Genomic DNA, 461,373 nt, shown 5'->3' with positions numbered 1-461,373 from the left:
GGTGGCCTGTGGAACGGCGTCGCGGCGCTGAACGACAACCTCGGTAACGCCGGGTTTATCGTGGTCGGGCTGTTTGTCGCCTGCTGGGTTATCTCGTTAATCAACTACCGCTTTAAAGGCTACGACGCCCTGGTTGTACGCTAACGTCATCGCTGTCCGTTCGTCACGACACTTTTGACGAACGGACCCCTTCCCGCCATTTATCCCTCTTATTTTCAATAAGTTAATTTTATTTTTCAGGCTGGCATAGTTAATGCATGCCGCTGGGGACATATTACCAACGGAGTAACACCGATGAAGAAAGTCGTCACGGTTTGCCCCTATTGCGCATCGGGTTGCAAAATCAACCTGGTGGTCAATAACGGCAAAGTCGTCAAGGCTGAAGCAGCACAGGGTAAAACCAACCAGGGCGATCTCTGCCTGAAGGGGTATTACGGCTGGGATTTTATCAACGACACCAAAATTCTCACCCCGCGCCTGAAGACGCCAATGATCCGTCGCCAGCGCGGCGGCAAGCTGGAAGCCGTCTCCTGGGACGAAGCGCTGGACTACGTTGCCAGCAAGCTCAGCGCCATTAAGGCTGAGCACGGCCCGGACGCGATCATGACTACCGGTTCATCCCGCGGTACCGGGAATGAAACCAACTACATTATGCAAAAATTTGCCCGCGCGGCAGTCGGCACTAACAACGTCGACTGCTGCGCGCGCGTCTGACACGGCCCATCGGTTGCAGGTCTGCACCAGTCGGTCGGTAACGGCGCAATGAGCAACTCCATTGTCGGCATTGAAAAAGCGGACATGGTCTTTATTTTTGGCTACAACCCGGCGGATTCGCACCCTATCGTGGCGAACCGCGTCATCAAGGCCAAACGCAACGGGGCGAAGATTATCGTCTGCGATCCGCGCAAAATCGAAACCGCGCGCATCGCCGATATGCATATCGCACTGAAAAACGGCTCCAACATCGCGCTGCTCAACGCGATGGGGCATGTGATTATTGAAGAAGAACTCTACGACCGCGCCTTTGTGGCGGCGCGTACCGAGGGCTTCGAGGAGTATCGCAAGATCGTCGAAGGCTATACGCCGGAATCGGTCGAGGCGATCACCGGGGTCAGCGCGGCGGAGATCCGCCAGGCGGCGCGGATGTACGCGGCGGCTGAAAACGCGGCGATCCTCTGGGGCATGGGCGTGACCCAGTTCTACCAGGGCGTGGAAACCGTGCGGTCGCTCACCAGCCTGGCGCTGCTGACCGGCAACCTCGGCAAACCGTATGCAGGGGTGAACCCGGTGCGCGGGCAGAACAACGTGCAGGGCGCGTGTGATATGGGTGCGCTGCCGGATACCTATCCGGGCTATCAGTACATCAATAACCCGGAAAACCGGGCCAAGTTTGCCAAAGCCTGGGGCGTGGATTCACTGCCGGCCCATACCGGGTATCGCATCAGCGAACTGCCTCACCGCGTGGCCCACGGCGAAGTGCGCGCGGCGTACATCATGGGAGAAGATCCGCTCCAGACCGACGCCGAGCTCTCTGCGGTGCGTAAGGCGTTTGAGGGGCTGGAACTGGTCATTGTACAGGATATCTTTATGACCAAGACCGCCGCCGCCGCGGATGTGATCCTGCCGTCCACCTCCTGGGGGGAGCACGAAGGGGTCTACACCGCCGCCGACCGCGGTTTCCAGCGCTTCTTTAAAGCGGTTGAGCCGAAGTGGGACCTGAAAACGGACTGGCAGATCATCAGCGAAATTGCCACGCGGATGGGCTACCCGATGCACTACAACAACACCCAGGAGATCTGGGATGAGCTGCGTCATCTGTGTCCGGATTTCTATGGTGCCACCTACGAGAAGATGGGCGAGCTGGGCTATATCCAGTGGCCGTGCCGGGACGAGTCCGAGGCCGATCAGGGGACCGATTACCTGTTCGAGAAGGAATTTTCCACCCCTAACGGGCTGGGGCAGCTCTATACCTGCGACTGGGTCGCGCCGATCGACAAGCTGACGGAGGAGTATCCGCTGGTGCTCTCAACCGTGCGTGAAGTGGGGCACTACTCGTGCCGCTCGATGACCGGGAACTGTGCGGCGCTGGCGGCGCTGGCCGATGAACCGGGCTATGCGCAGATCAATACGGCGGACGCCGCGCGTCTGGGTATTGAGGATGAAGCGCTGGTGTGGGTGACGTCGCGTAAAGGCAAAGTCATCACCCGCGCGCAGGTGAGCGATCGTCCGAACAAAGGGGCGGTCTATATGACCTACCAGTGGTGGATTGGGGCTTGTAATGAGCTGGTGACGGAGAACCTGAGCCCGATTACCAAAACGCCGGAGTATAAGTATTGCGCCGTGCGTGTGGAGCCGATTGCTGACCAGCAGGCTGCGGAACAGTATGTGATTGATGAGTATCATAAGCTGAAGAAGCACTTGCGGGAACTGGCGGTAGGGTGAGGTTTTCGTAGGCCCGTGCAAGCGTAGCGCCGCCGGGCGTGGGCAGGGGTGCCTGGGTGGTGGAACATGTGGCGGTGGAGGGGGTTCCGTTCACCATACGTTCCTTGCTTCTCTGTAAACCGCGTCACCGGTGAACGTGCCAGGGGGGCTCGCCGCCTCCCCCCTGGCAACCCCGGCTCCCGGCAACGAAAATCGCCGCGTTGCGGTGCCCTCAGCTTATTCCCTCCGGCTTTCGGGTCGGGGGCGATCCTACATCCCTTTAGGTCGCCCCCTCTCGGCGCGTCCCTGCGCCTCGCCCCGGCCTGCGGTCAACGCTTCGGCGATTTTCAGCCGGACACGGGCATCGCTGTGAGTCATTTATTATCAATGGGTTTCATTGTTGCTTTGATTTTTTGCGAGGCGGCTTCTGAGAATGGTTTTTGCTGGTTGTCGCTTTAATACCCTCTCGGTATCTTTCTGTTGCGCCTGCAAAATCAGGCGTCGGGATTGGAACCCTGACTGACTTTATCGATGACATAAGAGGCCTTATGTCGTACGCTCTGCTGCACTTCAATGGTGGGCTGGCGGGGGCATCGTAAGATGCGCCGGTATCCGATAAAGCCGGTAGTTCCAACCTCGCTCAGTCCACCGCCATGAGATTGGAACCTCTGACGGTGGGTTTAAAACACTTTATCGGAGGCTGCCACTATGGCTACTACCCCAACCCCTGCTCAGGCATTGTTTACCGTACCGTTCTCACATAACACGGATTTCACTGTACTGGCGAACCACTGCGAGCGTTTTGCCTGTACCCTGCTGGAAACCGACGAACCCGCCGAAAAACTGGCGCTGTGCGCCCGTCTTTGTGCCTGTCTCGCGCTGTTACAGCCCACGCTCAACGAGCCCATCCCGGCGCACCTGGTGGAACATTTCACCCTTAACGATCTGCCTTCCCGTCTGCCCGCATTCGAGCCGGAAAGCGACCAGTTGGGCATCTATTGCCAGACCGTCACGCAGCTTTTAATCAGCAATGTCCTGCCGCCGGAGATGGCGCGCGTGATGGAAGGGCTGCTGTATGACCTGGTAAGTTTTTACGCCGACACGCTCAACGCCCCACGCTGGTTGCAAACGCCGGACGGGCGCGTGGCGTTTGATGCGTTAATCGACTGAGTTTGTAGGCCGGGCAAACGCAGTGCCGCCCGGCGCAACAATGCCGGGTGGCGGCTTCGCCTTACCCGGCCTACAAAACCAAAATAATAAAAACCAGCGATGAAGAAATAAAAAAACAACGGGCTTACAGCGGCTCCCTGGTCCGGCTGAAAATCGCCGAAGCGTTGACCGCAGGCCGGGGCGAGGCGCATGGATGCGCCGAGAGGGGGCGACCTACAGGGATGTAGGATCGCCCCCGACCCGATAGCCGGAGGGAATAAGCTGAGGGCACCGCGAAGCGGCGATTTTCTTGCCGGGAGCCGGGATTGTTAAGGGGGCGGCGATAGCCCCCTTGACACGTTCACGGGTGACGCTGTTAACAGAGAAGCAAGAAACGCAAAGTGAACGGAACCACCTCCACAGCCTCATGTTCCCCCAACCGACAAACCATCAGAACCGCGTATTCACACTCATAAACCAGGTCCGCCCCGGTTCATTATAGGTATACGCCCCCGCACCATACATATACGCCCCTGTCGTCGCATTCCCCGTCGTCTGGGCATTCCCCGCACGCCACTGGCGTTTATCAAAGACGTTATCCACGCCCCCGGTCAGGCTCACATATTTGGTCACATCCCAGGTCGCGCTCAGGCCGACGATGCTGTACGGGCTCACTTCGTCCAGCTCGGATCCGGTCGCCGGCTGACCTTTGTAGTTGTACTTCTTCGGCTGCTGCTTGCCGTACCAGGTGAAGGTCGACTGCAACGACACATCCTGCTGCACCTGCCAGCTCAGGGTGGAGTTCAGCGTGTACTCCGGAATGATCGACAGACGGTCGCCGGTCTCCTTGTTTTTGCTGTGCAACATATAGGTAATGTTGTTGGTCCAGTTGATGGCGTCGCTGACCGGCACGTTCAGGGTGCCTTCCAGCCCTTCAACCACCGCCTTCGGCACGTTTTCCCACTGATAAATATCGGTGCGGGTTCTCCCGGCAGAGGTCTGGCCGATCGGCGCATAGCCCGCTTCAATCTTGTCGCGGTAGTCGTTGCGGAACCAGGTCACGCCCGCCAGCCAGCCGTCGCGTTTCCACTCCAGGCCAATCTCCTTGTTGATGCTGGTTTCCGCTTTCAGATCTTCGTTACCCAGCATGTAGCAGCCCACGCCGTCGGCACTGGCATAGCAGCCCTGGCCCTTGCTGTAGAGCAGGTAGTTCGGGTTGGTCTGATACAGGCTTGGCGCTTTATAGGCGCGGGCGATGCCCATCTTCAGGGTGAAATCATCCCCCAGCCCCTGGGAAAGGTTCAGGGACGGGCTCCAGTTGTTGCCGACGATGGAGTGATGATCGAAGCGCAGCGCCGGGGTCAGCATGGTGGTGTCGGTCAGCTCCATGTTGTTTTCAGCGAACAGGGAGAAGATTTCCGCGTCGGAGTAGGGACTGCGATTATCGCTCATTCCCGCAATGGCGCCGCCCTGCAGGGCCTGGCCGTTGGAGGACATATCCTTCATCCGCTGCTGATCCCACTCGGCGCCCAGGGTCAGGTTCTGGTTGACGATAAAGTCGATCGGCAGGTTGATCTCACTGTGCAGCATCACGTCGGAGAGGTCGGTATCGGTGAACTTATCGCTGTTGAACAGCCCCTCCAGACCGCCCGCCAGCCCCTCGCCGAGACGGGAGTTGCGGGTGTGCTCGTACTGCGCCCAGTTATTGGTGGTGATGCCGTTATCCCAGCCGCCGGTCCAGGTCAGGGCGAAGTTCTGGCGATAGATCCGGTTGGTCTCTTTGCCGTAATTTTTCTTCACCAGCCCGTTGCTGCTGTTGTCGTTGTTGGTGTTCTGGGTATCCCCGGCATAGAGGTTGTTCTGGCGGCTGTAGCCCGCTTCGAACTGCAGGGCCTGCATCGGGGCAAACTCCCAGCGCAGCACGCCGTTCACGTCTTTATTCTCCACGCCTTCACGTCCGGCGGGCAGCGTGTCGGCATAGGCGCCGGTACGTTCAGACTGATGACCCTGGTTGATATCCCAGGCGTCGGCCTGGGTTTTATCCAGGTTGCCATACAGACGGAAGCTGAACGCGTCGCTCAGCGGGCCGCTCAGGCTAAAGTTGGTGCGTTTGGTGGAGCCTTCTTCGTTGTGCTCAGAGGCATTCAGATAGGTGTTCCAGGAGCCATGCCACTCGTTGCTGACCTTTTTGGTGATGATGTTCACCACGCCGCCCGCCGCGCCGTTACCGTAACGCGCCGCCGCCGGGCCACGGATCACTTCGATACGCTCGATCATCTCTGGCGGCACCCAGCCGGTGTCGCCGCGGGTGTCACGCTCGCCGCGCCAGCCCAGACGGATGGAGTTGCGGCTGGTCACCGGCTTACCGTCAATCAGGATCAGGGTGTTTTCCGGGCCCATGCCGCGGATATCAATCTGGCGGTTGTTGCCGCGCTGGCCGCTGGTGGAGTTACCGGTCAGGTTAACGCCCGGCATGGTGCGGATGATCTCCGACACATCGCGCGCCGACGGGTTTTTACGGATCTGATCCGCGGCAATGGTGGAGACGCCCGGCGCCTGCAGGTTCTGCTCGGCGGCGGTAATCACCATGGTATCTTCGTGCCCGGCGGTTTCGGCTGCCATCGCAGGCAGTGCCACACCGTAAATTCCCAGATTGACCAGTAAGGCCAGTGAGTGACGCTTATTATTCATTGTATGTCCTGCTTTTCGATGCCGCATGCCTCATGGCTCCGTCCCGAATGGGTGAGGCGGCGGAAGGAGATCGCCCGCAGTCTGCGAAAACCCCTCGATCCTGAGTCAGTACGCAGCGCAGAGCATGGTTATTAACTGTTCGCGCTTCCCACAGCGCGCCCATACGCTATTGCAAATGCAAATAGTTATCAATAATATTATCGATATTGTTTATCTTTAATCAACAATTCAGAACAAATCATGGGGTTAAATCGGTGACGACGCTGGAAACGGGAAGTGATGCCTGGTGGCAGTCGAAACAGGGACCCGACCGGGTGCGGGAGGGGGATCATTATCGGGTGACGTTCTGCTGGCGCGACCCGCAGGGCACGGAGCAGACCTCGCCGCTGAAAAGGGTGTGGCTCTATATCACCGGCGTGACCGATCACCACCACAACGCCCGCCCCCAGACGCTGGAGCGCATTAATGGCACCGACGTCTGGCAGTGGCAGGGCGAGTTCAGCCCCCACTGGCGCGGCAGCTACTGTTTTATCCCCTCTGAACGCGACGACGACTTTGCGGATGCGGTGTTTGCCAGCGATCCCCCGGACCGCATGGCCCTGCGCGAAGGCTGGCGCAGGCTGCTGCCAAAGGCTATCGCCGATCCGCGCAACCCGCAGCACTGGCGCGGCGGACGCGGCCACCCGGTCTCGGCTCTCGAAATGCCCGAAGCGCCGCTACAGCCTGGCTGGGATCGGCCGGATACCCCGTATCAACCCGCGCAGTGCATCACATGGCAGAGCGCAAGGCTCGGCAACACCCGCCGGGTATGGATCTTTACCACCGGCGAAGCATCCCCAAACGAACGTCCGCTGGCGGTGCTGCTCGACGGGCAGTTCTGGGCCGAGAGCATGCCGGTCTGGCCCGCGCTGACGGCGCTCACCCTCGATGGCCAGCTGCCGCCTGCGGTCTACGTGCTGATCGACGTCATCGACACCGACCATCGCAGCCGTGAGCTGCCCTGTAATCCCGATTTCTGGCTCGCCGTTCAGGAGGAGCTACTGCCGCAGGTGCAGGCCCTGGCGCCGTTCAGCGACCGCGCCGATCGCACCGTGGTTGCCGGGCAGAGCTTTGGCGGTCTCTCGGCGCTCTATGCCGGGCTGCACTGGCCCCAACGCTTTGGCTGCGTGCTCAGCCAGTCGGGGTCGTTCTGGTGGCCGCATCGCGGCGGCAAGCACGACGGCATCATTATCGAACAGCTTAAAAACCAACAGCTGTCGGCTCAGAGCCTGCGCATCGTCCTTGAGGCGGGGCGACGTGAGCCACTGATTTTTCGCGCCTGTCAGGCGCTGTATGCCGAGCTACAGCAGACACAGCAGCCGGTTATCTGGCGTCCGGTGGACGGCGGACATGATGCACTTTGCTGGCGGGGAGGGCTGACGCAGGGGCTGATGACTCTCTGGCAGCCGCTTATTTAATAATGGAGTCTGGTATGGAATTCAGTAACCCCTTCGACGATCCGCAGGGTCTGTTCACCATTGTGCAAAACGCCCAAAATCAGTACAGCCTCTGGCCGCAGCAGTGCGCCTTGCCCGACGGCTGGCACGTGGTGTGTGAGGCGCAGTCGCAGGAAGCCTGTCAGAAGTGGCTTGCCGCCCACTGGCAAACCCTGATCCCGGCCCATTTTGCACAGGTGACTCCATGAGCGTTAAACATCCTCTCGTGGCGGCCCAGCCGGGGATCTGGATGGCGGAACAGCTCTCCGACCTGCCCAACGCCTGGAGCGTGGCCCACTACGTCGAGCTGACCGGCCCGGTGGATGCGCCATTGCTGGCGAAAGCGGTGGTGGCGGGCATGATGCAGGCCGATACCCTGCGCATGCGGTTTACCGAAGAGAACGGCGAGATCGGGCAGTGGGTGGATGAGAGCCTTATCCTGCCGGAACCGCAGATTATCGACCTGCGCCATCACGCCGACCCGCATGCCGCCGCGTTGGCAACCCTGCAGGCCGACCTCAACCAGAATCTGCGCGTCGACAGCGGCCAACCGCTGGCCTTCCACCTCCTGCTTCAGGTGGCAGATAACCGATGGTACTGGTATCAGCGCTATCACCATTTAGTGGTAGATGGCTTCAGTTTCCCCGCCATAACCCGGCAGATCGCCGCCATTTACCGCGCCTGGTCTAAGGGGGAAACCACGCCGGAATCGCCGTTTACCCCCTTTGCGGAGGTGGTGGAGGAGTATCAGCGCTACCAGCAGAGCGACGCATACGCCCGCGACGGCGCTTTCTGGGCGGAGCAGCGTAAGCAGCTGCCGCCGCCGGTGTCGCTCTCCAGCGCGCCGCTGCCGGGGCGCGCCGCCACAACCGATATTTTGCGCCTGAAGCTGACCGCCGATCGCCAGGCCTTCAGCCAGCTGGCGAATAAGAGCCAGAGCCAGCGCACCGACCTTGCCCTGGCGCTGGTGGCCCTCTGGCTCGCCCGCCTGACCGGACGGATGAGCTACGCCGCCGGGTTTATCTTTATGCGCCGGATGGGCTCCGCGGCGCTGACCGCCACCGGCCCGGTGCTGAACGTGCTGCCCCTGGCGGTGAACATCAACCCGCAGGAGACGCTGCCCGAGCTGGCCCAGCGCCTGGCCGGGCAGATGAAAAAGATGCGCCGTCACCAGCGTTACGACGCCGAGCAGATTGTCCGCGACAGCGAGCGTGCCGCCAGCGACGAGGCGCTGTTTGGCCCGGTGTTTAACGTCAAGGTCTTCGACTATCAGCTGGATATCGATGGCGTGCAGGCGGTGACCCATACCCTCGCCACCGGCCCGGTCAACGATCTGGAGATGGCGCTCTTCCCGGACGAGCAGGGCGGCCTGAGCATTGAGATCCTCGCCAATAAACAGCGTTACGACGAGGCCACCCTGCTGCGCCACGTCGAGCGCCTGCCCGGGCTGTTGGCGCAGTTTGCCGCCAACAGCGACCTGCGCTGCGGCGAGGCCGAAACGGTCTCCGACGTTGAATATCAGCAGCTGGAAAAGATTAACCAGACCGCGGTTCCGCTGCCGCGCACCACCCTGAGCGGGCTGGTGGCGGAGCAGGCGGCGAAAACCCCGGACGCCCCGGCGCTGGCCGATGCGCAATACGAGTTGACCTACCGCCAGATGCGCGAGCAGGTGGTGGCCCTGGCGAACCTGCTGCGCGAGCGCGGGGTGAAGCCCGGCGACAGCGTGGCGGTGGCGCTCCCGCGCTCGGTGTTCCTGACCCTGGCCCTGCATGCCATTGTCGAAGTGGGGGCCGCGTGGCTGCCGCTGGACACCGGCTATCCCGACGATCGCCTGCAGATGATGATCGAGGATGCGCAACCCTCGCTGCTGATCACTACCGACGACCAGCGCCCGCGCTTTGACCATCTGCCGGTGGCGACTTTTAGTTACAACATACTATTGTCTGCGGCCGATGCCAGACCTCTGCACCTGAGCAGGCCGGAACAGACCGCCTATATCATCTTTACCTCCGGCTCAACAGGACGACCGAAAGGGGTGATGGTCGGCCAGACCGCCATCGTCAACCGCCTGCTGTGGATGCAAAACCACTACCCGCTCACCGCCGCGGATGTGGTGGCGCAAAAAACGCCGTGCAGCTTTGACGTCTCGGTATGGGAGTTCTGGTGGCCGTTTATCGCCGGGGCGAAGCTGGTGATGGCCGAGCCGGAGGCGCACCGCGATCCGCTGGCGATGCAGGAATTCTTCGGGAAATATGGCGTCACCACCACCCACTTTGTGCCGTCGATGCTGGCGGCCTTTGTCGCGTCGCTGACCCCGGAAAATGTTGCCTGCTGCGCCAGCCTGAAGCAGGTGTTCTGTAGCGGCGAAGCCCTGCCCACCGCCCTGTGCCGGGAGTGGGAGCAGCTCACCCAGGTGCCGCTGCATAATCTGTATGGCCCCACCGAAGCGGCGGTGGATGTCAGCTGGTATCCGGCTTATGGCCCGGAGCTGGCGGCAGTAGAAGGCAACAGCGTGCCGATTGGCTTCCCGGTGTGGAATACCGGCCTGCGCATTCTGGATGGGATGATGCGCCCGGTGCCGTTCGGCGTGGCGGGGGATCTGTACCTCACCGGCATTCAGCTGGCGCAGGGCTATCTGGGCCGTCCGGATCTGACCGCCAGCCGCTTTATCGCCGATCCTTTTGCCCCCGGCGAGCGCATGTACCGCACCGGGGACGTGGCCCGCTGGCTGGATAACGGCGCGGTGGAGTATCTGGGCCGCAGCGACGATCAGCTGAAAATTCGCGGCCAGCGCATCGAGCTGGGTGAAATCGACCGGGCGATGCTGACCCTGCCGGACGTGGCCCAGGCGGTGACCCACGCCTGCATCATCAATCAGGCGGCAGATACCGGCGGCGATGCCCGGCAACTGGTGGGCTACGTGGTTTCGGAATCCGGCCTGCCGCTGGATCGCGATGCGCTTTTAACGGCGCTGAAAGCCCAACTGCCGCCGCACATGGTGCCGGTAGTGTTACTGCAACTCAGTGACCTGCCGCTCAGTGCTAACGGCAAGCTGGATCGTAAGGCGCTGCCGCTGCCGGAACTGACGGTTAAAGCCCAGGGGCGCCCGCCACAAACCGACGCCGAATGGACCATTGCCGCGGCGTTTTCCGCCCTGCTGGGGTGTGAGATCAACGACATCGAGGCGGATTTCTTTGCCCTCGGCGGCCACTCGCTGCTGGCGATGCGCCTTGCCGCCAGCCTCAGCCGCCACTTTGCCCGTCAGGTAACCCCCGGCCAGGTGATGGTGGCCCCGACGGTGGGCAAGCTGAGTGCGCTACTGGCATCCGACATCAGCGACGAGCAGGCTCAGCGTCTGGGCTACGAGACGATATTGCCTCTGCGCGAAAGCCACGGCCCGACGCTGTTCTGCTTCCATCCGGCCTCCGGGTTTGCCTGGCAGTTCAGCGTCCTGGCCCGCTACCTGAGCCCGCGCTGGTCGATCATTGGCATTCAGTCGCCGCGCCCGGGGCCGATGCAAAACGGCGCTACCCTGGATGAGGTGATTGAACACCATCTGGCGACGCTCCGGACTCAACAGCCGCGCGGGCCTTATTACCTGTTTGGCTATTCGCTGGGTGGCACCCTGGCCCAGGGGATCGCCGCCCGCCTGCGCGCGCAGGGAGAAGAGGTGGCGTTCCTCGGCCTGCTCGACACCTGGCCGCCGGAGACGCAAAACTGGTCCGAAAAAGAGGCCAACGGCCTGGATCCTGAGGTCTTAGCGGAGATTGAACGTGAGCGACAGGCGTTCCTCGCCGCCCAGCAGGGGCAGGCATCCGGGGAGCTGTTTAGCGCCATCGAGGGTAACTACGCCGATGCGGTGCGCCTGCTGACCACGGCGCACAGCTCAACCTTTGACGGCAAAGCGACGCTGTTTGTTGCGGAACGCACGCGAACGATGGATCCGCACAAGGCCTGGGCGCCGTGGGTAGGGGAGTTAGAGGTCTACCATCAGGATTGCGCCCATGTGGAGATCATCTCCCCGCAGGCGTTTGAGCACATCGGTCCGGTGTTGAAGGAAATATTGGGGTAGCCACAATGCCCGGCGGCGCTGCGCTTGCCGGGCCTACGGTTCGTGCCATAAGGGTTTTTTAGGCCGGGTAAGGCGTAGCCGCCACCCGGCGTTTTTCTACCGCCGTCCCAGCGGCACCACTAGCGGCGTGCCCGCCACCGGGTCGTCGATGATCATGCAGCGCATCCCGTAGATCCGCTCGATCAGATCCGGGGTGACGATCGCTTTCGGTGCCCCCTCCGCCACAATCTTGCCGTCGCGCAGGGCAATCAGATGGGTGGCATAGCGGCAGGCCTGGTTCAGATCGTGCAGCACCGCCGCCAGGGTAAAGCCCTGGGTGCGGTTGAGGTCGCTCAGCAGCTCCAGCAGATCGATCTGATGGCTGATATCCAGCCAGGTGGTCGGCTCATCCAGCAACATGATCGACGTCTCCTGGGCCAGCACCATCGCAATCCACGCCCGCTGGCGCTGCCCGCCGGAGAGGGTATCCACGCTCTGCGCCGCCAGGTCGGTAATGCCGGTGGCCTGCATCGCGTTGGCTACCGCCACTTCATCCTCTTTACGCCAGCGGGTGAACAGCGGCTGGTGCGGATAGCGCCCGCGCGCCACCAGCTCCTGGACGGTAATATCCCCCGGCGTGGTGGCGTTTTGCGCCAGCAACCCGACCCGGCGCGCCACCTCTTTGCTGGCGAAGCGCTGGATCTGCTCCCCATCGAGATAAACGCTGCCGTGCAGCGGCGTCATCAGACGGCTCAGGGTGCGCAACAGGGTCGATTTCCCGCAGCCGTTGGGGCCGATAATGGCGGTAAAGTGGCCGTCGGGGATCGCTACCTGCAGATCCTCGGCCACGATTTTCTTACCGTAGCCGAGGGTCAGATTGTCGCCGCGCAAGCGGGTCAGATTGGCACTCATTTCTTGCGGGACTCCTGAACAAGCAAGACGATGAGGTAGATGCCGCCCAGGCTGACGGTCACCACCCCCACCGGAAGTTGATAGGGCATAAACAGCCGCTGGGCGCAGAGATCCGCCGCCAGCAGCAAGAGCGATCCGCACAGCGCCGACTGGGTTAATCCCCAGCGGGCGGTGCCGCTCAGGCGGCGGGCAATGTGCGGCGCCACCAGGGCAATAAAGGAGATCGGCCCGGCGATAGCGGTGGCCGCGGCGGTTAATACCACCGCCACCAGCATCAGCATCAGGCGCGAACGCTCGACGCTCACCCCCAGCGCACAGGCGCTGTCATCGCCCATCTCCAGCAGCCGCATGCGCTTCACCAGCACCAGGGCGCAAACAAACATCAGCAGGATCAGTGGGGCGGCGGGCAGGGTTTTGGCCCACGTCAGGCCGTTAAGCGACCCGGCGAACCACAGCCCGGCAGAGAGCGAGGTCTCCAGCGATGCCTGCAGCAGCAGCCAGGTATTAAAGGCCATCAGCATGGCGCGCATGCCGATGCCGATGATGATCAGGCGGAAGGTCTCGATCCCATCGCGCCAGGCAAGCGCCCAGACGATCAGCGAAGTGAGAATACCCCCCGCCATGGCCGCAAGCGTAATGGCCGTCAGGTGCTGACCAAACAGCACCATCGCCACCAGCACGCCGCTCCAGGCGCCGGTGTTAAAGCCCATCACGTCCGGGCTGCCCAGCGGGTTACGCATCAGCGACTGGAAAATCGCACCGCTGATCCCCAGCGCTGCGCCGACCAGCAGGGCCATCATCACCCTTGGCAGTCGCCATTCCGTCACCACCATGGTGATATTGCGCGGCGCGCTGCCGGTGAGGGCGTTAAAGACCTGACTCATATCAAGCGTCACCGCGCCGCTTTGCAGGCTGACGATCGCCACGGCGAGACTCACCAGCACCAGCAGCAGGCAGCTGAATACTAAACGACGGGAAGGGGCCATCATACTCCACCTCCGCGCTTGCGGCGCACCAGGAAGATCAGCACCGGCGCGCCGATAAAGGCGCTGACCACGGATACCCGCAGCTCGCCCGGTACCAGAAGGCGACCGAGGATATCGGCAAACAGCAGCAGGGCAGGGGTGGCAAGCAGGGTCACCGGCAAGGACCAGCGGTGATCGGCCCCCACCAGCCAGCGGGCCATGTGCGGCATCATCAGGCCGATAAAGGCGATGGGACCCACCACCGCCGTGGCGCTCCCGCACAATACGGTGATGGTCAGTAATCCCAGAAGCTGGGTGCGCGCCACCCGGCTGCCGAGGGCGGTAGCGGTGTCGCTCCCGAGGCTCAGGCTGTTGAGCGCCCGGCTTAACAGCAGCGCCACGGCGGCGGCGATCAGTACCGGCACGCTCACCACCTGCAACGTTTGCAGGGTGCGGATATCCAGAGAGCCCGCCTGCCAGAAGCGCAGCTGGTCGTAAACGTCCGGGTTGAGCAGGGCGATGCCGTTGGAGAGCCCCTCCAGCACCGCGCCGAGGGCCACGCCCGCGAGCGTCAGGCGCACCGGGCTGAGCTGGCCGCCGCCCTGGCTGCCGGTAAAGGCCACCAGCAGGGAGGCGGCAAAGGCGCCGCACAGCGCCATCACCAGCTGTTCGCCGGGAGAGGAAAAGCCAAACAGCGCCGCGCCCAGCACGATGGCGAAGCTCGCTCCGGCGTTAACGCCGAGAATGCCGGGGTCGGCCAGCGGGTTGCGGGTCAGGGTCTGCATCAACGCCCCGGCGAGGCCGAGGGCAGCACCGGCCAGCAGGCCGGCCAGGGTGCGCGGCAGGCGGGCATCCCGCACGATGGTGCAGTCGGCGGTTTGACAGGTGGCGGAGAGGGCATCCACCACCACCGAAAAGGGCAGCGGTTTGGCGCCCACCAACAGGCTGAGGGCAATCGCCAGCGTGAGCAGTAACAGTAAGCCGGGCACGGCAACAGCGCGTGACGCGGAAAGGGAGTACGACATAGCTACGTCCATGATTTGATAATGATAGTAATTATCGTTATCTATCTTATTTAGCTATGTTAGCATGTGCGGCCATGGAATTGGTACAAAAGAAACCATTAAGGCTTTGTAATGACCCGACAATCCTGGCTGCTCAATCTGAGTTTGCTGAAGACCCATCCGGCGTTTCGTGCTGTTTTTATTGCCCGTTTTATCTCTATTTTATCCCTTGGCCTGCTCGGTGTGGCCGTCCCGGTACAAATCCAGATGATGACCCACTCCAGCTGGCTGGTGGGGCTCTCCGTTACCCTCACCGGCGGGGCGATGTTTATCGGCCTGATGGTGGGCGGAGTGCTGGCGGATCGCTACGAGCGTAAAAAGCTGATTCTGCTGGCGCGGGGCACCTGCGGGGTGGGCTTTGTCGGTCTCTGTCTGAACGCGCTGCTGCCGGAGCCGTCATTAATTGCCATCTATGCCCTCGGTCTGTGGGATGGCTTTTTTGCATCATTAGGGGTGACGGCGCTGCTGGCGGCGACACCTGCGCTGGTGGGACGCGAAAACCTGATGCAGGCGGGGGCCATCACCATGCTCACCGTGCGTCTGGGATCGGTGATCTCGCCGATGGTCGGCGGCCTGCTGCTCGGCACCGGTAACGTGGCCTGGAACTACGGCCTGGCGGCGACGGGCACCTTTATCACCACCTTAACCCTGCTGCGTCTGCCGCTGCTGCCGCCTCCGCCCCAGCCGCGCGAGCATCCGCTTAAGTCGCTGCTGGCGGCGATCCGCTTTCTGTTCAGCAATCCGCTGATCGGTGGCATCGCCCTGCTGGGCGGGCTGTTGACGATGGCGAGCGCGGTGCGGGTGCTCTATCCGGCGCTGGCGATTGCGTGGCAGATGAGCGTGTCGCAGATTGGCCTGCTCTATGCCGCCATCCCGCTGGGTGCAGCCTTTGGCGCCCTCACCAGCGGCAATCTGGCGCAGAGTGCCCGTCCGGGGCTGATTATGCTGCTGGCGACCCTGGCCTCGTTTATCGCCATCGGCTTCTTCAGCCTGATGCCGGTCTGGGGGCTGGGGGTGATCTGCCTGGCGCTGTTTGGCTGGCTGAGCGCGGTGAGTTCGCTGCTGCAATACACCCTGATCCAGACCCAGACCCCGGAGGCGATGCTCGGACGTATCAACGGCTTGTGGACGGCGCAAAACGTCACCGGCGATGCGATTGGTGCCGCCATTCTCGGCGGGCTGGGGGCGATCATGACCCCGGTAGCGGCGGCGAGCAGCAGCGGGTTTGTGCTGGCGATAGTGGGGGCGATATTGCTGGTGGTGCTGGCGGAGCTACGCCGGTTCCGGCAGGAGATTGCCACGGTTTAACGCGGTGGAATGTGCCGGGTGGCGGCTACGCCTTACCCGGCCTACAAAACCTACACCGGCACGAACCGTAGGCCCGGTAAGCGCAGCGCCACCGGGCATCAGGCCGCACGGTACAACCCCCCCCGAACCGTAGGCCCGGTAAGCGCAGCGCCACCGGGCATCAACATGCACGACTATTTAAATAAGGCCTCTAACCGCTCCAGCACCCGAGTGGCGCTGAAATAATCCAGACGGAAGGTTTCAGTCCCCAGCGCCCAGACGCGTTTGTTCTGCACCGCCGGCAGATGGGCCAGCAGGGGGTTGGCGTAGATCGTCTCCACATCCTTCCCATCCCCGGCAAACAGGAACAGCCCTTCGCCGTTCAGTCCGGCGGCCAGGTTTTCACCCCCTAACTGCACAATATCGTGGCGCTTGCCCTGGCTCTGGGACGGATTCAGCCCGGCGGGCAGGGGGGCAAGAGAGAAGCCGAGCTGTTGCAGCAGCTTGCCCTGCGCCGATTCGGTGGTCCAGAGGTTGGCGCTGTGGGCGGCAGCGGTGTAGACGATGGCATTCACCGGCTGCGGCGGCAGCTTCATCTGCTGCTTCACCCGGGCGAGCTGCTTATCAAATTCCGCAATCCGCGCCGCGGCCTGCTGCTCCTGGCCAGTAATCGTGCCCAACTGGGTCAGCAGCGCCTGCCAGCTTTTATCGTCGTAATTGATGATAAGCGTCGGGGCGATGGCGGAGAGCTGATCGTAGAGCGCGACGGCGGAATCGCCCCCGGTGGCGCTAATGAGGATCAGATCCGGCATCTGGGCGGCCACCGCTTCTGCGCTCGGCTCGCCGATGTAGAGCCGCGCCAGCTTACGCTCTTTCGCGATCTCTCCCCACTGGCGCAGGAAACCCTGATCGTCCGCCACCCGGTTATTCGGGGTGGTGGCGCCGCTGGCAACCACCGGGGCGTCAATGGCCAGCAGGGAGCCGGTGAGGGTCACGCTGGTGGAGACAATCCGCGTCGGTTTGCTCTCAAGGGTGTGCGTTCCGCGGCTGTCCGTCACCTGACGCGGCCAGTCGGCGGCGACGGCTGAGGTTAATCCTGAAAATAAAAGGCTGATAAAAAGCAGGGTGTTACGGCAATAGGCGGGCAGTTTCACTAAGGGGCATCCTGTTTTTGTTGAAGTTAATGCTTCTCATTTTCATGAATGAGCCGAAGGGATGCAAGCGATAGTCGCACAAGTTACACGCTGGGCTGTTGACACCATTGCGCTCTGGGATTAGGTTAGCCAGCGAAAATATAAATGATAATAATTCTTACTGCTTTTATCATTTCAGGAGGATGATATGGATACGTCACTGGCTGAGGATGTTCAGCACACCGCGACCCGGCTGCAAAAAGAGAGCTTCTTCTTTATGTCGCCCTATCGCAGTTTCACCACCTCTGGCTGCTTTGCCCGTTTTTCCACTCCCGCCGTTGGCGGCGACGATCCGGCAAGCCCATTCCAGCAGCAGCTGAAACAGGCCTTTGCCAATGCTAAAGCCGCTGGCATCAGCAACCCGGTGATGGTAGGGGCTATCCCCTTCGATACCCGCCAGCCGTCATCGCTGTTTATCCCGGAGCTGTGGCAATCATTTGCCCGCCCGGCGCGTCAGCAGTCTGCCCGCTATGCCGCCCGAACCTCACCGCTGACGGTCAAATCCCGCACCGAGATCCCGGCCCAGTTAGCCTTTGAGGAGATGGTGGCCCGCGCCGCCGTTTTGACCGCCACTCCGCGCGTCAACAAGGTAGTGCTGTCGCGCCTGATCGATATCGCAACCGAAGAGAAACTCGACAGCGGCGCGCTGCTGGAAAAACTGATCGCCCAGAACCCGGCCAGCTTTAATTTCCACGTCCCGCTGGAGGATGGCGGGGTGCTGCTGGGCGCCAGCCCGGAGCTGCTGCTGCGTAAAGAGGGGGCGCACTTCAGCTCCCTGCCGCTGGCAGGCTCGGCTCGTCGTCAGCCGGATGACATGCTCGATCGCGAGGCGGGCAACAAGCTGCTGGCCTCGGAAAAAGATCGCCACGAACATGAGCTGGTCACCCAGGCGATGAAGGCGGTGCTGGCCCCGCGCAGCCATCGGCTGACCATGCCCGCCTCGCCGCAGCTCATCACCACCCCGACCCTGTGGCATCTGGCGACCCCGGTGGAAGGCGAGGCGCGTGAAGATGAGAACGCCCTGACCCTGGCCTGTCTGCTGCACCCGACCCCGGCATTGAGCGGCTTCCCGCACCAGGCGGCGAAGGAGCTGATTGCCGAGCTGGAGCCGTTCGACCGCGAACTGTTTGGCGGCATCGTCGGCTGGTGCGACAGCGAAGGCAACGGCGAGTGGGTGGTGACCATCCGCTGCGCGCGTATTCAGGCCAACAGCGTACGTCTGTTTGCCGGTGCCGGGATTGTTCCGGCCTCTTCCCCGGTGGCCGAATGGCGTGAAACCGGCGTGAAGCTGACCACCATGCTCAACGTTTTTGGTTTGCATTAAGGATTAATCATGACCCTTCCCTTTACCCGCTGGCCCGACGAATTTGCCCGCCGCTATCGTGAAAAAGGTTACTGGCAGGATCTGCCCCTGACGGACATTCTCACCCGCCACGGCGACAGCGACGCGTGGGCGTTAGTCGACGGCGAACGCCGCATCACGTACCGCCAGTTCCAGCAGTCCGTCAATAACCTGGCGTCGGCGTTGCAGGCGCAGGACGTTCAGCGGGGTGAAACCGCCCTGGTACAGCTGGGCAACGTCGCCGAGTTCTACATCACCTTTTTCGCCCTGTTGCAGGTGGGCGTGGCCCCGGTTAATGCCCTCTTCAGCCATCAGCGCAGCGAGCTGAACGCCTACGCCAGCCAGATTGAACCCGCGCTGCTGATTGCCGATCGCGCTCACGGTCTCTTTGCTGGCGACGACTTCCTCAACACCTTTGTTGACCAGCACCGTTCCGTGCGCACGGTGCTGCTGCGTGGAGACGGGCTGGAGGCAGCGATTGCCCGCCCGGCGGAACATTTTATCGCCACCCCGACCCCGGCGGACGAAGTGGCGTTCTTCCAGCTTTCCGGCGGCAGCACCGGCACGCCGAAGCTGATCCCGCGCACCCACAACGACTATTACTACAGCATTCGTCGCAGCAACGAAATCTGCGGCATTACTGCGGATACCCGTTACCTGAACGCACTCCCGGCGGCGCATAACTTCGCGATGAGTTCCCCCGGCTCGCTGGGGGTCTTTATGGCCGGAGGCTGCGTGGTGCTGGCGAACGATCCGAGCGCCACGCTCTGCTTCCCGCTAATCGAACAACATCAGATCACCGTCACCTCGCTGGTGCCGCCTGCGGTCAGCCTGTGGTTACAGGCTATCAGCGAGGGGGCGGGCAATGCGCAGCTGGCATCCCTGCAACTGTTGCAGGTGGGCGGGGCGCGACTCTCCGCCACCCAGGCCGCCCGTATTCCGGCTGAGATCGGCTGTCAGCTCCAGCAGGTGTTTGGCATGGCCGAAGGGCTGGTGAACTACACCGCGCTGGATGATACGCCGGAGCGCATTATCAATACCCAGGGTCGCCCGATGTGCCCGGATGACGAAGTGTGGGTGGCCGATGAGCACGGTAATCCGCTGCCGCGCGGCGAGGTGGGGCGCCTGATGACCCGCGGGCCGTACACCTTCCGCGGCTACTACAAGAGCCCGGAGCACAACGCCAGCGCCTTCGATGAGAACGGCTTTTACTGCTCCGGGGATCTGATCGCCATTGACGAGCAGGGCTACATCACCGTGCAGGGGCGTGAGAAAGATCAGATTAACCGCGGCGGTGAAAAAATTGCCGCCGAAGAGGTGGAAAACCTGCTCCTGCGCCACGAGGCGGTGATCCACGCCGCGCTGGTCAGCATGGAAGACAGCCTGCTGGGCGAGAAGAGCTGCGCGTATCTGGTGGTGAAACAGCCCCTGCGAGCGGTGGAGGTGCGCCGCTTCCTGCGCGAGCAGGGCGTCGCCGAATTTAAGCTGCCGGATCGCGTCGAGTGCCTGGAGGCACTGCCGCTGACGCCGGTAGGGAAAGTGGATAAAAAACAATTACGCCTGTGGCTGGTCGAACGGGCCCGGGGCTGAGGAGCAAGACGATGGCAATTCCAAAATTAACCGGTTACGCGCTGCCGGGCGCGGCAGATCTGCCGACCAATAAAGTGAGCTGGACGATGGAGCCCGCGCGCGCCGCGCTGCTGATCCACGATATGCAGGAGTATTTCCTCAACTTCTGGGGCGAGAACTGCCCGATGATGGCGCAGGTGGTGGCGAACATCGCCCGGCTGCGTGACTACTGCAAACAGCAGGGGATCCCGGTCTACTACACCGCCCAGCCGAAAGAGCAGAGCGATGAGGACCGCGCCCTGCTGAACGACATGTGGGGGCCGGGCCTGACCCGCTCGCCGGAGCAGCAGCGCATCGTGGCTGAACTGACGCCGGACGAAGCCGACACCGTGCTGGTGAAGTGGCGCTACAGCGCGTTTCACCGCTCGCCACTGGAGCAGATGCTCAAAGAGAGCGGCCGCGACCAGCTGATTATCACCGGCGTGTACGCCCATATCGGCTGCATGACCACCGCTACTGACGCCTTTATGCGCGACATCCAGCCATTCTTCGTCGCCGATGCGCTGGCAGACTTCACCCGGGACGAGCACCTGATGTCGCTCAACTATGTGGCCGGTCGCTCCGGGCGCGTGGTGACTACCGACGAGCTGCTGCCCTCGCTGCCAGCCAGCAAAGCGGCGCTGCGCGAGCTCATCCTGCCTCTGCTGGATGAGTCCGACGAGCCGATGGATGATGAAAACCTGATCGACTACGGGCTGGATTCGGTGCGGATGATGGCCCTGGCGGCGCGCTGGCGCAAAGTGCATGGCGATATCGACTTTGTGATGCTGGCGAAAAACCCGACCCTTGATGCCTGGTGGGCGCTGCTCTCCCGCGAGGTGAAATGATGCTGGATTTCACGGGTAAAACCGTCTGGGTGACCGGGGCCGGAAAAGGCATCGGTTACGCCACGGCCCGGGCGTTTGCGGCGGCGGGCGCGGAGGTGACGGGCTTTGATGTCGCCTTCCCACAGGCGGAATATCCCTTTGCCACCGAAGTGCTGGATGTGGCGGATGCGCAGCAGGTCAACGCGGTTTGCGGGCCTCTGCTGGCGAGCCTCGAGCGGCTTGATGTGCTGGTGAATGCCGCCGGTATTTTACGCATGGGCGCCACCGACCAGCTCTCACAGGCGGACTGGCAGCAGACCTTTGCGGTCAACGTGGGTGGAGCGTTCAACCTTTTTCAGCAGACGATGGGCCAGTTCCGTCGTCAGCAGGGCGGGGCGATTGTCACCGTGGCCTCCGACGCGGCCCATACGCCGCGCATCGGCATGAGCGCTTACGGCGCCTCGAAAGCGGCGCTGAAAAGTCTGGCGCTCACCGTCGGCCTGGAGCTGGCGGGGAGCGGCGTGCGCTCTAACCTGGTCTCGCCGGGCTCCACCGATACCGACATGCAGCGCACCCTGTGGAAAAGCGACGATGCCGAGCAGCAGCGTATTCGCGGGTTTGGCGAGCAGTTCAAGCTCGGCATTCCGCTGGGTAAAATCGCTCGCCCAGAGGAGATCGCCAGCACCGTGCTGTTCCTCGCCTCCGACCACGCCAGCCACATCACGTTGCAGGATATCGTGGTGGACGGCGGCTCCACGCTGGGGGCCTAGATGATCTGGAAACGTCATTTATCGCTGAAGGCGCTGAACGCTACCAGCCTGAACACGATGGTGGCGCATCTGGGGATCGTCTACACCCGGCTGGGAGATGACACCCTGGAGGCCGAAATGCCGGTAGATACGCGCACTCATCAGCCGTTTGGTTTACTGCACGGCGGCGCGTCGGCGGCGCTGGCGGAGACCCTGGGGTCGATGGCTGGCTTCCTGATGACCCGCGACGGGCAGAGCGTGGTGGGCACGGAGCTGAACGCCACCCATCACCGGGCGGTGGCGCAGGGCAAGGTGCGCGGGGTGTGTCAGCCGCTGCACCTCGGGCGCACCAGCCAGAGCTGGGAGATTGTGGTGTTTGACGAGCAGGGACGGCGCTGCTGTACCTGCCGGTTGAGTACGATGGTGTTGGGGTAGAGCGTGCGGCTGTGTGCCGGGTGGCGCTGCGCTTACCCGGCCTACGGTTCGATGCGGCTGTTTGCCGGGTGGCATTTCAGCGCTGAGCCCTGTTTTAATTAAGGTCCTCCGCCGCGGGACGGGGTGAAAGTGATCGGCTTAACAATGTTATGTAAATGACTGGTTGGATGTCTGTTTTTACGTGTGGTTGAGTTGTTAAATCTTAAGCGAGTGTTATAGATACAAAATGTAACATCTCACTTCTGCGATGATGGAAACCATATCATGAATAACTCAGGGAAATACCTCATATGGGCAGGGCTCTCCGTGGTGGGTGCCTTTGCGCTGGGCTATATCGCCCTCAACCGCGGTGAACAGATCAATGCGCTGTGGATAGTCGTCGCAGCGGTCTGTATCTATCTGATTGCCTACCGTTTTTACGGCAAGTTTATTGCCCATAACGTCCTCTCGGTTGACCCGACGCGCATGACGCCAGCGGTGCGCCATAACGACGGGCTGGACTATGTGCCAACCGATAAAAAAGTGCTGTTCGGTCACCACTTTGCCGCTATCGCCGGGGCCGGGCCGCTGGTGGGGCCCGTGCTGGCCGCGCAAATGGGCTACCTGCCCGGGATGATCTGGATCCTCGCCGGGGTGGTGCTGGCAGGCGCAGTGCAGGACTTTATGGTGCTGTTCGTCTCCACCCGCCGCGACGGGCGTTCCCTCGGCGAGCTGGTAAAAGAGGAGATGGGCCCGACCGCCGGGGTGATTGCGCTGGTGGCCTGCTTTATGATCATGGTGATCATCCTTGCGGTGCTGGCGATGATCGTGGTGAAAGCCCTGACCCACAGCCCGTGGGGGACATATACCGTCGCCTTTACCATTCCGCTGGCAATTTTTATGGGGATCTACATCCGCTACCTGCGCCCGGGGCGCATCGGCGAAGTGTCGGTGATTGGCCTGGTCTTCCTGGTCTTCGCCATTATCTCCGGCGGCTGGGTGGCCGAGAGCCCAACCTGGGCGCCATACTTTGACTATACCGGCGTGCAGCTGACCTGGATGCTGGTGGGCTATGGCTTTGTAGCGGCGGTGCTGCCGGTGTGGCTGCTGCTGGCTCCGCGCGATTACCTCTCCACCTTCCTGAAAATCGGCACCATTGTTGGCCTGGCGATTGGCATTCTGATCATGCGCCCGACCCTGACCATGCCGGCGGTGACGAAGTTTATTGATGGCACCGGTCCGGTCTGGTCCGGCAATATGTTCCCGTTCCTGTTTATCACCATCGCCTGTGGCGCCGTCTCTGGCTTCCATGCCCTGATCGCCTCCGGCACCACGCCGAAGATGTTGGCGAATGAAAACCAGGCCTGCTTTATCGGCTACGGCGGCATGCTGATGGAGTCCTTCGTGGCGATCATGGCGCTGGTCTCCGCCTGCATTATCGATCCGGGCGTCTACTTTGCGATGAACAGCCCGATTGCGGTGCTGGCGCCTGCCGGTACGGCGGACGTGGTGGCCTCTGCGGCCCAGGTGGTCAGCGGCTGGGGCTTTAGCATTACCCCGGATACTCTCTCTCAGATTGCCAACGAGGTGGGCGAGCAGTCGATTATCTCCCGCGCGGGCGGTGCGCCGACCCTGGCGGTGGGCATGGCCTACATTCTGCACGGCGCGCTGGGCGGTCTGATGGATGTGTCGTTCTGGTATCACTTCGCCATCCTCTTCGAAGCGCTCTTTATCCTGACGGCGGTGGATGCCGGGACACGTGCGGCGCGCTTTATGCTGCAGGATCTGTTGGGGGTGATCTCCCCCGGCCTCAAACGCACCGAATCGCTGCCTGCGAACCTGCTGGCGACGGCGCTCTGCGTCCTGGCGTGGGGTTACTTCCTGCATCAGGGGGTGGTCGATCCGCTGGGCGGCATCAACACCCTGTGGCCGCTGTTCGGTATCGCTAACCAGATGCTGGCCGGTATGGCGCTGATGCTCTGCGCGGTGGTGCTGTTCAAGATGAAACGTCAGCGTTACGCCTGGGTCGCCCTGGTGCCAACCGCCTGGCTGCTGATCTGTACCCTGACCGCAGGCTGGCAGAAAGCCTTCAGCAGCGATGCCAAAGTGGGCTTCCTGGCCATCGCCAACAAGTTCCAGGCGATGATCGACAGCGGCAAGATCCCGGCGCAGTATACCGAGTCCCAGCTCTCGCAGCTGGTCTTTAACAACCGTCTGGATGCCGGGCTGACCATCTTCTTTATGGTGGTGGTTGTGGTGCTGGCGCTCTATTCTCTGAAGACCGCGCTGGCCGCCCTGAAACAGGACAAACCTACCGCGAAAGAGACGCCGTATGAGCCGATGCCGGCCAACTATGAAGAGATTGTGACCCAGGCGAAAGGGGCGCATTAACCTGTGTGCCGGGTGGCGCTAGCGCTTACCCGGCCTACCTTTTTTGTGAGAGAAGAGCGATGTTCGATACCCTGTCAAAAGCCGGTAAATATTTAGGGCAGGCCGCAAAAATGATGATCGGCGTGCCGGACTACGACAACTATGTCGAGCATATGCGCGTCAACCATCCTGACCAGACGCCGATGACCTACGAGGCGTTTTTCCGCGATCGCCAGGATGCCCGCTACGGCGGTAAAGGCGGCGCGAAGTGCTGTTAACCCTCTTTCGGTAAGTAGAGGCTGATCTGCTCCTGCTTACAGCCATAAATGGCCGCCAGCTTTTCGCGGGTGCGTTTTTGCGGGCGGGAATCCACGGCTTCCAGCTGTGATACGGCGGACTGGCTGATGCCCAGCTTGTCGGCCACCTCCTGCTGGGACAGGCCGCGGTAGATGCGCCAGGCCGCCTGCAGGCTGACATTTTCGCTATGCATTATGTTGCAGACCTCTCCCGGCAAGCCAACACTATCGTAGATATCTGATTCGTAAGGAATGTCTTCCCATTCGCTTTCATCGTCGTCATCCTGCTCCAGCATGGCTAAGCGCATGCGAAGATAGTCCCTGTACGGAATGACGGCATATTGCGTTTTTCCCTCTTCATCCTTAATCAACTGCACAGTCATATTCCATCTGCTCCTCATGAAGATAGGTGGTTGTTGTTCGACGCTTAACGGATACCACATAACAGGTATCACTTTGCTGATTCTCAAGGGTGTAGATGACCCTGTAATCACCCACCCGCAATCGATGGTGGTTTTCGGGTGAGGACAATTTTTTAATATCCGCCACGGGAGCGGCGTGGTCATCCAGACTCGCCAGCCTGCGTGCAATGCGCCAGCGATAGCGGGGATCGATTTTCGCTAACTGTTTCTCCGCGGTTTTTGACCAGACAATCTTCATCCGTACCTCCACTATACGCCCACACGAAATATAAGGAAATAATAAGACTATTAGATAAATTCCGAATGTCTTATGGGGTACTGTAGGGCGAGGGGGAGAGCGGAAAAAGCGGCAAAAGTGAGTTTGTCGAGGCGGGTCGAAAACGCCTCTGCCGGACGACAGAGGCTAACATCAAAACTGCGAGCAGGCGTCAGGCGTTCAGCCCGCCGTCCACATCCAGCCCGGTGCCGGAGATCTGCCCGGCGGCGGGGCTGGCAAGGAAGGTCACCGCGGCGGCGACATCCTCTGGCTGACCATAGTGCCCGAGGGCAATAAGCTGACGCTGGGAGGCGGCCTGATCGCCATCTTCCGGGTTCATGTCACTGTTGGTTGGGCCAGGGTGAACCAGGTTGACGGTGATCCCGCGCGGGCCGAGATCGCGCGCCAGCCCGCGGGTCAGGGAGTTGAGCGCCGATTTGGTCATGGAGTAAACGGCGATGCCGGGCTGGGCAACGCGGTTCGCCAGACAACTGCCGATGTTGATGATGCGCCCGCCGTCGGACATGTGAACCAGCGCCTCCTGAATGGCGATCACCACCCCGCGAATATTGACGTTGATAAGGGCATCAATGTCCGCCAGGGTCATCGTCTCCAGCGGACCACCGCGCGCAATCCCGGCATTGTTCACCAGGATATCCAGCCCGCCGAGGCTGCGCGCCGCCTGGGTGACGGCATCCTGAATCGCCTGAGCGCTGGCGCTGTCCGCCTGGATCGCCTCGGCGCGCCGCCCCAGCGCGCGGATCTCATCCGCGACGGCCTGGGCTTTATCGGCGGATTTCTCATAGGTGATAACGACATCGGCGCCGGCGCGTGCCAGGGAGAGCGCAATGGCACGGCCTAACCCACGACTGGCACCGGTTACCAGCGCCTTTTTACCTGTTAAGTCGATCTGCATGATGACCTCGTTACGAGAGTGGTGATGATCATCATTAGGTATAGAGGGCCAGTTCCCGGCGTCAATGCGCCGGGTGGCTGAAGTTTTCCACTTTTTCAAATGCGGCGCGCAGCACCTCCGGCGTCAGGGCGATCGGCAGGGCGTGGATCGACTCTACCGGGCGCAGGGTATGGGCGATCACCTGGTCCAGCGCCTCGCGGTTATGGATGTCCACTTCCAGCTCACGCAAGGTGGTGGGCAGGTTAAAGCGCTGGTAGGCCGCGACCAGCTCGCGCAGCACCTCGTCCTGGCCGAGCAGGGCGCTCTGCACCAGGATCCCGTATGCCACCTTGGTGCCGTGGAGGAATGGCGCGGTCTGCGGCAGCACCGTTAAGCCGTTATGCACCGCATGCGCTGCCGCCACGCGGGTGTAGCGCTCCCCGAGCCCGCCGACCATGCCGCCACCGGCGATAATGGCATCCACCACGTCATGAAACTCACGCGTCACCTCGCGCCGCGTCTGGTCCGCTAACGCCTGCTCGCTGTGCGCCAGCAGCACGTCGCGGATCGCCAGCGCCCCGTTAATGCCGAGCCTCACCGTCAGCGGGAGGTGTTCGGGCTCTGGAGCCAGCACCACCGCTTCATACCATTTCGCCAGCGTGTCGCCGATCCCCGCCAGCAGGTACTCTGCCGGGGCGTTGAGGACGATCTCGGGCTCGACGAGCACCAGATAGTTGGCATCGTCAAAGATCTCAAAATGGAGCGCCTGCCCGGCGTCGTTGTACCACACCGACAGCGGGGTCCATGCCGCGCAGGTGGCCGCGATGGTGGGAATAGCCACCAGCGGCAGACCCAGACGGCGGGCCATTGCTTTAGCGGTATCCAGCAGCGCGCCGCCGCCGACGCCAATCACCACGCTGCGATCCGCGCCGGAGGCTTCTGCAAGCTGATTCACATCGCGCTTGCTGCAGTGGCCTTTAAAGAGCAGCCGTTTTGCTCCGGCAGCGTCAAAACTGTCCGGCAGGAACGGTCGGGCCCCGGCCAGGGCGCGTTCACCGTAGATCCATACCGCCCGGGAGAGTTGCTCCGGGGTAAAAAAATCGTCCAGGCGAGCCAGAGCGCCGCGGTGGGAGTAGTAGTTTGCCGGGCCGGGAACGACGCGGATGTCAGTGTTGCTCATGAGGGTTTCCTTTTTGCGAAGCGCTAACCTGATGTTATGTCTGGACATCCGGATGGCTAATACTATTTTGCTTTATCTTATGCTTTTTCCGTCGTTGCCAGCCAGCCAGTGCTGTGAAAAATTCTATAAATCAAAAGATTAATACAGGATTGCAGCGGATGATAACCAGTCGCCTCGAGATGCGCGGCATCAGCCTGGCTTTTTCTGGCTTTCAGGCGTTGTCGCAGGTGGATTTCACCCTGACGGGCGGATCGGTGCACGCGCTCACGGGCGCGAACGGCGCCGGGAAATCCACGCTGATGGCGGTGCTGTGCGGGACGCACGCCCACTATACGGGCGAAATCAGCATCAACAATCAGCCCGTCATCATTCGTGAGCCGGTGGAGGCCAAACAGCTGGGTATCCACCTGGTGCAGCAGGAGGTGGACGTGGCGCTGATCCCCGGCCTCAGCATCGCAGAAAACATCATGCTCGACCATCTGGCGCAGCCGGGACACCGCTTTCGCTGGGGCGCGATGCGGGAGCAGGCCCGGCAGGCGCTGGCGCAGCTCGACGTCTCCCTCGACGTGCGACGTTCCATCGACAGTTGCACCCTGGCAGAAAAGCAGCAGATCCTGCTGGCGCGGGCGCTCTCCCATCACTGCCGCTTTCTTATTCTCGACGAACCTACCGCGCCGCTGGATGCCCACGAAAGCGAGCGGCTGTTCACGGTTGTGCGCCGCCTGCAACAGCAGGGGATCGGGGTGGTCTTTATCTCCCACCGCATCCATGAGCTGAAGGCGATCTGCGACACCTTAACGGTGCTGCGCGACGGCAAGTTGATTGAGTCCGGCCCGATGGCGAATCTCAGTGGGGAGGCGATTGTCGAGAAGATGCTCGGCCATGCGCTGACCGATATCTACCCTCCTGCGCGACCAAAGCACAGCGCCGAAACGCTGCTGCGGGTGGAAGGGCTGCACGACGAAGGGCTGCTGAAGGATATCTCCCTGCATCTGCGTAAGGGGGAGATTCTCGGTATCGCCGGGCTGGCGGGGGCCGGAAAAACCGAGCTCTGCAAGGCGCTCTTTGGCGCGACCAAAAGCCAGGTGGCGAAGGGCGAGCTGAACCAGCAGCCGTGGACGCCGCGCGACCCGGCAGACTCCGTGCTGCGCGGGCTGGCGCTGGTGCCGGAGGAGCGGCGTAAAGAGGGCATTTTTATCGATGAGCCGGTGAGCATGAACCTGGCTGTGTCAGCGGATAACTCCTTTTCACGCTGGAGCCTGTTTGGTCATCGCCAGGCGTGGCGCTGGGCCGAAGAGGTGATCGCCCGGGTGGGTGTGCGCACCCGCGGGCCAGGGCAGGTACTGCGCCGTCTGTCGGGCGGCAACCAGCAAAAGGTGGCGATTGGCAAGTGGCTGCGCGGTAACGCCCAGGTGCTGATCTTCGACGAGCCCACCAAAGGGGTGGACGTGAAGGCCAAAACCGATCTGTTCCAGCTTATTGACGGCCTGGCGCGGGAAGGTAAAGGGGTGATTTACGCCTCGGGCGAGTTCGCCGAACTGGTGGGGCTGTGTGACCGCATCTGCGTGCTGTGGGACGGGCGCATTGTGGCGGAAGTGGACGGGGCAAGCGCCCGGGAAGAGACATTACTTTATTATTCAACCGGAGGAACGGCGTCGTGAGCAAGGCCCTTTCAGTCAACGAGGCGGTGTCTGGCCGTCAGCACATTTTCGATTTTCTCTATAAATGGGGCATGTTGCTGACGGTGGTCGCGCTGGTGGCCATTTTCGGCCTGGCGTCGGAGAACTTCCTCGACCCCAACAACATCATCAACATTCTGCGCTCCATTGCCATCGTGACGGTGATTGCCGTCGGGGTCTCCATCTCGCTGACCATCGGCGGGTTTGACCTCTCGGTGGGCTCGACGGCGTCACTGGCGAATGCGCTGGTGATCTCGCTCTTCGTCTGGCACGGCTTCGGCACCACCGAATCGATTCTCATCACTCTGGCGCTCTGCACCCTGGTGGGGCTGTTTAACGCCTTTTTAATCGTCATTCTGCGCATTCCCGACATGCTCGCCACCCTCGCCAGCCTGTTTGTGATCCAGGGCGTGGCGATGACCTACAGCTATGGCGGGTCGATCACCGAGAACATGGTCCTGCCGAGCGGCGACATGGCGGAGGGGACTATTCCGGCGACGTTTGGCGCGCTGGGGCAGGTGCCAACCATCGTCATTATCATGCTGGCGGTGACGCTGCTGGCGCAGCTGGGGCTGTCGCTCACCACCCACGGTCGCCGGATGTATGCCATTGGCGGTAACCCGGAGGCGGCGCGCCTGTCCGGGATCCGCACCACCCGCTACAAGGTGGCGGCCTATGTGATCGCCTCGCTGCTGGCGGGGCTGGGCGGGATTCTGCTCGCCTCGCGCATTGGCTCCTCGCAGGTGAATGCCGGCGGCGGCTATCTGATGGATGCGGTGGCGGCGGCGTGGATCGGCTTTTCGCTGGCGGGCTCCGGTAAACCGAACGCGCTGGGCACCCTGGTGGGGGCGGTGATCCTCGGGGTGCTCTCCAACGGGCTGGTGATGCTCTCGGTACCCTATTACGCCATGGACATTATAAAAGGGCTGGTGCTTGCGGTGGCACTGGCGATGACGTACGTACAAAAACGCTAACAACACAACGGGATAACAGAATGAAAAAAGTTGCACTCTCTTTGCTGACGCTGGGATTACTGAGTTCACTGCCGGGCTATGCGGCGACCCCTGCGCCGGTGCCGGCGGCGATTGCCAACCATGAGGGGCAGATCCGCATCGCGGTGATCCGCAACCTCGGCTCCGACGACAACACCACCCAGTTTGTGGCCGGGGCGATTCAGGAAGGGAAAAAGCTCGGCTTTAAGGTCAGCACCTTTTTAAGCAACGGCGACGATGCCAAATTCCAGGACTTCGTTAACCAGGCCATCAGCCAGAAGTATGACGGGATTATTCTCTCTCAGGGGCGTGACCCGTACTCCACCGCGCTGGTGAAAAAGGCGGTGGATGCCGGGATCAAGGTGGCGGTGTTTGATACTGCGGTGAACGGCGAGATCCCGGGCGTGACGGTGACCCAGCAGGATGACGCCTCCCTGACCAACCTCTCGTTCGGCCAACTGGTGAAGGATTTCAACGGCAAGGCTAACATCATCAAGCTATGGGTGGCGGGCTTCCCGCCGATGGAGCGCCGTCAGACCGCTTACCAGGCGTTGCTGAAGGCGAACCCGGGCATTAAAGAGCTGGAGTCCATCGGGGCGGTATCGTCCGATGTGCAGGGCGACACCGCCAACAAGGTGGGCGCGGTGCTGGCGAAATACCCGAAAGGCAAGATCGACGCCATCTGGGGCACCTGGGATGCCTTCAGCCAGGGCGCTTATAAAGCGCTGAAAGAGAATGGCCGCACCGAGATCAAACTCTACAGCATCGATATCTCCAACCAGGATCTGCAGCTGATGCGCGAAGCGGGCAGCCCGTGGGTGGTGAGCGTGGCGGTCGATCCGAAGCTGATTGGCGCGACGAACGTGCGTCTGATCGCCAATAAAATTGCCGGAGAAGCGACGCCTGCGACCTATGACTTTAAAGCCGCGGCTATTCCGCAGGCGCTGCTGTCGGCCCAGCCGGGTGCGGTGAACGTGGCCTCTTTAGGCAAAATCATTCCAGGCTGGGGCCAGACCGACGATTTTATCGCCCCGTGGTTCGCGACGCTGGAAGCGAAGGCTAAATAAACTTTGCCGGGTGGCGGCTGCGCCTTACCCGGCCTACGGACAGTAGGCCCGGTAAGCGCAGCGCCACCGGGCAACAGGAGGTTGTGTGACCGCATTACCCACCCCCGAATACAGCCGCAATATGCGCTTAATCGGCCACAGCGACCAGGGCGGACGCCCGGACGGCGTGCAGCTGATGGTGCATCGCGGCTTCGCCTATATTGGGCATATGGTGTCGCAGGGCTTTTCCATCGTCGACGTGCGCGATCCAAAGAACCCGAAGGCGGCGGGCTATGTGCCTGCGCCGCCGGGCACCTGGAACGTGCATCTGCAGGCCCATGACGATCTGCTGCTGGTGATCAACGCCCGGGATCTGTTTGCCGATGCCCGCTTTGCTGACGAAAAGGTCTACTACACCCGCCAGGTGGGGGAGACGGTCAGCGACGTGCAGGACAAAGGCTGGAGCGCCGGGCTGCGCATCTTTGATATCTCCACTCCGGATAAGCCGCGGGAAATCAGCTTCCTGTCGCTAAGCGGCATCGGCATTCACCGCATCTGGTACGTGGGCGGGCGCTGGGCCTACGTCTCGGCGCTGATCGACGGCTTTACCGATTACATTTTCCTGACCATCGATCTGGCGGACCCGCGCAAACCCGAAGTGGCGGGGCGCTGGTGGCTGCCGGGGATGAACCAGGCGGCAGGGGAGACCCCCAACTGGCCGGAAGGCAAACGCTACGCCCTGCATCACGCCATCATCGCCGGGGATACCGCCTACGGCAGCTGGCGCGACGGCGGCCTGACCCTGCTGGATGTAAAGGATCGCAGCCAGCCGAAATTGATCAGCCATCGCAACTGGAGCCCGCCGTTTGGTGGCGGCACCCACACCGCGCTGCCGCTGCCGGACCGGGATCTGCTGGTGGTGCTGGATGAAGCGGTGCTCGACAATCAGGAGGATGGGGAGAAGCTGATCTGGCTGTTTGATATTCGCGAGCCATCGAACCCGGTCAGCATCGCGACCTTCCCGCAGCCAAACGAGCGGGATTATGTGGCGAAAGGGGCGCATTTCGGGCCGCACAATTTACATGAGAACCGCCCCGGGAGCTTTGTCAGCTCAACGCTGATTTTTGCCACCTACCAGAACGCCGGGGTGCGCGCCTATGATATCTCCGATCCCTACCGTCCGGTGGAAACCGGCGCGCTGGTGCCTGCCGCACCGGAGAAAATGATGGATACGCGACCCAACCGCCCGCAGGTGATCCAGTCCTGCGATCTGTTTGTCGATGCACAGGGGATTATCTACAGCACCGACTACAACGGCGGGCTGTCGGTAATTGAGTATTTAGGTTGAGTTTTTGCCGGGTGGCGGCATCGCCTTACCGGGCCTACATTCGAATCGTAGGCCCGGTAAGCGTTAGCGCCACCTGGCAAACAGACCGCACCTAACTGTACTGACGCACCCGCGCCACCAGCTCATCCACGCTGTCGATACGGTCGGCAATGACGATTAACGCTTTACCGAGCGTAATGGCGTGGCGCAGGCATTCGTGGCGCATCTCGTCATCACGGATGGTGTCGATATCCGCCACGTGTGACAGGCCCACGCTGCGGCGGATCAGCTCGGTGCCGCAGAAGCCAATCGCGTCGTGCCAGACCTTTTTCAGAAACGCGCTGGCATAACCCGGCACGCTGAGCGCCGCATCGCGGGATTTCTCCGTTGCCAGCGCCTGGAAACGTTCCGCGAAGGTATTCCAGAGTTCCTGGATATCGATCAGGCGCTGTTCACGCCCGGCCGCTGCATCCCGGATGCCAAGGTGGCCCGGCAGGCCGCAGAAGTTCAGCAGCAGGTTGCCGATGGCGGTGCCGATATCAAACCCAATCGGGCCGAAATAACCGAACTCGGCGTCAATGGCCTTCAGGCTGTCCTCGGCGACAAAAATCGAGCCGCTGTGAATGTCGCCGTGCAGCAGCGCTTCGGCCTGGGAGAAGAAGCGGTGTTTCAGGGCGGCGACGGCAATTTTCAGCTGGGCGTCGTCGCGCAGGGCGGCCACGTCGCTTTCCAGCGCCGCCGGGTAGTTGTTACGCGCGTGGATCTGGTACGGATCGTTGAAGAAGAGATCTTCGGTGATCTCGCACATCGCCGGGTTGAGGAACTTCGCCACCTGCGCTTTTTTGGTATGCGGGTGCAGGTAAAAATCGCTGGTGTGGAACAGGGCGTGAGCGAGGTACTCCCCCAGCTGACGTGCTGCCTGGGGGTAAAACACATTGTTGATCAGCTCCCCGCGCCAGATCTTATGGCTGGAGAGATCTTCCATCACCATCACCGCCAGATCCGGGTCGAAGTGGTGGATTTTGACCGTATGCTGCGGGCTGTGCTGATAGTGCTCCACCAGAGTTTGCGCTTCGAGGCGGGCGCGATCCAGCGTCAGCGGCCAGGATTCCCCCACGCAGCGCACGTAGGGCAGGGCCTGCTTTACGATGATGCGGCTGACGCCCTGGTTATCGAAGATTTTAAACACCAGATTGAGGTTACCGTCGCCTACCTCCTGCGCCTCTACCAGCGAGGCGGGATCGTCGAGGCCGCCAAACTGTTGGGCATACGCTACGGCGTCCTGAGCGGTAAAGGTATGGTATTGCGACATTGCTTGTTCCTCATCTGTTCCGGTAATAAAGACATTTAGACGTCTATACATCTAAATTTTATCCTGACACAATGTGCTACAACAACGCAACAGAGAATTAACGACATGCAGAGATTACAGACGACCAGCCTGCGGGTGACGGAAAATCAGCTATTTATTCTCGACCAACAGGCGCTTCCGCAGGAGAAACGCTGGCTGGATGCGACAACGGTAGAGGCGCTGGTGGGACATATTCACGCCCTGCGCGTGCGGGGCGCGCCGCTGATTGGGCTTTCTGCCAGCCTGCTGTTGGCGCTGCTGGCGGAAAACGGCCATAGCCGGGATGAACTGGCGGTGGCGCTGGAGACGCTGCGCGCCTCGCGTCCGACCGCGGTCAACCTGATGAACAATCTCGACCGTATGAAACTGGCGCTGTGGCAGGAGGATTTTGTCCCGGCGCTGGGGGCAGAGGCGCTGCGCCTGATCGACGAAGATAAGCAGCTCTGCGACGCGATTGCCCATGCAGGCAGCGCGCTGGTGAAGCCCGGCAGCCGCCTGCTCACCCATTGCAATACCGGTGGCCTGGCGACCGCCGGTGTGGGCACCGCGCTGGGGGTGATTGCCCTTGCCCATCAGCAGGGCAAGGTCAGCAACGTCTGGGTGGATGAGACCCGTCCGCTGTTGCAGGGCGGCAGGCTGACGGCCTGGGAGCTGGGTGAGCTGGGCGTGCCGTATAGTCTGATCACCGATTCAATGGCCGCCAGCCTGATGGCCAAAGGCCAGGTGGACGCGGTGTGGGTGGGGGCGGATCGCATTGCCGCTAACGGCGATGTGGCGAATAAAATCGGCACCTACTCCCTGGCGGTACTGGCGAAATTCCACGGTATTCCCTTCTATGTGGCCGCCCCGCAAACCACGCTCGATCCGAACTGCCCGAACGGGGAGGCGATCCCTATTGAACAGCGCGATGCCCGGGAAGTGACCGGCGTGGCGGGGAGCTTCGGTGCGGTGCAGTGGGCGCCCACTGACGCACAGGTCTATAACCCGGCGTTCGACGTCACGCCAGCGTCACTGATAAGTGGGTGGGTGCTGGATACGGGCGTGGTGCGGCCGGAAGAGGTGGCGAAGGGATTTTTTGGCAAGGGTGCGGTCTGAATAATGCCGGGTGGCGCTAACGCTTACCCGGCCTACAAACCGTTTGTAGGTCCGTGCAAGCGCAGCGCCGCCGGGCAGGGCATGGTGCTACGGCAATCTCGGATAGCTATCTGCAATCGCATCCCCGGTAAACTGCGCCACCCAGCCTTCCGGGTTATCGAAAATCCGGATCGCGGTAAAGTTCGGCTCAGAGCCCATATCAAACCAGTGCGGCGTACCGGCGGGAACGGAGATCAGGTCGTTCTTCTCGCATAACACCTGACAGACCTGGTCGCCAATGTGCAGGCAGAACAGCCCGGCGCCTTCAACAAAGAAACGCACTTCATCTTCGCCGTGGGTGTGTTCATTGAGAAACTTCGCCCGCAGGGCCTCTTTTTGCGGGTTATCCGCGCGCAGGCTGATGACATCCCAGCTCTGGTAGCCCTTCTCCGCCACCAGCTTATCGATGGCGTGCTGGTAGGCATTAATCACCGTCTCCGGCGACGGATCGCGGCCCAGATCGCGGTCGGCTTCCCAGCGCTCAAAGCGGACGCCGCGGGCGTTCAGCTGCTGCTGGATCGCCTCAGCGTCGGTGCTGTGCCACTCCGGCTGGCTGGCTTCTTTATCTGAATAAATGGTCAATGCGCTCATGAAGGGATCTGCTCCGGATTGATGTCGTCAAACTGATGCACCTGATGGTGATGGCTGGCCCCGTCCTCATCGCCGCGAATCAGCTGCAGGGTGCGAAAACCGGCCTGTTCCGCGGCATCCAGCTCCTGATGAATATCCGACAGGAAGAGGATCTGCGAGGGGGCTGCGCCAATCTGGGCCGCAATATTCTGATAAGACGCTACCTCGCGCTTGGCACCTATGTGGGTATCAAAATAGCCGCTGAACAGATGAGTAATATCACCTTCGTCGCTGTAGCCAAATAACAGTTTCTGCGCCGCCACGGAGCCGGAGGAATAAACATAGAGATCAATGCCCTGCGCTTTCCATTTTTCGAGAGAGGGCAGAACGTCCGGATAGAGATGGCCGGTGAAGTCGCCGTTGACGTAACCCTCCCGCCAGATGATCCCCTGCAACGCTTTGAGCGCTGTCGATTTGCGATCGTCATCCATAAAGGCGAACAGGGTGTCAATCAGATCCCGGGTGCTGGCCTGCGGCTGGTCAATCTCTTCGCGCAGATTGTCCAGAATGGTGTTGACCGGTTCGGCATACTGCTGGGCGTTGATAAAGGCCGCCAGCCGCTCGCGCGCATAAGGGAACAGAACATTGTGGACAAAACGAATATCGCTGGTGGTGCCTTCAATATCCGTCACAATCGCGCGAATCATACTCTCTCCAGTTGTCGTAAACGCATCTCGCACTCGAACAGGAATTCGAGGCCTTCAAGGTGACGCCGGGCTTCGGCCACGTCGCGTCCCCAGCAGGTTAAGCCATGACCGCGCAGAAGAAAACCATAATTCAGCGGGCGCTCCCGACCGTAATGGGCGATTCGCGAGGCCAGGGCGTCGATATCCTGGTCGTTATCAAACACGGCGATGGGCACCGTATCGAGGTGGCTGGTCTGGCCGCGGAGTGATTTCTGCATCTCAAAGCCGCTGAGGCGTAGCTCCGGCGTTTTCACCAGTCGGGAGAGCACCGTGGCGTTGACCGTATGCACATGCAGCACCGCGTTGGCCTCCGGGAAGAGGCGATAAATCAGAGTATGCAGGCCAGTTTCTGCGGAAGGCTTACGCCCGGAGGGGGCGCGGTTGGTGGCAATCTCAACCTGCAGGAAATCCGCGGGCGTCAGGCTGCCTTTGTCTTTGCCGGACTCGCTGAGCCAGCACCAGGTCTCATCCTGCCGCACGGACATATTGCCCCCGGTGGCGGGTGCCCATCCCTTTGCGCCGATCCAGTGGCAGGCATCCACCAGTGCTGTGAGTCGCAGGTCGTCTGTCATCTTCCTTCTTACCTCTTCGGCCAGGAATATCATTATGGTTTAGACGTCTAAGCGTCTTGATTGCCAAATACTAGCATCGTGTTATAGTGGCAGCAACATATGTATTACATACAGGTCCGTCGACATGCGTAATAACCCCTTGATTCCAGACAGCAAACTTCCGGCTCTCGGCACCACGATCTTCACGCAAATGAGCGCTCTGGCGCAGCAATACAACGCCATAAATCTGTCGCAGGGTTTTCCCGATTTCGATGGCCCGGACTACCTTCAGCAACGTCTGGCCTGGCATGTGGCGAACGGTGCGAACCAGTATGCGCCGATGACGGGGGCGCAACCGCTGCGCGAAGCGATTGCCGATAAAACCGCGGAACTGTATGGCTATCAACCGGATGCTAATAGCGACATCACCGTCACCGCCGGGGCGACTGAGGCCCTCTACGCCGCAATCACCGCCCTGGTGCGTACCGGCGACGAGGTCATCTGCTTTGACCCAAGCTACGACAGCTATGCCCCGGCGATTGCGTTATCGGGTGGGGTGGTAAAGCGCGTGGCGCTCCAGCCGCCGCACTTTCGCCCGGACTGGCAGGCCTTCGCGGCACTGCTCAGTGAGAAAACCCGGCTGGTTATTTTGAACACGCCGCACAATCCCTCTGCGACGGTATGGCGGCAGGCGGATTTTGCCGTGCTCTGGCAGGCCATTGCGGAACGCGAAATCTATGTGCTGAGCGATGAAGTGTACGAGCATATCTGCTTTGCAGAGGCGGGGCATGCCAGCGTGCTTGCGCATCCGCAGCTGCGCGAGCGGGCCGTTGCCGTCTCCTCTTTTGGCAAAACGTTCCATATGACCGGCTGGAAAGTGGGGTACTGCGTGGCGCCTGCTGCGATCAGCGCCGAACTGCGTAAGGTGCATCAGTTCCTGACGTTTGCGGTCAATACCCCGGCACAGCTGGCAATTGCTGATATGCTGCGCCACCAGCCGGAACACTACCGTGAGCTGCCGGACTTTTATCGCGCCCGCCGGGATCGCTTTATCGGGGCGTTGAGTGAAAGTCGTCTGGAAATTCTGCCCTGCGAAGGGACCTATTTCCTGCTGGCGGACTACAGTGCAATCTACGATCTGGATGACGTCAGTTTTTGCCAATGGTTAACCAAAGAGGTAGGGGTGGCGGCGATCCCGCTGTCGGTATTCTGTGCTGACCCGTTCCCGCATAAACTTATTCGCCTCTGTTTTGCCAAGCAGGAGACGACATTACTGGCGGCGGCAGAACAGCTGAACAAATTATAATAAAATAAATATAAATCAGTGGGTTCTAATACGCAGAATTATAAAATAATTTCTGCGTATTTATTTTGTAATAGTATTAACAGTGTGATTCAATTCCCATCAGACCTTGTTACTCATACTGAAAACCCTCGGCACTCACTTGCTCGACAAAAGTAGAGAATACGCTGCTATTTAATGCCGTGCGGTTATACAGCATATAAACATTCAGGGTGGGTAAGGTAAAAGGGACCTCAATTTTTTTCAGATTAAATGCCTCACGATACTGTTCATATACCGCCTCAGGCATAAAGCCGAGTAAGTTTGATGAACCTACCATCATAATCAGTGAAAAAAAGGAGTCACAGCGGAAAGCGATTTTCCTGTCCGGAAACGAGTTTTCTGCCTGCATCTGAAAGACTTTAACGCCCGGTTCATCACTCATAAAGAAAGTGTATTTTTCCTTACTCAGTTCTTCCTGAGTGGCAACCGAGCCGATGCGCGGGTGATCCTGACGACACACCGTCACCACGGGTAAATCGAGGTAGCGAGTGCAGACAATCGACCGGTTGGCTATCGGGGCGAAAGAGAAGACCAGGTCAGCTTTACGGTAGGCTAACAGGTCTTCCGCCGAGTCGGCCGCCAGCAGCATGTCGTGGTATTCAATTTCATAATTATGCTCACGCATCAACAGTTTCATCGACGCGATCAATGGGCCTCTCGTCATGACCTGCGGGCAGTAGATAACAAAGTTCTTCTTCAGCGCCGAGCCATGCATGATATTGATCGTCTGCTCGATACTATTCAGATTTTGTTCGAGATGCATATGTAAATTGACCCCCACCGTCGTCGGGGAGATGCCTTTACCGGAGCGGATAAACAGCGGATCGTTCAGCTGATTACGTAATCGTTGCAGTGACTGGCTCACCGCAGAGGGGGTAATAAATAGCGTTTCTGCTGCTTTGCTGATACTGAGATGCTGGTAAATGCACTCAAAAATCACCAACAGATTAAGGTCAAATTTTTTCAAATCGTAAAGGTTAGCCATGATTCGTCCTGAGTAAGCTCTCTGAATGGCATTATCATATAAATAATAACTATAGAAGTAAGTTTGCCATTCATCATCCATTTGATCGGATAACTTAAGATAATTTAAATTTCAACTTAATATATCATGGCTGCAAATTAATTAAATAAAGGCCGAACAATTATTATAGTAATTTTCACCATAAAAAGGCGGGCAAAAGCGTTGCTATTACGCTGCCAGTCAGGTATTAAGGCTTACTCATCATCCTATTAAGCTGTTCCTTATTCGCCAGGCTGGCCACCTGCTGTAATTCATTCTGGCTATTCGTATAACAGCGCGCCAGCGTGGCCGCTGCGCCTGGCTTATCCATGATCCCCTATAAAATCACTCGCAAAGCGCGGGTTCGGTAAAACCTATCACAGCCATAGGTATTATTACCCTGTCAGCGAATTGCCCTTTCGTTGAGGGGGTGGTGTAATCCCCTTTGCTGTCACGGCCTGACTAAAGGTCATGTAGAGCGCAACACATCGCCAGCTTCGGCTGGCACTGATGTTACCCCCGGGTAGCTCAGGTATCAGGGCCGCCGTCAAGGCGGCCTTTTTACTTTTTTAGTTCACGCAGTTTCTTGTGAAAGGTTGTTAGGTATCGCTGATTGATTTGATAATGCAAACGCATTAGCCCGGATCGGCAAAGTTCGGTACCTTACACCTCAACGAAAACACGGAGGAAGTACAGATGTCTTTAATTAATACCAAAATCAAACCTTTCAAAAACCAGGCGTTCAAAAACGGTGAATTCATCGAAGTTACCGAGAAAGATACCGAAGGTCGCTGGAGCGTCTTCTTCTTCTATCCAGCTGACTTCACCTTCGTCTGCCCGACTGAACTGGGTGACGTTGCTGACCACTACAGCGAGTTCCAGAAGCTGGGCGTAGATATCTACTCTGTCTCTACTGACACCCACTTCACGCACAAAGCATGGCACAGCAGCTCTGAAACCATCGCGAAAATCAAATATGCGATGATCGGCGACCCAACTGGCGCCCTGACCCGTAACTTTGACAACATGCGTGAAGATCAGGGTCTGGCAGACCGTGGTACTTTCATCGTTGACCCGCAGGGCATCATCCAGGCGGTAGAAGTTACAGCTGAAGGCATCGGCCGTGACGCATCTGACCTGCTGCGTAAAGTGAAAGCGGCTCAGTACGTTGCTTCTCACCCAGGCGAAGTTTGCCCGGCGAAATGGAAAGAAGGCGACGCGACTCTGGCTCCGTCCCTGGACCTGGTTGGCAAAATCTAAATTTCCGTCGTATTTCGCGCCATAGCGGCGTTGGCGTCGCCTGCTCACCCCGGTCACTTACTTATGTAAGCTCCCGGGGACTCACAGGCTAGCCGCCTTGCTCTGACGCGTACCACTTTGGAGATTCGTTTGCAACGCCCGGCGGCGCTGCGCTTGCACAGGCCTACAAAACGCAGGCCGGGTAAACGAAGTGCCACCCGGCATTCAATGGGCGCATCCGCGCCCATTTCATTCCAGCACCATGATGCAAGTTGCACTCAGGCAGCCAGGATTAGGCCGCTTGCATGATGATGTTTTTTAAGCAGGAGATAAAGAATGCTCGACACAAATATGAAAACCCAGCTCAAAGCCTACCTTGAGAAGCTGACCAAACCTGTTGAGCTGATTGCCACGCTGGATGACAGCGCTAAATCGGCAGAAATCAAGGAACTGCTGGCGGAGATCGCCGACCTGTCCGAAAAGGTCACTTTTAAGGAAGATAACGCCCTTGCGGTGCGTAAACCCTCTTTCCTGATCACCAACCCAGGTTCGACCCAGGGGCCGCGCTTTGCCGGTTCTCCGCTGGGACATGAATTTACCTCACTGGTGCTGGCCCTGCTGTGGACCGGTGGTCATCCGTCGAAGGAAGCGCAGGCATTACTTGAGCAGATCCGCGACCTGGATGGTGATTTTGAATTCGAAACCTACTACTCGCTCTCCTGCCATAACTGCCCGGACGTGGTGCAGGCGCTGAACCTGATGGCGGTGCTGAACCCGCGCATCAAACACACCGCCATTGACGGCGGGGTGTTCCAGAACGAAATCACCGATCGTAACGTGATGGGTGTTCCGGCGGTGTTTGTGAACGGTAAAGAGTTCGGTCAGGGTCGTATGACGCTGGCTGAAATCGTCGCTAAAGTGGATACCGGCGCGGAAAAACGTGCAGCAGAAGAGCTGAACAAGCGTGATGCCTATGACGTGCTGATTGTCGGTTCCGGCCCGGCGGGTGCGGCGGCTGCGGTTTACTCTGCCCGTAAAGGTATTCGCACCGGTCTGATGGGCGAACGCTTTGGCGGCCAGGTACTGGATACGGTGGATATTGAAAACTATATCTCCGTGCCTAAAACCGAAGGTCAGAAACTGGCTGGCGCCCTGAAAGCGCACGTCAGCGAATATGAAGTGGATGTGATCGACAGCCAGAGCGCCAGCAAACTGGTGCCGGCAGCGCAGGAAGGCGGTTTCCACCAGATTGAAACGGCATCTGGTGCCGTGCTGAAAGCGCGCAGCGTGATCATTGCTACCGGTGCCAAATGGCGCAACATGAACGTGCCTGGCGAAGAACAGTATCGCACCAAAGGGGTAACCTACTGCCCGCACTGCGACGGCCCGCTCTTCAAAGGCAAACGCGTGGCGGTAATTGGTGGCGGTAACTCCGGTGTGGAAGCGGCCATCGACCTCGCCGGTATCGTGGAGCACGTCACGCTGCTGGAGTTTGCGCCAGAGATGAAAGCCGATCAGGTCCTGCAGGATAAAGTGCGCAGCCTGAACAACGTCGACATCATCCTGAACGCGCAGACCACCGAAGTGACAGGCGATGGCAGTAAAGTGACCGGCCTTGAGTACCGCGACCGCGTGAGCGGTGACGTACACAGCGTTCAGCTTTCGGGGATCTTTGTGCAGATTGGTCTGCTGCCGAACACCACCTGGCTGGAAGGCGCCATTGAGCGTAACCGCATGGGCGAGATCATCATCGACGCCAAGTGTGAGACCAGCGTGAAGGGCGTATTTGCGGCGGGCGACTGCACCACCGTACCGTACAAACAGATCATCATCGCCACTGGCGAAGGGGCGAAAGCGTCACTGAGCGCCTTTGATCATCTGATTCGTACCAAAACAGCATAAGAACGTAAGACAACACCTGCACTGTAAAGAGGCTACCCTGGGGTAGCCTCTTTTTTTTATCTCACGACCAGCACCGGCACAAAGGCGTGGCGGATCACGCTGGAGGCGTTCGACCCCAGCAGATGGGTGGAGATTGACGGGTTACGCGACCCGATCACCACGATATCGGCCTTCAGCTCGCTGGCCATCTCATTCACGACGTCACGCACGTGACCAAAACAGACATGGGTTCTGAGACGTGAGGAGTCGATGCTGAAGTGGCCGATCATGGTCTGCAGCCGGGCTTGTGCTTCTTTTTCGATATGCTCTTCAAAGCGGCGCATATCGGCGGCAAAGCGATGCAATCCGAAGGTGGACGAGCCCGGTAAAACATGCAGTAAGTGAATAATACCATCCTGCTGCGCCAGGAATTCAGCGTGGCGAATCGCCTTGTCGCTCAATTCCATCTCAAAAACATCCACCGGCATAATAATCGTCTGGTACATACCCGTTTCTCCCTGTTTATTTACGCTTATTCCATTCAAACACAAAATATAAGCAAATTCTGATAGCTGGCAGGCATTTTTTAATATCGTCGCGCTTGTAGGCCAGGAATAATCCCAAAGCCGTGCAATTTCCCGGTATATCCCCGCTGATGGCTACCCTTTTAAGGTAAACCCGCATTTTTTCTCTGAATCCGGAGGTCGAATGAAAGCATTGACGTATCATGGCCCACATAACGTTAAGGTTGAAACGGTACCCGATCCGGCCATCGAGCAAGCTGACGATATTATTCTGCGCATCACCGCCACCGCGATCTGCGGTTCTGATCTGCATCTCTATCATGGGAAGATCCCGAAGGTGGAACATGGCGATATCTTCGGCCATGAGTTTATGGGGGAAGTGGTAGAGACCGGCCGAGAGGTGAAAAACCTCGCTAAGGGCGATCGGGTAGTGATCCCCTTTGTGATTGCCTGCGGCGACTGCTTTTTCTGCCGCCTGCAGCATTATGCCGCCTGTGAAAATACCAACAGCGGGCGCGGCGCTTCCCTGAATAAAAAACAGATCCCACCTCCGGCTGCGCTTTTTGGCTATAGCCATCTTTACGGTGGTGTGCCCGGCGGCCAGGCGGAATATGTCCGCGTGCCAAAAGGCAACGTCGGCCCCTTTAAGGTGCCGCCGCTGCTGTCAGATGATAAGGCCCTGTTCATGTCGGACATCCTGCCCACTGCCTGGCAGGCCGCCAAAAATGCCCAGATCACTCAGGGCAGCAGCGTCGCGGTATTTGGCGCCGGGCCAGTAGGCCTCCTGACCGTTGCCTGCGCACGTTACCTCGGGGCCGAGCAGATTTTTATCGTCGATCATCACGACTACCGACTGCGCTTCGCCCAGGATCGTTACGGCGCGATCCCCATTAACTTCGATCGCGACGACGATGCCGCAGAAAAAATCATTGAGCAGACCCGGGGTCAGCGTGGGGTGGATGCTGTTATCGATGCGGTAGGTTTTGAGGCGAAAGGGAGCACCACGGAAACGGTGCTGACCAACCTCAAGCTCGAGGGCAGCAGCGGTAAAGCCCTGCGGCAGTGTATTGCTGCGGTACGGCGCGGTGGGATCGTCAGCGTGCCGGGCGTCTATGCCGGCTTTATTCATGGTTTCCTGTTTGGCGATGCCTTTGACAAAGGGCTCACCTTTAAAATGGGGCAGACTGACGTTCATGCCTGGCTGGGTGAACTGTTGCCGCTGATCGAGCAGGGGCTGCTCACGCCTGAAGAGATCGTCACCCATTATATGCCGTTTGAAGAGGCGGCTCGCGGATATGAGATCTTTGATAAGCGTCAGGAAGAGTGCCGGAAAATTATTCTGGTGCCTGGTGCACAAAGCGCGGAAGTGGCAAAAGAGCGGGTCACGGGGCTGGTCAACCCTATGCCTGGCGGCGTGATCTGATAGCGGAAGGCCGGAAAGAGGATGCCCGGGCATCCTCTGGGTTAAGCGCGTAAACGCTTATTCAGATGGGCTTAGCGCAGGTATTCGCCTGCTGCTTCAGGCTGCCAGAGCAGTTCCAGCACCTCCAGATGCGTGGCGGTACCGCCTGGCAGTTCCCAATGGATAGTGTCGCCGGTACGCAGGCCAATCAACGCGGCCCCCACCGGTGCCAGGACCGACAGTTGCGTGCTGCTGTCGGTCATCTGCGCCGGGTAGACCAGCGTGCGGGTACGCACTTCGCCAGTGGTCAGATCGCGGAATTTCACCTGGCTGTTCATGGTGACCACGTCAGACGGCATGTCCTGCGGGGCACACATCTGGGCACGATCCAGTTCAGCGTTCAGGGCATCTGCGACGGGTAGCGATGCAAAGGCCGGTTGCTCCAGCAGGCGGTCGATACGTTCAGCATCGAGTTCGTTAATGATAATGGTGGGTCTGGACATTATTTACTCCATGTCGTTAATGCTGCGACAACCGCAGAAGATGCCAAAAGAAAACCCTCGCCATCCGGTAGCGAGGGTTTAACGATAACTGATAATACTGAGTCTGCGCCCGGGTTTGAAGTGATGGCTGTCACATTCATGGTGTGGATTGAGTTCCAGGCTGTCATCTGCCTCTATAGTATGAATTTTGTACGAAAAACGTGATCGTTCGCCGATTTGGATTATCCTTTTTATGCGCCCTTACAAAGTAAGCGCCGCTGATAAGCGTCGATAAACGACACATATTCATTCTTCATTTCATACGGATTGCGTTACGCTGATCCTCTTGGGGCAGGGGGATGAGCGAAGCGTAATCCGTGCCTGCCGGTTTACATTCCAAACCTGTTCAGAGAGCGCTATGTACTTTTATCAACCTTCCCAGGGACACGGCCTGCCGCACGATCCACTTAACGCCATTGTTGGCCCACGTCCGATTGGCTGGATTGCCTCATGCGATCCTGAAGGACGCCCCAATCTGGCCCCCTACAGCTTCTTCAACTGTTTTAATTACCATCCGCCCATCATCGGTTTTGCCAGCACCGGCTGGAAGGACAGCGTGCGCAATATTGTCGAGACCGGGGAGTTTGTCTGGAATCTCACCACCCGTGAGCTGGCCAGCGCCATGAATGAGACCTCTGCCAGCCTCGCGCACGGGGAGGATGAGTTTTTACGTGCCGGGCTGACTAAAGCGGAGAGCCAGCTGGTGAAGGTGCCGCGCGTCGCCGAAAGTCCGGTCAATTTCGAGTGCCGCCTGTCCCAGTGTATCCAGCTGACCGCTGCCAGCGGCGCTCCGGTCGATACCTGGCTGGTACTGGGGGAAGTGGTGGGGATCCACATTGACGAAAACCTGCTGCAGGACGGGATCTATCAGACGGTGAAAGCCCAGCCGGTGCTGCGCGCCGGTGGCCCGACGGCGTACTTCGCCATTAGCGAGGATCAACGCTTTGACCTGGTCCGCCCGGACGCGCGAAAAGGGTAATATCTCAGTAACCGATTTTGTCGATCACAAACTGTTTGCCACAGTTGCCCGGATGCGGCTGTGGCACAAATGAGGAGGTTGCCAGCGGGGCGTTGATGCTGGCCGCGGTGAGGGAAAGCTGTATTTCCGTGAGATAGGCCGGATTACCGCTGCAGCTGAGCTTGACGGCTTTCACCGTTGTCGGCCCCCAGCTTCTGGCGACGGCGGCGTCAAAGGCGCTGCGGGTGACGGTTTTGCCGTAGTTGGCCGCGAGGAACTGCCCCAGCGGGCTGGCTTTGACTTCCTGGTTCATGCGCACCATGGTGCCGAAATAGGCGTCGGGATCGAACCCAAAGCAGACGCCGTGTTTGGCATATTCGTAACGTTCGAGGCAGGAGTTGCCGCCTGCGCCGGGCATCACCTCATTTAGCTTCGCGGCACCGGTCAGCGACAGGCCGGTCTCGGCGGCGTCGCATTTACGGCTGGCTTTTGCCTCCGGCATATTGGGAATGGGGCGGGTGGCGCAGCCATAGCGCATCCAGCGGCGATCGTCGACGCCGCGAGCGGCGATAGATTTCGGCAAGCCCGGCCACAGGCCGTGAACGGTGAGGATCGTCGTTTTGTCGTTACGCTCTTTTTGCAGGCGGCACTCATCTGGCGCTGCGCGGTTGCGGTCATGCAGGCTCTGGCAAAAACCAGATTGCCATGAGAGCGCCAGCACGTAGCGATCGAAATCCGCATATTGCGTCGCCTGAAGCGGGGCGGCCTGCGCCGGGAAAGCGCACAGCGCAACTGCGGTTACGCTGACAGGCAAAACGAAATCCTTTCTGAACATGTCAATTCCTGATGGTTGAATGCAAAATATTGCTGGTGCTTATTAAAGCACAAAAAGCGCCCGCAGGCGCTTTATGCTGTGGCGTGGCTTAGCCCACGGCGGTGCCAGGCACCAGTACTTCTGTGGCAATAATCACGATAATCAGCCCCACCAGCACCGGAACAGAGGTGCGTTTTACCACTTCGAACGGCGAAATCTTCGCCATCCCGGCAACGGCGACCACCACACCGGAAACCGGGGAGATGGTGCGGCCCAGGTTGGAGGCCTGCAGCATCGGGATGGTGAGATAGGCCGGGTTAATACCGGACGAGTGCGCCAGTTTCGGGATCATCTCCACGAAGGCGTAGAACGGCGCATTACCGGAGCCGGTGGTCATCGCCGCCAGCATGGTCAGGACAACCAGCACCATCATCAGGATGATACTCGCCGAACCAAACGAGGTGGCGATGGAGATCAGGCTCTGGATAAAGCCGATAGTGCTCAGCCCCTGGGCAAAGACCCCGGCCGCCACCAGCAGCATCACCACCCCGGCGAAAGCATCCGCCATGCCGCGATAGGCCACTTCCAGGCCGCTAAAGACCTTCTGAGTATTGAAGCCGCGAACAAATTCCAGCAGTGCGGCAATCAGCATGCAGAGCACCAGAATGGTGATGATATGCAGTTCCGGACCCCATTTGCCGTCGAAAATCAGCACGCCGACGATGGGCGTAAACGGCAGAATTGCATAGAAGGAGGGGGCGGTGGTGGTGATTTCGCTGACGTCGAGGCGTTCGTGCGAGATGTTCTCTTTATTATCGAGGTAGCGCTGCCAGAAGAAGTGCGCAATTGCCATGCCGATAATGGCGGCAATAGAGATCGGCAGGGTGGTTTTAAAGGCGAAATCGATCAGCGGCATCTCCGCGGCTTTAGCGGCCAGCACCACGTCACCGGAGGTGGGGGAGAGAATAATCGCTGCCGGGGAGGCACAGATGGCTGCCGCCGCACCGCGACTGATCCCCACGTTGACCATTACCGGAAACAGGGTCGCCATCAACAGTACCCCGAGGCCCGTCGCTGACGACACGGCCAGTGACATCAGGCAGGCGACAAAATAGGCGGCAATCATCAGCAGGTAAGGGGAGTTGATATAGCTCAGCGGCTTTGAGGCCAGCTTAACGACCATATCATTGGCGCCGATGTGGGTCATATAGGCGGCAAAGCCGCAGAGCATCATGATCATCATCCCCAGATCGCCACCGCGGCTCATCAGCAGGATTTTGATATATTCAATGATGTCGGTTGCGGTGTAACCGGTGCTGGTGGCACTGGACGGCAGCACCTGGTGACCCATCAGGGCACTGACAATCAACAGAGTCAGACCGCCGACAAAGAGCACCCCGGTAGCGGAGTAACCTTTAATGATGTAGCGTGCGACGCCGACAATAACAACCACCCCGATCAGGAGCTCGATAAACGTTAGCATGGTTTCCTCTGTTTCCCGACGCCCCCAGAGCGAAGGATAAAGTAGCAATGAAAATAAGGTGACAAAATGTGCCGAAATAATGGCCCGGTCTCGCTGACTAAAATCAATAAATCGGCGACTAAAGCGTCGTTGTTGCCGATTTTCTGCTGCAGCGCTATGTATCTTCGCTGGTTGGTCCTGGTTCGCGTGTCGACGCGCGATCACCACACTCCTTAAACCAGCCTCTGGCGTCTCTCTGCTGCAGAAAGAAACCGATACATTCAGATAATCAAATTTCAATACGCTTTAACCGTCACTTCGCGGATAATATTTTACCGCTCGGATCGCTCTTAAAATATATTTAAGATGGGCTTATGCGGATAAAAATATTACCTTTTTAGTCGTTATTTCAATGCGGATAAATATCCGGCAAAGGCGTCCTGGCGCGATGCGTGTTGCCAGCCTGAGGAGTGGGGGGTTGGCGGGTTTCTCGACGGTATAGGAGCCCCGCAACACCGCTGCGATAGGGGGTAAGCTATTCGTGTGCTATATAAGCTATTGCATCATCATTAATTTTTCTTAAAAGCATCTTAATATTTTGCGGTAAGCCATTTTTTATCAGGACAATTCTTATCTGCTGCGCTGAATAATTAAGATAAACGCCAATGTCGTCATGTTTCCATTCCGCTATTCTGTGCGAGAAGACGCGGTGAATATGAAAATGGTAATTTGATTGTGACGTTTTTTAATAAATCTTTCCTTATTTTTTCTTTTATTTTTGCTCAGTTACCTTTTTCAACTGCGGCAATGGCTAAAGATGTGCCTACTCTCAGGGACTGGGTCAAAACGATCCACAACGATATGGTTGAAACCTGGGAGGCGCCCCAGCATTACGATCTCTATGTCCCCGCCATCACCTGGCATGCCCGCTTTGCCTACGATAAAGAGAAGACCGATCGCTATAACGAACGTCCGTGGGGCGCGGGAGCGGGCCAGTCGCGCTGGGATGAAAAAGGTAACTGGCATGGACTTTATGCCATGGCGTTTAAAGACTCTTACAATAAATGGGAGCCGATTGCGGGCTACGGCTGGGAGAAAACCTGGCGGCCGCTGGCCGATGACAACCTCCACCTGGGGCTCGGGTTTACTGCTGCAGTGACGGCGCGCGATAACTGGAATTACATCCCCGTTCCGGTGCTCTTACCGCTGGCTTCTGTGGGATATGGTCCGGCAACCTTCCAGATGACCTACATCCCCGGTACCTATAACAACGGCAACGTTTACTTCGCCTGGATGCGGTTTCAGTTTTAACTGAAAAAACTTTACACGCTGGTGATTTAATAGCCAGTTATTGAATAGTAAAGGATAAAAATTGGGCAGGAAAAATTAACGCGACTTTTGTCACTTTTCTTCAAAAAGCCACTGGACAAAACCGCTAACAATTGTTGTACTGATACCCGACACAGCATTTGTGTCCAATTTTCATGTAAAGGTAATTTTGATGTCTAAGATTAAAGGTAACGTTAAGTGGTTTAATGAGTCCAAAGGATTCGGTTTCATTACTCCGGAAGATGGCAGCAAAGACGTGTTCGTACACTTCTCTGCAATCCAGAGCAATGGTTTCAAAACTCTGGCTGAAGGTCAGCGCGTTGAGTTTGAAATCACTAACGGTGCCAAAGGCCCTTCTGCTGCTAACGTAATCGCTCTGTAATTCAGACGAGACAGCAAGAATTTCAAAACCCGCTCACCGAGCGGGTTTTTTTCGTTTTCAGCTCAGCTAAACATGTACAGTTTCAGAAAGCTGGCGATAATCAGTATGCCCAACATCACCGCCCCTGCGCTTGCCATTTTCTCTTTCATTCCCACGCCCTCTCAGTCAACTGCCTCAAGGGTGCCTGAGAAAAATTAAGCCAACATTAAGGGCCGTGGTTTTAGTGTGCGTTAATTGCAGAAACTAACCAAAATGCGAGCGCGGTCATCATTAGCGAGCCCAGCAGATTGACCGCGACGTTCAGCAGCGCCCAGGCGGCGCGGCCATCCTGTAACAGGAACACCACTTCCGCCGAGAAGGTTGAGAACGTGGTCAGCCCGCCGCAGAAGCCGGTGGTGATCAATAATTTCCACACCGGATCGATGTGAGTCATCCTGTTGAACCACGCCAGCCCCAGGCCAATAATAAAGGCACCCGTGAGATTCGCTGCCAGCGTGCCGAACGGGATTTGCTGATGCAGCAGATTAAACCGCATGCTCAACAGCCAGCGCGCCACGCTTCCTGTGCCCCCACCGATAAAAACGGCTAAAAGTAGTTGAAACACGAACAATACCTGCTGTTTGATGTGTAAGGGCTATGAGTGTAACGCCGTTTGAGGCAGGGGGAAAATATGTACGTGGCGGTTGGACAATTTGCAGTAACGGCGGAGTGGCAAAAAAATGCCGAAACCTGCGTGTCGCTGATGGCGCAGGCGGCAGAGCAGGGGGCATCGCTGCTGGTGCTGCCCGAAGCGCTGCTGGCACGTGATGATAACGATCCCGACCTCTCTGTAAAGTCTGCCCAGCAGCTCGACGGTGGCTTTCTGACGCGGTTGCTGGAGGAGAGCGCACGTAATCACCTGACTACGGTACTGACCGTACATGTTCCTTCAAGCGCAGGCAGAGCCATTAACACCCTTGTCGCCCTGCGCGACGGCAGGATCGTTGCGCAGTACGCCAAACTCCATCTTTATGATGCGTTCAGTATTCAGGAGTCCCGTCTGGTTGATGCGGGCTCGGTTGTGCCGCCGCTGATTGAGATCGACGGCATCCATCTGGGGCTAATGACCTGCTACGATTTGCGCTTCCCGGAGATGGCATTGAATCTGGCGCTGGCGGGAGCTGAGGTATTGGTTTTACCTGCGGCATGGGTCAGAGGGCCGCTCAAGGAGCACCACTGGTCAACGCTTCTGGCGGCCCGGGCGCTGGATACAACCTGCTATGTGATCGCAGCAGGCGAGTGCGGCAATAAGAATATCGGTCAGAGCCGCATTATCGATCCCCTGGGCGTGACCATTGCAGCCGCAGCTGAAGGCCCGGCACTGTTGCTGGCTGAGATCGACCGGGAGCGCATCATCAAGGTGCGCCAGCAGTTGCCGGTCCTGCGCAACCGACGTTTCGCGCCACCGCAATTATTGTGAGTTTTTTAAACAACGCTTGATTCACCTTGTTACAGATTGCTATTGTGTGCGGGCGCCAAATGACCGTTAATAAGGTCGGGTTTTTAAGGCGCGAAATGCAGCCTGTTTACGTCAAGAAGGTATCTATGGGTGAGATTAGTATTACCAAACTGCTGGTGGTAGCCGCACTGGTTGTCCTGCTGTTTGGTACCAAAAAATTACGTACGCTGGGCGGAGACCTGGGTGCTGCCATCAAAGGCTTTAAAAAGGCGATGAACGAGGATGACGCAACGGCGAAAAGAAGTGCCGACGCGGATATCACTGCCGAGAAGCTCTCTCACAAAGAGTAACGGCAACGCGTTAAAGCGTTTGATAAAAAAAACCGGCCTGTAAGCCGGTTTTTTTATGGGTGAACTGTAAACTTTTGTGACGGGTTTACTTCACCTCTTCGCCTTTCGCCTGCATATCGGCGTGATAAGACGAACGCACAAACGGACCACAGGCTGCGTGGGTGAAGCCCATTGCCATCGCTTCGGCTTTCATCTCGTCAAACTCTTCCGGGCTCACGTAGCGCTGCACTGGCAGGTGGTGACGGCTTGGCTGCAAATACTGGCCCAGCGTCAGCATGGTGACGCCATGACGACGCAGATCGCGCATCACCTCAACGATCTCTTCGTTGGTTTCACCCAGCCCGACCATCAGACCCGATTTCGTCGGGATATCCGGATGGGCTTCTTTAAAGCGCTCCAGCAGCTTCAGTGACCAGTTGTAATCTGCACCCGGGCGCACCTGACGATAGAGGCGCGGTACGTTTTCCAGGTTGTGGTTAAAGACATCTGGCGGGTTGGCATTAAGAATCTCCAGCGCGCGATCCATACGGCCACGGAAGTCCGGAACCAGCGTCTCAATCTTAATGGACGGGCTTTTCTCACGGATGGCAGTAATGCAGTCAGCAAAGTGCTGAGCGCCGCCGTCGCGCAGATCGTCACGGTCGACAGAGGTGATAACCACATAGCGCAACGCCATATCAGCAATGGTCTGCGCCAGTTTCTGGGGTTCATTGACGTCCGGGGCGACAGGACGTCCGTGGGCAACGTCACAGAATGGGCAACGGCGGGTACAGATTGCGCCGAGGATCATGAAGGTCGCGGTGCCGTGGTTGAAACATTCAGCGAGGTTCGGGCAGGAGGCTTCTTCACAAACGGAGTGAAGGCCGTTTTTGCGCATCGCCGCTTTAATTCCCTGAATACGCGAAGAGTCCGCCGGAAGTTTAATTTTCATCCATGCCGGTTTTCTTAACAGCGCTTCGCGCTCCGTAGCCACGTTTTTAACCGGGATTAGGGCCATTTTATCGGCATCGCGGTATTTAACACCGCGTTCCATCACAATGGGTTTACTCATAGCGTGCGTCTTCCAGTTGCGAATATCGAAGGAAAGCGTTTCAATTCAAGGGAATGTTGTATTTATCAACTATTTTTGAACGAACGACAGGCAGTATATCATTGATACGGACGATAAAGCAGCCTGCCCGGTCGCCAAATTGTAAAATAGTTGTTGTTTTGAGCCTTTTATGCGGAATAACCCGCTTTTATGGATGAGGATAAGGCTTAAAAGGCCTGGCGGATGACGTTGATGAGATTTTCCAGCACCGGGTCGCGCAGGCTCAGCTTGTTGTAATACAGCGAGATTTCTACGCATTCAGCATTGAGCGGGGCGAAGGGGATCTGCTCCAGCGGCCAGCAATGGCGTACCAGGTTAAACAGGCGCTCCGGGATGATACCAATCAGATCGCTGTTGCCGATCAGGGCGGCAATCGTAAAAAGATTGTAACTGCTGAAGTTGACCTGCTTTTCCGGGAATATGTCGTTAATGCGTTGTCGCAGCCCATTCAGGTTTTGGCCTTCCAGCGTGAGCAGCGTTTGCTCATAGTGCTGCAAATTGTCTACCGTTGCGGCCTGGCTCAGCGCCGGATGGTCTTTACGGCAGATTAGCAGCAGTCTGTCGGCGAAAAGTACGTGGTGGCTCAGGGCGCGGGCATTCAGGGAATTGCTGTCCACAATCAGATCGGACTGGAACTGCCCTAACTGCGTCTCGGCGTCAACGATCGAAATATTACGCAGCATCAGGTGTGGCGCATGGATCTTCACGGCCTGGTAGATTGGCGGCAGAACCAGAGCGCCTACGGTCGGGGTCGTGCCAATGGTGATAGTGCGCTGCTTATCGTAGCTGCCGGTAAGATCCAGCGCCCCGAGAATCGATTCCAGCCCCTGGCTGATATATTCGTGCAGATGTGTGGCGTAGGCGGTGGGGGTCACCCCCTGGCCTTTACGAATAAACAGCGGATCGGGAAAAATTGTCCGTAATTTTTAAATGGACTGACTAATTGCCGAGGGAGTGAGATTCAGAATTTTCGCAGCATTAACGATCCCTTTATGAACATATACCGCCTCAAAAATCGTCAATAAGTTGAGATCGATATTACGTAAAGTCCGAAAAATTTGCGGTTTTGCATCACTGCCGATTTCACTCAAGCGCTTTTCTGGAAGTTTATTATTATCCACGCTATCCCTCCATATATATTCACGATATAAATAATAGTTGAATTTAAATAATGTGCTTATTGAGATGGGTAAACAGGTTCTGTTAATTGAGGTTCTTTACATTAACTCTTTGAATTACATTGTTTTCGATCAGGCGTGACTGCGCCAGTCGGCAGGCCATGCCGACGCGGAAAAACAGGTGAAACGCGAATGTGCAGACGTGTTGCAGGCGTTTTGAAAATATAGAAATCAGGGGGTGTTGTAAAGGATAAATGGTTCAAATAAGACTGGCTCATCAAATAAATGAGCCAGTCGGGAAAGAGAATTAAGCAGCAATATATTTATGAGGTGGATTATTTAGCAGTGCTAAAATAGAGTTAACCAAATGTGGGCGCGCCACCTCGGGCGTAATGTCCTTGACCCACTCACACATTTGCGCCATCTCCATCCCGGCATAACCGCAAGGGTTAATGCGCTGAAAAGGCGAAAGATCCATATTGATGTTTAATGCCAGACCGTGAAAAGAGCACCCTTTACGAATTCGCAGACCAAGGGAGCATATCTTTCTTTCACCGACATAGACGCCGGGAGCGTCCGCCCGCGGGTGCGCATCAATATCAAATTCAGCCAGCGTGTTAACCACTGTCTGTTCCAGCAGCGTCACCAGCTCGCGCACGCCGAGCTTTCTGCGTTTCAGGTTAAGCAGAACATACATCACCTGCTGGCCCGGCCCGTGATAGGTAATCTGTCCGCCACGATCGCTCTGGATAACCGGTATATCCCCAGGCATCAACAGATGCTCAGCTTTGCCTGCCTGGCCCTGGGTAAAGACGGGGGGATGCTCTACCAGCCAGATCTCATCCGGCGTGTTCTCGTCGCGTGTGTCAGTAAATTCATGCATAGCCTGGGAGACAGGTTCATAGGGCTGCAGCCCAAGCTGGCGAACGAGAAGGGTGTCCTGATACAAAACGATCTCTCCGAACGAAGGAACAAACTGTAGCGGGGAGTATATCACAGAGGGGAAGCAGGTTACCCGGCGATGCGGGTAACCGAAAGGCGTTAAAGCACCATACGAACGATATCGATATTGCCGAGCTCTTCGTACAGGGTCTCGACTTGTTCAATATGCGTGGCCGTGATGGTGATCGACACAGAGTGGTAGTTACCTTTGCTGCTTGGTTTCACCGTCGGAGAGTAGTCTCCTGGCGCATGGCGCTGTACCACCTCAACCACCTGATCAACCAGCTCAGGCAACGCCTGTCCCATTACTTTGTAAGTAAAAGGAGTAGGGAATTCAAGCAGTTCATTAAGTTTGGTTTTCATGGGAGCTCCGGCAGTACGTCAAAAAAATAATAACTCCCACATCAGGTGGGAGTTATCAGGTTACATAGTATATGGGGACAGAAATCACACTTTCAAGTGTTCAATTCTTAACCAAACCAGTGATGGAACATCAATTTAATGTAATCAATGATTTTGCCGAAGAAATTGCCTTCAGGGATTTCATCCAGCACCACCAGTGGGCGCTGATCGATGGTTTTACCATCGAGCTGGAAGTTGATGGTGCCGACAACCTGGTTTTTCTTCAGCGGGGCGTGCAGCTCGCTGGCGTTCAGCACATAGCTGGCCTTCAGATCTTTCATGCGTCCACGAGGAATGGTCAGGTAGAGATCTTTATCTACACCCAGGGAGGCACGATCGTTATTACCGAACCAGACCGGCTCAGAAGCAAACTCTTTACCTGCTTTCAGCGGGTTAACGGTTTCGAAGAAGCGGAAGCCCCAGGTCAGCAGCTTCTTGCTCTCAGTCTCGCGTCCTTTAAAGGTACGACCACCCATCACGGCAGAAATAAGACGCATCTGGCCTTCCGTCGCCGAGGCGACCAGGTTGTAACCCGCTTTTTCAGTGTGGCCGGTTTTGATGCCGTCAACGTTCAGGCTGTTGTCCCACAGCAGGCCGTTACGGTTGGTCTGACGAATACCGTTAAAGGTGAACTCTTTCTCTTTGTAGATGGTGTATTCGTTCGGTACGTCACGGATCAGCGCCTGACCAATCAGCGCCATATCGCGCGCAGAGCTGTACTGACCTTCAGCATCCAGGCCGTGAACCGTCTGGAAGTGGCTGTTTTTCAGACCCAGCGCGCTCACGTAGCTGTTCATCAGGCCGACGAAGGCATCCTGGCTGCCAGCCGCAAAGTCTGCCATCGCCACGCAGGCATCGTTACCGGACTGCAGGTTGATGCCGCGGATCAGCTGAGAGACAGGCACCTGCATACCCGGTTTCAGGAACATCAAAGATGAGCCCTTAAATACCGGGTTGCCGGTAGCCCATGCATCGTTACCGATGGTGACCAGGTCGGTCTCTTTGAATTTACCTGCTTTCATGGCCTGACCGATGACATAGCTGGTCATCATTTTGGTCAGACTGGCCGGATCGCGTCGTGCATCAGCGTTCTGTTCAGCCAACACTTTGCCGGAGTTGTAGTCGATCAGGATGTAGGATTCCGCGTCGATCTGCGGAACGCCTGGGATCATGGTCTTGATATTCAGGTCATCGGCGTGAGCAACAGAGAGCGTGGCAGCGCAAAGCGCCGTAGTGAGCGCCATGCGCTGCATAAAACGAGCGGAGAAAGTGGTCTTCATGGTCAGAACAACGACATCCGTGATGGAATTAAAAAAAGTGCCTTACTATAGCAAATGCTATACAGGCAGGCATCCGACTTTCAGCATGAGAATGTGAATCATCATGACAAAAACTGACAATTCGGATACCGCCGATTATCATTTTGCAACAGCGATAAATGACTGTAACTGCGCTTCATTCTGCAGGCGCTGCTGCAACGCGGCGGCCTCAGATTTGCTGGCAAACGGGCCTAACTGGATACGCCAGACTGCACCATTTTGCTCAACACGACCCGGAACACCAAACTGCTGGCCGAGGCGCTGCTGATACTGCTGCGCACGTGCCCGATCGCTGACTGCGCCAACCTGCACGACATAGCCACCGGCCTGGGCAGGGGCGGAAACGGGGGCCGTAACCGGCGCCTGAGTCGGAGCGGAAACTGGTGCAGTGACCGGAGCCGTCTGGTTCACCGGCGCGGTGACGACCGGCTGCGGCGCTGGCGGTTCGCTGCCTTCCAGTACACCTGGCGCAAGCGTGGTGGGTGCGCCGAGGAAGCCGCTGCTGCTGACCGGTGCGCCCATGCTGTCTTCGCTTTTCAGCGTGTCGTTACTGATGGGGCGCACGTCACTCTGCGCCGCAGGTTCGGAAACGGACGACGCGCTACCCATACCGCCGCTCAGATCGGGACGCGCGGGCAGGGCATAAGTCTGTTTTGCCACGGTAGTACAGGCCATACCCGGGCCGGAGAGCGAACCGTCCTGGGCGACAATAATCGGGTCGATCCGCACTTTGGTATTGTTTGACGTGTTCAGGCGGTCTGCCGCGGCGCGCGAAAGCGAGATGACGCGATCGTTGCCGTAAGGGCCCCGGTCATTAATACGCACCACGATCATCCGGCCATTCGCCAGGTTGGTGATACGCGCATAGCTCGGGATCGGCAGGGTCGGATGCGCAGCCGTAAGCTGCATTGGATCAAACACTTCACCGGATGCGGTCAGGTTGCTTCCCGGCTCGGCATCATAAATAGCCGCCAGGCCTGCCTGACTGAAGCGGGAAAGATCCTGGACGATTTTGTAGCTCTTACCGTCTCGCTCGTAATCCTGGTTCGCGGTAGCGCTGAGCGGTTCAAAGCGCGGATCGGCTCCGCTGATCTCAACCACCGGACCATTACATACTGCCGGCTGCGGCGGTGCGACGGTCGCTTGCTGCTGACCATCGTCACTTGTACAGGCTGCCAGTAAACTCACTGCGATGCAGATCCCAGACCACTGCTTACGCATTGCGTGCCCCTTATACGCTTTTTGACAACATTTTTCTGTGTGTGTGGATCGACATGACGATCCCGAACCCGGCCATCAGAACGATCAGGGCCGAGCCTCCGTAACTCACCAGGGGAAGCGGTACGCCTACCACCGGCAGAATACCGCTCACCATACCAATATTTACGAAAACATAAACGAATAAAATCAACATCAAGCCACCGGCCATCACGCGGCCAAAGGTGGTTTGCGCCCGGGCGGCTATCCACAATCCACGCATGATCAACAGCAGGTAGAGCGCCAGCAGAATCAAAATCCCCACCAGACCTAACTCTTCGGCCAGTACCGCGAAGATAAAGTCGGTGTGACGTTCAGGCAGAAACTCAAGCTGCGACTGTGTTCCGTGCAGCCAGCCTTTACCGCGCAGGCCGCCAGAGCCGATTGCAATCTTCGACTGTATAATATGATAGCCTGCTCCCAGCGGGTCGCTCTCCGGATCCAGCAGCATCATCACACGCTGACGCTGGTAATCATGCATCAGGAAGAACCACAGAATCGGTACAAAGGCTGCGACCAGCACCACCGCAATGCCGATAAGCCGCCAGCTCAGGCCAGAGAGGAACAGTACAAACAGGCCGGAGAGGGCGATCAGGATTGAGGTGCCGAGGTCTGGCTGCGCCGCCACCAGCAGCGTCGGCAGGAAGATCAGCACCAGCGCGATAGCCGTATTTTTCAGCGACGGCGGACACACATCACGGTTGATAAAGCGCGCCACCATGAGGGGGACGGCGATTTTCGCAATCTCTGAGGGCTGAAAACGCACGATACCCAGGTCGAGCCAGCGCTGCGCGCCTTTCGAAATCGCCCCGAACGCATCGACCGCCACCAGCAGAATAATACAGAAGATGTAGAGATAGGGGGCCCAGCCTTCGTAGACGCGCGGCGGGATCTGCGCCATCACCACCATGATGATCAGACCCATGGTGATCTGGCCGATCTTGCGTTCGGTCATCCCGAGGTCCTGGCCGCTGGCGCTCCAGATGACCAGGGCGCTATAAACCAGCAGCGCCAGCAGGATCAGCAGCATGGCCGGGTCGATGTGGATCTTGTCCCACAGCGATTTTTTATTCGGATTATCCGTCACGATTATTGGTCCTCCGCGCCGGCGGCAGCCGGGCTCTCGCTCGGCAGGTCAGTGTTGTTGTCACCCAGCATAATGTGGTCAAGGATCTGGCGCATAATGGTGCCGACCGCCGGGCCGGCACCGCCGTTTTCCAGAATGATCGACACAGCAACCTGTGGGTTCTCATAAGGGGCAAACGCAATCATCAGCTTATGGTCACGCAGACGTTCAGCAATTTTGTGTGCGTTATAGGTTTCGTTCGCCTTCAGGCCGAAGACCTGCGCAGTACCGGATTTGGCAGCAATTTTGTACGGTGCGCCGGCAAAGTACTTATGGGCCGTACCGTTCGCGCGGTTAGCAACGCCGTACATCCCGTCTTTGGCAATTTCCCAGTAACCGGAGTGGATGTCTCCCACCGGCGGTTCATGGGGCTGCGCCCACGGCACTTTTTTGCCATCTTCGACGGTGCTCATTAGCAGGTGCGGCACTTTCACCACCCCGTCGTTGATAAGGATCATCAGCGCTTTGTTCATCTGGATCGGGGTCGCGGTCCAGTAGCCCTGGCCGATGCCTACCGGAATGGTGTCACCCTGATACCACGGCTTTTTAAAGCGTTTCAGCTTCCATTCTCGGGTTGGCATGTTACCGGAACGCTCTTCGGCCAGGTCGATACCGGTGTAATGGCCATAGCCAAATTTGCCCATCCATTCCGAGAGACGGTCGATGCCCATATCGTAGGCCACCTGGTAGAAGAAGGTGTCTGCCGACTCCTCCAGCGATTTGGTGACGTTCAGATGACCGTGCCCCCACTTTTTCCAGTCGCGGTAGCGTTTTTCAGAGCCCGGCAGCTGCCACCAGCCCGGGTCGAAGAGACCGGTGTTGCGGGTGATGACCCCGGCGCTCAGGGCCGAGACCGCCACGTACGGTTTCACCGTTGACGCAGGCGGATAGACCCCCTGGGTCGCGCGGTTGACCAGCGGCGTATTCGGGTCGTTGAGCAGGCCAGAATAGTCTTTGCTGGAGATGCCATCCACAAACAGGTTCGGGTCATAGCTCGGGGTTGAAACCAGCGACAGAATGCTGCCGGTGCGCGGATCGGTGACAATTACCGCCGCACGACTGCCTGCCAGCAGGGTTTCGATATACTGCTGGAGCTTAAGATCCAGGGTCAGATAGATGTCATGTCCGGCCTGCGGCGGCACCTCTTTCAACTGACGGATCACCCTTCCCCGGTTGTTAACCTCAACTTCTTCATAACCGGTCTGGCCGTGGAGAACGTCTTCGTAATAACGCTCAATACCCAGCTTGCCGATATCGTGCGTTGCCGCGTAGTTGGCGAGCTTGCCATCTTTATCCAGCCTGTCGACATCTTTATCGTTGATTTTCGAGACATAGCCGATAACGTGAGTTAGCGCAGAGCCGTACGGATAGAAGCGACGTTTGTAGCCTTTAACTTCCACGCCGGGGAAGCGGTACTGGTTCACGGCGAAGCGGGCAACCTGCACTTCGGTGAGGTTGGTTTTTACCGGGATCGAGGTAAAGCGGTGCGAGCGTGAGCGCTCTTTTTTGAAGGCGGCGATATCGTCATCAGTAAGATCGACCACGTTGCGCAGCGCATCAAGCGTCTGCTGCACGTTATCGACCTTCTCCGGCATCATTTCAATCTGGTAGATGGTGCGGTTCAGCGCCAGCGGCGTACCGTTGCGGTCATAGATGATGCCGCGACTGGGGGCGATGGGAACAAGTTTGATGCGGTTTTCGTTGGAGCGGGTCTGGTAATCGGTAAAACGGACAATCTGCAGATTATAGAGGTTGGCGATCAGCACGCCAGTCAGCAGCAAAATCCCCAAAAAGGCGACCAGCGCCCGGCGCACAAACAGCGCGGACTCAGCCGTATAGTCGCGAAAAGAATTCTGTAGTTTCATCCGCTGCTTAATTTATCCAGGACTTAATCATTACTCACGGTGATAAGGGTGGTTGGTCGTGATGCTCCACGCGCGGTAGAGGCTTTCAGCAACCAGAACCCGAACCAGCGGGTGGGGGAGCGTCAGCGCGGAGAGAGACCAACTCTGTTCTGCTGCCGCTTTGCAGGCGGGGGATAACCCCTCCGGTCCGCCAATTAACAGGCTGACGTCGCGACCGTCCTGCTTCCAGCGTTCCAGCTCAACCGCCAGTTGCGGCGTATCCCAGGGTTTGCCCGGAATATCGAGAGTGACGATGCGGTTTTTACCGGCAGCAGCCAGCATCAGTTCACCCTCTTTATCGAGAATACGTTTGATATCCGCGTTTTTACCGCGCTTGCCAGCGGGGATCTCCACCAGCTCGAACGGCATGTCTTTTGGAAAACGACGCAGATATTCAGTAAACCCCGTTTGTACCCAGTCGGGCATTTTTGTACCGACGGCTACCAGTTGCAGCTTCACGCATTAACCCCAGAGTTTTTCCAGCTCATACAGGCGACGGCTCTCTTCCTGCATGACGTGGACAATCACATCGCCAAGGTCAACGACGACCCAGTCAGCGGTCGCTTCGCCTTCAACGCCGAGCGGCATCATGCCGGCAGCGCGAGACTCCTGAACCACATGATCGGCGATGGAGGCAACATGGCGCGTAGAAGTGCCGGTGCAGATAATCATGCAATCGGTGATGCTTGATTTGCCCTGAACGTCGATGGCAATGATGTCCTGACCTTTCAGATCATCAATTTTGTCGATAACAAAATCCTGGAGTGCTTTACCCTGCAAGTTTTCCCCCTGGGAGAGTGAGATTGAACAACTATAAATTCGTAGCCAGACAGTATACCTGAACTGGCTGCAGTGTCGGGACAAATGTCACCGGACGGGCATGAGAAGGCGGGTATCATCCCACCCTCAGCCGAAGATTGCATCGCCATTTTTGTAAAACAGTTTTTGTAAAACAGTGCTGGCGGGAAGTCTGGCAGCGGAGGATATCAGCCTGGTCGGGGGTGTCAATGGCGAGAGCGCGAATGGCGCGCTTTTTCTCCCGGGCGCCAGTCAGTTGCTGCTTTTCTGATACAACCCCTGCTGTTGAATATAACGCAACACCGGCATCGGTAACATCTCATCACAGGGGAGCCCCTGCTGCAGGCGCTGGCGGATAAGTGTGGCTGAGATATCAAACCAGGGCGTCTCCGCGAGGTAAATTTTGCCGGCAGGCTGGTTGTGCAGATCTTCAGATTGATAAGTGAGGTGCTGCTCCAGCCACAGCTGATGCCGCTCCTCTTTCATCGCCAGGGGATAGCCTGGCCGACGGCAGACGATTAAATGGCTGTTATCGAGGATTGTTTCGTACTGATACCAGCTCGGGAAATTGAGCAGCGAGTCCTGGCCGATAATAAAGGCCAGCGGTTTTTCCGGCCCCTGTTCGCGTCGCCACTCCTCTAGCGTCTGCGCCGTATAGGAGGGGCTGTTCCGGCGCAGCTCGCGCTCATCAAGAACAAACAGCGGTTTATCGGCGATCGCCAGCTCCAGCATCTGTTTGCGCTGGGCGGGGGTAGCCTCGGGCTGCGGGCGATGCGGCGGCACGTTGTTCGGCATAATAGTGACGCATTGCAGGCCAATCTGGTTGGCCAGGATCTCGACCGGTTTCAGATGCCCGTAATGTACCGGGTCAAAGGTGCCGCCATAGAGTGCCTGTAGAGAGTGCATCTCTTACCCTTCTATAAAAATGTCTGCCAGCGCCTTGTGGCACAGCAGCAGAGAAAGGCTTTCCAGCTCAGACCAGATCGACTGACCGTAATCCTGCTTCAGAGTCAGTTCGGTGCGTGTCAGAAGCTGAACGGCCTGGCGCAGCTGTTCCGGGCTCAGCCGGTTCAGGGCTTCGGTGGTCATGACGCGGCGGTTCTGCCAGACCCGGTGTTTATCAAACAGCGCGCGCAAAGGCGTATGCGCTGACTGGCGTTTAAGCGTCACCAGCAGCAGCAGTTCCCGCTGTAAGGTTCGCAGCAGAATCACCGGCTCGCTGCCTTCGAGACGCAGCTGCTGCAGGATATGCAGAGCGCGTTTGCTCTTAGCGGACAGCAGGGCATCGACCCAGTGGAAAGGGGTAAAGTGCGCCGCGTCGTTAACTGCCTGCTCAACGCGCGGTAAGGTCAGTTTGCCATCGGGCCAGAGCAGCGCCAGCCGCTCCAGAGCCTGGGCCAGCGCCAGCAGATTACCTTCGTAACAGTAACAAAGGAGCTGATTGGCCGCGTCATCCAGCTGCAGATTGCGCTGCTTTGCCCGGGCTGCCACCCATTTTGGCAGATGCGCCTGCTCCGGTGTCTGGCAGGTCACCAGCACCGAATGGTTTGCCAGCGCCGGAAACCAGGCGGCATTTTCCTGGGCTTTGGTCAGTTTATTACCGCGAACGATCAGCAGCAGATCGCTGTGCAGCAGGCTAACCAGCGTGGCAAGCTGTTCGTTGATCGCCGCGTTAGGGCCATTTTCCGGGAGCTGGATAAGCAGCGTTTGCCGGGCAGCAAACAGGCTCATGGCCTGGCAAAGGGAGAAAATCTCCTGCCAGTCGGTGCTGTTATCCAGGGTGAAACTGTGGTGCTCCTCAAAGCCCTGAGTGGCCGCAAACTGACGCACGGCGTCCTGGCTTTCCTGGAGCAGCAGCGGATCGTTTCCGAGAAGCAGATACGCCGCGCGCAGCCCTTCATTGAGCTGCGCGCGGAGTTGTTCAGGGTACAACCTGAGCATTACTGACCCAGCGTCGTGGAGACGCGCGAGGAGGATGCCGTTGGCTGAGCAGCAGGCTGAGCTTTCAGGTCATTCTCTTTTTCAGCAGTCTGGACGCTCGGCAGCTTACGGATCAGCTGTTCCGCCGCCTTGTCGTACATTTCGTTGATGATAATGGTCTGCTCTGCGTCTTTCGCCAGTGCCGTCTGCGGGTTATCGAAGAACGAACGGTAGACCTTGGTGCTGATAGGGTAAATGTCGCTACCCGGGATCAGTACCGCAGCGTGCACTTCCATCACCATCTGGTATTCCGCAGTACGACCATCCTGGAAGATGGAGGCGGTATCCTGGCTCAGGGTAGAGTTCAGGATGCGGAACGATGGGATGTCCTGGCGCAGCGTACCTTTTTCGATCAGTTCAACGCCGTTAAGACGCAGCTGGTTACGAATGGCACGGCTAAGCGGACCATTTGGATCGCCCGAATCGAAAATCATCGTTTTCATCTGCTCCGGCACCTGTGTGGTGTTACGCAGATGCCAGCCACATCCGGCGGTGACCAGCACCGCCAGCGATAACAGTAATGTTGCCAGTTGTCGCACGCTTCCTCCCGCGCTTAGCCAACGACCAGGTTCAGCAGTTTACCAGGCACGTAGATCACTTTACGTACGGTAACGCCATCAAGATACTTCGCCACCAGAGTTTCCTGGCCAGCACGCTCGCGGACCTGCTCTTCGGTTGCATCAACCGGAACAGTAATCTTACCGCGAACTTTACCGTTGACCTGCACGACGACCAGCGTGGTGTTTTCCACCATTGCGGATTCATCAGCCATCGGCCACGGCGCATTGTCGATATCGCCTTCGCCGTTCAGCTCCTGCCACAGGGTGAAGCTGACGTGCGGGGTGAACGGGTTCAACATACGTACCACTGCCAGCAGCGCTTCACGCATGATGGCGCGATCCTGCTCGCCCTCCTGCGGGGCTTTCGCCAGCTTGTTCATCAATTCCATAATAGCCGCAATTGCGGTATTGAAGGTCTGACGGCGACCAATATCATCGGTCACTTTGGCAATCGTTTTATGCACATCGCGACGCAGCGCCTGCTGATCTTCCGTCAGCGCCGCGGTATTCAGTGCCGGTGCGTCACCCTGAGCGGTGTGCTCGTAAACCAGTTTCCAGACACGTTTCAGGAAGCGGTTAGCCCCTTCCACGCCGGACTCCTGCCATTCCAGAGTCATATCCGCCGGCGAGGCGAACATCATGAACAGGCGCACGGTATCGGCACCGTAGCGCTCAACCATCACCTGCGGGTCAATGCCGTTGTTTTTGGACTTCGACATTTTGCTCATGCCGGTATAAACCAGCTCGTGGCCCGCGGCATCTTTCGCCTTCACGATACGGCCTTTTTCGTCGCGCTCAACGATGGCATCAACCGGGGAGACCCAGTTACGCTCGCCGTTTGCGCCCACGTAGTAGAAGGCGTCGGCCAGCACCATGCCCTGACACAGCAGCTGTTTGGCTGGCTCGTCAGAGTTCACCAGGCCCGCGTCGCGCATCAGCTTGTGGAAGAAGCGGAAGTAGAGCAGGTGCATGATGGCGTGTTCGATACCGCCAATGTAGATATCTACCGGCAGCCAGTAGTTTGCGGCTTTGGAATCCAGCATGCCTTCCTGATGCTGCGGGCAGGTATAACGCGCATAGTACCAGGAGGACTCCATGAAGGTGTCGAAGGTGTCGGTTTCACGCAGCGCAGGCATACCGTTTACGGTAGTCTTCGCCCACTCAGGGTCGGCTTTGATTGGGCTGGTGATGCCGTCCATGACCACATCTTCCGGCAGGATCACCGGGAGTTGATCTTCTGGCGTTGGCATAACGGTACCGTCTTCCAGCGTCACCATCGGGATTGGCGCACCCCAGTAACGCTGACGGGAAACGCCCCAGTCGCGCAGACGGTAGTTTACTTTACGCTCGCCAACGCCAAGTTCCGCCAGTTTGTCGGCGATGGCGTTGAAGCCCTCTTCGAAGCTCAGGCCGCTGAATTCACCGGAGTTGAACAGGGTGCCTTTTTCGGTCAATGCCTGTTCGGACAGGTCAGGCTCGCTGCCATCTGCTGCCAGGATAACCGGCTTGATCGCCAGGTTGTATTTGGTGGCAAACTCATAGTCGCGCTGATCGTGACCCGGAACCGCCATGACAGCGCCCGTACCGTATTCCATCAGCACGAAGTTGGCGACCCAGACCGGGATTGCTTCGCCGGTCAGCGGGTGTTTGGCGTAGAAACCGGTGGCAACGCCTTTTTTCTCCATCGTCGCCATGTCGGCTTCGGCCACTTTAGTGTTGCGGCATTCGTCGATGAAGGTCGCCAGTTCCGGATTGTTCTCTGCCGCTTTCTGCGCCAGCGGGTGACCTGCGGCCACGGCCAGGTAGGTCGCGCCCATGAAGGTGTCCGGACGGGTGGTGTAAACGGTCAGTTTCCGATCGTAGTTTTCAACGTTAAAGGTGATTTCCACCCCTTCAGAACGCCCGATCCAGTTACGCTGCATGGTCTTCACGGTATCTGGCCAGTGGTCCAGATTATCCAGATCGTTCAGCAGTTCGTCGGCGTAAGCGGTGATTTTGATAAACCACTGCGGGATCTCTTTGCGCTCAACTTTGGTGTCGCAGCGCCAGCAGCAGCCGTCGATAACCTGTTCGTTCGCCAGAACGGTCTGATCGTTCGGGCACCAGTTAACGGCGGACGTTTTTTTGTAGACCAGCCCTTTTTTGTAGAGCTCGGTGAAGAACTTCTGCTCCCAGCGGTAATACTCCGGGGTGCAGGTCGCCAGCTCGCGGCTCCAGTCATAGCCAAAGCCCAGCATCTTGAGCTGGTTTTTCATGTAGGCGATGTTGTCGTAGGTCCATGGCGCCGGCGCGGTGTTGTTTTTTACCGCAGCCCCTTCAGCAGGCAGACCAAACGCATCCCAGCCGATAGGCTGCAGCACGTTTTTACCCAGCATACGCTGATAGCGGGCGATCACATCACCAATGGTGTAGTTACGCACGTGGCCCATGTGTAGTCGGCCAGAAGGATAGGGAAGCATCGACAGGCAGTAATACTTCTCTTTGCTCTCGTCTTCGGTGACTTCAAAAGTGCGCTTCTCGTCCCAGTGTTGCTGGACTTTCGATTCTATCTCTTCCGGGCGGTATTGCTCTTGCATGGCAGCCAGTGGTCCTGTGTTCAATACAGCTACAAACGTAGCCAATGGATGTGGTAATTCAGATCCGCATAGCATAGCCCAAACGCCCGCGTCAAAACAGCCTTTACCACTAAAAGCGCCTTGCAGGAATTTACGTAGAGTGTGGATGACCTGACAAAGCGGGGCGCAAATAAGGTCTATCATTAGAGAGGTTTACTTACCCGGGAGGCAAAATGATGAACAAGGTTGCTCAATTTTACCGTGAACTGGTCGCCACATTGACAGAACGTCTGCGGAATGGTGAGCGTGATATTGATGCGCTCGTCGAGCATGCACGCGTTAAGGTGATGCAGACGGGTGAGTTAACGCGCACCGAAGTGGAAGAGGTGACCCGCGCGGTTCGCCGCGATCTGGAAGAGTTCGCCCGTAGCTATGGCGAGAGCCAGGAGGAGGCCACCGACAGCGTATTTATGCGGGTGATCAAAGAGAGCCTCTGGCAGGAGCTGGCGGACATTACCGATAAAACCCAGCTGGAGTGGCGTGAGGTCTTTCAGGATCTGAACCACCACGGGGTGTATCACAGCGGTGAGGTTGTCGGGCTGGGGAATCTGGTGTGCGAGAACTGCCATTTCCACATGGCGATTTATACACCGGAGATGCTGCCGGTCTGTCCTAAATGCGGCCACGATCAGTTCCAGCGTCGGCCATTTGAACCCTGAGCATAAACGCAACGATGCGCGAGGTGCGCATCGTTGCGTTTTGGCACTTATTGCGCGCGCTTTATCTCGACAGAGTTAAAGTGCTGCGTGCCGCCCATCTCACTGGCGCTGTTATGCGATGAAGTCAGTACCAGTCTGGAGGCTGACAGGGTGCCTTTATCGCAGGTTTTCAGATTAAATAATCCGCAGCGATAGCCGCCATTCTCAACTTTATTTGCCGTGATATTGAGCGTATCGTCGGCTCTAATCGTGCCGCGGTTGGTAAACCGGGCGTTTTTCGTGTTTAAGGTCATGTTTTTTAACGCGTGAATGGACCCCTCATTCCATAATTCCTGCCCCGAGTTGAGCGTGATGTCGTTGGCGTAAAGGGTGCCCGCGTTCTTGAGGGTCTGATTATTTATTTCAATTGACGGGGCGGTGATATCGCCAAGGTTGGTGAGGTTGTTAACGTTAGCCGTGAACTTATTCCATACCTCAGTGTTGGCTGTCGCCGTCTGCCCGAACATGCCATTGGTCTGCACAATGAGATCGCCCTTTGAAAGCAACTGACCTTCGTTGATGATTGAGCCATTGCTGATGGCATCTTGTGCCTGATTAACGGACTGGATGATCACATTATCATAACCGTACAGGTTGCCGGTAATCTGCATCGCGCTGCCTGAGAAATTCACGCGTACGTTTTGGCCGCTAATGGATCCGCCGTTGAGAACGTTATTCAGCACATTAATGTTAGTATTACCGTTGGAAGAGAGAGTAGAACCATAGTGGGTAATGAGGTTGCCGTAAGCCGTCAACTCCAGCCCTTCCTGGCCTTTAATGTTACCCTTATTCTCCACGCTCCCATAGTTGGACAATATCAACTGTTTGGTCGAGGTGATATTGCCACTGTTAAGCAGATGATTCATACCGCGAATCAGCGTATTGTTTTTGGTGCTAATGTTCCCCGTGTTCTGCAGAACGCCAGCTGAAACCACCTGAGTGGCAAAGCCATTGCTGTTGATAGTGCCTTCGTTCACCAGCGCGCCGTTGCTGGCCATTGCCAGGCTGGTATTCGCAACGATAGTGCCCTTGTTACGCACGCCAAAACCCAGGTTATTACCCATCATGGTAATGGAGTTGGCGCGGACCCCGCCGAAGTTAGCGATATCAATGCTGTAGACCGGATTGTTTAGCTGATCTTCGGTGGCCTGTTTCCGATGGGAGGTTACCACATCGGTTTTTCCATCCATGGTGAAATTGCCCGCGCTCAGATAGGCGTTGCTGGCGTCCAGGGTGCCGGTGAGCTTAATGGCGTCCGCCAGCAGCATGACATAACTGTTTTCGGCGTACATGCCATTGCCGTTGATAGTGACGTTGCCTTTCGTCACGTCATAGCTGCCAATGGCGCCGTTTTCAGCCAGATTCACTTTACCGGTGGTCAGAATGGCTTTATTGGTGTTAATGAAGCTACAGCCTGAACAGGTAATGCCGTTCGGGTTAGCGACAATGACATCGGCTTTTTGGCCCGACACTTCCATAAAACCGGCAAGGAGACTGGCTTTATTTGAGACCACTTCATTGAGGATCACCGATGCCGCAGCGCCATCCAGGTTACTGTTTTTTGCGATGTCGCCATATTTGCTGTGCGTAGCATCTGCCAGGTTGTTATTGAAGATAACGCCTTTGCTGTCAACGTTAAATTCATTATAAATATTATGAGACACACCCGCCTTGTTGGGCTTTTCAATATCGATGACTTTAGGCCCATTTCCCAATTTATAGGTGTTTGGCTCAGCCATGACCACGGATGAACTCAGCGCGGCGGCAAGCGCTACGTAGATGATTTTCATTTTAAACATATTATTTATTCCTTTAAATAGAAGTACTCTGTAGAATTAACGCGAGATTGCTGTATATGTGGCGATTAAAACCTCCATTTTAATGACATGCCTAAATTCAGTGCGTCGCTATGGAAATTATCCGGCTTGACCAGTGGGGTCGCGACGAAGAGATCGTATTGCGTCAGATATTTTTCACCCCGAAGCCCTATTACCGCGCCTGATAATACTTTTCCATTATAATAATTCGGGCTGCCAATGATTCGGCCAATATCTAAACCCAGGTAAAGCTGCTGGTTCGGGTCGGGAAGATCCCAGATGAAATCGTTACGCCAGTACCATCCCTGATGGCCGGAAAGGGTGTTTTCACCGTCGAAACCGCGTACCGTCCAGCGGTTGCCGATATTGAACTGATTGTCGGAAGAGAGGATATCCGGTGAAAATTGCGCGCGAATCTGCGGGGAATAGCTAAATTTATCCCCTGTCAGATCGAATTTCAGTAATGCCTGGATCTCGGCATGGAGTACGCGTGAGAACTTGCTGTAAAGGTTAGCTTTCTCCTCCGGGGTCGGCGTGGAGCGTAGCCACGCCAGGCTGCGCTGAATGCCCAGGCTGGCATCGACCACTTTGCGGTCGAAATAACGCTGATGACGCAGGGTCATTTCCCATCCCGGATTCTGTTTGCGCATGACCTCGATTTCGGTTCCGCCTAAAAAGTAGCTCGACCGGCTTTTAAATATCCGGCCCTCAAGCGTCGTTTTCTGCTGGCGTGTGTGGGAAAGCAGACGAGAGAGCGTGGCGCTGTAATAGCGATTTTTCGAGATGTACTCGCTTGTAGTCCAGTATCCTTTGAAAAGCTGGCGATATTCGCTGTATGCGCCGTAGAGCGCTAACGCCCAGTAGCCAAAGGGGACGGAATAGTAAAGGCTGCCGTTGTGGTTGCCATCTTTGCGCTGGTTGAATTCAACATCACCGCCAGCCGAGAGATAGAAAATGTCGTTCAGACGGGTGATGTCATACAGATAGAGGGCCGCGCCGCCCAGATAGCGGCCGCTGGCGCGGCTGCCTGAGTCGTCCAGCCATGCACCTGCCTGCCACTTTTTTCCCAGTTGACGCGTTAAAGAAATGTCGGTTTCCGCGTGGTGCTCCCCCGGAATAAGCTGCATATGGGCTGAGGAACCTGGAAGACGTTGCAGGTTGGCCATGCCTTGCTCCAGATCGGATAAGCGCAGGGTATCGCCGGAAGAGAAAGGCAAAGTGTTCCAGAGTGCCGTCGTCGCTTTTGTCCCGGGCTGAAAAGCAATTTTCCCGATTGTCCCGTAGGTCAGAATCAGGTGCAGGACACCCCCTTCCAGGGATTGCTGCGGTACGTTGATTAACGAGGTGATATATCCCTTTACCAACAACTCGTTCTGCATGGTATTAGAGAGCAGGCGGATGCCTTTAATACCGAGGCATTTATTCACCCCCTGCCTGGTGATTTTACCCAGCAGCCTGTTGGTTAATTTTTCATCGTCAGATTCAATAATGATTTTACTTATATTTTTGCAGATTGCTTCGTTTGGAAAATTGATAATCCCCGGGCGACTATTTTCACGCGTGGAGGAATGTTCCTGTTCCTGCGGCGTCAGCGCGGAATAACGGGCTTTATCCTGCTCAATTTGGTTAGCGGTGCCGCTTGAAACACTGGCTTCAGCGAGCGGGCAGACTGCGAGTAAAATTAACAGGCTGGAAAGCAGCCTGTTTTTATTAATTAGCATGAAGCAACATCCATTTTGTTTCATTTAATCTGTTGGGGCGCCAGTCCATAAATGTGAGAATCATTCTCAGGATTTATCTGCGGCATGCATAGTTTCAGTGCCGAATGCCGCGAATGCAAATTATGTATATTTTTAGCAAAGCTAATCCTTTTTATTTATTTTAAATGAGCAGGGCTGGTTTTTTCTGAAAAGGGCTGGATAATATCCAGAATTTGTCTTTTCCACCACTCTCAACTATCTCAAGAAAGCATGAATTCATTATTTTCAGCTTTGCTTTTATATATTTTACGGAGAATTATTTGCAGGATAAATGGAAAAAGCGCCCGCCCGGGGTCGGGCGCCGGTCAATTAACGTGAATAAAATGTCAGTTTCTCTGCCAGTAAATCAACAAACGCCTGGCGATCGATATCCAGCATAATGTCGGTATTAGGCGTATTGCCGCTGAGGAAGTAGTAATCGACCACGGTCATTCCCTGGGTATATTTGCCCTGCGTTTCAACCCCAACCCAGCGTTTAGCGGTATTGAAGATCTCTGGTTTTAACAGCCAGGCGATAGTGCAGGGATCGTGCAGCGGTGCCCCCTGGAAACCCCATTTCTCGGTTTTATGGTACTCCATAAAGAAGTCGAGCAGCTCCGCCACGGTGGTTGCCACCGGGTTGCCGATCCGGCGAAAACGTTCGATATCCTCCGCCATAATTTGCGCCTGATGCGTCACATCCAGCCCGGCCATGACCACCGGAATGCCGGACTGAAAGACGATCTCGGCCGCCTCGGGGTCAACAAAGATGTTGAATTCCGCCGCAGGCGTCCAGTTACCCAGCCCCATCGCACCACCCAAGATCACAATCCGGGCGATTTTCGCATGCAGTTCAGGGTGGCCATTCAGCAGCAGGGCGACGTTGGTTTGCGGACCGGTAGAGACCAGCGTCACCGGTTCTGTGCTTTCGCGCAGTACGTTTGCCATCAGCTCCACTGCCGTACAATCCTGCGGCGCAAAATCTGGCTCGGGCAGGGCAGGGCCGTCAAGCCCACTTTCCCCGTGTACATTGTCGGCAATGATCAGATCGCGCATCAGGGGCTTAATCGCGCCGCCTGCCACCGGAATATCGCCGCGTTTCAGCAGGGTCAGCATGCGCAGCACATTGCGCAGGGTTTTGTCAGGGGTCTGGTTACCGGCAGAAGAGGTTACAGCCTTGAGCTCAAGCTCGGGTGAGGCGAGGGCAAGGACGAGTGCTATCGCGTCATCATGACCCGGATCGCAATCGAGGATAATGGGCAGTGCCATAGAAATCTCCATTTCTCAGTGTTGTTTGGCGACAAGGCTAACGCTGAAGGCAGAGGCAGACGAGATAAAGAGATAAAAAGCGTGAAGCGGTGCGCAATCTGAGCGATTGCGCACCGGGGAGATTAATGCAGGATCTTGGCGAGGAAGTCTTTAGCGCGTTCAGACTGCGGGTTATTAAAGAACTCCTCTTTCGCGGAGTCCTCGACGATTTTCCCCTCATCCATAAAGATCACGCGGTTTGCGACTTTACGCGCAAAGCCCATTTCGTGCGTGACCACCATCATGGTCATTCCTTCCTGCGCCAGTTGCACCATAACATCCAGCACTTCATTGATCATCTCCGGATCAAGGGCGGAGGTCGGCTCATCAAAGAGCATCGCGACGGGATCCATACAGAGCGCACGGGCAATCGCCACGCGCTGCTGCTGGCCGCCGGACAGCTGCGCCGGGAATTTATCGGCATGGGCGGAGAGGCCCACGCGCTCCAGCAGTTTCAGCCCTTTCTCACGTGCGGCCGCCTTATCGCGCTTGAGGACTTTGACCTGCGCCAGGGTCAGGTTCTCAATGATCGACAGATGCGGGAAGAGTTCAAAGTGCTGGAACACCATCCCGACGTTGGAACGCAGCTTCGCCAGATTGGTCTTCTTGTCATTCACCCTGGTGCCGTTGACGATGATCTCACCCTGCTGCACCGGCTCAAGACCGTTCACGGTTTTAATCAGCGTGGATTTACCCGAGCCGGATGGCCCGCACACCACTACCACTTCGCCCTTTTTCACTTCCGTGGAGCAGTCGGTCAGCACCTGAAAGTGCCCATACCATTTAGAAACATTTTTCAGGGAAATCATTACACTGTCCTTTTCTTCAGCCAGCTGACCAACAGCGACGCGCTTAAACTAATTGCAAAATAGACCGCACCTGCGAACAGGATCATCTCAACCTGGGTACCATCGCGCTCGCCGATGGTAGAGGCGGTACGGAAGAAGTCTGCCAGGCTCAATACATAAACCAGCGAGGTATCCTGGAACAGCACGATACCCTGGGTGAGCAGCAGCGGAACCATGGCGCGGAACGCCTGCGGCAGAATGATGAGCTTCATCGACTGCCAGTGGGTCATGCCTAACGCCAGCGCAGCGCTGGACTGCCCGCGGGAGATACTCTGGATCCCGGCACGAATAATTTCTGAATAGTAAGCCGCCTCAAACATGGAGAAGGCCACCATTGCCGAGATTAAACGGATATCGGATTTCGGCGACAGGCCTAAAACGTTCTGCAGGAACCCAGGAACGATCAGATAGAACCACAGCAGCACCATCACCAGCGGGATAGAACGGAAAACGTTCACGTAAGCGGTCGCAAACCAGGCCACAGGCTTAAAGCTCGACAGACGCATTACCGCCAGCAGGGTACCCCAGACAATCCCGACAATCACCGCCGTCAGGGTGATCTTCAGCGTGATGATCAGGCCATCGATCAGGTAGGGCATGGAGGGAACAATAGAGCTCCAGTCAAATTCGTACATTATTTGCCCCCCAGGTTGCCCGGCAGGCGAACTTTACGTTCAACCAGGTTCATCACCAGCATAATGACAGCATTAATCAATACATAGGCCAGGGTAATGGCGGTGAAGGATTCCCACGCATGGGCGGAATAATCCAGCAGTTTGCCCGCCTGCGCGGCCATATCCACCAGACCGATGGTCGAGGCGATGGCCGAGTTTTTCACCAGGTTCATCATCTCCGACGTCATCGGCGGCACAATCACGCGGTAGGCATTTGGCAGCAGGACGTAGCGGTAAGCCTGCGGCAGGGTAAGACCCATCGCCAGCGCCGCATTTTTTTGTCCACGTGGCAGAGACTGGATCGCCGCACGCACCTGCTCGCAGACGCGGGCGGCGGTGAACAGGCCCAGACAGAGCATCGAGGAGACGAAGAACTGCACGTTTGGATCCAGTTCCGATTTGAACCACATGCCGATATCTTCCGGCAGCAGTTCCGGGATGACCAGATACCAGGTAAAGAACTGCACGATTAACGGAACGTTACGGAACAGTTCGACGTAGCAGGTGCCAATGGAAGAGAGAAAACGGTTAGGCACGGTACGCAAAATACCGAACAACGAGCCGACAAGAAACGCAATAATCCAGGCGGTGATCGACAGCGCGACCGTGACCTGAAAACCGCTCCACAGCCAGCCAAGATAGGTGGTGTTGCCGAACGGGGCTTGCTGCAGGAAAATGCCCCAGTTCCAGTCAATTGACATAGTAAACTCCAGAAAAAAAAGGGTAGCAGCGCTACCCTCGAAGATTGGTGAGAAGCTTTAATATTCGCGCTGAGTGGGGAACGACCACTCAGCGTTTAGTCTGTCCGCGCTTCCCGACAATCGAGAGGGCAGGAGAACCCGCCCCTTAGTGGTTCTAATTAGTTAAGTGCCTTGTCATTCGGTTCTTTAAACAGTGCTTTCATATCGTCAGACAGTTCAAAGTTCATGTTGAGATTTTTTGGTGGGATTGGGTTTTTAAACCACTTATCGAACCATTTCTCTGCTTCACCGGAGGTCTGAACCTGAGCGATGGTGTCGTCGACGAGTTTCTTAAACTCCGCGTCGTCTTTACGCATCATGCAGCCGTAGGCCTCTTTTGATTGCGCCGTGCCAACGATTTCCCAGTTATCCGGTTTCTTCGCTTTAGCGCGTTCACCGGCCAGCAGAGCATCGTCCATCATAAACGCGACGGCGCGGCCGCTTTCCAGAGTACGGAAAGAGTCACCGTGGTCTTTGGCGCTGATGATACGCATGTCCATTTTCTTCTCTTCATTCAGCTTGTGCAGCAGAACTTCAGAGGTCGTCCCGGAGGTCACAACCACCGCTTTGCCTTTCAGATCGGCGAAGTCTTTAATATCGCCGCCTTTTTTGGTCAGCAGACGGGTACCCACCACGAAGATGGTGTCGGAGAAGGCAGCCTGTTTCTGACGCTCAAGGTTGTTGGTGGTGGAGCCACACTCAAAATCAAAGGTGCCGTTTTGCAGCAGTGGAATACGGTTTTGTGAAGTGATTGGGATCAGCTTCACTTCCAGATCCGGTTTGTTGAGCTTTTTCTTCACCGCGTCGACGATCGCGTTGGAGTAAGCCTGTGAGTAGCCCACGACTTTTTGCGTGTTGTCGTAGTATGAGAACGGAACAGACGATTCACGGTGGCCGACCACAATCACGCCGTTTTTCGCGATTTTTTCCAGGGTACCGCCTGCTGCCGGAGCAGCATCTTCAGCGTGAACGACGCCTGCGGACAATCCCATCACCAGCATTGCTGTGGCCAGTTTACGTAATTGCATATCCAACTCCTTTATTATCAGCGCCAGAGACGCATTGATATTCGGTGTGATGTTGTTATAGCTCGCGCGATACGAGTGCAGTGTTATACCTGTTTGTTAACATTTAGTTTGGCTTAATGTAAAGATTTTGCTGCGTTATTGTTTATTTTTGCGAAGCGCGCCGCACCATTCAGAGGCATAAATCTTTCGTTGCACCGTTTCGGTGCTACCGGTGAGCTACCCTGGTGCGACCGGGTTGCACAGTAAGCCAAATCGCGTTTACGTAAATAGATAAAGCAATCGCCGTGCCAGAGTTGTGTCGCAGTGAGAATTGCCGGATGGCGGCTTCGCCTTACCCGGCCTGCAAGATCGTAGGCCCGGCAAGCGTAGCGCCGCCGGGCAAAGAGGGGGAGGGGACTACTTGCGGCGCTGGCGCAGGCTCATCAGCACGGCGCCAAAACCGAACAGCGCGGTGAGGATCCACAGGGGCCAGTTGCCGGTGCGGGCGTAAGGCGTCAGCCCGGTCGTCGGCGTGACTTTTGTGGTCAGCACGTCGCGGGTGAACTGCGGCAGCATGGCCTGAATTTCACCCTGCGGACCAATCACGGCGGTAATGCCGTTGTTGGTGCTGCGCAGCAGAGGGCGCGCCAGCTCCAGGGAGCGCATCCGCGCCATCTGGAAATGCTGCCATGGGCCGATCGACTTACCGAACCAGGCATCGTTGGAGATGGTCAGCAGATAGTCGGTGTTCGGGCGGAAATTATCCCGCACCTGCTCACCGAGGATGATCTCGTAGCAAATGGCGGCGGTCAGTAAAAAGCCGTGGGCGCTCAGCTGAGGCTGAACGTAGGCGCCCCGGCTAAAGGAGGACATCGGCAGATCGAAAAACGGTGCCAGCGGACGCAGAATCGACTCCAGCGGCACAAACTCACCAAAAGGCACCAGGTGATTCTTGTTGTAGCGGTTCGTCGACTCATAGCTGTAGGGATTGTCTTTTCCCAGCGTGATAATGGTGTTGTAAGTGTCGTAACGGTTCTGCTTGTTCAGCCGCGCGTCAACGATCCCGGTGATCAGCGTGGAGTTTCGCGCCCGCAACAGATCGTCCATCATGGTCAGAAAACGCTGCTGGTTGATCTCCAGATCCGGGATTGCCGACTCAGGCCAGATAATCAGCTGGGATTTGCCCATCTCTTTCTGGGTGGCATCCAGATAAATTTTCAGGGTGTTGATCAACTGACCTTCATCCCATTTCAGCGACTGGGGAATATTACCCTGCACCATCGACACCTGGGTGGCGCGTTCCGGCTCAAGGGTAAACCACTGGATATAACGCAGCGGGAAAGGCAGGGCAAAAAGCACCACAGCCATGACCAGCGCTCGCCCGTTGCGCTGCACCAACGCCAGCACCAGCAGGCCGCTTACCACCATCAGCAGGAAGTTGATCGCCTCGACGCCCATCACCGGCGCCAGGCCCTTTAGCGGGCCATCTATCTGGCTGTAGCCGAACTGCAGCCACGGAAAGCCGGTCAGCACCCAGCCGCGCAGGAACTCGGTAATTTGCCAGACCACCGGGGCGGCAATCGCCACCCGCAGCCAGCTGGTTTTTGGCCACAAGCGGGAGAGGATCCCGGCAAACAGACCCGTGTAGAGCGAGAGGTACGCCGCCAGCAGCACCACGAGGAAAACATTCACCGGGCCTGGCATGCCGCCAAACTGGGCAATACTGACGTAAACCCAGTTAATACCGGAGCCAAACAGGCCCAGCCCCCAGAAATAGCCAATCGCCGCCGCCTGAACAGGGCGTCGGTTAAGGGTCAGCCCCTGGAGTCCCATCAGAGAAAGGAGGGCCGCTGGCCAGAAGTCATAAGGGGAAAAAGCCAGCGTACCGCTGGCTCCGAGGATCAGCGCCAGCAGCAGACGCGTGCGCTGGCGTTCAAGCAAGGGGGCAAATGCCATTTAAATCAATCATCCAGTGTGGGTTGCGGAGCATTGTCCGGCATTCTGACATGAACCTGAATAATACGTCGACTGTCGGCCATCGCCACCTTGAACTGATAGCCGTCAATTTCCACGGTTTCGCCACGCGCCGGCAGGTGACCAAACGCCTGCATCACCAGCCCGCCGATGGTATCTACCTCTTCGTCGCTGAAATGCGTGCCGAAGGTGTCATTGAAATCTTCGATTGGGGCGAGCGCACGCACGGTCCAGGTGTGGCGGCTCAACTGACGGAAGTCGATATCCTCTTCTTCGTCATATTCATCTTCAATTTCGCCAACAATCAGCTCAAGAATATCTTCGATGGTGACCAGGCCCGAAACACCGCCAAATTCATCGATAACAATCGCCATGTGGTAGCGCTGAGAGCGGAACTCTTTCAGCATGCGATCGACCCGCTTACTTTCCGGGACCACTACCGCCTGACGTAACACTTTTTCCATGCTGAAGGCTTCGGCATCGCTGCGCATAAACGGCAGCAGATCCTTGGCCATCAAAATTCCTTCAATGTGGTCTTTGTCTTCGCTGATCACCGGGAAACGTGAGTGAGCGGATTCGATAATGACATCGAGGCACTCATCCAGGGTCTGGTTGCGTTTCAGGGTAATCATCTGCGAACGGGGGATCATGATATCGCGAACGCGCTGGTCGGCGATGTCCATTACCCCTTCAAGCATCTCGCGCGTATCTTCATCGATAAGCTCGTTCTGCCCGGAGTCACGGATAAGCTCCAGAAGGTCATCACGGTTTTTAGGTTCACCGTGGAACAGCTGGCTCAGAAGGAGGGAGAAAAATCCTTTTTTGCTGTTTGGTGTGTCGCTACTGTGTGAATTGTCGTCGCTCATGGCGTTTGTTAAGGGTTCTCATGTTGGTCTGTTGACTGCCGTCGCGGACTTTTGTCATACGCAACGGCACATTATGCCAGTAAGGCGCAAACGCGCCCTACAGACTACTCTTTCTCGGCAATGTACGGATCCTCATAGCCCAGAGCAAGCATTATCTCTGTCTCAAGGGATTCCATCTCTTCCGCTTCGTCATCTTCAATGTGGTCGTAGCCCAGCAGATGCAGGCTGCCGTGCACCACCATGTGCGCCCAGTGGGCCTCGAGGGGCTTCTGCTGCTCCTTCGCTTCCTGCTCAACCACCTGGCGGCAGATGATCAGATCGCCAAGCAGCGGCATTTCGATACCCGGTGGGGCTTCGAACGGGAAAGAGAGCACGTTGGTCGGCTTATCTTTCCCGCGGTAGGTCAGGTTCAGGTCGTGGCTTTCTGCTTCATCCACCAGGCGAATCGTGACTTCTGACTCCTCCTGAAACTGCGGGATGACGGCATTCAGCCACGCCTGGAACTGGCTCTCTTCCGGCAGGCCGGCGTTATCTTCACAGGCCAGCTGTAAATCGAGGATCACCTGACTCATTTCTGCTCTTGCTCCTGGGCTTCGCGTTTACGTTCCGCGGCCTGTTCTGCTTTACGTTTTTGATCTGCGGCTTCCCATGCTTCATACGCCGTGACGATGCGGGCAACCACCGGGTGGCGCACCACGTCTTCACTGTGGAAGAAGTTGAAGCTGATTTCGTCCACTTCGGACAGGACTTCAATAGCGTGACGCAGACCCGACTTGGTGCTGCGTGGCAGGTCAACCTGGGTGATATCGCCGGTGATCACCGCTTTGGAGTTAAAGCCAATACGGGTCAGGAACATCTTCATCTGTTCGATGGTGGTGTTCTGGCTCTCATCCAGGATGATGAACGCATCGTTCAGGGTACGGCCACGCATATAGGCCAGCGGAGCCACTTCGATGACGTTACGTTCAATCAGTTTTTCGACCTTCTCAAAGCCAAGCATCTCAAACAGCGCATCGTACAGCGGGCGCAGGTAAGGATCGACCTTCTGGCTCAGATCGCCAGGCAGGAAGCCCAGCTTCTCGCCCGCTTCAACGGCCGGACGGGTGAGCAGAATGCGGCGGATCTCCTGGCGCTCAAGGGCATCCACGGCAGCAGCCACCGCAAGGTAGGTTTTACCAGTACCTGCCGGGCCGACACCGAAGGTGATGTCATGATCGAGGATATTGGCGATGTACTGCGCCTGGTTTGGCGTGCGCGGCTTAATGACGCCACGCTTGGTCTGAATGTGGATAGCCTTGTCGAATTCCGGCACGCTCTCCGCGCTCTGCTCCAGCACTCGCGATTCTTTGATCGCCAGATGGATCTGTTCCGGCTCAATATCCTGAGTTTCACCGCGCATCGGCGCGGTATCAACGTACAGACTACGGAGAATATCCGCAGCGGCATTGACGCAAATGGCGCGTCCGGTGAGTTTGAACTGGTTATCGCGACGATTAATCTCGATACCCAGACGTCGCTCCAGATGTTTGATGTTGTCATCAAACGGCCCGCACAGGCTCAGCAGGCGAGCGTTGTCTGCTGGCTCAAGGGTAATTTCACGTGTGTCTATATTCAAACCGTTCCTCTTAATGTCTCGGGTGTCATAGGGCAGTGGGTCTGTCTTATGAAAGTATTCACGCCACGGAATAAAGGCGCAAGCATTGCGAAGGATATGGGGGAGAGCAGGGGGAAATACAAGGCCTGTCAGAAACGACAGGCCGAAGGATCACGGCTGATAAACGCTGACGCCGAGATCGTTTTCTTTACGGGTACGGGCAATCACCGATTCCGGCGACTGGGCGACGCGCAGGCCCATTTCATCTTCGGTGCGCACCAGTTTGCCACGCAGGGAGTTGGTCAGCACCTCGAGGATCTCAATATCGACGAACTTGCCCACCAGATCCGGCGTACCTTCGAAGTTCACCACGCGGTTGTTCTCCGTACGGCCAGAGAGCTCCATGATGCTCTTACGTGAAGTGCCTTCTACCAGTACACGCTGCACGGTGCCGAGCATCCGGCGGCTCCAGGCGTTGGCCTGCTGGTTAATGCGATCCTGCAGAATATAGAGACGCTGCTTTTTCACCTCTTCCGGCACGTCGTCAACCATATCGGCGGCAGGCGTCCCTGGACGCGCCGAGAAGATGAAGCTGTAACTCACGTCGAAGTTCACATCACCAATCACCTTCATGGTGCGTTCAAAATCGTCGTCCGTTTCCCCCGGGAAGCCGACGATGAAGTCAGAGCTTATCTGAATATCCGGGCGCGCTTCACGCAGCTTGCGGATAATCGCTTTATATTCCAGCACGGTGTGGGTGCGGCCCATCAGGTTCAGTACGCGGTCAGAACCACACTGGATTGGCAGATGCAGGAAGCTCACCAGCTCTGGCGTATCGCGGTAAACCTCGATGATGTCATCGGTAAATTCGATCGGGTGGCTGGTGGTAAAGCGGATGCGGTCGATACCGTCAATCGCCGCCACCAGACGCAGCAGTTCAGCAAACGAGCCGGTGCTGCCGTCATAGTTCTCGCCGCGCCAGGCGTTAACGTTCTGCCCGAGCAGGTTCACTTCGCGCACACCCTGTGCCGCCAGTTGGGCGATCTCAAACAGGATGTCGTCGCAAGGACGGCTGACTTCTTCGCCGCGGGTATAAGGCACCACGCAGTAAGTACAGTATTTATTGCAGCCTTCCATGATGGAGACGAAGGCGGTCGGGCCATCTGCGCGCGGTTCCGGCAGACGGTCAAATTTTTCGATTTCCGGGAAGCTGACGTCAATAATCGCTTTGCGATTACCGCTTCCGCGTACGGCGTTGATCATCTCCGGCAGACGGTGCAGGGTCTGCGGACCAAAAATAATGTCGACGTAGTGGGCGCGCTGACGAATCAGCTTCCCTTCTTGCGAGGCAACACAGCCGCCAACGCCGATGATGATATCCGGGTTTTTCTGCTTGAGGAGCTTCCAGCGACCTAACTGGTGAAAGACTTTTTCCTGCGCCTTCTCACGGATTGAGCAGGTATTCAGCAGCAGCACATCTGCCTCTTCCGCCACGTCGGTGAGTTGATACCCATGGGTGGCATCCAGCAGATCGGCCATCTTGGATGAATCGTATTCGTTCATCTGACAGCCCCAGGTTTTAATATGGAGTTTTTTTGTCATCGACTTGCTCATGCTCAGGATTGCAGGGCGCGTATTGTAATGCTTTGGTGCGGTTGTGACCAGTATGAAGGTTGTCAGCCTCAAGGCCAAAAAAATCCGGTAAACTTAGGAGATTATCAAATAAGGACAAATGACCATGACTATCCAACAAGCCGGGATCGCCGTCGTCGGCGGCGGTATGGTCGGCGGGGCGCTGGCGCTGGGGCTGGCGCAACACGGGTTCGACGTCACCGTTATCGAACAGGCACCACCTGCTGCTTTTGACGCGTCACAGCAGCCGGATGTACGCATTTCGGCGATCAGCGCCGCGTCAGTTGATCTGCTTCGTGGGCTGGGGGTATGGGACGCGGTGCTGGCCATGCGCGCGCATCCGTATCGTCGCCTGGAGACCTGGGAGTGGGAAAACGCCCACGTGGTGTTTGACGCCGCGGAGATGAAACTCCCGCTGCTGGGTTACATGGTTGAAAATAGGGTGCTGCAACAGGCGCTCTGGCAGGCGCTGGAGGCGCATCCGCAGGTGACGCTGCGCGTTCCTGCGTCGGTGAAGGCGCTCCACCGCCACAACGATCAGCATCTGATTGAGCTGGATAATGGCGAGCAGCTGGCGGTAAAACTGCTGGTTGGGGCCGACGGCGCAAATTCCCGGGTGCGCGAGCTGGCCGGGATCGGCATTCACGCCTGGCAATATCAGCAATCCTGCATGCTGATCACCGTCGCCTGTGAGAACGATCCGGGTGACAGCACCTGGCAGCATTTCACCCCGAACGGTCCGCACGCGTTTTTACCGCTGTTTGACCGTTGGGCATCCCTGGTGTGGTATGACACCCCCGCGCGGATCCGCCAGCTGCAGGGGCTCTCAATGGAACAGCTGCAGCGCGAAATCGCCCACCATTTCCCGTCGCGTCTGGGTAAGGTCACGCCGGTCGCCGCAGGGGCATTCCCCCTGACGCGTCGTCATGCGCTGAAGTATGCCCGCGAAGGGCTGGCGCTGGTCGGCGATGCGGCGCACACCATTCATCCGCTGGCGGGGCAGGGGGTTAACCTGGGCTATCGCGACGTCGAAGCGCTGATAGATGTACTCAGTAATGCCCGCAGCCACGGCGAAGCCTGGGCCAGCCATCAGGTGCTTAAGCGTTATCAGACGCGACGGATGGCAGATAACTTTATTATGCAGTCCGGGATGGATCTCTTTTACGCCGGGTTCAGCAACGATCTCGGGCCGCTGCGCATCCTGCGTAATGTGGGATTGATGGCGGCACAGCGCGCCGGTGGACTGAAACGTCAGGCGCTGAAGTACGCCTTAGGGCTCTAGACATTCCCTGGGCCGGGTAAGGCGAAGCCGCCACCCGGCTTGTTCAGTTCGGGAACGCAGAAAAGCAAAAAGCTCGCCGAAGCGAGCTTTTTTTATGTGGCTGGGGTGCAGGGATTCGAACCCCGGAATGCTGGTATCAGAAACCAGAGCCTTACCGCTTGGCGACACCCCAATTGCGTTAAACAAACACCTTAACGACTTTTTAAATTGGCTGGGGTACGAGGATTCGAACCTCGGAATGCCGGAATCAGAATCCGGTGCCTTACCGCTTGGCGATACCCCAACAATTTTTTTGCTTTACCGACCGGAATCGATACAAGCTGATATGGTGGCTACGACGGGATTCGAACCTGTGACCCCATCATTATGAGTGATGTGCTCTAACCAACTGAGCTACGTAGCCAGACTGCTTTCTTCGATGGCTGGGGTACCTGGATTCGAACCAGGGAATGCCGGTATCAAAAACCGGTGCCTTACCGCTTGGCGATACCCCAATAACCGCGGAGAACCGCAAAATCGAAGAAATATGGCTGGGGTACCTGGATTCGAACCAGGGAATGCCGGTATCAAAAACCGGTGCCTTACCGCTTGGCGATACCCCATCCGTGCAACGCTTACCTGGGAATGGTGCGGGAGGCGAGACTTGAACTCGCACACCTTGCGGCGCCAGAACCTAAATCTGGTGCGTCTACCAATTTCGCCACTCCCGCAAAAAAGATGGTGGCTACGACGGGATTCGAACCTGTGACCCCATCATTATGAGTGATGTGCTCTAACCAACTGAGCTACGTAGCCATCTTTTTTTCGCGTTACCTTATCGGCGTTGCGGGGCGCATTATGCGTATAGACCCTTGCAGCGTCAACACCTTTTTCAACGAAAATGTCTGGAATGTGACTGTTTGGTTAGGTTGCGAACAGCGTGACCGAATATTCGGCAATTATTGGTTATTAATCGTTTTTGTCCAGCGAAACGCGAGGCAAAAAAAGAGGCCCCGAAGGGCCTCATGGCGATCTGACTGATTACTTATAGGCGGACTGATGCACACCCACGGCACGACCTGATGGATCGTTCATGGTTTTGAAAGCTTCATCCCACTCAATGGCTTTCGCCGAGGAGCAGGCGACGGAAGGACCGCCAGGAACACACTCTGCTGCGCTTGGCAGCGGGAACAGCTCTTCGAAGATCTCACGGTACAGATAGGCTTCTTTCGAACCCGGCGTGTTGTACGGGAAGCGGAAGCTGGCGGTTTCCAGTTGCTGATCGGAAATCTGCTTCGCTGCCACCTCTTTCAGGGTGTCGATCCAGCTGTACCCTACGCCGTCAGAGAACTGCTCTTTCTGACGCCATGCCACGCTTGCAGGCAGGTAAGATTCGAAGCATTCGCGCAGAACGTGTTTCTCCATCTTACCGTTGCCGCACATTTTGTCCTGCGGGTTGATACGCATGGCCACGTCGAGGAATTTTTTATCCAGGAAGGGAACGCGCGCTTCAACACCCCATGCAGACATCGCTTTGTTGGCACGGGCGCAGTCAAACATGTGCAGGGCCTGCAGTTTACGCACGGTCTCTTCGTGCAGCTCTTTGGCATCCGGCGCTTTATGGAAGTAGAGGTAGCCGCCGAACACTTCGTCAGAACCTTCGCCGGAAAGTACCATTTTAATGCCCATAGCCTTGATTTTACGGGACATCAGGTACATCGGCGTGGAGGCGCGGATGGTGGTCACATCATAGGTTTCAATGTGATAGATAACGTCGCGGATCGCATCCAGCCCTTCCTGCACCGTAAAGTGGATCTCATGGTGCACGGTGCCCAGGTGATTTGCCACCTCCTGCGCGGCTTTCAGGTCCGGGGATCCTTCCAGGCCGACGGCGAAGGAGTGCAGCTGCGGCCACCAGGCTTCGGAGCGCTCCTGATCTTCCACGCGACGTGCGGCATACTTTTTGGTGATCGCCGAGATAACGGATGAATCCAGACCGCCGGAGAGCAGCACGCCGTAAGGCACGTCCGACATCAGGTGGCTTTTCACTGAACCTTCCAGCGCCTGGCGCAGCTCGTTTTTATCGGTGACGTTGTCTTTAACGGCATCGTAATCGAACCAGTCGCGCTGATAGTACTGGCGAATTTCGCCATCCTGGCTCCACAGATAGCTGCCTGCCGGGAACTCTTTGATGGTGCGGCAAACCGGCACCAGGGCTTTCATTTCAGAGGCAACATAGAAGTTGCCGTGCTCATCATGGCCCATATAGAGCGGGATAATCCCGATGTGGTCGCGGCCAATCAGGTACGCATCTTTTTCGCTATCGTACAGCGCAAAGGCAAACATACCCTGCAGATCGTCGAGGAACTCGGGCCCTTTCTCCTGGTAGAGGGCCAGGATCACTTCGCAGTCAGAACCGGTCTGGAAGGTGTAGCGATCGCCGTACTCCGCGCGCAGCGCCTGGTGGTTGTAGATTTCACCGTTGACCGCCAGGGCATGGGTTTTTTTCTCGTTATATAACGGCTGGGCACCGGCATTGACATCCACAATCGACAGACGCTCGTGCGCCAGGATGGCTTTATCGCTGGCGTAGACACCGGACCAGTCCGGGCCGCGATGGCGCATCAGACGGGAGAGTTCCAGTGCTTTTTTACGCAGTTCGCCTGCGTCAGTTTTGATATCCAGTACGCCGAAAATTGAACACATAACCTTCTCCATTAACCCTGTTGCAGTGTGATGTTGCTTGCTTATGAAAATGCCGCAAAAGCGGAGGGGCGGCAAGCGATTTGCCGGGCAAAAAGAAAAAAGTGCAATACCTGTTGATGAATGTTGAAAAAAGCGTACGCCTTAAGCTGGATTATTGATGTTTATTCAGTAAAAGGCGTTTTTTATTAGATGGATTTCTATTTTTGACGAGGCAAAATGAAAAAACCACGTCCGGAGACGTGGTTTTGGGTTACAGGACATCAATTTCCGCGACCGAGGGGTAAATCCAGCTTGGTCGGAACGGCATCGAATCGATATCGTCCAGGGTGGATACCCCCGACAGGACCAGGATGGTTTCCAGCCCGGCCTGGAAGCCGGCCAGAATATCGGTGCGCAGGTTATCGCCCACAATCACCGTATCTTCCGAATGGGCCTGCATTGTGTTGAGTGCCGCACGAATGATCCACGGGCTGGGCTTACCAACATAAAACGGCATGCGGCCAGTCATCTTCTCAATACCGGCACAGAGCGCGCCGCAGGCCGGATAAAAGCCGCGGCCATGGGTATCCGGGTTGGTGGCGATAAAGCGGGCGCCGTTGGCGACAAAGAAGGCCGCCTTGTGCATCATCTCCCAGTTATAGGAGCGCGTTTCGCCAACGATAACAAAGTCGGGATTGACGTCGGTGATGGTAAAGCCCGCTTTGTACAGTTCATGGATCAGTGCGCCTTCACCGACTACATACGCTTTTTTGCCTTCCTGACGCTTCAGGAAATCTGCGGTGGCCATTGCCGAGGTATAGAAGACGCTGGCGGGCACATCGATACCGGCGGTGGCAAAACGGTTCGCCAGATCCTGTCCGGTCTGCGACGGGAAGTTGGTGAGCAGCACCAGCGGCATACCCTTTTCCATGATGCCGTTAAGAAACTCTGCTGCGCCCGGCACGGCAACGTTGTCGTGCATCAGCACGCCGTCGATATCACAAATAACATTCTTAATGGTCATGAACTTCCCGACATCAAAAAAAGAAGGCGTCACTATAAAGCGCTGTCAGCTTTCCAGCAAACGCTGCAACAGGATACCGTTAAGCATGGCGCGTTTTACCAGGGCAAAAGCGCCAATCGCGGAACGGTCGTTCAGCGCGGAGCGAACCACCGGCAGGTTCTGGCGAAACGCCTTCAGCGCCTGGGTATTGATGCACCCTTCGATGGCAGGCAGCAGCACTTTTTCGGCCTCGGTAATTTCACCGGCGATCACCACTTTTTGTGGGTTAAACAGGTTGATGGCGATGGCAATGGTTTTGCCCAGATGACGGCCAACCTGCTCAATCACTTCACTGGCTAACGCGTCGCCCTTATTGGCCGCCCGGCAGATGGCGCTGATTTTACAGTCATCGAGCGTGACGCGGCTCTGATAACCCTGCTCCAGCAGATGGCGCACCCGCTGCTCAATGGCGGCGTTGGCAGCGACGGTTTCCAGACAGCCAAAGTTGCCGCAGTGGCAGCGCTCACCCAGCGGGTCAACCTGAATGTGGCCAATCTCGCCCACGTTACCGTTACGGCCAATAAAAATGCGGCCATTAGAGATAATACCGGCACCCGTACCGCGGTGAACGCGCACCAGAATTGAGTCTTCACAATCCTGACTTGCACCAAAGTAGTGCTCGGCCAGCGCCAGGCTGCGGATATCGTGACCCACAAAGCAGGTTACGGCGAAACGCTTTTCCAGCGCGTCGATCAGCGCCCAGTTTTCGACCTGAATATGCGGCATATAGCGGATCACGCCGCTTTCGGGATCGACGAGCCCGGGCAGGATCACCGAAATGGCAATCAGCTCGCGGATTTTGCGCTGGCAGGATTCGATAAACAGCTCGATGGCGTTAAGCAGCGCATGTTCGAGGGTCTCCTGAGTGCGTTCCGGCAGGGCATAGTGCTCTTCAGCAATGGCCTTACTGCTGAGATCGTAGAGCGTCAGGGTGGCGTCATGACGTCCAAGGCGCACGCCAATGGCGTGGAAATGACGGGTTTCGGTAACAATTGAGATAGCGCGACGGCCTCCGGTGGAGGCCTGCTGATCCACTTCTTTAATCAGCCCGCGCTCAATAAGCTGACGGGTAATTTTCGTCACGCTGGCGGGGGCAAGTTGGCTCTGTTCTGCAATCTGAATCCGCGAGATGGGTCCGTGCTGGTCAATCAGTCGATAAACCGCCGCACTGTTCAGCTGTTTTACCAGATCAACGTTGCCAATTTGAGCTTGTCCGCCAGGTGTCATACTTTCGCTTACTCTGTAACGACCTCGTTACCATTAACGATGGTCTTGATGATTTTATAATCGTGTGTGAATGCGGTGAGGTTAGCGACCATCCCCGGTGCAATACTGCCCAGCTGTTTATCTACGCCTATCGCGCGTGCCGGATAGAGCGTTGCCATACGCAGCACTTCATCGAGGGCAATGCTGCAATGTTCAACCAGATTGCGCACGCCTTCGATCATGGTCAGAGCCGAGCCGCTTAACGTTCCGTTCTCATCCACACAGAGTCCATTCCGGTAGTATATTGTTTTACCAGCAAAAATGAACTGTTCAATATTTGCCCCAGCTGGTGCCGTGGCGTCTGTTACCAGACACAGTTTGTCACCTTTCAGGCGCTTAGCGTTACGCACGTTGGCGTAATCGACATGTAAACCGTCAACAATAATGCCGCAATAGACATCTGGTTCGTCGAAGATCGCCCCGGCGAGACCGGGTTCGCGTCCGGTAATATAAGGCATAGCATTATAAAGATGGGTCGCGAAGGTGATACCGGCGCGGAAGCCCACTTTGGCCTCTTTTAGCGTGGCGTTGGAATGCCCTGCAGAGACCACAATACCTGCGCCCGCCAGCTTGCGGATCACCTCAGGATCGACCATTTCTGGCGCCAGGGTCACTTTGGTGATCACATCCGCGTTGGCACAGAGAAAATCAACCAGTTCACCGTCAGGTTTACGGACGTAATCAGGATTATGGGTGCCTTTCTTGACAATATTCAGCCACGGCCCCTCAAGGTGCAGACCCAGCGCCTGGTGTGGATATTTCGCCAGATATTCACGCATCACGCGAACGCCTTGCTTCATCAGGTCGTCGCTGGTGGTAATAAGCGTCGGCAGGTAGCTGGTGCAGCCCGATTTTTCATTGGCGCGCTGCATAATTTCCAGCGTTTCAACGGTGACGGCTTCGGCGGTATCGTTGAACTGCACGCCGCCACAGCCGTTAAGCTGTACGTCGATAAAACCGGGGGAGATGATTGCTCCATTGAGCGAGCGTTGTTCAATGTCCGCTGGCAGTTCGGCCAGTGGGCAGACACGTTCAATCAGGCCATTGGCGATAACGATCGCATGGTCATCCAGAATTTCATGGCCGGTATAAATCCGACCGTGGGTTAAAGCGTACATAACGACCCCCGGTTTAAAAATAGCATGCCGTCTCTGCAGGCAGAGACGGCGTCACATTACAGACCTTTAATATTTTCTGCTTCTAATTCGTTGAAATACTTCAACGTCTTCACTTTCAGTTCCATGGTAGACGGTTCATCGCATACCACAACGGCTTTCGGATGCAGCTGCAGACAGCTGATGGTCCACATGTGGTTGACGTTGCCTTCTACCGCCGCCTGCAGCGCCTGCGCTTTTACGCTGCCCAGCACCAGAATCATCACTTCTTCCGCATCCAGCAGGGTACCCACGCCAACGGTCAGGGCATATTTTGGTACCTGATTAACGTCGCCATCAAAGAAACGGGAGTTTGCCACACGGGTGTCATGTGTCAGGGTTTTGATACGGGTACGGGAGGCCAGAGAAGAAGCAGGTTCGTTGAAGGCGATATGACCGTCGTTACCGACGCCACCCATGAACAGGTGGATTTTACCGTAAGCACGGATTTTTTCTTCGTAATGACGGCACTCTGCATCAATATCCGGGGCATTTCCGTCCAGCAGATTAATATTTTCCGGTTTAATATCAATGTGATCAAAGAAGTTCCGGTGCATGAAGCTATGGTAGCTCTCCGGGTGCTCTTTTGGCAGGCCTACATACTCGTCCATGTTGAAAGTGACAACATGTTCAAAGCTAACCTGGCCCGCTTTATGCATCTCAACCAGTGCTTTATAGGCGGTAAGAGGTGTGCCACCGGTAGGCAGACCCAGTACAAAAGGACGATCGGCTGTCGGTTTGAACGCGTTGATACGTTGTACGATATGGCGAGCAGCCCATTTGCCGACTTGTTCTGCGGTTGCCAGGGGGATCAGTCTCATTATTCACCTCTGAAGTTTTAGTAAAAGTTGGCGGATTGCTTGTCGGGGTATGATATAAGCCTAACCTGTTTCACACCGAGAGGGGTCAATCCGTCCTGATTTTTCGTATCATAAAATAAGTTTTCACTGTTTGCCAGTACAGGGGAGGGGAAGAAACAATATTTGGTGACAAAACTCACAAAAAGTACGCGTTTAATTTGCGATACGAATTAATTTTTCAGACACTCTCAAAGCCAGTGAATCATCAACTGTATTTATCGTTCGTTACACAATAAAAAACATAGTTTATGCGCGAGCCTTAACAAAGGGTCTCGTAGGGGGAATAGGATGAATATTTTAGGTTTTTTCCAGCGCCTCGGTAGGGCTTTGCAGCTCCCTATCGCCGTGCTACCGGTTGCAGCGCTCCTGCTGCGATTCGGGCAACCCGATCTTCTTAACGTGCCGTTTATTGCTCAGGCTGGCGGCGCAATTTTTGACAACCTGGCGCTGATTTTTGCCATCGGTGTGGCGTCAAGCTGGTCAAAAGACAGCGCTGGTGCTGCGGCACTGGCCGGGGCCGTGGGTTACTTCATCCTCACGAAAGCGATGGTGACCATCAACCCTGAAATCAACATGGGCGTACTGGCGGGTATCATTACCGGTCTCGTCGGTGGTGCCGTCTACAACCGCTGGGCAGGTATCAAACTCCCTGACTTCCTGAGCTTCTTCGGCGGAAAACGTTTCGTGCCGATCGCGACGGGCTTTTTCTGTCTGATCCTTGCCGCCATCTTTGGCTACGTGTGGCCACCGGTGCAGCACGCTATCCATGCGGGTGGCGAGTGGATCGTTTCCGCGGGCGCAATGGGTGCGGGTATCTTCGGTTTCATCAACCGTCTGCTGATCCCAACGGGTCTGCATCAGGTGCTGAACACCATCGCCTGGTTCCAGATTGGTGAGTTCACCAACGCGGCGGGTGCCGTGTTCCACGGTGATATCAACCGTTTCTACGCAGGCGACGGCACCGCGGGCATGTTCATGTCCGGCTTCTTCCCAATCATGATGTTTGGTCTGCCTGGCGCTGCGCTGGCAATGTACCTGGCTGCGCCGAAAGAGCGTCGCCCAATGGTTGGCGGTATGCTGCTGTCCGTTGCGATCACGGCCTTCCTGACCGGCGTGACCGAGCCACTGGAATTCCTGTTCATGTTCCTGGCGCCGCTGCTGTATCTCATGCACGCCTTCCTGACCGGTATCAGCCTGTTTGTGGCCACTCTTCTGGGTATCCATGCTGGCTTCTCCTTCTCCGCAGGCGCTATCGACTACGTGTTGATGTACAACCTGCCGGCGGCAAGCAGCAATGTCTGGATGCTGATGGTGATGGGCCTGGTGTTCTTCGTTATCTACTTCCTCCTGTTCAGCGCGGTTATTCGTATGTTTAACCTCAAAACGCCGGGCCGTGAAGAGACAAAAGATGACGTCGTAACCAGTGAAGCAAACAGCAATACCGAAGAAGGTTTAACTCAGCTGGCAACCAGCTACATTGCCGCTGTAGGCGGTACCGATAACCTGAAAGCCATTGATGCCTGTATTACCCGCCTGCGTCTGACCGTTGGCGACTCTGCGCGCGTGAGCGATGCCATGTGTAAACGCCTGGGCGCGTCTGGTGTGGTGAAACTGAACAAACAAACCATCCAGGTTATCGTGGGTGCGAAGGCCGAATCTATCGGCGACGAAATGAAAAAAGTGGTTGCCCGTGGGCCGGTCGCTGCTGCCTCAACGGATAGCGCACCCGTGGCTGACGCGCCGGTTGCGAAACCGCAGGCGGTGCCAAATGCGGTAACCATTGCCGCACTGGTTTCGCCAGTCACCGGTGAGGTGGTGGCTCTGGAGCAGGTTCCTGATGAAGCCTTCGCCAGTAAAGCCGTGGGTGACGGTGTCGCGGTTAAACCAACGGAGAAAACCGTTGTGTCGCCTGCGGCGGGCACCATCGTTAAAATCTTCAATACCAACCACGCGTTCTGCCTGGAAACCGACAAAGGGGCGGAGATCGTTGTCCACATGGGCATCGATACCGTAGCGCTGGGTGGCCAGGGCTTCAAACGCCTGGTCGAAGAGGGTGCGGAAGTGGTGGCGGGTCAGCCGGTTCTGGAGATGGATCTCGACTACCTGAACGCCAACGCGCGCTCGATGATTAGCCCGGTTGTCTGCAGCAATATCGATGACTTCAGCGGCCTGGTCATTAAGGCGCAGGGTCAGGTTGTGGCCGGTCAGACACCTCTGTATGAAATTAAAGGCAAATAAGTGCTCCTGAGTAAGCGTTAGTGCCTGAGCGGCGGGGATATCCCCGCCGCTTTTTTTTGCAGCAATCGCCCTCATAATTCTCTTCCGGGACCGTTTTTTGCGTAACTAAAGGTTGTCACTACGCCCGGCTTATAAGATCATATGCCGTTATACGTCGTTTACGCTTTGAGGAATCCACGATGAGTGAGGCTGAAGCCCGCCCGAGCAACTTTATCCGTCAGATCATTGATGAAGATCTGGCCACTGGTAAGCACACCACAGTTCATACCCGTTTCCCGCCGGAGCCGAATGGCTACCTGCATATTGGTCATGCGAAATCGATCTGCCTGAACTTCGGCATCGCGCAGGACTATCAGGGTCAATGCAACCTGCGTTTCGATGACACCAACCCGGTGAAAGAAGATATCGAATACGTAGAGTCCATTAAGAACGACGTGCAATGGTTGGGCTTCAACTGGTCTGGCGACATCTGCTACTCCTCCGACTATTTTGACCAGCTGTATGCTTACGCCGTAGAGCTGATCAACAAAGGTCTGGCCTACGTTGACGAGCTTTCCGCTGACGAAATCCGCGAATACCGCGGCACGCTGACCGCGCCGGGCAAAAACAGCCCGTACCGCGATCGCAGCGTGGAAGAGAACCTGGCGCTGTTTGAAAAAATGCGTGCCGGTGGCTTCGAAGAGGGTAAAGCCTGCCTGCGCGCTAAAATCGATATGGCCTCACCATTTATCGTGATGCGTGACCCGGTGCTGTACCGCATTAAGTTTGCCGATCACCATCAGACCGGCAGCAAGTGGTGCATCTACCCAATGTACGACTTCACCCACTGCATCAGCGATGCGCTGGAAGGCATTACTCACTCCTTATGTACGCTGGAGTTCCAGGACAACCGTCGTCTGTATGACTGGGTGCTGGATAACATCTCCATTCCGGTGCATCCGCGTCAGTACGAATTCTCTCGTCTGAATCTGGAATACACCGTGATGTCCAAGCGTAAGCTGAACCTGCTGGTTACCGACAAGCACGTTGAAGGCTGGGATGACCCGCGTATGCCAACCATCTCCGGTCTGCGTCGTCGTGGCTATACCGCCGCATCTATCCGCGAGTTTTGCAAACGCATCGGCGTGACCAAGCAGGACAACACCATTGAGATGGCGTCGCTGGAATCCTGCATTCGCGAAGATCTGAACGACAATGCGCCGCGCGCGATGGCTGTTATCGATCCGGTTAAGCTGGTTATCGAAAACTATCCTCAGGGCGAAAGCGAGCTGGTGACCATGCCGAACCATCCGAGCAAGCCGGAGATGGGTAGCCGTGAAGTGCCGTTCAGCGCAGAGATCTGGATCGATCGCGCCGACTTCCGCGAAGAAGCGAACAAGCAGTACAAACGCCTGGTGCTGGGCAAAGAAGTGCGCCTGCGTAATGCCTACGTGATCAAAGCTGAGCGTGTTGAAAAAGATGCTGAAGGCACTATCACCACGATCTTCTGCAGCTACGATGCCGAGACTCTGAGCAAAGATCCTGCCGATGGCCGCAAGGTGAAAGGCGTTATCCACTGGGTCAGCGCGGCACATGCGCTGCCGGTTGAGATCCGTCTGTACGATCGCCTCTTCAGCGTGCCAAACCCGGGTGCCGCAGAGGACTTCCTGGAGGTCATTAACCCGGAGTCGCTGGTGATCAAGCAGGGCTTTGCGGAGCCATCCCTGAAAGGGGCTGTTGCCGGCAATGCGTATCAGTTTGAGCGCGAAGGTTACTTCTGCCTCGACAGCCGCTACGCCACAGCCGATAAACTGGTGTTTAACCGTACCGTTGGTCTGCGTGATACCTGGACGAAAGTCGGCGAATAACCGATCATTTTCTGATAAACGCCGCGCATTGCGGCGTTTTTTTTGCCAGACAATCGGGTCAGAATTTAACCATATGTTCGCGTTGCGAATTAATTCCCTTTCTTAAAACTGTTCGCTTTTTCTTCCTTTTCGCAAATTCACCGTAATAGCTATCAGAATGGCTGTTTAATGCCTGCCTGTTAAAAATAACTCGCTAATTATTCCTGTTATTTTAATAAAATATTCTTCTTCCTTTGCTTTGTTACAATTAGCAATCAAATATGTGCGCTTTGTCATAATCCTGACGTTTGATCGCTGAAAAGCATTGATAATTCGCGTCGCGAAAAATAGTCTACAGAGAGGAGATGTAAGCGGGTATTTCTGGTTACCTCCACTTTTTACTTTTTGTTTTTCGCCGTTTTAGGCGCTTTAAATACGTCAAAGAGGATTAATTATGCGTACGTTCAGTGGCAAACGTAGTGCGCTAGCGCTGGCTATTGCCGGTGTAACAGCAATGTCAGGCTGGATGGTTTCTCCGAAAGCCCAGGCCGAAGGTTTTATTGATGATTCCACGCTCACGGGCGGTATTTATTACTGGCAGCGTGAACGTGACCGTAAAGATGTCGAAGCAGATAAATATAAAACTAACCTGGCTCACTCCACCTGGAACGCCAACCTCGATTTCCAGTCCGGCTATGCCGCCGATATGTTCGGTCTTGATCTTGCTGCGTTCACGGCCATTGAAATGGCGGAAAATGGCGACAGCGGCCACCCGAACGAAATTGCGTTCTCCTCCAGCAACAAAGCCTACAAAGAGGACTGGTCCGGCGATAAGAGCGGAATCAGCCTGTATAAAGCGGCAGCAAAATTTAAATACGGTCCGGTCTGGGCGCGCGGCGGCTGGCTGCAACCAACCGGCCAGACCCTGTTAGCGCCACACTGGAGCTTTATGCCAGGTACCTACCAGGGTGCCGAAGCCGGGGCAAACTTTGACTACGGCGACAGCGGGGCGCTGAGTTTCTCGTATATGTGGACCAACGAGTACAAAGCGCCGTGGCATCTTGAGATGGACAAGTTCTATCAAAATGACAGAAAAACCCGCGTTGATTATCTCCACTCATTTGGCGCGAAGTACGATTTCAAAAATAACCTGATTCTGGAAGCCGCGTTTGGCCAGGCGGAAGGCTTCATCGATCAGTACTTTGCCAAAGCGAGCTACAAACTGGATATCGTGGGCGGCCCCCTCTCTACCAGCTACCAGTTCTACGGCACGCGTGATAAAGCCGATAGCGGCACCGTGAACGATATCTACGACGGCACGGCATGGCTGCAGGCGCTGACCCTGGGTTATAAGGTCGGTCAGGTCGACTTACGTCTGGAAGGGACTTACGTTAAGGCGGAAGGGCAGCAGGGCTATTTCCTGCAGCGCATGACCCCAACCTATGCTTCGTCCAACGGTCGTCTGGACGTGTGGTGGGATAACCGCTCCGACTTCAACGCCAATGGCGAAAAAGCGGTCTTCTTCGGCGCGATGTATGACCTGAGCAACTGGAACCTCGCAGGCTGGAGCGTCGGTGCTTCTTATGTTTACGCCTGGGATGCAAAACCAGCAGACTGGCTGATCAACAGCGCGGGCCAGCGTGAAGATATCGCCTCTAACAAGATCAAAGAGTCTGCCTATAGCCTGGATGCGATCTACACCCTGCAGGACGGTCGCGCGAAAGGCACCATGTTCAAACTGCACTTCACGCAGTATGACAACCACTCCGACATCCCAAGCTACGGCGGCGGTTACGGCAACATCTTCCAGGATGAGCGAGACGTGAAGTTTATGGTTATCGCCCCGTTCACCATCTTCTGATGACTCACCCGGCGGGGGATAACCCCGCCGACTGGAGACTGCTATGCTGAAAAAATTCGTACTGGTTGCGCTGCTGGCATCAGGACTGGCCGCCTGCGCACAACCCCAGACCCAGAGAGAAGACACCCGTCTGAAAGAGGCCTACAGCGCCTGTATCAATACCGCTGAAGGTTCGCCAGAAAAAATCGAAGCCTGCCAGAGCGTGCTGAACGTGCTGCGCCAGGAGAAGAAGCACGAACAGTTTGCCACCCAGGAAAGCGTGCGAGTGGCGGATTACCAGGCCTGTATTATGGCGCGCAAAACGGGTAACAATCAGGACGTGACCAAAAATTGCGACAAAATCTGGCAGGAAATTCGCAGTAATAACAGCAAGTAATTCGCTGTTTTTAACGCCCGGTGGCGCGATGCTCACCGGGTCTACCAGGGTGAAATCACCCGTAGGCCCGTGTAAGCGCAGCGCCACCGGGCTTTTTACATTATGACAGGCATAAAAAAGCCAACCGTCAGGTTGGCTCGGAGCAGGCGGATGAATTATTTCGCGTCGTGCGCGTGATCATCTTCGCGGCAGTCGCCTTCGGCACAGTGGCCATAGAGGTAGAGACTGTGGTTGGTCAGACGAATGCCATGACGGGCGGCAATTTCACGCTGACGTGATTCGATAGAGTCGTCGCTGAATTCGATCACTTTGCCGCAATCCAGGCAAATCAGGTGATCGTGGTGATGCTGCTGCGTCAGTTCAAATACGGATTTCCCGCCTTCAAAGTTGTGACGCGTCACGATGCCTGCATCGTCGAACTGGTTCAGTACACGGTAAACGGTCGCCAGACCAATCTCTTCGCCCATGTCGATCAGACGCTTGTATAAGTCTTCCGCACTGACATGATGGTTATCCGGACCCTGAAGCACTTCCAGGATTTTTAACCGTGGAAGCGTGACTTTCAGTCCGGCCTTCTTTAATGCGGTGTTGTTGTCAGTCATGCGGAATCTGTCCTGTTGCTAAACGATTCACTTCTAAAGAAGAAGTGACAGAAAATGCACCTGGGAAATGCGTCTCATTATAGAACTGCCATGACCTAATGAAAACTGCAAGTCTCAAGTAAAGTATGCTTATAAAAACGTGGTACCGCCAACAAACTTGTTACAGGGTGACCCGTTTGAACCTGGATCATTGTACAGGTATGGCAGGAAAAGTTAAAAATTTGTAGCAATTATTTTGATTGATATTACCTATCAATGCGGCGCAACTATGGCGTTGCGCCGCAGTGTGATCAGGCGTTGAGAATATCGTCGAGGTGCAGCTCTTCGCGAACCTGCTTAACCCATTTCTCTACGCGCTCAGCGGTCAGTTCAGGCTGGCGATCTTCATCGATGGCAAGACCCACGAAGTGGTTATCATCGGCCAGACCTTTAGAGGCTTCGAAGTGGTAGCCAGCAGTTGGCCAGTGACCAACGATTACGGCGCCGCGCGGCTCAATGATATCGCGGATGGTGCCGAGAGCGTCGCAGAAGTACTCTGCGTAATCTTCCTGATCGCCACAGCCGAACAGGGCAACCAGTTTGCCGTTGAAATCGATCTCTTCCAGAGACGGGAAGAAATCGTCCCAGTCGCACTGCGCTTCACCGTAGTACCAGGTAGGGATGCCCAGCAGCAGGATATCGTAGCCTTCGATATCTTCTTTGCTGCTTTTCGCAATGTCATGCACATCGGCAACGTCTTTACCTAGCTGTTTTTGAATGTTTTTTGCGATATTTTCGGTATTACCCGTGTCGCTGCCAAAAAAAATGCCGATGATTGCCATGAGTAAAATAACCTCTTGAAACTTAATGGTATGGTGGCGCAATTTAGCCACGGATAAGGGCAATCATAGCAGAACAGAGAAGCCTGCGGAAACTGCAATCACCCAGGACTGCACTCTGTGCTACATGAAAGCAATAAGAAGGGGAGTTTTCTGACTTACGCTTTGCCGTGCCATATCTCGAGCTGCGCAATCAGCATCTCTTCAATCAGCTCACTGCGGCTGATATCACGGGCATTCGCCAGCTCGTTCAGCGCATCGACGGCTTCAGCGTTCAGTTTCAGCTCGACGCGTTTAAGCCCGCGGCTTTTATCGCGTTTAAGCTGATTGCGCTTATTGATGCGCAGCTGTTCATCACGCGAAAGCGGATTGGTTTTCGGTCGTCCCGGGCGACGCTCATTCGCGAACAGATCTAATGTCGTGCGGTCCGTGTGTTCTTTGGCCATGATTTTGAGACTTCGGGGGAAACAAGACACCCTGCTAATGCCCGGGCGATAAGCGCGCCATCATACATCACCGAAAACGGCACGCCAACGACTGGAGGCCCGCTGGCGACCAGTCGCTCTCTTTTTAATCAATTTGCCGTGTCGGCGAGGTAACGACGGATAGCGCGCAGCACCGCGTCCGGTTTTTCGGCATGAACCCAGTGTCCGGCGCCGGCAATGACATGCGCACGCGCCTGAGGGAATTGCGTCAGTAGCGCATCGCGATACGCTTCGGTTACATACGGGGAGTTGCCGCCGGTAATAAACAGCGTCGGATGCGGCCACGCCGGCACCGGCTGCCAGCCGACGATCTGGTCATATTGATCCCAGAGCACCGGCACGTTAAAGCGCCATTCGCCGTCGACGAAGGATTTCAGCAGAAACTGCACCACGCCTTCTTCGTTCAGATGCTCACGCATCAGCGCGGCAGCCTGCTGGCGGGTGCTAACGCCAGCGTCCGTGACGGCGTTGATAGCGGCGAAGATCTCATCATGGCGGCGCACATCGTAATCCACCGGCGCCACGTCGATCACCACCAGGCCCGCAATGCGCTCCGGCGCAAGCGCCGTCAGCGCCATCACCGCTTTGCCACCCATGGAGTGACCAATCAGGGTCGCTTTTTCAATATTATGCTCATTCAGCGTATCCAGCAGATCCTGGGCCATATCGGCGTAGGTCATCTGCGGCGAGCGCGGCGACAGGCCGTGGTTGCGCATATCTACCTGCAGCAGCGCGTGATCCTGCACCAGATCCCGTGCCAGTACGCCAAGATTATCCAGACTACCAAACAGACCATGCACCAGGACGATGGGAGAATTATTGTGCGGCGATTGTGCAGATTGCGCTCGGGTATTCAATTTCATGGCAAAGTTCTTTTTTTACGTATGTCAGGTTAGGGTATCATGTTGACCATTCTGCCGCCCGGCTGCAAGGAAACAGTTAATTCTGACTTTTGCCGCCATCCTGGCTTGACGCTATCCGCTGTTGGGTTTTGACCTTATACTCCCAACGACTTGTATTCAGATAAGATATCGCACTGGATTAAGATGAAAACAATCGAAGTTGATGACGAACTCTATCAGTATATTGCCAGCCAGACGCGGCATATCGGTGAGAGCGCGTCCGACATTTTACGGCGCATGCTCAAAATGGCCGCCGCCTCGCAGTCTGCCGCTCCAGCCCCCAAAGAGACGCGCCAGCCCGTTGCCGTCGTCCAGGAAAAGCCGCTGACGCAGGTAAAAGACAAAGTGCGTGCGATGCGCGAACTGCTGCTTTCTGACGAATACGCTGAGCAGAAGAAAGCAGTTAACCGCTTTATGCTGGTGCTGACTACACTCTATTCACTGGATCACAACGCGTTTGCCGATGCGACGGAGTCACTGCATGGTCGCACGCGTGTCTACTTCGCGGGTGACGAGCAAACGCTGTTACAGAATGGCAATCAAACTAAACCCAAGCACCTCCCTGGTACACCGTACTGGGTGATCACCAATACCAATACCGGACGTAAACGCAGCATGATCGAACACATCATGCAGTCGATGCAGTTCCCGGTGGAATTGATTGATAAGGTTTGCGGAACTATCTAACCCTTGCATCAGAAGGACCAGGCAATGGCAAATCACAATCGTGCGGGTCAACCTGCACAACAGAGCGATTTGATTAACGTCGCCCAGCTTACCGCACAGTATTACGTGCTGAAGCCGGAAGTGGGCAACGCAGAACACGCAGTTAAGTTTGGTACATCCGGGCACCGCGGCAGTGCGGTACGCCATAGCTTTAACGAGCCGCATATTCTGGCCATTGCTCAGGCCATCGCGGAAGAGCGTGCCAAAAACGGCGTCACCGGTCCGTGTTACGTGGGTAAGGATACACACGCCCTGTCAGAGCCAGCGTTTATCTCCGTACTGGAGGTGCTGGCGGCCAACGGCGTGGATGTCATCATTCAGGAAAACAACGGCTATACGCCGACCCCTGCCGTTTCTAACGCCATCCTGGTGCATAACCAGAAGGGCGGCGCGCAGGCTGACGGCATTGTGATCACGCCGTCCCACAACCCGCCAGAAGATGGCGGCATCAAATACAACCCACCCAACGGCGGCCCGGCTGACACTAACGTCACGAAAGTGGTGGAAGATCGCGCCAACGCGCTGCTGGCTGATGACCTGAAAGGCGTGAAGCGCATCTCTCTGGACGAGGCGATGGCCTCCGGCCACGTGAAAGAGCAGGATCTGGTGCAGCCTTTTGTTGAAGGACTGGCAGATATCGTCGACATGGCGGCGATCCAGAAAGCGGGTCTTAAGCTGGGCGTCGACCCGCTGGGCGGTTCCGGTATTGAATACTGGAAGCGTATTGCGGAGCACTACAAGCTGGATCTGACCATCGTTAACGATCATGTCGATCAGACCTTCCGCTTTATGCACCTGGATAAAGATGGTGCAATCCGTATGGACTGCTCCTCCGAGTGTGCGATGGCTGGCCTGCTGGCGCTGCGCGACAAGTTCGACCTCGCCTTTGCCAACGACCCGGATTACGACCGTCATGGTATCGTCACGCCTGCGGGCCTGATGAATCCAAACCACTATCTGGCGGTGGCGATCAACTACCTGTTCCAGCATCGTCCTCAGTGGGGGGCAGAGGTTGCCGTCGGTAAAACCCTCGTCTCCTCCGCAATGATCGACCGTGTGGTTAACGACCTGGGCCGTAAGCTGGTGGAAGTGCCGGTGGGCTTTAAGTGGTTTGTAGACGGTCTGTTCGACGGCAGCTTCGGCTTTGGCGGCGAAGAGAGCGCGGGTGCCTCCTTCCTGCGCTTCGACGGTACGCCGTGGTCTACCGACAAAGACGGTATCATCATGTGCCTGCTGGCGGCGGAGATCACTGCCGTCACCGGTAAGAACCCGCAGGAGCACTACGATGAGCTGGCCGCCCGTTTCGGTGCGCCGAGCTACAACCGTCTCCAGGCCTCTGCCTCCTCCGCCCAGAAAGCGGCGCTCTCTAAACTCTCACCTGACATGGTCAGTGCCAGCACCCTGGCAGGCGACCCGATCACCGCCCGTCTGACGGCGGCACCGGGCAATGGTGCCTCTATCGGCGGTCTGAAGGTGATGACCGAGAACGGCTGGTTCGCGGCGCGTCCATCCGGTACGGAAGATGCTTACAAGATTTACTGCGAAAGCTTCCTCGGTGCGGAACACCGCCAGCAGATTGAGAAAGAAGCGGTAGAGATTGTCAGCGAAGTGCTGAAAAACGCATAACTGCGGTTTGTGCGCCGGGCGGCACTGCGTTTGCCCGGCCTACAACTGCTTCGATTTTGTAGGCCCGGTAAGCGCGAGCGCCACCGGGCTTTTTTGTCAGCTCATTTTGTTCTTCAGTTCAAAGCGCGGTGAAACCAGCCCGTAGAGCGTCCAGCCCATAAAGGTCACCATAGCACCGTACAGCATCGCTTCTTCGCCAGAAGAGTAAAGCGCATAGAAGCTGTAAATCGCTCCCACCAGCGCCACGATATTGGCGATTTTCGCCTTGCCCGGGTCAACTTTTGCCACCTTCTGAATGATCACCAGTGCCGCCATCGACAGAATGTAGGGGATGATGTTGGTCACAACGGCCAGATTGACCAGCACGTTAAACTGGCTGTTCAGCGATGGACTAATGGTCATCAACGACAGACCGCTCTGGAAAATCACAATCGCCAGCATGCCCTGTACCGGCGCATCCGCTTTGGTTACGCGGGAGAAGATTTTCGGGAAGTAACCAGCATCCGCTGATGTTTTGAACACCTGTGCGATGGTGAACTGCCAGCCGAGGAGCGAGCCACAGCAGGACATAACCATCAGACCCATGATCACTTTCCCGACTTCCGGCGTGAACATCTGGGCGAAGGCCAACCCGAACGGTGCGGTGGAGGTCGCGAGATCCATGTTCGGTACGATTCCGGCAATCACGTTAGTGGAGACAATGTAGATCACCGCCGCACCCAGGGTGCCGCCCAGTACCGCAATGGGGACGTTCTTTTCAGGATTATCCACCACTTCAGCGTTAGCACACGCGGATTCCAACCCGAGAAAGGCCCATAACGTCATGGCGATGGAGGAGCCCACCGCGGTGAAGAACGGCACATGATGGGGATTCCAGGAGTTGGCATACAGCGTTGGGCTAAACCAGAACCAGCCAATGATGCACAGCCCGACAACCGGGATAATGACACCCCAGACGGTGATACTACTTAACTGACCCGTGATGCGCGCCCCGCCAAAGTTGGCCACGGTGCAGATCCACAGTACGCCGATGGTCGCCAGCCCAATTTGCACCGGACTGAGCGTGGCACCAAACAGCTCGGTGCCGTAGCCCACCGCTGAAATCGCAATCGCGACGTTGGCGATCAGCAGCGACACGCCGTAGGTATAGTTGGCCATAAAGTTGCCTGACTTACCGAAGGCATACTCGGCGTAACCGCCCATCCCGCCTGACTTGCGGCTGAACATCCCGCACTTGGCAAAAGCCCACGCCAGCGCCATCGATCCCACCGCCGTCACCAGCCAGGAGATAATTGAGATCGTTCCCACTTCCGCGAGTTTGGTCGGCAGCATGATAATGCCCGATCCCATCATGTTGACCATAGTGAGAATGGTGAGCTGCACGACGCCCATTTTGTTGGATTTACTCATAATTTTTCTCCTTTCAGCAGCACAGGCTGAGCGGCAGGTTGTTTGATGACGTAGCAGCGCACCTGTTTGCGACCGTCACACTCCTCGACGTACACCCCCTGTAACTCCGGTGCAAAGCCCGGCAGCAGGTTGATCCCCTCTTCAAGCGCGGCAAAGTAGCGCAGCACGGAACCGCCCCATACTTCGCCCGGGACCACGCACAGCACCCCCGGTGGATAGGGGAGCGCCCCTTCGGCGGCAATCCGGCCTTCCGCGTCGTGCAGCGAGACCAGTTCGACTTCGCCACGCAGATAGGCAATGTTCGCCTCTTGTGGGTTCATCATCACCCGCGGGAAATACGCCTTACGGAACATCTCTTTCTGCAGTTGCTTCACGTTATGGCGGGCATAAAGTTCATGCATCTCCAGGCAAATCTGGCGCAGGGTGTAACCGGCATAGCGTTCCGGGTACTGTTTGCAGATGGATGGCAGAACCTCTTTCAGCGGGGCATCGGTCTGGAGCAGTCTCTCGAAGCGCACAAGCTGGGCGACAAGCTGCTGCAGTTTGCCCATGTCCTCTGCTGGCGTAAGCAGGAAGAGAATTGAGTTGAGATCGCATTTTTCCGGGACGATGCCATTTTCACGCAGGAAGTTAGCCAGAATGGTGGCCGGCACGCCGAAATCCTCATACTCCCCGGTGCGCGCATTGATGCCCGGGGTGGTTAGCAGCAGCTTGCACGGATCGATAAAGTACTGGTGCTCGGCGTAGCCTTCAAAAGCGTGCCATTGCTCACCCGGAACAAAGTGGAAGAAGCGCAGGTTGGTGGCGATGTCGGCGGTGCTGGCGCTTTCCCACGGACGACCATCTACCGTTTCCGGTACGAAGGGACGGATAAACTGACAGTTTTGCAGGATCAGCTTGCGCGCCTCGATGCCGTTCACCACGCAATCCATCCACATATTGCGACCGCTCTGGCCCTCATGCATACGGGCGTTGATATCCAGCGCGGCAAACAGCGGATAGAAGGGGCTGGTGGAAGCGTGCATCATAAAAGCGTTGTTAAGCCGTTTATGCGGAACATAGCGCGGCTGGCCTTTGATATGCCGGTCTTTCTTGTGGATCTGCGAGGTCTGCGAGAAGCCTGCCTGCTGCTTATGCACCGACTGGGTAACCAGGATCCCAGGGTCGTTCTCGTTCAGTTCCAGCAGCAACGGAGAGCAGTCCGCCATCATCGGAATGAACTGCTCGTACCCCACCCAGGCAGAATCAAAGAGAATGTAATCGCACAGGTGACCAATCTTATCCACGACCTGGCGGGCGTTATAGATGGTGCCATCGTAAGTGCCCAACTGGATCACCGCCAGGCGGAACGGACGCTGGTCGCGGGCACGGCCTGGCGCAACCTCGGCGATCCGTTCGCGCAGATAACGCTCTTAAAACAGTGTGCGTCAATACCGCCGATAAAGCCGTACGGGTTTCGTGCAGTTTCCAGATAAACCGGCGTAGCGCCCGCCTGTAACAGTGCCCCGTGATGGTTAGATTTATGGTTATTACGGTCGAACAGCACCAGATCGCCCGGTGTGAGCAGGGCGTTCAGCACGACCTTATTAGACGAAGAGGTTCCGTTCAGTACGAAGTAGGTTTTATCGGCATTAAAGACTTTCGCCGCATGCTGTTGAGCAGTACACGGCGCGCCTTCGTGGATCAGCAGATCGCCCATTGCCACGTCAGCATTGCACAGGTCGGCGCGGAACAGCGTTTCGCCAAAGAAATCGACAAATTGATTTCCCGCAGGGTGGCGGCGGAAGAACTGTCCACCCTGATGTCCCGGGCAGTCAAAAGCGCTGTTGCCTTGCTTAACATAATCTACCAGCGCGCGGAAGAAGGGGGGACGCAGCTGGGTTTCATACTTCTGCGCAGCTGCTTCCAGCTGGCGTCCGTAGAAGTCATTGCAGTTATCGGTACATTCAAAAACGCCCTGGATACGCGATAAATACTCTGCCGGAACAATCTCTTCTTTATGCGTGGAAATAAAAACGGGAATATTGAACCCCGTGGCATCTATTTTTTCTATAGTACCATTGGAAATATCGCTCACCGCCAGGACTACTGCGGCGACATCAATATAATCCGAGTCGTTCACGTCCACCATATCGCGGGTCGTGGTAAAGCAGTGCGGGCAGGTGCGGCTGGTGGCAATTTTTAACGTTTTCATCTTTCGCTCTTTATTTTAAGTAATAGAGGTCCTTCGATTTCCTGTGAAAAAGAAATCGCTATTTGCCGGAAAAAAAGCAAAGTCGGGCCGCTGATAAAAAATCAGTAAATTGCTTTTTGTTGAATAAAATCCAGCCCGTCCGGTTACGGTTAATTCTGGATCAAGGAGAATGAGCGCACTGGTTCACAGTCAACTGACTGTAAAAGAAGCTTTTTCAGGAGTGTGTGTAAGCAAGCGCGCCAGAAGTCGAAGGACTACCGGGCGTTAAAGAGATGAAAGTCAAAGCAGTTGCGGTGGGCAAACTTCATTATATGCGTTACCCGCCTTATATGAGGCATAAAACGGTTGTTATTTTCCATTTCCCTTTTCCTTTCAGTAATTGAAAGCGTGGTCATTTTATCCGGAAAGAGACGGCAAACCGTGAAGAGGATCAACATTAAGCGATCATTTGAAAAATAATTATCCGCATTTTATTTAAAGTGCAGATCATAATTCTGGGTTGTGGGTATTATGTTAATGCGCTGTTTTTTTAGTGTGTCAAGAGACTTGAAATAAGGGTGAATAAATATGAGGCTGATATTTTAAAATAAACCAGGAGAGTAATTGTTTTAAGCGAAATGAGAGTGAATGATTATTCACAGCATAAACCGATAACCGATACCGGTTTCCGTTAATAAATGGCGCGGGCGCGCGGGATCCGTTTCGAGTTTCTGGCGAAGGTGCCCCATATATATGCGCAGGTAGTGACTATGCTCCACCGCATTCGGTCCCCAGACCTGACTTAACAGCTGGCGCTGGGTAAGAACTTTGCCGTGATTGTTGAGCAGGACCGCCAGCAGGCGGAACTCGATGGGGGTCAGGTGGATTTCAGCCTCACCGCGTTGAATGCGGCGCGAGGCCAGATCGACACGAATATCCGAAAAGGTATACACCGGGTCGACGGGGGCGTTGGTCGCGTGGCGGCGAAGGGCGACGCGCAGACGCGCCTGCAGTTCGCCAATGCCAAACGGCTTACTGAGATAGTCGTCGGCACCGGCATCGAGTGCGGCAATTTTGTCGGTCTCCTCCAGACGGGCGGAGAGCACGATGATCGGCATCTGGCTCCACTGGCGCACCTCCCGGATAAAGTCGAGGCCGTCGCCGTCCGGCAGGCCCAAATCGAGGATCACCAGGTCCGGCTTGCGGGTGGCGGCTTCAATCAGGCCTCGCTGTAGCGTCCCGGCATCGTGAACGCGCAACCCTTCACCTTCCAGCGCGGCACGCAGAAAACGACTGATGGCGAGTTCATCTTCAACAATCAGGACGTTAATCACAAATCCTCTGGAAAGTCATTCAGCTCGGGTGGGGCATCAAGCGGCAGTGTAACACAAAAACCGGCCCCCCCTTCGGGGCGATTATGGGCGGTAATGGTGCCGCCGTGCACCTCAACAATCGCCTGGCAGATAGCCAGCCCCAGCCCGACGCCGGGAATGGCGGACTCCTTATTTCCGCGGGCGAATTTATCAAAGATAGCCTCTTCCTGACCCGCCGGAATGCCCGGGCCGCTATCCCAGACTTCCAGCTGGAGCTGGTCCGGGGTGACGCTGGCGTCAATGCCGATTTGCGCTTTGCTGCCCGCATATTTCGCGGCGTTCTCCAGCAGATTAATCAGCACCCGCTCGAACAGCGGGCCATCCACATGGATCAACGCCAGGGGATCGGACATCGCGAGCGCGATATGCCGGCCACCCAGCCCCGGCTCCAGGGTTTTTAAGGCGCTGCCGATCACCTCTTCCAGCGTCAGCCACTCTTTTTTCAGGTTAAAGCCGCCGGACTGGATCCGCGCCATATCCAGCAGGTTGTTCACCAGCCGGGTGGTGTTCAGCACGTGCTGGCGGATCTCGCTGGCCTGGATAGCGTGGCGGGAGCCTTCTGCCGCCAGGTCGAGGGTCAGGATCTCCGACTGACCGAACAGCACCGTCAGCGGCGTGCGCAGATCGTGGGAGAGGGCGGCCAGCAGCGAATTGCGAATGCTCTCCCGCTCGCTGGCTAACCGCGCCTGTTCTTCGCTGGCGGTGAGCGCCAGCCGCTCCAGCGCGCTCGCCACCAGCAGGGTAAAGGTCTCCAGCAGCCGCTGCTGCTCGGGGATCATCAGCTGGCGCAGGTTAGCCGGCTCGACAATCAGTACCCCCTGACGCTGCAACGGCAGAATCTGATAGGGTACACCCGGGAGCGTGTCGGTGCCTGCTCCCGCAGGCTGGCCTTTATCAAAGCTCCAGTGGGCAATGGCCTCATCCCACGGCGTGATGCCCGAAGCCGGGGTGAGGGGGGCGAGTTTGCCTTCGCGATCCGGGAGCAGGATCAGGCTGCGGGCGTTAAAGGTGGAGTGAATAAACTGCTGGCTGGTCTGGACGATATCCTGCGGTGCGCGGCCCACCGCCAGCGCCTTCGACATCTCATACAGTTGGCGGGTGCGTTGCTCGCGGTAACGGGCGATCCGCGCCTGATAGCGCACCCCCGCCGTCAGGTTGCCGATAAGCAAACCTACCGCCAGCATCACGGCGAAGGTGAGGACGTACTGCACATCCGACACCGCCAGGGTGCCGCGCGGGGCGATAAAAAAGAGATCGAAGCTGATGACGTTGATCACCGTCGCCAGCACCGAGGGCCAGCGGCCGTAAAACAGGGCCACGATCACCACACCCAGCAGGTAAATCATCACCAGGTTGGCGGCATCGAAGCCGGGTAGCCACTGGCTGGCAACAAAGGTGATCAGCGCGCAGAGCAGCACCGCCACCAGACAGCCGCGCAGCTGGATCCGCCATTTGTCGCTGAATGCCCGGTTGTCCGGGGTTCTGGCGGGCAGGGCGGCCGGTTTGTCGTCCAGCGCGACGATCAGCAGATCGAGGTCGGGGGCGCGCTGTGCCAGCTTGTCGGCAAAGCTCTCCCGGCTGAACCCGCGGCGACGGGTGCGCCTGCCGATAACAATTTTGCCGAGGTTATGCTCCCGGGCGTAGCGCAGGATGGCTTTCTCTTCCGCCTGCTCGGCCAGGGTGGCGGTTTCGGCCCCAAGCTCCTGCGCCAGACGCAGGGCGCCAAGAATGGCGCGGCGCTGGTTCTCCGGCAGACGGTGCAGCTGCGGCGTCTCCACGTAGACCGCATGCCAGACGCTGCCAAATTTTGCCGCCAGACGCGCGGCGGTGCGCACCAGCTTCTCGTTGCCGCTGCCGTGGCCGATGCAGAGCAAAATCGCATCGCGGGTATGCCACACCTTCTCCTGACCCTGGCGGTCGCGCCAGGCCCGCATCTGATCGTCCACCCGGTCGGCGGTGCGGCGCAGAGCCAGCTCGCGCAGGGCGATCAAATTGCCTTTGCGGAAGAAGTGCTCGATGGCTCGCTCAGCCTGCCCGGCGATATAGACTTTGCCCTCATGCAGTCGCTGGCGCAGATCGTCCGGGGGGAGATCCACCAGCACCACCTCGTCCGCCGCGTCGAAGAAGGGATCCGGGACGGTCTCCCGCACCTGAATACCGGTCACGCCGCTGACCACGTCGTTGAGGCTCTCCAGATGCTGGACGTTGACGGTGGTGAAAACATCAATTCCGGCGTCCAGCAGCTCCTCGACATCCTGCCAGCGTTTGGGATGGCGCGAGCCCGGGGCATTGGTGTGCGCCAGCTCGTCCATCAGGATCAGTGCCGGACGGCGGGCGAGGGCGGCGTCGAGATCGAATTCCGTTACCAGACGCCCACGATGATGAATGCGGCGCGGCGGCTGGGTTGCCAGCCCCGCCAGCAGCGCGGCGGTCTCCTGGCGACCGTGGGTTTCCACGACACCGATGAGAATATCGAGCCCCTGGGCGCGCAGACGCTGGGCTTCACTGAGCATGGCGAAGGTCTTGCCGACGCCCGCGCAGGCGCCGAAGAAAATTTTCAGCTTACCGCGATGGGGCCAGGCGGCCTGTTCCAGCAGTTTGTCCGGGTCCGGGCGCAGAGGCTCGTCAATCATTTACTCTTTCCTTAGCGCGTCCAGCGCCAGATTCAATTCAACAATATTGACCACTGGATTGCCCATCGCGCTGAATAATGGCTTTTGCGTATGGGCGGCCACCAGCTGGCTGAGCTGTTCGGCGCTGAGCTGACGCGCCAGAGCCACCCGTGGGATCTGCCAGGCGACGGCCTGCGGCGTCAGGCTGTAGTCCAGCCCGCTGCCTGAGGCGGTCGCCAGTTCAACCGGCACTGCCGGGCTCGCCTGCGGGTTAGCAGCGCGCAGAGCCGCCACGCGGGCACGAACGGCGTCATCCAGCTCAGGGTTGCTGCCCGCCAGATTGCTGCCGCCCGAGGCCATGGGATTATACGGGCTCTCAGCCGTAGCGGAAGGACGCCCGTGAAAGTAACCCGCCGCGGTAAAGTTCTGCCCAATTAGCCGGGAACCGCGGATCTCCCCCTGCTGGTAGATAAGCGATCCGTTGGCCTGGTCGGTAAACCACCACTGACCCAGCGCGGTGGTCACCAGCGGATAGAGCCCGCCGGTTATCAGGGCCAGCAGAATAAACAACAGTATAGCGGGACGTAACATAGCCATTTGATTTTCCTCTTAAACCAGCCCGAACAGGGTGAGCACGACGTCGATGGCTTTAATGCCGATAAACGGCACCACCAGCCCACCCAGACCGTAAATCCACAGATTGCGGCGTAGCATGGCGGCGGCGGTGAGCGGCTTGTAGCTCACCCCTTTCAGCGCCAGCGGGATCAGAAAGATAATGATCAGCGCGTTGAAGATCACCGCGCTCAGGATGGCCGAGGCGGGGGAGTGCAGATGCATCACATTCAGGGCGTTCAGTTGCGGATAAGTCGCGGCAAACGCCGCCGGAATAATGGCGAAATATTTCGCCACGTCGTTGGCGATACTGAAGGTAGTGAGCGAGCCCCGGGTCATCAGCATCTGTTTGCCGATATGCACCACCTCGATCAGCTTGGTCGGATTAGAGTCGAGGTCAACCATATTGCCCGCCTCTTTCGCCGCCTGGGTGCCGGAGTTCATGGCTACCGCCACGTCCGCCTGGGCGAGGGCCGGGGCGTCGTTGGTGCCGTCACCGGTCATGGCCACCAGCCGTCCTTCTCCCTGGTACTGGCGGATCAGCGCCAGTTTGGCCTCCGGCGTCGCTTCGGAGAGAAAATCATCCACCCCCGCTTCGGCGGCAATGGCGGCCGCCGTCAGGCGGTTATCCCCGGTGATCATCACCGTTTTGATGCCCATTTTACGCAGCTGGGCAAAGCGCTCCTTGATGCCGCCTTTGACGATATCTTTCAGGGCGATCACCCCGAGTACGGTCGCCCCTTCCGCCACCACCAGCGGCGTGGCCCCCTGACGCGCGACGTTCTCTACCAGGGTATCTACCTGCGGCGGGAAGTGGCCGTTATTGGCTGCAATATGGCGGCGAATCGCGTCCACCGAGCCTTTGCGGATCAGGCGGTCCTGAATATTGATGCCGCTCATCCGCGTTTGTGCCGTAAAGGGCACAAAGGTGGCATGCAGGCTTTGCACGTCGCGCTGGCGCAGGTTAAAGCGCTGCTTGGCGAGAATGACGATGCTGCGGCCTTCCGGGGTTTCGTCCGCCAGCGATGCCAGCTGGGCGGCGTCGGCCAGCGTTTGCTCATCCACCCCCGGGGCGGGCAGGAACTCAGATGCCTGACGGTTGCCGAGGGTGATGGTGCCGGTTTTATCCAGCAGCAGCACGTCGACGTCGCCTGCCGCCTCGACGGCTCGCCCGCTGGTGGCGATAACGTTGGCCGCCAGCATCCGGCTCATGCCCGCCACACCGATGGCCGACAGCAGGCCGCCGATGGTGGTCGGGATCAGGCAGACCAGCAGGGCCACCAGCACGGTGACGCTCACCGCCGTCCCGCCATAGGACGAGAAGGGCCACAGGGTGGCGGTCGCCAGCAGGAAGACGATGGTCAGCGCCACCAGCAGAATGGTGAGGGCGATTTCGTTCGGGGTTTTGCGCCGCTGGGCGCCTTCCACCATGGCGATCATCCGATCGAGGAAGGTTTCGCCCGGATTGACGCTGCACTGGATCACCAGCCAGTCGGAAAGAATGCGTGTTCCGCCAGTGACCGAGGCAAAATCGCCCCCGGACTCACGGATCACCGGCGCGGACTCACCGGTGATGGCGCTCTCATCCACCGAGGCGCCCCCTTCGATAACCTCCCCGTCGCAGGGGATAATATCTCCGGCTTCCACCAGAACGATGTCGCCTTTGCGCAGCGTATCCGCTGGCACCGTTTCGCTGGCAGCACCATATTTCGCTTCGCGCAGCTTGCGGGCGAACGCGGTCTTTTGTACCCCTTTAAGGCTGTTGGCCTGCGCTTTGCTGCGTCCTTCCGCCAGCGCTTCGGCGACGTTGGCAAACAGCACGGTGAACCACAGCCACAGGCTGATCGCTGCGGTAAAGGTGGCGCTGCCTGACAGCCATCCGCCTGCCATGGCGAGGGCAAGCAGGGTGGTCAGCAGGCTCCCCAGCCAGACGATAAACATCACCGGATTGCGCCACTGCACGCGCGGATCTAATTTTTTTATCGCATCCATCAGCGCCTGGCGAACCAGAGCAGGTTCAAGCAGGGCCAGTTGCTTACGACTCATGAAGAATACTCCGTAAAATCAGCGTAAAGAGAGGTGTTCCGCAACCGGGCCTAATGCGAGGGCGGGAATAAAGGTGAGGGCGCCGACCAGCAGGACGGTGCCGATCAGCAGACCCACAAACAGCGCGCCGTGGGTAGGCAGCGTGCCGCCAGAGGCGGGCTGGCGGGTCTTGTTCACCAGCGATCCGGCGATGGCTATGACCGGAATAATCACCCCAAAGCGGCCGACCAACATGCAGAATGCCAGCAGGCAGTTCCAGAACGGTGAGTTTGCGCTCAGGCCCGCAAAGGCGCTGCCGTTGTTGTTGGCTGCCGACGACACCGCGTACAGCACCTCGCTGAAGCCGTGGATCCCGGGGTTGAAGATGCCGCTGCGCCCGGCGTCAGTCATCAGCGCCAGTGCGGTGCCGAGCAGCACCAGCGCCGGGGTGACGAGGATCGCCAGCGCGGTCAGCTTCATCTCACGCACGTCGATTTTCTTACCCAGATATTCCGGGGTGCGGCCAATCATCAGCCCGGCGATAAAGACCGCCAGCAGCACAAACAGCAGCATGCCGTACAGGCCCGATCCAACGCCGCCAAACACCACTTCACCAATCTGCATCAGCCACATCGGGATCATGCCGCCCAGGGCGGTGAAGGAGTCATGCATGGCGTTAACCGCTCCGCAGGAGGCGGCGGTGGTGATCACCGCATACAGGCTGCTGGCGAGAATGCCAAAGCGGCTCTCTTTTCCTTCCATGTTGCTGTTGCTGTCCGCGCCGAGCAGCATTAAGTGGCTGTTACCCTGCCACTCCGCCCACATCACCAGCGCCGCGCAGACCACAAAGATGGCGGACATGGTCCACAGGATCGTATGCCCCTGGCGCCGATCGCTGACCGACTCGCCAAAGGCAAAGCACAGTGCGGTGGGGATCAGGAAGATCGCCAGCATCTGCACGGCGTTGGTCAGCGCGGTCGGATTCTCAAACGGATGGGTGGAGTTGGCATTAAAGAAACCCCCTCCGTTGGTACCCACTATTTTGATCGCTTCCTGCGAGGCGACCGGCCCCATCGGCAGCAGCTGCCTGGCCCCCTCCAGCGAGGTGAAGGGCTGATAAGGAAGCAGGTTCTGCAATACACCCTGCTGCATAAACAGCAGGGCGATAACCAGCGACAGCGGCAGCAACACCCACAGGGTGATGCGGGTCAGATCGACCCAGGCGTTGCCAAGCGTAGTGATATTCTGGCGGGAGAAGGCGCGGGTCAGGGCAAAAATCACTGCGATACCGCTGGCCGCAGAGAGGAAGTTTTGTACCGTCAGCCCCGCCATCTGGCTGAAATAGCTCAGAGTTGTTTCACCGGCATAGGACTGCCAGTTGGTGTTGCTGACAAAGCTGACGGCGGTATTCAGCGCCAGATGCCATGAAAGCCCCGGCAGCTGCTGCGGATTGAGCGGCAGAGTGCCCTGAAGCATCAGCATGGCGAAGAGCACAACCAGGCCCACGCCATTAAGCAGCAGAATAGCCAACAAATAATGGCGCCAGCTCATCTCGTCGGCGCGGATCCCCAGCAGGCGCAGTATCCCTGCGTCAATGGCCTGCACCCCGGGCAGCGGCAGGCCGTTAATCATGCGTGCCAGCCACATCCCCAGTGGCCGGGCGAGTATGAACAGTACCAGCAGAAAGCTGGCGATAAGCAGAAATCCCTGAGCAGCCATCAGAATGCCTCCGCGTTAAGCAGGGCATAAATCAGATACCCCAGTAACAGAAACAGCAGCGCGATGCCCACAATTACACCTGCACTCACAATTCACCTCCGGGTGACATTAGTCATGGTGCAAACGGTAAATTTTCTGGCGCAAAGATTTCGCAAAAATCAGACGGGGAGGTGTAAAAAAAGTATAAAAATGGCTAAGACCATAATTTAACTAATGGTTAGTATTAATTTAACTTTTATGTAACTAAATTACGGGATGAAGTGTAAAGATCCCTTTTAGAGGACAAAAAAGTGGTCGGATGAGTAGTAAAATTACAGCCAAAGCGTTACTATTTTCAGCAGATAATCAGTTTTACTTTTCCGGAGCAGATTTCCGGCCAGAAAGAGGGGAGAAAATGATGGAATTTTACAAAGCGTATCCGGCACATATCGTTTTTATTCGCCGCACTTTCGCTGTGTTAGCGGGTGTTCTGGCGTTACCAGTTATGCTGTTCTGGAAAGATCGTGCACGTTTTTACAGCTATCTGCATCGCGTATGGGCGAAGACCAGCGATAAGCCGGTGTGGATGGATCAGGCTGAAAAAGCCATTTGTGATTTTTATTAAGAAAGACTACACACAGCAATTGCAGTAACAAAAAAACCGCCACAGCAATGTGGCGGTTTTTTTATCCCCCGGGATTCGCGGTCCGTTGGGCGGCCTTTTTTATTTCAGTATGGCTACACTTGTTAAAGCAAAGTATCCTCGGTGACTTGTAGATGTTACAGACGATAATACTGGAGTGTTATGGCCACCCATCTGGTCTGGTTTCGCGCCGATCTGCGCATCCACGATAACCTTGCGCTTGCCGCCGCCTGCCGCGACAAACATGCCCGCGTCCTGGCGCTTTTCATCGCCACGCCGCAGCAGTGGCGTGAGCACGCCATGGCGCCTCGCCAGGCCGCCTTTCTTCATGCTCATCTCAACGATCTGCAACAGCAGCTGGCCGACAGAAACATTCCGCTGCTCTACGCGCAGGTGGCTGATTTCGCCGCCCAGGGCGAAAAAGTGGCGCAGCTTTGCGCAGAGCATGAGGTCACCCATCTCTTTTATAACTACCAGTACGAACTGAACGAGCAGCAGCGCGATCGTCAGCTGGAGCGCGCGTTGCAGGAGGTGATCTGTCAGGGTTTTGATGACAGCGTGATCCTGCCGCCGGGCAGCGTCATGACCGGCAGTCATGAGATGTACAAGGTCTTTACGCCGTTTAAAAACGCCTGGCTGCGGCGGCTGAAAGAGGGGCTGCCTGAGTGTGCGGCGGCTCCTGCCGTCCGCGAGGGCGAAAAGGTGACCCCGGCGGCGCTGGATTTCGATTATCCGCAACAGCCATTCGATACTGACCTCTTTCCAGCGAGCGAGAGAGAGGCGATTGCCCGGCTGCGTCAGTTCTGTCAACAGGGGGCAGGGGAGTATGAGGCGCAGCGTGATTTTCCGGCTATCGAAGGGACCAGCCGTCTCTCCGCCTGCCTGGCGCTGGGGGTGCTGTCTCCTCGCCAGTGCTTGCACCGCTTGCTGGCAGAACAACCTGAGGCGCTGGAGGGGGGGCCGGGAGCGGTATGGCTTAACGAGCTTATCTGGCGCGAGTTTTATCGTCATCTGATGACGTATCACCCTGATTTATGTAAATATCGGCCATTCATCCGCTGGACTGATAACGTCGAATGGCAGTCTGACGATGTGCAGCTGAAAGCCTGGCAAGAGGGACAAACCGGCTATCCGATTGTCGATGCAGCCATGCGTCAGCTGAATGAAACCGGCTGGATGCACAATCGCCTGCGGATGATCACCGCCAGCTTTCTGGTAAAGGATCTGCTTATCGACTGGCGTGCCGGGGAACGTTACTTTATTTCACAGCTGATCGATGGCGACCTGGCCGCCAATAACGGCGGCTGGCAGTGGGCGGCATCAACCGGAACCGACGCCGCCCCTTATTTTCGTATTTTTAACCCGACAACCCAGGGACAGAAGTTTGATTCCGACGGCGTGTTTATCCGCCGCTGGCTGCCGGAGCTGGCCACCGTGCCGGACAAGGCCATCCACGATCCCTGGATCTGGGCGGACAAGCAGGGCGTCACCCTCGCGTATCCCCGCCCGGTTGTCGACCATAAACAGGCGCGCGTTGCCACGCTGGCCGCGTATGAAGCCGCCCGTAAAGCATAGGGAGTCATAATGAAAAACAGTGAACTGGAACGACTGATTAACGACAAACTGAACAGCGCCAGCTTCAGCGACTACGCACCGAATGGCCTGCAGGTGGAAGGGCGCGAAACTATTCAGAAGATTGTTACCGGTGTGACGGCAAGCCAGGCGCTGCTGGATGAAGCGGTTCGCCAGCAGGCCGATGCCGTTATCGTTCATCACGGCTATTTCTGGAAGGGGGAATCTCCGGTTATCCGCGGCATGAAGCGCAACCGCCTGAAGACCTTGCTGGAGAACGACATCAACCTCTATGGCTGGCACCTGCCGCTGGATGCGCACCCGGAGCTGGGAAACAACGCCCAGCTGGCGGCGCTGCTCGGCATTAACATCATGGGCGAAATCGAGCCGCTGGTGCCGTGGGGGGAACTCTCCATGCCGGTGCCGGGGCTGGAGCTGGCCTCGTGGATCGAAGCGCGGCTGGGGCGTCGTCCGCTGTGGAGCGGCGATACCGGGCCGGATGAGGTAAAACGCGTCGCCTGGTGTACCGGCGGCGGACAGAGCTTTATTGACAGCGCGGCGCGTTTTGGCGTCGATGCGTTTATCACCGGCGAAGTCTCTGAGCAAACCATTCACTCCGCCCGCGAGCAGGGGCTGCATTTTTATGCGGCAGGTCACCATGCCACGGAACGCGGCGGCATTCGCGCGCTCAGCGAATGGCTGACAGAAAACACCGACCTGGATGTCACCTTTGTCGATATTCCTAATCCAGCCTGATGAGAGGTATCTAAGTGCAGCGAGCACGTTGTTATCTGCTAGGCGAAACCGCCGTCGTACTGGAACTGGAGCCGCCGGTGACCCTGGCGACGCAAAAACGGATCTGGCGCTTGACCCAGCGACTGGGTGAAATCCCTGAAGTGGTGGAAGCCATTCCGGGGATGAATAACATTACCGTGGTGCTGCGCAATCCCCACTCGGTGGCGCTGGATGCCATAGAACGTCTGCAGCGCTGGTGGGAAGAGAGCGAAGCGCTGGAACCCGATTCCCGCGCTATCGAGATCCCCGTGGTGTATGGTACTGCTGCGGGCCCCGATCTGGGCGAGGTGGCGCGACACGCGGGGCTGACCGAGAAACAGGTCGTGGAGCTCCATTCCTCCGCGGATTATGTGGTCTGGTTTTTGGGCTTTCAGCCGGGCTTTCCGTATCTGGGCGGGCTGCCTGAGCAACTGGCTACGCCGCGTCGCGCTGAACCCCGGTTGCAGGTGCCGGCGGGCTCGGTGGGGATTGGCGGGTCGCAGACCGGTATTTATCCCTTAGCCACACCCGGAGGCTGGCAGCTGATTGGGCACACCTCTCTGCCGCTGTTCGATCCCGCTCGTGACGAGCCGGTGCTGCTGCGACCGGGCGACACCGTGCGGTTTATCCCGCAGAAGGAGGGGGTATGTTAAAAATCATTCGTGCGGGTCTTCATACTTCGGTGCAGGATGGCGGACGTATCGGGTTTCGCCAGTCAGGAATCAGCTACTGCGGCGCGCTGGATAAACCGGCACTGCAGATTGGTAATCTGCTGGTGGGCAATGACCCGGATGATGCCGCGCTGGAGATCACCCTGGGGCAATCTATCTTCGAATTTGAACAGGATGGCTGGTTTGCCCTGACCGGTGCGGGCTGTGATGCCCGGCTTGACGGGGCCGCGGTCTGGACCGGCTGGCGCCTGCCGGTGAAAGCCGGGCAACAGCTCACCCTTAATCGTCCCCGCCGGGGCATGCGCAGCTATCTGGCCATTGCGGGCGGAATCGACGTGCCGCAGGTCATGAACTCCCTCAGCACCGACCTGAAGGTGGGGCTGGGCGGTCACGAAGGGCGGCTGCTGAAAGATGGCGATCGCCTGCAGGTTCGGGCCGGTGGGCGTGAATTCCGTGAAGCCCAGGGCGTGAAACAGCTCCTTTGGAGTAACCGCGTGCGGGCCTTGCCGGGACCGGAATACCATGAGTTCGATCAGGCCTCCCAGGATGCGCTCTGGCGTCTGCCCTGGCAGCTCAGCCCACAGAGTAACCGTATGGGCTACCGCCTGCAGGGGCAAAAGCTGGCGCGCACCACCGATCGGGAGATGCTGTCGCACGGGCTGCTCCCGGGCGTGATTCAGGTGCCGCATAACGGACAGCCTATCATTCTGATGAACGATGCCCAGACCACCGGGGGGTACCCGCGGATCGCCTGCATCATCGAGGCCGATATGTACCATCTGGCGCAGGCCCCGCTCGGACAACCTATTCACTTTGTCCCCTGTACGCTGGAAGAGGCGCTGGAGGCGCGGCGCATCCAGAAGCAGTACATCGAACAGCTGGCGTGGAGGTTACATGATCGCGGTTGATTTAAATGCAGATTTAGGTGAAGGGTGCGGCAGCGATGCCGCACTGTTAAAGCTGGTGTCGTCAGCCAATATCGCCTGCGGATTCCATGCCGGCGATGCCGAAACCATGCTGGCCTGCGTGCGCGAAGCGCTAAAAAATGGGGTGGCCATCGGGGCGCACCCCAGCTTCCCGGACCGGGAAAACTTTGGCCGCACGGCCATGACCCTGCCGCCGGAGACAGTCTACGCCCAGATGCTCTACCAGATTGGTGCCCTGGCGGCGATCGTTCGCGCCGAAGGCGGGCAGCTGCGTCACGTAAAACCGCACGGCATGCTCTATAACCAGGCGGCAAAAGATCGCGACCTGGCGGATGCGATCGCCCGCGCCGTTTCGACCGTTGACCCGGATCTGATCCTGGTCGGGCTGGCGGGGAGCGAGTTGATCCGCGCGGGAACGCGCTATGGCCTGATCACCCGGGAAGAGGTGTTTGCCGATCGTGGATATCAGGCCGATGGCAGCCTGGTGCCGCGTACCCAGGCCGGGGCGCTGATCGCCGATGAAGATCAGGCCCTGGCGCAAACCCTGGAGATGATCCAGCGCGGACGGGTGAAGAGTATTACCGGTGAATGGGCAGCCGTGCATGCGCAGACGGTGTGTATCCACGGTGACGGCGAGCATGCGCTGGCCTTTGCCCGTCGTCTGCGCAGAGAATTTGAAGAAAATAATATAAAAATCAGTGCATAACGCACACTTGCAAACACAACGACAGGAAAAAGGTCATGGCAGAGACGCTATCCCTCTGGCCACTCATCGGTATCGCGGTGATTGTGGTCGGGTTTCTCTTACGCTTTAACCCGGTGCTGGTGGTCATTGTCGCCGGGATCGTCACCGGCCTGGCGGCGCAAATGCCCATCGCCACCATTCTCGAAAAACTGGGCGAAGGGTTCCTCAATACCCGTAACCTGCCTTATATCCTGCTGATCCCGCTGGCGGTTATTGGTCTTCTGGAGCGCCACGGCCTGAAAGAGCGGGCCCAGGCGTGGATCGCGAAGATCCACAGCGCCACCGCCGGGCGGCTTTTGATCGTCTATCTCTTCGTCCGTGAAACGTCGGCGGCAATGGGGCTGACCAGCCTTGGCGGACACCCGCAGATGGTGCGCCCGCTGCTGGCGCCGATGGCGGAAGGGGCGGCGGAGAAAAAGTATGGCGAGCTGCCGGGGGCGGTGCGCTATCGACTGCGGGCGATGTCGGCAGCCACCGATAACGTCGGGCTCTTCTTTGGCGAAGATATCTTTGTCGCCTTTGGCGCCATCATCTTTATGCATAACTTTATGCTGGAATCCGGTGGGATCCAGACGGAGCCGCTGCATATTGCCCTCTGGGGGATCCCGACCGCGCTCTGCGCCTTTGCGATCCACGCGACCCGCCTCTACCGCCTGGATAAGCATCTGGAGCGCGAGCTGGCCAAAGTGCAGGGAGAGGTAAAATGAATTTCCAGCAAAGCTATCTCTACTGGCTGGCAGGGCTGATCCTGCTCATCGTGGCGCTGATGTCGTTTCGCGATAAAGCCAACCCGCGACGTATGACCACCGGTCTGTTCTGGGGCATTTACGGCCTGCTGTTCCTGCTGGGGAACTGGACCTACGATCTGGTGGGCGACAAGCGCACCGTCCATATCGCAGTGGGTGTGGCAGTCGTGCTGCTGGCACTGATCGCCGGTTTCGGCGGGGTGCGCCTGGGGAGCTATCACCAGCGCACGCCAGAAGAGCGTGAGAGCAGCGCGAAGCGTCTGGGCAATCGCCTCTTTTTACCAGCGCTGGCCATTCCGGTGGTGACGGTGGTGGGCGTGCTGATGTTCAACCATATCCCGGGCCTGCAGGAGATGCTGTTCGGGCCGGGTAACCACTCGACCCTGGTGACGCTCTTCTCCATGACCGTCGGCTCGCTGATTGGCCTGGCGATGGCGGTTAAAATGACCCATGAGAAAGTGCATCAGCCTTTGCAGGAGGCGCGCCGTCTGCTCGACTCCATCGGCTGGGCCTTTATTCTGCCGCAGATCCTGGCGACCCTTGGCCTGCTGTTTACCGCCGCCGGCGTCGGGGAAGGCATTTCCTATCTCACCCAGACGTACCTGGCGGTCGACAGCCGGTTTATTGCGGTGGCGGTCTACGCCGTGGGCATGGCGCTGCTGACCATGGTAATGGGTAACGCCTTCGCCGCGTTTCCGATTGTCACCGCCGGGATCGGTATTCCCATTCTGGTGCTGCAACACGGCGGCAACCCGGCGGTGATGGCGGCGATTGGCATGTTCTCCGGCTACTGTGGCACCCTGATGACGCCGATGGCGGCCAACTTCAATATTGTGCCCGCCGCGCTGCTGGAGTTACCCGATAAAAACGCGGTCATTAAGGCGCAGGTCCCCACCGGGGTATTGCTGCTGATCGCTAACGTCTTCCTGCTCTACTTCCTGATGTTCCTGTAAGGAGAAATGATGCGAACCGTATTGATCACCGGCTTTGAGCCGTTTGGCGGCGAAACCGTTAACCCCTCATGGGAGGTGGTAAAGCAGCTTGATGGCGCAATTATTGACGACTGCCGCGTGGTGGCGCGGCAGTTGCCCTGCGTGTTTGGCGAGTCGTTATCGGTGCTGAACGCGGCCATTGACGCGCTACAGCCCTCCGTTGTACTGGCGGTAGGGCAGGCCGGGGGCCGGGTGGATGTCACCGTTGAGCGGGTAGCGATCAACGTTGATGATGCCCGTATCCCGGATAACCATGGCCGACAGCCGGTGGATGTGGCTATCGTTGAGGGCGGCCCGGCGGCCTGGTTCAGCACGCTGCCCATTAAAGCGATGGTGGCGGCGCTGCGTGAATCAGGTATTCCTGCTTCGGTTTCGCAGACAGCGGGAACATTCGTCTGCAACCACGTGATGTATGGCGTGCTGCACAAGCTGGCCGACCGCCCGGAGGTGAAGGGCGGTTTTATCCATATTCCTTACCTGCCCGAGCAGGCGGCGGCGCACCCTGGCGCCCCGAGCATGGCGACGCAAACCGTGAAGCAGGCGCTGGAGATCGCCATTACGGTGGCGCTGCGCCAGGAGGCGGATATTAAAGTGGTGGGCGGCGCAACGCACTAACAAGGAGTCATCATGCCAGAAGGACCAGAGATCCGCCGCGCGGCGGATAGCCTGGAGGCGGCGATAAAAGGCAAACCGCTCACCGACGTGTGGTTTGCTTTCCCTCAGTTAAAACCGTTTGAATCCCGGCTTATCGGCGAGACGGTCACGCATCTGGAGACGCGCGGTAAAGCGCTGCTCACTCACTTTTCTAACCAGCTGACGCTCTACAGCCATAACCAGCTGTATGGCGTCTGGCGGGTGGTTGAGACCGGCCAGGAGCCGCAGACCACGCGGGTCCTGCGCGTTAAGTTACAGACCGCGGATAAAACCATTCTGCTCTACAGCGCCTCGGATATTGAGATGCTCTTGCCGGAGCAACTCACTACCCATCCCTTCCTGCAGCGGGTGGGGCCGGATGTGCTCGATTTACGCCTGACGGCAGAGGAGGTGAAAGCGCGGCTGTTGTCGGCAAAATTCCGCAACCGGCAGTTTTCCGGGCTGCTGCTGGACCAGGCGTTTCTCGCTGGTCTGGGCAACTATCTGCGGGTGGAAATTCTGTGGGAGGTGGGGCTGGCGCCGCAGCATAAAGCGTCACAGCTCACCGAAGAACAGCTCGACGCGCTGGCGCATGCGCTACTGGCGATCCCTCGTCTGTCGTATAACACCCGCGGAGTGGTGAATGACAAGAAGCATCATGGGGCATTATTCCGCTTTAAGGTGTTTCATCGGGCGGGGAAAAAGTGCGAGCGGTGCGGCGGGGTGATTGAGAAAACGACGCTCTCTTCCAGACCGTTTTACTGGTGTCCTGAGTGCCAGATGTAAAAAAGCCGGGTGGCGCTTGCGCATACCCGGCTTAGTTCGTTTTTACAGGCCCGGCAAGCGTAGCGCCGCCGGGCATCGCTTTTAGCGTTTAGTCACGTCAGACTCGAAATTACGCTGCTCGTAGCCGGTGTACAGCTGACGAGGACGGGCAATTTTCATCCCTTCGGTGTGCATTTCGTTCCAGTGTGCAATCCAGCCCACGGTACGCGCCATCGCGAAGATAACGGTAAACATGGAAGATGGAATGCCCATCGCTTTCAGGATGATACCGGAGTAGAAATCGACGTTCGGGTAGAGTTTCTTCTCGATGAAGTACGGGTCGTTCAGCGCGATGTGTTCCAGCTCCATCGCCACCTGCAGCAGGTCATCTTTGGTGCCCAGCTCTTTCAGCACTTCGTGGCAAGTTTCACGCATCACGGTTGCGCGCGGGTCATAGTTTTTGTAAACACGGTGACCGAAGCCCATCAGACGGAAGGAGTCGTTCTTATCCTTCGCACGACGGACGAATTCAGGAATGTGCTCAACGGAGCTGATCTCTTCCAGCATCTTCAGTGCCGCTTCGTTCGCGCCGCCGTGTGCCGGTCCCCACAGGGAGGCGATACCTGCTGCGATACAGGCGAACGGGTTCGCGCCTGAAGAACCAGCGGTACGGACGGTAGAGGTAGAGGCGTTCTGCTCGTGGTCAGCATGCAGGATCAGGATACGATCCATTGCGCGTTCCAGAACCGGGTTCACTTCGTACTCTTCGCACGGCGTGGCGAACATCATACGCAGGAAGTTACCGGCGTAAGAGAGGTCGTTGCGCGGATAAACAAACGGCTGTCCGATGGAGTATTTGTAACACATCGCTGCCATGGTTGGCATTTTGGACAGCAGACGGAACGCGGCGATATCGCGGTGACGCTGGTTATTCACATCCAGGGAGTCATGGTAGAACGCGGCCAGTGCACCGGTGATCCCGCACATTACCGCCATTGGGTGTGAATCGCGGCGGAAGGCGTGGAACAGACGGGTAATCTGCTCATGGATCATCGTGTGACGAGTGACGGTGGTTTTGAACTCATCGTACTGTTCCTGCGTCGGCTTTTCGCCGTTCAGCAGGATGTAGCACACTTCCAGGTAGTTGGAGTCAGTCGCTAACTGGTCGATGGGGAAACCGCGGTGCAACAGAATACCTTCGTCACCGTCGATGTAGGTGATTTTGGACTCGCAAGATGCGGTGGAGGTAAAACCAGGGTCAAAGGTAAACATACCTTTAGAACCAAGACTACGGATATCAATAACATCCTGACCGAGCGTGCCTTTTAGCACATCCAGTTCAATAGCAGCGTCACCATTTAGGGTGATTTTTGCCTTAGTATCAGCCATTTACGGTCTCCTTAGCGCCTTATTGCTTAAGACTGCCCATAACCGGATTTGCATTCAGCTGATTTATCATTGTTACCAGTTTGTTATTTGGCTCGCCGCTCAGCTCACGAGGAGAAACCAGGGTACAGAGCAATGGCGCTAGCAGGTAAACAAATGAGAAACCAGAGAAATAACAGCAAATCAGTGTTTGTTCAGTCCGAATTATTCAAACCTGTATATCACTAATAACTGTCCTGATAACTTCGGTCAATACCATCACACTGTTACATAACTTATTCTCAGGTGAAAGAGAGACCTCATAACTTTTGCGCATTATATGCCTTTTCTGGTGATGTTTGTAACAATAATGTTTAACATTTGTCAAATCAGATGATTAAAAATTAAAAAGATGTTGTTATCGTGACCCTGATCACTGTTCCAGAGAAAACCCGACAAACTGTATGTAGGTTAATTGTAATGATTTTGTGAACGGCCTATACTGCCGCCAGGTCTCCGGAAAACCCTGCAATCCCGAGCCAACCAGCGTTGTAACGTGTCATTTGAGCATCTGGAAGCAATGTTTTGCATGACGCACAGTTATATAAAAGGCACGCTGTCTGACCCGCATCGCAGTCCGGAGGAAGGAAACTATAAGAACAGCATGTGGGCGTTATTCATGATAAGAAATGTGAAAAAACAAAGACCTGTCAATCTGGATCTCAAAACGATCCGATTCCCCGTAACGGCAATAGCGTCCATCCTTCATCGTGTATCCGGTGTGATCACGTTTGTCGCGGTGGGTATCCTGTTATGGTTACTGGGTACCAGCCTCTCGTCTCCGGAAGGATTCCAGCAGGCCGCCGACATCATGAACGGTTTCTTTGTGAAATTTATCATGTGGGGCATCCTCACCGCGCTGGCCTATCACGTTGTTGGCGGCATCCGCCATATGCTGATGGATGTCGGCTATCTGGAAGAGACCTTCGAAACCGGCAAACGTACCGCTAACATCTCCTTTGTTATCACTGTCGTGCTTTCACTTCTCGCAGGAGTTCTCGTATGGTAAGCAACGCCTCCGCATTAGGACGCAACGGCGTACATGACTTCATTCTGGTCCGTGCTACCGCTATCGTTCTCACCCTCTACATCATCTACATGATCGGTTTCTTTGCCACCAGCGGCGATCTGACCTGGGAAATCTGGACTGGCTTCTTCGGGTCTGCCTTTACCAAAGTGTTTACCCTGCTGGCGCTCTTCTCCATTCTGATCCACGCGTGGATTGGCATGTGGCAGGTACTGACCGACTACGTTAAATCAATGGCGATTCGTCTCGCGTTGCAGCTGGCTATTGTCGTTGCACTGGTGGTTTACGTTATTTATGGATTTGTTGTGGTGTGGGGTGTGTGATGAAACTTCCAGTCAGAGAATTTGACGCTGTAGTGATTGGCGCTGGCGGCGCAGGTATGCGCGCGGCGCTGCAAATTTCCCAGAGCGGCCAGACCTGTGCGCTGCTCTCTAAAGTGTTCCCGACCCGTTCCCATACCGTATCTGCGCAGGGTGGCATCACCGTTGCGCTCGGTAATACCCATGATGATAACTGGGAATGGCATATGTACGACACGGTGAAAGGCTCCGACTATATCGGTGACCAGGACGCCATTGAATATATGTGTAAAACCGGCCCGGAAGCGATTCTGGAGCTTGACCACATGGGGCTGCCGTTCTCCCGCCTGGAGAACGGCACCATCTATCAACGTCCGTTTGGCGGCCAGTCGAAGAACTTCGGCGGCGAGCAGGCGGCACGTACAGCGGCGGCTGCGGACCGTACCGGTCACGCCTTGTTGCACACGCTGTACCAGCAGAACCTGAAGAACAAAACCACCATCTTCTCCGAGTGGTATGCGCTGGATCTGGTGAAAAACGAAGATGGCGCCATCGTCGGTTGTACCGCCCTGTGCATTGAAACCGGTGAAGTAGTCTACTTCAAAGCCCGTGCCACCGTGCTGGCGACCGGCGGCGCAGGCCGTATTTATCAGTCCACTACGAACGCCCATATCAACACCGGTGACGGCGTCGGTATGGCTATCCGCGCTGGCGTACCGGTGCAGGATATGGAGATGTGGCAGTTCCACCCAACCGGTATCGCCGGTGCGGGCGTGCTGGTAACAGAAGGCTGCCGCGGTGAAGGCGGCTACCTGCTGAACAAACATGGCGAGCGCTTCATGGAGCGTTATGCCCCGAATGCGAAAGACCTGGCGGGTCGTGACGTGGTGGCGCGTTCCATCATGATCGAAATCCGTGAAGGCCGCGGCTGCGACGGTCCGTGGGGCCCGCACGCGAAGCTGAAATTGGATCATCTGGGTAAAGAGGTTCTGGAATCCCGTCTGCCGGGCATCCTGGAACTCTCCCGTACCTTCGCTCACGTCGACCCGGTTAAAGAGCCGATCCCGGTTATCCCAACCTGTCACTACATGATGGGCGGTATTCCGACCAAAGTGACCGGCCAGGCGCTGACCGTGAACGAGCAGGGCGAAGATGTGGTGATCCCGGGCCTGTTTGCGGTAGGCGAAATTGCCTGCGTATCCGTACACGGCGCCAACCGTCTGGGCGGCAACTCTCTGCTCGACCTGGTGGTGTTTGGTCGTGCGGTCGGTCTGCATCTGCAGGAGTCCATTGCCGAGCAGGGGCCACTGCGTGATGCCACCGAAGCGAATATTGAAGCCTCTCTGGAACGTCTCAACCGCTGGAACGGCAACCGTAACGGCGAAGATCCGGTGGAAATCCGTAAAGCGCTGCAGGAGTGCATGCAGCACAACTTCTCGGTATTCCGTGAAGGTGACGCGATGGCCAAAGGTCTTGAGCAGCTGAAAGCGATCCGCGAGCGTCTGAAAAATGCCCGTCTGGACGACACCTCCAGCGAGTTCAACACCCAGCGCGTTGAATGTCTGGAGCTGGATAACCTGATGGAAACCGCATACGCAACGGCGGTCTCTGCAAACTTCCGTACCGAAAGCCGTGGCGCCCATAGCCGCTTCGACTTCCCGGATCGTGATGATGAAAACTGGCTGTGCCACTCCCTGTATCTGCCAGAGACGGAATCCATGACGCGACGCAGCGTCAATATGGAACCGAAACTGCGTCCGGCGTTCCCGCCGAAGATTCGTACTTACTAATGCGGAGACAGGACAATGAAACTCGAATTTTCAGTTTATCGTTATAACCCTGATGTTGATGACGCTCCGCGTATGCAGGATTACACCCTGGAAGCGGAAGAAGGCCGTGACATGATGCTGCTGGACGCCTTAATGCAGCTGAAAGAAAAGGATCCGACACTGTCGTTTCGTCGTTCCTGCCGTGAAGGGGTGTGTGGCTCCGACGGTCTGAACATGAATGGCAAAAACGGTCTGGCCTGTATCACGCCTATCTCGGCGCTTAACCGTCCGGGACAGAAGATTGTCATCCGCCCTCTGCCGGGTCTGCCGGTGGTGCGTGATTTGGTGGTGGACATGGGGCAATTCTATGCACAATATGAGAAGATTAAGCCTTACTTGTTGAATAATGGGCAAAATCCACCCGCTCGCGAGCATTTACAGTCGCCAGAGCAGCGTGAAAAACTCGATGGCCTGTATGAGTGTATCCTCTGTGCATGTTGTTCGACCTCTTGCCCGTCGTTCTGGTGGAACCCGGACAAGTTTATCGGCCCGGCTGGCCTGCTGGCAGCGTACCGCTTCCTGATTGACAGCCGCGATACCGAAACCGACAACCGCCTGGAAGGGCTGAGTGATGCTTTCAGCGTATTCCGCTGCCACAGCATCATGAACTGCGTCAGTGTATGTCCTAAGGGGCTGAACCCGACGCGTGCCATCGGCCACATTAAGTCGATGTTGTTGCAGCGCAGTGCGTAAGTAACAACGCCGGATGGCGCTGCGCTTATCCGGCCTACGATTTTGTAGGCCCGGTCAGCGTAGCGCCACCGGGCAATTTGCAGAAACCTTTAAAAACTGCCCTGAAGTCTAGACAGTTTCTAAAGGTTCCTTCGCGGGCCAAATGAAAAGAGCTCGCAGGTGAACCCCGGCACGTACACGTAGTGTGCGTGGTAGTTTCTACGGCGAAAGTAAGCATAAAAATGCTTAAGGGATCACGATGCAGAACGGCGCAATGAAAGCCTGGCTGGACTCTTCATTCCTCTCTGGTGCAAACCAAAGCTGGATTGAACAGCTCTATGAAGACTTCTTAACCGACCCTGACTCAGTGGACGCTAACTGGCGTTCCATGTTCCAGGAGTTACCTGGAACGGGTGTCAAACCGGATCAATTTCATTCCAAAACACGTGATTATTTCCGTCGTCTGGCGAAGGATGCCTCACGTTACTCTTCCGCTATCTCCGACCCTGACACCAATGCGAAGCAGGTTAAAGTCCTGCAGCTGATTAACGCCTACCGCTTCCGCGGCCACCAGCACGCAAATCTGGATCCGCTGGGACTGTGGAAGCAGGAGCGCGTGGCTGATTTAGATCCGGCATATCACGACCTGACCGAAGCGGATTTCCAGGAAACCTTCAACGTTGGCTCTTTCGCTATCGGCAAAGACACGATGAAGCTGGGCGATCTGCTGGAAGCGCTGAAGCAGACCTACTGCGGCTCCATCGGCGCAGAGTATATGCACATCACCTCTACCGAAGAGAAACGCTGGATCCAGCAGCGTATCGAATCTGTTGCCGGTAAATCCACCTTCAATGCCGACGAGAAAAAGCGTTTCCTGAACGAACTGACCGCAGCCGAAGGGCTGGAGCGTTATCTCGGTGCGAAATTCCCGGGCGCAAAACGCTTCTCGCTGGAAGGCGGCGATGCGCTGGTGCCGATGCTGAAAGAGCTGATCCGCCACGCGGGCAACAGCGGTACCCGCGAAGTGGTACTGGGCATGGCGCACCGTGGTCGTCTGAACGTGCTGATCAACGTGCTGGGTAAAAAGCCGCAGGATCTGTTCGACGAATTCGCGGGCAAACATAAAGAACACCTCGGTACCGGTGACGTGAAGTACCACATGGGCTTCTCATCGGATATCGAAACCCAGGGCGGCCTGGTTCACATGGCGCTGGCGTTTAACCCGTCGCACCTTGAGATCGTAAGCCCGGTGGTTATTGGCTCCGTGCGCGCCCGTCTGGATCGTCTGGACGAGCCAAGCAGCAACAAAGTTCTGCCAATCACCATCCACGGCGATGCGGCAGTTACCGGGCAGGGCGTGGTTCAGGAGACCCTGAACATGTCGAAAGCGCGGGGTTACGAAGTGGGCGGTACCGTTCGCATCGTCATCAACAACCAGGTGGGCTTCACCACCTCTAACCCGCTGGACGCACGTTCCACCCCATACTGCACCGACATCGGTAAGATGGTTCAGGCGCCAATTTTCCACGTTAACGCGGATGACCCGGAAGCGGTCGCGTTCGTGACCCGCCTGGCGCTGGATTTCCGTAACACCTTTAAGCGCGATGTGTTCATCGACCTGTTCTGCTATCGCCGTCATGGTCATAACGAAGCGGACGAGCCGAGTGCAACCCAGCCGCTGATGTACCAGAAAATCAAAAAACATCCGACCCCGCGTAAAATCTATGCTGACAAGCTGGAAGCGGAGAAGGTTGTCACCCTGGAAGATGCCACCGAGATGGTCAACCTCTACCGCGACGCGCTGGATGCCGGCGAATGCGTGGTGAAAGAGTTGCGTCCGATGAACATGCACTCCTTTACCTGGTCGCCATACCTCAACCACGAGTGGGATGAGAGCTACCCGAACAAGGTAGAGATGAAGCGTCTGCAGGAGCTGGCAAAACGCATCAGCACCGTACCTGAAGCGATCGAGATGCAGTCCCGTGTGCAGAAGATCTACGCTGACCGTCAGGCGATGGCCTCAGGCGAGAAGCTCTTTGACTGGGGCGGAGCTGAGAACCTGGCGTACGCCACTCTGGTTGATGAAGGTATTCCGGTCCGTCTGTCCGGTGAAGATGCGGGCCGCGGCACCTTCTTCCACCGTCATGCGGTGATTCATAACCAGACCAACGGTTCAACCTATACCCCGCTGCAGCACGTGCACAACGGCCAGGGCCAGTTTAAGGTCTGGGACTCCGTGCTCTCTGAAGAAGCGGTGCTGGCATTCGAATACGGTTACGCCACCGCAGAACCACGCACCCTGACCATCTGGGAAGCGCAGTTCGGCGACTTCGCCAACGGTGCGCAGGTGGTTATCGACCAGTTCATCTCTTCCGGTGAGCAGAAGTGGGGCCGTATGTGTGGCCTGGTGATGCTGCTGCCGCACGGCTATGAAGGCCAGGGGCCGGAGCACTCCTCCGCACGTCTGGAGCGTTATCTGCAGCTCTGCGCCGAGCAGAACATGCAGGTTTGCGTACCGTCTACCCCGGCACAGGTTTATCACATGCTGCGTCGTCAGGCGCTGCGCGGGATGCGCCGCCCGCTGGTGGTGATGTCGCCGAAATCGCTGCTGCGTCACCCGCTGGCGGTCTCCAGCCTGGAAGAGCTGGCAAACGGCACCTTCCTGCCGGCCATCGGTGAAATTGACGAACTGGATCCGCAGGGCGTTAAGCGTGTCGTAATGTGTTCTGGTAAGGTTTATTACGACCTGCTGGAACAGCGCCGTAAGAACGATCAGAAAGATGTCGCCATCGTGCGTATCGAACAGCTTTATCCGTTCCCGCATCAGGCGATGCAGGAAGTGCTGAAACAGTACGCTCACGTACATGATTTTGTCTGGTGCCAGGAAGAGCCGCTCAACCAGGGCGCATGGTACTGCAGCCAGCATCATTTCCGTGAAGTGATTCCATTTGGGTCTGCTCTGCGTTATGCAGGTCGCCCGGCCTCCGCCTCTCCGGCGGTAGGGTATATGTCCGTTCACCAGAAGCAGCAACAAGATCTGGTCAATGACGCGCTGAACGTCGATTAATTAAAGGATACATAATGAGTAGCGTAGATATTCTTGTTCCCGACCTGCCTGAGTCCGTAGCAGATGCAACCGTCGCCACCTGGCACAAAAAACCAGGCGACGCGGTAACCCGCGACGAAGTGCTGGTAGAAATCGAAACTGACAAAGTGGTACTGGAAGTACCGGCTTCAGCGGATGGCATTCTGGATGCAGTCCTGGAAGATGAAGGTACGACGGTAACCTCTCGCCAGATCCTCGGTCGCCTGCGTGAAGGCAACAGCGCGGGCAAAGAGTCCAGCGCTAAGTCTGAAGAGAAAGCCTCTACGCCGGCCCAGCGCCAGCAGGCTTCTCTGGAAGAGCAGAGCAACGACGCGCTGAGCCCGGCGATCCGTCGCCTGCTGGCTGAGCACAGCCTCGACCCGGCGGCCATTAAAGGCACCGGCGTTGGTGGCCGCCTGACCCGCGAAGATATTGACAAACACCTGGCGAAAGCGCCGTCTGAAGCGAAAGCAGAAGCCAAAGCGCCTGAAGCGGCACCAGCAGCACAGCCTGCTCTGGGCGCACGCAGCGAAAAACGCGTGCCGATGACCCGCCTGCGTAAGCGCGTGGCCGAGCGTCTGCTGGAAGCGAAAAACTCCACCGCGATGCTGACCACCTTCAACGAAGTGAACATGAAGCCAATCATGGACCTGCGTAAGCAGTACGGTGACGCCTTTGAAAAACGTCACGGTATCCGTCTGGGCTTTATGTCCTTCTACGTGAAAGCGGTTGTTGAAGCGCTGAAACGCTACCCGGAAGTGAACGCATCTATCGATGGCGATGATGTGGTTTATCACAACTACTTCGACGTGAGCATGGCCGTTTCTACTCCGCGCGGCCTGGTAACCCCGGTTCTGCGTGATGTGGATACCCTGGGCATGGCTGACATCGAGAAGAAAATTAAAGAGCTGGCAGTGAAAGGCCGTGACGGCAAGCTGACCGTAGATGACCTGACTGGCGGTAACTTCACCATTACCAACGGCGGCGTATTCGGTTCGCTGATGTCTACCCCGATCATCAACCCACCGCAGAGCGCGATCCTTGGCATGCACGCCATTAAAGACCGCCCGATGGCGGTAGACGGTAAAGTGGAGATCCTGCCAATGATGTATCTGGCGCTCTCTTACGATCACCGTCTGATCGATGGCCGCGAGTCCGTGGGCTTCCTGGTGGCGATTAAAGAGCTGCTGGAAGATCCGACCCGTCTGCTGCTGGACGTCTAGTTTTTCGCGGTACTGCCCGGCGGCACCTGGTCTGCCGGGCCTACAAAAGCATGACCTAACGATTACCCTGAAGGATGGATAGAACACATGAACTTACATGAATATCAGGCAAAACAGCTGTTTGCCCGGTATGGCTTACCGGCTCCGGTGGGTTATGCCTGCAATACCCCTCGTGAAGCAGAAGAAGCCGCCTCTAAAATCGGTGCGGGTCCATGGGTAGTGAAATGTCAGGTTCACGCTGGCGGCCGCGGTAAAGCGGGCGGTGTGAAAGTCGTTAACAGTAAAGAAGAGATCCGCGCCTTTGCGGAGCACTGGCTCGGCAAACGTCTGGTGACCTACCAGACAGACGCAGCCGGCCAGCCGGTTAACCAGATCCTGGTTGAAGCGGCAACCGATATTGCTAAAGAACTCTACCTGGGCGCAGTCGTAGACCGTAGCTCCCGTCGCGTGGTGTTCATGGCCTCTACCGAAGGCGGCGTGGAGATCGAAAAAGTGGCGGAAGAGACGCCGCATCTGATCCACAAAGTCGCTATCGATCCGCTGGCAGGCCCAATGCCTTACCAGGGTCGTGAGCTGGCCTTCAAACTGGGTCTGGAAGGTAAACTGGTGCAGCAATTCACCAAGATCTTCATGGGCCTGGCAACCATCTTCCTGGAGCGCGATCTGGCGCTGATCGAAATCAACCCGCTGGTGATCACCAAGCAGGGCGATCTGATCTGCCTCGATGGCAAACTGGGCGCTGACGGCAACGCGCTGTTCCGCCAGGCTGACCTGCGCGAAATGCGCGACCAGTCTCAGGAAGATCCACGTGAAGCGCAGGCTGCACAGTGGGAGCTGAACTACGTGGCACTCGATGGCAACATCGGCTGCATGGTTAACGGTGCGGGCCTGGCAATGGGCACCATGGACATCGTTAAGCTGCACGGCGGCGAGCCGGCAAACTTCCTGGATGTGGGCGGCGGCGCAACCAAAGAGCGCGTGACCGAAGCATTCAAAATTATTCTCTCCGATGACAACGTGAAAGCCGTTCTGGTTAACATCTTCGGCGGTATCGTACGTTGCGACCTGATCGCTGACGGTATCATCGGCGCGGTAGAAGAAGTGGGCGTGAACGTCCCGGTTGTCGTTCGTCTGGAAGGTAACAACGCTGAACTCGGCGCGAAAAAACTGGCTGACAGCGGCCTGAATATTATTGCAGCGAAAAGTCTGACGGATGCAGCTCAGCAGGTTGTTGCCGCAGTGGAGGGGAAATAATGTCCGTTTTAATTAATAAAGATACCAAGGTTATCTGCCAGGGCTTCACCGGTAGCCAGGGTTCATTCCACTCTGAGCAGGCGATTGCCTACGGTACGCAGATGGTTGGCGGCGTAACGCCAGGTAAAGGCGGCACCACCCATCTGGGCCTGCCGGTGTTCAACACCGTTCGTGAAGCGGTAGAAGCGACTGGCGCAACTGCCACCGTGATCTACGTTCCGGCACCGTTCTGCAAAGACTCCATCCTGGAAGCGATCGACGCAGGCATCAAACTGATTATCACCATCACCGAAGGTATCCCGACCCTGGATATGTTGACCGTGAAGGTGAAGCTGGACGAAGCGGGCGTGCGCATGATCGGGCCAAACTGCCCGGGCGTGATCACCCCAGGCGAATGCAAAATCGGCATCATGCCGGGTCACATTCACAAGCCAGGTAAAGTGGGCATTGTCTCTCGTTCCGGTACCCTGACCTATGAAGCGGTTAAGCAGACCACCGACTACGGTTTCGGCCAGTCCACCTGCGTGGGCATCGGCGGCGACCCGATCCCGGGCTCTAACTTCATCGACATCCTGAAGCTGTTCCAGGAAGACCCGCAGACTGAAGCGATTGTGATGATCGGTGAAATCGGCGGTAGCGCAGAAGAAGAAGCGGCTGCTTACATTAAAGATCACGTGACCAAGCCAGTTGTTGGCTACATCGCGGGTGTGACCGCGCCGAAAGGCAAGCGTATGGGCCATGCAGGCGCCATCATCGCGGGCGGCAAAGGCACTGCGGATGAGAAATTCGCTGCTCTGGAAGCCGCTGGCGTGAAAACCGTGCGCAGCCTGGCTGACATCGGTGAAGCACTGAAATCCATCATTAAGTAAATCCTCTCTGCTCCCCGTGCGGGGAGCTTTGACATAATAAATGTCCGTTTCGACATGGTTGGCCATCGCAAGATGGCCTTTTTTTTGCGCGACAGTGTTTACGTGTGGAGACAGAGGCGGGTAGGGCGGATGAAAGTTAAGCAAACGGCCGTGAAAACATTTTTGGTTCGACGGGATGAAACAAATTAGCAACACATGGGTGTTAAATTATAGATTGTTAAAAGTAAAATATTTGTGATAATAATTTTTGATAAAACCCCTGCGGAAAATTACTGTGAATCATCTGACATTAGTAGTACAGGCTTATTAAAAAAATGCTTCGCTGCCTGCGTTAATTTAAATCACCTTTATTTATAATCCCCGCTTTATTTGATAACCATCAAGCGAATATTAAAACATATCATTAACATCATTTTCATTGCATTTACCACGCGTAAACACCCTTAACACGTTCAGGCATTATTGATTTTTATCAATATTTAATACCTGGAAAAGAGCGTCAAAAGGCGCTAAATTGTTCCCGATCAAATTGGTCGGAAAGTGGTAATTTTGCTAAATATTGATCGCTGTCGTAAATCGTAAAAGACTTCCATTAAAAACCTGTTTATTGTAAGGGTTTTGCAGCGTAATATATTTGCGGGATCAATTTCAGTTTTTATCAACGCATCTGTAACCTTTCATCATCGCTTTTTTCCTCCTGCGAGGATTAAGTAACGAAGAAAGGGTGCTGATAATTTTTGGGGCATGTGTGTGGATCCTTCTCTAACGGGATTCACTCTCGGAGTCTTCATGCGATGAGCAAGGAGTCATAATGTTAGACGTAGTCGAACTGTCGCGCTTACAGTTTGCCTTGACCGCGATGTACCACTTCCTGTTTGTGCCGCTGACGCTCGGTATGGCGTTCCTGTTGGCCATCATGGAAACGGTTTACGTCCTCTCCGGCAAACAGATTTATAAAGATATGACCAAGTTCTGGGGCAAGTTGTTTGGTATCAACTTTGCGCTGGGCGTGGCAACCGGCCTGACCATGGAGTTCCAGTTCGGGACTAACTGGTCTTATTATTCCCACTATGTCGGGGATATCTTCGGGGCGCCGCTGGCCATTGAAGGTCTGATGGCCTTCTTCCTCGAATCTACCTTTGTAGGTCTGTTCTTCTTTGGTTGGGATCGTCTGGGTAAAGTCCAGCATATGTGCGTAACCTGGTTGGTGGCCCTGGGCTCTAACCTGTCCGCACTGTGGATCCTGGTCGCCAACGGCTGGATGCAGAACCCTATCGCCTCTGATTTCAACTTCGAAACCATGCGTATGGAGATGGTCAGCTTCTCCGAGCTGGTGCTGAACCCGGTCGCGCAGGTGAAATTCGTTCACACTGTGGCCTCCGGCTATGTCTGCGGCGCGATGTTCGTGCTGGGCATCAGCGCCTACTACATGCTGCGTGGTCGTGACTTCGCCTTTGCTAAGCGCTCTTTCGCCATCGCGGCGAGCTTCGGTATGGCGGCTATCCTCTCCGTTATCGTGCTGGGTGATGAATCCGGTTACGAAATGGGCGACGTGCAGAAAACCAAACTGGCAGCGATCGAAGCAGAATGGGAAACCCAGCCTGCCCCGGCCGCCTTTACCCTCTTTGGTATCCCCGATCAGGATGCGCAGGAGAACCACTTTGCTATTCAGATCCCTTATGCGCTAGGCATCATTGCCACCCGCTCTGTGGATACGCCGGTTATCGGTCTGAAAGATCTGATGGTGCAGCATGAAGAGCGTATCCGTAACGGGATGAAAGCCTACTCGCTGCTGGAAGAACTGCGTTCCGGGACCAGCGATCAGTCTGTTCGCGACCAGTTTAACGACGTGAAAAAAGACCTTGGCTATGGCCTGCTGCTGAAACGCTATACCCCGAACGTCTCTGACGCGACGGAAGAGCAGATCCAGATGGCGACCAAAGACTCGATTCCGCGCGTGGCGCCGCTCTACTTCGCCTTCCGTATCATGGTGGGTTGTGGTGTGCTGATGCTGCTGATTATCGCCGCCTCCTTCTGGTCGGTCATTCGTAACCGTATCGGTGAGAAGAAATGGCTGCTGCGCACCGCATTGTATGCGATTCCGCTGCCGTGGATTGCCATTGAATCCGGCTGGTTTGTTGCGGAGTATGGCCGTCAGCCGTGGGCTATCGGTGAGGTGCTGCCAACTGCGGTGGCGAACTCCTCTCTTACCGCAGGCGATCTGATTTTCTCCATGTTGCTGATTTGCGGCCTCTACACTCTGTTCCTGGTGGCTGAACTGTTCCTGATGTTCAAGTTTGCGCGCCTTGGCCCAAGCAGCCTGAAAACCGGTCGCTACCATTATGAGCAGTCCACCGTTGCTTCTCAGCCTCACTACGAGCAGTCCACCGTGACTACTCAGCCGGCACGGTAAGACAGGAGTCATCAAATGATCGATTATGAAGTATTGCGTTTTATCTGGTGGCTGCTGGTCGGGATCTTACTGATTGGTTTTGCGGTCACTGACGGTTTCGACATGGGGGTGGGCATGCTCACCCGCTTCCTCGGTCGTAATGATACCGAGCGTCGAATTATGATTAACTCCATCGCCCCGCACTGGGACGGTAACCAGGTGTGGCTCATCACCGCAGGCGGCGCACTGTTCGCTGCCTGGCCGATGGTCTACGCGGCTGCGTTCTCCGGCTTCTATGTGGCGATGATTCTGGTGCTGGCATCCTTGTTCTTCCGTCCGGTCGGTTTTGATTACCGCTCGAAGATTGAAGACACCCGCTGGCGTAACCTGTGGGACTGGGGCATCTTCATCGGTAGCTTCGTGCCGCCGCTGGTCATCGGCGTGGCGTTCGGCAACCTGCTGCAGGGCGTGCCGTTCCACCTTGATGAATATATGCGCCTCTACTACACCGGTAACTTCTTCCAGCTGCTGAATCCGTTTGGTCTGCTGGCAGGGGTCGTCAGCGTGGCGATGATCATCACCCAGGGGGCAACCTACCTGCAGATGCGTACCGTGGGCGAGCTGCACCTGCGCTCCCGTGCCGTCTCGCAGATGGCGGCTCTGGTGACGCTGGTTGGCTTTGCGCTGGCAGGTCTATGGGTGATGTTTGGTATCGACGGTTATGTTGTGACCACTGCGATTGACCATACCGCGCCGTCGAACCCGCTGACCAAAGAGGTGGCTCGCGAGGCTGGCGCCTGGCTGGTGAACTTCAATAACACACCGATCCTGTGGGCGATTCCGGTACTGGGCGTCGCGCTGCCGGTGCTGACCATCCTGACCTCCCGCGCGGAGAAAGGGGCACTGGCGTTTGTCTTCTCTTCACTGACGCTGGCGTGCATCATCCTGACAGCCGGTATCGCGATGTTCCCGTTCGTGATGCCATCCAGCACGATGATGAATGCAAGCCTGACGATGTGGGATGCAACCTCCAGCCAGATGACCCTTAATCTGATGACGTTTGTGGCTGCCGTGTTCGTACCGATTATTCTGGCTTACACCGCCTGGTGTTACTGGAAAATGTTCGGTCGTATCACGAAAGAACATATCGAAAGCAACACCCACTCTCTGTATTAAGGAAGGAGCTGAATATGTGGTATTTCGCATGGATTTTAGGAACGCTTCTGGCCTGTGCATTTGGTGTGATTACCGCACTGGCGCTTGAGCACGTTGAAGCGACCAAAGCCGGTGAAGAAAAACACTGATGATCACGTATCTCTACGCGATCATGGATAAGCGCCCGTTAAGGGCGCTTTCCTTAGTGATGGCCTTACTGCTGGCGGGCTGTATTTTCTGGGATCCGTCACGCTTCGCGGCGAAAACCAGCGAGCTTGAGATCTGGCACGGTTTTCTTATTATGTGGGCGGTATGTGCAGGCGTAATCCACGGGGTGGGATTTCGTCCGAAAGCCGTACACTGGCAGGGCATTTTTTGCCCGCTGATTGCTGATATGATCCTGCTGTTGGGCCTGTTTTTCTTTTTCAACTGAATAAGAACTATCCGTTAATATTATGGGCTTACCCGGGCCCATAAAAATTTACTCTCTGTTTACTTTCCCCCATTCCAAACCACCATTCCCGCGCGTATAGTAGCGAAGTTTAAAAGCTCTAACCTTTTTTGCATTACCGGGATGTAAAGTGAATACAACGCTATTTCGATGGCCGGTTCGGGTCTACTATGAAGACACGGATGCCGGTGGTGTGGTTTACCACGCCAGCTACGTTGCCTTTTATGAACGAGCACGCACTGAAATGCTGCGCCATCATCACTTTAGCCAGCAGGTTCTGTTGGCGGAGCGAGTTGCCTTCGTGGTACGCAAGATGACGCTGGAGTATTTTGCGCCTGCCAGACTCGACGATATGCTCGAAGTCCAAACAGAAATAACATCAATGCGCGGAACCTCACTGGTTTTCACGCAGCGGATCGTCAATGCAGAGAACACGGTACTGAACGAAGCTGAAGTCCTGATTGTCTGTGTTGATCCACTCATCATGAAGCCTCGTGCGCTTCCTAAGTCTATTGTCGCGGAGTTTAAGCAGTGACTGACATGAATATCCTTGATTTGTTCCTGAAGGCAAGCCTTCTGGTTAAACTTATCATGTTGATTTTGATTGGTTTTTCAATCGCATCCTGGGCCATCATCATTCAGAGAACCCGTATCCTCAATGCGGCAGGCCGCGAAGCGGAAGCCTTTGAAGACAAGTTCTGGTCTGGTATCGAACTTTCCCGTTTGTATCAGGAGAGCCAGGGCCGTCGTGAAAACCTCTCCGGCTCCGAGCAAATCTTCTATAGCGGATTTAAAGAGTTCGCCCGTTTGCACCGCGCGAACAATCATGCGCCGGAAGCGGTAGTGGAGGGAGCATCCCGTGCGATGCGCATCTCCATGAACCGTGAACTGGAAACGCTGGAAACGCATATTCCTTTCCTGGGTACCGTGGGTTCCATCAGCCCCTATATCGGTCTGTTTGGTACGGTATGGGGGATCATGCACGCCTTTATCGCCCTGGGTGCGGTAAAACAGGCGACGCTGCAAATGGTTGCACCAGGTATCGCTGAAGCGCTGATCGCGACTGCTATTGGTCTGTTCGCGGCGATTCCAGCGGTTATGGCGTATAACCGTCTGAACCAGCGCGTGAACAAACTGGAACTGAACTACGACAACTTCATGGAAGAGTTCACTGCGATTCTGCACCGCCAGGCGTTTACCAGCACCGAGAGCAACAAGGGGTAAACCATGGCCAGACAGCGTGGACGGGGTCGTCGCGAACTGAAGTCCGAAATCAACATTGTACCGCTGCTGGACGTGCTGCTGGTGCTGCTGCTGATCTTTATGGCGACAGCACCCATCATCACCCAGAGCGTGGAGGTTGATCTGCCGGATGCGACAGAATCTCAGGCTGTAAGTACCAATGACGATCCGCCGGTAATCATTGAGGTATCCGGAGTAGGGCAGTACAGCGTGGTGGTGGAAAAAGATCGTATGGATCAGCTGCCGCCGGAGCAGGTCATTGCGGAAGCGCAACGACGCCTGCAGTCCAATCCGAAAACGGTCTTCTTAATCGGTGGCGCGAAAGACGTGCCTTACGATGAAATAATTAAAGCGCTGAACCTGTTGCATAGCGCGGGCGTTAAGTCAGTCGGCTTGATGACGCAGCCTATTTGATTATCTGCGTACACAACAGAGTTTTTGGGAACCCATAGTGTCAAAGGCAACCGAACAAAACGATAAGCTTAAACGGGCGATAATTATCTCGGCGGTGCTGCATGTGATTCTTTTTGCAGGACTGATCTGGAGTTCGTTCGATGAGCATCTGGATGCCGCTGCCGGAGGTGGTGGAGGTTCTTCCATCGATGCCGTCATGGTCGATCCCGGCGCGGTCGTTCAGAACTATAACCGTCAGCAACAGCAGCAGGCGAGTGCAAAACGTGCTGAAGAGCAGCGTGAAAAGCAGGCGCAACAGCAGGCGGAGGAGCTGCGTGAAAAGCAGGCCGCCGAGCAGGAACGTCTGAAGCAGCTTGAGAAAGAACGTTTGCAGGCGCAGGAAGCAGCGAAAGAGCAGGCGGAGCAGCAAAAACAGGCTGAAGCCGCCGCGAAAAAAGCGCAGGAGCAGCAGAAGCAGGCGGAAGAGGCGGCAGCCAAAGCCGCAGCGGAAGCGAAAGCGAAGGCAGATGCTCAGGCAAAAGAAGCTGCTGAAGCCGCCGCAGCCGCAGCGAAAAAAGCTGCAGCCGATGCCCAGAAACAGGCTGAAGCCGAAGCCGCAAAAGCAGCGGCTGACGCGAAGAAAAAGGCAGAAGCGGAAGCGGCTAAGAAAGCCGCTGCCGACGCACAGAAAAAAGCCGAAGCAGAAGCCGCTAAACAAGCCGCCCAGGAAGCCGAGAAAAAAGCGGCTGCCGAAGCAGCGAAGAAAGCGGCTGCTGCGGAAAAAGCCGCGGCCGCTGAAAAGGCTGCTGCTGAAAAAGCCGCAGCCGAGAAGAAAGCGGCTGCCGCAGAAAAAGCCGCAGCCGATAAGAAAGCCGCAGCCGAAAAAGCGGCTGCAGAAAAGAAAGCGGCTGCCGATAAAGCTGCTGCTGACAAAGCTGCCGCCGCGAAAGCCGCTGCCGCCAAGAAAGCCGCAGCAGAAAAAGCGGCCGCATCGGATGTCGACGATCTGTTCGGTGATTTAAGCTCAGGTAAGAATGCGCCGAAATCGGGTGGTGCAAAAGGTAACGGCCAACCAGCAAAAGATAGTGGAACAAGCGGGGCGAATGGTGGTGCGTCAGGCGCTGATATTAGTGCTTATGCTTCGCAGATTCGTAATGCAATTCAGAGCCGTCTATATGGCGCTGATCTGTATGCCGGTAAATCCTGTGTGCTACATATTAAGCTGGCGCCAGATGGCCTGCTGCTGGATGTCACTGAAGAGGGCGGTGATCCTGCCTTATGTCAGGCTGCGCTGACGGCTGCAAAAACTGCCAGAATTCCTAAACCGCCTAGCCAGGCTGTTTATGAAAAAGTAAAAGATGCCAAACTTGATTTCAAACTGTAGCGTTTTTCCCGCTAAAGTTGGCAAAACAGTCTACGTTTGAGGCTGTGGATTGGTAGTTTTGTTTATTTGGGTTTGTTAACATTCTGCTAAATTATGCGGGTAAGGTTACCCGGATATGGGAGATATGATGAAGCAGGCATTACGTGTTGCAATGAGTTTCTTAATGCTGTGGGCAGCGGTGCTGCACGCAGAAGTGCGTATCGAGATCACCCAGGGGGTGGATTCGGCACGTCCAATTGGTGTGGTTCCGTTCCAGTGGAAAGGGCCAGGCGCTGCGCCGGAAGATGTGGGCGGCATTGTTGCCGCTGACCTGCGCAACAGCGGTAAATTCAACCCATTAGACCGTTCTCGTCTGCCACAGCAGCCGGGCACAGCCGCAGAGTTGCAGCCAGCAGCATGGTCTGCACTGGGTATCGACGCGGTGGTGGTGGGTCAGGTGACCCCTAACCCGGACGGCGGTTACACCGTGGCCTATCAGCTGGTGGATACCGGTGGCGCACCGGGTACCGTGCTGGCGCAGAACAGCTACAAAGTGAACAAGCAGTGGCTGCGTTATGCGGGCCATACGGCAAGTGATGAAGTGTTTGAGAAGCTGACCAGCATCAAAGGCGCTTTCCGCACCCGTATCGCTTACGTTGTACAGACCAACGGCGGTCAGTTCCCGTATGAGCTGCGCGTCTCTGACTACGATGGCTACAACCAGTTCACCGTTCACCGTTCACCACAGCCGCTGATGTCTCCGGCCTGGTCGCCGGATGGTTCTAAGCTGGCCTACGTGACCTTCGAAAGCGGTCGTTCGGCGCTGGTTATCCAGACGTTATCTAACGGCGCGGTACGTCAGGTTGCCTCTTTCCCACGTCACAACGGCGCACCAGCATTCTCGCCTGACGGTTCTAAACTGGCGTTTGCCCTGTCTAAAACCGGTAGCCTGAACCTGTACGTGATGGATATCGCCTCCGGCCAGATCCGTCAGGTAACTGATGGTCGCAGCAACAACACCGAACCAACCTGGTTCCCGGACAGCCAGAACCTGGCCTTTACCTCTGACCAGGCGGGTCGTCCACAGGTCTATAAAGTTAATATTAATGGCGGTGCACCGCAGCGTATCACCTGGGAAGGTTCTCAGAACCAGGACGCCGACGTGAGCGCTGATGGTAAGTTTATGGTAATGGTCAGCTCGGCCGGTGGTCAGCAGCACATTGCTAAACAAGATCTGGGCGGGGGCGGCGTACAAGTTCTGTCGTCGACTTTCCTGGATGAAACGCCAAGTCTGGCACCTAACGGCACTATGGTTATCTACAGCTCTTCTCAGGGGATGGGATCCGTGCTGAATCTGGTTTCTACCGATGGGCGTTTCAAAGCGCGTATTCCGGCAACTGATGGACAGGTAAAATCACCTGCCTGGTCGCCGTACCTGTAATAATAATTAATTGAATAATATAGGAATCATAGAAATGCAACTGAACAAAGTGCTGAAAGGGCTGATGATCGCTCTGCCTGTTATGGCAATCGCAGCGTGTTCTTCTAACAAGAACGCCAGCAACGACCAGAGCGGCGAAGGCATGATGGGTGCCGGCACCGGTATGGACGCAAACGGCAACGGCAATATGTCTTCTGAAGAGCAGGCGCGTCTTCAGATGCAACAGCTGCAGCAGAACAACATTGTTTACTTCGATCTGGACAAGTTCGACATCCGTTCTGACTTCGCTGCGATGCTGGATGCGCACGCTAACTTCCTGCGTAGCAACCCGTCTTACAAAGTCACCGTAGAAGGTCACGCGGACGAACGTGGTACTCCTGAGTACAACATCTCTCTGGGTGAGCGTCGTGCTAACGCCGTTAAAATGTACCTGCAGGGTAAAGGCGTTTCTGCTGACCAGATCTCCATCGTTTCTTACGGTAAAGAAAAACCTGCAGTACTGGGCCACGACGAAGCGGCTTACTCCAAAAACCGTCGTGCCGTACTGGTTTACTAAGAGAATTGCATGAGCAGTAACTTCAGACATCATCTGTTGAGTCTGTCGTTACTGGTTGGTATAGCGGCCCCCTGGGCCGCTTTTGCTCAGGCACCAATCAGTAGTGTCGGCTCAGGCTCGGTAGAAGACCGGGTCACCCAACTCGAGCGTATTTCTAATGCTCACAGCCAGCTTTTAACCCAACTTCAGCAGCAGCTCTCTGACAACCAAACCGATATTGACTCACTGCGCGGACAGATCCAGGAAAGCCAGTATCAGCTCAATCAGGTTGTGGAGCGTCAGAAGCAGATCCTGTTGCAGATTGATAACCTGAATAATGGCGGCGCAGCAGCGCAACCGGCAGCAGGGGATCAGGGTGCTGCGGCAACGCCTCAGGCTGACACATCAGCCTCGACCGCTGCGCCTGTGCAGAGCGGTGATGCGAATACTGATTACAATGCGGCAATTGCCCTGGTGCAGGATAACTCGCGCCAGGACGAGGCGATGGCGGCGTTTCAGAACTTCGTGAAGAAATACCCGGATTCGACTTATCAGCCAAACGCAAATTACTGGCTGGGACAGTTGAATTACAACAAGGGTAAAAAAGACGATGCGGCATTCTATTTCGCCTCTGTCGTTAAAAATTACCCGAAATCACCGAAAGCTCCTGACGCGATGTATAAGGTCGGTGTGATCATGCAGGACAAAGGCGACACCGCAAAAGCGAAAGCCGTTTTCCAGCAGGTAGTCACAAAGTTCCCGGGCACCGAAGGGGCAAAACAAGCGCAAAAACGCCTTGCTGCGATGGGATGATTGCCGCATGACCAGAAATCGCTTTATTTCTGGTCTTGCCGCATAATTCGTAAGCAGTTAAGTGATATTCATCAAAATTTTAGTTGCGCAGAATTCTTAAATCAGTAATATATGCCGCCGTTGCCAAGGGATATCAAACACCCCAGAAGCAGCCGAAATAGTGGGTCGTTAGCTCAGTTGGTAGAGCAGTTGACTTTTAATCAATTGGTCGCAGGTTCGAATCCTGCACGACCCACCACTACTTAAGTAGAAAGCAGTAGGTTAGCGTGAAGGATAACGTTGCGTCAGCAACGGCCCGTAGGGCGAGGCGAAGCCGAGTCATCCTGCACGACCCACCACTAACTTAGTAGTAAGTAGTATCCAGCGTAGTATCGGGTGATTAGCTCAGCTGGGAGAGCACCTCCCTTACAAGGAGGGGGTCGGCGGTTCGATCCCGTCATCACCCACCACTCGGGTCGTTAGCTCAGTTGGTAGAGCAGTTGACTTTTAATCAATTGGTCGCAGGTTCGAATCCTGCACGACCCACCAATTTTACTTTCTGACTCAGAGAGTAAACGTGAAGGATAACGTTGCATCAGCAACGGCCCGAAGGGCGAGGCGAAGCCGAGTCATCCTGCACGACCCACCAATGTAAAAAGGCGCCCTAAAGGCGCCTTTTTGCTATCTGTTATTCCAGAATCCAAAATGCGAGGGTTTACGTAGGTCGGGTAAGCGAAGCGCCACCCGACAAATGCTGCCCGCACGCTTTTGGTGTGACTTTCTCTCTCAGATTCGCTATCTTGTTTAGTATATAAAACACAATTGCCATTACTTTGGTTTCCGCCAAAAAATAACGGCAAACTTGTTAAGCCAGTAAAACGAGAAGCCAAAATGAGTGTGATGTTTGATCCAGAAGCCGCTATCTATCCTTTCCCACCAAAGCCTGCCCCGCTGAGCCTGGACGAAAAGCAGTTTTACCGTGAGAAAATTAAGCGTCTGCTCAAAGAGCGTGATGCGGTTATGGTGGCCCATTACTATACCGATCCTGAAATTCAGCAGCTTGCAGAAGAGACGGGCGGTTGTATCTCGGACTCGCTGGAGATGGCGCGCTTTGGTGCTAAGCATCCTGCTTCGACGTTGCTGGTGGCCGGGGTGCGTTTTATGGGCGAGACGGCCAAAATCCTCAGCCCGGAAAAAACGATCCTGATGCCGACCCTGAATGCGGAGTGCTCGCTCGATCTGGGCTGTCCGATCGACGAGTTTACCGCCTTCTGTGATGCCCACCCTGACAGAACGGTCGTCGTCTACGCCAACACCTCTGCCGCGGTTAAAGCACGTGCCGACTGGGTGGTCACCTCCAGTATCGCCGTTGAACTGATTGAGCATCTCGACAGCCTGGGCGAGAAGATTATCTGGGCACCGGACAGACATCTTGGCAATTACGTCCAGAAACAGACCGGAGCGGATATTCTCTGCTGGCAGGGCGCCTGTATCGTCCATGATGAATTCAAAACGCAGGCGCTGGCGCGCATGAAGGGGCTCTACCCGGATGCGGCCATTCTGGTTCACCCGGAATCCCCGCAGGCGATCGTTGATATGGCGGATGCCGTCGGCTCAACCAGCCAGCTGATCGCTGCCGCGAAGACGCTGCCGCATCGCCAGTTGATTGTGGCGACCGATCGCGGCATCTTCTACAAAATGCAGCAGGCGGTGCCAGAGAAAGAGCTGCTGGAAGCACCGACCGCAGGCGAGGGGGCAACCTGTCGCAGCTGCGCGCACTGTCCGTGGATGGCCATGAACGGGCTCAAAGCGATTGCAGACGGTCTGGAGACGGGCGGAGCCGCCCATGAAATCCATGTTGATGCCGCGCTGCGAGAGGGGGCGTTAATTCCGCTTAACCGAATGCTGGATTTTGCGGCTACACTACGTCCTTAAACCACGTAAACGTAACGCTCAGGGGAAAAGATGGATTTTTTTAGCACGCAAAACATTCTGGTACATATACCGATTGGCGCTGGCGGCTATGACTTGTCATGGATTGAAGCGGTCGGGACAATTGCAGGTCTGCTCTGTATCTGGCTTGCCAGTCTGGAGAAGATCGTCAACTACGCGTTTGGCCTGGTGAACGTCACCCTGTTCGCCATTATCTTCTTCCAGATCCAGCTGTATGCCAGCCTGCTGCTGCAGCTGTTCTTCTTTGGGGCCAATATCTACGGCTGGTACGCCTGGTCCCGGCAGAACAGCCAGCAGGAGGCGGAACTGCAGATCCGCTGGCTACCGTTGCCGAAGGCCATGGGCTGGCTGGCTGCCTGCGTGGTAGCCATTGGCCTGATGACGGTCTATATCGACCCGGTGTTCGCTTTCCTGACCCGCGTAGCGGTCTCGGTGATGAATACCCTGGGGCTGAACGTCACCATGCCGGAGCTGCAGCCTGACGCCTTCCCGTTCTGGGATTCATGCATGATGGTTCTGTCGATTGCCGCCATGATCCTGATGACCCGTAAATATGTCGAAAACTGGCTGCTGTGGGTGATCATCAACGTGATAAGCGTGGCGATCTTTGCCCTGCAGGGCGTCTACGCCATGTCGCTGGAGTATATGATCCTCACCTTCATCGCCCTGAACGGCAGCAGGATGTGGATTAACAGCGCGCGTGAACGGGGTTCACACGCGCTGGCACGTTAATGGTGGTGATGATGGGCGTGACCGGACGGGATCTCGTTGAGGTGGCAGTCCGGTCCGTTACAGGGGGTGTATTCCATCTGAATGGTGCTGTGCGCAATGGCGTAATGGTGCTCCAGAAAGTGCTGAATACGCCCCAGTAACGCATCATGATCGTGAGGCGGGATAACCTGAACATGCAGGGTCATCAGCGGTTTTTCTCCCACCATCCAGACGTGTACATGATGCACATCGCGCACTTCAGGAAGGGAGCGCGTTAAGTTGCGCTTCAGCGCCGGGATATCCAGCGTCGCCGGCGCCCCTTCCAGCAGCTCATTGACGCTCTCCTGTAGAAGCCGCCAGGCACTGCGTAACACCAGGCACGAGACTAGAATCGACAATATCGGGTCGATGGGCGTCCAGCCGGTCCAGAGGATCACCAGCGCCGCAACGATGGCTCCCACCGATCCCAGAAGATCCCCCAGCACATGCAGCGCCGCTGCTCGCACGTTGAGATTCTTTTCTCCACTGCCGCGATGCAAAATCCAGAACGCCAGGATATTGGCGATAAGCCCGGCAACGGCTACCACCATCATGGTGACACCCGCGACAGGCTGCGGATGGCGGAAACGCTGGAAGGCTTCCCAGACGATTAAAATCGTGATCAAGACCAGCGCGATGGCGTTGACGAAGGCGGCGAGGGTAGTGAGACGTAGCCAGCCAAAGGTGCGTCCGTGGCTAGGCGGGCGCCGGGCGAATATCACCGCCAGTAGCGCAAACAGCAGCGCAGCGGCGTCCGTGAACATATGACCCGCATCGGCCAGCAGCGCCAGCGATCCAGAAACCAACCCGCCGATCACCTCAATGATCATAAAGGTGGCGGTGACGCCGAACGCCAGCGTTAAGCGTTTAGCATTTTCATCCTGTGAAGAAGGGGCGTGCGAGTGGGAGTGCGCCATGAATACTGTCCCGGTAAATTATTATTTTAAGTGTAGAGTTTTTAACATTTTGCACAAAAAATAAAGGAGAGCCGTAGCTCTCCTTCATCATAACCGCATTACCGTCAATTACTGAGTAGTGCCGTCAGTCTTTTGTTCTTGTGGGGTTCTTTCGGTATCAACTTTGCCGGATTGATCCGGACATTTACCGTCTTTACACATCGAATTCCTGTGCTGATCATCCTTGGACATGCCGTCGTTACTCATCTTACTTGGGTCGTCATTACCCATGACGGAATTAGTGCCGCCAGTGGTTGAACTGTTGCCGGTACCATTGGTCACCCCGGTGCCGCTGGAGTTCGTTCCATCTGGATTGAGCATGGAACCCGTGCCAGTCCCCGTACCCGTACCTGTTGTGCCTGTACCTGTTGTGCCGGTGGTGCCGGTTGTACCAGAACCGGTGTTAATCTGGCTGTTGCCGGTGTTATTTGGAGCAATATTCTGGCGTGCGTCAGGCGCAACGGCCCCTGCATCAGCGGCGGCATTCGCCTGGCCATTATTGGTGTTAGAGCCGGCGGCGCTATCAGCAGCCAGTGCCGCACCGCTCGCCATCGTGAGCGAAGCTGTCAGGAAAAGGGTTGCGAGTTTAGTCATTTTCATCATGCTGCTCCTGTTCTGGTCGTTATGTTCTGGATAACTTCTTTCCACAGTGCATATGCGAAATCGATATACTGCTCAGTGGTTAAAGATGCCATGATCCCTACTTAGGTCAGTATGGAATCGCGATAAAATTTATAAATGCAGTGCATACAGTTAAAAAGTTTAGGGTGTATCTCGTTTTTCGCTACTTTGTTGCGTTTTTTAAGCGAATTCCAGGATTTATCTGTGCGTAGTGTAAAAGTGAGTTTACACTTACTGACTGACAAGATAGATTGGAGGGATTGCATTCATTTATAAAAGTATGGCAACGCTGGAACGAACATGAATTATCAGAATGACGATTTACGCATTAAAGAGATCAACGAGTTATTACCCCCTGTAGCGCTCCTTGAGAAGTTTCCCGCCACCGAAAACGCCGCCAATACCGTTTCTCATGCCCGTAAAGCGATCCATAAGATCCTGAAAGGTAATGACGATCGTCTTCTGGTGGTTATCGGTCCATGTTCCATTCACGATCCTGCGGCGGCAAAAGAGTATGCGGCGCGACTGCTGACCCTGCGCGAAGCGCTGAAGGATGAGCTGGAAATCGTCATGCGCGTCTACTTTGAAAAGCCACGCACCACCGTAGGCTGGAAAGGGCTGATTAACGATCCGCATATGGATGGCAGCTTCCAGATCAACGACGGTCTGCGCATCGCCCGTAAGCTGCTGCTGGACATCAACGACAGCGGTCTGCCTGCGGCGGGTGAGTTCCTCGATATGATCACCCCACAATATCTCGCAGACCTGATGAGCTGGGGCGCCATTGGCGCGCGTACCACCGAGTCTCAGGTTCACCGCGAGCTGGCGTCAGGGCTCTCCTGCCCGGTTGGTTTTAAAAACGGCACCGATGGCACCATCAAAGTGGCGATTGACGCCATTAACGCTGCCGGGGCGCCGCACTGCTTCCTCTCCGTCACCAAGTGGGGTCACTCCGCGATTGTGAACACCAGCGGGAACGGCGACTGCCATATCATTCTGCGCGGCGGCAAAGAGCCTAACTACAGCGCGGCGCACGTCGCCGAAGTGAAGGCGGGCCTGGAAAAAGCCGGTCTGGCGGCGCAGGTGATGATCGACTTCAGCCATGCCAACTCCAGCAAGCAGTTCAAAAAGCAGATGGATGTGGGCACCGATGTCTGCCAGCAGATTGCCGGCGGTGAAAAGGCGATTATCGGGGTGATGATTGAAAGCCACCTGGTGGAAGGCAATCAGAATCTGGAAGGCAGCGAGCCGCTGGTCTACGGTAAGAGCGTCACCGATGCCTGCATTGGCTGGGACGATACCGAAACGGTACTGCGCCAGCTGGCGAATGCGGTGAAAGCCCGTCGCGGCTAAAAAAATGCCGGATTCGCATCCGGCATTCAGAACGCAGAGCCCGGTCATCGCGACCGGGCTTTTTTATTACTTGGCTTTACCCTGGTTCGCAACGGCCGCCGCTTTAGCCGCGATTTCGTCAGCGTTACCCAGATAGTAGTGCTTGATTGGTTTGAAGTTTTCGTCGAACTCGTACACCAGCGGCACGCCGGTCGGGATGTTCAGCTCGAGGATCTCGTCTTCACCCATGTTGTCCAGGTATTTCACCAGCGCGCGCAGGGAGTTACCGTGCGCAGCGATGATCACGCGCTCACCGCTTTTCAGGCGTGGCAGAATGGTTTCGTTCCAGTAAGGAACAACGCGATCGATGGTCAGCGCCAGGCTTTCGGTAGTTGGCAGCTCAGCGTCAGTCAGGGATGCGTAACGCGGATCGTGGCCTGGGTAACGCTCGTCATCTTTGGTCAGCTCTGGTGGGGTGACCGCGAAGCCGCGACGCCACTGTTTAACCTGCTCGTCACCGTATTTCTCTGCGGTTTCGGCTTTGTTCAGACCCTGCAGCGCACCGTAGTGACGCTCGTTCAGCTTCCAGGACTTCTCAACCGGCAGCCAGGCCTGATCCAGTTCGTCCAGTACGTTCCACAGGGTATGGATGGCACGTTTCAGCACGGAGGTATAAGCAAAATCGAAGCTGAAGCCTTCGTCTTTTAGCAGTTTGCCCGCTGCTTTCGCTTCGCCAACACCTTTTTCGGACAGGTCAACATCATACCAACCGGTAAAGCGGTTTTCGTTGTTCCACTGGCTTTCGCCATGACGTACCAGAACCAGCTTAGTTACAGCCATATTTTACTCCTCCAGAACAAGCATTATTTGAATGATAACAATTCTCATTATATTGCTGCGGCTGAGCCGCGGGCAACGCTTAACCCTAACCATAGCGAAAATAGTGTCGCAGTGTAAGATGCTTGTGAATGAGGGGTTGTGATTTTGTCGGTGACTGGCGCTATTTTCAGCAAGATGGATAAAAAAAGCCCTCCGGCAGGAGGGCTGGTTTTTATTGCGCAATAAAGTGATATTCGGTAACGCTGATGTACTCTTCGCCCGGGCGCAGTATGCAGTCAGGCTGCGGCCATTCCCCATGATTCGGGCTATCGGGTAAGAACTCGCTCTCCAGCGCCAGACCCTGCCAGGCCCGGTATTCTCCATCTTCGCGCGCCGGGGTACCCTCGAGGAAGTTACCAGAATAGAATTGCAGGGCAGGGGCGGTGGTATAGACCGTCATCTGCAGCTTTTCATCGGCAGACCAGAGATGCGCCGCGGGCTGGCTCAGATCGCCCTGGGCATCAAGCAGGAAAGCATGATCGTAACCGTTCACCTTGCGCTGGTGGTCATCCGCCAGGAAATCCTGGGCGATAGCTTTGGTAGTGCGGAAATCAAAGCTGGTACCCGCCACCGCTTTTAATCCTTCATGGGGAATCCCCATTTCATCGACCGGCAGATAGCGCTGGGCCAGCAGTTGCAGACTGTGGTTACGCACGTCGCTGCAGTCGCCGTCGAGGTTGAAGTAAGCGTGGTTGGTCAGATTGACCGGGCAAGGTTTATCCACGGTGGCGCGGTAGGTAATGGCGATCCGGTTGTCCTCCGTTAAGCGATAATGGACGCTCGTCGAACAGTTGCCAGGGTAGCCCTGGTCGCCATCCGGGGAGTCGAGGGCCAACAGCGCTTCGCCATCGTTCTGCTGCACAATGCGCCAGCGGCGCTTGTCAAATCCATCCGGGCCGCCGTGGAGCTGGTTTTCGCCCTGGCTTGGCAGCAGGTCATAGCGCACGCCGTCCAGTTCAAAGCGGCTTTTGGCGATACGGTTGGCATAACGGCCTACCGAGGCGCCCAGGAAGGCCGTTTGCTCCACATACTGCTCAGGTGACGCACAGCCGAGCAGGGTTTCGCGGACGCTGCCGTCGGTCATCGGGACGCGGGCGGAGAGCAGCGTCGCACCCCAGTCCATCAGCGTGACGACCATCCCTGCTTCGTTGCGCAGGGTGATCAGGCGATACGGCAGGCCGTCAGGGGCGAGAACAGGTGTTTCGTTTAGCACTGGCCAGCTCCTTGTGATGCATTACAAACATAGAAAGTCTCTTTGATACCGGTTTTGGCTTCATACTGTTGTTCCACGGCTTGCTGAACAACCGGCACCAGTTCCTCCGGTACCAGCGCCACCACGCAGCCGCCGAAGCCGCCGCCGGTCATACGCACGCCGCCTTGATCGCCAATGGCGGATTTCACAATCTCAACCAGGGTGTCGATCTGTGGAACGGTGATTTCGAAGTCATCGCGCATGGAAGCATGCGACTCGGCCATCAGCTCACCCATCCGTTGCAGATCGCCTTTCTCCAGCGCAGCCGCTGCTTCTACGGTACGGGCGTTTTCGGTCAGGACGTGACGAACGCGTTTTGCCACTACCGGGTCCAGCTCGTGGGCCACTTTATTGAACTCGGTGAGCGAGACATCACGCAGCGCAGACTGCTGGAAGAAGCGCGCGCCGGTTTCACACTGCTCACGGCGGGTGTTGTACTCGCTGCCCACCAGGGTGCGTTTGAAATTACTGTTGATGATGATCACCGCCGCGCCTTTCGGCAGGCTGACCGCTTTGGTGCCCAGCGAGCGGCAGTCGATCAGTAACGCGTGGCCTTTTTTGCCCAGCGCCGAGATCAGCTGATCCATGATGCCGCAGTTACAGCCGACGAACTGGTTCTCTGCTTCCTGGCCGTTAAGGGCGATCTGCGCACCGTCCAGCGGCAGGTGATAAAGCTGCTGGAAGACGGTGCCGACAGCCACTTCCAGCGAGGCAGAGGAGCTCAGGCCCGCACCTTGTGGGACGTTGCCGCTGATCACCAGATCTGCGCCGCCAAACTCCTTGTTACGTTTTTGCAGATGCTTCACCACGCCGCGGACGTAGTTAGACCACTGCTGGCTGTCATGGGCAACAATCGGCTCATCCAGCGAAAATTCATCGATCTGGTTGTCATAATCCGCAGCCATCACGCGCACCTTGCGGTCGTCGCGTTTTGCGCAGCTGATCACCGTCTGGTAATCAATGGCGCAGGGCAGGACGAAACCGTCGTTGTAGTCGGTATGTTCGCCGATGAGGTTAACGCGGCCTGGCGCCTGGATTGCGTGAGTGGCGGGATAACCAAATTTTTCAGCAAACAGGGCGTGGGTTTTATCTTTCAGACTCATTGTTATTCTCCGGATTCGCGAAAATGGACATCACTCACTGCACGCAGACGCTCTGCGGCCTGCTCCGCCGTCAGGTCACGCTGGGTTTCTGCCAGCATCTCATAGCCGACCATAAACTTACGTACGGTGGCGGAGCGCAGCAGCGGCGGATAGAAGTGGGCGTGCAGCTGCCAGTGTTGATTCTCTTCGCCATTAAACGGTGCGCCGTGCCAGCCCATGGAATAGGGGAAGGAGCACTGGAACAGATTGTCATAGCGGCTGGTCAGTTTTTTCAGCGCCAGCGCCAGATCGCTGCGCTGGGCGTCGCTCAGATCGGTTAACCGCAGAACGTGGGCTTTCGGCAGCAGCAGGGTCTCGAATGGCCATGCCGCCCAGTATGGCACCACCGCTAACCAGTGTTCGGTTTCCACGACGGTGCGGCTGCCATCAGCCAGCTCGCGCTGGACATAGTCCAGCAGCATGGACGACTGCTGCTCAGCGTAATAGGCTTTTTGCAGGCGATCTTCCCGCTCCACTTCGTTAGGCATAAAGCTGTTGGCCCACACCTGGCCGTGGGGATGGGGATTCGAGCAGCCCATCGCCGCGCCTTTGTTCTCGAAGACCTGCACCCAGGGATAGGTTTGTCCCAGTTCGGCGGTCTGTTCCTGCCAGGTTTTCACCACTTCGGTCAGCGCTTCTACGCTCAGCTCCGGCAGGGTTTTGCTGTGATCCGGCGAGAAACAGATTACCCGGCTGGTGCCGCGCGCGCTTTCGCAGCGCAGCAGCGGATCGTCACTCTGCGGGGCGTCCGGCGTGTCGGTCATCAGGGCGGCAAAGTCATTGGTAAAGACGAAGGTGCCTTTGTAGTCCGGGTTGATATCGCCGGTGACGCGAGTATTTCCCGGACAGAGGAAGCAGTCCGGATCGTGCTGGGGCAGTGTCTCGCTGGACGGTGTCTCCTGCGCGCCCTGCCAGGGGCGTTTGGCGCGATGCGGAGAGACCAGGATCCACTGCCCGGTTAATGGATTAAAACGACGATGCGGGTGATCGACGGGGTTAAATTGGGTCATGACAGGTCCTTAGTCCGGATAGCCTTGTGGGTGGCGAGACTGCCAGCGCCAGGTATCCTGTGCCATTTCGTCAAGCGTGCGGGAGACACGCCAGTTAAGTTCTTTATCCGCCTTCGAGGCATCGGCCCAGTAGGCAGGCAGATCGCCGTCGCGACGCGGGGCGAAGTGGTAGCTCACCGGTTTGCCGCAGGCGGCGCTGAAGGCATTCACCACATCCAGCACGCTGCTGCCGACGCCCGCACCGAGGTTGTAAATGTGAACGCCCGGTTTATTGGCCAGCTGCTGCATGGCGGCGACGTGGCCGTCGGCGAGATCCATCACGTGAATGTAGTCGCGAACGCCGGTGCCGTCCGGGGTAGGGTAGTCGTTGCCGAAGACCGCCAGCGAGTCACGACGGCCTACCGCAACCTGGGCAATATAGGGCATCAGGTTGTTAGGAATGCCCTGCGGATCTTCACCCATGTCGCCGGATGGGTGCGCGCCCACCGGGTTGAAATAACGCAGCAGGGCGATGCTCCACTCCGGCTGTACTTTTTGCAGGTCGGTCAGGATCTGTTCCACCATCAGCTTGCTCTTGCCGTACGGGCTTTGCGGCGTACCGGTCGGGAAGCTTTCAACATAAGGGATTTGCGGCTGGTCGCCGTAGACGGTGGCGGAAGAACTGAAGATCAAGTTTTTGACGCCCGCCGCGCGCATGGCAGAGACCAGGCGCAGCGTGCCGTTGACGTTGTTGTCGTAATATTCCAGCGGCTTCGCCACGGATTCGCCCACCGCTTTCAGGCCAGCAAAGTGAATCACCGTATCAATGGCGTGATCGTGCAGGATCTCAGTCATCAGCGCTTCGTTACGAATATCGCCTTCAACAAAAGCAGGCTGTTTACCGGCCAGGCGCTCCATAACCGGCAGCACGCTGCGTTTACTGTTGCACAGGTTATCAAGGATGATGACGTCATGGCCATTTTGCAGCAGTTGCACACAGGTATGACTTCCTATGTAACCGCTACCACCTGTTACCAGAACTCGCATATTTCGCTCCATTAGGCTTATGGTATGAGATAATCCTAGCATAACAGAGAGCAGGAAAGTGTGACATGGGATAAAATAGTGGAATCGTTTACACTGCACAAAACGCAGCTGCTCTCCGGCTAAAAAAGGATTGTAGATCAAAGCGCTTGGGGTGGGATGTTGCAGGTTGTCCGAAAAAGAGCGGGGGCGTGGCCCCCGTCAGGATGTCAGATGCGGCCAACCTGGTAGCGATAGCCGTCGCCGTTGGCGACAAATTCCAGGCGGTGGGTGATACAGGCGGGCGCGTCTTCGGCATGGTGAGAAACAAACAGTAGCTGCGTTTCACCTTCGCTAATCAGGACATCAACAAAACGGCGAATAAGCTGGCGGTTCAGGGGATCCAGCCCCTGTAGCGGCTCGTCGAGGATCAGCAGCGTCGGGTGTTTCACCAGCGCGCGCACGATGAGTGCCAGCCGCTGCTGGCCCCACGACAGGCTGCTGAACGGGGCATCCGCAACCCGGTTATCCATCCCCAGAATATCCAGCCACTGCTGCGCCAGCTTGTGCTGCCGGTCAGACACCGCCTGATAAATCCCGATGGAGTCGAAATAACCGGACAGGATGACGTTGCGCACCGTGGTACTGACGCGGTAATCGAGGTGCAGGCTGCTGCTGACGTAGCCAATATGTTTTTTGATATCCCAGATGGTTTCGCCGCTGCCGCGACGGCGGCCAAAGAGGGTGAGATCGTTGCTGTAGCCCTGGGGGTGATCCCCGGTAATGAGGCTAAGCAGGGTCGATTTCCCGGCGCCATTAGGGCCGACAATCTGCCAGTGCTCGCCGGGATTTACCGTCCAGCTTAACTGGTTGAGGATCGGACGATCGTTATAGGAGACCACGCCGTTATTCAGCACAATCCGCGCCTCGCCCTCCGGCAAACCGTGACGCGCAGATGGCGCATCCGGTTCGGGCAGGGTAATGCCGTTCAGTTTTTCACTGTGCGCCAGTTGGGCAATCAGCGCCTGCTTCAGCAGAGCCGCTTTTTCGCCCACCGCCGTCAGGATGCAGTCGGCCAGCACCCCCGCGTGCTGGACAAAATCGGGGATCTCGTCAAAACGGTTCAGGACCAGCACCAGGGTATAGCCCTGCTGATTAAGCGAGGCCAGCAGATCCGCCAGCTGGCTGCGGGATTGCACGTCGAGGCCGTCAAAAGGTTCATCCAGGATCAGCAGGTCGGGGTCGGCCATCAGGGCCTGGCACAGCAGTGTTTTGCGGGTTTCACCGGTAGAAAGATACTTGAAACGTCTCTCCAGCAGGTAAGTGATGCCGAACTGTTCCGCCAGCTGGCGGCAACGGACGTCGTCTTTCATCTCGTCCTGAATGATTTCAGCGGCCGTTCGGCCAGTATCATCTTCATCGGGGCTGAGCATATCGGTGTTGTTACGCTGCCACTCGTCGCTGACCAGTTTCTGCAGTTGCTCGAAGGAGAGGCGGGTCACGCGGGTGAAACTGCTCTGGCGTTCGCCCTTCAGCAGCGTCAGCTCGCCAGCCAGGGCGCGGGCGAGGGCAGATTTACCGCTGCCGTTACTGCCCACAAAAGCCCAGCTTTCACCACCATTCAACGTAAAATCAGCGAGGGTGAGCGTGCGCGTGTCGCTAAGACGAAACGTGCCTTGCGAAATTTGCAATGATGACATGATTTATCCCATTTTTTGCAGCAATAAGCATCAGGGATAACCCACTGTCGGCACACATGTCAATGCGCTTAGCACAACGTGGCGATAATCACCCGGTCGGCATTAAAATATGCGGTCGCCTCAGCACCTTCTTCTAAATCCTGGCTCTGGGCCGCAGGCACGGTGGCGCAGAGCGTCTGGCCGTCGGGCAGGGTCATCAGCACTTCACACTGCTCGTCGCCACGGTCGATATGGTTGATAACTCCCTGTAGCTGGTTATCCGCCTGTTTTGCCGTTTCCCTGTCCAGCGTGATGTTGACCCATGGCGCTTTCAGCAGCACCAGCACCTCTTTGCCCTCATCCAGCCCCAGCCGCTTGCCGCTCTGGGCCGTAATGGCAACTTTCAGGCGGGTGGTGCCGTCGGCGAGTAAAATATCGACATGCTGCTGGACCTGGTCATCATCGCGGGCGGTGACCGTGCCAAACCATTGGTTGCGGGCGCTGGTTTGCAAAGAGAAACGCGAGATGGCGCCGAGCAGGCTGTCCAGCGGCAGGGCGTCGTCATCGCTTAAAACATCAAAGGCCTTTTGCTGGATCTGCGCCAGCAGGTCATAGAGCTGGATCAGCCGCTGCCCGTAGCGCGTCAGGATGGCACCGCCGCCGCCTTTGCCGCCGGTGGCGCGATCGACCAGGGTCTGTTCGCTCAGCGTGTTCATCTCGTTGATAGCATCCCACGCGCTTTTATAGCTAATTCCGGCGTTTTTTGCCCCCTGGCTGATGGAGCCGGTTTGCTCAATTTGCTTGAGCAGGGCAATGCGGCGGGGATCGGCGAATAGTTTTTGCGAAAGACGTAGGGTGAGGAGAATTTCGGCCTGCATAACAATGTCCTGGCAAAAAGGTTATTGTGACGTAATTCGTTTCGGGCGCAAACAGTACCGCACAAAAGGGGATGTAATTCTCGCTTTTCCGGTTAGAATAAGGCAATTCACATTGTCTGGAGAAAGCCATGTTAGAGTTGCTGAAAAGTCTGGTATTCGCCGTGATCATGGTACCAGTGGTGATGGCTATCATCCTCGGTGCCATCTACGGCCTGGGTGAGGTGTTCAACATCTTTTCCAATGTCGGCCACAGAAAACAGCCGAAAAAACAGCATTAATTCCCTTTTAAAACGCCCGGTTCCGCCGGGCGTTTTGCTCTCAAGTTTCCCCCTTCCTCGCCGATACTATTTTCAGGACAAAATTGATCTACTCCCCGATCGGTACGATTTAACGCTGGGCAAACCTGACGGTTATCGTTATATTTGAATTTATATAACGGTCTTTGCAGGAGCTTTAAATGAAACGTACATGGTCAGGACTGGTTACCGGCGTGACGCTGACACTCACGCTGGCCGGCCAGGCGCTGGCAGACGAAGGCAAGATCACCGTCTTTGCCGCCGCATCACTGACGAACGCAATGCAGGATATTGCCGCGGTGTATAAAAAAGAGAAAAACGTCGACGTGGTGTCGTCATTTGCCTCTTCGTCCACTCTGGCGCGACAGATTGAAGCAGGCGCCCCTGCCGACCTCTTTATATCGGCCGATCAGAAGTGGATGGATTACGCCGTCGATAAAAAAGCGGTTGATGCGGCGAGCCGTGTCACCCTGCTCGGCAACAGCCTGGTTGTGGTGGCGCCGAAAGCCAGCGCCCAGAGCGAGGTGGCTATCAACAAGGAGACGCCCTGGAGCAGCCTGCTGAAAGGGGGGCGTCTGGCGGTGGGCGATCCGGAACACGTTCCGGCAGGCATTTACGCTAAAGAGGCGCTGCAAAAACTGGGTGCCTGGGAGACGCTGGCTCCTGAACTGGCGCCTGCGGAAGATGTGCGCGGCGCGCTGGCGCTGGTGGCGCGCAATGAAGCGCCGCTTGGGATCGTCTACGGTTCCGATGCGGTTGCTGAAAAAGGGGTGAAAGTGGTGGGTACGTTCCCTGAAGACTCGCATAAGAAAGTGGAATATCCTGTGGCCATCATTGATGGACATAAAAACGCAACCGTCAGCGCCTTTTACGATTATCTGAAGGGGCCGCAGGCGTCTGCCATCTTTAAACGTTACGGATTTACGACGCACGAATGATATTGACCGATCCCGAATGGCAGGCCGTGCTGCTGAGCCTGAAAGTCTCTTCCCTCGCGGTTGCATTGAGTTTGCCCTTTGGGATCTTTTTCGCCTGGTTACTGGTTCGCTGTCAGTTTCCGGGCAAAGCACTCCTCGACAGTATTTTGCACCTTCCTCTGGTGCTGCCGCCGGTGGTGGTAGGGTATCTGCTGCTGATTGCCATGGGGCGGCGCGGTTTTATCGGCGAGCGCCTGTATGAGTGGTTTGGCATTAGCTTTGCCTTCAGCTGGCGCGGCGCCGTGCTGGCGGCGGCGGTGATGTCATTCCCGCTGATGGTACGGGCGATCCGCCTGGCGCTGGAAGGGGTCGATCTTAAACTTGAACAGGCGGCCCGTACCCTCGGGGCCGGGCGCTGGCGCGTCTTTTTCACCATTACGCTTCCCCTGACGCTGCCGGGCATTATTGTCGGCACGGTGCTGGCATTTGCCCGCTCGCTGGGGGAATTTGGCGCCACCATCACTTTTGTTTCCAACATTCCGGGCGAAACACGCACTCTCCCGTCGGCCATGTATACCCTGATCCAGACCCCGGGTGGCGAGGGGGCTGCGGCGCGGTTGTGCCTGATCTCCATTGTGCTGGCGCTGGTGTCGCTGCTGGTGTCGGAGTGGCTGGCGCGCATCAGCCGTGAACGGATGGGGAAATAATCATGCTGGAACTCAATTTTACCCAGACGCTGGGCGATCACTGCCTGACCCTCAACGAAACCCTGCCAGCCAGCGGCATTACCGCCATTTTTGGCGTCTCCGGCGCGGGCAAAACGTCGCTAATCAACGCGATAAGCGGGCTGACGCGACCTCAGACGGGGCGGATCGTACTCAACGATCGGGTGCTGAACGATGCCGAAAAGCGTATTTTTCTCGCGCCAGAAAAGCGCCGGATTGGTTATGTCTTCCAGGACGCCAGGCTGTTTCCCCATTACAAAGTACTGGGCAACCTGCGTTACGGCATGGCGAAAAGCATGGCCGGGCAGTTCGATAAGCTGGTGGCTTTGCTGGGCATTGAGCACCTGCTTGACCGGCTGCCGTCGTCGCTGTCGGGCGGCGAAAAGCAGCGCGTGGCGATAGGCCGGGCGCTGCTTACTGCCCCGGAACTGCTGCTGCTGGACGAACCGCTGGCCTCCCTCGATATCCCCCGTAAGCGCGAGCTGCTGCCTTATCTGCAGCGCCTGGCCCGCGAAATCAACATCCCGATGCTCTATGTGAGCCATTCGCTGGATGAGATCCTGCATCTGGCCGATAAGGTACTGGTGCTGGAAAATGGCAGCGTGAAAGCGTTCGGTAATCTGGAAGAGGTGTGGGGGAGCAGCGTAATGCATCCCTGGCTGCCGCAGGAGCAGCAAAGCAGCATTCTGAAGGTGAGCGTGCTGGAACACCATCCGCACTATGCCATGACCGCCCTGGCTATCGGCGATCAGCATGTCTGGGTCAACAAGCTGGATAAACCGCTGCAAACCAACCTGCGCATTCGCATTCAGGCGTCCGATGTCTCGCTGGTACTCCAGCCGCCGCTACAGAGCAGCATCCGTAATATTCTGCGCGCCAAGGTCGCCCAGTGTTACGACGACAACGGTCAGGTGGAGGTGCAGCTGGAGATTGGCAGCCGCACGCTGTGGGCCCGCATCAGCCCGTGGGCCAGAGATGAACTGGGGATCAAACCTGGCCTCTGGCTCTACGCGCAGATCAAGAGCGTCTCCATCACCACCTGATCACAGCAGACGGGTATAGATAAATTCGGCGATGCTGTTGGTGGTGTTATCGCCGATCACCACATTCGCGCGCGCTTTGACGGCGTCGTCCGCATTCCCCATCGCCACTCCGGTACCAGCCGCTTCCAGCATGCTGATGTCATTGTAGTTATCGCCAAAGGCAATGACGTCCTTCATGGAGCCGCCGATGGATTCCACATACTCCGTCAGGCGTTTCCCCTTGCTGTTGCCTTTACGGGCGATATCCACCTGATCGTGCCACGACCATTCGCACTCCAGCCCCAGCGTCTGCTCAACCTGTGTGGCAAAGTCGTTGAGTTTGCCTGTGTCCTCACCGGTCAGGGCAAATTTCCAGATCGCGTTGACCTCACGGGCGGCCTGGGCGAGGGACGGCACCTGCGTGAAGACCGGGCGCTGCGCTTCCGGCAGCGCCTGTGCCCAGGTGCTGGTGCGAATCACGTGGCCGGTAGGACGCTCGTACAGCATCGCGTCGTCAACATACATCAGGCCGTGAATGGCATGCTCATCGAGCAGATCGATCAGTTGCAGCGCCTGCGGAACCGGTAAGGGATCGGCTTGCAGAACCTTTTTTGCTTGATAATCATACAAATAGGTTCCATTACAACAAATTGCAGGTGTATCTAACGCCAGTGCCTGATAAAAAGGATGAATAGCAACGTGATGCCGACCCGTTACGATGAGGAGTTGATATCCCGCCTCCTGGGCACGCTTCAGTGCTTCAAGCGAAGAGGGGAGCAGGGTTTTTTGCGGCGTTAACAGCGTACCGTCTAAATCCAGTGCAATCACACGCGAGGTCATTTGATATTCCGGGTTAATGTTGAAAGGAGGGGATGCGCAGATGGTACACCGTGCAAGTAACGCTGCAAAATTCCTGGTTAAAATTCAGCATTCACCGTTAAAAACGACTATCCTGGTACATTACTTTTACGCGCAGTGAGGAAAGGAGCATTCATGAAACAAACCGTTTATACCGCCAGTCCTGAAAGCCAGCAGATCCATGTCTGGCGTCTGAATCCCGAAGGTTCGCTCACCCTGGTTCAGGTTGTCGATGTTCCCGGCCAGGTTCAGCCGATGGTGATCAGCCCGGATAAACGTTTCCTGTATGTGGGTGTTCGCCCGGAGTTCCGCGTGCTCGCGTACCGTATCTCGCCTGAAGATGGCGCTCTGACATACACGGCCGAAGCCGCGCTGCCCGGCAGCCCGACGCATATCTCCACCGATCTGCAGGGACGCTTCATTTTTAGCGGCTCCTACAATGCCGGCTGCGTCAGCGTAACCCGTCTGGATGATGGTATTCCTGGCGAAACCGTTGAGGTGGTTGAAGGGCTGGAAGGGTGCCACTCGGCGAACATCTCCCCGGATAACCGCACTCTGTGGGTGCCGGCGCTGAAGCAGGATCGCATCTGCCTGTTTACGCTGGGCGATGACGGCAAGCTGACCGCGCAGAACCCGGCGGAAGTGGCTACCGTTGAAGGGGCCGGTCCGCGTCATATGGCATTCCATCCGAATCAGCAGTACGCCTACGTGGTGAATGAGCTGAACTGCACGGTAGACGTCTGGGCCCTGCGCGATCCGCACGGCAAGATTGAGTGCGTGCAGACCCTGGACATGATGCCGTCTGATTTCACCGATACCCGTTGGGGGGCAGATATCCATATCACGCCTGATGGCCGTCACCTCTATACCTGTGACCGTACCTCCAGCCTGATCACCGTGTTTAGTGTTTCGGAAGATGGTAGCGTGCTGGCTATCGAAGGCTTCCAGCCAACCGAAACGCAGCCGCGCGGCTTCAACGTCGATCACAGCGGTAAATTCCTGATTGCGGCGGGGCAAAAATCGCACCATATCGCGCTGTATGAAATTCAGGGTGAGCAGGGGCTGCTTGAAGAGAAGGGACGTTACGCCGTCGGCCAGGGGCCAATGTGGGTGGTGGTTAACGCGCACTAAGACGGATGAAATAAAAAAACCTCGCGAATGCGAGGTTTTTTTATGCCCGGTGGTAGCCGGGTGAGCACATCAACATAAACCAACCGCCTTATATTAGCGTCGTACTGACCCTTTGCACAACGTCAGTTGCTTAATCCTGGAAGAGTGACTCGTAGTGATATTAACTTAAATTTTTGAATAATATTGATTTTAACCGCGCTCCTTTATAAATTCCTATTTGATAAAAGACTGTTTAAATATCCAGTCTCGTCTGCTTATAATCAGAACTGTTGGTGTAGATGTGTGGCAGTCCGCAATCTGGGATCACTTTTAAGTCCTGGCTGGCGGGTGGTGCCGTCAGTGCCTTAACTGCGGAGCACATCAACATAAACCAACGCCCACTGGCGACAGGCAGCGGAAAGGTAAGTCAGTGGAAGTGCTCCTGACCCAAGGAGTGGCGTATGAGCATGATGGGATGGATAATTCTGTTCCTGCAACTCATGGTTGCAGTTCTGCAACTGCTGGATGCGTATCTTAAAACCGGTGCCTGACGTGTTCAGCCGCAGCATTAAGGGGGAGTTGCTCCCCCTTTTTGCTAAATATTTACTGCTTCGGCTCTGCGATCACTTTACTTCCCACGCCGCGGTTGTTGTATTCCCACATGCGGTTGAAGTTAGCGTCGTTGAGGTTACGCTGCACGTTGCCTTTCTCATCCACCGCACCGGTGTTACCCGCATACGGACGCTGAGAGATGGCGGCGTTGCCCCACGGTTTAGCCATATTAAAGCCTTCGTTGATCACGCTGTCGCGGATCACCACCTGACCGTTAGTGGCGGAATCGACATCCAGGGAGCGGCCGAGTTGTGCCACGCCGTCGCCCATCGCGGTAAAGCGGCTGTTCACTGCCAGGAAGCCGTAGAACAGATTGGACTGCGTCGCAGGGGCGAAGACGTAGCCTTCCTGCTGGGTACGGGTGTTCATGACGCGGAAATCGGTGTTATCAAACACCACGGCACCGCGACCAGAAACCATATCCACATCCCCTTCAATGTAGCTGTTGGTCACCAGCGTACGGGTGATACGGTTGTTTTTCAGGGTGTTGTCAACGCCGCTGTTAGTGACGAAGAAGGTGTTCTGGCGACCCAGAATGTTCACCTTGTCGATTTGCACCCGATCGCCATCGCTGCGCAGAGCCACCGCCTGGTGGTTTCCGGCATCCACGCTGTCACCCAGATTGTTTTCAATGGTCAGGTTCTGCAGCTGCAGACCGTTGTTCTGCGACCAGAAGACCGCGGAACACATCAGGCCAACGGTGGCGCTGTGCTTGCTCTGGCAACGGTCGAACATATACCAGGCCGGTTTGCCCGGCATATATTTGCCGCCCGGGTTAACCAGGTGACGCCAGGTTGCGGTGTCGATCTCGGAGTCGATCGCCAGACCAATTTTGACATCGATCGGTTTTTCACCCGTACCGTAGATCGTCACGCTCCCCGGCGCGGCGGGCACATACACAGTACCTTCGTATTCGCCCGGTAAAATGGCGATGTACTGACGGGAGCTGCTGTGCTTAGCAATGGCAGCATCGACTGCCGCCTGGATGGAGGTGTGCGTCACGCCCTGGGTTCCCGCCGGGCCAACCACAAAGTTCGGCTGCTCAGGCAGGCGGATGGCATAAGGACTCCACGGCGCCGCGTTCGGATCCATGGCCGTAAAGTAGCGAGCCTGCTGGAAGTTTTTCGCTTCGTCAGCGGAGAGGATCGGACGGGAAGCCGTGCCCGGCGCAACCTGCTCTGATGGCAGTTGATCCGGCGGAGTAGAGCTGCACGCCGATAACGTCACGCCAAATGCGAGTGCCAGCGCCAGACGAGAAATCCTGGAAATGTTCAAGGGAAGCTCCTGCAAAACATATCAATAGGGGGACAACTGAAATAGCCTGCTTTTTTATACTAAGTTGAGCGAAACGGGAAGATGAAAAGGCAAAAATACATCTAACTAAAACTTAGAAAATCTTTATATGGTGCTGCCTACATCTCATTCTGTCGAAAAAACGAGAAAGATCGCTTAATGGTCGATGTAAATTGCAAATGACTTCGCTTTTTAATCGCATTCTACTTGAACACCGTGTGCACATTACAGATAAGTGTGGTTTAGAGCAAACGTGATGAAAAAGTTTTACTGGTGACGTGGTTGCGTACATAGTAAATGTACAAAGTTGAATAACGCTCAAAGTTATCTATGTTCCTGATCTTCAAGAAAATTAGACGCCTTCATCAATCAGGAATAAGCTCTGATAGGGGCTGGCAAGGAATCGCCACGGCTTCGGTAGCCATACTCCAAATGGGAGATGCTTTTAATTTCCGCTTTCGCTCGAAATACCCCCCTCAACTGACCGATGTGCAGAGCGCACGCTTAATAAGTGCTTTTCGAACTAATCTTTTTATTGGCCGCTCCGCTGGTGCAGGTGATGTTTGGTCACTGGTGCCATCGTAAGCTGATGCTTACGGACATCGCGTTATTGCTCTGGCGCCGGGCATTGCCTTGTGATCTGGTGGCATCGGCTTTGGGCTCGGCGGGTTTATCCGGTAGCGGGGTTCTATGGGCTGGACGGGATGTCTATGGCCTTTATTTTGCTGGCGATGGTCAGACTGCGGCTGTCGGAAAACTCAGAACACCCATGATGCTGGCAAATCCTTGTAAAAATGAGACTGAGCCCTGTCTAAGCGATGCTTAGATTTTACAGTCTTCGGTATCTGGACAGACCAACAGAGACATTAGAGAACGCAGCAATGGAATACCTGGTCTCTTTTTATTTTGCACTTAAGCTAAATTGGCTATTCCTCAACCTGATTATCCATTTCGCTACTTTTTACCTCCTGCTTTTCCCTGTCTCATTAATAAACCATTGCTATGTTCGCATAGCTCCGTGAGCCTGACGAAAACTGGATAACGGTACTGGTCTTATAGCGCTTCCCCAAGGGCAATATTATTCAGCTGATATCAGTAGTTTCATCACTATATTATATTTAATTAAATCAATTAATGATGTTTAACATATTCATGATAGTTATAATCTATCATTTGGTTGCTTTTTGATCGTCACAAACGATGTGACGAGCTGCGAATTTAATTGAATGCTATTGGCTGAGAGCAAGCTCAGAGTGGCTTGCCGGGCGAGATTAAAGCCTTTGGGAAAGGCAGCTGGATTAGCTGCTATTTTTTGATTACTTAGGGAATTGGTATGCGTAAGCTTCTTTGGGGTGTCGGTCTGGTTACTTTACTGACAGGGTGTGGTGATGACGGGATCTATGGAACATGGAAAAACACCTCATCAGGCCTCGTAATCAAGATCGAAGAAAAGAATATTAAAATGCCGGGCATAGGAAATGTTGCTGTTCAAAAATGGGATGTGAGCAAAGACCAAAAAGAGTATGTAGCTCATACTACCTATACCACATTAGATATTGAAAAAACAAAAAATGGAATAGCAATCATGGGCGTAGAGTATGAACGTCAATAACCCTATGACAACGCTACTATATACATATTAAATACCTGTAAGTATTTTCCTGTTTTACTAATTCAAAGGATAGACTATGCGCAAGTCCATTATGTTAGCAGTAGGATTTTCTGTTGTTCTCTCAGGATGTGATAAAGCTGTTGAAGATAAACCAATCAATGAACTCACCAGCGAGGAAGCAAATGCTATTTGTAAGCGCCCCGAAATTATTTCGCAATTAGAAAACAGTTTCAAAAAAGGAAGCATCGAATTCTTAAATCGTAATCCACTAGGCTATTCTCCATTTATGGATAGATATAAATCAGAAGCAGGATACCTTGATGGCAATGAAAGGAAAAAATTGAGAATTGACGCTAGTTATCATTATACGGCGGATGATTTTTCTAAAGGATTTGGCTCGACAGATAAAGTACAAATCAATAATGCATCGCTTACTGCTAGCGGTCAAGATGAGCTGTCATGTAGTGCCAAAATTGAGTTTAGCTCTGATGAAATCTATGGCGTATTATTTTCAAACGACATTTCATATAATGTGAAAAAAGAAAATAACAAATTCTTTACTGATGCCGAGCTTTCTCTGCAGAAATTAGAACATCATAAAACTGAACCGACGTCACAACAAAAAACGTGGCGCGATAAACTTGAAGCAAAACTCAACGCTGATGATGATGCGTTAAGAAATATTTCTGATGCTGATTTTAAAGTCGTTTCTCAGGATGATATTTATTATGTCTATTTTGCTCAGACGCCACGCCAGTTTAGTGACGATGAATTAATGGATTTCTTTAGTTCTAAGTGGAACAATACTACAGATGTATTTGCTAAAGAAGACATTAAAAAAGAAGAGCTTCCAAAAATCAAAGCTAAAATTAATCAATATAAAGATGTAAAAAACATTTTAGCTTACTCGACATTTAGTCTAAATAGTCAAATTGCTGAACAATCTGCTCTTAAGACAGAAAATGGTGAAAAGTCAATTCCTGCCTCTGACGGCTGGGTTTCGGCAAGGGATAGCTATGACATTGCTAAAAAAGGTTTCAAATATAATGCAGCCGGTTGTGATATGAACGGCGGTTTAACGATCGAGCGTCGTGGGATTAAAGTCTCTACAGATGACGTATTACGTGGCTGTACTGTTGTTGTGCCAGATGATAAAGCTCGTGAAGTTTCGGCTAAATTTGCAGCTATTAATAGTAAAGGACTCGATGTAGGCTCTTTTGTAAAATCCTATCTTCATATCTCGAAGGTTGATGGTGATAGTAACACTATTCATACAACAATTATTAGAGATGAAGTCAAAGTTTACGATCCTGAAACTAATGAAGTAATCATTGATACCGTTGTAAGATAATTACTGCGAGGGAGCTTCAAGGCTCCCTTTAATATTGAATTAAAATGAGAGAACCACCATGAACTCATTAATGATGACTATTGTTATAGCATTACTGATGAACATTCCCGCAATATTACCTGTTTTATTTTTAAAAATAGATAAGTCTCACAAAACGGGAATAGCTATACGTGTATATCTTGTATCTGTCTTATTGATTTTTTCATTGGTAACACTAACATCTAATATCACTAATGAATACTCACCATTCCCGTTCTGGTTGCCAATTGCATCTGTAGTACTTTTTATGATTGCGTTGGTAAACTGTGTAAAACATATTCGTAAGTTTGTTACAAAGTGGAAAAGAAGAACCATAATTCTAACTTCGTTTATTATCGTCTATGCTATCAGATTTAATGTCATATTCATTAATACAGGTTTGGGGTTTGAAATAACATCATTTGGTATAGTTTGGTCAGCATTTTTCGTTTTCGCTTGTTTACTTGCCTATATAGGTACATCCGACACGCAAAAATTAGATTCAGCCTACAATGCGTTAAGCAATCACTCGTCGGAAACTCGCGTAGACAAAAGTTATGCTTCGCAAACTGATATAGACTATGATGTAAGTATTAAGGGAAGAAGCGTATTGAACGATCCTAATCTTTCACTTATCGAACAACAGCGCTACAGAGATGCGCTTCAGAAAAAGGAAGATGAAGGTGGGTCCGGTTGGTAAATAATAACCGTGAAATGTTTTACTAGTTATAAAAAGGCAAACAGGGCATCCGTTTGCCTTTCTATTTTTCTATATCGTGGAAAAATCAATATTTAATGGCTGGGCTTCGGCAACTAAGTATTAAATATTTTTCGAGAAACTACTAATAATGATGGTGTGTTAGAAGCATCAATTAGTAAATTTCATTAAAGTCAAACAAGGCTGCCAGGGAGCGGATCAGTGCAGAGTTAAAGTCACCGCCATCTATGAGATCACGCTGTAATACCATTTCAATGGATGATGTCCCGCGGGGGAGTACTGACGGCATAATCTCCCGTGCCAAAAACTTTATTCGATGTAGTTCACCTGCGAGAAATCGTTCGCATTATCACAGAATTGTAATGTTAGCGGTAGGCAACAGCCCACCGCTAACTCATTTAACACGTCAATACGGAAAAAATATTAACTAAAGTACGGGAAAAACTTAAATGATCCCCAAAGACCACTATTAAGCGACACCAGCCCAACGGCTATATAGGCCAGCACTGCAATAAATGCGAAGCTATACAATACTTTTTTCTTTAACTTCCGCCAGAATTTAACTACCAGAAATGACAGTACAACTCCCACCCCTAGCTGAATAAGCAATCGCGTTGCCAGGTCACCAACTTCAAAGAGGTAAGCGAACTGAAGAGGGGCAAATAGGATGACATAAACAATATAAAGGATTGAAAAAATTATCCTTGCCAGGATTGAGGTAAGCCCCCCTTCATATATGAGCATTTGCGCAGCCTGTAGCCCTGGCACTAAAATAACGCCCCATAGCGTAAACCAGATAATAATTGAGGCGAGAACTTTGCGCGCGCCACTGGCGAAAGCCAGCTGGTCTTCATAAGACATGGACGTCGATGTTGATGTTGGCTGCTGGATAGTTCCCCATGAATTATTAACCGGCTGGTTTGGTTGGCTGATGGGGGCTTCCCAGCTAGCTGCGTTATCAGCACGCCATTTTTCATCATACTGCTTAAAAGGCTGTCCACTTGTCACATATTTTCCGTCGCTATCTCTTCTGACGCTCATTGTTAACCCTCGCAATTAAATTGGTATAGCGTTTTATGATTAATACTTAACTGAAATTTCTATATTCATATACGACATATTAACGATTATAACGTATCTAAAATAAATCAGAAGATTAAGCGTTAAGTTAAAATATAACCCGTCTGCATGCGAATTACTCTTTGTCTTTGGCGTCTAACCGTCTTCCGTTACGTCATCTACCGTCTCTTCAACATACTCTTTGCCTGCGGCCTGTTCAGCTCTTCCTGAAAGGCCATCAGCTGCGCGTGGCACTCCGCGCGAGCATTGGTAATAGCTTCCATCTTTATTTCATCCGGTATTTAGCGGGTAATATATTTATCCAGTACTTCAGCACTAAATACATTACTCTGATTTCGCCAATCTTGGCGTCGGCTTGGCAAACAGAAAATATCCTGCGTTAAAACTGTTTTGTACAGGCTGCCAGGGAAAACGATTGAACTACTGGCTGCGTTAGATAGTCGTTTTCACTGCCTGGATCTCGTCGGTGTTGACCTGACAAGTGCAGCCGGAAGAATGACTATGCAGGAACGTCGGGATAAAGACAGACGTCACTAAAAAAGCACCTCCGAGTATCGCACGAATATCCTGGCATGAATCAAATCTTCCTGTTAAAGGCAACCGGTTCAAAAAGAACAACGGGACAGGGCCGCTTGATGCTTTTGCAAATGTTACGAGTATATCTGCAGCCTTGACGGCGCGTTGTTTAGCTGGTCCCAAGGGCTCAACATCAGGCGAGATGCCACACAGCCAGATGACGCGAAAAACACACGCCCAGAAGGTGGGGGCTAGCCTAAAACCGTGCACATGGAATATGGGCAGGTCAGATTCTTTAAAACTTTATCAATGAGGTCCGGTTTACGCCCTAATGCGTTGAGCGAAGAAAGCGCTCTGGATAATATCCTTGATATTTTCAATGTTGTGACGATACAGGATGAAGGCCTTCGGTTCAAACACTTGCACCCTTTCACTGGTGAGCAGCATGAGTACGCCTTTGATGGGCATGGACCGCTCAACGCTTAAAGAACCATCATCAACCACCTTTACCTGACCCCTTCTGACTCTATCGTTCGCATACTAATCTACTTTTAAGTATAGGTGCCGAGCCAGTTATGACTAATGAAAGGAGCATGTAGTAATGCTCTAAAAATACTGCTGAAACTTTTAGTTGAGTGCAAAAAAGTTGCTTTTTCTTCCCGCGGTTAGCGAGGAAGTTGTCACAAATAAATAACAATCTCGGTAAAGGCGATTGACAGGGCGACAGGAATGAAAATAAATGTCTATACAACCCATGACAAGTGGAAGCCCGATGCTGCAACTTTATCCTGACGATCTGATCTGGCGTAACCTGCGCCTCGCGACGCTGGATCCCGACCACGACACCCCCTATGGCCTGCTGGAAAACCGGGCATTGATTGTGCGCGGTGAGACCATCCTGGCCATCGTGCCGGAATCTGACCTGCCGGATGATCTGCCCAACACCATCGATTTACAGGGGCGGCTGGTGACGCCGGGCCTGATCGACTGCCATACGCATCTGGTGTTTGGTGGCGATCGTGCCGCCGAATGGGAGCAGCGACTCAACGGCGTCTCCTATCAGACCATCAGCGCTCAGGGCGGCGGGATTAACGCCACGGTCACTGCCACCCGGGAGAGCACGCCTGAGCAGCTCGAACAACTTGCGCAGCAGCGCTTGCAGCGCTTAATGCGCGAGGGTGTCACCACCCTCGAGATAAAGTCGGGTTACGGCCTGGATGACGAATCCGAAGAGAAGATGCTGCGCGTGGCCCGGCGTCTTGCACAGACCAACCCGGTGGAGATCAGCCCGACGCTGCTGGCGGCCCACGCCGTGCCGAAGGCGTATCGCCACGATCCGGATGCCTACATCGACCATGTTTGCCAGCATATGCTGCCTGCACTGTGGGAAAAAGGGCTCTTCGAAGCTGTGGATGTCTTCTGCGAAAATGTCGGGTTTACGCCCGAACAGAGCGAGCGGGTGTTCCAGGCGGCGCAGACGCTGGGCATCCCCATTAAAGGCCACGTTGAGCAGCTCTCCAGTCTCGGCGGCACTGCGCTGGTGAGTCGTTACCATGGGCTCTCCGCCGATCATATTGAATATCTCGACGAGGCTGGTGTCGACGCGATGGCGCAGAGCGGCACCGTGGCGGTGTTACTCCCCGGCGCATTTTACTTTTTACAGGAGCGACAGCGCCCGCCGGTTGCGCGGTTACGCCAGCGGGGGATACCGATGGCGGTCGCCACGGACTACAACCCGGGCACCAGTCCGTTCGCCAGCCTGCATCTGGCGATGAACATGGCCTGCGTGCAGTTTGGTCTCACCCCGGAAGAGGCGTGGGCAGGGGTAACCCGGCACGCGGCACGGGCGCTGGGGCGCGGCGACACCCATGGCCAGTTGAAGGCGGGGTTTGTGGCGGATCTGGCCATCTGGGATGCGAAAAACCCGGTTGAGATGGTCTATGAGCCGGGTCGTAACCCGCTTTATCAGCGCGTATTCAGAGGAAAAGTAGAATGAACCTATGGCAGCCGGTTTCACCTGAGGTCTGGCAGGGTCGCGACGACAGCAGCGAGGCCAGCAACGCGCTGCGCCTGTTCCAGACCGTGCAACTTAGCGACACGCCAACGCCGACCGGCGACGGTATCGCCCTGATTGGCTTCGCCTGCGATGAAGGGGTCAGGCGCAATCAGGGCCGAACCGGTGCCGCACAGGCGCCGGACGTAATACGCCGGGCGCTGGCGAACATGGCCAGTCATCAGGGTCACGAGCGGCTGACCGATATCGGCAACATCCGCGTGGAAGGGGAGGCGCTGGAGGCGGCCCAGCAGGCGCTGAGCGAGACGGTCACCGCCTGTCAGCGGGGCGGGATGCGCACCCTGGTGTTCGGTGGCGGGCATGAAACCGCCTGGGCCCATGGCCGCGGCGTGCTGGATGCCTTTGCCGGCGAGCGTGTAGTAATCATCAACCTCGACGCGCATCTCGATCTGCGAAATGCCCGCCAGGCGACCTCAGGGACACCGTTCCGCCAGCTGGCGCTCTACTGCGCACAACAGCAGCGTGAGTTTCGTTATGCCTGCTTCGGGGTCAGCCGGGCGGCCAACACCCAGGCGCTGTGGGATGAGGCTGCGCGCCTTAACGTTACGCTGGTGGAGGATCTCGATTTCCGCCAGCAGGCGCTTGACGCGCTCACAACGCTTCTGGAACAGGCAGATCGTGTCTACCTGACCCTCGATCTCGACGTGATGCCTGCCGGGGAGATGCCCGCCGTGTCGGCCCCCGCCGCGCTGGGGGTTCCCGCCCGTGATCTGCTCCCGGTTATCGAGCGGATCTGTCGCAGCGGCAAACTGCAGGCGGCCGATCTGGTTGAGTTCAGTCCCGGCTTCGATCGTGACAGTCAGGGGGCGAAGCTCGCCGCACGGCTGGCGTGGCAAATCGCTCACTGGTGGGCATAAAGCTTGTATATACTCGATTTTTTATGACGGCTTAAGGAATTGCTATGTTCTCTCGCGCCCCGCAGCAGCAGGCCAGTGCGCCAGCCCCTTTCTATGAAAAGGTCAAGCAGGCGATCAGCCATCAAATCGCCACCGGCGTCTGGCGTCCCCACGATCGTATCCCCTCCGAGGCGGAGCTGGTGGCCCAGTTCGGCTTCAGCCGGATGACCATCAACCGCGCGCTGCGGGAGCTGACCGATGAGGGACTGCTGGTGCGCCTGCAGGGGGTCGGCACCTTTGTTGCCGAGCCAAAAGGGCAGTCAGCGCTGTTTGAGATCCGCAGCATTGCCGATGAGATCGCCTCCCGCAACCATCAGCACCGGTGTGAAGTGCAGTTCCTCGAAGAGACGCAGGCCAGCGCCGCCCAGGCGGTAGCGTTGAACGTCAAAGAGGGATCGCGCATCTTTCACTCCCTGATGTTGCACTATGAAAATGACGTCCCGGTGCAGATAGAGGATCGCTGCGTCAATGCCGCACTGGTGCCGGACTATCTTCAGCAGGACTACACCACCACCACGCCCCATGCTTATCTGTCGCGGGTTGCGCCGCTGACGGAAGGGGAGCATATCGTCGAGGCGGTGCGGGCCACGCCGAAGGAGTGCGAACTGCTGCGCATCAAGGAGCACGACCCCTGCCTGCTGATCCACCGCCGCACATGGTCAGCCTCCCACATCGTCTCCCATGCCCGGCTGCTCTTCCCCGGCAACCGCTACCGGCTGCAGGGCCATTTCATGTCATAAGCGAAAAGCGTGATTGCTGACGCAATATAACAAAAATGTATCGTAATTGTTAAAACCGCTCTTGTGTGCACTTGTCTATACAAGTATATCTTACTGTATATTCTGTCCCCTATGAGGAGCACACAATGTCGTCAGGTAAGTTTCGCCAGCAAGAGATCCGCGCCCCACGTGGCACCCGGCTGACTGCCAAAAGCTGGCTCACCGAAGCCCCGCTGCGCATGTTAATGAATAACCTCGATCCCGACGTGGCGGAAAACCCTCACGAGCTGGTGGTCTATGGCGGGATTGGCCGCGCCGCGCGCAACTGGGCGTGCTATGACGCCATTGTCGCCGCGCTTACTGAACTGGAAAGCGACGAAACCCTGCTGGTGCAGTCCGGCAAACCGGTCGGCGTGTTCAAAACCCACGAAAACGCCCCGCGCGTGCTGATCGCCAACTCCAACCTGGTGCCGCACTGGGCCACCTGGGAACACTTTAACGAGCTGGATGCGAAAGGGCTGGCGATGTATGGCCAGATGACCGCCGGCAGCTGGATCTACATTGGCAGCCAGGGCATCGTCCAGGGGACCTACGAGACCTTTGTCGAAGCAGGCCGCCAACACTATAACGGCTCCCTGAAAGGCCGCTGGGTGCTCACCGCGGGTCTGGGCGGTATGGGCGGCGCACAGCCGCTGGCGGCAACCCTGGCGGGGGCTTGCTCCCTGAATATTGAGTGCCAGCAGAGCCGCATCGATTTCCGTCTGCGGACTCGCTACGTCGATGAGCAGGCCGAAACGCTGGACGACGCCCTGACACGCATCCAGAAATATACCGCCGAGGGACGGGCCGTCTCCATTGCCCTGTGCGGTAACGCCGCCGACATCGTACCGGAACTGGTGGCGCGCGGCGTGCGCCCGGACCTGGTCACCGACCAGACCAGCGCCCACGATCCGCTGCACGGCTACCTGCCAAAAGGCTGGAGCTGGGAAGCGTACCAGCAGAAAGCGCAGCAGGATCCGGAAGGCACCGTGCTGGCGGCGAAGCGTTCCATGGCTGACCACGTTAACGCGATGCTGGCCTTCAGCCAACAGGGTGTACCGACTTTCGATTACGGCAACAACATCCGTCAGATGGCGAAAGAGATGGGCGTGACCAACGCCTTCGACTTCCCGGGCTTTGTCCCGGCCTATATCCGTCCGCTGTTCTGCCGCGGGATTGGCCCGTTCCGTTGGGTGGCCCTCTCCGGCGACCCGGAGGATATCTACAAAACCGACGCCAAAGTGAAAGAGATCATTCCCGATGATGAGCACCTCCATCACTGGCTGGACATGGCCCGCGAGCGCATCAACTTCCAGGGACTGCCGGCGCGGATCTGCTGGGTCGGGCTGGAGTGGCGCCAGAAGCTGGGCCTGGCCTTCAACGAAATGGTGCGCAGCGGTGAAGTCTCCGCGCCCATCGTTATTGGTCGCGACCATCTCGACTCCGGCTCGGTAGCCAGCCCGAACCGCGAAACTGAAGCGATGCAGGACGGCTCCGACGCGGTCTCCGACTGGCCGCTGCTGAACGCGCTGCTCAACACCGCCAGCGGCGCCACCTGGGTCTCGCTGCACCACGGCGGCGGGGTGGGCATGGGCTTCTCCCAGCATGCCGGGATGGTGATCGTCTGCGACGGCACCGATGAAGCCGCGGCCCGTATTGCCCGCGTCCTGCACAACGATCCGGCGACAGGCGTTATGCGCCATGCCGATGCCGGGTATGACATTGCCATCGACTGCGCGAAAGAGCAGAGACTCAACCTGCCGATGATCGCGGCCACACAAGGAAAGCACTAATGAACGCCTTAACCCTGACGCCCGGCTCCCTGACCCTGGCCCAGCTGCGCCAGATCTGGCAGCAGCCGCACCAGTTGACGCTTGATGAGGCGGCCCATAAGGCGATTAACGACAGCGTCGCCTGCGTGGAAGCCATTGTTGCCGAAGGGCGCACCGCCTACGGCATTAACACCGGGTTTGGCCTGCTGGCGCAGACGCGCATCGCCACCCACGATCTGGAAAACCTGCAACGTTCGCTGGTGTTGTCCCACGCGGCGGGCGTGGGCGACCCGCTGGATGATGACATGGTGCGCCTGATGATGGTGTTGAAAATCAATAGCCTGGCGCGCGGTTTCTCCGGCATCCGCCTGAGCGTGATTGAGGCGCTGATTGCCATGGTCAATGCGGGCGTCTACCCGTGGATCCCGGCCAAAGGCTCGGTGGGTGCCTCCGGCGACCTGGCGCCGCTGGCGCACATGTCTCTGACCCTGCTCGGCGAAGGCAAAGCCCGCTACCGTGGCGAATGGCTCCCGGCCGCCACCGCCCTGCAAAAAGCGGGGCTGGCCCCGGTGACGCTGGCGGCGAAAGAGGGGCTGGCCCTGCTGAACGGCACCCAGGCCTCCACCGCCTTTGCCCTGCGCGGTCTGTTTGAAGCTGAAGATCTCTTTGCCTCGGCGGTGGTCTGCGGGGCGCTGACCACCGAAGCGGTGCTCGGCTCCCGGCGTCCGTTTGATGCCCGCATCCACGAGGTGCGCGGCCAGCGCGGGCAGATCGACGCCGCGGCGCTGTTCCGCCACGTTCTGACCGACACCAGCGCCATTGCCGACTCGCATCATAACTGCGACAAGGTGCAGGATCCCTACTCCCTGCGCTGTCAGCCGCAGGTGATGGGCGCCTGCCTGACCCAGCTGCGCCAGGCGGCAGAGGTGCTACTGGTGGAATCCAATGCCGTCTCCGACAACCCGCTGGTCTTCGCGGCGGAAAGTGAGGTGGTCTCCGGCGGCAACTTCCATGCCGAACCGGTGGCGATGGCGGCGGATAATCTGGCCCTGGCGATTGCCGAGATCGGCGCGCTCTCTGAACGCCGTATCGCGCTGATGATGGATAAACATATGTCCCAGCTGCCGCCGTTCCTGGTGCGCAATGGCGGGGTGAACTCCGGCTTTATGATTGCCCAGGTCACCGCCGCGGCGCTGGCGAGCGAGAACAAGGCGCTGTCCCACCCGCACAGCGTGGACAGTCTGCCCACCTCCGCCAACCAGGAAGACCATGTCTCAATGGCCCCGGCAGCAGGCCGTCGCTTATGGGAGATGACGGGTAATACCCGTGGCGTGCTGGCGGTCGAGTGGCTGGCGGCAGCGCAAGGCTGCGATTTGCGTGATGGCCTCACCTCCAGCCCGCTGCTGGAGCAGGCGCGTCATATCCTGCGGGAGCAGGTGGCGCACTATGATGATGATCGCTTCTTCGCCCCGGACATTGATGCAGCGATGGATCTGCTGAAGAAAGGGAGTCTGGCGGCGATGTTACCGGCCTTCCTGTAATACACGCCCGGTGGCGCTACGCTTACCGGGCCTACAAATGCCAACGTAGGCCGGGTAAGGCGAAGCCGCCACCCGGCAAATGCCCGGCGGCGCTGCGCTTGCACGGGCCTACGGTTTTGTGCGGTTTCCGGGACTGCTTTTTTATGAATACATCGCCGTGATGGAGGCACTTCCCAGGGTGTGGAAATGGACGTTAAAGCCCACCATTGCACCGCTCGCCTCCTCATCTACCTCAATCCTTTCCACATCCAGCGCATGCACCGTGAAGATATAGCGATGGGTTTCGCCCTTAGGGGGTGCCGCGCCGCCGTATCCCGCTTTGCCAAAATCGGTGCGGGTCTCTACGGCACCCTCCGGCAGCGCCACCAGCGACGAGCCTGACCCCTGCGGCAGCACGCGGATATCGGCCGGGATATTGGCGACAACCCAGTGCCACCAGCCGGAGCCGGTAGGGGCGTCCGGGTCATAACAGGTCACGACAAAGCTTTTGGTGCCCGGCGGCACCTCGTCCCACGCCAGATGCGGAGAGATGTTATCTCCCTCATAGCCCATACCGTTAAACACGTGGCGCAGCGGGAGTTTATCGCCGTCGCGCAGATCCTTACTGATGAGTTTCATACTGTTCCTCCGTAATAAGCTCAGCCAGAAGTGTAACGCATAAACTAGATCGTAAAGTGCGCAGGTTCCTGTACGGCATCCACCACCGCGGCGGTCAGCTTGCTGAGCTGGTCACGGCTGATCGGATACGGCGGCATCAGATAGATTAGCTTGCCGAACGGCCGCACCCAGACGCCGCGCGCCACAAAGAAGCGTTGCAGCGCCGCCATGTTCACCGGGTGAGTCGTTTCGACGACGCCAATGGCCCCCAGCACCCGCACGTCGGCGACACATTCTGCCTCCCGCGCCGTCGCCAGTTCATCCTTCAGCTGGGCTTCGATGGCGGCCACCTGGGTCTGCCACTCGCCGCTCTCCAGCAATGCCAGACTTTCACTGGCGACGGCGCAGGCCAGCGGGTTACCCATAAAGGTCGGACCGTGCATAAAGCAGCCCGCCTCGCCGTTGCTGATGGTCTCGGCCACCAGGCGGGTGGTGAGGGTGGCGGAGAGGGTCATGGTGCCGCCGGTCAGGGCTTTGCCGAGGCAGAGAATGTCCGGCGTAATCCCCGCGTGCTCGCAGGCAAACAGTTTACCGGTGCGCCCGAAGCCGGTGGCAATCTCGTCGGCAATCAGCAGGATACCTTCCCGGTCGCACATCCTGCGGATGCGCTTCAGCCATTCGGGATGGTAGATGCGCATGCCGCCGGCACCCTGCACGATGGGCTCAAGGATCACCGCGGCAATCTCGTGGCGATGGGCGGCCATCAGGCGGGCAAAGCCGACCATATCCTTCTCATCCCACTCGCCGTCAAAGCGGCTCTGCGGCGCCGGGGCAAAGAGGTTCTCCGGCAGGTAGCCCTTCCACAGGCTGTGCATCGAGTTGTCGGGATCGCAGGCCGACATCGCCCCGAAGGTGTCGCCATGATAGCCGTTACGGAAGGTGAGGAACCGCTGGCGGGATTCGCCTTTGGCGTGCCAGTACTGCAACGCCATTTTCATCGCCACCTCCACCGCCACCGAGCCGGAGTCGGCCAGGAACACGCACTCCAGCGCGTCGGGGGTCATTGCCACCAGCCGACGGCAGAGATCTACCGCGGGAGGATGGGTGATCCCGCCGAACATCACGTGCGACATGCGGTCAATCTGCGCTTTCATCGCGCTGTTCAGCCGGGGGTGATTGTAGCCGTGAATGGCCGCCCACCATGAGGACATCCCGTCTACCAGCTGTTCGCCGTTGGCCAGCGTCAGCTCGCAGCCGTGGGCTTCCGTCACCGGATAAACCGGCAGGGGCTGGGTCATGGAGGTGTAAGGATGCCAGATATGTTGCCGATCGAAGGCGAGATCGTCCGTTGTCATAATCGACTTGTAAACCATTTTGAAAACATTTAGGTTTACAAGCATAAACCGAAACCACGCTGAACTAAACCCCTTTGGAGATGCCCCATGGCTCACCAGACTCGCTGGACAATGTCGCAAGTCACTGCATTATTTGAAAAACCCCTTCTTGAACTGCTGTTTGAAGCGCAGCAGATCCACCGTCAGCATTTCGATCCGCAGCAGATTCAGGTCAGTACGCTGCTGTCGATCAAGACCGGCGCCTGCCCGGAAGACTGTAAATACTGCCCGCAAAGTGCGCGCTACAAAACCGGCCTCGAATCCGAGCGGCTGATGGAGGTGGAGCAGGTGCTGGAGTCGGCGCGTCAGGCGAAAAACGCCGGGTCGACCCGCTTCTGCATGGGCGCGGCGTGGAAAAACCCGCACGAGCGCGACATGCCTTACCTCGAACAGATGGTACAGGGCGTTAAGGCGATGGGGCTGGAGGCCTGCATGACCCTCGGCACGCTGGATGACAGCCAGGCGCAGCGCCTGGCCTCGGCGGGGCTCGATTATTACAACCACAACCTCGACACCTCCCCGGAGTTCTACGGCAATATCATCACCACCCGTACCTACCAGGAGCGGCTGGACACGCTGGATAAAGTGCGTGAGGCGGGCATTAAGGTCTGCTCGGGCGGCATCGTGGGGCTGGGCGAAACGGTCACCGATCGCGCCGGTCTGCTGTTGCAGTTGGCGAACCTGCCGACCCCGCCGGAAAGCGTGCCGATCAACATGCTGGTGAAGGTGAAGGGCACTCCGCTGGCCGATAACGACGACGTTGACGCCTTTGATTTCATCCGCACCATTGCGGTGGCGCGGGTGATGATGCCAACCTCTTATGTGCGCCTCTCGGCGGGCCGCGAGCAGATGAACGAGCAGACCCAGGCGATGTGCTTTATGGCCGGGGCCAACTCTATCTTCTACGGCTGCAAACTGCTCACCACCCCGAACCCGGAAGAGGACAAAGATGTCCAGCTGTTCCGCAAGCTGGGGCTTAATCCGCAGCAGACCGCGGTTCTCACCGGCGATAACGAACAGCAGCACCAGCTGGAACAGCAGCTCTTCAACGCCGATACCGACCAGTTCTATAACGCGGCGACGCTATGACCTGGCAGCAACGTATTGATGCCGCCCTCGACGCCCGTCGGGCGGCAGAGGCGCTGCGCGTGCGCACCCCGGTGGAGAACGGCGCAGGCCGTTTTCTCACCTGCGACCAGCGGCGCTACTCTAATTTCTCCAGCAACGACTATCTCGGCCTGAGCCAGCATCCGGCCCTTATCCGCGCCTGGCAACAGGGGGCGGAGCAGTATGGCGTGGGCAGTGGCGGCTCCGGCCACGTCAGCGGCTATACCCGCGCGCATCAGGCGCTGGAGGAGCAGCTCGCCGACTGGCTCGGCTACCCCCGGGCGCTGCTGTTTATCTCCGGCTTTGCTGCCAATCAGGCGCTGATTGCTGCCCTGACCGGCAAGGACGATCGCATTGTGGCCGACCGCTTAAGCCACGCCTCCCTGCTGGAAGCGGCCAGTCACAGCCCGGCCCAGCTCCGGCGCTTCGCCCATAACGATGCCGCTCAGCTCGCTTCGCTGCTGGATATACCCTGCGAGGGCCAGCAGCTGGTGGTGACCGAGGGGATCTTCAGCATGGATGGCGACAGCGCCCCGCTGGTCGATATCCATGCTGTGGCCCGGCGTCAGGGCAGCTGGCTGCTGGTGGACGATGCTCACGGCATTGGCGTCACCGGGCCAGAAGGGCGCGGCAGTGCGGCACATCTGGGCGTCAAACCCGAGCTGCTGGTGGTCACCTTTGGCAAAGGCGTTGGCATCAGCGGCGCAGCGGTACTGTGCAGCGACCCGGTGGCTGATTATCTGTTGCAGTTTGCCCGACATCTCATCTACAGCACCAGCATGCCCCCTGCCCAGGCGGTGGCGCTCCTGGCAGCCTTTAACCTTATTCGCAGCGACGAAGGGGAGGCGCGGCGGCAGCGGCTCTCGGGGCTTATCAGCCAGTTCCGCGCAGGCGTGAGCGGCCTTCCGCTTGAGATCACCGCCTCGCAAAGCGCCATTCAGCCGCTGATTGTGGGCGAAAACGCGCGCGCCCTGCATCTGGCGCAGACCCTCAGAGAGAAGGGGATCTGGGTGACGGCCATTCGTCCGCCTACCGTACCGGCGGGCACGGCGCGCTTACGCCTGACCCTGACGGCGGCCCATGAAGCGGCAGACATCACCGCGTTACTGGAGGCGCTGCATGTCGCAAGTGAATAAACAGGCCATTGCCGCCGCCTTTGGCCGGGCGGCGCAGAGCTATTCCCGCCACGACGCGCTCCAGCGGCAAAGTGCTGACGGGCTACGGGCGCTGCTCGCAGAAAACGCCTTCCCCAGCGTGCTGGACGCCGGCTGTGGCCCGGGCAGCAACAGCCTCGCCTGGCGCAGAAGTGGCAGCGTGGTGACGGCGATGGATCTCAGCGCCCCGATGCTGGAGGAAGCGCGCCGCAACCGGGCGGCCGACCACTATCTGCAGGCGGATATCGAAGCCATTCCGCTGGCGGATGCGCAGTTCAGCCTGGTCTGGAGCCATCTGGCGGTGCAGTGGTGCGCCAGCCTGCCGCAGGCGCTGACGGAGCTCTGTCGCGTGGCGAAGCCCGGAGGCAGGGTGGCCTTTACCACGCTGCTGAACGGCTCCCTGCCGGAGCTGAAGCAGGCCTGGCAGGCGGTAGACACGCAGCCGCACACCAACCGCTTTCTGAGCCGGGAAGAGGTAAACGATGCCCTCGATGGCTGGCGGCACCGCTGTGCGGTCCAGACCATCACGCTGCACTTTGATGATGCGCTCAGCGCCATGCACTCCCTGAAGGGGATCGGCGCCACCCATCTGCACGCCGGGCGGGCCGCCAGGCCCTTAACCCGGGGACAGCTGCAGGATCTGGCGCAGGCCTGGCCGCAGCGTAATGGCAAATACCCGCTCTCTTATCAACTTTTTCATGGGATTATCGAACGTGACTGAACGCTATTTTGTCACCGGCACCGACACCGAGGTCGGAAAAACCGTCGCCAGCACCGCCCTGCTACAGGCGGCACGTGCGCTGGGCCGCAACACCGCCGGGTATAAGCCCGTGGCCTCGGGCAGCGAAATGACCGCGGAAGGGCTGCGTAACAGCGATGCGCTGGCGCTACAGCGCAACAGCAGCGTGGCGCTCAGCTATCAGGCGGTGAACCCTTACACCTTCGCGGAGCCCACCTCGCCGCATATCGTCAGCGCGGAAGAGCAACGACCCATCGAGTTCAGTGCGCTTTCAGCCGGGCTACGCGCGCTGGAAAGCCAGGCCGACTGGGTGCTGGTGGAAGGGGCGGGCGGCTGGTTTACGCCGCTCTCCCCGGAGCAGACCTTCGCCGACTGGGCAATCGCCGAGCGCCTGCCGGTGATCCTGGTGGTGGGGGTGAAGCTGGGCTGCATCAACCACGCCATGCTGACCGCCCAGGCGATCCGCCAGGCGGGGCTGCATGTTGCAGGCTGGATAGCCAATGGGGTGGTAGCCCCCGGCAAACGTCATGGCGAATACATGGCAACGCTGAAACGCGTACTGCCTGCACCGCTGCTGGGCGAAATCCCCTGGCTTGGCGAGCAGGCCGACACGGCGGATATCGGGCGTTATCTCTCTCTCAGCGCACTGGCGCCGTCGGCCCCATCCAGTGGGCAATAAGCGGGTCATCCAGCTCGCTGACGCGGCCCTGGGCCACGTTTCGCCCGCGGTAAAGCAGGCAGAAGCGCTCCGCCACCCGGCGGATCAGCGACAGGTGCTGCTCGGCGAGCAGCACCGTTAGCCCCAGTTCGCGGTTAAACCTGAGCAGCAACTGCGCCAGCCTGATGCTAAACAGCGGACTGGCGCCACGGCTGGGCTCGTCGAGGATCAGCAGGCGAGGGCGGGTGACCAGCGCGTTCGCCAGTGCCAGCTGGTACTGCTGGTTGTCGTTCAGTCCTGACGCCCGCTGCTGACGTAGCGGGTAAAGCTCCGGAAAGAACTCAAAAATTTCGCTACTCACCGACCCGCCCACGCTCCCTTTTGCCATCCGCGCGATATGCAGGTTCTCTTCTACCGTCAGCTGGGAAAAAATCCGCCTCTCCTGTGGGACAAAGCCAATTTCTGCGCCCGGAAGCCACTCACAAGGGGAGGCTCCGGCGTCATGCCAGACCATCGTACCGCTGGCAATAGGCAGCAGGCCGGCGATGCAGTTTACGAGGGTGGTTTTTCCCATTCCGGGCAGTCCGACCACCCCGGTACAGACGCCGGGCGGCAGATCAAGGTCAACGTTCCACAGGGTGTGGCGATCCCCGTAATACTGATTAACGGCACGCAGGCTCAACATGGTGTTTCTCCTTAACAGGCATCGATGACCTCGGGTACAGTGCAAGACTCTTGCCATCGACCTGAAAAGGAGGATTAAACCCCGTTTTTTCGGAATCCCCTCAGTAAACAGCGCAGGTAGCCAGGAAGCGTGCACTGCCCCGGTGCCCCAAAGGGTGAGCCTGGTGCAGCGACTATTTGAACAAAATGTGAGCAGTGTCTCGTCAATTCGTTATCCAATTTTTGGCAACAGATCGCCAAAATTGGGCGATAAAAAATTTTTACCGTCGCGCTGTGGGTAAAAACCGGGAATTAGCCGAGTCACGCTCCGTATGGGCTGGAGGCAGTTATCCACTATTCCTGTGGATAACCATGTGCATTAGAGTTAGAAAACGCGAGGTAAGCGAGAGAATACGCGGCCTGCGCCTGAATTGCTGCGAAACGCGTCTTTTTGAAAAGATTAAATTAAATCAATGCGTTAAATAAAATCAATCGTTGTCATTAAACGGTCACGATAATGCGCTTAAGTCCGGCGTCTCGCCTTGACAAATGTTAAAAAATAAAAAGTTCTGGGGATAACCGTGCGTTGATGGAATTTTATCCCGTCGCAGCCGAAATTTTGTGCAGCTTCGTTTGATTCTTACCCAGGGTGGCACAAAACGACGCGGTTGCCACTGGATTTATGTCCAGTATAATTTACTGGCAAAAATAGCCATCAGGAGTAAAATTACTCACCTGCCGTATTAACCATCATCAGGTCGCCGTTCATGAGTAAACCGTTCAAACTGAATTCCGCTTTCCGTCCTTCCGGCGATCAGCCTGAAGCGATTCGCCGTCTGAAAGAGGGGCTGGAGGATGGACTCGCGCACCAGACGCTGCTGGGGGTGACCGGGTCGGGTAAGACCTTCACCGTCGCCAACGTGATCGCCGATCTCCAGCGCCCTACAATGGTGCTTGCCCCGAACAAAACCCTGGCGGCGCAGCTCTACGGCGAGATGAAAGAGTTCTTCCCGGAGAATGCGGTGGAGTACTTCGTGTCGTACTACGACTACTATCAGCCGGAAGCCTACGTTCCCAGCTCGGACACCTTTATCGAGAAAGATGCCTCGGTGAACGAGCATATCGAGCAGATGCGTCTCTCCGCAACCAAGGCGCTGCTTGAGCGCCGTGACGTGGTGGTGGTGGCCTCGGTGTCGGCTATCTACGGCCTCGGTGACCCGGATCTCTACCTGAAGATGATGCTGCACCTGACCGTGGGGATGATTATCGATCAGCGCGCCATTTTGCGTCGCCTGGCCGAGCTGCAGTACACCCGTAACGATCAGGCGTTCCAGCGCGGCACGTTCCGCGTGCGCGGCGAAGTGATCGACATCTTCCCGGCGGAGTCGGACGACTTCGCGCTGCGCGTCGAGCTTTTCGATGAAGAGGTGGAGCGGCTGTCGCTGTTCGACCCGCTGACCGGCCATGTGGAATCGACCATTCAGCGCTTCACGGTCTACCCGAAAACCCACTACGTCACCCCGCGCGAGCGCATCGTGCAGGCGATGGAGGACATCAAGGTTGAACTGGCGGATCGTCGCAGGGTGCTGTTAGAAAATAACAAGTTGCTGGAAGAGCAGCGTATCAGCCAGCGTACCCAGTTCGATCTCGAGATGATGAACGAGCTGGGCTACTGCTCCGGTATCGAAAACTACTCGCGCTATCTCTCTGGCCGTGGGCCGGGCGAAGCGCCGCCAACCCTGTTTGACTACCTGCCGGCGGATGGCCTGCTGGTGGTGGATGAATCCCACGTCACCATTCCGCAGATTGGCGGGATGTATCGTGGCGACCGGGCGCGTAAAGAGACCCTGGTGGAGTACGGCTTCCGTCTGCCGTCGGCGCTGGATAACCGTCCGATGAAGTTTGAAGAGTTCGAGGCGCTGGCGCCGCAAACCATCTACGTGTCGGCTACGCCAGGTAACTACGAGCTGGAGAAGTCGGGCGACGAAGTGGTGGATCAGGTGGTGCGTCCGACCGGCCTGCTGGACCCGATTATCGAAGTACGCCCGGTGGCCACCCAGGTAGATGACCTGCTCTCGGAGATCCGCGCCCGGTCGGCTATTAACGAGCGTGTGCTGGTGACGACCCTGACCAAGCGGATGGCGGAAGACCTGACCGAATACCTCGAAGAGCACGGTGAGAAGGTGCGCTATCTGCACTCGGATATCGACACCGTGGAGCGCATGGAGATTATCCGCGATCTGCGTCTTGGCGAGTTCGATGTGCTGGTGGGGATCAACCTGCTGCGTGAGGGGCTGGATATGCCAGAAGTGTCGCTGGTGGCGATTCTGGACGCCGACAAAGAGGGCTTCCTGCGTTCCGAGCGCTCGCTGATCCAGACCATTGGCCGTGCGGCACGAAACGTTAACGGCAAAGCGATTCTCTACGGGGATAAGATCACCCCGTCGATGGCGAAAGCGATCGGCGAAACCGAACGCCGTCGCGAGAAGCAGCAACGCTATAACGAAGAGCACGGGATCGTTCCGCAGGGGCTCAACAAGAAGGTGGTGGATATCCTGCAGCTCGGACAGAATATCGCGAAAACCAAAACCAAGGGTCGCGGCAAGTCGCGCTCACCGGTTGAGGCCGATACCGTGGCACTGACGCCGAAAGCGCTGCAGCAGAAAATCCACGAGCTGGAAGGGCAGATGATGCAGCACGCACAGAACCTGGAGTTCGAAGAGGCGGCGCAGATCCGCGACCAGCTGCATCAGCTGCGGGATTTATTCATAGCCGCGTCGTAGTTTGTACCCGGTGGCGCTTATCGGCTCAACAGCGGCACGCTGCCTGTAGGCCCGGTAAGCGAAGCGCCACCGGGCATTACAGGCCGCACAAGCTAACCCAACGCCTGAATCGCCCTCTCCAGCGCCACGCGGAGCAGATGCCGGTCGTGACGGTACTTGATGTCGCTTGCTTCGAGCGGCTCCTGCACCACCACCCGGCCCTCCATACCTGAGATATCCTCTTTCGGCCCGACCACTACCGCATCGACGATCTTTTTACCGACATACTGCTCCATCAGCGCCAGCTTTGCGGCCAGCGAAAGCCCGGCGGCGGCCGGACTGAGTTCGCGACCCAGATTGCCGATATAGACCACCGGGGCGGGCGTGCGCCGCAGCGCCTGGGCCAGCTCTTTAATCAGCAGGAGCGGCATCAGGCTGGTGTAAAAACTGCCGGGGCCGATGAGGATCAGATCCGCTTCACCAATCGCTTCTACCGCTTCGCGGGTCGCCGGGACAGTGGGGTAGAGCATCAGCTCTTTCGGGGGCAGGGCAAGCTGATCGATATTCACTTCGCCATACACTTCATGGTCGTTGCAGTCGATTGCCATCAAATCAACCGGAAGCTCGGACATGGGGATGAGAAAGGCGTCCACTTTAAGCAGGTTGCGGATTAAATTGATCGCCTCCAGAGGCCGCACGCTGAGGTGATCCAGCGCCTTTAACATCAGATTTCCAAGGTTATGCCCGGAAAGCTCGCCATTACCGGCAAAACGATACTCAAACATGGCCGAAGCCACGCTCGGTTCCGTGATAAGCTGATTTAAACAGTTGCGCATGTCTCCCCAGGCGATACCGCCTTCGGAGCGGCGGATGCGCCCGGTTGAGCCGCCATTATCGGTGGTCGTGACGATCCCTGTCAGGCGGGAGCCGAGCGATGACAGGGAGGACATGACCCGGCCCAGTCCATGGCCTCCGCCGAGAGCGACCACCCGGTCAAGATCCGCAAAAGTGCGATTGCGCATAAAAATTCCTTATTAAGACCAACATGTAAACAGTAACGCAACTACTCCTAAATGACGATGCTGCGACCCGCGCAAAATGACGTATATCAATGCAAAAATGTGATAATGACGTATTCTGAACCGAAATTGCACGATTAGCTCTCTATATACATTTTTATATAGCGTAAGTCGACGATAGCGAACCTCGCTTTAACACGCTACTATCGACATAACCACGTTTTCATCATTGAAAACATACACTCTAGCCTTTGCGCCTGTGTCGACAGATATGGCGCTCTGGCCGTGGCGCTTTTGCCACCAGGGTACAGGAAGAAATGACTGTGCCTCCCGTATCAGGAAAGGTGTACATGGCTTCACAACTTACCGATGCATTCGCGCGTAAGTTTTTTTACCTGCGTTTGTCGATTACCGATGTGTGCAACTTCCGTTGCACCTACTGCCTGCCGGATGGCTATAAGCCTGGCAGCGTCACCAATAACGGCTTTCTCTCCGTGGATGAAGTGCGCCGCGTCACGCGCGCGTTTGCCGCCATGGGAACGGAGAAGGTCCGTCTTACCGGCGGCGAACCCTCGCTGCGCCGGGACTTCACCGATATTATCGCGGCGGTGCGTGAGAACGACGCCATCCGCCAGATTGCGGTCACCACCAATGGCTATCGTCTGGCGCGCGATGTCGCGCAGTGGCGCGACGCGGGGCTGACAGCCATCAACGTCAGCGTCGACAGTCTGGATGCCCGCCAGTTTCACGCCATCACCGGACAGGATAAATTCCACCAGGTGATGGAAGGTATCGACGCGGCCTTTGCGGCCGGCTTCGACAAGGTGAAGGTCAACACCGTGCTGATGCGCGATGTGAACCACCATCAGCTGGATACCTTCCTGGCGTGGATCAAGCCCCGCCGCATTCAGCTGCGCTTCATTGAGCTGATGGAAACCGGCGAGGGCAGCGACCTCTTCTCCCGTCATCACATCTCCGGCATGGTATTGCGCGATGAACTGCTCAAACGCGGCTGGATCCACCAGCTTCGCCAGCGCAGCGATGGCCCGGCGCAGGTCTTTTGCCACCCCGACTACGAAGGGGAGATTGGCCTTATCATGCCGTATGAAAAAGACTTCTGTGCCAGCTGTAACCGCCTGCGCGTCTCGTCGGTGGGCAAGCTGCACCTCTGCCTGTTTGGCGACGGCGGCGTCGACCTGCGCGATCTGCTGGCCGATGATGCGCAGCAGGCGGCGCTGGAAGCACGCATTTCTGAGGCGCTGATGCACAAAAAACAGACCCACTTCCTGCATCAGGGCAACACCGGGATCACCCAGAACCTGTCATACATTGGCGGGTAATCGCTACAAGGAACCAGAAGATGAGTCAGGTAAGCGCTGAATTTATCCCGACGCGTATTGCTATTCTTACCGTTTCTGAACGCCGCGGCGAAGAGGATGACACCTCCGGCCACTGGCTGCGCGATGCGGCCCACGAGGCCGGGCATCAGATCGTCGACAAGGCCATCGTCAAAGAGAACCGCTACGCCATTCGCGCGGAAGTGTCGCGCTGGATCGCCAGCGATAACGTCCAGGTGGTGCTGATCACCGGCGGCACCGGTTTTACCGCAGGCGATCAGACCCCGGAAGCGCTGCTGCCGCTTTTCGATCGCGAGATCGAAGGCTTCGGCGAGGTGTTCCGCATGCTCTCGTTTGAAGAGATTGGCACCTCGACCCTACAGTCGCGCGCTGTTGCAGGGATCGCCAACAACACGGTGATTTTTGCCATGCCAGGTTCCACCAAAGCGTGCCGCACCGCGTGGGAAAACATTATCGCCCCGCAGCTGGATGCCCGCACGCGTCCGTGTAATTTCCATCCTCACCTGAAGAAATAAGCTATGTCGCAACTGACCCACATTAACGCCGCGGGCGAAGCCCATATGGTGGATGTCTCCGCCAAGGCCGAAACCGTGCGTGAAGCCCGCGCGGAAGCGTTCGTCACCATGCTCCCGGAGACGCTGGCGATGATTATCGACGGTAGCCACCACAAAGGGGACGTCTTCGCTACGGCGCGGATCGCCGGCATTCAGGCCGCCAAACGCACCTGGGAGCTTATCCCGCTGTGCCATCCGCTGATGCTCAGCAAAGTGGAGGTCAACCTGCGGGCCGAACCGGAGCAGAACCGCGTGCGCATCGAATCATTGTGCCGCCTGACCGGGAAAACCGGCGTGGAGATGGAAGCCTTAACTGCCGCCTCCGTGGCGGCATTAACCATCTACGACATGTGCAAAGCGGTGCAGAAAGATATGGTTATCGGCCCGGTTCGCCTGCTGGCGAAAAGCGGGGGAAAATCGGGTGATTTCAGGGCACAAGAGCATGATTAAAGTACTGTTTTTTGCGCAGGTGCGCGAGCTGGTGAATACCGACAGCCTGACGCTGGATATCGAGGTGGAAAACGTCGAAGCGCTGCGGGCGCATCTGGCGGCGCAAAGCGACCGCTGGGCGCTGGCGCTGGACGCGAGCAAACTGCTGGCGGCGGTAAACCAGACGCTGGTGGAGTTCACGCATCCGGTCAAACCGGGCGATGAGGTGGCCTTCTTCCCACCGGTGACCGGGGGCTGAGATGAGTGACACCAAAATCCTGGTCGAACCGGCGCGTTTTAACGTCGGCACGGAGTATAACTGGCTGGCTGAGCGTGACGAAGATGGCGCGGTGGTCACCTTCACCGGCAAGGTGCGTAACCATAATCTCGGCGACAGCGTAAAAGCGCTGACCCTTGAGCACTATCCCGGCATGACGGAAAAAGCGCTGGCGGAGATCGTTGAACAGGCGCGTCAGCGCTGGCCGCTCGGCCGCGTGACCGTCATCCACCGCATCGGCGAGATGTGGCCGGGGGAGGAGATCGTCTTCGTTGGCGTCACCAGCGCCCATCGCGGCAGCGCCTTTGCGGCGGGTGAGTTTATTATGGATTACCTGAAAACCCGCGCCCCGTTCTGGAAGCGCGAAGCGACCCCGGAGGGCGATCGCTGGGTCGAGTCCCGCGACAGCGACAAGGAAGCCGCCAACCGCTGGTAGCCGGATTGCCGGGATGTGTTAGGCTTTAACAGTGTGTCCACTTAAAAAGGAGTGTGTTATGGACAGATTTCCCCGTTCCGATTCCATCGTGCAGCAGAGCCGTACCGGGCTGCAAACCTACATGGCCCAGGTCTATGGCTGGATGACCTGCGGCCTGCTGCTCACCGCGTTTGTCGCGTGGTTTTCCGCCAATACCCCTGCGGTGATGATGTTTGTCTTCTCCAGCAAAATCACCTTCTTTGGCCTGATCATCGCCCAGCTGGCGCTGGTGTTTGTCCTCTCCGGGCTGGTGCATAAGCTCAGCGCCGGGATGGCCACCACGCTGTTTATGCTCTATTCGGCGCTGACCGGCCTGACGCTCTCCAGTATTTTCCTCGTCTACACCTACTCCTCCATCGCCAGCACCTTTGTGGTGGCCGGCGGGATGTTTGGCGCGATGAGTCTCTACGGCTACACCACTAAACGCGACCTGAGCGGCTTTGGCAACATGCTGTTTATGGCGCTGATTGGTATCGTGCTGGCGTCGCTAGTGAACTTCTGGCTGAAGAGTGAAGCGCTGATGTGGGCGGTGACCTATATCGGGGTGATTGTCTTTGTCGGGCTGACGGCGTATGACACCCAGAAGCTGAAAAACATTGGCGAGCAGATTGACGTGCGCGACAGCTCTAATCTGCGTAAATACTCCATTCTGGGGGCGCTGACGCTCTATCTGGACTTCATCAACCTGTTCCTGATGCTGCTGCGCATCTTCGGCAACCGTCGTTAAGTAATATGCCCGGCGGCGCTGTGCTTGCCGGGCCTACGGTCTTCCTGGCCGGGTAAGCGCAGCGCCACCCGGCCAGTCCCGCCACTACTTCGCCATCTGTTGTTCGTTTTTGGCCCGCAACTTCTTCGCCCGGCTCTCCAGCACCAGATAACAGACCGTCGCCAGCCCCAGAGGCAGGAAATAGTAGAGCATACGATAGGCCAGCAGGGCGGCGATGATGGTACCGTGAGAGACATGCTCCCCCGCTAACAGGGCGATAAACACCGCTTCCAGCACCCCAATCCCGGCCGGGATATGGACAATCACCCCGGCGATACTGCTCACCAGCAGCACGCCCAGCACAAAGAAGTAGTTGATATCTTCACCCATCAGCAGCCAGATAATGGCCCCCATCGCCATCCAGTTGGCGGCGGAAATGCCCATCTGCGCCAGCGCAAAGCGCCAGGAGGGGAGCACAAGCTTTTGCTTTTTGATGGTTACATGGCGCCGCTTAGCGAACGCGCAGGCCCACAGATAGAACCCAATCACCAGCAGTAGCACGATGCCAATAATGCGCAGCGTCGACTGATCGATATACCAGTGAGCAGGCAACTGCACCACGCCCGCGGTGAAGATTACCCCACCCAGCAGGACGTAACCCAGCCAGTTGGTGGTAATACTCAGGGAGAAGATGCGGGTGATGGTGCTGCTGGGCAGTCCCAGGCGGGAGTAAAGCCGGTAGCGCATGCCGATGCCGCCCACCCAGGTGCTCAGGGTCAGGTTAAAGGCGTAGCAGATAAACGACACCAGCATGACCTGGCGCTTGGCCAGCTTATGCCCGCAGTAGACTCGTCCCAGCAGGTCGTAACAGCCATACAGCAGGAAGCTCAGTATCACCAGCGCCACGGCGCCCATCAGCGACACACGGTCGTAGTCGCGGATGACCTTCCACACCTCACCCCAGTCGACTTTTTTGGCGTAAATGACCAGCAGCACTGCAACGGCTATAAAAAATACCCAGGTGAGGATCTTTTTTGCCAGACGCCAGCGCGAATGTTTTTTGCTCATCAGGGTTTTACCCCCGTGTTGCTCGCCTCAACGCGATCCTGAGTCTCCATCTCGGGTTGTACCGGCGGGGGGACCTGCGCCAGTTTAGGCGTATGCGCAGGCAACCAGCCGACCAGCGCCGGGAAATGGCGCAGGAAGTGGAACACCACCACGCTTTTGCCCAGATTCCACCAGGTGCGTTTCGGCACCATCGACTCATCCACCCGGACGCAATCCTCGGCGATGATGGCGGTGAGATTGTCACGCAGGGTCTGGTTAAACTCGCGATCGTGAATAATCAGGTTGGCCTCCAGATTCAGCGACAGGCTAAGGGGATCGAGGTTGCTGGAGCCGACAGTTACCCAGTGATCGTCCATCAGCGCGACCTTACCGTGCAGCGGACGGCGGCGGTATTCGTAAATCTCGACGCCGCCTTTCACCAGATAGTTGTAGAGCAGGCGGGCGCCCACGGTCACTATGGGCATATCCGGCTCGCCCTGCACAATCAGCTTAACCCGCACGCCGCGCCGGGCTGCGTTACGCATGGCGTGCAGCAGGCGATACCCCGGGAAGAAGTAGGCGTTGGCGATAATCACCTCCCGACGGGCGTTGGTCAGCATCTTCAGATAGTGCCGCTCAATATCGTCCCGGTGCTCTTCATTATCGCGCCAGACAAACAGCGCCTGCGCTTCGCCCGGTTTGGTATTCTCTTCGGCGCGATGACGCCGCTTCCACCAGCGACGCACTGCGGCTTTGCCGGGGAGGTTTTCCACGACAAACTGCAAAATATCCTGTACCACCGGGCCTTCGACCTGAACGGCATAATCCTGTTTGGCTTCAGGACCGTAGTCCGACATATGTTCCGCGGAATAGTTAATCCCGCCCACAAAGGCCACCTGATCGTCCACCACCACAATTTTACGGTGCATGCGGCGGAAGACGTTGGTACGCATACCCAGCAGAGGCGGGCGTGGATCGTAGTAGCGGAATACCACCCCTGCTGAGGTGAGTTCCCCCACGAATTCATCGCTGAGGTCGGGGGAGCCGTAGCCGTCCAGCAGCACTTCGATATGCACCCCGCGCTGGGCCGCCCGCAGGATCACCGAATGCAGTTTTCGCCCCACGTTGTCTTCAAACCAGATAAAGGTTTCAAGCAGTACCCGGCTTTGCGCTTTCTCGATGGCGGCAAATACCGCCGGGTAATATTGATCGCCATTTTCCAGCAGCTTTATCCGGTTGCCGCTTTGCCATGAACATTTCATAGATGAATCTCCGCACTTAACGGCGCATGGTCGGAAAGGTGACGCCAGTTGCTCAGGGCCAGCGCGGTGGGGCTGCTGGCGTGAGCGTTTTTGACATAGATCCTGTCCAGACGCAGCAGCGGGAATCTCACCGGGAAGGTACGGGCGGGCCTGCCGTGGGCGAGGGTGAAGATCTCTTCTAACCCGGCCCCCGTTTTCAGCGGATGGTTGGCGCGCTGGCGCCAGTCGTTAAAATCTCCGGCGACCACCACCGGTTCGCCTTCCGGCAGGCCGTTGACCCACTCGGTCATCATCTGCAGCTGGGCCTGGCGGTGCGCTTCGCGCAGGCCAAGGTGGACCGAGGCCACATGCAGCGATCTGCTCAGCTCCGGGATCGCGACACGGCAGTAAAGCAGCCCACGTTTTTCACTCTCGCCCACCGAGACATCGTGATTTTCATAGTGTTCGATAGGGTAGCGGGAGAGAATGGCATTGCCGTGATGCCCCTCGGGATAGACGGCATTACGCCCGTAAGCGTAGTCGCTCCACATGGTGTCGGCGAGAAATTCGTAGTGGCTGGTATCGGGCCAGTTTTCCACATGCAAAGGATGAACTTCATGCGCGCCCATCACCTCCTGCAGGCAGACGATATCCGCGCTGACGGTTCGTACAGCGTCACGCAGTTCGGGCAGAATGAAACGGCGGTTAAAAGCCGCGAATCCTTTATGAATATTGATTGTTAACACTTTAAGCGAAAAATGCCGGGTTTGTTGGGCCATACACTCCTTCCCGCGTCACTATCCTGATGAAAATAAAGTGTAGTCGTCGTCACAAAAAGGTGCTGTGTTACGGAATTTTCCGTAAAGTGCGATAGTCTGAACAGGCAGAGTAAAATCCTTCAGGAGAGTGCCATGAAGTGGCAACAACGCATACGCGTCGCAACCGGCCTGAGTTGCTGGCAGATTATGTTGCATTTATTGGTGGTGGCCGTGCTGGTGATGGCCTGGATGAGCGGTACCCTGGTGCGGGTCGGCTTAGGATTATGCGTGCTGTACGGCGTGACTGTCCTGTTGATGCTCTTTTTACAGCGTCATCATGAAGCGCGCTGGTGCGAAGTGGCGGATGTGCTCGAAGAGCTCACCACCACCTGGTATTTTGGCGCGGCACTGATTGTGCTGTGGCTGTTGTCCCGCGTGCTGCAAAACAACTTTTTGCTGGCTGTCGCAGGGCTGGCTATCCTTGCTGGGCCCGCGATCGTTTCCCTGTTAACCAAAGACAAAAAGCTACGCGATATTCCGCCTGAACATCGCGTACGCCACTGAACCCGTCACGGCCGCTATCACCAGTAGCGGCCACAAACTCCCCCAGACAATATCCAGACTCGCATCCTTGAGATAGATCTGCTTGGTGATATCGGTGAAGTGCCGGATCGGATTCACCCAGGTTAAGTTCTGCAGCCAGACCGGCATGTTCTCCACCGGCGAGACGTAGCCCGAGAGCAAAATGGCGGGCATCATAAAGACGAACACCCCGATAAACGCCTGCTGCTGGGTCGAGCAGAGCGCCGAGATCAGCAGACCAAACCCCACCAGCGACAGCCCGTAAATCACCATTGTGAAGTAAAAGAGCAGAAGCGATCCGGCAAACGGGATGTGATAGGCCCAGATGCCAATCGCCAGCACAATACTGGCCTGGAAAGTGGCGACAATCAGCGCCGGGACCGCCTTACCGACAAAGATTTGCCAGGTCGCCAGCGGGGAGACCACCAGCTGATCGAAGGTGCCCTGTTCGCGCTCCCGGGCCACCGACAGGGAGGTGACGATCATCACCCCAATGGTGGTGATCATGGCGATCAACGACGGCACCACAAACCATTTGTAGTCGAGGTTCGGGTTATACCAGTTGCGCACCACCAGCTCGCTGTTGTTCGGTTTCGGTTTGCCCGCCATCAGCTCCTGCTGGTAATCCTTTACCACCTGTTGCAGGTAGTTGGCGGCGATTTGCGCGCTGTTGGAGTTACGCCCGTCGAGAATGAGCTGCATAGGGGCAGTTTGCAGGGTGTCGAGGTTACGGGAAAAATCGGCCGGGAAGCGCACCAGCAGCAGCGCCTTTTGCGTATCGATGGTGGGCTGGATCTCCTGTGGGCTCTTCAGGATCAGCACATGGGTAAAGGCTTTGGCGCGGGCGAAACGCTGGGTCAGCTCCACCGAATGTTTGCCGTTATCTTCGTTATAGACAGCGATCGTGGCGTTGGTCACCTCCAGGGTGGCCGCCCAGGGGAAGAGCAGCACCTGGATCAGCACCGGCAGAATCAATATCGCCCGGGTCTGCGGCTCGCGCAGCAGGGATTGCAGCTCTTTGCGAATCAATGTCCATAAACGGTAAAACATAGTGTCGTCCTCTCGTCGGGTGGCGCTATCGCTTACCCGACCTACAAAATCAACGGGCCTTGTAGGCCCGGTAAGGTAGCGCCACCGGGCACAATCGATGCACGACGGCTAATCCAGGCGCCGTTTGGTTTTCATCCATGTCAGGCCGATAAACATTACCGCCGAGGCAATCAAAAACAGCAGGTTCACCATCAGCACCACCGGAATATTGCCCGCCAGGAACAGGCTTTGCAGGGTGCTGACGAAATAACGCGCCGGGATGATATAGGTCACCGCGCGGATCACCTCCGGCATACTGTCGATCTGGAAAATAAACCCGGACAGCATTATCGACGGCAAAAACGCGGCATTCAGCGCCACCTGGGCGGCATTAAACTGGTTGCGGGTGATGGTGGAGATAAGCAGCCCCATCCCCAGCGTGCTGAGCAGGAAAAGGCTGGTGATGGCGAACAGCACCAGCAGCGAGCCGCGATAGGGCACGCCGAGAATAAATACGGATACCAGCATGCAGAGCAGCATCGCCAGCATTCCGAGGAAATAGTAGGGGATCAGCTTGCACAGCAGCAGTTCCGTGCGCGTCACTTCGGTGGAGAGCAGCGCCTCCATGGTGCCGCGCTCCCACTCGCGGGCAATCACCAGCGAGGTCAGAATGGCGCCGATCACCGTCATGATAATGGTTACCGCACCGGGAATAATAAAGTGCTGGCTGATGGCCGCCGGGTTAAACCAGTAGCGGGTCTGGACGTCAATCAGCGGCTCAAACGTCTCGCCGCGATCGTCCGCCCGCTGCATCTGCCACAGCTGCCAGATCCCCTCTGAGTAGCCCTGCACGAAGTTGGCGGTATTGGGCTCGCTGCCGTCGGTGATCACCTGGATCGGAGCGGTATCGTTCGGGCGCGCCATGCGGGCGGCAAAATCCCCCGGGATCACAATCATCCCGCGAATGCGTCCGGCCTGCATCATCTGGGTGAGCTTATGGCGATCGTCACTGATGGTGGCGTCGATGTAGGGCGAGCCGGTGAGGGTATGGGTGAAGTCCAGCGCCTCTTCGCTGTGCTGCTCCAGCAGGATCCCCACCCGCAGCTTGCTGGAGTCGAGGTTTATGCCGTAGCCGAAGATAAAGAGCAGCAGCAGGGGGATCACCACCGCAATCAGCCAGCTGCTCGGGTCACGCACAATCTGCCGCGTCTCTTTGATGCACAGGGCGCGGACCCGACGCCAGGAGAGGGCTTTGTCAGACATGGCCATGCTCCTTATCCCAGTCGTTAATGAGCGTGATAAACGCCTGTTCCATGGTGGGATCGGGCTGCTGCGCATCCGCCACCTGGGCTTTCAGATCGTCGGGTGTGCCGTGGGCAATCAGCTTGCCGCGATAGACCAGCCCAATCCGGTCGCAATACTCCGCCTCGTCCATAAAGTGGGTGGTCACCATCACCGTAACCCCCTTTTCCACCATGCTGTTGATATGCAGCCAGAACTCCCGGCGGGTGAGGGGATCGACCCCGGAGGTGGGTTCATCAAGAAACAGAATGTCCGGCTCGTGCATCAGCGAGCAGGCCAGCGCCAGCCGCTGCTTGAACCCGAGCGGCAGCGCGTCGGTGGCCTGGCCGGCGACCTGGCGCAGGCCAAACGCCTCGCTCATGCGGGCGATTTTTTCATTCTGCACCCGCCCGCGCAGGCCGTAGACGCCAGAGAAAAAGCGCAGGTTTTGCTCAACCGTCAGGTTGCCGTAGAGCGAGAACTTTTGCGCCATATAGCCCAGATGCTGGCGCGCTTTGCCGGAGCTGACCTTCAGATCCATATCCAGCACCAGCGCTTTGCCGGCGGTGGGCACCAGCAGGCCGCACATCATTTTAAAGGTGGTGGATTTACCCGCGCCGTTAGGGCCCAGCAGGCCGAAGATTTCGCCGCGTTTTACCGTAAAGTTCACATTGTCGGTAGCGGCAAAATCACCAAATTTTTTGGTCAGGGATTTGGCCTCGATCACCGTCTCGCCGGGGGTGCCCTCCACGGTATGCAGGATCGCCCCCAGCGGCGATTCGGCGGTGCCTGCGCCGCCGAGCAGATCGATAAAGGCATCTTCAAACCGCGGCGCAGTCTCATCAATCGCCAGATCCGGCAGATCCGCGTTTCGGCGCAGATCGTCGGCGCGGGCCTCTTTTTTGAGGATCACCCGCACCGATTTCCCCTGGATCATGCCGTCGCTCACCTGGGGCAGCTTCAGCACCCGTTGCAGCAGGCGGCGGTTGTTCTCGTGGGGAGAGTGCAGCAGCACGCTGCGCCCGGTCATGCTCCGGGTCAGGGCTGTGGGATCGCCCTGATAGAGCAGTTCACCTTCGTTCATTAGCAGCACGTCCCGGCACTGTTCCGCTTCGTCGAGATACGAGGTGCTCCAGAGGATCAACATCCCGTCGCCTGCCAGCTCATGCACCATCTGCCACAGCTCGCGACGGGAGATGGGATCCACGCCGACGCCGGGTTCGTCCAGCAGCAGCACCTTCGGTTGCCCCACCAGCGTACAGGCCAGCCCCAGCTTCTGCTTCATGCCGCCGGAGAGCTTGCCCGCCAGCCGGTCGGTGAAGGGGCCGAGCGACGTAAACTCAAGCAGGCGCTGAAAGGTTTTCTCCCGGGTTTCGCCGGTGACGCTGCGCAGGTCGGCATACAGGGTCAGGTTCTCCATCACCGTCAGATCTTCATACAGTCCGAACTTCTGCGGCATATAGCCCAGCATCGCATGCAGGGCGCGATCGTCGCGAACCGGGTCCAGCCCCAGCACGCTGGCGCTGCCTTCGTCGGGCTTCAGCAGGCCGGCAAGCATCCGCATCAGGGTCGTTTTGCCCGCGCCGTCCGGGCCGACCAGCCCGGTGACGTAGCCTTTATGCACCGTGCAGTCGAGCGGCGCGACGGCGGGTTTGTCCATCCCGGCAAAGCGTTTGACCAGGCCGGTAAGCTGGATCACCGCATCACTCATGGGCTTGCCCATTGTCGAAGCTGACGGTCACCGGCATTCCCTGGCGTAGGGCATCGTCGGCATCGTTCACGATAATGCGCAGGCGATAGACCAGATCGGTACGCAGGTCCGGGGTTTCGACGGTTTTCGGCGTAAATTCCGCGGTCGGGGAGACAAAGCCGATTTTCCCGTGGTACGGCTTGTCGGGGCGACTGTCGGTATAGAGCAGCACTTCGCGCCCCGGTTTCGCCTCGCCGAGACTGGCTTCATTGACGTAAGCCCGCACCCATACCGGACGCGTCAGGGAGAGGGTCAGTACCGTACTGCCCGCGTTCAGCATACTGCCGGGCTCCATGGCGCGTGTCAGCAGGGTACCGTTGGCCGGGGCCACCAGGGTAGTGTCGTGCAGATCCAGCTGCGCTTGCGCCAGCTGAGCCTGGGCCTGTTCGAGGCTGGCTTTTGCCTGGGCGATATCCTGCTCGCGGTTGCCGGAGCGGTACTGGCGCAACTTATCCTGGGAGGATTTCAGCGTCGCCAGAGCCTGATCCCGCGAGGAGCGGGCGTTCTCCAGATCGTTGGCCGACACGGTGCGGCTTTTCCACAATCCCTGCTGACGGACAAAGAAGTTCTGCGCGTAGTCATAGGCGGCCTGCGCCTGTTTAACGGCGGCGGCGGCCTGGGCGACCTCTTCGTCACGGTAGCCCGCCTGCATTAAGTCGTATTGCGCCTGTGCCACGGCAACCCCCGCCTGGGCCTGCAACAGCGCATTCTGGTAGGGCGCCTTGTCCAGCGTGCCCAGCGTCTGACCAGCGGTAATGGCATCACCTTCATCCACGCTCAGGGAGGCGAGCCGTCCGCCGACGCGAAAGCTCATGTTCACGGTGCGGATATCGACGTTACCGTACAGGGTCAGCGTTTTATCCTGCTGGCTCTGATACCACAGCCAGCCGCCGATACCGGCTGCCAGCACAACCACCACAGCCACAATAATGGCGACAGGTTTTTTCATGACTCCAGGCTCCTTTGCGTTAAGCCCTGCAGGATCAAATCGACATGACAGGTGATGACCTGACTGATTTGCAGCGCTTTATCCTCATCAAATTCGGTCCAGCCGGTGCGTAACAGAATGGTTTCACGCCCCAGGCGAAAGGCGAGCACTTCCCCCAGCAGGGCATGGGTATGCAAAATGGTCTGCGTATCAAGAGGGTCACGCCCGGTATAGGCCGCCACCAGCCGGGTCAGGTGGGAGTGCATCGGGGCGATAACCTGATCGTGGACCAGCTGGTAAGCGGCAGAGGGCGAGAGTTGCTCGCGTGAAATAAACTTACTCAGGTTCAGCGTATCGTCATGGGTCAGCAGCTGAATCATGTTGTTGCAGGCGGTTAAGATCAGGCCACGAATGGCCGCGCGATCCGGCGACGGCTCGGCAAGCAGCGTGGTGGCTTCCTCCACGTGGGGGCGAAACTGGGTGCCAATGAAGTCGGCGATCCACTGGGCGCAGGCGAGGTAGAGATCCTCTTTCGAGCCAAAATAGTAGGTAATGGCGGCGATATTCTGCCCCGCCTGCGCGGCGATATCGCGGGTGGTGGCATGCAGCCCATATTCGCCAAACTGCGCCAGCGCGGCGGCGATTAACTGGCTTTTCGCCTGCTCACCTTTGGTGGTGGTCGGGATCGGATTCATAGCGGCACACAAAATTAATCAATCGATTGATTAAGAGTATGACTGTTTTTTGAGCTTGTCCACTTTTGTCGGCACGTTTTGCGCCGGGCGGCACGGCGTTGCCCGGCACAGGTAATAACGCGGAGTTATGAGTTTGCAGGATAATTTATGCGCCAAGTCACAAAAGCTGCTACACTCCGCTGCTTCGCGACACCGTGGTTTTTGTCCTTTCATTTGTTATATCTCCCTGAAAACTACACCTGAAAATGGTCGGGGCGGTTCGGAGTTGTTATGTCTTTTGATACCCTTGGCCTGAACCCGGAAATTCTGCGCGCTGTAGCGGAGCAGGGTTACCGCGAACCGACCCCTATCCAGCAGCAGGCCATTCCCGCTGTACTGGCAGGCCGCGATCTGATGGCCAGCGCCCAGACCGGGACCGGTAAAACCGCCGGCTTTACCCTGCCGCTGCTGCAACGCCTCATCTCAAGCGAACCGCACGCCAAAGGCCGTCGCCCGGTACGCGCCCTGATCCTGACCCCAACCCGTGAACTGGCCGCCCAGGTGGGTGAGAACGTGCGTGAGTACAGCCGCTATCTCAACATCCGCTCGCTGGTGGTGTTTGGCGGGGTGAGCATCAACCCGCAGATGATGAAACTGCGCGGCGGCGTGGACGTGCTGATCGCCACGCCGGGCCGCCTGCTCGACCTGGAACACCAGAACGCCGTTAAGCTCGACAGCGTGGAGATTCTGGTGCTCGACGAAGCCGACCGCATGCTGGACATGGGCTTTATCCACGATATTCGTCGCGTGCTGGCAAAATTGCCGGCCCGCCGTCAGAACCTGCTCTTCTCTGCAACCTTCTCCGACGAGATCAAAGGCCTGGCGGAAAAGCTGCTGCACAATCCGCTGGAAGTGGAAGTGGCGCGTCGCAACACCGCCTCCGAACAGGTGACCCAGCATGTTCACTTTGTTGATAAAAAGCGCAAGCGCGAACTGCTCTCCCAGATGATTGGTGAAGGCAACTGGCAGCAGGTGCTGGTCTTTACCCGTACCAAGCACGGGGCGAACCACCTGGCGGAACAGCTGAACAAAGACGGCATCCGCAGCGCGGCCATCCACGGTAATAAGAGCCAGGGGGCACGTACCCGCGCGCTGGCCGATTTCAAATCGGGTGATATCCGCGTACTGGTGGCAACCGACATCGCCGCCCGCGGTCTGGATATTGAAGAGCTGCCGCACGTGGTGAACTACGAGCTGCCGAACGTTCCGGAAGATTATGTCCACCGTATCGGCCGTACCGGTCGCGCGGCGGCAACGGGCGAAGCGCTGTCGCTGGTCTGTGTTGATGAGCACAAGCTGCTGCGCGACATTGAACGCCTGCTGAAAAAAGAGATCCCGCGTATCGCCCTCGAGGGCTATGACGTTGATCCGTCCATCAAGGCCGAGCCGATCCAGAACGGGCGTCAGGGCGGGCGTGGTCAGGGCGGTGGACGCGGGCAGGGCGGCGGTGGACGTGGTCAGCAGCAGCCGCGCCGTAGCGAAGGCGGCGCGCCGAAAGCGGCAAATAAACCGCCGCGTCGCGATGGCGAGGGCAAACCGGCGGGTGAAGGCCAGCGTCGACGCCGTCCGCGCAAGCCGTCAGCAGCGCAGTAATCTGGAAGCCCGGTCGTAAAGCCGGGCTTTTCTTTTGCGGCCCGCTTGAGAAAGTGCCACAATAGTGGCTGTTTATACAGTACTTCAGGTTCATCATGGCTTTAACCGCCGCGCTGAAAGCGCAAATTGCCGCCTGGTATAAGGCGCTACAACAGCAGATCCCCGACTTCATTCCCCGCGCACCGCAACGGCAGATGATTGCCGATGTGGCAAAAACGCTGGCCGGTGACGAGGGCCGACATCTGGCAATTGAAGCCCCGACTGGCGTCGGTAAAACCCTCTCTTACCTGATCCCCGGCATCGCTATCGCCCGGGAAGAACAAAAGACGCTGGTGGTCAGTACCGCCAACGTCGCCCTGCAGGATCAGATCTACAGCAAAGACCTGCCGCTGCTGCGCAAAATTATTCCCGAGCTGCGCTTCACCGCCGCCTTTGGGCGTGGGCGCTATGTCTGCCCGCGCAACTTAGCCGCCCTTGCCAGCACCGAGCCCACCCAGCAGGATCTGCTGGCCTTTCTGGATGACGAGCTGACCCCCAACAATAAAGCTGAGCAGGAGCAGTGCGCCCGGCTTAAGGCCGATCTCGATAGCTATAAATGGGATGGCCTGCGGGATCACACCGATCAGGCGCTCAGTGACGATCTCTGGCGCAGGCTCAGTACCGATAAGGCCAGCTGTCTGAACCGCAACTGCCACTACTATCGCGAATGCCCGTTCTTTGTTGCCCGCCGCGAAATTCAGGAGGCTGAAGTGGTGGTCGCCAACCATGCGCTGGTAATGGCGGCGATGGAGAGCGAAGCGGTGCTGCCGGATCCGAAAAACCTGCTGCTGGTGCTGGATGAAGGCCATCACCTGCCGGACGTCGCCCGCGACGCGCTGGAGATGAGCGCCGAGATAACTGCCCCCTGGTTCCGCCTGCAGCTCGATCTGTTCTGCAAGCTGGTGGCGACCTGCATGGATCAGTTCCGGCCGAAAACCATTCCGCCGCTGGCGATCCCGGAGCGCCTCAGCGAGCACTGCGAAACGATCTATAGCCATATCGCCTCGCTGAATAACATGCTCAATCTCTATCTGCCACCCGGCCAGGAAGCAGAGCACCGCTTTGAGATGGGCACGCTGCCGGAGGAGATCATGGATCTTTGCCGCGAGCTGGCGCAGCTTATTGAAAAACTGCGTGGGCTGGCGGAGCTGTTTTTAAACGATCTCAGTGAAAAAACCGGCACCCATGACGTGGTGCGTGTCCACCGGGTGCTGCTACAGATGAACCGTGCCCTGGGTATGTTCGAGGGGCAGAGCAAGCTGTGGCGGCTGGCGTCGATGGCCCAGGCCTCCGGCGCGCCGGTCACCAAGTGGGCGACGCGGGAGGTCCGGGAGGGGCAGGTGCATCTCTTCTTCCACTGCGCGGGTATTCGCGTCAGCGATCAGCTGGAAAAGCTGCTCTGGCGCAGCGTCCCGCATGTGGTGGTGACCTCCGCCACGCTGCGCTCGCTGAACAGTTTCTCCCGCCTGCAGGAGATGAGCGGTCTGAAGGAGAAGGCGGGCGATCGCTTTGTGGCCCTCGACTCGCCGTTCAACCACTGCGAGCAGGGCAAGCTGGTGATCCCGCGCATGCAGTATGAGCCGCTGATCGACAACGAAGAGCAGCACCTGGCCGAAATGGCGGCCTACTTTCGCGAACAGCTGGAAAGCAAAAAGTATCCCGGCATGCTGGTGCTGTTCGCCAGCGCCCGGGCAATGAACCTCTTTTTAACCTTTGTCACCGACCTGCGCCTGTTGCTGTTGGTTCAGGGGGATCAGCCCCGCTACCGGCTGGTAGAGCTGCACCGTAAACGTATCGAGGCCGGAGAGCGCAGCGTGCTGGTGGGGCTCCAGTCCTTTGCCGAAGGGCTGGATCTGAAGGGCGACTACCTGACCCAGGTGCATATCCATAAGATTGCCTTCCCGCCTATCGACAGCCCGGTGGTGCTCACCGAAGGCGAGTGGCTGAAAAGCCTGAACCGCTTCCCGTTTGAGGTGCAGAGTCTGCCTGCGGCGTCGTTCAACCTGATCCAGCAGGTCGGGCGCCTGATCCGCAGCCACAGCTGCTGGGGCGAAGTGGTGATCTACGATAAGCGGCTGTTGACCAAAAACTACGGCAAGCGGTTGCTGAATGCCCTGCCGGTCTTTCCCATCGAACAGCCTGAGGTTCCCAAAGTAAAAAAACGCCCGGCTAAGCTTGCCGCCGGGCGCAGGAAAAGCATCCGTGCTAAGGGGCGTGGTCCTACTGGTAAGTGAAGGTAAACAGCACCGTGCTTGAAAACTCCCCCGCGTGGACCGGAACGTACGAGGCGTAATAGCGTGCCGCCATCGGGAAATCGGCGCTGTGGGTGATCGGGTCAATTACCGCATTGAAGCGCGCTTCTGGCGCCAGAATGATCGAGTCGGTGCGGTCGCCCAGTTCCAGCGCCAGCCCTTTCGCCGTACCGGTGTTGGCGAACTTGAACGGATGAAGCCTGTCGCGCTGCCCCTCCAGGTTGATCGTCGCCAGGGTGAGGCTTTGCGGGCAATGCGAAATGGTGATATCAAAATTTTTCCACACGCCGACATCCCCCGGCGCTTTAAAATCACTGGCCACCGCCTGGCCGAGATTGACCACTTTATTCTGGCTGGTGCTGTCCACCTCGCAGGCCGTATCGTAAATATTGCCTTTGATGCTGAGGAGCACGTCGGTGGCTGAGGCGGGCAGGCTGGCCAGCAGCACGAGCAGGGCTACATATTTCATCGGGATCTCACTGATATTCAATGTCGATGGTGGCAATGGTATTGGCTCTTCCGGCAGTCGCCTGAACGCCAGTCTGGTAATACTGCACCCTGAAGGGCAGGTCGAACGGCTGGTTGGGAACGGTCTGGTCGCCAAAGGGGATAGGGTAGTTGTAGCGTAGCGCCACGCCGCCAACCATCATTCGCACCCCGATGCCCGTGGCGCTGTCGCTGCCCGGTGTCAGGTTCAGCACGTCATTGCCGTCACCGAGCGAGGTGCTGCCGTTGGCGCTGGTAACCCGGGCGGTCATGGTCACCGCGTCGGTACAGGTTGCCGTCAGGTTAAAGCTTTGCCAGCCGCTGGTGCTGCCGATGTGGGTAAAGAGAGTGACCGGAAAATTCCCCAGCATAATGACCAGGCTTCTCGGATCTACGGAGCAGGTGGTGGCCTTCAGCGCCAGGCTGCCGCCGTAGCGCACGGCGTTCAGTTGACCCAGCTGTTGATCGGGGTAGATACCCAGGGACCAGATGCCGTTACGCACCGTCGTTGACGTCTGCTCTTTGGTGGTGCTTGCCGTTTTGATCAGCTGCATCCTCAGCGATACGTTGAAGCTGCCGGAGCCGTCACTGCTGACGTACCCCAGGGGCGTGCTTCGGCTGTCACAGTGGGCGTTACGGCCCCGGACCGGCTGGCCGGCGCTGTTCAGCAGTTCAATACCAATCCCCTCGATACCGCTGCGCCAGACGCCCGGCATCCCCGGAATTTCATCGCCTTCGCCCAGATGGCAGGCGGTGATTGGCTTACCGCTGTCGGCAGCGTCACAGTGGCCTTTTACCGTGTGCGTGCGGGCGGAGCCCGGGATAGCATTGCCCACCCCCAGCGTGGCGGGCACCGTCAGCGCACCCGGCGTGGTTGTCCAGGGCAGATCTGCGGTAGAGCATGCTGCTTTAGCCTGCGGCATAAACAGAAACAGGGCGGCAAACAGGGCCAGTACAGAGCCGTAACGGAAGGGTTTCATCTTTTCCTCGATGCTGTCACGAGCACTGCGCGGTGACGCTAATCACCGGGTCAGCGGATCGGGACGGCAGTTGATAGTGGGCGGAGCAGTGCGCGCCTGCGCCTTTGCCCCAGCTGACGTTGACACTGCCCCGGGCGTGCATCCCGGTCAGGTAGACCTGGCCGCCATCACCAACGATAAATTCGCCGCTCTCATGGGCCGGCGCCGCCGTGGCACCAAAGGGCACCGGGCGTCCATCGGCGCGGGTGAGGGTCAGCAGCACCCGGCTGCCGACGCGGGTATTGAAGTGGGTACGCACCACCGCCCCACGGGTTGGGGTAATAATTTGGGCCGCCTGGCCGACGTCGGCGCCTGCAGGCAGGCTCTCGGTATCCAGTGACACGGTATTGTGATGGTACGGCGTGACGTAAGGCACAATGGCATAGCCACGATAGTCGGTTTTAACCCCGGTCTGGTTTTCGATCCCGGTGCCGTTGGCCCCCGGCGCCTCTACCAATGCCACCGTGTCCCCCATCGGCTGGCCGAGGGTGATGCCGTGGGCATGAGCAATCATGCTCCCCTGTACGCCGAGGTTGAGCTGGCGCTGCTGGTTATCCTGAGAATAGCCTGCCGTCATCTCGCCGTAGGTGGCTTTGTAATCGCTGTTCAGGTTGGTGCTATAGCCGGAAGTGTGGCTGTGGCCCTGCTGAATCCCCCAGCTGAGGTTATCCCCCGCCAGCGCGGTGCCGTTCAGGCCGACGCTCTGACTGGTGTCATGCTTGCTGTTGTTAAAGGTGTAATTGACCCAGGTATTGCTCAGCCAGCGATCCAGCGGAACGGAGACGTTAAAGCCGAAGGTCTGCTCGTTCTCCCGCCGATCGTCGTTATCCTCTTCATCCTGGACGTTTTTGCTCAGGCCATAGTTGATACCGTAGCTGATGCCGTGCCAGCTGCCGTTATAGCCGATGCTCAACGAGGTCATACTCTGGTCGCTGTGCCAGTAATTCTCTTTGACCAGGCTTAACGTCATCGAGCCCAGGGAGCCGCCCAGGGATTGATCGATAGTGGCTTCCTGGCGGTTGCGGCGGCGATCCGTCGGGCTCCAGTCGTCGTCGTGGGTATGGGAGTTAAGGACGTCTGCCATGGTGTCAAACCCGGCGCTGTTGTAGCGATACCCGGCCACCGTAAAGTGGGTGCCGGTGGTCGCGAAGTCTTTGCTATAGCGCACTCGCCAGGCGCGGCCACGGGAGGTTTTTTGCCCCTGCATCTGCGATTTTGCCGCGGTCATATCCACCGAAAACGCTCCCCAGTCACCGATGTTTTTACCGGTGCCGAGCGCCAGGGCATCGTAATACTGACTGGTCTGGATACCGCCGTAGGCGGTGATATCGTACGGCAGGCCATAGATCCCGGTGCCCTGCAGGAACGGTGTCTTCTCCACGCTGTGGTCATAGCTGCGGTAGCGCCCGCCAGTCAGGCTGTACTTGAAGCGGCCTTCACGCTGTAAAACCGGCACCGAGGCGTAAGGCACCACAAAGTGCTGCTCGCTGCCATCGGTCTCTTTGACGGTAACGTTCAGATCGCCGCTGCCGCCGGTAGGGTAGAGATCGTTAATTTCAAACGCGCCGGGGGCGACGTAGTTCTGATAGATCACGTAGCCGTTCTGGCGCACCACCACCTGGGCGTTACTGTGCGCCACGCCGCGAATGCGCGGGGCGAAGCCCTTCAGGCTGTCCGGCAGCATGTCATCGTCGGAGGCAATCTGCGCCCCGGTGAACGACAGGCTGTCAAACACGTCGGAGGGGGTAGAGCTTTCTCCGAGAGTAACGACGCTGCCCAGCGACAGAATATTGCGCTGGGCATAGCTGTAGACCGGCGAGAAGTCGTGCTGCGTGGTACGATCGTCCCGGGTGCGGCTCCAGGTGGAGTAGTTGCGTAGACGCCAGGCGCCGAGGTTCAGTCCCGGCCGCAGGTTGAGATATTCATTACGCTGGTGGCTGCCCTCTTCACCCCGGCTGCGGCTATCCCCGGCGGAGTAGCTGTAGTTCAGCAGGAAAGCGTTGATCCCGTTGTCCATCTCATCCGGCGCCACATAACCGTGAGGCACGGGAACAATGGCCGCCTGGGGGATGCTCAGCAGCAGCTGCTGCTGGCCGGGGCGGAAAGTGGCGCTGGCGGCCGGTAACCCAGAGAGATCGACACAGCCGTCATCCTTGGTGACGCTGAATTTATCGCTCTGGATACCCAGGCTCTTCAGGGTTTCTGGCGAGAGGCAGGGTTGCAGGGTGGCCGGACCGCTGGCTGGCTGTTGCAGGCCAAAGGCGATCTTTCTGTTAGCCACTTTATTATTATTCACATAGACATCCACCTGATAGCTCCCCGGCGCGATGCCCGGGCCCTTCTCATACAGCGAGAGGTCGGTTTTGCCCTGGCCGGGCGTGTCGATATCCAGCAGTGCCGGGTTGAAATAATCCTCCGCCAGCACCTGCTGTACCCCCACGTTCAGCACCGCGCAGCCCAGGGCAATCAGCAGGGTGCGTACGGGATTACGGGGGGCTTTGGTGGAGTAGTCCCAGGGCATGGCGGCGTCGGGCTTATTGCAGTGGTGCAGACAGGGCGTGGCTCACCGCGCCATAATCGTTGATAATTTTCCAGGAAACCGTGTTGCCGGTGATGCCGCCCGGCACGGCAAAGTGCGCGTCGCTGTCGGGAGCCACCCAGGTGACATTGCTGACTTTTTTGCCGCCTACGGTGATGGACTGGAAGTTCATGTAAAACGGTGTCGGGTTGCTCACCACCAGGTTATTCCCCTGTTTATGCCAGCGTAATTTATCTGCCACCTCATCCGGCTTGCCGCTCACTCCTCTCGGACGGTAGATCAGTTTGATCCGCGTTTTAATGGCGATTTGCAGGGTGTTGCTGCTCTCGTTCGGGGAGGTAGAGGGGATAGATTTAATATTCAGCCAGTAGAGCGATTCGCGATCGGCTGGCAGATTGCCCCCGGTGCGCACGACGCGCAGGACGTTGTCCTGTCTGCCATCGAGGCGAAACAGCGGCGGGGTGATAAGAAACGGCGCTTTATCCCGCCCGGCATCAACGTTCTCTACCCAGGACTGCACCAGGTAGTCGAGGTTATCCGGGTTGGAAATCCCTAACGACGCTTCTTTTTTATCTCCCTGATAAATTAAACGGGTCCCTTCGATAATCACCCCGGCGTGAGCGGCGGTGGTCATGACTAACAGGGAGGCGATGAAAATAGATTTACGCATGGTGGGACTCTGAATAAAGCTGACAGCGCCTGGCCGCAGGGGCCAGGCGTAACAGGATTAGTTGTACATTACGGTAAAGGTGGAGACGGCATTCGCCGGACCGGCGGTGATGGTGCTGCCGGTCTGGATATAGCGTGCGCCAAATACCAGATCGTTGGTAGTGGTGCCAGACTGCAGGGTATAGCTGGTCGAGGCGGTATAGAGGCTCAGCGGATTTTCGGTTTTATCCAGCAACTGAATACCCACGCCGGTTGCCGCACCGGTGCCTGGGGTGACGGCCAGCACGTTGGCGTTGGTGCCGTCAGCGGAGCCACCAAAGGTGATGGCCGCGCTGGTGATGGTTTCCGGGCAGTCTTTCAGTTGAATATCAAATCGGATGGTGCCGGTGGTGGAACCAGAACCGGTGAAGGCCGTTTGTGACACTTTGCCAAGGGACACATCCAGCGGGCTGCTGACGCCATTGACCACCTGGCAGGCGGAATCAATGATCTCACCCGTAAAATTAATTTGCCCCTCGCCGCTGGTTGCAGCCCAGGCAGAGACAGAACAACATAATGCAGTGGCAATAAAGGTGCCGGAGACAATTTTACGCATAATAATTCCTGAGTGAATTCCGGTGTTTATAACATCCGTTGTGATTAGTTTTTGGAAAAAAGCGGGGCGACTTTTTATCGGGGGCTAATTTACGTAATTTATTGCAGAATAATAAACATCGGCCTGGTCAATAGTAATTTCATTAGCGGTTGCAATATAATTTTTACTGAAAATACAACGTGTTAATTTTGATTTTACCCGATAGCGATAAGAGAAATGTCTGTTCGATGGCCCCTTATCAACGCTATAGTGTTAATAAGATGTCACAAGGAGAACGATCGTGGATTATCGCAAAATTATTAAAGAGGTCGGTCGAGGGAAAAATCATGCCCGCGACCTGGATCAGGAGACCGCCCGGGCCCTCTATACCGCGATGCTGAACGGTGAGGTGCCGGACCTGGAGATGGGCGGCATTTTGATTGCGCTGCGCATTAAGGGTGAGGGCGAAGGCGAAATGCGGGGCTTCTATGAGGCGATGCAGGCACAAACCCTGCGCCTGACGCCCCCGGTCGCAAAGCCGATGCCGGTGGTGATCCCAAGTTATAACGGGGCGCGTAAGCAAGCCAACCTGACCCCGTTGCTGGCGATCCTGCTGCATAAGCTGGGTTTCCCGGTGGTGGTGCACGGCGTGAGTGAAGATCCGACCCGCGTGCTGACGGAAACCATTTTCACCCTGCTGGGCATTGAGCCGACCCGTCACGGCGGCCAGGCGCAGGCGAAGCTGGATGGGCATCATCCGGTCTATATCCCGGTGAGTACTCTCTGTCCGCCGCTGGAAAAACAGCTGGCGATGCGCTGGCGTATGGGGGTGCGTAACAGCGCCCATACCCTGGCGAAGCTGGCGACGCCGTTTGCAGAAGATGCCGCGCTCCGCCTTTCCAGCGTGTCGCACCCGGAATATGTCACCCGCGTGGCGACATTTTTTGCCGATATCGGTGGCAGAGGGCTTCTGATGCACGGGACGGAAGGCGAAGTCTATGCCAACCCGCAGCGCTGTCCGCAGCTAACGCTGATTGATGCGGCGGGCACCCGGGTGGTGCTGGAGCGCGGCGAAGAGAACAGCGACGTTGTTCTGCCGCAAGCGAAGGATGCTGAAACCACGGCTCGCTGGATTGAGGGCTGCCTCGCCGGGCGCGAAGCGGTGCCGCACTCCCTGAAGCTGCAGATGACCTGTTGCCTGCTGGCGAGCGGCCAGGTGGAGACGGTGGAGGCCGGTCTGGCGCGGGTTAACCAGAGTTTTTAACTAAAAAAAGGCCCGTCCAGCGATGGACGGGCCAAAAAAATAACAACAGGGTCAATGAGGGTTGGAACATCTCGCCAGCGAACCGGCGAGCAGAGCAGAGATAAGGGTCAGGTTATTTGTAGATAACCGCGGTGCCGCTCAGCTTGTTGTTGGTATTAGCGGAGGTAATGGTATAACCGGTCGCGCCCGCGGCTTCAGCTTTCGCCGCCAGGCGTGCTTCCAGGCCATCCAGCGTGGTCGCGCCTTCTGCACTGACCACACCGATTTTATTCATGCTGTTTGCCTGGGCAGCGGTCACAGATTCCGCAGCGAAAGCACCGAAAGAGAGAGTGGTCAGGGCAACAGCAGCGACAGCATATTTGATGGTTTTCATGGTCAGTATCTCGCAGGTTATTCTGTTAAGGGGACGTTGTTCCGTCGATGTGATAAGTATCACGTTTTTTTGCGAGAGATAAAATCGAAGAGAATTGACGCCATCCTTCGAAAAATTTGAATGACAAATAAGTTATTGAATATTAATAAATTCAGTGAATGGATTTACGTTTCTTGCCGTTGCGCTTTACAGACGGGACGGAGAGGGCACATTTTGCCAAACCAGGGGCTAAAATTCGTGCACAAAAAAGTAATCGCTTGCGTGGCCTCATAGCCAGCATAGCAGTCAGCGTAACTGGCTGTCTTTCGATCCTCTGCGATTATATCCTGCATGTGATGCATTATGTGAATCTTTCTCCTGCTGACAGGCGATGCAAAGCCGCACGCCAGGCACCGCCTTGCGCCGCGCTTCGGGGATCGGCTCTTCACACTCTTCGCAGAATTTCAGGCTTTCGCCTCGCGGAATTTCGCCCCGCGCCCGCGCCACTGCATCTTCAATGGTACTGTTGATCTGTTCGTTAACGGCATCATCATTCGCCCAACCGGAAGCCATAGACCCCTCCTGACAGGTTATTGCGCTGTTCCGTAACTATGGGGCCAAAAAACGTACAATCAAGGCGAACGGCTAGATTTCAGACCATTCACGCAGCAGGTTGTGATAGAGATTCAGCAGGGAGAGCACTTCGTCGCTTTCGCCGTGACGGGCACGAAGGGTCTGGATGTTGCGATCCAGCTCGAACAGCATGCCGCGCTTTTTATCGTCGCGGATCATCGACTGGATCCACATAAAGGAGGCTACCCGCACACCGCGGGTGACCGGCGTGACGCAGTGCAGGCTGCTGGAGGGATAGAGTACCAGATCGCCCGCCGGGAGCTTGACGCTGTGCTGGCCGTAGGTGTCGTTCACCACCAGCTCGCCGCCCTCGTAGCTGTCGGGGTCGCTTAAAAAGAGGGTGGCGGAGAGATCGGTCCGCATCCAGCCGCTTTGCGGATGGCTTCGCACGGCGCCGTCAACGTGAAAACCGTAGGTCTCCTGCTGCTGGTAGCGGTTAAACAGCGGGCTTGAGATCTGGCGCGGCAGAGCGGCGGCAAAAAAGAGCGGGTGCTGATTCACCGCCTGCAATACCGCGGCCTGTAGCGTGGCATACAGCGGGCTTTGGGTGTCTACCTGCTGGTTGTTTTTAACCTGCGCCCCCTGGTTGCCTACCGTGGCGCGCCCGTCAATCCACGGGGCCTGCTCCAGTTGGGCGCAAAAGTGCGCTACCTCATCGGCGTTCAGCACGCCCGGAATGTGATACATCATAATAATTCTCCGAAGCGTGGGGCTAAAGCCCCACGCGGATCAGACGTGCACTGAAGCATGGGGAGCCAGCCCCCCCAGAGGATCAGAAGTGCATGTTCGCCGTTAACATAAAGGTGCGCGGCTCGCCCGGATGGTAACGGTAGCCGCTCTTGTTGATGGAGGCGACATAGTCTTCATCAAACAGGTTGTAGACGTTGAGCTGCATGTCGAGGTTGCGGTTGACGCGATAGCCCAGTTTGGCATCCGCCACCCAGTACCCTTCGGTGAACGACGGCGTACCCACCGCGCCGTCAGCGCCGCGGTGCATGCTGCCAATATAGCGGGCGCCTGCGCCAACGGAGAGATCGTCCGTGGCCTGGTACTGGCTCCACAGGGTAAAGGCATGTTCCGGGGTATAGGGCAGAGATGAGGTGCCATCCTGCGCCACGTCATTGCCGGTGCGCACGCTGGCGCGCTGCTGGGTATAGCCGCCGATCACCTGCCAGGCCGGGGTGATGTTACCGGCTGCCGACAGCTCATAGCCTTCGACGCGTTTTTTACCGTACTGGGAGTAAGTGCCGTCGTCGTTCTGCTCGACTTCGTTTTCGATGTCGGTGCGGAAGACTGCCGCGGTCAGGAGCAGACGCTTATCGAGCACTTGCCATTTGGTGCCCAGCTCGCTGGTTTTGGCCTTCTGCGGCTTAAAGTCGGTGCGGTTGGCGCTGCTGCCTGTTCCGCCCTGGGCCAGCGCGAAGTTGTTGCCGCCCGGCGGCTGCTGGGAGATGGCGTAGTTCACATAGACGTTGCCGTATTCGTTCAGGTGATAAAGCGCCCCAGCCTTCCAGTTGACCAGGTTACCGGAGGTAGCGGTATCGATCGTCGTGACCGGGGAACCTTTCGGCGTGCCGGCCGGGCAGGCCACAGCCCCACGCCCCGTGCCGCCGCAGATGCTGGCGCTGTCATAGTCGGTATGGTAGGTATCGAGACGAATCCCGCCGTTCAGCTCGAAATCACGGGTGACCTGCAACGTATCGAAGGCGTACAGACCGAAGGTATCGGTCCGGCCATTGGCATTAGCGCCATTGTTGTTCAGGCCGCCAATATCGACGTTGCTGTTCGGATGATAGATATTGACCGGCGGCGGGGTGATGGCATCCACGCCGTAGTTGGTCTGGGTTTCACGGGTGAACTCCACTCCGGTACTGATATCGTGGCCGACGCTGCCGGTATAGAATTTAGTGGTCAGGTTGGTCTGGTTGGTCAGGATCTTATTGCTGACATCTTTGGTGTTGGCGAGGCGCGACCAGGTCCAGGTGTCCACATTATTACGGTCAGGCTGGGTGATGTTGCTGGCGCCACCCATTACGGCGGTCATCAGATAATCCTGCTTCACCCGCGACCAGCGCGTGGTGTTGCGCAGGGTGGTGTTGTCGTTAAAGTCGTGCTCAAAGCGCATCGTGGCGGTGTCAGACGTAGAATCGTCATAATCGGAATCGGTGCCGTAGAAGTTGCTGGTGTTCACCTTGCCGGAGTGATTCAGCGCCGCGGTGCCCGCCGAGGGGGCAGAGTAGCCCGGCAACCCGATAGTCGGGATCCCGCCGTCCGGGGTGTTGTGCTGGGTGACATGCAGGTAGTTCAGGTAGAGGCGGTTTTCCGTTCCCAGCCCCAGGGCGAGGGAAGGGGCCACGCCGTAGCGCTCGTTTTTAACGTTATCGCGCCCTTCATCGTGAGTTTTTTCACCCATCAGGTTCAGACGAAACGCCGAGGTATCGCCCATCACCTGGTTAATATCGAGGGTTCCACGGCGCATATAGGCGCTGCCAATGCTGGCAGAGGCATCAATACCGGAATCCAGACGCGGCTGTTTGCTGATCATATTGATCGAGCCGCTCGGGGCGCTGCGTCCGTAATCGCTGCCGGACGGCCCTTTGATCACTTCCACCTGTTCGGTGTTGAAGGTGTCACGGGTGGTGGTGCTGATGTCGCGAATACCGTCAACGTAGATGCTGTTCGAGGTATCCACGCCGCGCATGTAGACCGCGTCGCCGGTGGTGGAGTTGCCGTTTTCACCGGCGAAAAAGGCGCCAACACCCGGAACGTTTTTCAACGCGTCGGTCAGATTGGTGGTGCCCTGATCCTTCAGCACCTGCTCGGAGATCACCGTCATGGTACGGGTGGTGTCTGCCACCGGGCGACTGAATTTGGCGTCGGCAGATTTCTGCGGGGCATAGAGCGAAGGCTGGGCGGCCTCCACCACCAGGGTATCGTCAGGTTTGTTATCCGTGCTGTCTGCGGCAAGCGCTGTCGCCACCGGGGAAAGGCCGATACACAGACCCGCAAAAAAGGTCAGCGAGTTAAAGCTGTTCGGAACGTTGCGATTTTTATCCATAATGTTTAGCGACTTATAATTTTTAGTATTGAGTTTTCATTACGTTGTCAGGCAGGTCTGCGCCTTATCCTGTGCCACGCTACATCCGTAATGAGCCTACAAATGATAATTATTGTGATAAACATTATCATTTGGCGTCACTTTTTATCACTCTCGTCAACAAAATGAAATACGTAAATTTACATTGCCTGCTAAAAAACTTCACAAAGTGGATTTTGGGCAAAAAATGAACTGCACCCCGGGGGATGCAGTATGCAGTGCAGAGCGGGGGATTACTTGTAAATCGTGGCGGTACCGAACATGGTGTTGTCGCCGCTGGCAGAATTCACCACGTAGCCTTTAGCACCTTGTTCACGCGCTTTTTCAGCCAGTTTGTCCTGCAGATCGTCAAGGTCTCTTGCGCCAGAAGCCTGCACGGTTCCGGCGGGTCTAAGTTGACCGGTATCGCCATTGCTGAGTGATTCGATTGACCATGCAGCAAACGACGCACCTGCCAGTGAAGCGGCAGCGAGCATTACCAGGTATTTTTTCATAATCACTTCCTCTGATTGACAACGGGTGATGCACAGTAAGTGTAGAACGGCTCAGAGCGTGATTTAGGGCAAAAAATTGATGATGATCTGCTTATTTTTTGAACGACATTTTTTGACAATTCCATGACAAATCAGCGACATACAGGTGACTGATTTCTGGTGTTTTATTCTGCGGCGCAGAGAAATATTTACCGTTGCGCCCGCAACGGGTATCTTACGCCGCTGTTTACAGGAGAACGCCATGACATCCCAGAAGCCGGGGTTGCATCCTCGCAACCGCCACCGTAGCCGTTACGACATGAATGCCTTATGCGAGAGCTGTCCGGCGCTGCGCGAATTTATCACCCAGACGCCCACAGGCGAGCCAACGGTGAACTTCGCCGATCCACAGGCGGTGAAGACGCTGAATAAAGCGCTGCTGATGCATTTCTACGGGGTGACGCAGTGGGATATTCCGGACGGCTATCTCTGCCCACCGGTGCCGGGGCGTGCCGACTACATTCACCATCTCGCCGATCTGCTGGCGGAGGGTAACAACGGCGTCGCTCCCGCAGAGGCAACCCTCCTGGATATCGGCACCGGCTCGAACCTCATTTACCCGCTGATTGGTGTGCATGAATATGGCTGGCGCTTTACCGGCAGCGAAGTGGACCCGCAGGCGTTTGCCAGCGCCACGGCCATCATTAACGGTAACCCCGGCATGAGCCGCGCCATCCGTCTGCGTCGTCAGAAAGAGGCCTCGGCAATCTTCACGGGTATTATCCATAAAAACGAACAGTACGATGCCACCCTGTGTAATCCGCCGTTCCATGATTCCGCTGAATCCGCCCGGGCGGGCAGCGAGCGTAAGCGTCGCAACCTCGGCCAGGCGGCCAATGCCGCGCTGAACTTCGGCGGCCAGCAGCAGGAGCTGTGGTGCGAAGGCGGCGAAGTGGCCTTTATCACGAAGATGATTGCCGAAAGCGCCCAGTTTGCCCGTCAGGTGAAGTGGTTTACTACCCTGGTCTCCCGCAGCGAAAACCTGCCGCCGCTCTACCGCGCCCTGACCGATATCGGTGCGGTCAAAGTGGTGAAGAAAGAGATGGCCCAGGGACAGAAGCAGAGCCGCTTTATCGCCTGGACCTTTATGGACAACGCCAAACGCCGCCAGCGTTAACCGCTTCTCCCCGGTGGCGCTGCGCTTACCGGGGCTACAGGGTGGGCTCCTGCGGTGACGGTGGTGTCGGGCCCGGCGACGGCAGCAGCTGATACATCTGCACCGGCATCCGCACGTTCGCCTGGTCAAAGTGTTTTTTCACCATGCTGTCGAGGGCGAAACGCACCGTCCACTGTTTCAGCGGCTGGGTGGTGAACGACACACGCAGGGTAAAGGCGGTGCTGGTCAGGCCGACAATCCCGGCAAACGACGGCTCGCCGATAATCAGCCCGCGAATATCCTCCCTCTCCAGCAGCTCATCCACCGCCGCTTTCAGCGCGTCTTTCGCTTTTTCGGCATCTTCATGCCTGTCCACGTCATAGTTCGCCACCACCGACCCGATGCCGCGGACAAAGTTGGCGAAGGTAGTGATCGATGACCACGGAATAATGTGATACGCCCCGGTATCCTGCCGCACCCCCACCGAACGAATCGACATCCGCTCCACCGTGCCGGTCAGCGGCCCGATGGTCACCAGATCCCCGGTATTCATCCCGTTTTCAAACTGAATAAAGATCCCGGTGATGATGTCCTTCACCAGCGTCTGGGAGCCAAAAGAGATCGCCAGCCCCAGCGCCCCGGCCCCTGCCAGCAGCGGAGCGATGTTGACGCCAATTTCCGAGAGCACAATCATGATGGTAATGGTGCTGATGACCACCGCCAGCGCGTTACGGAACAGCGTCAGCAGCGTTCGGGCGCGGGCGCTGGGCAGTGGCCGGCCATGAATATCTGACGCCAGCCGGTTCTCGATCAGGCTCGCCAGGATCGTCCAGCCGATGGCGGAGAAGAAGAGGATCAGCGCGATACGGATCAGAATATCGACCGTCTTCTCCCCTGCGCCGTTGTGCAGCCAGTTCCAGAAGTCGAACAACCCCCAGGCGCTGAGCAGCAGCATAATGGCGACGCAGACTGTCAGGAACCGCGCCACCTTCAGCGACACGGAGATCCAGCCGTTGAGCCGTTTTTGCAGCTCCGGATAGCTGCGCTGCACGTGCGGCGAGAGGGTGATGGTTTTAGCCAGCCAGCGCGAGAGCAGCCCCGACACGAAGGCGGCAATGCCGACGATGGCCAGGCTGCGGAAGGTCGCCCCCATCATAAATTTCAGGCTGTTGCCCGGATCGAAGAGGGAGAAGAAGCAGAGCACAATAAAATAGGCGCTCGCCAGCCAGTGCCACACCAGCGCGAAAGCGCGAATAAACAGGCTGAAGAAGGCCAGCGAACGGTCGGCAAGGTGGAGCAGCCCTTCGGTAATGGCGCGCTTGTTATGAAAGATCAGGTACAGCGCCCAGACGGTAATACAGAGCATGATCAGCACGTTGGCCAGAGCGCCAATCTGCACGTTGACCTGATTGGAGATAATCGGCACCGCTACCAGCAGGCCATAGCCGATAAGGCCGCTCAGAATACTCAGGCGTAGCGACCAGTACTGCGCGGCGCTGTCGTTAATGGCGAAAGGTCGTAGATCGGGCACCCGCGGGCAAAATATCAACCGCAGGATCGCTTTAAAGAATTCAATCAGCGCGAAGGCATTGAGGAACAGCGCCTGCTGGAAGGCAATGGTCGGGTTGCCGGTGTTGAGATACTCACGCAGCATCTGGCCAATAAACAGGGTTAGCGCCAGCAGCAGCAGATCGATAATAAAGGCCGCGGCGATGGTCAGCGGCAGATGAACCCAGCTGCTGGTTTCGCGGTTCTTTTTGCGCCCCCAGCTCCCCATTTTGCGGTACAACGGCCAGGCGCAGAGCCTCACCATCCAGTAAAAGGCAAAGACCAGTCCGGCCAGGATCAGAAACTGCTGCGCGGCGGCGGTGAAGGTTTGCGGGTTAAAGGCCTTATGCGGGGAGCCGATCAGGTTGCGGTAGAGCTGGGCGAAACGGGAGGCGAGGGCATCGCCATAGTGACGGCTGATATCAGTGACGTTCTCCAGCACCGTTTTCTCGTCGGTGATCTCCGGTGGGGTTATTTTAGGCACCGGTGTCTCAGGCGGTGTGGCAGCCACGCTGCGCAGCTGATCGATCAGCTCCTTGCGCGAGGCGTCATTTTCCAGCACATCAGCCAGCGCCGAGTAGGCCGCCTTTTTCTGCTCAACGTCCGGCTCCGGTGGCGGCGTGCTCTGCTCGCTGGCGGTGGCGGCGGGAATGCCCGGCAGGCTGACGGCCTGGGCAGGCAGACAAAACAGGCTTATCAGGAGCAGCAAAATCCACGGCACGATGTCCTCCGGTGACAAAATTGTGCAAAGTGATAAGTATAGAAGGCGCGCGGGGGCGGGGGGTTTTTGGGAGAATTCCGGCAATAAAAAAGCCGGGTGACGGCTACGCCTACCCGGCTTACAAAGGGCAAAAACTTACGCAACGTGCTGCAAAAACTCCTGCAAACGCTGGCTCGGTGGGTTCTCAATCAACGTCTGCGGATTGCCATCTTCGGCAATACGGCCTTTGTCGATAAAGATCAGGCGTGAGGCCACTTTCTCGGCAAAGCCGATTTCGTGGGTCACGATCACCATAGTCATCCCTTCTTCCGCCAGATCCTGCATAACTTTCAGCACTTCGTGGCGCAGTTCCGGGTCGAGGGCCGAGGTTGGCTCATCGAAGAGCATCATCTTCGGTTTCACCGCCAGCGCACGGGCGATGGCCACGCGCTGCTGCTGACCGCCGGAGAGCTCGGACGGGTAGTGATGCCCGCGCTCCGCCAGCCCCACTTTCGCCAGCAGCTCTTTTGCAAGCCGCTCGGCTGCCGCTTTGTCGGCGCCGCGCACGCGCAGGGGGCCAAACATCACGTTTTCCAGCGCCGTCAGGTGCGGGAAGAGATAAAACTGCTGGAACACCATGCCCGCTTCCTGGCGGATCAGGCGCTCGTCCACTTTCGGGTCGTTAACCTTCAGGCCATCGACAATCAGATCGCCGCTGGTGATCTCCTCCAGCTTGTTGATGCAGCGCAGCAGGGTCGATTTGCCGGAGCCGGACGGCCCGATAATGACCACCACTTCGCCGGTCTGAATAGTCAGGTCGATGTTGTGCAGCACCTGGGTCTGACCGAAGTGCTTGGAGACGTTTTTAAATTCAATCACAGGATTTTCATCCTTCTTTCAAGACGACGCAGCACGAAGCTCAGCGCCAGTGTAATAATCAGATAGACCACGGCCACGGCGCTCCAGATCTCCAGCGCACGGAAGTTACCGGCAATGATCTCCTGGCCCTGACGGGTCAGTTCAGCCACGCCGATAACAATGAACAGGGAGGTATCTTTAATGCTGATGATCCACTGGTTACCCAGCGGTGGCAGCATGCGGCGCAGCGCCAGCGGCAGGATCACGTGGCGGATGGTTTCGCGACGGGAGAGACCCAGCGCCAGACCGGCCTCGCTGAAGCCTTTGTGGATCGACAGTACCGCACCGCGGGTGATCTCGGCGATATAGGCGCCCGAGTTGATCATGATGGTGACCACCGCCGCGCTGAACGGGTCAATCCGCAGGTCGGTAAAGGCCATCGGCAGGGCGAAGTAGATAAACATCACCTGCACCACAATCGGCGTCCCGCGGATAACTTCGATGAAAACCAGCGCTACGTGGTTGGCTATCCAGCCGCCGTAGGTGCGGGCAAAACCGGCGACAAGGCCGATAATCAACCCGCCAACCAGACCGAGGACCGAAATCCACAGGGTCATTTTGGCGCCTTCAAGCAAAAGAGGAATGGCGGGCCAGATGGCGCTCCAGTCAAACTGCATGATGAGTTCCTGTATACCGTGGTGAAAACAGACAATTAACCATCAGGGGGATGGTTACAATTGTAGGCCCGGTCAACGCAAGCGTCACCGGGCAGTACAGTTCCTGTTTAACAGGCTGTTTTATTTAGGTTCAGTACCGAACCATTTTTTATAGATTTCGTTGTAGGTGCCGTTCTCGCGCAGGGTTTTCAGCGCGCCATTCACTTTAGTACGCAGCTCGTCGCTGCCTTTCGGGAAGGCGATACCGTATTCCTGTGCTTCCAGGGAATCACCTACCGCTTTGAACTTGCCATTGCCTGCGGTTTTGATGAAGTAAAGGATGTTTGGCGTGTCGTGCAGCACGGCGTCAGCACGGTTGGTGCCGAGTTCCATGTAGGCGTTGTCGATGTTCGGGAACTGGCGCAGATCTTTCGATTTGATATTTGCCTTGGCGTAATCAACAGAACCGGTGCCGCTCTTCACCGCAACCACTTTGCCGTCGAGATCTTTCACGCTTTTAACGTCGTTGTTATCCGCTTTCACCATCACCAGCAGGCCGCTTTTGTAGTAGCCGTCAGAGAAGTCGATCGCTTTTTTACGTGCGTCAGTAATGGTGATACCGGCCAGCGCCAGGTCAACGTTTTTGGTTTGCAGGGCCGGCACGATACCGCTGAAGTCCATTGGCTTCAGGGTGTAGTCCAGCTTCAGTTCTTTGGCGATAGCCGCCCACAGATCCACATCAAAACCAACGTACTGGTCGCCCTGTTTAAATTCGAACGGTACGAAGGCGGTGTCGGTGGCAACAATCAGTTTCTTATCAGCAGCCTGAGAAGAGACCGCAAAAGCCAGGGTAAGTGCAGCCAGTGAAACTTTTAATACAGACTTCATAGCATTTCCTTTTATATCCACGGGGCGATCCCCTGCGAGAACGAACGCTCTATGAAAAAATCGTGCCAACTTTACAACGTGTTGTTTTTGCAAGGCCAGGACGGATTTCATTGCACAAAAAAGGTCACAATGGCGGTCAGTTGCACCATAACGAAGCACTGTTTTGGTGCAGCGAAACGCCATCACTAACGGTTATGCTATTTAGCGCAAATATTGATGAGAAAACAATCTTTCATTAACGATTGTGTGAGGTGATTATTACAAATGCTTTACGTTTGCCGGGGGAGAGGAGAAATGACTGCACCATGAAAGTGCAAAACCCCCGCCGAGGGCGAGGGTGTAATAGCAAAAAGCTATGGATTACTCGATGTTAGATTCGATGAACCACAGGAACTGATCCAGGTCGCGGGAAGCCGCGGTGAGGATATCCGCCGTGTCTTCGTCTTTCACTTCGCCAATCGCTTTACGCACATCGTTAGCGACCACGGCATAACGATCCGCCAGCTCTTTCAGGTGGTCCTGAACGCTGTGGATATCCAGCGGGTAGCTCTTCAGCGGCGTTTTGCTGTTAATCACCTGGGTAGTACCCAGCGCCACACCGCCCAGCTGCACGGCACGTTCGGCCATGGTATCCAGGTGGGTAGTCAGTGCAGTGCGGAAGCCATCCAGCATCTCATGCACAGCAATAAAGTTGGCACCGCGCATATTCCAGTGAGCCTGTTTAGTAATCAGAGACAGGTCAATGAACTGGATCACCTGGCGATTCAGCAGCTCAATCGTCGCTTTCTTATCGCTGTCTGACACATCGTTACGGGTATACAGCAGATTAGGTGCTTTTGTTTTTACCAGTTTAGCGGTAGGCATAATCTCATTTCCTCTTGATGTTGGCGTCCAAAGTTATTTCGAGATTAAGTATAGCACTGGCTATAGATAGCGCGACCGGGTACTGCCTATCGGTTTAATAGTGAAAGGTTGGTTGTTATATGTAACCTATTGAAAATAAAACAATATGGATATATGCGGGTAAATTAATCTTATTTTTTAAGGGCTTTGAGGGAGGGGAGGGAGATATTTCAAAATAATGACGCTAATGCGAATGGGAATATTTTGCCGGGAAGCCGCTCCCCGGCAAAATAACGCCTGCTAGCGGATATCCACCTCTTCGACTTTACTCTCCCGGCGCAGGGTAAGGGTCGAACCCATCGAGGCGGCAATGATTGAGCAGAGCGCCAGAGTCTGGGTGAAGGTCAGGGATTCGCCAAGAAACACCATCCCGGATATTGCCGCCAGCGCCGGTTCCATGCTCATCAGGGTGCCGAAAATACGCGTCGGCAGGCGTGTTAAGGCAATCATCTCCAGTGAGTAGGGGAGCGCGGTGGAGAGCACCGCCACCGCCAGCCCCACCGGCAGGATTGACCACTGCCAGATCGATTCGGTGGCCTGAGCCATCCCCAGCGGAACGAAAACAATGGCGGCGATAAGCGATCCGAGGGCGACCGTGGCCGGGCCGTGCTCTTCTCCTGCGCGCTGTCCGGTCAGAATATAGATGGCCCAGCAGGCACCGGCCCCCAGCGCCAGCGCCGCACCAGTGAGATCAACGTGCGAGACGTCCTGGCCCAGCGGCAGGAGAAACCATAGCCCGAGCACCGCCAGCACCACCCAGATAAAGTCTACCGGACGTCGGGAGGAGAAAAGGGCTACCGCTAGCGGGCCGGTGAACTCCAGCGCCACGGCGATCCCCAGCGGCACCGTCTGAATCGACAGGTAGAAGAGGTAGTTCATCGCCCCCAGAGAAAGCCCGTAAAACAGCAGGGGCAGGCGCTGCTCCTTCTGAAAGCGCAGCCGCCAGGGTTTAAAAATCACAACCAGAATGAGGGTGCCGAGCGCAATACGCAGCGCCGTCACGCCAGGGGCACCCACTAGCGGAAAGAGCGATTTTGCCAGCGACGCGCCGCTCTGAATGGAGAGCATAGCAATAAGGATAACGATGACGGGCAACCAGACCGGCGCCCTGCGAGACAACCCAGGCATCCTTTCTCCTGTCAGTTTGTGTCAAAGGAAGTAAAGAGGAGGAGTGTAAAGGAAATAACGCCGGGCGGTTGAGACTTTGTTGAAAAAAAGTCGTCACAAATCCGTAAAATGGCGTCACACGAGCGGATGATTTCTGTAACAGTTTAGGAATCGTCTGGATGAATGTATTGTGACTGACGCGCAAAATTAGCTGATTGAAACACAAATCTGGTGTTTTTTGAATAAGATAGCTGCTGGTGGAAATGTTTAGTTACATGAAAACCCGCGTTAGACATCATGAATCACAAAGAGTTTCACAAGTTTTTTTGATATATTTAAAACTTACGGATTTACTTGAAGCACATTTGAGGTGGTTATGAAAAAAATTGCATGTCTTTCAGCACTGGCGGCAGTTCTGGCTGTTACCGCAGGTTCCGCAATGGCGGATACTTCTACCGTTACTGGCGGTTACGCTCAGAGCGATATGCAGGGCGTGATGAACAAAACCAACGGTTTCAACCTGAAATATCGCTACGAGCAGGATAACAACCCACTGGGTGTTATCGGTTCCTTCACCTACACCGAGAAAGACCGTTCTGAAGACGGCGCGTACAACAAAGGTCAGTACTACGGCATCACCGCTGGCCCGGCTTACCGTCTGAACGACTGGGCAAGCATCTACGGTGTTGTGGGTGTTGGCTACGGTAAATTCCAGCAGACTGAAAACCAGGGCTTCAACCGTACTGCAAGCAACAGCGACTACGGCTTCTCCTATGGCGCAGGTATGCAGTTCAACCCAGTTGAAAACGTTGCGCTGGACTTCTCCTATGAGCAGAGCCGCATCCGTAACGTTGACGTTGGCACCTGGATCGCGGGCGTAGGTTACCGCTTCTAATCACTTCGGTGAGCCAATATAAAAACCCGCTTCGGCGGGTTTTTTTGTTTTTGTCCTTCCCTGTGCGCTGAAGAGCCACCAGGAATATTTCGCGTCTACAGCAATGATCAAATTCTAAAAAAAATCGCTAACTTACAGCGGCTCCCTGGTCCGGCTGAAAATCGCCGAAGCGTTTCCGGAAGGCCGGGGCGAGGCGCATGCTCTCCCTCACCCCAACCCTCTCCCTCAAGGGAGAGGGAGCAGACCATGGTTGCGGACCGATAGGTGGGGGCTAACAACCTACCGGCTTTTCGTCTCAAAGAGATCCGTCCCCAGATGGTTGTAATCCACTTTCTGTAATTTAAAGTTGGTCACATACACCGGCGGCGCTTTGTCGTTTGACAGGAAGCGGTACTTATTCGCGATCTCTTTGGCCGTGATCCCCGTCCACTGCGAGAAGAAGCTCAGGAAATCATTCGCCGAGCGGCGCGTTTTGATGATGCGATGGGCTTTGTCATCGCTCGACAACACCATAAACGGCACCTGGAAGTTCTGCTGATAAGCGTCGTCGTGCGCCAGATACTGCACCTCTTTTCCACGCTCCTTGAACGCCAGCCCGTGATCGGAGAAATAGACCATCGAGAAGCTCTCGCCGGTGTTTTGTAGCTGGGCATAGAGCTTGCTGAGCAGGTCATCGGTCTGGGTCATGGTGTAGAGATAGCACGAGGTCTCTTTCGACTGCACGAACTCGGCATATTTCCCCTGAGTGCGATCGCAGGCCTGCGGGTGGGAGCCCATCAGGTGCAGAACGATCAGCTGCGGCTGGGTGCGATGGCTGCTGAAGACCTGTTCGGTCATCTTCAGTAACGCCTCATCCCGGGTATTTTTATCCGCCTCGAAATCACCGCTTTTCAGGAAATGCACTTCGTCAGCCCGTTTGGCAATGCTGGCGATGGCGGTATCGTATTCCCCGATCTGCCCCTGGTTGGAGAACCACCAGCTCTGGAAGCCCGCGCGGTTGGCGAGGGTCACAAAGTTATCCTGATACTGTGGCTTGTTATCCACTACCCGGTTAAGCGTCAGCCCCAGCGACTTCTGGGTTGAACCGCTGGCGGCAATGTAATCGGTAAACAGGGTGCCGTTGACCTTGCTGGCAAACGGGGTGTTATTCCAGTGGCCGCCAAACGCCCCCAGCGCATCGCGGCGGGCACTTTCACCGATCACCACCATATAGATGTGATACTTCGGTTTTACCCCCAGCACGTTCCAGGTGTCCTTCATCTGTGACAGTTCGGCCATCCGGGCCTGCTCTTCAACCACTTCCTGGTTGTTCACCACCACATCTTTGACGAAGCGAAACACCGGATAGCCGGTATCTTTCAGCTTGAAGACGCCGCCCCAGGCCAGGTTCTGCACCGGGGCGACGAAAAAGGCCACCACGCTGAAGACCAGGCACAGACTGTCGATTTTGCTCCACGCGTTTCTGGGCTGGGGCTTACGGCGCACGGCAATCACGCCGAGCGCAAAGATAAACAGGGCGACAATATAGCTGTACCACGGGAAGATGGTGAGGATCTCCGTCGACTCTTCCATGTTGGTGGAGTGCATCGCCAGCAGGGTATTAAAGTTTGGCGCGCCGTAGGCCTGACCAAACGGGAAATACATGGCCGCCACCAGCGAGCAGATCCCAACCACCCCTTTCTGCAGTCGCGGCGCGCCGAGCCATAACAGATGCAGGATACAGGTGAAGGCAACGGCATACAGCAGGCTGAATTCGTAGCCCAGGGCAAAGTTAATCAGCAGCGACTGTAAAAAATAGAATCCCGTCCACGGGCTTAAGGCCCGGCTGCGGGTAATGAGCGTCTCTTTCAGGGTTAAATTCATAGGTCACTATCGCGAAAACGCCATGTGCTCACCCTGGCGCCAAGGGTCAAAACCTGCCTGAGAATGCGTAGAAGGGGGATTGAGGTCCGCATCTGCGAGCCGCAAAAAGTGCAGGGCTGCAAGAAGATAGAGCCAGTAAGGTATAACGTCAACAGATATAAAAGGGGTGTTTTGCGAAGAGGGCTGCATTTCCGTAAAAAAGATCGGGGAATAGCCGTCCGCGAGGGAGTATAGCGATGATAAATGACAAAAAAATGAAGCGGCGTACCGCGACGCCGCTTAGTGGGAAGGTTTGTTCTGCTCTGGCTTGCCGTTGATGATGTCGCAAATCATATTCAGCAGCATTAAGCGTACCTTAAAGGGAGAGTGGCTAAACACGCGCATACACCTCTTGAATTCGTTCATGTGACCTCCTGCGGGTTGATCCCTTCGATCCCTGAAGGGTGACTGCATTACATACAGATATAGCACAGGCTATGTTGTATAGCTATGGCTATTACGTTAATTTTTTGTGCTTGTGTAGCGATGGTTTACAATGGCCGCTTATGCATTGATACGCTTGATGTGTCACCGGATTGAGGAAGCACAATGAATCGCCGTGCAGGTAAACCAACAACAAAAAAAATGACGCAACTGGTCAATGTCGAAGAGCATGTCGAAGGCTTTCGCCAGGTTCGCGAAGCGCATCGCCGCGAACTGATTGATGACTATGTCGAGCTGATCTCGGATCTGATCCGCGAAGTAGGGGAGGCCCGTCAGGTGGATATGGCGGCGCGTCTCGGCGTCTCGCAGCCGACGGTGGCAAAAATGCTCAAGCGTCTGGCCACGGTGGGCCTGATCGAAATGATCCCCTGGCGCGGCGTCTTTCTCACTCCGGAAGGGGAAAAGCTGGCGCAGGCGAGCCGCGAGCGCCATCAGATTGTCGAAAACTTCCTGTTGGTGCTGGGCGTAAGCCCTGAGATTGCCCGCCGGGATGCTGAGGGGATGGAACACCACGTTAGCGAAGAGACGTTGCAGCAGTTCCTGGCCTTTACGCTGAAACACGGATCCGCCGCAGAATGACCTTTCCAGGCCTGCGGGCGCTGGCCCGCGATCGCTTCTTTCATCTGTTGCTGGTAGTCGGGATTGGACTCAGTTTTCTGGTGCCCTTCGCACCTGAGCGCTGGCCTGCCGCCATCGACTGGCACACCATTATTACCCTCGCCGGACTGATGATGCTCACCAAAGGGGTCGAGCAGAGCGGCTTTTTTGACGTACTCGGGCGCAAGATGGTGCGCCGTTTCGCTACCGAGCGGCGCCTGGCGCTGTTTATGGTCTTCTCTGCCGCGCTGCTCTCCACCTTCCTGACCAATGATGTGGCGCTGTTTATCGTGGTGCCGCTGACGCTCACGCTGCGCAAGCTGTGCGAAATCCCGGTCAACCGGATGATCATCTTCGAGGCGCTGGCGGTTAACGCCGGGTCGCTGTTGACCCCGATTGGTAATCCGCAAAACATCCTGCTATGGGGGCGCTCCGGGCTGTCGTTCGCCGCCTTTACCTGGCAGATGGCGCCGCTGGCGCTGGTGATGATGCTCACCCTGGCGCTGCTGTGCTGGTTTGCTTTCCCGGCAACGCCGCTGCGCTACCACAGCGGCAGCGCCGTCGCCCAGGCGAAACCGCGGCTGGCGTGGAGTTGTCTGGCGCTCTATCTGGTCTTTCTGGTGGCCCTCGATCTGAAGCAGGAGCCATGGGGAGTGCTGCTGGTAGCGGGGGGCTTCCTGCTGCTGGCGCGTCGGGTGCTGATAAGCGTCGACTGGACGCTACTGCTGGTGTTTATGGCGATGTTTATCGATGTGCACCTGCTGATTCAGGTCCCGGCGTTGCAGGGCGTACTGCAAAATGTCACCCATCTGTCGCAGCCGGGACTGTGGTTGACCGCCATCGGGCTGTCGCAGTTTATCAGCAACGTGCCCTCTACCATTCTGCTGCTGAACTATGTGCCGCCGACGGCGTTGCTGGCCTGGGCGGTAAACGTTGGGGGCTTTGGTCTGCTGCCGGGATCCCTCGCTAACCTCATCGCCCTGCGGATGGCAAACGATCGTCGTATCTGGTGGCGCTTCCATCTTTGGTCGCTGCCGATGCTGGTCTGGGCCGGGTTCGTCGGTTTCGGATTATTCCTTCTCATATAGTGCCCTCTTTGTCAGTTTTTCCTGGCAAATGTATAGCAACGTCCTAACTTTAGTGAGCGGTATAAATGGTGATACCGCTCACTAACAGGATGGATGCTGTTCTATGGCCGAAGAAAACCACACCTCTGACGACGCAGATAATAAAGACAATAAAGAGACTGAACGTAAACGCCCCGGCAAAAAACCGCTGATTATTCTGGGTATTGTGGTGATCGTGATGGTCATCGTGGCCCTGGTCTGGTGGATGATGACCCGAAACCAGGAGACCACCGACGATGCCTTCACCGAAGGCGACGCCGTCACCATCGCCCCGAAAACCGCAGGCTACGTCACCGAACTGCGGGTGCGGGATAACCAGCGGGTGAAAAAAGGCGATCTGCTGGTGACCATCGATCCCCGGGATACGCTCGCCCAGCGCGATCAGGCTAAAGCCCAGTTGGGTCTGGCCGAGGCCCAATTGCATCAGGCCCAGGCGCAGCTTGCCCTCTCGAAAGTGCAATATCCCGCCCAGCGCGACGAAGCGAATGCCCAGGTGATTAAAGCCCAGGCCGATCTCGCCAATGCCCAGGCGGAGTATCGCCGTCAGCGCGGCGTCGATCCCCGCGCCACTACCCAACAGAGCATCGACGCGGCCAATGCCCAGCTGCGCAGCGCCCAGGCCCAGCTAGCCAGCGCCAAAGCGCAGCTTGAGGTGGCCTCCCAGGTGCAACTGCAAATTCGTCAGCAGGAGACCAACGTCGAAGCCCGGGAACGTCAGGTGGAGCAGGCGCGCGCCCAGCTGGAGACCGCCGAGCTGAACCTCTCTTACACCCAGGTGCGTGCTCCCTTTGATGGCTACATCACGAAGCGCAACGTCCAGACCGGTACCCTGGTGCAGGCGGGCACCGCGCTCTTTTCTCTGGTTTCGAGCGATATCTGGGTGGTGGCCAACTTCAAAGAGTCCCAGCTGGAGCGGATGCGCCCCGGGAATAAGGTTACGCTGAGCGTGGACGCCTGGCCGGATATGGAGCTGGAAGGGCATGTCGACTCTATCCAGCAGGGGAGCGGCTCGCGCTTTGCCGCCTTCCCGTCGGAGAACGCCACCGGTAACTTCGTGAAGATCGTCCAGCGCGTGCCGGTGAAAATTGTCATTGATAAAGGGCTGGACCCTAATAAGCCGCTGCCGCTGGGCCTGTCGGTTGAGCCGAAGGTAACCGTGGAATGACCGACCACAGCCATGAAAACTGGCGGCCCGCCAGCAACCCGTGGGCGGTGGCGATCGTCGTCACCCTCGCGGTGTTTATGGAGATCCTTGATACCACCATCGTGAACGTGGCGCTGCCCCACGTGGCGGGCTCACTCTCCGCCAGCTATGACGAATCCACCTGGGTGCTCACCAGCTATCTGGTGGCGAACGGCATCGTGCTCCCCATCTCGGCGTTTCTGAGCCGGCTTTTTGGCCGCAAGCAGTTCTTCCTGATCTGCATTGTGATGTTCACCATCTGCTCCTTCCTGTGCGGGATCGCCACCGAGCTTTGGCAGATCATCCTGTTCCGTATTCTGCAGGGCTTCTTCGGTGGCGGGCTGCAGCCGACCCAGCAGTCGGTGCTGCTCGACTACTTTAAGCCGGAAGATCGCGGCAAGGCTTTTGGCCTGTCGTCCATCGCCATTATTGTCGCCCCGGTGCTGGGGCCGACGCTCGGCGGCTGGATCACCGATAACTACTCCTGGCGCTGGGTGTTCTTTATTAACATTCCGGTGGGGATAGTGACCGTTCTGGCGATCTATCAGCTGCTGGAAGATCCGCCCTGGGAGAGTAAATCGAAGGAGAAACTCTCCGTCGACTGGACCGGCATCGGGCTTATCGCCCTTGGCCTCGGCTGCCTGCAGGTGATGCTCGACCGCGGGGAAGACGAAGACTGGTTTAACTCGAACTTTACGCGTACCTTCGCCGTCCTGACGTTGATCGGCATTATCGGCGCCATCTACTGGCTGCTGTATGCCAAAAAGCCGGTGGTGGATCTGCACTGCATGAAGGATAAAAACTTCGCCGTCTCCAGCCTGCTGATGGCCGGTATGGCGATGATCCTCTACGGCAGTTCGGTGGTGATCCCGCAGCTGGCGCAGCAGGACCTGGGCTATACCGCCACCTGGTCAGGGCTGGTGCTCTCGCCCGGCGCGATCCTCATTGTGCTGACCATCCCGCTGGTGCTGAAGCTGATGCCGATTGTGCAGACGCGCTGGATCATCGCCTTCGGCTTTGCCTGCCTGGCGACGGCCTTCTTCTGGTCGCGGACGCTGACGCCGGATATCGACTTCGAGACCCTGGTGCTGTTCCGCAGCGCCCAGTCGATTGGGCTGGGGTTCCTGTTTGTGCCTCTGACCACCATCGCCTTTATCTCGATCCCCCGGCGGCTGAACGCCGACGCTGCGGCGCTTTTTACCATGTTCCGTAACGTAGCGGGGTCGATCGGTATTTCGCTCTCGACGGCGGCCATTACCGAGCGCTCCCAGGCCCACAGCGCGCATCTCGCCACGCATACCTCGGCGTTTGATGAGCCGTTCCAGCAGACGATCCGCGAGATGGCCCAGGCGATCCAGAACTTTACCACCCAGGTGGGCGACCCCACCGGCATCGCCACCGGGCGCATGTACCAGGCGATGATTGAGCAGTCGCGTTTCCTGGCCTACGTGGACGTCTTCACCATTCTGAGCGCGGTGGCCCTCTTACTGATTCCGTTTTGTTTGTTGCTCTCGCCAGTTAAGAGCGAGGGGAGTGCAGGAGCACACTGATGATTCGACGTTTAAGCCCCCTGATGTTAATGCTGCTGCTGGCAGGCTGTGCCGTAGGGCCTGATTACCAGCAGCCCGCGCCGCAAACCCCGAGCCAGTGGAACGATCCGGGTGATGGCGGCGTGAAATCACAAACCGCGTCGAGCGCCATCAATCCTCGCTGGTGGAAATCGTTCGGCGATCCGCAGTTGGACAGCCTGATTGAGCGCGCCATCGCCGGCAACCTGTCGCTACAGCAAACCGTGCTGCGCATCGCCGGGGCGCGGGAACAGATCAACCAGGCGGGCGGCGCCTTCTTCCCGGCGGTGAACGGCAACCTGCAGGCTACCCGGCAGCAGCTGGGGCTGGAGGGGGAGCTGAAATCCCACGGCGTGTACGACCAGCTTGATGATGTCGACCCTGAATTGCGCGGGGCGCTGGGGCCGCTGACCCAGCCGATTAACCTCTATCAGGGCAGCTTTGACGCCCAGTGGGAGCTGGATCTGTGGGGCAAGGTGCGCCGCCAGGTTGAAGCCGCCAACGCTCAGCAGCAGGCGGCTATCGAGCAGCGCAACGATGCGCTGGTGTCGCTGGAGGCGGAAGTCGCCCGCGCCTGGCTCCAGCTGCGCGGTGCCCAGAGCAGCATCGCGACGCTCAACACCCAGATCGAGAGCGCGCAGCAGACTCTGGATCTGACCAGCAGCCGCCAGCGCGGCGGCCTGTCGCCGCAGATGGACGTGGAGAACGCCCGCGCCCAGCTCGGCAATCTGGAGGCGCAGCTTCCGCAGTATGAAGCCCAGGCGCGGCAGGCGATGAACGGCATGGCGATCCTGCTGGGCAAACCGCCGGGGGCGCTGGACGGCGAGTTGCAGGCCAGCAAACCGCTGCCCGCGTTGCCGGAAATTGTTCCCACCGGGATCCCGTCCACGCTGGCGCGACGCCGGCCGGACGTGCGTGAGGCCGAGGCGAATCTGCATGCGGCCACCGCGCAGATCGGCGTGTCGGTGGCGCAGCTCTTCCCCAGCGTCTCTCTCAGCGGCCAGTTTGGGCTGCGTAACAGCGAGGCCAGCTGGCTCACCGACTGGAGCAGCCACTTCTACAGCGTCGGGCCGCAGGTCTCTATTCCCATCTTCCAGGGCGGACGGCTGGTCTCCAGCGTGAAGGTCGCCCGTGCCCAGCAGGGTGCCGCCGTGCTGGACTATCGTCAGACGGTGCTTACCGCGCTGGGGGATGTGGAAAATGCGCTGGTCAGCTACCGCACCGACCAGAAGCGGGAGGCGGGATTAAGCAAAACCATCGATGCGCTGCAAAACGCTTTCGATCTGGCGAGCAGCAGCTATCGTCAGGGGATCGCCACCTTTATCGACGTGCTTGATGCCCAGCGCCAGCTGGCCCAGGCGCAGCAGCAGCGGGATCAGGCCCGGGTACAGAGCGCGCTGGATCTGGTGGCGCTTTATAAAGCGCTTGGCGGGGGATGGGAGCCGTATCAGGAGGTGCAGCTGCCGGATTATGCTGTGTTTGGGGATGCGCCGAGGGGATGATTTAGCGCTTTGGAAAGAAATTGCATATTCGCCTTTCAGAGGCAAGTTCCGTTCACTTTATGACGGATAGAATATGACGTTCCATCACACGTGAACGGGAAAAGGGGGCCACCGCGGCCCCCTTTTCAATCCCCGCGGCCCCGCAAGAAATCGGTGCTTCGCACTGCGCTCACCTCCCGACCTGCTGCCTGCGGTCGGCTCAACTCGTGATTACTCGTCCCGTCCCTGGGACTCGCCCCTTCGGGGCCAACGCAAGCGTTGTTCAAAATTGCTCCCAGCAATTTTGTCTGTCTCGATTCGCCTCTGGCCGCCATCCCTGGCGTCCAGCCCTTGTCATCCGGTCTCCGGTTCGCCGATTTCAGCGGGAACTCAACCCCCGTGCCACATTCAGGCAATGAAATAAGGATTTAAATAATTTATTCAAAAAATTCTGAAGGCGGAGGGAGCGTAGGTCCGGCTGAAAATCGCCGAAGCGTTTCCTGTAGGCCGGGGCGAGGCGCATGGATGCGCCGAGAGGGCGTGACCTACATGGATGTAGGATCACGCCCGACCCGAAAGCCGGAAGGAATAAGCTGAAGACAAAATTGCCGGGAGCAATTTTGGACAGCGCTTGCGCTGGCCCCGAAGGGGTGAGCCCCAGGGATGGGGCGAACAATCCGCGAAGCGGCGATTTTCTTTGCCGGGAGCCGGGATTGTTAAGGGGGCGGCGATAGCCCCCTTAACACGTTCACCGCAGCGGGGTGAACATAATGCAGAGATGCTTTAGTGAACGGAACAATTCCACTGTTTCAGCAGAATTGTTCCTATTACCATCAGTTCAACCGAACCGGCATCCCCGAACGATTCTGAATCGCCTGATCCACAATCGTCGCATCCACATCCTGCTGGCCGGTCACCGCCTGCACATTGCTGGTCAGGGTAATTGGCACAGTCACGTTATTGTCGATCTGCTCTTCGCTGGTAGAGAGCGGGTTATGCACTTCGAGGTAACGGCTGCCATCTGGCTCGGTGGTCGCTTTTACCGGCTCGTTGATGAACTGTACGCGAGTACCCACCGGTACGTTTTCGAACAGGAATTTGATGTCGTCGTTACGCAGACGCACACAACCGTGGCTCACGCGCAGGCCGATACCGAAGTTGGCATTGGTGCCGTGAATCGCATACAGACGGCCAATATAGAGCGCGTACAGACCCATTGGGTTATCCGGGCCCGCAGGCACAACGGCTGGCAGCGGCTCGCCCGCGGCAATGTATTCCGCGTGCATTTTCGCGGTTGGGGTCCAGGTTGGGCCCGCTTTCTTACGCTCAACTTTGGTGGTCCAGTTCATCGGGGTATCTTTACCCAGCTGGCCGATACCGATTGGCAGCACGATTACGGTGTTGGTGCCTTTCGGGTAGTAGTACAGACGCATTTCGGCGCTGTTGATGATGATACCTTCATGCACGGTATCCGGCAGGATCAACTGCTGAGGAATGTTCAGCACGGTGCCGCCTTTCGGCAGGTACGGATCGACGCCCGGGTTAGCTTCCATCATGTTGGAGAGGCCAAGTTGATATTCTGCTGCGAAATATTCCAGCGGCTGGCTGTTGCCTTCTTCAATGGTCACAACCTGGTTCTGACCGACCAGACGGCTACCGTCGGTTGGCAGTGGATAGGTGACAGCAGAAGCGGTCTTGCAAAACCCTACTACGGCAAACGCCGCCGCAAAAAGCGAAGTTAATTTCATATTCATGTTGTGCGAGGTATCTGTGCCACGTTGGCAGGTTGTTTAAAAGTCAGAACGGTTTAGGGAGCGCATTATATGTGCATTCCCACCCGCATGGAATTCGGATGTGTACTAAATCACACTTTTTTCAATTCTGTTAAGTGTAGCGCTACGTTGTTAAGCGGGATCTCATTTCGGAATTGTGGCATAATGCCGGGTTTATCACACTTCTCGCAGGAATCTCCCGTGTTAGTTACCAGCAACGTCACTATGCAGTTTGGCAGTAAGCCGCTGTTCGAAAACATTTCCGTCAAGTTTGGCGGCGGCAACCGTTACGGCCTGATTGGTGCCAACGGTAGCGGAAAATCCACCTTCATGAAGATCCTCGGCGGCGATTTAGAGCCGACCCTGGGCAACGTTTCTCTCGATCCGAACGAGCGCATCGGTAAGCTGCGTCAGGATCAGTTCGCCTTTGAAGCGTTTACCGTGCTTGATACGGTGATCATGGGGCACGTTGAGCTGTGGGAAGTGAAGCAGGAGCGCGATCGCATCTACGGCCTTGCCGAAATGAGCGAAGAAGATGGCTATAAAGTGGCCGATCTCGAAACCCAGTACGGCGAAATGGACGGCTACTCCGCCGAAGCCCGCGCCGGTGAGCTGCTGCTCGGCGTCGGTATTCCGGTTGAACAGCATTACGGCCCGATGAGCGAAGTCGCGCCAGGCTGGAAGCTGCGTGTTCTGCTGGCGCAGGCGCTCTTCTCCAACCCGGATATCCTGCTGCTCGACGAACCGACGAACAACCTGGACATCGATACCATTCGCTGGCTGGAGCAGACGCTGAACGAGCGTAACAGCACCATGATCATCATCTCGCACGACCGTCACTTCCTGAACATGGTCTGCACCCACATGGCCGATCTCGACTACGGCGAGCTGCGCGTTTATCCGGGCAACTACGACGAGTACATGACCGCCGCGACCCAGGCGCGTGAGCGTCTGCTGGCCGACAACGCCAAGAAAAAGGCGCAGATTGCCGACCTGCAATCCTTCGTCAGCCGCTTTAGCGCCAACGCCTCTAAATCCCGTCAGGCCACCTCCCGCGCCCGTCAGATTGACAAAATCAAGCTGGAAGAAGTTAAAGCCTCCAGCCGTCAGAACCCGTTCATCCGCTTCGAGCAGGATAAGAAACTGTTCCGTAACGCGCTGGAAGTGGAAGCCCTCACCAAGGGCTTTGAAGAGGGGCCGCTGTTTAAAAACTTCAACCTGCTGCTGGAAGTGGGTGAGAAGATCGCGATTATCGGCGCCAACGGCGTGGGTAAATCCACCATGCTGAAGACCCTGGTGGGCGAACTCCAGCCGGACAGCGGCACCGTGAAGTGGTCCGAAAACGCCTCTATCGGCTATTACGCGCAGGATCACGAGTATGAGTTTGAAAACGACCTGACCGTATTCGAATGGATGAGCCAGTGGAAATCAGAAGGCGACGACGAGCAGGTGGTGCGCAGCTTCCTGGGCCGTCTGCTCTTCAGCCAGGACGATATCAAAAAACCGGCGAAGGTCCTCTCCGGGGGTGAGAAGGGCCGTATGCTGTTCGGCAAGCTGATGATGCAGAAACCGAACATTCTGGTGATGGACGAACCGACCAACCACCTGGATATGGAATCGATCGAATCGCTGAACATGGCGCTGGAGATGTATCAGGGCACCCTGATCTTCGTCTCCCACGACCGTGAGTTCGTCAGCTCGCTGGCGACCCGCGTAATTGAAATTACGCCGGAGCGCGTGGTGGACTTCAGCGGTAACTACGAAGACTACCTGCGCAGCAAAGGTATCGACGGCTAATCACCCGTTTCTGACCCTTCCCGTCCGGGGAGGGTCTGCTTTCCCCCTGTCTACACGCTTTCCCCCGCATTTTTCATAACTTCTTGTTTATAAACACAATATCAATGCGTTTATATAATTGGTATACCAATTATGGCACCATTTCACCTGTCATATAACTATCGGAAAATTGGTATAAAAACTTAAAAGAAAGGAGAACCGGCGGCGAGCGGAAATCAGGCAGTTTCGTGCAAAAAGCGGGATAAAAGCGGCACACACTTTGTAACCGTTATGCGGTGAGACATCATGACCTGTTGTTTGCGTTAAGAAAAATGATTTTTAACGTAACCGGAGCGCGGTCACAAAATTACCGGGGGGAGATTAAGCGGGGCGGCGACGCCCATACTGGACGCGCCGCCATAAAGGGGTCAGGCCATGCCGAGTGCGCGCTTGCCGTGAATGTTCAGATCATCAACGGTAAAGCGTGACTGCCACGTCGCTTCATAATCTTCACGCGGGAAATCGCCCGGCGAGGCGCCGGTTTCCAGCGCCGCTTTTACCTTCTTCGCATAGGCGAGGTTTTTCTCGCACATCGGCGCCGCCGGAATGTACATCACGTTGCCCCAGCCCTGCTGGTTCTCAACCGGGGCCACCGAGTGGATCACATCGCAGTGCCACCACACGGAGTCACCTGCTTCCAGAGCCGGAATGCTGGTCAGGGCTTCCATTAACAGCGGATGCCACTTCTCGGAAATCGGCAGCACGCGTCCTGGCGCCACGCCGCAGAGTTCATCTTCCGGCACATCATCCAGCAGCGGACGCAGCAGAATGTACGCCATCGCTTCCGGGATCGGCACCACGTGCAGCAGCCCCTGATCCGGGATCATGTCGGAGAGCGCCGTCCAGCCCTGGAAGGTGCGGAACACCGAGCATTTGGTGGTGTTATCCACGGTGTACTCTTCCACTTCGGTGCGGTGGGCGGCATCCCACGGATCGTACTGCTCGATATTGCCATCAAAGACCCGGGCGAAGACCTGCTGATAGGCCGGAAGCAACCAGCGCTCCAGCGCGCCGGAGTCAGTGTGCGCCCCCAGACCCTTCGAGGTGGTTCCCGGCGGACGGCGACGAATGCGGTCCGGGTAGATCACGCTGACGTCCGGGTTAAACCACTGTTTGCCGTTGCTCTCAAAAGTCCATAAACGGTTCAGGAACGACTGCACCTGGGCCATCTCTTCGCTCTGACGGGCTTCCATCTGGGCGTGCGACCAGTAGATCGGGTAGATCTCCGGGCGGGAGGCGGTGAGGGTGCCAAAGAAGTTATCCCCCGGACCTTTATAGACATCATCAAAACGGTTGAGATCCAGATAGTCGAGCATCGCGTTATCCCACGCCAGCGCCTGCTCACGCGGGAAATGACCTTTGATTACCGCACAGCCCCGGCGTTTCACCGCCTCGCGCTGCGCCGGGCTGATGTTACCGCTCTGCACGTCGGCAAAGGGGATCACCGGCCAGACAGGATCGCCTTTGCTTTTCAGGGCATTAATTTCTGCCACGCGGCTGGCAATTTTATCGCTCAGGCGATCAAACACGCCCTGCACGTCGCCAATCTGCGCCCGCAGGTCACGTTTCATCTGGCGGATGGCCGCTTTGTGATCAGCGGGCAAAGTTTCACTGGTAAACGTTAAGGTCATAACAGCCTCGCTATCTTTCATTCGAAAGTAAAAGTAATTACAAGTGATACTTTAGGTTAAAAAAAAGTTAATGCAAGTTAAATAACTTGATGAAGTGCACAACCCGGAGAAAAAGAGGGAGGTTCGCCGGAGGAGGCTCCGGCGGGAAAATCAGTTGCTGAAAGGCGGGGTGTTATCGAGGACGGCCTGAATCACGTTCAGCGCGCCCTGGTGGTTGTTGTCGTCGGTCTGATAGCGGGTGATGGCTTTGATATTTTCGCCCGCGTTACCCATGGCGAAGGAGTAGTGGGCAAATTTCAGCATTTCGGCGTCATTACCGCTGTCGCCAATGGCGACGCACGCCTGCGGGGAGATGTGCCAGCGTTTCAGCAGGCGGCTGATGCCGTTGGCTTTATGCAGGCCGGGAATGATCAGATCGACAAAGCCAAACCCGCTGGTCACCGGCTTCATGATGCCGTCGAGGGAGACATGCAGGGCGTCAATCAGGTTCGGGATATCGCTGTCCGGCAGGTTCAACGAGAACTTGAACAGTACGTCGTCGATGTCGCGATAGTCGCTGATGCGCTGTAAGCGGTGATAGTGTTTTGACATCAGGTCGACGAAGGCATCGGGTGCCTTGTCGCTGACGTAAGCACTCTCCAGACCGCAGGCGACAAAATTCAGGGCGCTATCTTTCAGCAGTTCGCCAATGACAATCTGCGACTCATGTTTGGTCAGTTCGCCGTGGAAGATCTGCTCGCCGTGATCGAACACCAGCGCGCCGTTCTCCGCCACGAAGGAGATCTGCGATTTCAGCTCCGGGAAGAAGGAGATGAGCTGGTAATACTGGTTGCCGCTGGCGACAACGAACTCGATATTGCGGGCCTGAAGTTGCTGGAACTGCGCCTGAAAGCGGTCACGATCGTACTGCTTGGCGTCATCAAGAAAAGTTCCGTCCATATCGGTGACGATAACTTTAACGGTCATACATTGCGCTCCTGGATATAACTGCGACCAGCAACATTCTAATAACAATGTGACCAAAACCACAAATTTAATTTCGAATGAAAGTGAAAAGCCGGGTGGCGCTGACGCTTACCCGGCCTACGGGGGGAATTGTAGGCCCGGTAAGCGTAGCGCCACCGGGCAATGGGGTTACAGCGTATGCTCAGTACGCGCAATAATATCGTCCTGCGCATCCGGTGACAGGGCGGTGAAGAATGCCGAGTAACCCGCCACGCGCACCACCAGATCACGATACTGATCCGGGTGTTTCTTCGCTTCCAGCAGCGTTTCGCGCGACACGATGTTGTACTGGATATGCCAGCCTTTATGCACCTCGAAGAAGGTGCGCAGCAGCACCATCAGCTTCTGGCGGTCGCTGTCGTTATCCAGCGTCGCCGGGTTGAGCTTCTGGTTCAGCAGCACGCCACCCAGAATCGCCTCGGTCGGCAGTTTGCCCACGGAGCCGATAACCGCGGTTGGGCCCAGGTGGTCCGTACCGGAGGCCGGGCTGGCCCCTTCCGCCAGCGGAGTATGCGCTTTACGCCCGTCCGGGGTCGCCATGGTTGCCGCGCCAAACGGCACGTTGGCGGAGATGGACGAGGTGCCGGCATAGTAGTTGCCGCCAATTGGACCGCGACCGTAGCGCGGGTTATGGTACTGCTTCAGCTCTTCGATGTAGGTCTGGTAGGCACGGGTCAGCAGCAGATCCACGCTGTCGTCGTCGTTGCCGTACTTCGGCGCGCCGTTGATCAGACGCTGGCGCAGCTGCTCGTGGGTCAGCCCCTCGTAATCATCCGCAAGGGCCGCCGCCAGCTGCTGCTGACCAATCGCCCCCTCTTCAAAGACCAGCTTCTTCACCGCCGCCAGGCTGTTGCCAAGGTTGGCGATGCCCACCTGCAGGCCGGATACCCAGTCGTACTTCGCGCCGCCCTGCTTGATGCTCTTCGCGCGCTCGATGCAATCATCCACCAGCGCCGAGCAGAGAATGTCGTGGACGTTCTCTTCCAGCATGGTGTCCACCACATATTCGATTTCGATGGACTTGCGGGTGTAGTAGCGGATCTGGCTATCCCAGGCGGTCATCACTTCGTCAAAGTTGTTGAAGTTGCCCGCCGAGAGCGCTTTTTCCTGCGGCAGGAATACTTTACCGCTGGTGGCGTCGCGGCCACCCTCCATCGCCGCCAGCATCACGCGGGCGAAGTTAATGAAGCTCATGCCGGTGCAGCGATAGCCCCACTTGCCGCCCACGGCGGTTTCGATACAGCCGATGGCCGCATAGTCGTAGGCGTCCTCTTTCTCTACCCCGAGCTTGATAAATTCCGGGATCACAATCTCATCGTTGTTGAAGGCTGGCATCCCGAAGCCACAGCGGATCACCTGCACGCAGGCGTCGAGGAAGTCGTTGCTCATGCCTGCATGGTAGCGCACGCTCAGGTTCGGCTGGGTGGAGCGCAGACGACCGCAGGATTCCAGAATCGCGTAAGAGAGCGGGTTCACCGCATCCATCGCCATACCGTTCACCAGTTTCTGTCCGCCGATGGTAACGTTCTGATACAGCGGGCTACCGGCAGAGGCTTTGGAGTGGGAGCCGGAGCGGATCTTGTTCACCTCCAGCAGCTTCAGCCAGCAGCTGTGCAGCAGCTCAATGGCGTGCTCACGATCCAGAGACTGGTTCAGCTCCACGTCGCGGCGGTAGTACGGGTAGAGATACTGGTCCATCCGGGCAAAGGAGACCGAATGGCCGTTGGACTCAATCTGCAGGATCAGCTGGATGAAATAGCACAGCTGCAACGCCTGCCAGAAGGTTTTTGGCGGTTCGTGGGCGATCACATCGCAGTTTTCCGCCATGGCCAGCAGTTCGTCGCGGCGGCGTTCGCGGGTTTCGCTGGCGGCCATCTCACGCGCCAGGTCGGCAAAGCGTTCGATATGCATACTTACCGCTTCCAGCACGATATCGATCGCTTTCAGGAACTGTTCACCGTGCAGATCATCCAGTACCGTCAGGTTGATGCGGGAGCGGCGCTCGGCCACCTTGTGGCGCAGGCCGTCGAGCCCCTTTTCCAGCAGCAGCGGGAAGTTCACCGCCAGGTGGGCGTCGCCGGAGGTCATGTTGCCTTCGGCTTTAATAATCCCGGTTTCCAGCAGGCCTTTTTGCTCATCGGTGAACATACCGTAGCAGCGATCCTGCACCGTCTGGCCACGCCACCACGGGCAGAGTTCATGCAGAACGCGTTTGTTCTCTTCGCTTACCGCAAAGCCCGCGCCCGGACGGTCGGCGAGATCGTCGATCTCTTTTTCAATCCACGAGACGGTGTATTCCGGGAAGATCGGCGCGGCGCGCACTTCGCTTGCCTGGTTACCCATAATCAGTTCGTCATGTTTGATCCAGATGGTGCGCTGCGCCAGGTGATGCGCCAGGGCCAGCGCGCGGCGGACCGGGATCGGCTTATCCATATGCTGCTGGTACATTTCCGTATAGTGCTGCGCACGTTCGGTACAGACCGGCGGCTTTACAATATGGACCAGGGCAGTTTTATGCGCCTTAATGCGATCGCTCAGGGTAGTAAGATTCAGCTGTGTCATAACATTATCCTCGTAAGGTCGCGGTTAACCCTTTCTGGGCGGCGTACTGCCGGGCAAAGTCCAGTAATGCAGGATTATCGAGCGGTTTATCTGGGGCAGAGTAGGGTTGGCCGAGCAGGGTGTATTTGTTCATGCCCAGCGTGTGATACGGTAAAAAATGGATGTCACGGACGTTCAGTTCATCCGCGGCAAAATTGGTAATCGCGGTAATCGACGCTTCATCGGCGTTAAAGCCCTGGATCAGCGGCACGCGAATGGTGAGCGTTTTCCCGGCGGCGGCGAGGCGTCTGAGGTTATCCAGCACCCGTTTCGCCGAGCCGTCGGTCCACTGCTTAAAGACCGCGCCGTCGACATGTTTCAGGTCGGTGAGAAACAGATCGATGTACGGTAACGACGGTTCGATATAGTGCCACGGCACGTGCAGACAGGTTTCCACGGCGGTATGAATGCCCGCGTCGTGGCTGGCCTGGAAGAGGGCGCGGGCCAGCGTCGGGTTCATAAAAGGTTCGCCCCCGGAGAGGGTGACGCCGCCGCCGCTGCGATCGTAAAACGGCTTATCCCGCAGGACGGTCGCCATGATCTCCTCCACCTGCTTCTCTTCACCGCAGACGGTCAGGGCCTGAGTCGGGCAGCAGTGGGTGAGGGCATCCAGATGGGTATCGTCGAGTTTTTCGCGGTGGATCACCAGGCCATTCAGCGTGCGGTGGATGACCGCGGGCGCCGCCTGCTGGCAGAGGTTACACCCCTCCAGGCACAGGCGAGCGTCGAACAGCAGATCCCGCGAGCGTTCGCGGCTTTCAGGGTTCTGACACCAGCGGCAGCCCAGGGAGCAGCCTTTCATAAAGACCACGGTACGAATCCCCGGGCCGTCGTGTGTCGAATAACGCTGAATGTTGAAGATCATAATGTCGCCTCTTGTTGCGTATGAAGATTAAATTACTTTCGAATGAAAGTTATCTTGACGCAAATCAACTCTGAGGCAGGTTTTGCCGTGATAGGGTTACGGCATAGTCATTTTTGAGGACCCCATCATGGAACTGTATCTCGACACATCCGACGTCATTACTGTTAAAAAACTGGCCCGCGTCTTTCCGCTGGCAGGCGTCACCACCAACCCAAGCATTGTTGCCGCGGGCAAAACGCCGCTGGAAGTCCTGCTGCCGCAGCTGCAGGAGGCGATGGGCGGCCAGGGCCGTCTGTTTGCCCAGGTGATGGCGACCAGCGCGGAAGGGATGGTGGAAGATGCGCTGAAGCTGCGCGGTATCGTCGCGGATCTGGTGGTCAAAGTGCCGGTCACGGCGGAAGGGCTGGCGGCCATTAAGATGCTGAAAGCGCAGGGTGTGCCGACGCTCGGTACGGCGGTCTACAGCGCGGCGCAGGGGCTGATGGCGGCGCTGGCGGGGGCGGAGTATGTCGCGCCCTATGTCAACCGCGTGGATGCGCAGGGCGGGGATGGCATTCAGACGGTGGCGGAGCTGCAACAACTGCTGACGCTCCACGCGCCGCACGCCAAAGTGCTGGCCGCGAGCTTCAAAACCCCGCGTCAGGCGCTGGATTGCCTGCTGGCGGGCTGTGAATCCATCACCCTGCCGCTGGATGTGGCCCAGCAACTGATTACCTCTCCGGCGGTGGACGCGGCGATTGCAAAATTTGAGCAGGACTGGCAGAACGCCTTTGGACGGACATCGATCTGACCTTATTGCCGGGCGGCGCTAACGCTTGCCCGGCCTACGGTTCGAGGTTTTTGTAGGCTGGGTAAGGCGAAGCCGCCACCCGGCATGTTTTACCCCCCGCACACCTCACACCCCGGATTGCGCATCAGCTTCATCTCGCGGAACTGGCAGGTCATCGCGTCGTACATCACGATTTTCCCCGCCGCGGGCGTGCCGTAACGGGCCAGCACCTTAATCGCCTCCATCGCCTGCATCGACCCGATCACCCCCACCAGCGGCGCCATCACCCCCGCCTCAACGCAGGTCAGGGCGTTTTCGCCAAACAGACGGCTCAGGCAGCGGTAGCAGGGCTCGCCCTCCGCGTACGTAAAGACGCTCACCTGTCCTTCCATACGGATCGCTGCCCCGGAAACCAGCGGTGTCTTATGAGCGAAACAGCCCGCATTGAGCTGATTGCGAATGGTGACGTTGTCGGTGCAGTCGAGCACCAGATCGTGTTGGGCTATCTGGTCAGAGAGCGCGGCGTCGTCGAGCAGGGCGTTGAGCAGCGTAAACTGCACGTTAGGGTTGATGCGCGAAAGCGATGCCTGGGCCGAGACCACTTTCGGCTCACCCAGGGTCGCATCGCTGTGCAGGGTCTGGCGTTGCAGGTTGGAGAGCGACACGGTGTCGAAATCGAGCAGCGTCATGCGCCCGACACCGGCCGCCGCCAGATACTGCGCCGCGGCGCAGCCTAATCCGCCGAGGCCGACCACCAGCACATTCGCGGCCTTTAACGCTTCCTGGCCGTCGAAATCAAAGCCGCGCAGCACAATCTGGCGATTGTAGCGCAGCATCTCGTTGTCGCTCAGCTCCACCGTCATGGTTAGCCTCCAAACAGGGCGTTAAACGGCTCGACTTCCACCCACTCACCCGCTTCCACGTTACCGCGTTCGCGCTCAAGCACGATAAAGCAGTTCCCCTGGCTGAAGGAGCTGAAGATATGCGAGCCCTGATGTCCGGTGGAGCGCACCTCCAGCTCGCCCTCGGCGTTACGCGCCAGAATGCCGCGCTGGAAGTCGAGACGGCCCGGCGATTTTTTCAGGCGGGTGGCGGCGCGGACGCGCTGGCGGGCAGGCAGGCTGTGCGCCCGGTTGCCGGAGAGCTTCGCCAGCAATGGTTGTACCAGCTGATAGAAGGTGAGCGCCGCAGAGACCGGGTTCCCCGGCAGGCCGCAGAACCAGCTATCCGGCAGTTTGCCGAAGGCGAAAGGTTTGCCGGGCTTGATGGCCAGTTTCCAGAAGCCGATCTCACCCAGTTCATCGAGGATCGTTTTGGTGTAGTCCGCTTCGCCCACCGAGACGCCACCGGAGCTCAGGACCACGTCGGCCACGCGATCGGCTTCGATAAAGGCCTCCCGCAGTTTTTGCGGATCGTCAGGAATAATGCCGAGGTTGATCACCTCACAGCCGAGCTGCTCCAGCATCAGGTGCACCGCCAGCCGGTTGGTGTCGTAGATCTGCCCTTCGGCCAGCGGCTGGCCCGGCAGCTGAAGCTCATCGCCGGTGGAGAAGAGCGCCACGCGCACCTGGCGCACCACGGCGATCTCTGCAATGCCCAGCGAGGCCAGCACCGGCAGTTCGGCGACGGTCAGTTTTGTCCCCGCCGGGAAGACGGTCGCGCCGAGGGCAATATCTTCCCCGCTGCGGCGGATATTTTGTCCCGGCTTAACGCTGGCGGTAAAACGCACGCCATCGTCGGTCTGCTCGGTCTCCTCCTGCATCACCACCGCATCGCAGCCTGGCGGCACCGGCGCGCCGGTCATAATGCGCACGCAGCTTCCGGCAGGCCATTCACCCTGGAAAGGCTGACCGGCAAAGGCTTTTCCCGCCACCAGCAGCGCGGTGCCTGCCGCCAGATCCGCCAGACGCACGGCGTAGCCATCCATCGCTGAGTTATCAAAGCCCGGCACGTTCAGGGGAGAGATGATGTCGGCGGCGGTCACGCGGCCAAAACAGCGCAGCAGCGGCAAGGTTTCCTGCTCTGTAAGCGGAGAAATTCGATCGAGCATCTGGGTGAGTGCCGTCTCAAGCGGCATCAGTCCGGCGGTAAAATCCATGGGTCACTCCAGGGAGAGAATAACGAAGGCGGCCATTATGGCAGAAAAGTGCCGTTAACTGTATGACACCATGGGCTTACCCTTTACATCACGGTGACGTCTTTCTATATTCAAAAATTATATGAATTGTCAGCCACGATAATGATATTTATAAAAAAAGCGGCCATTACGTGCCCAAAGGTAAAGTAAATGGGGAAGGCAGTCATCGCAATCCACGGCGGCGCCGGGGCTATCACCCGCGCGCAGCTTAGTCAGGAGCAGGAGAGGCGTTACGTTGAGGCGCTCTCATCGATTGTGGAAACCGGCCAGCGGATGCTGGAGGCGGGCGAAAGCGCGCTGGATGTGGTTACCGAGGCGGTACGCCTGCTGGAGGAGTGCCCGCTGTTTAACGCCGGGATTGGCGCGGTATTCACCCGGGATGAAACCCACGAGCTGGATGCCTGCGTGATGGACGGCATTAGCCTGAAAGCGGGCGCCGTGGCCGGGGTCAGCCATCTGCGCAACCCGGTGCTGGCCGCCCGTCTGGTGATGGAGCAGAGCCCGCACGTGCTGCTGGTCGGGGAGGGCGCCGAGAAATTTGCCTTTGCCCACGGCATGGAGCCGGTGTCGCCGGAGATTTTCTCTACCCCGGAGCGCTATCAGCAACTGCTGGCGGCCCGCGGGGCGGATGAAACCCGGCTCGACCACGCCGCCCCGCTGGACGAGGCGAGCAAAATGGGGACCGTGGGCGCCGTCGCGCTGGATAAAGCGGGGAATCTGGCTGCGGCCACCTCCACCGGGGGAATGACCAATAAACTGCCTGGCCGGGTGGGCGACAGCCCGCTGCCCGGTGCAGGCTGCTACGCCAATAACGCCAGCGTGGCGGTCTCCTGTACCGGTACCGGGGAGGTGTTTATCCGCACCCTGGCGGCCTATGACATTGCCGCGCTGATGGATTACGGCGGCTTAAGCCTGGCAGAAGCCTGCGAGCGGGTGGTAATGGAAAAACTCCCGGCGCTGGAGGGCAGCGGCGGGCTGATTGCCATCGATCGCGAGGGCAATGTGGCACTACCGTTTAACAGTGAGGGCATGTACCGTGCCTGGGGATACGCAGGCGATACGCCGAGCACCGGGATTTACCGTGAATAAGGGGGAGAGGCATGCCGCACAGTGATGAACTGGACAGTCAGCAGGTGCTGGCGGTACACAACCTGAACGTTGCCTTTTCCGACAACCGTCAGTCGATCCCGGCGGTTAAACACCTTTCTTTTTCGCTAAAACGCGGCGAGACGCTGGCGATTGTCGGTGAGTCCGGTTCCGGTAAATCGGTGACCGCGCTGTCGCTGATGCGCCTGATTGAACAGTCCGGCGGGCAGGTGGCGTGCGATAGCCTGCTGCTGCGCCGTCGCAATGGCCAGGTGAGCGATCTCACCGCCCTGAACCCCTCCCAGATGCGCAGCGTGCGCGGCGCGGATATCGCCATGATTTTCCAGGAGCCGATGACCTCCCTCAATCCGGTTTTTCCGGTGGGGGAGCAGATCGCCGAATCCATTCGCCTGCATCAGGGTCTGAACCGCGATGGGGCGCTGGCCGAAGCCCGGCGCATGCTGGAGCAGGTACGGATCCCGGAGGCCGACGCCGTGCTGTCGCGTTATCCGCACCAGCTTTCCGGCGGCATGCGCCAGCGGGTGATGATCGCCATGGCGCTCTCCTGTCGCCCGGCGGTGCTGATTGCCGATGAACCGACCACCGCGCTGGACGTCACCATCCAGGCGCAGATCCTGCAGCTCATCAAGGTGTTGCAGGAGGAGATGGAGATGGGGGTGATCTTTATCACCCACGATATGGGCGTGGTGGCGGATATCGCCGATCGGGTGCTGGTGATGTATCAGGGCGAGGCGGTTGAAACCGGCACTGTGGAGCAGGTTTTCCATGCCCCTGAGCACCCCTATACGAAGGCGCTGCTGGCCGCGGTGCCACGTCTGGGGGCGATGAACGGCAGCGATCTGCCCCGGCGTTTTCCGCTGATCTCCCTTGCCGAACCCGGCCATCAGGAGGCCGAAACCGAGCAGGATACCGTGGTGCCCGGCGAGCCCATTTTACAGGTGCGCGACCTGGTAACCCGCTTTCCCCTGCGCGGCGGCCTGTTTAACCGCGTCAGGCGCGAAGTCCACGCGGTGGAGAGCGTCAGTTTCGATTTATGGCCCGGCGAAACGCTGTCGCTGGTGGGCGAATCCGGCAGCGGCAAATCGACCACCGGCCGGGCGCTACTGCGGCTGGTGGAGGCCCAGGAGGGCACCATCACCTTTAACGGTGAGCGCATCGACACCCTGCCGGCCGGGAAGCTGCAACCCCTGCGGCGGGATATTCAGTTTATTTTCCAGGATCCCTACGCCTCCCTCGATCCCCGCCAGACGGTGGGCTATTCGATTATGGAGCCGCTGCGGGTGCATAACCTGCTGGACGGGGATGCCGCCCAGCGGCGGGTGGCGTGGCTGCTGGAGCGCGTGGGTCTCAAACCGGAACATGCCTGGCGCTATCCCCATGAATTTTCCGGCGGCCAGCGGCAGCGGATCTGTATTGCCCGCGCGCTGGCGCTGAACCCGAAGGTGGTGATTGCCGACGAGTCCGTCTCGGCGCTGGATGTCTCCATCCGGGCGCAGATCATTAATCTGCTGCTCGATTTACAGCGCGAGATGGGCATCGCCTTTCTGTTTATTTCCCACGATATGGCGGTGGTGGAGCGCATCAGCCACCGGGTGGCGGTGATGTACCTCGGGCAGATTGTCGAGATTGGCCCGCGGCGGGCGGTGTTTGAAAATCCGCAGCACCCTTACACCCGCAAACTGATGGCGGCGGTACCGGTGGCCGATCCGGCTCACCGGCAGGCCCGACGGGTGCTGCTGCAGGACGAGCTGCCGGGCAACATTCGCCAGCGGGGAGAACCCACCGAGCGCGTGGCGTTGCGGGAGGTCAGCCCCGGCCATTTCGTCGCGCCGCCGCGTCAGGACAATGCTTTTTCGCGTTTATAACTTAAGACAGCAGGGAACAACAGGAGAAGAACATGACAAAATTTGTTGCTCGCAGATGGCTGTTAGCCGCGAGCGTAACGGCGGTCCTCGCGGCCACGCCGGCCTTCGCAGCAAAAGATGTGGTCGTGGCGGTGGCCTCCAATTTCACCACCCTCGATCCCTATGATGCCAACGACACGCTCTCCCAGCAGGTGGCGAAGTCGTTTTATCAGGGGCTGTTCGGCCTCGATAAAGAGATGCAGCTGAAAAACGTACTGGCCGAGAGCTACACCGTCTCTGATGACGGGCTGGTCTACACCATCAAGCTGCGCAGCGGGGTGAAGTTCCAGGACGGCACCGACTTCAACGCGGAAGCGGTAAAGGTCAACCTCGATCGCGCCAGCAACCCGGACAACAGCCTCAAGCGCTACAACCTCTATAAAAATATCGCCAGCACCGAAGCCGTCGATCCCACCACGGTAAAAATCACTCTCAAAGAACCCTTCTCCGCCTTTATCAACATTCTGGCGCACCCGGCCACGGCGATGATCTCCCCGGCGGCGCTGAAAAAGTATGGCAAAGAGATTGGCTTCCATCCGGTGGGTACCGGGCCGTATGAGCTGGTGACCTGGAACCAGACCGACTTTGTGAAGGTGAAGAAATTTGCCGGTTACTGGCAGCAAGGGCTGCCGAAGCTGGACACCATCACCTGGCGTCCGGTGGTGGATAACAACACCCGCGCGGCGATGCTGCAGACCGGCGAAGCGCAGTTTGCCTTCCCGATCCCCTATGAGCAGGCTGCGCTGCTCGGCAAAAACAGCAAGCTGGAGCTGGTCGCCAGCCCGTCCATTATGCAGCGCTACATCAGCATGAACGTGACGCAAAAGCCGTTCGATAACCCGAAAGTGCGCGAGGCGATCAACTACGCCATCAACCGCGAGGCGCTGGTGAAGGTGGCCTTTGCGGGCTATGCCACTCCGGCAACCGGGGTCGTGCCGCCCACCATCGCCTATTCCCAGCAGTACCATCCGTGGGAATACAATCCGACAAAAGCGCGCGCGCTGCTGAAAGAGGCTGGCTACCCGAATGGCTTCAGCACTACCCTGTGGTCGTCGCACAATCACAGCACCGCCCAGAAGGTGCTGCAGTTTACCCAGCAGCAGCTGGCGCAGGTGGGCATTAAGGTGAAGGTGACGGCAATGGATGCCGGACAGCGTGCCGCCGAAGTGGAAGGCAAAGGGCAGAAAGAGAGCGGGGTGAGGATGTTCTACACCGGCTGGTCGGCCTCTACCGGCGAAGCCGACTGGGCGCTGTCGCCGCTGTTCGCCTCGCAAAACTGGCCGCCAACGCTGTTCAATACCGCGTTTTACAGCAATCCGCAGGTGGATAAAGATCTGACGGATGCCCTGAAAACCACCCAGCCGGAAGAGAAAGCGAAACTGTATAAGGACGCGCAGGATACCATCTGGAAGGAGTCGCCGTGGGTGCCGTTAGTGGTCGAGAAACTGGTTTCGGCGCATAACAAGGCGCTGACCGGGTTCTACATCATGCCGGATACCGGCTTTAGCTTTGACGACGCGGATCTGAAATAGAGCACTCATTCCCGCAGGCATGCCCCTGCGGGATGAGAGGAATGTGCATGCTGAATTATGTGATTAAACGCCTGCTTGGCCTGATCCCGACGCTGCTGATTGTCGCGGTGCTGGTCTTTTTATTTGTGCATCTGCTGCCAGGCGATCCGGCGCGGCTGATTGCCGGTCCGGAAGCGGATGCCACGGTCATTGAGCTGGTGCGTAAGCAACTGGGGCTGGATCAGCCGCTTTACCGGCAGTTCTGGCACTACATCACCAACGTCCTGCAGGGGGATTTTGGTACCTCGATGGTCTCCCGTCGGCCCGTTTCCGCGGAGATCGCCAGCCGCTTTATGCCCACCTTCTGGCTGACCCTCGCCAGCATGGCCTGGGCGGTGCTGTTTGGCCTGATGGCCGGGATTGTGGCAGCCGTGTGGCGTAACCGCTGGCCGGACCGGCTGGGTATGGCGCTGGCGGTGACCGGCATCTCCTTCCCGGCCTTTGCGCTGGGGATGCTGCTGATGCAGATCTTTTCCGTGGAGCTGGGCTGGCTGCCCACCGTGGGTGCGGACAGCTGGCGGCACTACATCCTGCCTTCGCTGACGCTCGGCGCGGCGGTGGCGGCAGTGATGGCCCGCTTCACCCGCGCCTCGTTCGTGGATGTGCTGAATGAAGACTATATGCGCACCGCCCGGGCGAAGGGGGTGAGCGAGAGGTGGGTGATCCTCAAGCACGGCCTGCGCAATGCGATGATCCCGGTGGTCACGATGATGGGACTACAGTTCGGTTTTCTGCTCGGCGGCTCCATCGTGGTGGAAAAGGTCTTCAACTGGCCGGGGCTTGGGCGCCTGTTGGTCGATTCTGTCGACATGCGCGACTACCCGGTGATCCAGGCGGAAGTGCTGCTCTTTTCGCTGGAGTTTATTCTTATCAACTTAGTGGTGGATGTCCTGTATGCCGCCATTAATCCGGCTATCAGGTATAAGTAAGATGCGACTGTTAAACTGGCGCCGGCAGGCCATGTTAAAGGCGATGCCGGGGCTCAAACCGGATCAGATCCGCACCCCGTGGCATGAATTCTGGCGACGTTTTCGTAAGCAGCCGGTGGCGATCGCCGCCGGGCTGTTCGTGCTGATGCTGATCCTTGTGGCGATACTGGCACCGTGGATCGTCCCGTTCGATGCGGAAAACTATTTCGATTACGACCGTCTGAACGAGGGGCCATCAATGATACACTGGTTCGGCGTGGACTCGCTGGGGCGTGATATCTTCAGCCGGGTGCTGATGGGGGCGCAGATTTCGCTGGCGGCGGGCGTGTTTGCGGTGCTGATTGGCGCGGCCATCGGTACGGTCCTGGGCCTGCTGGCGGGCTACTATGAGGGCTGGTGGGACCGGATTATCATGCGCATCTGTGATGTGCTCTTTGCCTTCCCCGGCATTCTGCTGGCGATTGCGGTGGTGGCGGTGATGGGCAACGGCATGGCCAACGTGATTATCGCCGTGGCGATCTTCTCCATTCCGGCCTTCGCCCGTCTGGTGCGCGGCAATACCCTTGTATTGAAACAGCAGACCTTTATCGAGTCGGCGCGCAGTATCGGCGCCAGCGACACCACGATTCTGTTTAATCACATCCTGCCGGGCACCGTCTCCTCCATCGTGGTCTATTTCACCATGCGTATTGGGGTGTCGATTATCTCCGCCGCCAGCCTGTCGTTCCTCGGCTTAGGCGCCCAGCCGCCCACCCCGGAATGGGGCGCAATGCTTAACGAGGCGCGGGCCGATATGGTGATTGCTCCGCACGTGGCGCTGTTCCCGAGCATGGCGATCTTCCTCACCGTGCTGGCGTTTAATCTGTTGGGTGATGGACTGCGGGACGCGCTGGACCCGCGCATTAAGGGGTGATCGGGTGCTCGCATTTATGCCGGGTGGCGCTGACGCTTACCCGGCCTACAAACGGCATTTAACCCGTAGGCCCGCGCAAGCGCAGCGCCGCCGGGCAAGGGCAGAGATTACTTGTCGACGCCGAAGCCCTGCTTAATCAGGGCTGGCAGTACGTCCGGGAAGTAAATGTGCTGGTAATAACCGCTCACGCTTTCACTCCAGGTTTCGCCGTCGGTACGGTTAATCGCCTGCCAGTGTTCGGTCATCTGCTGGTTGTAGCGGGTGATTTTCGCTTCCAGCCCGTCGGTGACATAGGCTTCGTCGTGGCGGAAGGTCTCCAGCGGCAGACGCGGTTTGTGATGGGATGGCACATCGACATGACCAATCACCACGCCCGCGACCGGGAAGGTGTGTTCCGGTAGCTCAAGCAGTTCAATCAGCTCTTGCGGCTTCAGACGGATCCCGCCAATCGGCACAATCCCCAGCCCTTCAGAACGGGCCGCCGCCATCACCGAGCCCAGGGCAATGCCCACGTCGGTCGCGCCTGCCACCAGGCTTTCGATACTCTGGTGCGCCACCTGCTCGTTACCCGCCAGCTTCATGCCAACCTCGGTTTTGTACATATCCAGCACAAAGGTGATAAACACCGGGGCTTTGGCAATCCACGGCTGGCCGCCGGCGATCTGTGAAATTTGCGCCCGCTTTTCGGCATCGCGCGTGACAATAACCGACACCTGCTGGGAATGGACGGAGGTAGGAGCACGGTAAGCAGTGCTGATAATGCGTTCGAGCGTGGTGTCATCGATGGCTTGATCGGTAAAGCTGCGCTCGCTTTTATGGTCGTTAAACAGGTCAATAATGGTGTTCATGCGTTCTCCCGTGTGAAGCGCAAAATCTTAACAGCCTGAAACTGTTTTGCATTTAACACTCTTTGCGGTTCACGCAGGCGAAAAGCCCGGCCAGCGGCCGGGTGGGGAGTTAGCGCAGCGCAGCAACCAGCGCTTTGGCCGTCTCTTCGGAGCTTGCCGGGTTCTGCCCGGTGATCAACTGGCCGTCTTCGACAATAAAGGATCCCCAGTTCGGGCCTTTCTGGTAGTTCGCACCCAGGGCGATCAACTCATCTTCCACCAGGAAAGGAACGATGTCGGTCAGCTCGACGTCGGCCTCTTCGCCATTGGTAAAACCGGTCACCTGACGGCCCTTGACCAGCGGCTCGCCAGAGGCGGCCTTCACATGGCGCAGAACGCCCGGAGCATGGCAGACGAAGCCGGTGAGTTTACCCGCGCGGGTGAAGGCTTCAATCAGGGAGATGGAGGTCTGGGATTCGGCCAGATCCCACAGCGGGCCGTGGCCGCCCGGATAGAAGACGGCATCAAAATCGTCCTGACGCACGCTGTCGAGCTTCAGGGTATTGGCGAGCTCGCGCTGGGCCGCCGGATCGGCTTTGAAGCGCCGGGTCAGTTCGGTCTGAAAATCGGCGGAATCACTTTTGGGATCCAGTGGCGGCTGGCCGCCCGCCGGGGAAGCCAGCACCACCTCGGCACCTGCGTCTTTGAAGACGTAATAGGGGGCGGCAAACTCCTCCAGCCAGAAGCCGGTTTTCTTGCCGGTATTGCCCAGTTCACTGTGAGAGGTGAGAACCATTAAGACTTTCATTGTTTTCTCCGGTGATGTGGATAGCTATAAAGGTAGCCTGGTTCAGCGAAGCCATCCCCGGAGGGAGGGCTGTTTCAGAATGATTACGGCAGCTTCCAGACAATCCTTGTTATCATCGGGAGATATCAGACACATCAAGGATCACATCAATGATTAAGGTGCGTGAAGCGAAAGCGGAAGATTACGCAGCATGGTTAGCGCTGTGGCAAGGCTATCTCGATTTTTACGGCACCGCGCTGGATGAGGCGGTGACGCTGGCGACCTGGCGCCGGGTATTATCCCCGGATTCGGGACTGTTTTGCCGACTGGCAGAAACGGAACAGGGTGTAGTGGGTTTTGCCATCTGCGTGCTGCATGAAGGCACCTGGGTAACCCAGCCGCTGTGTTATCTGGAAGATCTGTTTGTGGATGACGCGGCGCGCGGCAAAGGGGCGGGCAGGGCGCTGATCGAAGCCATTATTGCTGAGGCCCGGAATAAGGGCTGGTCGAAGGTCTACTGGGTGACCCGGGAGGGCAATCCGGCCCGGGCGCTCTATGACAAGCTGGCCACGGTGGATGATTACGTTCGCTACCGGATTACGATCTAACTCGGTGCATAGTCAGCCCCTCTCTTTAGAGAGAGGGCTGGAATGAGAGGAAATCCCTTAGCCTAATTTGACGTATTCAGCCTTCTTTGTTGGACCCACGAGATCCCTCTCTTTTTCACGCTGGCCTACTTGTGCAAGTTTGTTGCCGTCAATCGTTGCCCAGAAGTCTGCGGCGCGTTGGGCCGCAGCCATCGCTTTGGTGGAATCAATTTTTTTGTTTTGCTTGATCATAACCTCTCCCGGTTAGTTTTTGACCATTGCATCTGAGTTTACAGCGGTCGTCTTTGCCTGACAAACAGTCCATTTTTATGTCAGGTCATACTCATCACTTTACGTCGAATCATTGCCTGAATATCTGCTACTGAAGAAGACATTTTATTGGGTGCGTAAAAAACTTGTGAGAACCCATATGCTCGATATCGTGGTTTTATCTCCTCCAATGGATTTTCTATAACCACATCCTCAAGTTCCATCATGCTGCAAAATATTGTCGAATAGACCAGTGCAATGATAAAGACGTTGCCTGTAAGTGCGGAGTGTTCATCAGTTATCAGATTTTCCAGCATACAAATGGCGAACTCTTCCCGGCGAGCATCATATTTGCAAATTATCGCTGCATGCAGGGCGCCGGGATCGTTAGCCTTCGTACTTTTTAGGCTGATATCTAAAATGCCGTCATCGTTGGCGCTTCCATGATAATGCTCCATCCCCCATCGCCAGTTGAGAACAGCGTTATCGCTCTCTTTATGAAGATAATTTTTGTCTGTTTGACTTAACGCGCTGACTACAATGCTGCCCCAACCGAAACCCTGTATGATTTTTTGGGTAGTGTTAAGGCACTGCTCGTGTATTTCCTGGAGCGATAAATTGCGCATTTCATCAGCCTTCCTTAGCTGTCATCTTCTCACGTTGTCGTGAGAGAAAACGGTCATAACCCGATTCGGTTTAATGTTATTGGCGTACAAACACCCTACGCCGCAAACAGGCACGGTTAAAGCAGGGAAATAGCGCAGAATTCAATCCTGCGAGGCGCCTTCAGAAAAGATGTAAATCTACCCGGCCTGGGCATTGTTCCCCCCGCTGGCATTCTGTGCACTCCTCCACAAAAGCGCACATAACCCGCCGTCGCGTTCCCTCCGCCCGCGCATTTGCGGGCATCATATCCCCATGACACTCCAGTTGTGGGATAAGCCATGCGTAATGAAATCCTGAGCTTTTTGGCCAACCAGACCGATTTTTTTGACCCGCAAAACCTGAGTGAGGTCTTTACCGCCAGCTATCTGGCAGAGCGGTTTGATCTCAAACGCAACACCGCCAGCCACTATCTGAACCAGCTGGTAGCGCAGGGCGAGCTGGTTAAAATCAATACCCGGCCGGTCTACTTCCTGCACAAGAAAGCCTTCAGCCAGCAGTTCTCCCCTCTGTCAGGTAACGAATACGACAGCATTGCGCAGCTGCTTAACGACGGCACCAGTGAACAGGCGCCCCCGGATCACTTTTCGCTGCTGATCGGTCATGATGGCAGCCTGAAGAAGGCCATTGCCCAGCTGAAAACGGCGCTCTTTTACCCCGATGGTGGTCTGCCGCTGCTGATCACCGGGGAGAGCGGCACCGGCAAAAGCTATATGGCGAACCTGATGCATGCCTACGCCATCTCGCAGGGGCTACTGGCGGATGATGCCCCCTTTGTCAGCTTCAACTGCGCCCAGTACGCCAGCAACCCGGAGCTGCTGGCGGCAAACCTGTTTGGCTATGTGAAAGGGGCTTTTACCGGCGCGCAGACCGACAGGCAGGGGGCCTTTGAGGCCGCCGACGGCGGAATGCTGTTTCTCGACGAAGTGCATCGCCTGAATGCCGAAGGCCAGGAGAAACTCTTTACCTGGCTCGATCGCAAGGAGATCTACCGGGTGGGGGAAACCGCCCAGGGTCGTCCCATCACCACCCGGCTGGTCTTTGCCACTACCGAGGATCTGCACAGCACCTTCTTAACCACCTTCCTGCGGCGTATCCCCATTCTGGTCACGCTGCCCGACCTTAACGCGCGTTCCCGCCAGGAAAAAGAGGCGTTGATCCTTCAGTTCTTCTGGCGGGAAGCGAAGAAGCTGGATGTTCCCCTGACTCTTACGCCCCGACTGCGCCAGGTGCTTCTCCACGTCCTTTATCGCGGTAACGTGGGCGAGCTGAAAAACGTGGTTAAGTATGCGGTCGCCGCGGCATGGGCCAGGCAGCGGGGGCAGGAGACAATTAGCGTTACCCTTCAGGATCTGCCGGAGAAGGTGCTGGCTGCCATCCCGACGCTGAGCGATGCGCCCGTGGTGGAAGAGCCGCTGACGATAGCGCCGCAGACCAACCTGCTGTGGCTGCTCCGCGCCCACGACCGGACCCAGGGGTTGATCCATGACACCCAGTGTCAGGTGCTGGCTCTGTACGAAGAGGTGATCGCCGGTCGGTCAGACTGGGAGGATGTGCACCGGCGGATGGGGGAAGAGATCGAAACCCTGTTCGACAGGCTGGTGTTCCATCATCGCGAGACTACCGCCTCGCCACTGTTGCAGCTCACCACCCAGCAGGTGCGGGAGGCGTTTTACCGCCTGGAGCAGCAGTTTAACGTGCAGTTTAACGGCAATGGGATCTACGCCCTGAGCCACTATCTTGTGCATCGCGCCCATGGGGGGCTCTCGGCCCTGAGCCAGGAGCGTGTCCGTCTGCTGGATGATTTCCTGGCGCAAAAGTACCCCCAGCTGTACCGTTTTTGCCAGGCGATGATCGCCGCCCTGACGCAAAAACTCGATATCGACGCCCAGCGCATCGATGCCCTGCTGCTGGTGCTGTGGCTACATAAAGCCGGGGCGGTAAGTCAATCCCAGGTGACGCGGGCGGTGATCCTGGCCCACGGCTACGCCACCGCCAGCAGTATTGCTAACGTGGCGAATCGCTTACTGAAACAGACCGTTTTTGAATCCTTCGACATGCCCCTCGACGTTACGCCGGAGGCGATTGCCCAGCAGGTCATGCACTACATCGAAAGTAACGCCGTGACGTCTGGGCTGATGATCCTGGTGGATATGGGGTCGCTTAATGCTATCCATAGCCACTTTCAGCGTCGCCTCTCGACCCCGGTGGCGATTGTGAATAACGTCTCCACCAGCATGGCGCTCTATGTCGGAGAGCGGATCCTGCAAGGGCACCACATTGAAGCGATTGCTCAGGAGGTTGGCGCGGATTTACCGGTGGAGCACCAGATCTTCTGGCCGCAGGCCAGTAAACCCCGGGTGATCCTCACCACCTGCATCACCGGAATCGGCGCGGCGGCCAATCTCTGTCATCTGCTGAAGGCCAGCATCCCGGAGGCGCTGGGGATAGAGGTGATCGCCTGCGATTACGAGATGCTCAGCGCCCCCCAGGAGCGGACGGTGGCCTTCAACCGCTACGACATACTGGCGATTGTCGGCACCTTCGATCCACAGGTGCCCGCTGTGCCGTGGATCTCGCTGGATTCGCTGATTGCCGGGGAGGGGACGCGACCGCTGATGCGCATCTTTGGTGACATTGCCACCCAGGAGCAGGTGGACGAGATTAACAATCTGCTGCTGAAGAACTTCTCCCTGCGGCGGGTGATTGAGTCGGTCACCATTCTGGATACCACCAAAGTGATTAACCAGGTGGAGCAGTTTGTCTTTCGCTATGAGCATCTGGCTGGCTACCAGGTACCAAACGAACGCAAGGTGGCGCTCTATGTGCACATTAGCTGTCTGATCGAGCGGCTCATCCGCAACGCGTCACCTTCCACCTATGCCGGACAACAGTGTCCTGAAAGCGAGCTGGCGCTGCTGCGCCAGGCCTTTAGTGTCATTGAGAGCAGTTATAGTGTCAAAATCCCCGTCGTCGAGCTCTGTTATATCCACAATATTCTGACCCTGGATACGGAATTTATTCAGGCAGATCAAGAGTTTTAAACCCTCCCATCCTTCTCTCCTCCCACGCGCCACTTTTTCTGGCACGTGGGTTGCACTCTCTGTTTAGCACATCGCTGCACAGTGGAATGAGCTTTCGAGGACAGGATGAAACGACATTACATTTTTGCCAGTCACGGCACCTTTGCCCGCGGGTTACTCGATTCGGTTGAGCTGATCCTCGGCAAGCAGCAGGACATCCATACGCTCTGCGCCTACGTCGACGAGAACCGCGATTTAACCGAGCAGGTAGAAACCTTACTCGCCAGCCTGCCCGAAGAGGATGAGGTGATTGCGATCACCGATATTTTTGCCGGTAGCGTCAACAACGAATTTATCCGCTTTTTGCACCGGCCAAATTTTCATTTGATCGCAGGCCTCAATCTCCCGTTGGTGATCGGCTTGCTGATTTCAGCGGATGAGCAGGATAGCGAGAAATTAATTCACGAAGCGTTATTCAGTTCCAGAGAGAGTATTCAGTATTGCAACCAGTCTATTGCCAGTGCGCTGCAGGCGGATAAAGACTTCTGATCGAGAGGAAGAATAATGATTACGTTATTACGCGTTGACCACCGATTATTACACGGACAGGTCGCCTTTTCCTGGACCCAGTATGTCGGGGCGGATTGCATATTAATTGCCAACGACAGTGTGCCCAATGATGAATTACGTAAAACGACCATCAAGCTGGCAAAACCGCCCGCGGTGAAGCTGGTGATTAAAAATATCAACGACTCCATTGAAGCCATTAAAAGCGGCGTCACCGATAAATATCATCTTTTTATCGTTGTGGAGTCCGTAGACGATGCCTGGCGTTTAGCTTCGGCGGTGGACGGTATTAAAAGCATTAATCTTGGCGGCATTAAAGCGAAAGAGGGGGCGCGCAATATCTCTAAGGCCATTAATTTGCTGCCGGACGAAATAGAAAAACTTACTCAACTGGTCGGCAACGGTATTGAAGTCGAAATACGCCAGGTGCCGAACGATCGCAAGCAGTTATTAGCCGAAACGCTGTAATTCATGAGGACTCACTATGGTAGAGGCACTTTTACTCGGACTGGTGGCGTTTATCGCCCAGTCTGAATATGCCCTCGGCACCTCGCTGCTCTCCCGGCCCATTGTCACCGGCCTGTTAACCGGGCTGGTGTTGGGCGATGTGCAGACGGGGGTGGTGATGGGCGCGACGCTCGAGCTGGCGTTTATCGGCTCGTTTTCGGTGGGGGCGTCGATCCCGCCGGACGTGGTCACCGGCGGGGTGCTCGGCGTGGCATTCGCCATCACCTCCGGGGCGGGAACGGAAACGGCGCTGCTGCTCGGCCTGCCAATCGCCACCCTGACGCTGGTGCTGAAAAACGTCTATCTCGGCATGTTTATCCCCATGCTCAGCCAGAAGGCCGACAGCTATGCCGAACAGGCGGATACCGGCGGTATCGAGCGGATGCACCTTATCGCCGGGTTTGGTCTGTCGCTGATGCTGGCGGCGGTGGTGACGGTGTCATTCCTGGTGGGCAGCAGCGCGGTGAAATCATTGCTGGATGCCATCCCGGAATTTATTAAGCACGGGTTAAGCGTGGCGACGGGGATCATTCCGGCGCTGGGCTTTGCCATGCTCGCCCGGCTGTTGATCAACAAAAAAGTGGCCCCGTTCTTCTTCCTCGGCTTTGCCCTGATGGCGTACCTGAAAATACCCGTCACCGGTATCGCCATTCTCGGTGCCATTGTGGCGGTGGTGATGGTCAATATGACCGCCCCTAACGCTCCCCGTACAACGACCGATCAAGGAGTCGCTGATGACGACGAAGATTTCTGAAGAGACCCTGCCCGAGACGCAGGATGAGAACGCGATTAACGCCCGCGATCTGCGCCGGGTGTTCTGGCGGTCGTTCCAGATGGAGTTTTCCTGGAACTATGAGCGGCAGATGAACCTTGCCTTCGTCTATGCCCTGATCCCGGTGCTGAAAAAGCTCTATCCGCAAAAGGCCGCGCTGGCGGCGGCACTAAAACGCCACCTGGTGTTCTTCAACACCACGCCGCATATCGTCACGCTGCTGCTGGGCATCACCACGGCGATGGAGGAGAAAAACAGCCAGCAAAACGAGATGGACGGCACGGCAATCGACAACGTGAAGGCGTCGCTGATGGGGCCGCTGGCCGGGCTGGGGGACTCCTTCTTCTGGGGGACGCTGCGCCTGATCGCCACCGGGATCGGCACCAGCCTGGCGCTGCAGGGCAACATCCTGGGGCCAATCCTGTTCCTGCTGGTGTTTAACGTGCCGCACATTCTGGTGCGCTGGCTTTTTACCCGCTGGGGATACGTGCTGGGCACCGGGGTGCTCCATCGGGTGCAGAAGAGCGGGATGATGGAGAGCCTTACCTACGGGGCGTCGATTATCGGGCTGATGGTGGTGGGGGCGATGGCCGCCTCGATGATCAACATCACTATCCCTGTCTCCTTCGGCGCGGGAGAGGCGAAAACCGAGGTCCAGGGGATCATCGACAACATCATGCCTTGTCTGCTGCCCCTTATCAGCTTCGGCATTGTCTACTGGCTGCTGGGGCGCAAGGTAAAACCGCTCACCATCATCGGCGGCATGGCGCTGGTGGGCATTCTGGGTTCGTGGATCGGTCTGTTTTAAGCGGAGAAAACGATGCAACCAACAATGATGACCTATATCGAGGAGCAGCCTGCGGCGCTGGAGAATATTCTCCGGCACTATCCGGCTCATCTCGAATCGCTGGAGGCCTTTGCCCGTCAGCACCCGGTACGCCGTCTGCTGGTGCTGGCGACCGGATCGTCGCTCAATGCGGCGATGTGCGCGCGCTACTTCTTTGAACACCGCTTCGGCCTGCTGGTGGAAATCAAGGAGCCGTACAACTTTGTGCATTATGAAGCCATCGACCCGCACACCGACATGGTGCTGGTGGTCTCCCAGAGCGGAAAAAGCGCCTCGACGCTGGCGGCGATGGAAAAAGTGCAGGCCGCCGGGCTGCCGGTGTTCGCCCTGACGTCAGACCCGGATAGCCCGATAGGCCGCCGCTGCGATCGTGTGCTGGATATCCATACCGGGATCGAGAAGGTGGGGTTTGTGACCCGCGGCTTTAGCGCCACGGTGCTCAATCTGCTGCTGGTTGCGCTCACGCTTGCCCAGGCGCAACAGCAGATTGATGAACGGGAAGCACAGGACTACCTGAAGGCGCTGCACCAGCTTGCAACGGCGATCCCCGACACCATCGCCCGCACGGAGACGTTTTTCGCGCACCATCAGCACACTCTTCGGGAGGGCACACGCTTTGTTGCCATCGGCGAAGGGGCCCTGACCGGGGTGGCGAAGGAGTTCGAAACCAAGTTCACCGAAACGGTGCGGGTGCCGTCCGGCGGATTTGAGCTGGAAGCCTACATGCATGGCCCCTATCTGGAGGCCAACGCAGAGCATGTGATGTTCTTTATTGAGGATGCACCAAACCCACGCCTGCGGGCGCTCAGGGACTATATGGCCCCGGCGGTTAAACAGACGTTTCTGGTGACGCTGACGGGCGAGGAGCAGGAAAATACCCTGGCGCTGAACTGCGGCCTGCCGCATCTGCTCTCGCCGCTGCTGTTGATTGTCCCCATGCAAATTCTGGCCTGGCGTACCGCCTGCGCCAAAGGCATCGATCTCTCGGTGCGTATCTTCGATGACTTCGATCGGGTTTTAAAAAGCAAAATATAGCAGGAGAACAACTATGTTAGGTTTTAATCAGGACGAGTACCTGACCAGTGCTCGTGAGATTGTTGCTGCGCGTAAACAGGCGGAACAGGTTGCTGATGAGATTATTCAGCAGGGCTTCAGCACGTTATTTTTCGCCTCGGTAGGGGGATCGCTGGCGCCGATGATGGCCATTAACGCCTTCGCCCGGGAATTAACCGAAATACCGGTTTACCTTGAACAGGCGGCAGAATTAATTCATGCCGGACATAAACGCTTAAATAAAGATTCCGTGGTGATTACGCTGTCGAAATCGGGGGATACCAAAGAGTCGGTGGCGATTGCCGAATGGTGCAAGGCGCAGGGGATCCGCGTGGTGGCGATCACCAAAAACAGCGACTCACCGCTGGCGAATGCCGCCACCTGGCATATTCCGATGCGGCACAAGAACGGCGTGGAATATGAATATATGCTGCTCTACTGGGTATTTTTCCGCTTACTGCATCGTAACGGGGAATTCGTGGATTACGACCGCTTTGCCAGCCAGCTGGAGCTGTTACCTGAGAATCTCCTTAACGCCAAAAAGCAATTTGATCCACAGGCGGATGCCATCGCGCAAAAATACCATACCGCCGATTATATGATGTGGATTGGCGGCGCGGAGATGTGGGGCGAAGTCTATCTCTTCTCGATGTGCATTCTGGAGGAGATGCAGTGGAAGCGCACCAAATCGGTTTCGTCTGCGGAGTTTTTCCACGGCACGCTGGAGCTGCTGGAGAAAGAGGTGCCGCTGTTCCTGGTCAAAGGCGAGGGCAAATGCCGGGCGCTGGACGACCGCGTCGAACGTTTCGCGGCGAAAATTACCGATAATCTGGTGGTGTTTGATCCGCGTGATTACACCCTGGCGGGCATTGACGATGCGTTCCGCTGGCTGCTGGCGCCGTGCGTCATCTCAACCCTGCTGGTGGACCGTCTTGCCGCCCACTTCGAGCATTACACCGGCCACAGTCTGGATATCCGCCGTTATTACCGGCAGTTTGAGTATTAATCACAATAAAAAAGGGGACGTGACGTCCCCTTAATCTATGTAGCTGTGTGATTAAACCCGGCTGCCCCACAGGTCATATTCGTCAGCATTTTCAACCTTCACGCGCACGATATCGCCCGGTTTCACCTTCGTTTCACCGTTCAGGTAGACCGCACCGTCGATTTCCGGGGCGTCGGCCATGCTGCGGCCAATGGCGCCTTCTTCATCCACTTCGTCGATGATCACCAGAATTTCGCGGCCCACTTTCTCCTGCAGACGTTCAGCAGAGATCTGCTGTTGCAGCTGCATGAAGCGGTTCCAGCGCTCTTCTTTGATCTCTTCCGGCACCTGATCCGCCAGTTCGTTGGCGGTCGCGCCTTCAACCGGGCTGTACTTGAAGCAACCCACGCGATCCAGACGGGCTTCTTTCAGGAAATCGAGCAGCATCTGGAAATCTTCTTCGGTTTCACCCGGGAAGCCGACGATAAAGGTGGAGCGCAGGGTCAGATCCGGACAGATTTCACGCCACTGCTTGATGCGCGCCAGCTGGCGGTCAACGGAGCCAGGACGCTTCATCAGCTTCAGGATGCGCGGGCTGGCGTGCTGCAGCGGGATATCCAGGTACGGCAGGATCTTGCCTTCCGCCATCAGCGGGATCACGTCGTCCACGTGCGGGTAAGGGTAGACGTAGTGCAGACGGGTCCAGATGCCCAGCTTAGCGAGCTGTTCGCACAGGCCGACCATGCTGGTTTTCACCGGCTCGCCGTTGTGGAAACCGGAGCGGTGCTTCACGTCCACGCCGTAGGCGGAGGTATCCTGAGAGATCACCAGCAGCTCTTTTACGCCCGCATCGGCCAGACGTTTGGCTTCGGCCAGCACTTCGCCAATCGGACGGCTCACCAGATCGCCACGCATCGACGGGATAATGCAGAAGGTGCAGCGATGGTTGCAGCCTTCGGAAATTTTTAAGTACGCATAGTGACGGGGCGTCAGCTTCACGCCCTGTTCCGGCACCAGGCTCAGGAACGGGTTGTGCTTTGGTTTTGGCACGTAGTGGTGCACATGTTCCAGCACCTGCTCATAGCTGTGCGGACCGGTGATTTCCAGCACCTTAGGATGGACTTCGCGGATCTGATCGACTTTGGCACCCAGGCAACCGGTGACAATCACCTTGCCGTTTTCGGTGAGTGCTTCACCGATGGCTTCCAGAGACTCCTGTACGGCGCTATCGATAAAGCCGCAGGTGTTAACGATCACCATATCGGCGTTGTCGTAGCTTGGTACCACGTCATAGCCTTCGGTGCGAAGCTCGGTCAGGATACGTTCGGAATCCACCAGGTTTTTCGGGCAGCCCAGAGAGACGAAGCCGATTTTCGGCTGGTGCGTAACATTGCTCATAGATTAAAAAGTAGTCAGTTATGGAGTTATCAGGGCAGGGATTGTACAGATTTCCGCGGCGAATTTATAGCGATCTGTGCAGCGGCAGACGCAGGTAGCCTGATATTGCGCACCGGAAGAAGAATAAGGATTTAAGCGCCTGCGGGTCCGCCTGTTTTTGGCGATACCCATCCGGGACAATTTAACATTGTAAATGTCAGTCATCCGCCGTGGATTATTGACCTGACGCATTAAACTGCGCAAAAAATAGACATAATCTAAGAGTGTACTAAGGCTGACAAGGGGGGAAAAAGCATGTCCGTTGACAGACTAAAACGCGATCTTCTTAACAAGATGATCAACGCCCGAATCGATCTCGCGGCCTATCTGCAGTTAAGGAAAGCGAAGGGGTATATGTCAGTCAGCGAAAGCGACCATCTGCGTGACAATTTTTTTGAACTTTGTACTTACATGCGTGAAAAAGCGCCTGAACTGAGGGCGCACTGCAATGCTGAGGAGCAGGCGATGCTCTATCGTGCCGCCGGTTCGCTCACCACCGCAGGCGTCTGTATGATGACCGGCAACCATGATTGCCCGACATTCATCGCCGTCAACGCAGAGAAGCTGGAAAGCTGTCTGAACGATCTCACTCTCTGCATCCAGTATCTGAAATCGCATACACCGCTGATTCGGAGCTGACCCCGGGGGAGGCAACTCCCCCAACTGCTTAAGCTTTTGTAAAAGTGATAATGCCCCTGCGCTGAGTGGCTACCTTTAAGTCATACCTTGTAAAGGAGTGCATTATGCGTCGATCCTCGCTTATTTCCCTGCCATTGTTACTGATCTCTGCCTCGCTGTTTGCCGCGTCAGCCGACGTGAAGGTTTCGGTACTGCAAAATAAACTCGATCATCCGTGGGCGCTGGCGTTCCTGCCGGAAGATCAGGGGATGTTGATCACCCTGAAAGGCGGGCAGCTTAAGCGCTGGCAGGCGGGCAAAGGGCTCTCCGATCCCATCGTCGGCGTGCCAAAGGTCTGGGCTAACGGCCAGGGCGGGTTGCTTGACGTGGCGCTGGCCCCTGATTTTGCCACGTCGCGTCGGGTCTGGCTGAGCTATGCCGAAGCGGGGGATGACGGTAAAGCGGGCACCGCGGTAGGGTATGGCCGTCTCAGCGACGACAATACCCGGCTGGAGGGCTTCAAGGTGATCTTCCGCCAGCAGCCAAAACTCTCCACAGGCAATCACTTTGGTGGCCGGCTGGTGTTCGACGGGAAAGGCTATCTCTATATCGCCCTGGGGGAGAATAATCAGCGGCCCACCGCCCAGGATCTGGACAAGCTGCAGGGCAAAGTGGTGCGTCTTACTGACCAGGGGGCCGTACCGGACGATAACCCGTTCGTAAACCGTCAGGGCGCACGACCCGAGATCTGGTCTTACGGCATTCGTAACCCGCAGGGGTTAGCGATGAACCCGTGGAGCGATACGCTGTGGCTTAATGAGCACGGCCCACGCGGCGGCGATGAAATCAACATTCCGGAAAAGGGCAAAAACTACGGCTGGCCGCTGGCGACGCACGGCATCAACTACAGCGGATTGCCGATACCGGAAGCGAAGGGCGAGCAGGTGGCAGGCACCGAGCCGCCGCTGTTTGTCTGGAAGCAGTCCCCGGCCCTCAGCGGCATGGCCTTCTACAACAGCGATGTTTTCCCGCAGTGGAAGAACAAACTCTTTATCGGCGCGCTGAAAGACAAAGATGTGATTGTGCTGAACGTTAACGGCAATCGCGTGACGGAAGAGGGGCGTATTCTGGGGGATCGCAATCAGCGGGTGCGCGATGTGCGGGTCGGGCCGGATGGCTATTTATACGTGCTGACCGATGAGTCGGACGGGCAGCTGTTGAAGGTCAGCCCGTCCGGGACATAGCTTAGCTGACCGGGATCATCACCACGTTGCGGTATGCCGGTCGCTCGCTCAGGTTGGTCAGCCAGCGCGCCAGATTGGGGCGCGGCGTCCACTCAAGATCGACGTTGGTGAGGTTCCAGACAAACGGTGCGACGGCGATATCCCCCACGCCAAACGCATCGCCCGACAGCCACGGTTGCGTTGCGAGAGCCTCATCCAGCATGGCGAACAGGGATTCGCAGCTCTCTTTTGCTGCGTTAATCGCCGCATAGTTACGTTCGGCTTCCGGGGTTCTCACCAGCCCCATCAGGATCACCCGGTGGGCGGGGGAGAGCGTCTGGTTAGCCCAGTCCATCCACTTCTCACCCACGGCACGCTTCGCAGGGGCATCGATCCACAGCCTGTTCTGTCCATATTGCGCCGCAAGGTAGCGCACAATAGCGTTGGACTCCCACAGCGTCAGATCGGTTTCGTCATCGCGCAGCAGCGGTACCAGGCCATTGGGATTCATCGCCAGATACTCCGCCTCTTTATTCACCCCGTACTGCATTCCCGCCATGATCTGGTTGAAGGGTAAATCGAGCTCTTCCAGCGTCCAGAGCACCTTTTTGACGTTCGTTGAATTGTTCCGGCCCCACAAAGTAATCATAATAACCCCTTATAATTAAAGCCGATATCAGGATGAGATCCGTGTGTAGGGCTTCCATGTTGGGATAAACCTAACAAATACGCAACAGAGACGAAAAAAATCGATGGGGTCAAAGCTTATCGGATTGTAATTGCGTAAACTTTAAAAAAGTTTACCAGGTTTTAGTTTTTTTAAAGCCATTAGTACGTTATTAATCAACGTTTCTTGCGACACGGCGGTATGACGTGATTTTTGGAATGGACATTCGGGTGGCAACATGATGCGAAAAACTTCTTATTTACGTGGTCTGGTAGCAGGTAGTGCGCTGCTGGTCCTTTTTGCACCTTCGCTGTACGCAGCGGAACAGGCGGCGCCAGAGGCACCGCCGGTTGATGCGCGCGCCTGGATACTGATGGACTACGCCAGCGGTAAAGTGCTGGCCGAGGGCAACGCTGACGAGAAACTTGATCCTGCAAGCCTGACCAAAATCATGACCAGCTACGTGGTAGGGCAGGCGCTGAAAGCGGGCAAAATCAAGCTCACCGACATGGTGACCATCGGTAAAGATGCCTGGGCGACCGGTAACCCGGCGCTGCGCGGCTCCTCGGTCATGTTCCTGAAGCCTGGCGATCAGGTGGCGGTTTCTGACCTGAACAAAGGGGTAATCATTCAGTCAGGAAATGATGCCTGTATCGCGCTGGCCGATTATGTGGCCGGCAGTCAGGATTCTTTTATTGGTTTGATGAATGGCTATGCCCAGCGACTGGGCCTCACCAACACCACCTTTAAAACCGTTCACGGTCTGGATGCGCCGGGCCAGTTCAGTACCGCCCGCGATATGGCCCTGCTCGGTAAGGCACTGATTCATGACGTGCCGGAAGAGTATGCGATCCACAAAGAGAAAGAGTTTACTTTCAACAAAATCCGCCAGCCGAACCGTAACCGCCTGCTCTGGAGCAGCAACCTTAACGTTGACGGGATGAAAACCGGAACCACGGCGGGGGCTGGCTACAACCTCGTGGCGTCGGCGACCCAGGGCGATATGCGTCTGATCTCAGTGGTGCTGGGCACCAAAACCGACCGCATCCGCTTTAACGAGTCGGAAAAACTGCTGACCTGGGGCTTCCGCTTCTTCGAAACTGTTACCCCTATCAAGCCGGATGCGACGTTTGTCAGCCAGCGCGTCTGGTTTGGCGACAAGAGCGAGGTTAAACTCGGCGCCGGGGAGAGCGGTTCCGTGACCATTCCGCGCGGCCAGCTGAAAAACCTGAAGGCCAGCTACACCCTCACCGACAAACAGCTCACTGCGCCGCTGAAGAAAGGCCAGGTGGTCGGTACCATCGACTTCCAGCTGAACGGCAAATCCATCGAACAGCGTCCGCTGATTGTGATGGAGGCGGTGGAAGAGGGGGGCTTCTTTGGCCGGATGTGGGATTTCGTCATGATGAAATTCCACGAATGGTTTGGGGGTTGGTTTAAGTAAATAAAACAGCGCCGGGTAGCGGCTTCGCCTTACCCGGCCTATGAACAGCCCAAACGCCTGAATCGTAGGCCCGTGCAAGCGCAGCGCCGCCGGGCAGTAAACCCCACTCAGTACATCAGCTTTATCTGCTGCGCCTTAGCATAAGCAACCAATTCCTCATCCGGACGGCAGTCGCTCACGATGGCATCAAAACAGGTCAGCTCGCCCATTCTCGCCGGGCGCACTTTACCTATCTTGCTGTGATCCACCACCAGCACATGGTACTGAGCCATGCTCATCGCCCACTGTTTTACCGGCAGCTCATCCAGATTAAAGCAGGTCGCGCCCTGACGGACATGCACACCCGCCGCGGAGTAAAAGGCGATATCCGGGCAGAGATTATTAAGCGTGTCCTGCAGATTGAGCGGTTTGAAAATGGCATTGCTGGCGTGGAACTCGCCGCCGCAGAGGATCACCCGGCACCCCGGTTTTTCCTGCAGGGCGAGGAACGTATTCAGGGAGTAGCAGACGCCGGTAAAGGGCAGGTCGTTATCAATGGCTTCGATGATCCAGGGGGTAGTGGTACCGCAATCGAAAAAGAGCGTTTGATGCGGCTGCACCAGCGAGGCGGCCAGACGTGCGGCTTTGCGCTTCTCTTCCACCAGGCGGGTCTTTTGATCGCTCAGCAGATAGTGGCTGGCGCTGCGGGGTTCGAGGACGATATAGCCGCCAAGCAGCACTACGGGGCCGCTTTCACTGTTGAGATCCCGTCGAATGGTCATCTCAGAGACACCCAGCAGCGCGGCGGCTTCTTTCAGATGCAATTTATCGCTGCGCTTAAGCGCATTAATCAGTTGAGCCAGCCGTTCGTCACGTCGTGTTTCCATAGGTCCTCGGAGCCAAAAATGAACCCCCGTTACGCCGGGGGCTCAAGTTTAACTCGCTAAACCCGACTTAGTCACGTATCCAGCCTTTACGGATAGGCAGGGCAAAGCAGAAGCGGTGAAGCTGCGAAAGACGTTGATAGATAACGTCACCGCACAGATTCCAGAGGATCTGCGCGCTAAGGCAGCCCAGCAAGCCGACCATCAGCCCGCCCAGCATATCCATCGGCCAGTGCACGCCAAGATAGACGCGGGACCAGGCGACAGCGCAGGCTACCATCATTAAGACGATGCCCGACCAGACGCGGTGCCAGAACAGAAACGCCAGCGCAAAGGTGAAAATGACGGTGCCGTGATCGCTCGGGAAGGAGTCGTCTGCGGCGTGAGGCAGGAAGTTATAGCCGACACGATCGACAAACGGGCGGTCATGAGGGAAGAGATGCCCCAGCAGCCACGACGCTGCCAGGCTAATCACCAGCGCCATGGCAATTTTAATCACCAGCTGGCGCTGGGCACCCACCTGTTTGCGCGGTCCCCACAGCCAGAGGATCGCAATCAGCGCCGGCACGATGCTGATCAGGTCTTTCGCCACAAAGGTGGCGAGATTAATGCTCCACTCCGCTGAAGCAGGTGTGGCATTGATCAGATGAAACAGTCCGTAGTTCAGATCTTCTAACATATCCTCGTTACTCTTTTGCAAACCAGGCGGACACCAGGCCATAGGCCACCACCTGAGAAAACCACACCCACCAGCCTGCCCACAGGTTATGGGAGAAGAAATGTGCACCGCGCATCACCTGGCCATAGCCCATCCCCAGCCCGAGCACGATACCCGCGGCGACCATTCCCCAGGCCAGGCGCGGACGTTCACGCCAGAAGGCGAAGAACAGCCCCATCACCATAAAGCCGCTTGAGGCGTGCCCGCCCGGAAAACAGCGCCCGGGGCCGCTGCCGGCAGGGGCGGCGTCAAACAGGGGATAGGACAGCGCTTTGCCGCCGTACTCCACCAGGTCCCAGGGGCAGCTGTGATGGCTGGTGGCTTTCAGTATGCCCACCACCGCCGTGCCAAGCCCCATCAGCAACGCCCCGGTCACCCACTGAGCGTTGCGTCGCCAGATACCGTACAGCAGCATCCCGGCGGCCAGAGTGATGGTCAGGTATTTCGCCAGTCGATGATTGAGCAGATCGAGCAGCGCGTTCTGCTGCAGCGGAAAGTGTTGGCTCGCCGCATCAAACCAGTAGCCGGTCAGCACCCTGTCGAGGGTTTCATCCCGCGAAAGCCAGGTAAAAACCGCGGCCAGCACCAGCAGCACAATGAACTGGTTAACATAAAAACGTACCGGCAAAGGGTAAAGGGGTTTTGTCTTAGAACTCTTTAACTTAGACAATTCTGAAGCGGAGGAAATCTGTGTCATAATTAAGGTCAATGACTGGAAAAGCCTAAGCATACGGATGCCAACTTAAGGAAACCTTAAACGACGGCGATTTGTGCGTTATTTCTGAACTGCTGCGTGAATCTGCTATCGCTGGCGCGGCCATTTCATTACACTCTGCGCGATTTTTTATCGGATATTGAGACTCCATGTTAAACCGTTCTTCTTCTGGCACTCGCCTGGGGCGTCAGGCGTTGTTGTTCCCCCTGTGCCTGGTGCTTTACGAATTCTCCACCTATATCGGTAACGATATGATCCAGCCCGGCATGCTCGCCGTAGTGGCGCAGTACAACGCCGGGATCGAGTGGGTGCCCACCTCCATGACCGCTTACCTGGCGGGGGGGATGTTTTTACAGTGGCTGCTCGGCCCGCTGTCGGACCGTATTGGCCGTCGTCCGGTGATGCTCACCGGGGTGGCGTGGTTTATCGTCACCTGTCTGGCGACCCTGCTGGCGCAAACCATCGAGCAGTTTATGGTGCTGCGTTTTTTACAGGGGGTCAGCCTGTGCTTTATCGGCGCGGTCGGGTACGCCGCCATCCAGGAGTCGTTTGAGGAGGCGGTGTGCATCAAAATCACCGCCCTGATGGCTAACGTGGCGCTGATTGCGCCGCTGCTGGGCCCCCTGGTAGGGGCGGCGTGGGTGCACGTCGCGCCATGGGAGGGGATGTTTGTGCTGTTTGCCGTGTTGGCCGCCATCTCGTTTTATGGTCTGCACCGGGCGATGCCCGAAACGGCTACCCGCATCGGCGAAAAGCTCTCACTGCAGGAGCTGGGGCGCGACTATAAAGAGGTGCTGAAAAACGGTCGCTTTGTGGCCGGGGCGCTGGCGATTGGCTTTGTCTGTCTGCCGCTGCTGGCGTGGATCGCCCAGTCGCCGGTGATCATCATCAGCGGCGAAAACCTCAGCAGCTACGAATATGGCCTGCTGCAGGTGCCGATTTTTGGTGCGCTGATTGTGGGTAATATCGTGCTGGCCCGTTTGACCTCGCGCCGTACCGTGCGCTCGCTGATTATTATGGGCGGCTGGCCGATCGTGATTGGGCTGGTGGTGGCCGCGGTGGCGACGGTCGTCTCATCGCACGCTTACCTGTGGATGACCGCGGGTCTCAGCATCTACGCGTTTGGTATTGGGCTGGCAAACGCCGGGCTGGTGCGTCTGACGCTGTTTGCCAGCGAGGTGAGCAAAGGGACGGTGTCGGCGGCGATGGGCATGTTACAGATGCTGATCTTTACCGTGGGCATTGAGGTGAGCAAACACGCCTTCAGCAGCGGCGGCAACGGGCTGTTCAGCCTGTTTAATCTGGTAAACGGCCTGCTGTGGCTGGCGCTGATGTTTGTCTTCCTGAAAGACAAGCGGGTGGGCAGTTCGTTACAACCGGATTAAGCGGGCATGGTGCCCGCATTTTGCCGGGTGGCGGCTTAGCCTTACCCGGCCTACAAGACCTGCGAACCCGTAGGCCTGCGCAAGCGAAGCGCCGCCGGGCATAGGCACTGTGCTCGCATTTTTGCCGGGTGGCGCTGCGCTTACCCGGCCTACAAAGTCGCAGGCCCGTGCAAGCAACGCGCCGCCGGGCATGGCCTTAGCTGAACGGCGCCTCGCCGTTCAGGACGCGGTCGATAATCTCCAGCACCCCTTCTTCATTATTGTGCGGCGCCTCATAGCGGGCGATCGCTTTGATGTGATCCCGGGCGTTGGCCATGGCAAAACTAAACCCGGCCTGGCTCAGCATCTCCACGTCGTTACCGCTGTCGCCAAAGGCGACCACTTCGCTGTCATCAATGCCCCACAGTTCCTGAAGCAGACGCAGGCCGTTGGCCTTGTGGATCCCCGGCAGGATAAGGTCGATATTGCCGTAGCCGGTGGTCACCGGCACCATAATATCGCTCAGTTTGTCGTGGATCATCTCCTGGATGCGCGGGATCGCCTCATCCGGCAGATTCAGCCCGAATTTAAAGAAGATATCGTTAAAGTTGTCGAAGTTATCCACCTTTTCCAGGCGGTGATAATATTTCGCGGCAACGTCGTGGAACGCTTCGCCATAGTGCTTGAGGGTATAGGCGCTGCCTTTCCCGCAGGCGATCACTTCCACTTCCGGGATGGAACAGAGAAACTCTGCGACGGTGGCGAACTGCGCCTGGGTCAGCTCGCCGTTATAAACATCTTCTCCGGCATTTACCACCCAGCCGCCGTTTTCAGCGACGAAGGCGATCTCATCGGCTATCTCCGGGAAAAAGGAGATCAGCTGGTAGTACTGGTTACCGCTGGCGACCACAAACCGTATGCCACGCTCCTTCATTTGCGCATACTGGCGCAGAAAGCGCGCGCGATTGTACTCCTTCGCATCGTTCAGGAAGGTGCCATCCATATCAACCGCAATCATCTTAACGCTCATTATCCATTCTCCATGACAGATTCACTCTGCGACGCCGGTTTAGCGACTGCCCGGGCGACCAGGGCGGCAATGATCACTAAGCCCAGTACCACCATCATGGCGCTGCGTAAGCCATAATGCTCCCCGAGGAAGCCCAGCAGCGGCGGGCCCACCAGGAAGGCGAGATAGCCGGTGGTGGCGACCACGCTGACGCGCCCTGGCGCATCCGGGCCGGTATCGCTGGCTGCCGAGATGGTGAGCGGGAAGCCGAGCGAAGCGCCAAGTCCCCACAGGATCACCGACACGCCGGCCACCCAGTCGACATCAACAAAAATAATCAATGCAATACCCAGCCCGCCCAGCAGGGCGCTGGCGCGGACCACCGTCACGCGGCTGTAGCGGTCGATAAACCAGCCGCCGGTAAAGCGACCGACGGTCATACCGAGCGTAAACCCGGCGTAAATCAGCGAGCCGGAGGTGGGGCTGAATCCGTGGCCGTCCACCATCAGCAGCGGCAGCCAGTCGTTTGCAGAACCTTCGGCAAAGGCCATCGCCAGCACCACCACGCCAATCAGCATCAGCTGCATATCGCGATAAAACGGCACGCCTTTCTCACCCTTTTTGCTCTCACCGGCCTGGTTCTTGCCGTTGCCGTCCGGGATGGCGGTGATCCCCAGCAGTACCGGGGCGATACAGACCAGCGCCGCCAGCAACGTATGGGTCGTGGCGGCGATACCGGAGGCGGTCAGGGCCATGCCGATACCGGCGCCTGCCAGGGTACCGAGGCTGTAAAAGCCGTGCATCATCGGCAGCACGGTTTTGTTCATCTCCTGCTCGATAGTGGCGCCTTCGACGTTGATCGCCACCTCTGCCGCGCCAAAACTGCCGCCAAAGACGGTCAGCCCGAGGGCAAACGCCAGCGGGGAGGCAAACCATAGCGCAGCGCTGAGCATCATCATACCGAGAATCGCGCAGCACATGGTGGTGCGGATCACGGTCCGCGTGCCGAAGCGCTTAACCAGCCAGGCGGAGCAGAGAATGCCGCTCATCGAGCCTATCGACAGGCCAAATAGCACGATGCCCATTTCCGCCGTCGAGACCGACAAAATGTCGCGAATGGCGGGGGTACGTGTGGCCCAGGAGGCCATCAACAGGCCGGGGATAAAGAAGAACATAAACAGCGCCCACAGGCGGCGTTGCAGCTTTTTGCGCGATGAGATGTCGGTCATGATTTCTGTACCAGAGGGACAACACAGGAGACAACACTAGCAAGTTTGTGTACATTTGTACATAAATTCGCTGAGGTAAAAATGAACAGACGACCCAACGATCCGCAACGGCGGGAACGGATATTGCAGGCCACCCTGGACACCATCGCCGAACACGGCCTGAACGCCGTCACCCACCGCAAAATCGCCAGCTGCGCCGGGGTGCCGCTGGGGTCGATGACCTACTATTTCGCCGGAATGGACGCGCTGCTTGAGGAAGCCTTCACCTGGTTTACGCAGCAGATGTCGGTGCAATACCGCGAGTTTTTTGCCGGGGTGACGGGGCCGGAGATGGCCTGCGAGTCGATTACCACTCTGATTCACAGCTCCCAGGTCACCACGCCGCACAATATGGCGCTGATGTACCAGCTTTATGCCTTTATGAACCGCAGCCCGTCGTTAAAAACCGTGATGCAGGACTGGATGAAAACCAGCCAGACGACGCTGGAGCAGTGGTTTGATCCGGTCACCGCCCGCGCGCTGGATGCGTTTATCGAAGGGATGACGCTGCATTTTGTTACCGACCGGCAGCCGCTTTCACGAGAAGAGTTAAGGGCGATGGTAGGGCGGATTGCGGGGGAGGGGGGATAAGCGTCAGGTCAGCAACAGCCTTTGCCGCAAACGCAGATAGTGATTTTACTTTTACGTAACATTGTGCCAGAAATAGTGTTGAAAATTTATCCACAAATCGATGGCATCATATCAGGCTAAACGGGCATAATAAATTTTACCCGGGTAAAATTGGCACCATTCTTATTGTCAGCCTACGCTTATATTTTTACCCGGATAAAAAGGCAAGCACATGCCCGCTATCACCCTTACCGCCTTCTGGCGGCAGCAGGAGATTGCGCACGGAACCCTGAGCGAACTGATGCAGCAGTTACAATCCGCTAACATCGGTCGTGAAACCGTTTTCATCTTTAACGATCGCAGCGGCAAGCGCCTCGATATTCATCTTCATGCAGATATTGCCAGCACCCTGGCGGTCTACCCGGAGCTGGCGGAAAGCACCGCGGTGAAAACCCGTGGACGACCAAAACTGGGCGTGTCGGCAAAAGAGGTCACCCTGCTGCCCCGACACTGGGAGTGGCTGGCTACCCAGCCCGGCGGCGCTTCCGCCACCCTGCGCAGGCTTATCGATCAGGCGAGGAAAAGCGCTAAACCGGTGGATAACAAGCGCCAGCGCCACGACCGCGCCTATCACTTTATGTACGAAATTGCCGGGGATCTTCCTGGCTACGAGGCCAGCATGCGCGCGCTGTTTGCTGACGATGAAGCCACGTTTACGGCCACTATCGCAAACTGGCCGCAGGATGTGCGCGAGTACGCGCTACGGTTAGCCTTTAGCAAAGAAGAAGCGAACCAGGACGCCTAAAATCTCTACAAGTGTAAATTTTTGTGCAATTTGCTTCTTTGGTATTACTATAATTTATTGATTTTAATAATATTAAAATCCACTACTGCTTTCTCTTTTTTCGTCAGACAACAAAACGCAGAAGGATACGCTACGCTTTGTAAACCAGCCTGCGGCAAGCGTTTCTACCTCTTCTGCGGACGTCGCCACCATAACACCGGGGAAGCCACTATGACCCACAGTCATGAAGATGATGTGAAAATGCTGCTGTCTGCGTTTGAGCAACGTCTCGAACAACTTTTGCCTGCGGGAGAGCAGGAAGGGCAGGTCTATGCGGCCATGCGCGATGCCACGCTTGTCGCGGGCAAGCGCATGCGCCCTCTGTTGCTGCTGCTGGCGGCGCGGGATATGGGCTACAAAACAGAGCCGACGGGCATTCTCGATCTGGCCTGCGCCATTGAGATGGTCCATGTCGCCTCCCTGATCCTGGATGACATGCCCTGCATGGACAACGCTACGCTCCGCCGCGGGCGGCCTACGGTTCACTACCAGTATGGCGAACACGTGGCGATTCTGGCGGCGGTGGCGCTGCTCAGTCACGCTTTTTGCGTCATCTCCCGCACGCCTTCGCTGACCCACGAGGCAAAAGCGCGGGCGATTGCTGAGCTCTCTGCCTCCGTGGGGCATATGGGGCTGGTGCAGGGACAATTTCGCGATCTCAATGAGGCTCGCCAGAACCGAAACACCGATGAGATCCTCCTGACCAATGAGCTGAAAACCAGCAGCCTGTTTAACGCCACCCTGCAACTGGCGGCGATTGCGGCCGACGCGCCACCTCCGGTCAGCGAACGGTTGCGCTTTTTTGCCCGCGATCTCGGCCAGGCCTTCCAGCTGATTGATGACCTGACCGATGGCTCCAGTGCCAACGGCAAAGATCCGCATCAGGATAAAGACAAATCGACGCTGGTTGCCGTGCTCGGGGCAGAGAGTGTCTTCCTGCGGCTGCGCGAGCACGTGCGCAGCGCCGATCAGCATATTGCTACCGCCTGTCAGCCGGGAAATACCACCCGCTACTATGTTCACATCTGGTTTGAAAAACAGCTGACGCTTATCAGCCAGAGCCTGTCATTATCCCTGTCGGAGTGTCAATGAGCAGCCTGTCGCAACGTAAAAGCGATCATCTCGATATCGTCCTTAACAGCACGCCCGGCGTAAAAAAGTGTACCAGCGGCTTTGAAAAATGGCGCTTCGGGCATTGCGCACTGCCCGAACTGCATCTTGATGAGATTGACCTCTCGACCCCGCTGTTTGGCCGAACCCTGAACGCGCCGCTGCTGATAAGCTCCATGACCGGCGGCACCCGCCGGGCGAGCCAGATTAACCAACACCTTGCCACCGCCGCCCAGACGCTGGGGCTGGCGATGGGGGTGGGCTCCCAGCGCGTGGCGCTGGAGAGTGACGCCAGGTATGGCCTGACGCGCGAACTCCGAGCCGTTGCCCCGGACATTGTGCTGATGGCGAACCTCGGCGCGGCGCAAATCGCGGGACCACAGGGGCTGGATTATGCCAAACGGGCCGTCGAGACCCTTGCGGCGGATGCGCTCATCATCCACCTTAACCCCCTGCAGGAGGCGCTGCAGCACGGCGGGGATCGCAACTGGTGCGGCGTCATCGATGCCATCCATCGCACCGTCGAGGCGCTGCATGTGCCGGTGGTGGTCAAAGAGGTGGGCAACGGGATTTCGGTACCGGTGGCCCGCAAGCTGGTCGCGGCAGGTGTGGCGATGCTGGATGTCGCCGGTGCCGGGGGCACCAGCTGGGCGGCGGTTGAGGGCGAACGCGCCGTTAATGCCCACGACCGGGCGGTGGCGATGGCCTTTGCCGACTGGGGGATCCCGACCGCAACGGCGCTCCAGGATCTGCATCAGGCGCTGCCCGATATGCCGCTGGTGGCCTCAGGCGGGATCGCCAACGGCATTGAGGTGGCAAAAGCGATCCGCTTAGGCGCAAGCCTGGTGGGGCAGGCGGCCGGCGTGCTGCAAAGCGCGTTAACCTCCAGCGAGGCGGTTATCGACCATTTTCAGGTGATTATCGACCAGCTGCGCGTCGCCTGCTTCTGCACCGGCAGTGCAAACCTGGCCCAGCTGCGTCAGGCCACGCTGGTGGCGCAAACGTAATGGCGCCAGCATGGGACATCATCTTAGCGGGCGGCGGACTGGCCAACGGGCTGATCGCCTTACGCTTGCGACAGCTACAGCCGGCGCTGCGCGTACTGCTTCTTGAGGCCGACAGTAAGCCTGGCGGGAATCACACCTGGTCTTTTCACGAGGGCGACATTACTCCGGAACAGCATCGCTGGGTTGCCCCGCTGGTGGCTCACCGCTGGCAGGGGTATGACGTCCGCTTTCCTGACCTGAACCGCACCCTTGCCGGGGACTATCTCAGCATCACCTCCGAACGTTTTGCCGAGGTGCTGGCCGCGACCTGCGGCGACAATCTGCATACCCGTGTCGCAGTTACCGCGCTCACCCCGACGTCGGTGACGCTTGCTGACGGCACCACGCTCCAGGCCCGGGCGGTCATTGATGGTCGGGGCTACATGGCGGACAGGCATCTTACTACCGGCAGCCAGTCTTTCCTCGGCCAGCAGTGGCGTCTGAGCGAGCCCCATGGCCTGACCCGGCCCATCCTGATGGATGCCACGGTCAATCAGCAGGGCGGGTATCGCTTTGTCTACACGCTGCCGCTTTCCGCCACCGAACTCTTGATCGAAGATACTCACTACGTTGACGCCGCCCGACTGGATGCTGGCGTTGCGCGGCAAAACATCGCCGATTATGCCCGCGAGCAGGGCTGGGGGCTGGCGCATCTTGAGCGCGAAGAGCAGGGCGACCTCCCCATTATGCTGGCGGGCGATTTCCCGGCCTTCTGGCAGGGGCGAGACAAACAGCCCAGCAGCGGCCTGCGCGCCGGGCTGTTTCATGCCACCACCGGCTATTCCCTGCCCCACGCGGTGGCGCTGGCCGAGGCCATTGCCGCAAGCGCGGATAGCAGCGCAGCCGCGCTTTTTTCCGTTATCCATCGCTACGCCCTGCGCCAGTGGCGCGAGCAGCGCTTTTTCCGCTCCCTCAACCGCATGCTCTTCCTGGCGGGGGATGCCGATAAGCGCTGGCAGGTGATGCAGCGGTTTTACTCTCTTAACGAAGGGCTGATTGCCCGCTTTTACGCCGGAAACATTACTCTGGCCGATAAAGCGCGGATCCTGGCAGGCAAGCCCCCGGTACCCGTCGGCGAAGCGATGCTCGCCATACTGAAACTCACTCCCCGGATGCGAGCGTTTCACCATGAATAAAACAGTGATTATTGGCGCCGGTTTTGGCGGATTAGCGCTGGCCATTCGGCTACAGGCGCAGGGCATCAACACGCTTCTGCTGGAGCAGCGGGATAAGCCCGGCGGACGCGCTTATGTTTATCACGACGAGGGATTCACCTTCGACGCCGGGCCGACGGTGATAACCGATCCCAGCGCCATCGAAGAGCTCTTTACCCTGGCCGGTAAACGCATGGCCGATTATGTCGAGCTGCTGCCGGTGACCCCGTTCTATCGCCTCTGCTGGGAGACGGGAGAAGTCTTTGATTACGACAACGTGCAGACCCGGCTGGAAGAGCAGATAAGACGATTTAACCCGCGCGATGTAGAGGGCTACCGCAAGTTTCACGCTTATTCGCGGGAGGTGTTTAACGAGGGCTATCTCAAGCTTGGCACGGTGCCGTTCCTCTCTTTTCGCGACATGCTTCGCGCCGGGCCGCAGCTTACCCGCCTTCAGGCCTGGCGCAGCGTCTACAGCATGGTCTCCCGCTTTATCGAGAACGAACAGTTGCGCCAGGCGTTCTCGTTTCATTCCCTGCTGGTGGGGGGCAATCCCTTCGCCACCTCGTCCATTTACACCCTGATCCACGCCCTTGAACGGGAGTGGGGCGTCTGGTTTGCCCGGGGCGGCACCGGGGCGCTGGTGCAGGGGCTGGTGAAGCTCTACCAGGATCTGGGCGGCGAGCTACAGTTGAATGCGGAGGTGACCCGGCTGCAGGCAGACGGCGATCGTATCAGCACCGTCACGCTAAAAGATGGGCGGACGATCCCTGTCGCGGCGGTGGCCTCCAATGCCGACGTGGTGCATACCTATGAAAAGCTGCTGGGACATCATCCCACAGGGGCGGCGCGCGCGGCCTCGCTTAAGCGCAAACGGATGAGTAACTCCCTGTTTGTGCTCTATTTTGGCCTTAACAAGCAGCACGATCTGGCCCACCACACCGTCTGTTTCGGGCCGCGCTATAAAGCGCTTATCGACGAGATATTTAATAAAAACGCCCTGGCGGAGGATTTTTCCCTCTATCTGCATGCCCCCTGCGTCACCGACCCCTCCCTGGCCCCGCCGGGCTGCGGCAGCTACTACGTGTTAGCGCCTGTGCCGCATCTGGGGACGGCGGATCTCGACTGGGACGTTGAGGGGCCGCGCCTGCGCGACAGGATTTTTGCCTATCTCGAAGCCCACTACATGCCGGGGCTGCGTAGCCAACTGGTGACTCACCGCATGTTTACCCCGTTTGATTTTCGCGACCAGCTTGGGGCGCATCTGGGCTCCGCCTTTTCGGTGGAGCCGATCCTGCGCCAGAGCGCCTGGTTCCGGCCGCACAATCGCGACAGCCGCATCCCCAACCTCTACCTGGTCGGGGCGGGTACCCACCCAGGCGCCGGTATTCCCGGGGTGATTGGCTCGGCCAAAGCAACGGCAGGACTGATGCTGGAGGCGCTTTCCCGATGAACACAACCCTGATGGATCACGCCACCGACACCATCGCCGTGGGGTCAAAAAGTTTTGCCACCGCCGCAAAGCTGTTCGATCCCGCCACCCGGCGTAGCGTGCTGATGCTTTACGCCTGGTGCCGCTACTGCGACGACGTGATCGACGGGCAGGAGCTGGGGTTTAACGTCACTCCTGTAGAGCTCACCCCGGCAGAACAGCGTCTTGAGATGCTCAAACGCCAGACCCTGCGCGCCTGGGAGGGGGGCGAGATGCATGAACCCGCCTTTGCCGCCTTTCAGGAGGTGGCGCTGGGGCACAACATCCCGCTCCAGCTGGCTTACGATCATCTGGATGGCTTTGCCATGGATGTGCGCGAGACCCATTACGAGACCTTCGATGACACCCTGCAATACTGCTATCGCGTGGCGGGGGTGGTGGGGCTGATGATGGCGAGGGTGATGGGCGTGCGCGATGAAGCGGTGCTCGATCGCGCCTGCGATTTAGGCCTGGCGTTTCAGCTGACCAATATCGCCCGGGATATTGTCGAGGATGCCCGGGTTGGTCGCTGCTATCTGCCGGCCCGGTGGCTGGCGGAGGCGGACATCGACCCGGCGGCAATGACCTCACCCCAGATGCGCCAACCCCTCGCAGGCATTGCCCAGAGGCTGGTGGCCGAAGCCGAACCTTACTATGCCTCTGCCCGGCAAGGTCTGGCCGGGCTACCGCTGCGATCCGCATGGGCAATTGCCTCGGCGCACGGGGTCTACCGTGAAATTGGCGTGAAGGTGAGCGCGGCGGGTGCCCGCGCCTGGGATAATCGACAGGGCACCAGTTCGGTGGAAAAATCGGGATTACTGCTAAAAGGCGCCTTGCTGGCGCTTACTTCTCGTTTTGCGACGCCGTCGCCGCGTCCGGCTCAGCTCTGGCAGCGCCCTCGCTAGCCGCGCGACGCGCCTTGCGCTGGCGTAACGTCGCCTGCAATTTTTCTACCGGCGGGGCATAGAGAAAACCAAAGGAGACGCAGTCCTCTTTGCCCCGCACCGCATGGTGCAGACGGTGCGCCAGATAGAGACGCTTGAGATAACCTTTGCGCGGGATATAGCGAAACGGCCAGCGCTGATGCACCAGCCCATCATGCACCATAAAGTAGAGCGCGCCGTAGGCCGTCATCCCGGCACCAATCCACTGCAGCGGCCACAGGCCCCACGTTCCCAGTGCAATCAGCACAATCGCCAGCACGGCGAATACCACGGCGTAAAGATCGTTCACCTCAAACCAGCTGGTGCGCGGCTCGTGGTGCGATTCATGCCATCCCCAACCCCAGCCGTGCATGATGTACTTGTGGGAAAGAGCGGCGACGAGTTCCATGGCGGCAACGGTTAAAAGCACGATCACGGTGTTGTACAGCGCGAGCATTGGGGCTCCTTGGGCTCGGGGGATTGTGGTCTCAGGTATTAAGCGTAACAGGTAATTGGAGGAAGGGGGGGCGAAGTATGCGAACCGGATTTTATGATAATAAAATCGATGACCGCTTGTAACATCTCATGGCAAAAGGATGTGATAAAGACATTTAAGCTAAATAAATAACCTGGAGTCAGCGTTATGCAGTCCTGATGATCCAGGTTGTTGCCATTATTTATAGGCTGTCGCTAAAGAATATTATGATAATTAAGGTAACCGTACCATACTGCAATTGCAGCACCATAAATAACAGTGACAATCCATCCTTTGTTTAATTTTGGTGACGTAAAATGAAAAGTCTTTTCTTTTCTTATCGCAACATAAGTTGTTAAGCAATAACCCAGGACGGCTAAAAGTATGAACAGTGAAAGAAATAGTTTGACGATATTATCTATTGTCAAATCTTGAGGGTTATCATAAAACAATATGCCAAAGTTGATAAAGGTCAAAAGCGTTAAACCGGTCAATGCACCTGCTATCCAGATAAGGACATCGGAAGTGAAACGTCTGAACGTGTGATAGAATTTTTTAACATTCTGACATTTTGGGGAAGAGATGCTCTCACGGTGTTTTGTATATAAAGCAATGAGTACCATAATTGTGCTTACCGGAAAAACAAAATTCAGAGCAGGCATAGTTGATGCATAAGCTTTCATTAAATAATCTGCTGCAGAATAATTATTGCTTCTCCAGTTAATAATTAGCGTTATTAAAGGAAATAGCGTCCAGATAGAAGCCCGATACAAGAGATCGCGGTATATTGTTACTTTAAGAAGTTCGTCGAACCAATTGCTTTCAACTTTCATTCGTATTCCTCAATTTGCGCATATAGTGAAAGGTGAGATGAGGTTATCGGCAAAAATCAGTAAAATATGAGGTTTATTTTACCGCGTAAATTGATGGCTATTAATTGAAACAAAAATGTGCTTAGTAAATTTGCTATTATTTATGTAGAGCATTACGCGACCGTCGGGGTGACTAGGTTTGAGAATGTATATTTTCCTTCCCGCACCCTGCGCAGAACTTACATAAGTGTGTAAAGTCTGGGGTCATTGGTCAATAAATAAAGATGGCTCAAAACAGCCTTGAAATCTTCGTTTTATTCTTCTGTGGTATCCAGCCCTAAACAGAACTGCCTATGAGCTGAACGACGAGCCGAGCGCCTACGGCGATCATGGGGTTCGTATTTATGGCATCTGGTCCCCGATCATTGAGGGCCGGATCTGCACTCATGCAGTGAAGTGGAAAATGGTTCGTAAAGCCGTTGACCTTCAGGAGGCGACAGCCGACCAGGACGCTTGCGCCCCTTTGACTCGTGGCAATAACTGTCCCCCTGTTGAAAATTTGAACCAAACAGGGGGGGATTTACCCGAGATTAAATCCATGAATGACAAGGAGCTGCATGAGTGGCTGCACAGTATGGGCCGGAAAGAATGCCGTGAGCTGCCCGCAAGGCTGAGGCTCGTTAAACCGAAGCGGAAAAAGGTATACAAAGAGAACATTTCGGATCAGCAGCGCCTTCAACTTGAGTATGAACTGCAGTCCAGAGGATTCGATGGCAGTGAATACGAGGTTAATTTACTTGTACGCGGCGGCAGCCTTCCGTCAGGGAGCAGGTTACGCATCTTTTACCAGAACGGGCGGCTGCGTGAGGATACAAGTGGCGGCAGTATTACTGACCAACCAAAAAATTTCCTGTTTTTGACTCATATCAGGGCTTTCTTATTGAAGGTCAAAAAAGCGTTTTACATTTATAAATTGGTACAATGCTGTATATATATACAGTGTGTATACACACAGCTATGTTGCGTAAGTGGCCGTAACAGGAGGGAAAATGCAGAATTATCTTTTGGAGTCATTGAAACTTAAGCGCATTGATTTTTTCATAAAGCTGGTAGCGGCAAGCGATTGCAGCGAAGAAGAAAAGCGGCTGGCTATCCAGTGGGTTTCTGAGCTGACTGACGAGCTGATGGCGAAAATTCGCAACCATGAATACAGCCGCACAATGGACGTTACCAGTTAGGGAAATATTGTGCGTTTTGATGTAATGAACGACAAACATAAGAATATTTGTCTGGTGCTGTTAAGAGCATTTAAATCCGATCATTACTAACACTTTCACCTCTTTTCCCATTAACAGCCATCCGAATCCGCTAAAGCAGAGCCATGGTATTTAAAGGGGTAAATGCCAAAAAGTGTGATGCTGATCATGCAGCATACTTGGGTAAACGACATTTGGCTGCAAAGATTGCGCGGATAGAGACTTGTTTTAGCTAATTAAAAAGAGTTAGATATTAGAGATGGGCGATGTCAATCAGATATCGCCTTATTTTTGTTAAGATAAAAAATAGGCAAAAAAATGAAAATTAATAACGTATTGTTATCAATATCTCTTGCTGTAGCACTCACAGGCTGCGTACCACGTTCTCCTAACCCAAGTGTCACCTCTATTGAAGTAGTTAAGCCTCCTGTTGGGCAAAGTGCTACAGCTTATATGGGCGATCCTATCATTACATCTGCAACAGGGTTCAAAACGGATGTACTAGAACTTGGCGCAGGCAATGGCGCGTTGTCTTCAGTTGCTGCTGGAAGCTATTGCAGCGTTGGCAATGGTGTTTATCGTAATTATCACAACCCTCAAGCAGTTGCGTTAAAAAATCTTTACGGACAGATTGGAAGCTATGTTGATTATGTAAGTTACGACGCTGCCAAAAACGAGGTTTCACCACCAAATGGTACTTCTTATACTGCCGCAGAAATCTCTATCAAACGTGTTCCTGATGGCCTGTGCAGGGTAAGCAATTCATTGGTAAAAACTATCGAATACAATGGAAATGCCGGCGGGGTCATGAAGTTTACCTATCGAGAGTTTGCAAATGATATGGCTCGTGCTGCATTCACAACTGATTTTTCTATAGATTCGAAGGGTAGTGATGTAGTGGCTTATAAAGGGGCCAAATTTAAAGTAAACAAAGCTGACAATTCGTCGATTTCTTATACAGTTATTTCTGGTTTTGATAAAGCTGCTGCTTTCTGAACTTGGTAAGCGCATTTAGTCAGTCTAGTTTTTGTTGTCTGCTCTAAACATGCATGTCTATACCGCATGAAATCGCATGATCTTTCAAGGATCGTTTTTGCTCTGGCCCCCCAAAGCTGGCGGGCCCTTCCATCGTTCATGCTGATGCATGAAAACTACTACATAAATTGGGCAGGCGTGGCGGGGATACGAGCGCGCGCTGAAGTGATTCGCACCTGATGTAGTTTTAAGTCAATGAAGTATGTGAAACTTTAGCGGAGTGAGAATGAGGGCCTTGAATCAGAAATCCATAGGGCTATATATTTATAGCAATAGCATTCCATGATTACAGATTGTTAACATTCTTGGATCTACGTCACGGAGCGTTAATTGGCATTTTTTTAAAATTACGCACAGTTGTCTTTATTAAATAGGTGAAGGTTATGTTTGATGAGTCGAGGGTTTTGGAGCGGTTTTCAAGTTTAAGTGAAGATGATCTTCAGAGCATGAATGAAAGGATGCATCAGAAAACGCAGGAGGAATACAGTCGTTTCGAAGCTTCGTACAGAAACGATGAATGTTATTTATGCGGTAAGCCTTTCTCGACCATTAGTAAGGATGCACCTTGCTTGCACTGGTTGTTGCGTCGATGTAAGTTTAAGCCTAAAGATATCAAATTAATATATTCAAAATTTGGATATACCAATGTCGCTGCTTTCTTGAGATGGTGTGCAAATATTGAAAAGCCTTTGGTAAATATTAATGATATTACATTTGAAATGAAGGAAGGTAAAATAATATCTAACACTATAAAATGGAAGAATATTGAATGGACATTTGATTGTTCTGAGTCAGATTTTAAAGGCCATCCAAATTCTGCCTCTGATTTTCCACATTATCATTTTCAAATGAGAATTGATGGAAGACAGTTTATCAATTTCAATAGTTATCATTTACCTTTTACACGGGAGGATATCTTTGCACTAACTATGTCACGACAATACCCTGATAAGTTTATTTATAATTTTGGTGAACAAGGTGAGGGTATGGGAATGGCGATGGAACTGGTTGGCACAGATCCAGATGTGCTCGAAGATATGACCAGAACAACTGATGAAAATGAAGCTGTGTATCATCTTTCAACAACAGTACTTGCCGCTGAGGGTGAAACAATTTCAGGTGATTTACTAGCTGAATTAATTGAACAATCGAATAAAACAGGTGAACCTGTAAGTAGTTTGCTGCACAAGCATATGTCGCCATCTACAGTAGTGCGAACGTATGTGTCACCAAGCGATAACACTCCTGAAATAACACCCCGCACTGAACATAAAAAATAAATTCAGAAAGGGTGTCAACATAGTCATTAAGTCTTTTCTGTGGATTATGCGCTGGGGTAATAGATATTATCCTAACGTATAATCTTCAAATTTTATGATGTCTTGACCAATCCATTTGTTTACCTCTTCCATTCTTTTTTGCAATGGTATTAATTCATTGCGCACAAATACATTAGCCGCCTTCTCCACATCCCCAAACCCCCCAACATTATTCGGCCTAATCCCCATCATCTGCGGCGGAACGCGGTGCGCCGCCATCATGTCATCCCGGCTTACATTTTTGATGTTCAGAAACTCATCTTTGCCGCCACCTCTGACAGCGGGATCATCTGAATGCCGTCCTTTTTGCCGTTGGGCGAGTACATAAATAGATTGCGGAAGTTACCCGGCCCCTTGGCGCTTTTCATGGCCTCGCGAATATTATTCACGTCCTCTTGGTTCTGCGCCGCGTCAGTCACATACATGATAAACCCTGCGTGGCTGCCGTTGATGTAATACTTGCGGCGGAACAGCGTGGCGGACTCATTCAGCAGTGCGGAGGGAATGGCTGACAGATACTCCGGCAAGCCGTAAATCTCCTGGTTTAAGTCCGGCTCCATCAGGTAAAAAATGCTGCCTTTGGTAAACTCATACGGCTGCGTGGTCATGCCGTACTGCACAAACCAGTAAGTATCCAGATCCACGCCGCGGCGGGTATATTTCGCCAGCGACGGCTCCAGTGACAGAATACCGCCGAGCCGGTTCGTCCGTTTCTCCAGATAGGCGTTACCGAATACCAGATAGTCCTGCACAAACCAGCTGAATGCCTGCTGGCTCAGCAGCGGGTGCGGTATAAAGGTGCTGGTCAGAATGTTTCGCTTCACCGCAATCGGGGAGCTGTGATGCACCGCCGCGCGATAGGTGCGCGCAGCCCGTCAAAACTCACCGGCGGTTCATACCAGCGGTCCATTTGCACGCACTCCACATAATCCAGCAACTCCCGGCGGTCCAGTACCGGGATCGGGTCGCCAAAGCTGAATGCTTCTGTGGCCGGGCCGCTGCTGCGCTGAACTGCGGCAAGGTTTTTCTTGTTCTTGCCCATCAAAAAATCTCCACAATATTGCTGGTATTGGCGGCTTCGCCCTGCAGCGGTTCGTTAAACAGTGCGTGCATCGTTGCCCATGCCAGGTCTGCATGGCTGGCTTCGTAGGTGGGGCGGTTGCCGCTGGCGGTGGTGGCGCGCCGGATAGCCATGAATGACTGCGCGATGTCGGTGTGCCCGGCGTCAAACTCCAGGCGGCGGTGGCTGATAATGTCGTATGCCTTGAGCACCAGGGCGTTTTTGACGTTGGGGTTGTAGACAAACTCCCGGACCGCCGGGAAGAACGCCTTCACGTTCTCATACACGCCGTGGCCGACGTCGGTCGAGTCAATGCCGATATAGGTCACGTTGTACTGCTGCGTCAGCTTTTTGATCGTGTCAGCCTGGGCGCGGAAGTCCATCCCACGCCACTAGTGCCGCTCAAGAATGCGGAACTTGCCGCCCGGCACTGTGGGCGGTGCCATCACCACGCATCCGGCGCTGTCGCCGTTCTGCGTACCTTTCGCCGGGTCATTGCCGATCCAGACTTCGCGCCAGCCAAACGGGCGCAGCGCCAGCGCCTGAAAATCGCACCATACTTCCCAGCTGTCCACCATGCAGGCCTGCAGCTCGCTCAGCGGGAACACTGACGCCAGATCGTCAATAAACTTGCACATCAGCAGGTTCTGGTATTCGTCCGGGCTGTACTCCATGCGCAGCTGGTCGATACCAAACAGGTTACAGCCACCACGCACCGCGGCTTCCACGGTGACGATCTGGCGGTCCTGGCCGTCCGGGCAGAGCAGGCCCGGGGCCAGATTGCTGTGGGTCAGGTCAATAGCCACCTTGTCCGCTTTGGCGTGGCCCCGGTTGAAGAGTGCGCCGGACCAGAACGGATAGGCGCTGTGGGTCAGGCTGGACGGTGTGGAAAAGTAGGTCTGCCGCTATTTTTTGTGAATGGCCATCCCGGAGGCCACTTTGCGCAGCTCCTGGAATTTCGGTATCCAAAAATATTATCTAGTTACAGATTGCAGTGGTAGCTCTGCGCTGTGCGGACGTTGGTGGTGGATTGGTTGGCGGCGTTGCTACGAATCTCGCTCCTGCTTCACACGGTCGTATGATGGAGCAATTGGCGCAAGAGATATGCCGCACTCAGCAACACAATATCAGGCTGTAGCTTGATTCCGATGGTAGCGGTTAGGAGTTGCGTAGGCCACGACCGGCAACAAGAAAGGCCGTATTAGCGCCAGATGTTGGCGAAGGAGCCGCAATTCAATAGCTTAAGTGATTTATTTGTAAAATTATAAATTCAAGACAACAAAAAACCCATCAACCTTGAACCAAAACGGCGGGGTTGATGGGCTCCACAAATTGGGGACATCAAAGAAAAGCAGTGGCAATAGTTATGACTGACGTCTGGCAGAAAAGTTCTGCGCATAGCGAAAATTTTTTCGTCATTGCGCAAAAATTTTTTATCCCAGACCCGGCCAGATGATGATGATTAGCGTCCCCGCGAGGGTTAACAATACGTTAGCGATGGCATAGGTGCCCGCGTAGCCCAGCGCCGGAATGTTGCTGCGCGCGGTATCGCTGATGATTTCCATTGCAGGCGCACAGGTTCGCGCCCCCATCATGGCGCCAAACAGCATGGCGCGGTTCATACGCAGCACGTAGGCACCGAACAGGAAACAGATCACCACCGGCACCAGGCTGACGATCAGCCCTGCCACCAGCATCTGCCAGCCCACCGCGCCCAGGCTGTGGCCAATGCCGCTACCTGCGCTTAAGCCGACGCCCGCCATAAACACCATCAGGCCAAACTCTTTCACCATGTTCAGCGCGCCCTGGGGGATATAGCCGAAGGTGGGGTGGTTAGCGCGCAGGAAGCCGAGCATGATCCCGGCAAACAGCAGGCCGGCGGCGTTGCCGATGCCAAAGCTGAAATTGCTGAACTGGAAGGTGATCATCCCAATCATCAGGCCGACGATAAAGAAGGCGCAGAAGGCGAGCAGGTCGGTCACCTGGCTGTGAATGGAGATAAAGCCGATGCGGTCGGCAACGGTCTTCACGCGGCGCGTGTCGCCGCTCACCTGCAACACGTCGCCTTTGTTCAGCACGATGTTGTCATCGATAGGCATCTCAATCTGGCTGCGGATCACCCGGTTGAGGAAGCAGCCGTGGTCGGTCAGTTTAAGCTGCCCCAGGCGGCGGCCCACGGCGTTGTGGTTTTTCACCACGATCTCTTCGGTGACGATGCGCATGTCCAGCAGGTCGCGGTCGAAGACCTCTTTGCCGTTACGGAAGCTCGGGTCGAGACGGGCGTGCGCATCCGGATAACCCACCAGGGCGATATCGTCACCCATCTGCAACACCGCGTCGCCGTCCGGGTTCGCCAGAATGCCGTTACGGCGGATGCGTTCGATATAGCAGCCGGTCTGGCGATAAATGCCCAGCTCGCGCAGGTTTTTACCGTCTGCCCAGGCCACCAGCTCCGGGCCGACACGGTAGGCGCGGATCACCGGGAGGTAGACTTTGCGTTTGCTGTCCGTATCCAGACCGCGTTCGCGGGCGATTTGCTGGGCGCTGGTCTGCAGATCCTGATGCTGTAACTTCGGCAGATAGCGTGCGCCCACGATCAGGCTCACCAGACCAATCAGATAGGTCAGGGCATAGCCAAGGCTGAGGTGATCTAACGCCATAGAGAGCTGGGCGTTATCCAGCCCCAGATGGCGCAGCGTATCCCCCGCGCCAACCAGCACCGGCGTGGAGGTCATCGAGCCGGCCAGCATGCCCGCCGTCAGGCCGATATCCCAGCCAAACAGTTTGCCTAAGCCTAACGCAATCAGCAGGGCGCTGCCGACCATCACCAGCGCCAGCATCAGGTAATTTTTGCCGTCGCGGAAGAAAATAGAAAAAAAGTTAGGTCCGGCTTCAACACCGACGCAAAAAATAAACAGCATAAAGCCCAGATTAAGGGCATCCGTGTTAATACTGAAATGCTGCTGGCCTAATAATAACGAGACGACTAAAACGCCAATAGAATTACCAAGTTGGATTGATCCCAGGCGTAATTTACCCAGGCACAGGCCCAGCGCCAGTACCACAAATAATAGCAGGATGTAATTCCCGTTTAACAATTCTGCGACGTTTATGTTCACGAAGGATAACTTCTTGTTTACCAGTAAGTGGTTGAAGGGACAGGTGATTTAGGCTACTGTTTTCCCGGTGTTGAGGAGCGCTGCGGCTCCCGGCCGCACACTATAATATATATCGAATAATAATACCAAACTATTACTTTATTTATAACAGACAGCAACATCTGCTCGTGATTGCGTAACGACGCGCCGTTCAGGCATGGAATGCCATATAAACCATCTGATTGTGCGTCCAGTGGACGAAAAATGAATTTGCCCGCGCTGTAGGGGGACGATTTGAATATTAAACGTAACTGGTTTGGGGTGGCTTGCTGTTTTTTACTTTTCACCGGCGTGTGCATCTGCCTGACGTTCAACGTAAGGGGGGCATTTATTGCCGCCGGGCGTCCTGAGCTGGGATTATTGTTCTTCACCTTGCCCGGTGCTGCCGCCAGTTTTGTCTCCCGCGGAGGAGAGGTCATCCGGCCGCTGCTCGGCGCAATACTCGCCGCGCCCCTCTGTCTGGTGGTGATGCGTCTGGTCTTTATCCCTTCACGCACGATTGTGCAGGAGATGGCCTGGCTGTTAAGTGGGGTCTTCTGGTGTGCGTTGGGGGCGCTGTTCTTTCTGTTCGTGCGCCGGGCGCTGGAGAACCGCCGGGCAAGAATAAAAACGCCCTCAGAGTGAGGGCGAGAAAGGCTTACTGGGCAGCAAACAGCCCGAGGTGTGCTTTGGCATAGGCTTCAAAATCGGTAAAGCCGCCGATGTGGTTCTGATCGAGGAAGATCTGCGGTACGGTTTCAACCGGCTTACCGACGGTTTTTTCCAGATCGGCTTTGGTGATGCCTTCGGCATGAATGTCCACGTAGCGGTAGTTAAAATCATCACGCTCGGCGGTCAGTTTTTCTGCCAGATCTTTAGCGCGCACACAGTAAGGGCAGCCTGGACGTCCAAAAATTACTGCAAACATATTCTCTCTCCTGAAACGAAGCCTGACGGCGAATGACGCTATATTGCCGATAACTATCGGTAATGAAAAGCAGGTTCTGCCTGTTACATTGATACCTCCAGGCTATGTTTCGCCAATTACAGCCGCCTTTTCTTTGCCTATACTGGCGATATTGTCATTAACGCCCGTACAGAGAGACCGCATGACGCCCGTAATTGATCTGCTTCGTTCCCACCGTTCCATTCGCCATTTTACCGATCAACCCATCAGCGATGCCCAGCGTGAGGCCATTCTTGCCGGCGCGCAGGGAACCTCCAGCTCCAGCTTCCTCCAGTGCAGCTCCATCATCCGCATCACCGACCCCGCGATGCGTGAACAGCTGGTGACCCTCACCGGCGGGCAGAAGCACGTGGCCGAGGCGGCGGAGTTCTGGGTCTTCTGCGCCGACTTCAACCGCCATCTGCAAATTTGCCCCGAAGCACAGCTGGGACTCGCCGAGCAGCTCCTGTTGGGCGTGGTGGATACCGCAATGCTGGCGCAGAACGCCATGACCGCGGCGGAGTCGCTGGGGCTGGGCGGGGTTTACATTGGCGGCATCCGCAACAGCATTGAGGCGGTGACCGAGCTGCTGCAGCTGCCGAAGCACGTCCTGCCGCTGTTTGGCCTCTGCCTGGGCTGGCCTGCGGATAACCCGGACGTCAAGCCGCGCCTGCCTGCGGCGATGGTGATGCATGAAAACCACTACCAACCGGTCGATAAAGCGGTGCTGGCGCAGTACGACGAGGAGCTGGCGAACTACTACCTCAGCCGCGCGACCAATAACCGCCGCGACACCTGGAGCGACCATATCCGGCGCACCATTATCAAAGAAAATCGTCCGTTTATTCTCGACTATTTGCACAAACAGGGCTGGGCGACGCGATAAGTCCATTCATCCTGCGCCTGCCTGCGTGTATGATACGCAGGCTTTTACCAGATCATGTCTGAGAGGTGCAGGGTGAAAATTGCCATATTGTCCCGGGATGGAACGCTCTGGTCGTGTAAACGCCTGCGTGAAGCGGCGCAGCAGCGCGGCCATCTGGTGGAAATCCTCGATCCGCTGTCCTGCTATATGAATATCAGCCCGGCGGCATCTTCTATTCACTATAAAGGGCGCCAGCTGCCGCATTTTGACGCGGTTATTCCGCGCATTGGCTCGGCTATCACCTTTTATGGCACCGCCGCGCTGCGCCAGTTTGAGCTGCTCGGCAGTTATCCGCTGAATGAATCCGTGGCGATCACCCGGGCGCGTGACAAACTACGCTCCCTGCAACTGCTGGCCCGCCAGGGAATCGACCTGCCGATCACCGGTATTGCCCATTCGCCCGACGACACCCACGATCTGATCGAGATGGTCGGCGGCGCGCCATTGGTGGTGAAACTGGTTGAAGGCACCCAGGGCATTGGCGTGGTGCTGGCCGAAACCCGCCAGGCGGCAGAGAGCGTGGTGGATGCGTTTCGCGGCCTGAACGCGCACATTCTGGTGCAGGAGTACGTTAAAGAGGCGAAAGGGCGCGATATTCGCTGCCTGGTGGTGGGCGATGAAGTGGTTGCGTCCATTGAGCGTCAGGCGAAAGAGGGCGATTTTCGCTCTAACCTGCATCGGGGCGGCGTAGCCCGGGTGGTGGAGATCACCCCACGCGAGCGGGAGATGGCCCTGCTGGCCGCCAGAACCCTGGGGCTGGACGTTGCCGGGGTCGATATCTTACGCGCCGACAGAGGGCCGCTGGTGATGGAAGTCAACGCCTCGCCAGGGCTGGAAGGCATTGAGAAAACCACCGGGATTGATATCGCCGGGAAGATGATCGGCTGGATTGAACGCCATGCCACGCCGGAGTTTTGCCTGAAAACGGGCGGATAACTGGCCTGCCGCGCCGTGTGGCCTGGGCCAGGCACTATTTTTTTGAAGGGGTTCCACCGTTATGGATTCACTTGTAGTACCGACACTTGATACGTTACGCCACTGGCTGGACAACATGGGCGTCAGCTTTTTTGAATGCGACACCTGCCAGGCGCTGCACCTGCCGCACATGCAAAACTTTGACGGCGTGTTCGATGCCAAGCTCGATCTGATCAATGACGTCATTCTTTTCTCCGCGCTGGCGGAGGTCAAACCCTCGGCGCTGCTGGCCTTAGCATCGGATTTGTCCGCCATCAATGCCAGTTCTTTGACGGTAAAAGCATTTCTCGATATACAGGATGATAATCTGCCAAAGCTGGTGGTTTGCCAGTCTTTATCCGCGTCCGTTGGGCTGACCTTCCCGCAGTTCGCGGCCTTTATCCAGCAGAGCGAAGAGCAGATCTCTATGGTGATGCTGGAAGCCAGCGCCCATCATCTGCTCTACAACGCCGAAGAGGGCGCTGAGCAGCCTGAATCTGCGGGCAATTTTCTGCACTAAAGCTGTCTGACATTTAGGCAGTCGCTGTTGTGGCGGCTGCATAACACCCGTTTTTCTGCTGACTTTAACCTTTCTTTAAAGAATTATTCACCGCCATCCCGCCAATTCGGCTTATCACATAGATACTTCTTGCATAAAAAATTGTTAAAAGGCGTTTTTTAATCTGAGCTATAGCTACGGAGACAAGCTACAGTTTATTCTTGCGATGCTGTTAAACGCGAGCAGATACAGCCACCTGAGTAACATCTTCTGCTACAGGCGGAGTGATAAATTATGCACGTTTCTTGCATAGGCTAAGAGTGTTCATTTTTAGTGCGTTTGTTAACGTGCTTTCAGAAGGATTAACGCTATGATCGCTTTAAATAAAAAATGGTTATCGGGTCTGGTTGCGGGCGCGCTGATGGCGGTCTCTGCAGGCTCGCTGGCGGCAGAGCAAAAAACGCTGCATATCTACAACTGGTCTGATTATATCGCCCCGGATACGGTGGCCAATTTTGAAAAAGAGACCGGGATTAAAGTCGTCTATGACGTCTTCGATTCTAACGAAGTGCTGGAAGGCAAACTGATGGCGGGCAGCACCGGCTTTGACCTGGTCGTACCGTCAGCCAGCTTCCTGGAACGTCAGCTCTCTGCGGGCGTGTTCCAGCCGCTGGATAAAAGCAAACTGCCGGACTGGAAAAATCTCGACCCCGAACTGCTGAAGCTTATCGCCAAACACGATCCGGACAATAAATACGCCATGCCGTACATGTGGGCCACCACCGGCATTGGCTATAACGTCGAGAAAGTGAAACAGGTGCTGGGTGCCGATGCGCCGGTAAACAGCTGGGACCTGGTGCTGAAGCCAGAGAACCTCGAGAAGCTGAAAAGCTGCGGCGTGTCGTTCCTTGATGCGCCTGAAGAGATTTTTGCCACCGTCCTGAACTATCTCGGCAAAGATCCCAACAGCACCAAAGCGGATGACTACACCGGTCCGGCCACCGACCTGCTGCTGAAGCTGCGTCCAAATATCCGTTACTTCCACTCCTCCCAGTACATCAACGATCTGGCAAACGGCGATATCTGCGTAGCCATCGGCTGGGCAGGGGACGTGTGGCAGGCGGCGAACCGCGCGAAAGAGGCGAAAAACGGCGTGAATATCGCCTATTCAATCCCGAAAGAGGGGGCAATGGCCTTCTTTGACGTCTTCGCGATGCCAGCCGATGCAAAAAACAAAGAGGAAGCCTATCAGTTCCTGAACTATCTGCTGCGTCCGGAAGTTATCGCCCACATCTCTGACCACGTCTTCTATGCCAACGGCAACAAAGAGGCCACGAAGCTTGTCAGCACTGAAGTGCGTGATAACCCGGGGATCTACCCGCCGGCAGAGGTGCGCGCCAAGATGTTTACCCTGAGCGTGCAGGAGCCGAAAATTGACCGCGTCCGTACCCGTGCGTGGACGAAAGTGAAAAGCGGTAAATAACCGTTCGTCGCAGGCCGGGCAAGCGTAGCGCCCCCGGCAACAGGCGCACCGTTCTGGTGCGCCTGCACCATTTTGATTGATGCCGGAGAGCACCCCGTGAACGACGCGATCCCCCGCCCGCAGGCGAAAACCCGTAAAGCGCTGACCCCGCTGCTGGAAATCCGTAACCTGACCAAATCCTTTGATGGTCAGAATGCCGTGGATGATGTCAGCCTGACTATCTACAAAGGTGAAATTTTTGCTCTGCTTGGCGCATCTGGCTGCGGGAAATCGACCTTGCTGCGCATGCTCGCCGGGTTTGAACAGCCCAGCGCCGGGCAGATTATGCTGGATGGCGTCGACCTCTCCCGGGTGCCGCCCTATCAGCGCCCGATCAATATGATGTTCCAGTCTTATGCCCTCTTTCCGCACATGACCGTGGAGCAGAACATCGCCTTTGGCCTGAAGCAGGACAAACTGCCAAAAGCGGAAATCACCGCCCGCGTGGCCGAAATGCTGAGCCTGGTGCATATGCAGGAGTTTGCGAAGCGCAAGCCGCACCAGCTCTCCGGCGGCCAGCGTCAGCGCGTGGCCCTGGCCCGTAGCCTGGCGAAGCGGCCAAAGCTGCTGCTGCTCGATGAGCCGATGGGGGCGCTGGATAAAAAGCTGCGCGACCGTATGCAGCTGGAAGTGGTGGATATTCTCGAGCGCGTGGGCGTGACCTGCGTGATGGTAACCCACGACCAGGAAGAGGCGATGACCATGGCCGGGCGTATCGCCATCATGAACCGCGGCAAGTTCGTGCAGATTGGCGAGCCGGAAGAGATTTACGAGCACCCGACCACCCGCTACAGCGCCGAATTTATCGGCTCCATGAACGTATTTGAAGGGCTGCTGAAAAGCCGCGAAGAGGACGGGCTGGTGATTGACTCACCGGGGCTGATCCATCCCCTGAAAGTGGCGGCGGACAACTCGGTAGTGGATAACGTGCCGGTCTACGTGGCCCTGCGCCCGGAAAAAATCACCCTCTGCGAAGAGGCGCCCGCGGATGGCTACAACTTTGCCGTGGGGGAGGTGGTGCATATCGCCTACCTCGGCGATCTCTCCATCTACCATGTCCGCCTGAAGAGCGGGCAGATGATCAGTGCGCAATTGCAGAACACCTTCCGCTACCGCAAGGGGTTGCCAACCTGGGGTGACGAAGTGCGTCTGTGCTGGGAAGCCGATAGCTGCGTTGTGCTGACGGTATAAGGAAGGGCGATGAACAAACCTGAACCTGCGACCCGCGTAGCGGCGGGCATTGATACCAGCTGGCTGACCCGTATGCAAATGGCCCACGGGCGTAAGCTGGTGATCGCGCTGCCCTATCTGTGGCTGATCCTGCTCTTTCTGCTGCCGTTCCTGATTGTGTTCAAAATCAGCCTGGCGGAGATGGCGCGGGCGATACCACCCTACAGCGATCTGCTGGAGTGGGGGGACAGCCAGCTGTCGATCATGCTCAACCTGGGCAACTTCCTGCAGCTGACCGAGGATCCGCTCTATTTTGAGGCCTATCTGCAGTCGTTGCAGGTCGCAGCTGTCTCGACGATCTGCTGTCTGCTGCTGGCCTACCCGCTGGCGTGGGCGGTGGCGCACAGCAAGCCCTCGACGCGTAACATTTTGCTGCTGCTGGTGATTTTACCCTCGTGGACCTCGTTCCTGATCCGCGTTTATGCCTGGATGGGGATCCTGAAAAACAACGGCGTGCTGAACAACGTCCTGCTCTGGCTCGGGGTGATCGATCAGCCGTTGACCATTCTGCATACCAATCTGGCGGTCTATATCGGCATTGTCTACGCCTATCTGCCGTTTATGGTGCTGCCTATCTACACCGCCCTGACGCGCATCGACTACTCGCTGGTGGAGGCGGCGCTGGATCTCGGTGCCCGTCCGATGAAAACCTTCTTCAGCGTGATAGTGCCGCTGACCAAGGGCGGGATTATCGCCGGGTCGATGCTGGTGTTTATCCCGGCGGTGGGGGAGTTTGTGATCCCGGAACTGCTCGGCGGCCCGGACAGCATCATGATTGGCCGCGTGCTCTGGCAGGAGTTCTTTAATAACCGCGACTGGCCGGTGGCCTCGGCGGTGGCGATCGTGATGTTGCTGCTGTTGATCGTGCCGATCATGTGGTTCCACAAGTACCAGCAGAAACAGATGGGAGATCACGGATGAACAATTTACCGGTAGTGCGCTCTCCGTGGCGGATCCTGATCCTGGTCCTCGGCTTTACCTTCCTCTATGCGCCGATGCTGATGCTGGTGATCTACTCCTTTAACAGCTCGAAGCTGGTGACGGTGTGGGCGGGCTGGTCCACGCGCTGGTACGGCGAGCTGTTCCGCGACGAGGCGATGATGAGCGCCGTGGGCCTGAGCCTGACCATTGCCGCCTGCGCGGCGACGATGGCGGCCATTCTGGGCACGATTGCCGCGGTGGTGATGGTGCGCTTTGGTCGTTTTCGCGGGGCCAACGGCTTCGCCTTTATGATCACTGCCCCGCTGGTGATGCCCGATGTCATCACCGGCCTGTCGCTGCTGCTGCTGTTTGTCGCCATGGGGCATGCCATCGGCTGGCCGTCCGATCGCGGCATGCTCACCATCTGGCTGGCCCACGTCACCTTCTGTACCGCCTATGTGGCGGTGGTCATCTCCTCGCGCCTGCGCGAGCTGGACCACTCCATTGAAGAGGCGGCGATGGATCTCGGGGCGACGCCGCTGAAGGTTTTCTTCATCATCACCCTGCCGATGATCATGCCGGCGGTGATCTCCGGCTGGCTGCTGGCCTTTACCCTGTCGCTGGACGACCTGGTGATCGCCAGCTTTGTCTCCGGCCCGGGGGCCACCACGCTGCCGATGCTGGTCTTCTCCAGCGTGCGCATGGGGGTCAACCCGGAGATCAACGCCCTGGCGACGCTGATTCTCGGCGTGGTTGGCATCATCGGGCTGATTGCCTGGTATCTGATGGCGCGGTCTGAAAAACAGCGTCAGCGCGATATCCAGCGTGCAAGACGCGGCTGAAGCTCCTAAAATCTGCAAAGAAGCGAAATTAAGATGCCGCGTTATCGCGGCATCGTTTCATGGAAGACATCACGTTGGGATTTTTCACGAAAACAAGCCGTTCGCATGCCCGTCTGAACGTTCCTGCACTGGTGCAGGTGGCGGCGCTCGCCATTATCATGATCCGCTGCCTCGATGTGTTTATGATTTTCAATACGCTGGGGATGCGCGGGCTGAGCGAATTTGTTCACCGCAGCGTACAGACCTGGAGCCTGACGCTGGTCTTTTTCGCCAGCCTGATGCTGGTCTTTATCGAAATTTACTGCGCCTTTTCGCTGGTGAAAGGGCGTAACTGGGCGCGGATTATCTACCTGCTGACCCAGATCACCGCCACCGGCTATCTGTGGTCCGCCTCGCTGGGTTACGGCTATCCCGAGCTGTTCAGCATCCCTGGCGAGTCAAAGCGCGAGATTTTCCACACTCTGGTGATGCAAAAACTGCCCGACATCCTGGTGCTCGGCCTGCTGTTTGTGCCTGCGGCCAGCCGACGGTTTTTCCGTCTGCAATAACGTGTATAATCGCTACCCCCAGACGTATTAAGGTTTCGTTATGCAGTGCGCACTCTATGATGCCGGTCGCTGTCGCTCCTGTCAGTGGATAGCGCAGCCGGTCTCTTCACAACTTTCCGCCAAAATGAACGATTTGCAGACGCTGCTCTCTGGCCTGCCGGTGGCGGAGTGGTGCGCGCCGGTTAGCGGGCCGGAGCAGGCGTTTCGCAATAAAGCCAAAATGGTGGTCAGCGGCAGCGTCGAAAAACCGCTGCTCGGCATGCTGCACCGCGACGGCACCCCTGTCGATCTGACCGACTGCCCGCTCTATCCGGCCTCGTTCGCGCCGGTCTTTGCCGCCCTGAAACCCTTTATTGCCCGCGCGGGCCTGACGCCCTACAACGTGGAACGCAAGCGCGGCGAGTTAAAGTACATTCTGCTCACCGAAAGCCAGCTTGATGGCGGGATGATGCTGCGCTTTGTGCTGCGCTCTGAGGCCAAGCTGCCCCAGCTGCGCGCGGCGCTGCCGTGGCTAAAGGAACAGCTGCCGCAGCTGAAGGTGATTACCGCCAATATTCAGCCGGTGCATATGGCGATCATGGAAGGGGAAGAGGAGATCTTCCTCACCGACGCTCAGGCGCTGGCAGAGCGTTTTAACGACGTGCCGCTGTGGATCCGCCCTAAGAGCTTCTTCCAGACCAACCCGACCGTGGCAAGCGAGCTGTACGCCACCGCACGCGACTGGGTGCGTGGTCTGCCGGTTAACCATATGTGGGATCTCTTCTGCGGCGTCGGCGGCTTTGGCCTGCACTGCGCCACCCCGCAGATGCAGCTGACCGGGATTGAGATCTCCGCCGAGGCGATCGCCTGTGCCACCCAGTCCGCCGCGGAGCTGGGGCTGACGAATCTGCACTTCCAGGCGCTCGATTCGACGCAGTTCGCCACCGGCCAGGGCAACGTGCCGGAGCTGGTGCTGGTAAACCCGCCGCGCCGCGGTATCGGTAGGGCGCTGTGTGACTACCTGAGCCAGATGGCGCCAGAGTTTATTATCTACTCCAGCTGCAACGCCCAGACGATGGCGAAAGACATTCGCGACCTGCCCGGTTACCGGATTGCGCGGGTGCAGCTGTTCGATATGTTCCCGCATACTGCACACTATGAAGTGCTGACGCTATTAGTTAAATCCTGAGACCTTGCCCGGCGGCGCTACGCTTGCACGGGCCTACGGTTTCCCAGGCCGGGTAAGGCGTAGCCGCCACCCGGCGACAATCTTAAACAAAATGTGAACGTTTCCCTCCCCGGAAATCGGGTAAGCTTTAGCAGTTAAGATTCAATAAGGCTGACCGATGAAGCATATCCTGCTGGTGGAGGACGACGGCGATATCGCCGCATTACTGCGCCTCAATTTAGAAGACGAAGGTTACGTGATTACCCATGAAGCGGACGGGGGCAGGGCGCAGCAGCTGCTCGGGCAACCTCACTGGGACGCGGTGATCCTCGATCTGATGCTGCCCAACGTTGACGGGCTGACCCTCTGTAGAACGATCCGCGCCCGGGACCACTACCTGCCGGTGATTATCATCAGCGCCCGCAGCAGCGAAACCGAGCGTATTCTGGGCCTGGAAACCGGGGCCGATGACTATCTGGCTAAACCCTTCTCGGTGCAGGAGCTGGTGGCGCGCATCCGGGCGCTGTTCCGTCGTCAGCAGGCGATGGGGCAGCAAACGTCCGGGCTGATTAATGCCCACGGCCTGACCATCGACCCGCTGGCCCGCAGCGTGCTGCTGCGCGGCGAGGTGGTTGACCTGACGCCGCGCGAGTTCGACTTACTTTACTTTTTTGCCCGCCATCCAGGCGAGGTCTTCTCCCGGCTCGCCCTGCTCGAACAGGTGTGGGGATACCAGCACGAAGGGTACGAGCACACCGTCAACACCCATATCAATCGTCTGCGGGTAAAAATTGAGAAAGATGCCGCCGAGCCGGAGATCATACGCACCGTCTGGGGTAAAGGCTATCTGTTTGCGGAACGCCCGCTATGATCCGCCGTCTCACCCTGATCTTCATCCTCCTGCTGACAGGCTGTGCGGCGGTGGCCTGCGCGGTGCAGCTCTGGACCAGCATGCAGTATGGCAACGCCATGGTGCAGCGCCTCTCCGGCGGGCTGGCGCAGCACATTGCCCAGCGCGAAACCCTGCTGGATGCACACGGGCAGGTGGATCGCTCCCGTCTCAAGCCGCTGTTCGACAGGCTGATGACCTACAACCCCAGCGTGGAACTCTACATCCTCTCCCCGGACGGGCAGATCCTTGCCGATGCCGCGCCGCCGGGGCATATCAAACGCCAGCGCCTCGCCGTTGCGCCGGTACAGCAGTTCCTGAGCGGCGGGATGATGCCGGTCTACGGCGACGACCCGCGCAGCCTGACGGGAGAGAAGGTCTTTAGCGCCGTGCCGCTGCATCAGGACGGCGTGCTGCGCGGCTATCTCTACATCATTTTGCAGGGTGAAGAGCTGAATGCGCTGGCGGAACAGGCATGGCAGAAAACGCTCTGGAGCACGGTGCTCTGGTCGCTGCTGCTGGTGGCCCTTTTCGGCGCGCTGGCGGGCGGCCTGGTCTGGTACTGGGTGACCCGGCCGGTGAAGCAGTTAACCGACGAGGTGAGCGGCCTGGATCGCGAGAGTATGCACGTCATCAAGCAGCTTGCCACCCAGCCCATACAGACCGCGCCCTCTGATGAAGTGGCCCTGCTGCGCAACACCTTTATCGAACTGGCGCAGCAGATTGCCAGCCAGTGGGATCAGCTGGCCGACAGCGACCGGCAGCGCCGGGAGTTTATCGCCAATATCTCCCACGATCTGCGTACCCCGCTGACCGCGCTGCTGGGCTATCTGGAAACTTTGTCGCTGAAATCGGGTACGCTATCCGCAGAGGAGACGCAGCACTATCTCGCCATTGCCCTGCGTCAGGGGCATAAAGTGCGCCATCTGTCGCAGCAGCTGTTTGAGCTGGCGCGCCTTGAGCACGGCAGCATCAAGCCCCAGCGCGAGCGCTTTGCTATCGGGGAGCTCATCTCCGACGTGGCGCAAAAGTTTGACCTGGCGGTAGAGACGCGCAAGCTGCGGCTGCATATCGACGTGCCGCGCCAGCTGCCGATGATCAACGCCGATCTGTCGATGATCGAGCGGGTGGTCACCAATCTGCTGGATAACGCCATCCGGCATACGCCGCCGGGCGGTGAGATCGGGCTGAAGGTGTGGCTGGAGGGCGAGCAATTGCAGGTGGAAGTCAACGACAGCGGACCGGGGGTGGATGAACACCTGCGCGCCGATCTCTTTATGCGGCCTTCAGCGCTGAGCCAGCAGGCGTCGCGGGATAATCGCGGCGGGCTGGGGCTGTTGATCGTCAAAAGAATGCTGGAACTGCACGGCGGGGGGATCAGGCTGGTGGAGGCGGCGAAAGGGGCGCGTTTTCGCTTCTATGTGCCGTTATAAAAACGCCGGGTGGCGGCTTCGCCTGACCCGGCCTACAAAACCACAAACCGCACCATCCGTAGGCCCGGTAAGGCGTAGCCGCCACCGGGCATCAGACAGCACCATTCGCAGGCCGGGTAAGCATTAGCGCCACCCGGCAAAACAGGCTTACTGCGGGAACCACTGGTCGCTGATTTTCTGATACGTGCCGTCGGCTTTAATCGCTTTCAGGGCACCGTTCAGTTTCTCTACCAGGGCTTTGTTATCCGGACGAACTGCGATGCCCAGGCCGGTGCCGAAGTACTGCGGATCGGTCACTTTATCGGTGGCGGTACCCAGCTGCGGGTTGGTCTTCAGCCACTCGTTCACCACCGCGGTATCGCCAAACACGCCATCAATACGGCCATTTTTCAGGTCGATAATCGCATTCTGGTAGCTGTCATAGGCGACGGTTTTCACTTCCGGGTGCTTATCCTGGAGGTATTTCTGGTGCGTGGTGCCGTTTTCCATGCCGATGCGCTTGCCTTTCAGCTGCTCAAAGGAGGTGTACTGGCCTTTTTTGGCAATCACCACCGCGGAGTTGGCGTAGTACGGCTCGGTGAAGGCGACCTGCTTGCTACGTTCCGGCGTGATATCCATGCCGGAGATCACCGCATCATATTTTTTAAATTTCAGGGACGGGATCAGGCTGTCAAAAGCGTGGTTAGTAAAGGTGCACTCGGCCTGCATCTGCTTGCACAGCGCTTTCGCCAGGTCGATATCAAACCCGACAATCTGGTTGCTGGCATCCAGTGATTCGAACGGTGGATAGGTCGCAGAAACACCGAAGTTGATTTTATCGGCAGCAGAGGCGCCTGCGGCCAAGGTAGCGAGTAAAGCGGCCAGAACTAACTTTTTCATGATGAAGCTCCCGTCTGTCAATCTTGTCATTATGTGCCGTGTCTGCGGCTGGGAGTTACATTGCCACTTAATGAATTTATATGCAATAAAAATGATTAAATATTAATTGGAAAATAAAAAAGACGGGAAGGTTTAAGGGCTTCCCGTCTTTCTTAAATCAAACATATGCAGTTTTAATTGCGGCGTTCGAAGGCGAGGGCTCTGCGTTCAACCAGACGCATCAGCAGCGTCAGCAGGCCGTTGACGATGAGGTAGATAATACCTGCGGCGCCAAACACCATCACATCGTAGGTACGACCGTACAGCAGCTGTCCGTGGCCCATCACCTCCATCAGGGTGATGGTGTAGGCCAGTGACGTACTTTTAAACACCAGCACCACTTCGTTGGAATATGACGAGAGGGCGCGTTTAAAGGCGTAAGGCAGGAGGATCGCCAGCGTATCTTTCTTGCTCATCCCCAGCGCGCCGCAGGACTGCCACTGGCCGTCCGGAATGGCGCGGATCGCGCCGTAGAAGAGCTGCGTGGTATAGGCGGCACTGTTCAGCGAGAGGGCGAGCAGGGCGCAGAGCCACGGCTCCGAGAGCAGATGCCACAGCACCGGATATTCCTGCAGCGTCGGGAACTGGCCCGGGCCGTAATAAATCAGGAAGATCTGCACCAGCAGCGGCGTGCCGGTAAACAGGGTGATATAGCCGCGCACAATCCACACCAGCACCGGCGTTTTCAGCGTCAGGATGATGGTAAAAATCAGCGCCAGGATCAGCGCCACGATAATCGAGGCCACCGTCAGCGTCAGGCTGGTATGCAGCCCTTTCATCAGTTCGGGTAAATACTCAAGCATCAGCCTGGTCTCCGTTCAAAACGCGTCGCACGCAGATCAATACGCTTGAGAATGTACTGACTGAGCAACGTGATCACCAGGTAGATGGCCGCCGCCACGATGTACCAGGTAAAAGGCTCCTGAGTACGGGTGGCAATGCTTTTGGTTTGCAGCATCAGGTCGTTAACGCTGATTAAGCTCACCAGCGCGGTATCTTTCAGCAGCACCAGCCACTGGTTGCCGAGCCCCGGCAGGGCATGACGCCACATCTGCGGCATCACCAGACGGAAGAAAATGGCGGTTTTCGACAGCCCCAGCGCCTGACCAGACTCCCACTGTCCCACCGGCACCGCTTTCAGCGCGCCGCGCAGGGTTTGCGAGGCATAGGCGGAGTAGAGCAGGGAGAGGGCAATCACACCGCACAGGAACGGGCTGACGTCAAAGTTTTCAATCTGCATCTGAATCGGGATCTGCACCACGCCCAGATTGAGCGTAAAGCCGTCCGACAGCGTCAGCAGCAGCTGCGAGGAGCCAAAGTAAATAAACAGCACCACCAGAATTTCCGGCAGGCCGCGCAGCAGGGTCACCAGTGCTGAGCCGGCCCAGGCGACAGGTCGCCACTTAGCCGACTCCCACACGGCAAAGATCATCGCCAGCACCAGGCCGATGATCAGCGCACAAACGGCAAGGCCGACGGTCATCCCGGCGGCGCTTGCTAATGGAAAAATTTCGTTCATCAGATCTTACTTCTGGAACCATTTGTTGTAGATGGAATCGTAGGTGCCATCTTTCTTCACTTTTTCCAGCGCAGTGTTGAATTTCTGCTGCAGCTCGGTGTTGCCCTGACGAACAGCAATGCCAAGACCGGTGCCGAAGTAGTCTTTATCCGTCACTTTATCGCCCACCGCGGCCAGCTTGTCGTTCGCTTTCAGCCATTCGGTCACCACCGCGTTATCACCAAAGACGGCGTCGATACGGCCATTCTGCAGATCCAGACGGGCGTTCTGGTAGCTGTCGTAAGGCACGGTGGTGATTTCCGGGTGCTTATCCATGATGAATTTCTGGTGGGTGGTGCCGTTCTGCACGCCCACTTTCTTGCCTTTCAGCGCGTCGATAGAGGCATATTTACCCTTCTGACCGATGAACAGGGCGGAGTTCTCATAGTACGGCGTACTGAACAGAACCTGCTTCTCACGTTCCGGGGTGATGTCCATACCGGCCATCACCGCGTCGATACGACGGAATTTCAGGCTTGGGATCAGGCTGTCGAAAGACTGGTTGGAGAAGGTACAGGTGGCGTCGATCTCTTTACACAGGGCGTTCGCCAGATCCACGTCAAAGCCCACAATCTTGTTATTCGCATCCATAGACTCAAACGGAGGGTAGGATGCTTCCGTGGCAAAACGGATGGTCTGTGCTGCGGTGGCAGAGAGGCTAACGCTGGCAAGCAGCGCGGCAATCACTATTTTTTTCATTGTCGTTCTCTCGGTTCGATTAGTGAGACAGATAATTTCTGAATGCATCGGTCTGCGGCTCGGCAAAGCAGCGCGCATCCCCTTGCTCCACAATATGACCGTTTTCCATATAGACCACACGGCTGGCGGTTTTACGCGCCACTTCCACCTCGTGAGTCACGATCACCTGGGTAATGTTGGTCTCCGCCAGCTCGCGAATGATACTGACGATCTGGGCAGTGATTTCCGGGTCGAGCGCGGCGGTGGGTTCATCAAACAGGAGAACCTGCGGCTCCATCATCAGGGCGCGGGCAATGGCCACACGCTGCTGCTGGCCCCCGGAAAGGTGCAGCGGATAACGGTCGCTGTAGGGCTTCAGGCGCAGACGTTCCAGCAGCTTCTCGGCACGTGCCAGCGCCTGCTCTTTTGACAGGCCCAGCACGCGGCACGGCGCTTCAATCAGGTTCTGCTGCACGGTGAGGTGCGGCCAGAGATTATATTGCTGAAAGACCATGCCGACATTCTGGCGCAGATCGCGGATCGCTTTCTCAGAAGGGGCTTTCGCAAAATTGAAGTGGTTGCCCGCAATATCCAGCGTACCGGAGCGGGGCATTTCAAGCAGATTAAGGACGCGAAGCAGCGAGCTTTTACCCGCGCCGCTGGGACCAAGCAGAACCAGCGTTTCGCCCTCAGGGCAATTCAGGGTGATGTCGAACAGCGCCTGGTGTGCGCCGTAAAAGCAGTTAATGCCGTTTAGTTGAATACTCATCGGGGCAGTCTTTACTCATCCAGGCAATCTATAGCAATTGAGGCCGCAAATAGTACCGTTGACAGAATAGTTATGCAATATAACTGCGTTAAAAGTTAAATATAAACCGTATCCATACCTAAACATAGCACAAAATAGCGGAAGGGCAGGTCGACGAGAATAAATGTCGGCATTCCTCGCGAAATGCCAGACATTTTACGGGGTTTTCCCCTGGTTAACGGTCTGAAACGCGCGCGTTTAGCGGTTTTCAATCGACTGGCGCAGGGTGCCAGCCGGGGCGTGGACAGTGCCGCCCAGGTAGCGCACGTCGTCGATAGCCCAGCACTGACCTTCCCGGATCATCAACACTTCATCCTGCCAGGTCTGGCTACCCTGCGTCAGCTTGACGCGCAGCGGAATATTTCGCGCATCGGTATTCGGGATGGTCGATGCGCTGGAGACTTCTGCTTTTTCAGGCGCGGTGGTGCGGCTGGAGAAAGGATCGTCTTTCAGCAGGTTACGGTGCTGCGGATCGCGGCTGGCATCGCTCAGCAGCTGGGCCAGGCCGTCGCTCAGGTAGGGGCGCAGGGCGGTGAGGTCATTGCTGCGGTGCGTAATGCGGTAGTCATAGAACTGTTGAGCCACGGCATCCGGCCCGCCGGTGATGCAGCTGCCGCTGCGGGTACCGATCTCCTTAAAGGCCGGGGTGACTGGCGTTGTGCAGGCGCTGAGCAGCAGCGCGCAAGGCACTAAAAGCGTCAAAGCAGAATAGCGCATGATGATTTCCTTATTAGGCTGCAATAATTAACTAACCTTTAAATCATAGCGTAACGAGCAGATAATGATTTTGTTCTTAACCGCTTAGGCCCTTAACCGCGCAAAGGAGATCAGGATGCAATTTTCAACCACCCCCACTCTGGAAGGACAACCCATCAGCGAATACTGCGGCGTGGTGACCGGGGAAGCCATACTCGGCGCCAACGTCTTCCGCGACTTTTTTGCCGGCATCCGCGATATCGTGGGTGGCCGCTCCGGCGCCTATGAGAAAGAGCTGCGTAAAGCCCGTGAAATTGCCTTCAGGGAGATGGGCGAGCAGGCGAAGGCGATGGGGGCTGACGCGGTAGTGGGGATCGATATCGACTACGAAACCGTCGGCAAAGATGCCAGCATGCTGATGGTTAGCGTCAGCGGTACGGCGGTGAAAACGCGCCGATGAAGCAGGCTTTTGCACCCCTCCTGCTGGCGCTGCTGCTGGCAGGCTGTGCGGCAGAAAAAGGGATTGTCGAGAAAGGGGCCTATGAGCTGGACACCCGGCGTCAGGCGCAGGCGGCCTATCCGCGTGTTAAGGTGCTGGTTATCCATTACACCGCCGACGATTTTGACAGCTCGCTGGCCACCCTGACCGATAAAAACGTCAGCTCCCACTATTTGATCCCGGCGATCCCGCCCCTGCATAAAGGAAAACCGCGGATCTGGCAGCTGGTGCCGGAGCGGGATCTGGCCTGGCATGCCGGCGTCAGCTTCTGGCGTGGCGCCACGCGTATTAATGACACCTCTATTGGCATTGAGCTGGAAAACCGCGGCTGGCAAAAAATTAACGGCCAGAAACGCTTTGTTCCCTTCGAACCGGCGCAGATCGCTGCCCTGATCCCACTGGCGAAAGATATTATCCAGCGTTACGACATCAAACCCCAGAACGTGGTCGCCCACGCGGACATCGCCCCGCAGCGCAAGGACGATCCCGGTCCGTTGTTCCCCTGGCAGGCGCTGGCGCAGCAGGGGATAGGCGCCTGGCCGGATCCGGCCCGGGTGGCGTTTTATCTGAACGGGCAACCGCCTTATCAACCCGCAGACAGTGCCACACTCCTCAGTTTATTATCTCGCTACGGATATGATGTTCCAGATAATATTTCGCCCTCACAGCAAAAGCGCATTATTATGGCTTTTCAGATGCATTTCAGACCGCAAGTATGGAATGGTGTTTCTGATAGAGAAACAATTGCTATCGCCGAAGCGTTACTTGAAAAATATGGCCAGGGATAAGCCTCGACTATCACTATTGAGGTAGTTTTCTCTGTATCGACCTTAAGATTAATCTTAGGTTCATTTGTGATTCATTTTTAGTTAATTGACTTAAAATTACCCGAATATAATATGTACATATAGCTTGCTAACTATTAGGTAGAGCAAATATTATTTGATAGTCATTCTCAGCAAAATTATATTGAATTAACTGTTGCGACGTTTCTGACGCAGTGGGCTGCTTTATCCATAAAAAAATTAAACAGGCATAATAATGTTAAACGTATACTGTAAAAATAATCGACCGAAAAAGGCGATTGACGCCCTTGTTGCCGCTACGGCGGATTATCCTGAAAAAACATTAAAAAAATGGCAGAAAATTATTACCGCCGATTCACAATATGTTCATGTGATGGTCAGCGGTGAAATCGAAATTCGTCGTAACTCTGACGAGTTAAGTATGTTTACCATGCGTCAGGCCGGATTTTTAGGCATCTCAGCCATCTATAACACCGCCTCCCGCATGTACGGTCTGGTACGCGATACCACCATCATTCGCACCATCAGACGTGATGAGTTCGAACGTCTTATTAGCGAGAAAAACCTTTGGCCAGAATTCAGCCAGTACTTGATCTGGTATATCGACATACTGAGCAAGCGCGATGATATTCTGGTAGCCCGCAGCGCTTATTCTATAGTCCGGGAATTCCTCCTCGAAATTAATGACCTGATTGTTCATCAGAATCGTGATATTAACGTATATGACTATATTCAGGAATACACCAGCCTGGCGCGCAGCACCATTATTAAAATTCTCTCAGACCTGAAAAAAGGTCATTACATTGTGGTTGAAAAAGGCAAATTAATAAATATCACCAGCCTGCCTGAACGCTACTGATAACCATTACGAATATCTCCATGGGTTAACGCCTGTGGAGATTTTTTTCGCATCGATGCATCTATTTTTTCTGTTTTTAACGCTGCCGTCTCATTTATCACCCGATTCGTCGTCTCAGAATCATATTGCGTCTCATCAACCGGCGCATCCGGTATCTTTCCCTGCAAATAATCTTGCTGCTGCTCTTTCAGCGCCTGCATAAACCGTTCTTTTAGTGAATCGGCATCTGTTTCTTGCCGGGCGGTATGCGTATCGGGCAACGGTTCACTGGAAATGTCATTGTCCGGAGCCTGCTGCCAGTCTAATGACTTATCCATCATCAACGGATCGTCTGACGGTAGCGGTGGTGCGGCATACTCCGCAGCTTTTGGTTTCGGTTCCGGGAACGGTTTTGAGACATAAACATAATGCATCTCCGAAAGCTGCGTATCCGGTTGCGCCACGCTCACCGGTTTGGGGATCGGCGCCGGATGTCGAAGATTCCAGTAGAGATGGGCGTACAGCCCGGCAATCAAAATGGCCCCCACGCAGCATAAGCAGGCCAGGGTTCGGAAGGCGATTTTATGCAACGCGGGAAGGCGGTAAGAGAACCAGACCGCCTCGCCGGTATTAAAGCTGCGCTGGGCAGCGAGGCATATAGTAGACATTAGTGCGTTTTTCCTTGCGCCAGAACATGCGGTGCGGTGTCAGCGACCGGGGAGAGAACCGTCGGAATAGTGTTATTAGCCCGCATTAGCTGCATCAGCGTCTCTTCCCCCGGCATACCGTCAACGTTCAGCCTTGCCTGGGCCTGAAATTCGCGGGTGCGCTGCACCAGCGTCTGCGTCCAGGTGTGAGCATGGGTTTCGGGTTCATGCAGCGCCTGGCTGAGTTGTGTATCAATCCAGGCCAGATCCTGGCGGCTGCTGGCGGCGCCGACCATATCTTGTCCTGCCGGGGTCAGACGGTGCAATAACGTGTAATTCCCGGTGGCGTGGGCGTTAAACCAGCTGCGCTTCACCTGCCAGGTGCGATTATTCAGCAGCAGATCCAGCGAGTTTGCCCCAACGCGGGCTACCACCGCATAGTTCAGGTGATCGCCGGTTTTCAGTTCACTCACCCACGGATAGCCCTCTTTTTCCAGCGCCTGCAGCGAGGCGTTGCCCTGTTTACAGATGAGATTCACCCGGGCGGCATTCTGGCAAAGCGCCTCGTCCGTTGAGGGATCGTACCCCCACATGGTGTAGAGCTGATGCATGGCGTCCGGCGCATTCACCACCTCTTTATCAAGGGTCGGCAGAACCGGCGCCTGCGGTGTGCGGACTGTCTGTTTCCAGCTTGCCGGAACAGGCAGCGGCACGGGGAGTTTCGCTGTGATGGCGCCCGAGAAATACCATCCGCAGGCGGCAAACAGCACGCTGGCGAACAGGCCGACCGTCGCCAGGGTTTTGCGATGGGTGTTGCGCGGCAGCACTTCACCCGCCGCCAGACGTAAATGGCGTGGCCCCACGCCGGGCGCCCGTTCGGTCCAGGCCGCCAGTAGCGACAGGTGCGCCAGCGCGTTCAGCTGGCTCACCGATCCTCTGGTCAGGGCGTGCATCCGGCGTATGCGGGCAGGGGTAAAGGGAGACGTTTCCGCCCCATGCTCCTGCGATTGCGCCTCAACATAGCGCATCACTTCGCGACAGGTGAGCGGGCGCAGGGTATGGCGGGTATGCACCCGGGACGCCAGCCCAGAGTGCTTCATCAGACGCGCATCCTGATCAGGGGTACCGGTCAGGACCAGCGTCAACGACAGATCGCACTCCTGCGCCCGGGAGAGCAGCATGCCCAGCGCCTCCCAGCCGTTATCGCGCATCGCCTGAACGGCGGAGAGGGTCACGACCATGCCACTCGTTTTGCTGGCTGGGTATTTTTCGTGCCACTGGCGCAGTACCGCGTCAACAGCCTGAATTTTGTTGCTGGCCTCTTTGGTCTGGGCGCTGAGTTTATACAGCAGCCCCTTCGCGCTCAGCTTTGGAAAAACGTTAACGGCAACCCCGGCGGAGGCGTTCGCCAGTAGGTGTCCGGTGAAGGTGTTGAGCAGTGCCTCGTCATCGCCAAACAGCGCCACAATCCCGGGCACGGTTGATTTCTCTGCCAGCATGCCGAAGACATCCTGATGATAGGCCGCAAAGAAACTGCCGCAGGGGCGGGCTGCGCTCCTGAAGGGGGGGCGGGTAAATTTAAAATGGCTGAGGAACATAACGCTTCACCGATCTATTTCATTGACCAAATGTCACCCGGGAAAGTAAGGGAAGCGCGGTAAAGGGTCAATTTTGCGTGAGGAGAAAAATAACCTGCGTCGACTGACTAACATCGGTTAATTATCTGGTCAATATTTTTCTGTATTAAAGTTAGCGGCAAACCCGATGGAGCGGGAGGCACATCATTATTACTATTTCAGAGTTTTCAGGTGCAGCGCCAGGCTGCTAACTTCTGCATTGACTAAAAGGTCACTATTAAAAATGAAAATGCAGCTCTATTCCCGGTTTATTGCGCCATGCGTAATGTTTGTTCTGCTGATATTTAGCGGCCAGCAGGGATATGTCGTATTTAAAGCGTATAAAAAGGCGGCCAATTCCGACCCGAATAAGGCACCCGCGCTTTCCCGCATGCGACAGTCAGAGCAGGACTTTGCCCTTTTCCAGCCAGCGGTTAACCAACCCGTGGCACAGCAGGCGGCAAAAAAGAGCATTTCTGCCGAGGTGGACGGCATCATCAACAGCGACGAAGCGTGGCTCTCCTTCGCCGTTATCAAAACGCCTGTCGGGCAGAAGAGTCTGCGTGAAGGCGACCCGCTGCCCGGTTACAACGATGCCTACATCGATGAAATTAATCCCGATAACGTGGTGGTGAGTTACGAGGGCGAGCGGCAGGTGCTGGCGTTAAAACGCCCTGACTATTTCAAAGGCGACATCAATTCTTCGCCCGCACTGAAGCCTAAAGGCGATGCCGGGGCGGATAATGTCCATCTTGACGATTATCTGGTGCTGAAACCCTATATCGAAAAAGGGCAGCTCGAAGGCTATCAAATCAAGCCCAAAAATGCCTCTTCCTTTTTTAGCGCGAGCGGGCTGGAAAAGGGGGATGTGGTAGTGAAAGTGAATTCCGTCGATATGACGCGAGCGGAGCAGGCAAAAAGTATTATTGCCAGCTGGTCGAAAATGAGAGAAGCGGAAGTCGTAGTCAGACGCCACGCTCACCTTGAAAATATTCGGGTTAATGTATTAACCAATTAACAAGTGTAATGAGATGAAGAAATTTCCCCGGGCATGTCTCGCGCTGACTGCCGCCTCTTTTATTTCCAGTTCGGTGATGGCGGCGAACTTCAGCGCCAGTTTTAAGAACACCGATATTCGTGAATTTATCGATACGGTAGGGCGCAACCTTAATAAAACCATTCTGGTCGATCCCTCCGTGCAGGGCAACGTATCGGTTAAGACCTATAACGTGCTGACGGAAGAGGAATACTATCAGTTCTTCCTGAGCGTGCTGGATCTGTACGGTCTGTCGGTGATCCCGATGGATAACGGCATGGTGAAAGTGGTGCGTTCCACGGTGGCGCGTACCGCGGGCGTGCCGCTGGCGGACAGTCAGCATCCCGGCAAAGGCGATGAGATTATCACTCGCGTGGTGCGGATGGAAAATGTGCCGGTGCGTGAGCTGGCGCCGCTGCTGCGCCAGCTGAACGATGCCTCCGGCATTGGTAACGTGGTCCACTTTGAACCCTCTAACGTGCTGCTGCTGACCGGTAAAGCCTCGGTGGTGAACCGGCTGGTGGATCTGGTCCAGCGGGTCGATCGCTCCGGCATGCAGCGTCGCGAAATCGTACCGCTACGCTATGCCTCAGCCAAAGCGCTCTCCGATATGTTGAACAATCTCAACAACGAAGAGCAAAAAGGGCAGAACGCGCCGCAGCTGGCGACGAAAGTCGTTGCCGATGACGAGACCAACAGCCTGGTGATCAGTGGCTCGGAAGAGGCCCGCGCGCGCACCCGGTCGCTGGTAAGTGAGCTCGATCGGGAGCAGAACAACGAGGGCAATACCCGCGTTTTCTATCTGAAATATGCCAATGCCAGCAAAGTCGTGCCGGTGCTCACCGGCATTGGCGAACAGCTGAAAGACAAAGCGCCAGCGTCAAAAAGCAAAACGGCCTCCGCCAGCAGCGATCTGAATATCACTGCCGACGAGGCCACCAACTCACTGGTGATCACCGCCCAGCCTAACGTGATGAACTCGCTGGAAAAAGTGATCGACAAACTCGACATCCGCCGTCCGCAGGTGCTGGTAGAAGCGATCATTGCCGAAGTGCAGGACGGCAACGGCCTCGACCTTGGCGTGCAGTGGACCGGCAAACATGGCGGCGTGCAGTTTGGTGCCACCGGTCTGCCAATCAGCCAGATCAAGAACGGTACCATGAAAGGGACCAGCTTTACCGGTATGGCGACCGGCTTCTTTAACGGTGATTTTGGCGCGCTGATGACCGCCCTCTCTACTGACGGTAAAAACGACATTCTCTCAACCCCGAGTGTGGTCACCCTGGATAACAAAGAGGCGTCGTTCAACGTGGGTCAGGATGTGCCGGTCCTGTCCGGCTCGCAGACCACCAGCGGCGATAATGTCTTTAACTCGGTGGAGCGTAAGACGGTCGGTACCAAGCTGAAAATTATTCCGCAGATCAACGACGGTGACATCATCCACCTGAAGATTGAGCAGGAAGTTTCCAGCGTGGATGCCAGCGCGACGGAAGATGCCAGCCTCGGTCCAACCTTCAACACCCGTACCATCAATAACGAAGTGATGGTGCACAGTGGGCAGACGGTAGTGCTCGGCGGGTTAATGGAGAACGTCACCAAACAGAATGTCTCGAAAGTGCCGCTGCTGGGGGATCTTCCGCTGGTGGGACAGCTGTTCCGCTACACCTCCCAGGATACCTCGAAACGTAACCTGATGGTCTTTATCCATACCACCGTTCTGCGGGATGACGATAGCTACAGCGCCTCGTCGAAGGAAAAATATGACCAGATCCGCGCGCGCCAGCAGCAGCGCATGGAGGAGAAAAAGCTGGGCATTGTCTCTAACGATGACACAGCGGTGCTACCGGCCTATCCGTCTAAGGGCACTTCCGCCACTGCGGCCCCGCGCAATCCGTTTAAAGGGTAAGGGGGCGGGAGATGGATGAACTCACCAATGCCTTATGCACCAGCAGCTTTGCCAAGGATAACGGCGTCCTCTTTTATCAGGATCAGGTCTTTGTCCGCGATGACGCCCCGGCCTTTGCTCTGCTGGAGATGCGCCGGGTGCTGGCCCGTTCTTTTACGCCGGTTGTCCTGACGCCAGAGGCGTTTGACGAGATGCTGGCCAAAATCTGGCAGCAGAATAGCGGTGTCTCGCAGCAGCTGGTGGATGACATGGATGCCGATATCGATCTGATGGCGCTGACCGAGGAGATCCCGGATAACGAGGATCTGCTGGATAACGACGAAAACTCGCCGGTGATCCGCCTGATCAACGCCATTCTCGGCGAGGCGGTGAAAGACGGTGCCTCGGATATTCATATCGAAACCTTTGAGCGTACCCTGAGCATCCGCTTTCGCGTCGACGGCGTGCTGCGTCCGGTGCTGCAACCGGCGCGCAAGCTGGCGCCGCTGCTGGTGTCCCGTATCAAGGTGATGTCGAAGCTCGATATCGCCGAAAAACGGCTGCCGCAGGATGGGCGTATTTCGCTGCGTATCGGGCGTAAAGCGATCGACGTGCGTGTTTCCACCATCCCCTCGCAGTACGGCGAGCGGGTAGTGATGCGTCTGCTCGATAAAAGCAATCTCAAGCCGGACATTAACAAGCTGGGTCTAATCGACGAAGAGTTACAGCAGCTGAAGGGATTAATTGGCCGTCCGCATGGCATCATTCTGGTCACCGGCCCGACCGGTTCCGGGAAAAGTACCACCCTGTACGCCATTCTTTCGGCGCTGAACGGCCATGAACGCAACATCCTCACCGTTGAAGATCCCATCGAGTATGAGCTGGAAGGGGTGGGGCAAACCCAGGTTAACCCGCGCGTCGACATGACCTTTGCCCGCGGGCTGCGCGCCATTCTGCGCCAGGACCCGGACGTGGTGATGATCGGTGAAATCCGTGACGGCGAAACCGCGCAGATTGCGGTGCAGGCGTCTCTCACTGGTCACCTGGTGATGTCCACGCTGCACACCAACAGCGCGGCAGGGGCCATCACCCGCCTGCGCGACATGGGCCTGGAGTCATTTTTAATCGGTTCATCCCTGTTGGGGGTCATTGCCCAGCGTCTGGTGTGTCGGCTGTGTGTACACTGCCGGACCACCAGTCCGCTGGACGCCAATGAAAAAGCGCTGTTCAGCTTTATGGAGGCGCCGCCGAAAGCGATCTACCGCGCGGTGGGCTGCGAGCAGTGCCGTCAGAGCGGGTATCAGGGGCGAGCCGGGATCCATGAATTCCTGGTGGTGGACAGCGCGATGCGCCGGGCCATTCACGAAGATAAAGATGAGATGTCCATCGAGACCGAACTCTTCAAACAGGCCTACAGCCTGCGTGAAAACGGCCTGCTGAAGGTGATTTCCGGCGTCACCTCCCTGGAAGAGGTCATGCGCGTCACCGCCGAGCGCGGGGGAGATGAATAATGGCGTGGTATGCGTGGACAGCCACCAGTGCGGCGGGGAAAACCCAGCGCGGCATCCTGCAGGCCGAGGGGCCGAAGCAGGTTCGCCAGACGTTGCGTGAGCAAAAGCTGATGCCGGTGAGCATTACGCCGACCCGCGAACCTGCGACAACCGGTAGCGCGCAGAAGGGGATCAAACTCTCCACCCCGGTGCTGTCGATGTTCACCCGTCAGCTGTCAACTCTGGTGAACGCCGCGCTGCCGCTGGAGAGCGCCCTGAAGGCGATTGCAAAGCAGTCGGAAGATAAAAAGCTGGCGGCGATGGTGACCGGGATCCGCGACAAAGTGGTGGAAGGGCACACGCTGTTTGACGCCTTCAGCCAGTTTCCGCGCACCTTCGACAAACTCTACTGCACCCTGGTGATGGCCGGGGAAAAAACCGGCCATCTCGGGGACGTGCTGGAAAAACTGGCGGAGTACAACGAGCAGCGCCAGAAGATGAAAAGCAAGCTCACCCAGGCGATGGTTTACCCCATCACCCTGACGGTGGTGGCGGTGGCGGTGATCTGCATCCTGCTGGTGGCGGTGGTGCCGCAGGTGATTGAGCAGTTTACCCATATGAAACAGCAACTGCCGATCACCACCCGCACGCTGATCGCGGTGAGTGATTTCCTGCAGGCGTATGGCCTCTATATCGGCGGCGGGCTGGTCACGGCATTTATCGGCTTTAAAAGCTGGCTTAAAAACGCCCGGAACCGCTTTGTCTGGCACCGCTGGCTGGTTAACGCCTCGCCAATCAAAAAACTGGTCTGCGCCATCAACAGCGCGCGCTATATCCGCACCCTCAGTATTTTGCAGGCCAGCAGCGTGCCGCTGCTTGAGGGGATGTATATCGCCATGGACGGGATTGAAAATCTGCACGCCCGCCAGGTGCTGGAACAGGCGGCGGACACCGTGCGCCAGGGAGCCTCGTTATATGCCGCCCTGGAGCAGGCGAGATTATTCCCGCCCACCATGCTGTACATGATTGCCTCCGGCGAAGAGAGCGGCGAGCTGGGTAACCTGATGGATCGCGCGGCCGAAAACCAGGAATCAGCATTACAGCATCGCATCACTTTAACGCTGTCGGTATTTGAACCGGCGCTGGTGGTCTCTATGGCGACCATTGTTCTGTTTATTGTGATGTCAATATTACAACCGCTTCTGCAACTTAATAATATGGTAGGTTAATTATGGCGATGAAACGAAAAAACCTGGCGGGCCAGGCGGGCTTTACTTTGCTCGAATTAATGGTGGTCATTGTTATTCTCGGCGTACTGGCCAGTATGGTGGTGCCGAATTTAATGGGAAATAAAGAGAAAGCGGATATCCAGAAAGCCACCAGCGATATTGTGGCGCTGGAAGGCTCGCTGGATATGTATAAGCTGGATAACCACCGTTATCCCACCACTGAACAGGGCCTGCAGGCGCTGGTCACCAAACCTGAAATCGCGCCAATCCCGAACGGCTACCGCGCCGACGGCTATATTCGCCGCCTGCCGCAGGATCCGTGGGGCAGTGATTACATTCTGGTCAGCCCGGGCGAACATGGCGCCGTTGACGTATTCTCCTCCGGTCCGGACGGCGAAGCCAATACCGCAGACGATATTACCAACTGGTCGCTCGATAAAAAATAATGAACAGGCAACGCGGCTTTACGCTGCTGGAAATTATTCTCGCGCTGGTGATATTCGCCAGCTGCGCCATGATGGTGGTCTCAACAATACCGTCGCGCAACGGCGCGGATATATTTGGTCAGCAATTAAAAGCCGTTGTTGAATATGGTTCCGACCGGGCGGTGATGGACGGAAATATTGTGGGCCTGGTGGTGACGCCGGATAAATATCAGCTGATGACGCTCAATGAAAAAAAGGGTGAACGCCGCTGGGTGCCGTTAGCGCAACGCCGTATCACTACCGGGGGCGACTTCCCTGAAGGGATGCACGTCTCGCTCACCCCGCAGCGTCTGGCCGCCACGCCTGACGCCGAGCCGCAGATCGTCTTTTTGCCGGACGGCGAGATGAGCCGTTTCACCCTGACATTACAGAGTGACGATAAACAACACCATTTCCGCGTGGTGTCGCAGGGCGCGGCACCGGTTACGGTAGAGAACGATGGCTAAACGAAATGCCTCGCAGCGCGGGATGACGCTGCTGGAGGTGATGGTCGCCCTGGTGATCTTCTCCACCGCCGCGCTGGCGTTAATGAACTCTGTCTCCCTGAACGTGCGCTTTACCCACGGTCTGGCGGATACCCTCCAGGCCAGCTGGGTCGCTGAGAATCTGCTCGCCGAAGCGCAGCTGACCAAGAGTGACTTCCCGGATGCAGGGCAGAAGGGGACGGAACTGATGGGCGGGCGCAACTGGAACTGGCGGATGCAGCGGGTGAAGGTTGCCGATAAGCGCTGGGCGGATGAGATCCTGGTCTATGCCGAAGGGGATGAGAGCCAGCCGGTGGTAGCGATGCGGGTACTGCCTCCGGGAGAGAAAAAATGAAGAAACGGCAAAGCCAGCGCGGCTTTACGCTGCTGGAGATCATGATTGCGCTGACCATCTTTGCGGTGATCAGCACCCTCGCCTGGCAGATCCTCGACGGCGCGATGCGTACCAGCAATGCCACCGATCGCAACGCGTCCAGGCTCAATCAGATCCAGCGCGCCTGGAGCCTGCTGGAGCGTGATTTTTTTCAGCAGCAGGCCCGGGCACCGCGCAATGAACCCGACGTTTTTCGCCAGGATGATAACGCCATCGAACTGACCACCCTCAACGGGGTGAGCGGGCATGTTCAGCTGGAGCGGGTGCGCTGGCGGTTTGAGGATCACCGGCTGTGGCGCGATGTCTGGCCGACCATCGACAGCCCGGCAGGCGTAAAACCCGAAGCGGTGCCGATTGTCTCTGAGGTGAAATCCGCCCAGTGGCGATTTTTCAGCGGTTCATGGCAGAAGCCCTGGCGTGAGAGCGGGCATCAGCCAGACGGGGTCGAGTTGACCCTGACCATGGAGAGCGGCGACACCTGGCGCTGGGTCTTTACCACCCCAGGCGACATGCCGCAGCCGCAGATCGCCGTGAAAACGGCTGAAAAGCCCGAAGAGGCGAAGCCTGCGTCCGCTCCTGAACAAGCGCCAGCAACGGTACCGGAAAGTCAGCCATGAACAAAATGAATCAAAGCCAGCAGCGGGGCGTTGCGCTGCTGGTGGTGCTAATCCTGCTGGTGATGATGTCGGCCCTGGCGGCCAGAATCAGCCAACAGTTCAGCCGTAATTTACAGAAAACCCACTACCAGGTGAGCCAGCAGCAGCTGCGCTGGGCGATACAGCGCCAGGAGCAGGCGGTGAAGCAGCTGTTGCAGACCGCCGCCAGCGGCGAGAATCCGCTGGAGCCGGACGGTGAGTGGCATCAACCCCTTGAGACACAGGGGGAGTTTTACACGGTGGTGAGCCAGGTTGAGGACGCGCAGGACTGCTTTAACGTCAATAATCTGCTCACCGTGGAGCAGGCGGCAAAGGATCAGGCCACGTCAGCCATACCGGAGAAGTCCCGTAAGCAGCAGACGGTTGAACAACTGCTGGCCGACGCGGGTCTGGATCAGATCACCGCTGAGCAGGTCTATCAACAGCTGGTGGATTACCTGGACGGCGACAGCACCACGGCGAAAGGGGCCGCGGAGAGTGATGCCTGGGCAGGTGTGCAGCCCGCGCGGCTTCCGGCCAACCAGATGATGCGCAACATCAGCGAAATCAGGCTGCTGCCCGCGTTTCCGGCATCGGCCTATGCCAAAGTCAGCGCGCTACTGTGCGCCCTGCCGGATGCCAGCAGCAAGATCAACGTCAATACCCTCAAGCCTGAACAGGCAAAACTGCTGGCGGCGCTGTTTGCGGGAAAACTGACGGAGGATGACGCCGCCCGGCTGCTCGCGTCACGCCCGGAAGCGGGATGGGAAAACGTGGAGGCCTTCAGCAAGGCGCTGGAGCAAAATTTTCCCCAGCTGAAAGACGAGTTAACTCAGGTGGCTGAACAGGTAGCCGTCAACAGTCGCTACTTCCGGGTGAACTACACCGGCAACACCGATGATTTAACGCTGCGCGTGGTCAGTCAGCTTCAGGTTAACAGTGAAGCGGGCGAGATCGTAACCTGGCAGCGCCGTTACCGAATGATTGAATAATAAAAGCCGATACCGATGAAAAAGATACTTTTTGTACGTCCCGACAGCCGCGAGGACGGGACCATTGCATGGTGCGAATCCGGGAGCCAGCAGGTCAATACGCTCCACGGCATGGCGGCCCTGTCGACGCTTGCGGACCATCCGCTGGCGTCGCGCATCTGTCTGCTGTTACCCGCCGGTGAGACGATCTTCCGCCACTTCTCCCTGCCAAAGAAAGGGCTCAGCGCCCAGGCGACGCCATTCTCGTGGATGGCCGAGGAGACGCTGATCGGTGACGTCGACGACCTGCACTGGACGGTATTGAGCAAAAAAGGAGAGGAAGTGGATGCTGTCGCCATTGAGGGTCGGCGCTTGCGCAACTGGCTCACCCGCTTTGAGCAGGCCGGGCTGAAGGTCGTTCAGGCCCTGCCTGACGCCTGGCTGCTGCCGGTCGTGGAAGGAGGAAGCACGCTGGTTGCGCTGGATGAGAGCTACTGGCTGCGCTTTTCACCGGCCAGCGCCTGTGAAGCCGACGCCTCGCTGCTGCCGCTGCTGATGGCGAAATCTCAGCCGGGGATGGTGCGCTGCTATGGCGAGGCGCCTGCCGGAATTGCGGTGGATGAATCCTTACCCTGGCAGCACCCGTTAGTGCTGATCCAGCCGCAGTGGCAGAACTGCCGGGCCAATGTGCTGCACGGCGAGTTTCATCCCCGCGGCGCCCAGGGCGGTGCCTCCAAAGGCATGAAAGGGGCAATGGTTGCGCTGGCGCTGCTCAGCGTCGGATTGCTGCTGGGGCCGAGACTGGCGATGGCCCTGCTGCTGGTGCACCAGGAAAACCAGCTGCAACAGGAGATCGCCACGGTCTATCAGTATCATTTCCCCAGCCTTCGCCAGCAAAGCAATATTAAGTATCACTTTGGTCAGAACCTGAAGAAGGTTAACAAAGGCGTCTTTCTGCAAATGGCGGATCTGAACAAAGCGAAGCAGGCGGTTCCGGGTATAGAAATTAACCTGCTGGATTATGACGGTTCGCAAAACCGCTGGACGCTCAGCGCCAGCAGCCAGAACAGCGCATCGCTGCAGGCGTTCATTCAGCAGAGCAGTGCGGATTTCAACTTTTCGCTGCAGCCGGTTTCAACGGTCGCGCCCTTTACCGCCATGATCACGGGGAAACACAAATGAAAGAGCGTGTCGCACAGCTTAAAGCGCGGTATCAGAATTACTCTGCCCGTGAAAAGGTGCTGATGAAATTCTGCGCCGCGGCGCTGGGCTGCGCCGTCGTCTATTACGGCGGCATGGTTCCGCTGGATAATATGATTAAAAATAGCCAGTCAACGCTGAAGCGCCAGAGAGATACCCTTAACTGGATGCGTAGCGAAATCGATAAAAACCATCTCCAGGTGCAGCAATTAACAACCGACAATCCGCGTAGCGTGGTGGAAAACAGCGCAAAGCAAATAAAGCTGCCGCTAAATGATGTGCGTCAGGAGGGGCAGACGTTATCGTTTATTGTGCCCCGGATGGAGATCAATGAGCTGAAGAACTGGTTGCGCGAAATTAACGCCACCTCAGGGATCAAACTGGAGAAAATAAAGCTGACTCCTGTCGACCACCAGCGTGACGTCAGGGCAGAGATCCAGCTTAGCTGGAAAAAAACGGCATGACGGCTTTCGTCCTGTTCAGAGAGAGCAGCCCGGGCCTGTTCAGCCTGATGAGCGCCGTTTTTGGCGCAATTATCGGCAGCTTTCTCGGCGTGGTAGCAGAGCGGATCCCGCCGATGCTGCTTGAAGATGAGGCCGGGATTAACTTACTCGTTCCGGGCTCGCACTGCCCGGCATGCCAGCATGATTTAGCCTGGTGGCAAAATATCCCACTGGTAAGCTGGTTGGCGCTACGCGGGCGCTGCCACTACTGCGGCAGCGCTATCCCGTTGCGTTTATGGTTACTTGAAGCCTTTACCTTCCTCTTTTTTGGCACCACCGCCTGGTCTATGCCAGACCTTGCCGGGCTCTTTTCCCTCTGGCTGTTGAGCGCCTTTTTGCTGCCGCTCGCCCTCATCGATGGGCGGCATCTGCTGCTGCCGGACTGCCTGACACAACCGCTGCTGTGGGCCGGGCTGCTGGTCCACCTTATCAGCCCGACGCTGCCCCTGCGCGATGCCATTATCGGCGCCGTGGCGGGCTACCTCTCTCTCTGGCTTGTCTACTGGACGTTTCGCCTGATAACCGGTCGCGAAGGTCTGGGTTACGGTGATTTCAAGCTGCTGGCCGCGCTGGGCGCCTGGTGCGGCTGGCAGGCGCTGCCTGATGTACTGTTACTGGCGTCGTTAACCGGCATTGCCGGACATCTCCTCTTTATTAAAGCGGATCAAAAAGCCGCGCACATTCCTTTTGGCCCGGCACTGGCGGCCGGAGGCGTTATTACCTTTATTTTGCAAAATTATTCACTCATCCCCTAATTAAATCTGTCAATTATATTTTGAGATTTTTTCGACAAGGGAAAGAGGTGAGTAATCATTTTTTTGCTAATACTATCTTCGTTATAAACCGCATGTGACGTTAATTTTATAATTAAGATTAACTGAAAATATTAAAAACATTTTAATTCATTATGTATTTAATTTTTTTTAAATCCATGTTGGTTTTATTTCATGTTTAAGGAAGACATGTTTTTTAAAGTTCACGTAGAGTTATTAGGATATGAAAATGAATTTCTTTAAGCCTAAATACCTGGCGCTTTTTGTTGCAGCGGCAACCAGCCCTGTATTTGCAGCCGTTCCAGGTGTGCCATCATTGACCAGCGGCAACGACAAGTTTGCTATTGTTGAAGTTGACCAGGCCGCGCAGGACTATAACTCTCTGGTAAAAGTTCACGATGGCGCAGACGTTAAAGTTGAGTGGAATGTCTGGAGTGGTGATGCTCCAACCTCGGCAAAAGTGCTGCTGGATGGTAAGGAAGTCTGGTCTGGCGCGAGCGGCGCGACAGGCTCCGCCACCTTTAAGGTGAAAAAAGGAGGCCGTTACCAGGAGCAGGTTCAGGTATGTAATGACAGCGGCTGTAGCACCAGCGCCAGCAAACTGATCATTGTGGCGGATACCGACGGTAGCCACCTGCTGCCATTAAACACCACGCTTCATGAGAACAACAAAGCGTTCGCCAAACATACCGATAAAGTGGTTGCGGCCTATTTCCCTGAGTGGGGCGTATACGACCGTAACTTCACCGTGGATAAAATCCCGGTTGCCAACCTGAACCACATTCTTTACGGCTTCATTCCAATTTGCGGTGGCGATGGCATCAACGACAGCGCTAAATCTTCCGGCGCGCTGGAATCCCTGAAACGCGCCTGTGCTGGCCGTCAGGACTACACCGTCGCCATTCATGACCCGTGGGCTGCGCTGCAAAAACCACAGCAGGGTGTGACCGGCTGGGACGAACCGTACAAAGGTAACTACGGCCAGCTGATGGCGATGAAAAAAGCCAATCCAAACCTGAAGATCCTGCCTTCTGTGGGCGGCTGGACCCTGTCCGATCCCTTCTTCCAGATGGACAACAAAGTGCTGCGCGACCGTTTCGTCGGCTCAGTTAAAGAGTTCCTGAAAACCTGGAAAGTGTTTGATGGCGTGGATATCGACTGGGAATTCCCGGGCGGCGGCGGCGAGAATGCCAAACTGGGCAACCCGCAGACCGACAAAGCCACCTATACCGCACTGATGCACGATCTGCGCGCCATGCTGAACGAGCTGTCTGCTGAGACTGGCCGTACTTACGAGCTGACCACCGCTATCGGCGCCGGTAGAGATAAGATTGAAGATGTCGATTACACCACTGCACAGCAGTACATCGACCATATCTTCCTGATGAGCTACGACTACTACGGCGCATGGAGTAACACCGAACTGGGTCACCAGGCGGCGCTGTACGGTGCTTCCTGGAAACCAGATACCAACTACACCACCGATAACGCCGTGAAAGCGATGCTGGACCAGAAAGTACAGCCGGGCAAAATCGTAGTGGGTGCGGCGATGTACGGTCGCGGCTGGACCGGCGTACACGGCTACACCGGCGACAATCCATTCACCGGCACCGCGACTGGCGCAATTCCGGGTACCTGGGAAGCGGGTATCATTGACTACCGCGTGATTGCCAATCAGATGAAAGGCAAGCCAGGCTGGGAGTACAAATATGACAGCGCGGCAGAAGCGCCTTACCTGTTCAACAAAGCCACCGGCGAGCTGGTGAGCTATGACGACGCCCGTTCGGTTGCGGCGAAAGGCAAGTACGTACTGGACAAAAACCTCGGCGGTCTGTTCGCATGGTCTATTGAATCCGATAACGGCGATATCCTGAACGCCATGAACGAAAGCCTGTTGGGCAACGGTTCCTCTTCTGACGAGCCAGCGAACACCAACCACGCGCCTGTGGCGACCGCTGCTGACCAGACCGTGACCGGTCCGGTGACCGTCACGCTGGATGGTTCTGCTTCTTCCGACCAGGATGGCGATGCGCTGACCTACAAGTGGACGCAGATTTCCGGAACCGCGGTGAATATCGCGAACAGCACCTCTGCGAAAGCCACCTTTAGCGTTCCGGCTGTGACCAGCGACCATACTCTGGCCTTCCGTCTGACCGTGACCGATGCGAAAGGGCTCTCCAGCACCGTGAACGTCCAGGTCGTCAACAAAGCGCCTAAAGCGAACCAGGCTCCGGTGGTTAACCCAATGCAGGCCGTCACCCTGGAAGCGGGTCAGACGCAGTCCCTGCATGTCCAGGCATCCGATCCAGATGGCGATGCGCTGACCTATAGCTGGAGCGTACCGGCAGAGATGAATGCTACCGGTATCAATACCTCAAGCGTGCGCATCACTGCGCCGGAGGTGACCTCCGAGTCCAGCTACTCCCTGAGCGTAGTGGTCGGCGATGGCAAAGAGAGCGTGCACTCAACCGTGCAGGTTAATGTCACGCCAAAAGCGTCTGAGCCAGCCGATGATGTCACGCCGCCTGCGGATGACGTCACGCCACCAGCTGATGAAGACACTCCTCCGTCCGACGAAGGGACAACCGGTAGCTGTGATAAGCCTGTCGATGCCAACGCCAGCAAATATGCTGCGTGGAGCAGCAGCAAGGTCTACAACACTGGCGATACCGTTAGCTTCGACCATCTGGTCTGGAAAGCGAAGTACTGGACTCAGGGCAACCAGCCTGGCTTTGGCGAGGGAGCATGGGAACTGGTCAGCAAAGTGAAGTTCAGCTGGCAACCCGAAATGGTTTATAACGGCGGCGACACGACCACTTATGAAGGTTTCGTTTACCGTGCGAAGTGGTGGACCCGTGGTGATAACCCAGCCAACAGCGATGTATGGGTGAAAGAAGGCGCAGCAGCAGACTGCAAATAATCGTCCTTCTCTGAGATGGCGGGCGCGATCTTTGCCCGCCATCAATGACCGCGCTTCACCGCGCGGTCAGTCCATCAGCGTCGGCCAGGTGAAGAGATGAAACGCGTTATTTTTCTGTTGTTGTTAATCAGTCAGGGGGTATTAGCCAACTGCTGGAATTCTGCCGGGAAATATTACCATGTCGATCCCTGGTTATTATTTGCCATTGCGGACGTGGAGTCCGGCCTCAATCCGAACGCGGTCGGTTATAACCACGACGGCTCCCGGGATGTCGGTCTGATGCAAATAAATAGTACGCATTTTGCTGAGCTGGAAAAAAAGGGCATTGATGAATACCGGTTAATAACGGAGCCCTGCACCTCTATTATGGTTGGCGCTTCTATTCTCTCCGGCATGATTAACGTTTACGGCTATAACTGGGAGGCGGTCGGCGCCTATAACGCGGGACTGAAACCGGAGAATTATCCCCAGCGCAGGATTTACGCCAGAAAAGTCTGGGCGAAATATCAAAGAATAAAACGGATGTCGCAGTACCGATAATCAGTTTTTTTGAAGAATATCTTACGAGTGTTCTTCAGAAAGAAAAGGTTGCTGTCCCGGATTTATTTATTAAAGGGTTAATACATAAATCGAGTTCGTATTGCTTATTATCGTTTTTAAAAGGAACAACGTAGATGAATAAAAGGACATTGCTGAGCATTCTGGTCGCGGGGGCGTGTGTTGCGCCAGTAATGGCACAGGCAAACATGCTCAAGGCGGGAAGCAGTGAACCCTACACGATGAAAGCCAGCGATCTGGCAAAAAAAGAGCAGGCGTTAACGGATTTTCCGCTGATGAAGTCGGTCAAGGCGACAATCCGCACCCTGGATAACGCCCTGGTGGAGCAGATTGAGCCGGGTAAGGCGACCAATCCAGATAACGTGAAGCGTGTTGAAAGCATTCTGAAGGAGAGCGACTGGGAGTATCTGTTCCCGCTGCGCGCCAAAGAGTACAGCTACAGCAACTTCCTGAAAGCGGTGGGTAAATTCCCGGCGCTGTGCGATACCTACACCGATGGCCGCGACAGCCTGGCGATTTGCCGTAAAGAGCTGGCGACCATGTTTGCACACTTCGCGCAGGAGACCGGCGGGCATGAATCCTGGCGTCTGGAAGCCGAATGGCGTCAGGCGCTGGTATACGTTCGCGAAATGGGCTGGAGCGAAGGCCAGAAGGGCGGCTATAACGGCGAATGCAACCCGGATGTCTGGCAGGGACAGACCTGGCCGTGCGGCAAAGACAAAGACGGCGATTTCCTGAGCTACTTTGGCCGCGGTGCCAAGCAGCTCTCCTACAACTATAACTACGGTCCGTTCTCGGAAGCGATGTTTGGTGACGTCCGCACGCTGCTGGACAAACCGGAGCTGGTTGCCGACACCTGGCTGAACCTGGCGAGCGCCATCTTCTTCTTCGCCTACCCGCAACCGCCGAAGCCGAGCATGCTGCAGGTCATCGACGGCACCTGGCAGCCAAACGATCACGACAAAGCTAACGGCCTGGTACCGGGCTTCGGCGTGACCACCCAGATCATTAACGGCGGCGTGGAATGTGGCGGCCCGACGGAAATTGCCCAGTCGGAAAACCGGATCAAATACTACAAAGAGTTCGCCAACTACCTGAAAGTGCCGGTTCCGGAAAATGAAGTCCTGGGCTGTGCCAACATGAAGCAGTTTGATGAAGGCGGCGCCGGTGCCCTGAAAATTTACTGGGAACAGGACTGGGGATGGAGCGCAGATACGCCGGACGGCAAAACCTACGCCTGTCAGCTGGTGGGTTATCAGACGCCATTCAGCGCCTTTAAAGAGGGCGATTACACCAAGTGCGTGCAGAAGTTCTTTAACGTGAATATCGTCAATGACGATGGCTCTGCGGTTAACCCGAGCGATAATACGCCTGCGGACAATACCCCGGCAGACAATACGCCAGCGGATAATACTCCGGCTGATAACACCCCGGCTGACAATACGCCAGCAGATGAGACGCCAGCTGTGACTAACCATGCGCCGGTTGCGGTCATTTCCGGCCCGGTTGGGGCGGTTGACGCGGGTGCCCAGGTCTCCCTGAGCGCGGAAGGCTCCACTGACGAAGATGGCAACAAACTGACCTACACCTGGCGTTCCCAGGACGGCCAGACCGTCTCCGGTGAAGACAAGGCGGTAGTGACCTTTACTGCGCCTGAGGCGGCAACGGCTCAGCAGATTGAAGTGAGCCTGACCGTCAGCGATGGCGAGCTGAGCGACACCACGACTTACCTGCTGAACGTGAAAGCGAAAGCGCAGATCCCGTCAGGTGACGAAGGCTCAGACACTTACGCGGCGTGGAGCGCCAACAACAAGTACAACGCAGGGGATATCGTGAACAACCACGGTAAACTCTTCCAGTGCAAGCCGTTCCCGTACAGCGGCTGGTGTAACAGCACCCCGGCTTACTATGAACCAGGCGTAGGCCTGGCATGGGCAGACGCCTGGACCGCGCTTTAATAGCAAAACGGCAACCTCAGGGTTGCCGTTTTTTTCTCTGCCGCGCGCCGGGCTGTTAGCGATGTAACTTCCCGTGATCCCGCAGCCAGGCCGCGGTGCGCACAATCCCCTCATCCAGCGTCACCAGCGGCTTATAGCCCAGCTCGCTCTCAGCGCGTTGCGTATCGAGGGTAAAATCAAAGTTCAGTTTCGACACCCCGTAGTGCGTCAGCATCGGCTCTTTGGCAGCCTTATTGCCCAGCCGCTCCATGCTGCGGGCAATAATATCCAGCATCGGGTAGGGCACGGAGCGGATCCGGCAGTGAATGTTCAGCTCGTCGATCAGCTTTTGCACAATGCTGCGCAGCGAGCGTGGCTCGCCGTTGGTGATGTTGTATGCCCGGCCGGATGGCAGCCCGTCGCACTCACGCTGGCTGGCCAGCCACATGGCATGAATGGCATTGTCGTAATAGGTCATGTCCACCAGCGCATCCCCGCCGCGCGGCAACAACACGCTGCCGTAGTGGTGCATCATCTGCGCCAGGCGCGGAATAAACACTTTGTCGTGCGGGCCAAACAGGCTCTGCGGACGCAAAATGGTAAAACGGGTATGCGGGTTAGACTGCGCCAGCAGATCGATTACCTCTTCGCTGGCGGCTTTACTGCGGGCAAATTCGCAGGCGAAGCGCGCCGGACGGAAATCTTCCTGGATATCGCGATGGTGGTGATAGTCGAAATAGAGCGACGGCGAGGAGATATGCACGAAGTTGCGCACGCCCCAGGCCACAGCCCACTCACCCAGACGGCGGGTGGCGCGCACGTTTGCCAGGTCGAACGCTTCCTGGGTTCCCCAGGGTGAGGTAAAGCTGGAGCAGTGCCACAGCGTATCGATTCCGGCCAGCATCACTTTTGCCTGGGAAGAGACCAGTTCCGTCAGGTCGGCATGGACAAACTCTGCGCCCATTTTTTGCAGCAATTTACCCATCGCTTCATTACGACCGGTGGCCCGGACGCTGACGCCTTTATTGCGCAAAAACTCCACCGCATTGCGGCCTAAGCCGCTGGTGGCGCCGGTAACCAGTACCTTCATATCGATCCACTGTATTGAAAGAATTTCGTGCGCATTCTTCCGTGAATTACGACTGTATGCAATGGGAAACGTGAAAGATTCAGAGTTTTAATTACTCTTTTTCTCTGTTTTGTTCTGCCAGAAAAACAATACGCCGGGCCATTCCCCGGAAGATAAACAGGTGCGCCGGGATCATCAGCAGCCAGTAGAACAGACCTGGCATGCCGTGCGGATGCCACCAGGCGCGCACGTCCAGCTCCCGGTGGTCGCCTTTGTCCTTGAGCGTAAAGCACAACCGCCCGAGGCCGGGGGCTTTCATGCCAAACAGCAGCGCCAGCTGCTTTTCAGGTTCAACGATAATTACCTTCCAGCTGTCAACGGTATCGCCGGTTTGCAAATATGGCGCGGCCGGACGGCCTTTCGCCAGCTTATGCCCGACGAGCCGATCCATCATCGCCCGGGTTTGCCACAGCGCGTTGCCAAAGAAGTAGCGCTCTTTACCGCCGATCTGGTTCACCACTTCCCACAGGGCGCTGAGGCTGGCGGTGGTTTTCACCGTGCATCCGGCCTGTTTCGGGTAGTAACCATATTCCGGACGCCAGCGGGCGAACGCCTGGGCGTCGTAGCCCCAGTCGCTGGAGTTCACCAGTTTCTCCTCTTCTTTCAGCGTGTTACGAACCGCGTCATCGAAGGGGATCAGCGTTTGCGGGATCAGGTTGCGCAGCGCGCGATCGTCCGCCAGCAGATCGTGTTTCAGACCCTGGATTAACGCTTTGGCAATGGTCGGCGGCACGGAGGTAATCACATTTAAAAACCACACTGAGATCCAGCGGGTCGGGAAAGGAATGGGGATCAGCGGGCGACGACGGCCACTTACCCGCATAAAATGCTCAAACTGCTGCTGATAGCTCAACACCTCGGGTCCGGCGGCCTCCAGCACCCGGTGCTGCGTGGCCGGGTGGTTGAGGAGCTCCACCATATAGTGCAGCAGGTTCTCCAGCGCAATCGGCGTGGTGCGGGAGCGGACCCAGCGCGGCGGGGTCAGCACCGGCAGGTTATAGACCATATCGCGCATCACTTCGAAGGCGGCAGAACCGGCGCCAACGATGATCCCGGCCCGCAGTTCGGTAAGCGGGATCCCGGCGCTGCACAGGATATCGGCGGTAAGTTGCCGGGCACGCAGATGGTCGGACTGCTCATGCGCCGGTGCCTGTAACGAACTGAGAAAGATAATCTGCTTAACCGGGTGTTCCAGCAGCACGTCGCGCACGTTCATCGCCACCTGGCGCTCGTGGGCGATAAAGTCCCCCCCTTCGCCCATGCTGTGTACCAGATAGTAAAGGGTATCCACCCCCTCCAGCAGCGCCGCCAGCGTCTGCGGCCAGTTGAGGTCGATAGCATGGCAGGTGACGTGGGGCAGGGCCTGCTTTTGCAGACGCTCAATGCTGCGTGCCGCAGCCCGGACCTGGTGCCCATGTGCGCTCAGGGCGGCCACCAGATGTTGACCGATATACCCGCTGGCACCCAGCACCAGAATACGTTGCGGCACATGGACTCCTTAGCGCTGCAAAAATGCCTGCCAGTGAGCAACCACTTCTGTCAGCTGCTCGCGGTTAACGTCGAGATGCATCACCAGACGCACCACCGGCGAGGCGTTAATCAGCACGCCGCGCGCCTTCATAAACTCGCCTAATGCTGCGGCGTGTTCCTCTCCGACGCGGACAAAGAGCATGTTGGTGTCGTGACGCATCACGTCGGCGCCGATCTCGCGCAGCTGCGCAGCCATCCACGCGGCGTTGTCGTGATCGTCCTTCAGGCGGGCTACGTTATTTTTCAGGGCGTACAGACCCGCCGCGGCGAGGATCCCGGCCTGGCGCATGCCGCCGCCGGTCATTTTGCGCCAGCGGTTGGCGCGCTTGATGTAGTCGGCGTTGCCCACCAGCAGGGAGCCCACCGGCGTGCCCAGCCCTTTGGAGAGACAAATGGTGAACGAGTCGCAATATTGCGTAATCGCTTTCAGCTCACAGCCATACTCCACCACGGCGTTGAAGATGCGCGCGCCGTCGACGTGCAGCCCCAGTTTACGCTCGCGGGTAAACTCCCACGCCGCTTTCAGGTAGTCGCGCGGCAGCACTTTGCCGTTATGGGTGTTTTCGAGGCTGAGCAGTCTGGTGCGGGCGAAGTGAATGTCGTCGGCTTTGATTTTAGCCGCCACCTTGTCCAGCGGCAGGGTGCCGTCTGCGGCGGCATCGAGCGGCTGGGGCTGAATGCTGCCGAGCACCGCCGCGCCGCCCGCTTCGTACAGATAGTTATGCGCTCCCTGGCCGACGATATACTCTTCGCCGCGCTCGCAGTGGCTGAGCAGCGCCACCAGGTTCGCCTGGGTGCCGGTGGGCAGGAACAGCGCAGCCTCGTGGCCACTCAGTTCGGCGGCATAGCGCTGAAGTTCGTTAACGGTGGGGTCATCGCCATAGACGTCGTCCCCGACCGGCGCGGCCAGCATCTCCTTGAGCATGGCCTGCGTCGGGCGGGTTACGGTATCGCTACGTAAATCAATCATTTCACATCCCTATAATTTAAAAGGTGATGTGAAATGTTTTACCTGAGCCAGTTGGTTTTTGCCAGCTCCAAAACTTCGTCACCGCGGCCACTGATAATGGCGCGCAGCATATAGAGACTAAAGCCCTTCGCCTGTTCCAGTTTGATCTGCGGCGGAATAGCCAGCTCCTCTTTGGCCACCACCACATCCACCAGCACCGGGCCGTCGGTGGCAAAGGCGCGGCTGAGGGCATCATCCACCTCTGAGGCTTTCTCCACGCGAATACCGGTGATACCGCAGGCTTCGGCGATGGCGGCGAAGTTGGTGTCGTGCAGATCCGTACCGTCGGTCAGATAGCCGCCCGCTTTCATCTCCATCGCCACAAAGCCCAGCACGCTGTTGTTAAAGACGATGATTTTGATCGGCAGTTTCATCTGCGCCACTGAAAGGAAGTCGCCCATCAGCATGCTGAAGCCGCCGTCGCCGCACATCGCCACCACCTGACGGTCCGGCGCGGTGGCTTTCGCCCCCAGCGCCTGCGGCATGGCGTTGGCCATTGAGCCGTGGTTAAACGACCCCAGCAGGCGGCGCTTGCCGTTCATTTTCAGGTAACGCGCCGCCCAGACGGTGGGGGTACCCACGTCGCAGGTAAAGATGGCGTCCTCGTCGGCGTAACGACTGATCTGCTGGGCCAGATATTGCGGGTGCAGCGCTTTATCGCTGGGTTTCGCCTTGTCATCCAGCCCTTTGCGGGCATCGCGATAATCGCTCAGGGCTTTATCCAGGAAGGTGCGATCGGTCTTCTCCTCCAGCAGCGGCATGAGTGCGCTCAGGGTCGCCTTGATGTCGCCCACCAGCGCCATATCCACTTTACTGTGCGCCCCGATGCTGGCGGGGTTAATGTCGATCTGGATAATTTTGGCGTCGGTGGGGTAAAACGCGCGATAGGGGAACTGGGTCCCGAGCAGCACCAGGGTGTCGGCATTCATCATGGTGTGGAACCCGGAGGAGAAGCCAATTAGCCCGGTCATCCCCACGTCGTAGGGGTTATCGTATTCTACATGCTCTTTCCCGCGCAGGGCGTGAACAATCGGCGCCTTCAGGGTGCCGGCAAATTCCAGCAGTTCCTCGTGGGCTCCGGCGCAGCCGCTGCCGCACATCAGGGCGATGTTGCTGGAGTAGCGCAGCAGCTGGGCCAGTTTTTTCAGCTCCGCGTGGGCGGGCGTCACCACCGGCTGGGGCGCAGGATACCAGTGGGTGCTGGCACTTTCCGGCGCAGCCTGCAGCGCCACGTCGCCTGGCAGCACAATCACCGAAACGCCGCGCTTCAGAATGGCGTTGCGCATCGCCAGGGCCAGCACCTGGGGGATCTGCTCAGGGGAGGAGACCAGTTCACAGTAGTGGCTGCATTCACGGAACAGCTCCTGCGGATGCGTCTCCTGAAAATAGCCGCTGCCGATCTCGCTCGACGGAATGTGCGCGGCGATAGCCAGCACCGGGACATGATTACGGTGACAATCAAACAGACCGTTGATCAGGTGCAGGTTGCCAGGCCCGCACGAGCCCGCACAGACCGCCAGCTCTCCGGTCAGTTGGGCTTCGGCCCCGGCGGCGAACGCGGCGACCTCCTCATGGCGGGTCGGCATCCATTCGATGGTGCCCATTCGGTTCAGGCTGTCGCTCAGACCGTTGAGGGAATCCCCGGTAACACCCCAGATCCGTTTTACCCCGGCCTGTTCCAGCATTTTCGCAATATAGTTCGCCACGGTTTGTTTCATGGTAGTCCATCTCCTGAATGTGATAACGCTTTCAAGCTTAGATGAAACTGACCGGCATGCCCGCGGAATCCCCCTTATTAATAGTTGCTTTCACTGTGCAACATTTCGTCATATTGTGGTATGAGTTTAGTTAAAAATGGAGTCAATTCAGATGGTTAAATCATTGTTACTTGCTGTTAATAAAACGCTAACGCACGAAGATTTCGGCAGATTGTTGCTGCGGCTGGCGGTGGGGGGATTGATGCTGTTTCATGGCCTGCATAAGGCTATCGACGGGGTCGGGGGGATTGCAGGCATGCTGGTGGCAAAAGGGCTGCCGGGCTTTATCGCCTGGGGCGTGCTGATGGGTGAAGTGGTGGCGCCGATCCTGATTATTCTCGGCATTCTCACCCGTCCGGCGGCGCTGATATTAGCGTTCACCATGGTGGTGGCGTGGCTGATGGTAGGCACCGGGAAAACCTTCGCGCTGGATGCGGTAGGGGCATGGGCGATTGAGAGTCTGGTCTATTTCTTTGTGGGGGCGCTGGCGGTGGCATTTTTGGGGGCAGGGCGGTTTGCGGTGGTCAGCGATCCGGCGTGGAAGTAATTCCTCTGCGGCGGTAATGCCGGGCGGTACTGCGTTTGCCCGGCCTAAGGTTCGCGCTCTTTTGTAGGCCCGGCAAGCGTAGCGCCACCGGGCGTTTTTTCAGGCCAGCACCAGATCCCCCTGCGGATGGCAGGAGCAGGCCAGCACATAGCCTTCCGCCACTTCGGCATCCGTCAGCGTCATGGTGCTGGTAACGGTATAGTTCCCGTCCACCACTTTTGTTTTACAGCAGCCGCACACGCCTGCACGACAGGCAGCCACCACCGGCACGTTATTGCTCTCCAGCGCCTCCAGCAGCGTGCTGCCCACGCGGCCAAAGAAGGTTTGCGCAGGCTGCAGTTTGGTGATCTTCAACCCGTGGGTGGCGGCTTCCGCGACCGGGGTAAAGAACTGCTCTTTAAAGAAGCGGGTCACGCCCAGGGCCTTCACCTCTTCTTCAACGATTGCCATATAGGGCGCCGGACCACAGGTCATCACCGTGCGGGAGGCGATATCCGGTACGCTTTGCAGCAGTTCGCGACTCAGGCGACCGGCGACAAACCCCTCTGTGGCGTTGTTTTCCGCCACCAGGGTAACCGGGTAGTGACGCCATTCGTCTGCAAAAATGACATCCTGCGGCGAGCGCACGCTGAAGATCACCGCCACGTCAGCCTGCGGGCGATTCTTCGCCAGCCAGCGCCGCATCGACATCACCGGCGTGACGCCGCAGCCGGCGGCCAGCAGCAGGAATTTGTCGTCCGGCTTATCGTCGCAGGTAAAATCTCCCTGCGCGTCAGAGAGCCAGATATAATCCCCACGCTTCACCTCACCTGTCAGCCACTGTGAGCCCGCCCCCTCATCAATGCGACGAACCGTCAGCGTAATGTACTCGCTGATGCCCGGCGTCGAGGAGATCGTGTACGCCCGCAGCGTCTCTGCGGAGTGACGCACGCTGACCAGCGCATACTGCCCGGCACGGTAAGGATAATAGTCGTGACACAGCAGCGAAATCGTCCAGACATCCGGCGTTTCCTGATGGATGTGGTGAACCTGCATCCGCCATGGGCACTGATGGGTTGGCATCGTCATACTTTTACTCCTTACGCGCTCAGCAGTTGCTTCATATCTTCTTCAACGGTGGTCACGGAACGCAGACCGAACTTCTCGTTGAGAACCGCCAGCAGATCCGGGGTAAAGAAGCCAGGCGCCGTCGGGCCGGTGACGATGTTTTTCACGCCCAGCGAGAGCAGGGTCAGCAGGATCACAATCGCTTTCTGCTCGAACCAGGAGAGCACCAGCGACAGCGGCAGATCGTTTACGCCGCAGCCCAGTTTTTCCGCCAGGGTGACCGCGAGGATGATGGCTGAGTAGGCATCGTTACACTGACCGGCATCGATCAGGCGCGGCAGCCCTTCGATATCGCCGAACTCCAGCTTGTTGAAGCGGTACTTACCGCAGGCCAGGGTCAGGATGAGGCAGTCGTCCGGCACGCTGGTGGCGAAGTCGGTGAAGTAGTTACGTTCCCCGCGCGCGCCGTCGCAGCCGCCCACCAGGAAGATGTGACGCAGTTTTTCGCGGCTCACCAGGTCAATCAGGGAATCCGCCGCACCCAGCAGGGTCTGGCGACCGAAACCGACGGTGATCAGGTGCGGAATTTCGCTGTAGGGGAAGCCCGCCATCTGCTGGGCCTGGGCAATCACCGGACCAAAATCGTCGCCTTCGAGGTGGCTCACGCCCGGCCAGCCGACGATGCTGCGGGTCCAGATGCGGTCATCGTAGGCACCCACCGTCGGGTCGATGATGCAGTTCGAGGTCATCACGATAGGGCCCGGGAAGCGGGCGAATTCCACCTGCTGGTTCTGCCAGCCGCTGCCGTAGTTCCCGATCAGATGTTTGAATTTACGCAGTTCCGGGTAGCCGTGGGCGGGCAGCATCTCGCCGTGGGTGTAGACGTTAACGCCGGTGCCGTCGGTCTGCTCCAGCAGGTTGTAGAGATCTTTCAGGTCGTGACCGGAGATCAGGATGCATTTGCCTTCGGTCGCTTTGACGTTGACCTGCGTCGGGGTTGGGTGGCCATATTTGGTGGTTTCACCGGCATCCAGGATGCTCATCACTTTGAAGTTCATCTGGCCGATCTCCATGGAACACGCCAGCAGGGCGTTCATGTCGGAAGGCCAGGTGCCGAGCCACGCCATAATTTTGTGGTACTGGGCGTAGATGTCGTTGTCGTACTGATCCAGAACGTGGGCGTGCTCCATATAGGCCGCGGCACCTTTCAGGCCGTACAGGCAGAGCAGACGCAGGCCGAGAATGTTCTCGCCAATCGCCGCTTTGTCTTTGTTCGGGGTAAATTCAGCCGCCTGGCGCTGCAGATCGCCGAGGTCGTCGCTGACCAGTTGCAGGTCACCCATCGGGTTATCGACCTGGGCGCTGGCATCCACATTCAGGCACTGCGCTTTGAGGGCTTCACGCAGGGCGATGGCTTCGCGGGCGTAGCCCACAATGCGCGGGGAGTCGAAGTTCACGTTAGTCAGGGTAGAGAAAAACGCGCGCGGGGCGAAGTGATCAACGTAGTGGTCGATAATGCCATATTCCCGGGCTTTAACTGCCCAGGCGGATAAACCCTGCAGAGAGGCGATCAGTAAATCCTGCAGATCGGAGGTTTCTGCGGTTTTACCGCACATGCCCTGTGCGTAAGAGCAGCCGTTGCCAGCTGGGGTACGGATGGTTTGTTCACATTGCACACAAAACATAATCACACCTGTTAAAGTTATATTTGATATACATGTTTAAGATTATGCCTGTGGCGATACGGTGGGAAGCGCTTTCTGCCACAAAGTAGAGGGATATTGATTTAGCGCAATTTTGGCGGCAGCAGGCTACCGCCAAAGAAGTATCAGGCTGAGAAGAACGCCATCATGACGGGCACCAGCAGGCTTAAAATAAAGCCGTGAACGATGGCGGCAGGTACCATCTCCAGCCCGCCCGAGCGTTGCAGCACCGGCAGGGTGAAATCCATCGAGGTGGCACCGCACAGCCCCAGCGCCGTGGAACGACTGCGGCGCACCAGACCGGGGATCAGCATGATGGCGATCAGCTCGCGCCCCAGATCGTTAAAGAAGGCGGCGCTGCCAATGACCGGACCGAAAGACTCGGTTAACAGAATGCCGGAAAGCGAGTACCAGCCAAAACCGGAGGCCATCGCCAGGGCGGTATTCAGCGGCAGGTCGAGAATAAAGGCGTTAATCACCCCGCCAATCAGCGAACTGCCCACCACCACCACCGCCACTATCATGCCGCGACGGTTGAGAACGATCTGTTTTAGGGTCATGCCATTATTTCGCAGCTGAATACCAATAAGGAACAGCAGGAAGATCAGGGTATATTCACTGGCCTCGGTGGCGTGTTGTAAAAAAGAGAATCCTGTCAGCCCCAGCAGAAAACCGAGCACCACCACGCCGCATAATTTTAATGACTCCAGCGCCATGGCAATGCGTGAAGGCAATTTTTCCTGATGGTGATGGTTTTTCCACGGAATAGCGCGCTCCAGCCAGAACAGGGCCGCGATATTACAGAGCAAAATAACGGCCATCGTAATAATGGAGTAGTGCAGGATAGAGAGCAGATTGGTGGCAAGATTATCGAGGAAGGCGAGGCTGATCCCCATAAAAAAGAGAATGACGTAGACAATTCCGCTCAAAAGTCGGTTGATCAGTTTTAACGCTGACAGCTGATGAAGAGGAATGAGATAGCCCACGATCAGTGGGAGCAGAATGATTAAGAGTCCTGAAAACATGAACAACCGGTCCTGTATATGAGTGGCGCTGTGACACTACCCAATTCAGACGGTTCAGTAAAGGTGAAAACAGTGCCGGGCGGCGCTTCGCTTGCCCGGCCTACGAAATGCTGTCCCGTAGGCCGGGTAAGGCGAAGCCATCACCCGGCGCCACAACGCGCGCACGCTTAATCGCGTTTTTCCAGCAGGGTGCGGTACAGCACGCCGCCAATAATACCGCCGATAATCGGCATCACCCAGAACAGCCACAGCTGTTGCAGCGCCCAGCCGCCCTGGAAGATGGCTACCGCTGTGCTGCGCGCCGGGTTAACAGAGGTGTTGGTCACCGGAATGCTGATCAGGTGGATCAGGGTCAGCGCCAGGCCAATCGCAATCGGCGCGAAACCGGCCGGGGCGTGCTTGTCCGTTGCGCCGTGGATCACCAGCAGGAAGCCCGCAGTCAGCACAATTTCAATCACGATGGCAGAGAGCATGGAGAAACCGCCCGGGGAGTGTTCGCCAAAGCCGTTTGAGGCAAAGCCGCTGGCCGCAGCATCAAAGCCCGCTTTACCGCTGGCAATAACATACAAAATAGCGGCAGCAATAATTCCACCAATGACCTGGGCAATAATATAGCCAGCAACCTCTTTTGCCGGAAAACGGCCGCCGGCCCACAATCCTAATGTTACCGCCGGGTTAAAGTGACCGCCGGAAATATGCCCCACGGCATACGCCATCGTTAAAACCGTTAAACCAAAGGCCAGCGAAACGCCGACAAAACCAATTCCCAGTTCCGGGAACCCTGCTGCCAGGACGGCGCTACCGCAGCCACCAAATACCAACCAGAATGTCCCAAAACATTCCGCTGCTAATTTTCTGAACATAACCACCTCAAAGAAAAAATGAGCGCAATCCTGCGCCATTGTTATTTATCGCCAAAACAAGCGACGATTTTTAAAACGCCACTATTCTAAAAATGAATATTCCCTCTCACCAGTTAAATAAATACGGTAAGTTTGATGTAGGGCAATGTGTTGCGCTTCCTTGCTAAATTATGGCGAGTAAAGCAGAGTTACATTTTCGGCAGCAAGAGTATGCGGCGGAAATCGTTATTACAAATGAAACTGTCTGGTTAAACTCTTAATTTTCCCTTCTGGCAATCATTATTCCGCCGACGATGGAGTGTCCGTCCGGGCCCGCTGGCGTTATACTCCTGATAACTTAAAGGAAAAAGTTCATTTCTCCCGGAGGGTACATGTTGCTAGAGCGTGTGGAAATCGTGGGGTTTCGCGGCATTAACCGTCTGTCGCTGATGCTTGAGCACAACAACGTGCTGATCGGAGAAAACGCCTGGGGTAAATCGAGCCTGCTGGACGCCCTGACGTTGCTGCTATCGCCGGAATCCAGTCTGTACCATTTTGTCCGGGAAGATTTCTGGTTCCCCCCCGGGGATCTGCAGGGGCGTGAACACCATCTGCATATTATCCTTACCTTTCGTGAAAGCGAGCCGGGGCGCCATCGCGTTCGCCGCTATCGTCCTCTTGCCGATTGCTGGGTGCCCTGTGATGATGGCTATCGGCGCATTTTTTATCGTCTGGAGGGTGAGCTTGCCACTGATGACAGTGTGCTGACCCTGCGCGGTTTTCTCGATACTGACGGCCAGGTCCTGCCGCTGGAGGATATCGACGAGCGGGCGCGCCATCTGGTCCGTCTGATGCCGGTGCTGCGCCTGCGTGATGCCCGCTTTATGCGCCGCATTCGCAATGGTACCGTCCCCGACATGCCTGATGTGGAAGTCACCGCCCGGGAGCTGGACTATCTGGCCCGGGAACTGGTCGCCCGCCCGCAAAACCTGACCGACGGCCAGATCCGCCAGGGGCTGTCGGCAATGGTACAGCTGCTGGAGCACTACTTCTCCGAACAGGGCACCTCCCCGGTGCGCAACCGGCTGATGCGGCGGCGCTCCCATGACGAGCAACGCAGCTGGCGTTATCTCGATATCATCAACCGGATGATCGACCGTCCCGGCGGCCGCTCGCACCGGGTGATCCTGCTGGGGCTGTTCTCCACGTTGTTGCAGGCCAAAGGCACCGTCCGGCTGGACCGGGATGCCCGTCCGCTGCTGCTGGTGGAAGATCCCGAGACGCGCCTGCACCCAATCATGCTCTCGGTGGCCTGGCACCTGCTGAATCTGCTGCCGTTGCAGCGCATCACCACCACCAACTCCGGCGAACTGCTGTCGCTAACCCCGGTCGAGCACGTCTGCCGTCTGGTGCGTGAGTCGTCGCGCGTCTCGGCTTACCGCCTGGGTCCGGGGGGCATGAATGCGGAAGACAGTCGCCGTATCGCCTTCCATATTCGCTTCAACCGCGCCTCCTCGCTGTTTGCCCGCTGCTGGCTGCTGGTGGAAGGGGAGACCGAAACCTGGGTGATTAACGAGCTGGCCCGTCAGTGTGGGCACCACTTTGATGCCGAGGGCATCAAAGTGATCGAGTTTGCCCAGTCGGGCCTGAAACCGCTGATTAAATTTGCCCGGCGGATGGGCATCGAATGGCATGTGCTGGTGGATGGTGACGAAGCGGGTAAGAAATATGCCGCGACCGTGCGCGGGCTGATCAATAACGATCGGGAGGAGGAGCGCGAGCACCTGACGGCGCTGCCCGCCATGGACATGGAACACTTCATGTACCGGCAGGGCTTTGCCGATGTCTTTCACCGGGTGGCGATGATCCCGGACGACGTCCCGATGAACATGCGACGGGTGATCATGAAGGCCATTCACCGTTCCTCGAAACCCGATCTGGCGATTGAGGTGGCGATGGAGGCTGGTCGTCGCGGCGTGGAGGCGGTGCCCACGCTGTTACGGAAGATGTTCTCCCGCGTGCTGTGGCTGGCACGCGGGAGGGCGGACTAGCGGCGGGTCGCCCGGTTGACCTGATCGATCAGGCTGTCCAGCAGGGTAAACCGGCGGCGGTACTCGGCGCGTTTTTTGCTGGCGATCTCCTCCATCGGTTTGCGCGGCATGGCGAGCGGCAGCCTGAAGTTGCCCTCGCTGTCGCGCTCCCCGCCCAGCGACAGCCAGAAACTGTCGTAGTCGGCCAGCAGTTTCCCCTCTTTTTTCTTGCGATAGCGCCAGCTGCGATAAATATGGGTGCTGTTGCTGACGGCGATAATCTGCTCCACGGCCAGGGCGCTGCCGAGCGTCATGGCGGCTTCCACCAGCAAACGTTTCGGGAACAGGCCGTGACAGGCTTTGGTGGCGCTCTGAATCGCCTCGTGCGGCACAAAGGCTTTTGCCCCCTGCATCCCGCCGATAAACAGCGTCGGGGTGCCGTTAACCTGACACAGCGTAAAGGTCATCTCCGCCAGCACCGTCTGCTGTTCGTCGCAAAACGCCAGCGTCGCTTCGCCCTCTTTATCGAGGAAGGCATCAGCGCACAGACGCAGGGTAAAGGCGCGATCGTCTTTCCCGGTCAGGGTCAGTAACGTGACCCCCTCCCGGGAGAGATAGCCGTTCATCAGCGCGGCCGGGAGCCGGCTCTGCAGGGTCTGATAGTGCCAGTTCAGCGCCTGGAGCGTTTGCTGGCGATTCATCGCCACCGAGAGCCACGGGCGATGCAGGCGGCAGGGCAGTCCCGGCTGGGCCTGTAACAGTTGCAGCAGTTGCGGCTGTTTTGTCAGGCTTGCCAGCAGACGTGCAGTGCTGAACGGCGTCATCAGCGAGCGCAGCATAAACTTGCGGCGATAGGCCGGATTACGCCAGGCAAGGCCGGGGGTTAATGTCCCGGAGGCCAGATGCTGAAATAGCTGCCAGGCTGATTTAGGTTGCTGCTGATGTGAATAAGATGACTCTGCGATGGAGGACATAATAGATCCCGGTCTTGTTGCCAGGCCTTTATTTCAGCAGGGGTTTTATCAACCTCTCCTCAACAACTTTCACGCGCCACGAAAAGCAGGGGTTTCGTTGAGGCGCGGTTTAGTTAGAATCAACAGTTATGTAAGCCGGAATTGCTATTTGGAATATTTATGAACTTAAAGGGAAAGCGCAGGAAGCTGTTTCTGCTGCTGGTGCTGATTGTACTGGTGGGTGGATTCTGGCTGTGGCGGGTGCTAAACGCACCGGTGCCGCAATATCAGACATTGATTGTCCGTCCGGGCGAGTTGCAGCAGAGCGTGCTGGCGACCGGCAAACTGGACGCGCTACGCAAGGTTGACGTGGGTGCCCAGGTCAGCGGCCAGTTGAAGACCCTATCGGTGGAGATTGGCGACAAGGTGAAAAAAGGGCAACTGCTGGGGGTTATCGACCCGGAGCAGGCCGAAAACCAGATCAAAGAGGTGGAAGCGACGCTGATGGAGCTGCGCGCCCAGCGCAGCCAGGCGGAAGCGGAGCGTAAGCTCGCCCAGGTGACCCTGAACCGTCAGCGGCAGCTGGCGACCACCCAGGCGATCTCGCAGCAGGATCTGGATACCTCGACCACCGAGCTGGCGGTGAAGCAGGCGCAGATTGGCACCATCGATGCGCAGATCAAACGCAACCAGGCCTCGCTGGACAGTGCCAAAACTAACCTCGAGTACACCCGCATCGTTGCACCGATGGCCGGGGAAGTGACGCAGATTACGACCCTGCAGGGACAGACGGTTATCGCCGCCCAGCAGGCGCCGAACATCCTGACCCTGGCGGATATGGGTACCATGCTGGTGAAGGCGCAGGTTTCGGAAGCGGATGTGATCCACCTGAAGCCGGGGCAAAAAGCCTGGTTTACCGTGCTGGGGGACCCGCAAACCCGCTATGAAGGGGTGCTGAAGGATATTCTCCCGACGCCGGAGAAGGTCAACGACGCCATTTTCTATCACGCCCGGTTTGAAGTCCCCAACCCGCAGGGGGTGTTGCGCCTGGACATGACCGCCCAGGTGCATATTCAGCTCTCCGGGGTGAAAAACGTGCTGACCATTCCGCTGGCGGCGCTGGGCCAACCGGTAGGAGATAACCGCTATAACGTGAAGGTGCTGCGTAACGGTGAAATCCGCGAGCGTGAGGTGAGTCTCGGCTCGCGCAACGACACCGATGTGGTGGTGGTGAAAGGGCTGGAAGAGGGTGAAGAGGTGGTCATCAGCGAGAGCCAGCCAGGGGCGGCGAAATGACCGCCCTGCTGGAGCTGAATGATATCCGCCGCAGCTACCCCTCCGGCGACGGGCCGGTGGAGGTGCTGAAGGGCATCACCCTGCAGGTAGAGGCGGGGGAGATGGTGGCGATTGTCGGGGCGTCAGGCTCCGGTAAATCGACGCTGATGAATATTCTTGGCTGTCTGGATAAACCCACCAGCGGCACCTATCGCGTGGCGGGCACCGACGTCGCCACGCTGGACAGCGACGCGCTGGCCAAACTGCGTCGGGAACATTTCGGCTTTATCTTCCAGCGTTACCATCTGCTTTCGCATCTGAGCGCGGCGCAAAACGTCGAGGTGCCCGCGGTCTATGCTGGCGTAGAGCGCAAAAAACGTCTTGAGCGGGCGCAGGCGCTGCTTACCCGGCTGGGGCTGGGGGAGCGGGTGGATTATCAGCCGTCGCAGCTTTCCGGCGGCCAGCAGCAGCGGGTGAGTATCGCCCGGGCGCTGATGAACGGCGGCCAGGTGATCCTGGCGGATGAACCGACCGGGGCGCTGGACAGCCACTCCGGGGAAGAGGTGATGGCAATCCTGCACCAGCTGCGGGATCAGGGGCACACGGTGATTATTGTCACCCACGATCCGGAGGTGGCCTCCCAGGCCGGACGCATTGTCGAGATCCGCGACGGCGAGCTGGTCAGTAATCCGCCGCCCGCCCTCAATGCCACCCGGCGTCAGGAGGTGGCGTTACCGCCGCCGTCGGGCTGGCGGCAGTTTGCCAGCAGCTTTCGCGAAGCGCTGACCATGGCCTGGCTGGCGATGGCCGCCAACAAAATGCGCACCCTGCTGACCATGCTTGGGATCATCATCGGCATCGCCTCGGTGGTGTCGATTGTGGTGGTGGGCGACGCGGCCAAACAGCTGGTGCTGTCGGATATCCGCTCCATCGGCACCAATACCATTGACGTCTATCCCGGCAAAGATTTTGGCGATGATGAGCCGCAGTACCAGCAGGCGCTGAAGTATGACGATCTCACGGCCATTAAGAAGCAGCCGTGGGTTAACTCCGCCACCCCGGCGGTGTCCCAGAGCCTGCGTCTGCGCTATGCCAATATCGATGTGGCGGCCAGCGCCAACGGCGTCAGCGGCGACTATTTCAACGTCTACGGTATGACCTTCAGCGAAGGGGGCACCTTCAATGCAGAGCAGCTTGCAGGGCGGGCGCAGGTGGTGGTGCTCGACAGCAACGCCCGGCGACAGCTATTCCCCAATAAAGCGAAGGTGGTGGGCGAGATCGTGCTGGTGGGGAATATGCCCGCAACGGTGATTGGCGTGGCGGAGGAGAAGCAGTCGATGTTTGGCAGCAGCAAGATTTTGCGCGTCTGGCTGCCTTACACCACCATCTCCGGGCGCATTATGGGGCAGTCGTGGCTTAACTCCATCACCGTCCGGGTGAAAGAGGGTTACGACAGCGCCCAGGCAGAGCAACAGCTTGAGCGCCTGTTGACCCTGCGCCACGGGAAGAAAGATTTCTTCACCTGGAACATGGACGGGCTCTTGAAAACGGCGGAAAAGACCACACGTACTCTTCAGCTCTTCCTCACGCTGGTGGCGATCATCTCCCTGCTGGTCGGGGGGATCGGGGTAATGAATATCATGCTGGTGTCGGTGACGGAGCGGACGCGTGAAATCGGCATCAGGATGGCGGTGGGCGCCCGGGCCAGCGATGTGCTGCAACAGTTTTTGATTGAAGCGGTGCTGGTCTGTCTGGTGGGCGGTGCGCTGGGGATTACGCTCTCGCTGCTCATCGCCTTTACGCTGCAGCTGTTTTTACCCGGCTGGGAAATTGGTTTTTCACCGATGGCGCTGCTAACTGCCTTCCTCTGTTCTACCTTTACCGGGGTACTGTTTGGCTGGTTGCCGGCCAGAAACGCCGCGCGATTAGATCCGGTGGATGCGTTAGCCCGGGAGTGAATCTGTTGCCGGGTGGCGGCTACGCCTTACCCGGCCTACGAAATCCGTAGGCCCGCGCAAGCGCAGCGCCGCCGGGCAGCAGACCGCACGGCAGCCCACAATGATTTGTAGGCCCGCGCAAGCGCAGCGCCGCCGGGCAGCAGACCGCACGGCAGCCCACAAATAAAAATGCCAGCGCGTCGGGCTGGCATTTTGAGTGCGGGGTGTACACAATGAAACAGAGGGCTATGCCACCACTTCTGCTTCGATGGGCACAATAACGCTGGCATGATTGCCTTTTGGCCCAAGGTGTACATCGAACCGGACGGCCTGCCCGGCTTTCAGCGTTCTGTATCCATCCATCTGAATGGTGGAGTAATGTGCGAAAATGTCTTCGCCGCCGCCTTCAGGGCAGATAAAACCAAACCCTTTGGCGTTGTTGAACCACTTAACTGTACCCGTTTCCATGCTTCGACATCCTTCGTAAATCTTATTGAGTTAGATGTAATGAACCGGTGGTGAAGTGGGGGCTGTTCAAAACCTCGCCAACTCACGCCTGTTCAATTTAGATAAACCAAAGGGATCGTCAAGCCTTTGCCGGGTAAGGAAGGTGAAAAATGCGTCAAAATTTGAAGCAGTTAACGCTATTGAACGGTATTGTGACAGACATCGCGGATGGCAATAATAGATATAGGTTATCTGACATCTAAGGTAGATTCAGGTTATGTATAGCCTCCCGTCAGCATCACTGAGACACGCGACCGGAGACCGTAAACGAAGATGACGACTGACAATGGGTAAGACGAACGACTGGCTCGATTTCGATAAGTTGGCGGAAGATGAAGTGCGCGACGCGCTAAAACCGCCATCTATGTATAAAGTTATGTTAATGAACGATGATTACACGCCGATGGAATTTGTTATTGACGTGCTACAAAAGTTCTTTTCTTATGATGTTGAACGTGCAACGCAACTGATGCTTACGGTTCACTATCATGGCAAAGCCATCTGCGGTGTCTATACCGCTGAAGTCGCCGAAACCAAGGTGGCAATGGTGAACCAGTATGCAAGGGAGAACGAGCATCCGTTGCTGTGTACGCTGGAAAAAGCCTGAATAAGGCAATGAAAATTGGGGGAGGTGCCTATGCTCAATCAAGAACTGGAACTCAGTTTAAACATGGCTTTCGCCAGAGCGCGTGAGCACCGACATGAGTTTATGACGGTCGAGCACCTGCTGCTTGCACTGCTCAGTAACCCATCCGCCCGCGAAGCGCTTGAAGCCTGCTCCGTGGATCTGGTGGCGCTGCGTCAGGAACTTGAAGCCTTCATCGAACAGACCACACCTGTACTGCCCGTCAGTGAAGAGGAGCGCGACACGCAACCGACGCTCAGCTTCCAGCGTGTACTCCAGCGTGCGGTATTTCACGTCCAGTCCTCCGGACGTAGCGAAGTCACCGGTGCAAACGTGCTGGTTGCCATCTTCAGCGAGCAGGAGTCGCAAGCCGCCTACCTGCTGCGCAAACACGAAGTCAGCCGCCTCGATGTGGTGAACTTTATCTCTCACGGAACGCGCAAAGACGAATCGAATCCGTCTTCGGATTCCAGCCATCAGGTCAACAGCGAAGAGCAGGCAGGCGGGGAGGAACGTATGGAAAACTTCACCACCAATCTTAACCAGCTTGCCCGTGTTGGCGGTATCGACCCGCTGATAGGCCGCGATAAAGAGCTGGAACGGGCGATTCAGGTGCTGTGCCGCCGCCGCAAGAATAACCCACTGCTGGTGGGGGAGTCTGGCGTCGGTAAAACCGCCATTGCCGAAGGGCTGGCCTGGCGCATCGTGCAGGGCGACGTCCCGGAAGTGATCGCCGACTGCACCATCTATTCGCTGGATATCGGTTCCCTGTTGGCCGGCACCAAATACCGCGGTGATTTTGAAAAACGTTTCAAAGCGCTGCTGAAACAGCTGGAGCAGGATACCAACAGCATCCTGTTTATCGACGAGATCCATACCATCATCGGCGCCGGTGCGGCATCGGGTGGTCAGGTGGATGCCGCTAACCTGATTAAACCGCTGCTCTCCAGCGGCAAGATCCGGGTAATGGGTTCAACCACCTATCAGGAGTTCAGCAATATTTTCGAAAAAGATCGTGCCCTGGCGCGTCGCTTCCAGAAAATCGATATTACTGAACCGTCGGTAGAAGAAACGGTGCAGATCATCAACGGCCTGAAGCCGAAGTACGAGGCGCACCATGATGTGCGTTATACCGCGAAAGCGGTGCGTGCGGCGGTGGAGCTGGCGGTGAAATACATTAACGATCGCCACCTGCCGGATAAAGCGATTGATGTGATCGACGAAGCGGGCGCGCGTGCGCGTCTGATGCCGGTCAGCAAGCGTAAGAAAACGGTCAACGTGGCGGATATCGAATCCGTGGTGGCCCGCATCGCGCGTATCCCTGAGAAGAGTGTTTCTCAGAGCGACCGCGATACGCTGAAAAACCTTGGCGATCGCCTGAAAATGCTGGTCTTTGGGCAGGATAAAGCCATTGAGGCCTTAACCGAAGCCATTAAGATGGCCCGCGCCGGGCTGGGGCATGAGCACAAACCTGTCGGTTCTTTCCTGTTCGCCGGCCCGACCGGGGTGGGGAAAACCGAGGTGACGGTTCAGCTCTCCAAAGCGCTGGGCATCGAGCTACTGCGCTTCGATATGTCCGAGTATATGGAGCGCCACACCGTCAGCCGTCTGATCGGTGCGCCTCCAGGCTATGTGGGCTTTGACCAGGGCGGCCTGCTCACCGACGCGGTGATCAAGCATCCGCACGCGGTACTGCTGCTCGATGAGATCGAGAAAGCGCACCCGGACGTGTTCAACATCCTGCTGCAGGTGATGGATAACGGGACGCTGACCGATAACAACGGGCGCAAGGCGGACTTCCGCAACGTAGTGCTGGTGATGACCACCAACGCCGGGGTGCGTGAAACCGAGCGTAAATCCATCGGCCTGATCCACCAGGATAACAGCACCGATGCGATGGAAGAGATCAAGAAGGTCTTTACGCCGGAGTTCCGTAACCGTCTGGACAACATTATCTGGTTCGATCATCTCTCTACCGAGGTGATTCATCAGGTGGTGGATAAGTTCATCGTCGAGCTGCAGGTTCAGCTGGATCAGAAAGGGGTCTCTCTGGAAGTGAGTCAGGAAGCCCGCAACTGGCTGGCAGAGAAAGGCTACGATCGTGCGATGGGTGCCCGTCCGATGGCGCGTGTGATTCAGGACAACCTGAAGAAACCGTTGGCTAACGAGCTGCTGTTTGGTTCGCTTGTGGACGGCGGCCAGGTGACAGTGGCGCTGGATCAGGCGAAGAATGAGCTGACGTATGATTTCCAGAGTGCGGCGAAACATAAGCCGGAGGCGGCTCACTAACGCTGTTATGTGATGATAAAAACCGGGCAAATGCCCGGTTTTTTTTATGGTTTTTTAGTCGTTGTAGGCCCGTGCAAGCGCAGCGCCGCAGGGCGATGCACGGTGGGTGAGAACATGTGGCGGCTGTGATGGTTCCGTTCACCTTGCGTTCGCTGCTTCTCTGTAAACCACGTCACCGGTGAACGTGTCAGGGGGGCTCGCCGCCGCCCCCTGACCACCCCGGCTCCCGGCCAGGAAAATCGCCGCTTCGCGGTCCCCTCGGCTTTTTCCCTTCGGCTTTCGGGTCGGGCCATGCGCCCCGCCCCGTCCTGCGGTCAACGCCTCAGCGATTTTCAGCCGGACCAGGGTGCCGCTGTGAGTAGAGGGTCTGTCTCTGGCTTTTGTGTTGCTGTAGGGGGGGATGAAAATTTTGCGAGGCGTTATCCAGAATTTAATTATGGGTATTGCTGGATAAAACCACAGTAATAGAATGGCGATGCACCTGCAAAATCAGGTGCCAGGATTGGCGTCCTGAACAAACTTCGGAAATGATGTTGCATGCGCAACATTAGCGGTTTCGTTCACTCTTTTGAAAGCTGCGGATATAATCCGCATGCTCAGATTATGGTGGGCTGGGCCAGGGCTTCTTTGAAGCGCCGATTTTTCCGAGGGTAGTCGGTACGCCAACCTGGTTCAGTCCACCGCCTGAGTTGGCGTTCGGGTGGTCAGCAAAAAATTACTTTCGGAGATTATGATTATGGATAATAACACCATCACCCAGCTTTACAGCGAACTTGAACTAAGCAACCCCGATCTCTCCACCCTTGCCGCGCGCTGCAACCTGCTCACCGAAATCCTGGTCGATTGCGACTCGCTGCCGCAAACGCAGCCTGTCTGCCGCTGCCTGGCGGCCTACCTTGATGCATTCAGCGCTGAGCTGGCAAAATCCATGACCGATTTTCGCGTGCTGGATGAGAACGACATCCCGCCCGTGCACAAACAGGAGTGGCTGCTGGACAGCACCGAAGCCCAGTGCGATTACTGCCGGGCCTTAAACCATGTGCTGCTGGTGTCGCATTTCGACCGCGAGATGCTCCCGCACCTTACCGGGCTGCTGCATGATATTGCGCATACCATGCTGGCGGATCTGACCGTAGTGCGTATCCACTGATACGGGCGGGGCATAAAAAAAGGCCGGGATAACCCGGCCTTTATTATTCTTTGTACGCCATTGCAGGCGAAATACTCTTAGCGACTACGGAAGACAATGCGGCCTTTGCTCAGGTCGTACGGGGTCAGCTCAACAGTCACTTTGTCGCCCGTCAGAATACGGATATAGTTCTTACGCATTTTACCGGAGATATGCGCGGTAACGACGTGACCGTTTTCCAGTTCTACGCGAAACATGGTGTTAGGCAACGTTTCCAGAACGGTACCCTGCATTTCAATATTGTCTTCTTTGGCCATCTAATCCTCTGGGGTATCACTACCAAGTTTTGAACCGGCAAGATAATGCCGAAATTCCTCAATTAAGTAAAGATTTGTGCGTTTAAAACGCAACAAAGCAGTTTCAGCGTATTGCCCGGACGTCACGGTTCAACCGTACGAAAAGCGCATACGTAAAGGGGAGGTGGCAGGATAAACGATAGGGCGTTATCGGATGCGAACTATTCCCAAACGGCGGCGGGGCAACAGGCAGAACCTACTCTGCGGCAGAATTATAGCACCTTGAGGAAAAATATGCGGAAAACATTTATCCCTGAGGCGTAAATAACGTCGTCGGCACCCAGAAATTTTGCGGTAATTTTTGCATGCGCAGGGTCGCCAGCTGCGCCAGATATTCATGGCGCGAGATCTCCACGACACCCAGAGAGGCGGTATGTTCGTTCAGCACCTGGCAGTCAACTAACTTGCCGCCGCTACAGGCAAAGCGTTCGCAGAAGACCAGCAACGCGGTTTTCGAGGCGTTAACCGCGCGGCTGAACATCGACTCGCCGCAAAACAGCGTGCCCTGCGCCACGCCGTACATGCCGCCCACCAGTTCATCCTTATCATCCCATACCTCAATCGAATGGGCGTAGCCCAGCTCGTGCAGGCGATGGTAGGCGACGATCACCTCGGGCGTGATCCAGGTTCCTTCAAAGCGATCGCTGGCGCAGCCCTCGATCACCTGACCAAACGCATGGTTGAGGGTGACGCGATAAGGGGAGCGAGCGTGAAAACGCTTCATGCTGCGGCTGATATGAAACTCCGCAGGCCAGAGAACGGCGCGGGGGTCGGGCGACCACCATAAGATGGGATCGCCGGGAGAGAACCACGGAAAAATCCCCCGCTGGTAGGCCATCAGTAAACGCGACGGACTCAGATCGCCGCCCAGGGCCAGCAAACCATTAGGTTCACGCAGCGCCCCTTCCGGAGAAGGGAACGCAAGAGAGTGACGAGAGAGCTGGACCAGGCGCATGACAACAAAACTCCAGTACGCAAAGTGGGGATCGGTTCAAATATAGACTACAGACGTTGTTTGAACTGGTAGTAGCGGCCCTGTTTTGCCAACAGTTCAGCGTGATTACCTTGCTCAATAATTTGTCCGTTGTCCATCACAATAATTTGATCGAAATCCGCCAGGCCGCGCAGACGGTGCGTCACCATCAGCACGGTTTTGTCCTGCATCTCTTTTTTCAGTAAATCAAGGATTTGCCGCTCGGTAGTGGCGTCCAGCCCTTCGGTTGGCTCATCCAGCAGCATCAGCGGCGCATTGTGAAGCAGCGCACGCGCAATGGCCAGGCGGCGCAGCTCGCCGCCGGATAACTGACGGCCACCTTCGCCAAGCCAGCTGTTGAGCCCTTCATCTTCCAGTAGCTTGTGCAGACCTACTTTTTCCAGCATCCCGCGTAATGCTTCATCGGCAGCGCCGGGCGCGGCTAACAGCAGGTTATCGCGCAGGGTGGCGCTGAAAAGATGAACCCGCTGGGGCACCACGCTTACCGTTTTGCGCAGCGCAGTCTCGCTCATCTGCACCAGAGGCGTGTCGTTAAACAGGATCTGACCCTGCGCCGGGTCCCATGCTCTGGTCAGCAGCTGCAGCAGTGTCGATTTACCGCAGCCTGTGCGACCCAGCACCGCCACATGGGCGCCCGCGGGGATCGTCAGGTTAATGTGGTCCAGCGCGGGCTGCGCCTGACCTTCATAGGCAAAACTGACATCCGAAAGGCACAGGGCCAGCTGCTCAGGGACCGCTGATGCGGTCGTACTGAACTGCACTTCCGGCTGCTGGCCGGTAATCTGGGTGATACGCAGCGCGGAGGCCACCACCTGGCCCAGGTGCTGAAAGGCACCGGTCACCGGCGCCAGGGCTTCAAACGCCGCCAGCGCACAGAAGACAAACAGGGCGATTAACGGGCCTGGCTGCGCGTTATCGCCCACGCCGCCGGAAGCCATCCACAGCATCGCCATGACTGCGCCTCCGCCAATTAACAGCATCAGCGCCTGGGAGAGGGCCGTGAGTTCCGACTGTTTGCGCTGGGCTTCGTGCCAGTTCAGCTCGGTATTTTCCATCTGCGCGCGGTAGCGGCGGCTGGCACCAAAGATCGTCAGCTCCGCCTGACCCTGTAGCCAGCCCGTCAGCTGCTGGCGATACTCGCCCCGCAGACGCGTCAGCTTTTCACCGGTCGGTTTTCCGGCGCGGTAAAACAGCGGGGGTAAGATAAAGAGCGTTGCGAGCATGATCCCGCCGAGCACCAGCGCAATGTGAACGTCCAGCAGGCACAGCCCCAGGGTGACCACCACAATGACCACCAGGGCGCCCACCAGCGGAGAGATCACGCGCAAATAGAGGTGATCGAGGGTATCCACGTCGGCGACGACGCGGTTAAGCAGTTCCCCCTGGCGATAGCGTGCCAGTCCGGCAGGGGAGAGGGGGAGCAGCTTGCTGAAGGTGGTAACGCGCAGGTGTTGCAGCACGCGGAAGGTCGCGTCATGGCTGACCAGACGTTCAAAGTAGCGCCCGGCGGTACGGGTGATGGCCGTACCGCGCACCCCGGCGGCGGGCAACATATAGTTGAAGCTGTAGAGCCCGGCAAAACCGGCGACCGCCGAGGCAGAGAGGAACCAGCCGGAGAGCGTCAACAGGCCGATACTCGCCAGCAGGGTGACGATCGCCAGCACCACGCCCAGCGTCAACATCCATTTGTGGCGCATATAAAGCGCCAGATAAGGCAGTAAAGCGCGCATCAAATCTCCTCCTGACGGTTTGCCAGCAGGGCCGCAAACGGCCCCTGTGCCGCCGCGAGCGTGGCGTAATCGCCCTGCTCAACAAGCTGACCATTGTCCATGACCCAGATCTGATCCCACCGGGAGATGCCCTCCAGCTGGTGCGTCACCATCAGCGTGGTTTGCTGCTGCGAGGCGGCATCCAGCGCCAGCATCACGCGCTGTTCACTGTGCGCATCCAGGCTGGCGGCAGGCTCATCCAGAAGTAAAAGCTGACACGGGTTAAGCAGGGCGCGGGCCACGGCAATGCGCTGCGCCTGGCCGACGGAAAGCCCCGCCGACTGATCGCCCACCACCGTGTCCACGCCGTTCGGCAGCAGGGGCAGGAATTCGCTAACCCAGGCACGGTCGAGCACCGACTGCAGCTCCTCTTCGCTGGCATCCGGGCGCGCCAGCAGCACGTTTTCCCGCAGCGTGGCCGCAGGGAGCTGCGGGTTCTGTCCTACCCAGCTTAAGTGGGTGCGCCACTCGTCAGGATCGAGCGCTGAGAGCTCGGCCTGGTTGATCCGCAGCGAGCCGCTGTAGGCCATAAAGCCAGATAATGCATTCAGCAGGGAGCTTTTACCGGAGCCGCTAGTGCCAACCAGCACCACGCGCTGGCCTGCCGCGAGGGTGAAGGTTAATGGCCCCGCCAGCACCTTACCTTCCGGCGACAGTACGCAGAAATTCTCTGCTTCAATACTGACTGGTCGGGTGGTGTTCAGGGTCACGTCGCCACGCTGCGGATGAGCCAGCGGCGTTTCAAGGAAGGTTTTCAGGCTGTCGGCGGCGCCCACGGCCTGCGCTTTCGCATGATAAAAGGTGCCCAGATCGCGCAGCGGCTGGAAAAATTCCGGCGCCAGAATTAACGCCAGAAAGCCTGCAAAAAGGGTCACGGCGGTACCGTAATGACCGAAATCAAGGGCGCCCAGGTAGGAGAAACCGAAATAGACGGCAACCAGCGCAATCGACAGTGAGGTGAAGAACTCCAGCACCCCGGAGGATAAAAATGCCAGGCGTAACACTTCCATGGTGCGCTGACGGAAATCCTGGGAGGCGTGGCGGATGTTGTCGGTTTCGGCTTCACCGCGACCAAAAATACGCAGCGTTTCCATGCCGCGCAGACGGTCAAGGAAGTGGCCGCTGAGACGTCCGAGCGCCAGGAAATTGCGGCGGTTGGCGTCGGCAGCCCCCATACCGACCATCGCCATAAAGAGCGGGATCAGCGGGGCGGTACCCAGCAGGATCAACGCGGCGACCCAGTTATAAGGAAAAATCGCGAGCACGATCAGCAGGGGAACGAAAGCGGCCAGCGCCATTTGGGGCAGATAGCGGGCGTAGTAGTCGTGCATGTCATCGATCTGTTCGAGGATCAGCGTCGCCCAGCTTCCGGCGGGCTTGCCCTGGATCCAGGCAGGCCCGGCCTCCTGTAGCCTGTCCAGCACCTGGCGGCGAATTTCATAGCGAATGTTCTGCCCGGCGTGGAAGCCCACGCGCTCGCGCAACCAGACCACCCAGGCACGCAGAATAAAGACCAGAATCAACACAATGAAAGGCAGTAACAGCGCCTCGCGCGGGATATTTTCCATAATCATATGGTTAAGAATGCGGGCCAGAAGCCATGCCTGGCCGACAATCAACAGTCCGCTGATAAACCCTAAAAGACGGGAAATATTCAGCCAGCGGCGGGAAATAACGCTTTGCTTTTTCAGCCAGCGAGTTAACTCTTGTTGACGGGTTTTTTCCATTGCGTGCTTTGCAGGTGATGTTATTAGGTATTGGGCACGGCAATGTTACAACGCAGAGACGATAAAGGCGACTTATCGCCGCCTTTTTTACGTTTGTTGCTGATTTGTAAAAATTATTTACTCTGATCGGCCAGTCCGTCGAGATATCGTTCTGCATCCAGCGCGGCCATACAACCGGTGCCCGCAGAGGTGATCGCCTGACGATAAATGTGGTCCATCACGTCGCCCGCAGCGAACACGCCCGGGATGCTGGTCTGGGTAGCGTTGCCGTGAATACCTGACTGCACTTTGATGTAGCCGTTCTCCAGCTCAAGCTGGCCGTCGAAGATAGCGGTGTTCGGGCTGTGGCCGATGGCAACAAACAGACCTGCCACTTCCAGCGTTTCAACGTTGTCGGTGTTCTGGGTGTCACGGATACGCAGGCCCGCCACGCCCATCTGATCGCCGGTCACTTCTTCCAGCGTGCGGTGGGTGTGCAGCACGATGTTGCCGCTGGCCACTTTGTCCATCAGACGTTTGATCAGGATCTTTTCCGCGCGGAAAGTATCACGGCGGTGAATGAGGTGCACTTCAGAGGCGATATTCGCCAGATAGAGTGCCTCTTCAACCGCGGTATTGCCGCCGCCGATGACCGCCACCTTCTGGTTGCGATAGAAGAAACCGTCGCAGGTTGCACAGGCAGATACGCCGCGACCTTTGAACTCCTCTTCAGAAGGCAGACCCAGATAGCGGGCAGAGGCGCCGGTAGCGATGATCAGCGCGTCGCAGGTGTACTCCGCGTTGTCACCGGTCAGGCGGAACGGACGGTTTTGCAGATCGACCTTGTTGATGTGGTCAAAAATGATTTCGGTATCAAATTTGGCGGCATGCTCGTGCATGCGCTCCATCAGCAGCGGCCCGGTCAGGCCTTCAGGATCGCCTGGCCAGTTTTCTACTTCGGTGGTGGTGGTCAGCTGACCGCCTTTTTCCATGCCCGTAATCAGTACCGGTTGCAGGTTAGCGCGTGCAGCGTAGACCGCTGCGGTGTATCCCGCAGGTCCAGAACCAAGAATTAGCAGCTTACTGTGTTTGGCCGTGCCCATGAGATCCTCATTGTTGTTGGCAGACATTTTCCTGGATTGTAGGGAATTTGTTGGCGTAAAAAAAGGGCGCAGCGATTTTGTTAACGATGTGTGTGATAGAAAGGGCCAATCAACGAGAGGTAAGAAAAGGTGATTTTATAACAATAATCATAGGTAATCGGTCGAAACGACGGCGATAAAATGAGGATTAATCGCCGGACGTAATGAATATCCGGCATGTTGTACTAAAAATCGATGTTTTGCTTTGACAATCCCCTGCGCTTTTGCGAAAACATTCAAGGAAGAAAAAAAATGGTCTTTGTGTTACGCATAGTCATGCACAAAATCACCATTTTTACCGGGTCAGCGAAATCTACGCATGGTGTGGACAGATGCCATACGTGATGTTGATGGCCGCCTCTGGGCAACGGTCTTCATACCACATAACCCCAATCGGATCGCGCAAACTATAAAACAGGCGATGCGATTAACCGCGGGGAAAGACTCTGAACAGTGAAGTGCACAGGGTCCTGGCAGGAGTTAGGGAAGGAATACAGAGAGACAATAATAATGGTAGATAGCAAGAAGCGCCCTGGCAAAGATCTCGACCGCATCGATCGTAACATTCTTAATGAATTGCAAAAGGATGGGCGTATTTCCAACGTCGAGCTTTCAAAACGTGTGGGACTTTCCCCGACGCCATGCCTTGAGCGTGTGCGCCGACTGGAAAGACAGGGTTTTATTCAGGGCTATACAGCGCTGCTGAACCCGCATTATCTGGATGCCTCACTTCTGGTATTTGTTGAGATTACTCTGAATCGTGGTGCGCCGGATGTGTTTGAGCAATTTAATGCCGCCGTACAAAAACTTGAAGAAATTCAGGAGTGTCATCTGGTTTCCGGGGATTTCGACTACCTGTTGAAAACCCGCGTGCCTGATATGTCCGCCTACCGTAAGCTGCTGGGCGAAACCCTGCTGCGACTGCCTGGTGTGAACGACACCCGTACCTATGTGGTAATGGAAGAAGTCAAACAGAGCAATCGTCTGGTTATTAAGACGCGCTAATACGGAACAGGTGCAATATCAGCGTACTTTGATTACACTCCTGGTAATCCATACAGCAACAGTGTCGGGCTCCCCGGCACTGTTGTCCGTTTAGCACTCAGGCAGGAATTGCCTGATACCTGGAGAGCCTTTCTTGAGCCAGGAATATACTGAAGACAAAGAAGTCAATTTAACCAAGCTTAGCAGTGGGCGCCGACTCCTTGAGGCGTTACTGATCCTTGTTGCCCTTTTTGCCGTCTGGTTGATGGCAGCCTTACTCAGTTTCAACCCCTCCGATCCCAGCTGGTCACAAACCGCATGGCATGAGCCTATCCATAATTTAGGCGGCGTACCGGGGGCATGGCTGGCGGACACGCTGTTCTTTATCTTTGGCATAATGGCGTACACCCTTCCCGTCATTATTATTGGCGGCTGCTGGTTTGCCTGGCGCCATCGCCAGAACGATGACTACATCGACTATTTTGCTGTCTCGCTGCGCCTGATTGGTGCGCTGGCTTTAATCCTCACCTCCTGCGGCCTGGCGGCGATTAATGCCGACGACATCTGGTATTTTGCCTCCGGCGGCGTGATTGGCAGCCTGCTGAGCACCGCGCTACAGCCGATGCTGCACAGCAGCGGTGGTACTCTGGCGCTGCTCTGCGTCTGGGGGGCGGGGCTGACGCTGTTTACCGGCTGGTCCTGGGTCACCATCGCCGAGAAAATCGGCAGCGTGATCCTCAATATCCTGACCTTTGCCAGCAACCGTACCCGTCGCGACGATACCTGGGTTAACGACGAAGAGTACGAAGATGATTACGAAGACGCGGAGCCGAGCGCTGAGCGTCGTGAATCTCGCCGCGCCCGCATTATGCGCGGGGCGCTGGCGCGCCGTAAGCGTGTGGCAGAGAAATTCGCCAATCCATTAGGCCGCAAAACCGATGCGGCATTGTTCTCCGGCAAACGGATGGATGACGAAGAAGAGGTGGCTTATAGTGCCCGTGGTGTTGCCGCCGATCCGGATGATGTGTTGTTCTCCGGTAATCGTGCGCTGCCGTCCGATTATGATGAGTTCGATCCGCTGCTCAACGGTCACTCAGTAGCTGAGCCCCTTGCTGCCGCTGCCGCCGCAACCACGGCAACCCAGGCCTTTGCTGCGCCGGTTGAACCGGTCACTCCGACGCCTTCTGTGCCAGAGATGCCGCTGCAGCAACATGCGGTTGAATGGCAAGCGGAACCTGCATCGCCGATCCCTGCGCCGGAGCCGGAACCGTATGTCGCCGCGGCACCGCAGGAGTGGCAACCGCCTTATCAGCCTGAACCTGTCTATGCGCAGCCGCAGTATGAGCCGCCGCAGCAGCCTGCCTATCAGCCTGAACCTGTTTATCAGCCTGAAACTGTTTATCAGCCAGAGCCGGTCTATCAGCCGGAGCCTGTTATCACCCCGCCGGTTGTCGAAGAGCCGCCGGTTGAAGAGGTGAAACCGTCCCGTCCGCCGCTTTACTATTTCGAAGAGGTGGAAGAAAAACGTGCCCGGGAACGCGAGCAGCTTGCGGCCTGGTATCAGCCGGTGCCCGAGGCGGCACAAGAGCCAGCCCCGGTTAAGGCCGCTGAAACCCCGACGATTCCGGTTCCCGCTGTGGAACCCGCCTCCGCCGTTGCACCTGTTGCCGCAAGCGTGCAGCAGGCAACAAGCTCAGGCGCCGCGGCGGCCAGCGCTGCCGCGCCGTTATTCAGCCTGGCAACCGGCGGCGCACCGCGTCCGCAGGTAAAAGAGGGGATTGGTCCGCAGTTACCGCGCCCTAATCGCGTACGTGTTCCGACCCGCCGTGAACTGGCCTCGTATGGCATCAAACTGCCTTCCCAACGAATGGCCGAAGAGAAAGCGCGTGAAGCCGGACGTCAGCCGTATGATGAACACTACGACGACGAGGCCGATGAAATGCAGCAGCAGGAGGAGCTGGCCCGCCAGTTCGCTCAGCAGCAACAGCAGCGGTATGGTGGTGATGAGCATCAGGCCCAGCCACAGTCCTTTGAAACGCAGGATGACGAAGATAGTGCCGCCGAAGCGGAGCTGGCTCGCCAGTTCGCCGCCACGCAGCAGCAGCGTTATTCCGGTGAGCAACCGACAGGGGCTAATCCGTTCTCGCTGGCGGACTTTGAATTCTCGCCAATGAAAGATCTGGTGGATGATACGCCGAGTGAGCCGCTGTTCACGCCGGGCGTGATGCCGGAAGCCGTGCCGCCGCGTCAGGCGGTTACGCCGCCACAGCCGCAGCAGCCCGTTCAGCCACAACATGTTGCACAACCGCAGCAGCCAGTTCAGCCGCAACAGTATGCACAACCGCAGCAGCCAGTTCAGCCGCAGCAGTATGCACAACCGCAGCAGCCTGTTCAGCCGCAGCAGTATGCACAGCCTCAACAGTCCGTGCAGCCGCAGCAGCCTGTACAGCCTCAGCAGTATGCGCAGCCGCAACAGCCGGTGCAGCCACAGCAGCCAGCCGCTCAGCCTCAGCAGAGCCTGATCCATCCGCTGTTGATGCGCAATGGCGACAGCCGCCCACTGCAAAAGCCAACCACGCCGCTGCCGTCGCTGGATCTGTTAACGCCGCCGCCAACGGAAGTCGAGCCGGTCGATACCTTTGCCCTGGAGCAGATGGCTCGTCTGGTTGAGGCGCGTCTGGCCGACTTCCGTATTAAAGCGGATGTGGTGAACTATTCTCCTGGGCCGGTGATCACCCGCTTCGAGCTGAACCTGGCGCCGGGTGTTAAAGCCGCGCGTATTTCCAATCTCTCCCGTGACCTGGCGCGTTCGCTGTCGACCGTGGCTGTGCGCGTGGTTGAGGTGATCCCAGGCAAACCCTATGTCGGTCTGGAGCTGCCGAACAAAAAACGCCAGACCGTTTACCTGCGTGAAGTGCTTGATAACGCCAAGTTCCGCGATAACCCGTCGCCACTGAGCGTGGTGCTGGGTAAAGACATTGCGGGTGAGCCGGTGGTGGCCGATCTGGCTAAAATGCCGCACCTGCTGGTGGCGGGTACCACCGGTTCCGGTAAATCTGTCGGCGTTAACGCCATGATCCTCAGCATGCTCTATAAAGCGCAGCCGGAAGATGTGCGTTTCATCATGATCGACCCGAAAATGCTGGAGCTGTCGGTCTACGAAGGCATCCCGCATCTGCTGACCGAAGTCGTGACCGACATGAAAGATGCTGCCAATGCCCTGCGCTGGAGCGTCAACGAGATGGAGCGTCGTTACAAGCTGATGTCTGCGCTGGGCGTGCGTAACCTCGCCGGGTATAACGAGATCATCGCCGAAGCGGCGAAAATGGGCCGTCCAATTCCGGATCCGTACTGGAAACCGGGCGACAGTATGGACGCCGAACATCCGGTGCTGGAAAAACTGCCGTATATCGTGGTGCTGGTGGATGAATTTGCTGACCTGATGATGACCGTCGGCAAGAAAGTGGAAGAGCTCATCGCCCGCCTGGCGCAAAAAGCCCGTGCGGCAGGGATCCATCTGGTGCTGGCGACCCAGCGTCCGTCGGTGGATGTGATCACCGGCCTGATTAAAGCTAACATCCCGACCCGTATCGCCTTTACCGTGTCGAGTAAAATCGACTCCCGTACCATCCTTGACCAGGGGGGCGCAGAATCGCTGCTCGGTATGGGGGATATGCTCTATTCCGGGCCGAACTCGACTTCGCCGGTGCGTGTTCACGGGGCGTTTGTTCGTGACCAGGAAGTGCATGCCGTGGTGCAGGACTGGAAAGCGCGCGGTCGCCCGCAATATGTCGAAGGCATTACCTCTGACAGCGAAAGCGAAGGCGGCGGCGGTGGCGGCTTTGACGGCGGCGAAGAGCTGGATCCGCTATTCGATCAGGCGGTTAACTTCGTTACCGAGAAACGTAAAGCCTCTATCTCCGGCGTACAACGCCAGTTCCGCATCGGCTATAACCGGGCGGCGCGCATTATTGAGCAGATGGAAGCGCAGGGCATCGTCAGCGAGCAGGGACATAACGGCAACCGTGAAGTGCTGGCCCCGCCACCGTTTGAATAACGGCCTCGATTGCAAAGATGGGTAAAGCTGCAAAAATTAAGCATTTTCTTCTGTCGCCTGCCTGCGGGCAGGTCCAGAATAGTGACAGAAACCCCCATTTCGGGAAGACGCTTTGTAAGGATGAACAATGAAAAAAATCGCAATCACCTGTGCATTACTGACTGGCTTTGTGGCAAGCAGCGTCTGGGCTGATGCCGCCAGCGACCTGAAAAGCCGCCTGGATAAAGTGAGCAGCTTCCATGCCAGCTTCACGCAGAAAGTGACTGACGGCAGCGGCAACGCGGTGCAGGAAGGCCAGGGTGACTTGTGGGTTAAACGTCCGAATCTCTTTAACTGGCATATGACCCAGCCGGACGAAAGTATCCTTGTCTCCGACGGTAAAACCCTGTGGTTCTTTAACCCGTTTGTTGAGCAGGCCACCGCCACCTGGCTGAAAGATGCCACTAGCAACACGCCGTTTATGCTGATCGCCCGTAACCAGTCCAGCGACTGGCAGCAGTACAACATCAAACAGACCGGCGATGAGTTTGTGCTGACCCCGAAAGGCAGCACGGGCAACCTGAAACAGTTCACCATCAACGTGAGCAGCAACGGCACCATCAATCAATTCAGCGCCGTGGAGCAGGACGATCAGCGCAGCAGCTATCAGCTGAAATCCCAGCAGAACGGTGCCGTCGATGCATCGAAATTCACCTTTACCCCGCCGAAGGGCGTAACGGTGGACGATCAACGTAATAAGTAAGAGGCGTGAGTGAGCAACCTGTCGCTCGATTTTTCAGATAATGCGTTTCAACCTCTGGCCGCCCGTATGCGGCCAGAAAATTTAGCGCAGTATATCGGCCAGCAGCATCTGCTGGCCGCGGGCAAGCCCTTGCCACGCGCGATTGAGGCCGGGCATCTGCACTCGATGATCCTCTGGGGGCCACCGGGCACCGGTAAAACGACCCTGGCGGAAGTGATCGCCCGCTATGCTGATGCAGATGTCGAGCGCATCTCCGCCGTCACCTCCGGCGTGAAAGAGATCCGCGAAGCCATCGAACGGGCGCGGCAGAACCGCAATGCCGGACGCCGCACGATCCTGTTTGTTGACGAAGTCCACCGCTTCAATAAAAGCCAGCAGGATGCCTTCCTGCCGCATATTGAAGACGGCACCATCACCTTTATCGGCGCCACCACGGAAAACCCCTCGTTTGAACTGAACTCGGCGCTGCTGTCCCGCGCCCGTGTCTATCTGCTGAAATCGTTAACCACCGATGATATCGAGCAGGTGCTGACGCAGGCGATGACCGACAAGGCCCGGGGCTACGGCGGCCAGGATATCGTGCTGCCTGACGAGACGCGTCGCGCCATTGCCGAGCTGGTTAACGGTGATGCGCGCCGGGCGCTGAATACCCTGGAGATGATGGCCGATATGGCCGAAACCGACGACAGCGGCAAGCGGGTATTGCTCCCGGCGCTGCTGACCGAAATCGCCGGTGAACGTAGCGCGCGTTTTGATAATAAAGGCGATCGTTTTTACGATCTGATCTCGGCGCTACACAAATCAGTGCGCGGCAGTGCGCCCGATGCCGCGCTTTACTGGTATGCGCGCATTATCACTGCCGGAGGCGATCCGCTGTATGTCGCCCGCCGCTGTCTGGCGATTGCCTCCGAAGATGTCGGTAACGCCGATCCGCGCGCCATGCAGGTGGCACTTTCCGCCTGGGACTGCTTTACCCGTGTCGGACCTGCCGAAGGCGAACGCGCCATTGCCCAGGCCATTGTCTATCTGGCCTGCGCACCCAAAAGTAATGCTGTCTATACCGCCTTCAAAGCGGCGATGTCCGATGCCCGCGAACGTCCTGATTACGATGTTCCAGTCCATCTGCGCAACGCGCCGACCAAACTGATGAAAGAGATGGGTTACGGTGAGGCGTATCGCTATGCCCACGACGAGCCCAACGCCTACGCCGCCGGGGAGGAGTATTTCCCGCAGGAAATGGCACAAACACGCTACTATCACCCGACAAACAGAGGCCTTGAGGGTAAGATTGGCGAAAAGCTCGCCTGGCTTGCCGGACAGGATCAAAATAGCCCTATAAAACGCTACCGTTAGGGCTATCGTTGCGGTAATGTTGGCAATTGTATCCTTGTGACCGCAGGCTGTGGTCACATTTCCTATTTTAATTCGATAAGCACAGGATAAGCATGCTCGATCCCAATCTGCTGCGTAATGAGCCAGACGCAGTCGCTGAAAAACTGGCACGCCGGGGCTATAAACTGGATGTAGATAAGCTGCGCGCTCTTGAAGAGCGTCGTAAAGTTCTGCAGGTACAAACAGAAAACTTGCAGGCAGAGCGTAACTCTCGATCGAAATCCATCGGCCAGGCGAAAGCGCGCGGGGAAGACATTGAGCCATTACGCCTGGAAGTGAACAAGCTGGGTGAAGAACTGGATCAGGCGAAAGCCGAGCTGGACGTTCTTCAGGCCGAAATTCGTGAAATCGCGCTGGCGATCCCGAATACCCCTGACGACAGTGTTCCTGTCGGTAAAGACGAAAACGACAACGTCGAAGTGAAACGCTGGGGCACGCCTCGCGAGTTCGACTTCGAGGTTCGCGATCACGTTACGCTGGGCGAAATGCACGCGGGGCTCGATTTTGCCGCTGCCGTTAAGCTGACCGGTTCCCGCTTTGTGGTGATGAAAGGGCAGATCGCCCATCTGCACCGCGCGCTGGCCCAGTTCATGCTGGATCTGCACACCGAGCAGCACGGCTACAGCGAAACCTACGTACCGTATCTGGTGAACCACGATACGCTGTATGGTACCGGCCAGCTGCCGAAATTTGCCGGCGATCTGTTCCACACCCGTCCACTGGATGAAGAAGCCGACAGCAGCAACTACGCGCTGATCCCAACGGCAGAAGTGCCGCTGACCAACCTTGTGCGCGATGAGATCATCGACGAAGACGATCTGCCGATCAAACTGACGGCGCACTCTCCATGCTTCCGTTCTGAAGCGGGCTCTTATGGCCGTGATACCCGCGGTCTGATCCGTATGCACCAGTTCGACAAAGTCGAAATGGTGCAGATCGTGCGTCCGGAAGAGTCCATGGCGGCGCTGGAAGAGATGACCGGTCACGCGGAAAAAGTGCTGGAGCTGCTGGGTCTGCCGTACCGCCGCGTGGCGCTGTGTACCGGTGACATGGGCTTTGGCGCCTGCAAAACCTTCGACCTCGAAGTGTGGGTACCGGCGCAGGGAACCTACCGTGAAATCTCCTCCTGCTCTAACGTAGGCGATTTCCAGGCGCGCCGCATGCAGGCTCGCTGCCGCAGCAAATCCGACAAGAAAACCCGTCTGGTGCACACCCTGAACGGCTCCGGTCTGGCAGTGGGACGTACGCTGGTCGCGGTGCTGGAAAACTACCAGCAGGCGGACGGCCGTATCGAAATTCCTGAAGTGCTGCGTCCGTATATGAAAGGCCAGCAGTACATCGGTTAAATTGTTTTTAAGTAAAAAGCGCCTGCGGGCGCTTTTTTTATGCCCCGGTTTTGATGTCAGGCAATATCCCCTCCCTCTAAAGTAGTAATACTTTCCAAACAGTTGGTTAGCGTAAACGTCTGCTAACGCACGGTATCTTTATATAAAAAACTATATAGCGGTTGTTACCGCACCTTTGAACTTTGTGAGCAATCAAAGTGAGAGTCTATGAAAATGAAAACGCCTGAAGCTCTGCTGGCTGCTGAGGTGAGTCGACGTGGATTGATGAAAACCACGGCGATTGGCGGCCTGGCTGTTGCCAGTAGCGCATTCACATTGCCTTTTTCACGTCTGGCATCGGCTGCACAAGCCACTGAGACCGTTAAACCTGATGAGAAAGTGGTCTGGAGCGCCTGCACGGTAAACTGCGGCAGCCGCTGTCCACTGCGCATGCATGTCGTTGACGGTGAAATTAAATATGTTGAGACCGACAATACCGGGGACGATAACTACGAAGGATTACATCAGGTTCGCGCCTGCCTGCGCGGCCGCTCAATGCGCCGTCGTGTCTATAACCCGGATCGCCTGAAGCAGCCGATGAAGCGCGTGGGTAAACGCGGCGAAGGCAAGTTCGAACCCATCAGCTGGGAAGAGGCCTTTGACACCATCGCCGGTACGATGCAGCGTCTGATTAAAGATTACGGTAACGAATCTATCTATCTGAACTACGGCACCGGCACCCTCGGCGGCACCATGACCCGCTCCTGGCCGCCGGGAAAAACCCTGATCGCCCGTCTGATGAACTGCTGCGGGGGATACCTTAACCATTACGGTGACTACTCAACCGCACAAATTGCCGCTGGCCTGAACTACACCTATGGCGGGTGGGCAGATGGCAACAGCCCGTCGGATATCGAAAACAGCAAGCTGGTGGTCCTGTTCGGCAATAACCCTGGCGAAACGCGCATGAGCGGCGGCGGGGTAACGTACTACGTCGAACAGGCGCGGGAAAAATCGCAAGCCCGGATGATCGTCATTGACCCGCGCTATACCGACACCGGGGCAGGGCGCGAAGATGAGTGGATCCCCATCCGTCCTGGCACCGATGCAGCGCTGATCTCTGCCCTGGCGTGGGTGATGATCACTGAAAACCTCGTCGACCAGCCTTTCCTCGACAAATATTGCGTCGGCTACGACGAAAAAACGCTGCCGGAAGGGGCACCGGCGAACGGCCACTATAAAGCCTATATTCTCGGCCAGGGCAATGACGGCATCGCCAAAACCCCGGCCTGGGCCGCGGCCATCACCGGCATTCCCGAGGCGCGCATCATTAAACTGGCACGTGAAATTGCCGGGGCGAAGCCTGCCTTTATCTCTCAGGGCTGGGGGCCGCAGCGTCATGCGAATGGCGAACTGGTCTCCCGCGCTATCGCCATGCTGGCGATTTTGACCGGCAATGTGGGGATTAACGGTGGCAACAGCGGCGCGCGTGAAGGCTCATATTCACTGCCCTTTGTACGCATGCCGACCCTGGAAAACCCGGTTAAGACCAGCATCTCAATGTTTATGTGGACCGATGCCATCGAGCGCGGCCCGGAAATGACCGCCACCCGTGATGGGGTACGCGGCAAAGATAAACTCGACGTGCCAATTAAAATGGTCTGGAACTACGCCGGGAACTGCCTGATCAACCAGCATTCGCAGATCAACCGTACCCATGAGATCCTGCAGGATGATAAAAAATGCGAGCTGATTGTGGTGGTGGACTGCCATATGACTTCCTCGGCGAAGTATGCCGACATTTTGCTGCCAGACTGCACCGCCTCTGAACAGATGGATTTCGCCCTTGATGCCTCCTGCGGCAATATGTCGTATGTGATTTTTGCGGACCAGGCGATCAAACCGCGCTTCGGCTGCAAAACCATCTATGAGATGACCACAGAGCTGGCGAAACGTATGGGCGTTGAGCAACAGTTCACCGAGGGACGCACCCAGGAAGGGTGGATGCGCCACCTGTACGAGCAGTCCCGTGAGGCCATCCCGGAGTTGCCGTCATTTGATGAATTCCGCCAGCAAGGCATGTTCAAAAAGCGTGACCCGGAAGGGCACCACGTGGCGTATAAAGCCTTCCGTGCCGATCCTGTTGCCAATCCGCTGACCACCCCGTCAGGCAAAATTGAGATCTATTCCGCTGAACTGGCGCAGATTGCCGCGACGTGGGAGCTTGAGAAAGACGATGTGATCGATCCACTCCCGGTTTACAGCCCGGGCTTCGAAAACTACGACGATCCGCAGGTCAAATCCTTCCCGCTGCAGTTGACCGGCTTCCACTACAAGGCGCGTACGCACTCTACCTACGGTAACGTTGATGTCCTTAAGGCGGCCTGCCGTCAGGAGATGTGGATCAATCCGCTGGATGCTAAGGCCCGCGGGATCGCCAACGGCGACCGGGTACGGATCTTTAACAGTCGTGGCGAAGTGCACATTGAAGCCAAAGTGACGCCGCGTATTCTGCCGGGCGTCGTCGCGCTAGGTGAAGGCGCCTGGTACAACCCGGACGCCAACCGCGTCGATCAGGCTGGCTGCATTAACGTGCTCACCACGCAACGCCCGTCGCCGCTGGCGAAAGGCAATCCGTCTCACAGTAACCTTGTTCAGGTTGAAAAGGCGTAAGGAGTAGCCGATGACCACTCAGTATGGATTTTTTATTGATTCCAGCCGCTGCACCGGGTGTAAAACCTGCGAGCTGGCCTGTAAAGACTATAAGGATCTGACGCCGGATGTCAGCTTCCGCCGCATCTACGAGTACGCGGGCGGTGACTGGCAGGAGGACAACGGCGTCTGGCATCAGAACGTCTTTGCCTACTATCTCTCTATTGCCTGCAACCACTGCGAAGATCCCGCCTGTACCAAGGTGTGCCCGAGCGGCGCGATGCACAAGCGCGACGACGGCTTTGTCGTGGTGAATGAAGATGTCTGCATCGGCTGTCGTTACTGCCATATGGCCTGCCCATACGGCGCACCGCAGTACAACGCCGCCAAAGGCCATATGACCAAGTGCGACGGCTGCCATGACCGCGTTGCGGAAGGCAAAAAGCCGATTTGCGTGGAGTCCTGCCCGCTACGGGCGCTGGATTTCGGTCCGATTGCCGAGCTGCGCCAGAAGTACGGCAAGCTGGCTGCGGTCGCGCCGCTGCCGTCTGCGCACTTTACGAAGCCGAGTATCGTCATTAAACCCAATGCCAACAGCCGACCAACGGGTGATACCACCGGCTATCTGGCCAATCCAAAGGAGGTGTGAGATGGGAAGCGGATGGCATGAATGGCCGTTAATGATTTTTACCGTCTTCGGACAGTGCGTGGCGGGCGGTTTTATTGTGCTCGCGCTGGCGCTGTTAAAAGGTGATCTGAAGGCTGAACAACAGCAGCGTCTGGTGCTGAGCATGTTTGGCCTGTGGGTGCTGATGGGCATCGGCTTTATCGCCTCCACGCTGCACCTGGGCTCGCCGATGCGCGCGTTCAACTCCCTCAACCGTGTGGGGGCCTCATCCCTCAGCAATGAGATTGCCAGCGGGGCGATCTTCTTTGCTGTTGGTGGTCTGGGCTGGCTGCTGGCCGCGATGAAGAAGCTGCCTGCCGGGCTGCGCAGCCTGTGGCTGATTGTTACTATGGTGCTGGGCGTGGTGTTCGTCTGGATGATGGTTCGGGTCTATAACACGATCGACACCGTGCCGACCTGGTACAGCGTCTGGACCCCAATGAGCTTCTTCCTGACGATGTTTATCGGCGGGCCTCTGCTGGGTTTCCTGCTGCTGCGCGTGGCGGGTGTGGATGGCTGGGCCATGCGTTTGCTGCCCGTCGTCTCCCTGCTGGCGCTGGTGGTGAGCGCCATCGTTGCCCTTATGCAGGGGGCGGAACTCGCAACCATCAGCAGCTCCATTCAGCAGGCGTCAGCCCTCGTGCCGGATTACGGCTCGCTGATGGCCTGGCGCGTGGTGCTGTTAGCGGTCGCGCTGGCCTGCTGGATTGTACCGCAGCTTAAAGGCTATCAACCTGCGTTACCGATATTGTCGCTGGCATTTGTGCTGGTGCTGGCGGGCGAATTACTGGGGCGCGGCGTCTTTTACGGTCTGCATATGACTGTTGGGATGGCTGTCGCCAGTTAACGCTGATTTTTGTTATATAAAGCCGGGACATAGTGCCCGGTTTTTTTATTTTCGATCATGAAATTTTTCTTCTGTCGTTTGGCTTTAAGTTTGTCGGTACATAAATAAAAACAAACACATAACTATTATTGATAGCCACCATTCCATTAGCAGGATGAGTTTTTTCAATCGACAGGGACCTTATCGTGCTTGCGGCTCAAGAGGGTGGATTGACTTTGTTTTTGCCAGTGGCATGATGCGCACGAAATCTGAACTTCCTCACGGTTTTTAATCCATGTCGACCTATACCCGGCCAGTGCTCCTGTTGCTCTGTGGCCTGCTTTTGCTGACCCTCGCGATCGCGGTGTTAAACACGCTCGTCCCGCTGTGGCTCGCCCATGAAAATCTACCGACCTGGCAGGTTGGCATGGTCAGCTCGTCCTTTTTTACCGGCAACCTGCTGGGAACATTAATGACGGGAAGCCTGATCAAACGCTTTGGCTTTAACCGCAGCTACTATCTGGCGTCGCTTATTTTTGCTGCCGGCTGTGCCGGGCTGGGGCTGATGGTGGGCTTCTGGAGCTGGATGGTCTGGCGCTTTATTGCCGGCGTAGGCTGCGCCATGATCTGGGTGGTCGTGGAAAGCGCCCTGATGTGCAGCGGTACCTCCCGCAACCGCGGTCGCCTGCTGGCGGCCTATATGATGGTCTATTATGTCGGGACCGTGCTGGGCCAGTTGATGGTCAGCAAGCTTCCGACCGACCTGATGAGCGTCCTGCCGTGGGTGACGGGCATGGTGCTGGCCGCGATTCTGCCGCTGCTCTTTACGCGCATTGTGAACCAGAGCAGCGAGCATCAGGAAGCGACCCACGTCTGGCCGATGCTGAGACTGCGCCAGGCGCGTCTGGGCGTTAATGGCTGCATCATCTCCGGGATTGTGCTGGGTTCGCTGTATGGTCTGATGCCGCTCTATCTCAACCATCAGGGGGTCAGTGATTCCGGGATCGGTTTCTGGATGGCGGTGATGGTCAGCGCCGGGATTGTCGGGCAATGGCCGGTGGGGCGTCTTGCCGACCGCTTCGGGCGTCTGCTGGTGCTGCGCGTACAGGTCTTCGTGGTGATCATGGGGTGCTTTGCCATGCTCAGTAATGCCGCCATGGCGCCTGCACTGTTTATTCTGGGCGCGGCTGGCTTTACCCTCTATCCGGTGGCGATGGCCTGGGCCTGTGAAAAAGTGGAGCATCATCAGCTGGTGGCGATGAACCAGGCGCTGCTGCTGAGTTACACCATCGGCAGTTTGCTGGGCCCGACCTTTACTGCCATGCTGATGCAGAACTATTCTGACAATCTGCTGTTTATAATGATCGCCAGCGTGTCGTTTATTTATCTCTTAATGTTGCTGCGCAAGGCGGGCGAACACCCGACGCCAGTGGCGCATGCCTGAACAAATAAAAGCCTGTCGATGACAGGCTTTTTTGTCTTTGTCACATCTAAGAGTTTTACGCATTGTTTGTTTATCATGCCAGGCGATAATTCAGAGGCGTTCTTCCACTAAAAGGCAGCGATTATGTCTACTCGTCGTTTTACCACTACCGCGCTGGCAGTAGTGTTGTCTTTATCATTTGCAACTGCACCTGTTATGGCTAATCCAGGCAATGGGAATGGAAATGGCCACGGCAATGGCGGCGGGCAAGGTAATAGCGGTAATCATGGTAACGGAAATTCCGGGAAGGGGAATTCCGATAATCATGGTAATAAACAAAATAACGGTAACCACACTTCCGGCAAATCCAATAAAAGCGTAAGAGAGGATGTGGATGCACGTGTCAGTTACGATCATGCCCGTCATCTGGCACTGAACTATGGCTTAACAGGTTATGACTCACTGCCGCCGGGGATTGCGAAAAACCTCGCCCGCGGTAAACCTCTGCCGCCGGGAATTGCGAAAAAGAGTGTACCGGCTTCAATGTTAGGTCAATTGCCTTCTTACCCTGGTTATGAATGGCGGGTAGTCGGCAAGGATCTGGTGTTAATTGCGCTGAGTACGGCAATTGTGACGACCATTATTAATGGTGTCTTTGACTAATAAATAGAACGCCCGGTAAAAACCGGGCGTTTTGCTAATACATGACCTTGTGACCGTACTGCTCCAGAATGCCTTTTACGCGTTCCATGGTCTCTTTCTTCGGCGGCTTCACGCCATCAAGTTTGTATTCTTCGCCCATCGCCACCCATTTATGTTTGCCCAGCTCGTGATACGGCAGCAATTCAATTTTCTCGACATTGCCCATATCACGCGTGAACTCACCCAGACGGTGGGCAGAGTCATCATCATCTGACCAGCCTGGAACGACGACATAACGAATCCAGGTTTTAATGCCTTTGGCGGAGATGTATTTTGCGAACTCCAGAGTGCGATGGTTCGAGACCCCCACCAGGTTCTGGTGAATTTCATCGTTCATCTGCTTGAGATCGAGCATCACCAGATCGGTCACTTCCAGCAGTTCGTCGATCACCGGATCGTAGCGACGGACAAAGCCATTGGTATCCAGACAGGTATGAATACCCTCTTTACGGCAGGCGCGGAACCAGTCGCGCACAAACTCGGCCTGCAGGATCGCTTCCCCGCCAGATGCGGTTACGCCGCCGCCAGAGGCGTTCATAAAGTGGCGATAGGTCACCACTTCTTTCATTAATTCTTCAACGGTGACCTCTTTGCCGCCGTGGGTATCCCATGTATCGCGGTTATGGCAATACATGCAGCGCATCAGGCAGCCCTGGAAGAAGGTAATAAAACGGATGCCCGGGCCATCGACGGTACCACAGGACTCAAAGGAGTGGATGCGACCAATAGTTGACATTGCGGTGATATCTCCAGGTTCGGCCCTTCCGGGGCCTGTGTATGTGCACAACTCGTTGGCTGTGTCGAGTCTGTTTTGGCTGTTATCCATTTATTATAGATAGCGGGCAAAAGAGACTGCGGAGCGGGGGGTGTTAAAAAGGCCCCACTTGCGTGGAGCCTTTATTGTACGCCTATTACTGCGCGATTTCAGTCAAATCCACTTACATGGACTGAGTGAAAGTACGGGTAATAACGTCTTTCTGCTGCTCTTTAGTCAGCGAGTTAAAACGTACTGCGTAGCCAGATACACGGATGGTCAGCTGCGGATATTTTTCCGGATGTTCCATCGCATCGAGCAGCATTTCACGGTTCATAACGTTCACGTTCAGGTGCTGACCACCTTCGATGGACGCTTCATGATGGAAGTAACCGTCCATCAGACCCGCGAGGTTGGTTTTACGCACTTCGTCATCTTTACCCAGCGCATTTGGAACGATAGAGAAGGTGTAAGAGATACCATCTTTAGCGTAAGCAAACGGCAGTTTTGCAACGGAGGTCAGAGAGGCAACAGCACCTTTCTGGTCACGGCCGTGCATTGGGTTAGCACCTGGTCCGAATGGCGCGCCAGCACGACGACCGTCTGGGGTGTTACCGGTTTTCTTACCATACACAACGTTAGAGGTGATGGTCAGAACAGACTGAGTCGGGATAGCGTTACGGTAAGTAGTGAGTTTCTGAATTTTCTTCATGAAACGTTCTACCAGGTCAACCGCCATGTCATCAACGCGAGCGTCGTTGTTACCAAACTGCGGATATTCGCCTTCGATTTCGAAGTCGATAGCCAGACCGTCTTCGTCACGAATTGGTTTAACTTTCGCATATTTGATAGCAGACAGGGAGTCAGCCGCAACGGACAGGCCTGCGATACCACATGCCATGGTGCGCACGACGTCACGGTCATGCAGCGCCATCAGAGAGGCTTCGTAGCTGTACTTGTCGTGCATGTAGTGAATGACGTTCAGCGCGGTGACATACTGTTTAGCCAGCCAGTCCATGAAGTGATCCATGCGATCCATGACTTCGTCATAGTTCAGCACGTCGCCTTTGATCGGCTCAGACTTAGGACCAACCTGCATTTTCAGTTTTTCATCAACGCCGCCGTTGATTGCGTACAGCATGGTTTTCGCCAGGTTTGCACGCGCACCGAAGAACTGCATTTGTTTACCAACAACCATTGGGCTTACGCAGCAAGCGATAGCGTAGTCATCGTTGTTGAAGTCAGGACGCATCAGATCATCGTTCTCATACTGCAGAGAAGAGGTGTCGATGGAGACTTTAGCGGCGAATTTCTTGAAATTCAGCGGCAGTTTTTCAGACCACAGAACGGTGATGTTCGGCTCCGGAGACGGCCCCATGGTGTACAGGGTGTTCAGGAAGCGGAAGCTGTTTTTGGTTACCAGAGTACGGCCATCTACGCCCATACCACCGATGGATTCCGTTGCCCAGATTGGGTCACCAGAGAACAGCTCATCATATTCTGGGGTACGCAGGAAGCGAACCATACGCAGTTTCATGACCAGGTGGTCAATCATTTCCTGAGCGTCTTGTTCGTTGATTTTGCCTGCTTTCAGGTCACGTTCGATGTATGCATCCAGGAAGGTGGATACACGACCGAAGGACATTGCTGCACCGTTCTGAGACTTAACCGCAGCCAGGTAACCGAAGTAGGTCCACTGGATCGCTTCCTGAGCGTTGGTTGCAGGGCCGGAGATATCGCAACCGTATTTCGCTGCCATCTCTTTGATCTGACCCAGCGCGCGGTGCTGTTCAGCAATCTCTTCACGCAGACGGATAGTGGCTTCCAGGTTTACGCCATTTTCCAGGTCGGACTGCAGAGACTGGAACTGGGCGTATTTGTCTTTCATCAGGAAGTCGATACCGTACAGCGCAACGCGACGGTAGTCACCGATGATACGGCCACGGCCATAGGCATCTGGCAGGCCGGTCAGGACGCCAGATTTACGGCAGTTCAGGATGTCTTTGGTATAAACGTCAAACACGCCCTGGTTGTGGGTTTTGCGGTATTCGGTGAAGATTTTTTTCAGCATTGGGTCCAGCTCGCGATTGTACGCTTTGCAGGAACCTTCAACCATTTTAATACCACCGAACGGGATAATCGCACGTTTCAGTGGCGCTTCAGTTTGCAGACCAACAATCTTCTCGAGGGACTTGTTGATATAACCCGCGTCGTGAGAAGTGATGGTGGACGCGATGGAGGTGTCGAAATCAACAGGCGCGTGAGTGCGGTTTTCCTGCTTAACGCCTTCCATAACGCTATCCCACAGGGCAGTGGTTGCGTCGGTGGCACCGGCCAGGAAGGATTCGTCACCTTCATATGGGGTATAGTTTTTCTGGATGAAGTCACGAACGTTGACTTCATTCTGCCAATCACCTTTGGCAAAACCTTCCCATGCTGTGGCTAACTTTTCATTAAGTTCGGACATGTAACACCTACCTTCTTAAGTGGATTTTTTATTTACTGCCTGAGACAACCGTTAATGATGGTTATCGCCACGCAGGTAAATGACCCAGTATGTCAACCCAACCAGCAGACCACCGCCGATAATGTTCCCGATTGTGACCGGGATCAGGTTATCAGTAATGAAGTTCATAACGGTCAGGTGAGAGAAATTCTCCGGGCTTGAACCAACTGCGGTCCAGAACTCCGGGCTGGCAAAGTCACGGATTACGATACCGAAAGGGATCATAAACATGTTTGCAATGCTGTGTTCAAAGCCGCTGGCAACGAACATGGCGACAGGCAGAACCATGATCATCGCTTTATCCATCAGGCTGCGACCGGAGTAACTCATCCAGACCGCCAGGCAGACCATCAGGTTCGCCAGGATGCCAAGGGCAACGGCTTCAATAAATGTATGGTGCATTTTATGGTCGGCGGTTTGCAGGACATTCAGGCCCCAGCCGCCGTTGGCTGTCATATACTCCCCGGACAACCACATCAACAGAACAAAGAGTAGGGCACCAATCAGGTTACCGATATAAACGTTGATCCAGTTTTTGGCCAGTTGACCCCAGGTGATTCTACCGCTGGCTTTCGCCACGACGATAAGCACCGTCGAGGTAAAGAGATCGGCGCCGCAAATGACGCAGAGAATCAGGCCCAGCGAGAAACAGATGCCACCAATCAGCTTGGCAATACCGTAAGGCATCGCGGCGGTACCGGTGGTCGCAGTGATATAGAAAACGAAGGCGATGGAGATGAACACGCCGGCGGTAATCGCCAGGAAGAACGTCGTCATCGGTTGTTTCGTTGCTTTATAGACACCCGCTTCTTCGGCAACTTTTGCCATTGCAGCTGGGAGTAAAAGATCAAAAGGGTTGTCAGCTTTCACACTAACTCTCTCTTTATTAAGTCGGCGACGAGATACTAACAAAGCATTATAGAAGAGAAATTGATGTAGATCATATCTCGCCTGGCTTATAGGCCCGCAAAGTGCGTGGTTTTACAGCAAATGCGGAGTAAGTTTTTGATTATCCTGATAAAAATAAATTTTAAAAGTTACAAAATGAGTTGATTTTTTCTCCTGACGCTTACTCCGACAGTTAATTAAAATGGAGTATTTCATATAAAAAGTAACAATAACTGTCAGGCCGCTATTATTATAGCTACCAATATTTAACTTAATTATTACAACCAAAGATTTATTACCGTAAAAATAAAACGGGGCAATAAAATTGCCCCGTAATATAACGTAGGTGATTGTATTCGCCTACTGTTTGTAATGGTATGTAACGTTATTTAGCCCAGTACGCGCTTTTTGCTTTCTGCAATTTCTCATAGGCCTTCAGCAAGGACTGGTGCGCAGGGAAGGCTTTCAGATCGCTGTCCACCGCCTGCAAGCCATAGAACGGCGCTTCGCCGCTCAGGGCCGCGCTGGCATTCTCTACCGCTTCGGCGCCGTACATACGGGTAAAGGCATTGAGGTACTGCAGCGGCTGACGCTCTTCTTCCTGCGCCAGCAACAGCAGGGTCTGCAGGCAACGGTAGTAGTTTGCACGCTCCGCGCTGAATACCGAGGCGTTGAACTCGATGGTCCATTCGGTCCAGATCAGCGCCTGTTCCAGATCGCCGCCTGCCAGCGCCAGCATCGCCTTCAGCTCGCCAATACGCAGGGTGTACCAGCCATTATCTTTACCCGTTGCCAGCCCCAGCAGCTCGCGTACGCGAGTGAAGTCGTCATGACCTTCGTCGTCCAGCTGGGTAATAAGGTTCAGGTAGTCCTCTTTCTCCCATGTGCTCTCCGGCAGCGCCAGCAGGGTTTCGCGCAGATGGCTGCCCATGCTGTTATTGGCCAGCCACAGATCTTCTACCGGATAGATGTCGGACATGCCCGGCACCAGAATACGGCAGGCGTAGACGCCCAGATGTTCATAATCGGCGATGTACACTTCCTGCCCTTCGGCAGTGAAGATAGCCATCAGCGTGGCGAACTCTTCCTCTGTGGTGCCGGAGAAGCTCCAGTCAACAAACGGATAATCCGCGTCCTGCTTAAACAGATCCCAGGAGATAGAGCCGCTGGAGTCGATGAAGTGCGTTTCCAGGTTGGCATGTTCCGCCACTTCTTCGTCATCAAACGTCGGCGGAGTGAAGACATCGAGATCTTTCAGGCTACGGCCCTGCAGCAGTTCCGTGACGGTACGCTCCAGCGCTACGCCAAAGTCCGGGTGCGCCCCGAAGGAGGCGAAGCAGGTGCCGTTCGCCGGGTTGAACAGCACCACGCAGATAACCGGATACTTCCCGCCCAGCGAGCCGTCATAGGCGAAGATTGGGAAACCTTCTGCTTCCAGTTTGGCAATGGACTCCACCACGCCCGGGTAGCGGGCCAGCACATCAGCCGGGATCTCCGGCAGGCTGATAGATTCCGCGATAATGCGGTTTTTAATATGGCGCTCAAAGACTTCGGACAGACCCTGAACACGCGCTTCGTTGCGTGTGTTACCGGCTGACATGCCGTTGGAGACATACAGGTTGCCGACGATGTTCATCGGAATATAGACGGTTTGCTCGTCAGACTGGCGGGTAAACGGCAGGGCGCAGATACCGCGATCTTCATTACCTGACTGCAAATCAACCAGCATGCTGGCGGTCAGTTGATTCTCCAGATCGTAAAACGCACGCAGGCGATCGTCGAGGATCCCTTCCGGCAGTTCGTCATCTTCGGTCAGTGGGAACCATTTTTCATTTGGATAGTGAACAAACGGGCCATTCGCCACGGTCTCGCCCAGCCAGAAATCGGCAAAGAAATAGTTAGTGGACAGACGTTCAAAATACTCACCCAGCGCAGAGGCCAGCGCCGCTTTTTTGGTTGCACCTTTGCCATTGGTAAAGCACAGCGCGCACTCTTTATCGCGAATATGCACAGACCAGACGTGGGGAACCGGGTTGAGCCAGGAGGCCTCTTCGATGTTAAAGCCCAGGTCGGTCAGTTTTTGCTGGAAGCGAGCGATGGAATCTTCCAGGGCGGCGTCTTTGCCGGGGATAAACGTTTGAGTCATGGGGATCACTTATATCGTACGGAAAGCGCGCAATGATACGGGTTTTGCATGACAGGCGCTATCTCCCCGGCGGTTTCGGCGAAAATAAAAGGCTGGGCTATGCTTATATTCAGTAACCTACTGTAAAGGAATATAAAAAATGAAAGCATTCGATCTTCAACGAATGGCCTTTGATAAAGTACCCGTTGAGTTTTTAGGCGAGGTCGCGCTGCGAAGTCTCTACACCTTTGTACTGGTTTTCCTGTTCCTCAAACTTACCGGACGACGCGGCGTGCGCCAGATGTCGCTCTTCGAAGTGTTAATCATTCTGACCCTGGGGTCGGCGGCGGGGGACGTGGCATTTTATGACGATGTGCCGATGATTCCCGTCTTTGTTGTTTTCATTACCCTGGCGTTGCTCTACCGGCTGGTGATGTGGCTGATGTCGAAAAGTGAAAAGCTGGAAGACCTGCTTGAGGGCAAACCGGTCGCCATTGTCGAAGAGGGCAAGCTGGCCTGGGAAAAAGTAAAGCGCGCCAACATGACCGAGTTTGAGTTCTTTATGGAACTGCGGGTGAGCGGCGTCGAACAGCTTGGGCAGGTTAAGCTTGCCATTATGGAGACCAACGGGCAGATAAGCGTTTACTTTTATGACGATGAGCAGGTCAAGCCCGGGCTGTGCATATTGCCGGATGAATTTGTGGAACGTTTTATGACGATACCGGAAGTCGGGGAATATGCCTGTCGGCGTTGCGGTCATGTTCAGACTCTACAGGCCGGGGCACATCAATTATGTCCACGTTGTACGAATCCGGAATGGACGAAGGTTAGCTGGGCCAAACGCATCCCCTGACAGCAATTTTGTCGGTTTTGTGACAGCCCGCTGGCAGAATGTATTGTGTGATGGCGGGCACATTTTCCGGGGCATGAGTTTTAGACATTGCGGCGCGTGTCACTGAATGATAAAACCGATATCCACAGTTATTACTTATGGCTTTATAGCGTGGTGAGGGGAAATGGCTCAGGTCTTTAATTTTAGTTCAGGTCCGGCAATGTTACCGGCGGATGTGCTCAAACAGGCTCAACAGGAGCTGTGCGACTGGAACGGTCTTGGCACGTCGGTAATGGAAGTCAGTCACCGTGGTAAAGAGTTTATTCAGGTGGCGGAAGAGGCAGAAGCAGATTTTCGTTTCCTGCTGAATATCCCCTCAAATTACAAAGTATTATTCTGTCACGGCGGCGGTCGCGGTCAGTTTGCCGGTATTCCGCTGAACCTGCTGGGCGACAAAACCACCGCCGACTATGTTGATGCCGGTTACTGGGCTGCCAGCGCGGTAAAAGAAGCGCACAAATACTGCTCTCCGAACGTGATTGATGCCAAAGTCACCGTTGACGGCTTACGCGCGGTAAAACCGATGAGCGAATGGCAGCTCTCCCGCGATGCGGCCTATCTGCACTACTGCCCAAATGAAACCATCGACGGCATCGCCATCCACGAAGAGCCAAACTTTGGCGAGGATGTGGTCGTCACGGCGGACTTCTCCTCCACCATTCTCTCTTCGCCGCTGGATGTCAGCCGCTACGGCGTGATCTACGCTGGCGCGCAGAAAAACATCGGCCCGGCCGGCCTGACCCTGGTGATCGTGCGCGAAGATCTGCTGGGTAAAGCGCACAAATCCTGCCCGTCGATTCTGGACTACAGCGTGCTGAACGATAACGACTCCATGTTCAACACCCCGCCGACCTTTGCCTGGTATCTCTCTGGCCTGGTCTTTAAATGGCTGAGAAACAACGGCGGCGTGGCGCAGATGGATAAGATCAATCAGCAGAAATCTGAGCTGCTCTACAGCGTCATCGACGGCAGCGACTTCTATCGCAACGACGTCGCCAAAGCGAACCGTTCCCGCATGAACGTGCCGTTCCAACTGGCCGACAGCAATCTCGATAAGCTGTTCCTCGAAGAGTCCTTCGCTGCTGGTCTGCATGCGCTGAAAGGTCACCGCGTGGTTGGCGGCATGCGCGCCTCCATCTATAACGCCATGCCGCTCGAAGGCGTTAAGGCGTTGACCGACTTCATGACTGACTTCGAACGTCGCCACGGTTAATCACGCCCCTGTTCACCCCCGTAGCCTCGCTGCGGGGTTTTTATTATGTTGAATTGAGACTTAAATTTCATGGAATCCCTGACGTTACACCCTATCGCGCGGGTAGATGGCACCATTAATCTGCCTGGTTCAAAAAGTGTCTCGAACCGCGCCTTGCTGCTGGCTGCGCTGGCAAACGGCACCACTGTTCTCACTAACCTGCTGGACAGCGATGACGTTCGCCATATGCTTAATGCGCTGAAAGCGTTGGGAGTCCACTATACCCTGTCTGCGGATCGTACCCGTTGTGAAGTGACGGGCAATGCCGGTGCGCTGCACTCCGCCGACGCGCTGGAGCTCTTCCTCGGCAACGCCGGCACGGCTATGCGCCCGCTGGCGGCAGCCCTGTGCCTGGGCAGCAATGACATCGTGCTGACGGGCGAGCCGCGCATGAAAGAGCGTCCGATTGGTCATCTGGTTGATGCGCTGCGTCAGGGCGGCGCGCAGATTGACTATCTGGAGCAGGAAAACTATCCGCCGCTGCGTCTGCGTGGAGGTTTTACCGGCGGTGAAGTGGCGGTGGACGGCAGCGTTTCCAGCCAGTTCCTGACCGCGTTGTTGATGACCGCACCGCTGGCGCCACAAAACACCACTATCACCATTAAAGGCGAGCTGGTTTCCAAACCCTATATCGATATCACGCTGCACCTGATGAAGACCTTTGGCGTTGAGGTGGAAAACCACAGTTACCAGCGTTTCGTGGTGCGCGGCGGGCAGCAGTACCAGACACCGGGCAATTACCTGGTAGAAGGCGATGCCTCGTCGGCCTCTTACTTCCTGGCGGCGGGTGCCATTAAAGGCGGTACCGTTAAAGTGACCGGTATTGGTCGCAACAGCGTGCAGGGCGACATTCGCTTTGCTGATGTGCTGGAGAAGATGGGCGCCGTGGTGACCTGGGGCGATGACTACATCTCCTGCACCCGCGGGGAGCTGAACGCCATTGATATGGACATGAACCACATTCCTGACGCGGCGATGACCATTGCCACAGCGGCGCTGTTTGCCAAAGGCACGACCACGCTGCGCAACATCTACAACTGGCGTGTGAAAGAGACCGATCGCCTGTTTGCCATGGCAACCGAGCTACGTAAAGTGGGTGCGGAAGTGGAAGAGGGCGAGGACTATATCCGCGTAACGCCTCCGGCCAGGCTACAGGCGGCGGAAATTGGCACCTATAACGATCACCGTATGGCGATGTGCTTCTCGCTGGTGGCGCTCTCAGATACGCCGGTCACCATCCTTGACCCGAAATGTACCGCGAAAACGTTCCCCGACTACTTCGAACAGCTGGCGCGTATTAGCACTTCTGCATGATATCGCGACGCCGCATCACCTGATGCGGCGTTTCCTTACGCTTCCTGACATCATCCTCGTCCATTTCTTCTACACTCAGCTTCAAACATTTCGTAATTTGCACGCAAAGGTAACAGTTGTGCACGTTGACGCGTATAATGCGCGGCGTTTACACATCGGTATGCCTAAATTAAGGAGAAAAAGATGACGGCAATTGCCCCGGTAATCACCATTGACGGGCCGAGTGGCGCAGGTAAAGGCACGCTATGCAAAGCCATGGCGGAAGCACTGCAATGGCATCTTTTAGATTCGGGCGCAATCTATCGTGTGCTGGCGCTGGCTGCCTTGCATCATCATGTCGATGTCGCCTCTGAAGAGGCGCTGGTGCCGCTGGCCGCCCATCTGGATGTACGTTTCATCTCCACCAACGGCAACCTGGAAGTGATCCTTGAAGGGGAAGATGTCAGCGCTGAGATCCGCACCCAGGAAGTGGCGAACGCAGCCTCTCAGGTCGCGGCTTTCCCACGCGTGCGCGAGGCGCTTTTACGTCGCCAGCGCGCGTTCCGCGACGCCCCGGGTCTGATCGCTGACGGACGCGATATGGGAACCGTGGTTTTCCCTGATGCGCCGGTGAAAATTTTCCTTGACGCTTCCTCGGAGGAGCGCGCGCAGCGCCGTATGCTGCAGTTGCAGGAAAAGGGCTTTAGTGTTAACTTTGAACGTCTTTTGTCTGAGATAAAAGAGCGTGACGATCGCGACCGTAATCGCGCCGTTGCACCACTTGTTCCCGCAGATGATGCATTAGTTCTGGATTCTACCAGTTTAACTATTGAGCAAGTGATTGAAAAAGCGCTACAATATGCGCGCCAGAAATTGGCTCTCGCGTAATCGCGACCGATTTAGCAGTACCCCCGCTGCAATGGATTGACGGCGGGTATGTGAAACAACCCCATCCGGCACGGAGCCAGGTGGACGTTAATATTAACCTGAAGATTAAACATGACTGAATCTTTTGCTCAACTGTTTGAAGAATCCTTAAAAGAAATCGAAACCCGTCCGGGTTCCATTGTTCGTGGCGTTGTTGTTGCTATCGACAAAGATATCGTACTGGTTGACGCCGGTCTGAAATCTGAGTCTGCCATCCCGGCAGAGCAGTTCAAAAACGCCCAGGGCGAGCTGGAAATCCAGGTTGGTGACGAAGTTGACGTTGCTCTGGATGCAGTAGAAGACGGCTTCGGTGAAACCCTGCTGTCCCGTGAGAAAGCTAAACGTCACGAAGCTTGGATCACGCTGGAAAAAGCTTACGAAGAAGCTGAAACTGTGGTCGGTGTTATCAACGGCAAAGTTAAAGGCGGCTTCACTGTTGAGCTGAATGGTATTCGTGCGTTCCTGCCAGGTTCACTGGTAGACGTTCGTCCAGTTCGTGACACCCTGCACCTGGAAGGCAAAGAGCTTGAGTTCAAAGTAATCAAGCTGGACCAGAAGCGTAACAACGTTGTTGTTTCCCGTCGTGCCGTTATCGAATCCGAAAACAGCGCAGAACGCGATCAGCTGCTGGAAAACCTGCAGGAAGGCATGGAAGTCAAAGGTATCGTTAAGAACCTCACTGACTACGGCGCATTCGTTGACCTGGGCGGCGTTGATGGCCTGCTGCACATCACCGACATGGCGTGGAAACGCGTTAAGCACCCAAGCGAAATCGTGAACGTGGGCGACGAAATCACTGTTAAAGTGCTGAAGTTCGACCGCGAGCGTACTCGTGTATCCCTCGGCCTGAAACAGCTGGGCGAAGATCCATGGGTAGCTATCGCTAAACGTTACCCAGAAGGTACTAAACTGACTGGTCGCGTTACCAACCTGACCGACTACGGCTGCTTCGTTGAAATCGAAGAAGGCGTTGAAGGCCTGGTTCACGTTTCCGAAATGGACTGGACCAACAAAAACATCCACCCATCCAAAGTTGTTAACGTTGGTGATGTAGTGGAAGTTATGGTTCTGGATATCGACGAAGAACGTCGTCGTATCTCCCTGGGCCTGAAGCAGTGCAAAAACAACCCATGGCAGCAGTTCGCGGAAACCCACAACAAGGGCGACCGTGTTGAAGGTAAAATCAAGTCTATCACTGACTTCGGTATCTTCATCGGCCTGGACGGCGGCATCGACGGCCTGGTTCACCTGTCTGACATCTCCTGGAACGTTGCAGGCGAAGAAGCAGTACGTGAATACAAAAAAGGCGACGAAATCGCAGCAGTTGTTCTGCAGGTTGACGCAGAGCGTGAGCGTATCTCCCTGGGCGTTAAACAGCTCGCAGAAGATCCGTTCAACAACTGGGTTGCACTGAACAAGAAAGGCGCAATCGTAAACGGTAAAGTGACTGCAGTTGACGCGAAAGGCGCAACCGTAGAGCTGGCTGACGGCGTTGAAGGTTACCTGCGCGCTTCTGAAGCTTCACGTGACCGCGTTGAAGATGCAACTCTGGTTCTGAGCGTAGGCGACGACGTTGAAGCTAAATTCACCGGCGTTGATCGTAAGAACCGTGCAATCAGCCTGTCTGTTCGTGCTAAAGACGAAGCTGATGAGAAAGATGCAATCGCAACTGTTAACAAACAGGAAGATGCAAACTTCTCTAACAACGCAATGGCTGAAGCTTTCAAAGCAGCTAAAGGCGAATAAGTTACTCGTAGAGTGACTTGACAGATTGCAGGATTCGTCCTGTAATCAATAACAAAGGGCGGCTACGGCCGCCCTTGTTTAAGCTGTTTAGCTAATTGGTTTGAAGGAACCGGAGGAATCATGACCAAGTCAGAATTGATTGAAAGACTTGCCAGCCAGCAATCGCATATACCTGCGAAAGCAGTGGAAGACGCCGTAAAAGAGATGCTGGAGCATATGGCTACCACTCTTGCACAGGGCGAGCGCATTGAAATCCGCGGTTTCGGTAGTTTTTCTCTGCACTATCGTGCTCCACGTACCGGGCGTAACCCGAAGACTGGTGACAAAGTAGAGCTGGAAGGTAAATACGTTCCGCACTTTAAGCCGGGTAAAGAGCTGCGCGATCGCGCCAATATTTACGGCAACTGAGTTTCGCCTGCGGGCAAAACTGAGTGACCACAAGAAAAGCACCTGCGGGTGCTTTTCTTGTTTTTCTCCTTTTTAGCCGGAAGCTACGCCGCAAATTGCACGGCTTTTTGCTGCACACCGTTTATTTATGCCAGCCTGCGTCGCAACCGCACAATTTCGCACCTGACAGACGTAACGTCTGAACGCACACTGCCCTGACACAGGGAGGTGTAAATGCGTTTAACGTCGTTAGCGACATGTCTGATCCTGGCTATCCTGCCGCTTCTGTGGCTGCCCGCTCTGCCAGCGCTGCCGTTTATCCAGGCCATAGCGGTTGCCGGATTTCTGCTCGCCTTAATTCGTCATAACGTGGCCCGCTACAGTGGTTTCTGGCTGCTTTTCTTCGCCTGGGGAGCGCTGGCCGCGCAAAGTGCGGTCTGGCCAATGCAGCATCTGACCCGGGGTCCGCAGAAAGCGGAGATAGAGATCGTAGCGGTTGAAAACGACGCGGCCTATCGGGCCCGTATTACCCAGCTCAACGGCAAAGCGATGGTGCCAGCAGTAGGCGTCACGCTGTATGGCAACACGCTGCCGCAACCGGGCTGCGCCGGGCAGCGGTGGTCGATGACCTTATCGTTACGCGCCGTTCATGGGCAACTCAACGATGGCGGGTTCGATTCCCAGCGCTATGCCCTGGCACAGCATCAGCCCCTGACCGGGCGTTTTACCCATGCCGATGTAACAGATGCTCGCTGTAGCTTACGCGCCCGCTATCTCACCTCGCTGATGGCCACACTTTCTCCCTATACCCAGGGGCCGGTTCTGCTGGGGCTGGGGATGGGAGAGCGGCTGGCGGTAACGCCAGAGATAAAAAATCTGATGCGGGAAACCGGCACCGGGCATCTGATGGCGATCTCAGGTTTGCACATAGCGCTGGCGGCGTCGGTTGTCTGGCTGCTGGTGCGGGGCATACAGTTTTTCATTCCGGGGCGTTGGGTAAGCTGGCGAGCCCCGCTGGTGGCAGGGTTCTGCTTTGCCGCCTTTTACGCCTGGCTTACCGGAATGCAGCCTCCTGCGTTGCGTACCGTCGTCTCACTGGGCGCTTGCCTGGCGTTGCAATTGAGCGGTCGTCTCTGGTCGCCCTGGCAGGTATGGCGCGTCTGCATTGCTGCCATTTTACTGGCCGATCCGCTGGCCGTGCTGTCGCACAGTCTTTTACTGTCCGCTTTTGCCGTGGCGGTGCTGATTTTCTGGTATCAGTGGGTGCCTGCTCCGCGCTTTTCTGGCCCGTGGGTCGTCAGGGCCGTGGTTAGCTTGCTGCACCTGCAGCTTGGCATGCTGTTGCTGTTGCTGCCGGTACAGATTGTCGTCTTCCATGGTTTCAGCCTCTCTTCACTGGTCGCGAATCTGGTGGCGGTGCCGCTGGTAACCTTTATTTCGGTGCCGTTGATCTTATTGGGAATGGGGCTGCATCTCTGGAGGTGGCCGGGGGCGGAAAATATGGTCTGGACGCTGGCGGATGGCTCACTGTCGCTGCTGTTCAGATTTTTAACCGCGCTGCCTGACGGTTGGATCCCGGTCGATAAACGCTGGCTGTGGCTGACCCTGCTGCCCTGGGCCGCCATTGTCGCCTGGCGTCTGCGCGGGGCGCGTACCTGTCCGGTGGTCTGTGTCTCGGCACTGGTGCTGGCAAGTAGTCCGCTATGGCGGGCTGATAAAACCGAGGGCTGGGCGGTGCATATGCTGGATGTCGGACAGGGGCTGGCAATGGTGATCGAGCGGCAGGGGAGAGCGATCCTTTATGACACCGGCCCCGCCTGGACGGGCGGGGACAGTGCGCAACAGCTGATCATTCCCTGGTTACGGTGGCACCATTTACGCCCGGAGGGGGTGATTATCAGCCACGAACACCTCGACCATATCGGCGGGGTGGTATCGCTACGTAAGGCGTGGCCGTCTATGTGGATAAGAAGCCCGCTGCGCTGGGCCGGGCATGGCCCGTGTGTGCGCGGAGAGCGCTGGCAGTGGCGAGGGCTGACCTTCAGCGCACACTGGCCCCTCGCCAACAAACCGCAGCGCGGCAATAACGGTTCCTGCGTGGTTAAAGTTGAGGACGGTACCCATAGCGTGTTGTTAACCGGCGATATTGAAGCGAAGGGAGAAAAAGCGATGCTCAGTCGTCACTGGCAATATCTTGCGTCTACACTTATCCAGGTGCCGCACCATGGCAGTAATACCTCCTCGTCACTCCCTCTGGTGCAGCGCGTGGGTGGGCAGATCGCTCTGGTGTCTGCCTCCCGCTATAACGCGTGGCGACTGCCTTCGTTTAAAGTGGCTCGCCGCTACCAAAAGGAGGGGTATCGCTGGCTAACAACACCCCGACTGGGACAACTTACCGTTTCTTTTTCGCAACATGGCTGGCAAATCCATAGCTTACGGGATCAAATTTTGCCCCGTTGGTATCATCAGTGGTTTGGCGCGCCCGGAGATAACGGGTAGAATATGCGGCTATTTCAACAAATGCTGGTTTTTTGAATGCATAACGACAAAGATCTCTCCACGTGGCAGACCTTCCGCCGACTCTGGCCGGTGATTGCACCCTTCAGAACGGGCCTAATCGTGGCGGGCGTAGCGTTAATCCTCAACGCAGCCAGCGATACCTTCATGTTATCGCTCCTCAAACCGTTACTGGACGACGGTTTTGGTAAAACGGATCGCTCAGTGTTGCTATGGATGCCGCTGGTGGTTATCGGCCTGATGATTTTACGCGGCATCACCAGCTATATCTCCAGCTACTGCCTCTCCTGGGTTTCGGGCAAAGTGGTGATGACCATGCGCCGCCGCCTGTTCAGCCATATGATGGGCATGCCGGTCGCGTTTTTTGACAAGCAGTCGACCGGCACCCTGCTGTCGCGCATTACTTACGACTCCGAGCAGGTGGCTTCCTCCTCCTCCAGCGCGCTGATCACCGTTGTGCGTGAAGGGGCGTCGATTATTGGTCTGTTCGCCCTGATGTTCTGGTACAGCTGGCAGCTGTCGCTGATCCTGATTGTGCTGGCGCCGATTGTGTCGATTGCGATTCGCGTCGTCTCGAAGCGTTTCCGCAGCATCAGTAAGAACATGCAGAACACGATGGGGCAGGTGACCACCAGCGCCGAGCAGATGCTGAAAGGCCATAAAGAGGTGCTGATTTTTGGTGGCCAGGAGCTCGAAACCAAGCGCTTCGATAAGGTCAGCAATAAGATGCGTCTGCAGGGGATGAAGATGGTGTCTGCTTCCTCCATCTCCGATCCGATCATTCAGCTCATCGCCTCCCTGGCGCTGGCGTTTGTGCTCTATGCCGCCAGCTTCCCGAGCGTGATGGAAACCCTCACCGCCGGTACCATTACCGTGGTCTTCTCGTCGATGATTGCCCTGATGCGCCCGCTGAAATCGTTAACCAACGTTAACGCCCAGTTCCAGCGCGGGATGGCAGCCTGCCAGACGCTGTTTGCGATCCTTGATTCCGAACAGGAAAAAGACGAAGGCAAACGCGTGATTGAGCGCTCAACCGGCGACGTGGAGTTCCGCAATGTGACCTTTACCTATCCGGGTCGTGATACGCCTGCTCTGCGCAATATCAATCTGAAAATTCCGGCAGGCAAGACCGTGGCCCTGGTGGGCCGTTCTGGCTCGGGTAAATCGACCATCGCCAGCCTGATCACCCGCTTCTACGATATTGATGAGGGTGAGATCCTGATTGATGGCCACGATCTGCGCGAGTACACCCTGCGGTCGCTGCGTAATCAGGTCGCGCTGGTCTCCCAGAATGTGCATCTGTTCAATGACACCGTGGCCAACAACATCGGCTATGCCCGGAATGAAGAGTACAGCCGTGAGCAGATCGAAGCGGCGGCGCGGATGGCCTACGCCATGGACTTCATCAATAAGATGGATAACGGCCTGGACACCATTATCGGTGAAAACGGTGTCCTGCTCTCCGGCGGTCAGCGCCAGCGTATTGCCATTGCGCGCGCGCTGCTGCGTGACAGCCCAATCCTGATCCTCGATGAAGCCACCTCGGCGCTGGATACCGAGTCCGAACGCGCTATCCAGTCTGCGCTGGATGAGTTGCAGAAGAACCGTACCTCACTGGTGATTGCCCACCGCCTGTCGACGATTGAAAAAGCCGACGAAATCGTGGTGGTGGAAGATGGCTACATCGTCGAGCGGGGCAGCCACGCCGACCTGCTGGCGCACCAGGGTGTATATGCTCAGCTTCATAAAATGCAGTTTGGCGAATGATCGCTCGCATCTGGTCTGGTGAGTCTCCGCTCTGGCTGTTGCTGTTGCCGCTCTCCTGGCTGTATGGCCTGGTCAGCGGCCTGATCCGCCTGAGTTATAAAGTGGGGCTCAAACGGGCCTGGCGCGCGCCGGTGCCGGTGGTGGTGGTAGGCAATCTCACCGCTGGCGGTAACGGTAAAACGCCGGTGGTGATCTGGCTGGTGGAACAGCTGACAAAACGCGGGATTCGCGTGGGGGTCGTCTCCCGGGGATATGGCGGCAAGGCGGAGCGCTATCCGTTGCTGCTGACCGCGCAAACCACCACGGCGCAAGCGGGGGATGAACCGGTGCTGATCTTTCAACGCACCGGTGCGCCGGTAGCGGTTTCGCCGGTGCGCAGCGAGGCGGTGCAGGCTCTGCTGAACCAGACGGATGTCCAGATCGTGATTACTGACGACGGACTACAGCACTACGCGCTGGCCCGGGATAAAGAGATCGTGGTGATTGATGGCGTCCGCCGCTTTGGTAACGGCTGGTGGTTACCTGCCGGACCGATGCGCGAGCGCGCGTCGCGTTTGCGGTCCGTGGATGCGGTTATCGTCAACGGTGGTACAGCGCAGGCAGGGGAGATCCCGATGCAGCTGCACCCAGGACTTGCCGTGAATCTTCTGACCGGTGAGCGGCGCGACGTTGCTGAGCTTAACCATCTGGTGGCGATGGCCGGTATCGGTCATCCTCCGCGCTTTTTCTCTACCCTCGAAGCCTGCGGCGCCAAACTTCAGCGTAGCGTGCCGCTGGCCGACCACCAGGCGCTGAGCCTGGAGCAGGTTGCGGCGTTTACTGGGCCAGGTCAGACGTTGATCATGACCGAAAAAGATGCGGTGAAATGCCGCGCCTTTGCCCGGGATAACTGGTGGTATTTACCGGTTGATGCCCAACTGCAGGGTGAACAGCCTGAACAACTGCTCCAGGCGCTTATCGCCCTTGCAGGGCAGGTAAAAGAGGTTTCGCCCGCGCACTAACTGACAGGAAAAGGCATGGCTTTACCGCAACTCACGCTTTCAGCCGCACGTCATCTGCATCTTGCCGCCCAAGGGCTTTTGAAAAAGCCCCGTCGTCGCGCCCGACCCGCCGATATTCTTACCACCATCAAGCGCATGTCGCTGCTCCAGATCGACACCATCAATATCGTCGCCCGCAGCCCTTACCTGGTGCTCTTCAGCCGTCTCGGCCCCTATTCGCCCGACTGGCTGGATAACGCCCTGCGTCAGGGAGAGCTGATGGAGTACTGGGCGCACGAGGCGTGTTTCCTGCCGCGCAGCGACTTTGCGCTGGTGCGTCACAGAATGCTCGCGCCCGATAAAATGGGCTGGAAATACCGTCAGGCCTGGATGCAGGAACATGCGGATGAAATAGAAGAGCTTATCGCCCATATTCAGGAGAAAGGCCCTGTCCGTTCCGCCGATTTTGAACATCCCCACAAAGGAACGAGCGGGTGGTGGGAGTGGAAGCCGCATAAACGCCATCTTGAGGGATTGTTTACCGCTGGCAAGGTGATGGTGGTTGAACGGCGTAACTTTCAGCGCGTTTACGATCTCACGCATCGGGTGATGCCGGAGTGGGATGACAGCCGGGATATGCTGACCCAGGCGGCGGCAGAAGCCATAATGCTGGAAAACAGTGCCCGCAGCTTAGGCATTTTCCGCCCCCAGTGGTTGGCCGACTATTACCGCCTGCGTCAGCCCACGCTGGCCCCCTTGCTTGAGCGCTGGCAGGCGCAGCAGCAGGTGGTCCGCGTCGAGGTGGAGACACTGGGGGAGATGTGGCTGCATGCCGATCTGCTGCCGTTGCTTAACGAAGCGCAGGAAGGGAAGCTCACCGCAACCCATAGCGCCGTTCTCTCACCCTTCGATCCGGTGGTCTGGGATCGCAAGCGTGCGGAACAGTTGTTTAACTTCAGCTACCGGCTGGAGTGTTATACCCCGGCGCCGAAACGCCAGTACGGCTATTTCGTTCTGCCGCTGTTGCATAGAGGGCAACTGGTAGGGCGGATGGATGCAAAAATGCACCGCAAAACCGGCGAGTTACAGGTCATCGCCCTTTATCTGGAAGAGGGTATTCGGATAAGCGTCGCGCTGGAGAAAGGGCTCGCCACGGCAATCAGTGATTTTGCGCGCTGGCAGGGGGCAACACGCATCGCGCTGGGCCATCTTCCTGACGGACTTTTTCACACCAGTCGAACTGGCTGGGAAATAGACGCGGTCTGAAAAAGGAATATGGTAAACTTTACCGATTATTGATACGGAGGAACTATGGATCACCGTTTACTGGAAATTATTGCCTGCCCGGTGTGCAACGGCAAACTCTACTACAGCCAGGATAAGCAGGAGCTGATTTGCAAAGTGGATAGCCTTGCCTTCCCTCTGCGCGACGGCATTCCTGTCCTGCTGGAAACCGAAGCCCGCGCCCTGGCGCCTGAAGAGAGCAAACCATGAGTTTTGTTGTCATTATTCCGGCGCGCTTTGCCTCCACGCGTCTGCCGGGTAAACCGCTGGTGGATATCAACGGCAAGCCGATGATCGTGCATGTGCTTGAACGTGCCCGTGAGTCCGGCGCGGAGCGGATCATTGTCGCCACCGATCATGAAGAGGTGGCGCGTGCGGTCGAAGCGGCGGGCGGCGAAGTCTGTATGACCCGCGCCGATCACCAGTCCGGCACTGAGCGTCTGGCCGAAGTGGTGGAAAAATGCGGTTTTAGCGACGACACGGTGATTGTTAACGTCCAGGGCGATGAGCCGATGATCCCGGCGGTCATTATTCGTCAGGTGGCGGAAAATCTGGCCCAGCGTCAGGTGGGTATGGCGACCCTGGCCGTGCCGGTTCATAGCGCTGAAGAGGCATTCAACCCGAATGCAGTGAAGGTGGTACTGGACGCCGAAGGCTATGCGCTCTATTTCTCCCGCGCCACCATCCCCTGGGATCGCGATCGCTTTGCCGAATCCCGGGATAGCATTGGTGACAGCATCCTGCGTCATCTGGGGATTTATGGCTATCGTGCAGGCTTTATCCGCCGTTACGTCAACTGGCAGCCGAGCCCGCTGGAGAACATCGAAATGCTCGAACAGCTGCGCGTGCTGTGGTACGGCGAAAAGATCCATGTCGCCGTCGCGCATGAGGTCCCGGGCACAGGCGTCGATACGCCAGACGATCTGGCCCGCGTTCGCGCTGAACTTCGCTAATCCCCGTCATCCCCTCTTTTGAGGGGATTTTTTTGTCTCAATTTTCTGAATTTCTGCTACAGAATCTTCTCATGAGGGTGACATCCGCCTGCCAGACGCTCATTATAAAAGCAGTAGTCTTAATGGGGGTAATCTCAAATGGAACAGCTGCGAGCCGAACTCAGCCATCTGCTGGGTGAAAAACTGAGCCGTCTGGAATGTGTGCATGAAAAGGCGGATACCACGCTATGGTCGCTGTACGACAGCCAGGGAAACCCCATGCCGTTACTGGCGCGAAGCTTCTCTTCACCGGATGTGGCCCGACAGCTGGCGTGGAAAATCTCCATGCTGGCCCGCAGCGGCACGGTAAGAATGCCGACCGTTTATGGCGTGATGACCCACGAAGAACATCCGGGCCCGGATGTCCTGCTGATTGAGCGTCTGCGCGGTGTCCCGGTGGAAGCGCCAGCCCGCACGCCTGAACGCTGGGAGCAGCTAAAAGATCAGATAGTTGAAGCGCTGCTGGCCTGGCACCGGCTGGACAGCGGAGGGCTGGTCGGCTCGGTGGACAGCACCCAGGAAAATCTCTGGCCCCTCTGGTACCGCCAGCGGGTCGAGGTGCTGTGGGGGACGCTAAACCAGTATCACAACACCGGCCTGACCATGCAGGATAAACGGATCCTGTTTCGTACCCGCGAGTGCCTGCCCACCCTGTTTGAAGGATTCAATGACAACAGCGTGCTGATCCACGGTAATTTTACGCTGCGCAGTATGCTCAAAGATCCCCGCAGCGATCAGCTGCTGGCGATGGTCGGGCCCGGCGTGATGCTGTGGGCCCCCCGGGAGTATGAACTGTTTCGCCTGAGCGAGAGCGGGCAGGCGGAGGATTTACTCTGGCATTACCTGCGGCGCGCGCCGGTCTCAGAGTCGTTCCTCTGGCGGCGCTGGCTCTATACGCTGTGGGACGAAGTGGCGCAGCTGGTGAATACCGGGCATTTTAGCCGCGCCAACTTCGATCTGGCCTCGAAATCACTGCTCCCCTGGCTCGCCTGACAGGCCCTTCAGCCACTGCCAGACGCGCCCAAGCGTTTCATAGCCCACGCGATCGCTGTGCATCAGCCATACCGGGGACGGAATGATCCGTTCCCAGGGGTTAAGCGGGGCGCTAATCGCCAGCTGGTTCGCGGGCGCGGGCAGGGGATGCAGACCCTGGCGTTCAAAGAAGATCATCGCCCGCGGCAGATGGGAGGCTGAGGTCACCAGCAGGAAGGGCGCATCGCCTATCGCCTGCTTCACCGCGGCGGCTTCCTCTTCGGTATCCTTTGGACTGTCGAGAGTGATGATCGCCTCGCGCGGCACGCCCAGCGACTGCGCCACGCGCGCGCCCGCTTCGGCGGTGCTCACCGGATTGCTTTGTGCTGCCGCCCCGGTGAAGATCATCTTCGACCCGGGATTTGCCAGCCACAGCCGCATGCCTTCATTGAGGCGCGGCAGGCTGTTATTGATCAGATTGGAGCTGGGAGCCCATTGTGGATCCCAGGTGTAGCCCCCGCCGAGCACCACGATGTACTTAACCTTCTCATTTCCCTGCCAGGTGGGGTATTTGTCTTCGACCGGGCGTAACAGCCCATCCGCGACCGGCTGCAGGCTCAGCAGCGTCAGCGCCAGCCAGCCTGCCGTAACCAAAATTTTGCCGCTTTTCTGATGGCGGCTGAACCATAGCAACCCCAGCCCCAGTGCGATACACAGCAGAAGAAGAGGGAGGGGAAGCATCATGCCGCCAATATATTTTTTTAGGGTGAAAAGCATCCTTTCTGGCTCCTTTTTTAACCATATAGCTGATGATTGTCAGCGATATTACACCAGAGAGGTTCATTCTCCGCCCGGCTGTGACAAAATAGCGGTTTTGTTGTGAGTGGGTGGAGCTCTCCCAATGCGGGATCGCAATTTTGATGACATCGCGGAAAAGTTTGCCCGCAATATTTACGGCACGACTAAAGGCCGTCTGCGGCAGACGATCCTCTGGCAGGATCTGGACATCCTGCTGGATGGGTTTGGCGACAAGAAACTGCGTGTCCTCGACGCTGGCGGCGGTGAAGGCCAGACGGCGATAAAAATGGCTGAGCGTGGGCACCACGTTATCCTCTGCGATCTCTCCGCTGAAATGATCGCCCGCGCTGAACAGGCCGCGGTGGAGAAAGGTGTGAGCGATAACATGCAATTTATACATTGTGCCGCTCAGGAGATTGCTCAACATTTGGAAAGCCCGGTTGATCTGATATTGTCTCATGCGGTGCTGGAATGGGTAGCCGAACCCCAGGCGCTGCTGAAGACGCTCTGGTCGATACTGCGCCCCGGCGGCGCGCTGTCGCTGATGTTTTACAACGCTAACGGCCTGTTAATGCGTAATGTGCTGGTGGGTAATTTCGGTTATGTACAGCAGGGTATGTACAAGAAGAAACGCCGTACGCTGTCACCGGACTTTCCGCGCGACCCGCAGCAGGTTTATGGCTGGCTGGAAACTTCCGGCTGGCAGATTACCGGGAAAACCGGCATCAGGGTGTTTCATGATTATCTGCGTGATAAACAGAAGCAGCATGAGTGCTTTGACGCCCTGACAGAATTAGAGACGCGGTACTGTCGCCAGGAGCCTTATATTAGCCTTGGCCGCTACATTCACGTCACCGCGCGCAAGCCGCAGAGCAAGGATAACTTATGAGTGAATTTTCCCAGACAGTCCCCGAACTGGTTGCCTGGGCCCGAAAAAACGATTTCTCCCTCTCGCTGCCGGTAGACAGACTCTCTTTTCTGCTGGCGGTCGCCACGCTGAACAGCGAACGGCTGGATGGAGAAATGAGCGAGGGCGAACTGGTGGATGCGTTCCGCCATGTCAGTGATGCGTTTGAGCAAACCAGCGAAACCATTAATGTGCGTGCCAATAACGCGATTAACGATATGGTGCGTCAACGTCTGCTGAACCGCTTTACCAGCGAGCTGGCAGAAGGGAATGCCATCTATCGTCTGACGCCACTGGGCATCGGCATTACCGACTATTACATTCGCCAGCGCGAATTCTCGACCCTGCGCCTCTCGATGCAGCTCTCCATTGTGGCGGGCGAACTGAAGCGTGCAGCCGATGCCGCAGATGAGGGCGGTGACGAGTTCCACTGGCACCGTAACGTCTATGCGCCGCTGAAATATTCAGTAGCCGAGATTTTCGACAGCATCGATTTGACGCAGCGCATCATGGATGAGCAGCAGCAGCTGGTGAAGGACGACATCGCCCAGCTGCTGAACAAAGACTGGCGGGCGGCAATCTCCAGCTGTGAAATGCTGCTGTCAGAAACCTCCGGCACCCTGCGTGAACTGCAGGATACGCTGGAGGCTGCGGGCGACAAGCTGCAGGCCAACCTGCTGCGCATTCAGGATGCCACCCTGGCCCAGGACAATCTGCATTTTGTCGATCGCCTGGTCTTCGATCTGCAGAGCAAGCTGGACCGTATTATCAGCTGGGGCCAGCAGGCGATTGACCTGTGGATCGGCTATGACCGCCACGTGCATAAATTTATCCGAACCGCTATCGATATGGATAAAAACCGCGTGTTTGCCCAGCGTCTGCGCCAGTCGGTACAGACCTATTTCGATGCGCCGTGGGCGCTGACCTACGCCAGCGCTGACCGCCTGCTCGATATGCGTGACGAAGAGATGAGCCTGCGCGACGAAGAGGTCACCGGCGAGCTGCCAGCCGATCTGGAATATGAAGAGTTTAACGAAATACGGGAACAGCTTGCCGCGATGATCGAGGAGCAGCTGGCGATCTTCAAAACCAAAAACAAACCACTCGATCTCGGTCTGGTGGTGCGCGACTACCTCGCACAATACCCGCGTGCCCGCCATTTCGATATCGCCCGCATCGTGGTCGATCAGGCGGTACGCCTGGGCGTCGCGCAAGCAGATTTCACCGGCCTGCCGCCGAAGTGGCAGCCGATCAACGATTACGGAGCCAAGGTACAGGCGCATGTCATTGACAAATATTGAACACGTGATGCCAGTTAAGCTGGCCCAGGCGCTGGCAAATCCGATCTTTCCGGCGCTGGACAGCCAGCTGCGTGCCGGTCGTCACATTGGTCTCGACGAGCTGGATAATCACGCTTTTTTAATGGATTTTCAGGAGTACCTGGAAGAGTTTTACGCCCGCTATAACGTGGAGCTGATCCGCGCGCCGGAGGGGTTCTTCTATCTGCGCCCGCGCTCCACCACGCTTATCCCGCGCTCGGTGCTCTCCGAGCTGGACATGATGGTCGGCAAAATTCTCTGCTATCTCTACCTCAGCCCGGAGCGTCTGGCGAACGAAGGCATCTTCACCCAGCAGGAGCTCTATGACGAGCTGATGACCCTGGCGGACGAAGGCAAGCTGCTGAAGCTGGTAAACAACCGCTCCACCGGCTCGGACGTGGACCGTCAGAAGTTACAGGAAAAAGTGCGCTCCTCCCTGAACCGTCTGCGCCGTCTGGGGATGGTGTGGTTTATGGGCCATGACAGCAGCAAATTCCGCATCACTGAATCTGTGTTCCGCTTCGGTGCCGACGTGCGCGTGGGCGATGACGCCCGCGAAGCGCAGCTGCGCATGATCCGTGATGGCGAAGCGATGCCGGTGGAAAACCATCTGCAGCTCAATGACGAGCATGAAGACAATCAGCCGGATAGCGGGGAGGAAGAATAATGATTGAACGCGGTAAATTTCGCTCACTGACGCTGGTTAACTGGAACGGTTTCTTTGCCCGCACCTTTGATCTCGATGAGCTGGTGACCACGCTCTCGGGCGGTAACGGGGCAGGGAAATCCACCACCATGGCGGCCTTCGTCACGGCGCTGATCCCGGACTTAACCCTGCTGCACTTCCGTAACACCACCGAAGCTGGCGCGACCAGCGGTTCCCGCGATAAGGGTCTGCACGGTAAGCTGAAGGCGGGTGTCTGTTACTCCGTGCTGGACGTGATCAACTCCCGCCATCAGCGCGTGGTGGTTGGCGTCCGCTTGCAGCAGGTCGCCGGTCGCGACCGTAAAGTGGATATCAAACCGTTCGCCATTCAGGGGCTGCCAACCTCCGTTCAGCCCACCGCGCTATTGACGGAAACCCTGAACGAACGCCAGGCGCGCGTACTGACGCTGCAGGAGCTGAAAGACAAGCTGGAAGCCATCGAAGGCGTGCAGTTTAAGCAGTTCAACTCCATCACCGAATACCACTCGCTGATGTTCGATCTGGGCATCGTCGCCCGTCGTCTGCGCTCTGCCTCGGACCGCAGTAAATATTATCGTCTGATCGAAGCCTCGCTCTACGGCGGGATCTCCAGCGCCATTACCCGCTCCCTGCGTGATTACCTGTTACCGGAAAACAGCGGTGTGCGTAAGGCGTTCCAGGACATGGAAGCGGCGCTGCGTGAAAACCGTATGACGCTGGAAGCCATTCGCGTCACGCAGTCTGACCGTGACCTGTTCAAGCACCTGATCAGCGAAGCCACCAACTATGTGGCGGCGGACTACATGCGCCACGCCAACGAGCGCCGCATTCATCTCGATCAGGCTCTCGAGTATCGCCGTGAGCTCTTCACCTCCCGCCAGCAGCTGGCCTCTGAGCAGTACAAGCACGTCGAGATGGCCCGCGAGCTGTCCGAGCATAACGGGGCAGAAGGGGATCTGGAGGCCGACTATCAGGCCGCCAGCGATCACCTGAACCTGGTGCAGACCGCGCTGCGTCAGCAGGAAAAAATCGAGCGCTACGAAGCGGATCTCGATGAACTGCAAATTCGTCTGGAAGAGCAGAACGAAGTGGTGGCGGAAGCTGCCGACAAGCAGGAAGAGAACGAAGCCCGGGCCGAAGCCGCCGAGCTGGAAGTGGATGAGCTGAAAAGCCAGCTTGCTGACTATCAGCAGGCGCTCGACGTCCAGCAAACCCGCGCCATTCAGTACAATCAGGCGTTGCAGGCGCTGGAACGTGCAAAAGCGCTTTGCCACCTGCCGGACCTGACGCCAGAGAGCGCGGATCAGTGGCTGGAGACTTTCCAGACCAAAGAGCAGGAAGCTACAGAAAAACTGCTGAATCTCGAGCAGAAAATGAGCGTGGCGCAAACTGCGCACAGCCAGTTTGAACAGGCATACCAGCTGGTGGCCGCGATTAACGGCCCGCTGGCGCGCGCCGAAGCGTGGGAAGTGGCCCGCGAGCTGCTGCGTGATGGCGTTAACCAGCGCCACCTGGCGGAACAGGTTCAGCCGCTGCGTATGCGCCTGAACGAGCTGGAGCAGCGCCTGCGTGAACAGCAGGAGGCGGAACGCCTGCTGGCTGAGTTCTGCAAGCGTCAGGGTAAACGGGTCGATATTGACGATCTGGAAAGCCTGCATCAGGAGCTGGAAGCCCGTATCGCGTCGCTGTCCGACAGCGTATCCAGTGCCAGCGAACAGCGTATGGCGCTGCGTCAGGAGATGGAGCAGCTACAGTCGCGTATTCAGACGCTGATGCAGCGCGCCCCAGTCTGGCTGGCCGCCCAGAGCAGCCTCAGCCAGCTCAGCGAGCAGTGTGGCGAAACCTTCGAATCCAGCCAGGAGGTCACGGAGTATCTGCAGCAGCTGCTGGAGCGTGAACGCGAAGCAATTGTTGAACGTGACGAAGTGGGTGCGCGTAAGCGCGCCGTCGACGACGAAATCGAACGTTTAAGCCAGCCGGGTGGTGCGGAAGATGCCCGTCTGAACACCCTTGCAGAGCGTTTTGGCGGCGTGCTGCTGTCAGAGATTTATGACGACGTCAGCCTGGAAGATGCCCCGTACTACTCGGCGCTGTATGGTCCATCCCGCCACGCGATTGTGGTGCCGGATCTGTCGCTGATCGCGGACCAGCTCGAAGGGCTGGAAGATTGCCCGGAAGATCTCTATCTGATCGAAGGGGATCCGCAGTCGTTCGATGACAGCGTCTTTGGCGTCGACGAGCTGGAAAAAGCGGTGGTGGTGAAAATCGCCGATCGCCAGTGGCGCTATTCGCGCTTCCCGGCGCTGCCGCTGTTTGGCCGCGCGGCCCGTGAAAGCCGTATTGAGAGCCTGCATACCGAGCGTGAAGCGCTATCAGAACGTTTTGCGACGCTCTCGTTCGACGTGCAAAAAACCCAGCGTCTGCACCAGGCGTTCAGCCGCTTTATCGGTAGCCATCTGGCCGTGGCCTTTGAGGCCGATCCGGAAGCCGAGATCCGCAAGTTCACCACCCGTCGTACCGAGCTTGAACGCGCGATTTCAGCCCACGAAAATGATAACCAGCAGAGCCGCCTCCAGTTCGAGCAGGCTAAAGAGGGCGTCGCTGCCCTTAACCGCATTCTGCCGCGCCTGAACCTGCTGGCAGATGACACCCTCGCCGATCGGGTGGATGAGATCCAGGAGCGTCTCGACGAAGCGCAGGAAGCCGCGCGCTTTGTCCAGCAGTACGGCAATCAGCTGGCGAAGCTGGAGCCGATGGTCTCAGTGCTGCAGAGCGACCCGGAACAGTTCGAACAGCTGAAAGAAGATTATGCCTGGTCCCAGCAGGTCCAGCGCGAAGCGCGTCAGCAGGCGTTTGCCCTGACCGAAGTTTCCCAGCGCCGGGCGCACTTCAGCTACTCCGACTCGGCGGAGATGCTGAACGGCAACAGCGACCTGAACGAGAAGCTGCGCCAGCGTCTGGAGCAGGCGGAAATGGAGCGTACCCGCGCCCGTGAGGCGATGCGTAGCCATGCCGCGCAGCTGAACCAGTACAATCAGGTGCTGGCGTCGCTGAAAAGCTCGTTTGATACCAAGAAAGAGCTGCTGACCGACCTGCATAAAGAGCTGCAGGATATCGGCGTGCGGGCCGACAGCGGGGCGGAGGAGCGGGCGCGCATTCGTCGCGACGAACTCCATGCCCAGCTCAGCAATAACCGCGCCCGCCGCAACCAGCTGGAAAAAGCGCTCACCTTCTGTGAAGCGGAGATGGACAACCTGACCCGCCGTCTGCGCAAGCTGGAACGTGACTACCACGAGAAGCGCGAGCAGGTGGTGACCGCCAAAGCGGGCTGGTGCGCCGTGATGCGAATGGTGAAAGACAATGGTGTTGAACGCCGTCTGCACCGCCGCGAGCTGGCCTATCTCTCCGGCGATGAGCTGCGTTCTATGTCGGATAAGGCGCTGGGTGCGCTGCGTCTGGCGGTGGCGGATAACGAACACCTGCGCGATGTGCTGCGCATGTCGGAAGATCCGAAGCGCCCTGAGCGCAAAATTCAGTTCTTCGTGGCGGTCTATCAGCACCTGCGCGAGCGTATTCGCCAGGATATTATTCGCACCGATGACCCGGTTGAAGCCATTGAACAGATGGAGATTGAACTGGGCCGTCTGACGGAAGAGCTGACCTCACGTGAGCAGAAGCTGGCGATCAGCTCCCGCAGCGTGGCCAATATCATCCGTAAGACGATCCAGCGCGAGCAGAACCGTATTCGTCAGTTGAACCAGGGGCTGCAGAGCGTCTCCTTCGGTCAGGTTAACAGCGTGCGGCTGAACGTCAACGTGCGTGAAGCCCACGCCACGCTGCTTGACGTGCTGGCCGAGCAGCACGAGCAGCATCAGGATCTGTTCAACAGCAACCGCCTGACCTTCTCCGAAGCGCTGGCGAAGCTGTATCAGCGTCTGAACCCGCAGATCGACATGGGCCAGCGCACGCCGCAGACCATCGGTGAGGAGCTGCTGGACTACCGTAACTATCTCGAGATGGAAGTGGAAGTTAACCGTGGTTCTGACGGCTGGCTGCGCGCGGAATCGGGCGCCCTGTCGACCGGGGAAGCGATCGGTACCGGGATGTCGATTCTGGTGATGGTGGTCCAGAGCTGGGAAGATGAATCCCGCCGTCTGCGCGGCAAGGATATCTCTCCATGCCGCCTGCTGTTCCTTGATGAGGCGGCGCGTCTGGATGCCCGTTCGATCGCCACGCTGTTTGAGCTGTGCGATCGTCTGGATATGCAGCTGATTATCGCGGCGCCGGAAAATATCAGTCCGGAGAAAGGCACCACCTATAAACTGGTGCGTAAGGTCTATCAGAACAGCGAGCATGTCCACGTTGTGGGTCTGCGCGGCTTTGCCCCGCAGCCGCCTGAGTCCTTGCCCGGAACGGCTGACGCCTCCTGAGGAATCTGAAAATTAGCGATGGCGGCCCCCGGGCCGCCTTTTTTTATTCCTTGAGCTTGTACTGGCGGCTGCGTTAACTTTAAACTTCTTTACATAAGGTAAGGCTGGTGCCGGTCTGCCTTTCTATAATGAAGTGAAGCCCCGGTGATGAGGGCGTGACGTATAGCAAACAGGGGGCAAGGGATGTTGCTGAATAATATGTATGGTCGTCAGCTGTCGGCACTCAGTTTGTGTTTGACGGTGTTAGTTGCTCCGCTGTTTAGTGCGCGGGCGGATGAGCCCGAGCTGGTTCCTGTCGATAGCTCCGCCACGGTGGGCGCGCAACCGACTGCGCTGTCCCAGCCGCTTGAACAATCGCCTGCCACCGCCATAATGGCCGGTATCCGGCCGCTGCCTGCGGATATCAATGCAGAGCAACGCCGTCAGGAATTGCTTGCGGCGCTGCCTGCCGGCTACACCCCGGCCTATCTCAATCAACTTACGCTGCTGTATGCCGCGCGTGACATGAAGCCGATGTGGGACGATCGTGAAGCCGTGCGCGCGTTCCAGCAGCAGCTGGCTGAAGTCGCCATCGCCGGATTTCAGCCGCAGTTTACTGCCTGGGTCGAGTTGCTGACCCAGCCTGCCGTCACCGGAATGGCGCGTGACGTGGTGCTATCGGATGCGATGATGGGCTATCTGCAGTTTGTGGCGGGGATCCCGGTCAACGGCAACCGCTGGCTCTACAGCAATAAGCCTTACAAGCTGGCGACACCGCCGCTGTCGGTGATTAACCAGTGGCAGCTGGCGCTGGATAACGGCACGGTGCCGCACTTCATTGCCGGGCTGGCCCCGACGCATCCGCAATATGCTGTGATGCACCAGTCGCTGCTGGAGCTGGTGGCTGACACGCAGCCCTGGCCCCAGATCCAGAGTACCGCTAAGCTGAGCCCGGGGCAGTGGAGCAGCGACGTACCCGCGTTGCGAGAAATCCTCAAACGTTCCGGCGTGATTGACGGCGGGCCGAAAATTGCCCTGCCGGGTGACGATCCGCAAAGCGTGGTCGTCAGTCCATCGGCTCCGTCTGTCGAAAAGAAGAAGTCTGTTTCCAGCAAGCCGGCCTCCTATGACCGCAGCCTGGTTGAAGCGGTAAAAGCCTTCCAGACCAGCCAGGGGCTGGGCGCTGATGGCGTTATCGGCCAGGCGACGCGTGAGGCGCTAAACATGACTCCTGCGCAGCGTGCCGGGGTGCTGGCGTTGAATATCCAGCGCCTGCGTTTGTTGCCCGGAACACTCTCGACGGGCATCATGGTGAATATCCCGGCCTTTTCGCTGGTCTATTACCAGAATGGCAGCGAAGTGCTGGCCTCCCGCGTGATTGTGGGCCGCCCGGATCGTAAAACGCCGATGATGAGTAGCGCGCTGAATAATGTGGTGGTTAACCCGCCGTGGAATGTGCCGCCGACGCTGGCGCGCAAAGATATTTTGCCGAAGGTGTGGAATGACCCGGGTTATCTTGAACGCCATAACTATACCGTGCTGCGCGGCTGGAACAGTAAAGAGGCGATAGATCCGTGGCAAGTCGACTGGGCGACCATCACGCCGGCGAATTTACCCTTCCGTTTCCAGCAGGCACCGGGTGCACACAACTCGCTGGGTCGGTATAAATTCAATATGCCAAGCTCGGATGCCATCTATCTGCACGATACGCCGAACCACAACCTGTTCCAGAAAGATGCGCGTGCGCTCAGCTCCGGTTGTGTGCGCGTCAATAAAGCGTCAGAACTGGCAAATATGTTGTTACAGGATGCAGGCTGGAACGACACACGTATCTCGGATGCGCTGAAGCAGGGTGACACGCGATATGTGAATATCCGCCAGAATATTCCGGTTAATCTGTACTATCTTACCGCCTTCGTCGGCAAAGACGGTCGAACGCAGTACCGTACAGATATTTACAATTATGATGAGACTGCCCGGTCCAACACACAAATTCTGCCCAAAGCAGAGCAATTGATCAGATAAATGAAGAAGTTCGGAAAATTCCGGTAGTCTAAGTGGGAAAATAAACGGGGTCTTGCGGTTGCAAGCCCCGTCTTTCCTGGGTTGTGGTGCCTTGACGATGACAGGTTTGCCCGGTAATGTGCCCTTCGTGCGCTGTAAAGCATCTATACGATAACATTGACCTGTAGACCTGATTACCATGGACAAATTCGACGCTAATCGCCGTAAGTTGTTGGCGTTAGGTGGCATTGCGCTGGGCGCGGCCATCTTACCTACGCCATCATTTGCCACGCTCTCTACCCCTCGACCACGTATTTTGACGCTTAATAACCTGCACACAGGTGAGTCAATCAAAGCTGAGTTTTTTGACGGTCGGGGCTATATTCAGGATGAATTAGCCAGGCTGAATCACTTTTTCCGTGATTTCCGCGCCAATAAAGTAAAAACCATCGATCCGGGATTATTTGACCAGCTTTACCGCCTGCAGGGTTTGCTTGGCACCCGCAAACCGGTACAGCTCATTTCCGGCTATCGCTCCCTTGATACCAATAATGAATTGCGTGCCCACAGCCGCGGTGTAGCCAAAAAGAGCTATCACACCAAAGGGCAGGCGATGGATTTTCATATTGAAGGCATTTCGTTAGCCAATGTTCGCAAAGCTGCGTTATCTATGCGCGCAGGTGGTGTAGGATATTACCCACGTAGCAACTTTGTGCATATTGATACCGGGCCATTGCGGCACTGGTAATAACAAATCAGGAGCAGTATGAACTATCGTATTATTCCGGTCACCGCCTTCTCCCAGAACTGTTCGCTTATCTGGTGTGAACAAACCAAACTGGCAGCCCTGGTCGATCCCGGTGGCGATGCAGAGAAGATCAAACAGGAAGTCGCTGCCGCTGGCGTGACCTTAATGCAGATCCTGTTGACCCACGGCCATCTCGATCATGTGGGGGCGGCGGCTGAACTGGCACAGCATTATGGCGTGCCGGTGATTGGCCCGGAAAAAGAAGATGAGTTCTGGCTGCAGGGATTGCCGGCGCAAAGCCGCATGTTTGGCCTTGATGAATGTCTCCCTCTGACGCCGGATCGCTGGCTGAATGAGGGCGAGAGCGTCAACGTGGGCAATGTGACATTACAGGTCTTGCATTGTCCAGGGCATACTCCAGGCCATATTGTTTTCTTTGATGACCAGTCGCGCCTGCTGATTTCCGGTGATGTGATCTTTAAAGGCGGCGTAGGGCGCAGTGATTTCCCCCGGGGCGATCACGGCCAGCTGATCCGCTCGATCAAAGAGAAGTTATTACCGCTGGGCGACAATGTGACCTTTATTTCAGGTCATGGACCGATGTCTACCCTGGGATACGAACGGCAGCATAATCCGTTCCTGCAGGATGAACTGCCGGTCTGGTAATCACCATTAAAAAAGCCTGCTTTAAGCAGGCTTTTTTAATTGCCCGGTGGCGCTACGCTTACCGGGCCTACACGTAGGCCGGGCAAACGCAGTGCCGCCCGGCTTACCGTTTTTACAGCACTGCGACAATCGCTTCGCACAGTGGCGCCATGTTATCCGGCGTCATCCCCGCCACGTTAACACGACCTGATGCCACCGCATAGACGCCAAACTCTTCGCGCAGACGCAGAACCTGCTCTTTGGTCAGGCCGCTGAATGAGAACATGCCATTCTGTTTGATGATAAAGCTGAAGTCGCGATCCGCCCCTTTTTCTGCCAGGGTGTTCACAAACAGCTGACGCATGCGCTGAATACGCTGACGCATGTCGTTCAGTTCCTGCTCCCAGATAGCGCGCAGGGCGTCATTACTGAGGATAGTCGCCACTACAGACGCACCGTGAGCCGGCGGGTTAGAGTAGTTAGCACGAATAACGGATTTCATCTGGCTGAACGCACGGTCAACGGTCTGCTCATCAGACGCCACCAGCGTACAGGCACCAACGCGCTCATTGTAGAGGCCGAAGTTCTTGGAGTAGGAGCTGGCAACAATCAGCTCTTTATGGACTGCTGCGAAAGCGCGCAGGCCTTCTGCATCTTCTTCCAGACCACGGGCAAAGCCCTGATACGCGAAGTCGAACAGCGGCAGCCAGCCTTTTTCTACGGAGAGTTTCGCCAGCTGTTCCCACTGCTCCAGCGTCGGATCAATGCCGGTTGGGTTATGGCAGCAGCCGTGGAACAGCACCACATCGCCCGCCTGCGCTTCGCTCAGGCTGGCCAGCAGGCCGTCGAAGTCCAGAGAGTGGTTGGCCGCGTCGTAGTAAGCATATTCACGCACTTCCAGACCCGCAGAGTTAAAGACGCTCTTGTGGTTCGGCCAGCTCGGATTGCTCACCCAGACGGTTTTTACGCTGGTGTTTTTGGCAAGGAAATCCGCTGCCACGCGCAGTGCGCCAGTACCGCCAGGGGTCTGTGCCGTGCGGGCACGTTTATCGCTGACAATCGCGCTGCCTTTGCCGAAGAGCAGTTCCTGGGTGCAACGACCAAATTCAGGAATACCGTCGATGCCGAGGTAGTTTTTGGTATTTTCATTTTCCAGCAGATACTGCTCAGCTTTTTTTACGCTGGTCAGTACCGGGGTCTTGCCGGTCTCATCTTTATAGACACCAATACCCAGGTTAATTTTCCCGGGGCGGTCATCGGCACGAAACAGATCGGCCAGGCCCAGAATAGGGTCGGCAGGGGCGGCGGTAATGTTCTCAAACATGACGAAGTTCCATTGTGGTTACGGAAGTGAAATCCGCTATCAGGTTAACGATAGTTCTACAAAATGCCAACCGTTTGCTACAAAAAGCGTGCGGCTTTTCAAAAGTCGCCATTTTTTGCTTTCAGGCATAAAAAAACAGGGCCGAAGCCCTGTTTTTTAGACATATAACAAAGTGGTGTACTGATTAGAACTGGTAAACGATACCTACACCCGCCTGGTCGTCGGTAGACAGGCCAGTTGCTTCGGTGTAGTTGTTGTCGTCCAGCAGGTTGAAGCGGTACGCAGCGTACACGTTCATGTTCTTGTTGAAGTAGTACCAGGTACCCACTTCTACGTATTTCACCAGGTCAGCATCGCCGCCGGAGAAACCGTTACGACCAGTCAGATCTTTACCTTTGGACTGTACGTAACCCACGGATGGACGCAGACCGAAGTCGAACTGGTACTGAACCACAGCTTCAACGTTCTGAGTCTTGTTCGCGAACTCGCCGTCGTTTTCACGGGTCATGTTCTGAGATTCGCCGTACATTACTGCTGCGTACAGGTTGTTTGCATCATATTTCAGGGAGGTTGCCCAGCCTTCAGCACGTTCGCCTTTATTGTCTGCACTCTGCGCAGTAGAGCGGTCAGAGTTAGAGTAGGCTGCGGTTACGTTGAAGCCTTCAGCGAAGTCATAGCCCAGAGAGTAGCTGCCGCCGTCGCCGTTCTGACGGCTGGTGGTGTGGCCAGACTCGTTTTTACCCTGATACTGCAGACCTACTGCCAGGCCGTCAACCAGACCGAAGAAGTCAGAGTTACGGTAGGTAGCCAGACCGGTGCTACGTGCGGTCATGAAGTTGTCGGTTGCCGCCAGGGAGTCACCGCCCCAGATAACGAACATATCGGTAGAAGCCAGCGCATCATAGAACACGCCGTAGTTACGACCGTAGTCGAATGAACCGTAGTCACCAGCTTTCAGGCCTGCGAATGCCAGACGGGTCTTGGTGCCCTGAGCGCCTTCCTGGGAAGAAGCGTCCATGTTGTATTCCCACTGACCGTAACCGGCCAGTTGGTCATTAATCTGAGTTTCACCTTTGAAGCCGATACGCGCATAGGTGGTATCACCGTTGTTGGTGTCACCGTTGGTGGTCCAGATGTGCTCACCTACAGCTTTACCGTAGAAGTCCAGCTTGTTAGCGTTTTTGTTATAGATTTCTGCTGCGTTAGCTGCACCGGCTGCCAGCAGGGCAGGGATAACCACTGCCAGGATATTGCGCTTCATCATTATTTATTACCCTCATTGGTTTTTTTATGACACTCGCCACTGCCGTCAATAAATTCTGTCAATAAATATTTCCGGAACTATTGATGAGAGTTTGGTGTCTTTATGTGTCTGACAGGCATCTTTCCATTCAAATAGCGGTTTCGCTAGCCTGAAAGTGCTACAAACATAAAGAATCAGTTACAATAAGAAAATATGTGTAACTAAATGTGAATTTTAAGGAACTTTGTGAGGCACCTCAAAGTTCAGAGTTGAATGGCTAAATTTAAAGCTTCACATATTCTATCTATATGAATTGCTTATCTTAATTTCAGATAATGACTTTTTTTATGATCCGAAGCATTAGCGAACAATTTTTCTTATTTCTGGAGATGGACGTCTGGATAGCCGGGAGTTTGTGCGAAAAATGTGCTAATGCTTAAGAAAGAGATTAGGCGCAATAAGAATAGGGTTTATTTTTTATTCAAAGATGTTTCATGGAAATAAAGCGTAACACTGTAGAGGATCTGGCGGGGTTGCGCTTTAAAGATGCTGACTTTCAACTGACACAAGTTGACACGGCAGGATAAAATAATGGCCAGCATAGCTGGCCATTGAGTATTACGGGATTAGAAGGTTGCGCTGCGCGGAGTACGCGGGAAAGGAATAACATCACGCACGTTCTGAACACCGGTGACATAGGCAATCAGACGCTCAAAACCGAGCCCGAAACCGGAGTGCGGCACGGTGCCATAGCGACGTAAATCGCGATACCACCAGTAGTCCTCTTTGTTGAGGCCCATTTCAGCCATACGCGCATCCAGCACATCCAGACGCTCTTCACGCTGAGAACCCCCGATGATTTCACCGATGCCCGGCGCCAGCACGTCCATCGCGGCAACGGTTTTGCCATCTTCGTTAAGGCGCATATAGAACGCCTTAATGTCTTTCGGATAGTTTTTAACTACTACTGGCGCCTTGAAGTGTTTCTCGGCCAGGTAACGTTCATGCTCGGAAGCCAGATCAACGCCCCAGTAAACCGGGTTCTCGAACTTCTCACCGCATTTCTCGAGGATCGCGACGGCATCGGTGTAATCCACCTGCGCAAAGTCAGCAGAGACGAAACGCTCCAGACGGGCAATCGCATCGCTGTCGACGCGCTCGGCGAAGAATTTCATGTCGTCTGCACGCTCGGTGAGCACGGCCTTGAAGACATACTTCAGCATCGCTTCTGCCAGGCCCGCAACATCATTGAGATCGGCGAAGGCCACTTCTGGCTCCAGCATCCAGAATTCTGCCAGGTGGCGGCTGGTGTTGGAGTTTTCAGCACGGAAGGTCGGGCCGAAAGTGTAGATCTTAGACAGCGCACAGGCGTAGGTTTCGCCGTTCAGCTGGCCAGACACGGTCAGGAAGGCCTCTTTACCAAAGAAATCTTTGTCGTAATCCACTTTGCCTTCTGGCGTGCGCGGCAGGTTTTCCATATCCAGCGTGGAGACGCGGAACATCTCGCCTGCGCCTTCGGTATCAGAGGCGGTGATAAGCGGCGTGGAGACCCAGAAGAAACCCTGCTCGTCGAAGAAGCGGTGCAGCGCCTGTGCAAGCGTATGACGAACGCGGGCCACGGCACCAATCATGTTGGTACGCGGGCGCAGGTGAGCCACTTCGCGCAGATACTCGATGCTGTGGCGTTTTGCCGCCATCGGGTAGGTATCTGGATCTTCAACCCAGCCGGTCACTTCAATGGAGGTGGCCTGCAGTTCATAGCTCTGACCCTGGCCCTGAGAAGCCACGATTTTACCGGTGACGACAACGGAGCAACCCGTGGTCAGACGCAGCACTTCCTGATTGTAATTGGGCAGAGAATTATTAATTACGGCCTGTACAGGATCAAAGCAGGAACCGTCATAGACGGCGAGGAATGAAAAGCCAGCTTTTGAATCTCGGCGGGTACGCACCCATCCGCGCACGGTGACTTCGCTGTCAACGGCTACGCGGCCCTGGAGTACGTCGGCTACAGGCACAACGCTCATAATAGTCTCTCTATGTTGTCCAAAAATAAAATCTGTATCCCCCTAAACAGGGGGATATCTATGTTACCTGGCATCCGCCATCAGACAAGCAGATTTCGCAATCATAAGAGAAGAAATAGGAAATAAATAAGAGAAGGGAGCGCGGCAGGCTCCCCGAAGAGATTAGCTGGCGATTTTTACCTGAGGCAGGTCGAACGCTTTGCGCAGTGCCCGCACGAAGGCTTTGTCATGACAAATGGTTTTGCCCGGGCTGTCGGAGAGCTTCGCCACCGGCTTGCCGTTACATTCCACCAGCTTAATCACGATATTCAGCGGTTTTACCTGCGGAATATCGCAGGTCAGACGGGTGCCGATCCCAAAGGCCAGATTTACGCGCGAGGAGAAGTGTCGGTACAGGCCTACCGCTTTTGGCAGGTCGAGATTATCTGAGAAGACCAGCACTTTGCTCATCGGGTCGATGCCCAGCTTTTGATAATGGGCAATCGCTTTCTCACCCCACTCCAGCGGATCCCCGGAGTCATGGCGTAGCCCCTGATAGGCGTTGGCGAACTCAGGCCCGAAATCGCGCAGGAAGGCGTCCATGGTAATACAGTCGGTTAAGGCGATGCCGAGCTGCGCCGGATACTCTGTAAGCCAGGCGGCCAGCGCCGCACGCTGGCTGGTCGCCAGCTCCGGACTGATCTGCTGATGCGCCTGGAACCACTCGTGCGCCTGGGTGCCCATTGGGGTCAGGTTCAGACGGCGGGCCAGATCGTAATTGCTGGTGCCGACAAACCACGGCTCCTGCTGCAAACGCTCGACAATGGCCTGTTGCACCTCGCGGGAGAAACGGCGACGGGTGCCAAAATCCATCAGACGGAAACGCGACATATCCAGCGAGTCGGTCAGCCGGGCAAAATCAACCAGCTTCTGTTCCAGCGTCGTCAGAGCCAGCTCAACGCTCGCCTCCGGTGAACGGAAGCGGTGCACCAGCTCGCTGATTACCGCCAGCAGGGGCACTTCCCACATGATCACTTCCCGCCACGGACCTTCAAGGCGAATATGTAGCTTGCCATTATCGTTGCTGATGTTGACCTGTTTCGGGTCGTAGCGGAAATTGCGCAGCCACTGAAGGTAATCTTCTTTAAAGAAGGGCAGGCTGGAAAGCCACTGGAATTCATCATCCTGCAGACGAAGATGCTGCATTGCGTCGACTTGCTCACGGATGGCGTCAGCATAGATCCCCAGCAAATCGTCACCACGGCAGCGGAATTCAGCCGCGACCTGTACGTCGTGGTATTGGTGGAAAACGGCTTGCTGCATATGCAGTTTGTACGCGTCGGTATCCAGCAGCGTATGCAGAACAGGAGAAGCGAATTGAGTCATAGGTGCGCAGTAGCATCCTCTCACGGGAGCGTTTAGTACAATAAACGACTAATGAAACCGCTGGAGTATACCTTGTTTAGCGATTTATTGAACCCCGATCACACCATAAGCCTGGTTCAGGGTCGAGAGCATTTCGTGCCGCGTGTTATAAAAATGTAGCAAATAGAGTGTTTGTGACTGAAAAGATGAACATTCTGCATAGCGCGATTTAGACAACAGGAATAGACTGGTTCGTTATTCGACAAACGATGCAAAAGGTTTTCTATGACACAACAGCCTCAAGCCAAATACCGCCACGACTACCGTGCGCCGGATTACCTGATTAGCGATATCGATCTGACTTTTGACCTGGATGCCACAAAAACCGTTGTGACGGCGGTAAGCCAGGTGACGCGTCACAACGCCACGGCGGTGCCGCTGCGTCTTGACGGCGAAGACCTGACCTTAGTGTCGGTTCATGTAAATGACACCCCATGGACCGACTATAAAGAAGAAGATAACCAGCTGGTGCTGGATAACCTGCCGGAACGTTTTACGTTACGCATCGTTAACGAGATTAGCCCGGCGTCTAACACCGCACTGGAGGGGTTATACCAGTCGGGCGTGGCGCTCTGCACCCAGTGTGAAGCTGAAGGTTTCCGTCACATCACCTGGTATCTTGACCGCCCGGATGTACTGGCCCGCTTTACCACCAAAATCATCGCCGATAAAGCCACCTATCCGTTCCTGCTCTCCAACGGCAACCGCGTGGGCGAGGGCGAGCTGGAAAATGGCCGTCACTGGGTGCAGTGGCAGGATCCGTTCCCGAAACCGTGCTACCTGTTTGCGCTGGTGGCGGGTGATTTTGACGTTCTGCGCGACACCTTCACCACCCGTTCAGGCCGTGAAGTGGCGCTGGAGCTGTTTGTCGATCGCGGCAACCTCGACCGCGCCCCGTGGGCGATGACCTCGCTTATCAACTCCATGAAGTGGGATGAAGAGCGTTTCGGTCTCGAGTATGACCTCAACATCTATATGATCGTCGCCGTCGACTTCTTCAATATGGGTGCGATGGAGAACAAGGGCCTCAACGTCTTTAACTCCAAATATGTGCTGGCGCGTACCGATACCGCCACCGATAAAGACTACCTCGATATCGAGCGCGTCATCGGCCACGAGTATTTCCATAACTGGACCGGCAACCGTGTCACCTGCCGTGACTGGTTCCAGCTGAGCCTGAAAGAGGGCTTAACCGTCTTCCGCGATCAGGAGTTCAGCTCCGATCTCGGCTCGCGGGCGGTGAACCGCATCAATAACGTGCGCACCATGCGCGGCCTGCAGTTTGCCGAAGACGCCAGCCCAATGGCGCACCCGATCCGCCCGGATAAAGTGATTGAGATGAACAACTTCTACACCCTGACGGTGTATGAAAAGGGTTCTGAAATTATTCGTATGATCCACACCCTTCTGGGCGAAGAGAATTTCCAGAAAGGGATGCAGCTCTATTTCGAACGCCATGACGGCAGCGCCGCCACCTGCGACGATTTCGTTCAGGCGATGGAAGATGCCTCTAACATCGATCTCTCTCACTTCCGCCGCTGGTACAGCCAGGCCGGTACGCCGATCGTGACCGTTAAAGACGACTACAACCCGGAAACCGAGCAGTACACCCTGACCATCAGCCAGCGCACGCCGCCAACGGCTGAACAGGAAGAGAAGCATCCGCTGCATATTCCGTTCGCCATTGAGCTGTACGATAACGAAGGCAAGGTGATCCCGCTGCAAAAAGGCGGCCATCCGGTGCATAACGTGTTGAACGTGACTCAGGCCGAGCAGACCTTCATCTTTGATAACGTCTATTTCCAGCCGGTACCTGCGCTGCTGTGTGAGTTCTCTGCGCCAGTTAAGCTGGAGTACAAGTGGAGCGATCAGCAGCTGACCTTCCTGATGCGTCATGCACGCAATGACTTCTCCCGCTGGGATGCGGCGCAGAGCCTGCTGGCGACCTATATCAAGCTGAACGTCAATCGTCATCAGCAGGGGCAGCCGCTGTCGGTACCGGCGCATGTTGCCGACGCCTTCCGCGCCATTCTGTTAGATGAGAAGATCGATCCGGCGCTGGCGGCTGAAATTCTTACCCTGCCGTCGGTAAACGAAATCGCCGAGCTGTTTGAGATTATCGATCCGATCGCTATCGCGACGGTGCGTGAGGCCCTGACCCGTACCCTGGCAACCGAGCTGGCGGATGAGTTCCTGGCGGTCTACAACCACCATAAACTGGACGCCTATCGGGTTGAGCATGCCGATATTGGCAAACGCTCACTGCGTAACACCTGCCTGCGCTATCTGGCATTTGGGGAGACGGCGCTCGCCGACGAACTGGTCAGCAAGCAGTATCACACGGCCGACAACATGACCGATGCGCTGGCTGCGCTGGCTGCCAGCGTTGCCGCAGAGCTGCCGTGCCGTGATGCCCTGATGCAGGAGTATGACGACAAATGGCATCAGGATGGTCTGGTAATGGATAAGTGGTTCATCCTGCAGTCCACCAGCCCGGCGGCGGATGTGGTGAACAAGGTGCGCAGCCTGCTCAATCACCGTTCGTTCACTCTGAGCAACCCGAACCGCGTCCGTTCCCTGATTGGCGCCTTTGCCAGCAGCAACCCGGCCGCCTTCCATGCGGAAGATGGCAGTGGCTACCAGTTTATGGTGGAGATGCTGACCGAGCTCAACAGCCGTAACCCGCAGGTAGCGTCGCGTCTGATTGAGCCGCTGATCCGTCTGAAACGCTACGATGAGAAGCGTCAGGCGAAGATGCGTGCCGCGCTGGAGCAGCTAAAAGGGCTGGAGAACCTCTCCGGCGATCTCTACGAGAAGATCAGCAAGGCGCTGGCCTGACAGAAAGCCGGGTCCGGCCTGGGTTCTGTTTTGTAGGCCGGGTAAGGCGAAGCCGCCACCCGGCAATGCTGTGCGGCCTGATGCCCGGTGGCGCTAAGCTTACCGGGCCTACGGTTACCCTCCCTCTCCCTGTGGGAGAGGGTCAGGGTGAGGGCATCAGGCATTAGCCGTAATCAACTGCCGCTCCTTTACCCCACGCTTCATCACCCGATCCAGGACCTCCGCTTCCAGCTCCGCCAGCCGTGCCGAACCCACCCGGCGAGGGCGAGGAAGGTCAATCGTCAGATCCAGCCCAATCTTGCCCTCCTCAATGAGCAGTACCCGATCCGCCATGGCAACGGCTTCGCTCACATCGTGGGTCACCAACAGCACCGTAAAGCCGTGCTCCTGCCATAACGAGACGATAAGCTCCTGCATCTCAATCCGCGTCAGGGCGTCCAGCGCCCCCAGCGGCTCATCCAGCAGCAACAGCCCCGGGCGATGGATCAGCGCTCTGGCCAGCGCCACGCGCTGTTTCTGTCCCCCTGACAGGGCGGCAGGCCACTCCCCGGCGCGATTGTCCAGCCCGACGGCGACCAGCGCCTGTAATGCCTGCGCTTTCCAGTCGCCTTTCAGCCCCAACCCCACGTTATCGATTACCGGTTTCCACGGCAGCAGTCGGGCATCCTGGAACATCATCCGGGTATCGTCCTGGATCTCCGCCAGCGGGGTGTTCCCGGCCAGCAGTTCGCCGCTGTTTGGCGCTTCCAGCCCGGCCAACAGGCGCAGCAGGGTGCTTTTGCCACCGCCGCTGCGGCCCACCACCGCCACGAATTGCCCGGCGGGAATATGCAGCTCCAGTTCGTTCAGAATGGTGTTTTCGCCGTAGCGTTTGGTCACGCCATTGAGCAACAGCGGCGTCCCCTGGTTTAAGCGAGCTGTATTCATGCATGTGCCTCCTTTATCGCGTAGGCCGGATTCCAGCGCAGCCAGCGGCGTTCCAGCCACTGGGCGCTGACATCCGCCAGTTTGCCGAGCAGGGCGTAGAGAACGATGGCCACCACGACCACGTCGGTCTGCAGGAATTCGCGGGCGTTCATCGCCAGGTAGCCGATACCCGAGTTGGCGGAGATGGTTTCCGCCACAATTAACGTCAGCCACATCAGACCGAGGGCGAAGCGCACGCCGACCATAATGGAGGGGAGGGCGCCCGGCAGGATAACGTGGATAAACAGGGCGAAGCCGGACAAATCGTAGCTGCGCGCCATCTCCACCAGCCCGCGATCGATATTACGAATGCCGTGCCAGGTGTTGATGTAGACCGGGAAGAGCGTGCCGAGGGCCACAAGAAAAATCTTCGCCGTCTCATCGATGCCAAACCAGAGGATCACCAGCGGGATCAGCGCCAGATGTGGCACGTTGCGCAGCATCTGAATCGAGGTGTCCAGCAGACGCTCACCCCAGCGGGAGAGACCGCTGATCAGCCCCAGCGTCAGGCCAATCGACCCGCCGATGGAAAAACCAATCACCGCGCGCCAGGCGCTGATCGCCAGATGCTGCCACAGCTCGCCGCTGGCGCTCAGCGACCAGAACGCCTCCACAACGCCCTCCGGCGACGGCAGGATGCGGCTGGAGAGCCAGCCCACGGAGGAGGCCAGTTGCCAGATAAGCACAATGCCTGCGGGAAGCAGCCAGGGTGCAATGCGCAGCAGCCATTTTCGGGAAGAATGAGCCATGCGTTCTCCTTAGCTCTGGGCGACTTTACGCGGAATAAATTCGTTGGCGACCGCTTCGCCCTGCTGCAACAGCTGTTGCGGCTGCGGGATCTCCGGAATGGCGACATCCAGATGCGGGAACAGCAGTTCACCCACCTTGTACGCCTCCTCCAGATGCGGATAACCGGAGAGAATAAAGCTGTCGAGACCGAGGTCAGCGTACTCATTAATGCGCGCCGCCACGGTCGGACCATCACCCACTAATGCGGTACCCGCACCGCCGCGCACCAGCCCCACGCCGGCCCACAGGTTCGGACTGATCTCCAGATTCTCTCTTTTACCGTTGTGCAGGGAGGCCATTCGGTGTTGCCCCACGGAGTCGGTGCGGGCAAAGGCGGCCTGCGCTTTGGCAATGGTGTCTTCGTCCAGATGCGAAATCAGGCGGTCGGCGGCCTGCCACGCCTCTTCAGTGGTTTCGCGCACAATCACATGCAGACGAATGCCGAAGCGGACTTTACGACCCAACGCCGCGGCTTTGGCGCGCACCTGTTCGATTTTCTCTTTTACCAGCGCCGGCGGTTCGCCCCAGGTGAGGTAGAGATCCACCTGTTCGGCGGCCAGATCCTGGGCAACGTCCGATGAACCGCCAAAATAGAGCGGCGGACGCGGCTGCTGGATCGGCGGGAAGTAGAGTTTCGCGTCACGCACATGGATATGCTTGCCCTCGAAGGTGACGCTCTCACCCTCCAGCAGACGACGCCAGACCTGAGTGAATTCCGCGGAGGCTTCGTACCGCGCGGTGTGATCCAAAAAGACGCCATCCCCTGCCAGCTCCTGCGGATCGCTGCCGGTCACCAGGTTAAAGAGTGCGCGGCCATTCGACAGACGGTCGAGGGTCGCGGCCTGGCGTGCGGCTACCGTCGGGGAGGTCACGCTGGGACGCAGGGCCACCAGAAACTTCAGGCGTTGGGTCACCGGGATCATCGACGCCGCCACTAGCCACGCATCTTCGCAGGAACGACCTGTCGGGATCAGCACCCCGGTAAAACCAATCCGATCGGCGGCCTGGGCGATCTGCTGGAGATAAGCATGATCCACCGGACGAGCACCCTCGTCGGTGCCAAGATAATGACCGTCGCCGTGGGTAGGTAAAAACCAGAACAGATTCAGACTCATGATTTATCTCCTTTCGAGGCAGTGGGCTGCCAGATGCGGTCGCGAATAACGATTTTTTTCGGTACCAGATGGTTGTCGTAAAACAGGTCGGCGGTTTGCTGCTGTAACACGGCGATTTTCGCATCCACCGGTTTGATGACGGTTGGCGGGCGATGGTCAAGGTAGGTAGCAATGACCGGCTCCGGCAGACCCATCGATTTTGCCAGCAGGGCGATACTGGCCTGACGCTGGCTCTGGGTGAGGGCGTCCGCTTCGCTAAAGGTATCCAGCACGCCCTGAATAAAGGCACCGTTCTTCTCGGCATAGGGGCGTGCGGCAAGGTAGAAAGAGCCGGTCTGTTTCAGGGTTTCGCCATCTTTCAGTACTCTCACACCCCCCTGCAGCAGCACCGCAGAGTAGTAAGGGTCCCAGATAGCCCAGGCATCGACATTCTGTTGCTGGAAAGCGGCGCGGGCATCCGACGGGGAGAGGTAGACCGGCTGAATATCCTGAAAGGTCAGGCCAGCCTGCTGGAGCGCGCGCAGTAAAAGGTTGTGGGAGCTGGAGCCTTTCTGGAAAGCCACTTTGTGGCCTTTCAGATCCGCCACGCTCTTAATCGGGCTATTTTCAGGCACCAGGATCACTTCGGCTTTCGGTTTTGGCGGCTCAACGCCGACGTAAAGCAGATCCGCGCCGGCGGCCTGGGCGAAAATTGGCGGGATATCGCCCGTGCTGCCGAGATCGATACTGCCTACGTTCAGCGCCTCCAGCATCTGCGGGCCGGCCGGGAACTCGACCCAGGAGAATTTGGTGTCCGGGTAGCGTTTTTCCAGCAGCTGATGGCTTTTCGCCAGCACCATACTGACGCTGCCTTTCTGATAGCCAATACGCAGATTGTCGGGTGCGGGCTCAGCGCCATGCGCCAGTGCGGAGAGAGCCACCAGACTTGCCAGACTCAGGCGTGCGAGGGATTTAAACATGGGCGACTCCTTTCTGAAGACCAAAGGCTGGAACCTGCACGTCGCGGCGATGCAGCGCCTGCCAGAAGGTCTCCAGCGCGCTGTCGAGGCGGGTTTGCAGGTTTGGGGTAAAGTGCGGCTTGTGCTGGTAATCGATGACCTGAGAATCATCGGCAAAGACGCCGTGCAGGATCTCCTGGGCTTTCAGGGCGTTGAGCACCGGTTTCAGGGCGTAATCCACCGCCAGCAGGTGGGCCACAGTGCCGCCCGTCGCCAGCGGCAGGACGACTTTGCCCTCTAACGCGCGCTCCGGCAGCAGATCCAGCAGGGTTTTCAGGGCACCGGAGAACGAGGCTTTATAGATCGGCGTGGCGACGATCAGCCCATCGGCCTCTTTTAACTGTTCATTCAGCGCCTTCAGCGCAGGGCTGTCGAAGCGGGCATAGAGCAGATCTTCCGGGGCAAAATTTTGTAGATTCCAGTGGAACACCTCCACATCCAGAGAGGTAAGCTGCTCCCGGGCGTACTCCAGCAGTGCGCTGGAGCGGGAAGGGAATCGCGGACTGCCGGCCAACGTAATGACGCGCATAGATGCTCCTTATAACCAATTATTCGCTTTTATCTAACATTGATAACATTTGTTGGCAGTGTGGCACCGCTGGCTTATTCCGCTAAATGATTTATCCGCAAGATAAATGCCGAAAATTGAATAAAGGAGGAGTGAAAAGTAAACGATTGCGCGGCACGGGGGTTTTTTTGCCTCAGGTCAATTCCCTTTCCCGCTGCGATCGCAGATAATACGCCCCCGGTTTGCACACCGGGAATCCAGGAGAGTTCATGTACTACCCCTTCGTTCGTAAAGCCCTTTTCCAGCTCGATCCTGAGCGCGCTCATGAATTAACATTCCAGCAGTTACGCCGTATTACGGGAACCCCGCTCGAAGCGCTGGTGCGCCAGAAAGTGATGGATAAGCCGGTCACCTGTATGGGGTTAACCTTTAAAAACCCATTGGGTCTGGCGGCAGGGCTGGATAAAAATGGCGAGTGCATTGATGCACTGGGTGCGATGGGCTTCGGCTCCATCGAAATTGGTACCGTCACACCGCGTCCGCAACCGGGTAACGACAAGCCACGCCTGTTCCGCCTGGTAGAAGCCGAGGGGCTGATTAACCGCATGGGGTTTAATAATCTCGGTGTCGATCATCTCGTTGAAAATGTGAAAAAGGCCCATTTCGACGGTGTATTAGGCATTAATATCGGCAAAAATAAAGACACGCCGGTCGAGCAGGGCAAAGATGACTACCTGATCTGCATGGAGAAAGTCTACGCTTATGCCGGATATATTGCGGTGAATATCTCCTCGCCTAACACGCCAGGTCTGCGTACCCTGCAATACGGCGAAGCGCTGGACGACTTATTAACCGCCATCAAAAATAAGCAAAATGAACTCCAGGCGACGCACCATAAATATGTGCCGGTCGCCGTTAAAATTGCGCCGGATCTGAGTGAAGAAGAGCTGATTCAGGTGGCCGACAGTTTAGTTCGTCATAATATTGATGGTGTTATCGCTACCAATACCACGCTCGACCGCACTTTAGTTCAGGGGATGAAGCACTGCGATGAAATGGGTGGCTTGAGCGGACGCCCGGTGCAGTTAAAAAGCACCGAAATAATTCGTCGTCTGTCGCAGGAATTAAATGGCCGCTTACCGATTATTGGGGTTGGCGGGATTGATTCAGTCATCGCCGCCCGTGAAAAAATGGCTGCTGGCGCTTCGCTTGTTCAGATATATTCCGGCTTTATTTTTAAAGGTCCGCCGCTGATTAAAGAAATCGTTAATCACCTCTAACCTTTTAGCATGACTGACAACCAGGGCTTTATTTCCAGCTCTGGTTGTTTTATATTCCCGGACTGTTGCTTTATTAGACATAGTAGTCTTTGATTACTGAGGTTAAAAAAACGAAGCGGCAATAAGGACTTTCTTACGACAGGACGTTTCGGGCACGGGAGAGACAGATGCGAATTAAACCTGACGATAACTGGCGCTGGTATTTCTGCGAAGAGCACGATCGTATGATGCTCGATCTGGCCAATGGTATGCTGTTTCGTTCGCGTTTTGCCCGCCGGATGTTAACCCCGGACGCCTTTGCCGATACCGGTTTTTGCGTCGATGATGCCGCACTCTATTTCTCTTTTGAAGAGAAGTGCCGTGACCTGGAACTGTCGAAAGAGCAGCGTGCTGAACTGGTGCTCAATGCGCTGGTGGCGATCCGCTTCCTCAAACCCCAGATGCCAAAAAGCTGGCACTTTCTTGCCCACGGTGAACGCTGGACGCCGGTTATCGGTGATGCCGCCTGTGTCAGCCTGAGCGAAAATGGTGAGCAGGTGAATTTGCTGGTGGTGGAGCCGGGCGACAACGCTGCGCTCTGTTTACTGGCGCAGCCCGCGGTGACCATTGCCGGGCGCACCATGCAGTTGGGCGACCCGATTAAAGTGATGAATGACAGGCTGAAACCGCAACCGGTCAGCTTCAGCCTGGAACAGGCCGTTTAAGCCTCGAGTTGTAACGACGTTTTCGGTACGCAGCTACAGCACAGGATTGTGCCGTCGCTGCCAATGGCCGATTTCTTCAGCGCGCTCACTTCCCCCTCAACCAGCGTAATGCGACAGCATCCGCAAATCCCCGCACGGCAGGAGTAGGGCACGCGAATCCCGGCCTGTTCAAGCTGCTCCAGTAACACCTGCTGATTGTTACCGCGAATGGTCTGCCCCTGCCACTGGATGGTCACAGCCGTTGCAGGCTGCACTTCCACGTCGCTGGCCTCTTCTTCGGCGCCTGCACCGTAGAGACGGCCCGGGGCGGTCGAGAGGATCTCCACCTCGTCGCCCACGCGGATCACTCCGCTGGAGCGCGGGATCAGGTTCTGGCCGAAATCGACATCACCATTATCCTGCGCGGTGCGGAAAGATTGCAGGGTTTTTAGCGGTTCGCCAGCCGGGTGTTTCTGCCCTTTCTCCGGGCTGACGGTGGTAAAGATGCAGCGGCTGCAGGGTTTCACCACGTCAAAAATGACCTCGCCGATGCGGATCACTTTCCAGGTGTCCTCTTCCCAGGCGGCAGCGCCTGTCACCACCAGGTTCGGGCGGAACTGCTCCATCTGCACGCTGGCCGGGCAGCGCTGTTGCAGGTCGCGCAGCGAGGCTTCGTTTGTGAGCAGATACGGGAATCCGTCGGCAAAAGAGAGCGGCACCGCGGCAAACTTAGCCACGCGTCGCGTCAGCTCCGGCCCAACCCAGCGGAGCTGAACCGGGCGGGAAAAGAATTCGCTCAGCCAGCGGTTGATCGCGTCCGGGGCGATACGGGCGGTAAAGTGGTTGCCCCAGACTTCGGTGGGCGCATCCGCTGGCGCAAAATCGCTGAAACGGACGATACTACTGGAACCATCCGGCGCAGTCAGATGGAGACCATCCTGAACCGGCGCCGGGATGAAGCGAACCATTTGCGGGAACTGGCGTGCGGTAATAAATGTGCCATCCAGCTCTGTGACCATAAAAATGCGATCAAAGGCAAAACCGCTGACATCGGCAAGGGCATGCGTGAGCCCAATACCGCGCATGGATTTAACCGGATGAATGAAAAGCCTGGATAACGTCGCCACGGCGCAGCCCTCAAATGAAAATAAGCCCTCAACTTTATGACATAGAGCCCAGATTGGCTATAATGCGCAGCAATTTTCTTAGAGTAAAAGTGACGATATGAATTCTCTGTTTGCCAGTACGGCCCGTGGGCTGGAAGAGCTGTTAAAAACTGAACTGGAAAATCTGGGCGCGCAAGAGTGCCAGGTGGTTCAGGGTGGTGTCCATTTTCAGGGCGACACGCGGCTTATTTACCAGAGCCTGATGTGGAGCCGCCTGGCCTCACGCATCATGTTGCCGATGAGAGAGTGCAAGGTTTATAGCGATCTCGATCTTTATATTGGCGTGCAAACTATCGACTGGACAGAGATTTTTGCCCCAGGCGCCACTTTTGCCGTGCACTTCAGCGGCCTGAACGATGAGATCCGTAACAGCCAGTACGGGGCGCTGAAGGTCAAAGATGCCATCGTCGACTGTTTCACGCGCAAAAATCTGGAGCGTCCGAACGTCGATCGTGAAAATCCGGACCTGCGCATCAACGTTCGCCTGAATAAAGAAGTTGCCAGCATTGCGCTGGATCTGTGTGGCGAAGGCCTGCACCAGCGCGGCTACCGCGATCGTGCCGGTATTGCGCCGATCAAAGAGAACCTTGCGGCCGCCATCGTGATGCGTTCCGGCTGGCTGCCGGGTACGCCGTTGCTCGATCCGATGTGTGGTTCCGGTACCCTGCTTATCGAAGCGGCGATGCTGGCAACCGACCGCGCGCCTGGCCTGCATCGCGGCGCGTGGGGCTTTAAGGGCTGGGCTCAGCACGACGAGGCCATCTGGCAGGAGGTAAAAGCCGAAGCCCAGACGCGCGCACGTGCCGGGCTGGCAGCCTATGAATCCCGCTTCTATGGTTCTGACAGCGACGCCCGCGTCATTGAACGCGCGCGCAGCAACGCCCGCCGCGCCGGGATCGGCGAGCTGATCGCCTTTGAGGTTAAAGACGTTTCCCAGCTCACCAATCCGCTGCCAAAAGGCCCGTACGGCACGGTAATCAGCAACCCGCCTTACGGCGAACGTCTGGACAGCGAGCCTGCGCTGATTGCCCTGCATAGCCTGCTGGGGCGCACCATGAAGGATCTGTTTGGCGGCTGGAACCTCTCTTTGTTCAGCGCCTCCCCTGAGCTGTTGAGCTGCCTGCAACTGCGCGCCGAGCGCCAGTTCAAGGCCAAAAACGGTCCGCTGGACTGTGTGCAGAAAAATTACCATCTGGCCGAGAAAGAGGCGGACAGCAAACCTGCCACCATCGCGGAAGATTACGCCAACCGCCTGCGCAAGAACCTGAAGAAATTTGAAAAATGGGCGAAGCAGGAAGGCATTGAATGTTATCGCCTGTATGACGCCGATCTGCCGGAATACAACGTGGCGGTCGATCGCTACGCCGACTGGGTGGTTGTGCAGGAGTATGCCCCGCCTAAAACCGTCGATCCGCAGAAAGCCCGTCAGCGTATGCTTGATATTATTGCCGCGACCATCAGCGTGCTGAATATTGCGCCAAACAAACTGATCCTTAAAACCCGTGAGCGTCAGAAGGGTAAAAACCAGTATGAGAAGATGAACAGCAAGGGCGAGTTTATCGAAGTAGGCGAATACAACGCGCGCCTGTGGGTGAACCTCACCGACTATCTCGATACCGGGCTGTTCCTCGACCACCGCATTGCCCGCCGCATGCTGGGCCAGATGAGTAAAGGTAAAGACTTCCTGAACCTCTTCTCCTATACCGGCAGCGCCAGCGTACATGCCGGCCTGGGCGGTGCGCGTACCACTACCACCGTGGATATGTCCCGCACCTATCTGGAGTGGGCGGAGCGCAACCTGCGCCTTAACGGCCTGACCGGCCGCGCGCACCGCCTGTTGCAGGCTGACGTGCTGGGCTGGCTGCGTGAAACCGAAGAGCAGTTCGATCTGATCTTTATCGATCCGCCGACCTTCTCTAACTCCAAACGCATGGAAGAGTCTTTCGATGTCCAGCGCGACCATATTGCGCTGATGAAAGATCTCAAACGTATGCTGCGTAAAGGCGGCACGATCATGTTCTCGAACAACAAACGCGGTTTCCGCATGGATCATGAAGGGCTGGAAAAGCTGGGGCTGAAAGCACAAGAGATCAGTCAAAAAACCCTGTCCCAGGATTTTGCCCGTAACCGTCAGATCCATAACTGCTGGCTGATTACCGCGGTCTGAAAGGAAAAGTAAATGTCATTAATTAGTATGCATGGGGCGTGGCTGTCGTTCAGCGACGCGCCGCTTCTCGATAATGCTGAGCTGCATATCGAAGATAACGAACGTGTCTGTCTGGTGGGGCGTAATGGCGCCGGAAAATCGACGCTGATGAAGATCCTCAACCGCGAGCAGGGGCTGGATGACGGGCGCATTATTAACGAACAGGATCTGGTTGTGGCGCGTCTGCAGCAGGATCCGCCGCGCAACGTTCAGGGCAGCGTCTACGATTTTGTCGCCGAAGGCATCGAAGAGCAGGCCGAATACCTGAAGCGCTACCACGAGATCTCACATCTGGTGATGACCGATCCCAGCACCAAAAACCTGAATGAGATGGCGCGCCTGCAGGAGCTGCTGGATCATCATGGCCTGTGGCAGCTGGAAAACCGCATTAACGAAGTGCTGGCGCAGTTAGGTCTGGAAGCGGACATGCCGCTGGCCTCTCTTTCTGGCGGCTGGCTGCGTAAGGCGGCGCTGGGCCGGGCGCTGGTCAGCGGGCCGAAAGTGCTGCTGCTTGATGAGCCGACCAACCACCTGGATATCGAAACCATCGACTGGCTGGAAGGGTTCCTGAAAACCTTCAACGGCACCATCATCTTCATCTCTCATGACCGTTCGTTTATCCGCAATATGGCGACCCGTATTGTCGATCTCGATCGCGGCAAGCTGGTGACCTATCCGGGCGATTACGACACCTATCTGCTGGAAAAAGAGGAAAACCTGCGGGTAGAGGAGCTACAAAACGCAGAGTTTGACCGCAAGCTGGCGCAGGAAGAGGTGTGGATCCGTCAGGGCATTAAAGCGCGTCGTACCCGTAATGAAGGCCGCGTCCGTGCCCTGAAAGCGATGCGCCGCGAGCGCAGTGAACGCCGCGAGGTGATGGGCAGCGCGAAGATGCAGGTCGAAGAGGCGAGCCGTTCAGGCAAAATCGTCTTTGAGATGGAAAACGTCAACTACCAGGTCGACGGCAAGGTGCTGGTGAAGGACTTCTCCGCCCAGGTTCAGCGCGGCGACAAAATCGCCCTTATCGGCCCGAACGGCTGCGGTAAGACCACGCTGCTGAAGCTGATGCTGGATCAACTTAAGGCAGATAGCGGCCGCATCCACTGCGGTACCAAGCTGGAAGTGGCGTACTTCGACCAGCACCGCGCTGAGCTGGATCCGGATAAAACGGTGATGGACAACCTCGCCGAAGGCAAGCAGGAAGTGATGGTGAACGGTAAGCCGCGCCACGTGCTGGGCTATCTGCAGGACTTCCTGTTCCATCCCAAACGGGCGATGACCCCGGTGCGCGCCCTCTCTGGTGGGGAGCGTAACCGCCTGTTACTGGCGCGTTTGTTCCTGAAACCCAGCAACCTGCTTATTCTTGACGAACCGACCAACGATCTTGACGTTGAAACGCTGGAACTTCTGGAAGAACTGATTGATAGTTATCAGGGAACTGTGATGCTGGTCAGCCACGATCGTCAGTTCGTGGATAACACCGTCACCGAATGCTGGATCTTCGAAGGCCAGGGACGAATTGGTCAGTATGTGGGCGGTTATCACGATGCCCGTGGGCAGCAGGCACAATCGCAGGCGACAAAACAGTCAAAAGCGAAGGTGGAAGCGGAAGTTGCTGTTCCAAAAGCAGAAAATAGCAAACGCACCACGGCCAAATTAAGCTATAACCTTCAGCGCGAACTGGAAGGCTTGCCGCAGCGTCTGGAAGAGCTCGAAGCCAGTCTGGAAAGTTTGCAGGCTCAGGTGGCAGACGCGTCATTCTTCAGCCAGCCGCATGACTATACTCAAAAAGTTCTGGCCGATATGGCCCAGGCTGAGCAGGCGCTGGAAGAGGCATTTGAACGCTGGGAATATCTTGAGGCTCTGAAAAACGGCGCATAAGTTAAACATGGAGCCAGTATGTGTGAACATCACCATGCCGACCGGCATATTTTATGCTCACAGTGCGATATGCTCGTGGCGCTTCCGGTGCTCGAGCATGGCCACAAAGCGGCATGCCCGCGCTGCGGGACAACGCTGACAACAGAGTGGGACGCGCCGCGGCAGCGTCCTACTGCTTATGCCATTGCTGCGTTGTTTATGCTCTTTCTCTCCAATCTTTTCCCCTTTATTAATATGAAGGTGGGGGGGATCACCAGCGAAGTCCATTTGCTGGAGATACCCCGCGTGATGTTCTCAGAGAATTACGCCAGTCTGGGAACATTCTTTTTACTTTTCGTCCAGATCGTACCGGCGTTTTGCCTGGTGGTTATCTTACTTCTCGTGAACCGGGCGCATATGCCCGGAGCACTGAAAATCAGGCTGGCGCGGATCCTGTTCCAGTTGAAAAGCTGGGGGATGGCGGAGATTTTCTTAGCCGGTATTCTGGTGAGCTTTGTTAAGCTGATGGCCTACGGCGATATCGGCATTGGCAGCAGTTTTATTCCCTGGTGCCTGTTCTGTATCCTGCAACTACGCGCGTTTCAGTGCGTGGATCGCCGTTGGGCATGGGACGATATCGCTCCTGCGCCCGTATTGCCGCAAACGCTGCAACCCGGTGTGCCGGGAATCAACCAAAATTTGCGCTTATGCGCCTGCTGCACAGCGATCCTTCCTGCCGACCAGTATGTCTGCCCGCGTTGCGCAACAAAAGGGCATGTGCGGCGTAAAAACAGTCTTCAGTGGACCATGGCACTGCTTATTACCTCCATGATCCTCTATCTCCCGGCCAACATACTGCCGATTATGATTACCGACCTGCTGGGCGATAGAATGCCATCGACTATCATGGCCGGGGTTGTACTGCTATGGAGTGAAGGCTCCTATCCGGTTGCGCTGGTGATCTTTATCGCCAGTATTATGGTCCCCACGCTCAAAATGATTGCGATTGCCTGGCTCTGCTGGGATGCCAAAGGACACGGCAAGCGTGACAGCGAGCGGATGCATCTGATCTATGAAGTCGTGGAGTTTGTCGGGCGCTGGTCAATGATTGACGTTTTTGTGATTGCCGTCCTCTCTGCGCTGGTGCGTATAGGCGGATTAATGAGTATCTATCCCGCCATCGGAGCGGTGATGTTTGCATTGGTCGTGATTATGACCATGTTTGCGGCCATGACTTTCGACCCTCGGTTATCCTGGGATCGTGAGCCAGCGTCGAGCCATGAGGATGAATAAAAGCATGGAAAAGAGAAGCGGAGAGGCGAAAGTGCAGAAGGTCAGAAACTGGTCGCCGGTGTGGATTTTCCCCATCGTGACTGCCCTGATCGGTGCCTGGATCCTGTTTTATCATTACAGCCATCAGGGTCCGGAAGTGACGTTAATCACCACCAATGCCGAGGGCATTGAGGGCGGTAAAACCACCATCAAAAGCCGCAGCGTGGATGTGGGGGTCGTCGAAAGCGCGACCCTGACTGATGACCTGACACACGTAGAGATCAAAGCCCGTCTCCACGCTGGCATGGAGAAGCTGCTACACGGCGACTCGGTGTTCTGGGTGGTGAAACCGCAGGTGGGCCGCGAAGGCATCAGCGGTCTGGGCACGTTATTATCCGGGGCATATATTGAACTGCAACCGGGCAAAAAGGGCGTCCAGCCAGCGAAATATCAATTGCTGGACTCACCGCCGCTGGCCCCACCCGATGCGAAGGGGATCCGCGTCATCCTCGACAGTAAAAAAGCGGGCCAGCTGAGTCCGGGCGATCCGGTATTGTTCCGCGGTTATCGCGTGGGTTCCGTTGAAACCAGCACGTTTGACACCCAAAAACGCACCATCAGTTACCAGCTGTTTATCAATGCGCCTAACGATCGCCTGGTGACCAGCAACGTGCGTTTCTGGAAAGACAGCGGTATCGCCGTGGACTTAACCTCAGCCGGTATGCGCGTCGAAATGGGCTCACTCTCTACGCTCTTCGGCGGTGGCGTCAGTTTTGACGTGCCGGAAGGGCTGGATCAGGGCCAGCCGGTGGCGCAGCACACGGCATTCAAGCTCTATGACGATCAGAGAAGCATTCAGGATTCGCTCTATACCGACCATATCGACTACCTGATGTTCTTCAAAGATTCTGTCCGCGGCCTGCAGCCGGGCGCGCCGGTTGAATTCCGCGGTATCCGTCTCGGAACCGTCGCTAAGGTGCCGTTCTTTGCGCCGGGTATGCGCCAGGTGCTGGATGATGACTACCGTATTCCGGTGCTGATCCGCATTGAGCCGGAGCGGCTGATTAATCAGGTTGGCGATACGCCGGACATTGCTCAGCATATCGACGGGCTGATGAAGCGCGGCCTGCGCGGCTCGCTCAAAACCGGTAATCTGGTGACCGGGGCGCTGTATGTGGATATGGACTTCTTCCCGAAAGAGCCGCCGCTAAAAGCGATCCGCGAGTTTGGCGGGTATAAAATTATCCCGACCGTTAGCGGTGGCCTGGCGCAGATCCAACAGCGTCTGATGGAAACGCTGGATAAGATCAACAACCTGCCGCTCAATCCGATGATTCAGCAGGCCACCAACACGCTTAGTGAAAGCCAGGCGACGATGCGCCGACTGCAGGCCACGCTGGATAATCTCAACAAGCTGACCGCCAGCCAGTCGATGCAGCAGCTGCCGCAGGACATGCAGAAGACGCTGCGTGAACTGAACCGCAGTATGCAGGGCTTCCAGCCGGGCTCCGCGGCATATAACAAGATGGTGGCGGATATGCAGCGCCTCGATCAGGTTCTGCGTGAGCTCCAGCCGGTACTGAAAACGCTGAATACCAAGAGCAATGCGCTGGTATTCGAAGCAAAAGAGAAAAAGGACCCTGAGCCGAAGGGGGCTAAGTAATGAAAAAATGGCTAATCATCACCGCAGTAGCGCTTCTGACCGCCTGTAGCGCATCAGAGAACAAGAGCTATTATCAGCTGCCGCTGGCAGCGCAGGCGGGCGGGCAAACGACGGCCAGCCAGGGGAACCGCCTGCTGTGGGTCGAACAGGTAGCGGTCCCTGATTATCTCGCCGGTAATGGCGTGGTCTATCAGACCAGCGATGTGCAGTACGTCATCGCCAGCAACAATCTCTGGGCCAGCCCGCTGGATCAGCAGCTGCGTAACACGCTGGTCGCCAACCTTGGCAGCCAACTGCCGGGATGGGTGGTAGCCTCGCAGCCGCTGGGAAGCGACCAGGATACGCTTAACGTCAATGTCACTGGCTTCCACGGGCGCTATGATGGCAGGGTGATCGTCAGCGGGGAGTGGCTGCTGAACCATCAGGGTCAGCTGATCAAACGACCTTTCCATCTGGAGCTGATCCAGCAGAAAGATGGTTACGATGAGATGGTAAAAGTGCTGGCCCAGGGCTGGGCGCAGGAGTCTGCCAGCATTGCGAGAGAGATCTCCCGACTGCCATAAGTAAAATTCATCGCACGGAGCCGCACTTAGCTTGATGCTAATTGCGGCTTTTTTTTCGTTTGCCCCTCAGGCGGTTACTTGTGCCGTGTCACAATTTTTGTACAAATGAACTTTTGTGTAGCTCACATTTATGACACTGGCGTGAATTTTGCGCATTGACGCTCGGCGGTAATCAGGGTATTCGTTATCTGTGATTGCACATTTTGTAATCACTGTTTTCTTTTCCACCAGATCAAATAATGAGGGAAACGAGGCATGAAGAGACAGAAACGAGATCGCCTTGAAAGGGCTCATCAACGTGGTTATCAGGCTGGCATCGCCGGACGTTCAAAAGAAATGTGTCCCTATCAGACCTTGAATCAGAGGTCACAATGGTTAGGGGGCTGGCGAGAAGCCATCGGAGACAGGGCAGTACTTGCTTGATAGCGTCTCTTTAAAAAAAGAAACCTCCGCACTGCGGAGGTTTCGCCTTTATATGCTCTGGTAAAAGCAACAATCAGAATGCGGAGGTGTCCTGGAACAGACCCACTTTCAGGTCGTTCGCGGTGTAGATCAGACGCCCGTCGACCAGCACTTCGCCATCCGCCAGGCCCATAATCAGGCGACGGTTAACAATGCGTTTGAAGTGAATACGGTAGGTAACTTTTTTCGCGGTCGGCAGAACCTGACCGGTGAATTTCACTTCACCCACGCCCAGCGCGCGGCCTTTGCCTTCGCCACCCAGCCAGCCGAGGTAGAAGCCAACCAGCTGCCACATCGCGTCCAGACCCAGGCAGCCTGGCATCACCGGATCGCCAATAAAGTGGCAGCCAAAGAACCACAGGTCCGGGTTGATATCGAGCTCTGCTTCTACGTAACCCTTATCGAAGTTGCCGCCGGTTTCCGTCATCTTCACGACACGGTCCATCATCAGCATGTTCGGGGCCGGTAACTGCGGGCCTTTCGCGCCAAACAGTTCACCGCGACCAGAGGCAAGAAGATCTTCTTTTGTATAGGATTCGCGTTTATCTACCATGTTCTCAGTATGCCTTATTTTAGTGAAGGACGCAGGATAGCTAACACGTGTACGCTGAACAAGTCCGATCAGTTTGGCGTGAACCAGTTCAACCAGCGTAACGGCCAGGGATAACGGTGGCGCGCTTCCTGTTGCGTTGCCTGCGCAATTCGTTCCTGGATAGTCTGCATCAGTGTGGTTTGCCCCTCGGCGTCCCACTCCAGGTTTGTCAGTAAGGGTAGCGCATCTGTAATGTCTTCGATGGCCCAGAGGCTGAATTGTTCCTCTTCTACCGCCTTCAGCAGTTCCTGACTGAGGCTGAGATGACGCACGTTCGGAAGAGGAATGATCACACCCTGTTTACCGCTCAGCCCACGCTGCTGGCAAACGGTAAAGAAGCCCTCGATCTTCTCATTCAGACCGCCGACCGGCTGCGCGCGACCAAACTGGTCCACGGAACCGGTGATCGCAATGCTCTGATTCACCGGCACATCGGCCAGGGCGCTGATGAGGGCACACAGCTCTGCCATCGAGGCGCTGTCGCCATCCACTTCGCTGTAGGACTGCTCGAAGGTCAGCGAGGCGGTGAAGGGGATCTGCTGCTCGAGCTGCAGTTCCGACATCAGGAAGGCCTGCATGATCATCATGCCCTTGGCGTGAATATTCCCGCCCAGCTCGGCTTTGCGTTCGACATCGATAAACTCACCGTCGCCGATATGCACGACGCAGCTGATACGCGACGGCTCGCCAAAGGCGCGCGGGTGGCCAGGGAATTCAATTACCGACAGAGCGTTGATCTGCCCGACGCGTTCGCCTTCGGTTTCAACCAGGATCTGCTCAAGCAGGATCTCATCCTGCATGCGATCGGCAAGATAGCCTTCACGCCATTCGCGCTGCACCAGCATCTGGGAGAGCTGTTCGCCGGTGACCGTATCGTCTTCGGTCATGGCTGCGGCTTCACGCAGCTGTTTGCCAAGCCAGAGAGGACAAAGCGGCAGAGTCTCCTGATCGCCGGTATAGCGGACCGCTTCGCGGATCAGCACCGGCCAGGCATCGGCAGCAGGCGTTGGCAGCTGCGCACGCTGGCAGACGGCGTAAACCCACTGCAGCCATTGCTGCATATCTTCAGCATCCGCAATCTGGGTACTCTCTTCAAACTCGCTGTAGACCACCTGGTCGGCCAGTTCGGGTTCCATCTCCTGGAAATCCGCCAGCGCTTCGCGATCGCCGATGAGCACCACTTTCAGGGTGAGCGGCATAGAGGGCACAGCGACCGGAAGAGGGCGCGACTCGTCGTAGGCCACCCAATCGAAGCGCTGCTGGCTAACGCTGTTTTTCAGGCGCATCCACAGAAGCGGCTGAGCAAGCAGCGTGCGCAGGGAGATAACCAGCACGCCGCCGTTTGCCTGATGAACCAGACCGGGGTGCAGGGTAAGTTCACCGTTAAACTGGCGCAGACAGCCGAACAGCTGCTCTGCTTCTGTCCAGCCCGCCTGGACGATGTTGCCGGTGACAGCAAAACGGCCATCGGGTACGGTGGCGGGTTCAAAGGTAACGGTATGCCCATCGATGCGGTACTCACCACCAAAGACCGTTCCGGCTTCTGGCTGCAGCTGCCGCATGGCATCTGCCAGAAGATTCAGATACTCCGCTTCGTCTGGCGCTTTCAACAACATGAATGGTGAGGTAGCCCATGGGCTTAACACCTGCTCCAGCGCGTAATGCAAACGGGGCTGAGTGTCGCTGAGGATGTATTCGTCTTCTTTCGCGAGATCTGGCTGTGCAAACAGTTCCTGATAACTGTCGGTATCCGGAACAAGGTCACGCCATGCAAGTTTCGTAATGGTCAAAGTTGATGTTTTTTAGTCAGAAGTAAAACGATGGAGTATACCGTAAGGCGCAGGCTCTGCACATGAGGGAATCGGGGTTTCCGGGCAGGAATGCGTCACCGCGTGTCACAGGATATGATTTCTTTTCAGCAGATTGCTAAAAAACTGATATTCTGAACACAGTTACACGGTCACACTGAGATCGCAATGAAATATCAACAACTGGAAAATCTCGAAAGCGGCTGGAAATGGAAGTATCTGGTCAAAAAACACCGTGAAGGGGAGTTGATCACCTGCTACCTCGAAGCCAGTGCTGCAAAAGAAGCTGTAGATTTATTGCTGACCCTCGAAAATGAACCCATTCTGGTCAATGGCTGGATTGAAAAGCATATTAATCCTGCCTTACTGAACCGAATGAAGCAGACTATCCGTGCGCGGCGCAAACGGCACTTTAATGCTGAGCATCAACATACCCGTAAAAAGTCGATTGATCTGGAGTTCATGGTCTGGCAGCGTCTGGCCGGGCTCGCCCAGCGACGGGGGAAAACCTTGTCAGAAACCATCGTACAGCTGATTGAAGATGCGGAACATAAAGAGAAGTACGCCAGTCAGATGTCGACCCTGAAAACCGATCTCCAGGCGCTGCTGGCCGGTAAAAAGTAGCGTTTTACTTTACTTCAGGCAATAAAAAACCCCGCAACATGGCGGGGTTTTTTGTCAGACGATAACTTATGCCGCTGGCTGAGTTACAACGTCTTTGATGCCTTTAACTTCGATCTCTACGCGACGATCTGGAGCCAGGCAGTCGATCAGTGCAGCGCGAGCTTTCACGTTGTCACAGGTAGAACCGGTAACTGGGTTAGATTCGCCCATACCACGTGGGGAGATCTTGTTAGCCGGGATACCTTTAGAGATCAGGTAGTCAACAACGGACTGAGCACGTTTCTCAGACAGACCCTGGTTGTAAGCGTCAGAACCGATACGGTCGGTGAAGCCCAGAACCACGACGGAACCATCTTTAGGATCCAGGTTGCTCAGCTGGGTGTACAGCTGATCCAGTGCCTGCTGACCTTCTGGTTTCAGGGTTGCTTTGTTGAAGTTGAACAGAACGTCAGACTTCAGAGTGAAGTGCTTGGTCTGTACTTCTGGAGCCGGTGCTGGAGCTGGAGCAACGATTGGCGCTGCTTCTTCCTGCTGGCCGAAACGGTAGGAAACACCCACGCTCAGCATGCCGTTGTCTGGACGAACACCAACGGTGTTGCCGTCGCCGATGTTGTTAACCCACTGGTATTCCAGACGGGTAGCAACGTCACGGGTCATAGCCCACTCAACGCCACCAGCGAATACTGGGGATACGCCGGTGTCATGGTCGTCGCCAGCGATGCTGTTGCTGGAGTCTGCACGCCATACCATGCCGCCCAGACGGGTGTAGATGTCTACAGCGTCATTTACTGGGTAGCCCAGTTTAGCAGTCAGCTGAACGCCCTGAGCTTTGAATGCGCCGTTAACGTTGTCGCCTTTGTAAGGCATACGGCCCAGCCAGTCGTAACCCATTTCGAAGCCAACGTACGGGTTAACCTGATAACCACCGAACGCGCCTGCGCCCAGCTGGCTTTCATGAGTTGGACCGTCGTTGTTCAGAGCGTCGTTATACCAACCAGTGTCATGGAACTGAGACCAGCCCAGTTTACCACCAGCGTACCAGGTATTATCTTTCGGAGCGGCCTGCGCTACGGTAGCGAAACCAGCCAGTGCCACTGCAATCGCGATAGCTGTCTTTTTCATTTTTTGCGCCTCGTTATCATCCAAAAATCGCCATGAGAATCTCAATGAGAGTCACGGTTAAATCCTTCACCGGGGGGCGGGGACAAAGAGTAAACCTACCGATATCTTCGGCTTAGGCCGAGCACCCCTGGCGATGTAAAGTCTACAACGTACCTGAAAACTTACAAGTGTGAACTCTGTCAGGCATATGAAAAAAAAAGTTTTGTATACACAATATTTAACATTTATTGCGCAATTTAAGGCGTGCTAAAATGAAGAAAGCCGCGGCAGACAAGACTTTTCGCGGCTTTTTTATAGAGAACCAACGGCGTACAGAGGGCGCAAAAAAAATTCCAGGAATACTCTTATTTTTACTTAATGATACAAATTGGAGTGAATTTTTAGCCCAGAAAGGTGTCCGTTGCCCAGAGCATTCATTCGAATGGGACGCATTATGAAGCCGAGCGCATTACCTTCTTCGGCGGCTTCAGCCAGACGATGTTGCTCCGTTTCCGTCAACTCGTGCGTAAACCAACCGATCACGACGCTGTAATTTCCGGTACGTAACGCCCTCACCATTGAATCTACAGTATGGCATGGATCCATCTGGCTTATCTGCATCACTTTTGCGAGCGGCAAGCCGGCGGACTGCACCCATTCCCGGCTCAATTTCTGCTGCGGCGTAAGCCACAGCTGCCAGCGCGACTGCTGACCAAGCTGCTGTAACAGTGGCAGCAATAACAGCTGCGTCATCATGGGCTGGTCTTCACGGTAGAGCACTTCACTAATCAGCCCGGTGGAAACAGGCGCAGTGGAATTCAGCGCGCTTTTACCTGCGGTAGAAGAGAAAGTAGTTGAACGGTTTGCATAGCCTGAAGAGTACATAATCAATCCAGCCCTGTAGTTACTGTATGGATATACAGTAACCCCTGTGCGACTAAAGATCAACCTCATTTTCGGAAAGCTCCTCGCAAATTTGGTTTGTAATTCAGTCGTATTGAAAAATCAGCTTGCCGTTCAATCATAAGTTACCTATTTTTTGGCTAACGGATCCGTTAACAAGCGACTTCATCATTACTCCATGATTTAAAAGGGAAATATCATGAAAAAGTTATCGTATGAACGGATCTATCAATCAGCAGAATACCTGTCTCCTCTGGGCGAGGTTCAGTATCGTGCCCTGTTTGGCGGTTACACTCTGGCGGTAGATGACACGGTATTTGCCATGGTGTCGGAAGGGGAGTTATACCTGCGGGCCTGTGAAGAGAGTGCACCCTACTGCGTAAAGCATGCCTCGTCTTTCCTGTCGCTGGTGAAGCGGGGGCGGCCGGTGTTGTTAAACTATTTTCGCGTCGATGAAGGACTCTGGCAGGATCGCGAAACGCTTCTGCAGCTCTCGTCGTTTGCGCTGGAGGCGGCGCGGCGGGAGCGCTGCGAACGCTACAAGCGCGAGAGGCTGAAAGATTTACCCAATCTCACCTTTCAGCTGGAGATCCTGCTCTATGAAGCGGGCATCACCAATGAAGAGGCATTACGTGAGCTGGGAGCAGAACAGTGCTGGCTGAAGATCAGAGCGCTGAACAAGCACCTCAGTTACAAGGTGCTGTTTGCGCTGGAAGGGGCGATCACCGGGCTCCACGTCGCTGCGCTCCCGGAAGTCAGACGCCAGGAGCTGGTGGAGTGGTACAAAAAGCTGCCGGTTGAGACGCCCGTCACTCCGGCAGTTGATTAACGTGCTGTTGTAGATGGCAAATTTCTGGCAGCAACGCGATGAGCAGACCAATCTGCTGCAGCACCAGAGGCGCCTTGCTCTCTGCGCCTGGCTCAATATGTGAAATGCGTTGCGCCAGTTCGCTTAGTGCCTGTTGAACACGAGGCTCATCCGCCGGACGTTGATGAAGCGCATCATCAACATAGCAGACCGCATCGTCGAGCAACCCCAGGATTGCGGGGTTGTTGAGCCGCTCGCGGTGTGCGCCCAACGCGGCGATGTAGCTGGTAAAAGTATGGTTCAGGCACAGCAAACGGAATGCGATTTCACGGGTTTCTGCGGTTGCCCGCGGCTCCGTGGACATATTCGACACCACAGAAGCCAGCTCCGCGTCGCGGTTATAGGCGTCACGCCGGGCTATACGGTACGCCAGACGGTTATCGCGCCCCTGGTGATACTGCTCAAGGATGGCATCGAGATAACGGCAGTTAGCATTCATCGCCTGATCCAGCACCCGAGGCAGATTACGGAACCGCCAGTCTGGCCAGATGAAACTCACTGCAGCCCAGGCAATGGCGCAGCCAATTAACGTATCAATGACGCGCGGCAAAGCTACCTCAAAGCCTTCCCCAAGCAGGTTAAAGCAGAGCAGCACCAGCAGGGTGATAAACATGGTGGCGTGGGCATATTGCACATTGCGAAACGCAAAAAACAGCACGCCGGTGATCACAATTAAGATCAGCTGGCCTTCCAGCGAAGGGACAAAGTAAAGGATGGGTAACCCGACAGCGACCCCTACCAGGGTGCCGAGAATACGCAGCGCCAGCCGATGGCGGGTGGCGTTGTAGTTGGGCTGACAGACAAAGAGGCTGGTAAGCAAAATCCAGTAGCCGTGATTAAGCCCGGTTATCTGTATAAAAGCATAACCAATACAGAGCACCAGCGACATCCTCACCGCATGGCGAAACAGCGCCGATTCCGGAGAAAAATGACGACTTAAACGCAGCCAGATATCGCTAAACCCATGCAGACTGTCATCCGCAAGCTGGTTATTCACATCATTACCGGGTGTTGCCAGCGCCTGCTCAGATTCGATGGTGGCGAGCTGGGCATCTATGGCGCGTAAGTTATTTAACAGAAAACCCAGCGCTTTCATCTGCTCAGCAGAGGTGCCGCTGGCCTGAACGCGGTCGAGCGCTGCATCCAGGTGGGTAAACGCCCGTTCAAATCGCGGATCGTGCTGATAAGGGGTGCGCAGCAGAATGGAGCGCGACAGCTGCTGGCAGGCTTGCGACTGCATGGACAACAGACGCTGGAAGCGGAACATCACGTCGCTGTAGCGAAACTTTTCGCGCAGATCGGCGTACTGAATATGCGATGAGCTGGCGCGCTCGTGGATATCCTGCGCCACAAAGTAATAATGTAAGGTTCGGCGGGTGCCGCGCTGACCGCGATCGCCGCGTAAACGGGTGAGTAACGATGCTTTGGTCTGGTTTAGTGTGGTCACCAGTTGCCCGTTCGCCAGGGCCAGATCGTACAGCGGTGCCTGGCCATCATCTTCAATATCCGGATCGAAGAGCCGGGACTTTAATTCCAGATAGTGGGCCAGCTGCTCATAGCTGCGGGCCAGATTATCCTGCAACGGGCGAATGGGAAAAATAAGATGCCCGGCGAGCGTCAGCAGGTTATACCAGACCGCGCCCAGCAACAGCAGCACCGGCTGTTGATACCACTGGTCATACAGCGACACCCCCAGCATGGTATAGATGGCAATAAGCAGCGCGCCAAAGGCGATGGTGGCGTAGCGCTGGCCCAGCCCACCCAGCAGAATAAAGACGCTGGTGGAGAGCGTCAGCCCAATCGCGAAAAACCATGGCCACGGGAAGAGCAGCTCAACCGATGCAGAGGCGATAAAAAAGCAGATCAGGGTGATAACCAGATTGCGCAGCCGACCGGTAAGGCGATCGTCCAGGTCGGCCAGCGCACCGGCAACCACCCCCAGCGTCAGCGGGATGGTTAGCTTTACTTCGCCCAGCCACCAGGGCAGGGCGGTGCTGCCACACAGGGCAATAAAGATCCGGGCATTGTAGAGCCAGGCGCTGTTCAGGGTGTAGCGGCGAAGCAGGGGGCTTAGCATGGGCGCGCGGGGTCCTTGTTACGGAAAACGACGGCGGGCGTTGGCTTCCCGCGCGGCGCGGGCCACTTCCACCGGCACAACCCGGCGTCCGACCGGCCATAGAGCGATGGCGGCAATTTTGAAATTGGCGATCCCGACGGGGATGCCAATCAGGGTCAGGCACTGGGCGATCCCCGCCGCAATATGCATCACACACAGCCACCAGCCGAAAAAGATCAGCCACAGAATATTGAGCAGCGTTCCGCCGGTGTTCATCAGCGTACTTTTACTGTCAGGCTCCAGTTCATCCACGTGAACCGCTTCGTTACCGTAAGGCACCAGCGAGAGTTTGGTGATTTCCCAGCAGGAGCGCGTCAGCGGCAGGGTGAAGATCAGCACCACGCTGACCAGCGTCGCCAGCAGCCAGGAGAGGGTAGTGACAAAACCACCCAGCACAAAATTCAAAATATTCAGAACGGTACGCATAAAACCTCAATTCTTGCCGTAATGTTGAAGCCCTGCTGATTGTAACGTTTTTTTGCGCTGGAGCACCTGAAAACTGGCAGTTAAACTGTTATGCAATTATTCACGTCGTGGATCAGGCTGGACATGGAACTGAAAGCAACATCGTTAGGCAAGCGCCTGGCACAACATCCGTACGACAAAGTCGTTCTGCTCAACGCCGGGGTCAAGGTCTCAGGCGAACGTCATGAATATCTCATCCCTTTCAACCAGCTATTGGCCATTCACTGCAAACGCGGCCTGGTCTGGGGGGAGCTGGAGTTTGTTCTGCCCGATGAAAAAGTGGTCCGTCTGCATGGCACCGAGTGGGCGGAAACCCAGCGTTTTCACCACCATCTGAACACGCTCTGGCAGCAGTGGAGTGCTGAAATGAGTGAGGTGGCGGCGCAGGTCCTGCAAAACGCGCTGAATGACATTGCCGCAACAAATGAGCAAAACAGCTGGCTGACGCGGGAAAAAACGCTCGGTTTGCAGCAAAAAATTCGCCAGGCGTTACAGGCCTTGCCATTGTCCGTCTCACGGCTCGACGAGTTTGATAACTGCCGGGAAGCCTGGCGTCAGTGTCAGGCCTGGCTGGAAGACATTGACCAGAGCAGGCTGGCGCACAATCAGGCGTGGACCGACGCCATGCTCAGCCAGTATGCCGACTTTTTTGCCGGTATTGAGTCTTCCCCCCTCAATCCGGCCCAGGCCCGGGCGGTGGTCAATGGCGAGTCGTCGCTGCTGGTGCTGGCCGGTGCCGGTAGTGGCAAAACCTCGGTGCTGGTGGCCAGGGCAGGCTGGCTGCTGACCCGCAATGAAGCCTCTGCCGATCAGATTTTACTCCTGGCCTTTGGCCGTAAGGCGGCCCAGGAGATGGATGAGCGGATCGAGGCGCGGCTGCATACCCGCGACATTACCGCCCGAACCTTCCACTCCCTTGCCCTGCACATCATTCAGCAGGGGAGTAAAAAGGTGCCCGTGGTCAGCGAGCTTGAAAATGACACCGCGGCGCGGCAGAAGCTATTTATCGATGCCTGGCAGCAGCAGTGTAGCGAGAAAAAAGCGCAGGCCAAAGGCTGGCGCCAGTGGCTGGAAGAGGAGCTGAACTGGGACGTGCCGGAGGGCAGTTTCTGGCAAAACGAGAAGCTGGCGCGCCGACTGGCACCCCGGCTCGATCGCTGGGTAAGCCTGATGCGCATGCACGGTGGCGCTCAGGCAGAGATGATTGCCGGCGCCCCTGAAGAGGTGCAGGCGCTGTTTTCAAAGCGGGTGAAGTTGATGGCACCGCTGCTTAAGGCGTGGAAAGCTGCCCTGAAAGCAGAAAACGCCGTTGATTTTTCCGGCCTGATTCATCAGGCGATCGTTATTCTGGAAAAAGGTCGTTTTATCAGCCCCTGGAAACACATACTGGTGGATGAGTTTCAGGATATCTCCCCTCAGCGTGCGGCGCTGCTGGCGGCGCTGCGGGCACAGAACAAGCACACCACTCTGTTCGCCGTGGGGGACGACTGGCAGGCGATCTATCGCTTTAGTGGCGCACAGCTGTCGCTGACTACCGCGTTTCATCACTACTTTGGCGAAGGCGATCGCTGCGATCTCGATACGACTTACCGGTTCAATAACCGGATCGGTGAGATTGCCAACCGCTTTATCCAACAGAACCCGCATCAGCTGGCAAAACCGCTGAACAGCCTCTCGGCAGGGGACAAAAAAGCGGTCACGCTGCTGGCAGACGATCAGCTTGATGCCCTGTTGGATAAGCTCAGCGGTTACGCCAGACCGGAGGAGCGCATTCTGGTGCTGGCGCGCTATCACCATCTCAAGCCCGCCAGCCTGGAGAAAGCCGCGACCCGCTGGCCAAAGTTGCAGCTGGATTTTATGACCATCCACGCCAGCAAGGGGCAGCAGGCGGACTATGTCATCGTCGTGGGGTTACAGGAAGGAAGCGACGGTTTCCCGGCGCCTGCGCGCGAATCGGTCATGGAGCAGGCTCTGCTGCCTGTGACTGAAGACTTTCCTGATGCCGAAGAGCGGCGATTGTTATATGTGGCGATGACCCGCGCCCGCCACCGGGTCTGGTTGCTGTTCAATAAACAGCAGCCGTCACGCTTTGTGGAGATGTTGAAAAACATCGATGTGCCGGTGGCACGGAAACCGTAGGCCGGGTAAGGCGAAGCCGCCACCCGGCAGGACGGGCATTTACTTCAGACGTTCAGCCAGATAGCGCTGATAATCCGGGATCAGGATCTCCACCGGCGAGTTGAACTGTGGGGATTCGATAATAAAGTCCGCCGTCGACAGGTTAGTAGCGACCGGAATATTCCACACCGTTGCCAGACGCAACAGGGCTTTTACGTCCGGATCGTGCGGTACTGCATTGAGCGGGTCCCATAAGAAGATCAGCACATCAATCTTTCCTTCCGAAATCTGGGCGCCCACCTGCTGATCGCCCCCCATAGGGCCGCTCAGCATGGCATTCACCTGCAGCCCGGTCTCACGATGGATCAGGTTGCCGGTTGTTCCGGTGGCCGAAAGCTGATGTTGTCCCAACAGGGATTTATGGCGCTGAACCCAGTTGAGCAGCATCTGTTTGCAGTGATCGTGCGCGACAAGGGCGATATGTTTGCGTTCCGGCAGTGTGCGGGTTGTGAGTTCCATAGTCTCTATCCGTTAGTTAACTGGCTACAGATTACTGGAAGCACCTGACGCTGCAAGAGAAAGGGATAAAAAATGCGGCTCAGGACGAGGGTTGTTGCTTCGCCCATTGCAGGAAACGGCTTCGGGTCTCGGGATCGGCCTGGGCAAACCAGTATTTCAGGCGCTGCTCCGTCATGCTCTGGGATTGCGGTGGCGGCATATCCAGTTCAGACACGCCGGACAAGAGCGTGCTGTCATCCGCCATGGTGGTAGAAAACTGCGGTATCGAGGCGCTCTGCCCGGCTTTGTTATAGCGCTCGGTATCGTACTCGTAATTGACGCCGTTCGGCGTATTGGTGATCGCCAGAATATCCAGCTTGACCGGAATCGGGGTCGCGTCACCATCCAGCAATTCGATTTGCGGTGATTTATCAAAAAGTTGTGACTCTTTTTCTGTTTCCAGCCGCGGAAGGCTAAAATTAACCTGACTGATCCGCTGGGTGTTAAAGCTGGCGACCAGAGGAGGGGAGATATAGATGCGCTCCTCGTGATTGCCAAGGCGAATGGTTTTTTCTACCCGGAAGACAATCTGATGCGGACCGTTGTCCAACTCTATGCTATCGGCGCCGCGCAGCAGGGAACTGGAGACTTTTTTGCCATCAAGTACCAGCAGGTCGATGTCTGTAGAGAGCCGCAGCGTTGTGGCGAAAACGCAAACCGGCATGAGCAGCGCAAACAGACTCCAGGCAATGCCGGTTTTCATAGAGAGCCCTCTTAAAAGACATGCGTCTTGAATAATGTATCAAAATTTTTCGTTAATCATATTTACTAACATATAGACAGAGTCCGGCAATTTGCCCTCATACAGACGTATGGGATGAGAAGATACTTAACGGCGTTGATACCCGGTTTGAACGAGCCAGGAGGAGATAAATGAAAGAGAACAACATAGCTGACATCCTTACCACCACCCGAACCATTGCGTTGGTAGGGGCGAGTGATAAGCCCGATCGCCCGAGTTATCGGGTGATGAAATACCTGCTCGACCAGGGCTACCACGTGATCCCGGTATCACCAAAAGTGGCAGGTAAAACATTGCTGGGCCAGCAGGGATACGGCACCCTGGCGGAAGTACCGGAAAAAATCGACATGGTGGATGTGTTCCGCAACTCTGAAGCTGCCTGGGGGGTGGCGCAGGAAGCCATTGCGGTCGGGGCGAAAACGTTGTGGCTACAGCTCGGGGTAATCAATGAACAGGCGGCGGTGCTGGCACGGGATGCAGGCCTGAATGTGGTGATGGATCGCTGCCCGGCCATTGAGATCCCACGTCTCGGGATGGCGAAGTAATAAAAAACCCGGTCAGCCGTGGGCTACCGGGTTTTCATTAGTTACGCAGGCGCGGCGCCTGCAACTGTTTGCGGATCGTTTGCGCCAGTTCATCCATCGATGGCTGTTCAGGATGTTCATCCTGCTGTTCGCTACTTAACTGGGCTTCGGCAAGATAGGTATGCACGGCCTGGCCATCGTCATCTTCCATCACCACGTGGTACCAGGGCGCGGCGCGGAGTTCTGCATTCACCGCCAGCTCATCCGCTGACGGCTCGTCGAGAGAATATTCCGGGTCGATATCCACGACCACACCCAGATAACCTAACAGGGAATGGCGGACCTGCTGGCCGATACCGAATTTGCTGGCATTCATAGTCACCTCCCGGGAAACGTTACTTACACTATAGGTGTGGGCAACATTCCACTTTTCAAGTTACATGATGCGACAGGCAAATCCTTTCAGATACAGCCCTTCCGGATAGGTAGCGATCACCGGATGATCGGCCGCCTGACGGAACTGCTCTATAAATTGTACATCACGACCAGCATCTACAGCGGCATCCGCGATAATTTTCTGGAATAATTCGGTGGTCATCAGGCCGGAACAGGAGAAGGTCAGCAACACTCCGCCCGGATTAAGCAGCTGGATGGCGAGCATATTAATGTCTTTATACCCACGACAGGCGCCCATCAGCTGGTTTTTATTTTCCACGAACTTCGGCGGATCCATGACGATCACGTCAAACGTCTCGCCCTGGTCGCGGTATTTGCGCAGCAGCTTAAAGACGTCATCGCGCACAAACTCGGCTTTACTGAGATCCAGCTTGTTCAGCTCGACGTTCTGCTTCGCCACGTCCAGCGCTTCCTGGGACGTATCCACGCTCACCACCTGACGACATCCGCCCATCAGCGCCGAAACCGCAAAACCGCCGGTATAGGAGAAGCAGTTCAGCACGCGCTTGTCGGCAACGTACTGGCGTGTTGCCAGACGGCTGTCGCGCTGATCGAGGTAGTAACCGGTTTTGTGGCCGCCCTGAATATCCACCAGCAGTTTCATGCCGTGCTCTTCGATAGGCAGCAGGGCAGGTGGCAGTTCTCCCGTTACCGGACCCTGGGTCAGTTCCATGCCCTCTTTTTTACGCACCGCGACGTCGCTGCGATCGTAAATGGCACACTCAGGGAACAGCGTCTGCAGCGCGCTGATTAACGCCGCGCGTTGATACTCCGCCCCCGCGCTTAGCAGCTGCAGCACCAGGAAATTGCCAAAACGGTCGATGGTCACGCCTGGCAGACCGTCGGATTCACCGGCGATCAGACGATAGCTGTCCAGCCCGTCGCGTTTTGCCAGCCAGTCGCGCCACTGCTGCGCCTGCTCCAGGCGACGGACAAAGAAGTCGATATCGATGGATTCATCTTTATCAAACGTCCAGACGCGCGCCCGGATCTGGGACGCAGGCGAGTATGCGCCGCGCGCTAACCATTTACCCTGGTGGTCAACGATATCGATGGTTTCACCGAGGCTGGCTTTGCCTTCCATACGGGCAACTGCACCGGAGAAGACCCAGGGATGGTGGCGCAGCAATGATTTCTCGCGCCCTTTGGCTAACACTAAACGTACACTCATAATTTTCTGTTCTGTCGATTCCAGGGAAATGGCGCGTAGAGTAGCACAGATGGTCAGTGGCAATCATCTGCGGACACTATTGAGCGTTTCGGCACATTTTAAAATCGCTCAGGCACATTATGAATTCGTCGTGAGCTTTACAGTGAGGTTTCCGGTTCAGCAAAAGGAAACCACAATGAAAAAGCACATTGCCATCGCCGTCATTACGCTGGCGACAATCAGTTTTACTGCGTCTGCGGCGTTGCCGTTTAGTCTCAGCAGTCAGGATATCGCCGATGGCCACCCCTTAACGCAACAGCAGGTTTTTACTGGCTTTGGCTGCAAGGGAGGAAATGCCTCGCCACAGCTGGCCTGGCAGCATCCCCCGGCGGGCACAAAAAGTTTTGCCATCACGGCCTACGATCCAGCCGCCCCCACGGGCAGCGGCTGGTGGCACTGGACCCTGGTCAATCTTCCCGCTCACACGCTGAGCCTGCCCGCTGGCGCCGGAAAAACGGACAGCGATAAATTACCCGCAGGGGCGGTGCAGGGGCGGAACGATTTCGGGTATGCTGGCTTTGGTGGGGCGTGTCCGCCGGAAGGGGATAAACCGCACCCCTATCAGTTCACCGTCTGGGCGCTGAATGTGGATAAACTGCCAATCGACAGTAATGCCAGCGGCGCGCTGGTCGGTTTCATGCTCAACAGCCATGTACTGGCTAAAGCGCAATTAACCGCAACATACGCACGATAAAAGGTGGTCCGGTGCAGGATTTTCATTTTCAACATAATCATCTGACAGCGGCTGAGGTCAATGCCAGCAAGATGCATCGCCTGCACCACGTAAAGCTTTTTTACCCGGCCATTTGCCATATTACACACGGCAGCAAGGTGATTATTCAGGATGAGCGGCGCTTAGTGGCGACGCCGGATGAGCTAATCATTATTCCGGCGAATACCCCAATGGAGATCATTAATCAGCCCGCGCAGGAGCTGTTTCATTCCGATCTGCTGCTGTTATCCCCCGACATTATCGCCGAGTTTAAAACGCGCTACCTGCAATCCTGGCCGCGCGCCAGAACGGACTCGTTGTGTGCTCCGCTCAGCGAAGGGCTGGTCTTTATGTGGAGCAATCTGCTGCATGCGGTGCGGCACGGTTTTCCGGAAGAGCTGCAAAAGCATCAGGCCTTCGGGCTCCTGCTGGCGCTGCTGCATGATGGGGTGGCAGGGCCGCTGCTTATCGAGAGAAATATCAATCTTACCGAGCAGGTACGGCATTTCATCATGGTGTCGCCCGGTAAGGCATGGACCGCGCAGGAGATCGCCAGCCGTCTGGCCGTAAGCGTACCCACCTTGCGCCGACGCTTACGGGAAGAGTCGCAAAGTTTTCGCCAGATTGTGGAGGAGGTACGCATGGCGGTAGCGCTCTCGCAGCTACAGTCGACCCGCCTGCCCATCGGCGAGATCGCCATGCAGTGCGGGTACCTGTCCAGCTCGCGTTTCACGGCCCGTTTCCGCCAGCATTACGGCTGTTTGCCCAAAACGCTACGCTAAACCTGGAGCCATAATTTGCTATTCTTTGGGTTCAGGTCAGGCATGGATAAGGGGAGGGAGTATGGCAAATGTCTGCATCATCGCGTGGGTTCACGGCACGGTTCAGGGTGTGGGCTTTCGTTACAGCACGCAGCGAGAAGCCACGGAGCTGGGGCTGACCGGTTACGCGCGTAATATGGATGACGGAAGCGTCGAAGTGGTGGCCTGCGGCGAGGCGGAACAGGTCGATAAACTGCTCGCCTGGCTTAAGGCGGGCGGGCCGCGCATTGCACGGGTTGAAAAGGTTCTGTCAGAACCGCATCAACCCGGCCGGGAATACGTGAACTTCGGTATTCGCTATTAAATGCACTTCACGGGCTTAGGCAGACCGGCGATTTTGGTTGCCTGTTTTGCCGGGCCTTTCGGGAACAGACGATAGAGGTAGCGGCTGTTGCCTTTCTCCTCGCCATACTTATTGGCCATCGCTTTCACCAGCATGCGGATGGCGGGAGAGGTGTTAAATTCCAGATAGAATTCGCGCACAAAGCGCACCACTTCCCAGTGCTCTGGCGTCAGGGCAATAGACTCTTTTTCGGCGATAATCGCCGCCAGCCCTTCGCTCCACTGGCTGGTCTCTTTCAGATAGCCTTCGCTATCGGTCTCAATCTCTTTACCTTCAAAGTTCAGCATAATCATCACGGAATTATCGAAAACCGCGACAGTTTACCAAAAAAGAAAGCCCCGCATAAGCGGGGCTGGTTATAGAGCACTGTCGGTTAATCGCGGCTGGCGAAGCCCAGGATGCTCAACAGGCTGACGAAGATGTTGTACAGCGATACATACAGGCTCACGGTAGCGCGGATGTAGTTCGTCTCACCGCCATGAATGATGTTGCTGGTTTCCATCAGGATCGCCCCGGAGGAGATCAGGATGAACACGGCGCTGATAGCCAGGTGCAGAGCTGGCAGCTGCAGGAAGATGTTCGCCACCATACCGATCAGCACTACGACGATGCCCGCCATCAGCATACCGCCAAGGAAAGACATGTCCTTGCGGGTGGTCAGCACATAGGCAGAACAGCAGAAGAAGACCAGTGCTGTCCCCCCCAGCGCCAGGCCGATCAGATCGCCCATACCGGCAGACAGGTAGGTGTTAAGCATTGGCCCCAGGATGTAGCCCAGGAAACCGGTGAAGGCGAACGCCGACAAAATACCTACCGGCTTGTTAGCCGTTTTGTAGGTCAGGAACATCAGACCATACATACCGACCAGGGTCAGGATCAGTCCCGGCGATGGCAGCATCAGTACGGTGCTGGCGGTGGCCGTCAGCGCGGAGAAGGCCAGCGTCAGGCTGAGCATAAAGTAGGTATTGCGCAGCACCTTGTGGGTGCTGAGTAGCGATGTGCGGTCGCGTGAAGAACTAATAATACGATCCATGAGTCACTCTCTTATGACAGATGTAATTGACGGCAAGAATAGAAAACGACGCGCCGGTTATAAAATGGTTTTACCCATCTTTACTCAGCATCTTAGGTATTGAGGTAGCATGAAATGTTTCGCAATGCGCTCAATGCAGCACGAACCCCGGTTTGTCAGGATTAATCAGATCAAGCTCTTATAGGTCACTGAAATATATTGCCTTATTCCAGCCCCAGCGCTAAGAGTTATTTTGCATCGTCAAAACTAAACTATAAGGCGAAGGACATGAAACCCTCATCACAAGCAACATTTACCCTCTCTTTACTGACGGCAGGCATCCTGTGCGCAAGCACAACGGCGTTCGCCGCCAGTGTACCGGCAGGAACAGAGCTGGCAGAGAAGCAGGAACTGGTCAGGAATAATGGCAATGAGCCGGCATCGCTCGATCCGCATAAAGTCGAAAGCGATGTCGAATTCAATATTATCAGCGATATATTCGACGGGCTGGTGAGCGTCTCGCCGCAAGGTGAGATCCAGCCGCGGCTGGCCGAGAAATGGGAGAACAAAGACAACACCGTCTGGACCTTCCATCTCCGTCCGGGGATTACCTGGAGCGACGGTACAGCGATTACTGCCCAGGACGTAGTCTGGAGCTGGCAGCGGCTGGTGGACCCCAAAACCGTCTCGCCGTATGCCAGCTTCCCAGGCAACATGCATATGGTCAACGCCACCGATATCGCCGAGGGGAAAAAAGCCCCTGATACCCTGGGGGTGAAGGCGCTGAACGACACCACTCTGGAAGTGACGCTGGATCAGCCCAACGCGGCATTTCTTGCCATGCTGGCGCACCCGTCGCTGGTGCCGGTGGATAAGGTCCTGATTGGTCGCTACGGCGATAAATGGTCCAGGCCGGAGCACTTTGTTGGCAGCGGGGCCTATACCCTCAAGCAGTGGGTGGTCAACGAGCGGATCGTCGCCGAGCGCAACCCGCGCTACTGGGACAATGCCCATACGGTGATCAACAAGGTGACTTATCTGCCCATCACCTCCGAAGCCGCCGACGTGAACCGCTACAGGGCGGGTGAAATCGATATCGCTTATACGCTGCCTATCAACCAGTTCGCGCAGCTGCAAAAAACGCTGGGCAAAGAGGTGGATGTTTCCCCGCAGCTGGCAACCTACTACTACCAGTTCAATACCTCCCGGCCGCCGTTCAACGATCCGCGCGTGCGCAAGGCGCTGAACCTGGCGCTGGATAAAGAGATTATTGCCGGAAAGGTGCTGGGGCAGGGGCAACGTCCGGCCTGGGTGATTAGCCAGCCGGATATCGGCGGGGTGAAACTGAAAAATCCGGATTACGCCAGCTGGCCGATGGATAAACGCATCGCCGAAGCGAAAAAACTGCTGAACGAAGCAGGCTTTAACGACGGCCACCCGCTCAGCTTTAACCTCCTGTATAACACCTCGGAGTCACACCAGCGGATTGCCATTGCCGTCAGCTCGATGTGGAAGAAAAACCTCGGCGTGGAGGCGAAGCTGCAAAACCAGGAGTGGAAAACGATGCTGGACACCATGCATACCCACAACTTTGACGCGGTGCGCTACGCCTGGATCGCCGATTTCGACGATGCGGCGACTTTCCTGAATAACTTCCGTACCGGTGACAGTCAGAACACCAGCCAGTACAGTAATGCGGCCTATGACGAGGCGCTGGCTAATGCCGCGAAGGCGAAAACCACCGCCGAGCGCGGGGCATTTTACCAGCAGGCCGAAGATCTGCTGGCGCGGGATGTCCCGGCTATTCCGGTCTATCACTACGTGCGCACCCATCTGGTGAAGCCGTGGGTGGGCGGATTTACGCCGGATAAGCTGGGGTACTACTTCACCAAAGATATGTATATCAAAAAACACTGAGCAGTCAGCGCGTGATTTTGTGCTGATAAAATGGTCAGGGTGTTGGCTATTCAACCGATTAACCGCATTTTGACTATTTTTCAGGCGAACGATCGCGGGCACGCTTTACAGGGCGCAAGGAGCTGTTTATAGTTCGCCTCATTCTGGAAGTGTGGCCGAGCGGTTGAAGGCACCGGTCTTGAAAACCGGCGACCCGAAAGGGTTCCAGAGTTCGAATCTCTGCGCTTCCGCCAGATTAGATAAGCCCTGCGATAGCAATATCGCGGGGCTTTTTCTTTTGTCGTTTTACCTGTCCGATGACATTATGTCAGCCAACTAAAGACCCGATCTCAATAAATTAAACCCAGTAATCACAAGGAGATAATCCGATGACAATGTCATCAGCACCTGCATAAGCAGCGTAAATTTGCTAACCTCAAAGAGGTGATTCCTCACATCCGGATTAATGGAATAGATAAAATATGAGTGAAAATAACACCATCCCCCAGAAGTCTGAAAGCAAGATTAACAAAGCGGTATTCTATACATCTGCTTTGTTAATTTTCCTTCTCGTTGCTTTTGCAGCGATTTTTCCTGACGTAGCTGACAAAAATTTTAAACTGCTACAGCAGCAAATATTCACCAACGCCAGCTGGTTCTACATCCTGGCGGTCGCGCTGATCTTACTCAGCGTAACGTTCCTGGGGTTGTCGCGTTACGGCGATATCAAACTTGGCCCCGATCATGCCCAGCCCGATTTCAGCTATCACTCCTGGTTTGCCATGCTCTTTTCAGCGGGTATGGGGATCGGCCTGATGTTCTTCGGCGTGGCCGAGCCGGTTATGCACTATCTCTCTCCACCGGTAGGTACGCCCGAGACCGTCACCGCCGCGAAAGAGGCGATGCGGCTGACCTTCTTCCACTGGGGGCTTCATGCATGGGCTATCTACGCCATTGTGGCGCTGATCCTGGCCTTTTTCAGCTACCGGCACGGCCTGCCTCTGACGTTGCGCTCGGCGCTTTATCCCATTATTGGCGACAAAATTCATGGTCCGATAGGCCATGCCGTTGATATTTTTGCCGTTATCGGTACCGTTTTTGGGGTGGCGACCTCGCTGGGTTATGGCGTGCTGCAGGTGAACGCCGGGCTCAATCATCTCTTCGGGGTGCCCATCAACGAAACGGTGCAGGTTATCCTGATCGTGGTCATCACCGGGCTCGCGACAATTTCCGTGGTCTCCGGGCTGGACAAAGGCATTCGTATCCTGTCCGAGCTTAACCTGGGGCTGGCGTTACTGCTGCTGGCGCTGGTACTGTGCCTGGGGCCAACCGTGCTGCTGCTGAAATCCTTCGTGGAAAACACCGGCGGCTATCTCTCCGAGCTGGTGAGTAAGACGTTCAACCTTTACGCCTACGAGCCAAAATCCAGCAACTGGCTGGGTGGCTGGACGCTGCTCTACTGGGGCTGGTGGCTCTCCTGGTCACCGTTTGTCGGGATGTTTATCGCCCGCGTCTCCCGCGGCAGAACCATCCGTGAATTCGTCACCGGCGTGCTCTTTGTTCCCGCGGGCTTCACGCTGATGTGGATGACCGTCTTCGGCAACAGCGCGATCAATCTCATCATGCGCGAGGGGGCAACGGATCTGGCGAATACGGTGCAGCAGGACGTTGCGCTGGCGCTCTTCAACTTCCTTGAGCACTTCCCGTTCTCGTCTGTGCTGTCGTTTATCGCCATGGCGATGGTCATCGTCTTCTTTGTCACCTCGGCCGACTCCGGGGCGATGGTGGTGGATACGCTGGCATCCGGCGGCGAGGCCAATACTCCCGTCTGGCAGCGCATTTTCTGGGCCGCGCTGATGGGCGTGGTGGCGATTGCGCTGCTGCTCGCGGGTGGGTTAAGCGCGCTGCAAACCGTCACCATCGCCAGCGCGTTACCGTTTTCCATCATCCTGCTGATTTCCATCTACGGGCTGCTCAAAGCGCTGCGTCGGGATTTAACCAAACGCGAGAGCCTGAGCATGGCGACGATTGCGCCGACCGCTGCCCGCAATCCTATTCCGTGGCAGCGTCGTTTACGCAACATTGCCTATCTGCCAAAACGATCGCTGGTGAAACGCTTTATGGACGAAGTCATCAAACCGGCGATGATCCTCGTGCAGGAGGAGTTGAGCAAGCAGGGCACGGTGAGTCGAATCAGCGATGCCTCCGACGATCGTATTCGTCTTGAGGTGGACTTAGGCAACGAACTGAACTTCCTCTATGAGGTGAGGCTGCGGGGCTATAACTCTCCGACCTTTGCCCTGTCGGCGATAGACAACGACGAACAGCAGGCGGAGCAACACCGATACTATCGTGCGGAAGTCTACCTCAAAGAAGGGGGACAGAATTACGACGTGATGAGCTGGAACCAGGAGCAGCTGATCAACGATATTCTCGACCAGTACGAAAAGCATCTGCACTTCCTGCATCTGGTTCGTTAACATCACTATGCCGCCTCCTCAGGCGGCATTTTTTATGCCCAACTACGCGGCTATGCCGTGTTTGCACGCCCCCTTTAAAATCCTTCTTCTATACTCAGTTACGTTTAGTGATCTATGCCGCTGTTTTTCTTACTGCCTGAGTTTTTCGCTATTGCCCATGCAAGTCGCAGCCGCATAAATCCACGAGCCTGAAATATTGGTTAATTTTGTTTTGATAGGGGGAGTTCCTGGTATGTTACATTCTCAATCCTCCCGCGCTGGCACGATATTGCTGCTGCTGGCTGCGGTCATTGGCGTCGCGGTGGCGTTATACGCCTGGCTGACGCCTCTTACCGGCGTTACCGATACCATCGGTGCGCTGGGCGTCGCCATTGCCAGCGCGGTACTGGCGGTACTGACCTTGATGTTACGTGCCGCATCTGGTCGTGGGGCGCGTATCTTTCTGATTATCGTCACCCTCGTGGTACTCATTGGTATTGGGTTCGCCGCCGCGCTGCTGCACCAGTACATCATTACTGCAGCGATGGTGGTCGGCCTGATTGGTCTGATTATGCTGAGCAGCAAGCCCGTTCACCACAATACCCGCGTCAGAGCCTGAGGAGTCTCACCCGTGTATAACGATAAACACTACCCCTTTATGAAAGTCAGCATGACGGCGCTGGCGCTGCTGATCGCGCCACTCTCTGTGCAGGCGCAGGAGAAAGCCACTGAGGCCTCTCAGGGAACGCAAGAAGAGCTCAACGTGGATGCAGCGGATCAGCAGGCGCCGGGAACCACCAAAACCACCGATGAAGCCTCTACCGGGCAGAGTGAGGGACAAAAAGTGGCTTCGGCTGAGCAACCAGCGACCCCGCTGGTGCCCTCTGCCGCCACCTGGGACAGCTTCCACGGACAGCTTAACGCGCAGAAATACAGCCCGTTGACCCAGATCACGGCGGAGAACGTCGGTAAATTGACCAAAATCTGGGAGTTCCATACCGGCGATGTGTCGGATGGTAAAGGCGACACCCCTGCAACCGTCTGGTCAGCAACGCCCATTTTTGCTAACGAGACGCTCTATATCGGTACTCCTTTTGATCGCCTGATTGCGCTGGATCCGGGCACCGGGAAAGAGAAGTGGCACTACGACACGAAGTCTTCGCGTAAAGCGCTAACCCAGCCGGTGCTGAAAAACCGCGGCGTCTCCTACTGGCAGGCCAAAGAGCCGGTCGCCGGTGAAGCCTGTCAGAAGATCGTCTATATGGGCACCGTGGACGGCAAGCTCTTTGCGCTGGATGCCGATTCAGGCAAACCCTGCACCGGTTTTGCGGACAACGGCGTGCTGGATGTGAATCAGTGGAACACCGTTAATGCCAAATTCCCGCTCTCCATCCTGCAACCGCCAACGGTGGTGGGTAATCACCTGCTGGTGGGCTGGGCCGGCAAAGACTGGGCTTATGCCGAAGCACCTCCGGGCACCGTATTTTCTATCAATGCCCAGACCGGCGAGCGGGAATGGTCCTTCGAGGCGATCCCGGAAGAGATTCGCCAGCGCACCGGGACGGCCAACGTCTGGACGCACATGTCTGCCGACGAGGCCAACGGCCTGGTTTATCTGCCGGTCTCCTCTCCGTCGCCTAACTACTGGGGCGGTAACCGTGTAGATGCGATCCCGCTTGGCACCTCGACAACCGCGCTGGATATCAATACCGGTAAAGTGGTCTGGTCCCGCCAGTGGGTGCATCACGACGTGTGGGATTACGATATCAACTCCGCGCCAACGCTGATGGATATCACCGTAGACGGCAAGCAGATCCCGGCGCTGGTACAGGCCACCAAGCAGGGCTTCCTGTTTGTGGTTAACCGTCTGACGGGGGAGGACGTCTGGCCTATCGAGGAGCGTCCGGTGCCGCAGGGCGACGGTTCAGTGCAGGGGGAAAAACTTTCGCCAACCCAGCCGTTCCCGACCAAACCTGCGCCGCTGCTCGATCAGTCGAAAAAGCCGGAGATCTGGAAGCTGGCCGATATGGTGGGTGCCGGTCAATGTTCCCGCCTGTGGGATAACCTGACCTATGAGGGGATGTACACACCGCCTACCGCCAAAGGCGAGGGGGCGCTGACCTATCCGGACAGCGCCGGTGGCGTGCAGTGGGGCGGGGTGGCGTTCGATCCGAATAAGCAGATCGCTATCGTCAACACCTCGCATATCGTGCAGTACGTGAAGCTCTACAGCCGCGAAGATTACGATAAAGCCGATAAAACCGCCGGTAACGAGAGCGGCTTTGCACCGCAGGAAGGCGCGCCTTACGGCATGCGTCTGCTGGTCGCCAATAACTGGCTGGGCATGCCGTGCTGGAAACCGCCGTTTGGTGAAATCGTCGCGCTGGATATGCATACGGGTGACGTGAAGTGGCGTCGTCCGGTTGGCGCCTCGCAGCAGTACGGCTTCTTTATGCCGGAAAGCTGGGGCTCCCCAACCATCGGCGGACCGGCTATCACCGCGGGTGGCGTGATCTTCATCGGTGCCTCTATGGACGCCAAAGTACGCGCTTATTCCGTGGAAAGCGGTGAAGAGCTATGGTCCGATCAGGTTGAAGCCCCGGCTGTGGCGAACCCGTCGGTCTATGAGTACAAAGGGCGTCAGTATGTGGCGTTTGTCGCGGGCGGGAATACGATCCTGAAGGATCAGGTAGGCGACCAGGTTGTCGTTTACGCCCTGCCTGAATAATTCCTCGACGCGCAATGTCATCATAATGGGGCCTGCGGGCCCCTTTTTATATTCACTGCTCGCTCAATCCGGGCACTGACTCGCCAGCCATTGTCCGACAATGGGCCATAATGTTTCCGCACAGCGCGTGCGGAAAAACCCCATATGCCCCACGCCGGGCAGGCCAAAATCCGCATGACGGATCTCGCGGCGGTCGATTTTTGCGTTTTTGACCGGCTCTATCAGGCGCGTAATGGCCTCAGGATTAGCCCACGGATCGTCGTCAAACCCCATAACCATCAGAGGGAGCCTGACCTCAGCCGCTCTTCGACGCGCATCCCAGTCAGGATCGTCGTAGAAGTAACCCGGCATGGCGCTCCAGCGCCCCCACTGCCGCATGACAGGCGCCGGTAAATCTTCTCCCAGCCCGAGGCGTTTTGCCGGCATATAACCAAATATACGGCAGAGGAGTGGACCGAGAACGCGCAGCAAGCACCAGACGCGCACTTTTTCCGCCGTCTGTTTTATGGAGCGGGTCACCCCGGCGTGGGATGCCACAATGACCGCAGCCTGAAGATGCCGGGTAGCCGTCGACAGCAGAACGGCGTGCCCACCCACGCTGTGCCCAACAGCCAGCAGGCTAAGATCGGGGAAACGTGACCTGGCCCAGGCCGTGATGCAGCCCACATCCTGTTCGATCCAGTCTGACATGGAGACATTGCAGCTGCGGAGCATCCCCGACGTTGAACGACCTGTACCCCGAAAGTCATAGGTCAGGACGCTGAATCCATACTCGTAAAGATACTCAGCAAAACGCTGATAAAATTCCTGCACAACCGCTGTCGCGGGGTGAAGGATAACCAGCGCGCGGGCATCTTCTCTCTCCCAAAGCGTGGCAGCGAGAGAGTCGCTTTCATTTAGCGGTATCATCATTGAATGCATAGGTAAACCTTGGTTGAGTGGTCATACCAGTTATGAATAAAAGACAATAGCCGCTTCTGATGAGTCTGGCGATTTTTTCTTGTCTGGAATTTGACGGTTGTCAGCAGAAGATGATGCGTGCGGGGGTGTACAAAAGGCGAACACATTCAATTTCCTGAATTTTTTGCTTTACATAACTTCCAGAGATGTTTATAGTGCGCCTCACTCTGGAAGCGTGGCCGAGCGGTTGAAGGCACCGGTCTTGAAAACCGGCGACCCGAAAGGGTTCTAGAGTTCGAATCTCTACGCTTCCGCCAAATTTAAAAACCCTGCGATAGCAATATCGCAGGGTTTTTTGCTTTTGTGCTTTTTCAGCAAAAGTTGACGTCTTCTGCGCAACTTATTTCCCTGGTTGAAGGTAAGCGCTGTCATAAATTTTATCGATACGTGATTTTGCCACTAACATCATTTTCATCGAAACATGATTGATCTAACATAAAATTATCTACTCTGCGGACGTGAGGCGAAGTGCTACATTGAATGATAAAAAGAAAAGCACCATCAAAGATGTCGCTGCTTTAGCCGAAGTATCAATCGGTGTTGTCTCCCGTGTATTGAATCCCGGTACCGGTTCAGTTTCCGAACGTACCCGGCAGCGGATTATCGCTGCCATGCAAACCCTAAGTTACACCCCGCAGAGCGCCGCGCGTGAACTCAAGACAAACCTGAACAATACCATCGGCTTGGTTGTGGCCGACATCAGTAACGACTTTTTCTCTGAAATTTCGGATCTCATTGTACGGCGCGCTCGCGAAATGGGGATGAACGTCATCCTGGTCACGACGCAGGAAGATCCCTTGCTTGAGCGGGAAAGCCTGGAAATGTTGATGCAAAAGCGGGTCAAAGCCATCATCGCAACGCCGACAAGCGCTAATAAGGATATGTGGCAATCGATCAGTAACATGGGGATAGCGATCGTGTTTATCGATCGCTATCTGGAGGATTTTACAGGCGCCAGTGTTATTGGGTTTAACAATGAAACCTCTGCTCGCCAGGCGACCTCTTATCTGGTCGAGCAAGGCCATCGGCGTATTGGGTGGATAAGTGGGCCCCTCAATACATCCACTTCTTTGCAAAGACTGGAAGGTTACAAGAAAGGTCTGCAGGCGCAGGGAATTGAATGTAATAAACAGCTTATCGCAGTGAAGAATTTTCGCGATCCACACGCCAGCCAGTCGCTTGATGAATTGCTGTCGCTTGCAGATCCACCGACAGCAATCATTATTGGCAATACGTCAATCGCACCGGTCATCATGTCGCGGATCCGCGATCTAAAATTGGCTGTGCCCGATGACCTTTCCGTCATCGTTTATCATGACAGTCACTGGAGTCGTCTACTGAGCCCGTCCATTAGCGTTATAAAACATCCCCTTGAAGAACTGGCCAGTAAAGCACTGTTGAGTTTATCCAGTGAACAGCAAAAACCCTGCGAACTGGATAGCATATTAGTTAAAAGAGAAAGTGTTTCCAGGATTAAATAGCCACATTATTTAAACGCTGAATTTGCTTAATAATGGCGCAATGATCCAGGTCACCCTCTCCGGCATCAATCATCTGGCTGAAGAGTTGATTCACTGTTTCTGTTAACGGTAGGGTCAAATTAAGCTGCTTCGCCAGTGCTACAGCACTGCGCGTGTCTTTAAGCTGCCACTTTGCAGCGCCCCGAGCTTTAAAGTCCCCTTTAACCATGCGTTCGCCCTGGTGTTGCAACAATGTGGAATCTGCAAACCCGCCTAGTAGGGCTTCGCGCACTTTTTCTGGATCGGCACCGCCGCGTTGCGCGAGAGTAAATGCTTCTGACAATAAACTTAAGGTTCCGGCGACAATAATCTGGTTTGCAAGTTTGGTGAGCTGACCGGCTCCAACTTCTCCGACATGCGTGACTTTCCCCAGGTGTGATAGCAAAGGACGAAGGCTATCAATGAGCTGCCTGTTTCCTCCCGCCATTAAGGATAATGAACCTTTCTCTGCGCCTGTTGTTCCGCCGGAAACAGGGAGATCGACATAGTGGGCCTGAACACTATGGGCCTTACGCGCTTGTTCAACCACAATGTCCGGCGACAGGGTACTCATCATGAGGATGATTGTATCTGGACCAATGTACTGAAGTGAGTCGTGATTGAATATCACCTCATCGCACGCTGTTGCATCACTTAACAAACAGATGATGAGCTCACTGTCAGCCAGTAACTGCGAAGCAGATTGTTCGATCTTTACGCCAGCGCTTGCCAGTTGCAGCGCTTTTTCTTGCGACCTGTTCCACACCGTGACCGAATATCCGGCAGCGACAAGTCGACGCGCCACTGGTTGTCCCATCAACCCCGTACCCAACAAGCCAATACGCATTTCGCTTTTCATTTGTCCTCCTGATATACCCGCAACAGTAGCCGTTGCGGGTATCACCCTGTTTATAATCCCGCAAGATTGACCATTTGCTTGCGCAATTCGACGATATCCAGATTGTTGTCAAAATGAACATCGGAGAAACGAATCGCCTTATCTTTTGCGACATCCTTCACCAGTCGGACATGATGGGCCAGCCCCATTGGCAAAAAATCTTGTGCCACACTGATGCTGGCTGGCAAGGCATTGGCCCAGACAGTAAACCCGCCTTCACCATCCAGCATCTCACCCGCTTTGAGATCGCGTTTTGCCGTTGCAACCGCATCGCCCCGGAAACTTAATGCTGTCCCGGTAGCTTCTCCTCGTAATACCGCGGAGAGAATACTGATGCTGGTTTCCAGACCAATCAGATGGAAAGGGCGCCACATCGACGCGTACCAGCCGCTTGGGTCGGTCAGTAATCCGTACTGTTTGAAACAGGCCCGGCTGTATTCATCCCGGGCTTTAAATGTCACGAAAACGCCGTAGCGGATATTGTTAAGCACCTCACGTCCGTCAGGCTCCTGACTGGCTGCGATATCCACAAGCCCACTGCGACCCAGGCGCCCGCCATCAGATGCCGGAGAGAAGACCCGCGCCAGGTCATGCACCCCGGCAGGGGGAAATTCCAGTCCGTTATCGGGACAGTCTAATCCGGTTGCGTTGGCGACAGCCGCCATCTCAATGGCCGCTTTAGTACCATCGGTAAACGAGTTGTACATTTTTGGGTTAAAGTCCCCGGCAGCAACTTCTTCGTCAGACCAGCCAAAGAATCCCCAGACGGTATCCGGTGTGGAGTAGCGGTATCGCGGTTCGTAATTCATCCCTTTACCTGCGGCAACGATTTCAAAGCCACAGGCTTTAGCCCAGTCAACCAGTTCACAAATGATCGCCGGTTGATCACCATAAGCCATGCTGTAAATCACCCCGTTCTGGCGCGCACGTTCCGCTATCAAAGGCCCGCACAACACGTCGGCTTCCACATTTACCATCACCACGTGTTTTCCATTTTCGACCGCATGGAGAGCGTGACGAGTGCCGGCCAGAGGATGTCCCGTCGCTTCAACTATGCAGTGGATTTGCTCACACCGGATCAGCTGTTCTGCATCCTCAACGACGCAGGTTGTGCCTTCGCGTAAAGCTGCTTCGATGTTATGCGCCTGATACTGCGATTCTGGCCATCCCACACGCGCCAGGGCAGCACGGGCTTTCGGGACATCCAGGTCTGCAACGGCCACCACATGCAGCCCTTCCAGGTGTCGCAGTTGGGCAAGTACCATCGAACCAAATTTGCCGGCGCCGATAATGCCCACACGAACAGGCTGTGCTGAACCCGATTTTGCGGCACAGGCACGCTCAGCTAACAATGCTGCTAAGTTCATTTTCTACTCCTTTAAGGGGGATGGATTAACGCCAGCCAGCAATCTGGCGGCGATTTCTGCTCATGAGATAAATCAGCAACGGCGAGAACAAAACCAGGACAGCTAACAGATAGAGACCGCTCTGTGATTTACCGGAAATCGAGATAACGAGGCCAACCAGGAAGGGCCCGAAGAACCCACCAATATTGCCAATTGAGTTAATCAGTGCCATGCCACCGGCACAGCCTCGGCTGGTAAGAAAGGATGCTGGAAGGGTATAAAACGTCGGCACGCATGACAGCATACCCACCGTCGAAAGCGTTAACCCCACCATGGATATCACGGGTGAGTCGCTGATAGCGGCGACCACAAATCCGACAGAAAAGAGCAGCGATGGAAGAATAAAATGCCAGGTTCGCTCATTGGTTTTATCAGAGTGATTCGACCACCAACACATCACCACCGCGCCTGCGATATAGGGAATCGTACCCAGCATGCCGACAACAGTATCAGAGTAATCGAAGCGCTTGATAAACTGCGGCATCCAGAAACCGAGGCCTGTGAGACCAATGACGGTAAAGAAATAGGCCATCCCCAGCAGCCAGACTCGTCGGTCTTTGATCATTTCCCTGAAACCGGAGTGTCCGGCGGACAAGGTCGCCTGTTGGTCTTTTTCCATCAGGTCCTGATAAGCCTGACGCTCTTCGGGTTTAAGCCAGGACGCTTTGGACGGTTTATCGGTAAGATAAAGAAAAACCACAACGGATAAGATGACAGGCGGGCAGCCTTCAATTAAAAATAGCCACTGCCAACTCTCCAGCCCCCCAACATTATGGAAATTATCGAGAATATAACCCGAGATCGGATTGGCGATAATAGCAGCCAGCGGAACACCTAAATAGTAAATGGAGAAGACTTTAGCCAGCTCCTTTTTGGGAAACCAGGTTGTGAGATAGAAAACAATACCTGGCGCCAGTCCCGCCTCGGCCACGCCCAGTAAAAAGCGCAGGATACTAAGCGTCACCACGCCTTGTGCAAACGCCATCGCCATGGAAATAATGCCCCATGTGATCATGATTCGGGCTAACCAGAAGCGTGCACCGTATCGTTCCAGCAGCACATTGCTGGGAATTTCAAACAGAATATAACCGAAGGAGAATATCCCCACAGCAAAGCCAAAATGTTCAGGCGTTAACCCCAGGGATTGATTCATGGTTAACGCGGCCATGCCGATATTTGAGCGATCTATAAACGCAAGCAGATACATCAGCAGTATCAGGGGCATCAGCCGAAATTTGGCTTTTTTTATCGCCCCCCTTGCCAGCGATGAAATTTCTGTTTGGCCTGGCTCAGGCGTAACACCCACACCGGCCAGCGTACTATCGAACTCTTCTACGTGTTTCATGATGTATCCCAGTAGCGTTTAACCCACTGAAAATCACGGAAAATTCATGAATACCGCGACAGTTTTATGAAAAAGTAAAACGTTTTACTTTTTCAAGAGTTTTACGACTGATACAGAAACAGTCAAGAGATGCGCGGAGAAAGTTAATAAATTGTGACTAGGTTAACGAGTTGTAAATGATCATGCTTTCAGACGGGGAAGGATACCCGTGATGCCACGGGTATCCGAAACATCAGGACTTAAACAGGTTCTTCAGGGTGTGCGGCTGGCAACGCAGATACTGTTCCGGCGCATGGACCTGGGCGCCCAGCGCCGCTGCCGCATGCCATGGCCAGCGCGGGTTATAGAGTGCGCCGCGGGCGATGGCAATGAAATCTGCATCCCCGCTGGCCACGATGGATTCCGCATGCTCGGGCTCGGTAATTAATCCCACCGCCACCACCGGAATATTTACCGCAGCTTTCACCGCCCTTGCCAGCGGCACCTGATAGCCCGGATAGACCTCAATCTTCTGATCCGGATGCAGACCGCCGCTGGAGACGTGGATCACGTCAACGCCACGCGCTTCCAGCATTCTGGAGAACTCGACCGCTTCTTCAAGGTTAAATCCGCCTTCCACCCAGTCCGTCCCGGAGATACGCACGCTGATGGCTCTCTCCGCCGGGAAGGCTTCCCGCACCGCGTCGACAATTTCCAGTGGGAACCGGGCTCTGTTTTCCAGCGAACCGCCGTAATTATCCGTGCGCTGATTAGAGAGCGGCGATAAAAACTGATGGAGCAGATAGCCGTGGGCGGCGTGGATCTGGATCAGATCGATATTCAGTCTGGCAGCACGTTTTGCGGCCTCAGCGAACTGGTTGCGGATTTCGGCTAAGCCCTCGCTGTCGAGAGCGGTTGGCGGGACATAGCCCTCGTTGTAAGGCACTGCAGAAGGGGCTAACGTCTCCCAGCCCCCTTGCTGGTCGGGTGGGATTTGCTGCCCCCGATGATCCCACGGCTTGTGCGTTGACGCTTTTCTGCCCGCGTGGGCCAGCTGGATGCCAACAGGAATATCAGACCACTTACGCAGGGTATTCAGCACCCGGCCCATCGCTTCCTCGGTTTTGTCATCGTAGAGCCCGACGTCAGCGTAGGTAATGCGGCCTTCCGGGGAGACGGCTGCCGCCTCAATGGTAAGCAGACCCGCACCGGAAAGGGCCAGTTGCCCCAGATGAAGGGTATGCCAGTCATTCATGCAGCCCTCTTCGGCAGAATACTGACACATGGGGGCGATCACAATGCGATTGTCGAGTTCAAGATTGCGGATACGTAACGGTGTAAACAGCTTGGGTTGAGACATACATGTCACTCCAGATTGTAGCGTTAGAAACAGGGGAGGGCGATTTTTACCCTTATATTCATCAACATAACGCAGAGATAACGATAACTGAACCTGCCGTTTATGCAAAAGTCCGCTGCGTCAGACGCAACGCTTTAATGATTACGCTATTCACTTTGCGACGTTGCTGAAAGATGCGCCATCAGAAAATCGACAATCACTTTCACTTTTTTGCTGTTCCTGCGGGTGGGGTGTGCCGTGAGTATGTGGTGGGGGGCGCGATGCGCACCGTGACATGGGCGGCTTTATCGTTGCTCCAGATAATGGCAGTAAAACATGGTGCGGGCTTTATTTCAAAACCTGTCCAGAGCATTTGAAATAACACCTCAGTTTTCTGCATAGGTATTTTAATGTAAACATTAATATTCGATTTTTGTTTATTGGTTCGTTATAAGATTTATCTTAATATTAATTTCACTGCTAGTTTTCCTCTTGGGTATAATTGCAAAGGTAGCCAATTTATAGGGCTGAATGTTATTTTTATGTAGCCACTTCTCACCATGATAGTGCAATAAAATACAAAAATATCAATATTAATCAATGATATCAATGTTGACATGTCAACATTGCCGGGACGGCTAGTTTGCGCAGCAGATCCCCGGTTGTTTTTTAGGGTGACGGGAAATATTATTTTCTGTGCGTAGGCGTATTAAACGCATTTTATTATTTTATAAAGGGCGATTAATCAGGAGAGTAATGCATTCTGGTTAACCAGTAGCGGCATTCTGTTTAAAGGGAAACGCATAAGGGATGAATATCATGACCGAAGGTCATCGGTCCACGTCATCATGAATAACAAGTAAAGTTGAGCGTAATAATGAAAGATCAAATTCGCGTAGCTGCAATTCTGGCGGGCGCGCTGGCCTCTGGTGCCGCATTTTCTAATAATATGACCACGAATCCGGGTGCTGCCGCGGGTACGCAAAACACCGGCGGGATCGTGGAGTTCAGCGGTGAAATCGTCGATGCCTCCTGCAATATCACCACCAAAAGCAAAGACGTGCAGGTTGACCTGGGGAAATGGGGCGCAAGCTATTTCACCGCAGCAGGCACCGAAACGACTAAAACTCCTTTCAAAATTGAGGTAGATAACTGTCCGGCGTCGGTGACGACGGTTGCCGTGCTGTTCGATGGTCAAAAAGATGCCCTTGATGCCACCCTGCTGGCGGTGGCCGGTGGAGCGAAAGGTGTGGGTATTAAATTGTATAACAACGGCGCTTCCAGCTCTCAGGTTGTCCTGGGGACGGTTTCAGCGAGCGTTCCGGTAGCCTCCGGTAAAGCCACGGTGCCCTTTTTTGCCGACTACGTCTCCACGGAGAAGACCGTCACCCCGGGTGCGGCTAATGGCGTTGCAAACTTCCTGATGGTTTATAACTGATCCCCGCATGAGCAGGCCCTGCGCCTGTTCATTCTCTTTTTTGTCCAATGGTATCTGCACGATGAAACAGCTTCTTGCCGCTGTGATGACCGCTTTTCTTCTGGTCTGCGCCACCGCTCAGGCCGGGGTAGTGATGGGCGGAACCCGCGTGATCTATGAGGAAGGAAAACGCGAAGCCACCATTACGGTGACGAACATGGATACCCGCGTTCCCTACCTGGTGCAGTCGTGGGTTGAAAACCAGGCCGCAGACGATAAACGCCCGGTGCCTTTTGTGGTTACGCCGCCGCTCTTTCGCCTCGATCCTGAGCAGGAGAACGTCCTGCGGATCAGCTTCACCGGGGGCGCATTGCCTACAGACCGGGAGTCAGTGTACTGGCTGTGCGTGAAAAACATCGCCCCGACGCAAAAAGCGGCGTCCAACAAGCTCCAGATCAACGTGAAATCGAAGTTCAAGCTCTTCTGGCGGCCAAAAGGGCTGGGCGAGGCCAAAGACGCCTGGCAGAAGCTGACCTTTACCCGACAGGGTAACCGGCTGGTGGCCCATAACCCGACGCCGTTTTATGTCTCCCTCTACAGCCTGACGGTTGGTGGCAAAGCGATCCCCGAACCGGGCATGATCGCGCCTCAGAGCAGCCAGACGTGGACGGGTGTCGGCAGCGGGCAGGTGACGTGGCGCGCCATTAACGACTCTGGCGGTATCACTGACGCCGCGCAGCAGTAACCGGGGGCGAAGGTGAAAAAGAACACTTCACACCGCGACGGTGCGTTACTGCTGGCAACGCTCCCCACTGCGCTGTTGATGATCTCGAGGCCCGGGGTGGTGCGGGCAGAAGATTACTTCGATCCGGCGGCGCTGGAACTGAGCTCAGCGCAGCAAAAAACCGCCGATCTGCACTATTTTGCCACCGCAGGCGGGCAGCAGCCCGGCACCTGGCCGGTCACCATCTGGGTCAATGACCAGCAGGTCAGTGAAGGCAACATTACCTTCGTGGAGGAGAATGGCACCCTTGTGCCAGTGCTGACGGCGGCCCAGCTGGCGGAATATGGCGTCAACGTTAGCGCGTTCTCCTCATTTGAACGCCTGCACGACGGGGAAACCTTCACCCGTATCGGCCAGTACATCCCGGATGCCAGCAGCCGGTTCGACTTCCCGACCCAGCGGCTGAACCTGAGTATTCCCCAGGCGGCAATGAACGTTCAGCGCGAGGGGTATATTGATCCCGCACGCTGGGATGAGGGGATACCGGCGGCCTTTGTCGACTACACGCTCTCCGGCGCGCAAACCGGGCAATCCACCCATAACGGGCGCTCCACCTTCCTCAACCTGCGCAGCGGGGTGAACCTCGGGCCGTGGCGGCTGCGCAACACCTCGTCCATGCAGTACGACTCCACCCGGCGCTTGCAGTCGCTCAGTACATACCTGCAACGGGACGTCGCCCCGCTGAAAAGCCAGCTGCGGATTGGGGATACCTACACCAGCGGGGAGGTGTTCGACAGCGTGCAGTTTCGCGGCGTCCAGCTGATGTCAAATGAAGAGATGCTCCCGGACAGCCTGCGCGGTTTTGCTCCGGTGATCCGCGGCGTCGCCCACAGTAACGCCAAAGTGACCATCTCCCAGCATGGCTATGTGATCTACGAAACCTACGTCTCCCCGGGGGCGTTTGCCATTAAGGATCTCTATCCGACCGCGCAGAGCGGCGACCTGGAGGTCAACGTGAAGGAGAGCGACGGTTCGGAGCGCACCTTTACCCAGCCGTTCTCGTCCGTGCCGTTTATGCTGCGGGAGGAGCGGGTAAAATACAGCCTCAGCGCCGGGCGCTTTCACCCAGGCCACGATGAGAGCCGCACCCCGGCGTTTATCCAGAGCACGCTGTTTTACGGTTTACCGGCAGCCTTTACCCTGTCTGGCGGCACGCAACTGGCCGATGATTATTACGCGCTGGCCCTCGGGGTGGGGCATAGCTTAGGGAAGCTGGGCTCGCTGGGTACCGACGTGACGCTGGCAGACACCACAACCCCCTCCGGCAAGCGCTACCGCGGCCACTCCCTGCGGGCGCAGTATCAGAAAAGTTTTGCCCGGGCGGGCACCTCGTTCAGCCTCGCCAGCTACCGCTACTCCTCCAGCGGGTTTTACGACTTCAGTGAGGCGATGAGGCTGGAGCAACGTTACGGGCTGGTGGATAACAAACGCACCCGGGAAGAGGTTGCCATCAGCCAGACCCTCGGCGAGGTGGGGAACCTGTCGTTGTCCGCTTACGTTCAGGACTACTGGCACAACCAGAGCAGCGACAAAACGCTCCATGCCGGCTTTTACAGCGCCTGGAAAGGGATCTCCTGGGGGCTGGGCTACTACTATACCCAGTCCAGCGGACACAATAATCCCGATCGCTCCTGGTCCTTCAATATCACCATTCCGCTGGGTGGTTCGCTTGCCAGCAGTTCAGTGAGCTACACCACCTCGTCGGATAATCGCGGCTATACCTCGCACCAGGTGTCGATGTATGGCTCGGTGCCGAAGAGCCCGAATCTTTACTACGCCGTGCAGCAGGGCTACGCCAGCCAGGGGCAGGGGAGTAACAGCGGCGCATCCCTCGACTACCACGGCGGCTATGGGCAGGCGCAGCTGGGTTACCGACACGATCGCGACAGCAGCCAGCTCACCTGGGGAGCGTCGGGCTCCATCGTTGCGCACCCGCATGGCATCACATTGGGGCAGAGTCTGGGGGACAGCTTTGCCATCGTGCGTGCGCCGGGGGCGGTCAACGTGGCTGTTGAGAACGGCAGCAACGTTCATACCGACTGGCGGGGCTACGCGGTGGTGCCTGCGCTGACGGCCTGGCACAAAAACGTCATTACCCTTGATACCGAATCGATGACCAGCGACACCGACGTCGAGCAGTTCGGCGCGACGGTGATCCCCGGCGGTGGGGCGGTGGTCGAGGCAAACTTCCGGACCCATATCGGCCATCGCGTGCTGTTTACCCTGCATGACCAGTCGGGGCCAGTGCCGTTTGGCGCCAGCGCCCAGCTGGTTGGCGATCGCAATGCCGCCACCGGCATGGTGGCCGACGGCGGAATGGTCTACCTGAGCGGTATTCCGGATACCGGCACCCTGGAGGTGAACTGGAATGACAAAGGGGAAGCCCACCGCTGCACGCTGCCTTTCCACATCGCCGCCGACCAGCCGGATGCGGTGAAGCGTATCGAGGCAGCCTGTTTATCACAATGAGGATATTAACCATGCGGTTAGTCTGTTTACTTTTGACGGTTGCCGG

At 56.7% G+C, this 461,373-nt stretch carries 408 protein-coding genes, 12 tRNA genes, 7 pseudogenes and 1 riboswitch (2 of these 428 running past the window's edge); of the genes and pseudogenes, 233 read left to right on the top strand and 194 right to left on the bottom strand.

The window, feature by feature from the left end:
- From ACOKCT_RS03655 to ACOKCT_RS03645, 3 genes are all read left to right on the top strand, one after another.
- Positions 1 to 144: the 3' portion of a HoxN/HupN/NixA family nickel/cobalt transporter gene (locus tag ACOKCT_RS03655; RefSeq protein ID WP_409201135.1), read on the top strand. It extends 870 nt beyond the left edge of the window; 144 of the gene's 1,014 nt are visible here — the last part of the coding sequence; the start codon falls outside the window, past its left edge; its stop codon occupies positions 142 to 144.
- Positions 145 to 294: 150 nt separating this feature from the next.
- Entirely contained in the window at positions 295 to 2,442 is a 2,148-nt protein-coding gene (fdhF, locus tag ACOKCT_RS03650) for a formate dehydrogenase subunit alpha (RefSeq protein WP_420193165.1), read from the top strand.
- 687 nt (positions 2,443 to 3,129) lie between these two features.
- Positions 3,130 to 3,591, top strand: a complete 462-nt coding sequence (locus ACOKCT_RS03645; RefSeq protein WP_103178618.1) for a hypothetical protein — start codon at positions 3,130 to 3,132, stop codon at positions 3,589 to 3,591.
- Positions 3,592 to 4,020: 429 nt separating this feature from the next.
- On the opposite strand, the gene ACOKCT_RS03640 is transcribed toward ACOKCT_RS03645, so the two are convergent.
- Positions 4,021 to 6,261, bottom strand: a complete 2,241-nt coding sequence (locus tag ACOKCT_RS03640) for a TonB-dependent siderophore receptor (protein WP_420193164.1) — start codon at positions 6,259 to 6,261, stop codon at positions 4,021 to 4,023.
- Positions 6,262 to 6,515: 254 nt separating this feature from the next.
- Here ACOKCT_RS03640 and fes point away from each other — a divergent pair, with 254 nt between their 5' ends.
- Genes fes through entF form a run of 3 tightly spaced genes read left to right on the top strand, consistent with a single transcriptional unit; the run spans position 6,516 to position 11,808 of the window.
- Positions 6,516 to 7,718, top strand: a complete 1,203-nt coding sequence (gene fes, locus ACOKCT_RS03635; RefSeq protein ID WP_214421717.1) for an enterochelin esterase — start codon at positions 6,516 to 6,518, stop codon at positions 7,716 to 7,718.
- A gap of 14 nt (positions 7,719 to 7,732) precedes the next feature.
- Positions 7,733 to 7,945 carry an MbtH family protein gene (locus ACOKCT_RS03630; protein ID WP_214421718.1) on the top strand — a complete coding sequence of 71 codons (213 nt, stop codon included), beginning with the start codon at positions 7,733 to 7,735 and terminating at the stop codon, positions 7,943 to 7,945.
- Positions 7,942 to 11,808 carry an enterobactin non-ribosomal peptide synthetase EntF gene (gene entF, locus ACOKCT_RS03625; RefSeq protein ID WP_420193163.1) on the top strand — a complete coding sequence of 1,289 codons (3,867 nt, stop codon included), beginning with the start codon at positions 7,942 to 7,944 and terminating at the stop codon, positions 11,806 to 11,808. Before ACOKCT_RS03630 ends, entF begins: the two co-directional genes overlap by 4 nt.
- A gap of 96 nt (positions 11,809 to 11,904) precedes the next feature.
- Here the strand turns inward: entF and fepC are convergent, their stop codons facing one another.
- From fepC to fepD, 3 genes are read right to left on the bottom strand one after another with little or no spacing between them, the layout of a single operon-like run.
- Complete coding sequence (gene fepC, locus ACOKCT_RS03620; RefSeq protein ID WP_325940543.1) at positions 11,905 to 12,699, bottom strand: iron-enterobactin ABC transporter ATP-binding protein; 795 nt, start codon at positions 12,697 to 12,699, stop codon at positions 11,905 to 11,907.
- The gene (gene fepG / locus ACOKCT_RS03615; protein WP_325940540.1) at positions 12,696 to 13,688 is read right to left on the bottom strand and encodes an iron-enterobactin ABC transporter permease; all 993 of its coding nucleotides are present in this window, start codon (positions 13,686 to 13,688) and stop codon (positions 12,696 to 12,698) included. Before fepG ends, fepC begins: the two co-directional genes overlap by 4 nt.
- On the bottom strand, positions 13,685 to 14,689 hold the full coding sequence (gene fepD / locus ACOKCT_RS03610; protein WP_156654072.1) for a Fe(3+)-siderophore ABC transporter permease: 1,005 nt from the start codon (positions 14,687 to 14,689) through the stop codon (positions 13,685 to 13,687). Before fepD ends, fepG begins: the two co-directional genes overlap by 4 nt.
- 111 nt (positions 14,690 to 14,800) lie before the next feature.
- Between fepD and entS the strand changes: the two genes are divergently transcribed.
- Positions 14,801 to 16,036, top strand: a complete 1,236-nt coding sequence (entS, locus tag ACOKCT_RS03605) for an enterobactin transporter EntS (RefSeq protein ID WP_325940539.1) — start codon at positions 14,801 to 14,803, stop codon at positions 16,034 to 16,036.
- Positions 16,037 to 16,209: 173 nt separating this feature from the next.
- Here the strand turns inward: entS and fepB are convergent, their stop codons facing one another.
- The gene (gene fepB, locus ACOKCT_RS03600; RefSeq protein ID WP_420193162.1) at positions 16,210 to 17,169 is read right to left on the bottom strand and encodes a Fe2+-enterobactin ABC transporter substrate-binding protein; all 960 of its coding nucleotides are present in this window, start codon (positions 17,167 to 17,169) and stop codon (positions 16,210 to 16,212) included.
- A gap of 187 nt (positions 17,170 to 17,356) precedes the next feature.
- Here fepB and entC point away from each other — a divergent pair, with 187 nt between their 5' ends.
- The 7 genes from entC (at position 17,357) to ACOKCT_RS03565 (ending at position 24,796) form a co-directional block, all read left to right on the top strand.
- Positions 17,357 to 18,532, top strand: coding sequence for an isochorismate synthase EntC (entC, locus tag ACOKCT_RS03595; RefSeq protein WP_159339308.1), 1,176 nt, complete (start codon positions 17,357 to 17,359; stop codon positions 18,530 to 18,532).
- 9 nt (positions 18,533 to 18,541) lie between these two features.
- Positions 18,542 to 20,140: a (2,3-dihydroxybenzoyl)adenylate synthase EntE gene (entE, locus tag ACOKCT_RS03590; RefSeq protein ID WP_420193161.1), complete on the top strand. Its 1,599-nt coding sequence runs from the start codon at positions 18,542 to 18,544 to the stop codon at positions 20,138 to 20,140.
- A gap of 11 nt (positions 20,141 to 20,151) precedes the next feature.
- Positions 20,152 to 21,006, top strand: a complete 855-nt coding sequence (locus tag ACOKCT_RS03585; protein WP_103178631.1) for an isochorismatase — start codon at positions 20,152 to 20,154, stop codon at positions 21,004 to 21,006.
- On the top strand, positions 21,003 to 21,755 hold the full coding sequence (entA, locus tag ACOKCT_RS03580; protein WP_420193160.1) for a 2,3-dihydro-2,3-dihydroxybenzoate dehydrogenase EntA: 753 nt from the start codon (positions 21,003 to 21,005) through the stop codon (positions 21,753 to 21,755). Before ACOKCT_RS03585 ends, entA begins: the two co-directional genes overlap by 4 nt.
- Complete coding sequence (entH, locus tag ACOKCT_RS03575; RefSeq protein ID WP_214421724.1) at positions 21,756 to 22,169, top strand: proofreading thioesterase EntH; 414 nt, start codon at positions 21,756 to 21,758, stop codon at positions 22,167 to 22,169.
- A gap of 264 nt (positions 22,170 to 22,433) precedes the next feature.
- Positions 22,434 to 24,539, top strand: coding sequence for a pyruvate/proton symporter CstA (gene cstA / locus ACOKCT_RS03570; RefSeq protein ID WP_156654077.1), 2,106 nt, complete (start codon positions 22,434 to 22,436; stop codon positions 24,537 to 24,539).
- Between the two features lie 59 nt (positions 24,540 to 24,598).
- Positions 24,599 to 24,796: a YbdD/YjiX family protein gene (locus ACOKCT_RS03565; protein WP_014169079.1), complete on the top strand. Its 198-nt coding sequence runs from the start codon at positions 24,599 to 24,601 to the stop codon at positions 24,794 to 24,796.
- Here the strand turns inward: ACOKCT_RS03565 and ACOKCT_RS03560 are convergent.
- From ACOKCT_RS03560 to ACOKCT_RS03545, 4 genes are all read right to left on the bottom strand, one after another.
- On the bottom strand, positions 24,793 to 25,197 hold the full coding sequence (locus ACOKCT_RS03560; protein ID WP_103178634.1) for a helix-turn-helix domain-containing protein: 405 nt from the start codon (positions 25,195 to 25,197) through the stop codon (positions 24,793 to 24,795). The two genes, ACOKCT_RS03565 and ACOKCT_RS03560, sit on opposite strands and share 4 nt — an antisense overlap.
- Positions 25,178 to 25,474 (bottom strand): type II toxin-antitoxin system RelE family toxin, encoded by a 297-nt coding sequence (locus ACOKCT_RS03555; protein WP_103178635.1) that lies wholly within the window; start codon positions 25,472 to 25,474, stop codon positions 25,178 to 25,180. The genes ACOKCT_RS03560 and ACOKCT_RS03555 overlap by 20 nt, the downstream gene beginning before the upstream one ends.
- Before the next feature lie 190 nt (positions 25,475 to 25,664).
- The gene (locus tag ACOKCT_RS03550; protein WP_103178636.1) at positions 25,665 to 26,408 is read right to left on the bottom strand and encodes an SDR family NAD(P)-dependent oxidoreductase; all 744 of its coding nucleotides are present in this window, start codon (positions 26,406 to 26,408) and stop codon (positions 25,665 to 25,667) included.
- 61 nt (positions 26,409 to 26,469) lie between these two features.
- Complete coding sequence (locus ACOKCT_RS03545) at positions 26,470 to 27,567, bottom strand: oxidoreductase (protein ID WP_159339304.1); 1,098 nt, start codon at positions 27,565 to 27,567, stop codon at positions 26,470 to 26,472.
- A 158-nt stretch (positions 27,568 to 27,725) separates the two neighbouring features.
- On the opposite strand from ACOKCT_RS03545, the gene ACOKCT_RS03540 reads away from it, so the two are divergent.
- From ACOKCT_RS03540 to ACOKCT_RS03525, 4 genes are all read left to right on the top strand, one after another.
- Positions 27,726 to 29,228 (top strand): sugar ABC transporter ATP-binding protein, encoded by a 1,503-nt coding sequence (locus ACOKCT_RS03540; RefSeq protein WP_103178638.1) that lies wholly within the window; start codon positions 27,726 to 27,728, stop codon positions 29,226 to 29,228.
- Positions 29,225 to 30,220: an ABC transporter permease gene (locus ACOKCT_RS03535; protein ID WP_156654079.1), complete on the top strand. Its 996-nt coding sequence runs from the start codon at positions 29,225 to 29,227 to the stop codon at positions 30,218 to 30,220. Before ACOKCT_RS03540 ends, ACOKCT_RS03535 begins: the two co-directional genes overlap by 4 nt.
- Positions 30,221 to 30,240: 20 nt before the next feature.
- Positions 30,241 to 31,305 carry a sugar ABC transporter substrate-binding protein gene (locus ACOKCT_RS03530; RefSeq protein ID WP_156238044.1) on the top strand — a complete coding sequence of 355 codons (1,065 nt, stop codon included), beginning with the start codon at positions 30,241 to 30,243 and terminating at the stop codon, positions 31,303 to 31,305.
- Positions 31,306 to 31,390: 85 nt separating this feature from the next.
- Positions 31,391 to 32,632: an LVIVD repeat-containing protein gene (locus ACOKCT_RS03525; protein WP_103178641.1), complete on the top strand. Its 1,242-nt coding sequence runs from the start codon at positions 31,391 to 31,393 to the stop codon at positions 32,630 to 32,632.
- Between the two features lie 91 nt (positions 32,633 to 32,723).
- Here ACOKCT_RS03525 and mtnK read toward each other — a convergent pair whose 3' ends face one another.
- Positions 32,724 to 33,923 (bottom strand): S-methyl-5-thioribose kinase, encoded by a 1,200-nt coding sequence (gene mtnK, locus ACOKCT_RS03520; RefSeq protein ID WP_420193159.1) that lies wholly within the window; start codon positions 33,921 to 33,923, stop codon positions 32,724 to 32,726.
- A gap of 105 nt (positions 33,924 to 34,028) precedes the next feature.
- Between mtnK and mtnA the strand changes: the two genes are divergently transcribed.
- Positions 34,029 to 35,057, top strand: coding sequence for an S-methyl-5-thioribose-1-phosphate isomerase (gene mtnA, locus ACOKCT_RS03515; protein ID WP_159339301.1), 1,029 nt, complete (start codon positions 34,029 to 34,031; stop codon positions 35,055 to 35,057).
- A gap of 87 nt (positions 35,058 to 35,144) precedes the next feature.
- Here mtnA and ACOKCT_RS03510 read toward each other — a convergent pair whose 3' ends face one another.
- Genes ACOKCT_RS03510 through ACOKCT_RS03500 form a run of 3 tightly spaced genes read right to left on the bottom strand, consistent with a single transcriptional unit; the run spans position 35,145 to position 36,984 of the window.
- On the bottom strand, positions 35,145 to 35,687 hold the full coding sequence (locus ACOKCT_RS03510; protein ID WP_156654082.1) for a 1,2-dihydroxy-3-keto-5-methylthiopentene dioxygenase: 543 nt from the start codon (positions 35,685 to 35,687) through the stop codon (positions 35,145 to 35,147).
- The gene (mtnC, locus tag ACOKCT_RS03505; RefSeq protein ID WP_103178645.1) at positions 35,684 to 36,373 is read right to left on the bottom strand and encodes an acireductone synthase; all 690 of its coding nucleotides are present in this window, start codon (positions 36,371 to 36,373) and stop codon (positions 35,684 to 35,686) included. Before mtnC ends, ACOKCT_RS03510 begins: the two co-directional genes overlap by 4 nt.
- Positions 36,370 to 36,984, bottom strand: a complete 615-nt coding sequence (locus ACOKCT_RS03500) for a methylthioribulose 1-phosphate dehydratase (protein ID WP_159339300.1) — start codon at positions 36,982 to 36,984, stop codon at positions 36,370 to 36,372. The genes mtnC and ACOKCT_RS03500 overlap by 4 nt, the downstream gene beginning before the upstream one ends.
- A 124-nt stretch (positions 36,985 to 37,108) precedes the next feature.
- On the opposite strand from ACOKCT_RS03500, the gene ACOKCT_RS03495 reads away from it, so the two are divergent.
- Entirely contained in the window at positions 37,109 to 38,269 is a 1,161-nt protein-coding gene (locus ACOKCT_RS03495) for a pyridoxal phosphate-dependent aminotransferase (protein ID WP_159339299.1), read from the top strand.
- 109 nt (positions 38,270 to 38,378) lie between these two features.
- Here ACOKCT_RS03495 and citR read toward each other — a convergent pair whose 3' ends face one another.
- Positions 38,379 to 39,293, bottom strand: a complete 915-nt coding sequence (gene citR / locus ACOKCT_RS03490) for a DNA-binding transcriptional repressor CitR (protein WP_103178648.1) — start codon at positions 39,291 to 39,293, stop codon at positions 38,379 to 38,381.
- A 714-nt stretch (positions 39,294 to 40,007) separates the two neighbouring features.
- Between citR and ahpC the strand changes: the two genes are divergently transcribed.
- Positions 40,008 to 40,571 (top strand): alkyl hydroperoxide reductase subunit C, encoded by a 564-nt coding sequence (gene ahpC / locus ACOKCT_RS03485; RefSeq protein ID WP_103178649.1) that lies wholly within the window; start codon positions 40,008 to 40,010, stop codon positions 40,569 to 40,571.
- Between the two features lie 315 nt (positions 40,572 to 40,886).
- Positions 40,887 to 42,452 carry an alkyl hydroperoxide reductase subunit F gene (gene ahpF / locus ACOKCT_RS03480; protein WP_180209094.1) on the top strand — a complete coding sequence of 522 codons (1,566 nt, stop codon included), beginning with the start codon at positions 40,887 to 40,889 and terminating at the stop codon, positions 42,450 to 42,452.
- Positions 42,453 to 42,508: 56 nt separating this feature from the next.
- On the opposite strand, the gene uspG is transcribed toward ahpF, so the two are convergent.
- Positions 42,509 to 42,937 carry a universal stress protein UspG gene (gene uspG / locus ACOKCT_RS03475; protein WP_103178651.1) on the bottom strand — a complete coding sequence of 143 codons (429 nt, stop codon included), beginning with the start codon at positions 42,935 to 42,937 and terminating at the stop codon, positions 42,509 to 42,511.
- Positions 42,938 to 43,139: 202 nt separating this feature from the next.
- Between uspG and ACOKCT_RS03470 the strand changes: the two genes are divergently transcribed.
- Positions 43,140 to 44,378, top strand: coding sequence for a zinc-dependent alcohol dehydrogenase (locus tag ACOKCT_RS03470; protein ID WP_159339297.1), 1,239 nt, complete (start codon positions 43,140 to 43,142; stop codon positions 44,376 to 44,378).
- A 71-nt stretch (positions 44,379 to 44,449) separates the two neighbouring features.
- On the opposite strand, the gene rnk is transcribed toward ACOKCT_RS03470, so the two are convergent.
- A complete protein-coding gene (gene rnk, locus ACOKCT_RS03465) occupies positions 44,450 to 44,860 on the bottom strand; it encodes a nucleoside diphosphate kinase regulator (protein ID WP_103178653.1) in 411 nt (136 codons plus the stop codon).
- A 397-nt stretch (positions 44,861 to 45,257) separates the two neighbouring features.
- On the opposite strand from rnk, the gene ACOKCT_RS03460 reads away from it, so the two are divergent.
- A complete protein-coding gene (locus ACOKCT_RS03460; protein WP_420193158.1) occupies positions 45,258 to 45,878 on the top strand; it encodes a flavin reductase family protein in 621 nt (206 codons plus the stop codon).
- Between the two features lie 4 nt (positions 45,879 to 45,882).
- On the opposite strand, the gene rna is transcribed toward ACOKCT_RS03460, so the two are convergent.
- Positions 45,883 to 46,692 (bottom strand): ribonuclease I, encoded by an 810-nt coding sequence (gene rna, locus ACOKCT_RS03455; protein WP_420193157.1) that lies wholly within the window; start codon positions 46,690 to 46,692, stop codon positions 45,883 to 45,885.
- An 88-nt stretch (positions 46,693 to 46,780) separates the two neighbouring features.
- The gene (gene dcuC, locus ACOKCT_RS03450; protein ID WP_114387673.1) at positions 46,781 to 48,154 is read right to left on the bottom strand and encodes an anaerobic C4-dicarboxylate transporter DcuC; all 1,374 of its coding nucleotides are present in this window, start codon (positions 48,152 to 48,154) and stop codon (positions 46,781 to 46,783) included.
- Between the two features lie 714 nt (positions 48,155 to 48,868).
- On the opposite strand from dcuC, the gene pagP reads away from it, so the two are divergent.
- Both pagP and cspE read left to right on the top strand, forming a co-directional pair.
- Complete coding sequence (gene pagP, locus ACOKCT_RS03445; protein ID WP_255410820.1) at positions 48,869 to 49,444, top strand: lipid IV(A) palmitoyltransferase PagP; 576 nt, start codon at positions 48,869 to 48,871, stop codon at positions 49,442 to 49,444.
- Between the two features lie 190 nt (positions 49,445 to 49,634).
- Complete coding sequence (gene cspE / locus ACOKCT_RS03440; protein WP_002439184.1) at positions 49,635 to 49,844, top strand: transcription antiterminator/RNA stability regulator CspE; 210 nt, start codon at positions 49,635 to 49,637, stop codon at positions 49,842 to 49,844.
- Between the two features lie 220 nt (positions 49,845 to 50,064).
- On the opposite strand, the gene crcB is transcribed toward cspE, so the two are convergent.
- Positions 50,065 to 50,448 (bottom strand): fluoride efflux transporter CrcB, encoded by a 384-nt coding sequence (gene crcB, locus ACOKCT_RS03435; RefSeq protein WP_420193156.1) that lies wholly within the window; start codon positions 50,446 to 50,448, stop codon positions 50,065 to 50,067.
- Positions 50,449 to 50,514: 66 nt separating this feature from the next.
- Between crcB and ACOKCT_RS03430 the strand changes: the two genes are divergently transcribed.
- Both ACOKCT_RS03430 and tatE read left to right on the top strand, forming a co-directional pair.
- Positions 50,515 to 51,303 (top strand): deaminated glutathione amidase, encoded by a 789-nt coding sequence (locus ACOKCT_RS03430; protein ID WP_420193155.1) that lies wholly within the window; start codon positions 50,515 to 50,517, stop codon positions 51,301 to 51,303.
- Positions 51,304 to 51,428: 125 nt separating this feature from the next.
- Positions 51,429 to 51,632, top strand: a complete 204-nt coding sequence (gene tatE / locus ACOKCT_RS03425; RefSeq protein WP_103178659.1) for a twin-arginine translocase subunit TatE — start codon at positions 51,429 to 51,431, stop codon at positions 51,630 to 51,632.
- 85 nt (positions 51,633 to 51,717) lie between these two features.
- Here tatE and lipA read toward each other — a convergent pair whose 3' ends face one another.
- From lipA to leuS, 14 genes and pseudogenes are all read right to left on the bottom strand, one after another.
- Positions 51,718 to 52,683 (bottom strand): lipoyl synthase, encoded by a 966-nt coding sequence (gene lipA / locus ACOKCT_RS03420; protein ID WP_420193154.1) that lies wholly within the window; start codon positions 52,681 to 52,683, stop codon positions 51,718 to 51,720.
- Positions 52,684 to 52,889: 206 nt separating this feature from the next.
- A pseudogene (locus ACOKCT_RS03415) lies at positions 52,890 to 53,843 on the bottom strand (YbeF family transcriptional regulator).
- A 304-nt stretch (positions 53,844 to 54,147) separates the two neighbouring features.
- Positions 54,148 to 54,789: a lipoyl(octanoyl) transferase LipB gene (lipB, locus tag ACOKCT_RS03410; protein WP_103178662.1), complete on the bottom strand. Its 642-nt coding sequence runs from the start codon at positions 54,787 to 54,789 to the stop codon at positions 54,148 to 54,150.
- Positions 54,790 to 54,881: 92 nt separating this feature from the next.
- Positions 54,882 to 55,145 carry a DUF493 family protein YbeD gene (gene ybeD, locus ACOKCT_RS03405; RefSeq protein WP_003022706.1) on the bottom strand — a complete coding sequence of 88 codons (264 nt, stop codon included), beginning with the start codon at positions 55,143 to 55,145 and terminating at the stop codon, positions 54,882 to 54,884.
- Between the two features lie 107 nt (positions 55,146 to 55,252).
- A complete protein-coding gene (gene dacA, locus ACOKCT_RS03400) occupies positions 55,253 to 56,464 on the bottom strand; it encodes a D-alanyl-D-alanine carboxypeptidase DacA (RefSeq protein ID WP_103178663.1) in 1,212 nt (403 codons plus the stop codon).
- Positions 56,465 to 56,602: 138 nt separating this feature from the next.
- Positions 56,603 to 57,724 carry an endolytic peptidoglycan transglycosylase RlpA gene (rlpA, locus tag ACOKCT_RS03395; protein ID WP_420193153.1) on the bottom strand — a complete coding sequence of 374 codons (1,122 nt, stop codon included), beginning with the start codon at positions 57,722 to 57,724 and terminating at the stop codon, positions 56,603 to 56,605.
- Between the two features lie 10 nt (positions 57,725 to 57,734).
- Positions 57,735 to 58,847, bottom strand: a complete 1,113-nt coding sequence (mrdB, locus tag ACOKCT_RS03390) for a peptidoglycan glycosyltransferase MrdB (RefSeq protein WP_103178665.1) — start codon at positions 58,845 to 58,847, stop codon at positions 57,735 to 57,737.
- A 2-nt stretch (positions 58,848 to 58,849) separates the two neighbouring features.
- The gene (gene mrdA / locus ACOKCT_RS03385) at positions 58,850 to 60,751 is read right to left on the bottom strand and encodes a peptidoglycan DD-transpeptidase MrdA (protein WP_103178666.1); all 1,902 of its coding nucleotides are present in this window, start codon (positions 60,749 to 60,751) and stop codon (positions 58,850 to 58,852) included.
- A gap of 30 nt (positions 60,752 to 60,781) precedes the next feature.
- Complete coding sequence (gene rlmH / locus ACOKCT_RS03380) at positions 60,782 to 61,249, bottom strand: 23S rRNA (pseudouridine(1915)-N(3))-methyltransferase RlmH (protein ID WP_103178667.1); 468 nt, start codon at positions 61,247 to 61,249, stop codon at positions 60,782 to 60,784.
- 3 nt (positions 61,250 to 61,252) lie between these two features.
- Entirely contained in the window at positions 61,253 to 61,570 is a 318-nt protein-coding gene (rsfS, locus tag ACOKCT_RS03375; protein WP_103178668.1) for a ribosome silencing factor, read from the bottom strand.
- Between the two features lie 270 nt (positions 61,571 to 61,840).
- On the bottom strand, positions 61,841 to 62,494 hold the full coding sequence (gene nadD / locus ACOKCT_RS03370; protein WP_103178670.1) for a nicotinate-nucleotide adenylyltransferase: 654 nt from the start codon (positions 62,492 to 62,494) through the stop codon (positions 61,841 to 61,843).
- Positions 62,495 to 62,497: 3 nt separating this feature from the next.
- Positions 62,498 to 63,529, bottom strand: coding sequence for a DNA polymerase III subunit delta (gene holA / locus ACOKCT_RS03365; RefSeq protein WP_420193152.1), 1,032 nt, complete (start codon positions 63,527 to 63,529; stop codon positions 62,498 to 62,500).
- The gene (gene lptE / locus ACOKCT_RS03360) at positions 63,529 to 64,107 is read right to left on the bottom strand and encodes an LPS assembly lipoprotein LptE (protein ID WP_103178672.1); all 579 of its coding nucleotides are present in this window, start codon (positions 64,105 to 64,107) and stop codon (positions 63,529 to 63,531) included. The genes holA and lptE overlap by 1 nt, the downstream gene beginning before the upstream one ends.
- 14 nt (positions 64,108 to 64,121) lie before the next feature.
- Positions 64,122 to 66,704: a leucine--tRNA ligase gene (gene leuS / locus ACOKCT_RS03355; RefSeq protein ID WP_420193151.1), complete on the bottom strand. Its 2,583-nt coding sequence runs from the start codon at positions 66,702 to 66,704 to the stop codon at positions 64,122 to 64,124.
- A 215-nt stretch (positions 66,705 to 66,919) separates the two neighbouring features.
- Here leuS and ACOKCT_RS03350 point away from each other — a divergent pair, with 215 nt between their 5' ends.
- The gene (locus ACOKCT_RS03350) at positions 66,920 to 67,402 is read left to right on the top strand and encodes a zinc ribbon-containing protein (RefSeq protein WP_103181043.1); all 483 of its coding nucleotides are present in this window, start codon (positions 66,920 to 66,922) and stop codon (positions 67,400 to 67,402) included.
- 47 nt (positions 67,403 to 67,449) lie between these two features.
- Here ACOKCT_RS03350 and ACOKCT_RS03345 read toward each other — a convergent pair whose 3' ends face one another.
- From ACOKCT_RS03345 to miaB, 12 genes are all read right to left on the bottom strand, one after another.
- The gene (locus ACOKCT_RS03345) at positions 67,450 to 69,240 is read right to left on the bottom strand and encodes a filamentous hemagglutinin N-terminal domain-containing protein (protein WP_420193150.1); all 1,791 of its coding nucleotides are present in this window, start codon (positions 69,238 to 69,240) and stop codon (positions 67,450 to 67,452) included.
- A gap of 65 nt (positions 69,241 to 69,305) precedes the next feature.
- Positions 69,306 to 70,979 (bottom strand): ShlB/FhaC/HecB family hemolysin secretion/activation protein, encoded by a 1,674-nt coding sequence (locus tag ACOKCT_RS03340; RefSeq protein ID WP_420193149.1) that lies wholly within the window; start codon positions 70,977 to 70,979, stop codon positions 69,306 to 69,308.
- Positions 70,980 to 71,327: 348 nt separating this feature from the next.
- The gene (gene rihA / locus ACOKCT_RS03335) at positions 71,328 to 72,266 is read right to left on the bottom strand and encodes a pyrimidine-specific ribonucleoside hydrolase RihA (RefSeq protein WP_420193148.1); all 939 of its coding nucleotides are present in this window, start codon (positions 72,264 to 72,266) and stop codon (positions 71,328 to 71,330) included.
- 122 nt (positions 72,267 to 72,388) lie between these two features.
- The gene (locus ACOKCT_RS03330) at positions 72,389 to 73,114 is read right to left on the bottom strand and encodes an amino acid ABC transporter ATP-binding protein (protein WP_103178677.1); all 726 of its coding nucleotides are present in this window, start codon (positions 73,112 to 73,114) and stop codon (positions 72,389 to 72,391) included.
- Positions 73,114 to 73,788, bottom strand: a complete 675-nt coding sequence (gene gltK, locus ACOKCT_RS03325; RefSeq protein ID WP_103178678.1) for a glutamate/aspartate ABC transporter permease GltK — start codon at positions 73,786 to 73,788, stop codon at positions 73,114 to 73,116. The genes ACOKCT_RS03330 and gltK overlap by 1 nt, the downstream gene beginning before the upstream one ends.
- Positions 73,788 to 74,528, bottom strand: a complete 741-nt coding sequence (gltJ, locus tag ACOKCT_RS03320) for a glutamate/aspartate ABC transporter permease GltJ (protein ID WP_103178679.1) — start codon at positions 74,526 to 74,528, stop codon at positions 73,788 to 73,790. The genes gltK and gltJ overlap by 1 nt, the downstream gene beginning before the upstream one ends.
- 158 nt (positions 74,529 to 74,686) lie before the next feature.
- On the bottom strand, positions 74,687 to 75,595 hold the full coding sequence (locus ACOKCT_RS03315) for an amino acid ABC transporter substrate-binding protein (RefSeq protein WP_168192006.1): 909 nt from the start codon (positions 75,593 to 75,595) through the stop codon (positions 74,687 to 74,689).
- 396 nt (positions 75,596 to 75,991) lie between these two features.
- Positions 75,992 to 77,530, bottom strand: a complete 1,539-nt coding sequence (lnt, locus tag ACOKCT_RS03310; protein WP_103178681.1) for an apolipoprotein N-acyltransferase — start codon at positions 77,528 to 77,530, stop codon at positions 75,992 to 75,994.
- A gap of 5 nt (positions 77,531 to 77,535) precedes the next feature.
- On the bottom strand, positions 77,536 to 78,414 hold the full coding sequence (gene corC / locus ACOKCT_RS03305) for a CNNM family magnesium/cobalt transport protein CorC (protein WP_103178682.1): 879 nt from the start codon (positions 78,412 to 78,414) through the stop codon (positions 77,536 to 77,538).
- 104 nt (positions 78,415 to 78,518) lie between these two features.
- Positions 78,519 to 78,986 (bottom strand): rRNA maturation RNase YbeY, encoded by a 468-nt coding sequence (ybeY, locus tag ACOKCT_RS03300; RefSeq protein ID WP_103178683.1) that lies wholly within the window; start codon positions 78,984 to 78,986, stop codon positions 78,519 to 78,521.
- Complete coding sequence (locus tag ACOKCT_RS03295; protein ID WP_420193147.1) at positions 78,983 to 80,029, bottom strand: PhoH family protein; 1,047 nt, start codon at positions 80,027 to 80,029, stop codon at positions 78,983 to 78,985. The genes ybeY and ACOKCT_RS03295 overlap by 4 nt, the downstream gene beginning before the upstream one ends.
- A 150-nt stretch (positions 80,030 to 80,179) precedes the next feature.
- Positions 80,180 to 81,610: a tRNA (N6-isopentenyl adenosine(37)-C2)-methylthiotransferase MiaB gene (miaB, locus tag ACOKCT_RS03290; RefSeq protein WP_103178685.1), complete on the bottom strand. Its 1,431-nt coding sequence runs from the start codon at positions 81,608 to 81,610 to the stop codon at positions 80,180 to 80,182.
- A gap of 136 nt (positions 81,611 to 81,746) precedes the next feature.
- Between miaB and ubiF the strand changes: the two genes are divergently transcribed.
- The gene (gene ubiF / locus ACOKCT_RS03285) at positions 81,747 to 82,922 is read left to right on the top strand and encodes a 3-demethoxyubiquinol 3-hydroxylase (RefSeq protein WP_420193146.1); all 1,176 of its coding nucleotides are present in this window, start codon (positions 81,747 to 81,749) and stop codon (positions 82,920 to 82,922) included.
- A 97-nt stretch (positions 82,923 to 83,019) separates the two neighbouring features.
- Here ubiF and ACOKCT_RS03280 read toward each other — a convergent pair.
- The 12 genes from ACOKCT_RS03280 to nagB form a co-directional block, all read right to left on the bottom strand.
- Positions 83,020 to 83,094: transfer RNA gene (locus tag ACOKCT_RS03280), tRNA-Gln, on the bottom strand.
- A 36-nt stretch (positions 83,095 to 83,130) separates the two neighbouring features.
- A tRNA-Gln gene (locus ACOKCT_RS03275) sits at positions 83,131 to 83,205 on the bottom strand.
- 43 nt (positions 83,206 to 83,248) lie between these two features.
- Positions 83,249 to 83,325, bottom strand: a tRNA-Met gene (locus ACOKCT_RS03270).
- Positions 83,326 to 83,341: 16 nt separating this feature from the next.
- Positions 83,342 to 83,416 (bottom strand) — tRNA-Gln (locus ACOKCT_RS03265).
- 33 nt (positions 83,417 to 83,449) lie between these two features.
- Positions 83,450 to 83,524 (bottom strand) — tRNA-Gln (locus ACOKCT_RS03260).
- A 23-nt stretch (positions 83,525 to 83,547) separates the two neighbouring features.
- Positions 83,548 to 83,632, bottom strand: a tRNA-Leu gene (locus tag ACOKCT_RS03255).
- A gap of 8 nt (positions 83,633 to 83,640) precedes the next feature.
- Positions 83,641 to 83,717, bottom strand: a tRNA-Met gene (locus ACOKCT_RS03250).
- 225 nt (positions 83,718 to 83,942) lie between these two features.
- On the bottom strand, positions 83,943 to 85,607 hold the full coding sequence (gene asnB / locus ACOKCT_RS03245; RefSeq protein ID WP_420193145.1) for an asparagine synthase B: 1,665 nt from the start codon (positions 85,605 to 85,607) through the stop codon (positions 83,943 to 83,945).
- 250 nt (positions 85,608 to 85,857) lie between these two features.
- Positions 85,858 to 86,610 (bottom strand): HAD-IIA family hydrolase, encoded by a 753-nt coding sequence (locus ACOKCT_RS03240; protein ID WP_103181044.1) that lies wholly within the window; start codon positions 86,608 to 86,610, stop codon positions 85,858 to 85,860.
- A 45-nt stretch (positions 86,611 to 86,655) separates the two neighbouring features.
- Entirely contained in the window at positions 86,656 to 87,876 is a 1,221-nt protein-coding gene (gene nagC / locus ACOKCT_RS03235; RefSeq protein WP_103178689.1) for a DNA-binding transcriptional regulator NagC, read from the bottom strand.
- 8 nt (positions 87,877 to 87,884) lie between these two features.
- Positions 87,885 to 89,033: an N-acetylglucosamine-6-phosphate deacetylase gene (gene nagA, locus ACOKCT_RS03230; RefSeq protein WP_103178690.1), complete on the bottom strand. Its 1,149-nt coding sequence runs from the start codon at positions 89,031 to 89,033 to the stop codon at positions 87,885 to 87,887.
- A gap of 56 nt (positions 89,034 to 89,089) precedes the next feature.
- Entirely contained in the window at positions 89,090 to 89,890 is an 801-nt protein-coding gene (gene nagB, locus ACOKCT_RS03225) for a glucosamine-6-phosphate deaminase (protein WP_103178691.1), read from the bottom strand.
- Positions 89,891 to 90,217: 327 nt separating this feature from the next.
- On the opposite strand from nagB, the gene nagE reads away from it, so the two are divergent.
- The 4 genes from nagE to chiQ all read left to right on the top strand — a co-directional run bounded on the left by nagE (position 90,218) and on the right by chiQ (position 96,230).
- Positions 90,218 to 92,167, top strand: a complete 1,950-nt coding sequence (gene nagE / locus ACOKCT_RS03220; protein WP_159339284.1) for a PTS N-acetyl glucosamine transporter subunit IIABC — start codon at positions 90,218 to 90,220, stop codon at positions 92,165 to 92,167.
- Between the two features lie 179 nt (positions 92,168 to 92,346).
- Positions 92,347 to 94,014: a glutamine--tRNA ligase gene (gene glnS, locus ACOKCT_RS03215; protein ID WP_103178693.1), complete on the top strand. Its 1,668-nt coding sequence runs from the start codon at positions 92,347 to 92,349 to the stop codon at positions 94,012 to 94,014.
- A 433-nt stretch (positions 94,015 to 94,447) separates the two neighbouring features.
- The gene (gene chiP, locus ACOKCT_RS03210) at positions 94,448 to 95,854 is read left to right on the top strand and encodes a chitoporin ChiP (protein ID WP_156654102.1); all 1,407 of its coding nucleotides are present in this window, start codon (positions 94,448 to 94,450) and stop codon (positions 95,852 to 95,854) included.
- A gap of 46 nt (positions 95,855 to 95,900) precedes the next feature.
- Positions 95,901 to 96,230, top strand: coding sequence for a ChiQ/YbfN family lipoprotein (gene chiQ, locus ACOKCT_RS03205; RefSeq protein WP_103181045.1), 330 nt, complete (start codon positions 95,901 to 95,903; stop codon positions 96,228 to 96,230).
- 155 nt (positions 96,231 to 96,385) lie between these two features.
- Here the strand turns inward: chiQ and fur are convergent, their stop codons facing one another.
- From fur to ybfF, 4 genes are all read right to left on the bottom strand, one after another.
- Positions 96,386 to 96,832, bottom strand: a complete 447-nt coding sequence (gene fur, locus ACOKCT_RS03200; RefSeq protein ID WP_010428651.1) for a ferric iron uptake transcriptional regulator — start codon at positions 96,830 to 96,832, stop codon at positions 96,386 to 96,388.
- A gap of 290 nt (positions 96,833 to 97,122) precedes the next feature.
- The gene (fldA, locus tag ACOKCT_RS03195; protein ID WP_168192007.1) at positions 97,123 to 97,653 is read right to left on the bottom strand and encodes a flavodoxin FldA; all 531 of its coding nucleotides are present in this window, start codon (positions 97,651 to 97,653) and stop codon (positions 97,123 to 97,125) included.
- A gap of 155 nt (positions 97,654 to 97,808) precedes the next feature.
- Positions 97,809 to 98,096: a LexA regulated protein gene (gene ybfE / locus ACOKCT_RS03190; RefSeq protein ID WP_103178695.1), complete on the bottom strand. Its 288-nt coding sequence runs from the start codon at positions 98,094 to 98,096 to the stop codon at positions 97,809 to 97,811.
- 128 nt (positions 98,097 to 98,224) lie between these two features.
- Positions 98,225 to 98,998: an esterase gene (gene ybfF / locus ACOKCT_RS03185; RefSeq protein ID WP_103178696.1), complete on the bottom strand. Its 774-nt coding sequence runs from the start codon at positions 98,996 to 98,998 to the stop codon at positions 98,225 to 98,227.
- Positions 98,999 to 99,181: 183 nt separating this feature from the next.
- On the opposite strand from ybfF, the gene seqA reads away from it, so the two are divergent.
- Positions 99,182 to 99,724 (top strand): replication initiation negative regulator SeqA, encoded by a 543-nt coding sequence (seqA, locus tag ACOKCT_RS03180; protein WP_159339283.1) that lies wholly within the window; start codon positions 99,182 to 99,184, stop codon positions 99,722 to 99,724.
- A gap of 24 nt (positions 99,725 to 99,748) precedes the next feature.
- Positions 99,749 to 101,389: a phosphoglucomutase (alpha-D-glucose-1,6-bisphosphate-dependent) gene (gene pgm / locus ACOKCT_RS03175; protein WP_103178698.1), complete on the top strand. Its 1,641-nt coding sequence runs from the start codon at positions 99,749 to 99,751 to the stop codon at positions 101,387 to 101,389.
- A 96-nt stretch (positions 101,390 to 101,485) separates the two neighbouring features.
- On the opposite strand, the gene potE is transcribed toward pgm, so the two are convergent.
- The 9 genes and pseudogenes from potE to kdpF all read right to left on the bottom strand — a co-directional run bounded on the left by potE (position 101,486) and on the right by kdpF (position 113,402).
- The gene (gene potE / locus ACOKCT_RS03170; protein ID WP_103178699.1) at positions 101,486 to 102,799 is read right to left on the bottom strand and encodes a putrescine-ornithine antiporter; all 1,314 of its coding nucleotides are present in this window, start codon (positions 102,797 to 102,799) and stop codon (positions 101,486 to 101,488) included.
- A pseudogene (gene speF, locus ACOKCT_RS03165) lies at positions 102,796 to 104,993 on the bottom strand (ornithine decarboxylase SpeF). The gene potE and the pseudogene speF overlap by 4 nt, the downstream one beginning before the upstream one ends.
- 254 nt (positions 104,994 to 105,247) lie before the next feature.
- A complete protein-coding gene (gene speFL, locus ACOKCT_RS03160) occupies positions 105,248 to 105,352 on the bottom strand; it encodes a leader peptide SpeFL (protein WP_138369585.1) in 105 nt (34 codons plus the stop codon).
- Positions 105,353 to 105,628: 276 nt separating this feature from the next.
- Positions 105,629 to 106,306: a two-component system response regulator KdpE gene (gene kdpE / locus ACOKCT_RS03155; protein WP_420193144.1), complete on the bottom strand. Its 678-nt coding sequence runs from the start codon at positions 106,304 to 106,306 to the stop codon at positions 105,629 to 105,631.
- Positions 106,303 to 108,978, bottom strand: coding sequence for a two-component system sensor histidine kinase KdpD (kdpD, locus tag ACOKCT_RS03150; protein WP_214421733.1), 2,676 nt, complete (start codon positions 108,976 to 108,978; stop codon positions 106,303 to 106,305). The genes kdpE and kdpD overlap by 4 nt, the downstream gene beginning before the upstream one ends.
- Positions 108,979 to 109,554 carry a potassium-transporting ATPase subunit KdpC gene (kdpC, locus tag ACOKCT_RS03145; protein WP_420193143.1) on the bottom strand — a complete coding sequence of 192 codons (576 nt, stop codon included), beginning with the start codon at positions 109,552 to 109,554 and terminating at the stop codon, positions 108,979 to 108,981.
- A gap of 12 nt (positions 109,555 to 109,566) precedes the next feature.
- Positions 109,567 to 111,615 (bottom strand): potassium-transporting ATPase subunit KdpB, encoded by a 2,049-nt coding sequence (gene kdpB / locus ACOKCT_RS03140; protein ID WP_156654106.1) that lies wholly within the window; start codon positions 111,613 to 111,615, stop codon positions 109,567 to 109,569.
- A gap of 18 nt (positions 111,616 to 111,633) precedes the next feature.
- On the bottom strand, positions 111,634 to 113,313 hold the full coding sequence (gene kdpA / locus ACOKCT_RS03135; protein ID WP_156654107.1) for a potassium-transporting ATPase subunit KdpA: 1,680 nt from the start codon (positions 113,311 to 113,313) through the stop codon (positions 111,634 to 111,636).
- Entirely contained in the window at positions 113,313 to 113,402 is a 90-nt protein-coding gene (gene kdpF, locus ACOKCT_RS03130; RefSeq protein WP_103178707.1) for a K(+)-transporting ATPase subunit F, read from the bottom strand. Before kdpF ends, kdpA begins: the two co-directional genes overlap by 1 nt.
- A 308-nt stretch (positions 113,403 to 113,710) precedes the next feature.
- Between kdpF and ACOKCT_RS03125 the strand changes: the two genes are divergently transcribed.
- The 10 genes from ACOKCT_RS03125 (at position 113,711) to nei (ending at position 121,780) form a co-directional block, all read left to right on the top strand.
- A complete protein-coding gene (locus ACOKCT_RS03125; protein WP_103181047.1) occupies positions 113,711 to 113,917 on the top strand; it encodes a YbfA family protein in 207 nt (68 codons plus the stop codon).
- Between the two features lie 180 nt (positions 113,918 to 114,097).
- Positions 114,098 to 115,510: a deoxyribodipyrimidine photo-lyase gene (gene phrB, locus ACOKCT_RS03120; protein WP_180210001.1), complete on the top strand. Its 1,413-nt coding sequence runs from the start codon at positions 114,098 to 114,100 to the stop codon at positions 115,508 to 115,510.
- A gap of 9 nt (positions 115,511 to 115,519) precedes the next feature.
- A complete protein-coding gene (locus ACOKCT_RS03115; RefSeq protein ID WP_103178709.1) occupies positions 115,520 to 116,263 on the top strand; it encodes a type 2 GTP cyclohydrolase I in 744 nt (247 codons plus the stop codon).
- A 14-nt stretch (positions 116,264 to 116,277) separates the two neighbouring features.
- Positions 116,278 to 116,934 carry a 5-oxoprolinase subunit PxpB gene (pxpB, locus tag ACOKCT_RS03110; RefSeq protein ID WP_103823566.1) on the top strand — a complete coding sequence of 219 codons (657 nt, stop codon included), beginning with the start codon at positions 116,278 to 116,280 and terminating at the stop codon, positions 116,932 to 116,934.
- Positions 116,928 to 117,860 carry a 5-oxoprolinase subunit PxpC gene (pxpC, locus tag ACOKCT_RS03105; RefSeq protein ID WP_103178711.1) on the top strand — a complete coding sequence of 311 codons (933 nt, stop codon included), beginning with the start codon at positions 116,928 to 116,930 and terminating at the stop codon, positions 117,858 to 117,860. The genes pxpB and pxpC overlap by 7 nt, the downstream gene beginning before the upstream one ends.
- Complete coding sequence (gene pxpA / locus ACOKCT_RS03100; protein ID WP_103181048.1) at positions 117,850 to 118,584, top strand: 5-oxoprolinase subunit PxpA; 735 nt, start codon at positions 117,850 to 117,852, stop codon at positions 118,582 to 118,584. Before pxpC ends, pxpA begins: the two co-directional genes overlap by 11 nt.
- Positions 118,585 to 118,619: 35 nt before the next feature.
- Positions 118,620 to 119,330 (top strand): DUF969 domain-containing protein, encoded by a 711-nt coding sequence (locus ACOKCT_RS03095; protein ID WP_103178712.1) that lies wholly within the window; start codon positions 118,620 to 118,622, stop codon positions 119,328 to 119,330.
- Positions 119,327 to 120,322, top strand: coding sequence for a DUF979 domain-containing protein (locus ACOKCT_RS03090; protein ID WP_420193142.1), 996 nt, complete (start codon positions 119,327 to 119,329; stop codon positions 120,320 to 120,322). Before ACOKCT_RS03095 ends, ACOKCT_RS03090 begins: the two co-directional genes overlap by 4 nt.
- Before the next feature lie 9 nt (positions 120,323 to 120,331).
- The gene (gene pcp, locus ACOKCT_RS03085; RefSeq protein ID WP_114387648.1) at positions 120,332 to 120,976 is read left to right on the top strand and encodes a pyroglutamyl-peptidase I; all 645 of its coding nucleotides are present in this window, start codon (positions 120,332 to 120,334) and stop codon (positions 120,974 to 120,976) included.
- A 12-nt stretch (positions 120,977 to 120,988) separates the two neighbouring features.
- A complete protein-coding gene (nei, locus tag ACOKCT_RS03080) occupies positions 120,989 to 121,780 on the top strand; it encodes an endonuclease VIII (protein WP_159339275.1) in 792 nt (263 codons plus the stop codon).
- Positions 121,781 to 121,861: 81 nt separating this feature from the next.
- On the opposite strand, the gene ACOKCT_RS03075 is transcribed toward nei, so the two are convergent.
- Positions 121,862 to 123,148 (bottom strand): citrate synthase, encoded by a 1,287-nt coding sequence (locus ACOKCT_RS03075; RefSeq protein WP_103178716.1) that lies wholly within the window; start codon positions 123,146 to 123,148, stop codon positions 121,862 to 121,864.
- Between the two features lie 205 nt (positions 123,149 to 123,353).
- Positions 123,354 to 123,461, bottom strand: coding sequence for a hypothetical protein (locus ACOKCT_RS03070; protein ID WP_418936630.1), 108 nt, complete (start codon positions 123,459 to 123,461; stop codon positions 123,354 to 123,356).
- A 327-nt stretch (positions 123,462 to 123,788) separates the two neighbouring features.
- On the opposite strand from ACOKCT_RS03070, the gene sdhC reads away from it, so the two are divergent.
- The 24 genes from sdhC (at position 123,789) to pnuC (ending at position 145,891) form a co-directional block, all read left to right on the top strand.
- Positions 123,789 to 124,193 (top strand): succinate dehydrogenase cytochrome b556 subunit, encoded by a 405-nt coding sequence (sdhC, locus tag ACOKCT_RS03065; RefSeq protein WP_168192044.1) that lies wholly within the window; start codon positions 123,789 to 123,791, stop codon positions 124,191 to 124,193.
- Positions 124,187 to 124,534, top strand: a complete 348-nt coding sequence (gene sdhD, locus ACOKCT_RS03060) for a succinate dehydrogenase membrane anchor subunit (RefSeq protein WP_103178717.1) — start codon at positions 124,187 to 124,189, stop codon at positions 124,532 to 124,534. Before sdhC ends, sdhD begins: the two co-directional genes overlap by 7 nt.
- On the top strand, positions 124,534 to 126,300 hold the full coding sequence (gene sdhA / locus ACOKCT_RS03055; RefSeq protein ID WP_103178718.1) for a succinate dehydrogenase flavoprotein subunit: 1,767 nt from the start codon (positions 124,534 to 124,536) through the stop codon (positions 126,298 to 126,300). Before sdhD ends, sdhA begins: the two co-directional genes overlap by 1 nt.
- 15 nt (positions 126,301 to 126,315) lie before the next feature.
- A complete protein-coding gene (gene sdhB, locus ACOKCT_RS03050) occupies positions 126,316 to 127,032 on the top strand; it encodes a succinate dehydrogenase iron-sulfur subunit SdhB (RefSeq protein ID WP_103178719.1) in 717 nt (238 codons plus the stop codon).
- Between the two features lie 238 nt (positions 127,033 to 127,270).
- A complete protein-coding gene (sucA, locus tag ACOKCT_RS03045; RefSeq protein WP_103823558.1) occupies positions 127,271 to 130,078 on the top strand; it encodes a 2-oxoglutarate dehydrogenase E1 component in 2,808 nt (935 codons plus the stop codon).
- A gap of 14 nt (positions 130,079 to 130,092) precedes the next feature.
- Positions 130,093 to 131,319 (top strand): 2-oxoglutarate dehydrogenase complex dihydrolipoyllysine-residue succinyltransferase, encoded by a 1,227-nt coding sequence (odhB, locus tag ACOKCT_RS03040; protein WP_103178721.1) that lies wholly within the window; start codon positions 130,093 to 130,095, stop codon positions 131,317 to 131,319.
- A gap of 87 nt (positions 131,320 to 131,406) precedes the next feature.
- Entirely contained in the window at positions 131,407 to 132,573 is a 1,167-nt protein-coding gene (gene sucC / locus ACOKCT_RS03035) for an ADP-forming succinate--CoA ligase subunit beta (RefSeq protein ID WP_103178722.1), read from the top strand.
- Complete coding sequence (gene sucD / locus ACOKCT_RS03030; protein WP_032617085.1) at positions 132,573 to 133,442, top strand: succinate--CoA ligase subunit alpha; 870 nt, start codon at positions 132,573 to 132,575, stop codon at positions 133,440 to 133,442. The genes sucC and sucD overlap by 1 nt, the downstream gene beginning before the upstream one ends.
- Positions 133,443 to 134,253: 811 nt before the next feature.
- Positions 134,254 to 135,855: a cytochrome ubiquinol oxidase subunit I gene (cydA, locus tag ACOKCT_RS03025; RefSeq protein WP_103178724.1), complete on the top strand. Its 1,602-nt coding sequence runs from the start codon at positions 134,254 to 134,256 to the stop codon at positions 135,853 to 135,855.
- Between the two features lie 15 nt (positions 135,856 to 135,870).
- Positions 135,871 to 137,010 carry a cytochrome d ubiquinol oxidase subunit II gene (cydB, locus tag ACOKCT_RS03020; RefSeq protein ID WP_214421738.1) on the top strand — a complete coding sequence of 380 codons (1,140 nt, stop codon included), beginning with the start codon at positions 135,871 to 135,873 and terminating at the stop codon, positions 137,008 to 137,010.
- A 14-nt stretch (positions 137,011 to 137,024) separates the two neighbouring features.
- Positions 137,025 to 137,138, top strand: coding sequence for a cytochrome bd-I oxidase subunit CydX (gene cydX / locus ACOKCT_RS03015; RefSeq protein ID WP_003858598.1), 114 nt, complete (start codon positions 137,025 to 137,027; stop codon positions 137,136 to 137,138).
- Positions 137,138 to 137,422: a cyd operon protein YbgE gene (gene ybgE, locus ACOKCT_RS03010; RefSeq protein WP_420193141.1), complete on the top strand. Its 285-nt coding sequence runs from the start codon at positions 137,138 to 137,140 to the stop codon at positions 137,420 to 137,422. The genes cydX and ybgE overlap by 1 nt, the downstream gene beginning before the upstream one ends.
- Before the next feature lie 148 nt (positions 137,423 to 137,570).
- Entirely contained in the window at positions 137,571 to 137,975 is a 405-nt protein-coding gene (gene ybgC / locus ACOKCT_RS03005; RefSeq protein WP_032617092.1) for a tol-pal system-associated acyl-CoA thioesterase, read from the top strand.
- The gene (gene tolQ, locus ACOKCT_RS03000; protein WP_072036639.1) at positions 137,972 to 138,664 is read left to right on the top strand and encodes a Tol-Pal system protein TolQ; all 693 of its coding nucleotides are present in this window, start codon (positions 137,972 to 137,974) and stop codon (positions 138,662 to 138,664) included. Before ybgC ends, tolQ begins: the two co-directional genes overlap by 4 nt.
- 3 nt (positions 138,665 to 138,667) lie before the next feature.
- Positions 138,668 to 139,096, top strand: coding sequence for a colicin uptake protein TolR (tolR, locus tag ACOKCT_RS02995; protein WP_039029343.1), 429 nt, complete (start codon positions 138,668 to 138,670; stop codon positions 139,094 to 139,096).
- A gap of 37 nt (positions 139,097 to 139,133) precedes the next feature.
- The gene (gene tolA, locus ACOKCT_RS02990; RefSeq protein ID WP_103178727.1) at positions 139,134 to 140,459 is read left to right on the top strand and encodes a cell envelope integrity protein TolA; all 1,326 of its coding nucleotides are present in this window, start codon (positions 139,134 to 139,136) and stop codon (positions 140,457 to 140,459) included.
- A gap of 127 nt (positions 140,460 to 140,586) precedes the next feature.
- Entirely contained in the window at positions 140,587 to 141,879 is a 1,293-nt protein-coding gene (gene tolB / locus ACOKCT_RS02985) for a Tol-Pal system beta propeller repeat protein TolB (RefSeq protein ID WP_103178728.1), read from the top strand.
- 34 nt (positions 141,880 to 141,913) lie between these two features.
- Positions 141,914 to 142,435: a peptidoglycan-associated lipoprotein Pal gene (gene pal, locus ACOKCT_RS02980; protein ID WP_032617096.1), complete on the top strand. Its 522-nt coding sequence runs from the start codon at positions 141,914 to 141,916 to the stop codon at positions 142,433 to 142,435.
- Positions 142,436 to 142,444: 9 nt separating this feature from the next.
- Entirely contained in the window at positions 142,445 to 143,227 is a 783-nt protein-coding gene (cpoB, locus tag ACOKCT_RS02975) for a cell division protein CpoB (RefSeq protein ID WP_103178730.1), read from the top strand.
- Positions 143,228 to 143,389: 162 nt separating this feature from the next.
- A tRNA-Lys gene (locus tag ACOKCT_RS02970) sits at positions 143,390 to 143,465 on the top strand.
- Positions 143,466 to 143,600: 135 nt separating this feature from the next.
- Positions 143,601 to 143,676, top strand: a tRNA-Val gene (locus ACOKCT_RS02965).
- A gap of 3 nt (positions 143,677 to 143,679) precedes the next feature.
- Positions 143,680 to 143,755 (top strand) — tRNA-Lys (locus ACOKCT_RS02960).
- 342 nt (positions 143,756 to 144,097) lie between these two features.
- On the top strand, positions 144,098 to 145,141 hold the full coding sequence (gene nadA / locus ACOKCT_RS02955) for a quinolinate synthase NadA (RefSeq protein ID WP_156654111.1): 1,044 nt from the start codon (positions 144,098 to 144,100) through the stop codon (positions 145,139 to 145,141).
- A 30-nt stretch (positions 145,142 to 145,171) separates the two neighbouring features.
- Positions 145,172 to 145,891, top strand: coding sequence for a nicotinamide riboside transporter PnuC (pnuC, locus tag ACOKCT_RS02950; RefSeq protein ID WP_103178732.1), 720 nt, complete (start codon positions 145,172 to 145,174; stop codon positions 145,889 to 145,891).
- Here the strand turns inward: pnuC and zitB are convergent.
- Together zitB and ACOKCT_RS02940 are read right to left on the bottom strand one after the other, a co-directional pair.
- A complete protein-coding gene (gene zitB / locus ACOKCT_RS02945) occupies positions 145,888 to 146,826 on the bottom strand; it encodes a CDF family zinc transporter ZitB (RefSeq protein WP_103178733.1) in 939 nt (312 codons plus the stop codon). The two genes, pnuC and zitB, sit on opposite strands and share 4 nt — an antisense overlap.
- A 108-nt stretch (positions 146,827 to 146,934) precedes the next feature.
- Positions 146,935 to 147,465, bottom strand: a complete 531-nt coding sequence (locus tag ACOKCT_RS02940) for a protein YbgS (protein WP_168192045.1) — start codon at positions 147,463 to 147,465, stop codon at positions 146,935 to 146,937.
- A 321-nt stretch (positions 147,466 to 147,786) separates the two neighbouring features.
- Between ACOKCT_RS02940 and aroG the strand changes: the two genes are divergently transcribed.
- Complete coding sequence (gene aroG / locus ACOKCT_RS02935; protein ID WP_103178735.1) at positions 147,787 to 148,839, top strand: 3-deoxy-7-phosphoheptulonate synthase AroG; 1,053 nt, start codon at positions 147,787 to 147,789, stop codon at positions 148,837 to 148,839.
- Positions 148,840 to 148,905: 66 nt separating this feature from the next.
- On the opposite strand, the gene gpmA is transcribed toward aroG, so the two are convergent.
- The 7 genes from gpmA to modE all read right to left on the bottom strand — a co-directional run bounded on the left by gpmA (position 148,906) and on the right by modE (position 156,660).
- Complete coding sequence (gene gpmA / locus ACOKCT_RS02930) at positions 148,906 to 149,658, bottom strand: 2,3-diphosphoglycerate-dependent phosphoglycerate mutase (protein ID WP_103178736.1); 753 nt, start codon at positions 149,656 to 149,658, stop codon at positions 148,906 to 148,908.
- A 211-nt stretch (positions 149,659 to 149,869) separates the two neighbouring features.
- Positions 149,870 to 150,910, bottom strand: coding sequence for a galactose-1-epimerase (gene galM, locus ACOKCT_RS02925; RefSeq protein ID WP_420193140.1), 1,041 nt, complete (start codon positions 150,908 to 150,910; stop codon positions 149,870 to 149,872).
- The gene (galK, locus tag ACOKCT_RS02920; RefSeq protein WP_114387637.1) at positions 150,904 to 152,052 is read right to left on the bottom strand and encodes a galactokinase; all 1,149 of its coding nucleotides are present in this window, start codon (positions 152,050 to 152,052) and stop codon (positions 150,904 to 150,906) included. The genes galM and galK overlap by 7 nt, the downstream gene beginning before the upstream one ends.
- Before the next feature lie 2 nt (positions 152,053 to 152,054).
- On the bottom strand, positions 152,055 to 153,101 hold the full coding sequence (galT, locus tag ACOKCT_RS02915; protein ID WP_103178739.1) for a galactose-1-phosphate uridylyltransferase: 1,047 nt from the start codon (positions 153,099 to 153,101) through the stop codon (positions 152,055 to 152,057).
- 9 nt (positions 153,102 to 153,110) lie between these two features.
- Positions 153,111 to 154,127, bottom strand: coding sequence for a UDP-glucose 4-epimerase GalE (gene galE, locus ACOKCT_RS02910; protein ID WP_420193139.1), 1,017 nt, complete (start codon positions 154,125 to 154,127; stop codon positions 153,111 to 153,113).
- A 206-nt stretch (positions 154,128 to 154,333) separates the two neighbouring features.
- Positions 154,334 to 155,803, bottom strand: coding sequence for a molybdate ABC transporter ATP-binding protein ModF (modF, locus tag ACOKCT_RS02905; RefSeq protein ID WP_420193138.1), 1,470 nt, complete (start codon positions 155,801 to 155,803; stop codon positions 154,334 to 154,336).
- Between the two features lie 68 nt (positions 155,804 to 155,871).
- Positions 155,872 to 156,660, bottom strand: a complete 789-nt coding sequence (gene modE, locus ACOKCT_RS02900; protein WP_156654114.1) for a molybdenum-dependent transcriptional regulator — start codon at positions 156,658 to 156,660, stop codon at positions 155,872 to 155,874.
- A 128-nt stretch (positions 156,661 to 156,788) separates the two neighbouring features.
- Here modE and ACOKCT_RS02895 point away from each other — a divergent pair, with 128 nt between their 5' ends.
- The 4 genes from ACOKCT_RS02895 to modC all read left to right on the top strand — a co-directional run bounded on the left by ACOKCT_RS02895 (position 156,789) and on the right by modC (position 159,641).
- Positions 156,789 to 156,938, top strand: a complete 150-nt coding sequence (locus ACOKCT_RS02895) for an AcrZ family multidrug efflux pump-associated protein (protein ID WP_103178743.1) — start codon at positions 156,789 to 156,791, stop codon at positions 156,936 to 156,938.
- A gap of 179 nt (positions 156,939 to 157,117) precedes the next feature.
- Positions 157,118 to 157,894, top strand: a complete 777-nt coding sequence (gene modA / locus ACOKCT_RS02890) for a molybdate ABC transporter substrate-binding protein (protein ID WP_103178744.1) — start codon at positions 157,118 to 157,120, stop codon at positions 157,892 to 157,894.
- On the top strand, positions 157,891 to 158,580 hold the full coding sequence (gene modB, locus ACOKCT_RS02885; protein ID WP_103178745.1) for a molybdate ABC transporter permease subunit: 690 nt from the start codon (positions 157,891 to 157,893) through the stop codon (positions 158,578 to 158,580). The genes modA and modB overlap by 4 nt, the downstream gene beginning before the upstream one ends.
- A gap of 2 nt (positions 158,581 to 158,582) precedes the next feature.
- Positions 158,583 to 159,641: a molybdenum ABC transporter ATP-binding protein ModC gene (modC, locus tag ACOKCT_RS02880; protein WP_103178746.1), complete on the top strand. Its 1,059-nt coding sequence runs from the start codon at positions 158,583 to 158,585 to the stop codon at positions 159,639 to 159,641.
- On the opposite strand, the gene ACOKCT_RS02875 is transcribed toward modC, so the two are convergent.
- On the bottom strand, positions 159,642 to 160,460 hold the full coding sequence (locus tag ACOKCT_RS02875; RefSeq protein ID WP_420193137.1) for a pyridoxal phosphatase: 819 nt from the start codon (positions 160,458 to 160,460) through the stop codon (positions 159,642 to 159,644).
- Positions 160,461 to 160,613: 153 nt separating this feature from the next.
- On the opposite strand from ACOKCT_RS02875, the gene pgl reads away from it, so the two are divergent.
- Both pgl and tisB read left to right on the top strand, forming a co-directional pair.
- Positions 160,614 to 161,609, top strand: a complete 996-nt coding sequence (gene pgl, locus ACOKCT_RS02870; RefSeq protein WP_159339268.1) for a 6-phosphogluconolactonase — start codon at positions 160,614 to 160,616, stop codon at positions 161,607 to 161,609.
- Positions 161,610 to 162,049: 440 nt separating this feature from the next.
- Positions 162,050 to 162,139, top strand: a complete 90-nt coding sequence (gene tisB, locus ACOKCT_RS02865) for a type I toxin-antitoxin system toxin TisB (RefSeq protein WP_103178749.1) — start codon at positions 162,050 to 162,052, stop codon at positions 162,137 to 162,139.
- Positions 162,140 to 162,191: 52 nt separating this feature from the next.
- Here the strand turns inward: tisB and ACOKCT_RS02860 are convergent, their stop codons facing one another.
- The gene (locus ACOKCT_RS02860) at positions 162,192 to 163,475 is read right to left on the bottom strand and encodes a putative acyl-CoA thioester hydrolase (RefSeq protein WP_103178750.1); all 1,284 of its coding nucleotides are present in this window, start codon (positions 163,473 to 163,475) and stop codon (positions 162,192 to 162,194) included.
- Positions 163,476 to 164,826: 1,351 nt separating this feature from the next.
- Here ACOKCT_RS02860 and ACOKCT_RS02855 point away from each other — a divergent pair.
- The 3 genes from ACOKCT_RS02855 (at position 164,827) to ACOKCT_RS02845 (ending at position 167,174) form a co-directional block, all read left to right on the top strand.
- Positions 164,827 to 165,105: a hypothetical protein gene (locus ACOKCT_RS02855; RefSeq protein ID WP_156654119.1), complete on the top strand. Its 279-nt coding sequence runs from the start codon at positions 164,827 to 164,829 to the stop codon at positions 165,103 to 165,105.
- 76 nt (positions 165,106 to 165,181) lie between these two features.
- Complete coding sequence (locus tag ACOKCT_RS02850; protein WP_156654120.1) at positions 165,182 to 166,456, top strand: hypothetical protein; 1,275 nt, start codon at positions 165,182 to 165,184, stop codon at positions 166,454 to 166,456.
- 70 nt (positions 166,457 to 166,526) lie between these two features.
- Positions 166,527 to 167,174 (top strand): hypothetical protein, encoded by a 648-nt coding sequence (locus ACOKCT_RS02845; protein ID WP_236560450.1) that lies wholly within the window; start codon positions 166,527 to 166,529, stop codon positions 167,172 to 167,174.
- 441 nt (positions 167,175 to 167,615) lie between these two features.
- On the opposite strand, the gene ACOKCT_RS02840 is transcribed toward ACOKCT_RS02845, so the two are convergent.
- Positions 167,616 to 168,233 (bottom strand): hypothetical protein, encoded by a 618-nt coding sequence (locus tag ACOKCT_RS02840; protein WP_325940417.1) that lies wholly within the window; start codon positions 168,231 to 168,233, stop codon positions 167,616 to 167,618.
- Positions 168,234 to 168,680: 447 nt separating this feature from the next.
- Between ACOKCT_RS02840 and ACOKCT_RS02835 the strand changes: the two are divergent.
- A pseudogene (locus ACOKCT_RS02835) lies at positions 168,681 to 168,779 on the top strand (recombinase family protein); the annotation flags it as partial.
- A 330-nt stretch (positions 168,780 to 169,109) separates the two neighbouring features.
- Here the strand turns inward: ACOKCT_RS02835 and ACOKCT_RS02830 are convergent.
- On the bottom strand, positions 169,110 to 169,292 hold the full coding sequence (locus ACOKCT_RS02830; RefSeq protein ID WP_159339266.1) for a hypothetical protein: 183 nt from the start codon (positions 169,290 to 169,292) through the stop codon (positions 169,110 to 169,112).
- 268 nt (positions 169,293 to 169,560) lie between these two features.
- On the opposite strand from ACOKCT_RS02830, the gene hutI reads away from it, so the two are divergent.
- The 5 genes from hutI to hutH all read left to right on the top strand — a co-directional run bounded on the left by hutI (position 169,561) and on the right by hutH (position 175,829).
- Entirely contained in the window at positions 169,561 to 170,784 is a 1,224-nt protein-coding gene (gene hutI, locus ACOKCT_RS02825) for an imidazolonepropionase (protein WP_159339333.1), read from the top strand.
- Positions 170,781 to 171,719: a formimidoylglutamase gene (hutG, locus tag ACOKCT_RS02820; protein ID WP_156654122.1), complete on the top strand. Its 939-nt coding sequence runs from the start codon at positions 170,781 to 170,783 to the stop codon at positions 171,717 to 171,719. The genes hutI and hutG overlap by 4 nt, the downstream gene beginning before the upstream one ends.
- 44 nt (positions 171,720 to 171,763) lie before the next feature.
- The gene (locus tag ACOKCT_RS02815; protein WP_103178753.1) at positions 171,764 to 172,498 is read left to right on the top strand and encodes a histidine utilization repressor; all 735 of its coding nucleotides are present in this window, start codon (positions 171,764 to 171,766) and stop codon (positions 172,496 to 172,498) included.
- A gap of 125 nt (positions 172,499 to 172,623) precedes the next feature.
- Entirely contained in the window at positions 172,624 to 174,309 is a 1,686-nt protein-coding gene (gene hutU / locus ACOKCT_RS02810; RefSeq protein ID WP_420193136.1) for a urocanate hydratase, read from the top strand.
- The gene (hutH, locus tag ACOKCT_RS02805; RefSeq protein ID WP_263951096.1) at positions 174,309 to 175,829 is read left to right on the top strand and encodes a histidine ammonia-lyase; all 1,521 of its coding nucleotides are present in this window, start codon (positions 174,309 to 174,311) and stop codon (positions 175,827 to 175,829) included. The genes hutU and hutH overlap by 1 nt, the downstream gene beginning before the upstream one ends.
- A 141-nt stretch (positions 175,830 to 175,970) precedes the next feature.
- Here the strand turns inward: hutH and ACOKCT_RS02800 are convergent, their stop codons facing one another.
- Together ACOKCT_RS02800 and bioA are read right to left on the bottom strand one after the other, a co-directional pair.
- A complete protein-coding gene (locus ACOKCT_RS02800) occupies positions 175,971 to 176,447 on the bottom strand; it encodes a kinase inhibitor (RefSeq protein ID WP_103178756.1) in 477 nt (158 codons plus the stop codon).
- 44 nt (positions 176,448 to 176,491) lie between these two features.
- The gene (gene bioA, locus ACOKCT_RS02795) at positions 176,492 to 177,799 is read right to left on the bottom strand and encodes an adenosylmethionine--8-amino-7-oxononanoate transaminase (protein WP_156654125.1); all 1,308 of its coding nucleotides are present in this window, start codon (positions 177,797 to 177,799) and stop codon (positions 176,492 to 176,494) included.
- Between the two features lie 69 nt (positions 177,800 to 177,868).
- On the opposite strand from bioA, the gene bioB reads away from it, so the two are divergent.
- The 4 genes from bioB to bioD are packed head-to-tail and all read left to right on the top strand — an operon-like array spanning position 177,869 to position 181,499.
- Positions 177,869 to 178,909 carry a biotin synthase BioB gene (bioB, locus tag ACOKCT_RS02790; RefSeq protein ID WP_103823529.1) on the top strand — a complete coding sequence of 347 codons (1,041 nt, stop codon included), beginning with the start codon at positions 177,869 to 177,871 and terminating at the stop codon, positions 178,907 to 178,909.
- Positions 178,906 to 180,063, top strand: coding sequence for an 8-amino-7-oxononanoate synthase (bioF, locus tag ACOKCT_RS02785; protein WP_420193135.1), 1,158 nt, complete (start codon positions 178,906 to 178,908; stop codon positions 180,061 to 180,063). Before bioB ends, bioF begins: the two co-directional genes overlap by 4 nt.
- Positions 180,047 to 180,802: a malonyl-ACP O-methyltransferase BioC gene (bioC, locus tag ACOKCT_RS02780; protein ID WP_156654127.1), complete on the top strand. Its 756-nt coding sequence runs from the start codon at positions 180,047 to 180,049 to the stop codon at positions 180,800 to 180,802. Before bioF ends, bioC begins: the two co-directional genes overlap by 17 nt.
- Positions 180,795 to 181,499: a dethiobiotin synthase gene (bioD, locus tag ACOKCT_RS02775; protein WP_168192008.1), complete on the top strand. Its 705-nt coding sequence runs from the start codon at positions 180,795 to 180,797 to the stop codon at positions 181,497 to 181,499. Before bioC ends, bioD begins: the two co-directional genes overlap by 8 nt.
- On the opposite strand, the gene ACOKCT_RS02770 is transcribed toward bioD, so the two are convergent.
- Entirely contained in the window at positions 181,459 to 182,163 is a 705-nt protein-coding gene (locus tag ACOKCT_RS02770; RefSeq protein ID WP_420193134.1) for an ABC transporter ATP-binding protein, read from the bottom strand. The two genes, bioD and ACOKCT_RS02770, sit on opposite strands and share 41 nt — an antisense overlap.
- Before the next feature lie 745 nt (positions 182,164 to 182,908).
- On the opposite strand from ACOKCT_RS02770, the gene uvrB reads away from it, so the two are divergent.
- Positions 182,909 to 184,924: an excinuclease ABC subunit UvrB gene (gene uvrB, locus ACOKCT_RS02765; RefSeq protein WP_103178762.1), complete on the top strand. Its 2,016-nt coding sequence runs from the start codon at positions 182,909 to 182,911 to the stop codon at positions 184,922 to 184,924.
- Positions 184,925 to 185,016: 92 nt separating this feature from the next.
- Here uvrB and yvcK read toward each other — a convergent pair whose 3' ends face one another.
- On the bottom strand, positions 185,017 to 185,925 hold the full coding sequence (gene yvcK / locus ACOKCT_RS02760) for a uridine diphosphate-N-acetylglucosamine-binding protein YvcK (protein ID WP_103178763.1): 909 nt from the start codon (positions 185,923 to 185,925) through the stop codon (positions 185,017 to 185,019).
- A 225-nt stretch (positions 185,926 to 186,150) separates the two neighbouring features.
- A riboswitch (molybdenum cofactor riboswitch) is annotated at positions 186,151 to 186,285 on the top strand.
- Here yvcK and moaA point away from each other — a divergent pair.
- From moaA to ACOKCT_RS02730, 6 genes are all read left to right on the top strand, one after another.
- Positions 186,273 to 187,262 carry a GTP 3',8-cyclase MoaA gene (gene moaA / locus ACOKCT_RS02755; protein ID WP_114387623.1) on the top strand — a complete coding sequence of 330 codons (990 nt, stop codon included), beginning with the start codon at positions 186,273 to 186,275 and terminating at the stop codon, positions 187,260 to 187,262. It overlaps the preceding riboswitch by 13 nt.
- 20 nt (positions 187,263 to 187,282) lie before the next feature.
- On the top strand, positions 187,283 to 187,795 hold the full coding sequence (gene moaB, locus ACOKCT_RS02750; RefSeq protein ID WP_156654128.1) for a molybdenum cofactor biosynthesis protein B: 513 nt from the start codon (positions 187,283 to 187,285) through the stop codon (positions 187,793 to 187,795).
- Positions 187,796 to 187,798: 3 nt separating this feature from the next.
- Positions 187,799 to 188,284, top strand: a complete 486-nt coding sequence (gene moaC / locus ACOKCT_RS02745) for a cyclic pyranopterin monophosphate synthase MoaC (RefSeq protein WP_156654129.1) — start codon at positions 187,799 to 187,801, stop codon at positions 188,282 to 188,284.
- A complete protein-coding gene (gene moaD / locus ACOKCT_RS02740; protein WP_103178767.1) occupies positions 188,277 to 188,522 on the top strand; it encodes a molybdopterin synthase sulfur carrier subunit in 246 nt (81 codons plus the stop codon). The genes moaC and moaD overlap by 8 nt, the downstream gene beginning before the upstream one ends.
- 1 nt (position 188,523) lies before the next feature.
- Positions 188,524 to 188,976 carry a molybdopterin synthase catalytic subunit MoaE gene (gene moaE, locus ACOKCT_RS02735; protein WP_103178768.1) on the top strand — a complete coding sequence of 151 codons (453 nt, stop codon included), beginning with the start codon at positions 188,524 to 188,526 and terminating at the stop codon, positions 188,974 to 188,976.
- Between the two features lie 58 nt (positions 188,977 to 189,034).
- On the top strand, positions 189,035 to 189,742 hold the full coding sequence (locus ACOKCT_RS02730; RefSeq protein WP_103178769.1) for a Bax inhibitor-1 family protein: 708 nt from the start codon (positions 189,035 to 189,037) through the stop codon (positions 189,740 to 189,742).
- Positions 189,743 to 189,826: 84 nt separating this feature from the next.
- Here ACOKCT_RS02730 and ACOKCT_RS02725 read toward each other — a convergent pair whose 3' ends face one another.
- The 3 genes from ACOKCT_RS02725 to ACOKCT_RS02715 are packed head-to-tail and all read right to left on the bottom strand — an operon-like array spanning position 189,827 to position 192,788.
- The gene (locus tag ACOKCT_RS02725) at positions 189,827 to 190,789 is read right to left on the bottom strand and encodes a lysylphosphatidylglycerol synthase domain-containing protein (RefSeq protein ID WP_103178770.1); all 963 of its coding nucleotides are present in this window, start codon (positions 190,787 to 190,789) and stop codon (positions 189,827 to 189,829) included.
- A complete protein-coding gene (gene clsB, locus ACOKCT_RS02720; RefSeq protein ID WP_103178771.1) occupies positions 190,789 to 192,030 on the bottom strand; it encodes a cardiolipin synthase ClsB in 1,242 nt (413 codons plus the stop codon). Before clsB ends, ACOKCT_RS02725 begins: the two co-directional genes overlap by 1 nt.
- Entirely contained in the window at positions 192,027 to 192,788 is a 762-nt protein-coding gene (locus tag ACOKCT_RS02715; RefSeq protein WP_103178772.1) for an endonuclease/exonuclease/phosphatase family protein, read from the bottom strand. Before ACOKCT_RS02715 ends, clsB begins: the two co-directional genes overlap by 4 nt.
- A gap of 132 nt (positions 192,789 to 192,920) precedes the next feature.
- On the opposite strand from ACOKCT_RS02715, the gene ACOKCT_RS02710 reads away from it, so the two are divergent.
- The gene (locus ACOKCT_RS02710) at positions 192,921 to 193,331 is read left to right on the top strand and encodes a YbhQ family protein (RefSeq protein WP_420193133.1); all 411 of its coding nucleotides are present in this window, start codon (positions 192,921 to 192,923) and stop codon (positions 193,329 to 193,331) included.
- Here the strand turns inward: ACOKCT_RS02710 and ACOKCT_RS02705 are convergent.
- The 5 genes from ACOKCT_RS02705 to cecR all read right to left on the bottom strand — a co-directional run bounded on the left by ACOKCT_RS02705 (position 193,293) and on the right by cecR (position 199,032).
- Positions 193,293 to 194,399 (bottom strand): ABC transporter permease, encoded by a 1,107-nt coding sequence (locus ACOKCT_RS02705; RefSeq protein WP_103178774.1) that lies wholly within the window; start codon positions 194,397 to 194,399, stop codon positions 193,293 to 193,295. The two genes, ACOKCT_RS02710 and ACOKCT_RS02705, sit on opposite strands and share 39 nt — an antisense overlap.
- 108 nt (positions 194,400 to 194,507) lie before the next feature.
- Complete coding sequence (locus ACOKCT_RS02700) at positions 194,508 to 195,641, bottom strand: ABC transporter permease (RefSeq protein ID WP_156654131.1); 1,134 nt, start codon at positions 195,639 to 195,641, stop codon at positions 194,508 to 194,510.
- Positions 195,634 to 197,370, bottom strand: coding sequence for an ATP-binding cassette domain-containing protein (locus tag ACOKCT_RS02695; RefSeq protein WP_103181051.1), 1,737 nt, complete (start codon positions 197,368 to 197,370; stop codon positions 195,634 to 195,636). Before ACOKCT_RS02695 ends, ACOKCT_RS02700 begins: the two co-directional genes overlap by 8 nt.
- On the bottom strand, positions 197,363 to 198,358 hold the full coding sequence (gene hlyD, locus ACOKCT_RS02690) for a secretion protein HlyD (protein WP_156654132.1): 996 nt from the start codon (positions 198,356 to 198,358) through the stop codon (positions 197,363 to 197,365). The genes ACOKCT_RS02695 and hlyD overlap by 8 nt, the downstream gene beginning before the upstream one ends.
- The gene (gene cecR / locus ACOKCT_RS02685; RefSeq protein ID WP_103178777.1) at positions 198,355 to 199,032 is read right to left on the bottom strand and encodes a transcriptional regulator CecR; all 678 of its coding nucleotides are present in this window, start codon (positions 199,030 to 199,032) and stop codon (positions 198,355 to 198,357) included. The genes hlyD and cecR overlap by 4 nt, the downstream gene beginning before the upstream one ends.
- A 270-nt stretch (positions 199,033 to 199,302) precedes the next feature.
- On the opposite strand from cecR, the gene rhlE reads away from it, so the two are divergent.
- Both rhlE and dinG read left to right on the top strand, forming a co-directional pair.
- Complete coding sequence (gene rhlE / locus ACOKCT_RS02680; RefSeq protein WP_103178778.1) at positions 199,303 to 200,664, top strand: ATP-dependent RNA helicase RhlE; 1,362 nt, start codon at positions 199,303 to 199,305, stop codon at positions 200,662 to 200,664.
- Positions 200,665 to 200,759: 95 nt separating this feature from the next.
- Positions 200,760 to 202,937: an ATP-dependent DNA helicase DinG gene (gene dinG, locus ACOKCT_RS02675; RefSeq protein ID WP_420193132.1), complete on the top strand. Its 2,178-nt coding sequence runs from the start codon at positions 200,760 to 200,762 to the stop codon at positions 202,935 to 202,937.
- Here the strand turns inward: dinG and ACOKCT_RS02670 are convergent.
- The 5 genes from ACOKCT_RS02670 to ACOKCT_RS02650 are packed head-to-tail and all read right to left on the bottom strand — an operon-like array spanning position 202,924 to position 208,263.
- A complete protein-coding gene (locus ACOKCT_RS02670) occupies positions 202,924 to 203,424 on the bottom strand; it encodes a fimbrial protein (RefSeq protein ID WP_103181052.1) in 501 nt (166 codons plus the stop codon). The two genes, dinG and ACOKCT_RS02670, sit on opposite strands and share 14 nt — an antisense overlap.
- 7 nt (positions 203,425 to 203,431) lie before the next feature.
- Positions 203,432 to 204,421, bottom strand: coding sequence for a fimbrial protein (locus ACOKCT_RS02665; RefSeq protein WP_103178780.1), 990 nt, complete (start codon positions 204,419 to 204,421; stop codon positions 203,432 to 203,434).
- A gap of 16 nt (positions 204,422 to 204,437) precedes the next feature.
- Positions 204,438 to 206,981: a fimbria/pilus outer membrane usher protein gene (locus ACOKCT_RS02660; protein ID WP_420193131.1), complete on the bottom strand. Its 2,544-nt coding sequence runs from the start codon at positions 206,979 to 206,981 to the stop codon at positions 204,438 to 204,440.
- Positions 206,982 to 206,994: 13 nt separating this feature from the next.
- Complete coding sequence (locus tag ACOKCT_RS02655; protein ID WP_159339259.1) at positions 206,995 to 207,669, bottom strand: molecular chaperone; 675 nt, start codon at positions 207,667 to 207,669, stop codon at positions 206,995 to 206,997.
- Positions 207,670 to 207,726: 57 nt separating this feature from the next.
- Positions 207,727 to 208,263, bottom strand: a complete 537-nt coding sequence (locus ACOKCT_RS02650; RefSeq protein WP_103178783.1) for a fimbrial protein — start codon at positions 208,261 to 208,263, stop codon at positions 207,727 to 207,729.
- Between the two features lie 280 nt (positions 208,264 to 208,543).
- On the opposite strand from ACOKCT_RS02650, the gene ybiB reads away from it, so the two are divergent.
- On the top strand, positions 208,544 to 209,506 hold the full coding sequence (ybiB, locus tag ACOKCT_RS02645; protein WP_420193130.1) for a DNA-binding protein YbiB: 963 nt from the start codon (positions 208,544 to 208,546) through the stop codon (positions 209,504 to 209,506).
- A gap of 112 nt (positions 209,507 to 209,618) precedes the next feature.
- On the opposite strand, the gene ybiJ is transcribed toward ybiB, so the two are convergent.
- The 5 genes from ybiJ to mcbA all read right to left on the bottom strand — a co-directional run bounded on the left by ybiJ (position 209,619) and on the right by mcbA (position 214,082).
- The gene (gene ybiJ, locus ACOKCT_RS02640) at positions 209,619 to 209,879 is read right to left on the bottom strand and encodes a DUF1471 family protein YbiJ (protein WP_103178785.1); all 261 of its coding nucleotides are present in this window, start codon (positions 209,877 to 209,879) and stop codon (positions 209,619 to 209,621) included.
- 285 nt (positions 209,880 to 210,164) lie between these two features.
- Positions 210,165 to 210,431: a DksA/TraR family C4-type zinc finger protein gene (locus tag ACOKCT_RS02635; protein ID WP_039029401.1), complete on the bottom strand. Its 267-nt coding sequence runs from the start codon at positions 210,429 to 210,431 to the stop codon at positions 210,165 to 210,167.
- A gap of 72 nt (positions 210,432 to 210,503) precedes the next feature.
- A complete protein-coding gene (gene ybiX, locus ACOKCT_RS02630) occupies positions 210,504 to 211,181 on the bottom strand; it encodes a PKHD-type hydroxylase YbiX (protein WP_156654137.1) in 678 nt (225 codons plus the stop codon).
- A gap of 82 nt (positions 211,182 to 211,263) precedes the next feature.
- Positions 211,264 to 213,549 carry a catecholate siderophore receptor Fiu gene (locus tag ACOKCT_RS02625; RefSeq protein WP_290511850.1) on the bottom strand — a complete coding sequence of 762 codons (2,286 nt, stop codon included), beginning with the start codon at positions 213,547 to 213,549 and terminating at the stop codon, positions 211,264 to 211,266.
- 272 nt (positions 213,550 to 213,821) lie between these two features.
- A complete protein-coding gene (mcbA, locus tag ACOKCT_RS02620) occupies positions 213,822 to 214,082 on the bottom strand; it encodes a DUF1471 family periplasmic protein McbA (protein ID WP_103178789.1) in 261 nt (86 codons plus the stop codon).
- 241 nt (positions 214,083 to 214,323) lie between these two features.
- On the opposite strand from mcbA, the gene rlmF reads away from it, so the two are divergent.
- Complete coding sequence (gene rlmF / locus ACOKCT_RS02615) at positions 214,324 to 215,238, top strand: 23S rRNA (adenine(1618)-N(6))-methyltransferase RlmF (protein WP_420193129.1); 915 nt, start codon at positions 214,324 to 214,326, stop codon at positions 215,236 to 215,238.
- 34 nt (positions 215,239 to 215,272) lie between these two features.
- Here the strand turns inward: rlmF and ybiO are convergent, their stop codons facing one another.
- The 6 genes from ybiO to rhtA all read right to left on the bottom strand — a co-directional run bounded on the left by ybiO (position 215,273) and on the right by rhtA (position 221,898).
- Positions 215,273 to 217,486, bottom strand: a complete 2,214-nt coding sequence (ybiO, locus tag ACOKCT_RS02610; RefSeq protein WP_156654140.1) for a mechanosensitive channel protein — start codon at positions 217,484 to 217,486, stop codon at positions 215,273 to 215,275.
- Positions 217,487 to 217,621: 135 nt separating this feature from the next.
- Positions 217,622 to 218,344 carry a glutamine ABC transporter ATP-binding protein GlnQ gene (gene glnQ, locus ACOKCT_RS02605; protein ID WP_103178792.1) on the bottom strand — a complete coding sequence of 241 codons (723 nt, stop codon included), beginning with the start codon at positions 218,342 to 218,344 and terminating at the stop codon, positions 217,622 to 217,624.
- Positions 218,341 to 219,000, bottom strand: coding sequence for a glutamine ABC transporter permease GlnP (gene glnP / locus ACOKCT_RS02600; RefSeq protein ID WP_039029408.1), 660 nt, complete (start codon positions 218,998 to 219,000; stop codon positions 218,341 to 218,343). Before glnP ends, glnQ begins: the two co-directional genes overlap by 4 nt.
- Positions 219,001 to 219,120: 120 nt before the next feature.
- Positions 219,121 to 219,867, bottom strand: a complete 747-nt coding sequence (glnH, locus tag ACOKCT_RS02595) for a glutamine ABC transporter substrate-binding protein GlnH (protein ID WP_103178793.1) — start codon at positions 219,865 to 219,867, stop codon at positions 219,121 to 219,123.
- Positions 219,868 to 220,227: 360 nt separating this feature from the next.
- Positions 220,228 to 220,731 carry a DNA starvation/stationary phase protection protein Dps gene (dps, locus tag ACOKCT_RS02590; RefSeq protein WP_103178794.1) on the bottom strand — a complete coding sequence of 168 codons (504 nt, stop codon included), beginning with the start codon at positions 220,729 to 220,731 and terminating at the stop codon, positions 220,228 to 220,230.
- A gap of 279 nt (positions 220,732 to 221,010) precedes the next feature.
- Positions 221,011 to 221,898, bottom strand: coding sequence for a threonine/homoserine exporter RhtA (gene rhtA / locus ACOKCT_RS02585; RefSeq protein ID WP_156654142.1), 888 nt, complete (start codon positions 221,896 to 221,898; stop codon positions 221,011 to 221,013).
- A 355-nt stretch (positions 221,899 to 222,253) separates the two neighbouring features.
- Here rhtA and ompX point away from each other — a divergent pair, with 355 nt between their 5' ends.
- A complete protein-coding gene (ompX, locus tag ACOKCT_RS02580; RefSeq protein WP_103178796.1) occupies positions 222,254 to 222,772 on the top strand; it encodes an outer membrane protein OmpX in 519 nt (172 codons plus the stop codon).
- 279 nt (positions 222,773 to 223,051) lie between these two features.
- On the opposite strand, the gene ACOKCT_RS02575 is transcribed toward ompX, so the two are convergent.
- Positions 223,052 to 224,635, bottom strand: a complete 1,584-nt coding sequence (locus ACOKCT_RS02575; RefSeq protein WP_159339254.1) for a phosphoethanolamine transferase — start codon at positions 224,633 to 224,635, stop codon at positions 223,052 to 223,054.
- A 279-nt stretch (positions 224,636 to 224,914) separates the two neighbouring features.
- Positions 224,915 to 225,040, bottom strand: coding sequence for a manganase accumulation protein MntS (mntS, locus tag ACOKCT_RS02570; RefSeq protein ID WP_103178798.1), 126 nt, complete (start codon positions 225,038 to 225,040; stop codon positions 224,915 to 224,917).
- A 183-nt stretch (positions 225,041 to 225,223) separates the two neighbouring features.
- Between mntS and mntR the strand changes: the two genes are divergently transcribed.
- The 5 genes from mntR to ACOKCT_RS02545 all read left to right on the top strand — a co-directional run bounded on the left by mntR (position 225,224) and on the right by ACOKCT_RS02545 (position 231,095).
- Positions 225,224 to 225,697 (top strand): manganese-binding transcriptional regulator MntR, encoded by a 474-nt coding sequence (mntR, locus tag ACOKCT_RS02565; protein WP_103178799.1) that lies wholly within the window; start codon positions 225,224 to 225,226, stop codon positions 225,695 to 225,697.
- Positions 225,694 to 226,803 (top strand): anion transporter, encoded by a 1,110-nt coding sequence (locus ACOKCT_RS02560; RefSeq protein ID WP_159339253.1) that lies wholly within the window; start codon positions 225,694 to 225,696, stop codon positions 226,801 to 226,803. The genes mntR and ACOKCT_RS02560 overlap by 4 nt, the downstream gene beginning before the upstream one ends.
- Before the next feature lie 103 nt (positions 226,804 to 226,906).
- Positions 226,907 to 228,007: an HlyD family secretion protein gene (locus tag ACOKCT_RS02555; protein ID WP_156654146.1), complete on the top strand. Its 1,101-nt coding sequence runs from the start codon at positions 226,907 to 226,909 to the stop codon at positions 228,005 to 228,007.
- Positions 228,004 to 229,575, top strand: coding sequence for a DHA2 family efflux MFS transporter permease subunit (locus ACOKCT_RS02550; RefSeq protein ID WP_159339252.1), 1,572 nt, complete (start codon positions 228,004 to 228,006; stop codon positions 229,573 to 229,575). Before ACOKCT_RS02555 ends, ACOKCT_RS02550 begins: the two co-directional genes overlap by 4 nt.
- On the top strand, positions 229,572 to 231,095 hold the full coding sequence (locus ACOKCT_RS02545; protein ID WP_263951623.1) for an efflux transporter outer membrane subunit: 1,524 nt from the start codon (positions 229,572 to 229,574) through the stop codon (positions 231,093 to 231,095). The genes ACOKCT_RS02550 and ACOKCT_RS02545 overlap by 4 nt, the downstream gene beginning before the upstream one ends.
- An 812-nt stretch (positions 231,096 to 231,907) precedes the next feature.
- On the opposite strand, the gene ldtB is transcribed toward ACOKCT_RS02545, so the two are convergent.
- Entirely contained in the window at positions 231,908 to 232,828 is a 921-nt protein-coding gene (gene ldtB / locus ACOKCT_RS02540) for a L,D-transpeptidase (protein ID WP_103178805.1), read from the bottom strand.
- Positions 232,829 to 233,047: 219 nt separating this feature from the next.
- Between ldtB and ACOKCT_RS02535 the strand changes: the two genes are divergently transcribed.
- Entirely contained in the window at positions 233,048 to 234,643 is a 1,596-nt protein-coding gene (locus ACOKCT_RS02535) for an ABC-F family ATPase (protein WP_103823489.1), read from the top strand.
- A gap of 407 nt (positions 234,644 to 235,050) precedes the next feature.
- On the opposite strand, the gene ACOKCT_RS02530 is transcribed toward ACOKCT_RS02535, so the two are convergent.
- The 4 genes from ACOKCT_RS02530 to ACOKCT_RS02515 form a co-directional block, all read right to left on the bottom strand.
- Entirely contained in the window at positions 235,051 to 236,313 is a 1,263-nt protein-coding gene (locus ACOKCT_RS02530) for a DUF1479 domain-containing protein (protein WP_103178807.1), read from the bottom strand.
- A gap of 150 nt (positions 236,314 to 236,463) precedes the next feature.
- Positions 236,464 to 237,279, bottom strand: a complete 816-nt coding sequence (locus ACOKCT_RS02525; RefSeq protein ID WP_103178808.1) for a Cof-type HAD-IIB family hydrolase — start codon at positions 237,277 to 237,279, stop codon at positions 236,464 to 236,466.
- A 168-nt stretch (positions 237,280 to 237,447) separates the two neighbouring features.
- Positions 237,448 to 239,880 (bottom strand): formate C-acetyltransferase/glycerol dehydratase family glycyl radical enzyme, encoded by a 2,433-nt coding sequence (locus ACOKCT_RS02520; RefSeq protein ID WP_325940378.1) that lies wholly within the window; start codon positions 239,878 to 239,880, stop codon positions 237,448 to 237,450.
- 4 nt (positions 239,881 to 239,884) lie between these two features.
- Positions 239,885 to 240,784 (bottom strand): glycyl-radical enzyme activating protein, encoded by a 900-nt coding sequence (locus tag ACOKCT_RS02515; RefSeq protein WP_159339249.1) that lies wholly within the window; start codon positions 240,782 to 240,784, stop codon positions 239,885 to 239,887.
- Positions 240,785 to 240,911: 127 nt separating this feature from the next.
- On the opposite strand from ACOKCT_RS02515, the gene fsa reads away from it, so the two are divergent.
- A complete protein-coding gene (fsa, locus tag ACOKCT_RS02510) occupies positions 240,912 to 241,574 on the top strand; it encodes a fructose-6-phosphate aldolase (RefSeq protein ID WP_159339248.1) in 663 nt (220 codons plus the stop codon).
- An 89-nt stretch (positions 241,575 to 241,663) separates the two neighbouring features.
- Here the strand turns inward: fsa and moeB are convergent, their stop codons facing one another.
- A complete protein-coding gene (gene moeB / locus ACOKCT_RS02505) occupies positions 241,664 to 242,416 on the bottom strand; it encodes a molybdopterin-synthase adenylyltransferase MoeB (protein ID WP_156654151.1) in 753 nt (250 codons plus the stop codon).
- 2 nt (positions 242,417 to 242,418) lie between these two features.
- A complete protein-coding gene (moeA, locus tag ACOKCT_RS02500; protein ID WP_159339247.1) occupies positions 242,419 to 243,651 on the bottom strand; it encodes a molybdopterin molybdotransferase MoeA in 1,233 nt (410 codons plus the stop codon).
- A 189-nt stretch (positions 243,652 to 243,840) separates the two neighbouring features.
- Here moeA and iaaA point away from each other — a divergent pair, with 189 nt between their 5' ends.
- Genes iaaA through gsiD form a run of 5 tightly spaced genes read left to right on the top strand, consistent with a single transcriptional unit; the run spans position 243,841 to position 250,114 of the window.
- The gene (gene iaaA, locus ACOKCT_RS02495) at positions 243,841 to 244,779 is read left to right on the top strand and encodes a beta-aspartyl-peptidase (RefSeq protein ID WP_159339246.1); all 939 of its coding nucleotides are present in this window, start codon (positions 243,841 to 243,843) and stop codon (positions 244,777 to 244,779) included.
- Between the two features lie 11 nt (positions 244,780 to 244,790).
- On the top strand, positions 244,791 to 246,662 hold the full coding sequence (gsiA, locus tag ACOKCT_RS02490; RefSeq protein ID WP_159339245.1) for a glutathione ABC transporter ATP-binding protein GsiA: 1,872 nt from the start codon (positions 244,791 to 244,793) through the stop codon (positions 246,660 to 246,662).
- A 32-nt stretch (positions 246,663 to 246,694) separates the two neighbouring features.
- A complete protein-coding gene (gsiB, locus tag ACOKCT_RS02485) occupies positions 246,695 to 248,233 on the top strand; it encodes a glutathione ABC transporter substrate-binding protein GsiB (RefSeq protein ID WP_156654155.1) in 1,539 nt (512 codons plus the stop codon).
- A 47-nt stretch (positions 248,234 to 248,280) separates the two neighbouring features.
- Positions 248,281 to 249,201 (top strand): glutathione ABC transporter permease GsiC, encoded by a 921-nt coding sequence (gene gsiC / locus ACOKCT_RS02480; RefSeq protein WP_103178817.1) that lies wholly within the window; start codon positions 248,281 to 248,283, stop codon positions 249,199 to 249,201.
- A gap of 1 nt (position 249,202) precedes the next feature.
- Positions 249,203 to 250,114, top strand: a complete 912-nt coding sequence (gene gsiD, locus ACOKCT_RS02475; protein WP_420193128.1) for a glutathione ABC transporter permease GsiD — start codon at positions 249,203 to 249,205, stop codon at positions 250,112 to 250,114.
- Positions 250,115 to 250,221: 107 nt separating this feature from the next.
- On the opposite strand, the gene ACOKCT_RS02470 is transcribed toward gsiD, so the two are convergent.
- Both ACOKCT_RS02470 and ACOKCT_RS02465 read right to left on the bottom strand, forming a co-directional pair.
- Positions 250,222 to 250,962, bottom strand: a complete 741-nt coding sequence (locus tag ACOKCT_RS02470) for a nitroreductase family protein (RefSeq protein WP_159339243.1) — start codon at positions 250,960 to 250,962, stop codon at positions 250,222 to 250,224.
- A gap of 109 nt (positions 250,963 to 251,071) precedes the next feature.
- Positions 251,072 to 251,749: a type 1 glutamine amidotransferase domain-containing protein gene (locus ACOKCT_RS02465; protein WP_159339242.1), complete on the bottom strand. Its 678-nt coding sequence runs from the start codon at positions 251,747 to 251,749 to the stop codon at positions 251,072 to 251,074.
- A gap of 149 nt (positions 251,750 to 251,898) precedes the next feature.
- On the opposite strand from ACOKCT_RS02465, the gene ACOKCT_RS02460 reads away from it, so the two are divergent.
- A complete protein-coding gene (locus ACOKCT_RS02460; RefSeq protein ID WP_103178821.1) occupies positions 251,899 to 252,336 on the top strand; it encodes a GNAT family N-acetyltransferase in 438 nt (145 codons plus the stop codon).
- Positions 252,337 to 252,393: 57 nt separating this feature from the next.
- Here the strand turns inward: ACOKCT_RS02460 and ACOKCT_RS02455 are convergent, their stop codons facing one another.
- Both ACOKCT_RS02455 and ACOKCT_RS02450 read right to left on the bottom strand, forming a co-directional pair.
- Positions 252,394 to 252,567 (bottom strand): hypothetical protein, encoded by a 174-nt coding sequence (locus ACOKCT_RS02455; protein WP_168192009.1) that lies wholly within the window; start codon positions 252,565 to 252,567, stop codon positions 252,394 to 252,396.
- 80 nt (positions 252,568 to 252,647) lie between these two features.
- The gene (locus ACOKCT_RS02450) at positions 252,648 to 253,211 is read right to left on the bottom strand and encodes a hypothetical protein (protein WP_159339241.1); all 564 of its coding nucleotides are present in this window, start codon (positions 253,209 to 253,211) and stop codon (positions 252,648 to 252,650) included.
- Positions 253,212 to 253,529: 318 nt separating this feature from the next.
- On the opposite strand from ACOKCT_RS02450, the gene ACOKCT_RS02445 reads away from it, so the two are divergent.
- From ACOKCT_RS02445 to ACOKCT_RS02415, 7 genes are all read left to right on the top strand, one after another.
- On the top strand, positions 253,530 to 256,292 hold the full coding sequence (locus tag ACOKCT_RS02445; RefSeq protein WP_159339240.1) for a sigma 54-interacting transcriptional regulator: 2,763 nt from the start codon (positions 253,530 to 253,532) through the stop codon (positions 256,290 to 256,292).
- A gap of 105 nt (positions 256,293 to 256,397) precedes the next feature.
- Positions 256,398 to 256,820, top strand: a complete 423-nt coding sequence (locus ACOKCT_RS02440) for a PTS sugar transporter subunit IIA (protein WP_156654159.1) — start codon at positions 256,398 to 256,400, stop codon at positions 256,818 to 256,820.
- Positions 256,821 to 256,835: 15 nt separating this feature from the next.
- Entirely contained in the window at positions 256,836 to 257,306 is a 471-nt protein-coding gene (locus ACOKCT_RS02435) for a PTS sugar transporter subunit IIB (RefSeq protein ID WP_103178825.1), read from the top strand.
- A gap of 16 nt (positions 257,307 to 257,322) precedes the next feature.
- Positions 257,323 to 258,099, top strand: coding sequence for a PTS mannose/fructose/sorbose/N-acetylgalactosamine transporter subunit IIC (locus tag ACOKCT_RS02430; RefSeq protein ID WP_156654160.1), 777 nt, complete (start codon positions 257,323 to 257,325; stop codon positions 258,097 to 258,099).
- Positions 258,080 to 258,925 (top strand): PTS system mannose/fructose/sorbose family transporter subunit IID, encoded by an 846-nt coding sequence (locus ACOKCT_RS02425; RefSeq protein WP_103178827.1) that lies wholly within the window; start codon positions 258,080 to 258,082, stop codon positions 258,923 to 258,925. Before ACOKCT_RS02430 ends, ACOKCT_RS02425 begins: the two co-directional genes overlap by 20 nt.
- 12 nt (positions 258,926 to 258,937) lie before the next feature.
- Positions 258,938 to 259,999: an SIS domain-containing protein gene (locus tag ACOKCT_RS02420; protein ID WP_156654161.1), complete on the top strand. Its 1,062-nt coding sequence runs from the start codon at positions 258,938 to 258,940 to the stop codon at positions 259,997 to 259,999.
- A gap of 13 nt (positions 260,000 to 260,012) precedes the next feature.
- On the top strand, positions 260,013 to 261,023 hold the full coding sequence (locus ACOKCT_RS02415; RefSeq protein WP_420193127.1) for an SIS domain-containing protein: 1,011 nt from the start codon (positions 260,013 to 260,015) through the stop codon (positions 261,021 to 261,023).
- Between the two features lie 51 nt (positions 261,024 to 261,074).
- Here ACOKCT_RS02415 and rimO read toward each other — a convergent pair whose 3' ends face one another.
- Positions 261,075 to 262,400, bottom strand: a complete 1,326-nt coding sequence (gene rimO, locus ACOKCT_RS02410) for a 30S ribosomal protein S12 methylthiotransferase RimO (RefSeq protein ID WP_159339239.1) — start codon at positions 262,398 to 262,400, stop codon at positions 261,075 to 261,077.
- A 294-nt stretch (positions 262,401 to 262,694) separates the two neighbouring features.
- Here rimO and bssR point away from each other — a divergent pair, with 294 nt between their 5' ends.
- Positions 262,695 to 263,078 (top strand): biofilm formation regulator BssR, encoded by a 384-nt coding sequence (bssR, locus tag ACOKCT_RS02405; RefSeq protein WP_103178831.1) that lies wholly within the window; start codon positions 262,695 to 262,697, stop codon positions 263,076 to 263,078.
- Between the two features lie 104 nt (positions 263,079 to 263,182).
- Complete coding sequence (locus ACOKCT_RS02400; RefSeq protein WP_159339238.1) at positions 263,183 to 264,301, top strand: PQQ-dependent sugar dehydrogenase; 1,119 nt, start codon at positions 263,183 to 263,185, stop codon at positions 264,299 to 264,301.
- Position 264,302: 1 nt separating this feature from the next.
- On the opposite strand, the gene ACOKCT_RS02395 is transcribed toward ACOKCT_RS02400, so the two are convergent.
- Positions 264,303 to 264,929, bottom strand: coding sequence for a glutathione S-transferase family protein (locus ACOKCT_RS02395; RefSeq protein WP_103178833.1), 627 nt, complete (start codon positions 264,927 to 264,929; stop codon positions 264,303 to 264,305).
- A gap of 256 nt (positions 264,930 to 265,185) precedes the next feature.
- Between ACOKCT_RS02395 and dacC the strand changes: the two genes are divergently transcribed.
- Positions 265,186 to 266,391, top strand: coding sequence for a serine-type D-Ala-D-Ala carboxypeptidase (gene dacC, locus ACOKCT_RS02390; protein ID WP_103178834.1), 1,206 nt, complete (start codon positions 265,186 to 265,188; stop codon positions 266,389 to 266,391).
- Between the two features lie 107 nt (positions 266,392 to 266,498).
- Here dacC and deoR read toward each other — a convergent pair whose 3' ends face one another.
- From deoR to ACOKCT_RS02375, 3 genes are all read right to left on the bottom strand, one after another.
- On the bottom strand, positions 266,499 to 267,257 hold the full coding sequence (gene deoR, locus ACOKCT_RS02385; RefSeq protein WP_103823460.1) for a DNA-binding transcriptional repressor DeoR: 759 nt from the start codon (positions 267,255 to 267,257) through the stop codon (positions 266,499 to 266,501).
- 67 nt (positions 267,258 to 267,324) lie between these two features.
- Complete coding sequence (gene ybjG / locus ACOKCT_RS02380) at positions 267,325 to 267,933, bottom strand: undecaprenyl-diphosphate phosphatase (protein WP_156654169.1); 609 nt, start codon at positions 267,931 to 267,933, stop codon at positions 267,325 to 267,327.
- A 7-nt stretch (positions 267,934 to 267,940) separates the two neighbouring features.
- Positions 267,941 to 268,669 carry a phosphatase PAP2 family protein gene (locus ACOKCT_RS02375; protein ID WP_214421770.1) on the bottom strand — a complete coding sequence of 243 codons (729 nt, stop codon included), beginning with the start codon at positions 268,667 to 268,669 and terminating at the stop codon, positions 267,941 to 267,943.
- 167 nt (positions 268,670 to 268,836) lie between these two features.
- On the opposite strand from ACOKCT_RS02375, the gene ACOKCT_RS02370 reads away from it, so the two are divergent.
- Complete coding sequence (locus ACOKCT_RS02370; RefSeq protein ID WP_103178842.1) at positions 268,837 to 270,072, top strand: MFS transporter; 1,236 nt, start codon at positions 268,837 to 268,839, stop codon at positions 270,070 to 270,072.
- Positions 270,073 to 270,268: 196 nt separating this feature from the next.
- On the opposite strand, the gene ACOKCT_RS02365 is transcribed toward ACOKCT_RS02370, so the two are convergent.
- Entirely contained in the window at positions 270,269 to 271,081 is an 813-nt protein-coding gene (locus ACOKCT_RS02365) for a Cof-type HAD-IIB family hydrolase (protein WP_420193126.1), read from the bottom strand.
- Positions 271,081 to 272,289, bottom strand: a complete 1,209-nt coding sequence (locus ACOKCT_RS02360; RefSeq protein ID WP_103178844.1) for an MFS transporter — start codon at positions 272,287 to 272,289, stop codon at positions 271,081 to 271,083. The genes ACOKCT_RS02365 and ACOKCT_RS02360 overlap by 1 nt, the downstream gene beginning before the upstream one ends.
- An 81-nt stretch (positions 272,290 to 272,370) precedes the next feature.
- On the opposite strand from ACOKCT_RS02360, the gene ACOKCT_RS02355 reads away from it, so the two are divergent.
- The 7 genes from ACOKCT_RS02355 to crtB all read left to right on the top strand — a co-directional run bounded on the left by ACOKCT_RS02355 (position 272,371) and on the right by crtB (position 279,428).
- Positions 272,371 to 272,919: a TetR/AcrR family transcriptional regulator gene (locus ACOKCT_RS02355; protein WP_263951070.1), complete on the top strand. Its 549-nt coding sequence runs from the start codon at positions 272,371 to 272,373 to the stop codon at positions 272,917 to 272,919.
- Between the two features lie 211 nt (positions 272,920 to 273,130).
- Positions 273,131 to 273,703, top strand: coding sequence for a DUF2239 family protein (locus ACOKCT_RS02350; protein WP_156654174.1), 573 nt, complete (start codon positions 273,131 to 273,133; stop codon positions 273,701 to 273,703).
- A 210-nt stretch (positions 273,704 to 273,913) separates the two neighbouring features.
- Positions 273,914 to 274,834, top strand: a complete 921-nt coding sequence (locus ACOKCT_RS02345) for a polyprenyl synthetase family protein (RefSeq protein WP_420193125.1) — start codon at positions 273,914 to 273,916, stop codon at positions 274,832 to 274,834.
- The gene (gene fni / locus ACOKCT_RS02340) at positions 274,831 to 275,859 is read left to right on the top strand and encodes a type 2 isopentenyl-diphosphate Delta-isomerase (RefSeq protein WP_103178848.1); all 1,029 of its coding nucleotides are present in this window, start codon (positions 274,831 to 274,833) and stop codon (positions 275,857 to 275,859) included. Before ACOKCT_RS02345 ends, fni begins: the two co-directional genes overlap by 4 nt.
- Positions 275,859 to 277,034: a lycopene beta-cyclase CrtY gene (gene crtY / locus ACOKCT_RS02335; protein WP_420193124.1), complete on the top strand. Its 1,176-nt coding sequence runs from the start codon at positions 275,859 to 275,861 to the stop codon at positions 277,032 to 277,034. The genes fni and crtY overlap by 1 nt, the downstream gene beginning before the upstream one ends.
- Complete coding sequence (locus tag ACOKCT_RS02330) at positions 277,027 to 278,505, top strand: phytoene desaturase (RefSeq protein ID WP_420193123.1); 1,479 nt, start codon at positions 277,027 to 277,029, stop codon at positions 278,503 to 278,505. The genes crtY and ACOKCT_RS02330 overlap by 8 nt, the downstream gene beginning before the upstream one ends.
- The gene (crtB, locus tag ACOKCT_RS02325; protein WP_103178851.1) at positions 278,502 to 279,428 is read left to right on the top strand and encodes a 15-cis-phytoene synthase CrtB; all 927 of its coding nucleotides are present in this window, start codon (positions 278,502 to 278,504) and stop codon (positions 279,426 to 279,428) included. Before ACOKCT_RS02330 ends, crtB begins: the two co-directional genes overlap by 4 nt.
- On the opposite strand, the gene ACOKCT_RS02320 is transcribed toward crtB, so the two are convergent.
- Together ACOKCT_RS02320 and ACOKCT_RS02315 are read right to left on the bottom strand one after the other, a co-directional pair.
- On the bottom strand, positions 279,367 to 279,903 hold the full coding sequence (locus ACOKCT_RS02320; protein ID WP_114387566.1) for a sterol desaturase family protein: 537 nt from the start codon (positions 279,901 to 279,903) through the stop codon (positions 279,367 to 279,369). The two genes, crtB and ACOKCT_RS02320, sit on opposite strands and share 62 nt — an antisense overlap.
- 233 nt (positions 279,904 to 280,136) lie before the next feature.
- On the bottom strand, positions 280,137 to 280,754 hold the full coding sequence (locus tag ACOKCT_RS02315; RefSeq protein WP_114315504.1) for a hypothetical protein: 618 nt from the start codon (positions 280,752 to 280,754) through the stop codon (positions 280,137 to 280,139).
- Between the two features lie 316 nt (positions 280,755 to 281,070).
- Between ACOKCT_RS02315 and ACOKCT_RS02310 the strand changes: the two are divergent.
- The 4 genes and pseudogenes from ACOKCT_RS02310 to ACOKCT_RS02295 form a co-directional block, all read left to right on the top strand.
- Positions 281,071 to 281,627 (top strand): annotated as a pseudogene (locus tag ACOKCT_RS02310) (replication endonuclease); the annotation flags it as partial.
- A 155-nt stretch (positions 281,628 to 281,782) separates the two neighbouring features.
- On the top strand, positions 281,783 to 281,971 hold the full coding sequence (locus ACOKCT_RS02305) for a hypothetical protein (RefSeq protein WP_269775779.1): 189 nt from the start codon (positions 281,783 to 281,785) through the stop codon (positions 281,969 to 281,971).
- Between the two features lie 336 nt (positions 281,972 to 282,307).
- The gene (locus tag ACOKCT_RS02300) at positions 282,308 to 282,985 is read left to right on the top strand and encodes a hypothetical protein (RefSeq protein ID WP_269775778.1); all 678 of its coding nucleotides are present in this window, start codon (positions 282,308 to 282,310) and stop codon (positions 282,983 to 282,985) included.
- A gap of 422 nt (positions 282,986 to 283,407) precedes the next feature.
- Complete coding sequence (locus tag ACOKCT_RS02295) at positions 283,408 to 284,304, top strand: hypothetical protein (protein ID WP_420193122.1); 897 nt, start codon at positions 283,408 to 283,410, stop codon at positions 284,302 to 284,304.
- Between the two features lie 66 nt (positions 284,305 to 284,370).
- On the opposite strand, the pseudogene ACOKCT_RS02290 reads toward ACOKCT_RS02295, so the two are convergent.
- Both ACOKCT_RS02290 and ACOKCT_RS02285 read right to left on the bottom strand, forming a co-directional pair.
- A pseudogene (locus ACOKCT_RS02290) lies at positions 284,371 to 285,385 on the bottom strand (phage portal protein).
- A pseudogene (locus ACOKCT_RS02285) lies at positions 285,385 to 286,427 on the bottom strand (terminase large subunit domain-containing protein); the annotation flags it as partial. The pseudogenes ACOKCT_RS02285 and ACOKCT_RS02290, both read right to left, overlap by 1 nt.
- Here ACOKCT_RS02285 and ACOKCT_RS02280 point away from each other — a divergent pair.
- Positions 286,414 to 286,538: pseudogene (locus ACOKCT_RS02280) on the top strand (phage virion morphogenesis protein); the annotation flags it as partial. The pseudogenes ACOKCT_RS02285 and ACOKCT_RS02280 sit on opposite strands and share 14 nt — an antisense overlap.
- 298 nt (positions 286,539 to 286,836) lie before the next feature.
- On the opposite strand, the gene ACOKCT_RS02275 reads toward ACOKCT_RS02280, so the two are convergent.
- Complete coding sequence (locus ACOKCT_RS02275) at positions 286,837 to 288,522, bottom strand: aspartate:alanine antiporter (RefSeq protein ID WP_103178853.1); 1,686 nt, start codon at positions 288,520 to 288,522, stop codon at positions 286,837 to 286,839.
- Between the two features lie 273 nt (positions 288,523 to 288,795).
- Here ACOKCT_RS02275 and ACOKCT_RS02270 point away from each other — a divergent pair, with 273 nt between their 5' ends.
- Positions 288,796 to 289,185 carry an inner membrane protein YbjM gene (locus tag ACOKCT_RS02270; RefSeq protein ID WP_103178854.1) on the top strand — a complete coding sequence of 130 codons (390 nt, stop codon included), beginning with the start codon at positions 288,796 to 288,798 and terminating at the stop codon, positions 289,183 to 289,185.
- A 13-nt stretch (positions 289,186 to 289,198) separates the two neighbouring features.
- On the opposite strand, the gene ACOKCT_RS02265 is transcribed toward ACOKCT_RS02270, so the two are convergent.
- The gene (locus ACOKCT_RS02265; RefSeq protein WP_159339230.1) at positions 289,199 to 289,468 is read right to left on the bottom strand and encodes a GrxA family glutaredoxin; all 270 of its coding nucleotides are present in this window, start codon (positions 289,466 to 289,468) and stop codon (positions 289,199 to 289,201) included.
- A 181-nt stretch (positions 289,469 to 289,649) separates the two neighbouring features.
- On the opposite strand from ACOKCT_RS02265, the gene nfsA reads away from it, so the two are divergent.
- From nfsA to ACOKCT_RS02210, 11 genes are all read left to right on the top strand, one after another.
- Entirely contained in the window at positions 289,650 to 290,372 is a 723-nt protein-coding gene (nfsA, locus tag ACOKCT_RS02260) for an oxygen-insensitive NADPH nitroreductase (protein ID WP_103178856.1), read from the top strand.
- 72 nt (positions 290,373 to 290,444) lie between these two features.
- The gene (rimK, locus tag ACOKCT_RS02255; RefSeq protein ID WP_263951067.1) at positions 290,445 to 291,347 is read left to right on the top strand and encodes a 30S ribosomal protein S6--L-glutamate ligase; all 903 of its coding nucleotides are present in this window, start codon (positions 290,445 to 290,447) and stop codon (positions 291,345 to 291,347) included.
- A 61-nt stretch (positions 291,348 to 291,408) separates the two neighbouring features.
- The gene (locus ACOKCT_RS02250; protein WP_103178858.1) at positions 291,409 to 291,885 is read left to right on the top strand and encodes a YbjN domain-containing protein; all 477 of its coding nucleotides are present in this window, start codon (positions 291,409 to 291,411) and stop codon (positions 291,883 to 291,885) included.
- Positions 291,886 to 292,234: 349 nt separating this feature from the next.
- Positions 292,235 to 293,347 carry a spermidine/putrescine ABC transporter substrate-binding protein PotF gene (potF, locus tag ACOKCT_RS02245; RefSeq protein WP_420193121.1) on the top strand — a complete coding sequence of 371 codons (1,113 nt, stop codon included), beginning with the start codon at positions 292,235 to 292,237 and terminating at the stop codon, positions 293,345 to 293,347.
- Positions 293,348 to 293,443: 96 nt separating this feature from the next.
- Entirely contained in the window at positions 293,444 to 294,577 is a 1,134-nt protein-coding gene (gene potG / locus ACOKCT_RS02240; protein WP_103178860.1) for a putrescine ABC transporter ATP-binding subunit PotG, read from the top strand.
- A 9-nt stretch (positions 294,578 to 294,586) separates the two neighbouring features.
- Positions 294,587 to 295,537: a putrescine ABC transporter permease PotH gene (gene potH / locus ACOKCT_RS02235; protein WP_263951066.1), complete on the top strand. Its 951-nt coding sequence runs from the start codon at positions 294,587 to 294,589 to the stop codon at positions 295,535 to 295,537.
- Positions 295,534 to 296,379, top strand: coding sequence for a putrescine ABC transporter permease PotI (potI, locus tag ACOKCT_RS02230; RefSeq protein ID WP_103178862.1), 846 nt, complete (start codon positions 295,534 to 295,536; stop codon positions 296,377 to 296,379). The genes potH and potI overlap by 4 nt, the downstream gene beginning before the upstream one ends.
- Before the next feature lie 59 nt (positions 296,380 to 296,438).
- Positions 296,439 to 296,927, top strand: coding sequence for a YbjO family protein (locus ACOKCT_RS02225; RefSeq protein ID WP_103178863.1), 489 nt, complete (start codon positions 296,439 to 296,441; stop codon positions 296,925 to 296,927).
- A gap of 40 nt (positions 296,928 to 296,967) precedes the next feature.
- The gene (gene rlmC, locus ACOKCT_RS02220; protein WP_420193120.1) at positions 296,968 to 298,095 is read left to right on the top strand and encodes a 23S rRNA (uracil(747)-C(5))-methyltransferase RlmC; all 1,128 of its coding nucleotides are present in this window, start codon (positions 296,968 to 296,970) and stop codon (positions 298,093 to 298,095) included.
- A gap of 157 nt (positions 298,096 to 298,252) precedes the next feature.
- Positions 298,253 to 298,945: a response regulator transcription factor gene (locus tag ACOKCT_RS02215; protein ID WP_103178865.1), complete on the top strand. Its 693-nt coding sequence runs from the start codon at positions 298,253 to 298,255 to the stop codon at positions 298,943 to 298,945.
- Positions 298,942 to 300,396: a sensor histidine kinase gene (locus ACOKCT_RS02210; RefSeq protein ID WP_159339229.1), complete on the top strand. Its 1,455-nt coding sequence runs from the start codon at positions 298,942 to 298,944 to the stop codon at positions 300,394 to 300,396. The genes ACOKCT_RS02215 and ACOKCT_RS02210 overlap by 4 nt, the downstream gene beginning before the upstream one ends.
- Positions 300,397 to 300,543: 147 nt before the next feature.
- Here ACOKCT_RS02210 and artJ read toward each other — a convergent pair whose 3' ends face one another.
- The 6 genes from artJ to ACOKCT_RS02180 all read right to left on the bottom strand — a co-directional run bounded on the left by artJ (position 300,544) and on the right by ACOKCT_RS02180 (position 305,075).
- Positions 300,544 to 301,275 carry an arginine ABC transporter substrate-binding protein ArtJ gene (gene artJ / locus ACOKCT_RS02205; RefSeq protein ID WP_420193119.1) on the bottom strand — a complete coding sequence of 244 codons (732 nt, stop codon included), beginning with the start codon at positions 301,273 to 301,275 and terminating at the stop codon, positions 300,544 to 300,546.
- 173 nt (positions 301,276 to 301,448) lie between these two features.
- Positions 301,449 to 302,117 (bottom strand): arginine ABC transporter permease ArtM, encoded by a 669-nt coding sequence (artM, locus tag ACOKCT_RS02200; RefSeq protein ID WP_039029540.1) that lies wholly within the window; start codon positions 302,115 to 302,117, stop codon positions 301,449 to 301,451.
- Positions 302,117 to 302,833 carry an arginine ABC transporter permease ArtQ gene (gene artQ / locus ACOKCT_RS02195; protein WP_103178868.1) on the bottom strand — a complete coding sequence of 239 codons (717 nt, stop codon included), beginning with the start codon at positions 302,831 to 302,833 and terminating at the stop codon, positions 302,117 to 302,119. The genes artM and artQ overlap by 1 nt, the downstream gene beginning before the upstream one ends.
- Before the next feature lie 6 nt (positions 302,834 to 302,839).
- Positions 302,840 to 303,571, bottom strand: coding sequence for an arginine ABC transporter substrate-binding protein ArtI (gene artI, locus ACOKCT_RS02190; RefSeq protein ID WP_103178869.1), 732 nt, complete (start codon positions 303,569 to 303,571; stop codon positions 302,840 to 302,842).
- Positions 303,572 to 303,590: 19 nt separating this feature from the next.
- Positions 303,591 to 304,319 (bottom strand): arginine ABC transporter ATP-binding protein ArtP, encoded by a 729-nt coding sequence (gene artP, locus ACOKCT_RS02185; protein ID WP_039029538.1) that lies wholly within the window; start codon positions 304,317 to 304,319, stop codon positions 303,591 to 303,593.
- A gap of 237 nt (positions 304,320 to 304,556) precedes the next feature.
- The gene (locus tag ACOKCT_RS02180; RefSeq protein WP_156654182.1) at positions 304,557 to 305,075 is read right to left on the bottom strand and encodes a lipoprotein; all 519 of its coding nucleotides are present in this window, start codon (positions 305,073 to 305,075) and stop codon (positions 304,557 to 304,559) included.
- 115 nt (positions 305,076 to 305,190) lie between these two features.
- On the opposite strand from ACOKCT_RS02180, the gene ACOKCT_RS02175 reads away from it, so the two are divergent.
- The 3 genes from ACOKCT_RS02175 to ACOKCT_RS02165 all read left to right on the top strand — a co-directional run bounded on the left by ACOKCT_RS02175 (position 305,191) and on the right by ACOKCT_RS02165 (position 307,218).
- Positions 305,191 to 305,514 carry a heavy metal-binding domain-containing protein gene (locus ACOKCT_RS02175; RefSeq protein WP_103178871.1) on the top strand — a complete coding sequence of 108 codons (324 nt, stop codon included), beginning with the start codon at positions 305,191 to 305,193 and terminating at the stop codon, positions 305,512 to 305,514.
- Positions 305,511 to 306,341 carry an N-acetylmuramoyl-L-alanine amidase gene (locus ACOKCT_RS02170; RefSeq protein WP_420193118.1) on the top strand — a complete coding sequence of 277 codons (831 nt, stop codon included), beginning with the start codon at positions 305,511 to 305,513 and terminating at the stop codon, positions 306,339 to 306,341. The genes ACOKCT_RS02175 and ACOKCT_RS02170 overlap by 4 nt, the downstream gene beginning before the upstream one ends.
- A gap of 253 nt (positions 306,342 to 306,594) precedes the next feature.
- Entirely contained in the window at positions 306,595 to 307,218 is a 624-nt protein-coding gene (locus ACOKCT_RS02165) for a helix-turn-helix domain-containing protein (RefSeq protein ID WP_103178873.1), read from the top strand.
- Here ACOKCT_RS02165 and ACOKCT_RS02160 read toward each other — a convergent pair.
- Together ACOKCT_RS02160 and ACOKCT_RS02155 are read right to left on the bottom strand one after the other, a co-directional pair.
- Complete coding sequence (locus tag ACOKCT_RS02160; RefSeq protein WP_263951062.1) at positions 307,212 to 307,865, bottom strand: hypothetical protein; 654 nt, start codon at positions 307,863 to 307,865, stop codon at positions 307,212 to 307,214. The two genes, ACOKCT_RS02165 and ACOKCT_RS02160, sit on opposite strands and share 7 nt — an antisense overlap.
- The gene (locus ACOKCT_RS02155; RefSeq protein WP_420193117.1) at positions 307,865 to 309,442 is read right to left on the bottom strand and encodes a peptidoglycan-binding protein; all 1,578 of its coding nucleotides are present in this window, start codon (positions 309,440 to 309,442) and stop codon (positions 307,865 to 307,867) included. The genes ACOKCT_RS02160 and ACOKCT_RS02155 overlap by 1 nt, the downstream gene beginning before the upstream one ends.
- A 304-nt stretch (positions 309,443 to 309,746) precedes the next feature.
- On the opposite strand from ACOKCT_RS02155, the gene gspC reads away from it, so the two are divergent.
- From gspC to ACOKCT_RS02080, 15 genes are all read left to right on the top strand, one after another.
- Positions 309,747 to 310,478, top strand: coding sequence for a type II secretion system protein GspC (gene gspC / locus ACOKCT_RS02150; protein ID WP_103181054.1), 732 nt, complete (start codon positions 309,747 to 309,749; stop codon positions 310,476 to 310,478).
- Positions 310,479 to 310,491: 13 nt separating this feature from the next.
- Positions 310,492 to 312,402 carry a type II secretion system secretin GspD gene (gene gspD / locus ACOKCT_RS02145; RefSeq protein ID WP_420193116.1) on the top strand — a complete coding sequence of 637 codons (1,911 nt, stop codon included), beginning with the start codon at positions 310,492 to 310,494 and terminating at the stop codon, positions 312,400 to 312,402.
- Between the two features lie 11 nt (positions 312,403 to 312,413).
- A complete protein-coding gene (gspE, locus tag ACOKCT_RS02140) occupies positions 312,414 to 313,892 on the top strand; it encodes a type II secretion system ATPase GspE (protein ID WP_420193115.1) in 1,479 nt (492 codons plus the stop codon).
- The gene (gene gspF / locus ACOKCT_RS02135; protein WP_103178877.1) at positions 313,892 to 315,100 is read left to right on the top strand and encodes a type II secretion system inner membrane protein GspF; all 1,209 of its coding nucleotides are present in this window, start codon (positions 313,892 to 313,894) and stop codon (positions 315,098 to 315,100) included. Before gspE ends, gspF begins: the two co-directional genes overlap by 1 nt.
- 2 nt (positions 315,101 to 315,102) lie before the next feature.
- Entirely contained in the window at positions 315,103 to 315,546 is a 444-nt protein-coding gene (gene gspG / locus ACOKCT_RS02130; RefSeq protein WP_420193114.1) for a type II secretion system major pseudopilin GspG, read from the top strand.
- Positions 315,546 to 316,031, top strand: coding sequence for a type II secretion system minor pseudopilin GspH (gene gspH, locus ACOKCT_RS02125; protein WP_159339224.1), 486 nt, complete (start codon positions 315,546 to 315,548; stop codon positions 316,029 to 316,031). The genes gspG and gspH overlap by 1 nt, the downstream gene beginning before the upstream one ends.
- Positions 316,024 to 316,404 carry a type II secretion system minor pseudopilin GspI gene (gspI, locus tag ACOKCT_RS02120; RefSeq protein WP_103178880.1) on the top strand — a complete coding sequence of 127 codons (381 nt, stop codon included), beginning with the start codon at positions 316,024 to 316,026 and terminating at the stop codon, positions 316,402 to 316,404. The genes gspH and gspI overlap by 8 nt, the downstream gene beginning before the upstream one ends.
- Positions 316,401 to 317,060, top strand: a complete 660-nt coding sequence (gene gspJ / locus ACOKCT_RS02115) for a type II secretion system minor pseudopilin GspJ (RefSeq protein WP_420193113.1) — start codon at positions 316,401 to 316,403, stop codon at positions 317,058 to 317,060. Before gspI ends, gspJ begins: the two co-directional genes overlap by 4 nt.
- On the top strand, positions 317,057 to 318,070 hold the full coding sequence (gene gspK / locus ACOKCT_RS02110) for a type II secretion system minor pseudopilin GspK (RefSeq protein ID WP_159339221.1): 1,014 nt from the start codon (positions 317,057 to 317,059) through the stop codon (positions 318,068 to 318,070). The genes gspJ and gspK overlap by 4 nt, the downstream gene beginning before the upstream one ends.
- Before the next feature lie 15 nt (positions 318,071 to 318,085).
- Complete coding sequence (gene gspL / locus ACOKCT_RS02105; RefSeq protein WP_159339220.1) at positions 318,086 to 319,231, top strand: type II secretion system protein GspL; 1,146 nt, start codon at positions 318,086 to 318,088, stop codon at positions 319,229 to 319,231.
- Positions 319,228 to 319,713: a type II secretion system protein GspM gene (gene gspM / locus ACOKCT_RS02100; protein ID WP_156654191.1), complete on the top strand. Its 486-nt coding sequence runs from the start codon at positions 319,228 to 319,230 to the stop codon at positions 319,711 to 319,713. Before gspL ends, gspM begins: the two co-directional genes overlap by 4 nt.
- Positions 319,710 to 320,507 carry a prepilin peptidase gene (locus tag ACOKCT_RS02095; RefSeq protein WP_103178885.1) on the top strand — a complete coding sequence of 266 codons (798 nt, stop codon included), beginning with the start codon at positions 319,710 to 319,712 and terminating at the stop codon, positions 320,505 to 320,507. The genes gspM and ACOKCT_RS02095 overlap by 4 nt, the downstream gene beginning before the upstream one ends.
- A gap of 247 nt (positions 320,508 to 320,754) precedes the next feature.
- The gene (locus ACOKCT_RS02090; protein WP_214421781.1) at positions 320,755 to 323,445 is read left to right on the top strand and encodes a glycosyl hydrolase family 18 protein; all 2,691 of its coding nucleotides are present in this window, start codon (positions 320,755 to 320,757) and stop codon (positions 323,443 to 323,445) included.
- A 96-nt stretch (positions 323,446 to 323,541) separates the two neighbouring features.
- Positions 323,542 to 323,985 carry a type III secretion system invasion protein IagB gene (iagB, locus tag ACOKCT_RS02085; protein WP_156654193.1) on the top strand — a complete coding sequence of 148 codons (444 nt, stop codon included), beginning with the start codon at positions 323,542 to 323,544 and terminating at the stop codon, positions 323,983 to 323,985.
- Between the two features lie 134 nt (positions 323,986 to 324,119).
- Positions 324,120 to 325,961 carry a glycoside hydrolase family 19 protein gene (locus tag ACOKCT_RS02080; protein WP_420193112.1) on the top strand — a complete coding sequence of 614 codons (1,842 nt, stop codon included), beginning with the start codon at positions 324,120 to 324,122 and terminating at the stop codon, positions 325,959 to 325,961.
- Between the two features lie 55 nt (positions 325,962 to 326,016).
- On the opposite strand, the gene ACOKCT_RS02075 is transcribed toward ACOKCT_RS02080, so the two are convergent.
- The 4 genes from ACOKCT_RS02075 to poxB all read right to left on the bottom strand — a co-directional run bounded on the left by ACOKCT_RS02075 (position 326,017) and on the right by poxB (position 331,326).
- Entirely contained in the window at positions 326,017 to 327,030 is a 1,014-nt protein-coding gene (locus ACOKCT_RS02075; RefSeq protein ID WP_103178888.1) for an NAD-dependent epimerase/dehydratase family protein, read from the bottom strand.
- A 91-nt stretch (positions 327,031 to 327,121) separates the two neighbouring features.
- Complete coding sequence (locus ACOKCT_RS02070; protein ID WP_103178889.1) at positions 327,122 to 328,558, bottom strand: SDR family oxidoreductase; 1,437 nt, start codon at positions 328,556 to 328,558, stop codon at positions 327,122 to 327,124.
- 9 nt (positions 328,559 to 328,567) lie between these two features.
- Positions 328,568 to 329,569, bottom strand: a complete 1,002-nt coding sequence (gene ltaE / locus ACOKCT_RS02065) for a low-specificity L-threonine aldolase (protein WP_156654195.1) — start codon at positions 329,567 to 329,569, stop codon at positions 328,568 to 328,570.
- Positions 329,570 to 329,607: 38 nt separating this feature from the next.
- On the bottom strand, positions 329,608 to 331,326 hold the full coding sequence (gene poxB, locus ACOKCT_RS02060; protein WP_156654196.1) for a ubiquinone-dependent pyruvate dehydrogenase: 1,719 nt from the start codon (positions 331,324 to 331,326) through the stop codon (positions 329,608 to 329,610).
- 151 nt (positions 331,327 to 331,477) lie between these two features.
- Between poxB and ACOKCT_RS02055 the strand changes: the two genes are divergently transcribed.
- Positions 331,478 to 331,912, top strand: a complete 435-nt coding sequence (locus tag ACOKCT_RS02055) for a DoxX family protein (protein ID WP_156654197.1) — start codon at positions 331,478 to 331,480, stop codon at positions 331,910 to 331,912.
- A 99-nt stretch (positions 331,913 to 332,011) separates the two neighbouring features.
- On the opposite strand, the gene hcr is transcribed toward ACOKCT_RS02055, so the two are convergent.
- The 4 genes from hcr to aqpZ all read right to left on the bottom strand — a co-directional run bounded on the left by hcr (position 332,012) and on the right by aqpZ (position 336,550).
- Entirely contained in the window at positions 332,012 to 332,980 is a 969-nt protein-coding gene (hcr, locus tag ACOKCT_RS02050; protein WP_103178893.1) for an NADH oxidoreductase, read from the bottom strand.
- A gap of 11 nt (positions 332,981 to 332,991) precedes the next feature.
- A complete protein-coding gene (hcp, locus tag ACOKCT_RS02045) occupies positions 332,992 to 334,644 on the bottom strand; it encodes a hydroxylamine reductase (RefSeq protein ID WP_156654198.1) in 1,653 nt (550 codons plus the stop codon).
- Between the two features lie 143 nt (positions 334,645 to 334,787).
- Positions 334,788 to 335,687, bottom strand: coding sequence for a lysine exporter LysO family protein (locus ACOKCT_RS02040; protein ID WP_103178895.1), 900 nt, complete (start codon positions 335,685 to 335,687; stop codon positions 334,788 to 334,790).
- Positions 335,688 to 335,854: 167 nt separating this feature from the next.
- Positions 335,855 to 336,550 (bottom strand): aquaporin Z, encoded by a 696-nt coding sequence (aqpZ, locus tag ACOKCT_RS02035; protein ID WP_156654199.1) that lies wholly within the window; start codon positions 336,548 to 336,550, stop codon positions 335,855 to 335,857.
- 371 nt (positions 336,551 to 336,921) lie between these two features.
- Here aqpZ and ACOKCT_RS02030 point away from each other — a divergent pair, with 371 nt between their 5' ends.
- A complete protein-coding gene (locus tag ACOKCT_RS02030; protein WP_156654200.1) occupies positions 336,922 to 338,580 on the top strand; it encodes an ATP-dependent endonuclease in 1,659 nt (552 codons plus the stop codon).
- Here ACOKCT_RS02030 and ACOKCT_RS02025 read toward each other — a convergent pair.
- Positions 338,577 to 339,533 (bottom strand): VirK/YbjX family protein, encoded by a 957-nt coding sequence (locus tag ACOKCT_RS02025; protein ID WP_159339213.1) that lies wholly within the window; start codon positions 339,531 to 339,533, stop codon positions 338,577 to 338,579. The two genes, ACOKCT_RS02030 and ACOKCT_RS02025, sit on opposite strands and share 4 nt — an antisense overlap.
- 159 nt (positions 339,534 to 339,692) lie before the next feature.
- Here ACOKCT_RS02025 and macA point away from each other — a divergent pair, with 159 nt between their 5' ends.
- Both macA and macB read left to right on the top strand, forming a co-directional pair.
- Complete coding sequence (macA, locus tag ACOKCT_RS02020) at positions 339,693 to 340,808, top strand: macrolide transporter subunit MacA (RefSeq protein ID WP_103178898.1); 1,116 nt, start codon at positions 339,693 to 339,695, stop codon at positions 340,806 to 340,808.
- A complete protein-coding gene (gene macB, locus ACOKCT_RS02015) occupies positions 340,805 to 342,745 on the top strand; it encodes a macrolide ABC transporter ATP-binding protein/permease MacB (RefSeq protein ID WP_420193111.1) in 1,941 nt (646 codons plus the stop codon). The genes macA and macB overlap by 4 nt, the downstream gene beginning before the upstream one ends.
- Positions 342,746 to 342,970: 225 nt before the next feature.
- On the opposite strand, the gene cspD is transcribed toward macB, so the two are convergent.
- Complete coding sequence (cspD, locus tag ACOKCT_RS02010) at positions 342,971 to 343,192, bottom strand: cold shock-like protein CspD (protein WP_032617324.1); 222 nt, start codon at positions 343,190 to 343,192, stop codon at positions 342,971 to 342,973.
- Between the two features lie 325 nt (positions 343,193 to 343,517).
- Here cspD and clpS point away from each other — a divergent pair, with 325 nt between their 5' ends.
- The 3 genes from clpS to ACOKCT_RS01995 all read left to right on the top strand — a co-directional run bounded on the left by clpS (position 343,518) and on the right by ACOKCT_RS01995 (position 347,295).
- Entirely contained in the window at positions 343,518 to 343,838 is a 321-nt protein-coding gene (gene clpS, locus ACOKCT_RS02005) for an ATP-dependent Clp protease adapter ClpS (RefSeq protein ID WP_103178900.1), read from the top strand.
- A 30-nt stretch (positions 343,839 to 343,868) separates the two neighbouring features.
- The gene (gene clpA, locus ACOKCT_RS02000; protein ID WP_263951040.1) at positions 343,869 to 346,145 is read left to right on the top strand and encodes an ATP-dependent Clp protease ATP-binding subunit ClpA; all 2,277 of its coding nucleotides are present in this window, start codon (positions 343,869 to 343,871) and stop codon (positions 346,143 to 346,145) included.
- Between the two features lie 736 nt (positions 346,146 to 346,881).
- Positions 346,882 to 347,295 carry a hypothetical protein gene (locus ACOKCT_RS01995; protein WP_420193110.1) on the top strand — a complete coding sequence of 138 codons (414 nt, stop codon included), beginning with the start codon at positions 346,882 to 346,884 and terminating at the stop codon, positions 347,293 to 347,295.
- Positions 347,296 to 347,372: 77 nt separating this feature from the next.
- Here ACOKCT_RS01995 and infA read toward each other — a convergent pair whose 3' ends face one another.
- The 5 genes from infA to trxB all read right to left on the bottom strand — a co-directional run bounded on the left by infA (position 347,373) and on the right by trxB (position 353,202).
- Positions 347,373 to 347,591, bottom strand: a complete 219-nt coding sequence (infA, locus tag ACOKCT_RS01990; protein ID WP_001040187.1) for a translation initiation factor IF-1 — start codon at positions 347,589 to 347,591, stop codon at positions 347,373 to 347,375.
- Between the two features lie 286 nt (positions 347,592 to 347,877).
- Positions 347,878 to 348,585 carry a leucyl/phenylalanyl-tRNA--protein transferase gene (gene aat, locus ACOKCT_RS01985; protein WP_156654202.1) on the bottom strand — a complete coding sequence of 236 codons (708 nt, stop codon included), beginning with the start codon at positions 348,583 to 348,585 and terminating at the stop codon, positions 347,878 to 347,880.
- A 47-nt stretch (positions 348,586 to 348,632) separates the two neighbouring features.
- Complete coding sequence (gene cydC / locus ACOKCT_RS01980; RefSeq protein ID WP_420193109.1) at positions 348,633 to 350,354, bottom strand: heme ABC transporter ATP-binding protein/permease CydC; 1,722 nt, start codon at positions 350,352 to 350,354, stop codon at positions 348,633 to 348,635.
- Positions 350,354 to 352,120 (bottom strand): heme ABC transporter permease/ATP-binding protein CydD, encoded by a 1,767-nt coding sequence (gene cydD, locus ACOKCT_RS01975; RefSeq protein ID WP_420193108.1) that lies wholly within the window; start codon positions 352,118 to 352,120, stop codon positions 350,354 to 350,356. The genes cydC and cydD overlap by 1 nt, the downstream gene beginning before the upstream one ends.
- Before the next feature lie 113 nt (positions 352,121 to 352,233).
- Entirely contained in the window at positions 352,234 to 353,202 is a 969-nt protein-coding gene (gene trxB / locus ACOKCT_RS01970) for a thioredoxin-disulfide reductase (protein WP_103178905.1), read from the bottom strand.
- A gap of 549 nt (positions 353,203 to 353,751) precedes the next feature.
- Between trxB and lrp the strand changes: the two genes are divergently transcribed.
- From lrp to ACOKCT_RS01920, 10 genes are all read left to right on the top strand, one after another.
- A complete protein-coding gene (gene lrp, locus ACOKCT_RS01965; RefSeq protein WP_000228469.1) occupies positions 353,752 to 354,246 on the top strand; it encodes a leucine-responsive transcriptional regulator Lrp in 495 nt (164 codons plus the stop codon).
- A 133-nt stretch (positions 354,247 to 354,379) separates the two neighbouring features.
- Positions 354,380 to 358,282, top strand: a complete 3,903-nt coding sequence (gene ftsK / locus ACOKCT_RS01960; protein WP_420193107.1) for a DNA translocase FtsK — start codon at positions 354,380 to 354,382, stop codon at positions 358,280 to 358,282.
- Positions 358,283 to 358,409: 127 nt separating this feature from the next.
- Positions 358,410 to 359,024 carry an outer membrane lipoprotein chaperone LolA gene (lolA, locus tag ACOKCT_RS01955; RefSeq protein ID WP_103823389.1) on the top strand — a complete coding sequence of 205 codons (615 nt, stop codon included), beginning with the start codon at positions 358,410 to 358,412 and terminating at the stop codon, positions 359,022 to 359,024.
- A gap of 9 nt (positions 359,025 to 359,033) precedes the next feature.
- Positions 359,034 to 360,377 carry a replication-associated recombination protein RarA gene (gene rarA, locus ACOKCT_RS01950; protein WP_103178908.1) on the top strand — a complete coding sequence of 448 codons (1,344 nt, stop codon included), beginning with the start codon at positions 359,034 to 359,036 and terminating at the stop codon, positions 360,375 to 360,377.
- Positions 360,378 to 360,469: 92 nt separating this feature from the next.
- Complete coding sequence (serS, locus tag ACOKCT_RS01945; RefSeq protein ID WP_103178909.1) at positions 360,470 to 361,762, top strand: serine--tRNA ligase; 1,293 nt, start codon at positions 360,470 to 360,472, stop codon at positions 361,760 to 361,762.
- Positions 361,763 to 361,969: 207 nt separating this feature from the next.
- Positions 361,970 to 364,414, top strand: a complete 2,445-nt coding sequence (gene dmsA, locus ACOKCT_RS01940; protein WP_156654206.1) for a dimethylsulfoxide reductase subunit A — start codon at positions 361,970 to 361,972, stop codon at positions 364,412 to 364,414.
- Between the two features lie 10 nt (positions 364,415 to 364,424).
- Complete coding sequence (locus ACOKCT_RS01935; RefSeq protein ID WP_156654207.1) at positions 364,425 to 365,042, top strand: DMSO/selenate family reductase complex B subunit; 618 nt, start codon at positions 364,425 to 364,427, stop codon at positions 365,040 to 365,042.
- 1 nt (position 365,043) lies between these two features.
- Complete coding sequence (locus ACOKCT_RS01930; RefSeq protein WP_156654208.1) at positions 365,044 to 365,907, top strand: dimethyl sulfoxide reductase anchor subunit family protein; 864 nt, start codon at positions 365,044 to 365,046, stop codon at positions 365,905 to 365,907.
- 274 nt (positions 365,908 to 366,181) lie between these two features.
- The gene (locus ACOKCT_RS01925) at positions 366,182 to 367,330 is read left to right on the top strand and encodes an MFS transporter (protein WP_103178912.1); all 1,149 of its coding nucleotides are present in this window, start codon (positions 366,182 to 366,184) and stop codon (positions 367,328 to 367,330) included.
- Between the two features lie 123 nt (positions 367,331 to 367,453).
- Complete coding sequence (locus ACOKCT_RS01920; protein ID WP_103178913.1) at positions 367,454 to 367,972, top strand: anti-virulence regulator CigR family protein; 519 nt, start codon at positions 367,454 to 367,456, stop codon at positions 367,970 to 367,972.
- A gap of 34 nt (positions 367,973 to 368,006) precedes the next feature.
- Here the strand turns inward: ACOKCT_RS01920 and pflA are convergent, their stop codons facing one another.
- The 4 genes from pflA to ycaO form a co-directional block, all read right to left on the bottom strand.
- Positions 368,007 to 368,747 (bottom strand): pyruvate formate lyase 1-activating protein, encoded by a 741-nt coding sequence (pflA, locus tag ACOKCT_RS01915; protein ID WP_114315454.1) that lies wholly within the window; start codon positions 368,745 to 368,747, stop codon positions 368,007 to 368,009.
- A gap of 202 nt (positions 368,748 to 368,949) precedes the next feature.
- A complete protein-coding gene (gene pflB / locus ACOKCT_RS01910; protein ID WP_103178915.1) occupies positions 368,950 to 371,232 on the bottom strand; it encodes a formate C-acetyltransferase in 2,283 nt (760 codons plus the stop codon).
- A gap of 51 nt (positions 371,233 to 371,283) precedes the next feature.
- The gene (focA, locus tag ACOKCT_RS01905; protein ID WP_139156327.1) at positions 371,284 to 372,141 is read right to left on the bottom strand and encodes a formate transporter FocA; all 858 of its coding nucleotides are present in this window, start codon (positions 372,139 to 372,141) and stop codon (positions 371,284 to 371,286) included.
- 403 nt (positions 372,142 to 372,544) lie between these two features.
- Positions 372,545 to 374,305: a 30S ribosomal protein S12 methylthiotransferase accessory factor YcaO gene (gene ycaO / locus ACOKCT_RS01900; RefSeq protein ID WP_156654210.1), complete on the bottom strand. Its 1,761-nt coding sequence runs from the start codon at positions 374,303 to 374,305 to the stop codon at positions 372,545 to 372,547.
- A 139-nt stretch (positions 374,306 to 374,444) separates the two neighbouring features.
- Here ycaO and ACOKCT_RS01895 point away from each other — a divergent pair, with 139 nt between their 5' ends.
- The 13 genes from ACOKCT_RS01895 (at position 374,445) to ACOKCT_RS01835 (ending at position 389,314) form a co-directional block, all read left to right on the top strand.
- Positions 374,445 to 375,137, top strand: a complete 693-nt coding sequence (locus ACOKCT_RS01895) for a DUF421 domain-containing protein (RefSeq protein ID WP_156654211.1) — start codon at positions 374,445 to 374,447, stop codon at positions 375,135 to 375,137.
- Between the two features lie 163 nt (positions 375,138 to 375,300).
- Positions 375,301 to 376,389 (top strand): 3-phosphoserine/phosphohydroxythreonine transaminase, encoded by a 1,089-nt coding sequence (gene serC, locus ACOKCT_RS01890; protein WP_159339204.1) that lies wholly within the window; start codon positions 375,301 to 375,303, stop codon positions 376,387 to 376,389.
- 69 nt (positions 376,390 to 376,458) lie between these two features.
- Positions 376,459 to 377,742 (top strand): 3-phosphoshikimate 1-carboxyvinyltransferase, encoded by a 1,284-nt coding sequence (aroA, locus tag ACOKCT_RS01885; RefSeq protein ID WP_103178920.1) that lies wholly within the window; start codon positions 376,459 to 376,461, stop codon positions 377,740 to 377,742.
- 183 nt (positions 377,743 to 377,925) lie between these two features.
- A complete protein-coding gene (cmk, locus tag ACOKCT_RS01880; RefSeq protein WP_103178921.1) occupies positions 377,926 to 378,609 on the top strand; it encodes a (d)CMP kinase in 684 nt (227 codons plus the stop codon).
- A gap of 111 nt (positions 378,610 to 378,720) precedes the next feature.
- Positions 378,721 to 380,394, top strand: coding sequence for a 30S ribosomal protein S1 (gene rpsA / locus ACOKCT_RS01875; RefSeq protein ID WP_032617357.1), 1,674 nt, complete (start codon positions 378,721 to 378,723; stop codon positions 380,392 to 380,394).
- Positions 380,395 to 380,514: 120 nt separating this feature from the next.
- Entirely contained in the window at positions 380,515 to 380,802 is a 288-nt protein-coding gene (gene ihfB / locus ACOKCT_RS01870; protein ID WP_039029484.1) for an integration host factor subunit beta, read from the top strand.
- 213 nt (positions 380,803 to 381,015) lie between these two features.
- Positions 381,016 to 383,280, top strand: coding sequence for a ComEC family protein (locus ACOKCT_RS01865; RefSeq protein ID WP_420193106.1), 2,265 nt, complete (start codon positions 381,016 to 381,018; stop codon positions 383,278 to 383,280).
- Between the two features lie 36 nt (positions 383,281 to 383,316).
- Positions 383,317 to 385,065, top strand: coding sequence for a lipid A ABC transporter ATP-binding protein/permease MsbA (gene msbA, locus ACOKCT_RS01860; RefSeq protein ID WP_420193105.1), 1,749 nt, complete (start codon positions 383,317 to 383,319; stop codon positions 385,063 to 385,065).
- Positions 385,062 to 386,066, top strand: a complete 1,005-nt coding sequence (gene lpxK / locus ACOKCT_RS01855; protein ID WP_420193104.1) for a tetraacyldisaccharide 4'-kinase — start codon at positions 385,062 to 385,064, stop codon at positions 386,064 to 386,066. The genes msbA and lpxK overlap by 4 nt, the downstream gene beginning before the upstream one ends.
- A 15-nt stretch (positions 386,067 to 386,081) precedes the next feature.
- A complete protein-coding gene (locus ACOKCT_RS01850) occupies positions 386,082 to 387,311 on the top strand; it encodes a winged helix-turn-helix domain-containing protein (RefSeq protein WP_420193103.1) in 1,230 nt (409 codons plus the stop codon).
- Between the two features lie 45 nt (positions 387,312 to 387,356).
- The gene (gene ycaR, locus ACOKCT_RS01845; protein WP_103178926.1) at positions 387,357 to 387,539 is read left to right on the top strand and encodes a protein YcaR; all 183 of its coding nucleotides are present in this window, start codon (positions 387,357 to 387,359) and stop codon (positions 387,537 to 387,539) included.
- Positions 387,536 to 388,282, top strand: a complete 747-nt coding sequence (gene kdsB, locus ACOKCT_RS01840; RefSeq protein ID WP_420193102.1) for a 3-deoxy-manno-octulosonate cytidylyltransferase — start codon at positions 387,536 to 387,538, stop codon at positions 388,280 to 388,282. Before ycaR ends, kdsB begins: the two co-directional genes overlap by 4 nt.
- 138 nt (positions 388,283 to 388,420) lie before the next feature.
- Positions 388,421 to 389,314: a YcbJ family phosphotransferase gene (locus ACOKCT_RS01835; RefSeq protein WP_103178928.1), complete on the top strand. Its 894-nt coding sequence runs from the start codon at positions 388,421 to 388,423 to the stop codon at positions 389,312 to 389,314.
- On the opposite strand, the gene elyC is transcribed toward ACOKCT_RS01835, so the two are convergent.
- Positions 389,291 to 390,070 carry an envelope biogenesis factor ElyC gene (elyC, locus tag ACOKCT_RS01830; protein WP_114315443.1) on the bottom strand — a complete coding sequence of 260 codons (780 nt, stop codon included), beginning with the start codon at positions 390,068 to 390,070 and terminating at the stop codon, positions 389,291 to 389,293. The genes ACOKCT_RS01835 and elyC overlap by 24 nt on opposite strands.
- A gap of 124 nt (positions 390,071 to 390,194) precedes the next feature.
- Here elyC and cmoM point away from each other — a divergent pair, with 124 nt between their 5' ends.
- The 7 genes from cmoM to ACOKCT_RS01795 all read left to right on the top strand — a co-directional run bounded on the left by cmoM (position 390,195) and on the right by ACOKCT_RS01795 (position 400,829).
- A complete protein-coding gene (gene cmoM, locus ACOKCT_RS01825; RefSeq protein WP_103178930.1) occupies positions 390,195 to 390,980 on the top strand; it encodes a tRNA uridine 5-oxyacetic acid(34) methyltransferase CmoM in 786 nt (261 codons plus the stop codon).
- Positions 390,977 to 392,299 (top strand): chromosome partition protein MukF, encoded by a 1,323-nt coding sequence (mukF, locus tag ACOKCT_RS01820; protein WP_103178931.1) that lies wholly within the window; start codon positions 390,977 to 390,979, stop codon positions 392,297 to 392,299. The genes cmoM and mukF overlap by 4 nt, the downstream gene beginning before the upstream one ends.
- Positions 392,280 to 392,984, top strand: coding sequence for a chromosome partition protein MukE (gene mukE / locus ACOKCT_RS01815; protein ID WP_103178932.1), 705 nt, complete (start codon positions 392,280 to 392,282; stop codon positions 392,982 to 392,984). Before mukF ends, mukE begins: the two co-directional genes overlap by 20 nt.
- A complete protein-coding gene (mukB, locus tag ACOKCT_RS01810; RefSeq protein WP_420193101.1) occupies positions 392,984 to 397,432 on the top strand; it encodes a chromosome partition protein MukB in 4,449 nt (1,482 codons plus the stop codon). The genes mukE and mukB overlap by 1 nt, the downstream gene beginning before the upstream one ends.
- Before the next feature lie 183 nt (positions 397,433 to 397,615).
- Positions 397,616 to 399,436, top strand: coding sequence for a L,D-transpeptidase (gene ldtD / locus ACOKCT_RS01805; RefSeq protein WP_156654215.1), 1,821 nt, complete (start codon positions 397,616 to 397,618; stop codon positions 399,434 to 399,436).
- Positions 399,437 to 399,614: 178 nt separating this feature from the next.
- Positions 399,615 to 400,163, top strand: coding sequence for a YcbK family protein (locus tag ACOKCT_RS01800; RefSeq protein WP_103178935.1), 549 nt, complete (start codon positions 399,615 to 399,617; stop codon positions 400,161 to 400,163).
- An 18-nt stretch (positions 400,164 to 400,181) separates the two neighbouring features.
- The gene (locus ACOKCT_RS01795; RefSeq protein ID WP_420193100.1) at positions 400,182 to 400,829 is read left to right on the top strand and encodes an MBL fold metallo-hydrolase; all 648 of its coding nucleotides are present in this window, start codon (positions 400,182 to 400,184) and stop codon (positions 400,827 to 400,829) included.
- A 112-nt stretch (positions 400,830 to 400,941) separates the two neighbouring features.
- Here the strand turns inward: ACOKCT_RS01795 and ACOKCT_RS01790 are convergent, their stop codons facing one another.
- The 4 genes from ACOKCT_RS01790 to pncB form a co-directional block, all read right to left on the bottom strand.
- Positions 400,942 to 402,132 carry an amino acid aminotransferase gene (locus ACOKCT_RS01790; RefSeq protein WP_103178937.1) on the bottom strand — a complete coding sequence of 397 codons (1,191 nt, stop codon included), beginning with the start codon at positions 402,130 to 402,132 and terminating at the stop codon, positions 400,942 to 400,944.
- Positions 402,133 to 402,316: 184 nt separating this feature from the next.
- Positions 402,317 to 403,396, bottom strand: coding sequence for a porin (locus ACOKCT_RS01785; protein ID WP_159339197.1), 1,080 nt, complete (start codon positions 403,394 to 403,396; stop codon positions 402,317 to 402,319).
- Positions 403,397 to 404,001: 605 nt separating this feature from the next.
- Entirely contained in the window at positions 404,002 to 405,402 is a 1,401-nt protein-coding gene (asnS, locus tag ACOKCT_RS01780; protein ID WP_103178939.1) for an asparagine--tRNA ligase, read from the bottom strand.
- A 162-nt stretch (positions 405,403 to 405,564) separates the two neighbouring features.
- Positions 405,565 to 406,767 (bottom strand): nicotinate phosphoribosyltransferase, encoded by a 1,203-nt coding sequence (pncB, locus tag ACOKCT_RS01775; RefSeq protein WP_103178940.1) that lies wholly within the window; start codon positions 406,765 to 406,767, stop codon positions 405,565 to 405,567.
- A 264-nt stretch (positions 406,768 to 407,031) separates the two neighbouring features.
- Between pncB and pepN the strand changes: the two genes are divergently transcribed.
- Positions 407,032 to 409,644 carry an aminopeptidase N gene (pepN, locus tag ACOKCT_RS01770; RefSeq protein ID WP_420193099.1) on the top strand — a complete coding sequence of 871 codons (2,613 nt, stop codon included), beginning with the start codon at positions 407,032 to 407,034 and terminating at the stop codon, positions 409,642 to 409,644.
- A 156-nt stretch (positions 409,645 to 409,800) separates the two neighbouring features.
- On the opposite strand, the gene ssuB is transcribed toward pepN, so the two are convergent.
- The 5 genes from ssuB to ssuE are packed head-to-tail and all read right to left on the bottom strand — an operon-like array spanning position 409,801 to position 414,041.
- Positions 409,801 to 410,571, bottom strand: a complete 771-nt coding sequence (ssuB, locus tag ACOKCT_RS01765) for an aliphatic sulfonates ABC transporter ATP-binding protein (protein WP_214421795.1) — start codon at positions 410,569 to 410,571, stop codon at positions 409,801 to 409,803.
- Positions 410,568 to 411,359 (bottom strand): aliphatic sulfonate ABC transporter permease SsuC, encoded by a 792-nt coding sequence (ssuC, locus tag ACOKCT_RS01760; RefSeq protein ID WP_420193098.1) that lies wholly within the window; start codon positions 411,357 to 411,359, stop codon positions 410,568 to 410,570. The genes ssuB and ssuC overlap by 4 nt, the downstream gene beginning before the upstream one ends.
- 9 nt (positions 411,360 to 411,368) lie before the next feature.
- Entirely contained in the window at positions 411,369 to 412,514 is a 1,146-nt protein-coding gene (gene ssuD, locus ACOKCT_RS01755; protein WP_420193097.1) for an FMNH2-dependent alkanesulfonate monooxygenase, read from the bottom strand.
- Positions 412,511 to 413,473 (bottom strand): sulfonate ABC transporter substrate-binding protein, encoded by a 963-nt coding sequence (locus ACOKCT_RS01750; RefSeq protein ID WP_418936629.1) that lies wholly within the window; start codon positions 413,471 to 413,473, stop codon positions 412,511 to 412,513. Before ACOKCT_RS01750 ends, ssuD begins: the two co-directional genes overlap by 4 nt.
- Positions 413,466 to 414,041: an NADPH-dependent FMN reductase gene (gene ssuE, locus ACOKCT_RS01745; RefSeq protein WP_103178946.1), complete on the bottom strand. Its 576-nt coding sequence runs from the start codon at positions 414,039 to 414,041 to the stop codon at positions 413,466 to 413,468. The genes ACOKCT_RS01750 and ssuE overlap by 8 nt, the downstream gene beginning before the upstream one ends.
- A 248-nt stretch (positions 414,042 to 414,289) precedes the next feature.
- On the opposite strand from ssuE, the gene pyrD reads away from it, so the two are divergent.
- Positions 414,290 to 415,300: a quinone-dependent dihydroorotate dehydrogenase gene (gene pyrD / locus ACOKCT_RS01740; protein WP_103178947.1), complete on the top strand. Its 1,011-nt coding sequence runs from the start codon at positions 414,290 to 414,292 to the stop codon at positions 415,298 to 415,300.
- Between the two features lie 167 nt (positions 415,301 to 415,467).
- Complete coding sequence (zapC, locus tag ACOKCT_RS01735) at positions 415,468 to 416,004, top strand: cell division protein ZapC (RefSeq protein ID WP_103178948.1); 537 nt, start codon at positions 415,468 to 415,470, stop codon at positions 416,002 to 416,004.
- On the opposite strand, the gene ACOKCT_RS01730 is transcribed toward zapC, so the two are convergent.
- On the bottom strand, positions 416,001 to 417,110 hold the full coding sequence (locus ACOKCT_RS01730) for a YcbX family protein (RefSeq protein WP_103178949.1): 1,110 nt from the start codon (positions 417,108 to 417,110) through the stop codon (positions 416,001 to 416,003). The two genes, zapC and ACOKCT_RS01730, sit on opposite strands and share 4 nt — an antisense overlap.
- A 97-nt stretch (positions 417,111 to 417,207) precedes the next feature.
- Between ACOKCT_RS01730 and rlmKL the strand changes: the two genes are divergently transcribed.
- The 6 genes from rlmKL (at position 417,208) to rmf (ending at position 425,136) form a co-directional block, all read left to right on the top strand.
- Entirely contained in the window at positions 417,208 to 419,316 is a 2,109-nt protein-coding gene (gene rlmKL / locus ACOKCT_RS01725; RefSeq protein ID WP_103178950.1) for a bifunctional 23S rRNA (guanine(2069)-N(7))-methyltransferase RlmK/23S rRNA (guanine(2445)-N(2))-methyltransferase RlmL, read from the top strand.
- 12 nt (positions 419,317 to 419,328) lie between these two features.
- Entirely contained in the window at positions 419,329 to 421,236 is a 1,908-nt protein-coding gene (locus ACOKCT_RS01720; RefSeq protein ID WP_263951020.1) for an ABC transporter ATP-binding protein, read from the top strand.
- Between the two features lie 18 nt (positions 421,237 to 421,254).
- On the top strand, positions 421,255 to 422,508 hold the full coding sequence (pqiA, locus tag ACOKCT_RS01715; RefSeq protein ID WP_420193096.1) for a membrane integrity-associated transporter subunit PqiA: 1,254 nt from the start codon (positions 421,255 to 421,257) through the stop codon (positions 422,506 to 422,508).
- A gap of 4 nt (positions 422,509 to 422,512) precedes the next feature.
- Positions 422,513 to 424,150: an intermembrane transport protein PqiB gene (pqiB, locus tag ACOKCT_RS01710; RefSeq protein ID WP_420193095.1), complete on the top strand. Its 1,638-nt coding sequence runs from the start codon at positions 422,513 to 422,515 to the stop codon at positions 424,148 to 424,150.
- Positions 424,150 to 424,713 carry a membrane integrity-associated transporter subunit PqiC gene (gene pqiC / locus ACOKCT_RS01705; protein ID WP_103178953.1) on the top strand — a complete coding sequence of 188 codons (564 nt, stop codon included), beginning with the start codon at positions 424,150 to 424,152 and terminating at the stop codon, positions 424,711 to 424,713. Before pqiB ends, pqiC begins: the two co-directional genes overlap by 1 nt.
- A 255-nt stretch (positions 424,714 to 424,968) precedes the next feature.
- Entirely contained in the window at positions 424,969 to 425,136 is a 168-nt protein-coding gene (gene rmf / locus ACOKCT_RS01700) for a ribosome modulation factor (RefSeq protein WP_010429337.1), read from the top strand.
- Between the two features lie 73 nt (positions 425,137 to 425,209).
- Here the strand turns inward: rmf and fabA are convergent, their stop codons facing one another.
- Positions 425,210 to 425,728: a bifunctional 3-hydroxydecanoyl-ACP dehydratase/trans-2-decenoyl-ACP isomerase gene (gene fabA / locus ACOKCT_RS01695; protein WP_000227926.1), complete on the bottom strand. Its 519-nt coding sequence runs from the start codon at positions 425,726 to 425,728 to the stop codon at positions 425,210 to 425,212.
- Between the two features lie 68 nt (positions 425,729 to 425,796).
- Positions 425,797 to 427,557 (bottom strand): AAA family ATPase, encoded by a 1,761-nt coding sequence (locus tag ACOKCT_RS01690; RefSeq protein ID WP_156238323.1) that lies wholly within the window; start codon positions 427,555 to 427,557, stop codon positions 425,797 to 425,799.
- A gap of 186 nt (positions 427,558 to 427,743) precedes the next feature.
- Between ACOKCT_RS01690 and matP the strand changes: the two genes are divergently transcribed.
- On the top strand, positions 427,744 to 428,199 hold the full coding sequence (matP, locus tag ACOKCT_RS01685) for a macrodomain Ter protein MatP (protein ID WP_103178956.1): 456 nt from the start codon (positions 427,744 to 427,746) through the stop codon (positions 428,197 to 428,199).
- Positions 428,200 to 428,265: 66 nt separating this feature from the next.
- Here matP and ompA read toward each other — a convergent pair whose 3' ends face one another.
- Together ompA and sulA are read right to left on the bottom strand one after the other, a co-directional pair.
- The gene (ompA, locus tag ACOKCT_RS01680; RefSeq protein ID WP_103181059.1) at positions 428,266 to 429,321 is read right to left on the bottom strand and encodes a porin OmpA; all 1,056 of its coding nucleotides are present in this window, start codon (positions 429,319 to 429,321) and stop codon (positions 428,266 to 428,268) included.
- A gap of 354 nt (positions 429,322 to 429,675) precedes the next feature.
- The gene (gene sulA / locus ACOKCT_RS01675; protein ID WP_156654225.1) at positions 429,676 to 430,185 is read right to left on the bottom strand and encodes an SOS-induced cell division inhibitor SulA; all 510 of its coding nucleotides are present in this window, start codon (positions 430,183 to 430,185) and stop codon (positions 429,676 to 429,678) included.
- Between the two features lie 217 nt (positions 430,186 to 430,402).
- On the opposite strand from sulA, the gene ACOKCT_RS01670 reads away from it, so the two are divergent.
- Complete coding sequence (locus tag ACOKCT_RS01670; RefSeq protein ID WP_159339193.1) at positions 430,403 to 431,032, top strand: TfoX/Sxy family DNA transformation protein; 630 nt, start codon at positions 430,403 to 430,405, stop codon at positions 431,030 to 431,032.
- On the opposite strand, the gene yccS is transcribed toward ACOKCT_RS01670, so the two are convergent.
- Positions 431,013 to 433,148 (bottom strand): YccS family putative transporter, encoded by a 2,136-nt coding sequence (gene yccS, locus ACOKCT_RS01665; protein WP_103178959.1) that lies wholly within the window; start codon positions 433,146 to 433,148, stop codon positions 431,013 to 431,015. The genes ACOKCT_RS01670 and yccS overlap by 20 nt on opposite strands.
- Positions 433,149 to 433,166: 18 nt before the next feature.
- Entirely contained in the window at positions 433,167 to 433,613 is a 447-nt protein-coding gene (locus ACOKCT_RS01660; protein WP_103178960.1) for a YccF domain-containing protein, read from the bottom strand.
- Positions 433,614 to 433,736: 123 nt separating this feature from the next.
- Between ACOKCT_RS01660 and helD the strand changes: the two genes are divergently transcribed.
- A complete protein-coding gene (gene helD / locus ACOKCT_RS01655) occupies positions 433,737 to 435,791 on the top strand; it encodes a DNA helicase IV (protein WP_103178961.1) in 2,055 nt (684 codons plus the stop codon).
- A 39-nt stretch (positions 435,792 to 435,830) separates the two neighbouring features.
- Here the strand turns inward: helD and mgsA are convergent, their stop codons facing one another.
- Together mgsA and csgI are read right to left on the bottom strand one after the other, a co-directional pair.
- The gene (gene mgsA, locus ACOKCT_RS01650) at positions 435,831 to 436,289 is read right to left on the bottom strand and encodes a methylglyoxal synthase (RefSeq protein WP_156654227.1); all 459 of its coding nucleotides are present in this window, start codon (positions 436,287 to 436,289) and stop codon (positions 435,831 to 435,833) included.
- Positions 436,290 to 436,368: 79 nt separating this feature from the next.
- On the bottom strand, positions 436,369 to 437,031 hold the full coding sequence (gene csgI / locus ACOKCT_RS01645; RefSeq protein ID WP_103178963.1) for a curli synthesis inhibitor: 663 nt from the start codon (positions 437,029 to 437,031) through the stop codon (positions 436,369 to 436,371).
- Between the two features lie 170 nt (positions 437,032 to 437,201).
- Between csgI and ACOKCT_RS01640 the strand changes: the two genes are divergently transcribed.
- Positions 437,202 to 437,615 carry a CoA-binding protein gene (locus tag ACOKCT_RS01640; protein ID WP_103178964.1) on the top strand — a complete coding sequence of 138 codons (414 nt, stop codon included), beginning with the start codon at positions 437,202 to 437,204 and terminating at the stop codon, positions 437,613 to 437,615.
- 37 nt (positions 437,616 to 437,652) lie between these two features.
- Here ACOKCT_RS01640 and hspQ read toward each other — a convergent pair whose 3' ends face one another.
- Together hspQ and rlmI are read right to left on the bottom strand one after the other, a co-directional pair.
- On the bottom strand, positions 437,653 to 437,970 hold the full coding sequence (hspQ, locus tag ACOKCT_RS01635; RefSeq protein WP_103823342.1) for a heat shock protein HspQ: 318 nt from the start codon (positions 437,968 to 437,970) through the stop codon (positions 437,653 to 437,655).
- 60 nt (positions 437,971 to 438,030) lie between these two features.
- On the bottom strand, positions 438,031 to 439,221 hold the full coding sequence (gene rlmI / locus ACOKCT_RS01630; protein WP_420193094.1) for a 23S rRNA (cytosine(1962)-C(5))-methyltransferase RlmI: 1,191 nt from the start codon (positions 439,219 to 439,221) through the stop codon (positions 438,031 to 438,033).
- A gap of 175 nt (positions 439,222 to 439,396) precedes the next feature.
- Here rlmI and ACOKCT_RS01625 point away from each other — a divergent pair, with 175 nt between their 5' ends.
- The 3 genes from ACOKCT_RS01625 (at position 439,397) to yccX (ending at position 441,097) form a co-directional block, all read left to right on the top strand.
- A complete protein-coding gene (locus tag ACOKCT_RS01625) occupies positions 439,397 to 439,954 on the top strand; it encodes a kinase inhibitor (RefSeq protein ID WP_156654230.1) in 558 nt (185 codons plus the stop codon).
- 71 nt (positions 439,955 to 440,025) lie between these two features.
- Complete coding sequence (locus ACOKCT_RS01620) at positions 440,026 to 440,754, top strand: helix-turn-helix transcriptional regulator (protein WP_371816550.1); 729 nt, start codon at positions 440,026 to 440,028, stop codon at positions 440,752 to 440,754.
- 61 nt (positions 440,755 to 440,815) lie between these two features.
- Positions 440,816 to 441,097, top strand: a complete 282-nt coding sequence (yccX, locus tag ACOKCT_RS01615; protein WP_103823338.1) for an acylphosphatase — start codon at positions 440,816 to 440,818, stop codon at positions 441,095 to 441,097.
- Here yccX and tusE read toward each other — a convergent pair.
- Positions 441,094 to 441,423, bottom strand: coding sequence for a sulfurtransferase TusE (gene tusE, locus ACOKCT_RS01610; RefSeq protein ID WP_103181060.1), 330 nt, complete (start codon positions 441,421 to 441,423; stop codon positions 441,094 to 441,096). The two genes, yccX and tusE, sit on opposite strands and share 4 nt — an antisense overlap.
- Before the next feature lie 86 nt (positions 441,424 to 441,509).
- Positions 441,510 to 442,169: an FtsH protease modulator YccA gene (gene yccA / locus ACOKCT_RS01605; protein WP_103823337.1), complete on the bottom strand. Its 660-nt coding sequence runs from the start codon at positions 442,167 to 442,169 to the stop codon at positions 441,510 to 441,512.
- A 267-nt stretch (positions 442,170 to 442,436) separates the two neighbouring features.
- On the opposite strand from yccA, the gene ACOKCT_RS01600 reads away from it, so the two are divergent.
- The 5 genes from ACOKCT_RS01600 (at position 442,437) to ACOKCT_RS01580 (ending at position 449,231) form a co-directional block, all read left to right on the top strand.
- Positions 442,437 to 444,065: an ABC transporter substrate-binding protein gene (locus tag ACOKCT_RS01600; RefSeq protein WP_156654233.1), complete on the top strand. Its 1,629-nt coding sequence runs from the start codon at positions 442,437 to 442,439 to the stop codon at positions 444,063 to 444,065.
- Between the two features lie 145 nt (positions 444,066 to 444,210).
- A tRNA-Ser gene (locus ACOKCT_RS01595) sits at positions 444,211 to 444,298 on the top strand.
- A gap of 228 nt (positions 444,299 to 444,526) precedes the next feature.
- The gene (locus ACOKCT_RS01590; protein WP_103178972.1) at positions 444,527 to 446,524 is read left to right on the top strand and encodes a BCCT family transporter; all 1,998 of its coding nucleotides are present in this window, start codon (positions 444,527 to 444,529) and stop codon (positions 446,522 to 446,524) included.
- A 232-nt stretch (positions 446,525 to 446,756) separates the two neighbouring features.
- A complete protein-coding gene (locus ACOKCT_RS01585; protein ID WP_103823334.1) occupies positions 446,757 to 447,122 on the top strand; it encodes a hypothetical protein in 366 nt (121 codons plus the stop codon).
- A gap of 12 nt (positions 447,123 to 447,134) precedes the next feature.
- Positions 447,135 to 449,231 carry a pyrroloquinoline quinone-dependent dehydrogenase gene (locus ACOKCT_RS01580; RefSeq protein WP_103178974.1) on the top strand — a complete coding sequence of 699 codons (2,097 nt, stop codon included), beginning with the start codon at positions 447,135 to 447,137 and terminating at the stop codon, positions 449,229 to 449,231.
- Positions 449,232 to 449,294: 63 nt separating this feature from the next.
- Here the strand turns inward: ACOKCT_RS01580 and ACOKCT_RS01575 are convergent, their stop codons facing one another.
- Complete coding sequence (locus ACOKCT_RS01575; RefSeq protein ID WP_420193093.1) at positions 449,295 to 450,152, bottom strand: alpha/beta fold hydrolase; 858 nt, start codon at positions 450,150 to 450,152, stop codon at positions 449,295 to 449,297.
- Between the two features lie 208 nt (positions 450,153 to 450,360).
- Here ACOKCT_RS01575 and ACOKCT_RS01570 point away from each other — a divergent pair.
- Positions 450,361 to 450,448 (top strand) — tRNA-Ser (locus tag ACOKCT_RS01570).
- Positions 450,449 to 450,667: 219 nt separating this feature from the next.
- Entirely contained in the window at positions 450,668 to 451,672 is a 1,005-nt protein-coding gene (locus tag ACOKCT_RS01565) for a substrate-binding domain-containing protein (protein ID WP_420193092.1), read from the top strand.
- On the opposite strand, the gene ACOKCT_RS01560 is transcribed toward ACOKCT_RS01565, so the two are convergent.
- The 4 genes from ACOKCT_RS01560 to ACOKCT_RS01545 form a co-directional block, all read right to left on the bottom strand.
- Complete coding sequence (locus tag ACOKCT_RS01560) at positions 451,665 to 452,549, bottom strand: NAD(P)-dependent oxidoreductase (protein ID WP_103178976.1); 885 nt, start codon at positions 452,547 to 452,549, stop codon at positions 451,665 to 451,667. The two genes, ACOKCT_RS01565 and ACOKCT_RS01560, sit on opposite strands and share 8 nt — an antisense overlap.
- Positions 452,550 to 452,599: 50 nt before the next feature.
- Positions 452,600 to 453,955 carry an NAD(P)H-dependent oxidoreductase gene (locus tag ACOKCT_RS01555; RefSeq protein ID WP_159339187.1) on the bottom strand — a complete coding sequence of 452 codons (1,356 nt, stop codon included), beginning with the start codon at positions 453,953 to 453,955 and terminating at the stop codon, positions 452,600 to 452,602.
- Between the two features lie 25 nt (positions 453,956 to 453,980).
- The gene (locus ACOKCT_RS01550) at positions 453,981 to 455,339 is read right to left on the bottom strand and encodes an MFS transporter (RefSeq protein WP_180210583.1); all 1,359 of its coding nucleotides are present in this window, start codon (positions 455,337 to 455,339) and stop codon (positions 453,981 to 453,983) included.
- A 232-nt stretch (positions 455,340 to 455,571) separates the two neighbouring features.
- Positions 455,572 to 456,678 (bottom strand): NADH:flavin oxidoreductase/NADH oxidase, encoded by a 1,107-nt coding sequence (locus ACOKCT_RS01545; protein WP_420193091.1) that lies wholly within the window; start codon positions 456,676 to 456,678, stop codon positions 455,572 to 455,574.
- 856 nt (positions 456,679 to 457,534) lie between these two features.
- Between ACOKCT_RS01545 and ACOKCT_RS01540 the strand changes: the two genes are divergently transcribed.
- The 4 genes from ACOKCT_RS01540 to ACOKCT_RS01525 form a co-directional block, all read left to right on the top strand.
- Positions 457,535 to 458,095, top strand: a complete 561-nt coding sequence (locus tag ACOKCT_RS01540) for a fimbrial protein (RefSeq protein ID WP_263951016.1) — start codon at positions 457,535 to 457,537, stop codon at positions 458,093 to 458,095.
- A gap of 61 nt (positions 458,096 to 458,156) precedes the next feature.
- Positions 458,157 to 458,819 carry a molecular chaperone gene (locus ACOKCT_RS01535; RefSeq protein ID WP_263951015.1) on the top strand — a complete coding sequence of 221 codons (663 nt, stop codon included), beginning with the start codon at positions 458,157 to 458,159 and terminating at the stop codon, positions 458,817 to 458,819.
- A gap of 78 nt (positions 458,820 to 458,897) precedes the next feature.
- A complete protein-coding gene (locus tag ACOKCT_RS01530) occupies positions 458,898 to 461,327 on the top strand; it encodes a fimbria/pilus outer membrane usher protein (RefSeq protein WP_420193174.1) in 2,430 nt (809 codons plus the stop codon).
- Between the two features lie 11 nt (positions 461,328 to 461,338).
- Positions 461,339 to 461,373 carry the beginning of a fimbrial protein gene (locus ACOKCT_RS01525; protein WP_159339184.1) on the top strand. It continues 1,030 nt past the right edge of the window, so only the first 35 of its 1,065 coding nucleotides appear in the window; its start codon is at positions 461,339 to 461,341; its stop codon lies beyond the right edge, outside the window.

Source organism: Leclercia sp. M-A074-M (assembly GCF_965195605.1).
GTDB lineage: Bacteria > Pseudomonadota > Gammaproteobacteria > Enterobacterales > Enterobacteriaceae > Enterobacter.
The sequence above is the reverse complement of the archived record's forward strand: the minus strand, read 5'-3'. Positions and strand labels throughout refer to the sequence as shown.

Bases quoted from the DNA above. Each gene is read 5' to 3' on its own strand.
- ACOKCT_RS02715 (WP_103178772.1), bottom strand. From the start codon at position 192,788: ATGGCCCAACAAACCCGGCATTTTTCGCTTAAAGTGTTAACAATCAAT.
- potE (WP_103178699.1), bottom strand. From the start codon at position 102,799: ATGAGTAAATCCAACAAAATGGGCGTCGTGCAGCTCACCATTCTCACT.
- ACOKCT_RS02665 (WP_103178780.1), bottom strand. From the start codon at position 204,421: ATGAAACCCTTCCGTTACGGCTCTGTACTGGCCCTGTTTGCCGCCCTG.
- pyrD (WP_103178947.1), top strand. From the start codon at position 414,290: ATGTACTACCCCTTCGTTCGTAAAGCCCTTTTCCAGCTCGATCCTGAG.
- hutI (WP_159339333.1), top strand. From the start codon at position 169,561: ATGCTGCAACTTTATCCTGACGATCTGATCTGGCGTAACCTGCGCCTC.
- ACOKCT_RS02350 (WP_156654174.1), top strand. From the start codon at position 273,131: ATGCCCGCTATCACCCTTACCGCCTTCTGGCGGCAGCAGGAGATTGCG.
- rhtA (WP_156654142.1), bottom strand. From the start codon at position 221,898: ATGCCTGGGTTGTCTCGCAGGGCGCCGGTCTGGTTGCCCGTCATCGTT.
- ACOKCT_RS01930 (WP_156654208.1), top strand. From the start codon at position 365,044: ATGGGAAGCGGATGGCATGAATGGCCGTTAATGATTTTTACCGTCTTC.
- ACOKCT_RS01555 (WP_159339187.1), bottom strand. From the start codon at position 453,955: ATGAACTTAGCAGCATTGTTAGCTGAGCGTGCCTGTGCCGCAAAATCG.
- crtB (WP_103178851.1), top strand. From the start codon at position 278,502: ATGAACACAACCCTGATGGATCACGCCACCGACACCATCGCCGTGGGG.
- sucC (WP_103178722.1), top strand. From the start codon at position 131,407: ATGAACTTACATGAATATCAGGCAAAACAGCTGTTTGCCCGGTATGGC.
- ubiF (WP_420193146.1), top strand. From the start codon at position 81,747: ATGACTATCCAACAAGCCGGGATCGCCGTCGTCGGCGGCGGTATGGTC.
- matP (WP_103178956.1), top strand. From the start codon at position 427,744: ATGAAATATCAACAACTGGAAAATCTCGAAAGCGGCTGGAAATGGAAG.
- ACOKCT_RS02320 (WP_114387566.1), bottom strand. From the start codon at position 279,903: ATGCTCGCGCTGTACAACACCGTGATCGTGCTTTTAACCGTTGCCGCC.
- ACOKCT_RS02180 (WP_156654182.1), bottom strand. From the start codon at position 305,075: ATGCGCTATTCTGCTTTGACGCTTTTAGTGCCTTGCGCGCTGCTGCTC.
- ACOKCT_RS02525 (WP_103178808.1), bottom strand. From the start codon at position 237,279: ATGACCGTTAAAGTTATCGTCACCGATATGGACGGAACTTTTCTTGAT.
- hspQ (WP_103823342.1), bottom strand. From the start codon at position 437,970: ATGAATGCCAGCAAATTCGGTATCGGCCAGCAGGTCCGCCATTCCCTG.
- ACOKCT_RS02660 (WP_420193131.1), bottom strand. From the start codon at position 206,981: ATGCCCTGGGACTACTCCACCAAAGCCCCCCGTAATCCCGTACGCACC.
- ACOKCT_RS03555 (WP_103178635.1), bottom strand. From the start codon at position 25,474: ATGAAGATTGTCTGGTCAAAAACCGCGGAGAAACAGTTAGCGAAAATC.
- galK (WP_114387637.1), bottom strand. From the start codon at position 152,052: ATGAGTCTGAAAGATAAAACCCACGCCCTGTTTGCTGAAAAATTTGGT.
- artQ (WP_103178868.1), bottom strand. From the start codon at position 302,833: ATGAACGAAATTTTTCCATTAGCAAGCGCCGCCGGGATGACCGTCGGC.
- ACOKCT_RS01750 (WP_418936629.1), bottom strand. From the start codon at position 413,473: ATGTTTAAATCCCTCGCACGCCTGAGTCTGGCAAGTCTGGTGGCTCTC.
- ACOKCT_RS02515 (WP_159339249.1), bottom strand. From the start codon at position 240,784: ATGATCTTCAACATTCAGCGTTATTCGACACACGACGGCCCGGGGATT.
- ACOKCT_RS01995 (WP_420193110.1), top strand. From the start codon at position 346,882: ATGGATAATAACACCATCACCCAGCTTTACAGCGAACTTGAACTAAGC.
- ACOKCT_RS02090 (WP_214421781.1), top strand. From the start codon at position 320,755: ATGAATTTCTTTAAGCCTAAATACCTGGCGCTTTTTGTTGCAGCGGCA.
- hcr (WP_103178893.1), bottom strand. From the start codon at position 332,980: ATGACGATGCCAACCCATCAGTGCCCATGGCGGATGCAGGTTCACCAC.
- ACOKCT_RS02800 (WP_103178756.1), bottom strand. From the start codon at position 176,447: ATGAAACTCATCAGTAAGGATCTGCGCGACGGCGATAAACTCCCGCTG.
- fsa (WP_159339248.1), top strand. From the start codon at position 240,912: ATGGAACTGTATCTCGACACATCCGACGTCATTACTGTTAAAAAACTG.
- ACOKCT_RS02370 (WP_103178842.1), top strand. From the start codon at position 268,837: ATGTTAAACCGTTCTTCTTCTGGCACTCGCCTGGGGCGTCAGGCGTTG.
- ACOKCT_RS03545 (WP_159339304.1), bottom strand. From the start codon at position 27,567: ATGAGCAACACTGACATCCGCGTCGTTCCCGGCCCGGCAAACTACTAC.
- corC (WP_103178682.1), bottom strand. From the start codon at position 78,414: ATGAGCGACGACAATTCACACAGTAGCGACACACCAAACAGCAAAAAA.
- pal (WP_032617096.1), top strand. From the start codon at position 141,914: ATGCAACTGAACAAAGTGCTGAAAGGGCTGATGATCGCTCTGCCTGTT.
- ACOKCT_RS01550 (WP_180210583.1), bottom strand. From the start codon at position 455,339: ATGAAACACGTAGAAGAGTTCGATAGTACGCTGGCCGGTGTGGGTGTT.
- pqiB (WP_420193095.1), top strand. From the start codon at position 422,513: ATGGAAAAGAGAAGCGGAGAGGCGAAAGTGCAGAAGGTCAGAAACTGG.
- ACOKCT_RS01560 (WP_103178976.1), bottom strand. From the start codon at position 452,549: ATGAAAAGCGAAATGCGTATTGGCTTGTTGGGTACGGGGTTGATGGGA.
- odhB (WP_103178721.1), top strand. From the start codon at position 130,093: ATGAGTAGCGTAGATATTCTTGTTCCCGACCTGCCTGAGTCCGTAGCA.
- ACOKCT_RS03560 (WP_103178634.1), bottom strand. From the start codon at position 25,197: ATGACTGTGCAGTTGATTAAGGATGAAGAGGGAAAAACGCAATATGCC.
- modF (WP_420193138.1), bottom strand. From the start codon at position 155,803: ATGTCATCATTGCAAATTTCGCAAGGCACGTTTCGTCTTAGCGACACG.
- ACOKCT_RS02075 (WP_103178888.1), bottom strand. From the start codon at position 327,030: ATGAAGGTACTGGTTACCGGCGCCACCAGCGGCTTAGGCCGCAATGCG.
- citR (WP_103178648.1), bottom strand. From the start codon at position 39,293: ATGGCTAACCTTTACGATTTGAAAAAATTTGACCTTAATCTGTTGGTG.
- gltK (WP_103178678.1), bottom strand. From the start codon at position 73,788: ATGTACGAATTTGACTGGAGCTCTATTGTTCCCTCCATGCCCTACCTG.
- sucD (WP_032617085.1), top strand. From the start codon at position 132,573: ATGTCCGTTTTAATTAATAAAGATACCAAGGTTATCTGCCAGGGCTTC.
- mukE (WP_103178932.1), top strand. From the start codon at position 392,280: ATGTCATTGACAAATATTGAACACGTGATGCCAGTTAAGCTGGCCCAG.
- gspI (WP_103178880.1), top strand. From the start codon at position 316,024: ATGGCTAAACGAAATGCCTCGCAGCGCGGGATGACGCTGCTGGAGGTG.
- gpmA (WP_103178736.1), bottom strand. From the start codon at position 149,658: ATGGCTGTAACTAAGCTGGTTCTGGTACGTCATGGCGAAAGCCAGTGG.
- sdhA (WP_103178718.1), top strand. From the start codon at position 124,534: ATGAAACTTCCAGTCAGAGAATTTGACGCTGTAGTGATTGGCGCTGGC.
- bioF (WP_420193135.1), top strand. From the start codon at position 178,906: ATGACCTGGCAGCAACGTATTGATGCCGCCCTCGACGCCCGTCGGGCG.
- ACOKCT_RS02330 (WP_420193123.1), top strand. From the start codon at position 277,027: ATGAATAAAACAGTGATTATTGGCGCCGGTTTTGGCGGATTAGCGCTG.
- ACOKCT_RS01535 (WP_263951015.1), top strand. From the start codon at position 458,157: ATGAAACAGCTTCTTGCCGCTGTGATGACCGCTTTTCTTCTGGTCTGC.
- pcp (WP_114387648.1), top strand. From the start codon at position 120,332: ATGCGAACCGTATTGATCACCGGCTTTGAGCCGTTTGGCGGCGAAACC.
- ybfE (WP_103178695.1), bottom strand. From the start codon at position 98,096: ATGGCCAAAGAACACACGGACCGCACGACATTAGATCTGTTCGCGAAT.
- dacA (WP_103178663.1), bottom strand. From the start codon at position 56,464: ATGAAGACCACTTTCTCCGCTCGTTTTATGCAGCGCATGGCGCTCACT.
- modA (WP_103178744.1), top strand. From the start codon at position 157,118: ATGAAACGTACATGGTCAGGACTGGTTACCGGCGTGACGCTGACACTC.
- serC (WP_159339204.1), top strand. From the start codon at position 375,301: ATGGCTCAGGTCTTTAATTTTAGTTCAGGTCCGGCAATGTTACCGGCG.
- ACOKCT_RS02445 (WP_159339240.1), top strand. From the start codon at position 253,530: ATGCGTAATGAAATCCTGAGCTTTTTGGCCAACCAGACCGATTTTTTT.
- hutU (WP_420193136.1), top strand. From the start codon at position 172,624: ATGTCGTCAGGTAAGTTTCGCCAGCAAGAGATCCGCGCCCCACGTGGC.
- ACOKCT_RS01795 (WP_420193100.1), top strand. From the start codon at position 400,182: ATGAACTATCGTATTATTCCGGTCACCGCCTTCTCCCAGAACTGTTCG.
- ACOKCT_RS02250 (WP_103178858.1), top strand. From the start codon at position 291,409: ATGGATTCACTTGTAGTACCGACACTTGATACGTTACGCCACTGGCTG.
- ybiX (WP_156654137.1), bottom strand. From the start codon at position 211,181: ATGATGTATCACATTCCGGGCGTGCTGAACGCCGATGAGGTAGCGCAC.
- moaE (WP_103178768.1), top strand. From the start codon at position 188,524: ATGAGTGACACCAAAATCCTGGTCGAACCGGCGCGTTTTAACGTCGGC.
- pgl (WP_159339268.1), top strand. From the start codon at position 160,614: ATGAAACAAACCGTTTATACCGCCAGTCCTGAAAGCCAGCAGATCCAT.
- ACOKCT_RS02415 (WP_420193127.1), top strand. From the start codon at position 260,013: ATGTTAGGTTTTAATCAGGACGAGTACCTGACCAGTGCTCGTGAGATT.
- ACOKCT_RS03510 (WP_156654082.1), bottom strand. From the start codon at position 35,687: ATGAGCGCATTGACCATTTATTCAGATAAAGAAGCCAGCCAGCCGGAG.
- fepD (WP_156654072.1), bottom strand. From the start codon at position 14,689: ATGTCGTACTCCCTTTCCGCGTCACGCGCTGTTGCCGTGCCCGGCTTA.
- lnt (WP_103178681.1), bottom strand. From the start codon at position 77,530: ATGGCATTTGCCCCCTTGCTTGAACGCCAGCGCACGCGTCTGCTGCTG.
- ACOKCT_RS02725 (WP_103178770.1), bottom strand. From the start codon at position 190,789: ATGAGCAAAAAACATTCGCGCTGGCGTCTGGCAAAAAAGATCCTCACC.
- ACOKCT_RS03640 (WP_420193164.1), bottom strand. From the start codon at position 6,261: ATGAATAATAAGCGTCACTCACTGGCCTTACTGGTCAATCTGGGAATT.
- dcuC (WP_114387673.1), bottom strand. From the start codon at position 48,154: ATGCTAACGTTTATCGAGCTCCTGATCGGGGTGGTTGTTATTGTCGGC.
- ACOKCT_RS02175 (WP_103178871.1), top strand. From the start codon at position 305,191: ATGCAATTTTCAACCACCCCCACTCTGGAAGGACAACCCATCAGCGAA.
- kdpC (WP_420193143.1), bottom strand. From the start codon at position 109,554: ATGGCTATGTTACGTCCCGCTATACTGTTGTTTATTCTGCTGGCCCTG.
- cecR (WP_103178777.1), bottom strand. From the start codon at position 199,032: ATGAATCCGATCCCGACCACCACCAAAGGTGAGCAGGCGAAAAGCCAG.
- deoR (WP_103823460.1), bottom strand. From the start codon at position 267,257: ATGGAAACACGACGTGACGAACGGCTGGCTCAACTGATTAATGCGCTT.
- ACOKCT_RS01545 (WP_420193091.1), bottom strand. From the start codon at position 456,678: ATGTCTCAACCCAAGCTGTTTACACCGTTACGTATCCGCAATCTTGAA.
- ACOKCT_RS02315 (WP_114315504.1), bottom strand. From the start codon at position 280,754: ATGAAAGTTGAAAGCAATTGGTTCGACGAACTTCTTAAAGTAACAATA.
- ACOKCT_RS02430 (WP_156654160.1), top strand. From the start codon at position 257,323: ATGGTAGAGGCACTTTTACTCGGACTGGTGGCGTTTATCGCCCAGTCT.
- ACOKCT_RS02555 (WP_156654146.1), top strand. From the start codon at position 226,907: ATGGCCGAAGAAAACCACACCTCTGACGACGCAGATAATAAAGACAAT.
- nfsA (WP_103178856.1), top strand. From the start codon at position 289,650: ATGACGCCCGTAATTGATCTGCTTCGTTCCCACCGTTCCATTCGCCAT.
- rmf (WP_010429337.1), top strand. From the start codon at position 424,969: ATGAAGAGACAGAAACGAGATCGCCTTGAAAGGGCTCATCAACGTGGT.
- ACOKCT_RS02470 (WP_159339243.1), bottom strand. From the start codon at position 250,962: ATGAACACCATTATTGACCTGTTTAACGACCATAAAAGCGAGCGCAGC.
- cydD (WP_420193108.1), bottom strand. From the start codon at position 352,120: ATGGAAAAAACCCGTCAACAAGAGTTAACTCGCTGGCTGAAAAAGCAA.
- fldA (WP_168192007.1), bottom strand. From the start codon at position 97,653: ATGGCAATCATCGGCATTTTTTTTGGCAGCGACACGGGTAATACCGAA.
- msbA (WP_420193105.1), top strand. From the start codon at position 383,317: ATGCATAACGACAAAGATCTCTCCACGTGGCAGACCTTCCGCCGACTC.
- gsiA (WP_159339245.1), top strand. From the start codon at position 244,791: ATGCCGCACAGTGATGAACTGGACAGTCAGCAGGTGCTGGCGGTACAC.
- ACOKCT_RS03240 (WP_103181044.1), bottom strand. From the start codon at position 86,610: ATGACCATTAAGAATGTTATTTGTGATATCGACGGCGTGCTGATGCAC.
- ACOKCT_RS03540 (WP_103178638.1), top strand. From the start codon at position 27,726: ATGATAACCAGTCGCCTCGAGATGCGCGGCATCAGCCTGGCTTTTTCT.
- ACOKCT_RS02695 (WP_103181051.1), bottom strand. From the start codon at position 197,370: ATGAGTGATGCGGTGATCCAGCTTACCGGCCTGGTCAAACGCTTTGCC.
- pgm (WP_103178698.1), top strand. From the start codon at position 99,749: ATGGCAAATCACAATCGTGCGGGTCAACCTGCACAACAGAGCGATTTG.
- gspD (WP_420193116.1), top strand. From the start codon at position 310,492: ATGAAGAAATTTCCCCGGGCATGTCTCGCGCTGACTGCCGCCTCTTTT.
- ACOKCT_RS03315 (WP_168192006.1), bottom strand. From the start codon at position 75,595: ATGCAATTACGTAAACTGGCCACAGCAATGCTGGTGATGGGATTGTCC.
- ACOKCT_RS02840 (WP_325940417.1), bottom strand. From the start codon at position 168,233: ATGAGCGTCAGAAGAGATAGCGACGGAAAATATGTGACAAGTGGACAG.
- dinG (WP_420193132.1), top strand. From the start codon at position 200,760: ATGGCTTTAACCGCCGCGCTGAAAGCGCAAATTGCCGCCTGGTATAAG.
- elyC (WP_114315443.1), bottom strand. From the start codon at position 390,070: ATGCTTTTCACCCTAAAAAAATATATTGGCGGCATGATGCTTCCCCTC.
- macB (WP_420193111.1), top strand. From the start codon at position 340,805: ATGACCGCCCTGCTGGAGCTGAATGATATCCGCCGCAGCTACCCCTCC.
- ahpC (WP_103178649.1), top strand. From the start codon at position 40,008: ATGTCTTTAATTAATACCAAAATCAAACCTTTCAAAAACCAGGCGTTC.
- ACOKCT_RS02305 (WP_269775779.1), top strand. From the start codon at position 281,783: ATGCAGAATTATCTTTTGGAGTCATTGAAACTTAAGCGCATTGATTTT.
- pqiC (WP_103178953.1), top strand. From the start codon at position 424,150: ATGAAAAAATGGCTAATCATCACCGCAGTAGCGCTTCTGACCGCCTGT.
- infA (WP_001040187.1), bottom strand. From the start codon at position 347,591: ATGGCCAAAGAAGACAATATTGAAATGCAGGGTACCGTTCTGGAAACG.
- ACOKCT_RS02940 (WP_168192045.1), bottom strand. From the start codon at position 147,465: ATGAAAATGACTAAACTCGCAACCCTTTTCCTGACAGCTTCGCTCACG.
- ltaE (WP_156654195.1), bottom strand. From the start codon at position 329,569: ATGATTGATTTACGTAGCGATACCGTAACCCGCCCGACGCAGGCCATG.
- ACOKCT_RS02730 (WP_103178769.1), top strand. From the start codon at position 189,035: ATGGACAGATTTCCCCGTTCCGATTCCATCGTGCAGCAGAGCCGTACC.
- ACOKCT_RS03330 (WP_103178677.1), bottom strand. From the start codon at position 73,114: ATGATTTCCCTGAAAAATGTTTCTAAATGGTATGGGCACTTTCAGGTG.
- bssR (WP_103178831.1), top strand. From the start codon at position 262,695: ATGTCCGTTGACAGACTAAAACGCGATCTTCTTAACAAGATGATCAAC.
- ybfF (WP_103178696.1), bottom strand. From the start codon at position 98,998: ATGAAATTGAATACCCGAGCGCAATCTGCACAATCGCCGCACAATAAT.
- ACOKCT_RS01920 (WP_103178913.1), top strand. From the start codon at position 367,454: ATGTCTACTCGTCGTTTTACCACTACCGCGCTGGCAGTAGTGTTGTCT.
- moaB (WP_156654128.1), top strand. From the start codon at position 187,283: ATGAGTCAGGTAAGCGCTGAATTTATCCCGACGCGTATTGCTATTCTT.
- ACOKCT_RS02875 (WP_420193137.1), bottom strand. From the start codon at position 160,460: ATGACCTCGCGTGTGATTGCACTGGATTTAGACGGTACGCTGTTAACG.
- ACOKCT_RS02170 (WP_420193118.1), top strand. From the start codon at position 305,511: ATGAAGCAGGCTTTTGCACCCCTCCTGCTGGCGCTGCTGCTGGCAGGC.
- chiP (WP_156654102.1), top strand. From the start codon at position 94,448: ATGCGTACGTTCAGTGGCAAACGTAGTGCGCTAGCGCTGGCTATTGCC.
- pflA (WP_114315454.1), bottom strand. From the start codon at position 368,747: ATGTCAACTATTGGTCGCATCCACTCCTTTGAGTCCTGTGGTACCGTC.
- fabA (WP_000227926.1), bottom strand. From the start codon at position 425,728: ATGGTAGATAAACGCGAATCCTATACAAAAGAAGATCTTCTTGCCTCT.
- pnuC (WP_103178732.1), top strand. From the start codon at position 145,172: ATGGATTTTTTTAGCACGCAAAACATTCTGGTACATATACCGATTGGC.
- ACOKCT_RS03585 (WP_103178631.1), top strand. From the start codon at position 20,152: ATGGCAATTCCAAAATTAACCGGTTACGCGCTGCCGGGCGCGGCAGAT.
- ACOKCT_RS01720 (WP_263951020.1), top strand. From the start codon at position 419,329: ATGTCATTAATTAGTATGCATGGGGCGTGGCTGTCGTTCAGCGACGCG.
- ACOKCT_RS02355 (WP_263951070.1), top strand. From the start codon at position 272,371: ATGAACAGACGACCCAACGATCCGCAACGGCGGGAACGGATATTGCAG.
- pepN (WP_420193099.1), top strand. From the start codon at position 407,032: ATGACACAACAGCCTCAAGCCAAATACCGCCACGACTACCGTGCGCCG.
- ACOKCT_RS02855 (WP_156654119.1), top strand. From the start codon at position 164,827: ATGCGTAAGCTTCTTTGGGGTGTCGGTCTGGTTACTTTACTGACAGGG.
- entE (WP_420193161.1), top strand. From the start codon at position 18,542: ATGACCCTTCCCTTTACCCGCTGGCCCGACGAATTTGCCCGCCGCTAT.
- cspD (WP_032617324.1), bottom strand. From the start codon at position 343,192: ATGGAAACGGGTACAGTTAAGTGGTTCAACAACGCCAAAGGGTTTGGT.
- helD (WP_103178961.1), top strand. From the start codon at position 433,737: ATGGAACTGAAAGCAACATCGTTAGGCAAGCGCCTGGCACAACATCCG.
- ssuD (WP_420193097.1), bottom strand. From the start codon at position 412,514: ATGAGTCTGAATCTGTTCTGGTTTTTACCTACCCACGGCGACGGTCAT.
- ACOKCT_RS01590 (WP_103178972.1), top strand. From the start codon at position 444,527: ATGAGTGAAAATAACACCATCCCCCAGAAGTCTGAAAGCAAGATTAAC.
- fur (WP_010428651.1), bottom strand. From the start codon at position 96,832: ATGACTGACAACAACACCGCATTAAAGAAGGCCGGACTGAAAGTCACG.
- ACOKCT_RS02845 (WP_236560450.1), top strand. From the start codon at position 166,527: ATGATGACTATTGTTATAGCATTACTGATGAACATTCCCGCAATATTA.
- rnk (WP_103178653.1), bottom strand. From the start codon at position 44,860: ATGTCCAGACCCACCATTATCATTAACGAACTCGATGCTGAACGTATC.
- gspK (WP_159339221.1), top strand. From the start codon at position 317,057: ATGAACAAAATGAATCAAAGCCAGCAGCGGGGCGTTGCGCTGCTGGTG.
- cydA (WP_103178724.1), top strand. From the start codon at position 134,254: ATGTTAGACGTAGTCGAACTGTCGCGCTTACAGTTTGCCTTGACCGCG.
- ACOKCT_RS03645 (WP_103178618.1), top strand. From the start codon at position 3,130: ATGGCTACTACCCCAACCCCTGCTCAGGCATTGTTTACCGTACCGTTC.
- modC (WP_103178746.1), top strand. From the start codon at position 158,583: ATGCTGGAACTCAATTTTACCCAGACGCTGGGCGATCACTGCCTGACC.
- ACOKCT_RS03630 (WP_214421718.1), top strand. From the start codon at position 7,733: ATGGAATTCAGTAACCCCTTCGACGATCCGCAGGGTCTGTTCACCATT.
- entH (WP_214421724.1), top strand. From the start codon at position 21,756: ATGATCTGGAAACGTCATTTATCGCTGAAGGCGCTGAACGCTACCAGC.
- uvrB (WP_103178762.1), top strand. From the start codon at position 182,909: ATGAGTAAACCGTTCAAACTGAATTCCGCTTTCCGTCCTTCCGGCGAT.
- tisB (WP_103178749.1), top strand. From the start codon at position 162,050: ATGAGCATGATGGGATGGATAATTCTGTTCCTGCAACTCATGGTTGCA.
- speFL (WP_138369585.1), bottom strand. From the start codon at position 105,352: ATGGAAAATAACAACCGTTTTATGCCTCATATAAGGCGGGTAACGCAT.
- mgsA (WP_156654227.1), bottom strand. From the start codon at position 436,289: ATGGAACTCACAACCCGCACACTGCCGGAACGCAAACATATCGCCCTT.
- ihfB (WP_039029484.1), top strand. From the start codon at position 380,515: ATGACCAAGTCAGAATTGATTGAAAGACTTGCCAGCCAGCAATCGCAT.
- gspF (WP_103178877.1), top strand. From the start codon at position 313,892: ATGGCGTGGTATGCGTGGACAGCCACCAGTGCGGCGGGGAAAACCCAG.
- ACOKCT_RS02465 (WP_159339242.1), bottom strand. From the start codon at position 251,749: ATGAAAGTCTTAATGGTTCTCACCTCTCACAGTGAACTGGGCAATACC.
- potF (WP_420193121.1), top strand. From the start codon at position 292,235: ATGATCGCTTTAAATAAAAAATGGTTATCGGGTCTGGTTGCGGGCGCG.
- moaC (WP_156654129.1), top strand. From the start codon at position 187,799: ATGTCGCAACTGACCCACATTAACGCCGCGGGCGAAGCCCATATGGTG.
- ACOKCT_RS02650 (WP_103178783.1), bottom strand. From the start codon at position 208,263: ATGCGTAAAATTGTCTCCGGCACCTTTATTGCCACTGCATTATGTTGT.
- ssuC (WP_420193098.1), bottom strand. From the start codon at position 411,359: ATGGCTCATTCTTCCCGAAAATGGCTGCTGCGCATTGCACCCTGGCTG.
- ompX (WP_103178796.1), top strand. From the start codon at position 222,254: ATGAAAAAAATTGCATGTCTTTCAGCACTGGCGGCAGTTCTGGCTGTT.
- glnS (WP_103178693.1), top strand. From the start codon at position 92,347: ATGAGTGAGGCTGAAGCCCGCCCGAGCAACTTTATCCGTCAGATCATT.
- aroA (WP_103178920.1), top strand. From the start codon at position 376,459: ATGGAATCCCTGACGTTACACCCTATCGCGCGGGTAGATGGCACCATT.
- modB (WP_103178745.1), top strand. From the start codon at position 157,891: ATGATATTGACCGATCCCGAATGGCAGGCCGTGCTGCTGAGCCTGAAA.
- seqA (WP_159339283.1), top strand. From the start codon at position 99,182: ATGAAAACAATCGAAGTTGATGACGAACTCTATCAGTATATTGCCAGC.
- gsiD (WP_420193128.1), top strand. From the start codon at position 249,203: ATGCGACTGTTAAACTGGCGCCGGCAGGCCATGTTAAAGGCGATGCCG.
- ACOKCT_RS02160 (WP_263951062.1), bottom strand. From the start codon at position 307,865: ATGTCTACTATATGCCTCGCTGCCCAGCGCAGCTTTAATACCGGCGAG.
- mrdA (WP_103178666.1), bottom strand. From the start codon at position 60,751: ATGAAACTACAGAATTCTTTTCGCGACTATACGGCTGAGTCCGCGCTG.
- ybjG (WP_156654169.1), bottom strand. From the start codon at position 267,933: ATGTTAGAAGATCTGAACTACGGACTGTTTCATCTGATCAATGCCACA.
- nadA (WP_156654111.1), top strand. From the start codon at position 144,098: ATGAGTGTGATGTTTGATCCAGAAGCCGCTATCTATCCTTTCCCACCA.
- rimO (WP_159339239.1), bottom strand. From the start codon at position 262,400: ATGAGCAATGTTACGCACCAGCCGAAAATCGGCTTCGTCTCTCTGGGC.
- kdpA (WP_156654107.1), bottom strand. From the start codon at position 113,313: ATGGCTGCTCAGGGATTTCTGCTTATCGCCAGCTTTCTGCTGGTACTG.
- kdpB (WP_156654106.1), bottom strand. From the start codon at position 111,615: ATGAGTCGTAAGCAACTGGCCCTGCTTGAACCTGCTCTGGTTCGCCAG.
- cpoB (WP_103178730.1), top strand. From the start codon at position 142,445: ATGAGCAGTAACTTCAGACATCATCTGTTGAGTCTGTCGTTACTGGTT.
- ACOKCT_RS03090 (WP_420193142.1), top strand. From the start codon at position 119,327: ATGAATTTCCAGCAAAGCTATCTCTACTGGCTGGCAGGGCTGATCCTG.
- sdhC (WP_168192044.1), top strand. From the start codon at position 123,789: ATGTGGGCGTTATTCATGATAAGAAATGTGAAAAAACAAAGACCTGTC.
- kdpD (WP_214421733.1), bottom strand. From the start codon at position 108,978: ATGATTGACGAGCCTCTGCGCCCGGACCCGGACAAACTGCTGGAACAG.
- gsiB (WP_156654155.1), top strand. From the start codon at position 246,695: ATGACAAAATTTGTTGCTCGCAGATGGCTGTTAGCCGCGAGCGTAACG.
- aat (WP_156654202.1), bottom strand. From the start codon at position 348,585: ATGCGCCTGGTCCAGCTCTCTCGTCACTCTCTTGCGTTCCCTTCTCCG.
- hcp (WP_156654198.1), bottom strand. From the start codon at position 334,644: ATGTTTTGTGTGCAATGTGAACAAACCATCCGTACCCCAGCTGGCAAC.
- cspE (WP_002439184.1), top strand. From the start codon at position 49,635: ATGTCTAAGATTAAAGGTAACGTTAAGTGGTTTAATGAGTCCAAAGGA.
- ACOKCT_RS02550 (WP_159339252.1), top strand. From the start codon at position 228,004: ATGACCGACCACAGCCATGAAAACTGGCGGCCCGCCAGCAACCCGTGG.
- ACOKCT_RS01530 (WP_420193174.1), top strand. From the start codon at position 458,898: ATGATCTCGAGGCCCGGGGTGGTGCGGGCAGAAGATTACTTCGATCCG.
- ssuE (WP_103178946.1), bottom strand. From the start codon at position 414,041: ATGCGCGTCATTACGTTGGCCGGCAGTCCGCGATTCCCTTCCCGCTCC.
- mntR (WP_103178799.1), top strand. From the start codon at position 225,224: ATGAATCGCCGTGCAGGTAAACCAACAACAAAAAAAATGACGCAACTG.
- dps (WP_103178794.1), bottom strand. From the start codon at position 220,731: ATGCCTACCGCTAAACTGGTAAAAACAAAAGCACCTAATCTGCTGTAT.
- entA (WP_420193160.1), top strand. From the start codon at position 21,003: ATGATGCTGGATTTCACGGGTAAAACCGTCTGGGTGACCGGGGCCGGA.
- ycaR (WP_103178926.1), top strand. From the start codon at position 387,357: ATGGATCACCGTTTACTGGAAATTATTGCCTGCCCGGTGTGCAACGGC.
- ACOKCT_RS02770 (WP_420193134.1), bottom strand. From the start codon at position 182,163: ATGTTGAGCCTGCGTGCCGTTAATCAGTATTACGGGGATCGCCACACC.
- artJ (WP_420193119.1), bottom strand. From the start codon at position 301,275: ATGAAAAAGTTAGTTCTGGCCGCTTTACTCGCTACCTTGGCCGCAGGC.
- yccA (WP_103823337.1), bottom strand. From the start codon at position 442,169: ATGGATCGTATTATTAGTTCTTCACGCGACCGCACATCGCTACTCAGC.
- ACOKCT_RS02095 (WP_103178885.1), top strand. From the start codon at position 319,710: ATGACGGCTTTCGTCCTGTTCAGAGAGAGCAGCCCGGGCCTGTTCAGC.
- ACOKCT_RS02300 (WP_269775778.1), top strand. From the start codon at position 282,308: ATGAAAATTAATAACGTATTGTTATCAATATCTCTTGCTGTAGCACTC.
- ACOKCT_RS02520 (WP_325940378.1), bottom strand. From the start codon at position 239,880: ATGACACAGCTGAATCTTACTACCCTGAGCGATCGCATTAAGGCGCAT.
- ACOKCT_RS03125 (WP_103181047.1), top strand. From the start codon at position 113,711: ATGGAATTTTACAAAGCGTATCCGGCACATATCGTTTTTATTCGCCGC.
- moaD (WP_103178767.1), top strand. From the start codon at position 188,277: ATGATTAAAGTACTGTTTTTTGCGCAGGTGCGCGAGCTGGTGAATACC.
- nei (WP_159339275.1), top strand. From the start codon at position 120,989: ATGCCAGAAGGACCAGAGATCCGCCGCGCGGCGGATAGCCTGGAGGCG.
- ACOKCT_RS02655 (WP_159339259.1), bottom strand. From the start codon at position 207,669: ATGCGTAAATCTATTTTCATCGCCTCCCTGTTAGTCATGACCACCGCC.
- clpS (WP_103178900.1), top strand. From the start codon at position 343,518: ATGGGTAAGACGAACGACTGGCTCGATTTCGATAAGTTGGCGGAAGAT.
- nagA (WP_103178690.1), bottom strand. From the start codon at position 89,033: ATGTACGCTTTAACCCACGGTCGGATTTATACCGGCCATGAAATTCTG.
- bioC (WP_156654127.1), top strand. From the start codon at position 180,047: ATGTCGCAAGTGAATAAACAGGCCATTGCCGCCGCCTTTGGCCGGGCG.
- bioA (WP_156654125.1), bottom strand. From the start codon at position 177,799: ATGGTTTACAAGTCGATTATGACAACGGACGATCTCGCCTTCGATCGG.
- leuS (WP_420193151.1), bottom strand. From the start codon at position 66,704: ATGCAAGAGCAATACCGCCCGGAAGAGATAGAATCGAAAGTCCAGCAA.
- potI (WP_103178862.1), top strand. From the start codon at position 295,534: ATGAACAATTTACCGGTAGTGCGCTCTCCGTGGCGGATCCTGATCCTG.
- ACOKCT_RS02210 (WP_159339229.1), top strand. From the start codon at position 298,942: ATGATCCGCCGTCTCACCCTGATCTTCATCCTCCTGCTGACAGGCTGT.
- potH (WP_263951066.1), top strand. From the start codon at position 294,587: ATGAACAAACCTGAACCTGCGACCCGCGTAGCGGCGGGCATTGATACC.
- gspM (WP_156654191.1), top strand. From the start codon at position 319,228: ATGAAAGAGCGTGTCGCACAGCTTAAAGCGCGGTATCAGAATTACTCT.
- ACOKCT_RS01585 (WP_103823334.1), top strand. From the start codon at position 446,757: ATGTTACATTCTCAATCCTCCCGCGCTGGCACGATATTGCTGCTGCTG.
- lrp (WP_000228469.1), top strand. From the start codon at position 353,752: ATGGTAGATAGCAAGAAGCGCCCTGGCAAAGATCTCGACCGCATCGAT.
- lolA (WP_103823389.1), top strand. From the start codon at position 358,410: ATGAAAAAAATCGCAATCACCTGTGCATTACTGACTGGCTTTGTGGCA.
- ACOKCT_RS01895 (WP_156654211.1), top strand. From the start codon at position 374,445: ATGAAAGCATTCGATCTTCAACGAATGGCCTTTGATAAAGTACCCGTT.
- fepG (WP_325940540.1), bottom strand. From the start codon at position 13,688: ATGATGGCCCCTTCCCGTCGTTTAGTATTCAGCTGCCTGCTGCTGGTG.
- ACOKCT_RS01540 (WP_263951016.1), top strand. From the start codon at position 457,535: ATGAAAGATCAAATTCGCGTAGCTGCAATTCTGGCGGGCGCGCTGGCC.
- ACOKCT_RS02080 (WP_420193112.1), top strand. From the start codon at position 324,120: ATGAATAAAAGGACATTGCTGAGCATTCTGGTCGCGGGGGCGTGTGTT.
- ACOKCT_RS02460 (WP_103178821.1), top strand. From the start codon at position 251,899: ATGATTAAGGTGCGTGAAGCGAAAGCGGAAGATTACGCAGCATGGTTA.
- ACOKCT_RS03460 (WP_420193158.1), top strand. From the start codon at position 45,258: ATGTACTTTTATCAACCTTCCCAGGGACACGGCCTGCCGCACGATCCA.
- glnH (WP_103178793.1), bottom strand. From the start codon at position 219,867: ATGAAGTCTGTATTAAAAGTTTCACTGGCTGCACTTACCCTGGCTTTT.
- ybeD (WP_003022706.1), bottom strand. From the start codon at position 55,145: ATGAAAACCAAACTTAATGAACTGCTTGAATTCCCTACTCCTTTTACT.
- rlpA (WP_420193153.1), bottom strand. From the start codon at position 57,724: ATGCGTAAGCAGTGGTCTGGGATCTGCATCGCAGTGAGTTTACTGGCA.
- gspL (WP_159339220.1), top strand. From the start codon at position 318,086: ATGAAAAAGATACTTTTTGTACGTCCCGACAGCCGCGAGGACGGGACC.
- holA (WP_420193152.1), bottom strand. From the start codon at position 63,529: ATGCTCAGGTTGTACCCTGAACAACTCCGCGCGCAGCTCAATGAAGGG.
- ACOKCT_RS02365 (WP_420193126.1), bottom strand. From the start codon at position 271,081: ATGAGCGTTAAGATGATTGCGGTTGATATGGATGGCACCTTCCTGAAC.
- ACOKCT_RS03530 (WP_156238044.1), top strand. From the start codon at position 30,241: ATGAAAAAAGTTGCACTCTCTTTGCTGACGCTGGGATTACTGAGTTCA.
- ACOKCT_RS01785 (WP_159339197.1), bottom strand. From the start codon at position 403,396: ATGATGAAGCGCAATATCCTGGCAGTGGTTATCCCTGCCCTGCTGGCA.
- pncB (WP_103178940.1), bottom strand. From the start codon at position 406,767: ATGACTCAATTCGCTTCTCCTGTTCTGCATACGCTGCTGGATACCGAC.
- ACOKCT_RS01850 (WP_420193103.1), top strand. From the start codon at position 386,082: ATGGCTTTACCGCAACTCACGCTTTCAGCCGCACGTCATCTGCATCTT.
- ACOKCT_RS02530 (WP_103178807.1), bottom strand. From the start codon at position 236,313: ATGACCTTAACGTTTACCAGTGAAACTTTGCCCGCTGATCACAAAGCG.
- ACOKCT_RS02215 (WP_103178865.1), top strand. From the start codon at position 298,253: ATGAAGCATATCCTGCTGGTGGAGGACGACGGCGATATCGCCGCATTA.
- nagC (WP_103178689.1), bottom strand. From the start codon at position 87,876: ATGACACCTGGCGGACAAGCTCAAATTGGCAACGTTGATCTGGTAAAA.
- ACOKCT_RS02395 (WP_103178833.1), bottom strand. From the start codon at position 264,929: ATGATTACTTTGTGGGGCCGGAACAATTCAACGAACGTCAAAAAGGTG.
- ACOKCT_RS02560 (WP_159339253.1), top strand. From the start codon at position 225,694: ATGACCTTTCCAGGCCTGCGGGCGCTGGCCCGCGATCGCTTCTTTCAT.
- ACOKCT_RS01640 (WP_103178964.1), top strand. From the start codon at position 437,202: ATGAAAGAGAACAACATAGCTGACATCCTTACCACCACCCGAACCATT.
- ACOKCT_RS02455 (WP_168192009.1), bottom strand. From the start codon at position 252,567: ATGATCAAGCAAAACAAAAAAATTGATTCCACCAAAGCGATGGCTGCG.
- ACOKCT_RS02225 (WP_103178863.1), top strand. From the start codon at position 296,439: ATGGAAGACATCACGTTGGGATTTTTCACGAAAACAAGCCGTTCGCAT.
- rlmC (WP_420193120.1), top strand. From the start codon at position 296,968: ATGCAGTGCGCACTCTATGATGCCGGTCGCTGTCGCTCCTGTCAGTGG.
- serS (WP_103178909.1), top strand. From the start codon at position 360,470: ATGCTCGATCCCAATCTGCTGCGTAATGAGCCAGACGCAGTCGCTGAA.
- ybeY (WP_103178683.1), bottom strand. From the start codon at position 78,986: ATGAGTCAGGTGATCCTCGATTTACAGCTGGCCTGTGAAGATAACGCC.
- ACOKCT_RS01620 (WP_371816550.1), top strand. From the start codon at position 440,026: ATGCATCGCCTGCACCACGTAAAGCTTTTTTACCCGGCCATTTGCCAT.
- ACOKCT_RS02705 (WP_103178774.1), bottom strand. From the start codon at position 194,399: ATGTTTTACCGTTTATGGACATTGATTCGCAAAGAGCTGCAATCCCTG.
- ACOKCT_RS02450 (WP_159339241.1), bottom strand. From the start codon at position 253,211: ATGCGCAATTTATCGCTCCAGGAAATACACGAGCAGTGCCTTAACACT.
- cstA (WP_156654077.1), top strand. From the start codon at position 22,434: ATGAATAACTCAGGGAAATACCTCATATGGGCAGGGCTCTCCGTGGTG.
- moeA (WP_159339247.1), bottom strand. From the start codon at position 243,651: ATGGATTTTACCGCCGGACTGATGCCGCTTGAGACGGCACTCACCCAG.
- ACOKCT_RS02440 (WP_156654159.1), top strand. From the start codon at position 256,398: ATGAAACGACATTACATTTTTGCCAGTCACGGCACCTTTGCCCGCGGG.
- uspG (WP_103178651.1), bottom strand. From the start codon at position 42,937: ATGTACCAGACGATTATTATGCCGGTGGATGTTTTTGAGATGGAATTG.
- entF (WP_420193163.1), top strand. From the start codon at position 7,942: ATGAGCGTTAAACATCCTCTCGTGGCGGCCCAGCCGGGGATCTGGATG.
- ACOKCT_RS01925 (WP_103178912.1), top strand. From the start codon at position 366,182: ATGTCGACCTATACCCGGCCAGTGCTCCTGTTGCTCTGTGGCCTGCTT.
- dacC (WP_103178834.1), top strand. From the start codon at position 265,186: ATGATGCGAAAAACTTCTTATTTACGTGGTCTGGTAGCAGGTAGTGCG.
- hlyD (WP_156654132.1), bottom strand. From the start codon at position 198,358: ATGAAAAAACCTGTCGCCATTATTGTGGCTGTGGTGGTTGTGCTGGCA.
- ACOKCT_RS02155 (WP_420193117.1), bottom strand. From the start codon at position 309,442: ATGTTCCTCAGCCATTTTAAATTTACCCGCCCCCCCTTCAGGAGCGCA.
- ACOKCT_RS02575 (WP_159339254.1), bottom strand. From the start codon at position 224,635: ATGAATTTAACCCTGAAAGAGACGCTCATTACCCGCAGCCGGGCCTTA.
- tolB (WP_103178728.1), top strand. From the start codon at position 140,587: ATGAAGCAGGCATTACGTGTTGCAATGAGTTTCTTAATGCTGTGGGCA.
- ACOKCT_RS02375 (WP_214421770.1), bottom strand. From the start codon at position 268,669: ATGACACAGATTTCCTCCGCTTCAGAATTGTCTAAGTTAAAGAGTTCT.
- ACOKCT_RS02360 (WP_103178844.1), bottom strand. From the start codon at position 272,289: ATGACCGACATCTCATCGCGCAAAAAGCTGCAACGCCGCCTGTGGGCG.
- pflB (WP_103178915.1), bottom strand. From the start codon at position 371,232: ATGTCCGAACTTAATGAAAAGTTAGCCACAGCATGGGAAGGTTTTGCC.
- mntS (WP_103178798.1), bottom strand. From the start codon at position 225,040: ATGAACGAATTCAAGAGGTGTATGCGCGTGTTTAGCCACTCTCCCTTT.
- ACOKCT_RS01800 (WP_103178935.1), top strand. From the start codon at position 399,615: ATGGACAAATTCGACGCTAATCGCCGTAAGTTGTTGGCGTTAGGTGGC.
- tolR (WP_039029343.1), top strand. From the start codon at position 138,668: ATGGCCAGACAGCGTGGACGGGGTCGTCGCGAACTGAAGTCCGAAATC.
- ACOKCT_RS01935 (WP_156654207.1), top strand. From the start codon at position 364,425: ATGACCACTCAGTATGGATTTTTTATTGATTCCAGCCGCTGCACCGGG.
- ACOKCT_RS02635 (WP_039029401.1), bottom strand. From the start codon at position 210,431: ATGGCTTCCGGTTGGGCGAATGATGATGCCGTTAACGAACAGATCAAC.
- poxB (WP_156654196.1), bottom strand. From the start codon at position 331,326: ATGAAACAAACCGTGGCGAACTATATTGCGAAAATGCTGGAACAGGCC.
- yccS (WP_103178959.1), bottom strand. From the start codon at position 433,148: ATGCTAAGCCCCCTGCTTCGCCGCTACACCCTGAACAGCGCCTGGCTC.
- mtnC (WP_103178645.1), bottom strand. From the start codon at position 36,373: ATGATTCGCGCGATTGTGACGGATATTGAAGGCACCACCAGCGATATT.
- ACOKCT_RS01865 (WP_420193106.1), top strand. From the start codon at position 381,016: ATGCGTTTAACGTCGTTAGCGACATGTCTGATCCTGGCTATCCTGCCG.
- moaA (WP_114387623.1), top strand. From the start codon at position 186,273: ATGGCTTCACAACTTACCGATGCATTCGCGCGTAAGTTTTTTTACCTG.
- ACOKCT_RS02040 (WP_103178895.1), bottom strand. From the start codon at position 335,687: ATGTTTTCAGGACTCTTAATCATTCTGCTCCCACTGATCGTGGGCTAT.
- gsiC (WP_103178817.1), top strand. From the start codon at position 248,281: ATGCTGAATTATGTGATTAAACGCCTGCTTGGCCTGATCCCGACGCTG.
- pqiA (WP_420193096.1), top strand. From the start codon at position 421,255: ATGTGTGAACATCACCATGCCGACCGGCATATTTTATGCTCACAGTGC.
- ACOKCT_RS02420 (WP_156654161.1), top strand. From the start codon at position 258,938: ATGCAACCAACAATGATGACCTATATCGAGGAGCAGCCTGCGGCGCTG.
- yvcK (WP_103178763.1), bottom strand. From the start codon at position 185,925: ATGCGCAATCGCACTTTTGCGGATCTTGACCGGGTGGTCGCTCTCGGC.
- ACOKCT_RS02345 (WP_420193125.1), top strand. From the start codon at position 273,914: ATGACCCACAGTCATGAAGATGATGTGAAAATGCTGCTGTCTGCGTTT.
- clpA (WP_263951040.1), top strand. From the start codon at position 343,869: ATGCTCAATCAAGAACTGGAACTCAGTTTAAACATGGCTTTCGCCAGA.
- rlmI (WP_420193094.1), bottom strand. From the start codon at position 439,221: ATGAGTGTACGTTTAGTGTTAGCCAAAGGGCGCGAGAAATCATTGCTG.
- ACOKCT_RS03470 (WP_159339297.1), top strand. From the start codon at position 43,140: ATGAAAGCATTGACGTATCATGGCCCACATAACGTTAAGGTTGAAACG.
- hutG (WP_156654122.1), top strand. From the start codon at position 170,781: ATGAACCTATGGCAGCCGGTTTCACCTGAGGTCTGGCAGGGTCGCGAC.
- entS (WP_325940539.1), top strand. From the start codon at position 14,801: ATGACCCGACAATCCTGGCTGCTCAATCTGAGTTTGCTGAAGACCCAT.
- gspC (WP_103181054.1), top strand. From the start codon at position 309,747: ATGTTTGTTCTGCTGATATTTAGCGGCCAGCAGGGATATGTCGTATTT.
- artM (WP_039029540.1), bottom strand. From the start codon at position 302,117: ATGCTTGAGTATTTACCCGAACTGATGAAAGGGCTGCATACCAGCCTG.
- ACOKCT_RS03070 (WP_418936630.1), bottom strand. From the start codon at position 123,461: ATGCGCAAAAGTTATGAGGTCTCTCTTTCACCTGAGAATAAGTTATGT.
- ybgE (WP_420193141.1), top strand. From the start codon at position 137,138: ATGATCACGTATCTCTACGCGATCATGGATAAGCGCCCGTTAAGGGCG.
- tusE (WP_103181060.1), bottom strand. From the start codon at position 441,423: ATGCTGAACTTTGAAGGTAAAGAGATTGAGACCGATAGCGAAGGCTAT.
- ybiJ (WP_103178785.1), bottom strand. From the start codon at position 209,879: ATGAAAACCATCAAATATGCTGTCGCTGCTGTTGCCCTGACCACTCTC.
- gltJ (WP_103178679.1), bottom strand. From the start codon at position 74,528: ATGTCAATTGACTGGAACTGGGGCATTTTCCTGCAGCAAGCCCCGTTC.
- aqpZ (WP_156654199.1), bottom strand. From the start codon at position 336,550: ATGTTCAGAAAATTAGCAGCGGAATGTTTTGGGACATTCTGGTTGGTA.
- ACOKCT_RS03495 (WP_159339299.1), top strand. From the start codon at position 37,109: ATGCGTAATAACCCCTTGATTCCAGACAGCAAACTTCCGGCTCTCGGC.
- dmsA (WP_156654206.1), top strand. From the start codon at position 361,970: ATGAAAATGAAAACGCCTGAAGCTCTGCTGGCTGCTGAGGTGAGTCGA.
- gspJ (WP_420193113.1), top strand. From the start codon at position 316,401: ATGAAGAAACGGCAAAGCCAGCGCGGCTTTACGCTGCTGGAGATCATG.
- sdhD (WP_103178717.1), top strand. From the start codon at position 124,187: ATGGTAAGCAACGCCTCCGCATTAGGACGCAACGGCGTACATGACTTC.
- lpxK (WP_420193104.1), top strand. From the start codon at position 385,062: ATGATCGCTCGCATCTGGTCTGGTGAGTCTCCGCTCTGGCTGTTGCTG.
- ldtD (WP_156654215.1), top strand. From the start codon at position 397,616: ATGTTGCTGAATAATATGTATGGTCGTCAGCTGTCGGCACTCAGTTTG.
- ACOKCT_RS03115 (WP_103178709.1), top strand. From the start codon at position 115,520: ATGAAAAACAGTGAACTGGAACGACTGATTAACGACAAACTGAACAGC.
- zapC (WP_103178948.1), top strand. From the start codon at position 415,468: ATGCGAATTAAACCTGACGATAACTGGCGCTGGTATTTCTGCGAAGAG.
- ompA (WP_103181059.1), bottom strand. From the start codon at position 429,321: ATGAAAAAGACAGCTATCGCGATTGCAGTGGCACTGGCTGGTTTCGCT.
- yccX (WP_103823338.1), top strand. From the start codon at position 440,816: ATGGCAAATGTCTGCATCATCGCGTGGGTTCACGGCACGGTTCAGGGT.
- ACOKCT_RS02025 (WP_159339213.1), bottom strand. From the start codon at position 339,533: ATGTCCTCCATCGCAGAGTCATCTTATTCACATCAGCAGCAACCTAAA.
- gspE (WP_420193115.1), top strand. From the start codon at position 312,414: ATGGATGAACTCACCAATGCCTTATGCACCAGCAGCTTTGCCAAGGAT.
- cydC (WP_420193109.1), bottom strand. From the start codon at position 350,354: ATGCGCGCTTTACTGCCTTATCTGGCGCTTTATATGCGCCACAAATGG.
- ssuB (WP_214421795.1), bottom strand. From the start codon at position 410,571: ATGAATACAGCTCGCTTAAACCAGGGGACGCCGCTGTTGCTCAATGGC.
- asnS (WP_103178939.1), bottom strand. From the start codon at position 405,402: ATGAGCGTTGTGCCTGTAGCCGACGTACTCCAGGGCCGCGTAGCCGTT.
- rna (WP_420193157.1), bottom strand. From the start codon at position 46,692: ATGTTCAGAAAGGATTTCGTTTTGCCTGTCAGCGTAACCGCAGTTGCG.
- hutH (WP_263951096.1), top strand. From the start codon at position 174,309: ATGAACGCCTTAACCCTGACGCCCGGCTCCCTGACCCTGGCCCAGCTG.
- ACOKCT_RS01835 (WP_103178928.1), top strand. From the start codon at position 388,421: ATGGAACAGCTGCGAGCCGAACTCAGCCATCTGCTGGGTGAAAAACTG.
- ACOKCT_RS02895 (WP_103178743.1), top strand. From the start codon at position 156,789: ATGTTAGAGTTGCTGAAAAGTCTGGTATTCGCCGTGATCATGGTACCA.
- cmoM (WP_103178930.1), top strand. From the start codon at position 390,195: ATGCGGGATCGCAATTTTGATGACATCGCGGAAAAGTTTGCCCGCAAT.
- ACOKCT_RS03350 (WP_103181043.1), top strand. From the start codon at position 66,920: ATGAACAAGGTTGCTCAATTTTACCGTGAACTGGTCGCCACATTGACA.
- galE (WP_420193139.1), bottom strand. From the start codon at position 154,127: ATGCGAGTTCTGGTAACAGGTGGTAGCGGTTACATAGGAAGTCATACC.
- ACOKCT_RS02710 (WP_420193133.1), top strand. From the start codon at position 192,921: ATGAAGTGGCAACAACGCATACGCGTCGCAACCGGCCTGAGTTGCTGG.
- ACOKCT_RS01660 (WP_103178960.1), bottom strand. From the start codon at position 433,613: ATGCGTACCGTTCTGAATATTTTGAATTTTGTGCTGGGTGGTTTTGTC.
- nadD (WP_103178670.1), bottom strand. From the start codon at position 62,494: ATGCACTCTCTACAGGCACTCTATGGCGGCACCTTTGACCCGGTACAT.
- zitB (WP_103178733.1), bottom strand. From the start codon at position 146,826: ATGGCGCACTCCCACTCGCACGCCCCTTCTTCACAGGATGAAAATGCT.
- nagB (WP_103178691.1), bottom strand. From the start codon at position 89,890: ATGAGACTGATCCCCCTGGCAACCGCAGAACAAGTCGGCAAATGGGCT.
- galT (WP_103178739.1), bottom strand. From the start codon at position 153,101: ATGACCCAATTTAACCCCGTCGATCACCCGCATCGTCGTTTTAATCCA.
- mtnK (WP_420193159.1), bottom strand. From the start codon at position 33,923: ATGTCGCAATACCATACCTTTACCGCTCAGGACGCCGTAGCGTATGCC.
- ACOKCT_RS02295 (WP_420193122.1), top strand. From the start codon at position 283,408: ATGTTTGATGAGTCGAGGGTTTTGGAGCGGTTTTCAAGTTTAAGTGAA.
- ACOKCT_RS03500 (WP_159339300.1), bottom strand. From the start codon at position 36,984: ATGACAGACGACCTGCGACTCACAGCACTGGTGGATGCCTGCCACTGG.
- csgI (WP_103178963.1), bottom strand. From the start codon at position 437,031: ATGAAAACCGGCATTGCCTGGAGTCTGTTTGCGCTGCTCATGCCGGTT.
- ACOKCT_RS02815 (WP_103178753.1), top strand. From the start codon at position 171,764: ATGTTCTCTCGCGCCCCGCAGCAGCAGGCCAGTGCGCCAGCCCCTTTC.
- pxpC (WP_103178711.1), top strand. From the start codon at position 116,928: ATGTTAAAAATCATTCGTGCGGGTCTTCATACTTCGGTGCAGGATGGC.
- ACOKCT_RS01625 (WP_156654230.1), top strand. From the start codon at position 439,397: ATGAAAAAGCACATTGCCATCGCCGTCATTACGCTGGCGACAATCAGT.
- rihA (WP_420193148.1), bottom strand. From the start codon at position 72,266: ATGGCACTGCCCATTATCCTCGATTGCGATCCGGGTCATGATGACGCG.
- moeB (WP_156654151.1), bottom strand. From the start codon at position 242,416: ATGACGGTGGAGCTGAGCGACAACGAGATGCTGCGCTACAATCGCCAG.
- iagB (WP_156654193.1), top strand. From the start codon at position 323,542: ATGAAACGCGTTATTTTTCTGTTGTTGTTAATCAGTCAGGGGGTATTA.
- ycaO (WP_156654210.1), bottom strand. From the start codon at position 374,305: ATGACTCAAACGTTTATCCCCGGCAAAGACGCCGCCCTGGAAGATTCC.
- artI (WP_103178869.1), bottom strand. From the start codon at position 303,571: ATGAAAAAAATAGTGATTGCCGCGCTGCTTGCCAGCGTTAGCCTCTCT.
- glnP (WP_039029408.1), bottom strand. From the start codon at position 219,000: ATGCAGTTTGACTGGAGCGCCATCTGGCCCGCCATTCCTCTTTTGCTT.
- mtnA (WP_159339301.1), top strand. From the start codon at position 34,029: ATGCAGAGATTACAGACGACCAGCCTGCGGGTGACGGAAAATCAGCTA.
- asnB (WP_420193145.1), bottom strand. From the start codon at position 85,607: ATGTGTTCAATTTTCGGCGTACTGGATATCAAAACTGACGCAGGCGAA.
- gspH (WP_159339224.1), top strand. From the start codon at position 315,546: ATGAACAGGCAACGCGGCTTTACGCTGCTGGAAATTATTCTCGCGCTG.
- sucA (WP_103823558.1), top strand. From the start codon at position 127,271: ATGCAGAACGGCGCAATGAAAGCCTGGCTGGACTCTTCATTCCTCTCT.
- cydX (WP_003858598.1), top strand. From the start codon at position 137,025: ATGTGGTATTTCGCATGGATTTTAGGAACGCTTCTGGCCTGTGCATTT.
- gspG (WP_420193114.1), top strand. From the start codon at position 315,103: ATGGCGATGAAACGAAAAAACCTGGCGGGCCAGGCGGGCTTTACTTTG.
- rhlE (WP_103178778.1), top strand. From the start codon at position 199,303: ATGTCTTTTGATACCCTTGGCCTGAACCCGGAAATTCTGCGCGCTGTA.
- aroG (WP_103178735.1), top strand. From the start codon at position 147,787: ATGAATTATCAGAATGACGATTTACGCATTAAAGAGATCAACGAGTTA.
- ACOKCT_RS03095 (WP_103178712.1), top strand. From the start codon at position 118,620: ATGGCAGAGACGCTATCCCTCTGGCCACTCATCGGTATCGCGGTGATT.
- mukF (WP_103178931.1), top strand. From the start codon at position 390,977: ATGAGTGAATTTTCCCAGACAGTCCCCGAACTGGTTGCCTGGGCCCGA.
- ACOKCT_RS02435 (WP_103178825.1), top strand. From the start codon at position 256,836: ATGATTACGTTATTACGCGTTGACCACCGATTATTACACGGACAGGTC.
- ACOKCT_RS03345 (WP_420193150.1), bottom strand. From the start codon at position 69,240: ATGTTTAAAATGAAAATCATCTACGTAGCGCTTGCCGCCGCGCTGAGT.
- artP (WP_039029538.1), bottom strand. From the start codon at position 304,319: ATGAGTATTCAACTAAACGGCATTAACTGCTTTTACGGCGCACACCAG.
- ACOKCT_RS02165 (WP_103178873.1), top strand. From the start codon at position 306,595: ATGTTAAACGTATACTGTAAAAATAATCGACCGAAAAAGGCGATTGAC.
- ldtB (WP_103178805.1), bottom strand. From the start codon at position 232,828: ATGAATATGAAATTAACTTCGCTTTTTGCGGCGGCGTTTGCCGTAGTA.
- mcbA (WP_103178789.1), bottom strand. From the start codon at position 214,082: ATGAAAAAATACCTGGTAATGCTCGCTGCCGCTTCACTGGCAGGTGCG.
- ACOKCT_RS02700 (WP_156654131.1), bottom strand. From the start codon at position 195,641: ATGTCTGACAAAGCCCTCTCCTGGCGTCGGGTCCGCGCCCTGTGCATC.
- ACOKCT_RS01790 (WP_103178937.1), bottom strand. From the start codon at position 402,132: ATGTTTGAGAACATTACCGCCGCCCCTGCCGACCCTATTCTGGGCCTG.
- sulA (WP_156654225.1), bottom strand. From the start codon at position 430,185: ATGTACTCTTCAGGCTATGCAAACCGTTCAACTACTTTCTCTTCTACC.
- ACOKCT_RS01575 (WP_420193093.1), bottom strand. From the start codon at position 450,152: ATGCATTCAATGATGATACCGCTAAATGAAAGCGACTCTCTCGCTGCC.
- fni (WP_103178848.1), top strand. From the start codon at position 274,831: ATGAGCAGCCTGTCGCAACGTAAAAGCGATCATCTCGATATCGTCCTT.
- entC (WP_159339308.1), top strand. From the start codon at position 17,357: ATGGATACGTCACTGGCTGAGGATGTTCAGCACACCGCGACCCGGCTG.
- miaB (WP_103178685.1), bottom strand. From the start codon at position 81,610: ATGACAAAAAAACTCCATATTAAAACCTGGGGCTGTCAGATGAACGAA.
- rlmKL (WP_103178950.1), top strand. From the start codon at position 417,208: ATGAATTCTCTGTTTGCCAGTACGGCCCGTGGGCTGGAAGAGCTGTTA.
- iaaA (WP_159339246.1), top strand. From the start codon at position 243,841: ATGGGGAAGGCAGTCATCGCAATCCACGGCGGCGCCGGGGCTATCACC.
- phrB (WP_180210001.1), top strand. From the start codon at position 114,098: ATGGCCACCCATCTGGTCTGGTTTCGCGCCGATCTGCGCATCCACGAT.
- cmk (WP_103178921.1), top strand. From the start codon at position 377,926: ATGACGGCAATTGCCCCGGTAATCACCATTGACGGGCCGAGTGGCGCA.
- ACOKCT_RS02625 (WP_290511850.1), bottom strand. From the start codon at position 213,549: ATGGATAAAAATCGCAACGTTCCGAACAGCTTTAACTCGCTGACCTTT.
- ACOKCT_RS02670 (WP_103181052.1), bottom strand. From the start codon at position 203,424: ATGAAATATGTAGCCCTGCTCGTGCTGCTGGCCAGCCTGCCCGCCTCA.
- ACOKCT_RS02055 (WP_156654197.1), top strand. From the start codon at position 331,478: ATGGTTAAATCATTGTTACTTGCTGTTAATAAAACGCTAACGCACGAA.
- ACOKCT_RS01670 (WP_159339193.1), top strand. From the start codon at position 430,403: ATGAAAAAGTTATCGTATGAACGGATCTATCAATCAGCAGAATACCTG.
- lipA (WP_420193154.1), bottom strand. From the start codon at position 52,683: ATGAGTAAACCCATTGTGATGGAACGCGGTGTTAAATACCGCGATGCC.
- ahpF (WP_180209094.1), top strand. From the start codon at position 40,887: ATGCTCGACACAAATATGAAAACCCAGCTCAAAGCCTACCTTGAGAAG.
- macA (WP_103178898.1), top strand. From the start codon at position 339,693: ATGAACTTAAAGGGAAAGCGCAGGAAGCTGTTTCTGCTGCTGGTGCTG.
- clsB (WP_103178771.1), bottom strand. From the start codon at position 192,030: ATGAAATGTTCATGGCAAAGCGGCAACCGGATAAAGCTGCTGGAAAAT.
- sdhB (WP_103178719.1), top strand. From the start codon at position 126,316: ATGAAACTCGAATTTTCAGTTTATCGTTATAACCCTGATGTTGATGAC.
- cydB (WP_214421738.1), top strand. From the start codon at position 135,871: ATGATCGATTATGAAGTATTGCGTTTTATCTGGTGGCTGCTGGTCGGG.
- ACOKCT_RS03550 (WP_103178636.1), bottom strand. From the start codon at position 26,408: ATGCAGATCGACTTAACAGGTAAAAAGGCGCTGGTAACCGGTGCCAGT.
- rpsA (WP_032617357.1), top strand. From the start codon at position 378,721: ATGACTGAATCTTTTGCTCAACTGTTTGAAGAATCCTTAAAAGAAATC.
- ACOKCT_RS02030 (WP_156654200.1), top strand. From the start codon at position 336,922: ATGTTGCTAGAGCGTGTGGAAATCGTGGGGTTTCGCGGCATTAACCGT.
- nagE (WP_159339284.1), top strand. From the start codon at position 90,218: ATGAATATTTTAGGTTTTTTCCAGCGCCTCGGTAGGGCTTTGCAGCTC.
- tatE (WP_103178659.1), top strand. From the start codon at position 51,429: ATGGGTGAGATTAGTATTACCAAACTGCTGGTGGTAGCCGCACTGGTT.
- kdsB (WP_420193102.1), top strand. From the start codon at position 387,536: ATGAGTTTTGTTGTCATTATTCCGGCGCGCTTTGCCTCCACGCGTCTG.
- fepC (WP_325940543.1), bottom strand. From the start codon at position 12,699: ATGAGTGCCAATCTGACCCGCTTGCGCGGCGACAATCTGACCCTCGGC.
- bioB (WP_103823529.1), top strand. From the start codon at position 177,869: ATGGCTCACCAGACTCGCTGGACAATGTCGCAAGTCACTGCATTATTT.
- rlmF (WP_420193129.1), top strand. From the start codon at position 214,324: ATGACATCCCAGAAGCCGGGGTTGCATCCTCGCAACCGCCACCGTAGC.
- ACOKCT_RS03340 (WP_420193149.1), bottom strand. From the start codon at position 70,979: ATGCTAATTAATAAAAACAGGCTGCTTTCCAGCCTGTTAATTTTACTC.
- ACOKCT_RS02425 (WP_103178827.1), top strand. From the start codon at position 258,080: ATGACGACGAAGATTTCTGAAGAGACCCTGCCCGAGACGCAGGATGAG.
- ACOKCT_RS03565 (WP_014169079.1), top strand. From the start codon at position 24,599: ATGTTCGATACCCTGTCAAAAGCCGGTAAATATTTAGGGCAGGCCGCA.
- mukB (WP_420193101.1), top strand. From the start codon at position 392,984: ATGATTGAACGCGGTAAATTTCGCTCACTGACGCTGGTTAACTGGAAC.
- ACOKCT_RS03430 (WP_420193155.1), top strand. From the start codon at position 50,515: ATGTACGTGGCGGTTGGACAATTTGCAGTAACGGCGGAGTGGCAAAAA.
- ACOKCT_RS02400 (WP_159339238.1), top strand. From the start codon at position 263,183: ATGCGTCGATCCTCGCTTATTTCCCTGCCATTGTTACTGATCTCTGCC.
- ACOKCT_RS03075 (WP_103178716.1), bottom strand. From the start codon at position 123,148: ATGGCTGATACTAAGGCAAAAATCACCCTAAATGGTGACGCTGCTATT.
- ACOKCT_RS02265 (WP_159339230.1), bottom strand. From the start codon at position 289,468: ATGTTTGCAGTAATTTTTGGACGTCCAGGCTGCCCTTACTGTGTGCGC.
- crtY (WP_420193124.1), top strand. From the start codon at position 275,859: ATGGCGCCAGCATGGGACATCATCTTAGCGGGCGGCGGACTGGCCAAC.
- ACOKCT_RS02850 (WP_156654120.1), top strand. From the start codon at position 165,182: ATGCGCAAGTCCATTATGTTAGCAGTAGGATTTTCTGTTGTTCTCTCA.
- trxB (WP_103178905.1), bottom strand. From the start codon at position 353,202: ATGGGCACGGCCAAACACAGTAAGCTGCTAATTCTTGGTTCTGGACCT.
- modE (WP_156654114.1), bottom strand. From the start codon at position 156,660: ATGCAGGCCGAAATTCTCCTCACCCTACGTCTTTCGCAAAAACTATTC.
- ACOKCT_RS01600 (WP_156654233.1), top strand. From the start codon at position 442,437: ATGAAACCCTCATCACAAGCAACATTTACCCTCTCTTTACTGACGGCA.